Origin of the sequence: Streptomyces sp. NBC_01255 (assembly GCF_036226445.1) — a bacterium.
GTDB lineage: Bacteria > Actinomycetota > Actinomycetes > Streptomycetales > Streptomycetaceae > Streptomyces.
Genome location: NZ_CP108474.1, coordinates 7231048 through 7686471 on the forward strand (window position 1 = coordinate 7231048; position 455424 = coordinate 7686471).

General features: G+C 72.3%; 401 protein-coding genes, 1 tRNA gene, 3 rRNA genes, 13 pseudogenes and 2 riboswitches (1 of these 420 only partly in view). Of the genes and pseudogenes, 214 read left to right on the top strand and 204 right to left on the bottom strand.

What is annotated here, in order from left to right; translation table 11 throughout:
• Positions 1-223: 223 nt before the first annotated feature.
• The 3 genes from OG357_RS32800 to OG357_RS32810 all read left to right on the top strand — a co-directional run bounded on the left by OG357_RS32800 (position 224) and on the right by OG357_RS32810 (position 2959).
• Entirely contained in the window at positions 224-1438 is a 1215-nt protein-coding gene (locus OG357_RS32800; RefSeq protein ID WP_329624560.1) for an eCIS core domain-containing protein, read from the top strand.
• Between the two features lie 103 nt (positions 1439-1541).
• Complete coding sequence (locus OG357_RS32805; protein WP_329624561.1) at positions 1542-1691, top strand: SCO1431 family membrane protein; 150 nt, start codon at positions 1542-1544, stop codon at positions 1689-1691.
• Positions 1692-1786: 95 nt separating this feature from the next.
• Positions 1787-2959: an acyl-CoA dehydrogenase family protein gene (locus OG357_RS32810; protein WP_329624562.1), complete on the top strand. Its 1173-nt coding sequence runs from the start codon at positions 1787-1789 to the stop codon at positions 2957-2959.
• Here the strand turns inward: OG357_RS32810 and OG357_RS32815 are convergent.
• Positions 2922-3155: a hypothetical protein gene (locus tag OG357_RS32815; protein WP_329624563.1), complete on the bottom strand. Its 234-nt coding sequence runs from the start codon at positions 3153-3155 to the stop codon at positions 2922-2924. The two genes, OG357_RS32810 and OG357_RS32815, sit on opposite strands and share 38 nt — an antisense overlap.
• A 263-nt stretch (positions 3156-3418) precedes the next feature.
• On the opposite strand from OG357_RS32815, the gene OG357_RS32820 reads away from it, so the two are divergent.
• Positions 3419-4555, top strand: a complete 1137-nt coding sequence (locus OG357_RS32820) for a hypothetical protein (protein WP_329624564.1) — start codon at positions 3419-3421, stop codon at positions 4553-4555.
• 10 nt (positions 4556-4565) lie between these two features.
• The gene (locus tag OG357_RS32825) at positions 4566-5657 is read left to right on the top strand and encodes a phosphotransferase family protein (RefSeq protein WP_329624565.1); all 1092 of its coding nucleotides are present in this window, start codon (positions 4566-4568) and stop codon (positions 5655-5657) included.
• Between the two features lie 35 nt (positions 5658-5692).
• On the opposite strand, the gene OG357_RS32830 is transcribed toward OG357_RS32825, so the two are convergent.
• The gene (locus OG357_RS32830; RefSeq protein ID WP_317593735.1) at positions 5693-6061 is read right to left on the bottom strand and encodes a hypothetical protein; all 369 of its coding nucleotides are present in this window, start codon (positions 6059-6061) and stop codon (positions 5693-5695) included.
• 226 nt (positions 6062-6287) lie between these two features.
• Between OG357_RS32830 and OG357_RS32835 the strand changes: the two genes are divergently transcribed.
• The 4 genes from OG357_RS32835 to fxsA all read left to right on the top strand — a co-directional run bounded on the left by OG357_RS32835 (position 6288) and on the right by fxsA (position 10354).
• Positions 6288-6728: an Lrp/AsnC family transcriptional regulator gene (locus OG357_RS32835; RefSeq protein WP_017242178.1), complete on the top strand. Its 441-nt coding sequence runs from the start codon at positions 6288-6290 to the stop codon at positions 6726-6728.
• Between the two features lie 68 nt (positions 6729-6796).
• On the top strand, positions 6797-8449 hold the full coding sequence (locus tag OG357_RS32840; RefSeq protein WP_329624566.1) for an amidohydrolase: 1653 nt from the start codon (positions 6797-6799) through the stop codon (positions 8447-8449).
• Between the two features lie 449 nt (positions 8450-8898).
• Positions 8899-9675 (top strand): polyprenol monophosphomannose synthase, encoded by a 777-nt coding sequence (locus tag OG357_RS32845; protein WP_329624567.1) that lies wholly within the window; start codon positions 8899-8901, stop codon positions 9673-9675.
• A gap of 85 nt (positions 9676-9760) precedes the next feature.
• On the top strand, positions 9761-10354 hold the full coding sequence (gene fxsA / locus OG357_RS32850) for an FxsA family membrane protein (protein ID WP_329624568.1): 594 nt from the start codon (positions 9761-9763) through the stop codon (positions 10352-10354).
• Between the two features lie 150 nt (positions 10355-10504).
• Here fxsA and OG357_RS32855 read toward each other — a convergent pair whose 3' ends face one another.
• From OG357_RS32855 to yczE, 4 genes are all read right to left on the bottom strand, one after another.
• Complete coding sequence (locus OG357_RS32855; protein WP_015032218.1) at positions 10505-10879, bottom strand: RNA polymerase-binding protein RbpA; 375 nt, start codon at positions 10877-10879, stop codon at positions 10505-10507.
• Between the two features lie 268 nt (positions 10880-11147).
• On the bottom strand, positions 11148-12512 hold the full coding sequence (locus tag OG357_RS32860; RefSeq protein ID WP_329624569.1) for an MFS transporter: 1365 nt from the start codon (positions 12510-12512) through the stop codon (positions 11148-11150).
• Positions 12513-12568: 56 nt separating this feature from the next.
• Positions 12569-13333 carry a glycerophosphodiester phosphodiesterase gene (locus OG357_RS32865; RefSeq protein WP_329624570.1) on the bottom strand — a complete coding sequence of 255 codons (765 nt, stop codon included), beginning with the start codon at positions 13331-13333 and terminating at the stop codon, positions 12569-12571.
• Complete coding sequence (gene yczE / locus OG357_RS32870) at positions 13330-14082, bottom strand: membrane protein YczE (protein WP_329624571.1); 753 nt, start codon at positions 14080-14082, stop codon at positions 13330-13332. Before yczE ends, OG357_RS32865 begins: the two co-directional genes overlap by 4 nt.
• A 64-nt stretch (positions 14083-14146) precedes the next feature.
• Here yczE and OG357_RS32875 point away from each other — a divergent pair, with 64 nt between their 5' ends.
• Positions 14147-15646, top strand: coding sequence for an SCO1417 family MocR-like transcription factor (locus OG357_RS32875; protein WP_329624572.1), 1500 nt, complete (start codon positions 14147-14149; stop codon positions 15644-15646).
• A 75-nt stretch (positions 15647-15721) separates the two neighbouring features.
• Here the strand turns inward: OG357_RS32875 and OG357_RS32880 are convergent, their stop codons facing one another.
• Together OG357_RS32880 and OG357_RS32885 are read right to left on the bottom strand one after the other, a co-directional pair.
• Positions 15722-17485 (bottom strand): hypothetical protein, encoded by a 1764-nt coding sequence (locus tag OG357_RS32880; protein WP_329624573.1) that lies wholly within the window; start codon positions 17483-17485, stop codon positions 15722-15724.
• A gap of 60 nt (positions 17486-17545) precedes the next feature.
• Positions 17546-17740 carry a hypothetical protein gene (locus OG357_RS32885; protein ID WP_015032212.1) on the bottom strand — a complete coding sequence of 65 codons (195 nt, stop codon included), beginning with the start codon at positions 17738-17740 and terminating at the stop codon, positions 17546-17548.
• A 307-nt stretch (positions 17741-18047) separates the two neighbouring features.
• On the opposite strand from OG357_RS32885, the gene OG357_RS32890 reads away from it, so the two are divergent.
• The 6 genes from OG357_RS32890 (at position 18048) to OG357_RS32915 (ending at position 27272) form a co-directional block, all read left to right on the top strand.
• Positions 18048-18440: an ankyrin repeat domain-containing protein gene (locus OG357_RS32890; RefSeq protein WP_329624574.1), complete on the top strand. Its 393-nt coding sequence runs from the start codon at positions 18048-18050 to the stop codon at positions 18438-18440.
• Between the two features lie 254 nt (positions 18441-18694).
• A complete protein-coding gene (locus OG357_RS32895) occupies positions 18695-20110 on the top strand; it encodes a HEAT repeat domain-containing protein (RefSeq protein ID WP_329624575.1) in 1416 nt (471 codons plus the stop codon).
• A 235-nt stretch (positions 20111-20345) separates the two neighbouring features.
• The gene (locus OG357_RS32900) at positions 20346-21467 is read left to right on the top strand and encodes a glycosyltransferase family 4 protein (protein ID WP_329624576.1); all 1122 of its coding nucleotides are present in this window, start codon (positions 20346-20348) and stop codon (positions 21465-21467) included.
• 44 nt (positions 21468-21511) lie between these two features.
• The gene (locus tag OG357_RS32905; RefSeq protein ID WP_329625765.1) at positions 21512-22780 is read left to right on the top strand and encodes a glycosyltransferase; all 1269 of its coding nucleotides are present in this window, start codon (positions 21512-21514) and stop codon (positions 22778-22780) included.
• Positions 22777-23676: an SGNH/GDSL hydrolase family protein gene (locus OG357_RS32910; protein ID WP_329624577.1), complete on the top strand. Its 900-nt coding sequence runs from the start codon at positions 22777-22779 to the stop codon at positions 23674-23676. The genes OG357_RS32905 and OG357_RS32910 overlap by 4 nt, the downstream gene beginning before the upstream one ends.
• A complete protein-coding gene (locus tag OG357_RS32915; protein WP_329624578.1) occupies positions 23673-27272 on the top strand; it encodes a hydantoinase B/oxoprolinase family protein in 3600 nt (1199 codons plus the stop codon). Before OG357_RS32910 ends, OG357_RS32915 begins: the two co-directional genes overlap by 4 nt.
• Before the next feature lie 10 nt (positions 27273-27282).
• Here OG357_RS32915 and OG357_RS32920 read toward each other — a convergent pair whose 3' ends face one another.
• From OG357_RS32920 to OG357_RS32935, 4 genes are all read right to left on the bottom strand, one after another.
• Positions 27283-28155, bottom strand: coding sequence for a biotin-dependent carboxyltransferase family protein (locus tag OG357_RS32920; protein WP_329624579.1), 873 nt, complete (start codon positions 28153-28155; stop codon positions 27283-27285).
• Positions 28152-28784, bottom strand: coding sequence for a 5-oxoprolinase subunit B family protein (locus OG357_RS32925; protein WP_329625766.1), 633 nt, complete (start codon positions 28782-28784; stop codon positions 28152-28154). The genes OG357_RS32920 and OG357_RS32925 overlap by 4 nt, the downstream gene beginning before the upstream one ends.
• Positions 28785-28786: 2 nt before the next feature.
• On the bottom strand, positions 28787-29551 hold the full coding sequence (locus OG357_RS32930) for a LamB/YcsF family protein (protein WP_329624580.1): 765 nt from the start codon (positions 29549-29551) through the stop codon (positions 28787-28789).
• A gap of 92 nt (positions 29552-29643) precedes the next feature.
• The gene (locus tag OG357_RS32935) at positions 29644-30924 is read right to left on the bottom strand and encodes an MFS transporter (protein ID WP_329624581.1); all 1281 of its coding nucleotides are present in this window, start codon (positions 30922-30924) and stop codon (positions 29644-29646) included.
• Between the two features lie 162 nt (positions 30925-31086).
• Here OG357_RS32935 and OG357_RS32940 point away from each other — a divergent pair, with 162 nt between their 5' ends.
• The 5 genes from OG357_RS32940 to OG357_RS32960 all read left to right on the top strand — a co-directional run bounded on the left by OG357_RS32940 (position 31087) and on the right by OG357_RS32960 (position 39935).
• Positions 31087-31791: a GntR family transcriptional regulator gene (locus OG357_RS32940; protein WP_329624582.1), complete on the top strand. Its 705-nt coding sequence runs from the start codon at positions 31087-31089 to the stop codon at positions 31789-31791.
• Between the two features lie 129 nt (positions 31792-31920).
• Entirely contained in the window at positions 31921-33465 is a 1545-nt protein-coding gene (locus OG357_RS32945; protein WP_329624583.1) for a hypothetical protein, read from the top strand.
• Positions 33462-34202, top strand: a complete 741-nt coding sequence (locus OG357_RS32950) for a hypothetical protein (protein WP_329624584.1) — start codon at positions 33462-33464, stop codon at positions 34200-34202. Before OG357_RS32945 ends, OG357_RS32950 begins: the two co-directional genes overlap by 4 nt.
• Positions 34199-35110, top strand: a complete 912-nt coding sequence (locus OG357_RS32955) for a hypothetical protein (RefSeq protein WP_329624585.1) — start codon at positions 34199-34201, stop codon at positions 35108-35110. The genes OG357_RS32950 and OG357_RS32955 overlap by 4 nt, the downstream gene beginning before the upstream one ends.
• 79 nt (positions 35111-35189) lie before the next feature.
• Positions 35190-39935 carry a hypothetical protein gene (locus OG357_RS32960; protein ID WP_329624586.1) on the top strand — a complete coding sequence of 1582 codons (4746 nt, stop codon included), beginning with the start codon at positions 35190-35192 and terminating at the stop codon, positions 39933-39935.
• 57 nt (positions 39936-39992) lie between these two features.
• On the opposite strand, the gene OG357_RS32965 is transcribed toward OG357_RS32960, so the two are convergent.
• Entirely contained in the window at positions 39993-40409 is a 417-nt protein-coding gene (locus tag OG357_RS32965; protein WP_329624587.1) for a hypothetical protein, read from the bottom strand.
• Positions 40410-40825: 416 nt separating this feature from the next.
• On the opposite strand from OG357_RS32965, the gene OG357_RS32970 reads away from it, so the two are divergent.
• The 4 genes from OG357_RS32970 to OG357_RS32985 are packed head-to-tail and all read left to right on the top strand — an operon-like array spanning position 40826 to position 45152.
• Positions 40826-43669 (top strand): sensor histidine kinase, encoded by a 2844-nt coding sequence (locus OG357_RS32970; RefSeq protein WP_329624588.1) that lies wholly within the window; start codon positions 40826-40828, stop codon positions 43667-43669.
• The gene (locus OG357_RS32975) at positions 43666-44115 is read left to right on the top strand and encodes a roadblock/LC7 domain-containing protein (RefSeq protein WP_141302207.1); all 450 of its coding nucleotides are present in this window, start codon (positions 43666-43668) and stop codon (positions 44113-44115) included. Before OG357_RS32970 ends, OG357_RS32975 begins: the two co-directional genes overlap by 4 nt.
• A gap of 10 nt (positions 44116-44125) precedes the next feature.
• On the top strand, positions 44126-44566 hold the full coding sequence (locus tag OG357_RS32980) for a DUF742 domain-containing protein (RefSeq protein ID WP_329624589.1): 441 nt from the start codon (positions 44126-44128) through the stop codon (positions 44564-44566).
• Complete coding sequence (locus OG357_RS32985) at positions 44547-45152, top strand: GTP-binding protein (RefSeq protein ID WP_317593713.1); 606 nt, start codon at positions 44547-44549, stop codon at positions 45150-45152. The genes OG357_RS32980 and OG357_RS32985 overlap by 20 nt, the downstream gene beginning before the upstream one ends.
• 70 nt (positions 45153-45222) lie before the next feature.
• Here OG357_RS32985 and OG357_RS32990 read toward each other — a convergent pair whose 3' ends face one another.
• From OG357_RS32990 to OG357_RS33000, 3 genes are all read right to left on the bottom strand, one after another.
• On the bottom strand, positions 45223-46380 hold the full coding sequence (locus OG357_RS32990; protein WP_329625767.1) for a lipid-transfer protein: 1158 nt from the start codon (positions 46378-46380) through the stop codon (positions 45223-45225).
• A gap of 26 nt (positions 46381-46406) precedes the next feature.
• Positions 46407-46880: a Zn-ribbon domain-containing OB-fold protein gene (locus OG357_RS32995; protein ID WP_329624590.1), complete on the bottom strand. Its 474-nt coding sequence runs from the start codon at positions 46878-46880 to the stop codon at positions 46407-46409.
• 63 nt (positions 46881-46943) lie between these two features.
• On the bottom strand, positions 46944-47765 hold the full coding sequence (locus tag OG357_RS33000) for a M15 family metallopeptidase (RefSeq protein ID WP_329624591.1): 822 nt from the start codon (positions 47763-47765) through the stop codon (positions 46944-46946).
• A gap of 61 nt (positions 47766-47826) precedes the next feature.
• On the opposite strand from OG357_RS33000, the gene OG357_RS33005 reads away from it, so the two are divergent.
• Positions 47827-48336: an NUDIX domain-containing protein gene (locus OG357_RS33005; protein ID WP_329625768.1), complete on the top strand. Its 510-nt coding sequence runs from the start codon at positions 47827-47829 to the stop codon at positions 48334-48336.
• Between the two features lie 42 nt (positions 48337-48378).
• Here OG357_RS33005 and OG357_RS33010 read toward each other — a convergent pair whose 3' ends face one another.
• A complete protein-coding gene (locus tag OG357_RS33010; RefSeq protein WP_329624592.1) occupies positions 48379-50739 on the bottom strand; it encodes a glycoside hydrolase family 31 protein in 2361 nt (786 codons plus the stop codon).
• A gap of 214 nt (positions 50740-50953) precedes the next feature.
• On the opposite strand from OG357_RS33010, the gene OG357_RS33015 reads away from it, so the two are divergent.
• A complete protein-coding gene (locus tag OG357_RS33015; protein WP_329624593.1) occupies positions 50954-52924 on the top strand; it encodes an acetoacetate--CoA ligase in 1971 nt (656 codons plus the stop codon).
• Positions 52925-52990: 66 nt separating this feature from the next.
• Here OG357_RS33015 and OG357_RS33020 read toward each other — a convergent pair whose 3' ends face one another.
• Positions 52991-54076 (bottom strand): CU044_5270 family protein, encoded by a 1086-nt coding sequence (locus OG357_RS33020; protein WP_329624594.1) that lies wholly within the window; start codon positions 54074-54076, stop codon positions 52991-52993.
• Positions 54073-54798: an RNA polymerase sigma factor gene (locus OG357_RS33025; protein WP_329624595.1), complete on the bottom strand. Its 726-nt coding sequence runs from the start codon at positions 54796-54798 to the stop codon at positions 54073-54075. Before OG357_RS33025 ends, OG357_RS33020 begins: the two co-directional genes overlap by 4 nt.
• A 134-nt stretch (positions 54799-54932) precedes the next feature.
• Between OG357_RS33025 and OG357_RS33030 the strand changes: the two genes are divergently transcribed.
• Complete coding sequence (locus OG357_RS33030; protein WP_329624596.1) at positions 54933-56531, top strand: serine protease; 1599 nt, start codon at positions 54933-54935, stop codon at positions 56529-56531.
• An 83-nt stretch (positions 56532-56614) separates the two neighbouring features.
• Here the strand turns inward: OG357_RS33030 and OG357_RS33035 are convergent, their stop codons facing one another.
• Positions 56615-57934, bottom strand: a complete 1320-nt coding sequence (locus tag OG357_RS33035; protein WP_329624597.1) for an aminotransferase class I/II-fold pyridoxal phosphate-dependent enzyme — start codon at positions 57932-57934, stop codon at positions 56615-56617.
• 45 nt (positions 57935-57979) lie between these two features.
• Between OG357_RS33035 and OG357_RS33040 the strand changes: the two genes are divergently transcribed.
• Both OG357_RS33040 and OG357_RS33045 read left to right on the top strand, forming a co-directional pair.
• On the top strand, positions 57980-59266 hold the full coding sequence (locus OG357_RS33040; RefSeq protein WP_329624598.1) for an MFS transporter: 1287 nt from the start codon (positions 57980-57982) through the stop codon (positions 59264-59266).
• A 23-nt stretch (positions 59267-59289) separates the two neighbouring features.
• Positions 59290-60180, top strand: coding sequence for a hypothetical protein (locus OG357_RS33045; RefSeq protein WP_329624599.1), 891 nt, complete (start codon positions 59290-59292; stop codon positions 60178-60180).
• 78 nt (positions 60181-60258) lie between these two features.
• Here the strand turns inward: OG357_RS33045 and ptsP are convergent, their stop codons facing one another.
• The 3 genes from ptsP to OG357_RS33060 form a co-directional block, all read right to left on the bottom strand.
• Positions 60259-61929 carry a phosphoenolpyruvate--protein phosphotransferase gene (gene ptsP, locus OG357_RS33050; RefSeq protein WP_329624600.1) on the bottom strand — a complete coding sequence of 557 codons (1671 nt, stop codon included), beginning with the start codon at positions 61927-61929 and terminating at the stop codon, positions 60259-60261.
• A gap of 80 nt (positions 61930-62009) precedes the next feature.
• Positions 62010-62459, bottom strand: coding sequence for a PTS sugar transporter subunit IIA (locus OG357_RS33055; protein ID WP_317593702.1), 450 nt, complete (start codon positions 62457-62459; stop codon positions 62010-62012).
• A 268-nt stretch (positions 62460-62727) separates the two neighbouring features.
• The gene (locus OG357_RS33060; RefSeq protein ID WP_329624601.1) at positions 62728-63000 is read right to left on the bottom strand and encodes a hypothetical protein; all 273 of its coding nucleotides are present in this window, start codon (positions 62998-63000) and stop codon (positions 62728-62730) included.
• A 138-nt stretch (positions 63001-63138) separates the two neighbouring features.
• Here OG357_RS33060 and OG357_RS33065 point away from each other — a divergent pair.
• The 13 genes from OG357_RS33065 (at position 63139) to OG357_RS33125 (ending at position 78666) form a co-directional block, all read left to right on the top strand.
• Positions 63139-64664: ribosomal RNA gene (locus tag OG357_RS33065) — 16S ribosomal RNA — on the top strand.
• A gap of 288 nt (positions 64665-64952) precedes the next feature.
• Positions 64953-68072 (top strand): 23S ribosomal RNA (locus tag OG357_RS33070).
• Positions 68073-68159: 87 nt separating this feature from the next.
• A 5S ribosomal RNA gene (gene rrf / locus OG357_RS33075) occupies positions 68160-68276 on the top strand.
• The 16S, 23S and 5S rRNA genes sit together here, the layout of an rRNA operon.
• Positions 68277-68423: 147 nt before the next feature.
• Positions 68424-69032, top strand: coding sequence for a CDP-alcohol phosphatidyltransferase family protein (locus OG357_RS33080; protein ID WP_024756906.1), 609 nt, complete (start codon positions 68424-68426; stop codon positions 69030-69032).
• Between the two features lie 116 nt (positions 69033-69148).
• Positions 69149-71644 (top strand): mannose-1-phosphate guanyltransferase, encoded by a 2496-nt coding sequence (locus tag OG357_RS33085; RefSeq protein WP_329624602.1) that lies wholly within the window; start codon positions 69149-69151, stop codon positions 71642-71644.
• 101 nt (positions 71645-71745) lie between these two features.
• Positions 71746-72675 (top strand): DUF881 domain-containing protein, encoded by a 930-nt coding sequence (locus OG357_RS33090; RefSeq protein ID WP_317593700.1) that lies wholly within the window; start codon positions 71746-71748, stop codon positions 72673-72675.
• The gene (locus OG357_RS33095) at positions 72672-73004 is read left to right on the top strand and encodes a small basic family protein (protein ID WP_015032176.1); all 333 of its coding nucleotides are present in this window, start codon (positions 72672-72674) and stop codon (positions 73002-73004) included. Before OG357_RS33090 ends, OG357_RS33095 begins: the two co-directional genes overlap by 4 nt.
• Positions 73005-73009: 5 nt before the next feature.
• Positions 73010-73948, top strand: a complete 939-nt coding sequence (locus tag OG357_RS33100) for a DUF881 domain-containing protein (RefSeq protein WP_443066765.1) — start codon at positions 73010-73012, stop codon at positions 73946-73948.
• An 81-nt stretch (positions 73949-74029) separates the two neighbouring features.
• On the top strand, positions 74030-74971 hold the full coding sequence (locus OG357_RS33105) for an FHA domain-containing protein (RefSeq protein WP_329625770.1): 942 nt from the start codon (positions 74030-74032) through the stop codon (positions 74969-74971).
• Positions 74972-75000: 29 nt separating this feature from the next.
• Positions 75001-75744 (top strand): transcriptional regulator FtsR, encoded by a 744-nt coding sequence (gene ftsR / locus OG357_RS33110; protein WP_317593698.1) that lies wholly within the window; start codon positions 75001-75003, stop codon positions 75742-75744.
• A 53-nt stretch (positions 75745-75797) separates the two neighbouring features.
• Positions 75798-76271, top strand: coding sequence for a bifunctional nuclease family protein (locus OG357_RS33115; RefSeq protein WP_015032172.1), 474 nt, complete (start codon positions 75798-75800; stop codon positions 76269-76271).
• A 235-nt stretch (positions 76272-76506) separates the two neighbouring features.
• Positions 76507-77124: a MerR family transcriptional regulator gene (locus OG357_RS33120; protein WP_329624603.1), complete on the top strand. Its 618-nt coding sequence runs from the start codon at positions 76507-76509 to the stop codon at positions 77122-77124.
• Between the two features lie 129 nt (positions 77125-77253).
• Positions 77254-78666 (top strand): DNA polymerase IV, encoded by a 1413-nt coding sequence (locus OG357_RS33125; protein ID WP_329624604.1) that lies wholly within the window; start codon positions 77254-77256, stop codon positions 78664-78666.
• Positions 78667-78817: 151 nt separating this feature from the next.
• Here OG357_RS33125 and OG357_RS33130 read toward each other — a convergent pair whose 3' ends face one another.
• Positions 78818-79192, bottom strand: coding sequence for a PRC-barrel domain-containing protein (locus OG357_RS33130; protein ID WP_329624605.1), 375 nt, complete (start codon positions 79190-79192; stop codon positions 78818-78820).
• A 113-nt stretch (positions 79193-79305) separates the two neighbouring features.
• Positions 79306-79405: riboswitch (glycine riboswitch) on the top strand.
• A 176-nt stretch (positions 79406-79581) separates the two neighbouring features.
• On the opposite strand from OG357_RS33130, the gene gcvP reads away from it, so the two are divergent.
• Complete coding sequence (gene gcvP / locus OG357_RS33135) at positions 79582-82467, top strand: aminomethyl-transferring glycine dehydrogenase (RefSeq protein ID WP_329624606.1); 2886 nt, start codon at positions 79582-79584, stop codon at positions 82465-82467.
• Positions 82468-82573: 106 nt separating this feature from the next.
• Here gcvP and OG357_RS33140 read toward each other — a convergent pair whose 3' ends face one another.
• Together OG357_RS33140 and OG357_RS33145 are read right to left on the bottom strand one after the other, a co-directional pair.
• Complete coding sequence (locus tag OG357_RS33140) at positions 82574-82780, bottom strand: DUF5999 family protein (RefSeq protein WP_024756896.1); 207 nt, start codon at positions 82778-82780, stop codon at positions 82574-82576.
• 333 nt (positions 82781-83113) lie between these two features.
• On the bottom strand, positions 83114-83704 hold the full coding sequence (locus tag OG357_RS33145) for a hypothetical protein (RefSeq protein WP_329624607.1): 591 nt from the start codon (positions 83702-83704) through the stop codon (positions 83114-83116).
• Between the two features lie 482 nt (positions 83705-84186).
• On the opposite strand from OG357_RS33145, the gene OG357_RS33150 reads away from it, so the two are divergent.
• Entirely contained in the window at positions 84187-85686 is a 1500-nt protein-coding gene (locus OG357_RS33150) for a glutamate--cysteine ligase (RefSeq protein WP_329624608.1), read from the top strand.
• A 148-nt stretch (positions 85687-85834) separates the two neighbouring features.
• A complete protein-coding gene (locus OG357_RS33155; RefSeq protein ID WP_329624609.1) occupies positions 85835-86617 on the top strand; it encodes a CPBP family intramembrane glutamic endopeptidase in 783 nt (260 codons plus the stop codon).
• 78 nt (positions 86618-86695) lie between these two features.
• On the opposite strand, the gene OG357_RS33160 is transcribed toward OG357_RS33155, so the two are convergent.
• A complete protein-coding gene (locus tag OG357_RS33160) occupies positions 86696-87505 on the bottom strand; it encodes a PhzF family phenazine biosynthesis protein (protein WP_329624610.1) in 810 nt (269 codons plus the stop codon).
• A 150-nt stretch (positions 87506-87655) separates the two neighbouring features.
• On the opposite strand from OG357_RS33160, the gene OG357_RS33165 reads away from it, so the two are divergent.
• Positions 87656-88021, top strand: coding sequence for a hypothetical protein (locus OG357_RS33165; RefSeq protein ID WP_329624611.1), 366 nt, complete (start codon positions 87656-87658; stop codon positions 88019-88021).
• Here the strand turns inward: OG357_RS33165 and OG357_RS33170 are convergent.
• Together OG357_RS33170 and OG357_RS33175 are read right to left on the bottom strand one after the other, a co-directional pair.
• Positions 87999-88556 (bottom strand): GNAT family N-acetyltransferase, encoded by a 558-nt coding sequence (locus tag OG357_RS33170; RefSeq protein ID WP_329624612.1) that lies wholly within the window; start codon positions 88554-88556, stop codon positions 87999-88001. The two genes, OG357_RS33165 and OG357_RS33170, sit on opposite strands and share 23 nt — an antisense overlap.
• An 87-nt stretch (positions 88557-88643) precedes the next feature.
• Positions 88644-89141, bottom strand: coding sequence for a pyridoxamine 5'-phosphate oxidase family protein (locus OG357_RS33175; protein WP_329624613.1), 498 nt, complete (start codon positions 89139-89141; stop codon positions 88644-88646).
• Between the two features lie 346 nt (positions 89142-89487).
• Between OG357_RS33175 and OG357_RS33180 the strand changes: the two genes are divergently transcribed.
• On the top strand, positions 89488-90114 hold the full coding sequence (locus tag OG357_RS33180) for a PadR family transcriptional regulator (protein ID WP_329624614.1): 627 nt from the start codon (positions 89488-89490) through the stop codon (positions 90112-90114).
• Between the two features lie 85 nt (positions 90115-90199).
• Here the strand turns inward: OG357_RS33180 and OG357_RS33185 are convergent, their stop codons facing one another.
• The gene (locus OG357_RS33185) at positions 90200-90628 is read right to left on the bottom strand and encodes a type II toxin-antitoxin system Rv0910 family toxin (RefSeq protein ID WP_329624615.1); all 429 of its coding nucleotides are present in this window, start codon (positions 90626-90628) and stop codon (positions 90200-90202) included.
• A gap of 68 nt (positions 90629-90696) precedes the next feature.
• Positions 90697-90921 (bottom strand): hypothetical protein, encoded by a 225-nt coding sequence (locus OG357_RS33190; protein WP_024756886.1) that lies wholly within the window; start codon positions 90919-90921, stop codon positions 90697-90699.
• Positions 90922-91117: 196 nt separating this feature from the next.
• Between OG357_RS33190 and OG357_RS33195 the strand changes: the two genes are divergently transcribed.
• From OG357_RS33195 to OG357_RS33205, 3 genes are all read left to right on the top strand, one after another.
• Entirely contained in the window at positions 91118-91828 is a 711-nt protein-coding gene (locus OG357_RS33195; RefSeq protein WP_443066766.1) for a Clp protease N-terminal domain-containing protein, read from the top strand.
• A 41-nt stretch (positions 91829-91869) separates the two neighbouring features.
• Positions 91870-92892: an EamA family transporter gene (locus OG357_RS33200; RefSeq protein ID WP_329624616.1), complete on the top strand. Its 1023-nt coding sequence runs from the start codon at positions 91870-91872 to the stop codon at positions 92890-92892.
• 180 nt (positions 92893-93072) lie between these two features.
• The gene (locus OG357_RS33205) at positions 93073-94065 is read left to right on the top strand and encodes a DMT family transporter (RefSeq protein ID WP_329624617.1); all 993 of its coding nucleotides are present in this window, start codon (positions 93073-93075) and stop codon (positions 94063-94065) included.
• A 13-nt stretch (positions 94066-94078) separates the two neighbouring features.
• Here the strand turns inward: OG357_RS33205 and OG357_RS33210 are convergent, their stop codons facing one another.
• Positions 94079-94723, bottom strand: coding sequence for an FMN-binding negative transcriptional regulator (locus OG357_RS33210; protein WP_329624618.1), 645 nt, complete (start codon positions 94721-94723; stop codon positions 94079-94081).
• 17 nt (positions 94724-94740) lie between these two features.
• A complete protein-coding gene (locus OG357_RS33215) occupies positions 94741-95445 on the bottom strand; it encodes a pyridoxamine 5'-phosphate oxidase family protein (RefSeq protein ID WP_329624619.1) in 705 nt (234 codons plus the stop codon).
• 36 nt (positions 95446-95481) lie between these two features.
• On the opposite strand from OG357_RS33215, the gene OG357_RS33220 reads away from it, so the two are divergent.
• Entirely contained in the window at positions 95482-96816 is a 1335-nt protein-coding gene (locus OG357_RS33220; RefSeq protein WP_329624620.1) for an aminotransferase class I/II-fold pyridoxal phosphate-dependent enzyme, read from the top strand.
• Between the two features lie 39 nt (positions 96817-96855).
• Here the strand turns inward: OG357_RS33220 and OG357_RS33225 are convergent, their stop codons facing one another.
• The gene (locus OG357_RS33225; RefSeq protein ID WP_329624621.1) at positions 96856-97866 is read right to left on the bottom strand and encodes a DMT family transporter; all 1011 of its coding nucleotides are present in this window, start codon (positions 97864-97866) and stop codon (positions 96856-96858) included.
• A 73-nt stretch (positions 97867-97939) separates the two neighbouring features.
• On the opposite strand from OG357_RS33225, the gene OG357_RS33230 reads away from it, so the two are divergent.
• A complete protein-coding gene (locus OG357_RS33230; RefSeq protein ID WP_329624622.1) occupies positions 97940-98842 on the top strand; it encodes a LysR family transcriptional regulator in 903 nt (300 codons plus the stop codon).
• A 39-nt stretch (positions 98843-98881) separates the two neighbouring features.
• Here the strand turns inward: OG357_RS33230 and OG357_RS33235 are convergent, their stop codons facing one another.
• Entirely contained in the window at positions 98882-99340 is a 459-nt protein-coding gene (locus OG357_RS33235; RefSeq protein ID WP_329624623.1) for a pyridoxamine 5'-phosphate oxidase family protein, read from the bottom strand.
• A gap of 76 nt (positions 99341-99416) precedes the next feature.
• Here OG357_RS33235 and OG357_RS33240 point away from each other — a divergent pair, with 76 nt between their 5' ends.
• Positions 99417-100097 (top strand): cysteine hydrolase, encoded by a 681-nt coding sequence (locus OG357_RS33240; protein ID WP_329624624.1) that lies wholly within the window; start codon positions 99417-99419, stop codon positions 100095-100097.
• Here OG357_RS33240 and OG357_RS33245 read toward each other — a convergent pair.
• From OG357_RS33245 to OG357_RS33255, 3 genes are all read right to left on the bottom strand, one after another.
• On the bottom strand, positions 100084-100488 hold the full coding sequence (locus OG357_RS33245) for a Rieske (2Fe-2S) protein (protein WP_329624625.1): 405 nt from the start codon (positions 100486-100488) through the stop codon (positions 100084-100086). The genes OG357_RS33240 and OG357_RS33245 overlap by 14 nt on opposite strands.
• Before the next feature lie 148 nt (positions 100489-100636).
• A complete protein-coding gene (locus OG357_RS33250) occupies positions 100637-101542 on the bottom strand; it encodes an RNA polymerase sigma-70 factor (protein ID WP_329624626.1) in 906 nt (301 codons plus the stop codon).
• Complete coding sequence (locus tag OG357_RS33255) at positions 101539-102831, bottom strand: NAD(P)/FAD-dependent oxidoreductase (RefSeq protein ID WP_329624627.1); 1293 nt, start codon at positions 102829-102831, stop codon at positions 101539-101541. The genes OG357_RS33250 and OG357_RS33255 overlap by 4 nt, the downstream gene beginning before the upstream one ends.
• 232 nt (positions 102832-103063) lie before the next feature.
• Here OG357_RS33255 and OG357_RS33260 point away from each other — a divergent pair, with 232 nt between their 5' ends.
• A complete protein-coding gene (locus tag OG357_RS33260) occupies positions 103064-103720 on the top strand; it encodes an alpha/beta hydrolase (protein WP_329624628.1) in 657 nt (218 codons plus the stop codon).
• Between the two features lie 31 nt (positions 103721-103751).
• Here the strand turns inward: OG357_RS33260 and OG357_RS33265 are convergent, their stop codons facing one another.
• Entirely contained in the window at positions 103752-104480 is a 729-nt protein-coding gene (locus OG357_RS33265; protein WP_443066767.1) for an adenosylcobinamide amidohydrolase, read from the bottom strand.
• A 28-nt stretch (positions 104481-104508) separates the two neighbouring features.
• The gene (locus OG357_RS33270; RefSeq protein WP_329624629.1) at positions 104509-106764 is read right to left on the bottom strand and encodes an alpha-N-acetylglucosaminidase; all 2256 of its coding nucleotides are present in this window, start codon (positions 106762-106764) and stop codon (positions 104509-104511) included.
• 280 nt (positions 106765-107044) lie between these two features.
• On the opposite strand from OG357_RS33270, the gene OG357_RS33275 reads away from it, so the two are divergent.
• Entirely contained in the window at positions 107045-108505 is a 1461-nt protein-coding gene (locus tag OG357_RS33275; RefSeq protein WP_329624630.1) for a basic amino acid/polyamine antiporter, read from the top strand.
• A 67-nt stretch (positions 108506-108572) separates the two neighbouring features.
• Positions 108573-109853: an arginine deiminase gene (locus tag OG357_RS33280; RefSeq protein ID WP_329624631.1), complete on the top strand. Its 1281-nt coding sequence runs from the start codon at positions 108573-108575 to the stop codon at positions 109851-109853.
• A gap of 111 nt (positions 109854-109964) precedes the next feature.
• Here OG357_RS33280 and OG357_RS33285 read toward each other — a convergent pair whose 3' ends face one another.
• The 4 genes from OG357_RS33285 to OG357_RS33300 form a co-directional block, all read right to left on the bottom strand.
• Entirely contained in the window at positions 109965-110471 is a 507-nt protein-coding gene (locus OG357_RS33285; RefSeq protein WP_329624632.1) for a DUF1269 domain-containing protein, read from the bottom strand.
• A gap of 47 nt (positions 110472-110518) precedes the next feature.
• Positions 110519-111160, bottom strand: coding sequence for a hypothetical protein (locus OG357_RS33290; protein WP_329624633.1), 642 nt, complete (start codon positions 111158-111160; stop codon positions 110519-110521).
• 37 nt (positions 111161-111197) lie between these two features.
• The gene (locus tag OG357_RS33295) at positions 111198-112292 is read right to left on the bottom strand and encodes a baeRF3 domain-containing protein (protein ID WP_329624634.1); all 1095 of its coding nucleotides are present in this window, start codon (positions 112290-112292) and stop codon (positions 111198-111200) included.
• Positions 112293-112384: 92 nt separating this feature from the next.
• Entirely contained in the window at positions 112385-112873 is a 489-nt protein-coding gene (locus OG357_RS33300) for a DUF1269 domain-containing protein (protein WP_329624635.1), read from the bottom strand.
• Positions 112874-113118: 245 nt separating this feature from the next.
• Between OG357_RS33300 and OG357_RS33305 the strand changes: the two genes are divergently transcribed.
• From OG357_RS33305 to OG357_RS33335, 7 genes are all read left to right on the top strand, one after another.
• A complete protein-coding gene (locus tag OG357_RS33305; protein ID WP_329624636.1) occupies positions 113119-113964 on the top strand; it encodes a HipA family kinase in 846 nt (281 codons plus the stop codon).
• Complete coding sequence (locus OG357_RS33310) at positions 113961-114344, top strand: DUF3037 domain-containing protein (RefSeq protein ID WP_317593663.1); 384 nt, start codon at positions 113961-113963, stop codon at positions 114342-114344. The genes OG357_RS33305 and OG357_RS33310 overlap by 4 nt, the downstream gene beginning before the upstream one ends.
• Positions 114345-114565: 221 nt before the next feature.
• Entirely contained in the window at positions 114566-115327 is a 762-nt protein-coding gene (gene fabG / locus OG357_RS33315) for a 3-oxoacyl-ACP reductase FabG (protein WP_329624637.1), read from the top strand.
• A gap of 29 nt (positions 115328-115356) precedes the next feature.
• The gene (locus OG357_RS33320) at positions 115357-116124 is read left to right on the top strand and encodes an SDR family oxidoreductase (protein ID WP_329624638.1); all 768 of its coding nucleotides are present in this window, start codon (positions 115357-115359) and stop codon (positions 116122-116124) included.
• 148 nt (positions 116125-116272) lie between these two features.
• Positions 116273-117850: an ABC transporter substrate-binding protein gene (locus OG357_RS33325; protein ID WP_329624639.1), complete on the top strand. Its 1578-nt coding sequence runs from the start codon at positions 116273-116275 to the stop codon at positions 117848-117850.
• An 89-nt stretch (positions 117851-117939) separates the two neighbouring features.
• Positions 117940-118623, top strand: a complete 684-nt coding sequence (gene ung / locus OG357_RS33330) for a uracil-DNA glycosylase (protein WP_329624640.1) — start codon at positions 117940-117942, stop codon at positions 118621-118623.
• Positions 118624-118693: 70 nt separating this feature from the next.
• The gene (locus tag OG357_RS33335) at positions 118694-119167 is read left to right on the top strand and encodes a tetratricopeptide repeat protein (RefSeq protein WP_055646458.1); all 474 of its coding nucleotides are present in this window, start codon (positions 118694-118696) and stop codon (positions 119165-119167) included.
• 85 nt (positions 119168-119252) lie between these two features.
• On the opposite strand, the gene OG357_RS33340 is transcribed toward OG357_RS33335, so the two are convergent.
• The 3 genes from OG357_RS33340 to OG357_RS33350 form a co-directional block, all read right to left on the bottom strand.
• Complete coding sequence (locus OG357_RS33340; protein WP_329624641.1) at positions 119253-119765, bottom strand: hypothetical protein; 513 nt, start codon at positions 119763-119765, stop codon at positions 119253-119255.
• 105 nt (positions 119766-119870) lie between these two features.
• Complete coding sequence (locus OG357_RS33345; protein ID WP_443066768.1) at positions 119871-120407, bottom strand: DinB family protein; 537 nt, start codon at positions 120405-120407, stop codon at positions 119871-119873.
• Positions 120408-120472: 65 nt separating this feature from the next.
• Entirely contained in the window at positions 120473-121120 is a 648-nt protein-coding gene (locus tag OG357_RS33350) for a TetR/AcrR family transcriptional regulator (protein ID WP_329624643.1), read from the bottom strand.
• Between the two features lie 101 nt (positions 121121-121221).
• Between OG357_RS33350 and OG357_RS33355 the strand changes: the two genes are divergently transcribed.
• A complete protein-coding gene (locus tag OG357_RS33355; protein ID WP_329624644.1) occupies positions 121222-122415 on the top strand; it encodes an FAD-dependent monooxygenase in 1194 nt (397 codons plus the stop codon).
• A gap of 68 nt (positions 122416-122483) precedes the next feature.
• On the top strand, positions 122484-123389 hold the full coding sequence (locus tag OG357_RS33360; RefSeq protein WP_329624645.1) for a Gfo/Idh/MocA family protein: 906 nt from the start codon (positions 122484-122486) through the stop codon (positions 123387-123389).
• Here the strand turns inward: OG357_RS33360 and lnt (OG357_RS33365) are convergent.
• Positions 123313-125055, bottom strand: coding sequence for an apolipoprotein N-acyltransferase (gene lnt / locus OG357_RS33365; protein WP_329624646.1), 1743 nt, complete (start codon positions 125053-125055; stop codon positions 123313-123315). The genes OG357_RS33360 and lnt (OG357_RS33365) overlap by 77 nt on opposite strands.
• A 49-nt stretch (positions 125056-125104) precedes the next feature.
• Positions 125105-125548, bottom strand: coding sequence for a nuclear transport factor 2 family protein (locus OG357_RS33370; protein ID WP_329624647.1), 444 nt, complete (start codon positions 125546-125548; stop codon positions 125105-125107).
• Positions 125549-125629: 81 nt separating this feature from the next.
• Between OG357_RS33370 and OG357_RS33375 the strand changes: the two genes are divergently transcribed.
• Positions 125630-126223 (top strand): flavin reductase family protein, encoded by a 594-nt coding sequence (locus OG357_RS33375; protein ID WP_329624648.1) that lies wholly within the window; start codon positions 125630-125632, stop codon positions 126221-126223.
• A gap of 3 nt (positions 126224-126226) precedes the next feature.
• On the opposite strand, the gene OG357_RS33380 is transcribed toward OG357_RS33375, so the two are convergent.
• Both OG357_RS33380 and OG357_RS33385 read right to left on the bottom strand, forming a co-directional pair.
• Positions 126227-127099 carry an undecaprenyl-diphosphate phosphatase gene (locus OG357_RS33380; protein ID WP_329624649.1) on the bottom strand — a complete coding sequence of 291 codons (873 nt, stop codon included), beginning with the start codon at positions 127097-127099 and terminating at the stop codon, positions 126227-126229.
• Between the two features lie 104 nt (positions 127100-127203).
• The gene (locus OG357_RS33385) at positions 127204-127665 is read right to left on the bottom strand and encodes a winged helix-turn-helix transcriptional regulator (RefSeq protein WP_329624650.1); all 462 of its coding nucleotides are present in this window, start codon (positions 127663-127665) and stop codon (positions 127204-127206) included.
• 103 nt (positions 127666-127768) lie between these two features.
• Between OG357_RS33385 and OG357_RS33390 the strand changes: the two genes are divergently transcribed.
• Entirely contained in the window at positions 127769-128938 is a 1170-nt protein-coding gene (locus OG357_RS33390) for a thiolase family protein (RefSeq protein ID WP_329624651.1), read from the top strand.
• Positions 128939-128947: 9 nt separating this feature from the next.
• Here the strand turns inward: OG357_RS33390 and OG357_RS33395 are convergent, their stop codons facing one another.
• Entirely contained in the window at positions 128948-129721 is a 774-nt protein-coding gene (locus OG357_RS33395) for a TVP38/TMEM64 family protein (RefSeq protein WP_329624652.1), read from the bottom strand.
• A gap of 103 nt (positions 129722-129824) precedes the next feature.
• Here OG357_RS33395 and OG357_RS33400 point away from each other — a divergent pair, with 103 nt between their 5' ends.
• Both OG357_RS33400 and OG357_RS33405 read left to right on the top strand, forming a co-directional pair.
• Entirely contained in the window at positions 129825-130523 is a 699-nt protein-coding gene (locus OG357_RS33400; RefSeq protein WP_329624653.1) for a DNA alkylation repair protein, read from the top strand.
• Between the two features lie 34 nt (positions 130524-130557).
• Positions 130558-131403 (top strand): spermidine synthase, encoded by an 846-nt coding sequence (locus tag OG357_RS33405; RefSeq protein ID WP_329624654.1) that lies wholly within the window; start codon positions 130558-130560, stop codon positions 131401-131403.
• On the opposite strand, the gene OG357_RS33410 is transcribed toward OG357_RS33405, so the two are convergent.
• Together OG357_RS33410 and OG357_RS33415 are read right to left on the bottom strand one after the other, a co-directional pair.
• Positions 131365-132717: an MFS transporter gene (locus OG357_RS33410; protein WP_329624655.1), complete on the bottom strand. Its 1353-nt coding sequence runs from the start codon at positions 132715-132717 to the stop codon at positions 131365-131367. The genes OG357_RS33405 and OG357_RS33410 overlap by 39 nt on opposite strands.
• A 64-nt stretch (positions 132718-132781) precedes the next feature.
• Positions 132782-133927: a hypothetical protein gene (locus OG357_RS33415; RefSeq protein ID WP_329624656.1), complete on the bottom strand. Its 1146-nt coding sequence runs from the start codon at positions 133925-133927 to the stop codon at positions 132782-132784.
• 82 nt (positions 133928-134009) lie between these two features.
• Between OG357_RS33415 and OG357_RS33420 the strand changes: the two genes are divergently transcribed.
• The 3 genes from OG357_RS33420 to OG357_RS33430 all read left to right on the top strand — a co-directional run bounded on the left by OG357_RS33420 (position 134010) and on the right by OG357_RS33430 (position 137908).
• The gene (locus OG357_RS33420; RefSeq protein ID WP_317593645.1) at positions 134010-134462 is read left to right on the top strand and encodes a DUF4442 domain-containing protein; all 453 of its coding nucleotides are present in this window, start codon (positions 134010-134012) and stop codon (positions 134460-134462) included.
• A gap of 158 nt (positions 134463-134620) precedes the next feature.
• Positions 134621-137182: a beta-glucosidase family protein gene (locus OG357_RS33425; RefSeq protein ID WP_329624657.1), complete on the top strand. Its 2562-nt coding sequence runs from the start codon at positions 134621-134623 to the stop codon at positions 137180-137182.
• A 66-nt stretch (positions 137183-137248) separates the two neighbouring features.
• Entirely contained in the window at positions 137249-137908 is a 660-nt protein-coding gene (locus OG357_RS33430) for a DedA family protein (RefSeq protein WP_329624658.1), read from the top strand.
• Between the two features lie 57 nt (positions 137909-137965).
• Here OG357_RS33430 and OG357_RS33435 read toward each other — a convergent pair whose 3' ends face one another.
• Positions 137966-138493, bottom strand: a complete 528-nt coding sequence (locus OG357_RS33435) for a gamma carbonic anhydrase family protein (RefSeq protein WP_329624659.1) — start codon at positions 138491-138493, stop codon at positions 137966-137968.
• Positions 138494-138625: 132 nt separating this feature from the next.
• On the opposite strand from OG357_RS33435, the gene OG357_RS33440 reads away from it, so the two are divergent.
• Positions 138626-139450 (top strand): acyltransferase, encoded by an 825-nt coding sequence (locus tag OG357_RS33440; protein ID WP_329624660.1) that lies wholly within the window; start codon positions 138626-138628, stop codon positions 139448-139450.
• Positions 139451-139467: 17 nt separating this feature from the next.
• Here OG357_RS33440 and OG357_RS33445 read toward each other — a convergent pair whose 3' ends face one another.
• A complete protein-coding gene (locus tag OG357_RS33445) occupies positions 139468-140331 on the bottom strand; it encodes an EamA family transporter (RefSeq protein WP_329624661.1) in 864 nt (287 codons plus the stop codon).
• 111 nt (positions 140332-140442) lie between these two features.
• On the opposite strand from OG357_RS33445, the gene OG357_RS33450 reads away from it, so the two are divergent.
• A complete protein-coding gene (locus OG357_RS33450; RefSeq protein ID WP_329624662.1) occupies positions 140443-141015 on the top strand; it encodes a helix-turn-helix domain-containing protein in 573 nt (190 codons plus the stop codon).
• Positions 141016-141059: 44 nt separating this feature from the next.
• On the top strand, positions 141060-141626 hold the full coding sequence (locus tag OG357_RS33455) for a YbaK/EbsC family protein (protein WP_329624663.1): 567 nt from the start codon (positions 141060-141062) through the stop codon (positions 141624-141626).
• Positions 141627-141665: 39 nt separating this feature from the next.
• Here OG357_RS33455 and OG357_RS33460 read toward each other — a convergent pair whose 3' ends face one another.
• From OG357_RS33460 to OG357_RS33470, 3 genes are all read right to left on the bottom strand, one after another.
• On the bottom strand, positions 141666-142154 hold the full coding sequence (locus OG357_RS33460; RefSeq protein WP_329624664.1) for a CoA-binding protein: 489 nt from the start codon (positions 142152-142154) through the stop codon (positions 141666-141668).
• A 79-nt stretch (positions 142155-142233) separates the two neighbouring features.
• On the bottom strand, positions 142234-143727 hold the full coding sequence (locus tag OG357_RS33465) for a carboxylesterase/lipase family protein (protein WP_329624665.1): 1494 nt from the start codon (positions 143725-143727) through the stop codon (positions 142234-142236).
• 106 nt (positions 143728-143833) lie between these two features.
• A complete protein-coding gene (locus OG357_RS33470; protein WP_329624666.1) occupies positions 143834-145321 on the bottom strand; it encodes a long-chain-fatty-acid--CoA ligase in 1488 nt (495 codons plus the stop codon).
• 186 nt (positions 145322-145507) lie between these two features.
• On the opposite strand from OG357_RS33470, the gene OG357_RS33475 reads away from it, so the two are divergent.
• The 4 genes from OG357_RS33475 (at position 145508) to OG357_RS33490 (ending at position 152143) form a co-directional block, all read left to right on the top strand.
• Positions 145508-147106, top strand: a complete 1599-nt coding sequence (locus OG357_RS33475; protein WP_329624667.1) for a PucR family transcriptional regulator — start codon at positions 145508-145510, stop codon at positions 147104-147106.
• Positions 147107-147115: 9 nt separating this feature from the next.
• Positions 147116-147742 (top strand): YigZ family protein, encoded by a 627-nt coding sequence (locus OG357_RS33480; protein WP_329624668.1) that lies wholly within the window; start codon positions 147116-147118, stop codon positions 147740-147742.
• A gap of 163 nt (positions 147743-147905) precedes the next feature.
• Positions 147906-149075 carry an exonuclease SbcCD subunit D gene (locus OG357_RS33485; RefSeq protein ID WP_329624669.1) on the top strand — a complete coding sequence of 390 codons (1170 nt, stop codon included), beginning with the start codon at positions 147906-147908 and terminating at the stop codon, positions 149073-149075.
• Positions 149072-152143 carry an SMC family ATPase gene (locus OG357_RS33490; protein WP_329624670.1) on the top strand — a complete coding sequence of 1024 codons (3072 nt, stop codon included), beginning with the start codon at positions 149072-149074 and terminating at the stop codon, positions 152141-152143. Before OG357_RS33485 ends, OG357_RS33490 begins: the two co-directional genes overlap by 4 nt.
• Here OG357_RS33490 and OG357_RS33495 read toward each other — a convergent pair.
• The 3 genes from OG357_RS33495 to OG357_RS33505 form a co-directional block, all read right to left on the bottom strand.
• Positions 152133-152582 (bottom strand): Lrp/AsnC family transcriptional regulator, encoded by a 450-nt coding sequence (locus OG357_RS33495; protein WP_329624671.1) that lies wholly within the window; start codon positions 152580-152582, stop codon positions 152133-152135. The two genes, OG357_RS33490 and OG357_RS33495, sit on opposite strands and share 11 nt — an antisense overlap.
• A gap of 89 nt (positions 152583-152671) precedes the next feature.
• A complete protein-coding gene (locus tag OG357_RS33500) occupies positions 152672-154375 on the bottom strand; it encodes a DUF885 domain-containing protein (protein ID WP_329624672.1) in 1704 nt (567 codons plus the stop codon).
• A gap of 48 nt (positions 154376-154423) precedes the next feature.
• The gene (locus OG357_RS33505; protein ID WP_329624673.1) at positions 154424-154921 is read right to left on the bottom strand and encodes an Lrp/AsnC family transcriptional regulator; all 498 of its coding nucleotides are present in this window, start codon (positions 154919-154921) and stop codon (positions 154424-154426) included.
• Between the two features lie 59 nt (positions 154922-154980).
• On the opposite strand from OG357_RS33505, the gene OG357_RS33510 reads away from it, so the two are divergent.
• Positions 154981-156210: a trans-sulfuration enzyme family protein gene (locus OG357_RS33510; protein ID WP_443066769.1), complete on the top strand. Its 1230-nt coding sequence runs from the start codon at positions 154981-154983 to the stop codon at positions 156208-156210.
• Here OG357_RS33510 and OG357_RS33515 read toward each other — a convergent pair.
• From OG357_RS33515 to pdxR, 5 genes are all read right to left on the bottom strand, one after another.
• Positions 156119-157570 carry a GNAT family N-acetyltransferase gene (locus tag OG357_RS33515; protein ID WP_329624674.1) on the bottom strand — a complete coding sequence of 484 codons (1452 nt, stop codon included), beginning with the start codon at positions 157568-157570 and terminating at the stop codon, positions 156119-156121. The genes OG357_RS33510 and OG357_RS33515 overlap by 92 nt on opposite strands.
• A 145-nt stretch (positions 157571-157715) precedes the next feature.
• Positions 157716-160376, bottom strand: coding sequence for a DUF7824 domain-containing protein (locus OG357_RS33520; protein WP_329624675.1), 2661 nt, complete (start codon positions 160374-160376; stop codon positions 157716-157718).
• A gap of 65 nt (positions 160377-160441) precedes the next feature.
• Entirely contained in the window at positions 160442-161872 is a 1431-nt protein-coding gene (locus tag OG357_RS33525) for an SWIM zinc finger family protein (RefSeq protein ID WP_329624676.1), read from the bottom strand.
• 92 nt (positions 161873-161964) lie between these two features.
• Positions 161965-163566, bottom strand: a complete 1602-nt coding sequence (locus tag OG357_RS33530) for an alkaline phosphatase D family protein (RefSeq protein ID WP_329624677.1) — start codon at positions 163564-163566, stop codon at positions 161965-161967.
• A 97-nt stretch (positions 163567-163663) separates the two neighbouring features.
• On the bottom strand, positions 163664-165088 hold the full coding sequence (gene pdxR, locus OG357_RS33535) for a MocR-like pyridoxine biosynthesis transcription factor PdxR (RefSeq protein WP_329624678.1): 1425 nt from the start codon (positions 165086-165088) through the stop codon (positions 163664-163666).
• Positions 165089-165210: 122 nt separating this feature from the next.
• On the opposite strand from pdxR, the gene OG357_RS33540 reads away from it, so the two are divergent.
• A complete protein-coding gene (locus OG357_RS33540) occupies positions 165211-165831 on the top strand; it encodes an ArsR/SmtB family transcription factor (RefSeq protein ID WP_329624679.1) in 621 nt (206 codons plus the stop codon).
• Positions 165828-167084, top strand: coding sequence for an MFS transporter (locus OG357_RS33545; RefSeq protein ID WP_329624680.1), 1257 nt, complete (start codon positions 165828-165830; stop codon positions 167082-167084). Before OG357_RS33540 ends, OG357_RS33545 begins: the two co-directional genes overlap by 4 nt.
• A 15-nt stretch (positions 167085-167099) precedes the next feature.
• Here the strand turns inward: OG357_RS33545 and OG357_RS33550 are convergent, their stop codons facing one another.
• Positions 167100-167945 (bottom strand): helix-turn-helix transcriptional regulator, encoded by an 846-nt coding sequence (locus tag OG357_RS33550; protein ID WP_329624681.1) that lies wholly within the window; start codon positions 167943-167945, stop codon positions 167100-167102.
• A 250-nt stretch (positions 167946-168195) separates the two neighbouring features.
• Between OG357_RS33550 and OG357_RS33555 the strand changes: the two genes are divergently transcribed.
• Positions 168196-169578: an MFS transporter gene (locus tag OG357_RS33555; protein WP_329625774.1), complete on the top strand. Its 1383-nt coding sequence runs from the start codon at positions 168196-168198 to the stop codon at positions 169576-169578.
• Here OG357_RS33555 and OG357_RS33560 read toward each other — a convergent pair.
• The 3 genes from OG357_RS33560 to OG357_RS33570 all read right to left on the bottom strand — a co-directional run bounded on the left by OG357_RS33560 (position 169575) and on the right by OG357_RS33570 (position 172786).
• Entirely contained in the window at positions 169575-171014 is a 1440-nt protein-coding gene (locus tag OG357_RS33560) for a flotillin family protein (RefSeq protein ID WP_329624682.1), read from the bottom strand. The genes OG357_RS33555 and OG357_RS33560 overlap by 4 nt on opposite strands.
• A gap of 46 nt (positions 171015-171060) precedes the next feature.
• Positions 171061-171588: a hypothetical protein gene (locus OG357_RS33565; protein ID WP_329624683.1), complete on the bottom strand. Its 528-nt coding sequence runs from the start codon at positions 171586-171588 to the stop codon at positions 171061-171063.
• 136 nt (positions 171589-171724) lie between these two features.
• Positions 171725-172786 (bottom strand): PucR family transcriptional regulator, encoded by a 1062-nt coding sequence (locus OG357_RS33570; RefSeq protein ID WP_329624684.1) that lies wholly within the window; start codon positions 172784-172786, stop codon positions 171725-171727.
• Between the two features lie 202 nt (positions 172787-172988).
• On the opposite strand from OG357_RS33570, the pseudogene OG357_RS33575 reads away from it, so the two are divergent.
• A pseudogene (locus OG357_RS33575) lies at positions 172989-173393 on the top strand (EamA family transporter); the annotation flags it as partial.
• Between the two features lie 471 nt (positions 173394-173864).
• Here the strand turns inward: OG357_RS33575 and OG357_RS33580 are convergent.
• Complete coding sequence (locus OG357_RS33580) at positions 173865-174695, bottom strand: alpha/beta fold hydrolase (RefSeq protein WP_329624685.1); 831 nt, start codon at positions 174693-174695, stop codon at positions 173865-173867.
• 119 nt (positions 174696-174814) lie between these two features.
• On the opposite strand from OG357_RS33580, the gene OG357_RS33585 reads away from it, so the two are divergent.
• Positions 174815-175720: an RNA polymerase sigma-70 factor gene (locus OG357_RS33585; protein WP_329624686.1), complete on the top strand. Its 906-nt coding sequence runs from the start codon at positions 174815-174817 to the stop codon at positions 175718-175720.
• 269 nt (positions 175721-175989) lie between these two features.
• The gene (locus OG357_RS33590) at positions 175990-176730 is read left to right on the top strand and encodes a GntR family transcriptional regulator (RefSeq protein WP_329624687.1); all 741 of its coding nucleotides are present in this window, start codon (positions 175990-175992) and stop codon (positions 176728-176730) included.
• 50 nt (positions 176731-176780) lie between these two features.
• On the opposite strand, the gene OG357_RS33595 is transcribed toward OG357_RS33590, so the two are convergent.
• Positions 176781-177938 carry an ROK family transcriptional regulator gene (locus tag OG357_RS33595; RefSeq protein WP_329624688.1) on the bottom strand — a complete coding sequence of 386 codons (1158 nt, stop codon included), beginning with the start codon at positions 177936-177938 and terminating at the stop codon, positions 176781-176783.
• A 153-nt stretch (positions 177939-178091) separates the two neighbouring features.
• On the opposite strand from OG357_RS33595, the gene OG357_RS33600 reads away from it, so the two are divergent.
• Entirely contained in the window at positions 178092-178514 is a 423-nt protein-coding gene (locus OG357_RS33600) for a hypothetical protein (protein ID WP_329624689.1), read from the top strand.
• Here the strand turns inward: OG357_RS33600 and mug are convergent.
• The 3 genes from mug to OG357_RS33615 all read right to left on the bottom strand — a co-directional run bounded on the left by mug (position 178505) and on the right by OG357_RS33615 (position 181416).
• A complete protein-coding gene (mug, locus tag OG357_RS33605; protein WP_329624690.1) occupies positions 178505-178999 on the bottom strand; it encodes a G/U mismatch-specific DNA glycosylase in 495 nt (164 codons plus the stop codon). The two genes, OG357_RS33600 and mug, sit on opposite strands and share 10 nt — an antisense overlap.
• A gap of 62 nt (positions 179000-179061) precedes the next feature.
• Positions 179062-180504 carry an adenylosuccinate lyase gene (purB, locus tag OG357_RS33610; RefSeq protein WP_329624691.1) on the bottom strand — a complete coding sequence of 481 codons (1443 nt, stop codon included), beginning with the start codon at positions 180502-180504 and terminating at the stop codon, positions 179062-179064.
• A 117-nt stretch (positions 180505-180621) separates the two neighbouring features.
• Entirely contained in the window at positions 180622-181416 is a 795-nt protein-coding gene (locus OG357_RS33615; protein ID WP_329624692.1) for an SGNH/GDSL hydrolase family protein, read from the bottom strand.
• Positions 181417-181481: 65 nt separating this feature from the next.
• Here OG357_RS33615 and OG357_RS33620 point away from each other — a divergent pair, with 65 nt between their 5' ends.
• A complete protein-coding gene (locus OG357_RS33620) occupies positions 181482-182513 on the top strand; it encodes a maleylpyruvate isomerase N-terminal domain-containing protein (RefSeq protein WP_329624693.1) in 1032 nt (343 codons plus the stop codon).
• An 82-nt stretch (positions 182514-182595) separates the two neighbouring features.
• On the opposite strand, the gene OG357_RS33625 is transcribed toward OG357_RS33620, so the two are convergent.
• The 8 genes from OG357_RS33625 to bioB form a co-directional block, all read right to left on the bottom strand.
• Complete coding sequence (locus tag OG357_RS33625; protein WP_329624694.1) at positions 182596-183615, bottom strand: hemolysin family protein; 1020 nt, start codon at positions 183613-183615, stop codon at positions 182596-182598.
• Complete coding sequence (locus OG357_RS33630) at positions 183612-184961, bottom strand: hemolysin family protein (RefSeq protein WP_329624695.1); 1350 nt, start codon at positions 184959-184961, stop codon at positions 183612-183614. The genes OG357_RS33625 and OG357_RS33630 overlap by 4 nt, the downstream gene beginning before the upstream one ends.
• Positions 184962-185122: 161 nt before the next feature.
• Positions 185123-185548, bottom strand: a complete 426-nt coding sequence (locus OG357_RS33635) for a GNAT family N-acetyltransferase (protein WP_329624696.1) — start codon at positions 185546-185548, stop codon at positions 185123-185125.
• Between the two features lie 104 nt (positions 185549-185652).
• A complete protein-coding gene (locus OG357_RS33640; RefSeq protein ID WP_329624697.1) occupies positions 185653-186315 on the bottom strand; it encodes a class I SAM-dependent methyltransferase in 663 nt (220 codons plus the stop codon).
• A gap of 10 nt (positions 186316-186325) precedes the next feature.
• Entirely contained in the window at positions 186326-186670 is a 345-nt protein-coding gene (locus tag OG357_RS33645; protein WP_329624698.1) for a VOC family protein, read from the bottom strand.
• Positions 186671-186737: 67 nt separating this feature from the next.
• Entirely contained in the window at positions 186738-187538 is an 801-nt protein-coding gene (gene bioD, locus OG357_RS33650; RefSeq protein WP_329624699.1) for a dethiobiotin synthase, read from the bottom strand.
• Positions 187539-187558: 20 nt separating this feature from the next.
• Positions 187559-188839, bottom strand: a complete 1281-nt coding sequence (locus OG357_RS33655; RefSeq protein ID WP_329624700.1) for an adenosylmethionine--8-amino-7-oxononanoate transaminase — start codon at positions 188837-188839, stop codon at positions 187559-187561.
• A gap of 5 nt (positions 188840-188844) precedes the next feature.
• Complete coding sequence (gene bioB, locus OG357_RS33660; protein WP_329624701.1) at positions 188845-190113, bottom strand: biotin synthase BioB; 1269 nt, start codon at positions 190111-190113, stop codon at positions 188845-188847.
• Between the two features lie 143 nt (positions 190114-190256).
• On the opposite strand from bioB, the gene OG357_RS33665 reads away from it, so the two are divergent.
• Both OG357_RS33665 and OG357_RS33670 read left to right on the top strand, forming a co-directional pair.
• Positions 190257-191435, top strand: coding sequence for an 8-amino-7-oxononanoate synthase (locus OG357_RS33665; RefSeq protein WP_329624702.1), 1179 nt, complete (start codon positions 190257-190259; stop codon positions 191433-191435).
• A gap of 159 nt (positions 191436-191594) precedes the next feature.
• Positions 191595-192023, top strand: a complete 429-nt coding sequence (locus OG357_RS33670) for an ATP-binding protein (RefSeq protein ID WP_329624703.1) — start codon at positions 191595-191597, stop codon at positions 192021-192023.
• Between the two features lie 166 nt (positions 192024-192189).
• On the opposite strand, the gene OG357_RS33675 is transcribed toward OG357_RS33670, so the two are convergent.
• The 3 genes from OG357_RS33675 to OG357_RS33685 form a co-directional block, all read right to left on the bottom strand.
• Complete coding sequence (locus tag OG357_RS33675) at positions 192190-192666, bottom strand: C40 family peptidase (RefSeq protein ID WP_329624704.1); 477 nt, start codon at positions 192664-192666, stop codon at positions 192190-192192.
• A 3-nt stretch (positions 192667-192669) separates the two neighbouring features.
• A riboswitch (cyclic di-AMP (ydaO/yuaA leader) is annotated at positions 192670-192851 on the bottom strand.
• Positions 192852-193190: 339 nt separating this feature from the next.
• Positions 193191-193496 carry a hypothetical protein gene (locus tag OG357_RS33680; protein WP_329624705.1) on the bottom strand — a complete coding sequence of 102 codons (306 nt, stop codon included), beginning with the start codon at positions 193494-193496 and terminating at the stop codon, positions 193191-193193.
• Positions 193497-193503: 7 nt separating this feature from the next.
• Entirely contained in the window at positions 193504-194127 is a 624-nt protein-coding gene (locus OG357_RS33685) for an ATP-dependent Clp protease proteolytic subunit (RefSeq protein WP_329624706.1), read from the bottom strand.
• Positions 194128-194194: 67 nt separating this feature from the next.
• On the opposite strand from OG357_RS33685, the gene OG357_RS33690 reads away from it, so the two are divergent.
• Positions 194195-194473 (top strand): type II toxin-antitoxin system Phd/YefM family antitoxin, encoded by a 279-nt coding sequence (locus OG357_RS33690; protein WP_317593599.1) that lies wholly within the window; start codon positions 194195-194197, stop codon positions 194471-194473.
• 112 nt (positions 194474-194585) lie between these two features.
• Here OG357_RS33690 and OG357_RS33695 read toward each other — a convergent pair whose 3' ends face one another.
• Positions 194586-195596, bottom strand: a complete 1011-nt coding sequence (locus tag OG357_RS33695; protein WP_329624707.1) for an ABC transporter permease — start codon at positions 195594-195596, stop codon at positions 194586-194588.
• 104 nt (positions 195597-195700) lie between these two features.
• Between OG357_RS33695 and OG357_RS33700 the strand changes: the two genes are divergently transcribed.
• The 7 genes from OG357_RS33700 (at position 195701) to OG357_RS33730 (ending at position 201031) form a co-directional block, all read left to right on the top strand.
• Positions 195701-196321, top strand: coding sequence for a TetR/AcrR family transcriptional regulator (locus OG357_RS33700; protein ID WP_329624708.1), 621 nt, complete (start codon positions 195701-195703; stop codon positions 196319-196321).
• A 163-nt stretch (positions 196322-196484) separates the two neighbouring features.
• Positions 196485-196787: an urease subunit gamma gene (locus OG357_RS33705; RefSeq protein ID WP_317593596.1), complete on the top strand. Its 303-nt coding sequence runs from the start codon at positions 196485-196487 to the stop codon at positions 196785-196787.
• A 12-nt stretch (positions 196788-196799) separates the two neighbouring features.
• Positions 196800-197186, top strand: a complete 387-nt coding sequence (locus OG357_RS33710) for an urease subunit beta (RefSeq protein WP_329624709.1) — start codon at positions 196800-196802, stop codon at positions 197184-197186.
• The gene (locus OG357_RS33715) at positions 197179-198900 is read left to right on the top strand and encodes an urease subunit alpha (protein WP_329624710.1); all 1722 of its coding nucleotides are present in this window, start codon (positions 197179-197181) and stop codon (positions 198898-198900) included. The genes OG357_RS33710 and OG357_RS33715 overlap by 8 nt, the downstream gene beginning before the upstream one ends.
• Positions 198901-198913: 13 nt before the next feature.
• The gene (locus OG357_RS33720) at positions 198914-199576 is read left to right on the top strand and encodes an urease accessory protein UreF (protein WP_329624711.1); all 663 of its coding nucleotides are present in this window, start codon (positions 198914-198916) and stop codon (positions 199574-199576) included.
• A gap of 19 nt (positions 199577-199595) precedes the next feature.
• Positions 199596-200291, top strand: coding sequence for an urease accessory protein UreG (gene ureG, locus OG357_RS33725; protein ID WP_329624712.1), 696 nt, complete (start codon positions 199596-199598; stop codon positions 200289-200291).
• A complete protein-coding gene (locus OG357_RS33730; RefSeq protein ID WP_329624713.1) occupies positions 200288-201031 on the top strand; it encodes an urease accessory protein UreD in 744 nt (247 codons plus the stop codon). The genes ureG and OG357_RS33730 overlap by 4 nt, the downstream gene beginning before the upstream one ends.
• Positions 201032-201079: 48 nt before the next feature.
• Here OG357_RS33730 and OG357_RS33735 read toward each other — a convergent pair whose 3' ends face one another.
• Positions 201080-202114, bottom strand: coding sequence for an NAD-dependent epimerase/dehydratase family protein (locus tag OG357_RS33735; RefSeq protein ID WP_329624714.1), 1035 nt, complete (start codon positions 202112-202114; stop codon positions 201080-201082).
• 64 nt (positions 202115-202178) lie between these two features.
• On the bottom strand, positions 202179-202898 hold the full coding sequence (locus OG357_RS33740; RefSeq protein WP_329625775.1) for a lysophospholipid acyltransferase family protein: 720 nt from the start codon (positions 202896-202898) through the stop codon (positions 202179-202181).
• A gap of 79 nt (positions 202899-202977) precedes the next feature.
• Between OG357_RS33740 and OG357_RS33745 the strand changes: the two genes are divergently transcribed.
• The 3 genes from OG357_RS33745 to OG357_RS33755 all read left to right on the top strand — a co-directional run bounded on the left by OG357_RS33745 (position 202978) and on the right by OG357_RS33755 (position 205536).
• Entirely contained in the window at positions 202978-204024 is a 1047-nt protein-coding gene (locus tag OG357_RS33745; protein WP_329624715.1) for a DUF3048 domain-containing protein, read from the top strand.
• A 73-nt stretch (positions 204025-204097) separates the two neighbouring features.
• On the top strand, positions 204098-204682 hold the full coding sequence (locus tag OG357_RS33750) for a hypothetical protein (RefSeq protein WP_329624716.1): 585 nt from the start codon (positions 204098-204100) through the stop codon (positions 204680-204682).
• Positions 204683-204705: 23 nt separating this feature from the next.
• Entirely contained in the window at positions 204706-205536 is an 831-nt protein-coding gene (locus OG357_RS33755; protein ID WP_329624717.1) for a DUF5995 family protein, read from the top strand.
• A 26-nt stretch (positions 205537-205562) separates the two neighbouring features.
• Here the strand turns inward: OG357_RS33755 and OG357_RS33760 are convergent, their stop codons facing one another.
• The 5 genes from OG357_RS33760 to OG357_RS33780 form a co-directional block, all read right to left on the bottom strand.
• On the bottom strand, positions 205563-205787 hold the full coding sequence (locus OG357_RS33760; protein WP_317602237.1) for a hypothetical protein: 225 nt from the start codon (positions 205785-205787) through the stop codon (positions 205563-205565).
• A 118-nt stretch (positions 205788-205905) separates the two neighbouring features.
• On the bottom strand, positions 205906-206856 hold the full coding sequence (locus OG357_RS33765) for a cytochrome c oxidase assembly protein (protein ID WP_329624718.1): 951 nt from the start codon (positions 206854-206856) through the stop codon (positions 205906-205908).
• Positions 206857-206960: 104 nt separating this feature from the next.
• Positions 206961-207986, bottom strand: a complete 1026-nt coding sequence (locus OG357_RS33770) for a 6-phosphofructokinase (protein WP_329624719.1) — start codon at positions 207984-207986, stop codon at positions 206961-206963.
• A 157-nt stretch (positions 207987-208143) separates the two neighbouring features.
• On the bottom strand, positions 208144-208872 hold the full coding sequence (locus tag OG357_RS33775) for a type 1 glutamine amidotransferase (RefSeq protein WP_329624720.1): 729 nt from the start codon (positions 208870-208872) through the stop codon (positions 208144-208146).
• A 19-nt stretch (positions 208873-208891) separates the two neighbouring features.
• Positions 208892-210139 carry a Mur ligase family protein gene (locus tag OG357_RS33780; RefSeq protein ID WP_329624721.1) on the bottom strand — a complete coding sequence of 416 codons (1248 nt, stop codon included), beginning with the start codon at positions 210137-210139 and terminating at the stop codon, positions 208892-208894.
• A gap of 126 nt (positions 210140-210265) precedes the next feature.
• On the opposite strand from OG357_RS33780, the gene def reads away from it, so the two are divergent.
• Positions 210266-210826, top strand: a complete 561-nt coding sequence (gene def / locus OG357_RS33785) for a peptide deformylase (RefSeq protein ID WP_329624722.1) — start codon at positions 210266-210268, stop codon at positions 210824-210826.
• Positions 210827-210836: 10 nt separating this feature from the next.
• Here the strand turns inward: def and OG357_RS33790 are convergent, their stop codons facing one another.
• Positions 210837-211484: a TetR family transcriptional regulator gene (locus OG357_RS33790; RefSeq protein WP_329624723.1), complete on the bottom strand. Its 648-nt coding sequence runs from the start codon at positions 211482-211484 to the stop codon at positions 210837-210839.
• 164 nt (positions 211485-211648) lie between these two features.
• Between OG357_RS33790 and OG357_RS33795 the strand changes: the two genes are divergently transcribed.
• A complete protein-coding gene (locus tag OG357_RS33795; RefSeq protein ID WP_329624724.1) occupies positions 211649-212866 on the top strand; it encodes an acyl-CoA dehydrogenase family protein in 1218 nt (405 codons plus the stop codon).
• A gap of 458 nt (positions 212867-213324) precedes the next feature.
• Here the strand turns inward: OG357_RS33795 and OG357_RS33800 are convergent, their stop codons facing one another.
• Complete coding sequence (locus OG357_RS33800) at positions 213325-213630, bottom strand: hypothetical protein (RefSeq protein ID WP_329624725.1); 306 nt, start codon at positions 213628-213630, stop codon at positions 213325-213327.
• Between the two features lie 346 nt (positions 213631-213976).
• On the opposite strand from OG357_RS33800, the gene OG357_RS33805 reads away from it, so the two are divergent.
• Both OG357_RS33805 and OG357_RS33810 read left to right on the top strand, forming a co-directional pair.
• Positions 213977-215101 (top strand): HEAT repeat domain-containing protein, encoded by a 1125-nt coding sequence (locus tag OG357_RS33805; RefSeq protein WP_329624726.1) that lies wholly within the window; start codon positions 213977-213979, stop codon positions 215099-215101.
• Positions 215102-215180: 79 nt separating this feature from the next.
• Positions 215181-215456, top strand: a pseudogene (locus tag OG357_RS33810) (HNH endonuclease); the annotation flags it as partial.
• A 156-nt stretch (positions 215457-215612) separates the two neighbouring features.
• Here the strand turns inward: OG357_RS33810 and OG357_RS33815 are convergent.
• Both OG357_RS33815 and OG357_RS33820 read right to left on the bottom strand, forming a co-directional pair.
• Positions 215613-215927, bottom strand: a complete 315-nt coding sequence (locus tag OG357_RS33815) for a DUF3040 domain-containing protein (protein ID WP_329624727.1) — start codon at positions 215925-215927, stop codon at positions 215613-215615.
• Positions 215928-216101: 174 nt separating this feature from the next.
• Complete coding sequence (locus OG357_RS33820; protein WP_329624728.1) at positions 216102-217820, bottom strand: RICIN domain-containing protein; 1719 nt, start codon at positions 217818-217820, stop codon at positions 216102-216104.
• 247 nt (positions 217821-218067) lie between these two features.
• Here OG357_RS33820 and OG357_RS33825 point away from each other — a divergent pair.
• The 4 genes and pseudogenes from OG357_RS33825 to OG357_RS33840 form a co-directional block, all read left to right on the top strand.
• A pseudogene (locus OG357_RS33825) lies at positions 218068-218355 on the top strand (HNH endonuclease); the annotation flags it as partial.
• A gap of 221 nt (positions 218356-218576) precedes the next feature.
• Positions 218577-219119 carry a matrixin family metalloprotease gene (locus tag OG357_RS33830; protein WP_329624729.1) on the top strand — a complete coding sequence of 181 codons (543 nt, stop codon included), beginning with the start codon at positions 218577-218579 and terminating at the stop codon, positions 219117-219119.
• Between the two features lie 2 nt (positions 219120-219121).
• The gene (locus OG357_RS33835) at positions 219122-219700 is read left to right on the top strand and encodes a hypothetical protein (RefSeq protein WP_329624730.1); all 579 of its coding nucleotides are present in this window, start codon (positions 219122-219124) and stop codon (positions 219698-219700) included.
• 393 nt (positions 219701-220093) lie between these two features.
• A complete protein-coding gene (locus OG357_RS33840; RefSeq protein WP_329624731.1) occupies positions 220094-220462 on the top strand; it encodes a hypothetical protein in 369 nt (122 codons plus the stop codon).
• A gap of 373 nt (positions 220463-220835) precedes the next feature.
• Here OG357_RS33840 and OG357_RS33845 read toward each other — a convergent pair whose 3' ends face one another.
• From OG357_RS33845 to OG357_RS33865, 5 genes are all read right to left on the bottom strand, one after another.
• Complete coding sequence (locus OG357_RS33845) at positions 220836-221114, bottom strand: hypothetical protein (RefSeq protein ID WP_329624732.1); 279 nt, start codon at positions 221112-221114, stop codon at positions 220836-220838.
• A gap of 28 nt (positions 221115-221142) precedes the next feature.
• Positions 221143-221349 (bottom strand): hypothetical protein, encoded by a 207-nt coding sequence (locus OG357_RS33850; RefSeq protein WP_329624733.1) that lies wholly within the window; start codon positions 221347-221349, stop codon positions 221143-221145.
• 781 nt (positions 221350-222130) lie between these two features.
• Positions 222131-222496 (bottom strand): hypothetical protein, encoded by a 366-nt coding sequence (locus tag OG357_RS33855; RefSeq protein ID WP_329624734.1) that lies wholly within the window; start codon positions 222494-222496, stop codon positions 222131-222133.
• Between the two features lie 347 nt (positions 222497-222843).
• Positions 222844-223002 (bottom strand): hypothetical protein, encoded by a 159-nt coding sequence (locus tag OG357_RS33860; protein ID WP_329624735.1) that lies wholly within the window; start codon positions 223000-223002, stop codon positions 222844-222846.
• Positions 223003-223123: 121 nt separating this feature from the next.
• Positions 223124-223630, bottom strand: a complete 507-nt coding sequence (locus tag OG357_RS33865) for a hypothetical protein (RefSeq protein WP_329624736.1) — start codon at positions 223628-223630, stop codon at positions 223124-223126.
• Positions 223631-223940: 310 nt separating this feature from the next.
• On the opposite strand from OG357_RS33865, the gene OG357_RS33870 reads away from it, so the two are divergent.
• Positions 223941-225122 carry a hypothetical protein gene (locus OG357_RS33870; RefSeq protein ID WP_329624737.1) on the top strand — a complete coding sequence of 394 codons (1182 nt, stop codon included), beginning with the start codon at positions 223941-223943 and terminating at the stop codon, positions 225120-225122.
• 475 nt (positions 225123-225597) lie between these two features.
• A complete protein-coding gene (locus OG357_RS33875) occupies positions 225598-227292 on the top strand; it encodes an alpha/beta fold hydrolase (RefSeq protein WP_329624738.1) in 1695 nt (564 codons plus the stop codon).
• A 790-nt stretch (positions 227293-228082) separates the two neighbouring features.
• Here OG357_RS33875 and OG357_RS33880 read toward each other — a convergent pair.
• Positions 228083-228241, bottom strand: coding sequence for a hypothetical protein (locus tag OG357_RS33880; RefSeq protein WP_329624739.1), 159 nt, complete (start codon positions 228239-228241; stop codon positions 228083-228085).
• Positions 228242-228305: 64 nt separating this feature from the next.
• The gene (locus OG357_RS33885) at positions 228306-228695 is read right to left on the bottom strand and encodes a hypothetical protein (protein ID WP_329624740.1); all 390 of its coding nucleotides are present in this window, start codon (positions 228693-228695) and stop codon (positions 228306-228308) included.
• 68 nt (positions 228696-228763) lie between these two features.
• On the opposite strand from OG357_RS33885, the pseudogene OG357_RS33890 reads away from it, so the two are divergent.
• The 4 genes and pseudogenes from OG357_RS33890 to OG357_RS33905 all read left to right on the top strand — a co-directional run.
• A pseudogene (locus tag OG357_RS33890) lies at positions 228764-228871 on the top strand (HNH endonuclease); the annotation flags it as partial.
• A gap of 262 nt (positions 228872-229133) precedes the next feature.
• Positions 229134-229604: a hypothetical protein gene (locus tag OG357_RS33895; protein WP_329624741.1), complete on the top strand. Its 471-nt coding sequence runs from the start codon at positions 229134-229136 to the stop codon at positions 229602-229604.
• A gap of 68 nt (positions 229605-229672) precedes the next feature.
• Positions 229673-232192 carry an NACHT domain-containing protein gene (locus tag OG357_RS33900; protein WP_329624742.1) on the top strand — a complete coding sequence of 840 codons (2520 nt, stop codon included), beginning with the start codon at positions 229673-229675 and terminating at the stop codon, positions 232190-232192.
• A 318-nt stretch (positions 232193-232510) separates the two neighbouring features.
• Positions 232511-232792 (top strand): annotated as a pseudogene (locus OG357_RS33905) (HNH endonuclease); the annotation flags it as partial.
• A gap of 67 nt (positions 232793-232859) precedes the next feature.
• Here OG357_RS33905 and OG357_RS33910 read toward each other — a convergent pair.
• A complete protein-coding gene (locus OG357_RS33910; protein WP_329624743.1) occupies positions 232860-233069 on the bottom strand; it encodes a hypothetical protein in 210 nt (69 codons plus the stop codon).
• A 291-nt stretch (positions 233070-233360) separates the two neighbouring features.
• Positions 233361-233540, bottom strand: a complete 180-nt coding sequence (locus OG357_RS33915) for a hypothetical protein (RefSeq protein WP_329624744.1) — start codon at positions 233538-233540, stop codon at positions 233361-233363.
• A 508-nt stretch (positions 233541-234048) separates the two neighbouring features.
• Here OG357_RS33915 and OG357_RS33920 point away from each other — a divergent pair.
• Both OG357_RS33920 and OG357_RS33925 read left to right on the top strand, forming a co-directional pair.
• Positions 234049-234129: pseudogene (locus OG357_RS33920) on the top strand (acyl-CoA dehydrogenase family protein); the annotation flags it as partial.
• 230 nt (positions 234130-234359) lie between these two features.
• Positions 234360-235733, top strand: a complete 1374-nt coding sequence (locus OG357_RS33925) for a cytochrome P450 (protein WP_329624745.1) — start codon at positions 234360-234362, stop codon at positions 235731-235733.
• Positions 235734-235804: 71 nt separating this feature from the next.
• Here OG357_RS33925 and OG357_RS33930 read toward each other — a convergent pair whose 3' ends face one another.
• Positions 235805-236287 (bottom strand): glutathione peroxidase, encoded by a 483-nt coding sequence (locus tag OG357_RS33930; protein ID WP_329624746.1) that lies wholly within the window; start codon positions 236285-236287, stop codon positions 235805-235807.
• Positions 236288-236323: 36 nt separating this feature from the next.
• Here OG357_RS33930 and OG357_RS33935 point away from each other — a divergent pair, with 36 nt between their 5' ends.
• The gene (locus OG357_RS33935) at positions 236324-236548 is read left to right on the top strand and encodes a DUF6011 domain-containing protein (protein WP_329624747.1); all 225 of its coding nucleotides are present in this window, start codon (positions 236324-236326) and stop codon (positions 236546-236548) included.
• A 118-nt stretch (positions 236549-236666) separates the two neighbouring features.
• On the top strand, positions 236667-237737 hold the full coding sequence (locus tag OG357_RS33940) for an RNA ligase (ATP) (RefSeq protein WP_329624748.1): 1071 nt from the start codon (positions 236667-236669) through the stop codon (positions 237735-237737).
• Between the two features lie 18 nt (positions 237738-237755).
• Here OG357_RS33940 and OG357_RS33945 read toward each other — a convergent pair whose 3' ends face one another.
• Complete coding sequence (locus OG357_RS33945) at positions 237756-238619, bottom strand: acyl-CoA thioesterase (RefSeq protein WP_329624749.1); 864 nt, start codon at positions 238617-238619, stop codon at positions 237756-237758.
• A 14-nt stretch (positions 238620-238633) separates the two neighbouring features.
• On the bottom strand, positions 238634-241147 hold the full coding sequence (locus tag OG357_RS33950; RefSeq protein ID WP_329624750.1) for a DEAD/DEAH box helicase: 2514 nt from the start codon (positions 241145-241147) through the stop codon (positions 238634-238636).
• A 134-nt stretch (positions 241148-241281) separates the two neighbouring features.
• Between OG357_RS33950 and OG357_RS33955 the strand changes: the two genes are divergently transcribed.
• Positions 241282-242073 carry a metal-dependent hydrolase gene (locus tag OG357_RS33955; RefSeq protein ID WP_329624751.1) on the top strand — a complete coding sequence of 264 codons (792 nt, stop codon included), beginning with the start codon at positions 241282-241284 and terminating at the stop codon, positions 242071-242073.
• Here the strand turns inward: OG357_RS33955 and OG357_RS33960 are convergent.
• Positions 242070-242837, bottom strand: a complete 768-nt coding sequence (locus OG357_RS33960; RefSeq protein WP_329624752.1) for a TetR/AcrR family transcriptional regulator — start codon at positions 242835-242837, stop codon at positions 242070-242072. The genes OG357_RS33955 and OG357_RS33960 overlap by 4 nt on opposite strands.
• A 121-nt stretch (positions 242838-242958) precedes the next feature.
• Between OG357_RS33960 and OG357_RS33965 the strand changes: the two genes are divergently transcribed.
• Complete coding sequence (locus tag OG357_RS33965; protein WP_329624753.1) at positions 242959-243666, top strand: NAD(P)-dependent oxidoreductase; 708 nt, start codon at positions 242959-242961, stop codon at positions 243664-243666.
• Positions 243667-243723: 57 nt separating this feature from the next.
• On the opposite strand, the gene OG357_RS33970 is transcribed toward OG357_RS33965, so the two are convergent.
• Together OG357_RS33970 and OG357_RS33975 are read right to left on the bottom strand one after the other, a co-directional pair.
• Entirely contained in the window at positions 243724-245505 is a 1782-nt protein-coding gene (locus OG357_RS33970) for an ABC transporter ATP-binding protein (RefSeq protein WP_329624754.1), read from the bottom strand.
• A complete protein-coding gene (locus OG357_RS33975) occupies positions 245502-247319 on the bottom strand; it encodes an ABC transporter ATP-binding protein (RefSeq protein ID WP_329624755.1) in 1818 nt (605 codons plus the stop codon). The genes OG357_RS33970 and OG357_RS33975 overlap by 4 nt, the downstream gene beginning before the upstream one ends.
• Positions 247320-247510: 191 nt before the next feature.
• On the opposite strand from OG357_RS33975, the gene OG357_RS33980 reads away from it, so the two are divergent.
• A complete protein-coding gene (locus OG357_RS33980) occupies positions 247511-249127 on the top strand; it encodes a peptide-N4-asparagine amidase (protein WP_329624756.1) in 1617 nt (538 codons plus the stop codon).
• A 48-nt stretch (positions 249128-249175) separates the two neighbouring features.
• On the opposite strand, the gene OG357_RS33985 is transcribed toward OG357_RS33980, so the two are convergent.
• The 3 genes from OG357_RS33985 to OG357_RS33995 all read right to left on the bottom strand — a co-directional run bounded on the left by OG357_RS33985 (position 249176) and on the right by OG357_RS33995 (position 254307).
• Positions 249176-250612 carry a Gfo/Idh/MocA family protein gene (locus tag OG357_RS33985; RefSeq protein WP_329624757.1) on the bottom strand — a complete coding sequence of 479 codons (1437 nt, stop codon included), beginning with the start codon at positions 250610-250612 and terminating at the stop codon, positions 249176-249178.
• Positions 250613-250855: 243 nt separating this feature from the next.
• Complete coding sequence (locus OG357_RS33990) at positions 250856-253780, bottom strand: FAD-binding and (Fe-S)-binding domain-containing protein (protein ID WP_329624758.1); 2925 nt, start codon at positions 253778-253780, stop codon at positions 250856-250858.
• Positions 253781-253818: 38 nt separating this feature from the next.
• Entirely contained in the window at positions 253819-254307 is a 489-nt protein-coding gene (locus OG357_RS33995) for a MarR family winged helix-turn-helix transcriptional regulator (protein WP_329624759.1), read from the bottom strand.
• Between the two features lie 96 nt (positions 254308-254403).
• Between OG357_RS33995 and OG357_RS34000 the strand changes: the two genes are divergently transcribed.
• Together OG357_RS34000 and mltG are read left to right on the top strand one after the other, a co-directional pair.
• Entirely contained in the window at positions 254404-256260 is a 1857-nt protein-coding gene (locus OG357_RS34000; protein ID WP_329624760.1) for an ABC transporter ATP-binding protein, read from the top strand.
• A gap of 289 nt (positions 256261-256549) precedes the next feature.
• Positions 256550-257449, top strand: coding sequence for an endolytic transglycosylase MltG (gene mltG, locus OG357_RS34005; protein ID WP_329624761.1), 900 nt, complete (start codon positions 256550-256552; stop codon positions 257447-257449).
• Positions 257450-257489: 40 nt separating this feature from the next.
• Here the strand turns inward: mltG and OG357_RS34010 are convergent, their stop codons facing one another.
• The 3 genes from OG357_RS34010 to OG357_RS38885 all read right to left on the bottom strand — a co-directional run bounded on the left by OG357_RS34010 (position 257490) and on the right by OG357_RS38885 (position 259955).
• Positions 257490-258596 carry an NAD(P)-binding domain-containing protein gene (locus OG357_RS34010; protein ID WP_329624762.1) on the bottom strand — a complete coding sequence of 369 codons (1107 nt, stop codon included), beginning with the start codon at positions 258594-258596 and terminating at the stop codon, positions 257490-257492.
• Positions 258597-258603: 7 nt separating this feature from the next.
• The gene (locus tag OG357_RS34015) at positions 258604-259749 is read right to left on the bottom strand and encodes an LLM class flavin-dependent oxidoreductase (protein WP_329624763.1); all 1146 of its coding nucleotides are present in this window, start codon (positions 259747-259749) and stop codon (positions 258604-258606) included.
• 122 nt (positions 259750-259871) lie between these two features.
• Complete coding sequence (locus OG357_RS38885) at positions 259872-259955, bottom strand: putative leader peptide (RefSeq protein WP_443066836.1); 84 nt, start codon at positions 259953-259955, stop codon at positions 259872-259874.
• A gap of 140 nt (positions 259956-260095) precedes the next feature.
• On the opposite strand from OG357_RS38885, the gene OG357_RS34020 reads away from it, so the two are divergent.
• The 5 genes from OG357_RS34020 (at position 260096) to OG357_RS34040 (ending at position 266712) form a co-directional block, all read left to right on the top strand.
• A complete protein-coding gene (locus OG357_RS34020) occupies positions 260096-260956 on the top strand; it encodes an ABC transporter ATP-binding protein (protein WP_443066770.1) in 861 nt (286 codons plus the stop codon).
• A complete protein-coding gene (locus tag OG357_RS34025; RefSeq protein WP_329624764.1) occupies positions 260953-261930 on the top strand; it encodes an iron-siderophore ABC transporter substrate-binding protein in 978 nt (325 codons plus the stop codon). The genes OG357_RS34020 and OG357_RS34025 overlap by 4 nt, the downstream gene beginning before the upstream one ends.
• Positions 261931-261934: 4 nt before the next feature.
• Complete coding sequence (locus OG357_RS34030; RefSeq protein ID WP_329624765.1) at positions 261935-264001, top strand: iron ABC transporter permease; 2067 nt, start codon at positions 261935-261937, stop codon at positions 263999-264001.
• A gap of 124 nt (positions 264002-264125) precedes the next feature.
• Entirely contained in the window at positions 264126-264671 is a 546-nt protein-coding gene (locus OG357_RS34035; RefSeq protein ID WP_329624766.1) for an FABP family protein, read from the top strand.
• A 4-nt stretch (positions 264672-264675) separates the two neighbouring features.
• Positions 264676-266712: a prolyl oligopeptidase family serine peptidase gene (locus tag OG357_RS34040; RefSeq protein ID WP_329624767.1), complete on the top strand. Its 2037-nt coding sequence runs from the start codon at positions 264676-264678 to the stop codon at positions 266710-266712.
• A 76-nt stretch (positions 266713-266788) separates the two neighbouring features.
• Here OG357_RS34040 and OG357_RS34045 read toward each other — a convergent pair whose 3' ends face one another.
• Positions 266789-267772, bottom strand: a complete 984-nt coding sequence (locus OG357_RS34045) for a LuxR family transcriptional regulator (RefSeq protein ID WP_329624768.1) — start codon at positions 267770-267772, stop codon at positions 266789-266791.
• A gap of 171 nt (positions 267773-267943) precedes the next feature.
• Here OG357_RS34045 and OG357_RS34050 point away from each other — a divergent pair, with 171 nt between their 5' ends.
• The gene (locus tag OG357_RS34050) at positions 267944-269359 is read left to right on the top strand and encodes an aminopeptidase P family protein (protein ID WP_329624769.1); all 1416 of its coding nucleotides are present in this window, start codon (positions 267944-267946) and stop codon (positions 269357-269359) included.
• Between the two features lie 68 nt (positions 269360-269427).
• On the opposite strand, the gene OG357_RS34055 is transcribed toward OG357_RS34050, so the two are convergent.
• Positions 269428-270306: a PaaX family transcriptional regulator C-terminal domain-containing protein gene (locus tag OG357_RS34055; protein WP_329624770.1), complete on the bottom strand. Its 879-nt coding sequence runs from the start codon at positions 270304-270306 to the stop codon at positions 269428-269430.
• Entirely contained in the window at positions 270303-270926 is a 624-nt protein-coding gene (locus tag OG357_RS34060; protein WP_329624771.1) for a GNAT family N-acetyltransferase, read from the bottom strand. Before OG357_RS34060 ends, OG357_RS34055 begins: the two co-directional genes overlap by 4 nt.
• A gap of 266 nt (positions 270927-271192) precedes the next feature.
• On the opposite strand from OG357_RS34060, the gene OG357_RS34065 reads away from it, so the two are divergent.
• The 7 genes from OG357_RS34065 to OG357_RS34095 all read left to right on the top strand — a co-directional run bounded on the left by OG357_RS34065 (position 271193) and on the right by OG357_RS34095 (position 276108).
• Positions 271193-271618, top strand: coding sequence for an STAS domain-containing protein (locus OG357_RS34065; protein ID WP_329624772.1), 426 nt, complete (start codon positions 271193-271195; stop codon positions 271616-271618).
• Entirely contained in the window at positions 271611-272126 is a 516-nt protein-coding gene (locus tag OG357_RS34070) for a PadR family transcriptional regulator (RefSeq protein ID WP_329624773.1), read from the top strand. Before OG357_RS34065 ends, OG357_RS34070 begins: the two co-directional genes overlap by 8 nt.
• A 128-nt stretch (positions 272127-272254) precedes the next feature.
• On the top strand, positions 272255-273481 hold the full coding sequence (locus OG357_RS34075) for a DUF2306 domain-containing protein (protein ID WP_329624774.1): 1227 nt from the start codon (positions 272255-272257) through the stop codon (positions 273479-273481).
• Positions 273481-274389 carry a hypothetical protein gene (locus OG357_RS34080; protein WP_329624775.1) on the top strand — a complete coding sequence of 303 codons (909 nt, stop codon included), beginning with the start codon at positions 273481-273483 and terminating at the stop codon, positions 274387-274389. The genes OG357_RS34075 and OG357_RS34080 overlap by 1 nt, the downstream gene beginning before the upstream one ends.
• Before the next feature lie 88 nt (positions 274390-274477).
• Positions 274478-275056, top strand: coding sequence for an isochorismatase family protein (locus OG357_RS34085; protein WP_329624776.1), 579 nt, complete (start codon positions 274478-274480; stop codon positions 275054-275056).
• A gap of 218 nt (positions 275057-275274) precedes the next feature.
• Positions 275275-275661: an anti-sigma factor antagonist gene (locus tag OG357_RS34090; protein WP_329624777.1), complete on the top strand. Its 387-nt coding sequence runs from the start codon at positions 275275-275277 to the stop codon at positions 275659-275661.
• A gap of 120 nt (positions 275662-275781) precedes the next feature.
• A complete protein-coding gene (locus OG357_RS34095) occupies positions 275782-276108 on the top strand; it encodes an ArsR/SmtB family transcription factor (RefSeq protein WP_329624778.1) in 327 nt (108 codons plus the stop codon).
• Between the two features lie 161 nt (positions 276109-276269).
• On the opposite strand, the gene OG357_RS34100 is transcribed toward OG357_RS34095, so the two are convergent.
• From OG357_RS34100 to OG357_RS34130, 7 genes are all read right to left on the bottom strand, one after another.
• The gene (locus tag OG357_RS34100; RefSeq protein WP_329624779.1) at positions 276270-276809 is read right to left on the bottom strand and encodes a carboxymuconolactone decarboxylase family protein; all 540 of its coding nucleotides are present in this window, start codon (positions 276807-276809) and stop codon (positions 276270-276272) included.
• A gap of 63 nt (positions 276810-276872) precedes the next feature.
• Entirely contained in the window at positions 276873-278165 is a 1293-nt protein-coding gene (locus OG357_RS34105) for a cytochrome P450 (protein WP_329624780.1), read from the bottom strand.
• A complete protein-coding gene (locus OG357_RS34110) occupies positions 278162-279886 on the bottom strand; it encodes an FAD-dependent monooxygenase (RefSeq protein ID WP_329624781.1) in 1725 nt (574 codons plus the stop codon). Before OG357_RS34110 ends, OG357_RS34105 begins: the two co-directional genes overlap by 4 nt.
• 4 nt (positions 279887-279890) lie before the next feature.
• On the bottom strand, positions 279891-283094 hold the full coding sequence (locus OG357_RS34115) for a ferritin-like domain-containing protein (RefSeq protein ID WP_329624782.1): 3204 nt from the start codon (positions 283092-283094) through the stop codon (positions 279891-279893).
• Positions 283091-284746 (bottom strand): flavin monoamine oxidase family protein, encoded by a 1656-nt coding sequence (locus tag OG357_RS34120; RefSeq protein WP_329624783.1) that lies wholly within the window; start codon positions 284744-284746, stop codon positions 283091-283093. Before OG357_RS34120 ends, OG357_RS34115 begins: the two co-directional genes overlap by 4 nt.
• Positions 284747-284768: 22 nt before the next feature.
• Entirely contained in the window at positions 284769-286460 is a 1692-nt protein-coding gene (locus OG357_RS34125; protein ID WP_329624784.1) for an FAD-dependent monooxygenase, read from the bottom strand.
• Between the two features lie 303 nt (positions 286461-286763).
• Positions 286764-288293 (bottom strand): aminotransferase-like domain-containing protein, encoded by a 1530-nt coding sequence (locus tag OG357_RS34130; RefSeq protein WP_329624785.1) that lies wholly within the window; start codon positions 288291-288293, stop codon positions 286764-286766.
• Positions 288294-288428: 135 nt separating this feature from the next.
• Here OG357_RS34130 and OG357_RS34135 point away from each other — a divergent pair, with 135 nt between their 5' ends.
• The 3 genes from OG357_RS34135 (at position 288429) to OG357_RS34145 (ending at position 293872) form a co-directional block, all read left to right on the top strand.
• The gene (locus OG357_RS34135) at positions 288429-289691 is read left to right on the top strand and encodes a Tm-1-like ATP-binding domain-containing protein (protein ID WP_329624786.1); all 1263 of its coding nucleotides are present in this window, start codon (positions 288429-288431) and stop codon (positions 289689-289691) included.
• Between the two features lie 46 nt (positions 289692-289737).
• Positions 289738-290580, top strand: coding sequence for a phosphoenolpyruvate hydrolase family protein (locus tag OG357_RS34140; protein WP_329624787.1), 843 nt, complete (start codon positions 289738-289740; stop codon positions 290578-290580).
• A gap of 133 nt (positions 290581-290713) precedes the next feature.
• A complete protein-coding gene (locus OG357_RS34145; RefSeq protein ID WP_329624788.1) occupies positions 290714-293872 on the top strand; it encodes a helix-turn-helix transcriptional regulator in 3159 nt (1052 codons plus the stop codon).
• Here the strand turns inward: OG357_RS34145 and OG357_RS34150 are convergent.
• Together OG357_RS34150 and OG357_RS34155 are read right to left on the bottom strand one after the other, a co-directional pair.
• Complete coding sequence (locus OG357_RS34150; protein WP_329625777.1) at positions 293854-295560, bottom strand: serine/threonine-protein kinase; 1707 nt, start codon at positions 295558-295560, stop codon at positions 293854-293856. The genes OG357_RS34145 and OG357_RS34150 overlap by 19 nt on opposite strands.
• 53 nt (positions 295561-295613) lie before the next feature.
• The gene (locus OG357_RS34155) at positions 295614-297353 is read right to left on the bottom strand and encodes a hypothetical protein (protein ID WP_329624789.1); all 1740 of its coding nucleotides are present in this window, start codon (positions 297351-297353) and stop codon (positions 295614-295616) included.
• 342 nt (positions 297354-297695) lie between these two features.
• On the opposite strand from OG357_RS34155, the gene OG357_RS34160 reads away from it, so the two are divergent.
• Complete coding sequence (locus tag OG357_RS34160; RefSeq protein WP_329624790.1) at positions 297696-299759, top strand: SpoIIE family protein phosphatase; 2064 nt, start codon at positions 297696-297698, stop codon at positions 299757-299759.
• Positions 299760-299822: 63 nt separating this feature from the next.
• On the opposite strand, the gene OG357_RS34165 is transcribed toward OG357_RS34160, so the two are convergent.
• From OG357_RS34165 to OG357_RS34185, 5 genes are all read right to left on the bottom strand, one after another.
• Entirely contained in the window at positions 299823-301808 is a 1986-nt protein-coding gene (locus OG357_RS34165; RefSeq protein ID WP_329624791.1) for an ABC transporter permease, read from the bottom strand.
• Positions 301809-301935: 127 nt separating this feature from the next.
• Positions 301936-302331, bottom strand: a complete 396-nt coding sequence (locus OG357_RS34170; RefSeq protein ID WP_329624792.1) for a TOBE domain-containing protein — start codon at positions 302329-302331, stop codon at positions 301936-301938.
• A 108-nt stretch (positions 302332-302439) separates the two neighbouring features.
• Entirely contained in the window at positions 302440-302919 is a 480-nt protein-coding gene (locus tag OG357_RS34175; RefSeq protein ID WP_329624793.1) for an Lrp/AsnC family transcriptional regulator, read from the bottom strand.
• 130 nt (positions 302920-303049) lie between these two features.
• Positions 303050-304132, bottom strand: coding sequence for a magnesium and cobalt transport protein CorA (locus tag OG357_RS34180; protein WP_329625778.1), 1083 nt, complete (start codon positions 304130-304132; stop codon positions 303050-303052).
• A gap of 89 nt (positions 304133-304221) precedes the next feature.
• On the bottom strand, positions 304222-305181 hold the full coding sequence (locus tag OG357_RS34185) for a serine/threonine dehydratase (protein ID WP_329624794.1): 960 nt from the start codon (positions 305179-305181) through the stop codon (positions 304222-304224).
• A gap of 297 nt (positions 305182-305478) precedes the next feature.
• On the opposite strand from OG357_RS34185, the gene OG357_RS34190 reads away from it, so the two are divergent.
• The gene (locus tag OG357_RS34190) at positions 305479-306027 is read left to right on the top strand and encodes a hypothetical protein (RefSeq protein ID WP_329624795.1); all 549 of its coding nucleotides are present in this window, start codon (positions 305479-305481) and stop codon (positions 306025-306027) included.
• Between the two features lie 172 nt (positions 306028-306199).
• Here OG357_RS34190 and OG357_RS34195 read toward each other — a convergent pair.
• Together OG357_RS34195 and OG357_RS34200 are read right to left on the bottom strand one after the other, a co-directional pair.
• Positions 306200-306273: transfer RNA gene (locus OG357_RS34195), tRNA-Met, on the bottom strand.
• Between the two features lie 69 nt (positions 306274-306342).
• Complete coding sequence (locus OG357_RS34200) at positions 306343-306840, bottom strand: hypothetical protein (protein WP_329624796.1); 498 nt, start codon at positions 306838-306840, stop codon at positions 306343-306345.
• Between the two features lie 163 nt (positions 306841-307003).
• Between OG357_RS34200 and OG357_RS34205 the strand changes: the two genes are divergently transcribed.
• From OG357_RS34205 to OG357_RS34215, 3 genes are all read left to right on the top strand, one after another.
• Complete coding sequence (locus tag OG357_RS34205; protein WP_329624797.1) at positions 307004-308518, top strand: hypothetical protein; 1515 nt, start codon at positions 307004-307006, stop codon at positions 308516-308518.
• Positions 308519-308812: 294 nt separating this feature from the next.
• Entirely contained in the window at positions 308813-310306 is a 1494-nt protein-coding gene (locus tag OG357_RS34210; RefSeq protein ID WP_329625779.1) for an FUSC family protein, read from the top strand.
• Between the two features lie 93 nt (positions 310307-310399).
• Positions 310400-311455, top strand: a complete 1056-nt coding sequence (locus OG357_RS34215) for a lactonase family protein (RefSeq protein WP_329624798.1) — start codon at positions 310400-310402, stop codon at positions 311453-311455.
• 105 nt (positions 311456-311560) lie between these two features.
• On the opposite strand, the gene OG357_RS34220 is transcribed toward OG357_RS34215, so the two are convergent.
• Both OG357_RS34220 and OG357_RS34225 read right to left on the bottom strand, forming a co-directional pair.
• Positions 311561-312484, bottom strand: coding sequence for a sirohydrochlorin chelatase (locus OG357_RS34220; protein ID WP_329624799.1), 924 nt, complete (start codon positions 312482-312484; stop codon positions 311561-311563).
• Between the two features lie 104 nt (positions 312485-312588).
• Positions 312589-313650 carry an N-acetylglucosamine kinase gene (locus OG357_RS34225; protein ID WP_329624800.1) on the bottom strand — a complete coding sequence of 354 codons (1062 nt, stop codon included), beginning with the start codon at positions 313648-313650 and terminating at the stop codon, positions 312589-312591.
• Between the two features lie 125 nt (positions 313651-313775).
• On the opposite strand from OG357_RS34225, the gene OG357_RS34230 reads away from it, so the two are divergent.
• A complete protein-coding gene (locus tag OG357_RS34230) occupies positions 313776-314453 on the top strand; it encodes a uracil-DNA glycosylase (RefSeq protein ID WP_329624801.1) in 678 nt (225 codons plus the stop codon).
• 49 nt (positions 314454-314502) lie between these two features.
• Here OG357_RS34230 and OG357_RS34235 read toward each other — a convergent pair whose 3' ends face one another.
• Together OG357_RS34235 and OG357_RS34240 are read right to left on the bottom strand one after the other, a co-directional pair.
• On the bottom strand, positions 314503-315585 hold the full coding sequence (locus tag OG357_RS34235) for a WD40/YVTN/BNR-like repeat-containing protein (protein WP_329624802.1): 1083 nt from the start codon (positions 315583-315585) through the stop codon (positions 314503-314505).
• Positions 315586-315720: 135 nt separating this feature from the next.
• Positions 315721-316803: an NADH:flavin oxidoreductase/NADH oxidase gene (locus OG357_RS34240; RefSeq protein WP_329625780.1), complete on the bottom strand. Its 1083-nt coding sequence runs from the start codon at positions 316801-316803 to the stop codon at positions 315721-315723.
• Positions 316804-316924: 121 nt separating this feature from the next.
• Here OG357_RS34240 and OG357_RS34245 point away from each other — a divergent pair, with 121 nt between their 5' ends.
• The gene (locus OG357_RS34245) at positions 316925-317284 is read left to right on the top strand and encodes an ArsR/SmtB family transcription factor (protein WP_329624803.1); all 360 of its coding nucleotides are present in this window, start codon (positions 316925-316927) and stop codon (positions 317282-317284) included.
• Between the two features lie 32 nt (positions 317285-317316).
• Here OG357_RS34245 and OG357_RS34250 read toward each other — a convergent pair whose 3' ends face one another.
• Positions 317317-317967 carry a DUF305 domain-containing protein gene (locus OG357_RS34250; protein ID WP_329624804.1) on the bottom strand — a complete coding sequence of 217 codons (651 nt, stop codon included), beginning with the start codon at positions 317965-317967 and terminating at the stop codon, positions 317317-317319.
• 272 nt (positions 317968-318239) lie between these two features.
• On the opposite strand from OG357_RS34250, the gene OG357_RS34255 reads away from it, so the two are divergent.
• A complete protein-coding gene (locus tag OG357_RS34255; protein WP_329625781.1) occupies positions 318240-319670 on the top strand; it encodes an LVIVD repeat-containing protein in 1431 nt (476 codons plus the stop codon).
• On the opposite strand, the gene OG357_RS34260 is transcribed toward OG357_RS34255, so the two are convergent.
• From OG357_RS34260 to OG357_RS34275, 4 genes are all read right to left on the bottom strand, one after another.
• Entirely contained in the window at positions 319649-320311 is a 663-nt protein-coding gene (locus tag OG357_RS34260; protein WP_329624805.1) for a TetR/AcrR family transcriptional regulator, read from the bottom strand. The genes OG357_RS34255 and OG357_RS34260 overlap by 22 nt on opposite strands.
• Positions 320312-320440: 129 nt before the next feature.
• Entirely contained in the window at positions 320441-321073 is a 633-nt protein-coding gene (locus OG357_RS34265; RefSeq protein WP_329624806.1) for a phosphatase PAP2 family protein, read from the bottom strand.
• Between the two features lie 114 nt (positions 321074-321187).
• A complete protein-coding gene (locus tag OG357_RS34270) occupies positions 321188-322123 on the bottom strand; it encodes a M56 family metallopeptidase (RefSeq protein WP_329624807.1) in 936 nt (311 codons plus the stop codon).
• Between the two features lie 102 nt (positions 322124-322225).
• Positions 322226-322792, bottom strand: coding sequence for a DUF5134 domain-containing protein (locus OG357_RS34275; protein ID WP_329624808.1), 567 nt, complete (start codon positions 322790-322792; stop codon positions 322226-322228).
• Positions 322793-322952: 160 nt separating this feature from the next.
• Here OG357_RS34275 and OG357_RS34280 point away from each other — a divergent pair, with 160 nt between their 5' ends.
• The 5 genes from OG357_RS34280 (at position 322953) to OG357_RS34300 (ending at position 327661) form a co-directional block, all read left to right on the top strand.
• Positions 322953-323516 (top strand): GNAT family N-acetyltransferase, encoded by a 564-nt coding sequence (locus OG357_RS34280; protein WP_329624809.1) that lies wholly within the window; start codon positions 322953-322955, stop codon positions 323514-323516.
• A 170-nt stretch (positions 323517-323686) separates the two neighbouring features.
• Positions 323687-325093 carry a DUF6421 family protein gene (locus OG357_RS34285; RefSeq protein ID WP_329624810.1) on the top strand — a complete coding sequence of 469 codons (1407 nt, stop codon included), beginning with the start codon at positions 323687-323689 and terminating at the stop codon, positions 325091-325093.
• A 44-nt stretch (positions 325094-325137) separates the two neighbouring features.
• The gene (locus tag OG357_RS34290) at positions 325138-325899 is read left to right on the top strand and encodes an SDR family oxidoreductase (RefSeq protein WP_329624811.1); all 762 of its coding nucleotides are present in this window, start codon (positions 325138-325140) and stop codon (positions 325897-325899) included.
• A complete protein-coding gene (locus OG357_RS34295) occupies positions 325896-326978 on the top strand; it encodes a threonine aldolase family protein (RefSeq protein WP_329625782.1) in 1083 nt (360 codons plus the stop codon). Before OG357_RS34290 ends, OG357_RS34295 begins: the two co-directional genes overlap by 4 nt.
• An 83-nt stretch (positions 326979-327061) precedes the next feature.
• Positions 327062-327661: a transglutaminase-like domain-containing protein gene (locus OG357_RS34300; protein WP_329624812.1), complete on the top strand. Its 600-nt coding sequence runs from the start codon at positions 327062-327064 to the stop codon at positions 327659-327661.
• An 18-nt stretch (positions 327662-327679) separates the two neighbouring features.
• Here the strand turns inward: OG357_RS34300 and OG357_RS34305 are convergent, their stop codons facing one another.
• Entirely contained in the window at positions 327680-328402 is a 723-nt protein-coding gene (locus OG357_RS34305; RefSeq protein WP_329624813.1) for a lysophospholipid acyltransferase family protein, read from the bottom strand.
• 229 nt (positions 328403-328631) lie between these two features.
• Between OG357_RS34305 and OG357_RS34310 the strand changes: the two genes are divergently transcribed.
• The 5 genes from OG357_RS34310 (at position 328632) to OG357_RS34330 (ending at position 333132) form a co-directional block, all read left to right on the top strand.
• Positions 328632-328958 (top strand): TlpA family protein disulfide reductase, encoded by a 327-nt coding sequence (locus OG357_RS34310; protein WP_329624814.1) that lies wholly within the window; start codon positions 328632-328634, stop codon positions 328956-328958.
• Between the two features lie 197 nt (positions 328959-329155).
• Positions 329156-329686: a flavin reductase family protein gene (locus OG357_RS34315; RefSeq protein ID WP_329624815.1), complete on the top strand. Its 531-nt coding sequence runs from the start codon at positions 329156-329158 to the stop codon at positions 329684-329686.
• Between the two features lie 199 nt (positions 329687-329885).
• Positions 329886-330671, top strand: a complete 786-nt coding sequence (locus OG357_RS34320) for an electron transfer flavoprotein subunit beta/FixA family protein (RefSeq protein WP_329624816.1) — start codon at positions 329886-329888, stop codon at positions 330669-330671.
• Between the two features lie 55 nt (positions 330672-330726).
• On the top strand, positions 330727-331689 hold the full coding sequence (locus OG357_RS34325; protein WP_329624817.1) for an electron transfer flavoprotein subunit alpha/FixB family protein: 963 nt from the start codon (positions 330727-330729) through the stop codon (positions 331687-331689).
• Positions 331690-331842: 153 nt separating this feature from the next.
• The gene (locus OG357_RS34330; protein ID WP_329624818.1) at positions 331843-333132 is read left to right on the top strand and encodes a DUF6986 family protein; all 1290 of its coding nucleotides are present in this window, start codon (positions 331843-331845) and stop codon (positions 333130-333132) included.
• A 103-nt stretch (positions 333133-333235) separates the two neighbouring features.
• Here the strand turns inward: OG357_RS34330 and OG357_RS34335 are convergent, their stop codons facing one another.
• The gene (locus tag OG357_RS34335; protein WP_329624819.1) at positions 333236-334270 is read right to left on the bottom strand and encodes a LacI family DNA-binding transcriptional regulator; all 1035 of its coding nucleotides are present in this window, start codon (positions 334268-334270) and stop codon (positions 333236-333238) included.
• A 156-nt stretch (positions 334271-334426) separates the two neighbouring features.
• Between OG357_RS34335 and OG357_RS34340 the strand changes: the two genes are divergently transcribed.
• Both OG357_RS34340 and OG357_RS34345 read left to right on the top strand, forming a co-directional pair.
• Positions 334427-335410 carry an ROK family protein gene (locus OG357_RS34340; RefSeq protein WP_329624820.1) on the top strand — a complete coding sequence of 328 codons (984 nt, stop codon included), beginning with the start codon at positions 334427-334429 and terminating at the stop codon, positions 335408-335410.
• Positions 335411-335509: 99 nt separating this feature from the next.
• Positions 335510-336586 (top strand): NUDIX hydrolase, encoded by a 1077-nt coding sequence (locus tag OG357_RS34345; RefSeq protein WP_329624821.1) that lies wholly within the window; start codon positions 335510-335512, stop codon positions 336584-336586.
• Between the two features lie 33 nt (positions 336587-336619).
• Here the strand turns inward: OG357_RS34345 and OG357_RS34350 are convergent, their stop codons facing one another.
• From OG357_RS34350 to OG357_RS34360, 3 genes are all read right to left on the bottom strand, one after another.
• Positions 336620-337111 carry a MarR family winged helix-turn-helix transcriptional regulator gene (locus OG357_RS34350; protein WP_329624822.1) on the bottom strand — a complete coding sequence of 164 codons (492 nt, stop codon included), beginning with the start codon at positions 337109-337111 and terminating at the stop codon, positions 336620-336622.
• 8 nt (positions 337112-337119) lie between these two features.
• The gene (locus OG357_RS34355) at positions 337120-337809 is read right to left on the bottom strand and encodes an MBL fold metallo-hydrolase (protein WP_329624823.1); all 690 of its coding nucleotides are present in this window, start codon (positions 337807-337809) and stop codon (positions 337120-337122) included.
• A 122-nt stretch (positions 337810-337931) separates the two neighbouring features.
• Positions 337932-339296, bottom strand: coding sequence for a dipeptidase (locus OG357_RS34360; RefSeq protein WP_329624824.1), 1365 nt, complete (start codon positions 339294-339296; stop codon positions 337932-337934).
• A 371-nt stretch (positions 339297-339667) separates the two neighbouring features.
• Between OG357_RS34360 and OG357_RS34365 the strand changes: the two genes are divergently transcribed.
• Positions 339668-341041, top strand: a complete 1374-nt coding sequence (locus OG357_RS34365; protein ID WP_329625783.1) for a geranylgeranyl reductase family protein — start codon at positions 339668-339670, stop codon at positions 341039-341041.
• Positions 341042-341132: 91 nt separating this feature from the next.
• Here the strand turns inward: OG357_RS34365 and OG357_RS34370 are convergent, their stop codons facing one another.
• Positions 341133-341612: a nitroreductase family deazaflavin-dependent oxidoreductase gene (locus OG357_RS34370; protein ID WP_329624825.1), complete on the bottom strand. Its 480-nt coding sequence runs from the start codon at positions 341610-341612 to the stop codon at positions 341133-341135.
• A 138-nt stretch (positions 341613-341750) separates the two neighbouring features.
• On the opposite strand from OG357_RS34370, the gene OG357_RS34375 reads away from it, so the two are divergent.
• The 3 genes from OG357_RS34375 (at position 341751) to OG357_RS34385 (ending at position 344543) form a co-directional block, all read left to right on the top strand.
• Entirely contained in the window at positions 341751-342446 is a 696-nt protein-coding gene (locus tag OG357_RS34375; protein ID WP_329624826.1) for a TetR/AcrR family transcriptional regulator, read from the top strand.
• A 193-nt stretch (positions 342447-342639) separates the two neighbouring features.
• Positions 342640-343881, top strand: a complete 1242-nt coding sequence (locus OG357_RS34380) for a sensor histidine kinase (protein WP_329624827.1) — start codon at positions 342640-342642, stop codon at positions 343879-343881.
• Positions 343878-344543: a response regulator transcription factor gene (locus tag OG357_RS34385; RefSeq protein ID WP_329624828.1), complete on the top strand. Its 666-nt coding sequence runs from the start codon at positions 343878-343880 to the stop codon at positions 344541-344543. The genes OG357_RS34380 and OG357_RS34385 overlap by 4 nt, the downstream gene beginning before the upstream one ends.
• Positions 344544-344596: 53 nt before the next feature.
• Here OG357_RS34385 and OG357_RS34390 read toward each other — a convergent pair whose 3' ends face one another.
• Positions 344597-346090, bottom strand: coding sequence for an MFS transporter (locus OG357_RS34390; protein WP_329624829.1), 1494 nt, complete (start codon positions 346088-346090; stop codon positions 344597-344599).
• 87 nt (positions 346091-346177) lie between these two features.
• Between OG357_RS34390 and OG357_RS34395 the strand changes: the two genes are divergently transcribed.
• On the top strand, positions 346178-346576 hold the full coding sequence (locus OG357_RS34395; RefSeq protein WP_317593492.1) for a MarR family winged helix-turn-helix transcriptional regulator: 399 nt from the start codon (positions 346178-346180) through the stop codon (positions 346574-346576).
• A gap of 33 nt (positions 346577-346609) precedes the next feature.
• On the opposite strand, the gene OG357_RS34400 is transcribed toward OG357_RS34395, so the two are convergent.
• Positions 346610-347356 carry a maleylpyruvate isomerase family mycothiol-dependent enzyme gene (locus tag OG357_RS34400; RefSeq protein WP_329625784.1) on the bottom strand — a complete coding sequence of 249 codons (747 nt, stop codon included), beginning with the start codon at positions 347354-347356 and terminating at the stop codon, positions 346610-346612.
• Positions 347357-347416: 60 nt separating this feature from the next.
• Positions 347417-348652 (bottom strand): MFS transporter, encoded by a 1236-nt coding sequence (locus OG357_RS34405; protein WP_329624830.1) that lies wholly within the window; start codon positions 348650-348652, stop codon positions 347417-347419.
• Positions 348653-349075: 423 nt separating this feature from the next.
• Between OG357_RS34405 and OG357_RS34410 the strand changes: the two genes are divergently transcribed.
• The 3 genes from OG357_RS34410 to OG357_RS34420 all read left to right on the top strand — a co-directional run bounded on the left by OG357_RS34410 (position 349076) and on the right by OG357_RS34420 (position 351686).
• Complete coding sequence (locus tag OG357_RS34410) at positions 349076-349309, top strand: hypothetical protein (protein WP_329624831.1); 234 nt, start codon at positions 349076-349078, stop codon at positions 349307-349309.
• A gap of 190 nt (positions 349310-349499) precedes the next feature.
• Positions 349500-350726 carry an ROK family protein gene (locus OG357_RS34415; protein ID WP_329624832.1) on the top strand — a complete coding sequence of 409 codons (1227 nt, stop codon included), beginning with the start codon at positions 349500-349502 and terminating at the stop codon, positions 350724-350726.
• Between the two features lie 189 nt (positions 350727-350915).
• Positions 350916-351686, top strand: coding sequence for an SAM-dependent methyltransferase (locus tag OG357_RS34420; protein WP_329624833.1), 771 nt, complete (start codon positions 350916-350918; stop codon positions 351684-351686).
• A 7-nt stretch (positions 351687-351693) separates the two neighbouring features.
• Here OG357_RS34420 and OG357_RS34425 read toward each other — a convergent pair whose 3' ends face one another.
• Complete coding sequence (locus OG357_RS34425; protein WP_329624834.1) at positions 351694-352281, bottom strand: DUF4865 family protein; 588 nt, start codon at positions 352279-352281, stop codon at positions 351694-351696.
• A gap of 30 nt (positions 352282-352311) precedes the next feature.
• A complete protein-coding gene (locus tag OG357_RS34430; RefSeq protein WP_329624835.1) occupies positions 352312-352896 on the bottom strand; it encodes a TetR/AcrR family transcriptional regulator in 585 nt (194 codons plus the stop codon).
• A gap of 236 nt (positions 352897-353132) precedes the next feature.
• Between OG357_RS34430 and OG357_RS34435 the strand changes: the two genes are divergently transcribed.
• From OG357_RS34435 to OG357_RS34445, 3 genes and pseudogenes are all read left to right on the top strand, one after another.
• The gene (locus tag OG357_RS34435) at positions 353133-353429 is read left to right on the top strand and encodes an SHOCT domain-containing protein (RefSeq protein ID WP_329624836.1); all 297 of its coding nucleotides are present in this window, start codon (positions 353133-353135) and stop codon (positions 353427-353429) included.
• A pseudogene (locus OG357_RS34440) lies at positions 353426-354318 on the top strand (ABC transporter ATP-binding protein). The gene OG357_RS34435 and the pseudogene OG357_RS34440 overlap by 4 nt, the downstream one beginning before the upstream one ends.
• On the top strand, positions 354315-356873 hold the full coding sequence (locus OG357_RS34445) for an ABC transporter permease (RefSeq protein ID WP_329624837.1): 2559 nt from the start codon (positions 354315-354317) through the stop codon (positions 356871-356873). The pseudogene OG357_RS34440 and the gene OG357_RS34445 overlap by 4 nt, the downstream one beginning before the upstream one ends.
• Before the next feature lie 64 nt (positions 356874-356937).
• Here the strand turns inward: OG357_RS34445 and OG357_RS34450 are convergent, their stop codons facing one another.
• From OG357_RS34450 to OG357_RS34460, 3 genes are all read right to left on the bottom strand, one after another.
• The gene (locus OG357_RS34450; RefSeq protein ID WP_329625785.1) at positions 356938-358104 is read right to left on the bottom strand and encodes a lipase; all 1167 of its coding nucleotides are present in this window, start codon (positions 358102-358104) and stop codon (positions 356938-356940) included.
• A gap of 115 nt (positions 358105-358219) precedes the next feature.
• Positions 358220-358873 carry an ATP-binding protein gene (locus OG357_RS34455; protein WP_329624838.1) on the bottom strand — a complete coding sequence of 218 codons (654 nt, stop codon included), beginning with the start codon at positions 358871-358873 and terminating at the stop codon, positions 358220-358222.
• Positions 358874-359050: 177 nt separating this feature from the next.
• Positions 359051-359356: a hypothetical protein gene (locus OG357_RS34460; protein ID WP_317593481.1), complete on the bottom strand. Its 306-nt coding sequence runs from the start codon at positions 359354-359356 to the stop codon at positions 359051-359053.
• A 172-nt stretch (positions 359357-359528) separates the two neighbouring features.
• On the opposite strand from OG357_RS34460, the gene OG357_RS34465 reads away from it, so the two are divergent.
• Positions 359529-360719 (top strand): PLP-dependent cysteine synthase family protein, encoded by a 1191-nt coding sequence (locus tag OG357_RS34465; RefSeq protein ID WP_329624839.1) that lies wholly within the window; start codon positions 359529-359531, stop codon positions 360717-360719.
• Here the strand turns inward: OG357_RS34465 and OG357_RS34470 are convergent.
• On the bottom strand, positions 360679-361179 hold the full coding sequence (locus OG357_RS34470) for an SRPBCC family protein (RefSeq protein ID WP_329624840.1): 501 nt from the start codon (positions 361177-361179) through the stop codon (positions 360679-360681). The two genes, OG357_RS34465 and OG357_RS34470, sit on opposite strands and share 41 nt — an antisense overlap.
• A gap of 130 nt (positions 361180-361309) precedes the next feature.
• Here OG357_RS34470 and bla point away from each other — a divergent pair, with 130 nt between their 5' ends.
• A complete protein-coding gene (gene bla, locus OG357_RS34475) occupies positions 361310-362236 on the top strand; it encodes a class A beta-lactamase (protein WP_329624841.1) in 927 nt (308 codons plus the stop codon).
• Positions 362237-362263: 27 nt separating this feature from the next.
• Here the strand turns inward: bla and OG357_RS34480 are convergent, their stop codons facing one another.
• Together OG357_RS34480 and OG357_RS34485 are read right to left on the bottom strand one after the other, a co-directional pair.
• The gene (locus tag OG357_RS34480) at positions 362264-362701 is read right to left on the bottom strand and encodes an SRPBCC family protein (RefSeq protein WP_329624842.1); all 438 of its coding nucleotides are present in this window, start codon (positions 362699-362701) and stop codon (positions 362264-362266) included.
• Positions 362698-363525: a DeoR/GlpR family DNA-binding transcription regulator gene (locus OG357_RS34485; RefSeq protein ID WP_329624843.1), complete on the bottom strand. Its 828-nt coding sequence runs from the start codon at positions 363523-363525 to the stop codon at positions 362698-362700. The genes OG357_RS34480 and OG357_RS34485 overlap by 4 nt, the downstream gene beginning before the upstream one ends.
• Before the next feature lie 133 nt (positions 363526-363658).
• On the opposite strand from OG357_RS34485, the gene OG357_RS34490 reads away from it, so the two are divergent.
• Entirely contained in the window at positions 363659-366241 is a 2583-nt protein-coding gene (locus tag OG357_RS34490) for a hypothetical protein (RefSeq protein WP_329624844.1), read from the top strand.
• Here OG357_RS34490 and OG357_RS34495 read toward each other — a convergent pair.
• From OG357_RS34495 to OG357_RS34515, 5 genes are all read right to left on the bottom strand, one after another.
• Positions 366211-368619 (bottom strand): right-handed parallel beta-helix repeat-containing protein, encoded by a 2409-nt coding sequence (locus tag OG357_RS34495; protein ID WP_329624845.1) that lies wholly within the window; start codon positions 368617-368619, stop codon positions 366211-366213. The two genes, OG357_RS34490 and OG357_RS34495, sit on opposite strands and share 31 nt — an antisense overlap.
• Before the next feature lie 128 nt (positions 368620-368747).
• A complete protein-coding gene (locus OG357_RS34500; RefSeq protein ID WP_329624846.1) occupies positions 368748-369356 on the bottom strand; it encodes an Rv1733c family protein in 609 nt (202 codons plus the stop codon).
• Positions 369357-369447: 91 nt separating this feature from the next.
• Positions 369448-370272, bottom strand: a complete 825-nt coding sequence (locus OG357_RS34505) for an MOSC domain-containing protein (RefSeq protein WP_329624847.1) — start codon at positions 370270-370272, stop codon at positions 369448-369450.
• Positions 370273-370361: 89 nt separating this feature from the next.
• Positions 370362-370871: a DUF6643 family protein gene (locus OG357_RS34510; protein ID WP_329624848.1), complete on the bottom strand. Its 510-nt coding sequence runs from the start codon at positions 370869-370871 to the stop codon at positions 370362-370364.
• 317 nt (positions 370872-371188) lie between these two features.
• Positions 371189-372454, bottom strand: coding sequence for a glycosyltransferase (locus OG357_RS34515; protein WP_329624849.1), 1266 nt, complete (start codon positions 372452-372454; stop codon positions 371189-371191).
• A 58-nt stretch (positions 372455-372512) separates the two neighbouring features.
• Between OG357_RS34515 and OG357_RS34520 the strand changes: the two genes are divergently transcribed.
• The 6 genes from OG357_RS34520 (at position 372513) to OG357_RS34545 (ending at position 379014) form a co-directional block, all read left to right on the top strand.
• Complete coding sequence (locus OG357_RS34520) at positions 372513-373307, top strand: glutamate racemase (protein ID WP_329624850.1); 795 nt, start codon at positions 372513-372515, stop codon at positions 373305-373307.
• A 62-nt stretch (positions 373308-373369) separates the two neighbouring features.
• Positions 373370-373936, top strand: coding sequence for a hypothetical protein (locus tag OG357_RS34525; protein ID WP_329624851.1), 567 nt, complete (start codon positions 373370-373372; stop codon positions 373934-373936).
• Positions 373937-374036: 100 nt separating this feature from the next.
• On the top strand, positions 374037-375665 hold the full coding sequence (gene lnt / locus OG357_RS34530) for an apolipoprotein N-acyltransferase (protein WP_329624852.1): 1629 nt from the start codon (positions 374037-374039) through the stop codon (positions 375663-375665).
• A 10-nt stretch (positions 375666-375675) separates the two neighbouring features.
• Positions 375676-376158 (top strand): NUDIX hydrolase, encoded by a 483-nt coding sequence (locus OG357_RS34535; protein ID WP_329624853.1) that lies wholly within the window; start codon positions 375676-375678, stop codon positions 376156-376158.
• Between the two features lie 55 nt (positions 376159-376213).
• Positions 376214-377041, top strand: coding sequence for a 3-hydroxybutyrate dehydrogenase (locus OG357_RS34540; protein WP_329624854.1), 828 nt, complete (start codon positions 376214-376216; stop codon positions 377039-377041).
• Between the two features lie 80 nt (positions 377042-377121).
• Positions 377122-379014, top strand: a complete 1893-nt coding sequence (locus OG357_RS34545; RefSeq protein ID WP_329624855.1) for a helix-turn-helix domain-containing protein — start codon at positions 377122-377124, stop codon at positions 379012-379014.
• A 67-nt stretch (positions 379015-379081) separates the two neighbouring features.
• Here the strand turns inward: OG357_RS34545 and OG357_RS34550 are convergent, their stop codons facing one another.
• A complete protein-coding gene (locus tag OG357_RS34550) occupies positions 379082-380449 on the bottom strand; it encodes an MFS transporter (protein WP_329624856.1) in 1368 nt (455 codons plus the stop codon).
• A 492-nt stretch (positions 380450-380941) separates the two neighbouring features.
• Between OG357_RS34550 and OG357_RS34555 the strand changes: the two genes are divergently transcribed.
• Entirely contained in the window at positions 380942-382444 is a 1503-nt protein-coding gene (locus tag OG357_RS34555) for a pyridoxal phosphate-dependent decarboxylase family protein (RefSeq protein WP_329624857.1), read from the top strand.
• Entirely contained in the window at positions 382410-382652 is a 243-nt protein-coding gene (locus OG357_RS34560) for a hypothetical protein (protein WP_329624858.1), read from the top strand. Before OG357_RS34555 ends, OG357_RS34560 begins: the two co-directional genes overlap by 35 nt.
• Positions 382653-382810: 158 nt before the next feature.
• Here the strand turns inward: OG357_RS34560 and OG357_RS34565 are convergent, their stop codons facing one another.
• The 4 genes from OG357_RS34565 to OG357_RS34580 all read right to left on the bottom strand — a co-directional run bounded on the left by OG357_RS34565 (position 382811) and on the right by OG357_RS34580 (position 387565).
• A complete protein-coding gene (locus OG357_RS34565; protein WP_329624859.1) occupies positions 382811-383854 on the bottom strand; it encodes an agmatine deiminase family protein in 1044 nt (347 codons plus the stop codon).
• A 46-nt stretch (positions 383855-383900) separates the two neighbouring features.
• The gene (locus OG357_RS34570; protein WP_329624860.1) at positions 383901-385613 is read right to left on the bottom strand and encodes an urease subunit alpha; all 1713 of its coding nucleotides are present in this window, start codon (positions 385611-385613) and stop codon (positions 383901-383903) included.
• Positions 385613-386452, bottom strand: a complete 840-nt coding sequence (gene ureA, locus OG357_RS34575; protein ID WP_329624861.1) for an urease subunit gamma — start codon at positions 386450-386452, stop codon at positions 385613-385615. The genes OG357_RS34570 and ureA overlap by 1 nt, the downstream gene beginning before the upstream one ends.
• Positions 386453-386818: 366 nt before the next feature.
• A complete protein-coding gene (locus OG357_RS34580) occupies positions 386819-387565 on the bottom strand; it encodes a TetR/AcrR family transcriptional regulator (RefSeq protein ID WP_329624862.1) in 747 nt (248 codons plus the stop codon).
• A gap of 367 nt (positions 387566-387932) precedes the next feature.
• Between OG357_RS34580 and OG357_RS34585 the strand changes: the two genes are divergently transcribed.
• Positions 387933-389387: a purine-cytosine permease family protein gene (locus OG357_RS34585; protein WP_329624863.1), complete on the top strand. Its 1455-nt coding sequence runs from the start codon at positions 387933-387935 to the stop codon at positions 389385-389387.
• A gap of 54 nt (positions 389388-389441) precedes the next feature.
• Positions 389442-390566 carry an agmatine deiminase family protein gene (locus OG357_RS34590; RefSeq protein WP_329624864.1) on the top strand — a complete coding sequence of 375 codons (1125 nt, stop codon included), beginning with the start codon at positions 389442-389444 and terminating at the stop codon, positions 390564-390566.
• 104 nt (positions 390567-390670) lie between these two features.
• Here the strand turns inward: OG357_RS34590 and OG357_RS34595 are convergent, their stop codons facing one another.
• Together OG357_RS34595 and OG357_RS34600 are read right to left on the bottom strand one after the other, a co-directional pair.
• Positions 390671-391921: an MFS transporter gene (locus OG357_RS34595; RefSeq protein ID WP_329625786.1), complete on the bottom strand. Its 1251-nt coding sequence runs from the start codon at positions 391919-391921 to the stop codon at positions 390671-390673.
• A gap of 571 nt (positions 391922-392492) precedes the next feature.
• A complete protein-coding gene (locus OG357_RS34600) occupies positions 392493-395171 on the bottom strand; it encodes an AMP-binding protein (protein WP_329624865.1) in 2679 nt (892 codons plus the stop codon).
• A gap of 173 nt (positions 395172-395344) precedes the next feature.
• Here OG357_RS34600 and OG357_RS34605 point away from each other — a divergent pair, with 173 nt between their 5' ends.
• The 3 genes from OG357_RS34605 to OG357_RS34615 are packed head-to-tail and all read left to right on the top strand — an operon-like array spanning position 395345 to position 399058.
• On the top strand, positions 395345-396364 hold the full coding sequence (locus tag OG357_RS34605; protein ID WP_329624866.1) for an iron ABC transporter substrate-binding protein: 1020 nt from the start codon (positions 395345-395347) through the stop codon (positions 396362-396364).
• A gap of 49 nt (positions 396365-396413) precedes the next feature.
• On the top strand, positions 396414-397955 hold the full coding sequence (locus tag OG357_RS34610; RefSeq protein ID WP_329624867.1) for an ABC transporter permease: 1542 nt from the start codon (positions 396414-396416) through the stop codon (positions 397953-397955).
• A 56-nt stretch (positions 397956-398011) separates the two neighbouring features.
• Positions 398012-399058: an ABC transporter ATP-binding protein gene (locus OG357_RS34615; protein ID WP_329625787.1), complete on the top strand. Its 1047-nt coding sequence runs from the start codon at positions 398012-398014 to the stop codon at positions 399056-399058.
• 441 nt (positions 399059-399499) lie between these two features.
• Here OG357_RS34615 and OG357_RS34620 read toward each other — a convergent pair whose 3' ends face one another.
• Positions 399500-400699, bottom strand: coding sequence for a glycoside hydrolase family 1 protein (locus tag OG357_RS34620; RefSeq protein ID WP_329624868.1), 1200 nt, complete (start codon positions 400697-400699; stop codon positions 399500-399502).
• Between the two features lie 76 nt (positions 400700-400775).
• Complete coding sequence (locus tag OG357_RS34625; RefSeq protein WP_329624869.1) at positions 400776-402134, bottom strand: MFS transporter; 1359 nt, start codon at positions 402132-402134, stop codon at positions 400776-400778.
• Positions 402135-402404: 270 nt separating this feature from the next.
• On the opposite strand from OG357_RS34625, the gene trhA reads away from it, so the two are divergent.
• Both trhA and OG357_RS34635 read left to right on the top strand, forming a co-directional pair.
• Entirely contained in the window at positions 402405-403232 is an 828-nt protein-coding gene (trhA, locus tag OG357_RS34630; protein ID WP_443066771.1) for a PAQR family membrane homeostasis protein TrhA, read from the top strand.
• A gap of 246 nt (positions 403233-403478) precedes the next feature.
• Positions 403479-403976 (top strand): GNAT family N-acetyltransferase, encoded by a 498-nt coding sequence (locus tag OG357_RS34635; protein ID WP_329624871.1) that lies wholly within the window; start codon positions 403479-403481, stop codon positions 403974-403976.
• A 240-nt stretch (positions 403977-404216) separates the two neighbouring features.
• Here OG357_RS34635 and OG357_RS34640 read toward each other — a convergent pair whose 3' ends face one another.
• Positions 404217-404555, bottom strand: a complete 339-nt coding sequence (locus tag OG357_RS34640) for a helix-turn-helix domain-containing protein (RefSeq protein ID WP_260228303.1) — start codon at positions 404553-404555, stop codon at positions 404217-404219.
• Between the two features lie 1117 nt (positions 404556-405672).
• Complete coding sequence (locus tag OG357_RS34650; protein WP_329624872.1) at positions 405673-406017, bottom strand: STAS domain-containing protein; 345 nt, start codon at positions 406015-406017, stop codon at positions 405673-405675.
• A 320-nt stretch (positions 406018-406337) separates the two neighbouring features.
• Between OG357_RS34650 and OG357_RS34655 the strand changes: the two genes are divergently transcribed.
• Entirely contained in the window at positions 406338-406706 is a 369-nt protein-coding gene (locus OG357_RS34655; protein ID WP_329624873.1) for a hypothetical protein, read from the top strand.
• A gap of 450 nt (positions 406707-407156) precedes the next feature.
• Here OG357_RS34655 and OG357_RS34660 read toward each other — a convergent pair whose 3' ends face one another.
• Complete coding sequence (locus OG357_RS34660; RefSeq protein WP_329624874.1) at positions 407157-407543, bottom strand: hypothetical protein; 387 nt, start codon at positions 407541-407543, stop codon at positions 407157-407159.
• Between OG357_RS34660 and OG357_RS34665 the strand changes: the two are divergent.
• Together OG357_RS34665 and OG357_RS34670 are read left to right on the top strand one after the other, a co-directional pair.
• Positions 407485-407619: pseudogene (locus tag OG357_RS34665) on the top strand (MerR family transcriptional regulator); the annotation flags it as partial. The gene OG357_RS34660 and the pseudogene OG357_RS34665 sit on opposite strands and share 59 nt — an antisense overlap.
• A gap of 242 nt (positions 407620-407861) precedes the next feature.
• Entirely contained in the window at positions 407862-408065 is a 204-nt protein-coding gene (locus OG357_RS34670) for a cold-shock protein (protein ID WP_030224583.1), read from the top strand.
• A gap of 489 nt (positions 408066-408554) precedes the next feature.
• Here the strand turns inward: OG357_RS34670 and OG357_RS34675 are convergent, their stop codons facing one another.
• Together OG357_RS34675 and OG357_RS34680 are read right to left on the bottom strand one after the other, a co-directional pair.
• Positions 408555-408794 (bottom strand): XRE family transcriptional regulator, encoded by a 240-nt coding sequence (locus OG357_RS34675; RefSeq protein WP_329624875.1) that lies wholly within the window; start codon positions 408792-408794, stop codon positions 408555-408557.
• Between the two features lie 133 nt (positions 408795-408927).
• Positions 408928-409440, bottom strand: coding sequence for an ATP-binding protein (locus OG357_RS34680; RefSeq protein WP_329624876.1), 513 nt, complete (start codon positions 409438-409440; stop codon positions 408928-408930).
• A 161-nt stretch (positions 409441-409601) separates the two neighbouring features.
• On the opposite strand from OG357_RS34680, the gene OG357_RS34685 reads away from it, so the two are divergent.
• On the top strand, positions 409602-410447 hold the full coding sequence (locus OG357_RS34685) for an RNA polymerase sigma factor SigF (protein ID WP_329624877.1): 846 nt from the start codon (positions 409602-409604) through the stop codon (positions 410445-410447).
• Between the two features lie 66 nt (positions 410448-410513).
• Here OG357_RS34685 and OG357_RS34690 read toward each other — a convergent pair whose 3' ends face one another.
• A complete protein-coding gene (locus OG357_RS34690; RefSeq protein WP_329624878.1) occupies positions 410514-410831 on the bottom strand; it encodes an FhaA domain-containing protein in 318 nt (105 codons plus the stop codon).
• A gap of 331 nt (positions 410832-411162) precedes the next feature.
• On the opposite strand from OG357_RS34690, the gene OG357_RS34695 reads away from it, so the two are divergent.
• Positions 411163-411585 carry a DUF6003 family protein gene (locus tag OG357_RS34695; RefSeq protein ID WP_329624879.1) on the top strand — a complete coding sequence of 141 codons (423 nt, stop codon included), beginning with the start codon at positions 411163-411165 and terminating at the stop codon, positions 411583-411585.
• Between the two features lie 80 nt (positions 411586-411665).
• Positions 411666-413170 (top strand): annotated as a pseudogene (locus tag OG357_RS38890) (bifunctional phosphatase PAP2/diacylglycerol kinase family protein).
• A 76-nt stretch (positions 413171-413246) separates the two neighbouring features.
• On the opposite strand, the gene OG357_RS34710 reads toward OG357_RS38890, so the two are convergent.
• The gene (locus tag OG357_RS34710; RefSeq protein WP_329624882.1) at positions 413247-413807 is read right to left on the bottom strand and encodes a VanZ family protein; all 561 of its coding nucleotides are present in this window, start codon (positions 413805-413807) and stop codon (positions 413247-413249) included.
• Between the two features lie 77 nt (positions 413808-413884).
• Positions 413885-414277 carry a DUF2267 domain-containing protein gene (locus tag OG357_RS34715; protein WP_329624883.1) on the bottom strand — a complete coding sequence of 131 codons (393 nt, stop codon included), beginning with the start codon at positions 414275-414277 and terminating at the stop codon, positions 413885-413887.
• A gap of 347 nt (positions 414278-414624) precedes the next feature.
• Here OG357_RS34715 and OG357_RS34720 point away from each other — a divergent pair, with 347 nt between their 5' ends.
• Complete coding sequence (locus OG357_RS34720) at positions 414625-415512, top strand: SigB/SigF/SigG family RNA polymerase sigma factor (RefSeq protein WP_329624884.1); 888 nt, start codon at positions 414625-414627, stop codon at positions 415510-415512.
• 195 nt (positions 415513-415707) lie between these two features.
• On the opposite strand, the gene OG357_RS34725 is transcribed toward OG357_RS34720, so the two are convergent.
• Entirely contained in the window at positions 415708-416466 is a 759-nt protein-coding gene (locus OG357_RS34725) for a GAF domain-containing protein (protein WP_329624885.1), read from the bottom strand.
• 316 nt (positions 416467-416782) lie between these two features.
• Between OG357_RS34725 and OG357_RS34730 the strand changes: the two genes are divergently transcribed.
• A complete protein-coding gene (locus tag OG357_RS34730) occupies positions 416783-417103 on the top strand; it encodes a hypothetical protein (protein WP_329624886.1) in 321 nt (106 codons plus the stop codon).
• Between the two features lie 46 nt (positions 417104-417149).
• On the opposite strand, the gene OG357_RS34735 is transcribed toward OG357_RS34730, so the two are convergent.
• The 7 genes and pseudogenes from OG357_RS34735 to OG357_RS34765 form a co-directional block, all read right to left on the bottom strand.
• The gene (locus OG357_RS34735) at positions 417150-417608 is read right to left on the bottom strand and encodes an Asp23/Gls24 family envelope stress response protein (protein WP_443066837.1); all 459 of its coding nucleotides are present in this window, start codon (positions 417606-417608) and stop codon (positions 417150-417152) included.
• Positions 417577-418212 (bottom strand): annotated as a pseudogene (locus OG357_RS34740) (transposase); the annotation flags it as partial. The gene OG357_RS34735 and the pseudogene OG357_RS34740, both read right to left, overlap by 32 nt.
• 69 nt (positions 418213-418281) lie before the next feature.
• Positions 418282-419649: an ice-binding family protein gene (locus OG357_RS34745; protein ID WP_329624887.1), complete on the bottom strand. Its 1368-nt coding sequence runs from the start codon at positions 419647-419649 to the stop codon at positions 418282-418284.
• A gap of 1155 nt (positions 419650-420804) precedes the next feature.
• Entirely contained in the window at positions 420805-421350 is a 546-nt protein-coding gene (locus tag OG357_RS34750) for an EF-hand domain-containing protein (protein ID WP_329624888.1), read from the bottom strand.
• A 907-nt stretch (positions 421351-422257) separates the two neighbouring features.
• Positions 422258-423205: pseudogene (locus OG357_RS34755) on the bottom strand (TerC family protein); the annotation flags it as partial.
• Between the two features lie 208 nt (positions 423206-423413).
• Positions 423414-423968, bottom strand: a complete 555-nt coding sequence (locus tag OG357_RS34760; RefSeq protein WP_329624889.1) for a hypothetical protein — start codon at positions 423966-423968, stop codon at positions 423414-423416.
• Between the two features lie 115 nt (positions 423969-424083).
• Positions 424084-426129, bottom strand: a complete 2046-nt coding sequence (locus OG357_RS34765; protein ID WP_329624890.1) for a SpoIIE family protein phosphatase — start codon at positions 426127-426129, stop codon at positions 424084-424086.
• A gap of 740 nt (positions 426130-426869) precedes the next feature.
• Between OG357_RS34765 and OG357_RS38895 the strand changes: the two genes are divergently transcribed.
• Complete coding sequence (locus tag OG357_RS38895) at positions 426870-427682, top strand: methyltransferase (protein WP_443066772.1); 813 nt, start codon at positions 426870-426872, stop codon at positions 427680-427682.
• Positions 427683-427834: 152 nt separating this feature from the next.
• Here the strand turns inward: OG357_RS38895 and OG357_RS34780 are convergent, their stop codons facing one another.
• Positions 427835-428020, bottom strand: a complete 186-nt coding sequence (locus OG357_RS34780) for a CsbD family protein (protein ID WP_329624891.1) — start codon at positions 428018-428020, stop codon at positions 427835-427837.
• A 1466-nt stretch (positions 428021-429486) separates the two neighbouring features.
• Here OG357_RS34780 and OG357_RS34785 point away from each other — a divergent pair.
• Entirely contained in the window at positions 429487-430962 is a 1476-nt protein-coding gene (locus OG357_RS34785; protein ID WP_329624892.1) for a globin domain-containing protein, read from the top strand.
• Between the two features lie 95 nt (positions 430963-431057).
• A complete protein-coding gene (locus OG357_RS34790; RefSeq protein ID WP_329625788.1) occupies positions 431058-431765 on the top strand; it encodes a pyridoxamine 5'-phosphate oxidase family protein in 708 nt (235 codons plus the stop codon).
• A gap of 352 nt (positions 431766-432117) precedes the next feature.
• Here the strand turns inward: OG357_RS34790 and OG357_RS34795 are convergent, their stop codons facing one another.
• From OG357_RS34795 to OG357_RS34805, 3 genes are all read right to left on the bottom strand, one after another.
• Complete coding sequence (locus OG357_RS34795) at positions 432118-433431, bottom strand: MFS transporter (protein WP_329624893.1); 1314 nt, start codon at positions 433429-433431, stop codon at positions 432118-432120.
• Positions 433432-433555: 124 nt separating this feature from the next.
• Complete coding sequence (locus OG357_RS34800; protein ID WP_329624894.1) at positions 433556-434725, bottom strand: acyl-CoA dehydrogenase family protein; 1170 nt, start codon at positions 434723-434725, stop codon at positions 433556-433558.
• A gap of 12 nt (positions 434726-434737) precedes the next feature.
• Positions 434738-436294, bottom strand: coding sequence for an acyl-CoA synthetase (locus OG357_RS34805; protein WP_329624895.1), 1557 nt, complete (start codon positions 436292-436294; stop codon positions 434738-434740).
• Between the two features lie 113 nt (positions 436295-436407).
• Here OG357_RS34805 and OG357_RS34810 point away from each other — a divergent pair, with 113 nt between their 5' ends.
• The 3 genes from OG357_RS34810 to OG357_RS34820 all read left to right on the top strand — a co-directional run bounded on the left by OG357_RS34810 (position 436408) and on the right by OG357_RS34820 (position 438895).
• On the top strand, positions 436408-437034 hold the full coding sequence (locus OG357_RS34810) for a TetR/AcrR family transcriptional regulator (protein ID WP_329624896.1): 627 nt from the start codon (positions 436408-436410) through the stop codon (positions 437032-437034).
• Positions 437035-437148: 114 nt separating this feature from the next.
• Positions 437149-438336: a serine hydrolase domain-containing protein gene (locus OG357_RS34815; RefSeq protein WP_329624897.1), complete on the top strand. Its 1188-nt coding sequence runs from the start codon at positions 437149-437151 to the stop codon at positions 438334-438336.
• A gap of 148 nt (positions 438337-438484) precedes the next feature.
• Positions 438485-438895: a RidA family protein gene (locus OG357_RS34820; protein ID WP_329624898.1), complete on the top strand. Its 411-nt coding sequence runs from the start codon at positions 438485-438487 to the stop codon at positions 438893-438895.
• A 410-nt stretch (positions 438896-439305) separates the two neighbouring features.
• On the opposite strand, the gene OG357_RS34825 is transcribed toward OG357_RS34820, so the two are convergent.
• Positions 439306-440673, bottom strand: coding sequence for a pyridoxal phosphate-dependent decarboxylase family protein (locus OG357_RS34825; RefSeq protein WP_329624899.1), 1368 nt, complete (start codon positions 440671-440673; stop codon positions 439306-439308).
• A 264-nt stretch (positions 440674-440937) separates the two neighbouring features.
• Here OG357_RS34825 and OG357_RS34830 point away from each other — a divergent pair.
• The 7 genes and pseudogenes from OG357_RS34830 to OG357_RS34860 all read left to right on the top strand — a co-directional run.
• Positions 440938-441343: pseudogene (locus tag OG357_RS34830) on the top strand (transposase family protein); the annotation flags it as partial.
• A 202-nt stretch (positions 441344-441545) separates the two neighbouring features.
• Entirely contained in the window at positions 441546-442280 is a 735-nt protein-coding gene (locus OG357_RS34835; protein WP_329624900.1) for a sigma-70 family RNA polymerase sigma factor, read from the top strand.
• Positions 442277-443533, top strand: a complete 1257-nt coding sequence (locus tag OG357_RS34840; RefSeq protein ID WP_329624901.1) for an NAD(P)/FAD-dependent oxidoreductase — start codon at positions 442277-442279, stop codon at positions 443531-443533. Before OG357_RS34835 ends, OG357_RS34840 begins: the two co-directional genes overlap by 4 nt.
• A complete protein-coding gene (locus OG357_RS34845) occupies positions 443530-444315 on the top strand; it encodes a DUF1365 domain-containing protein (RefSeq protein ID WP_443066773.1) in 786 nt (261 codons plus the stop codon). The genes OG357_RS34840 and OG357_RS34845 overlap by 4 nt, the downstream gene beginning before the upstream one ends.
• On the top strand, positions 444312-445619 hold the full coding sequence (locus tag OG357_RS34850) for a cyclopropane-fatty-acyl-phospholipid synthase family protein (protein WP_329624902.1): 1308 nt from the start codon (positions 444312-444314) through the stop codon (positions 445617-445619). Before OG357_RS34845 ends, OG357_RS34850 begins: the two co-directional genes overlap by 4 nt.
• The gene (locus tag OG357_RS34855; protein WP_329624903.1) at positions 445616-446428 is read left to right on the top strand and encodes a DUF1295 domain-containing protein; all 813 of its coding nucleotides are present in this window, start codon (positions 445616-445618) and stop codon (positions 446426-446428) included. Before OG357_RS34850 ends, OG357_RS34855 begins: the two co-directional genes overlap by 4 nt.
• 218 nt (positions 446429-446646) lie before the next feature.
• Positions 446647-447192 carry a GNAT family N-acetyltransferase gene (locus OG357_RS34860; RefSeq protein WP_329624904.1) on the top strand — a complete coding sequence of 182 codons (546 nt, stop codon included), beginning with the start codon at positions 446647-446649 and terminating at the stop codon, positions 447190-447192.
• Between the two features lie 63 nt (positions 447193-447255).
• Here the strand turns inward: OG357_RS34860 and OG357_RS34865 are convergent.
• Both OG357_RS34865 and OG357_RS34870 read right to left on the bottom strand, forming a co-directional pair.
• Positions 447256-447558, bottom strand: a pseudogene (locus tag OG357_RS34865) (ATP-binding protein); the annotation flags it as partial.
• 284 nt (positions 447559-447842) lie between these two features.
• Positions 447843-448739 carry an EamA family transporter gene (locus OG357_RS34870; protein ID WP_329624905.1) on the bottom strand — a complete coding sequence of 299 codons (897 nt, stop codon included), beginning with the start codon at positions 448737-448739 and terminating at the stop codon, positions 447843-447845.
• A gap of 127 nt (positions 448740-448866) precedes the next feature.
• Here OG357_RS34870 and OG357_RS34875 point away from each other — a divergent pair, with 127 nt between their 5' ends.
• On the top strand, positions 448867-449424 hold the full coding sequence (locus OG357_RS34875) for a CGNR zinc finger domain-containing protein (protein WP_329624906.1): 558 nt from the start codon (positions 448867-448869) through the stop codon (positions 449422-449424).
• Positions 449425-449612: 188 nt separating this feature from the next.
• On the opposite strand, the gene OG357_RS34885 is transcribed toward OG357_RS34875, so the two are convergent.
• On the bottom strand, positions 449613-450611 hold the full coding sequence (locus OG357_RS34885) for a MerR family transcriptional regulator (protein WP_329624907.1): 999 nt from the start codon (positions 450609-450611) through the stop codon (positions 449613-449615).
• Between the two features lie 155 nt (positions 450612-450766).
• Here OG357_RS34885 and OG357_RS34890 point away from each other — a divergent pair, with 155 nt between their 5' ends.
• Positions 450767-452749 carry a hypothetical protein gene (locus OG357_RS34890; RefSeq protein WP_329624908.1) on the top strand — a complete coding sequence of 661 codons (1983 nt, stop codon included), beginning with the start codon at positions 450767-450769 and terminating at the stop codon, positions 452747-452749.
• Positions 452750-452782: 33 nt separating this feature from the next.
• On the opposite strand, the gene OG357_RS34895 is transcribed toward OG357_RS34890, so the two are convergent.
• The gene (locus OG357_RS34895; protein WP_329624909.1) at positions 452783-453292 is read right to left on the bottom strand and encodes a MarR family winged helix-turn-helix transcriptional regulator; all 510 of its coding nucleotides are present in this window, start codon (positions 453290-453292) and stop codon (positions 452783-452785) included.
• Between the two features lie 392 nt (positions 453293-453684).
• Between OG357_RS34895 and OG357_RS34900 the strand changes: the two genes are divergently transcribed.
• Positions 453685-455424, top strand: partial view of an MMPL family transporter gene (locus OG357_RS34900; protein ID WP_329624910.1) — the 5' portion only. 378 nt of this gene lie beyond the right edge of the window; the window shows 1740 of its 2118 coding nt (coding positions 1-1740); its start codon is at positions 453685-453687; the stop codon falls past the right edge of the window.

A 455424-nucleotide genomic window follows, 5' to 3' on the forward strand; every position in this document is an offset into this window, starting at 1 on the left:
GGCCACCAGGACCGATCCAGCTCATTCTGTCAGGGCTCTCAGCCGGCACCGAGCCGGCGCCGCGCGCTGCAGGCGCTCGGCCTGGAGTGAGTGTGGGGCCCGCACCGGCCGGGCCGCGGACTGGCTGTTCAGGCATGCAGTGCTGCCCTTCCGTACCTGGACGGATGGTTGATGCGCCGAGTATTCAGGAAGGAACCCGAGTTCAACCTCCGGAAAGGCCCCCATGCGCGCCCGCGAAACCCTGCAGCATGCCGACAGGAAAGAGCCCAGCCGCACAGCAGCCCGTATTCCGGCGCCACCAGGTGCGGCTGCCGCACACATGTCTCCCCAGGCAATTCTGGCGTTGCAGCGCGCCGCCGGGAACGCGGCCGTCGTCCACATGCTCCGTCAGGGAGGCGGCCCCGGGGTGCGAGAACAGCACCAGCACGGCGCCGGCTGCGGCCATCAGCAGACCGAACAGCCCCAGGTGCAGCGCTCCGCTGTCCACGACGTCCTCCGCGGTGGCGGACGGCCCCTCGACGACGCCACCCGCACCGACATGGAAGCCCGCCTCGGCGCGGACTTCTCCGACGTCCGCCTCCACACCGGCAGCGCCGCGAAAGCCTCGGCAGCGGAGGTGGGCGCCCGGGCGTACACCTCGGGCAGTCATGTCGTCATCGGAGACGGCGGCGCCGACAAACACACCCTCGCCCATGAGTTGACCCACGTCATCCAACAGCGCCAGGGACCCGTCGCGGGCACGGACAACGGCAGCGGTCTGAAAATCTCCGACCCGTCGGACCGCTTCGAACGCGAAGCGGAAGCGAACGCGATTCGGGCCATGAGCGGATCGGCGGCGAGCGTGCGTGAATCCGGAGTGGCGCCGCACTCCGGGAGTGCCACCGGGAAGCCTGCCGCCGAGCGGGCCCAAGTGCAGCGAGTGACGTCACTCTACAGTCGGAGTGATTCTCAGCAGGACCGGACCCATGACCCCGGTTTTCATGCGGAGGAGATCATCAGTATTTCTCACACGCGTGAGGGGATCAGTCCGAGAATCAAGACGATCATGGATGGCTACGGTGATGGGAATGGGCAAGGCGTGTACAACCACCACGTCCCTCACTCCGCAATCGTTCGCAAGATCAGGGACGGGCTGAGCTTTAAATCGCGAGACCAGATCGTCACTGCGCTGAATCAGGCCTCCGCGACTCTCGGTACGATTGAGGCCGTGCCGGGCAACGAATTCGTCCACAACCCCTGGGCGAGTCGCAGCAGCTTTGACTCCTGGGTGGACGAAAAGATCTGCAATATAGCCGACTGGCCCGCCAACCTGTTCCGCTGGAACAATACGGGGGACCGCGGTGGGACGCAGATCGATAATCCGATCAATCCAAATCCCCACCTCGCCACCCGCTTGAACGAAGCGCAGAGAGGGCTGAGGACGGCAGGCCTCCTCTGAGGTCCGGGGCCGGGAGTGTGAGAGCCGACCGGGCCGGGTGGCCCCGGGGGACGTGACCGACGTCTCTACCCCGGGGCCGCCCCCGTGCCGCACTGTGGTGGCCATGACCGCAACCACCTGCACCCGTCTCCTCTCCCGCGCCCGCACGGGCGGTCCCCGGGACGGCGACGGCCCCAAGATCCTGGAGCACGTGCTCGGCTGGACCCTGGTCGTCGTGCTCGCCGTGTTCGTCACCCGGGCGGGCCTGATGTGACGACGCCCGTGTGATCCCCCCGGACGGAACGGGCATACTCCCCGCGACCCCGTGCGCGCCCAGTCGCGCCGCCCCGCAGGGAGGAGCACCCGGCCATGTCCGAAAGCCCCGCGGACGGCGTGGAACGCCGGCTGCCCACCGACGAGGCCCGGGAACTGCTCGCCCTGGTCGGCGACATCGCCCGGCGGGAGATCGCCCCGCGCGCCGCGGAGGAGGAGGCAGCCGGGGTGTTCCCCCGTGCGCTGTTCGCGCTGCTCTCCCGGTCGGGGCTGCTCGGGCTCCCCTACGACCCGGCGTACGGCGGGGGAGGGCAGCCGTACGAGGTCTACCTCCAGGTCCTGGAGGAGCTCGCCGCGGCCCGGCTCACCGTGGGCCTCGGCGTCAGCGTCCACACGCTCTCCTGTCACGCTCTCGCCGGCTTCGGCACCGAGGAGCAGCGGGCCGAGCACCTGCCCGCGATGCTGGGCGGCGGCCTCCTCGGCGCGTACTGCCTCTCCGAACCCTCCGCCGGATCGGACGCGGCGGCGCTGCGGACCCGGGCGGTCCGGGACGGCGACCACTGGGTCATCGACGGCACCAAGGCCTGGATCACCCACGGCGGGATCGCGGACTTCTGTACGGTCATGGCCCGCACCGGCGGTCCGGGGGCGCGCGGCATCACCGCCTTCCTGGTGCCGGGGGACGCCCAGGGGCTGAGCGCGGCCCCGCCCGAGCGGAAGATGGGCATGAAGGGCTCGCCCACCGCCCAGCTGCACTTCGACGGCGTACGGGTCCCCGACGCACGGCGCCTCGGCGCCGAGGGGCAGGGGTTCGCGATCGCCCTGGCCGCCCTGGACGCGGGCCGGCTCGGCATCGCGGCCTGCGCGGTCGGGCTCGGCCGGGCGGCGCTGGACGAGGCCGTCGCGTACGCGCGCGAGCGCCGGCAGTTCGGGCGGCCGATCGCCGACTTCCAGGGGCTCCGCTTCCTGCTCGCCGACATGGCGACGCTGGTGGAGGCGGGCCGGGCGCTCTACCTGGAGGCGGCACGGCTCCGGGACGAGGGGCGGGAGTTCGGGCGGTCGGCGGCGATGGCGAAGCTCTTCTGCACGGACGCCGCCATGCGGGTCACGACGGACGCGGTGCAGGTGCTCGGTGGGTACGGCTACACCGCGGACTTCCCGGTGGAGCGGTATCTCCGCGAGGCGAAGATGCTGCAGATCGTCGAGGGGACCAATCAGATCCAGCGGGTGGTCATCGCGCGTCACCTCGTCGGACCAGAGTCCCGCTGACGCGTACGGTGCGGTCCGCCCAGACGGGGCCGGCGGCGAGCCGGTTCCACTCCTGGTCGCGGCGGCCCGGGAGGGTGCGGCCCTGGCTGGCCCAGAGGCTGAGGACGTCCTGGTAGATGGGCGGGTCCGGGGCGACCTGGACCGGAACGGGAACGGGAGTGGGGAGGGGTGCCGGAGCGGGCGCCTGCGGCGGCACCGGCGCCTTATGAGGAACCGATTCTTCACCATGCGGTTCGGCTTGCCGGTGCCGACCGTAACTGCTGGGAGTCGTGTACAGCGTGGTCATGCCCGGACCAACGCGTCCCGGCGGCCGGGGTCACCCCCGAACGGATTCGAGCGGCAGTTCGCCCGGTACCCGGTGCGCGACTCTGGCCCCCCGGCATTTACCTGACGTACCGTCAGCTTCCATCGCGGAAGCACCCGCCGACGCGGAACCACCCGCCGATCAGGAGGTCAGCCATGTCGGTGAAACGCCACGTCGACGACCGGCCCGTCGCGCTCGACGAATACCCCGTGCACCAGGCCCCGCTCTCGATGAAGCACCACGTCAGCAGCGACCGCAACGCCTATGACCGCTGCATCTTCCACGTCTTCGACCACCAGGGCCGGGCCCTGCTCATCGCCGGCCTCGGCGTCTACCCGAACACCGGTGTCATCGACGCCTACGCGACCCTCCGCACGGGCGACCGACTGCACGCCGTGCGCGCCTCCGACGCCCTCGGCGACGACCGTACGAACCTCTCCGTCGGCCCCCTCGCCATCACGGTCGACGAACCCCTCAAGCGGCTCTCCCTGCGCTGCGAGGCCGATCCGGACGACCCCGAAGGGCTCTCCTTCGACCTCACCTGGACCGGTGACTTCCCCACCGTCTGGGAGCCCCACCACACCCAGCGCCACGGCGGCCGCCTCACCCTCGAAGGCCGCCGCTTCGTCCAGGCCGGGCACTGCGCGGGCACGATCAGGGCGGGCGGCGAGGAGTTCACGGTCACCGCGGGGGAGTGGACCGGCACCCGCGACCGCAGCTGGGGCGTCCGCCCGATACCCGGCGAAGAACCCGGCCGCGCCGCCGAGTTCCGCCCCGAGGGCTTCCACTGGCTCTGGATCCCGATGCGCTTCGAGGACCGCTTCCTCATGGTCATCGCCCAGGAGGACGCCGACGGCTACCGCACCCTCAACGAAGCCCTCCTCGTACGGAACGGGCACCGCGACACCCAACTCGGCTGGCCCCGCACCGACATCACGTACCGCCCGGGCACCCGCCACCCCGAGCGGGCCGTCGTCCACCTCGCCGACCCGGCCGGGAAACCCCTGGAGATCGGCGTCGAGATCCTCGCCTCCTCGCCCCTGGCCGTCGGCGCCGGATACCCGCCCGCCACCGACTGGCAGCACGGCACCTGGCAGGGCCGCGGCTGGACCGACCGGCGCGTCTACGACCTCTCCGACCCGTCCGCGCACCCCATGGCCGCCTACGGCGTCACCGACCACGCCGCCCGCTTCACCCTCGACGGCCACACCGGCTACGGCATCTTCGAACACGGCTCCTTCGGCCGCCACGACCCCAGCGGCTTCGCCGATCACACGTCGACGGCCAAGTGAGGAGGTCCCTGTGGCCACTGCACCCCGCCCCCGTACCAGCACCCGCGACCCCGAGGAGCTCGGCCGGCGGCTCACAGCCTGGCTGGACCGGCACCTGCCCGGAGCCCGTGTCACCGGCCTCGCCGTGCCCGGATCCAACGGCATGTCCAGCGAGACCCTGCTCTTCGACCTGGACCACCCCGACGCCCCCGTGCGCGGCTGCGCCCTGCGGCTGGCCGCCGACCCCGCCGCGTACACCGTGTTCCCCGTCTACGACATGGCGCGCCAGCACCGCGTGATGCGCCTGGTCGGCGAGCACACCGACGTACCCGTACCGCGCGTGCTCTGGCTGGAGGAGGACCCGGGGCCGCTCGGCGCCCCCTTCTTCGTGATGGCCCGCGCCGAGGGCCGGGTGCCACCGGACGTCATGCCCTATACGTACGAGGGGAACTGGCTGCACGCCGCCACCGACGCCGAACGCGCCCTCCTGGAGGACGAGTCCGTCTCCGTCCTGGCCCGGCTGCACGACCAGTTCCCCGCGAAGGAGGCAGAGTTCCTGCTGCCGGACGGCGCGGGCACGCCCCTGCGCCGCCACGTCGACGCCCAACGCGCCTACTACACATGGGTGGTGGAGGGACTGGCCCCCTCACCGCTCATCGAGTCCGCCTTCGACTGGCTGGAGGCGCACTGGCCGGCCGACGAGGGGCCGGCCGTGCTCGGCTGGGGTGACGCCCGGATCGGGAACATCGTCTACGACGGGTTCACGCCCGCCGCCGTCCTCGACTGGGAGATGGCGGCCTGCGTCCCGCGCGAGGTCGACCTCGGCTGGACGGTCTACCTCCACCGCTTCTTCCAGGACCTGACGGTCTCCTTCGGCCAGCCCGGCCTGCCCGACTTCCTGCGCCGCGACGCGATCGAGCGGCGGTACGCGGAACTGACCGGGCACACCCCGCGCGACATGGAGTTCCACACCCTCTACGCGGCGCTGCGGCACGCGATCGTGATGCTCAGGATCGCGTACCGGCAGGCGTACTTCGGAGAGGTCGAGGTGCCCGGCGACCCGGACGCCCTCATCCTGCACCACGCCACGCTCGCGGCGATGGTACGGGGAAGCTACTGGTGAGACCGGTGCCCTGAGCGGGCACCGCCGGACAGGCCCTAGGCGGCGCGCCGCATCTGGGGCACCCGCAGCGGACGCGAGCCCGGACCGCCGACGTGCGAGAAGGGCTGCGTCCGCCAGTCGAGGCTCTGGGGGAGCGTCAGGAGCAGCGCGGTGTCCTGCTCCTGGACCTCCAGGGTGTCGTCCGCCGGGCGGGCCGCGGAGGCCGCGAGCCCCGTCCCCGGGCAGACCGTCAGGACGAAGGGGTTCCACGGCGTGGGGCAGAGGGCGTGCTCGGGCAGCACGTCCTCGTCGGCGAGCAGCGCGATCGGCTGCACGCACTCCGGGCAGACGACCCGGAACATCTCAAAGGTGTCGTACGCGTCGAGCTCGTCGAACGTGTCGACGGATTCAACAGGATCCTGCATGGAGAATCTCCCCCTCGGGTGCGTCGGCCGGGTCTGTGACGGCCTCGACCACAGCAAGCACTTCCCATACGGAAGTCCGCATAACCGTGAGGCGGGATCCCGGGCCGGGTGCAAACCTGTGGCGTTCGTCACATGCCTGGCGCAGGTGCCCCGTGACCGCCCATAGCGCCCTATACGGGTCGCCCCCCGTTGTCCTGGGGCGCTCGCGGCGCACTAGGGTCACCGCATGGAGGAGCTGGATCGTCAGATCGTCGAGTTGCTCGTCAAGGACGGGCGCATGAGCTACACCGACCTGGGCAAGGCCACCGGCCTGTCCACATCGGCAGTGCATCAGCGCGTCCGCCGTCTCGAGCAGCGCGGAGTCATCCGCGGCTATGCCGCAGTCGTCGACCCGGAGGCCGTGGGTCTGCCGCTCACCGCCTTCATCTCGGTCAAACCCTTCGACCCGAGCGCCCCCGACGACACCCCCGACCGGCTCGCCGACATCCCGGAGATCGAGGCCTGCCACAGCGTCGCGGGCGACGAGAACTACATCCTCAAGGTCCGGGTCGCCACGCCGCTGGAGCTGGAACACCTGCTCAGCCGCATCCGCTCGCAGGCCGGTGTCTCCAGCCGGACGACCGTCGTCCTGTCCACCCCGTACGAGGCCCGGCCGCCGCGCATCTGACGACGGGCGGCCGCGCAAGCGGGGACCTGCCGGACAAACCGGCCCCTGGTAGGTCCTAGCCTGGTCGCATGAGTGAGTCCATGTCTGCGGCGCCTGCCGCCTCCGCCGCCGAGCACCGCACCGTGCTGCTGCGCGGCGGGGAAGTCCACAGCCCCGCCGATCCCTTCGCCACCGCCATGGTGGTGGAGCGCGGGCACGTCGCCTGGGTGGGCTCGGAGGGCGCGGCCGACGCCTTCGCCTCCGGCGTGGACGAGGTGGTCGACCTGGAGGGCGCGCTCGTCACTCCGGCGTTCGTCGACGCGCACGTGCACACCACGGCCACCGGCTTCGCCCTCACCGGCCTCGATCTGTCCTCCGCGGCCTCGCTCGCCGAGGCGGCGGAGCTGATCCGGGCCCACGCCGCGGCCCGCCCCGCGGACCGCATCCTCATCGGTCACGGCTGGGACGCCGCCCGCTGGCCCGAGCGCCGCCCGCTCACCCGCGCCGAGCTCGACGGGCTCACCGGCGGCCGCCCGCTCTACCTGACCCGGATCGACGTCCACTCGGCCGTCGTCACGACCGCCCTCCTCGACCTCGTCCCCGGCGTCCGCGACCTGGACGGCTTCCACGACGGGCAGCGGCCGCTCACGGGTGACGCACATCACGCCGTGCGCGCCGCGGCCTTCGCCGCCGTCTCCCCGGCGCAGCGCACGGAGGCGCAGCGCGCCGCCCGGAGCCACGCCGCCTCGCTCGGCATCGGCACCCTGCACGAGTGCGGCGGCCCCCAGATCTCCTCCGAGGAGGACTTCACCGGCCTCCTGGACCTGGCCCGCACCGAGGCCGGGCCCCGGGTCGTCGGCTACTGGGCGGACCTCGACATCGAGCGGGCGCGGGCGCTGGGCGCCCTCGGGGCGGCCGGCGACCTGTTCGCCGACGGCTCCCTCGGTTCGCACACCGCCTGCCTCCACGAGCCGTACGCGGACCACACGGACAGTGCCCACACGGGGGCCGCCCATCTGGACGCGCCCGCCGTCGCCGCCCATGTCGTGGCCTGCACCGAGGCCGGGCTCCAGGCCGGCTTCCACGCCATCGGGGACGCCGCCGTCACCGCCGTGGTCGAGGGCGTCCGCGCCGCCGCCGAGAAGCTCGGCCTCGCCCGGATCCGGGCCGCCCGGCACCGCGTCGAGCACGCCGAGATGCTCACCCCCGAGACCGTCGCCGCCTTCGCCGAGCTGGGCCTCACCGCCTCGGTCCAGCCCGCCTTCGACGCGCTCTGGGGCGGCGAGGACGGCATGTACGCCGACCGGCTCGGCGCCGAGCGGGCCAGGACCCTCAACCCGTACGCGGCGCTGCTCCGCGCCGGTGTGCCGCTGGCCTTCGGCTCCGACAGCCCGGTCACCCCGCTCGACCCGTGGGGCACCGTCCGGGCCGCCGCCTTCCACCGCACCCCCGAGCACCGGATCTCCGTTCGGGCCGCCTTCACCGCCCACACCCGGGGCGGCTGGCGGGCCGTGGGTCGGGACGACGCGGGGACGCTCGTCCCCGGCGCCCCCGCCGACTACGCGGTCTGGCGCACCGGCGAGCTTCTCGTCCAGGCGCCCGACGACCGGGTGGCCCGCTGGTCCACCGACCCCCGCTCCGGCACTCCGGGTCTGCCGGATCTGTCGCCCGGCGCGGAGCTCCCCGTCTGCCTGCGCACAGTGGTGTACGGACAGACGGTGTTCGTACGGCCGAACGAGTGATGTAGGGATATTTCCGACCCCGGAGCACCGCTCCGCACGCTTGTCCCCGACCTGCGGATCTTCCTCTCCGGCCTGGCCTTTCAGGGAGTCTCCGCAGGTCAAGTGGGTGTTGACAGTCGACGGTCGGGGGCGGGTAGGTTCTCCGCGTCCACCACAGGACGTCCGACCGTTTGAAACCGCCCCGCAGGCGCCGACCGCCGCCCGCGCCTCGGCCGCGAGGGAAGGTTTCTCCGGCGGAAGGTGCGACCCGGGTGGGGCCCGGACGTTCAGTAGACAACGGCTCTCGGTCGACCCGCAGCCAGCGGATCCCAGGTCGGACCGAAGGACGACGGGCCCCGCACCGCACGGCAACCGCCCCCTTATGTCCCGTAACCGCACAACCACCACGCCGGAGCACTCCGAGGACCTCGCTATGGTGGGGTCCTGTGTTTGTATCCGAAGGGGCAGCAGTGAACGACGGTGGCCAGAGGCGTTACGGCCCGCTCGGCAAGGCCTTGGTGATCATTCCGACCTACAACGAGGCGGAGAACATCAAGCCGATCGTCGCGCGGGTGCGGGAGGCCGTACCCGAGGCGCACGTTCTCGTCGCCGACGACAACAGCCCCGACGGCACGGGCAAGTTCGCGGACGAGATCGCCTCCGAGGACGATCACGTCCACGTCCTGCACCGGAAGGGCAAGGAGGGGCTCGGCGCCGCCTACCTCGCCGGCTTCCGCTGGGGCATCGAGCAGGGGTACGGCGTCCTCGTCGAGATGGACGCGGACGGCTCGCACCAGCCCGAGGAGCTGCCGCGGCTGCTCACCGCGCTCAAGGGCGCGGACCTGGTCCTCGGCTCCCGCTGGGTGCCCGGCGGCCGGATCGTGAACTGGCCGAAGTCCCGCGAGTTCATCTCCCGGGGCGGCAGCCTCTACTCCCGTGTGATGCTCGACGTGCCGATCCGGGACGTCACCGGCGGCTACCGGGCCTTCCGCAAGGAGACCCTGGAGGGCCTGGGCCTGGAGGACGTGGCCTCCGCGGGGTACTGCTTCCAGGTCGACCTGGCCCGTCGCGCGGTCGCCGCCGGCTTCCATGTCGTCGAGGTCCCGATCACCTTCGTGGAGCGCGAGATCGGCGACTCCAAGATGAGCCGGAACATCGTCGTCGAGGCGCTGTGGCGGGTCACCGGCTGGGGTGTGACGGCACGGGCGGAGAAGGTCGGCCGGATGCTCGGCCGCAAGTCCTCCTGACGCCTCCGAGGCAGGCCTTCCCCCGTCGCGCGTACTGATCCTTCCTTTACGACGTTCCGGCGGGGTGCCAGGCACACTGGGGACCATGACGACCGGCGCAACGCCTCCTCTCGCCCCCAAGCGCTCCCGCGCGCGCACGTTCCTTCCGCTCGGCATCGCCGTCTGGCTGGTCCTGGAGATCTGGCTGCTCACGGTGGTGGCGAACGCGACGGGCGCGCTGACCGTGCTCGCCCTGCTCGTCGGCGGCGCCGTACTCGGCGCCACCGTCATGAAGCGGGCGGGCCGGCGCGCCTTCCAGAACCTCACCACGACCTTCCAGCAGGCGCAGGCGGCCGCCCAGACGGGCGAGGTGCCCTCGGCGGCCGGGAAGACCGGCGCGGAGGACCGCAACGGCTTCCTGATGCTCGGCGGCCTGCTCCTGATGATCCCCGGCCTCGTCTCGGACGCGGCCGGACTCCTGCTGCTGATCCCGCAGGTCCGCTCCTTCCTCGGGCGGTACGCGGAGAAGGCCGTCGAGCGCCGTATGACCGCCGCGCCTCCCGGCAGCCTCCAGGACGCCTTCCAGCAGGCGCGCATGCGTCGCCCGGACGGAAAGGTCGTCCAGGGCGAGGTCGTCCGGGAGGACGCGAACCAGGGCCCCCGTCGGCCCGATGAGCCCCGCCCGCCCCTGATGCCCTGACCGACGCCGTACTCGCTCCGCGTATCCCTCCAGGGTGCGCGGAGTTCCGCTGCGCCGGACGTGTCCGGTTCGCGGGCACGCGGAAACGCCGAGGGGCCCGGTACACACTTCGTGTACCGGGCCCCTCGGCGTTGTTCGTCCGGTGATCCGCTACGCGGACTTGCGGCTGTCGCGCGGATGCACGGCGATGTTCATGGCGCCGGAGCGCAGGACGGCCAGCCTTTCGGCAAGGACCTCCTCCAGCTCCTCGCGGGTGCGGCGCTCCATGAGCATGTCCCAGTGCGTACGCGCAGGCTTGCCCTTCTTCTCCTCAGGTCCGTCCCCGTCCACCAGGAGTGCCTGGATTCCGCAGACCTTGCACTCCCACTCCGGCGGAATTTCCGCTTCCACCGAGAAGGGCATCTCGAAACGATGGCCCTTCTCGCATGCGTACTCCACGGCCTGGCGCGGGGCCAGATCGATGCCGCGGTCGGTCTCGTAGCTCGTCACCACGAGGCGCGTGCCGCGAAGAGCTCGCTCACTCATGAATCGTGCCTCCCGGGCTTGTCGCCCACAGGACAGGTGTCGCTGTCGTCGTTATCCGGTCAACGTCCGGTCGGCGGTAAAGATTCCCGTGCCGGGTCATGCGTCGCCCGTCGTGCCGCCCCTTGTTGTACCCACCAGTGCCCGTTTTGTCACATCTGACATCAGATGTGACTCACTGTCTTCACCAAAGCAGCACGCAGTAACGGTCCGCCTGGCAGGCCAAAGGCGTACACTACCGGCCTTTCACTTCCGCGTCTAAATTCGCTGTCTAAATTCGCTCCGGCAGCGGGTTGCCCGCCTCCTCCACCGCGCGCCGCACCGGGACCCTGGCGAGCAGGGCGAATCCGACGGCGAAGAAGATCACGAGAGAGATGATGGCATCCCGATAGCTTCCGGTCAGCTGATACGCGAGACCGAACACAAGTGGACCCAGCCAGCTCAGTCCCCGGTCGCTCATCTCGTACGCCGAGAAGTACTCCGCCTCCTTGCCGCGCGGCACCAGATGCGAGAACAGCGAGCGCGACAGGGCCTGGCTGCCGCCCAGGACCAGGCCGATCGCGGCCGCCAGGAAGTAGAAGAACACGGGCGCGTCGGCCGGCAGGAAGTAGCCCGCCGCCAGGATCAGCGTCCAGACCGCGAGCGAGCCGAGAATCGTCCGCTTGGCACCGTACGACCGGGCGAGTCGCCCCATCCCCAGGGCGCCCGCCACCGCGAGCACCTGGACCAGCAGCACCGCCGTGATCAGGGTCGTCTGATCGAGGCCCAGCTCCTCCGAGCCGTACACGGATGCCTGCGAGATCACCGTCTGCACGCCGTCGTTGTAGACCAGATAGGCCAGCAGGAAGGAGAGCGTCAGCGGATACCGGCGCATGTCCTTGAGCGTGGCCCGCAGCTGCTGCCAGCCGCTGCCGACCGCCCCCGCCCGCGCGTCCCCGTCCGCGCGGACGCGCCGGTCGCGCAGCCGCCGCAGCGGTACGAGGGTGAAGGCGCCCCACCACACACCGGCCGAGGCGAGACAGATCCGGATCGCCTCGCCCTCGGTGAGGCCGAACGAGTCGTGACCCGAGTACAGGACCAGGTTCACCACGAGGACCAGCGCGCCGGACGTGTAGCCGAAGGCCCAGCCGCGCGAGGAGACCTTGTCCCGCTCGTCCGGCTCCGCGATCTGCGGCAGATAGGCGTTGTAGAGCACCATCGACACCGCGAGCGAGGCGTTCGCCACGATCAGCAGGAACGCGCCCAGGAGGTAGCGCTCGCCCGCGAGGAAGAACATCCCCGCCGTGGCCGCGGCCCCCAGGTACGCCGCCGCCGCGAGCAGCGGCTTCTTCCGGCCCGTACGGTCCGCCACCGCGCCCACCAGCGGCATCACCAGGACCGCGACCACGATCGAGGCGGACACGGCGTACGCGAAGAGCGAGCCGGCCCGCACGGGTATGCCGAGCGGGTGCACGAAGCCCTCGGCGTCGGACGCCGCCCGCGCCACCGAGGTCAGATAGGGCCCGAGGAACACGGTCAGCACGCTCGTCGAGTACACGGAGCACGCGAAGTCGTAGAAGTACCAGCCGTGCTGCTCGCGCCGCCGTTCGGCGGGACCGGTGGCGTACTCCTCCGGTTCGGTGGTGTCTGCGGTCAACGCCGCGCCCCCTCGCTCGTCCCCGTGATCCGTGCCCGCGCCGGCTCGACGCGTGCTCAGACCCACACCCCCCGCTCGGTCAGCACCGAGCGCAGCGTCTCCAGATGATCGGTCATGATGCCATCCACGCCCAGGTCGAGGAGAGAGTTCATCCGGTCCGGATCGTTCACCGTCCAGACGTGGACCTGGAGCCCGCGCGCGTGCGCCTCCCGCACGAAACGGCGGTCGACCACGGGGATGCCGGCCTGGCGCTCCGGCACCTGCGCGGCGATCGCCCCGACCCGTACCGCCGCCGGGATGCCCAGCGAACGCAGCCGCAGCCCGACGACCCCGCGCACTCCGTACGAGGTGGCCAGCCGGGGCCCGGCCATCCGCTGGGCCCGCGCGACCCGCGCCTCGGTGAAGGAGCCCACGCAGACCCGGTCCCAGGCGCGCTTCCTGCGGATGAGGTTCACCAGCGGGTACAGCGCCGACTCGGTCTTGAGGTCCACGTTCCAGCGGGCCTCCGGGAACTCCTCCAGGAGGTCGGCGAAGAGCGGCAGCGGTTCCTTGCCCGCCACGCGGGCCTCGCGGACCGCCGCCCACGGCAGGTCGCGGATCCGGCCCGAGGCGTCCGTGACCCGGTCGAGGGTCGCGTCGTGGAAGGCGACGAGCGCGCCGTCCGCCGTCGTGTGCACATCGGTCTCGAAGTAGCGGTAGCCCGCCGCGGAGGCCAGGCGGAAGGCGGCCGCGGTGTTCTCCAGGCCGTTCGCCGTGCCGCCGCGGTGGGCGAACGCGAGGGGGGAGGGGTGGTCGAGATAGGGGTGGCGTACGCGAGTCACGGGCGCAGTATGGCCTGTCCCGGTGTCCCGGGGGCGACCGCCGGGCGGACGGACGCCTCTTCCGACGAGGCTTCCGGGCCGACGGACCCCGGCTCGGGCGCGGCCTCGGGTACGGCGAACCAGCGCAGGAAGTACTGGGCGAGCGGGCCGATCGCCAGCGCGTACAGGACCGTCCCGACGCCGACCGAACCGCCGAGCGCGAAGCCGGTCGCGACGACGGCCACCTCGATCGCCGTCCGCACCAGCCGGATCGACCGGCCGGTGAGCCGGTGCAGACCGGTCATCAGACCGTCGCGCGGGCCGGGACCGAACCGCGCCGCGATGTACAGGCCGGTGGCGACCCCGTTCAGGACGATGCCGAGCGCGAGGAGCGGCACCTGCCCGGCCAGGCCGTGGACGTCGGGGACGAGCGCCAGCGTGCCGTCCATCGCGATGCCGATCGCGAAGACGTTGGAGACGGTGCCCAGGCCCGGCTTCTGCCGGATCGGGATCCACAGGAGCAGCACGGCCGCCCCGACGATGATCGACACCACGCCGATGGTCAGCCCGGTCTTCTCGGCGAGACCCTGGTGGAGGACGCCCCAGGGCTCCAGGCCGAGCCCGCTGCGCACCAGGAGCGCCGAGCTCACCCCGTACAGCGTCAGACCGACGTACAGCTGGACGAGCCGACGGGTGAGGTGCCGGCCGTGGAGGCCGGAGGCGATGGACAAGGGACTTCCCCCCAGGGTGGTGGTAGTGGACTGGCTCATGACACTCTGTGGCGGGGTATCGGGTGCCAACCATGGCCAATTCGATGAAGGTGGACTGATTTCGATGGCTCAGTGGACTTCGGCAGTGGGGCCCGCGCAGCTCGCCCGGCAGCTCCAGGCGCAGCAGGCCCGGCCCGCGGGACCCGGCGCCCGCAAGCCGCCCGCCTACCGGGCGCTCGCCGACGGCATCCGCCTCCTCGTCCTGGAGGGCCGTGTCCCCGTCGCCGCCCGCCTGCCCGCGGAGCGGGAACTCGCCGTCGCCCTGACCGTCAGCCGGACGACGGTGGCCGCCGCCTACGAGGCGCTGCGCTCAGAGGGCTTCCTGGAGTCCCGCCGCGGGGCCGGCAGCTGGACGGCTGTGCCGGCCGGGAACCCGCTGCCCGCGCGCGGCCTCGAACCGCTGCCCCCGGAGGCCCTCGGCTCCTTGATCGACCTCGGCTGCGCGGCCCTGCCCGCACCCGAGCCCTGGCTCACCCGGGGTGTCCAGGGCGCCCTGGAGGAGCTGCCGCCCTACGCCCACACGCACGGCGACTACCCGGCCGGGCTGCCGGCCCTGCGCCAGACGCTCGCCGACCGCTACACGGCGCGCGGCATCCCCACCATGCCCGAGCAGATCATGGTGACGACCGGGGCCATGGGCGCCATCGACGCCATCTGCCACCTCTTCGCGGGGCGCGGCGAGCGCATCGCCGTCGAGTCGCCCTCGTACGCCAACATCCTCCAGCTCATGCGGGAGGCCGGTGCCCGGCTCGTCCCCGTCGCCATGTCCGAGGGGCTCGGCAGCTGGGACATGGGCCGCTGGCGCCAGGTGCTGCGGGACGCGGCGCCCCGCCTCGCGTACGTCGTCGCCGACTTCCACAACCCGACCGGCGCGCTGGCCGACGAGGACCAGCGCCGGCAGCTCGTGGACGCGGCCCGCTCGGCCGGCACGGTCCTCGTCGTCGACGAGACGATGACCGAGCTCCACCTCGACGACGACCTGGAGATGCCCCGGCCGGTCTGCGCCTTCGACCCGGCGGGCTCGACGGTCCTGACGGTCGGCTCGGCCAGCAAGGCCTTCTGGGCGGGCATGCGGATCGGCTGGGTCCGGGCCGCCCCCGACGTCATCCGCTCCCTCGTGGCCGCGCGCGCGTACGCGGACCTCGGCACCCCCGTACTGGAACAGCTCGGCGTGAACTGGCTGATGGGGACCGGCGGCTGGGAGGAGGCCGTGAGCCTCCGGCGTGCACAGGCGCGCGAGAACCGGGACGCGATCGTCGCCGCGGTCCGCAGGGAGCTGCCGGAGTGGGAGTTCTCGGTGCCGCGCGGCGGGCTGACCCTCTGGGTCCGCACCGGCGGGCTCTCCGGCTCCCGGCTCGCCGAGGCGGGCGAACGCGTCGGCGTCCGGGTCCCCTCGGGCCCGCGGTTCGGCGTGGACGGCGCCTTCGAGGGCTTCATCCGGCTGCCCTTCACGGTCGGCGGTCCGGTCGCCGACGAGGCGGCCGCCCGGCTGGCCGCCGCGGCGCGCCTGGTGGAGTCGGGCGCGGGCGGGGGAGTGGAGCCGCCCCGCTCGTTCGTGGCGTAGGGGCGTGACGGCGTATGCCGAGAGGCCGGTACGGACGGGGGTCCGTACCGGCCTCTCGGCTTGTCCGGGGCCTGCTCAGCCCTCGGCCGCGACCGGAGCGTGGCGGGGCTGCGGGCCCGGGTCCGGTGCGAAGCGCGGGGCGGGTTCGCCCTCGTAACGGACCACGGAGGCGACCGGGGCGGCGTCGGGCTGGTGGAGCGGCCGGGCGGGGACCGGGGCGGGGGCCGAGGCCGGGATCGTCTCCACCGCCGCCACCGGCACCGTCTCGAGTGCCACCGTCCCGATGGCCACGGTGTCGCCCCCCACCGTCTCGACGGCCACCGCGTCCGCCGCCGTGCGGCGCTCCGGGAGCAGCGCGAGGACCGCCTGGCGGTGCGCCTCGCTCGTGGCGTCGTCGTACGGGTCGGGCGTCGCCGGCACCTGGAGGCGCAGGACCGGGCCCGTACCGAGCCGGGCGTAGCCACGGCCCGGCGGCACCTGGGGCGTCGGCGTGGTGTGGGGTGCGACGCCGAGGACGGACTCGATCTGCTCCGAGGAGGCGGGGCCGAGCACGATCCGCGCCCGGGTGTGGCTCCGTACCGTCTCGCTCAGCGTGTCCGTGCTGTCGAACTGCTCGGCCACCACCACCGTGACCTGTGCCGCGCGCCCGTGCCGCAGCGGCACCTGGAGCAGCTCCTGCGGGTCGGGGCGGCCGTCGGCGGCGGCCAGGTGGCCGAGGACGCCCGGCCGGTCGAGGAGGATCCACAGCGGCCGCCGGGTGTCCTCCGGCGCGGGATGCCCCGCCTGGCGGGCGCGGTTGGCGGCGATCAGCCGCCGCTCCGTCTCGTGCGCCGCCCACTCCAGGCTGGCCAGGGCTCCGGAGAGTCCGCATTCGACGGCGAGGACGCCGTCGCGGCCGGTCAGGCAGGCGTACTCGCCGGTGCCGCCGCCCTCGACGATCAGCACGTCCCCGTGGGGGAGGGCCTGGAGCGCGATCGAGCGCAGCAGGGAGGTGGTGCCGCTGCCCGGCTGGCCCACGGCGAGCAGGTGCGGCTCGGTGGAGCGGGGGCCGGTGCGCCAGACCACGGCCGGGGCGTCCTCCGTGTCGTCCGCCGTGACCACGGGCACGGTCCGCTGCACGGCGTCCCCGTCGGTGAAGCCGAGCACGGTCTCGCCCGGCACCGTGACGAAACGCTGGGCGGCGATGGTGGTGGGCAGGGCGGGCAGCACGCTCATGACGAGCCGGTTGCCCTCCTGGTCCCAGTCGAAGTGGTACTCGCGGCCGCGGCCCGACTTGGCGTGCAGCAGCTGCTCGACGCGGGCGCGCGCGGCCGGCTCGCCGTCGGTGAAGTACGGGGGGTACGCGATCCTCAGCCGCGTCGGCCGTCCGTCCTCGTCGAAGGCGTACTCCGCGAAGGCGCCGCTCCAGTCGCCGCCGTGGGCGAAGAGCGGGGAGGGATCGTCGGGGACGGAGAAGTACGGCACGAGGGCCTCGTACAGGCCCTTGAGCCGGGCGATCTCCGCGTCGTCGGGCCCGGTCTTGACGACCGGGCGTTCGCGCCCCTTCCACGCGGCGGCGCCCATGAGCGTGACGAGCGCGAGCAGCGGCCCGTACGGCACGAGGGCGACGACGAGGACGCAGGCCGCGACCAGGAGCAGCGTGGGACCGCGCCGCTCCTTGGGGGTCGCGGCCCACTTGGCGCGCGCGGTCGCGGCCAGCTTCCGCAGACCACGGGAGACCGTGATCAGCGGCTGGAGCACGTCGGTGGCGCTGTCGGCGGCCGTGCGCGCGATCTCTCGGCTACGAGCGATCTGCGCGCTGCCGCTGCTCAGAATGCGGGGGAGTGGTCGCCGGGCCACGTCGTACTCCTGGTTTCGTGGAAGGGGCTGGGTGAAGGGGCGGGAAGCCCCCTCGGGGCGTCAGAACTTGATTCCGCCCAGGAGACCGGCGAGGCTCTGCCCGCCCGCCGTGATGCTGGGGGCGATGGCGGTGCCCGCGAGGTAGAAGCCGAACAGCGCGCTGACGAGGGCGTGGGAGGCCTTCATCCCGTCCTTCTTGAAGAACAGGAAGCAGATGATGCCGAGCAGGACCACGCCTGAGATGGACAGGATCATTTGGTGTTCTCCTGGTTGAGGGGACAGTCACCATGAGTCCTTCCAGGTTCACAGCAAGTATCTATGTGACTAAAGGTGCATTAGAGTGAAATTCGCCGGATTTCACTTGACCGGCTCACAGCTGATGCCTCGCCGGGTGGCGAAAACCCGGCGGTGAGCTAGAGGCGCGCCGAGGGCGGATCGCGGTGATCTTTGCCTCGGTGGGGCACGGTCATGTAGCCCGCCGGGCAGTACCCTGTCGATTCACTCGTACGGCCGCGCTTGCCGTGCGCAGGTCAACACTGCAGGAGAGAGGCGGTTCCACCCGATGAGCGAGACTCCGGACCCCGAAGTCATCGAGCTGGCGTCCAAGGTCTTCGACCTCGCGCGCACGGGAGACGCCGCCGCCCTGGCCGCCTACGTCGACGCGGGCGTCCCGGCGAACCTCACCAACGACAAGGGCGACTCCCTCGTCATGCTCGCCGCCTACCACGGCCACGCCGCCGCGGTCTCGGCCCTCCTGGAGCGCGGCGCCGACGCGGACCGCGCCAACGACCGCGGCCAGACCCCGCTCGCGGGCGCCGTCTTCAAGGGCGAGGACGCCGTCATCCGCGCCCTGCTCGCCGGCGGCGCAAATCCGGAGTCCGGGACTCCGTCCGCCGTCGACACCGCCCGCATGTTCGGCAAGGCCGACCTCCTGGAGCTCTTCGGAGCCCGGTGAACGGGTACTGAACCCCAGGTGAGAGCAGCGTCGTAAATGTGGTCGCGGTGGCGAAATGGGTGGGTCATCATGACGTCGAGCCCGGCAGACCGGGCCACCGACGAGAGGCAGAGGAAGATGGTCACTGGCAAGCGAAGGACGACGAGCGGCCCGACATGTTGCCGCACGGCCTAGGTGTACAGCGATGTACCGCCTGACCCGGGTCATCCCGGTCTCCCCCGGTCGTGTCGACAGCTTGATGTGAGGCGTCTTCCATGTTCGATCCAGTCATAGCGCCGAGCGGCACCCTGCTCGGCCTGCTGCAGAGGGGCCGCGGCGACGGCACCCTGCACGCGCTCGCCGCGCCACGGGCCGAGGCCCTCGCGGCCCTCAGCCACTGCGTTCTCGCCGACCCCCGCCACGACTGGCAGGTCGAGAACCGCTCCCTCTACTACGCCCGTCTCTACCTGGACCTCCACGGCGGTCTCGACGAGATCGAGGCGCACCTCTTCGGTGCCGAGGACCACCTCGACCCCGAGGAGTCCAGGACCGGGCTCGCGCTCGCCGTCCTGGGGCACCTCGCCTCCTACGGACGCCAGGACGCCCTGCTCCTGCTCCGTCGCTACGCGGCGACCGGCTCGAACTGGGCCTGGGCCCTGGACGAGCTGGCCCTGCGCGACGACGACGCCGGGCTCCGCGGGCTCGCCCTGCCCGTGCTCGCCCGCTTCCCGGCCGACCCGGCGGGCGACGCCGAGCTGGCGACCGTCGTGCGCGACGCCTTCGAGCCCCGGCCCTGGCGGCTGTGGGCCGAGGACCAGCGGGACGCCGTCGGTGCCCGGGTCAGGGCCGCGCAGGAACAGGGGTCCTTCGACCGCTGGCAGCGCCAGATGCGTCCCGCGGGCCCCCGCCCCGGCTGGAGCGTGCGCGCCGTCCTCGACTGGGCGCAGGAGGGGTACGAGCGCGGTGCCGAGCTCTACGGCCCCGCCGCCCGCTGCCTCGCCGCCGTCGCCGGCCCCGAGGACCGCCCCGAACTCCTCGCTGCCGCCCGCGACGGTTCGACGGGGGCGCGCGGAGCCGCGCTCCACCACCTCGCCGCATCGCGGGACCCCGCCGTCCTCGACCTCGTGGAGGCCGCCGTCGACGGCGGATCCCGCCCGGTCGCCGAGGCCGCCGTCGCCGCCTACAAGCGCATGTGCGGCGAGGACGCGGTCGCCCGTGCCCGCGCGTGGGTCCGGCGCACCGACGAGCTCGGCACCGCCGCCGCCGAGGTCCTCGCCTGCCGCGGCACGGCGCAGGACGCCGGACTCGTCCTCGGGGCGCTGCGCGGGACCATCCGCTCCGCAGGACCCGACGCACCCGAACTCGCCGTCCTCGTCGACGGGGCGGGCCGCCTCGACATCGCCTGCGCCGCACCCGTGCTCCGCCACGTCTACCGCGAGACGTCCTCCTCCCAGCTGCGCGGACGAGTGGCCCGCTCCCTCGCCGCCACGGACCCCACCTTCGCGACCGGCTTCGCCGTCGAGTGCCTCTGGGACTGCGAGGAGACCACCCGCGAGGTGGCCGCCCAGCACGCGGAGACCGGCGACGTGCGGGTCGCCGACCGGCTCCGCCGCCTCGCCGCAGACCCGGCCGAGGAAGCCGAGGTCCAGACCGCGGTGCGCAACCGGATAGGACCGGATCTCCAGGTCTGACCCGGCCCCGGATCTGACCCTCCCCAGGTCCGAAGGCCCGTTCCGACCGCTTCCCGGACCCCGGGGCGGCGCGGCCTGCGGCGGAGATCCCGCCGATCGTGGCCCCGCCCCGGGTGTCCGGTGACCGGACGCCCGGCGAGCGTGTCGGACCCCGCGGCGAAACGCTCATGGGACGTTCCCCCGCCGTCCAGATCGACGTCGGCGGGTACACGCCAAGCGGGACGACAACACCCGTATGCGTGTCGTCATCGTCACAGAGTCCTTCCCTCCCGATGTCAACGGTGTGGCGCACTGCGCCCTTCAGACCGCGCGCCACCTCGTCCGGCGGGGCCACGTCCCGCTCGTCATCGCCCCCGCCGTCGCCGACCCGGCGGCGGACGCCGACGCACCCTGCGCCGTCGTCCGGGTGCCCTCGCTGCCCCTGCCCGGCTATCCCCAGGTCCGGGTCGCCCTGCCCAGCCGCCGGGTCGCCGCCGCCATCGCCGCCCACCGCGCCGACCTCGTCCACCTCGCGGGGCCCTTCGTCCTCGGGGTGCGCGGAATGACGGCCGCCGCCCGGCTCGGCATCCCCGCCGTCGCCGTCTACCAGACCGACCTCGCCGGATACGCCCGTACGTACGTGGGCACCGGCGAAGGCGCCGCCTGGCGCCGGCTGCGCGCCGTCCACGGCGCCGCCGACCGCACGCTCGCCCCGTCGTCCGCCGCCGTACGCGACCTGGAGGCCCACGGCATCCGCCGCATCCGGCTCTGGGGGCGCGGCGTGGACACCGACCGCTTCCGCCCCGGCCTGCGCGACGCCGGTCTGCGCCGCGAACTGGCCCCCGGCGGGGAACTCCTCGTCGGCTACATAGGCCGCCTCGCGCCGGAGAAGCGCGTGGACCTGTTCGCCGGGATCAGCGGCATACCGGGCGTGCGGACCGTGGTCGTCGGCGACGGGCCCAGCGGGCCCGGGCTGCGCGCCGCCCTGCCGGACGCCCGGTTCCTGGGCCGCCGCACCGGCGACGACCTCGCCCGGATCTTCGCCTCGCTCGACGTCTTCGCCCACACCGGTCCGTACGAGACGTTCTGCCAGACAATCCAGGAGGCCATGGCGAGCGGCGTCCCGGTGATCGCCCCGGCCGCCGGCGGGCCCCTGGACCTGGTCGACCACGGGCGCACCGGGCTCCTCGTACCGCCCGGCGACCCGGACGCGCTGCGGGAGGCCGTCACCTCGCTCGCCGCCGCCCCGGACGTGCGCGCCGCCTACGGCCTCGCCGGCCGGGCCGCCGTCGGGGGCCGCACCTGGGAGGCGCTCGGCGACGAGCTGATCGGCCACTACCAGGAGATCCTGCGCGAGCGGACGGCGGTGGCGGCGTGAACGGCGCTCGCACCGCTCAGGGAAGTACTGCTCCGGGAAGCGTTCTGGGAAGCGTTCTGGGAAGCGGTACGAACGGCGCGCTCCGGATCGTGCGGCTCGCCAACTTCGTGACCTCCACCTCCGGCGGCCTGCGCACCGCGCTCGACCAGCTCGGCCGCGGCTACCTCGCCGCCGGGCACGAACCCGTCCTCCTCGTCCCCGGCGATGTCGCGAGCGACCACCACACCGAGCAGGGCCGGGTCATCACCCTCCCGGGGCCCGTCCTGCCCGGCACCGGCGGCTACCGGGTCCTCGCCGACCGGCGCCGGGTCGGCCGCCTCCTCGACGCACTCTCCCCCGACCGGATCGAGGTCTCGGACCGGACGACCCTGCGGTGGACGGGGGAGTGGGCGCGCCGCGCCCGGGTGCCGGCGGTGATGGTCTCCCACGAGACGGCGGACGGTGTGCTGCGGACCTGGGGCGTTCCCCCCGCGCTCGCCGCCCGCGCGGCGGACCGGCTCAACCGCCGCACGGCCTGGGCCTTCGCCCGGATCGTCTGCACCACGGAGTGGGCGGAGCGCGAGTTCCTGCGGATAGGGGCGCGCAACGTCGTACGGGCTCCGCTCGGCGTGGACCTGGAACGGTGCCGGCCCGGCCGCCGCAGCACCGTGCTGCGCGCCCGGTACGCGGACGGGGAACGGGTCCTCCTGGCGCTGTGCTCGCGGCTCTCCGTCGAGAAGCGGCCCGGCACGGCCCTGGACGCCCTCGCGGAGCTCCGGGGCGCCGGGGTCCGGGCGGCGCTGGTCGTCGCGGGCGACGGGCCCCTGCGGGGCGCCCTGGAGCGGCGGGCGCGCGAGCGACGCCTCCCGGTGCGGTTCCTCGGGCACGTCGCCGACCGGGAGGCCCTCGCGGATCTCCAGGCCGCGGCGGACGTGTGTCTGGCCCCGGGGCCAGCGGAGACGTTCGGCCTCTCCGCGCTGGAGGCCCTCGCCTGCGGGACGCCGGTCGTCGTCAGCGCCTCCTCCGCCCTCCCGGAGGTCGTCGGGGCCGCGGGAGCCGTGGCCGCCGACACCCCGCAGGCCTTCGCGGAGGCGGTACGGGGGGTGCTGGCCGTTCCCGAGGCCGCCCGCCGCGCGGCGGCACGCGCGCGTGCGGAGCGATTCACCTGGGACCGGTCGGTCGCCGCGTTCCTCCACGCCCACGACGCGCTGCCGGCGCCCGTACAGGCGCCCGTCCCGTCTCTCGTCCCGGCGCCCGTACCGTCCGACCTCCACCGGCCCTCCCTGCCACCGCAGGCCGTCGTCCCGTCCCGCACCGAGGAGGCACGCCGATGACCGTCGAGTCGTCCCTCGGGGCCCGGACGGCGGTGCCTCCCGGGTCCGCAACCCCGGACGGTCCCGTCCGCTTCGCCGTGCTCGGCGACTCGTTCAGCGAGGGCCTCGGCGACCGGGTGGACGGGGCATGGCGCGGGTGGGCACCCCTGCTCGCCGACGGGCTCGCGGCCGAGGGACGGAAGACGGTGCTCCTGAACCTCGCCGTCGGGGGCGCCCTCAGCCGGGACGTCGACGAGGACCAGCGGCCCCGGGCCCTCGCCTTCCGGCCGCACCTCGCCTCCGTGGTCGTCGGGGTCAACGACACCCTGCGCCGCACCTTCGACATCGGACTCCTCGCCCACCGCCTCGACCGCGTCCTCGCGGACCTCGACGCGGCCGGGGCCGTCGTGCTGACCGCGTGCCTGCCCGACCCCGGGCGGATGCTCGGCCTGCCGCCGCCGCTGGCCCGCCCGCTGGCCCGCCGCCAGCGCACCGTCAACGCCGTCGTGCACGCCCTGTCCGACCGGTACGACACCGTCCACCTGCACCTCGACGACGCCACCTGGACCGAGGACCGTGCCCTCTGGAGCGCCGACCGGCTCCACCCGGGCGAACGCGGCCACCGGGCCGTCGCCGCGGCCTTCCACCGGCTCCTCGTCGCCCGGGGGCTCGCCCACGGCACACCGCCCGCGCGGGAGCCCGCGGAACCGCCGCCGACGCGGGCGGAGGCCCTGCTCTGGCTCGCCACCGCCGGAACCGGCTGGGTGCTACGGCGCAGCCGCGACCTGCTCCCGCAGCTGCTCCTGCTGGCCGGCGCCGAACTCCGCCACTGGGCCGACGGCACCGGCACCGACCCCCTGGACGCGCGCGCGGACGCCGCCCTCGCCGCCGCGCTCACGGCCACAATGGGGAGATGAACGGGCGCTGGGAGTTCTGGATCGACCGGGGCGGCACCTTCACCGACGTCGTCGGGCGGCGGCCCGACGGGCGGCTCGTCACCCGCAAACTGCTCTCGCACGACCCCGCGCGCCACCAGGACGCCGCCGTCGCCGGGATCCGCGCGCTCCTCGGCCTCGGCCCCGGCGAACCCGTCCCCGCCGACCGGATCGCCGTCGTCAAGATGGGCACCACCGTCGCCACCAACGCCCTCCTGGAGCGGCGCGGCGAACCGACCCTCCTCCTCGTCACGGAGGGCTTCCGCGACGCCCTCCGCATCGCCTACCAGAACAGGCCCAGGCTCTTCGACCGGCACATCGTGCTGCCCGAGGCGGTGTACGCGCGCGTGGCGGAGGTCCCGGAGCGCGTCGACGCCCACGGCCACGTCGTCCGCCCCCTGGACGAGGCCGCCGTCGCCGAGGCGCTCGCCGCCGCCCACCGGGACGGGTTCCGCTCCGTCGCCGTCGTCCTGCTGCACGGCTACCGCCACCCCGCCCACGAGACCCGGATCGCCGAGGCCGCCAGGGCCGCCGGCTTCACCCAGATCAGCTGCTCCCACGAGGTCAGCCCGCTCATCAAGCTGATCCCCCGCGGCGACACCACCGTCGTCGACGCCTACCTCTCGCCGATCCTGCGCCGGTACGTCGACGAGGTCGCCCGCGAACTCGCCGGAATCCGCCTCATGTTCATGCAGTCCAACGGCGGACTGCGCGAGGCCGCCCACTTCCGCGGCAAGGACGCCGTCCTGTCCGGACCGGCCGGCGGCGTCGTCGGCATGGCCCGCACCTCGGCACAGGCGGGACACGACCGGGTCATCGGCTTCGACATGGGCGGCACGTCCACGGACGTGTCCCACTACGCCGGCGAATTCGAGCGTGAACTCGGTACACAGGTCGCCGGGGTGCGGATGAGAGCCCCGATGATGAGCATCCACACCGTCGCGGCGGGCGGCGGCTCCGTCCTCCACTACGACGGCCGCCGCTACCGCGTGGGCCCCGACTCGGCGGGCGCCGTCCCCGGCCCCGCCTGCTACCGACGCGGCGGCCCGCTCACCGTCACCGACGCCAACGTCATGCTCGGCCGCGTCCAGCCCGCCCACTTCCCCGCCGTGTTCGGCGAGACCGGCGACCGGCCCCTGGACGCCGACGTCGTACGCGAGCGGTTCACGGCCCTCGCCGCGGAGACCGGCGGCGGCCGGACCCCGGAGGAGGTCGCCGCGGGCTTCCTGGAGATCGCCGTCCTCAACATGGCCAACGCCGTCAAGAAGATCTCCGTCCAGCGAGGCCACGACGTCACCCGGTACGCCCTCACCAGCTTCGGCGGCGCCGGCGGCCAGCACGCCTGCGCCGTCGCCGACGCCCTGGGCATCGACACCGTCCTCGTACCCCCACTGGCGGGCGTGCTCTCCGCGTACGGGATCGGGCTCGCCGACGCCACCGCCATGCGGGAGCGGTCCGTCGAGGCCGAGCTCGACGCCCCCGGCACCCACGCGCGCGTGACGGCCCTCTGCGCCGAACTCGCCGAGCGGACCCGCGAGGAGCTGCGCGCCGACGGCCTGCCGGACGCGGCCGTCACCACCCACGCGCGCGTGCTCCTGCGGTACGCGGGGACGGACGCGAGCCTCCCCGTCGACCTCGCCCCCACCGCATCGATGAAAACCGCGTTCACAGCCCTCCACCGGACCCGGTACGCGTTCACCATGGACAAACCGCTCGTCGTCGAGGCGCTCTCCGTGGAGGCCGTCGGCAGCGCAGGCCCGCACGGCCCCGTCCTCGTCGACACCGGCGAGCGGACGGGCCCCCTCGCACCCCGGGCCACCGTCCGGATGCACAGCGGCGGGACACCCCACGACACCCCCCTCCACCGGCGCGAGGACCTCCGCCCCGGCGACACCGTCGACGGCCCCGCGCTCCTCGCCGAGGCCGACGCCACGACCGTCGTCGACACCGGCTGGCGGGCCACCGCGACCGACGGCGGACACCTCCTCCTGCACCGCGTCACACCGCGCCCCGCGCGCGTGGCCGCCGGGACGGACGTGGACCCGGTCCTCCTGGAGGTCTTCAACAACCTCTTCATGGCCATCGCCGAACAGATGGGCGTGCGCCTGGAGAACACCGCGCACTCGGTCAACATCAAGGAACGCCTCGACTTCTCCTGCGCCCTCTTCGACGCCGAGGGCAACCTCATCGCCAACGCGCCGCACATCCCCGTCCACCTCGGCTCCATGGGAGAGTCCATCAAGGAGGTCCTGCGGCGGCGCGCGGACGACCTGCGGCCCGGCGACGTGTACGCCATCAACGACCCATACCACGGCGGCACCCACCTGCCCGACGTGACCGTCGTGACCCCGGTGTTCGGCGACGAGGGACACGAGCTCCGGTTCCTGGTGGCCTCCCGAGGCCACCACGCCGAGATCGGCGGCATCACCCCCGGCTCCATGCCCGCCTTCAGCCGCACCGTGGAGGAGGAGGGCGTTCTCTTCGACAACTGGCTGCTCGTCCGGGACGACCGGCTCCGCGAAGCCGAGACCCGGGCCCTGCTCACCGGCGCCCGCCACCCCTCCCGCGACCCCGACACCAACCTCGCCGACCTGCGCGCCCAGATCGCCGCCAACGAGAAGGGCATCGAGGAACTGCGCAGGACGGTCGGCGAGTTCGGTCTCGACGTCGTCCAGGCGTACATGCGGCACGTCCGCGCCAACGCCGAGGAGTCCGTCCGCCGCATCGTCGCGCGCCTCCACGGCGGCGCGTACCGCTACGAGACGGACGGGGGCGCGGTCATCGCCGTCGAGGTCCGCGTCGACCGCGAACGGCGCTCCGCCGTCGTCGACTTCACCGGCACCTCACCCCAGCTGCCCGGCAACGCCAACGCGCCGACGTCCGTCGTCATGGCCGCCGTCCTGTACGTCTTCCGCACCCTCGTCGACGAGGACATCCCGCTCAACAGCGGCTGTCTGGAGCCCCTGGAGGTCCGCGTCCCGGCCGGCTCCATGCTCGCGCCCGTCCACCCCGCCGCCACCGTCGCCGGGAACGTCGAGACCTCCCAGGCCGTCACGGGCGCCCTGTACGCGGCCCTCGGCGTCCAGGCCGAGGGCTCCGGCACCATGAACAACGTCACCTTCGGCAACGCGCGCGTGCAGTACTACGAGACGGTCGCCAGCGGCTCGGGCGCGGGCGACGGCTTCGACGGCGCCGACGCGGTCCAGACCCACATGACCAACTCCCGGCTCACCGACCCCGAGGTCCTGGAATGGCGCCACCCGGTGCGGGTCGACTCCTTCGCGGTACGTGAGGACGGTGGCGGGCGCGGCCGGTGGCACGGCGGCCACGGCGTGGAGCGCCGCATCCGCTTCCTGGAGCCGATGACGCTGGCCCTCCTCACCGGACACCGCAGGGTCCCGCCGTACGGGATGGCCGGCGGCGAGCCGGGCGCCCTCGGCGAGAACCTCGTGGAACGCGCCGACGGCGCCGTCGAGCACCTCGGCGGCGCCGCGACGACCGAGATGGGCCCCGACGACGTCCTGGTCCTGCGCACCCCCGGCGGCGGTGGCTACGGTCCGCCGCCCGCCTTCCCGTGAGGGACCCCGCTCAGCGCACCGGCACGAACCGCACCGGAGTCCCCGGCACCGCCTGCGCCGCCGCGCCCAGATCGGCCTCCCGGACCACCGCGACCACCGGGTAGCCCCCGGTCGTGGGATGGTCCGCGAGGAAGACCACCGGGCGCCCGTCCGGCGGCACCTGCACCGCGCCGAGGACCATGCCCTCGCTCGCCAGCTCTCCCGGCAGCGCCCGGTCGAGCGCCGGTCCTTCGAGCCGCAGCCCGATCCGGTTGCTCGCCGGCGACACCCGGTACGCGCGCGTGGCGAACGTACGCAGGGCGGCGGCGGTGAACCAGTCGTCGCGGGGGCCCAGCCGGACCCGCAGGACGAGCTCGCCCGGCGGGCCCGGCCAGGGAGGAGCGTCGACCGACCCCCGTACGGCCGTGTCCGCTCCCAGCGGCAGCACCGCCCCCTCCGCCAGCGGCGCCGGGCCGAGCCCGGACAGCAGATCGGTGGAGCGGCTGCCGAGTACCGGTTCGACGGCGATCCCGCCGCCGAACGCCACGTACGAGCGCAGCCCGCGGACGGCCGCGCCGATCTCCAGGAGGGACCCGGCCGGCACGCGGATCGCCGTCCCCCAGGCGGCCGGACGCCCGTCCACCCGGACCGGGCACGGCGCACCTCCCACCGCGACGGTGACGGCGCACCGGGGCCGCAGCGCGCACCCGTCGATGGTGGTCTCCAGGACCGCCGCCCCCTCGGAGGCGCCGACGTTGCCCGCGAGCCGGTTGAGGAGCCGTACGGCTCCCGGGTCGAGGGCGCCCGAGCGGGGCACGCCGAGATGCGCGTACCCCGTGCGCCCCAGGTCCTGCACGGTGGTCAGCGCCCCGGCCCGGACCACGGCGACGGCACGGTCGGTCATCGCCGCCCGTCCTGTGCCGCGGAATCCGTGAACCGGACCCGGGTGCCCGGCGCGAGCAGCGCGGCGGGCTCCCGTCCGGCGTCCCAGAGCACCACGTCCGTCGTGCCGATCAGCTGCCAGCCCCCGGGGGAGGAGCGCGGGTACACGCCCGTGTAGGGCCCGGCGAGGGCGACCGACCCGGCCGGGACGGCGGTGCGCGGTGTGGCCCGCCGAGGCACCTCGTACCGCTCGCCGAGACCGGTCAGATAGCCGAAGCCCGGCGCGAACCCGCAGAAGGCGACCCGGAACTCGGTCGTCGTGTGGACACGTACCGCCTCCGCGACGGACACCCCCCACAGCGCGGCGACCTCCGCCAGATCGGGCCCGTCGTAGCGGACCGGCACCTCCACCACCGCGCCCACGCGCGCGTGGAGCGGCCCGACCTCCCAGCGCTCCACCTCGGCCGCGAGCCGGGCGGGGTCAGCCACCCCGTCGAGCAGCACCGTCCGCGCCGCCGGCACGATCTCCCGTACGGCGGGGAGCACCCCCGCCGCCCGCCGGCGCAGCAGCTCGGCGTGAAAGGCCTCCGTCTCCGCGCCGCCGGCCAGTTCCACCAGGAGAGCCCGTTCGCCCACGCGCAGCGTCCGCACGCTCACGCGAAGGCCTCCACCCGGAGCCCGGAGGTCTCCAGGCCTTCCCGGACCCGGCGGGCCAGGTCCACCGCGCCGGGGGTGTCCCCGTGCAGGCACAGCGACCGGGCCCGTACGGCGACGGAGCTCCCGCAGTGCGCCGTCACGATCCCGAACCGGGCCATGGCCACCGAGCGCTCCACGACCTGGGCCGGATCGCTGACGACGGCCCCCTCCTGCCCCCGTGGCAGCAGGGAGCCGTCAGCCCGGTAGGCCCGGTCGCCGAAGGCCTCGGGGACGACCGGAAGTCCGGCCTCCGCCGCGGCCTCGTGCAGCCGGGACCCCGGGAGCCCCAGGACGGGCAGTGTCCGGTCGGCGAGCAGGACGCCCTCGACGACCGCCGCGGCCTGCTCCTCGTCCCGGACCACCCGGTTGTAGAGCGCGCCGTGCGGCTTCACGTACGCGACGCGTGAGCCCGCCGCCCGGGCGAAGACCTCCAGGGCGCCGATCTGGTACGCCACTTCGGCGGCCAGCTCCTCCGCCGGGACGTCCATCGAGCGCCGGCCGAAGCCGGCCAGGTCCCGGTAGGAGACCTGGGCCCCGATCCGTACGCCCCGCTCGGCCGCGAGCTCGCAGACACGCCGCATGGTGGCCGCGTCCCCGGCGTGGAAGCCGCAGGCCACGTTGGCGCTGGTGACGACGGAGAGCAGTCGCTCGTCGTCGGTCAGCGTCCAGCGGCCGAACCCCTCTCCGAGGTCGGCGTTGAGGTCGATCGAGGCCCAGGTCATGTGGTGCTTCCTTTCCCACCTGGTCGTGCGGTGGTGCTGTGCGGTGCGGGTGCTGCTCGGAGTGGTGTGGCGTGCGGTTCAGACGGAGGCGCTCATGCGAGTTCCCTCCCGCGCGTCTCGGGCAGCCCGAACAGGGCCAGGACGGCCAGGCCGTAGCCGATGGCGCCGAACACCAGCGCCCCGCCCACCCCCCAGCTCCCGGCGAGGAAGCCGACCAGGGTGGGGAAGACGGCGCCGATCGCGCGGCCCGTGTTGTACGTGAGGCCCTGCCCCGTCCCGCGGACCGGCGTCGGGTACAGCTCGGCGAGGAAGGAGCCGAAGCCGCTGAAGATGGCCGACATGCAGAAGCCGAGGGGGAAACCCAGCACGAGCAGAAGGGAGTTCGCGCCGACGGGGATGTTCGTGTACGCCAGGACGGACAGGGCCGACAGGACCGCGAAGAGCGCGATGTTCTTCTTCCGGCCGAGCCGGTCCGTGAGATAACCCCCGGTCAGGTAGCCCGCGAAGGCCCCGGAGATCAGGAAGGCCAGATAGCCGCCGGTGCCGACGACCGTCAGACCGCGCTCGGTCTTCAGGAAGGTCGGGACCCAGGTGGCGAGCGTGTAGTAGCCGCCCTGGACGCCGGTCGAGAGCAGGATCGCGAACAGCGTCGTGCGCAGCAGCGCGGGACGGAAGACCGCCCGGAACGAGCCGCGGTCCGTACTGGCCCGGCGGAGTTCGGCCGCCTGCGGGGCGTCCTGCACGTTCCGCCGCACGTACACGACGAGCAGGGCGGGCAGCGCGCCCGTCCAGAACAGGATCCGCCAGGCGAGGTCCGCGTCGGCGAACTGGAACACCACGGTGTACGCGAGCACCGCGAGGGCCCAGCCGGCCGCCCAGGCGCTCTGGACGGCGCCGAGCGTACGGCCCCGGTGCTTGGCGGAGGCGTACTCGGCGACGAGGATCGCGCCGACGGCCCACTCGCCGCCGAAGCCGAGGCCCTGGAGCGCCCGGAAGACCAGCAGGGTCTCGTAGTTCGGAGCGAAGCCGCAGAGCACGGTGAAGAGCGCGTATGTGATCACCGTGATCATCAGTGCCTTCACGCGGCCGACGCGGTCGGCGAGGACGCCGGCGAGCGCGCCGCCGACCGCCGAGACGACGAGGGTGACGGTGGTCAGGAGGCCGGTCTGGCCCTTGTCGAGGTTGAAGTAGGCGGCGATGGCCACCATCGACAGGGGCAGGGTGAAGAAGTCATAGGAATCCAGGGCGTATCCGCCGAATGCGCCGCCGAAGGCGCGCCGGCCGCGCGGCCCGAGGGCGCGCAGCCAGCCGAACGCGCCCGTGTGGTCGGGCTGTTCGCCCTGGGTCTGCTGTCGGGTCTGTGTCGTGCTCATCTGCACCTCGCAGGAGGGGGAGGCGTGCCTGAGAGACGTACCGAGGAACCGTGCGGTGCCGTCAAGGTAGGGGATTGTTCAACGATCCGACAAGAGGCATGTTGGCGGACCCCTGCTTTCTGCGGTTGACTCGGCCGCGGACGACGGAAGGGGAGAGGCGCTGTGGACGTGAGTGAGGCCGGAGGTCTGGCGGACGACCGCGCGCTGCTCGGGCGTACGAGCACGGCGGAGCGGGTCGCGGACATCCTGCGGACCCGGATCGCCGAGGGCTACTTCCCGCCCGGCGTCCGGCTCTCCGAGGAGAGCATCGGCGGCGCCCTCGGTGTGTCCCGCAACACACTCCGCGAGGCCTTCCGGCTCCTCACCCACGAGCGCCTGCTCGTCCACGAGCTCAACCGCGGGGTCTTCGTCCGGGTCCTCGCCGTGGGTGACGTGGACGACATCTACCGCACCCGGCGGCTCGTCGAGTGCGCCGTCGTCCGAGGCCTCGGACAGCCGCCCTATGCCGTCGACGGCCTCGTCGCCGCCGTCGAGGAGGGCGAGAACGCGGCCCGCACCGACGACTGGCCGGGCGTCTCCACGGCCAACATCCACTTCCACCGCGAGCTCGTCGCCCTCGCCGGCAGCGCGCGCACCGACGAGCTGATGCGCGGCGTCCTCGCCGAACTCCGGCTCGCCTTCCACGTCGTGGACGACCCGCGCGTGCTGCACGAGCCCTATCTCCTGCGGAACCGGGAGATCCTGGACGCCCTGCGCGCAGGGGAGCGGGCCTCGGCGGAGCGGCTCCTCGCCCGCTACCTCGACGACTCCCGCGCCCGCGTCGCCGCCGCCTACGCCGAGGCCGTGGCCGACCCGGCAGGCCCGTGACGGCCGGCCCGACAGGCCTGTGACGGCCGGCCCGGCAGGCCTGTGACGGCCGGCCCGGCGGCCTCCGCGAGCCCGGTCGCATCTGCGCCGTTTCGACCGTTGTCAGTTCGAGGACCTAATCTGTCCACCGTGACTTCGCCTGCCTCGACGGACCTCGCTCCGCCCCAGCTCAGCGCGGCGCCGCGGCCCGCACAGGGCCCGGCCGCCGACGAAGGGCTCGCGCGGCGCCTCCGCGCGCTCGCGTGCACCGCCCCGCTGCACGACCTCGACGCGCGCAAGGCGAACCTGACCGGCGAGTACACGGTCTACGCGATGGCCGAGGTGGCCCTCTCCGCGATCGACCTCGTCACACTCAACATGGACTTCGACACCGGCGCCGACCACGAGCAGATCGTCGCCCGGCTGCTGCCCCGCGTCGCCGCCCAGGCACCCTCCCGCCCCGCCGCCGAGCACGAGCGCGTCGCCCGCTGGGTCCTGGAGAACCTGATCAACGTCGGCAGCGTCGACCGCGGCTTCCGCGCCGTCTACGGCACCTTCGGCACCGACGGGGTCTACGTCCGCAGGGACTACGACTTCAAGCTCATCGAGGAGGTCCCGGGTTACGGGGGCGGCGTCTACCTCCGCACCACCGACGAAGCGGTCAACGTCCTCGTGGGCGCCCTCGACACCGACGTCACGAGCGCCCAGATCGCCGCCGAGGTGAAGCTGGAGGTCCTCATCAGCCGGGGCCGCCTCGCCGACGCGCAGCTCGCCGCCGAGCAGGCGCGGTACCGGACCGTGCAGTACGCCGAGAGCCTCCGCAAAACCCTGGAGGCCACCCGGCGCAACGTCCGCGCGGTGGACTGGCTCCAGGCGGTCCCGGACATGATCGACGAGGCCCTCGACCACGTGGCCGACCGCTACCGCCACGAGAACGCGATCCTCACCAACATCCGCAAGGCCCGCGACGAGGCCGAGACCGGGCTTGATCCAAAAACAGCCGAGCACAAGCGCCGCGCCGCCGAGCTCGTCGACATAGTGAAGGACTGCATCCGGCGCCACACCCAGCTCCAGTCCCGCCTCCTGGAAGCCGGGCCGCTTTTCCGCGCCGAACAGGACCGGCAGGCCTTCGCCGCCCCCACCGCGTACACCGGCCTCGACCTGTACGGGCAGCTGGTCGCCCCGATCCTGCCGCTCCCCGTCGAGCAGGCCGGCAGGGTCACCGACGCCTTCTTCGCCCACGGCACCGGACTGCGCACCCCCGCGTCCGTCCGCCTCGGAGACCTCGTCGACCTGCTCCTCACCCCGCCCGTGGAGCGCGAGCACCTCGGCGCGGAGATGCCCGAGCCCGACCTGATCGCCACCCCCGACGACTCCCGATTCAGCGAGGAGCAGCTCGCGAGCGCGATGCGTCTGCTCGACCTGGAGCACGACGCCCCTCGCCGCCTCTCCGGTCTGCTGGCCGAGGCCCGCCTCCTCGACGACGACCTGCCCTACCTCGTCGCCCTGCTCGCCGTGCACGCCGCCAGCCCGCCGGTCGGCACGGCCTACCGTCAGGGCGAGGAGCGCCTCCTCTTCGCCGTCGACGACGGCACCCCGCTGGACGACCCCGAGTTCGGCGGCGCCGACCTCATCGTCGGTACGGCCCTCCTCGACGCGGTGGGCATGGCCGCCGACCGCTCGGAGGCGACGTGACCGTCATCCCGACCGCCCCCACGGACTCCTCCGACGCGGCCGCACCCGACCCCGAGGCACGCCAGGAGCCCCAGACGCCCCCGGCGGACACGGCCCGGACGTCATCGGCGCCTGGGCCCTCCGAGCCGGTGGCATCCGAGTCGGCGACGTCCGCGCTGCTGACGTCCACGCCCGGGATCTCCGCGTCCGAGCCGTCCGGCACGACGCCGCGACCCGCCGCCGAGCCGACGGTGATCGCGGCACCGGCCCCCGCCCCGGCCGACGGGCCGGCCGGCGCCACCGTCGTCCCCGGCCCCAGGCCGGAGACGGCAGCACTCGGGCAGCAGCCCGAGCAGGACCCCCAGCCGGAGCCCGAGCCGGAGCCCGGCCCGGTCAGCCCGGCAGTCGACCGGGCCGGTGCCGAGGCCGGCCCGCGGGTGCGGGCCGTGCGCGTGGACCGGCCCGCCGGCGCGCGTGGCCAGGCCGGTGCCGAGCCCCGGACCGAACCCGGCACGAAGCCCCGGCTCGGAGCCGTACCGGCGCCGGAGCCGTCCCGCGCCGACGCCGCGTCCCGGCGCAGGAGCGTCCCGACCGTGCGCGCCGTGCGGCTCACGGCCGAACCCGCCGCGCCCGCCCGCCGCCCCGCGCCCGCGCCGGCGGCCGTGACCCCCGTACCGCTGCCCCTGCCCGTGCCCCCGCCCCGACCCGTCACCGACGACGTACCGCCCGAGAGCCGCACCGAGGAGCCCCAGCCGTGAGCGAAACCCACGCCGAGTACGCCGACGCGTGGAGCGAGCAGGAGCCCCCGCACGTCCCGGCGGGCCCCGCCCCCTCCTCGCCGTCCGCGGTCACTCCCGCCGATGCCGCCGACGCCGCCCGGCTCGTCTCCTTCGGGCTCCAGCCCAAGCTGCTCCCGGCCCGGGACGCCGAGTACACGGAGCTGCTCCGCCGCTACCGCGAGGACCCGCCCTTCGCGCGCCTCGCCGACGCCGTCGCCACCGGCCTCGGCCTCGTCGTCCTGGAGGTCTCCCCGCGCGCCGGGATGGCCGTCACCGCCGGCGAGGACTCCGTCTTCGCCGTCCGCATGGGCGACTACGCCCGCCGCGCCTCGCCGGACTCGGCCGACCGGTTCCTCCACGGCCTTGCCCACCTCGCCGTCGCCGCCATGGCCTTCCCCCGACCCGAGGACCTCGCCGACGACGGGTACATCGGCCGCCTCACCGTCAACGGCGTCGACGCCTTCGTACGCCAGGCCTGTCTGCGGCTGGAGCAGCGGGCCGATGAGCTCGGCGAGAACACCGACCCGGCCTCCGACGCCCCCGGCCTGGAGGCCGGCTGGCGGATCTACGCCCGCCGCAGCGCCACCGGAGCCACCAAGGACGCCCGCCGCCTCGCCGGATCCACCACCGGCATCGTCGGCAAGGCTGCCGCCTTCCTCACCGACTCCGGCTTCCTCCAGCGCACCGGCGACGAGGGGGGTGGCTCCTACCGCACGACCGCCCGCTATCAGCTCCAGGTCCGCGACATGGCCGGCTCCGCCGCCATGGCCGAGCTCCTCGAACTCGGTGTCGTGCCGGTCAGCGACGGCTCGGCGACCCTCGTCCCGCCGCCCGAGGGCGACGACCTGGAGCTCGCCGCCGACGCGGGCCTCCCGTTCCACGCGTAACCGCCCCACGCCCCCGCGTAACCGCCCCGCGCCGCGCAACCGACCTTCCTGAGCACGACGAGCACGAGAGTCCCCCGCCATGTACGAGCTGTCCCGGGTCCGCCTCTACTCCATCGGCCCCGCCGGTGCGCGCTACGCCGACACCGTCCTGGACCTGCGGGGGGTCGGCGCGCCCGTTCCCCACCCCGCTCCCACCCAGGCGGAGTTCTTCGAGGACGAGCCGGTCGGCCCGCCGCGCCGCCCCGCGCCCGCGGGCGTGCTCTTCCTGGAGAACGGCGGCGGCAAGTCCGTCCTCCTCAAGCTGATCTTCTCGGTCATGCTCCCCGGCCACCGCAACACCCTCGGCGGCGCCAGCTCGGGCGTCCTGCGCAAGTTCCTCCTCGCCGACGACTGCGGACACGTCGCCCTGGAGTGGCAGCACACCCTCACGGGCGAACTCGTCGTCGTCGGCAAGGCCAGCGAGTGGCGCGGCCGTCAGGTCTCCAACGACCCGCGGAAGTTCGCCGAGGCCTGGTACTCCTTCCGTCCCGGCCCCGGACTCAGCCTGGACAACCTCCCCGTCGCCGAGGCGACCTCCGTCCGACGTCCCGTCGAGGGCGCCTCCGGAGCCACCGGCCGCCGCCGCACGATGAAGGGCTTCCGCGACGCCCTCACCGAGGCCGGCAAGGCCTACCCGCACCTGGAGGTCGTCTGGGAGGAGATCCACGACCGCTGGAACGAGCACCTCGGCGAGCTCGGACTCGACCCCGAACTCTTCCGCTACCAGCGCGAGATGAACGCCGACGAGGGCGAGGCCGCCGGCCTCTTCGCGGTCAAGAAGGACTCCGACTTCACCGACCTCCTGCTGCGCGCCGTCACCGACACCCGGGACACCGACGGCCTCGCCGACCTCGTCAGCGGCTTCGGCAACAAGCTCGGCCGCCGTGCCGAACTGACCGCCGAGCGCGAGTTCACGGCCGGCTCCGTCGACCTCCTCGGCCGCATCGTCGAGGCCGCCGGCACCCGCGCCCACGCCCGTGACGTCCACACGGCGGCCGAGCGGCGCACCCGTACCCTCGCCCGCCGGCTCTCCGCCCGCGCCGACGAGGAGCGCAGCCGCGCCGCCGAACTCGCCCAGCAGGTCACCTCGGCCTCCCACGCCGTCGCCGAGGCCGAGACCGCCCGCGGCCGCAGCGCCCTCATCTCCGCCGAACTCGCCTACCGGCACGCCTCCCTGGCCCTCACCGTCGCCGAGAAGGGCGCCGCGTCCCAGCGCCGCGAGCTCACCGACGCCCGCACCATGCACGCCGCCTGGCAGGCGGCCGAGGTCGTCCTCCGCCACCGCGCCGCGGGCGACCGCTCCGCGCGCGTGGCCGCCGCCATCCGCGAGGCCGAGCGCGACGCCGCCCCCGCCCTCGCGGCCCGCGCGGAGGCCGCGGCGGATCTCGTACGGGCCCTCGCCGCCGCCGCCGAGGAGGGCGAGCGGCACGCCGCCGAGGAGGAGGAGCGCTCCACGGCCCTCCAGGACGCGAGCGAGACCGCCCACCGTGATGCCACGGCCGCCGCCACCGAGGCCCAGCGGGCCCGCAGCGAGGCCGGCCACCTGCGCCAGCGGCTCGCCGAGGTCGAGCAGGAGACCGCGGAGGCGGTCCGGGCCGGCTGGCTCGACGACTCCGCGCCCGACGCCGACCCGGCCCGGGCCGCCCTCGCCGCGAGCGACGCGGAGAAGACCGCGGTCGCGGTCTGGGACACGGCCCGCGAGGCCGCCCGTACCGCTGCCGACCGCGCCCGCGAGGCCGCCGCCGCCGAGTCGCGCGCCGAACTCGCCGCCGCCCGCGCCGCGGACGCCGCCGAGGCCGCGGGGAACGCCTACGACGCGGAGCGCCGCGCCGCCGAGTCCCTCGCCTCCGAGGAACGGCTCGCCGAGCTGCTGAGCCTCCCGGCCGGCGGCTCGCCCCTCCCGGGCCAGCGCGCGGGCGCCACCGGCGGCGCCGGCACGCCCGAGGACCCCGCCGCGCAGGACGGCACCACGGACGCGACCGCCGAGGGCGGGACCGTCCCCGGCGCCGCGTTCGGCCTCCCCGCCGGGACCGCGACGGGCCCCCAGGGGCCGCTGACCGTCACCGAGTTCGACCGGTACGCCGACGAACTGCGCGGCATGCTCGACCAGGCCGTCACCTCGGCCGAGCGGCAGCTCTTCGAGCTGCGGACCGCCGCGGCCGACGACTCCCGCATCCTCGGCGCCCTCGGCGACGGCGGTCTGCTGCCGCCCGGCCCCGACGTCCTCGCCACCGTCGAGTACCTCGGCGAGCAGGGCATCCCCGCGCTCCCCGGCTGGCGCTACCTCGCCCAGGCCGTGGACCCCGCCGACCACGCCCGCGTCCTCGCCGCCCGCCCCGAGCTCGTCGACGGCGTCGTGATCACCGACCCCGTCTCGTACGGCCGCGCACGCGAGGTCCTCGGCACGGCGGCCCTGCTGCCCCGCTCCACCGTGGCCGTCGGCACCGCCGCCGCCCTGCTCGCCCCCGTACCGACGCAGGACACGGGCGAGGACAGCGGCGTCTTTCTGGTCCCGCCGAACCCCGCCATGCACGACGAGCAGGCGGCCGACGAGGAGCGGCACGCCCTGCGCGCCCGCGCGACCGCCCGTGACGAGGAGATCCGCACCCTCGCCGCCCGCCTCGCCGGCGACCGCGCCCTCGCCTCCCGGATCGGTGCCTGGCGCGCCGACTGCCCGCCCGGCATGCTCGCCGAGCTCGCGGCCGTCGCCGCGACCGCCCGCGAGACCGCGGAGGCCGCCGCCGCGACCCTCGCCGAGACCCGTACGGCACGCGGCGCAGCCGACGAGACCGCCGCCGAGGCGGCACACCTCCGGGACGAGCGCCAGGAGGCGGCCCAGCGCGCCCGCCGCGTCGCCGACGCCCTCGCGGGCCTCGCGTTCCGGCTGCGCGAGCGCTCCGCCTGGCAGGCCAAGCTCCGCGAACTGGCCGACGACGCCGCCGAGTCCGAGGCCCGTGCCCAGACCTGCCTGGAGCGTGCCCGCGCCGCCGACGAGGACCGCCGCGCGACCCAGCGCGCCGCCGACGACGCCCACCGCACCGCCCGCGCCCTGCGCGCCGAGCGTGCCGAGATCGCCGGCGCCCCCGACACCCTCCCCGAGGAGGACCCGGCCGCGCCCCGCACCGCGCTCCCCACCCTCCGCGAGGCCTACCGGGCCGCCTCCCAGCTGTACGAGAAGGTCGGCGTCGGCGCCGACCTGCGCGCCGAGCAGGCCCGCGCCGAGGGGGACGAGTCCGCCGCCCTCGCCGAGCTCGACCGCCTCACCAACAAGGTCCGCACCCGCGCCGAGCAGCTCCTGGAGTCCACCGACGGAGCCGACGGCCCGTCCCGGCAGGCGGCCGCGGCCCGCGCCGAGTCCCTCGTCCAGATGCTGGAGACGCGCGCCACGGAGGCGAGCGAGAAGCTCGGCCGGCTCCGGGGCGAGTCCGAGCGCCTGGCCCCCGAAGACGGCGAGGAGCACACCGAGCTGCCCGAGGACCGGGTGCCCGCCGACGCCGAACAGGCGCAGGCCCTGCTGCGTACCGCCACCGGCGAGCTCGCCTCCCGTACCGACGCCCTGGACGCGGCGCGCTCCGCGCACGCCGGGCTGCTCCGGGACCACCGGGCCGCCGAGGACGCGGCGGGCGGTTTCGACGAGACGGCGGCCCTCCTGCGCGACCTGCTCCGCGACCACGCCGACGAGGAGCGCGACGCGTCCGAGACGTACACCGGCACCCTGGAGGAGGCCCGCACGACGGCGGGCGAGGCGCGCCGTGCGCTCCGCGGATGCACCGCCGAACTCTCCGGCGCCGACGCCGCCGTGCGCGAGGCGAGCGACATCCTCGTCCGGCACGCCAACTCCACCCGCTACGAGCAGGTCCGCACCCCGGCGCGCCAGCAGATCCGCGAACTGCCCGCGTCCGCGCTGCCCGAGCACGCCGCCAAGTGGGCCGAGGCCTTCGCGCCCCGGCTCCGGGTCCTCACGGACGAACTGGCGCAGCTGGAGCGCAACCGCGACTCGATCGTGGACCGGCTCCGCGGTCTCGTGGAGTCCTCGCTCGCGACCCTCCGCTCCGCGCAGCGGCTCTCCCGGCTCCCGGAGGGGCTCGGCGAGTGGTCGGGCCAGGAGTTCCTGCGGATCCGCTTCGAGGAGCCCGACCAGGCCACCCTCGCGGAGCGGCTCGGCGAGGTCGTCGACGAGGCGACCCGCGCCGCCGTCAAGAAGAACTCCGACATGCGCCGCGACGGCATGTCCCTGCTGCTGCGAGGTGTTCAGGCCGCGCTCGAACCCCGGGGCGTCTCCGTCGAGATCCTCAAGCCGGACGCCGTGCTGCGCGCCGAGCGGGTGCCCGTCGGGCAGATGGGCGACGTCTTCTCCGGCGGCCAGCTGCTCACCGCGGCGATCGCCCTGTACTGCACGATGGCGGCGCTCCGCTCCAACGACCGGGGCCGCGACAAGCACCGCCACGCGGGCACGCTCTTCCTGGACAACCCGATCGGCCGCGCCAACGCCACGTACCTGCTGGAGCTCCAGCGGGCCGTGTCGGACGCGCTCGGTGTCCAGCTGCTGTACACGACGGGCCTGTTCGACACGACGGCACTGGCCGAGTTCCCGCTGGTGATCCGGCTGCGCAACGACGCCGACCTGCGGGCCGGGCTCAAGTACATCAGCGTGGAGGAGCACCTGCGTCCGGGCCTGCCGCAGGCGGCCGGGGAGGGTGAGTCGATCCACGGGGAGATCACGGCGACGCGGATGTTCCGCCGGCACGCCTCGGACGGCCCCACCGCGCCTCCGGCCGGCGCCTGACCCACGACAGAGCGGCCCGGCCCCCGCGACGGGGGACCGGGCCGCTCGTTCGTCCTGTCAGGCCGCTTCGGAGAGCGGAGAGGCCTCCGACCGGCCCTGCGAACGCCCCTCCGACCGACCCTGCGACCGGCCCTGCGACCGGCCCTCCGCGCGCCGCTCGCGGCGCAGCTGACGCGCCGTACTGCTCGGCTCCGACACGACGCCGTTGCGCTGACGCCACACCTGACGGGTGATCCAGACGTCGAGGACACTCCAGGTGGCCACGACCGTCGACGCCACCGAGCTGACCGTCATCGGGAACGCCAGCCAGGAGCCCGCGACCGTACAGTAGAAGGCCACCACCCCCTGGACGAGCGTCACCGACGTGATCATCACGGCGCGTACGGCGGCGGTACGCACCGGATCGGGCATCCGCTGCCGGCCCTTCTCGTCGTCCACCCACAACTGCCGCGCCGACCGCGACTCGTCTTCCATCGTCCTGTCACTCCCCACCGCTGAACGCCTCCAGGGGTGGCTGCCCGTTGTGAGTGCCTTTACGCGGACAGGACCCTCCCCGCACTTAATGACGCACGAGACGGGGAAAAGGTTTCGCCTGAATCTGACCGGAACGCACAGTTCCAGCCATCTCCGCAGGCCGGAGAAATGGCACACCATCAGGTGTCCTGTGCCACAGTGGCCGATCCCAACTCCCCGAATACCAGGACATCTCATGATCAACGCTCACTCGACAGGCTGAAAATCGTCCGGACATGCCTTCGAGATGGCCGTGATGCAGTAGTAGGCTCACGCCGCCATTTGTTTGAAACCGAAGGTTGACGCCGTGTGTTGACGCGCGACGTCACGAACGTGAAGGACCTCCGTGGCGCGCGGGGGCCGAGCTGGGGGAGGCCATGCGCTTTCGCGGGAAGTCCATCCGCCGGAAGATCGTGGCGTTGCTCCTCGTACCGCTCGTCTCCCTGACCGGCCTGTGGGGCTTCGCGACGGTCCTGACGGGCCGCGAGGCCGACCAGCTCCTCGACGTCGGCTACATCGTCGACAAGATCGGCTACCCGCTGGAGGACACCGCCCGCGTCATCCAGCTCGAACGCCGCCAGTCGCTCATCTACCTCGCCGACCCCCGGGGTTCCACGGCCCTCGCCTCCCTGCGCGAGACCCGCCGGGCCACCGACCGGCAGATATCCCGGATCCGCGCGAACGCCGCCGAGCCGGGGGTGCGCGAGGAGATGCGACCCGTCACCACTCAACGGCTCAACTCCCTCCTCGAAGCGCTCGACGACCTCGAGTCGCTGCGCCGCTCCGTCGAGAAGCGCGGCATCGGCCGGATCCAGGCCCTCGAGTTCTACAATCGGCTCGTCGACCCCTGCTACGGCTTCCTCATCACCCTCCACGCCCTCGAGAACGTGGAGATGGACAAGCAGGGCCGCGCCCTCGTCGGTATCACCCGCGCCCGCGAGGTGCTCTCCCGCGAGGACGCCCTCATCATCTCCGCGCTCGTCGCGGACCGGATCACCGCCCCGGAGATCCGCGAGATGACCGACCTCGTCGCCAACCGCGAGCAGTTCTACGAGGTCAACCTCGAACTCCTGCCGACCAGCGAGCGCGAGCGCTTCGAGAAGTACTGGGCCGGCCCCGAGACCACCGCGCTGCGGGCCGCCGAGAAGGCGATCATCGACGAGGGGCCCACCGACGAGCCGCGCGCCGTCACCGCCGCGTACTGGCAGGAGGAGGCGAGCCCCGTCCTGGACGACCTCGCCCGCGAGAACACCGCGGCGGGCGACCGCTACCAGGACCGCGTCCAGCCCGCCGCCTACAGCGTGCTCCTCAAGGTCGGCGTCGCCGGTGTCCTCGGCTTCCTCGCCCTGCTCGCCTCGATCGTCATCTCCGTCCGCATCGGCCGCTCGCTCGTCCACGACCTGCGCCGCCTCCAGAAGGAGGCCCAGGAGGTCTCCGGCGTGCGGCTGCCCAGCGTCATGCGCCGACTCGCCGCCGGCGAACACGTCGACGTCGGGACGGAAGTGCCCCACCTCCGGTACGGGGAGGACGAGGTCGGCCAGGTCGGCCAGGCCCTCAACACCCTCCAGCGCGCCGCCGTCGAGGCCGCCGTCAAACAGTCGGAACTGCGCCGCGGGGTCTCCGAGGTGTTCGTCAACCTCGCCCGCCGCAACCAGGTCCTGCTCCACCGTCAGCTCACCCTCCTCGACACGATGGAGCGGCGCACGGAGGACACCGACGAGCTTGCGGACCTCTTCCGGCTCGACCACCTCACCACCCGCATGCGCCGGCACGCCGAAGGCCTCGTCATCCTGTCCGGCGCAGCCCCCTCCCGCCAGTGGCGCAAGCCCGTCCAGCTCATGGACGTGGTCCGCGCCGCCGTCGCTGAGGTCGAGGACTACGAGCGGATCGAGGTGCGCCGACTGCCCCGCCTCGGCGTGGGCGGCCCCGCCGTCGCCGACCTCACCCACCTCATCGCGGAACTCCTGGAGAACGCCACGGTGTTCTCGCCCCCGCACACCGCCGTGCAGGTGCTCGGCGAGCGCGTCGCCAACGGCTTCACCCTGGAGATCCACGACCGCGGCCTCGGCATGAACGCCGACGCGCTGCTCGACGCCAATCTCCGGCTCGCCGAGACCCCCGAGTTCGAGCTCTCGGACACCGACCGCCTCGGCCTCTTCGTGGTCAGCCGGCTCGCCCAGCGCCAGAACGTCCGCGTCTCGCTCCAGACGTCCCCGTACGGAGGGACCACCGCGGTCGTCTTCATCCCGGCCGCGCTGCTCACCGACGCGCCCGAGACCCAGGGCGCCGGATTCCGCCTGGACCGCAAGGCCGGGGGCCGCGATCCCGCGGACGCCAGGACGCCGGACGGTACGACCCCGGACGGCACGTCCCTGGAACGCGCCGGCACCGCCGACGGCGCCGGCCGCCTCGGCGGGGACACCGCCGGTCCCACCCCGCTGCCCACGCGCCGTCCCGTGCTCGCCCGGGTCCCCGACGTGACCGAGGTCCCCGGCGTCCTGGACGGACCCGTCGAGCTGGAGGCGCCGCTCGACGCCGACGAGTTCGACGTGCTCTTCGACCGGTCCGCGGCGGACCTCCTCGACACCGAGAGCGAGCGCGGCGGCCTCTTCCGGCCCCGCGACCGCCGCCGCTCCGGCCTCGCCCCGGCGGGCGAGCAGCACCAGCAGGCTCCCGACCAGACGACCGGCCGCGGCGAGGACGACGCGCACGCCGAAAGTGCCGGACGTGGCCCCGTACCGCTGCCGCGCCGGTCCACCCCCACGCTGATCGTGGACCGCGGCCGCCGTGTCGACGAGCCCGGCAGGGCACACCCCGCGCCGGGCCCCGACGCCGCGCCGGGCCCCGAACCCGTGGCGCGCCCCGAAGCCGCACCTGTCCAGGGACCCACCCTCGTTCCCGTACCACCGGAGGGTTCCGTGGCGCCGGAGGCCCCCGAACCGTTCGGCGGGCTGCCCCGCCGCGTCCGCCAGGCCAACCTCGCGCACCAGCTGCGCCGGCCCGCCCCGCAGGACGACCCGGCCGACCGTGGCACCGGAGCGGGCGCCGGCGACCGTACGGCCGTCGGCGCCGCCGGACCCGACTCCTTCGAGCGCGACGCCGAGGAGGTACGCGCCCGCATGGCCGCCATGCAGCGCGGCTGGCAGCGCGGACGACAGCACACAGCGGACCCGGACGACACGTCAGCACCAGGAACGACACCCGAGGGGGACGGTCGATGACCGCACCGAACGCCGCAGCACCCAGCACCACCTCCGCATTCGGCCACGGAAACGGCGAGCTGAACTGGCTCCTCGACGAACTCGTCCAGCGGGTCGGGTCCATCCGCAAGGCCCTGGTGCTCTCCAGCGACGGGCTGCCCACCGGCGCCTCGCAGCAGTTGACCCGCGAGGACGGCGAGCACCTGGCCGCGGTGGCGTCCGGCTTCCACAGCCTCGCCAAGGGCGTCGGCCGGCACTTCGAGGCGGGCAGGGTCCGCCAGACGGTCGTCGAGCTGGAGGACGCCTTCCTCTTCGTCACGGCCGCCGGCGACGGCAGCTGCCTGGCGGTACTCGCCGACGCCGACTCCGACGTCGGCCAGGTCGCCTACGAGATGACCCTGATGGTGAAGCGGGTCGGGGCCCACCTCACGACGGCCCCCCGGACCGGCCTGCCCTCCGGAGGGTGAGTGGGACGGCATGAGTGACGCAGCCGAGTCGAACGCAGCCGAGCCGGACCAGGTGGCCGGGGACAGACCCCCCGGCCACCACCACTGGTTCGACGCCGATGCCGGGCCGGTGGTCCGTCCGTACGCGATGACCCGCGGCCGGACCAGCGCCGCCACCCGCCACCGGCTCGACCTGATCGCGCTGGTGGTCCCCGAGCCCGCCGCCGACGACCCCGGCCGCGACCAGACGCTCTCCCCGGAACACGTGGAGATCGTCGAACGCTGCTCCGAGCAGCCCCAGTCGATCGCCGAGCTCGCCGCAGGACTCGACCTCCCCGTCGGGGTGGTCCGGGTCCTCGTCGGCGATCTTGTCGAGGACGAACTCGTCCATGTGACCCGCCCCGTTCCGCCGGCCGAACTGCCGGACGTGAGCATCCTTCGCGAGGTGATCAATGGCCTTCGGGCGCTCTAGCCGCAAGAAGCCGCTCGTCGAGCCGGTGACCCTGAAGATCCTCGTCGCAGGCGGGTTCGGGGTCGGCAAGACGACGCTGGTGGGCGCGGTCAGCGAGATCAGGCCCCTGCGCACCGAGGAGATCCTCAGTGAGGCGGGGCGGCCCGTCGACGACCTTCACGGCGTCGAGAACAAGACCACCACCACGGTCGCCATGGACTTCGGCCGGATCACCCTGCGCGAGGACCTCGTCCTGTACTTGTTCGGGACCCCCGGCCAGGACCGCTTCTGGTTCCTGTGGGACGAGCTCGCCCAGGGCGCGCTCGGCGCGATCGTCCTCGCGGACACCCGCCGCCTGGAGGACAGCTTCGCGGCCATCGACTACTTCGAGCGGCGCGGCATCCCCTTCACGGTCGCTGTCAACTGCTTCGAGGGGGCCCGGCGGTTCCCGGCCGAGAGCGTGCGAGGGGCGCTCGACCTGGACCCCGAGGTCGAGCTCCTGATGTGCGACGCCCGCGACCGGGAGTCGGTGAAGAACGTCCTCGTGGCGGTCGTCCAGCACGCCCTGGTCCTCGCGGACAGGAGCCACGCGCCGGCCGGCACCTGAGGGACCCCCTCCTTACGGAGGGGGTCCGGCGGGGGGTTCAGCGAGGAGCTCAGCGGGGTTCAACGGGGGTTCAGCGCACCGCCACGACCGCCGACCCGTGCCCGAACAGGCCCTGATTCGCGGTGATGCCGACCCGCGCCCCGGGCACCTGCCGGTCGCCCGCCGTGCCCCGCAACTGCCAGGTCAGCTCGCAGACCTGGGCGATCGCCTGTGCGGGCACGGCCTCCCCGAAGGAGGCGAGGCCGCCGCTGGTGTTGACCGGAAGCCGGCCGCCCAGCGCCGTGACGCCCTCGCGCAGCAGCTTGGCGCCCTCGCCCGTCCCGCACAGCCCGATGTCCTCGTACCACTCCAGTTCCAGAGCGGTCGACAGGTCGTAGACCTCCGCCAGGGACAGGTCCTCGGGCCCGATCCCCGCCTCCTCGTACGCGGCCCGCGCGATCGAGGCGCGGAAGCCGTGGGGCGCGGGGGAGACCGCGGCCGCCGAGTCGGTCGCGATGTCGGGCAGGTCGAGCACCGCCTTGGGGTACGTGGGGGAGACCGTGGACACGGCCCGCACCCGCACCGGATCGGGCCGCCCGTGCCGGCGCGCGAACTCCATGCTGGACAGGACGAGCGCGGCGCCCCCGTCCGAGGTCGCGCAGATGTCGAGGAGCCGCAGCGGATCGGCGACGACGGCGGAGGCGGCGACCTCCTCGGCGGTCACGCGCGTGCGGTAGCGGGCGAGCGGATTGAGCGCGCCGGCCGCCGCGTTCTTCACCTTCACCTGGGCGAAGTCCTCGGTCGTGTCGCCGTACAGGGCCATCCTGCGGCGGGCGTAGAGCGCGAAGTACGCGGGGTTGGTCGCTCCGAGCACCCGGAACCGCAGCCAGTCCGGATCGTCCGGCCGCTCGCCGCCGGCCGGGGCGAGGAACCCCTTCGGCGTCGCGTCCGCGCCGACGACCAGGACCACGTCCGCGAGCCCCGCCAGGATCTGGGCGCGAGCGGTCCCGATGGCCTGCGCGCCCGAGGCGCAGGCCGCGTACACGCTGGTGACCCGCGCCCCCTGCCAGCCGAGGGCCTGGGCGAAGGTCGCCCCGGCCACGTAACCCGGGTAGCCGCACCGCATGGTGTCCGCGCCGACGATGGAGCCCACGTCCTCCCAGCCGAGCCCGGCGTCGGCGAGCGCGGCGCGGGCGGCGGCCGTCCCGTAACTCACGAAACTCCGGCCCCACTTGCCCCACGGGTGCATTCCGGCACCGAGGACGGCGATGTCGTTCACGACAGTTCCTCCCGTTCCTGCCGCGCGACGGGCCGCCAGTTCCAGGTGGTCCAGACGTGCACGTCGTCGTCGTTGAGGACCCCCGGCACCACCTCGACCTCCGTGCCCACCGCGAGATCGGCCGGCCGCACCCCGGGGGCCGCCTGCCCGAGGACCACCATCGCCTCGGCCGCCAGCTCCACGGCCACGAGCGTGTACGGCTCCCAGGGCGCGTCCGGATCGGAGACGTACGGGGCGGGCGGCCGGTAGCGGCCGTCCGTGTACGACCAGACCCGGCCGCGCGGCGAGAGCGGCACCTCGGCGAGCTCACCGCCGCCGGGGCACCCCGGGTTGCGGCACCAGTCGTCCTCACGCGGGAAGAAGACCGAGGTGCAGGCCGTGCAGCGAGTTCCGAGCAGCCGGAACTCTGCCTCCGGCACCGAGTCGTCGGTGAACCACCGGGCCACCACCGGTCTGCGCGTCCGTGTCATCGAACCCTCCACTTCTGACGAACCGTCAGAAGTGTGGCACGGGCGCCCCGGGCGGGAAAGACGTCAGTGCCCGGCCACCGACCTCCGTGCCACCGGGAAGTCGAAGAACGTGCTCGGGAACGGCTCCGGCTTGAAGGTGAAGTGCCACCACTCCTCGGGCAGGTTCACGAACCCCTGCTCCGCGAGAAGGCCCTTGAGGAGCTGCCGGTTGGCCCGCTGCTCGCCCTGGATCCGCGGGTCGTCGGTGTGCGAGCGGGTGTCGAAGCAGTCGTACCCGGTCCCCATGTCCACGGAGTTGTCCGGGAACCGCTCCTCCCGCGGCGCGTAGCACTCGGTCAGTTCCTCGCCCGGCACGTACGCGCGCGTGGGCACCGCCGGCAGCCGCACGATCGTCAGGTCCACCGTCGAACCGCGGCTGTGCCCGGACTTCTCCGCGATGTAACCGTCAGCGAACAGCCTCGACTTGTCGACGAGCGGATAGAACTCCTCCTTCATGCGCTCGTCCTCCAGGTCCTTCGCCCAGCGCACGAAGTGGTCGACGGCCCGCTGCGGCCGATAGCAGTCGTACACCTTGAGGGTGTAGCCCCGGGCAAGGAGACGCACCTGCGCGCGGTGCAGCGCCTCGGCGGCCGGCCGCGTCAGGATGCAGAGCGGCTGCCGGTAGCCGTCGATCGGCTCGCCCACGAAGTTGTGCGCCGTCGTGTAGCGCATCTCCTGGACGATCGTCCGGTCCACCGAGCTCAGGGCCACGAACTCCCGTGGGGCTTTGGGCTCCGGCGCGGCGGAGGCCGGGGAGGCGGGGGCGGCGACGGCGCCCGTCACGGCGAACAGACCGGCCGCGGCGGTGACGGCGAGGGTACGAAGAGCGGAAGCAAGTCCTGTCATGCGCACCGTCTATCAGTTCCGGCAGCGCCGGGAAAGGGTGATCGCATACCGTCGGCCCGTGATGGACTCCCACAGCTCCCACTGCTCCGCCTGCGGCGCCGCCCACTCGGCCGGCGCAGGCTGGCCCCGCACCTGCCCGGCCTGCGGTCACACCGCCTACCGCAACCCGCTGCCCGTCGCCGTCGCCCTCCTCCCCGTCACGGACGGGGGCCGGGGGACGGGACTCGTCGTCATCACCCGCACCATCGAGCCGCAAAGGGGCGGGATCGCCCTCCCCGGCGGCTTCATCGACCACGCCGAGGACTGGCGCACCGCCGTCGCACGGGAACTGCGCGAGGAGACCGGCATCCAGGCCTCCGCCGGGGACGTCCGGCTCGCCGACGCGATGAGCTCCCCGGGCGGCCACCTCCTGCTCTTCGGCCTGCTCCCACCACGCCCCGCCACCGCGCTCCCGCCCTCGGCGCCCACGGACGAGACCAGCGGTCACCACCTGCTCCAGGCACCCGAGGAGCTGGCCTTCCCGCTCCACACGGAGGCGGTACGGAAGTGGTTCGCGGGGGAGTACCGCTGAGGTGACGTCACCTCAGCGCCCCCGCACCGGCAGCCCGACCCCTCACAACCCCCGCACCCGCACCGGCAGCCCCACCGCCTCCACCCCGTCGTCCGTCACCCGCTCCACCACCACCCGGCCGTCCACGAGCCGTGACTGGTAGCGCTCGATCTCGGCCGGCTCCCAGCCGTCCCCGGTGTCCCGGACGACGAGCCCGCCGCCCGTCCGCCCCGCCGCGGGCGCCCACACCTCCAGAGCCGGTCCGTCCCCGTCGCCGCGCACCGGGAGCACCGCCCCCGCCCGGGCAAGCACCGGCACCCGCGACAGCGGTGCGTCGAGCAGCACCTGCCCCGGCCCCTCGTACGCCTGCCCCGTCGCCGTGTCGTACCAGCGGCCGTGCGGCAGCCGCACCGCCCGCCGGTCCGCGCCCCGCGTCAGGACAGGCGCCACCAGCAGCGCGTCCCCAAGGAGGAACGCGTCCTCGCAGTCGCGCAGCGCCCGGTCCTCAGGTGTCCCCCACCACACCGGACGGACGTACGGCGCGCCCGTCATCCGGGCGAGCCGGGCGAGCGTCTCGAAGTACGGCCGCAACCGCTCCCGCTCGGCCAGGGCCACGCGCGCGTGCTCCAGGACGTCGGGACCGAACTCCCAGGGTTCGCGCCGCCCCGCGTCGATCGCCGAGTGGGTACGGAAGAACGGCAGCCACGCCCCCAGCTGGAACCAGCGCAGGTACAGCTCGGGCGACGGACTCCCGTCGAAACCGCCCACGTCCGGCCCCGAGTACGGCACGCCGCACAGCCCGAGCCCCAGCACCAGGGAGAGCGAGGCCCGCAGCCCCGGCCACCCGGTCGACACGTCGCCCGACCAGGTGCCGCCGTACCGCTGCATGCCCGCCCACCCGGAACGGGAGAACAGGAAGGGCCGTTCGTCGGGCCGCAGCCGGCGCAGCCCGTCGTACCCGGCCCGGGCCATCGTGAGCCCGTACACGTTGTGCGCCTCCCGGTGGTCACCGCCCCGCCCGTCCAGCGCGTGCCGCGCCGAGCGCGGCAGCGTCATGTCGCCGAAGGGCGCGAAGGACACCGGCTCGTTCATGTCGTGCCACACCCCGGCGAAGCCCTGCCGGAGCCGCTCCTCGTACAGCCCGCCCCACCACTCCCGTACCGCCGGATCGGTGAAGTCCGGATACGCGCACTCGCCCGGCCACACCTCCCCGCGGACCTCCTTGCCCCGGGCGTCCCGCACGAACGCCCCGACCGCCCGCCCGCCGTCGTACACGGCGTCCCCCGGTGCGGCCTTCACCGCCGGGTCCACGATCGACACGAGCCGGACGCCCTGCTCCCGCAGCTCCGCCGCGAGCCCCGGCAGGTCCGGGAACCGCTCCCGGTCCACGGTGAACACCCGGTGCCCGTCGTAGTGGTCGATGTCCAGGTGTACGGCGGACAGCGGGAGTCCCCGCTCCCGGTACCCGGCGACCACCCGCCGCACCTCCCGCGCGCTGCCGAAGCCCCAGCGCGCGTGCTGGGGCCCGAGCGCCCAGGACGGCGGCAGCGCGGGCGCGCCCGTCAGCGCCGCCCAGCCGTGCAGCACGCGCGCGGGGGTGCCGACCACCACCCAGCAGCGCAGCGGCCCGCCCCCCATCCGGACCTCGCTGGTCCCCGGCCGGTCGTGCCCCGACCCGGCACCCTCCTCGCCCTCGGCGAGGGTGACCCGCCCGTCCCAGGAGTTGTCGTGGAAGGCGAGGTGCGTCCCGGCGTCCGAGACGACGAACTGCACGGGCATGGTGAGGTACAGCGGATCGTCCCCGGGGACGAAGCCCCCCTTGGGGTCGGTGTTCCACAGCCGGTACGAACCGTCCCGCAGGCGCGGCCCCGCCGCCCGCCCACCGAGCCCGAAGAACCGCGCGTCCGCCGGCACCTCACTGCGCTGCACCCACCGCGCCGAGGGGACCGCCCCCGCCACCGCCACCGGCTCCCACCACCGCGGCGGCAGGTCCCGGCGCAGCATCACCCCGCCCGGCGTCCGGATCTCCACCGCCCCGTGACGGGAGACCGCCACCGTCACCCGCTCCGAGACGATCCGCCACCCGCCGTCCGTGTCCGGCTCCAGGGCGGCCCGCGGGTCGGGTTCCGGCGCTTCGCCGGCCAGCGCGTACGACGGCAGGGGCTCGGCCCCGTCCCACCCCCAGAACACCGCGCCGCCCACCGACACGGAGATCCGCAGCGAGGAACGCGCGAACCGGACGATCCCCCCGCCCGGCAGCGCCTCCCCCTCCGTCGCGAGCCCCGGCACCCGTGCCCGCTCCGCCCCCTTCGGCGGCAGCCCCCACGCGTCCGCACGCCGCTGCCGCCAGGCCGCCCGCACCGTCCGCAAGCCCCGCGCCGAGCCGAACACCTTGATCGAACGCACCAGTTCCCGACCGTCCATGGTGATCACCCTGCCACCCACCAGGGGCGATACGAGCTCCGTTCAACTGTCGTTCACCCGTGGTGGGGGCACATATTCAACTACCCGACCATGGGCCGGCAGACCTGGTGCGAAAGACGATCACATGGCATCGTCCTGTCAGCCGCGTCACGCGCACACCCCAGCACGTGCGCGGGACACACGCCGACCCCGCGTACAGCCAGGGAGCAGCCCCATGACATCAGCGCAGACCGAGCCGCTCTGGCAGCCGGACGACGAACGCATCGCCTCCGCCGCCGTCACCCGCTTCCAGGCCTGGGCGGCCGAGCACCACGGCGCTCCGGCCGAGGGCGGCTACCCGGCGCTCCACCGCTGGTCGGTCGAGGAGCTCGAAGCCTTCTGGCAGGCCGTCGTCGAGTGGTTCGACCTCCGCTTCTCCACCCCGTACGAGCGGGTCCTCGGCGACCGCTCGATGCCGGGCGCCGAGTGGTTCCCCGGCGCCACCCTCAACTACGCCGAGCACGCCCTGCGCGCCGCCGACGAGCGACCCCATGACACGGCACTGCTCCATGTGGACGAGACACATGAGCCCGCGCCGACCACCTGGGCCGAGCTCCGCCGCCAGGTCGGCTCCCTCGCCGCCGAACTGCGCGCGATCGGCGTACAGCCCGGCGACCGCGTCAGCGGCTACCTGCCGAACGTCCCGCAGTCCGTCGTGGCCCTCCTCGCCACCGCCGCCGTCGGCGCTGTGTGGACCTCCTGCGCCCCGGACTTCGGCGCCCGCAGCGTCCTCGACCGCTTCCAGCAGGTCGAGCCGGTCGTCCTCTTCACCGTCGACGGCTACCGCTACGGCGGCAAGGAGCACGACCGCCGCGAGACCGTCGCCGAACTCCGCGCCGAGCTGCCCACCCTCCGCGCCGTCGTCCACATCCCGCTCCTCGGCACCCCCGCCCCGGAAGGGACGCTCGACTGGGCCGACCTCGTCGCCGCCGACGTCGAGCCGGTCTACGAGCAGGTCCCGTTCGGGCACCCGCTGTGGGTCCTGTACTCCTCCGGCACCACCGGCCTGCCGAAGGCGATCGTCCAGTCCCAGGGCGGCATCCTCGTCGAGCACGTCAAGCAGCTGGGCCTCCACTGCGACCTCGGCCCCGAGGACGTGTTCTTCTGGTACACCTCCACCGGCTGGATGATGTGGAACTTCCTCGTCTCCGGCCTGCTCACCGGCACGACCGTCGTCCTGTACGACGGCAGCCCCGGCTACCCCGACACCGGCGCCCAGTGGCGCGTCGCCGAACGCACCCGCGCCACCCTGTACGGCACCTCCGCCGCGTACGTCATGGCCTGCGCCAAGGCGGACGTGCACCCCGGCCGGGACTTCGACCTCTCGGCCGTGAAGTGCGTGGCCACCACCGGCTCCCCGCTGCCCCCCGACGGCTTCCGCTGGCTCCACGACGAGGTCCGCGAGGACCTGTGGATCGCCTCCGTCAGCGGTGGCACGGACGTGTGCTCCTGCTTCGCCGGCGCCGTCCCCACGCTCCCCGTCCACATCGGCGAACTCCAGGCGGCCGGCCTCGGCACCGACCTCCAGTCCTGGGACCCCTCGGGCAAGCCGGTGATCGGCGAGGTCGGCGAGCTCGTCGTCACCAACCCCATGCCGTCCATGCCGATCCACTTCTGGAACGACCCCGACGGCAGCCGCTACCGCGACAGCTACTTCGAGATGTTCCCGGGCGTCTGGCGCCACGGCGACTGGATCACGATCACCGACCACGGCTCGGTCGTCATCCACGGCCGCTCCGACTCCACCCTGAACCGTCAGGGCGTGCGGATGGGGAGCGCCGATATCTATGAGGCCGTCGAACGCCTCCCGGAGATCCGTGAATCCCTGGTGATCGGCCTGGAGGAGCCGGACGGCGGCTACTGGATGCCGCTCTTCGTCCACCTCGTGGACGGCGCCACGCTCGACGACGAGCTGATCGGCCGCATCAAGCGGACGATCCGCACGGAGCTCTCCCCGCGCCACGTCCCCGACGACATCATCGAGGTGCCGGGCGTCCCGCACACCCTCACCGGCAAGCGCATCGAAGTCCCCGTCAAGCGCCTCCTCCAGGGCACGCCCCTGGCCAAGGCCGTCAACGCCGGCTCGGTCGACAACCTCGGTCTCCTCCACTTCTACGAGACCCTGGCGGCCACCCGCAGGTCCTGACGCGCACACGAAGAGGCTGGTCCCCGTGGGCAGGGGGACCGGCCTCTTCGCGTGCGCCGACGGGGCTCAGGCGCCGCCGCGCGGCAGCTCGCCGGTCCGGGCGACGGCGCCCTTGGCGAGGACGGCGGACACGCCGAGCACCGTGCCCTTCTTCCCCGCGTCCGTGGTCTCGGTGAGGACCGTGCGCTCGCCGAGGAACGCCGAGGTCGCCCGGTCGAAGATCCACTGGGTCTGCTCGCCGTCGGCGGTACGGGCGACGGCGACGCCCTCACGCCCGGCGGCGTCCTTCGCGGACGGCAGGACGCTGACCCCCGGGATCCGCGCCGCGGCCTCGTACAGCGCGGACGTCACCTTCGGAGGAGCCCAGGTCTCGGCGAGCAGGGTGCCGATCGCGCGGAAGGCCCGCTGATCGGCGTCGCCCCCGTCCCCGCGGGTCTCCTCCCGGACCAGCCGCAGCAGAGCCTCGGGGTCGGTCGGCAGGGTGGCCACGTACGTGTGCGTCGGGTTGGTGACGGACGGCCCATCCGCCTCCAGGGTGGACGGCCGCGGCGTCAACCCCCGGTGGTCCAGCTCGTACACGGGCAGGCGCAGGGCGATTACGGAGTCGGCCGCGCCGGCCTCGCGCAGGAGCCCGGGGCGGCCGCCGTCGGCGGAGAGCCACACCTCACGCTGACGGGCGGGAGGCAGCGTGGCGACGCCCCCGGCGGCGCTGCGCCCCGCGTAGGCGACCAGGCTCCTGACATAGACGAAGTCCCGGGGCCGGACGTCCGGCCCCGGAGCGGCGGCGGCGGCGAGCGCGGCGCGGGACAGCACCAGCCCGGCGTCGGGCGCCGTCGACGGCCCGGCCGTCACCCGGCCCGAGGGCCCGGCCGGAGTCTCCGGGGGAGCGAGGACGACGACACCGGCCACCAGCGCGCAGGCCACCGCGGGCGCGGCGATCCAGGTGAAGCGGGGGACGGCGCGGGGGGTACGCGGGCGGCGCGGGGCGGGCCCGGAGGCCAGGGCGTCGCGCAGGACGGCGTACCGGAGGGCGTGCTCCCGCTCGGGTTCGAGGTCGGGCACGGGCGGCGGCGGGAGAAGCTCCGTCAGCTCGCCGCGCAGGAGCTCGTCCGAGGGGGAGTGCGTCGAGTGCGTCTTTCGGGAGGCGTTCATGCCTGGTTCTCCGGGGTCGATCGGGGCACGAGGGCGGGGCGGACGGCGGGCTGGACAGCGGACCGGACGACGTGCGGGACAGGCGGCTGCCGGACAACGGGCTGCTGGACGTCGGGCCGCCCGAGGGAACGTCCCGCGCATCCGGAACGTCCGGCCGTCGGCCCGGCGGACCGCTCTCGCCGCCGCAGCGCGCGCAGTTCGGCGTCCGCGAGCTTGCGAAGCCGCTCACGGGCCCGGGACAGCCGGGACCGCACGGTCCCGACCGGTATGCCCAGCGCCTCTCCGGCAGCGGCGTAGTCGAGGCCGGCCCACACCACCAGCGTGAAGACCTCCTGTTCACGGCGCCGGAGCTTGCCGAGCGCGGCACGGGCCGCCCGTACCTGCTCGCCGTCCGTCATCCGGGCGAGGACGTCGTCGGCGAAGTCGGGCAGCACACCCCGCTCGGGGAGCCTGGCGAGCGCCGCGTCCCGGCGCCGCGCCTCCCGCGCGGCGCCACGCATGATGTTGGTCGCGATGCCCAGCAGCCACGGCCGCAGGGTGCCGCCGTCGGCGTGCACCTTCCCGCGGCAGCGCCAGGCCTCCAGGAACGTGGCGGAGACGACGTCCTCGGCCGCCGCCCGGTCGCCGCACACCCGGAACGCGTAGTGGTACAGGACCCGCGCGTGCTCGTCGTACGCCTCGCCCAGCGCCGCCGGGTCTCCGGCGCGGAAACGATCTCTCATAGGTGATTCCACATAACGCACTGGGCGCTGGTTCGCCGGCGTTCCCGTGACCTGGGACACACCGCCGGCCCGACCTGGCCTGCGATGTGTCCCAGGTCACGGGAACGCCCCGCCCGCCGCGAGCAGTGCTGGACATGAACGATCCCACGACACCCCGCTCCACGACCCGACGCACGACCCGGCGCTCGGTCCTGCGCACCCTGGCCCTGGCCGGAGTCCTCGCCGGCACGTCCCTCTCCGCGCTGAACCCGACAGCGGTCGCCGCGGACGGAACCCCCGAGACGTACACGCTGACCATCCGGCACCTGGACCGCGCGGGAGCCGCCACAGGCCGCTACCAGACGAGCGTCACCGGCATCTCCGGCCCCGGAGCCGACGCCTCGGCAACCCCCTACGACGAGTCCGGAACGGTCACCGTCCGACTGCCCAAGGGCCGCTACCTGCTCGACTCCACCCTGCTCGGCGCCGACCCGGCCGAGGGAACCGACTGGATCGTCCAGCCCCGTCTGGACCTCGACCACGACACGGCGGTCACCGTCGACGCCCGCACCACGGCCCCGGTGAACGTCCGCCCGCAGGACGACGGCGCCCGCTACCTCCACAGCATGGCGTTCGTGGAGGCCACCCACGAGGGGACGACCCGCTCGGCGCACATCATGATGGCGGGCGACCGCCTGCGGGTGGCCCACCTCGGCCCCGCCGCCGAATCGGGCTCGGTGAAGGAGTGGATCGACACCTACTGGTCCGGCGAGCGCGCCGACTACGCACTCGGCTACACCTTCACGTCCGACCGCGCCCTGACCGGCCTCGTCCGGAACCCGGCGCCCGGTGAGCTGGCCACCGTGAAGGTCCGCGCGGCCGCCCCCGGCGGAGCCACCGGGTCCGGGTTCGTCGACATCCAGCCCAGCGCCGGCCCCACCGTCGGACTCATGACGCCCCTCGCACCCCTGGCCACCGCGACCTTCCTCGTGACCCCGGAGCGGGGCCTGTGGGACGTCGGTTACGCCGCCCCCGAGACCCCGCCCAACCGCTACTTCGCGAACGACTTCGCGGTACGCGCGGGCGCCACCACCACGCACACCTTCGACAACGCGGTCTACGGCCCCGCCCTCGACCCGGCCCCCGACGCCCGCCCCGCGGGCCTCCGCACCGGCGACACCCTCGCCCTCGACATCCCGCTCCTCGCCGACGGGGAGGGCCACGTGCCAACAGCGCCGCGCTTCCACGGCGCCACCACCACGCTCCACCGCGACGGCGTCCTGATCGGGACCCGGAACGGCACCCCGGGCCGCGCGGAGTTCACCACCACGCCCGGCCGCGCCGCGTACAAGCTCACGGCCACGGCGACCCACGGCAGCGGCCCGACGGCGGGCGGACGCGTCACGGCGTCCTGGACCTTCACCTCGGCCGCCGCCTCCCGCCCCGCGGAACTCCCGCTCAGCACGGTCCGCTTCGCCCCTGCCCTCGACCTCGACGGCACCGCCCCGGCGGGCGCCCTGACGCGGGTCCCGGTGACCGTCCAGGGCGCGGTGGCCACGATCGGCGTCCGCTCCCTCACCGTGTCGGTGTCCACGGACGGCGGCACCACGTGGACCCGGGTCCCGGTCCTCGACGGCCGGGCGGGGTTCCGCACCCCCGGCCCCGGCGGGACGGTCTCGCTCCGCGCGGAACTGACCGACACCGCGGGCAACACCCTCACCGAGACCCTGCGGAACGCCTACCGCACCCGATGAACTGACATCCAAGCGCAGGAAGAAGCTCCGGGAGGAGGACGAAATCTCCCCCGGAGCACCAGCACCCCCCCGCCCCTGCCCTCTCAACCCCCGTACGTGGCCTGCGAGTCCCCGAGCACCCCGGCGAAGTCCGCCGCGAGGCGCACCGCGTCCGCAGGCGCGAGCGTCGCCGTCGTGATCCGGACGGCCGGCGGCGCGGCGATCCGGAAGCGCGCGCCCGCGGCGACCCACCAGCCCTGCGTCCGCAGCCCGTTGACGACAGCGGACTCGTCCCGCACGGGCACCCACACGTTCAGCCCGCTCGCCCCCACCGCGCGGATCCCGTACGTGCCGAGTGCCCCGATCAGCGCGGCACGCCGCTCCGCGTACGCGGCCTCGCCGGCCGCCACGAGGTCCCGCACCGCGGCATCGGCGAGCAGCCCGGTCGCCGTCTCCTGGAGGACGTGACTGACCCAGCCCGAGGTCATCAGCATCCGCCCGTCGTGACGCGCCAGCGTCACCGCGTCGCACGCGACCCCGGCCCACCGCAGGTCGATGCCGAGGTGCTTGGACACGGTCCGCACCTGCGCCCACCGGTCGAGCCCCGCAGCCGCGAGCGTGTACGCCGCGGCTCCGCCCACCTCGGCGTTGTGATCGTCCTCGACGACGAGGACCTCGGGGAACTCCCGCAGTACGGCAACCAGTTCGTCCCTCCGCGACCGGGTGAAGAAGGCGCCGGTGGGGCACTGTCCGCGCGGACTGCACACCACTGCGCGCACCCCGCTCCGCAGTGCCGTCCGCAGCGATTCCGCGACGAGTCCCTCGCCGTCCACCGCGACAGGCACCATCCGCAACCCCAGCGCGGGGACGAGGTCGAGCAGGTGGTGGAAGCCGGGATCCTCGACGGCCACGGCGTCGCCGGGCCGCAGCTCCGTCGAGAGGAGCCGCGCGATGCAGTCCAGCGCGCCGTGCGCGAACGTCACGTGCTCCGCGGGCACCCCGTCCCGTTCGAACCACTCCCTCGACAGCGCTTCGAGCGCCGGGAGACGCGGGGCCGCGCGATGGGAGCCGTACACCGGGGCGACGGCCGAAGGTGGCCGCAGTACGGGCAGGAAGGCGGGGTCGGGATGCCCGCCGGCGAGATCGACGAGCCCGGCCGGCACGCGCGGGGGCCGCCGGGAGGCGACCGACGGCACGTCCGCGACCACCGTGCCGCCCCGGCCGCGGGTGACGATCAGCCCCCTCTGCCGCAACTCCTTGTAGGCCGTCGCCACCGTCCCCGGGCTCACTCCGAGGTCGTCGGCGAGCCGCCGCACAGGCGGCAGGGCGTCGCCGGGCGCGAGCCGACCCTCCGCCACGCCCCTTTCCACGGACGCGGCAACCCCCTTGGCCGTAGCCCCTTCGATCACATATTGTGCTGCCACGTAACACAGTATGTATCAATACAAAGGAACAGGCAAGGGGGACCCATGAGCCGCACCACTCGTCCGACCCGCCCACCCCTCAAGGACCGCATCCCCGGTGGCCGCGACGGCCGCCGCATGCTCGTCATCGGCTTCATCGACAAGTGCGGCACAGGCCTCTGGTCCACCGCCATGGCCCTCTACTTCACCTACGTCACAGGGCTCGGCCTCGGTCAAGTGGGCCTCCTCATCGCCATCTCCGGCGCCGCCGGCATCGCGGGCGCCCCCCTCGGCGGTCGCCTCGCGGACCGCTTCCCCCTCGTCCGCGTGATCATCGGTGCCCAACTCCTGCGTGCGGCGGCCCTCCTGGCCCTCCTCACGACCGACGACTACGCACTCCTCGTCCTGCTCTCGGCCGTCGGCGCCCTCCCCGACCGCGCCACGAACGTCCTCACCAAGCTGTACGCGGCGCGCGTGGCAGGCGCCGACCGCGTCCGCTACCAGGCCATCAACCGCACGACCTCCAACCTCGGCTGGACCCTCGGCGGCCTCGGCGCGGCAGCGGCACTCGCCGTCGGCTCCACCACCGCCTTCCAGCTCCTCCTCATCGGCGACGCGCTTTCCTACCTGGTCATGGCCGCACTCACCCTCCGCTGCGCCGAGCCCCCGGCCCCAACGGCCTCCCGCGTAGTGGCGGCCTCGACGAACGCGACCCCGAGCGCCAAGCCCTCCAACCCCTGGCGCGACCGCGGCTTCCTCGCCTTCACCGCGGGCGACGGCGTCTTCTTCCTCCACGACTCGATCCTCCAGGTCGCCCTGCCCCTCTGGATCGTCCACGCGACCGAAGCCCCCGTGGGCCTCGCCCCGCTCCTCCTGGTCCTCAACAGCGCCCTCGTCGTGATCTTCCAGGTCCCGCTCTCCCGCTTCGGCGCCACCACCGAAGCCGCCCGCCGCCTCTACACCCCGCTGGCAGCCCTCTTCGCGACGGGCACCCTTGCCGTCGCCGCCTCAGCCGTGACCGGCCGCACCCTCTCCATCGCAGCCCTGATCACCGCGGCCGTGGTCCTCACGTTCGCCGAGATGATCCACACCATCGCCTCCTGGGAGATCTCCGTAGCCCTCGCCCCGGACGACGCCCAGGGCGCCTACCTCGGCGTCCACGGCCTCGCCCAGTCCACCCAGCGCTTCGCGGGCCCCCTCCTCATGACAGGACTCGTCTCCACGGGCCCCCTCGGCTGGCCCGTCCTCGGCGCGGCCCTGGTCGCCACCTGCACGGCCCAGAACCGCCTCGTCCGCCGACGCCTGACCGAACCGTCACTGTCAGTGCCGAAGGTTACGGTGAGTGAGCACTGATCGGACTGTCACCAGGGGGAGACATGACCAGGACCGGCACCACGACCACCCACCTCCGCCGCGCCCTCCGCCGCGAGGTTCCGAGCACCGTCGGACTCCTCGCGGACGCGCAGGACTTCGCGGCCATGCGCCGCTACAGCACCTTCGCCTTCGACGACCACACGACCTACCTCGAGCAGATCGAGGCGCTCCTCAAATCCCTCGCCACCCAGGGCGGACACACGACGGTCACCCTCTTCGACCCCGAGGAGTACGAGGCCTACTGCGCGGAGACGGCCCTCGACCCGGACCACCCCACGAGCCGCAGCCGCTTCACCGCGCACCTCGCCACCACAGGAGCCCGCGTCACCTACACAGGACAGCCGCTGAGCGCCCTCCTGCCGGAACTCGTCGACACCGCCGTCCGCCACGCCACCTGGGAGTACGCGACCACGGTCCTCGCCACCGCGGGCGACTGCGCGACCTGCGGCAAGGACATCGGAAGGGCAGCCTTCGAGCAGGCCTCCCGCCTGCTCGTACGCCTCCTCGAAGCAGCGGGCGCGGGCGCCCACCATCTCGTCTGCAGCGTCCCCGCGGCCGACGACCAACTCCTCGCAGTCCTCCACGCCCACGGCGTGGGCGACCTCGAAGGCACCGAGGCAGCGGAATTCACGGCAGTCCTCGCGGCGGGCATCACCCTCGCGGCACCAGGCGGCCTCGTCCTGCGGACGACCACCCCCGGCACCGCCGACCGCCTCCACGGCTGGCGCCTCACCGGCGGCACACTCATCCCTCTCACCGAGGCCGAGGTCTTCGCCGCCTACTGCACCGACGCCCGCACGGGAGAGCCCCTCTCCCCGGAGCCGGGCGTCGACTACCGCGCAGGCTTCCCCCTCGCCCCCGCCCCCGACGACGAGTGGCCCGCCCACCACTGACCCCACACGCGGAAGGGGCTCCCCGCCACCAAAGTGACGGGAAGCCCCTTCCTCACCTACGTCGGCGACAGCCAGGGATCACTCCCCGGACAGCACCGCCTGCGCGGCGAGGCGCGCCTCGTGCGCGGTGTCCGCGGCACGCGCCGCGGCAGCGGCCCGCTCGCACTGCGCCAGCGTGTACTTGGCAAGCGTCGCCCGCACGTACGGAATCGACGCGGCGCCCATCGACAGGGAGGTGACCCCCAGACCCGTCAGGACACAGGCGAGCAGCGGGTCCGAAGCCGCCTCACCACAGACACCACAGCTCTTGCCCTCGGCCTTGGCCGCCTCGGCGGACAGCGCGACCAGGTCGAGCAGCGCGGGCTGCCACGGGTCCTGGAGCCGCGACACGGCACCGACCTGACGGTCGGCGGCGAAGGTGTACTGCGCGAGGTCGTTGGTGCCGAGCGACAGGAACTCGACCTCCTGGAGAATCGAGCGCGCCCGCAGCGCGGCCGAGGGAATCTCGACCATCGCACCGAACTTCGCCCGCAGCCCCGCCTCGCGGCACGCGTCGGCGAAGGCCTTCGCGTCCGTACGGTCGGCCACCATCGGCGCCATGACCTCGAGGTACACGGGCAGCCCCTCGGCGGCCTTCGCCAGCGCGGTCAGCTGCGTCCGCAGCACCTCCGGGTGGTCGAGCAGCGACCGCAGCCCGCGCACACCGAGCGCGGGGTTCGGCTCGTCGACCGGCGTCAGGAAGTCCAGCGGCTTGTCCGCACCGGCGTCGAGCACCCGCACGACCACACGGCCCTCGGGGAACGCCTCGAGCACCTTGCGGTAGGCCTCGATCTGCTTCTCCTCGGACGGAGCCTGCTTGCTGTCGTCCAGGAAGAGGAACTCCGTACGGAACAGACCGACGCCCTCGGCGCCCGCCTCCACAGCGGCCGGCACGTCCGCCGGACCGCCGACGTTGGCGAGCAGCGGCACCTTGTGCCCGTCCGAGGTCGCACCAGGACCGCTCGACGAGGACAGCGCGGCCTTCCGCGCGGCGGCGGCCTGCGTCAGCTCTGTCTTCTTCTCCTCGCTGGGGTCGACGAAGAGCTCACCGGTCGAACCGTCGACGGCGATGAGCGTGCCCTCGGCGAGCTCACCCGCGCCGGGCAGCGCGACGATGGCCGGCACACCGAGCGCCCGCGCGAGAATCGCGCTGTGGCTGGTAGGCCCGCCCTCCTCCGTGACGAAACCGAGGACGAGCGTCGGGTCGAGCAGAGCCGTGTCGGCGGGCGCAAGGTCCCGCGCGATCAGCACGTACGGCTCGTCGCTGTCCGGCACACCGGGCATCGGGACGCCGAGCAGCCGGGCGACGATCCGGTTCCGCACGTCGTCGAGGTCGGCGACGCGCCCGGCCATGTACTCACCGGCACCCGCGAGCAGCTCCCGGTAGTGCGAGAACGCGTCGTAGATACCGCGCTCCGCGGTACTGCCGACCGCGATCCGGCGGTCGACGTCGGCGATGAGCTCCGGGTCCTGGGCGATCATCGCCTGGGCCTCGAGCACCGCCTGGGCCTCGCCGCCGGCCAGATTGCCTCGCGCGTTGAGGTCCGCGGCCACAGCTTCCACCGCCTGACGGGCGCGCCCCTGTTCGCGCTCCGCCTCATCGGCCGGAATCTGCTTGGCCGGCGGTTCGAGAACCGCCGTGCCCATGTGCCGGACCTCGCCGATAGCCACACCGTGGCTGACGCCGACGCCTCGCAGCGTTGTCTCCATCTCACCCGTCTCCGATTGAGCGACGGCCCCGGCCGCCGCGTTGAATGTCGAACTCGCGGTCGTCACGACGACGAACCGACTCAGCTCCAGTTGAAGAGCAGGTCGTCGGCCTTCACGTCGCCGTCCTCGACGACGTCGGAGAGCGAGTCCGCGGTGGCCTCCAGGGCCACGATGGGACAGATGGGGGACTTGCCGGCGGCCTCGACCTCGGCGGGGTTCCAGCGCACGACGGCCTGTCCGCGCGTCACGGTGTCACCCTTGTTGACGAGCAGCTCGAAGCCCTGCCCGTTGAGCTGAACGGTGTCGATGCCGAGGTGGGTGAGCACGCCGTGCCCCTCACTGTCGACGACGACGAAGGCGTGCGGGTGCATGGAGACGACGACCCCGTCGAGAGGGGACACCGCCTCCGAGGGCTCACGCACGGGATCGATGGCGGTACCAGGACCGACCATCGCACCGGAGAAGACCGGGTCGGGAACTGCGGCGAGACCGATGGCGCGTCCGGCAAGCGGCGACGTCACGGATGTCATGGGAAGCCTCCCAGGGGCGGAGATTGTGTGGCGCCGTCACTACCTGTCCTGGACGGCGTACTGTTCAGAAGCGTAAGTCATAAGAAGTCCCAGTTCCGCACGAGACGTACCAGTTCGCGGACCTAGGACTACCCCGAAACGATTTGCCTCTACTGGCGGTGGGATGTACTGTCGTACTCCTGCCTGACCCCAACGCGGCCTTGAGTCGCGGGTCGGCAGCACCTATCAAGCCAGATCCTAACCCCAGTGGTCTACACCTCTGCGTGCGTCAGCTCGCCGGGGGAGTGGTCAGGGGGACCGAGAAAGCCTGGTAATGTTTGACCCCGCCGGGAACGGAAAAGCGCAAGCGAATTCCGATCCCAGCAACCCGCTCCAGCGGGTGGCAAAAACGGGAAACCGGGTCTGCTAAGCTGGAAACACGAAATACCGAAGGGAAGCCCGGAGGAAAGCCCGAGAGGGTGAGTACAAAGGAAGCGTCCGTTCCTTGAGAACTCAACAGCGTGCCAAAAATCAACGCCAGATTAGTTGATACCCCGTCCATCTTCGGATGGTCGAGGTTCCTTTGAAAAAGTCCACCCCTAGCCGGGTGGCACACAGCGAGGACGCTGTGAACGATCGGTCTTATTCCGACTCGATCGTTCCGCTCAACGCGAGTGTATCGCCGGATTACCGGCAAACATTCACGGAGAGTTTGATCCTGGCTCAGGACGAACGCTGGCGGCGTGCTTAACACATGCAAGTCGAACGATGAAGCCCTTCGGGGTGGATTAGTGGCGAACGGGTGAGTAACACGTGGGCAATCTGCCCTTCACTCTGGGACAAGCCCTGGAAACGGGGTCTAATACCGGATAACACCGGCTTCCGCATGGGAGCTGGTTAAAAGCTCCGGCGGTGAAGGATGAGCCCGCGGCCTATCAGCTTGTTGGTGGGGTAATGGCCTACCAAGGCGACGACGGGTAGCCGGCCTGAGAGGGCGACCGGCCACACTGGGACTGAGACACGGCCCAGACTCCTACGGGAGGCAGCAGTGGGGAATATTGCACAATGGGCGAAAGCCTGATGCAGCGACGCCGCGTGAGGGATGACGGCCTTCGGGTTGTAAACCTCTTTCAGCAGGGAAGAAGCGAAAGTGACGGTACCTGCAGAAGAAGCGCCGGCTAACTACGTGCCAGCAGCCGCGGTAATACGTAGGGCGCAAGCGTTGTCCGGAATTATTGGGCGTAAAGAGCTCGTAGGCGGCTTGTCACGTCGGGTGTGAAAGCCCGGGGCTTAACCCCGGGTCTGCATCCGATACGGGCAGGCTAGAGTGTGGTAGGGGAGATCGGAATTCCTGGTGTAGCGGTGAAATGCGCAGATATCAGGAGGAACACCGGTGGCGAAGGCGGATCTCTGGGCCATTACTGACGCTGAGGAGCGAAAGCGTGGGGAGCGAACAGGATTAGATACCCTGGTAGTCCACGCCGTAAACGTTGGGAACTAGGTGTTGGCGACATTCCACGTCGTCGGTGCCGCAGCTAACGCATTAAGTTCCCCGCCTGGGGAGTACGGCCGCAAGGCTAAAACTCAAAGGAATTGACGGGGGCCCGCACAAGCAGCGGAGCATGTGGCTTAATTCGACGCAACGCGAAGAACCTTACCAAGGCTTGACATATACCGGAAAGCATTAGAGATAGTGCCCCCCTTGTGGTCGGTATACAGGTGGTGCATGGCTGTCGTCAGCTCGTGTCGTGAGATGTTGGGTTAAGTCCCGCAACGAGCGCAACCCTTGTCCTGTGTTGCCAGCATGCCCTTCGGGGTGATGGGGACTCACAGGAGACCGCCGGGGTCAACTCGGAGGAAGGTGGGGACGACGTCAAGTCATCATGCCCCTTATGTCTTGGGCTGCACACGTGCTACAATGGCCGGTACAAAGAGCTGCGATGCCGCGAGGCGGAGCGAATCTCAAAAAGCCGGTCTCAGTTCGGATTGGGGTCTGCAACTCGACCCCATGAAGTCGGAGTTGCTAGTAATCGCAGATCAGCATTGCTGCGGTGAATACGTTCCCGGGCCTTGTACACACCGCCCGTCACGTCACGAAAGTCGGTAACACCCGAAGCCGGTGGCCCAACCCCTTGTGGGAGGGAGCTGTCGAAGGTGGGACTGGCGATTGGGACGAAGTCGTAACAAGGTAGCCGTACCGGAAGGTGCGGCTGGATCACCTCCTTTCTAAGGAGCACAGTACCGATTGCAGACAAACGTTCTGCACGGTCAGCTCATGGGTGGAACGTTGATTAGTTGGCACGGTCTCAAGGATCTCCTCACAAGTACTGCTTCGGCGTGGAAAGTGACGGGGATGCGGAGGATCGTGCCTGGCACGTTGTTGGGTATCTGAGGGTACGGCCGTATGGTCGTTGCCTTCGTGATGCCGGCCCCAGTGAACTCATCGGCTTGTCCGGTGGGGTGATGGGTGGCTGGTCGTTGTTTGAGAACTACACAGTGGACGCGAGCATCTGTGGCCAAGTTTTTAAGGGCGCACGGTGGATGCCTTGGCACCAGGAACCGATGAAGGACGTGGGAGGCCACGATAGTCCCCGGGGAGCCGTCAACCAGGCTTTGATCCGGGGGTTTCCGAATGGGGAAACCCGGCAGTCGTCATGGGCTGTCACCCATGCCTGAACACATAGGGCATGTGGAGGGAACGAGGGGAAGTGAAACATCTCAGTACCCTCAGGAAGAGAAAACAACCGTGATTCCGGGAGTAGTGGCGAGCGAAACCGGATGAGGCCAAACCGTATGCGTGTGATACCCGGCAGGGGTTGCGCATGCGGGGTTGTGGGATCTCTCTTTCACAGTCTGCCGGCTGTGAGACGAGTCAGAAACCGTTGATGTAGGCGAAGGACATGCGAAAGGTCCGGCGTAGAGGGTAAGACCCCCGTAGCTGAAACATTAACGGCTCGTTTGAGAGACACCCAAGTAGCACGGGGCCCGAGAAATCCCGTGTGAATCTGGCGGGACCACCCGCTAAGCCTAAATATTCCCTGGTGACCGATAGCGGATAGTACCGTGAGGGAATGGTGAAAAGTACCGCGGGAGCGGAGTGAAATAGTACCTGAAACCGTGTGCCTACAAGCCGTGGGAGCGTCGGAAACAAGCTTGCTTGTTTCTCGTGACTGCGTGCCTTTTGAAGAATGAGCCTGCGAGTTTGCGGTGTGTTGCGAGGTTAACCCGTGTGGGGAAGCCGTAGCGAAAGCGAGTCCGAATAGGGCGATTTAGTAGCGCGCTCAAGACCCGAAGCGGAGTGATCTAGCCATGGGCAGGTTGAAGCGGAGGTAAGACTTCGTGGAGGACCGAACCCACCAGGGTTGAAAACCTGGGGGATGACCTGTGGTTAGGGGTGAAAGGCCAATCAAACTCCGTGATAGCTGGTTCTCCCCGAAATGCATTTAGGTGCAGCGTCGTGTGTTTCTTGCCGGAGGTAGAGCACTGGATAGGCGATGGGCCCTACCGGGTTACTGACCTTAGCCAAACTCCGAATGCCGGTAAGTGAGAGCACGGCAGTGAGACTGTGGGGGATAAGCTCCATGGTCGAGAGGGAAACAGCCCAGAGCATCGACTAAGGCCCCTAAGCGTACGCTAAGTGGGAAAGGATGTGGAGTCGCAGAGACAACCAGGAGGTTGGCTTAGAAGCAGCCACCCTTGAAAGAGTGCGTAATAGCTCACTGGTCAAGTGATTCCGCGCCGACAATGTAGCGGGGCTCAAGCGTACCGCCGAAGTCGTGTCATTGCAGCAATAGGGCCAACGCCCGCTGTGATGGGTAGGGGAGCGTCGTGTGCCGGGTGAAGCAGCAGCGGAAGCTAGTTGTGGACGGTTCACGAGTGAGAATGCAGGCATGAGTAGCGATACACACGTGAGAAACGTGTGCGCCGATTGACTAAGGGTTCCTGGGTCAAGCTGATCTGCCCAGGGTAAGTCGGGACCTAAGGCGAGGCCGACAGGCGTAGTCGATGGACAACCGGTTGATATTCCGGTACCCGCTTTGAAACGCCCAATATCGAGCCCATTAATGCTAAGGCCGTGAAGCCGTTCCGGACCCTTCGGGGAAAGGAAAGTGGTGGAGCCGTCGACCCAAGGTGGTAGTAGGTAAGCGATGGGGTGACGCAGGAAGGTAGTCCAGCCCGGGCGGTGGTAGTCCCGGGGTAAGGGTGTAGGGCGTGTGATAGGCAAATCCGTCACACATTAAGCCTGAGACCTGATGCCGAGCCGATTGTGGTGAAGTGGATGATCCTATGCTGTCGAGAAAAGCCTCTAGCGAGTTTCATGGCGGCCCGTACCCTAAACCGACTCAGGTAGTCAGGTAGAGAATACCGAGGCGTTCGGGTGAACTATGGTTAAGGAACTCGGCAAAATGCCCCCGTAACTTCGGGAGAAGGGGGCCATCACTGGTGATCGGATTTACTCCGTGAGCTGGGGGTGGCCGCAGAGACCAGCGAGAAGCGACTGTTTACTAAAAACACAGGTCCGTGCGAAGCCGTAAGGCGATGTATACGGACTGACGCCTGCCCGGTGCTGGAACGTTAAGGGGACCGGTTAGTCACATTTCGGTGTGGCGAAGCTGAGAACTTAAGCGCCAGTAAACGGCGGTGGTAACTATAACCATCCTAAGGTAGCGAAATTCCTTGTCGGGTAAGTTCCGACCTGCACGAATGGCGTAACGACTTCTCGACTGTCTCAACCATAGGCCCGGTGAAATTGCACTACGAGTAAAGATGCTCGTTTCGCGCAGCAGGACGAAAAGACCCCGGGACCTTTACTACAGTTTGATATTGGTGTTCGGTTCGGCTTGTGTAGGATAGGTGGGAGACTTTGAAGCCGTGACGCCAGTCATGGTGGAGTCGCCGTTGAAATACCACTCTGGTCGTGCTGGATGTCTAACCTCGGTCCGTGATCCGGATCAGGGACAGTGTCTGATGGGTAGTTTAACTGGGGCGGTTGCCTCCCAAAGGGTAACGGAGGCGCCCAAAGGTTCCCTCAGCCTGGTTGGCAATCAGGTGTTGAGTGTAAGTGCACAAGGGAGCTTGACTGTGAGACCGACGGGTCGAGCAGGGACGAAAGTCGGGACTAGTGATCCGGCGGTGGCTTGTGGAAGCGCCGTCGCTCAACGGATAAAAGGTACCCCGGGGATAACAGGCTGATCTTCCCCAAGAGTCCATATCGACGGGATGGTTTGGCACCTCGATGTCGGCTCGTCGCATCCTGGGGCTGGAGTCGGTCCCAAGGGTTGGGCTGTTCGCCCATTAAAGCGGTACGCGAGCTGGGTTTAGAACGTCGTGAGACAGTTCGGTCTCTATCCGCTGTGCGCGTAGGAATATTGAGAAGGGCTGTCCCTAGTACGAGAGGACCGGGACGGACGAACCTCTGGTGTGCCAGTTGTCCTGCCAAGGGCATGGCTGGTTGGCTACGTTCGGGAGGGATAACCGCTGAAAGCATCTAAGCGGGAAGCCTGCTTCAAGATGAGTATTCCCACCTCCTTGAGAGGGTAAGGCTCCCAGTAGACCACTGGGTTGATAGGCCGGATGTGGAAGCCCAGTAATGGGTGGAGCTGACCGGTACTAATAGGCCGAGGGCTTGTCCTCAGTTGCTCGCGTCCACTGTGTTAGTTCTGAAGTAACGAACACGCCCCCCTCTTTTGGGTGGTGCGGCGGTTCATATCTTCATAGAGTTTCGGTGGTCATAGCGTTAGGGAAACGCCCGGTTACATTCCGAACCCGGAAGCTAAGCCTTTCAGCGCCGATGGTACTGCAGGGGGGACCCTGTGGGAGAGTAGGACGCCGCCGAACAATTTTTAGCCTCAACCCCCGGACTCTGTCCGGGGGTTGAGGCATTTTTGCGTTCTGCCGGCAGTCGGGCCCCTGTGCGCGGCCGTGCCATAGCTGCGGGTAGGGTCAGGGGGCAACGTCGGCACCATCCCAGCAGGAGGCCCCCGGGTGGAGGTCCAGGAGACTCGCGTTCAGACCGACCGGGTCCTCACCATCCCCAACATTCTCAGCATGGCGCGTCTTCTCGGCGTGCCGCTGTTTCTGTGGCTCATTCTCCGCCCCGAGTTCGGTGGACCCAACAGCGACGGGTGGGCGCTGCTCGTCCTGATGCTCAGTGGCGTCAGCGACTATCTCGACGGCAAGCTCGCCCGGCGCTGGAACCAGATCAGCAACCTCGGCCGGCTGCTCGACCCGGCCGCCGACCGGCTGTACATCCTGTCCACGCTCGTGGGGCTCACCTGGCGCGAGATCCTGCCGTTGTGGCTGACCGCCGCCCTGCTGGCGCGTGAGGCGATGCTGCTGGTCATGGTGGGAATCCTCCGGCGGCACGGCTACCCGCCGCCGCAGGTGAACTTCCTCGGGAAAGCTGCGACATTCAACTTGATGTACGCGTTCCCGTTGCTGCTTCTCAGTGACGGAACGGGCTGGCTCTCGTCACTCGCTGAAGTTTTCGGGTGGGCCTTCGCAGGATGGGGTACAACTCTGTATTGGTGGGCAGGGATCCTCTACGTGGTCCAGGTCCGTCGACTCGTGAAGGCGGATACCGCGGCCGATTGAGCCCGTCCGTCCCGTGCCGAGCAACGTCGCCGGCAGGAACGAGGACGCCCGAGGGCCACCTAGCGGACAGGTGAAGTCGGCAGGACCGTCGTCTCTTCAAGGAGGACGCTTCCGACATGAAGGCCGTCGTGATGGCCGGTGGCGAAGGAACCCGACTTCGCCCCATGACCTCGAGCATGCCCAAGCCTCTTCTGCCGGTGGTAAACCGGCCGATCATGGAGCACGTCCTGCGACTGCTCAAGAGGCACGGTCTCAATGAGACCGTTGTCACCGTGCAGTTTCTCGCCTCCCTCGTCAGGAACTACTTCGGTGACGGCGAAGAGCTCGGGATGGAGCTCACGTACGCCAACGAGGAGAAACCACTCGGTACAGCGGGCAGCGTGAAGAATGCCGAAGAAGCGTTGAAGGACGACGCTTTTCTCGTCATCTCGGGGGACGCGCTCACAGATTTCGATCTGACCGATCTCATCGCCTTCCACAAGGAGAAGGGCGCCCTCGTCACCGTCTGCCTCACCAGGGTTCCGAATCCCTTGGAATTCGGGATCACCATCGTGGACGAAGAGGGAAAGGTCGAACGTTTCCTGGAGAAGCCCACCTGGGGACAGGTCTTCTCGGACACGGTGAACACGGGCATCTACGTGATGGAGCCCGAGGTCTTCGACTATGTCGCGGCCGACGTTTCGGTGGACTGGTCGGGTGACGTCTTCCCTCAGCTCATGAAGGAGGGCAAGCCGATCTACGGCTATGTCGCCGAGGGCTACTGGGAGGACGTCGGCACCCACGAGAGTTATGTGAAGGCCCAGGCGGACGTTCTCGAGGGCAAGGTCCAGGTCGACATCGACGGCTTCGAGATCTCCCCCGGCGTCTGGGTCGCCGAAGGCGCCGAGGTACATCCGGACGCCGTGCTGCGCGGGCCGCTCTACATCGGGGACTACGCCAAGGTCGAGGCCGGCGCCGAGATCCGTGAGCACACCGTCATCGGCTCGAACGTGGTGATCAAGAGCGGGGCCTTCCTGCACAAGGCCGTCGTGCACGACAACGTCTACATCGGCCCGCAGAGCAATCTGCGCGGCTGCGTGATCGGCAAGAACACCGACATCATGCGGGCCGCCCGCATCGAGGACGGCGCCGTGATCGGGGACGAGTGCCTGGTCGGCGAAGAATCGATCGTGCAGGGGAACGTACGGGTCTATCCGTTCAAGACGATCGAGGCCGGTGCCTTCGTCAACACCTCGGTCATCTGGGAGTCCCGGGGGCAGGCGCACCTCTTCGGGGCGCGTGGGGTGTCCGGCATCCTGAATGTGGAGATCACGCCGGAGCTGGCCGTGCGTCTCGCCGGTGCCTACGCCACGACACTCAAGAAGGGTGCGACCGTCACCACGGCTCGTGACCACTCCCGGGGTGCCCGGGCGCTGAAGCGGGCGGTGATCTCGGCGTTGCAGGCCAGCGCCATCGACGTACGGGACCTGGAGAACGTACCGCTGCCCGTGGCCAGGCAGCAGACCGCGCGGGGGAGCGCCGGCGGGATCATGGTCCGCACCTCGCCCGGTGTGCCGGACTCCGTGGACATCATGTTCTTCGACGAGCGCGGGGCGGACCTCTCACAGGCCGGGCAGCGGAAGCTCGACCGGGTGTTCGCGCGGCAGGAGTACCGGCGGGCCTTCCCCGGGGAGATCGGTGACCTCTCCTTCCCGGCGAGCGTCTTCGACTCGTACACCGGGTCGCTGTTGCGGAACGTCGATACGACCGGCATCGCGGAGGCGGGGCTGAAGGTCGTCGTGGACGCCTCCAACGGCAGTGCGGGGCTCGTCCTGCCGAGTCTCCTCGGCCGGCTCCAGGTGGATTCGCTGGTGATCAACCCGGGGCTCGACGAGTCCCGGCCCACCGAGTCGGCCGAGAGCCGGCGGGCCGGGCTCGTACGGCTGGGGGAGATCGTGGCGTCGGCGCGGGCGGCGTTCGGGGTGCGGTTCGACCCCGTGGGCGAACGGCTCTCGCTCGTCGACGAGCGGGGACGGATCATCGAGGACGACCGGGCGCTCCTGGTGATGCTCGACCTGGTGGCGGCCGAGCGGCGTTCGGGACGGGTCGCGCTGCCCGTGACGACCACGAGGATCGCCGAGCAGGTCGCCGCGTACCACGGCACGCAGGTGGAGTGGACGACGACCTCGCCCGACGACCTCACGCGAGTGGGCCGTGAGGAATCGACGATCTTCGGCGGTGACGGGCGCGGTGGGTTCATCGTGCCCGAGTTCAGCAGCGTCTTCGACGGGGCGGCCGCCTTCGTGCGGCTCATCGGTCTCGTGGCCCGGACGCAGCTCACGCTGAGCCAGATCGACGCGCGGATTCCGCGTGCCCACGTCCTGAAGAAGGACATCGCGACCCCGTGGGCCGTGAAGGGGCTGGTCATGCGTCGGGTTGTGGAGGCGGCCGGCAGCCGGTCCGTGGACACCACCGACGGAGTGCGGGTCGTCGAGGCCGACGGGCGCTGGGTGATGGTGCTGCCCGACCCCGCGGAGGCCGTCACTCATCTGTGGGCGGAGGGCCCCGACGACGCCTCCGCGCAGGCGCTGCTCGACGAGTGGACCGAGGTGGTCGACAGCGCAGGTCGCTGACGGAGCGGACCGTACGGCCGGGAGGCGCCCGCGGGGGTGCCTCCCCGCCCGTTGCGGGGGCCATTCGGTGGTAGGCCGTGCGACGTGCGACGATGTGCGGCATGTCGCAGCAGCCCCCCGTTCGGAGCACCGGATCACCGCCGCCGCGTCCGGACGCGTCGATGTCGCTGCTGAACAACGTGATCGACCACGCGCTCGACGACGGCTACGCGGAGGCCACGGCCCGGCGCGAGGCCGAGGGCGGTGGCCTGCCCCGCAGCCTGCGCGCCAAGCTCGGCGTCGCCGCGGGCCTCGTGCTCGCCGCGGCCGTGGTGACGGTGGGCGCGGCCGAAGCGCGGATCTCGGCGCCGGTGGTCGCCAAGGAACGGCAGGACCTGATCGACCGGATCGAGGGGGAGACCTCGGCCGCCGATCAGCTGGAGCGTGACGTCGAGCGGATCCGGGCCGAGGTCGGGGAGCGGCAGCGGCAGGCGCTGGAGCAGCACGGCGGGGACCAGGCCGAGCTCGTCGCCCTGCTTTCGGGCGCGACGCCGGTGCACGGACCCGGGGTGAAGCTGGTCGTCGACGACGCCAAGGGCACCGACACCGGGGGCGGGGGACCGCGGGAGAGCAGCGGCTTCTCCGACACGGGCCGGGTCCGCGACCGGGACATGCAGCGGGTGGTCAACGGGCTGTGGGAGTCCGGTGCCGAGGCCGTCTCGATCAACGGGCAGCGGCTGACATCGCTGTCCGCGATCAGGGCCGCCGGCGACGCCATACTGGTCGACAACAAGCCGCTGGTGCCGCCGTACACCGTCCTCGCGATCGGGGACGGACAGCGGCTGAGCACAGCGTTCCAGGACAGCGCCGACGGACAGTATCTGCACGCGCTGGTGGAGAACTTCGGGATCAGGAGCAGCATCTCGGCCGAGGGCGACGTACGCCTGCCGGCCGCGCCGAGCCTGACCGTACGTACAGCAGAGCCGAGGGGGGCCGGGGCGGCGACGCCGTCCGGTCGGGCCACGGCCGACACAGGGAAGGGCACATCGTGATCGCCGTACTGGGCCTGATCGTCGGAGTCGTGGTCGGACTGTTGGTCCGGCCCGAGGTGCCGGCGGTGGTCGAGCCCTATCTTCCGATCGCCGTGGTCGCCGCCCTGGACGCGGTCTTCGGCGGCCTGCGGGCCATGCTCGACGGGATCTTCGTCGACAAGGTCTTCGTGGTGTCCTTCCTCTCGAACGTGGTCGTGGCCGCGCTGATCGTCTTCCTCGGCGACAAGCTGGGCGTGGGCGCGCAGCTGTCGACCGGCGTGGTCGTCGTGCTCGGCATCCGGATCTTCTCCAACGCGGCCGCCATCCGGCGCCACGTGTTCCGGGCGTGAGGCCGATGAGCGAGGACCCTCAGATGCCTGAGAAGCCGATGCCCGAGAACCCGATGCCTGAGAACCCCGACAAGTCCCGGAGCCCCCAGGAGCCCCAGGAGCCGCAGAGTTCGCCTGGTTCGCAGAGCCCCGAGCCGGGCGAGAAGGCGGAGCTGCCCGAGGGGTCCCGGAGTCCGGACGCGGCTGAGGCCGTGGACGCGCCCGTCGCTCCTGGCGGGGCCGAGCCGAGTGGGCGGCGCAGGCTCGCCGCCGCCGTGTGGCCGCCGCGGGTCACCCGGGCCCAGCTCATCGTCGCCCTGCTGCTGTTCGTCCTCGGTCTCGGGCTTGCCATCCAGGTCTCCTCGACCAGCGAGAACAGCGCGCTGCGCGGGGCGCGGCAGGAGGACCTCGTGCGGATCCTCGACGAGCTCGACGACCGCACACAGCGCCTGGAGGACGAGAAGGCGCGGCTCGAGAAGCAGCGCACCGAGCTCGAGTCCAGCTCGGACCAGGCCGAGGAGGCCCGCAAGCAGACCCAGGAGAAGGAGCGGCAGCTCGGCATCCTGGCCGGCACGGTGGCGGCGGAGGGGCCGGGGATCACCCTGACCGTCGGCGATCCCACCGGAGCCGTCGAGTCCGACATGCTGCTCGACGCCATCCAGGAGCTGCGCGCGGCGGGTGCCGAGGCGATCCAGGTCAACGGTGTGCGCGTGGTGGCGGACAGTTATTTCACCGGTAGCGGTGACGACATGCGGATCGATGGAACGAAGGTGGCCGCTCCGTACGTCTTCAAGGTCATCGGCAAGCCGGAGGATCTCGAGCCCGCGCTCAACATCCCCGGCGGTGTCGTGCAGACCCTCGAGAAGGAGCAGGCCACAGCCACGGTGGAGCGGTCGGCGAAGATCGTCGTCGACGCCTTGCGACCCGCGAAGCGGCCTGACTACGCTCAGTCGTCCTCGCAGTGAGGCGGGGGACGAGGGGGTCCCGCGACAAGGGCATGACGTTGCGGGGGGTCGGCGCACCACAACGGTGGTGCGTGGTGGAAACTGTCCGGAGGATACGGACGTTGTGAAGGTGTCCGGGTCGGCAGGTGTGATGGATCTCGGTTCGTCCTGCCCCACGGGCGGGTCTGTTTCGGTCAAGGGGAATCGCCCGTGAAGTTGTTTGCGAAGTTGTTCGGCAAGAGCGCACGCGAGGACGGCGGCAACGCCAGGCACCGCGCGCCGCGCCATGCCCAGAGCGAGGAGCAGGGCGGCGAGCGCCCGCTCTTCCGCGATGAGGTCGACGGTCAGGGCGGTGACATTTCGGGCGCGCAGGGCGCGTCTTCTGTTGACCCCGCCGGGGCCGGACGCATAGGTTTCGGGGAACCATCAACCTCAAGTACGGGTGGAGGGTTTACCCCCGATCCGTACGCGACACAGACCTCCGCGGGGCTGCCGCGGCAGGAGGATGCGTCCATGCCGGTGTGTACGAGGTGCGGTCACCGCAACGCGGCCGACAGCCGCTTTTGCTCTCACTGCGGCACGCCGCTGCGGGGCGGGGTCGCCGCCGAGCGTGCGTCCGAGACGACGTCGACGATCTCCATCTCGGGGCTCGAGGCGTACGACGCGGAGGTCACCGGTCAGACCCAGCTTCCGTCGCTGTCTCCCGAGGCGCTCGCGGCCGTGGAGGCCCTGCCTCTGGGTGCCGCGCTCCTCGTGGTGCGCCGGGGGCCGAACTCCGGCAGCCGGTTCCTGCTCGACGGAGAGCTGACGACGGCCGGCCGTCACCCGCAGAGCGACATCTTCCTGGACGACTTCACCGTCTCCCGGCGTCATGTCGAGTTCCGGCGGGCACAGGACGGCAGTTTCACCGTCGCCGATGTCGGCAGCCTCAACGGCACGTACGTCAACCGTGAGCCGATCGAGTCGGTCGTGCTGTCCAACGGCGACGAGGTGCAGATCGGCAAGTACCGGCTGGTCTTCTATTCGAGCCAGCGGGGCGTGTGACGCCTCGGAGAAGCCTTCAGGGAAGGTCCATGCTGCGAACACCGACGGGCGGTGCCGGAAACGGCACCGCCACCGCGGGCGACCGGCTGGTGAGCATCGGCACGGTGCTGAACCAGCTGCGCGACGAATTTCCCGAAGTGACGATCTCCAAGATCCGGTTCCTGGAGGCCGAGGGGCTCGTGGAGCCCCGGCGGACGGCGTCCGGGTACCGGAAGTTCAGCCCGCAGGACGTGGAGCGGCTCGCTCAGATCCTGCGGATGCAGCGGGACCACTATCTTCCGCTGAAGGTCATCCGTGAGCATCTCGACGCTCTCGCCCGGGGTGAGCAGGTCAGCCTCCCGGCGCCCGGGCGCCGGGGAGAGCTGCTCGACGGACCCTGGGAACAGGACGGGGAACGGCCCACCGCCACGCGGATCGGCCGGGCCGAGCTGATCGCCGCCGCAGAGGTGACCGAGGCCGAGCTCGCCGAGTGGGAGTCGTTCGGTCTCATCGCCGAGGTGCGGGGCGGCGGCTACGACGCGGAGGCCGTCACCATCGCCGGACTTGTCGCGGATCTGGGGAGATTCGGTCTCGAACCCCGGCACCTGCGGGGCGTCAAGGCGGCCGCCGACCGCGAGGCCGGCCTCCTCGAACAGATGGTCGCGCCGCTGCGCCGGCACCGTAATCCGCAGACCAGAGCACATGCGGAGGCCACCGCGAAGGAGCTCGCCGAGCTCTCCGTGAGGCTGCACGCGGCCTTCGTGCAGACGGCTCTGGGCATCCGGCTCCAGTGATCTTGGACGGGCCCGACTATCCAAACCGGTCGGGCACGTCCTAGGGTTGCTGTGTGAACGAGCTCGACGTTGTGGGTGTCCGGGTGGAAATGCCCTCCAACCAGCCGATCGTGCTCCTGCGGGAAGTGGGAGGCGATCGGTACCTCCCCATCTGGATCGGACCGGGTGAGGCGACCGCGATCGCCTTCGCCCAGCAGGGGATGGCCCCTCCGCGGCCGCTGACGCATGACCTTTTCAAGGACGTGCTGGAGGCCGTGGGGCAGGAGCTCACCGAGGTCCGCATCACGGATCTGCGTGACGGGGTCTTCTACGCCGAGCTGGTCTTCGCCAGCGGCGTCGAGGTGAGCGCCCGGCCGTCCGACGCGATAGCACTGGCTCTGCGGACCGGAACGCCGATCTACGGCAGTGACGGTGTGCTGGACGACGCCGGTATCGCGATTCCGGATGAGCAGGAGGACGAGGTGGAGAAGTTCCGCGAGTTTCTCGACCAGATCTCACCGGAGGACTTCGGGACCAACAGTCAGTGAGACGTGCGGCCGGAGGCCGCTTGCCATGCCGTCGCGCGGGCCCGTCGTGAAGCCCGCCGCGCGCGCCGTTCGCGGGGTGCTGTCAGAGCATTCGAGTAGCCTTTCCCCGGGGAGAGACACGGCAAACCACTCTCAGGGTGATTATCACTCGGCGTGCCGAGTGTGGCGATCGTTGACGCACCCCGAGTGACTGCCTACCTTCGTGTGGGCAGGTCAAGGACGGAGGGTCGGCGTGATGAGCAGCGCGGACGGTACGGCAGGGAGCTCGCTCGGACGCGTGTCCGGGGAGTCCGGTCCGTATCCGCTTCACGGCAGTGTGGGCGACCTCGGGGCGGACGCGAGTACGGGCCCGGCGGGTGACGTGGTCGGCTACCGCGGCCCCACGGCCTGCGCGGCCGCCGGCATCACCTATCGGCAGCTGGACTACTGGGCGCGCACCGGACTCGTGGAGCCGAGCGTGCGGCCCGCGTACGGGTCGGGGACCCAGAGGCTCTACAGCTTCCGCGACGTCGTCGTCCTGAAGATCGTCAAGCGCTTCCTCGACACCGGGGTGGCCCTGCAGAACATCCGGGCGGCGGTGCAGCACCTGCGGGCCCGGGGCTTCCGCGATCTGGAGCGGATGACGCTCATGAGCGACGGTGCCACGGTCTACGAGTGCTCCTCGCCCGACGAGGTCGTCGACCTCCTCCAGGGCGGGCAGGGCGTCTTCGGGATCGCCGTCGGGGTCGTCTGGCGGGACGTGGAGGCCGCGCTGTCGCAGCTGCACGGGGAGCGGGTCGACACGGGCGAGACTCTCGTCGGGCACAACCCGGGTGACGAGCTCGCCCGGCGGCGGCGCGACAAGGCGGTCTGAGCGGGGGGCCTCCGCCTCTGCACAGGGGCGGCCTCCGGGCTCTGCCAGGGGCCTCTGCAGCGCTTTCGGTGGCGGTGGTCCCGGGTGGTTGCCGCCCCGTTGTCAGTGGCATGGGGCAGCATCGGAAGTGTGAGAGCCGCGCCGACGATCCTGCATCTCGACATGGATGCGTTCTTCGCCGCCGCCGAGCAGGCGGCGAAGCCCAGCCTGCGCGGAAAACCCGTGGTCGTCGGGGGTCTCGGGCCGCGCGGCGTGGTCGCCACCGCCTCGTACGAGGCACGCCGTTTCGGGGTGCACTCGGCCATGCCGATGGGCCAGGCGCGGCGGCTCGCGCCGAACGCCGCGTATCTCGTCCCGCGCTTCGCCTTCTACCGGTCGATCAGTGAGCAGGTCATGGAGCTCCTGGGGCGACTCTCGCCGCTCGTGGAGCCGCTCAGCCTCGACGAGGCCTTCGTGGACCTGGAGGCCGGGAACCTCGCCGACGACAGCGCCGGCGCGCGGGTCGTCGGCGAGCGGCTGCGGGCCGACATCCTGGCGACGACGGGGCTGACGGGGTCGGTGGGGCTCGCGGGGTCGAAGATGATCGCGAAGATCGCCTCGGAGGAGGCCAAGCCGGACGGGCTCGTCCTCATCGAGCCGGGGACCGAGAGGGAGCTGCTCGGGCCCCGGTCGGTGCGGATCCTGCCCGGCGTCGGGCCCGCGACCGGGGAGCATCTGCGGCGCGCCGGGATGACCACGGTCTCCGACCTGGCCGAGGCGGGCGAGGACGAGCTCGTACGGCTGCTGGGGCGGGCGCACGGGGCCTCGCTGCACCGGATGGCCCAGGGGTACGACGACCGGGCCGTGGTGGCCGAGCGGGACGCCAAATCGGTGTCGGTCGAGGACACCTTCGACGTCGACCTGCACGACCGGGTGCGGATCAGGACGGAGGTGGAGCGGCTCGCCGAGCGGTGCGTGGGGCGGCTGCGGGCCTCGGGGCACTCGGGGCGGACCATCGTCCTCAAGGTGCGGCGGTACGACTTCTCGACGCTGACCCGGTCCGAGACGCTGCGGGGGCCGACGGACGACCCTGGGGTCGTCCGGGAGGCCGCCGGGCGGCTCCTGGAGGCCGTCGACACCACCGGGGGCGTGCGGCTGCTCGGGGTGGGCGTGAGCGGGCTCGCGGACTACACGCAGGAGGATCTCTTCGCCCAGGCCGAGGAGGAGCGGGCGGCGGTCGCGGTGGCGGCGGCGAAGACGGAGGCGGTGGAGTCGGCGGGGACCGGTGCCAGTGCTGGTGCCGATGCCGGCGGTGTGGCGGATGAGGCTGGGGCTGCCGGGGCCGTCGCCGTCGAGCGGCAGTGGGCGCCCGGGCACGACGTACGGCACGCGGTGCACGGGGCGGGGTGGGTGCAGGGGAGCGGGGTCGGACGGGTCACGGTGCGGTTCGAGGAGCCGTGGTCGGCGCCGGGGCGGGTGCGGACGTTCTCGGTGGACGATCCGGAACTCGAGCCTTCGGAGCCGTTGCCCTTGGTGCGGGGCGAGTGCCGGGCGGGGGCGTGACGGCTCGGTGGTCCGGTGCCGGTCTGTGCGGTGCGCCCGGCCTTGCGGCCGGGCCGGGGTACCTGTGGGGGGTTCGCGCCGTTGGCGGCTGTGGGGCCTCCGCTTGTGTTGCTCGTGCGGCTGGGTCCGTACCGGTGCGGGTTGCCGCGGGTCAGGGGCCCTCTTGGCCTGCCAGGTGACCGAAGTCGGTGTCCCGGGGGTTCTGGGGTGGGGGTGGGAGCGTGAGGTTGTAGTGGCGGTAGAGCTGGAGCTCCTGTTCCGGGGAGAGGTGGCGGCCTACGCCGAAGTCCGGGGCGTCCTTGATGAGTGCGCGTTCGAACGGGATGTGGAGGCCGTCTTCCAGGAGGTCGCTCGGCTCCAGCGGTACGAAGGCGTCCCGGCTGAACAGGCCGGTGCGGACCGCGGCCCATTCCGGGATGCCGGTCGCGTCGTCCAGGTACACCTCGTCCACGGTTCCGATCTTGTGCCCGTTCCGGTCGAACGCCTTGCGGCCGATCAGGCTGCGCGGATCGATGTCGGTCTGCACGGTCCCTCCAACTGGTCGCAACTGCTCTACACCCCTACGAAAGTGCACATCTGGGATGTCGGCCACTTGAGCGATGGGAGCCGCAACCTCGCTGGTAGGCTGGCTGTGGCTGTCGACCCTGTGCGGGAGAGTCCCCCGGAGAAACCTTCCGGAGGGCGCCGAAGGAGCAAATCCTCCCCGGAATCTCTCAGGCCCCTGTACCGCGCGGACGAGGTCACTCTGGAAAGCAGAGCGGTGTCCACGGCATGCGCTCTCACCGACGGTGAAAGCCGGCGTGCCGCGAGGCGTGCCGGTGAAACTCTCAGGTTGAGATGACAGAGGGGGAGGCCGTCCGGGTACCCGCGCCGTGGTGCCCCTCGCAGGTCGTGACGACCAGGAGGCCTCCGTACATGACCGCCAACCGCATTCCGCTCTCCGAGCTCGAACAGGGCATCCCGTTCGAGCAGCGGCACATCGGGCCCGACGCCGAGGCGCGGGCCAAGATGCTCGCTCAGGTCGGTTACGGCTCGCTCGACGAGCTCACCGCCGCCGCGGTGCCGGACGTGATCAAGAACGCCGAAGCGCTGGGCCTGCCGGCCGCGCGCACCGAGGCCCAGGTGCTGGCCGAGCTGCGCACGCTCGCCGACAGCAACCAGGTCCTCGCCCCGATGATCGGCCTCGGGTACTACGGGACCTTCACGCCTCCGGTCATTCTCCGGAACGTCATGGAGAACCCGGCCTGGTACACCGCCTACACGCCGTACCAGCCGGAGATCTCGCAGGGGCGTCTGGAGGCGCTGCTCAACTTCCAGACCATGGTCGCCGACCTGACCGGTCTGCCCACCTCGGGCGCCTCCCTCCTCGACGAGGGCACCGCCGCCGCCGAGGCCATGTCCCTGTCCCGGCGCGTCGGCAAGGTCAAGAACGGCGTCTTCCTCATCGACGCCGACGCCCTGCCGCAGACGATCGCCGTCATCGAGACCCGCGCCGAGCCGACCGGTGTCGAGGTCGTCGTCGCGGATCTCAGCGACGGGATCCCCGCCGAGATCGCCGAGCGCGGTGTCTTCGGTGTGCTGATCCAGTACCCGGGCGCCTCAGGTGCCGTGCGGGACATCAAGGCCACCGTCGACCAGGCCCACGAGCTCGGTGCCATCGTCACCGTCGCCGCCGACCTGCTCGCGTTGACCCTGCTCACCTCGCCCGGCGAGCTGGGCGCGGACATCGCCGTCGGCACCACGCAGCGCTTCGGCGTGCCCATGGGCTTCGGCGGTCCCCACGCCGGCTACATGGCCGTCCAGGACAAGCACGCCCGCTCCCTGCCCGGTCGCCTGGTGGGTGTGTCCGTCGACGCCGACGGCAACCGCGCGTACCGCCTCGCCCTGCAGACCCGCGAGCAGCACATCCGCCGCGAGAAGGCCACCAGCAACATCTGTACGGCTCAGGTGCTGCTCGCCGTCATGGCCGGCATGTACGCCGTCTACCACGGGCCGGACGGGCTGAAGGGGATCGCGCAGCGGACCCACCGGTACGCCACGATCCTCGCCGCGGGTCTCACCGCCGGTGGCGTCGAGGTCGTCCACGGTTCGTACTTCGACACCCTCACCGTCCGGGTGCCCGGCAAGGCCGACGAGGTCGTCGCCGCCGCCCGTGACGCCGGTGTGAACCTCTACCGCGTCGACGCCGATCTCGTCTCGATCTCCTGTGACGAGACCACCGGCCGCGAGCAGCTCGCCGCCGTCTGGGGCGCCTTCGGTGTCGACGGCGACGTCGAGGCCCTGGACGCCGCCGCCGAGGACACGCTGCCCGCCGGGCTGCTGCGCTCCGACGCGTACCTGACCCACCCGGTCTTCCACGCGCACCGCTCCGAGACGTCGATGCTGCGCTACCTGCGCAAGCTCGCCGACCGCGACTACGCGCTCGACCGCGGCATGATCCCGCTCGGCTCCTGCACGATGAAGCTGAACGCGACGACCGAGATGGAGCCGGTGACCTGGCCCGAGTTCGGCCAGATCCACCCCTTCGCCCCGATCGACCAGGCGCAGGGCTACGTCACGCTCATCACCGAGCTGGAAGACCGCCTCGCCGAGGTCACCGGATACGACAAGGTGTCGATCCAGCCCAACGCCGGTTCGCAGGGCGAGCTGGCCGGTCTGCTGGCCGTCCGCGCCTACCACCGCGCCAACGGCGACCTCCAGCGCACCGTCTGCCTCATCCCGTCCTCCGCGCACGGCACCAACGCCGCCTCCGCGGTGATGGCCGGCATGAAGGTCGTCGTCGTCAAGACCGCCGACGACGGCGAGGTCGACATCGCGGACCTGCGCGCCAAGATCGAGCAGTACCGCGACGAGCTGTCCGTGCTGATGATCACCTACCCGTCCACGCACGGCGTCTTCGAGGAGCACGTCGCCGACATCTGCGCCGAGGTCCACGAGGCCGGCGGTCAGGTGTACGTCGACGGTGCCAACCTCAATGCGCTGGTCGGGCTCGCCAAGCCGGGCAAGTTCGGTGGCGACGTCTCGCACCTCAACCTGCACAAGACCTTCTGCATCCCGCACGGCGGCGGTGGCCCCGGTGTCGGTCCGGTCGGTGTGCGTGCGCACCTCGCCCCGTACCTGCCGAACCACCCGCTCCAGCCCACCGCGGGCCCGGAGACCGGCGTCGGCCCGATCTCGGCGGCCCCGTGGGGCTCCGCCGGCATCCTGCCGATCTCCTGGTCGTACGTGCGTCTGATGGGCGGCGAGGGCCTCAAGCGCGCCACGCAGGTCGCCGTGCTCGCGGCGAACTACATCGCCAAGCGCCTGGAGCCGCACTTCCCGGTGCTCTACACCGGTCCGGCCGGTCTGGTCGCCCACGAGTGCATCGTGGACCTGCGTCCGCTCTCGAAGGAGACGGGCGTCACGGTCGACGACATCGCCAAGCGTCTGATCGACTACGGCTTCCACGCGCCGACCATGTCCTTCCCGGTGGCCGGCACGCTGATGATCGAGCCCACCGAGTCCGAGGACATCACCGAGCTCGACCGCTTCTGCGACACGATGATCGCGATCCGCGCGGAGATCGAGAAGGTCGCCTCGGGCGCGTGGCCCGCCGACGACAACCCGCTGCACAACGCCCCGCACACCGCGGCCGCGCTGGGCGGCGAGTGGAACCACCCGTACACCCGTGACGAGGCGGTCTTCCCGGCCGGTGTCTCGGCCGCCGACAAGTACTGGCCGCCGGTCCGCCGCATCGACGGCGCCTTCGGCGACCGGAACCTGGTCTGCTCCTGCCCGCCCATGGACGAGTACGACCACTGAGGCGTCGAGGCGTTGACGCGCTGAGCATGGGCCGAGGGCCGGTTCGGAGGATCTCCTCCGGGCCGGCCCTCGGCGCTTCTCTCCCTCGTACGTGATCTCCGCGCGCTCAGGCGGCGGTCGTCACCTGTCCCGCCGTCAGTGGCCGGTGCGGGGCGATGATCTGCCCGTCCGGCAGCAGTTCACCGGTGTCCTCGAAGAGCAGGACGCCGTTGCACAGCAGGCTCCAGCCCTGTTCCGGATGGTGCGCCATCAGGCGGGCCGCCTCCCGGTCGTTGGAGTCGGCGGTGGGACAGGCAGGCTGGTGCTGGCACATGGGTGGGTTCTTTCGCTGCGTCGTGGTGGATGTCCTGCGGCTCTTCGCGCTCATCGCCGCCCCCGTCGGTCGGTTCGGTTCCGGTCCCAGTCTTGCCCCATGGACGGTCTTCCGCAGGTATTTCGCGTCAGCTCGTCCTCTCCGGGGAAGACGCATCACCCGCAGGGGCGGTTCAGGTCAAGTGCACCGTCTCTTCGGGTGGTTCGGGGTGGTCCGAGCGGGCTAGTCCGTACGGGAGCGGCGTTCGGTATGGCCGTTCGGGCGCGGTTCTCGGACAGCAGTGCGCCCCGTGACCCGGGTGGGTCACGGGGCGGGAGCCGTAGGCGGGGTGGATCAGGCGGGCGCCGCCGAGCCCAGGAGGGGCGGCGGCGCGAGACGCGTACTGAGCACGGGCAGGAGGTCGGCGACCTGGTAGGGCCGGTGGGCCGCGATCCCCGGCGGCGCGGGGGCCAGGGGTACCAGGAGATCGGCCGCGGCCGGGGTGTCGGTCGTGCCGTCCGCCTCCGGTTCGGCGTGCAGCCAGAGCGTCAGCATGTAGAGCTCGGGTACGGAGAGCAGCCGGGGCTGGTACGGGGTGGGCAGCGCCTCGGCCTGGAGCAGGGCCCGTTCCGTCGCGGTGACGTACGGCCCCTCGAAGAAGTGCGAGAAGGTCCAGCCGTCCGGGGTGAGCATGGTGTCCGCGGCGGCGATCGCCCGCTCCCCGTTCCGGATCAGGAACCGCCAGGCGGTGAGCCGGGTGCGGGGCGACCGTCCAGGTGCTCCCATGACGCCGAGGACGTGTACGGGCAACGGGAGTTCGGGGCTCAGTGGTCCCTGCGCGGCCCGCAGGGCGGGAGTTCGGGCCTCGCGGACGGCGGTCGGTGAGCCGAGGGCCGCGAGAACACTGCGGAGGGCCGGCGCGGGGGCCGGAGAGGGTCGGAGCATGGTGGGTCGCCTCTCACTCAGGAGACACGGTGATGCGTGGGCAGGTACGACGGCGCTGTCAGCGGCGCGGCCAGAGAGGGGCCATGGGGCCATGACCGGGCACCAACACTCTGCCTCGTCCGCGGAGTTTATACGACACGTGTTCACAGAGTGTTTCCGCTAGACGGCGCCGATATTCCTGGCAAGGCCTCATCAGGCCTTATTCCGGGGGCTGTTCAAGCGGAATCATGACGGCCGCGCGACGCTCACCTGCGTATTCCTCGCCGGGCCGGACGGCTGAATTGTGATCCCCCGTCACGGGACAATAGGACATTGGTATATGTCGACCGTGTCATGCCTTCGGAACGTGCCGGTGGAGAGCTCCTTCCAGCCTATCCTCCGGCGGCCCGGTTCCGCAGGCGTTGTGGATCAGCGAGGTGGGCATCATGGTCCGTGACGCGCGGCCGTCGTCGCGGCTGCCCACGGTGGGAGGGACGGCTTCGATGGGGGAGAAGGTCGATGCGGACGGGTTCGGCCCGGCCGACCGACAGCGGTACCGGAGAAAGCTCCAGCAGTGTCTCGCGGGGCTCGCGAGGCTGCTGGCGGAGAAGAGGTTCGACCGGCCCCGAAATCTCATGGGTCTGGAGATCGAACTCAATCTCGCCGGTGCCGACGGGCTGCCCCGGATGCTCAACGCGCCCGTTCTGGAAAGGATCGCGAGCTCCGATTTCCAGACCGAACTCGGAATGTTCAACCTGGAAGTGAACATCGCTCCCCACCGGCTCGGCGGCAGGGTATTCGACCGGCTCGCCGAGGAGATCGGCACCGGACTCGGATACGCCGACCGCAAGGCCGCGGAACTCGACGCCGGCGTCGTCATGATCGGCATACTCCCGACGCTCGCCCAGAGCGACCTGGTCTTCGAGAACCTGTCGGCCGCCGACCGCTACGCGCTCCTCAACAACCAGATCCTCGCCGCCAGGGGCGAGGACTTCACCCTCGACATCCACGGAGTCGAACGGCTCCTGTGCACCTCGGAGTCGATCGTGCCGGAGGCCGCCTGCACCTCCGTCCAGCTGCACCTCCAGGTCACGCCCGCCCGGTTCGCCGCCGTCTGGAACGCGTCGCAGGCGGTGGCGGGCGTCCAGATCGCCCTCGGTGCGAACGCGCCCTTCGTCTTCGGCCGTGAGGTGTGGCGCGAGTCCCGGCCGCCGCTGTTCCAGCAGGCCACCGACACCAGGCCGCCCGAGCTGCAGTCCCAGGGCGTCCGGCCGCGCACCTGGTTCGGGGAGCGGTGGGTGGACTCGGTGTACGACCTCTTCGAGGAGAACCTCCGCTACTTCCCCGCCCTCCTCCCCATCTGTGACGAGGAGGACCCGCTCCTCGTCCTCGACGAGGGCGGTGTCCCGAAGCTCCAGGAGCTCGTCCTGCACAACGGCACGGTCTACCGCTGGAACAGGCCCGTGTACGGCTGGGTCGACGGGGTCCCGCACCTGCGCGTGGAGAACCGGGTCCTGCCCGCGGGGCCGACCGTGACCGACGTGATCGCGAACGCGGCCTTCTACTACGGGCTCGTGCGCTCGCTCGCCGACGAACCGCGGCCGGTCTGGAAGCGGATGGCCTTCGAGGACGCGGAGGCCAACTTCGACACCGCCTGCCGTCACGGCATCGAGGCGGAGCTGCGCTGGCCCCGCTCGGGCCGCGCCGGCGGCGTCGCGACCCTGCCGGCGGTACGTCTCGTCCTCGACGAGCTGCTGCCGCTGGCCGCGGCCGGACTGGACGCCTGGCACATCGAGCCGGCGGACCGGGACTTCTACCTCGGGGTGATCGAGCAGCGCTGTCTGCGGAAGGTGAACGGGGCCTCCTGGCAGGCCGACACCTTTCACCAGGCGCTGGATGCGGGCCTCGATCGGGAGGCGGCGCTCGCCGCGACCACCCGCCGCTACCGGACGCTGATGCACGAGGGCGAGCCGGTGCACACCTGGCCCGTGGGGATCGGCTGACGCCTGCCCCGCGCGCTCCGGGCTGCGGTCCGGGGCGGTATCCCGGGCATGGGTGATCATGTCAAGGTAGTCGAGGCGGGACGCGACTGCCGGAACGGCATGGGCCCACGACCGGGAAGTGGAGACAGGTGTGGTGTCGGAGCAAGACGTGAGGGACGCTTCCCTGCCCCCCGGAGGACTGCCGCGGAAACTGCTGCGCTCCGAGACCCTCATCGTGCTCGCGCTCTCGCTCGGCGCGAGCGCGTTGTCGTCGCTCATCAGCTTCATCGGCTCCCTGACGAGGCCGGGGTCGCTGAAGGAGCAGGCGGCGACGCTCAACGGCTCGTACGCGCCGGGGCGGCCGTGGCTCGACCTGTCCTGGCAGCTCTTCGGCATCGCCTCGGCGCTCGTGCCGGTCGTCCTCGTCGCCCATCTGCTGCTGCGGGAGGGCGCCGGGCTCCGGGCCATCGGCTTCGACCGGACCCGGCCCTGGCCCGACCTGGGGCGCGGGGCGTTGGTCGCGGCGGGGATCGGGAGCGCGGGGCTGGCCTTCTACCTTGCGGCGCGGGCGACCGGGTTCAACCTCACGGTGGTGCCGGAGTCCCTGCCGGAGGTGTGGTGGAAGTATCCGGTGCTGATCCTCTCGGCGGTGCAGAACTCCGTCCTGGAAGAGGTCGTCGTCGTCGGCTATCTGCTGCGCAGACTCGGGCAGTTGGGGTGGACTCCGATGGCGGCGCTCGTCGCGAGTTCGGTGCTGCGCGGCTCGTACCACCTCTACCAGGGGATCGGCGGTTTCCTCGGCAACGTGGTGATGGGCGTCGTCTTCGTCCTGCTGTACCGGCGCTGGGGGCGGGTCGGGCCGCTGGTCGTGGCGCACGCGCTGCTCGACATCGTGGCGTTCGTCGGTTACGGGCTGCTGGCGGGCAAGGTGGGCTGGTTGCCTACCGGGTGACGGGATGAAGGACGTGGGGGAGGGGTGAGGGGCGTGCGGCTTGAGCCGTATGCCCCTCACCCCTTTCGTTCTTTGGCGTCAGGCGTGCAGGTCGCCCTCGATGACCGTCACGGCGTGGCCGGTCAGCAGGGTGCGCTCGCCGCGCAGGTGGGTGCGGACGAGGCCGGTGCGGGCGCCGCCCTGGAAGCCGGTGAGCTCGTCGCGGCCGAAGCGGGCCGACCAGTAGGGGGCCAGCTCGGTGTGGGCGCTGCCGGTCACCGGGTCCTCGTCGATGCCGAGGGCGGGGAAGAAACAGCGGGAGACGAAGTCGTAGCCGCTGTCGGGGTCGTCCGCGGCGGCAGTGGTGATGACTCCCCGCGTGGCGAGGCTCACGAGGGCGGCGGAGTCCGGCGTGAGGGAGCGCACGGTGGCCTCGTCGCGGAGCTCGACGAGGAGGTCGCCGAGGTGCGCGGCCGTGTCGTGGACGGCGACGACCTCGGCGCCGAGCGCCTTCTCCAGGCCGTCGGGGACGGGGACGGGGGTGAGGGAGGAGGTCGGGAAGTCCATCGTGATGGTGCCGTCCTCGGCGGCGGTGGCGCCCAGGACGCCCGACCGGGTGGCGAAGCGGACGGTGCCGCTCGCCCTGCCGGTGGTGTGCAGGACGTGGGCCGTGGCGAGCGTGGCGTGGCCGCACATGTCGACCTCGGTGGTCGGGGTGAACCAGCGCAGGGCCCAGTCCGCCTCGCCGCCGGCGGGCAGGGGGTGGGCGAAGGCCGTCTCGGAGAGGTTGACCTCGGCCGCGACCTTCTGGAGCCAGGAGTCCTCGGGGAAGGAGTCGAGGAGGAGGACTCCGGCCGGGTTTCCGGCGAAGGGCTGATCGGTGAAGGCGTCGACGATTCGGATCCGCATGCCGCTGACCGTACAAGGTGCCGAAACGTGCGGACCAAGGCCAATCGCGGAGAACTGGACCGTGCCGAGGGAGAACTGGACCGGGCTGTCCGGCGTCCCCCGAGTGGGACCGTCGGCGGACTTCGGACCGCGGACCTCGGGGGGGCTTCGATGATGTTCGGGTACGCGGACGACTGGTGGGCGCTGTTCTTCGTTCCGGTGGTGTTGTGGGTGCCGTTCGGACCGTTCGCCATGGGCGGGATGGGGGTGTGGTGCGCGTTCCGGCCGGGTCTGCGGGCGCGGCTGTGGTCGGTGCTGCTGCCGCTGCTGCCGGTGACGGTCTCCGCGATCGCCATGGTGATGCCGCTGGGCAAGTCGATCCGTACCGACGACCTGGTGGGCTATCTCCTGGTGTACGTCCTCGGCATCACGGTGCTGCCGTGGCTGCTGGGGTGGGGGATCACACGGGCCGTACGGGCCGTACGGGCGCGGCGGCGGGAGGCGGCGGGTGCGGTCACAGGGGTGCCAGGACCATGAGGACCTCGTCGCGGTCGTCGCCGGGGGCCAGCCGGAGGGCGCCCGGCCAGCGGCCGACCTCCTGCCAGCCGAGGCGGCCGTAGAACTCCTCCAGGCCGACGCCGCCGCGTGCCGCGAGCCGCAGCTGCTCCAGGCCCATCTCGTCGCGGGCGATCACCCGGGCCTGCCGCACCAGACCCGCTCCGATGCCCCGTCCCCGTACTCGGAGGCGGGTCTGGACGTGGTGCAGCGTGCCCCAGTGCGCGACCAGGCGATGCGGGTCGCGGCGGAGGTTCAGCCAGCCCGCGAGGGTTCCGTCGAGAGTCGCGACGACGAGGCGGCTGCTTGCCGGGTCGAGGCCGGCGACGATGCGGTCGACCGCGGCGGCGACCTCGGCGGGATCGACCGGTGGGAAGGGGAATCCGGCGGCGCCGCCGGCGTCGCTCACTTCGGTCCAGCACTCGGTGAGGGCCGAGACGAGTGCGTCGCCGGCGGCGTCGGGGGCCACCAGCTGGGTGTAGAGAAGGGCGTTGTCGCCGGTCATGGCCGTTGTCATGGTCGTGATCATGGCAGGAGTGCGGGGAGGCTGCCGCCGGGCCTGGGAGTGCGGGTGGGGGTGCGTTCCCGCGCGTGACTCCGGGGGTCAGGCGCGGCGGCGTTCCTCGCGCTGCCGGATCAGCTCCTCGACCGCGCTGGGGAGGATCGTCTCGAAGTCGATCAGCTTTGCCCACGTGGGGGTCACAACGATCCGGACCATGCCGTCGTAGAGCGAGCGGACCTCGGCCTCCCAGGTGACGCGCTGCTCGGGCGTCATCTCGTACGTGCTGTTCGTCTGGAGGAACTCGTCGGGGATGCCCTCGACGACGTCCAGCTCGGCCGTGCCGCGGATGAGCAGGATCTTGGGCGGGTGCACCTCGGTGTCGATCGTCAGGGCGACAGCCGGGTTCCGGCGCAGGGCCGGCAGCTTCGGGGCGTTCTTCGGGGTGCACATGACGATGGTCGCGCCGTTCCAGGCGAAGCCGATCGGGATGGCGCGGGGCGTGCCGTCCTGGGCCACGTAGGCCAGGCAGGTCAGGTCGCGGGACAGGAGCTCCTGGCTGATCGGTCGGTTCAGGATCTCGGTGATCTCGCTCGGCTGCATGGTCGCATCCACCTTCTCGCGGTCGCCCCCGGCGTCCCCCAGAACCCCTCCACCCTAGGGCCTGTCCGGCGGATCATGGCCGGGGCCGCGGCGTCTGGCACGGCACCTCGCCGCGTTGCCGAAACCCCCGAATAGCTCCGCTATTAGTGCGCTCCGGCGCCTTGCGATCCACCGCACCGGACGCCGCGACCTATCCGACCCTGATCCGCCGGACAGGCCCTAGGACGCCCCCGGTTTCGCTCGCCAAAGGACACGGACATCGCTTCTTGCTCGACGAACAGTTCCGATATATCGTTGAGGCATCGCGACAGTTCAACGATGGAAACCCGATGGAAGGAGCATTGCGATGCGTTCACATGGACACGAGTACGGAAACGGACACGGAGCCGGTCGTGGGGCCTGCGGCCCCGGACCTCGTGGGGACTTCGAGGGGCGGCGGGCCGCCTTCGGGCCGTTCGGGCCCGGCTTCGGCAGCGGCGGCCCCTTCGGGGGCGGGTTCGGCGGGCGCGGCCGCGGTGGCGGCGGCCGGGGAAGGGCACGGCGCGGTGACGTGCGCGCGTCGATCCTCGCGCTCCTGAAGGACCGCCCCATGCACGGCTACGAGATGATCCGCGAGATCGGCGAGCGCAGCGACGGGGCCTGGAAGCCCAGTCCCGGCTCGGTCTACCCCACCCTGCAGATGCTGGAGGACGAGGGGTTGATCACCAGCGCGAGCGAGGGCGGCAAGAAGCTGTTCACGCTCACCGACACCGGGCGCGCCGAGGCCGAGGAAGGGCCGGAGGCCCCGTGGGAGGAGGCCGGGCGCGGCGTCGACTGGGACGCCGTGAACGAGATCCGGCAGGCCGGCTTCGGCCTGATGGAGGCGTTCGGGCAGGTCTGGAAGACCGGCAGCGCCGAGCAGCGGCAGAAGGCGGTCGGCGTGATCAACGAAGCCCGCAAGAAGCTGTACCTCATCCTCGCCGACGAGGACTGAGGCCGAGTCGGAGAAGAGGGCTGAGGCCGAGCAGGAGAACGGGCCCCGCGGCTGTATGTCGCGGGGCCCGTTCCTGTGTTCCGGGTCAGGCGACCAGGCCCGAGAGCTTGCGGAGCGACTCCGTCAGTGCCGCCGTCGCCGAGTCCTTGAGCTTCCCCGCCATGAGGGAGACCGCCGCGCCCGTGAACCCGCCGTCGATCCGCAGCGTCGTCGCGTCCCCGTCCGTCGCGAGCGAGTAGCGCGTGGTGACGATCACGCCCATCGGGCCCTTGCCCTTGATCGCGAACGCCCGCTCGGTCTCCAGCTCCTCGACCGTCCAGAGCACCTCGGCGGGGAAGCCCATCAGCTTCATGTTCTCGGTGAAGGTGGCGCCCGTCTCCAGAGTCGCCGGGCCGCCGTTCGGGAAACTGGTGTGCGTGGCGTTCCACTCGCCGTGCGAGGAGAAGTCCGTGAGGCGCGCCCAGACCTTTCCGGCCGGCGCCTCGATCCGTGCCTCCGCGCTGACTTCGGCCATGCGACCACCCCTTCTGGCGTGCCAACTGGTTCCGGTGTCGCGGAACGTAGCCGGGTGGGCGTGAACATTCAATACTGATGAACCGTCAGTTCTGCGGCAGCCGGTCCCGCGCCGTCGCCGATCCACCAGATCTCGGCCGAGTCGAAGCAGTCGGAGGCGCGCGGCCCCCCGTCCTCCTCGTGGCAGTGGAACGCGGCCCAGAACAGGTCGGCGGGCAGTGCTTCCCGGGGTGCGTACACCCGGTAGACGTACTGCCGTCCGTCGCGCGCGAGCAGAGCCACCATCCAGAACACGATCGGAGGACGAACGGCAACGGGCCTGCGGTTGCAATGGGGGCGCAATGCAAGGCGGCGCGCGCCCCCGGAGGCGAACGCGGGCAATCTCCTCCGTAAGGAGGAGGAACCGTGCGCCTGTGCCCAACTCCGGTGGGATGCGGACATGCTTCTCCCCGGTGATGTTCCGGCCGCCCCGGCCTGATGAGGTGGAAGGGTGCACCGTCCCGTTCCTCTCCCGCAGTCGCTCCGGCAGCCCGTCGCCCCGCGCGCCGAGCCCACGTCGCTCACGTCCTTCCTGACGCCGTCGCTCGCGACCGTCGTGACGGGCGCGCGCCGCAGAGCCCTCCGGGACGGGGACCGTCAGATCGACACCGCGCACCTCCTGCACTCGCTCGTCGAATCGGACCCGGACGTCGGCGCCGTCTTCGAGAGCGGCCATCAGCTCGCCCGTGTGCTCGGTTATCTCGCCCAGCGGTCCATCGGCTACGGCCTGCGCTGGCAGCGCTCGGTCGAGGACACGGGCGCCCGCCGCCTCCTGCCCGCCGTGCGTCAGGCCGAGCCGCGGGATGGCGAACCGCGGGATGGCGGCGACCGGGCCTCCGGCTGGTCGCCCGCTGCCGCCGCCGCCCTGGAGCGTGCCTTCCGGTGGGCCGCCGGGCGCGGGGACGAACGCGCGCGCGGGCTCGATCTGCTCGCCGGTGTCGCCGTCGACCCCGAGAGCCGGGCCGTCGAGGTGCTGCGGCGGGCCGGGGTCGATCCGGTCGCGCTGGTCGCGCGTATCGATGCGGGTATGGACGCGGGCATGGACGCGGGGATGGACGCGGCCATCGATGCGCGGATCGATGAGAATGTCGAGGTCAGCGTCGAGCCCGGTTTCGGTGGTCGGATCGACGCCTTCGGTGAGGGGCCGTCTCAACAGGTGTAACGGGGGTTACGCACCTGACCGCGTCCTGTCATGATGGCCCGATGCACGCGTCTCAGGGGAGAAGCGCCGGCCTGGGACTTGCCCTGGCCTCGGCCTTCGCATTCGGTGGTTCAGGAGTGGCGGCCAAGCCGCTGATCGAGGCGGGACTCGACCCGCTCCACGTGGTGTGGCTCCGGGTGACCGGTGCCGCCCTCGTCATGCTCCCGTTGGCCTGGCGCCACCGGGAGCTCCTGCGCCGCAAACCCGCCCTCCTCGTGGGCTTCGGCCTGCTCGCCGTCGCCGGTGTCCAGGCCTTCTACTTCGCCTCGATCTCCCGCATCCCCGTCGGTGTCGCGCTGCTCATCGAATACCTCGCCCCGGCCCTCGTCCTCGGCTGGATCCGCTTCGTCCAGCGCCGGCCCGTCACCCGCGCCGCCGCCCTCGGCGTCGTCCTGGCCGTCGGCGGCCTCTCGTGCGTCGTCCAGATCTGGTCCGGGCTGACCTTCGACCTCGTCGGCCTGCTCCTGGCGCTCGCCGCCGCCTGCTGCCAGGTCGGCTACTTCGTCCTCTCCGACCAGGGGTCCGACGAGGCCGAGCAGGCCGATCCGCTCGGCGTCATCGCGTACGGGCTGCTCATCGGCGCGCTCGTCCTCACCGTCGTGGCCCGGCCGTGGGGCATGGACTGGGCGATCCTCGGCGGCAGCGCCGACATGGACGGCAGCAGCGTCCCCGCGTGGCTGCTGCTCGGCTGGATCGTGCTGATCGCCACGGTCCTCGCGTACGTCACCGGCGTCATCTCGGTGCGCCGGCTCTCTCCGCAGGTCGCGGGAGTCGTGGCCTGCCTGGAGGCCGTCGTCGCGACCGTCCTGGCCTGGGTGCTGCTCGGTGAGCACCTGGACGCGCCGCAGATCCTCGGCGGGGCGCTGGTCCTGGTCGGGGCGTTCATCGCGCAGTCCTCGACGCCGAAGGCGCCTCCGTCCGATCCCGTCGCGGCCTCCGGGGGCGATGCCGGAGCGGGAGCCGTCGGGCGGGCGGAGAAGGGCTCGGGCGAAAAGCAGTTGTCGGCCGGGCGGAGCGCCCCCTAGCGTGCCGCTCATGCACGTGATCGCACTTCTGCTGCCGCCGCCCACCGCCTAGCGCGCGCGGCGACATCTCCTGACGAGGACCCGGCCCGGGTGGGCGGAACTCCGCCCCCGAGCGGTTCGTCGCTGCCCGCGCGCGGAGCCGAGCGACCACCCTTTCCTCTTCCTCCTCGGAGACCTCACGTGCCGAACTCCTCGGAATCCGCCCTGCCCGTCGGGCGGAGCCTCCTCTATCTGATCGTCGCCGGGATCGCCTGGGGCACGGCCGGAGCCGCCGCCTCGCTGATCTTCCGGGTCAGCGACATGGGCCCGCTGGCGCTCTCCTTCTGGCGCTGCGTCGGCGGGCTCGTCCTGCTGCTCGGGGCGCTGGCCCTGAGGCCCCGCCGCGCCGTCGCCCGTACGGCCGGGGAATCGCGCGGCCGGCGGACGGCCCGCATCCTCGGTACGGGGGTCGGGCTCACCGTCTTCCAGAGTGCCTACTTCGCGGCCGTCCAGGACACCGGCCTCGCCGTCGGGACCGTCGTCACCCTTGGGGCGGGACCCGTCCTCATCGCCGTCGGCGCCCGGCTGACCATGGGCGAACGCCTCGGCCGCGGCGGAATCCTCGCCGCCGGCGGGGCGCTTGCCGGGCTGGCCGTCCTCGTCCTGGGCGGCGGTGCCGCGGAGGTCCGGCCGCTCGGTGTGACCCTCGCGGTCGTCTCGGCCTCCGGGTACGCCGCGATCACCCTGCTCACCCGGTGGCTCGGGCGCGACGGCGGAGCCACGGACGCCCTGGCGACGACCACGTGGGCCTTCGCCATCGGAGCGGTCGGCCTCCTGCCGCTGGCCGCCGCCGAGGGACTCGTACCGCACACAGGATCGCCGGTGCGGGTCGTGCTCCTGCTCGTGTACGTGGCGGCCGTGCCGACCGCCCTCGCGTACGCGCTCTACTTCGCCGGGGCGGCCGTCGTCCGGGCCGCCACCGTCTCCGTGATCATGCTCCTCGAGCCGGTGAGCGCGGCCCTGATCGCCGTCTCGCTGCTGGGCGAGCGGCTCACGGCCGCGATCGTCCTCGGCACCCTGCTGCTGCTCGCCGCCGTCACGGGCCTCGCCTTCGCCGAGGCGAGGACGGCGGCGGTACGACGGCGGGAGGAGGCCGCGGAGTCCGTGGAGGCTGTGGAGTCCGTGGCCGTGTAGGGCGTGGGCCCGGTCACCCCGCGGTGCGCCGCCGCAGCTGGTGGGCGCGGGCGGCGAGGTCGCCGGGGCCCGCACGCTCCGCCAGCCGGTCCGCGATCCGGTCCTGGACCTCCTGCGGCTTGTTGCCCGCGTACTTGAACTTGGCCCGCACCTCGGTCACCTCCAGGTTCAGGACGCGGATGCCCGAGAGGAGGCGGCCGAACGGGGCCTCGCCAGGGGCCGCGACAGCGGTGGAGCCGTCCGGCTGGAAGTGGGTGACCTGGCGGTTGAGGAGTTCGGCCTTCTCCGCGGGGTCGTCGACCACGTGCGCCGTGCACCGTAGCTGGACTGCCGCGTAGTACGAGGTCGGGGTCCCGTGCTCGGGCGGTGTGCCCTCGGGGGCCGTCCACGGGCCCGGGGCGAAGACGTAGTCGTCGACCACGCTCAGGAGCACCGTCGGATGCGCTTCGAGCGCTCGCCACAGGGGGTTGGGCCGGGCCAGGTGGGCGAGGACGCGCCCGTACGGGCCGGGCTCGTCCTCGTACCGGAAGTGCATCGGCTGCACCCACGGCGGGTCGCCGGGCAGGCCGTTGACGGCGAGCTGGCCGAAGTCGTGGCGGGAGAGCCAGTCGTGCCACTCGCCTTCGTGGCGGGCCGCGTCCCAGGGGTGGATCAGCATCGTGGGTGCTCCCGTCCTCAGAGCGCGGAGAGGTAGTCGGGCAGGGCGACGGCCGGGTCGAGGTCGTCGGCCGGGACCGGGGTGCCGTGGACCGTGCGTACGGGGACGACACCGGTCCAGTAGGGGAGGTCGAGGTCCTCCGCGTCGTCGTTGGGGCCGCCGGCGCGGACCTTCGCCGAGACCTCGTCCAGGTCGAGCCGGATCACGGCGGTGGCGGCGAGCTCCTTGGCGTTCGCCGGGCGCGAGTCGCGGGAGCGGCCCGGGACGACGTGGTCGACGAGCGCGTCGAGAGCGGTGCGGAGCTCCTCGGGGTCCGTGACCTGGTGGGCGATGCCGTGGACGACGACCGAGCGGTAGTTGAGGGAGTGGTGGAAGGCGGAGCGCGCGAGGACGAGGCCGTCGACGAGGGTCACGGTCAGGCAGACGGGCAGGCCGGGGGCCTTCACACCGTCGCCCGCCGCGCGCAGGGGGCGTGAGCCGGTGGAGCCGTGGACGTAGAGCCGGTCGCCGACGCGGCCGTAGAGCGTCGGGAGCACGACCGGCGCGCCGTCGCGGACGAAACCGAGGTGGCAGATGGAGGTCTCGTCGAGTATCGAGTGGACGAGGGCCTTGTCGTACGACGCGCGGTCGCGGTTGCGGGTGGGGACGGTCCGGTCGGTCGGCGCGTAGGTGTCGGGGGCCTCGGTCTCGGTCGTCTTGGTGGTGTCGGCGGCGGCGGTCATTTGCGAACTCCATTGCACTAGTGCATAATCATGTTTGTGCTAGGAGAGTATCGGATCGAAGGTCGTCGCGCATCGGAGATCGCCGCCAGTGTCGAGCGCGCGGTGGGTACGGGTGCCCTGGAGCCCGGACAACTACTGCCGCCCATGCGGGAATTGGCGCTGACGCTCGGCGTGAACGCCAATACGGTCGCCGCCGCCTACCGCACCCTGCGCGAGCGCGGGGTCATCGAGACGGACGGCCGGCGCGGCAGCCGGGTGCGGCCACGGCCCGCCACGACCGCGCGCGGCTCGATCCGGGTGGACGCCCCCGCCGGCGTCCGGGACGTGAGTAACGGAAGCCCCGACCCCGCGCTGCTGCCACCGCTCGGCGAGGCCTTCGCCGAGGTCGCGCGGCGCTACGCCGAGCGGCCCGGCATGTACGCAGAGGCCCCCGTCGACGAGGAGTTCGGGCGGCTCGCGCGGGCCGCCTTCGACGCGGACGGCGTGCCCGCCGGGCCGGTCGGCGTCGCCTCGGGCTCCCTCGACGCCATCGAGCGGGTGCTCGCCGCGCACCTCAGGCCGGGGGACGCCGTCGCCGTCGAGGATCCGGGCTGGGGCAGCCTGCTCGACCTCGTGCCGGCGCTCGGGCTGCGGCCGGTACCCGTCGCCGTCGACGACGAGGGGCCGCTGCCGGAGGAGGTCGAGCGGGCGATCCGGCGCGACGGGGCGCGGGCGGTGATCGTGACCGACCGGGCGCAGAACCCGACCGGGGCGTGCGTGACCGAGGAGCGGGCGCGGGAGCTGCGGCGGGTCCTCGCCGCGCACCCCGACGTCCTGCTCCTGGAGGACGACCACGGGCACGGGATCGTCGCGCAGCCCCTCCATCCCCTCGCCGGGGTCACCGACCGCTGGGTGCTGGTGCGCTCGGTCGCGAAGGCGTACGGGCCGGACCTGCGGATCGCGGCCTTCACCGGGGACGCGGAGACCGTCGACCGGGTCCTCGGGCGGCAGCGGCTCGGCCCCGGGTGGGTCAGCAAACTGCTCCAGCGGACCGTCGCCCACCTCTGGGCCGCGGAGGCGGTCGACCCGGCCGTCGTCGCCCGCTCGTACGGGAAGCGGCGCGACGGCCTGGTGCGGGCGCTCGCCCGGCGGGGGATCGAGGCCCATGGGCGCAGCGGCATGAACGTCTGGGTGCCGGTCGCGGACGAGACGGGCGCGGTGTCGCGGCTCGTGGCCGAGGGTTGGGCGGTGGCGCCGGGCGCGCGCTTCCGGATGAGCGCGGGGCCGGCCGTCCGGGTCACCGTCTCCGGCCTCACCGTCGGGGACGTCGAGGCCCTCGCCGAGGCCGTCGCGCGGGCGGCGGGGCCGGCGCCCGCGCGGAGTTACGGGTGAGGGTGAGGGGGTGGCCGGCCCGGGTGCGGGCGGCAGGGCTCAGGGGCGGGTCGCCATCGGGGCCGCTTCTGGGGCTGGGGCTGCGGCTGTGGTTGGGGTCGGCGTCGGCGTCTTCGCCGTCGTACGGCGCGAGGCGCGGGTCTGTGTGAGGGCGGCTCCCGCGAGGACGATCAGCGCGCCGACCGGTGTGTTCCAGGTGAGCTGCTCGTCCAGGACGGCCACACCCGCCGCCGTGGCGATGACGGGGATGAAGTACGTGACCATGGAGGCCGTCGTCGGGCCGACCTCCGCCACGACGCCGTACTGGAGCAGCATCGCGTATCCGGTGCCGAGCGCGCCGAGCGCGATCACGGCGAGCAGCGGCACGACCTCCACCGACTCCGGCATCGAGGTGAACAGGGGGGTGACCACAGCCAGTTGGAGTGTCGCGAGGCCCACCTGCGAGCCGGCGAGGGAGAGGTGCGAGACGCCGGTGCCGCTCAGCGTCCTGCGGACGTAGATCCAGCCCACCGCGTAGCTGAAGGACGCCAGCAGGGCCAGCGCCGTGCCCGTCACGTCGAGCCCGGAGAAGCCCTGCCAGGCGCCGAGCACCGTGAGTACTCCCATGAAGCCGATGCCCAGGCCGGCGGCGCGGACCCGGGTCGGGCGGTCCTCGGAGAGCGCGACGAGCGAGAGCAGCATCCCCCACAGCGGGGTCGTCGCGTTGCAGATGCCCGCCAGGGTCGAGGGGATCGTCAGCTCCGCGTACGCGAAGAGCGAGAACGGCAGCGCGTTGAGCAGGAAGGCCGCGACCGTCAGATGGCCCCAGACCCGGACGTCGCGCGGCAGCCGGTCGCGCTTCAGGACCAGGGCGACGGCGAGCACCGCCGTACCGAACAGCAGGCGCCCGAAGGTCACCTGGAAGGGCGCGAAGCCCTCCGTACCGACCTTGATGAGGAGGAAGCTGAACCCCCATATGAGGGCCAGGGCGCCGAAGCGGACGCGCCAGTCGAGCAGGCGTGAGGCGGGGGACGGGGAGGGTGACGCGGAGTGCGGCGCTGCGGGGCTCATGCACTCAGGGTGACGGCCCCCACCTCTTAGAACAAGCGAGAATTATTCGACCCCTCCCCTTAGTATTGCTTACATGTTGAATCTGGAGCGCCTGCGGACCCTCGACGCCGTCGCGCGGCACGGTTCGGTGAGCGGTGCGGCCGACGGGCTGCACGTCACCACCTCGGCCGTCTCCCAGCAGCTGTCCAAGCTGGAGCGCGAGGTGGGGCAGCAGCTGCTCGCCAAGAACGGCCGGGGGGTGCGGCTCACCGACGCGGGGCTGCTGCTCGCCGAGCACGCCGCCCGGATCCTCTCCCAGGTCCAGGTCGCCCAGGCCGACATCGAGGCCCAGAGCGGCCGGGTCGTCGGCGAGGTGCGGCTCGCGGCCTTCCCCACGGCGGCCCGCGGCCTGTTTCCCGCCGCGCTCGCCTCTCTGCGCACCGGCCACCCCGAACTCCGCGTGCGTACGACGGAGTTGGAGCCCGAGCCGGGGGTGCGCGCGGTGCTGCGCGGTGACGCGGACCTCGCGATCGTCCTGGAATGGAGCAACAAGCGGGCGCCCGTGCCCGGCGGCCTGGAGCGGGTGCACCTGCTGGACGACACGGCCGACGTGGCGCTGCCTGCAGGGCACCGGCTGGCCGGGCGGGAGGCGGTCGACCTGGTGGAGTTCGCCGACGAGGAGTGGGTGTCCTGGCCCGAGGGCGAGTTCTGTCACGACTGGCTGATGTTCACACTGCGCTCGCAGGGCATCGAGCCGCGCATCGGCCACCTCGCCGGCGAGCACCACACGCAGCTGGCGCTGGTCGCGGCGGGGCTCGGTGTCTGCGTGACGCCACGCCTCGGCCGCCCGCTGCCGGAGGGCGTCGTGTTCGTTCCCGTACGGCAGAAGATGCGGCGCCACATCTACGCCACCTGGCGCGCCGACGCCGGCCGCCGCCCCTCCGTACGAGCGGTCGTCGGGGCGCTGCGGGCGGCGGCCCAGCCGCTCGGAAGCTGACGGGCCCCGGACGCCCGGGGCCTCCGGGGAGTGCGTCCCCTAGATCTTGCGGAAGTCCCAGGATGCGATGGCGTCCGGGGTCAGCCGGGCCCAGGCGTGGCGGCCGTCGTGCGGCATCGCGTCCAGGCCGAAGTTCTTGGCGGCGAAGAGCTGTTCGGGCGCTTCGAGTTCGGGGAGCGGCTCGCCTGTACGGGGGGCCTCGCCGACGAACTCGACCGTGCCCGACAGCTCCACGCCCCGCAGCTCGCCGTACTCCACGCCGTCGTCCACCACCACCGCGACCCTCGGATCGGCGCGCATCTCCGCCCAGCGGCGGCTGCGCGTCAGCGAGTACAGCCACAGCGAGCGGCCGTCCCAGGCGAACCAGAGCGCGCTCACATGCGGGCGGCCGTCGGCCGAAACGGTCGCCACGCGGCAGGTGCGCTGTTCGGCGAGGAAGGAGTCGAGCTCGGCCGGGGTCATCATGATCCGGCGTCCACGGCGCTGTGCGACGGTCATCGTCCGCACCCTTCTGGATTTCTGATGAGTCGTCAGAAAGCATGGAGGGCCAATCGCGCGCAGGCAAGGGGAGACCATGGGTGAGAGTGCCAGAGATCGGCTCGGGGAGTGGATCCGTCCGGACGGCGGGGTCGTGCTGCTCACCGTCGAGTGTCAGCGGGGAGTCGTCGGCGCGGAGAGCGCGCTGCCCGAACTCGCCGCCGCGGCCCGCGCGTCGGGCGCCCTGCGGAACGTGGCGCGGCTCGTGGCCGCCGCGCACGAGGCCGACGTCCAGGTGATCCACGCCGTCGCCGAGCGGCGCCCCGACGGACGCGCCGCCAACACCAACGCGCGCCTCTTCCGGGCCGCCGCCCGGCTGCCGGTGCAGCAGCACAGCGGCAGCACGGCCGTACGGATCGCCGAACCGATCGAGGTCGCGGAGGAGGACATCGTGGTCCGGCGCCTGCACGGTCTCTCACCGCTCGCGGGCACGGACGTCGACGCGCTCCTGCGCAACCTCGGCTGCCGGACGCTGATCGTGACCGGCGTCTCCGCCAACGTGGCCGTGCCCAACGCGGTCTTCGACGCCGTCAACCTCGGCTACACGGTCGTCGTGCCCGCGGACGCGATCGCGGGGGTGCCGGCCGACTACACCCCCGCGATGATCCGCCACACCCTCGCGCTCGTCGCCACGATCACGACGACGGACGAGGTGCTGGGCTGCTGGAAGGCGCCCCGGCGGGCACGGCCCGCCGGGGGTTCCGTCAGCCGAGGCTGATCTCGTCGCCCACCACCTGGATCGGCGTCGGCGGCAGCGGGGAGGTCGCCGGGCCGGACTTCACGCTGCCGTCCGACACGTCGAAGTGGCTCTGGTGGCACGGGCACACGATGACGCCGTCCTTCACCCCGCTGACGGCACAGCCCGCGTGGGTGCACTTGGACGAGAAGGCGTGGAACTCGCCGGCCTTCGGCTGGGTGATCACCAGGCCCTGACCGGCGATGACCTTGCCGCCGCCCACCGGAATGTCCCCGGTCCGCGCGAGGGTGGCGCCCGCCTGCTCCTCCGTGCCCTTGTCCTCGGTGCCGCCGCCACCGCAGGCCGCGAGCGCCGCCGCCAGGCCCGCGGCGCCCGCCGCCGAGACCACCGTCCTGCGTGCCACTCCGCTCATGTGCTGCCCCTCTTCCTTCGCGCACTGGTGTGTTGGCACCCGACGGTACGGGTGTGACCTGTGCCCCGTTCACAGGATCGCGTCTTCGCGCACGAACTCGCCAGGGCGCGGGAGTTCAGCACAAGGTCAGCGCAGGGTCAGCGCAGGGTCAGCGCAGGGTCAGCGACGTCTCGGACGCGACATGGGACAGCTTCTCCGGGTTGCGGACGAAGTAGATGCCGGCGATACGGGCGTCCTCGACGTGGACCGCCATGACGCCGTCGATCTCGCCGTCCATGCGGACGAGGAGCGCCGGGTTGCCGTTGACCACGGTGGGGCCGAGGGAGAGCGTGAAGCCGGCCCCGCCGGCCCTGCCGGTGAAGCCCGCCATGAGGCGGGCCACCTTGTCGGCCCCGAGGATGGGCCGCAGGGCGGCGTGCTTGATCCCGCCGCCGTCGCCCATGTAGACGGCCTCCGGGGCGAGGACGTCGAGCAGGCCCTGGACGTCCCCGGTCTCGAACGCGCGCCGGAACGACTCCAGGGCGGCCCGGGTCTCTTTCGCGGACACCGTCCGGCGGGGACGGCGGGCGTCGACGTGCCGGCGCGCGCGGTGCGCGATCTGCCGGACGGCCGCGGGGGTCTTGTCGACGGCGGCCGCGATCTCGTCGTACTCGAAGCCGAAGGCCTCACGCAGGACGAAGACGGCGCGCTCCGTCGGAGCCAGCGTCTCCAGGACGAGCATCATCGCCATCGACACGCTCTCCGCGAGCTCCACGTCCTCGGCCACGTCCGGCGCGGTGAGCATGGGCTCGGGCAGCCAGGGGCCCACGTACGACTCCCTGCGCCGGCTCGCGGTGCGCAGCCGGTTGAGCGCCTGGCGGGTCGTGACCCGGACCAGGTAGGCGCGCTGGTCGCTCACCTTCTCCAGGTCGACCTCGACCCAGCGCAGCCAGGTCTCCTGGAGGACGTCCTCGGCGTCGGCCGCCGATCCGAGCATCTCGTAGGCGACGGTGAAGAGGAGGTTGCGGTGGGCGACGAACGTCTCTGTCGCCGCGTCGGTGGCGTGGCCGCTCATGCCTGCACCCCGCTCCTTCGCGGCCGGTCCAGGTCGCCTTCGGCCCGCACGTTCGCATCCACAGCAAGATCCTTTTCGTCGGTGGGAGTCAGATCATGACCCACCAGCGCGCCGCGGTCACGCCCGGCCTCCAGCAACTTCTCGCGCTGGCCGCCTCCCGAGACGCGGTGCAGGCCGTACGCACCGGGCTTCTGCGCCTCCGCGGCCAGGTGCTTGACGGTGCCCTTGCACACGATCTCCTTGACCTTCGCGCCGGTGCGACCGCCGATGTGGAACCACAGCGCGATGTCGTTCCGGTGGGCGAACTGGAAGATGCCGGCGTCCCGGCCCAGGCTGATGCACTGGCCCGCGAACACCTGGTTGAGAGACGAGGGCGCTTCCCCCGCGATCCGGCTGAGGACCGTGTCGGCGGCCCGCGCGCCCATCGGCGTCGCGGCCTGGCAGCTCATCCTCGCCGGCAGGTTCGACGGCGCCGCCGAGTCCCCGGCCGCGATGACACGGTCGTCGTCCACGCTCGTCAGGGTCTCGTCCGTGAGCAGACGGCCCAGGGCGTCGGTGCTCAGCCCGCTGCGCGCGGCCAGGTCCGGCACGCCGAAGCCCGCGGTCCAGATGGTCACCGCGCTCTCCAGCGCGCGGCCGTCGTCGAGCCGCACCGCATCGCGCGTCACGGCTGTCACCTTCGCCCCGGGGCCCTCGACCACGGTCACCCCGAGGGCCGCCAGCCGCTTCGCGACCGAGCGGCGGCCGCGCCGGTGCAGGTACGGGCCGAGCACCTTCCCGCAGACCAGGGTCACGGCGCGGCCCGCCTCGGCCAGCTCGGCGGCGGTCTCGATGCCGGTCGGACCGCCACCGACCACCGTCACGGGGGCGGTCATCGGTGCGGCGTCGAGGACCGGCCGCAGCCGCTGCGCCTCCTCCAGATCGGCGATCGGGTACGCGAACTCGGCGGCTCCGGGCACACGCGGGTCGGCGCTGCCACTGCCCACCGCGTAGACCAGGTAGTCGTAACGGACGGTCCCGCCCGACGCCAGCGCCACGCTGCGCCCGGCCGCGTCGATCCGTGTCACGGAGTCGACCAGCAGGCCGATGCCCTGGTGCAGGACCTCCGAGTACGCGACGACCGCGTCGTCGGACCCGCCGACGAGCTGGTGCAGGCGGATCCGCTCGACGAAGTCCGGGCGCGGGTTGATCAGCGTCACGGTCACGTCGTCGCGCTGCGTCAGGCGGTTCGCGGCCATCACTCCGGCGTACCCGCCGCCGATCACGACCACTGCGATGTTCCCGGTCATGGTGTCTCCTTCGTTTCAAGCGGTTCGTGCACAAGACACCGCCGGGCCGGCAGCTGTGACACGTTGTGACGCAGGTCACTCTGGTGGGTGTGTGACGGTCGTGTCGCCCCCTCCACCCGGGACTGTCGGACACCCGGGACGCCGTGATGGCAGACTGCGGCCCTCGACTTCTGGAGGCACCCATGGCACGGCGACCCGGACACCCGGCCCGCACGAGCGGCGCGGATCCCCGATGACCCCGGGAACCGGCTGCCGCACGAAGCCGACCGAGCCCGGCACCCTCCTGGTCCGCAGCTCGCCCGCGGTTCCCGCCGCCGCGGTACTGCTGCTCCACGGAGGCCGCGCCGACGGGCCGGAGCCGCCGCCCGCCCTCAACCTGCCCGCGCTGCGCATGCGGCCCTTCACCGCCGCCGTGACCCGCGCCGTCCGGGGCCGGGACGTGCTGGTCGCCGAGGTGCGCTACCGCCACCGCGGCTGGAACGGCCCGCGTGCCGACGCCGCCCGGGACGCCGAGGCCGCCCTCGTACGGCTACGGGACCGGGTGGGCCCCGTGCCCGTCGTGCTCATCGGCCACTCCATGGGAGGCCGCGCCGCGCTCAGCGCCGCCGGCGACCCGGCCGTCCGCGGTGTCGTCGCCCTCGCGCCCTGGTGCCCCACCGGGGAGCCCGTCGACCACCTCGGCGGCCGACGCCTCTACCTCCTGCACGACGAGGCCGACCGCGTCACCTCGGCGCGCGAGTCCTGGGACTTCGTCCGCAGGGCGCGGGCGGCGGGCGCGGACGCGGCGGGCATCCCGATGCCGGCCGGCGGCCACGCCATGCTCCGGGGCGCCGGCTTCTGGCACCGGCGCGCGGCGGAGCTGGCGGCGGCGCTGCTCTCGCACGGCTGACGCTCTCTCAGGACGGCACTCAGGACGGCTCTCAGGGGGTGAGGAGGCCGGCGCAGGCCTCGTACGTCGCGCGGTGCACGGCGCGCGCGAGCCGCGCACCCCAGAGCGACCGCGGTCCGGCGAACGCCTCGGCGGACGATCCGGTGGGCGCGTCGACCCCCACTCCGGCCCATGCCCGTGCGTCGCTCCCGGTCGGCGAGGGAGCGGCCACGCAGACGGCGTCCGTCGGCGTGCCCGAGGCGTCCGCGCCGAGTTCGACGAGGGCCTGCACCTTCGCCTCGGTGGCGGTGGCGACCGCGTTGACGAGGGCGGCGTCCGTGAGCGGCACGGGCAGCGACACGACGATGTTGATCGTCCCCGGGCGCGGGGCCGCGACGTCGCCGGCCCCCGGTACGGCCGCCCAGCCCCGTACGCCGATCCCGGCGGTGACCACGGCCTCGGCCCCGCCGTCCGTCGCGTGCCGCCGGTTCTCGACCGAGGCCGCCGTCATGAGCCCCACCCCGGGCCCTTCGAGCCCGGCCCCGGCGGCCAGCGCGCCGAGGTGGGCGACGGGATCGAGCCGGTCGTAGCCGGGCGGGACCTGCGCGTTCAGCACCCACGCCCGCTCCCCGATGCCCCCGCCGAGGACGGCGCTCGACACCATCCGCACGCCCGGCCCCGGGGCCCACACCAGGAGCGGCCACGCACGGCCCTGTTCCGTGTGGGTGAGCAGGGCGGCGTCGGCCAGGGACGTACGGGCGAGGAGGGTTCGGGGAAGCACGTCACCAGAGTAGGGACGCCGTCGCGGATCACCTCGTCAGGGCCGCCAGCACCTCGCCGGCCAGGGCGACGGGGTCTCCGGTCGGCCGCGTCGCGTACGGCTCGTTGCCGTGCGCCCAGGCGTCGTCCCTCGCGAACCAGTCGATGGCGACCGGTTCCGTGCGGTTCACCAGCGCGCTGTCGAGGCTCGCGAAGTACGCGGCCCAGCGCGGCGCGTACACGTCCCGGACGAGCCCGGCCCACTCGCGGTTGGCGTAGTCGTGCAGGCCGCCCGCCTCGCTCGGTCCCCGGCCACCCCAGGTGGTGAGGATCGAGCGGGCGTCGTACTCCAGCCGGTCGCGTTCGGCGGGGCCGGCCCCCCAGGCGCGGGCGTCGGCGAGCCACGGACCGAGCAGGAACCGCCGGTCGGCGGCGACCAGCCGCCCGAGCAGCTCCAGATGGGCGTTCCACTCGGCCACCCGCTCCCGGAATCCCGCGAGGTCCCCGGCCTCGTACGCGGTCCTGATCCGGGGCAGGAGGACGCGGCCGCGGTTGGTGAGCGACTGTCGAGCCACGTCCACGAGGTCGAAGCGGTAGGCGTCGGTGGTCCGCAGCTCGGGAGCCACCTTCAGCAGCTCCGCGAGAGCGCGCTCCACGGTGGCCGCGTCGTAGCGCATGGCGGTCGGGCTCCAGCGCGCCGCCCTGGCCGCCGTCAGACTCGGCCGCGCGGCGAAGACGCTGTCCTGCGGTTCGCTCCACGTACCGGATCGCATGCTGTACGGGCCGCGGCGCAACTGCTCCCACGCGGCGGCGGCGTGGGGGTCGGCGCCGCCGTAGCGCCGGGCGGCGTACTCCGCGAACCAGGTCCTGTGGTCGATCGGGCCCGGCTGCCAGGCGAGTTCGGTGAACAGGTCGAAGGCGGCGGGGTTCCCGCCGGTCCCCTCCGGGAGGTACGCGATGCCGCTCAGCGTGCTGCCGGGCGCGGTCAGCCACGCGTGGAACCGGTCGACCCAGACGCCGGTGTTGGCGCCCAGGCTGGTGTGGCCGCCGAAGTTGCCGATCGCGCCGAAGGCGTAGGGCGTACCACCCCACTGGGTCGCCCGGTCGAGGCCGTCGTAGCGGTCGGACAGACCGTCGACGACGAGCACCCGGCGGCGGTCCACACCGCTCAGGAGAGCCGCCGACGGGTTCCGCTGCCAGCCGAGCGTGACCCAGATGGCGCCGGGGTGCGCCGCCTCCAGGGCCTGCTGGACGGCCCCGGCCGCTCCCGCCACGTCGACGGGTCCCGGGGTGCCGCCCTCGTGCAGGAGGTCCATCTTGAACATGTCGCCGGCACCGAACCGCTGCTCCTGGAAGCGGTAGTACGTCGCGGCCAGCCGCGCGAAGACCGGTCCGGTCGGGTCCAGCCAGTCCGGCCGGGCGAAGCCCACCCACGTGCCCTGAGGGACCGTGACCGCGCCCGGGTTCCGGGCGGCGAAGTCCGGCGGCACCGTGCCGAAGAAGCCGGGCAGCACCGGGGTCATCCCCAGCGCGCGCAGGTGCCCCGCGATCCTGCTCCCGAGCGTCGCGCGGGCCTCGATCAGCCGCTCGGAGACCGGGCCGGCGAAGCCCGACATGTTCTGCAGCAGCCACCAGCCCTGATGGGCCGGGGCGGGGATCCACTCGCGCAGCTCCGCCGCGCTGTAGCCGAACCGCTGGAGAGCGCGGTAGTACGGGTACTCGGCGCCGGTCGGCACGAAGACCTCGTTGACGCCGTGCAGCGCCATCAGGTCGATGTCGTGCCGGTAGGAGGCGAAGTCGCGGTACGCGCCGGAGTAGCCCTCGTCGGTGTCGTTCAGGGCGTACCGGTGAGGCACCGTCGCCCTGCGGGTGACGGTGCCGGTGACCCCGGGGAGCGTGGACGGCAGCCGGCCGAGGCTGTCGCCCGGCCATCCGATGTCGACCCCCGCGATCCGCTCCAGGTACCAGCCCACTCCCGTGACCAGCGTGGCCGGCGAGGTGCCGCGCACCCGGATCGCCCCGGCCGTCCCGGAGACGGAGAAGTAGTCGCCGGAGGCGGCCGCCTCGACCGGGACCAGATCGAACTGCCCGGCCACGGACGGCAGCAGACGCTTCAGACTCGCCCGGGCGGGCGCCGGATCGAAGGCGGGCGGCGCGGCCGGTCCGGGAGGCGGTGCTCCGGGGGCGGGCGCGGCCGTCGTCACGGCGGGCGCGGGCGCCGTCGCGGCGGGGGAGACCGCCGTCAGGGTGGCGAGCGCCACGACGACGAGGGCGTGACGGCATCGAAGGATCAGACGACTGGCCATCCGGCTCCCTGATCGGGGAAGGCCCCCCGGACCGAGGAGGACGACGAAAGCGTGCGCTCAGTGTCGGGCCGCTCGCGCTCGCGCGGACGCAGGCGCAGCCGCGAACCGGCCGGTGCTCATCCTCGCGGGCGCACGCCGATCGCGGGGCCGGTTGCCGAAGATGCCTGCCATGCCAGGACAAAACGTACGTACCGGATTAGATTTTCCTTTCGCGCCATGGGCGCTTTGTGAGGGGTCCGAAAACTGCCGGGGCGATCGAGCACGTCTGCGAGGGCACGCGATGAAACCTGCCGATACCAGTACCGAGACCGGTCCCGTCGGCTCGCCACCCGTCGCCAAACTGACCCTGCTGACGCTGACCGCGATGGTCGTCGGCTCCATGGTCGGCGCCGGCGTGTTCTCCCTTCCCCGACGATTCGCCCAGGAGACGGGTGTCGCGGGCGCGCTGATCGCCTGGGCGGTCGCGGGCGTCGGCATGCTGATGCTCGCCTTCGTCTTCCAGACCCTCGCGGTACGGAGGCCCGACCTGGACGCCGGCGTCTACGCGTACGCGAAGGCGGGCTTCGGCGAGTACCTCGGGTTCTTCTCGGCCTTCGGCTACTGGGCGAGCGCCTGTGTCGGCAACGTCACGTACTGGGTGCTGATCATGTCGACGATCGGCGCGATCGCGCCCGCCCTCGGCGACGGCGACACGGCCCTGGCGATCGTGCTGTCCTCCGCGGGCCTCTGGGGCTTCTTCCTCCTCATCCGCCGCGGGGTCAAGGAGGCGACGGCGATCAACAGGATCGTGACCGTCGCCAAGCTCGTTCCCATCATCGTCTTCATCATCCTGGCGCTGTTCTGCTTCAAACCGTCCGTCTTCGCCGACAACTTCGGCGGCGCGGACTACGCCGGATCCCTCTTCAACCAGGTCCGCGGCACGATGCTGGCCACCGTGTTCGTCTTCCTCGGCGTGGAGGGCGCCAGCGTCTACTCCCGGCACGCCAAACGCCGGGAGGACGTGGGGCGGGCCACCGTCCTGGGCTTCCTCAGCGTCTTCGCGATCTTCGCCTCGGTCACCATCGTGTCGTACGGCATCCTGCCGATGGCCGAGATCGCCGAGCTCCGCCAGCCCTCCATGGCGGGCGTCCTGGAGGCGGCGGTCGGCGCCTGGGGCAAGGTGTTCGTCAGCGTCGGCCTGATCATCTCGGTCCTCGGCGCCTATCTGGCCTGGACCCTGATGGCGGCCGAAGTGCTCTTCGTCGCCGCCAAGGACGACGACATGCCGCGCTTCCTCGGCCGGTCCAGCGGCGACGACGTCCCCGTACCGGCACTGCTCATGACGACGGCCCTCAGTCAGGTCGTCCTCGTCGTCACGGCGTTCTCCGACGACGCCTTCAACTTCGCCCTCGACCTCACCAGCTCACTGAGCCTGATCCCCTTCCTGCTGGCCGCCAGCTTCGCCGTGAAGATCGCGCTGCGGCCGGCACAGGAGAAGGCGGAGGGCCGCACCACCCGGCGGGAACTCCTCGTCGCCCTCGTCGCCACGCTCTACACCGCGTTCCTGCTCTACGCGGCCGGACTCAAGTTCGTCCTCGTCTCCTTCATCATCTACGCCCCGGCCACGTTCCTGTTCGTCAAGGCCCGCCGCGAACAGAACCGACGCCTCTTCTCCCCGAGGGAGGCCGTCATCTGCGCCGTCTCCATCGCCGGAGCGGTCGTCGGCGTCATCGCTCTCGCCGTGGGCTGGATCGAACTCTGACCCACAGGCCCACTGTCGTACCGCTCTACCGCTCTACCGCCCCACCGCCCCACCGGAAAGGCCGATCATGACCGCCGCTGACACCCGTCCCGCTGCCCCGTCCGCCTTCGGTGTCCACTCGGAAGTCGGACGCCTCCGCAAGGTGCTCGTCTGCTCTCCCGGCCTCGCACACCGGCGACTGACGCCCACCAACTCCGACGACCTCCTCTTCGACGACGTCATGTGGGTGGAGAACGCCCAGCGCGACCACGCGGACTTCGTCAACAAACTCACCCAGCGGGGGGTCGAGGTCGTCGAACTGCACGAACTGCTCGCCGAGACCATGGCGATCCCGGCGGCCAAGGACTGGCTCCTCGACCGGAAGATCGTCCCCAACGAAGTCGGACTCGGGCTGGTCGACGACACCCGGGCCTTCCTCGACTCCCTCGCCCCCGGCGCGCTGGCGGAGTTCCTCATCGGCGGACTGGCCACCGCGGACCTGCCGGAGGACTTCCGCTCCGGGTACGTGGCCCTGGCCCGGGAAGGCGTGGGGGCGCGGGAGTACCTGATGCCGCCGCTGCCGAACACGCTCTACACCCGCGACACCACGTGCTGGCTCTACGGCGGCGTCACCCTGAACCCGCTGTACTGGCCCGCCCGCCACGGCGAGACCCTCCTCATGAAGACCATCTACGCCTTCCACCCCGACTTCAGGAGCTCGACCGTGTGGTGGGGCGACCCCGAACAGGACTGGGGACAGGCCACGTTCGAGGGCGGCGACATCATGCCCGTCGGCAACGGCGTCGTCCTCATGGGCATGAGCGAGCGCACCTCCCGCCAGGCGATCACCCAGGTGGCCGCCGCGCTCTTCGACAACGGCGCGGCCGAGCACGTGATCGTCGCCGGTATGCCGAAGCTGCGGGCGGCCATGCACCTCGACACGGTCTTCACCTTCGCGGACCGCGACATGGTCACCCTCTACCCGACGATCATGGACGCCGTCCACACCTTCTCCCTGCGGCCCGCCGACAAGGCCCGCCGACAAGGCCCGGGCGTGGAGATCATCGATGAGGGCACCACCCCGTTCGTCGACGTCGTGGCCAAGGGCCTCGGCCTGCCCGCGCTCCAGGTGATCGAGACCGGCGGGGACGTCTACACCTCCGAGCGCCAGCAGTGGGACAGCGGCAACAACGCCGTCGCGCTCGAACCCGGGGTCGTCTTCACCTACGACCGCAACACCCAGACCAACACACTGCTGCGGAAGGCAGGGGTGGAGGTCATCACCATCGTGGGCGCCGAACTCGGCCGCGGGCGCGGTGGCGGCCACTGCATGACCTGCCCGTTGATCCGCGACGCGGTCTCCTTCTGAGGTGCGGCGACGTCAGGATCAGGACTGTCGTCCGCAGCAAGCCGCCGCCCCCTCCCTTGAGCAGGGAGGGGGCGGCCGGCCGTCGCGAGACGTCAGTGGTTCAGTGGCTCTTCACGTCGCCGTCCCGGCGTCGGGGCCGGCGAGCTGCTCCGCGAGTTCGCGCTCGCTCTCCTCCGGGAGGGAGGTCTTGAGCACCGTTCCCCCGAAGGGTTCCATGGCCGCTGCGAACCGGTCCTCGGTGATCTTCGAGGCCATGACGACGACGGCCGCCGAGCCGGGCTCGAGCAGCTCCTGGACCTTCTTCCGGAACCTGCCGTCGACGCCCATCTGGTTCAGTTTGCCGATGAGGCCGCCGAGGGCCGCGCCCACCACGCCGATGCCCGGAGTGAGGATGATGATGCCGAGGACCATGCCCCAGAGCGCCCCGGCCGTGGCGGAGAGGGCCACCTCCTCGCTCTTCTTGGGGGTGTCCACATGGGTCTCGCCGTCCTCGTCCACCCTGACGACGGCGAGGCCGTTGAGGTCGAGGACGTGGTCGTCGCGGAGCTTCTGGACCGCCTTGAAGGCCTCCCTCGCGACCGCGTGGTCGGCGTAGCCGATGACGATGAGTTCGGACATGGGTCTCTCCTTCGGTGCGGCCCCCGTGACGCCGAGGACCGTGGACGTCAGTACCTCTGTGCCTTGGTGAGCCTCGGCGTCAGGACCGGCTCGGCGGGTTGCCGGCTGATGACCAGGGGCTGTGCGCGCTCGCCCGGCGCGAGGTCCTCGGCGCCGACGAACTGGGTCTCGACGACCTTCCCCGACGGGTCGAGGAAGTCGACCTGGGCCGCGTAGGACGCCGGCTCGCTCGTCTTGTTGGTGATGCTCACGACGACGGTGAGCCGCCCGTCCGTGTCGGCGCGGGGCTTGCCGGTCATCCCGACCTCGTTCAGGGCGTTCCCCCTGCCCTCGACGTCCTCCAGCGCGTCCTCGGCCGCCTGGCGGGAGCGTTCGATCTCGGCTCCGATCGACGCCTTGCGCGATGCCTCCCGCTCGGAGGCCGACGCGGCCGCGGACGACGCTTCCGCGCGCGCGGACTCGATCACCGATTCCCCCGCCGAGGCGACGGAGGAGGGCAGGTCCCCCGAGAACGCGGCGGTGTCGGGTGCCGTGGGGCGTTCGCTGAACGTCGGAGCGCCGGTGTCGTCGCCGTCGGAGCCACAGGACACGAGAGTGGCGGCGCCGAGCGCGGTGACGACGACGGCCAGGGCCGCGCCCGCCGCTCTGGCGCGGACCGGTCGTCTCGGGCGGGATGAAGAGGTGTTCACGCGGGCTTCCTCGTTCCTACGGTGAGTGCGGTCGCCGTCAGTAGCGCAGTACGGCGGCGATGCGGGCGGATTCGACCAAGGCGTCGTCCCGTACGAACCGCACCTCGGCGCCCGTCTCCAGGGCCCGCTCGACGATCTCGTCCACGATGTCGTCCCGCGTGCCCGGCTCCGCCGCGGAGGCGGGTTCCAGGTGGTCGCCGCGGTCGCGCACGACGTCGCGGTAGTGGTCCTCGACGGCCAGCAGGCGGATCCGGCCGTCCTTCGCGGCCCGCCACACCTCGTCGAGGCCGGCTGCGAACTCGCGCCGGCCCTGCGCGGTGTCCAGTTCCGCGGCCACGGTGGTGGCCGCGGCCTCTTCCCGCGCGCTCCGTACCGGCTCGACCGCCCGGTGCACCGCTTCGGCCGGGCCGTCCGCGAGCCCGCCGTGCTGCACGGTCATCGTCCCGGGGTCCAGTCGGCCCGTGTCCTCCAGTGCCGAGATGGCCGGGGCCTCACCGATCACGTACAGCGGGCGCGACTCGGCGGCGAGGACGGCACGCAGCGCCTGATGGGCCTCGCGGAGGAACGTACGGGTGTCCTCGTCCCGGAAGGTGCTCGGAAGGTCGCCGATGCGTTCCTTGCGTTCCGCGTCGGGGTCCTCGAGGCTCCGTGTCAGCGGGAAGCCGTCGCCCGTGAACTCGACGGCCCGCTCCGGTCCGCCGCTCCAGAGCGACACCCGGTCCGCCGCGACGGCCAGGGCCCAGTAGGGCTGTTCGGCGGCCTGGGCGGCGACGAGGTTGCGAGTGAGGAACGTGTCGGCGACGACCACCCGCTCCGGGACCGTCCGGGCCACGGTCCAGACGTGGTGCTCGCCCTGCGCCGCGTAGATCACCAGCCCGTCCTCCACATGGGCGAGGTCGAGCTCGGCGACGGCCCGCTCCAGCTGTTCGAGCACGTCCGCACGGCGATCCCGTGGCACGTCCGGGTCGTCCTGGAGGGCCTTCTCCGCCTGGGCCAGGAGGTTGCGCAGCCGTACGGGGTCCTGGGTGTTGTCCGGCTCGCGGCGGTGGGTGGGCATCACGAGCGACACCGCCGGGTAGGGGCGGGGCCGGCGCAACGTGGCGAGCACGTCGGTGCTCAGAGCGGGGTGCATGACGGTGCCTTTCGTAGGGTGTTCCGAGAGCCGTACGGGTGGCGCGACCGGCGGAGGCGGTGGTGAACCGTGGGCGCAGCCGGCGGGGGTCGCTACTGCGGGCCGGTGAGCTGCTCGGCCAGTTCCTTCTCGTCCGCGTCGCTGAGCGACGTCTTCAGGACCGTGCCGCCGTGCGGCCGCATCGCCGCGGTGAACTTGTCGTCCGTGATCTTCGAGGCCATGACCACGACGGCCGCCGAGCCCGGCTTCAGCAGGTCCCGCACCTGCTCGCGGAACCGCTCGTCGACGCCGGACTTGCCGAGCCTGCCGATCAGGCCGCCCACGGCAGCGCCCGTCACCAGGCCGACGCCGGGAAGCAGGAACAGGATCCCGAAGATGGCGCCCCACAGGGCTCCGGAGGCGGCGGACACCCCGACGATCCGGCTGGTCGTATCGACATGGGTCCTGCCGTCCTCGTCGACGGAGACGACCGCGAGGCCGTTCAGATGGACGACGTAGTCGCGCTGCAGATCCTGCACGGTGGCGAACGCCGCGTCTGCCACGCCCCGGTCGTCATAGCCGATGACGATCAGTTCGGACATCCCTACCTCCAGAGAGTTCCACCGTGCCGGCCCGTGCCGGCCCGTGCCGGCCCGTGGCGGACTCGGCGGCGCACGGGACGCACTGATGTCCACCCATCGACATACTTGTCCGCAATACGCCGGTTCGCGAGTCGGTGGTTCGGAGAACCCTCGCCCTCAATCACCCTCGGTTACTATGCTCACTTCGTTGACGGAGGGGAGCTGGCCGTGGATTGCACGGATGAAGAGATGGGTGGCCTGCGAAAGTGTTGAAAGAGGTCGTAGCAACCCGCTATGTCACACCCCTGCGTGAGGGCGGCTCGCTCCCCGGGATCGTCGAGGCCGACGATCTCGGCACGTACGTCATGAAGTTCACGGGCGCGGGACAGGGCCGCAAGACCCTCGTCGCCGAGGTCGTCTGCGGGCAGCTCGCGCGCAGGCTCGGGCTGCGCGTGCCGGAGCTCGTCGCCATCCAGCTCGACCCGGTCATCGGTCTCTCCGAGCCCGACCAGGAGGTCCAGGAGCTGCTCAAGGCGAGCGGCGGGCTCAACCTGGGCATGGACTTCCTCCCCGGCTCGCTGGGCTTCGACCCGCTGGCGTACGAGGTGGACTCCAAGGAAGCCGGCAAGGTCGTCTGGTTCGACGCCGTGATCAACAACGTCGACCGGTCCTGGCGGAACCCGAACATGCTGGTGTGGCACGGCGACCTGTGGCTCATCGACCACGGCGCCACCATGATCTGGCACCACAACTGGCCGGGCGCGCAGGCTTCCGCCGCCAAGCCGTACGACGCCTCCGACCACGCGCTCGCGCCCTTCGCGCCGGACGTCGCCGCCGCGGCCGCCGAACTCGCGCCACTCGTCACCCGCGAGCTGCTCACCGAAGTCGTCGCCGACGTGCCCGACGAGTGGCTCGTCGACGAGCCCGGCTTCTCCCGTACGGACGAGGTGCGCGCGGCCTACGTCGACGCGCTCCTGCCCCGCGCCGCCACCATCCACGAGCGGATCACGCTCGGCCCCCGTACGGAGAACCGGCCCCAGCAGCCGCCCGGCTGGCTGGCCGAGCGCCTCGCGCCCCGGACGCACTCCACCGAGAAGGACAGCACCACGTGACCGAGCGCGATGTCTTCGAGTACGCGCTCCTGCGCGTGGTGCCGCGGGTCGAGCGCGGCGAGTGCTTCAACGCGGGCGTGGTCGTCTACTGCCGCGCCCGGTCCTACGTGGCCGCCCGCACCCACCTGGACGAGGCCAAGCTGGCGGTCCTCGACCCGGCGGCGGACGTCACCGGCGTGCGGGCCGCGCTGCGCGCCGTCGAGGGGATCTGCCTGGGTGGCGACGACGCGGGGCAGGCCGCACGCGACGACGCGGGCCGGCGGTTCCGCTGGCTGATCGCGCCGCGCTCCACGGTCGTGCAGCCGGGTCCCGTCCACACGGGGCTCACCGCCGACCCGGAGGCCGAGGTCGAGCGTCTCCTCGATCTGCTGGTGCGCTGAGGCCGTCGGCGGGGGTCGCCGGCCGCCGAAGGGGTCGCCGGTCGCCGTTCCGCCACGGGGAGTGACCTGGTGCACCCGGTGGGCCGTTGACACCGGGTGCCATCGCTTCTAGCGTCTCGTTCTGCGGACGATACTAAGCGGTCGCTCATGTGCGGGACGCGTGAGCGGGACGCCCGGTCCGTCCGCGATCAGGGACGATCCAAGGGCGAGGAGAACCAAGCATGTCCACCACCGAGCAGCGCGTAGCCGTCGTCACGGGTGCCGCACGAGGCATCGGCGCCGCCACGGCGCTCCGCCTGGCGGCCGAGGGCCGCGCCGTAGCCGTACTCGACCTCGACGAGGCGGCCTGCAAGGACACCGTCGAGAAGATCACCGCCGCGGGCGGCACCGCCCTCGCGGTCGGCTGCGACGTCTCCGACGGTGCCCAGGTGGAGGCCGCCGTCGCGCGGATCGCCGCCGAGCTCGGCGCGCCGACGATCCTCGTCAACAACGCCGGCGTGCTCCGCGACAACCTGCTCTTCAAGATGTCCGAGTCGGACTGGGACCTCGTCATGAACGTGCACCTCAAGGGTGCCTTCCTGATGGCGAAGGCCTGTCAGAAGCACATGGTGGACGCGGGCTTCGGCCGGATCGTCTCGCTCTCCTCCTCCTCGGCGCTCGGCAACCGCGGCCAGGCCAACTACTCCGCCGTCAAGGCCGGTCTGCAGGGCCTCACGAAGACGCTCGCCAAGGAGCTCGGCAAGTTCGGCGTCACCGCCAACGCCGTCGCCCCCGGTTTCATCGTCACCGAGATGACCGCGCAGACCGCCGAGCGCGTCGGCATGGGATTCGAGGAGTTCCAGGCCGCCGCCGCCTCCATGATCCCGGTCCAGCGAGTCGGCCGCCCCGAGGACGTCGCCAACGCGATCGCCTTCTTCACGGGCGACGACGCCGGCTTTGTCTCGGGCCAGGTCATGTACGTGGCCGGCGGCCCGCTCAACTGACGTTCCGGCAGCAGCGAGAGGAGACGGACATGACCGCGAACGAAAAGCCGGAGCTCTCCGGCAAGGTCGCCCTCGTCACCGGCGCGAGTCGGGGCATCGGCTACGGCATCGCCGAGGCGCTCGTCGCCCGCGGCGACCGGGTCGTCATCACCGGGCGCGGCGAGGAGGCCCTCAAGGAGGCCGCCGAGCGGCTCGGGGCGGACCGGGTGATCGGTGTCCCCGGCAAGGCCCACGACCTGGCACACCAGGCCGCCGCGGTCGAGGCGGCCATGGACGGCTTCGGCCGTCTTGACTTCCTGGTGAACAACGCCGGCACGAACCCGGTCTTCGGTCCGATCGCCGATCTGGACCTGGGAGTGGCCCGCAAGGTCTTCGAGACCAATGTGATCTCCGCGCTCGGTTTCGCCCAGCGGAGCTGGCACGCCTGGCAGAAGGAGCACGGCGGTGCGATCGTGAACATCGCCTCGGTCGCCGCCATCTCGGCCTCGCCGTTCATCGGCGCGTACGGGATGAGCAAAGCCGCGATGGTGAATCTGACCCTCCAGCTGGCGCACGAATTCGCGCCGCTCGTGCGGGTCAACGCCATCGCCCCCGCCGTGGTGAAGACCAAGTTCGCACAGGCGCTGTACGAGGGCCGAGAGGCCGAGGCGGCCGCCGCCTATCCGCTCGGCCGGCTCGGCGTCCCCGAGGACATCGGCGGCGCCGCCGCCTTCCTGACCTCCGGGCAGTCGGAGTGGATCACCGGCCAGACCCTCGTCGTCGACGGCGGGATTTTCCTGAACGCCGGAGTCGGCTGACCGATATCCGGACACTTTCCGGAATTCCTGTCCGGATTGGACCCGGTTATACGCCGAATGACTCAAGTGCCCCGTCAGACTCGAAGATTGACCTGACGGGGTGCTGCGGTATCGTCGGCCGACCCGTGGCTGAACGAGGAGCGTGCACGTGTTCAACCGGACCAGTCTGCAGGCCGCTGCAGCCCTTGCGTCCATATCCCTGGTGTCCGGATGCGGTGTATTTTCGGACAGCGAATCCACTGGGGATCAGAGAATCGTCGTCGGTACGACGAGTTCTCCCACCACGCTTGATCCGGCCGCGGCCTGGGATAACTCCTGGGAGCTCTTCCGGAATGTGTTCCAGACCCTGGTGAGTTTCCCGACGGGCAGTACGGCGCCGCAGTCCGACGCCGCCGACTGCAAGTTCACCGACACGGCGAGCCGGGTCTTCGAGTGCAAGCTCCTGGACGGGCTGAAGTTCTCGAACGGCCACAAGCTGGACGCCGAGGCCGTCCGGTACTCGATCGAGCGCATCCGCACGATCAACCACAAGGGCGGCCCCAACGGGATGCTCGGCTCGCTCGGCAAGATCGAGACCGTCGGCGACCGCACGGTCGTCTTCCGGCTGAACAAGTCGGACGCCACCTTCCCGTTCGTCCTCGCGACCCCCGCGATGTCGCTCGTGGACCCCGCCGAGTACCCGGCGGACAAGCTCCGCACGGACGGCAAGCTCGTCGGCTCGGGACCGTACGTCCTGGACTCGTACGCCGAGCGGAAGACGGCCGAGCTGACCAAGAACGCCAGCTACAAGGGGTTCGCCGCCCGCAAGAACGGCGGCGTGACGATCAAGTACTACGACGACTCCGAGGCGATGGTCACCGCGCTCCGGAAGGACGAGATCGACGCCACCTACCGCGGCCTCACCGCCGAGGAGGTCGTCGCGTTCCAGGAGGACAAGCCCGAGAACAAGGGCCTCCAGATCGTCGAGTCCACCGGCGCCGACATCCGCTACCTGGTCTTCAACACCCAGGACCCCGCGGCCGCCAAGCCGGCCGTCCGCAAGGCCATCGCCCAGCTCGTCGACCGCGACGAACTGGTCAACAAGGTCTACCAGGGCACCGCCGAACCCCTGTACTCGATGGTTCCCAAGGGCATCGCCGCCCACACCACCAAGTTCTTCGACCGTTACGGCACGCCGAGCGTCCCGAAGGCCAAGAAGATCCTCAAGGACGCCGGCGTCGAGACGCCCGTGAAGATGGACTTCTGGTACACGACGGACCGGTACGGCTCCTCGACGGCCGCCGAGTTCACCGAGCTGAAGCGGCAGCTGGAGGAGTCCAAGCTCTTCGAGGTCGACGTGCACGGAAAGCCCTGGAAGGAGTTCCAGGCGGGCTACCAGGCGGGCGAGTACCCGGTCTTCGGGCGCGGCTGGTTCCCCGACTTCCCGGACCCGGACAACTTCGTCGCCCCCTTCCTGGGCAAGGAGAACGTCCTCGGCACGCCGTACGTGAGCGAGCGGATCACCGGGGAACTGCTCCCGAAGTCCCGCCGCGAGAGCGACCGCGGGACCGTCACGGACGAGTTCGTCGAGGCCCAGGAGATCATGGTCCAGGACGTCCGGCTGCTGCCCCTGTGGCAGGGCAAGCTGTACATCGCGGCCGGTGAGGACATCGGCGGCGGCGAGCGCGCGCTCGACCCGCAGACGGTCATGCAGCTGTGGGAGCTGCACCGCCGGGCCAGCTGGTAGAAGGCAGAAGACCTACCGGGAGCCACTGTCAGTGGCCCCCGGTAGGTTCTTGGACGTAGATCAGGCACGTCCACCGGAGGTTGTTGACCGTGACCGACACCAGCATGCTGCCCGAGTCCTGGCGGGGTGTTCTCGGCGAGGAGCTGCAGAAGCCGTACTTCGCGCAGCTCACCGAGTTCGTCGAGGAGGAGCGCGCCAGGGGACCGGTCTTCCCGCCGAAGGACGAGGTCTTCGCCGCCCTCGACGCCACCCCGTACGACAAGGTCAAGGTCCTGATCCTCGGTCAGGACCCGTACCACGGCGAGGGGCAGGGGCACGGCCTCTGCTTCTCCGTCCGCCCCGGCGTGAAGACCCCGCCCTCCCTGCGGAACATCTACAAGGAGATGCAGGCGGAGCTGGGCCACCCGGTCCCGGACAACGGCTTTCTGATGCCGTGGGCCGAGCAGGGCGTCCTCCTGCTCAACGCGGTCCTGACGGTCCGCTCCGGCGAGGCGAACTCGCACAAGGGCAAGGGCTGGGAGAAGTTCACGGACGCCGTGATCACCGCCGTCGCGTCGCGGCCCGACCCCGCCGTCTTCGTCCTGTGGGGCAACTACGCCCAGAAGAAGCTGCCGCTCATCGACGAGGAGCGGCACGTCGTCGTGAAGGGGGCCCACCCCTCGCCCCTGTCGGCGAAGAAGTTCTTCGGTTCGCGGCCCTTCAGTCAGATCGACGAGGCCGTCGCGGCCCAGGGACACGACCCGATCGACTGGCGCATCCCGGACCTCGGCTGAGCCTCGGCCGGATCGGGGCCGGGTGCGGCTAGCGTCGGCTCTCCCATTGGGTGAGCGGGTGGAGGTCGGCGTGACCGAGCAGCAGCAGGCGGCGGACGACGGGGTCATGACCAGGATCGGGCAGGCCATGATGCTGCTGCACGGTGGCGACCGCGAGGAGGCCCGCAACCGCTTCGGGGTGCTGTGGCAGCAGATCGGCCCCGACGGGGACCCACTGCACCGCTGCACCCTCGCCCACTACATGGCCGACGCCCAGGACGACCCCGACACCGAGCTGGCCTGGGACCTGCGTGCGCTGAGCGCGGCCGAGGGGCTCGCGGAGGAGCGGCTCGCGGCGCACGGGTCGGCCGTGGCGCTGCGCGCGCTGTACCCGTCGCTCCACCTCAACCTCGCCGCCGACTACGTGAAGCTCCAGCGGCCGGACGCCGCGCGGGTCCATCTGGACCGGGCCCGCGCGGCGTCGGACACGCTCGACGACGACGGCTACGGAAACGGGGTGCGGGCCGCGATCGAACGTCTGGAGCTGCGGCTGCGGGCCATGTGAGGTGGGGGGCGGCCGGGCGCGTGACGCGGCGCGTGAGCGGCTGCGTGGCCTGGCGTACGACCGGTTGTCGGGTGGTCCGGGCGGCTCACCGGCCGTACGTGCCGTGGCAGATCCTGGCCTGATCACTGCCGGGGCCCCAGCCCCCGTACCGCTCGCCCAGGTCGCAGACGTCCGCCCGGGAGCGCGGCGGTTCCTTCGGCAGCTCCGCCGGCCCCGGCAGGTCCGGAACGGCGGGCCAGGGCTCCGGGGGCGCCTCGCGGTGCCGGGGTGTGGCGGCGGGGCGCGGCGCCGGCGGGCTCGGCGGGGCGGCCGTTCGCCGGTGCCTCTCGGGTGCGGAAGCGGGTACGGGCGTCGCGCGGGGCGCGGCGGACGGCGGGGGTGCGGCGGAGGGCGGGGGAGCGGGCAGCGCCGCTTCGAGGGCCTCGCGGGCCGGGCCCTCGACGATCTGCGGCGCCACTTCCTGGGCGGGGAGGACGGAGCTCTCCGCGGCGGGCGCGGGGGCGGGCGCCGTCGGCGGGGCGTCCACCGAGGCGCAGCCCGCCAGGGCGGCGACCGCCGCCCCGACCAGGATCTTTGCTGTGGTTCGGGTTCCATGCACCGCGCCACTCTGCTGGTCGCGCGGCGATCTTCGCGCCCCTACCGGCGGGGAATGCCCCGCACGGGTGAGGCGCCGCGGGACCGGCCTTGACCCGCGGGACGGTCCTCAGTCGCCGGTGGCGCCGTCGAGCCGCTCCCGGATCAGGTCCGCGTGGCCGTTGTGGCGGGCGTACTCCTCGATCATGTGCAGGTAGATCCAGCGGAGGTTGAAGGTCCGCCCGGTGCGGTGCTTGCCCACGCCGAAGTCGTCGAGGCCGTGCGGCGCGGCCAGGGTGCGCGCGTGGGCGATCTCGGCCTGCCAGGTGGCGTAGGCCTCCTCGTACGTGTCCCCGTCCGTGGCGTGGATGTCCCGGTCCCGGTCCTCCTCGGTCGAGTAGATCCAGTCCGCCTCCTCGCCGGCCAGGACGCGGCGGAACCAGCCGCGCTCGACCTCGGCCATGTGCCGGACGAGACCCATCAGGTTGAGGTCGGACGGCGGAGCGGAGGGGGTGCGCAGCTGGGCGTCGTCGAGCCCCTCGCACTTCTGCGCGAGGGTCGCGCGATGGAAGTCGAGCCACTGCTCCAGCGCCTCGCGCTCGCCCGAGGTGGTGGACGGGTCGACGCGCTGGACGGATTCGGTGCGTTGGGTGGTCATGCGCGGCATCGTCCCCCATGATCGCCGGCCACGCCAGCGGTTTCGGGCCGTGCCCCGGACCCGCTCGGCGCCCGTCAGGCGGTGCCGAGCATGCCCCGCAGCAACTCGTCGAAGCCGGTGCGCAGTTCCGCGCGGCCGGGCACGGCGGCGTGGAAGGAACCGGCGGCGCAGGAGAACATCAGGCCCTCGCACCAGGCGACCACGGAGAGCGCGTGCCGCTCGGGCGCCGGTGAGCCGGCCGCCGTCATCATCGCGACCAGCGGGCCGCGGAAGGCGGCGCCCGCGGCGTCGAAGAAGGCGCGGAGCTCGGGGCGGCGGGTGGCCTCAAGGGCCAGTTCGTAGCGGGAGACCAGCAGCGCGCGGTGGTCCGTGAGGTAGCGGTGCAGGGCGAGGGCGAGCGCGTCCGCGAGGTCGTCGGCGGTCGGGGGCGTGCCGGCGTCCGGGGCGTCCGGGCCGCCGCTGCCCGGCAGCTCGTCCGGGGTCAGTACGCGCGCCTCCCAGTGGACCTGGCGGCGGACGGCCGTCTCCAGGAGCGCCTGACGGGTGCGGGCGTGATTCGAGGTCGACCCCTGCGGCAGCCCGGCCCGTTCGTCCACGGCGCGGTGCGTCAGGCCCCGCATGCCCCGCTCGACGAGGAGGTCGAGGGCGGCGTCGCCGATCCGCTCGGCGCGGGAGGCGCGCGAAGCGGGGGTGTCCGGGACGGGGGCGGTCGGTGCGCTCATGGGGCCAACCTACTACCGCCCACTACCTGCCTGACTACACCTGTAGTACGGTCGCACTGTCGGACTTACTACATCTGTAGTTGCGTACTCCGGGAGCAGCCATGCCGCAGCAACAGCGCCGCGCCGTCGTCGTCGGAGCCGGAATCGGTGGACTCACCGCCGCCGTCGCCCTCCACCGCGAGGGCTGGCAGGTCACCGTCCTGGAGCGCGCCGCCGACCTCGCACCCGTCGGCGCCGGAATCGGCCTCGCCCCCAACTCCCAGCGCGCCCTGGACGTCATCGGTCTCGGCGACCGTGTCCGCGACCTCGCCGCCTGGCAGGGCGACGGCGGCATGCGCGCCCCCGACGGCCGCTGGCTCGCCCGGACGAACGCCCAGGCCGCCGCCGAGCGCTTCGGCGGGCCGCTCGTCCTCCTCCACCGCGCCACCCTCGTCGAGATCCTCGCCTCGGCCCTCCCCGAGGGCACGGTCCGCACCGGAGCGGCCGCCACGCTCGCCGACCCCGGCGACGACCTGCGCCCCGCCAGGCTGACCACCCCGGACGGCGCGATCGAGGCCGAACTCGTCGTCGCCGCCGACGGCATCCGGTCCGCGACCCGCCACGCGCTCTTCCCCGAGCATCCAGGACCCCGGTACGCCGGCTGCACCACCTGGCGGGTCGTCGTCCCCGCCCCCGCACGGCCCTTCGCCCCGCACGAGACCTGGGGCGCCGGACGCCTCTGGGGCACCCAGCCCCTCAAGGACGGCCGGATCTACGCGTACGCCATGGCCGCCGCCCCCGCGGGCAGCCGTGCCCCCGACGACGAGAAGGCCGAGCTCCTGCGCCTCTTCGGCGACTGGCACCACCCCGTCCCCGAGATCCTCGCGGCCGTCGACCCCGGCCAGGTCCTGCGCCACGACGTCCACCACCTGCCCGATCCGCTGCCCGCCTTCCACCGGGGCCGGGTCGCGCTCCTCGGCGACGCGGCGCACGCGATGATGCCGAGCCTCGGCCAGGGCGGGAACCAGGCCATCGAGGACGCCGTCGTCCTCGCCCACCACGCCGGCTCCGCGCCCGGCTTCACACCCGGCCGCGCGCTCGCCGCGTACACCGCCGACCGGCTGCCGCGCACCACCGCCATCGTCCGCAAGGCCGCCCGCACCGGAGCGGTCACCCTGCTCTCCGCCCGGCCCGCCGTCGCCCTGCGCTCCGCACTCGTCGGCGCCGTCTCCCGCTTCGGCCCGGGACTGATCCTGCGCGGCTTCGACGGCATCGCCGACTGGCACCCGCCGGTGGCTCCCGCCCGGCCCGCGTAAGCTGACCAGCGCGAACGGCGCGCGCGAGCGCGGCCGGTGGACACGAGCGACACGACAAGGGAGACCCCGTGAAGGTTGGCTGCATCGGACTCGGCGACATCGCGCAGAAGGCGTACCTCCCCGTCCTCGCCACCCTCCCCGGGGTCGAACTCCACCTCCAGACCCGCACCGCCGCGACCCTGGACCGGGTCGCCGACTCCCTCCACCTGGCCGCCGCGCAGCGCCACCGCGACCTCGACTCGCTGCTCGCCGCCGGACTCGACGCGGCCTTCGTCCACGCGCCGACCGCCGTCCACGCCGAGATCGCCGCCCGCCTCATCGAGGCGGGCGTCCCCACGTACGTCGACAAGCCCCTCGCCTACGACTACGCGGACTCCGAGCGGATCGTGGAGCTCGCGGAGAAGCGTTCGGTCGGCCTCGCCGTCGGCTTCAACCGGCGCCTCGCGCCCTCCTACGCCCAGTGCGCCGAGCACCCGCGCGAGCTGATCCTCCTGCAGAAGAACCGGATCGGCCTGCCCGAGGACCCGCGCACGCTGGTCCTCGACGACTTCATCCACGTCGTCGACACCCTGCGTTTCCTCCTCCCCGGCGAGATCGAGCACGTCGACGTGCGTGCCCGGATCCGCGAGGGGCTCATGCACCACGTCGTGCTCCAGCTCTCCGGTGACGGCTTCACCGCCATCGGCATGATGAACCGGATGAACGGCTCCACCGAGGAGATCCTGGAGGTCTCGGGCCAGGACACCAAGCGCCAGGTCCTCAACCTGTCCGACGTCGTCGACCACAAGGGCCAGCCGACGGTACGCAAGCGCGGCGACTGGGTGCCGGTGGCCCGCCAGCGCGGGATCGAGCAGGCCGTGCTCGCCTTCCTCGACTCCGTACGGGAGGGCCGGGTGCTCAGCGCGCGCGACGCCCTGCTGACCCACGAGCTGTGCGAGCGCGTGGTCCGCGAGGCCCTGCTCCAGGCTTCGTGAGAGCACCCGCGCCCTCGGCGGCGCACACGACGCCCACCACGGCCACCGCCCCGTACAACGTCCAGTCGCCCCACCGGACATAGCCCGTCGTCGTCGTCGAGAGCGGCAGCTCGCGCACGGCGACGGCGCTCGCGTCCGTGCCGAGGACGGGTCCGATCCGGCGGCCGTCGGGACCGTACGCGGCGCTGACCCCGGTGAGCGTCGCATGCACGACGGGCCGGCCCGTCTCCGCAGCCCGAAGCGCCGCCAGGGACGCGTGCTGGGCGGGCGCCCAGCTCTCCTGGAAAGTGCTGGTCGCCGACTGGACGACCAGGAGCCCGGCACCGTCCCGGACGAGCCGCCGGCTCATGTCGGGGAACGCCGACTCGAAGCAGATCAGCGGCCCGATCCGCAGCCCCGCGCCCTCCGCGCCGGCGGGCAGCGTCATCACCACGGGCGCGCTGCCCCGTCGCCGGTCCTCCTGGGCCGCCTCGCCGACCGACGTCACCCACCCCAGGACCCCGCGCGCCGGGACGTACTCGCCGAACGGCACGAGCCGCATCTTGTCGTACCGCTCGCCGGTGAGCCCGGCCGGGCCCACCAGGACGGCGCTCTTGAAGATGCCCGGGCGATCGGCGGCGCGCGCGTCCACGTTCACCAGGAGCGGCGCGTCGACGGCCCTCGCCAGGGCGGTGAGCCGGGCCGCGAGATCGGGCCGCCCGGCCGGATCGGCGCCGACACCGCTCTCGCCCCAGACCACCAGGTCGAGACGCTGCCCCGCGAGCGAACGGGTCAGCTCCTCGGCGCGGGCGAACCGCCGCTCGGCCCCGTCCGCACCGTCGAGGACCCCCGGCTGCACGAGGGCCACACGCACCGTCCCGCGCTCGCTCGGCGCCCCGACGCCCCAGGCCGCCGAGCCCGCCACGAGCGCGCACGCGGCGAGCCCCGCGACCCCGACGGCACGCAGCCCCGGCACCGCGACGAGCAGGGCCACGGCCGTGTTCGCCGCCACCACGAGCAGGCTCACCAGCCACACCCCGCCGACCGAGGCGAGCCGCAGCGCCGCCGGCACCTCCCACTGGCTCGCGCCGAGCAGCCCCCAGGGCCCGCCGAGGCCCTCCCAGGAGCGGACCAGTTCGATCAGCAGCCAGCCGGAGGGCACCGCGAGCAGGGCGGCGGCGCCCCGCAGAGCTGACGGCGCCCCGCCGAGCAGGGAGCGTACGAGCCACCCCCACGGCAGCCACAGCAGGCCGAGCAGCGCGGCGAGCGGCAGGAGGAAGACGTGCAGGCTGGGCAGCAGCCAGTGATGGACGGCGAGCACGAAGCCGGCCCCGCCCAGCCAGCCGTCCAGCCCCGCGCGGCGTGCCCCCGGAGCCGTACGGATCAGGAGCAGCCACGGGACGAGCGCCAGGTACGCCCACCACCAGAGCCCGGGTGCGGGGAACGCGAGTGCGGGGAGCGCGCCGCAGCCGACGGCGACCAGGGAACGCACGAGGCCGCGCCGCCGAGCCGGGACGCGGCCCGGGCCCGGTGCGGGCTCCCGGTCGGAGTCCTCCGCGGCCCGGTCCCGTTCCCGGTCCCCGGCCCGGTCCCGGTCCCGGTCCCGAGCCCGGTCCCGTTCCCGGTCCCCGGCCCGGTCCCGGTCGCGGCCTCGTTCCCGGTTCCGGTTCACGAACGGCATGCGCATGGCGGCCTCCCGCCCTAGCCTTCAGTGTCACCCCGTGCGGACCGCCGGGTCAGTGGCGGCGCCACCGCTCGTCGACGACGACCGAGGAGAGCCGCCAGCCGTCGGCGGTGCGCAGCGCCGCGAAGGCGTAGCGGCCGCCGCAGATGAAGTCCTCGCCGGTGGCGAATCGCATCGGGTTCACGTAGTCGGCGCGGACGTCCGCGCCGTCCCCGGACTCCTGGTAGCCGCCCGCCTCACGGAAGAGGACCCGCCGGTTCACGATGAGGTGCTGGCGTACGGGGAAGAGGGTCATGGTCTCGGCGAGCCAGTCGGCGACCTCGGCCGCCGGGCCCTCGATCCCGCCCGAGCCGCGGTAGTCGGCCCGGCCGTCCCGGGTGAAGAGGGCCCGGTAGCCGGTCCAGTCGGCGTCGTCCACGGCCGCCGCGTAGCCGGTGATGAGGTCGTCGATGGCGAGCCGGTCCATCACGGTCGCGAGGTCCACGCGCTGCGTCATCGGTTCAGTCTCGGGCAGCGGGGTCCCGGCGCCAAGGGGCGTGCGGGCAGCGACTTCCGGGGCGCGGTCATACTGGCGGGCATGCGCGTGAACATAGATCCCGAACTGACCGACCGGACGGCCTTCTACCGGTTGCTCACCGCCACCGTCGTGCCCCGGCCGATCGCCTGGGTCTCCACGTCCTCGGCGGACGGGACGGACAACCTCGCCCCGCATTCCTTCTTCACCATCGCCTCGGTCACGCCGCCGGTCGTGCAGTTCACGTCGGTGGGACGCAAGGACTCCCTGCGGAACGTGGAGGAGACGGGGCAGTTCGTGGTCAATCTCGCCCCCGAGGGGCTCTTCGAGCAGATCAACGCCACGGCGACCGACTTCCCGCACGGGATGAGCGAGTTCGATGCCTGCGGCGTCGAGCGGGAAGCGAGCCTGCGGGTGAAGCCGCCACGGGTGGCCCGGTCGTCGGTGGCGCTCGAGTGCGAGCTGCACAGCACGGTGCGGATCGGCGACTCGACGGTCGTCTTCGGCCGGGTGGTGCACGCGGCCGTCGACGAGTCGGTCATGGTCGACGGCCATCCCGAGATGGCGCTGATGCGCCCGCTGACCCGGCTAGGCAAGAACGAGTGGGGCACCCTGGGCGGCATCAAGGAGATCGCCCGGGTGCCCTACCAGGGCTGAGCGTCAGCCCGCGGACTCGCCCGCGTGCGGGCTGAGGACGTCCGTGCCGACCAGGATGAACAGCAGGATGCCCAGCAGGATGCGGTAGATCACGAAGGGCATGAAGCTCTTGGTGGTGATGAACTTCATGAACCAGGCGATCACCGCGTAGCCGACGAAGAACGCGATGATCGTGGCGAAGATCGTCGGGCCCCAGGAGACGTGCCCCTCGCCCGCGTCCTTCAGCTCGTACGCGCCCGAGGCGAGGACCGCCGGGATCGCGAGGAGGAAGGAGTAGCGGGCGGCGGACTCGCGGGTGTAGCCCATGAGCAGACCGCCGGAGATCGTCGCGCCCGAGCGGGAGACGCCCGGGATCAGCGCCATGGCCTGGCAGATGCCGAAGATCAGGCCGTCCTTCACGCCGAGGTCCTTGAGCGTCTTGCGGTCGCGGACCACCCGGTGGCGGCCGCCGGCCTCGTCCCGCGCGGCCAGCCGGTCCGCGACACCGAGGACGATGCCCATGACGATCAGGGTGGTCGCGATCAGCCGCAGGTCGCGGAAGGGGCCCTCGATCTGGTCCTTGAGCGTGATGCCGAGGACGCCGATCGGGATCGAGCCGACGATGACCAGCCAGCCCATCTGGGCGTCGTGGTCGGAGCGCATCGACTTGTCGGTGAGGGAGCGGAACCAGGCCGAGACGATCCGCGCGATGTCCTTGCGGAAGTAGATCAGGACGGCCGTCTCCGTGCCGATCTGGGTGATCGCGGTGAAGGCCGCACCCGGGTCGTGCCAGCCCGCGAAGGCCGCGGTCAGCCGCAGGTGCGCGCTGGAGGAGATGGGAAGGAACTCCGTCAGCCCCTGTACGAGTCCGAGGATGAACGATTCGAACCAACTCATGGGGCTAGGGCCGTCCCGTTATGTACGTGTGCGGTCAGAAGGTCGAGCGCAGCGTACCGTCCCGAAGTGACGAGCCCGGGATCAGGTCCGTGATGCTCCCGTGATCAGGCCTCGCGAGGGCCTGCGGCCGTCCATCCCGGCGCCCGGACGTGCGCGCGGAGGCTCCGGCGGTCGGCCTCGCCGCCGCAGTGGGCGCAGACGAGCCGGGGGCTGAGGAACTCGCCGCAGTCGTGCTCCAGGACGACGGGGCGGTCGTTGTCGTTGAGGTGGCGGTCGCCCCAGGCCATCAGGGTCACGAGGACGGGCTGGAGCTCCTCGCCGGCGGCCGTCGCCCGGTACTCGAAGCGCTGCGGACGCTCGCTGTACGGCACCCGCTCCAGGATCCCGGCCTCGACGAGCCGCTTGAGACGGGCGGTGAGGATGTCGCGCGGTGCCCCGGTGTTGCGCGCGATCCGGTCGAAGCGGTGCACGCCGAGGGAGACCTCGCGCAGGACGAGCAGCGCGTACTTCTCGCCGACGAGCGCGAGGGTGTCGGCGATCGAGCAGGGGCGGGGGGCGGCCTTCATGGGATCAGCGTAGGGCAGGGCGAGAGGGAGGGTTTGAAAATCCAACTCACTGGGATATGTTACCGACGAGTGTTGGTCCACTTTTCCAACTCAGGAGTTGGTCATGCGTGACGCCGTCATCGTCGAAGCCGTCCGTACGCCGATGGGAAAGGGCAAGGCCGGGGGAGCCCTGTCCCACGTCCACCCCGTCGCCCTTCTCTCCCACACGCTGCGCGCCCTGATCGAACGCAGCGGCATCGACCCCGCCCTCGTCGACGACGTGATCGGCGGCACGGTCGACCAGGTCGGCGAGCAGGCCATGAACACCACCCGCTACGCCTGGCTCGGCGCCGGCTTCCCCGAGTCCGTGCCCGCCACCACCGTCGACCGGCAGTGCGGCTCCTCCCAGCAGGCCGTCCACTTCGCCGCCCAGGGCGTCCTCTCGGGGGCGTACGACATCGCCGTCGCCTGCGGGGTCGAGTCCATGAGCCGGGTCCCGATGTGGTCCAACGTGCCGCCCGGCGCCGATCCCTTCGGGCCCGGCGTCGCCGAGCGCTACCCCGAGGGGCTCGTCCCGCAGGGCGTGAGCGCCGAGCTCATCGCCGCCAAGTGGTCGATCGGCCGCGAGGCCATGGACGAGTTCGCCGCCGGCTCGCACACCAAGGCGGCGCGTGCCTGGGAGGCCGGACTCTTCGACGCCGAGGCCGTCCCGTACGAGGGCGTCCGCCGCGACGAGTCGGTGCGCCCGACGACCACTCCCGAGATCCTCGCCGGGCTCCGGCCCGCCTTCGAGGACCCCGGCTTCGCCGCCCGCTTCCCGCAGATCGACTGGTCCGTCACCGCCGGCAACAGCAGCCCGGTCAACGACGGAGCGTCCGCAGTGCTCGTCATGGCCGCCGACACGGCCCGTAGCCTCGGCCTGCGGCCCCTCGCCCGGCTGCACAGCTTCGCCGTGACCGGCTCGGACCCGCTCCTGATGCTCACCGGCGTCATCCCCGCCACGGAGAAGGTCCTGCGCCGCGCGGGCCTCTCCCTCGCCGACATCGACCTCTTCGAGATCAACGAGGCCTTCGCGAGCGTCGTGCTCGCCTGGCAGCAGGAGACCGGCGCCGACCCGGCCAGGGTCAACGTCCACGGCGGGGCCGTCGCGCTGGGGCATCCGCTCGGCGCCAGCGGCACCCGCATCGCGACGACCCTCGTCCACGCCCTGCGGGCCCGGGGTGCCCGCTACGGCCTCCAGGCGATGTGCGAGGCGGGCGGCCTCGCGAACGCGATGATCGTCGAGGCGCTCTGAAGCGCCGGACTACGGAGCCGTACCGACCGGCTGCGGCTCCCGGGCGGGAGCCGCAGCCGGGTCCAGGACACAGGCCGGGGCCGGAGCCCGCAGGCCGTGGCGCTTGCGCCAGGCCACCACCGCCGCGCCCAGACCCGACAGGACGATGAACCCCGCGGAGAAGAGGAAGGCCGGCGACCCCGGTGAACCGGCCTGGGCGCCGGCGATCACGTACGCCGCCGTGTTCGGCACGGTGCCGATCGCCGTCGCCAGGAGGAACGGCACGTACCGCATCCGGGAGACGGCCGCGCAGTAGTTGGCCGCCGCGAACGGGACCCCCGGGAAGAGCCGGATCGCCAGCATCGAGCGGAAGCCGTGCCGGCTCAGCTGCCCGTCCGCCGCCGTCAGCCAGCGGCCCTTGACGAACGGCCGCAGCGCGTCCTGTCCCAGGAACCGGCCGAGGGTGAAGGCGATCCCGGCGCCGAGCACCGTCCCCGCCACCGCCGCCGTCAGACCGGCCACGGAGCCGAACAGCGCGCCCGCCGCCAGGTTCAGCACAGGGCGCGGCACGAAAGCCGCCGTGCACACGCCGTACGCGACGCCGAAGAGCAGGACCGCGCCCGCGCCGCTCGTCTGCTGCGGCCAGCCCGACGACAACAGCCGCTGGGGCTCGTACAGCAGCACGAGCCCCGCCGCGCAGAGCAGCAGCAGGGCGAGCATCGAGAGCCGCGAACGCGGCGAGAGCAGGACCTGGGAGCAGCGGACGGCGAGGGAGCCCGGCGGCCGGGGCACGGGAGCGAGCATTCGGGGAGAGTAGCGGACGGGTCCGTATGATCGCCGTAATGTGCGTCATGTCCGTCCGGGCCGGAGCCCGGACCGCGCCGTGAATGGTGACAGGGAGCGCTCCATGACCGACGTCCCCGGCAGCGCCCTCGCCGACACCGTCCTGGACCGGCTCACCACCGTCTACCCGGCCGCGGGCAACCCCTTCCGGGCGCAGGAGATGGTCGCGTACATGAAGGGCGTCGCCCCCTTCCTCGGCGTACGGACCCCCGAGCGCCGTGCCCTGTCCCGCACCGTCCTCGACGGCACCCCCCGCCCCGACGAGGACGACTGCACCGCGATCGCCCTGCGCTGCTTCGCCCTGCCGGAGCGCGAGTACCACTACTTCGCCGTCGACTACCTCCGCCGCCATGTGAAGCGCTGCTCCTCCGGCTTCCTGCCCGTCGCCCGCCGGCTTGTCACCACCGTCTCCTGGTGGGACACCGTCGACCACCTCGCGGCCCACGTCGTCGGCGGCCTCGTCGCGGCCGACCCGGCCCTCGCGGCCCGCATGGACGAGTGGATCGAGGACGAGGACCTGTGGGTGGCCCGCACCGCGCTCCTCCACCAGCTCCGTTTCAAGGACGCGACCGACGCCGACCGGCTCTTCGCCTACTGCCTGCGCCGCGCGGCCCACCCCGACTTCTTCGTCCGCAAGGCGATCGGCTGGAGCCTGCGCGAGTACGGCAAGACCGCCCCCGGCGAGGTGCGCGCCTTCGTCGCCGGGAACCGCTCCCTGCTCTCCCCGCTCTCGGTCCGTGAGGCCCTCAAGAACCTCGACTGACGTTCCTTACGGGGAGCACCGGCACAATGAGAGCGTGAACGAGCACATCCCCGTCATCCGCGAGGTCGACCAGGGCACCGCGCGCCTCATGCCCGACGTGGACCGGGAGCAGGCGTGGCTCCTGACGGTCGACGGCGCCCCCCAGTCGTACGTCGACCTGGACGATCCGGCGTACCTGGAGTTCGAGTACGCGCGCCGGCTGGCCCATGTCGTCGACGGCGCCGCGGACGAGGGCGAACCACTGGACGTCCTCCACCTGGGCGGCGGGGCGCTCTCGCTTCCCCGGTACGTCACCGTCACCCGGCCCGGCTCGCGCCAGGACGTCGTGGAGGCGGACCGGGAGCTGCTCGCCCTCGTCGCCGAGCACCTGCCGCTGCCCGAGGGCTCGGGAGTCACCGTGCACGGCGCCGACGCCCGGCTGTGGCTTGAGGCGGCGCCGGACGCCTCGGCCGATCTGATCGTCGGCGACGTCTTCGGCGGCTCACGGGTGCCCGCGCACCTCACCTCCGTCGAGTACGCCCGGGAGGTCAGGCGCGTCCTGCGGCCCGGCGGGCTCTACGCCGCCAACCTGGCCGACGGAGCGCCCTTCGCCTTCCTCCGCTCCCAGCTCGCGACCTTCGCCGCCGTCTTCCCCGAACTGGCCCTGGTCGCCGAACCGGCCGTGCTGCGCGGCCGCCGCTTCGGGAACGCGGTCCTGGTCGCCTCCGGCCGGGAGATCGACATCGCCCACCTCGCCCGGCGGGCCGCCGCGGACGCCTTCCCCGCGCGCGTGGAACACGGGGCGACGCTCGACCGGTTCACCGGGAACGCGGAACCGGTCCTGGACTCCGGTGCCGTACCGTCACCCGTTCCGCCGGAGGGCGCCTTCGGCATCGGCTGAGACGACGGCCGCCGCTGTCTCCGCCGACGTCGCGGTGTCCGGGCTCGCGCCCGCGACCTCCTTCCCGTGCGAACGGCGGGTCAGGTTCCGTACGTCCGGCACCAGCAGGACCAGTGCCGTGACGAGCACCATCAGCGCCGCCGCGCCCCACAGGGCCTCGCTCCGGCCGAACGCGCTCTCGGCCGGGCCCGCGAGCGCCGTGGACAGCGGCAGGAGGGCGGTGGAGCCGAACCAGTCGTAGGCGGAGACCCGGGAGAGCTTCTCCTCCGGGATCTCCTGGTGCAGGGCCGTCATCCACGAGACGCCGAAGACCTCGATCGCCGCGCCGCTGACGAACATGGCGAGGGTGAGCCCCACCGCGTCCAGCGGTACGGCGAGCGCCGCCGACGGCAGCGCGATCGGGAAGACGCAGAGCGTGCCGACGAACAGCAGCCTGCGCGGCTTCCACCGGGTCATCAGGACGGCGCCGGCGACGGTCCCCACCCCGTACGCGGCGAGCGCGATGCCCCACGGACGGGCTCCGCCCAGTTCGTCCCGGGCGACGAGCGGTCCGAACACCGCCTCGACCGCGCCGATCAGGCCCACGACCACCGAGAACTGGGCGACGATCGACCACAGCCACGGCCGCCCGACGAACTCCTGCCAGCCCTCCTTCAGATCGGCGAAGAGCCCGCCGCTCGGCGCCCGCTCGGGGGTGCCGCTCACGTCGAGGAAGGCCCGCAGCCCGCCCGCGACGGCGAACGCGAGCGCGTCGATCGCGAGGACCCAGCCGGGCCCGACGAAGGCGACGAGCGCGCCGCCCAGCGCGGCGCCGCCGATTCCGGCGCCGTGCATGGCCATGCGGTAGACGGCGAACGCCTTGCCGGCCTGCTCCCCGGTGACGCTGGTCAGCAGCATGCCCTCGGCCGCCGGGTTGAAGAAGGCCTGCCCGGCGCCGCAGAGGGCGGTGAGCAGCATCATCTGCCAGATCTGCGCCCCGCCCGAGAGCACGAGGACGGCGAAGACGGCCTGCGAGACGCAGTTGAGGGTGTTGGCCGCGACCATCACGTGGTGACGGGGTATCCGGTCGGCCACCGCGCCGCCGATGAGCAGGAAGAGGACGAGCGGCAGGAACCGGGCCATCGCGACGAGTCCCACGTCGCCCGCGCTGCCCCCGCTCTCGAAGACCGCCCACGTGGTGGCGATCAGCGCGCCGTGCGCGCCGAGGTTGGTCACGACCGTGGCGGCGGTGAGCAGGACGTAGTTGCGGCCCGCCCACTCGGGGCGGCGGGAGGCGAAGGGGGTACGGCCGGGGGAGGCGGCGGGATTCGTCACTCCGGGACTATCCCTGTCGCCTCCCCCTCCTGCCAAACCGATATCCGGACGGCGAACGCCGTCGTCAGGACGGGGTGGTGAGCCTGACCGTGGAGAGGATCTTCTTGATGGTGGCGTCCGGCAGCTCGTCCTTGACGCCGTCGGCCCCGTAGAGCACCCAGGTCGAGAAGTCGCCCTTGGCGTTCTTGAAGGTGAAGGCGATCGACTTGCCGTCCGTCTCGCACTTGTTGCGCTTCTTGACGCCCGGCGCCGTGGCGGTCGCCATGCTGCCGGTGAGCCCGGACGCCGTGGTGTACGGCACCGGCTTGGACATCTTGATGGTGTTCTTGGGCATGTGCTGGGCGTAGGCACCCCACACCCACGAGCCGGCCTCGCCGCGTGCGGCGTCCGCCGTGGTTTTGGCGCCCTGGCCGCCCTTGGTGCCCGCGGTGCCCAGGCCCCAGGACTCCTCGGTTCCGTTCTTGTCGGAATCGTAGGTGCACCACTTGCTCTTGAAGAGAGAGGGGCTGGACATCGTCATGAGGGGCATGCCGTCGTTCTTCTTCTCGTCCTCGAACGCGTTGATCATGCCCGGCTTCAGCACCTCCCACTCGGGCGGTACGTCGAACAGGGTGCCGTACTTGGGGTTGATGACGACCTTCCAGCCCGGGATGGTCGGCTGCTGGGCGGCGCCGTCACGCGGGTTGTCGAGCGGCGGCGCGGAGGACCCCTCGGCCTCGGACGGCGTGCCGGACGGCGGCGTCGGCGCCGACACGGACGGGTTCTTGCCGTCGGCGGTCGGCTTCCCGTCGTCGTCGTTGGAGAGCACCAGGAAACCGGTGACGCCGGCCGCGACGACCACGGCGGTCGCGGCGACGATCGCGATGAGGGTCGTCTTCTTCTTGCCGCCGCCGGGGCCGCCGGGCATCCCGGGCTGCCCCGGACCGTGCCCCGGTACCGCGTACTGCGGGACGGTCGGCTGCTGGTACGGGTTCGGCTGCCCGTATCCGGGCTGCTGGGGGTGGCCCTGCTGCCCGTACCCCTGCTGCGGGTAGCCCGGCTGCGTGGGCTGTTGGGGATAGCCGGGCTGCGCCGGCTGCTGCGGATAACCGGGCTGGGCCGGCGGCTGCTGATACGGGTTCGGCTGCTGGTACCCCGACTGCTGGTAGGGGTTCTGACTCTGGTCCTGCGGGTTCTGCTCGCCCCCGGGCGGCTGCTGTCCTGGCCACATGGCCAGTAACGATAGAGGTGTGGCGGCGGCAGGACCACGAGAGGGATGGCCAAGGCTGCTACCGGTGGGTAACATCACGGCCATGAGCGCAGACCAGATGACCGTCGGCGAGATGCTCGCCGCCACGGTCCCCATGGCCGGAACCCTCAAGCTGGAGTTCCTGGAGACCACCGCCGAGCGCGCCGTCGTGCGCCTGCCGGACCAGCCCGCCTACCACAACCACGTCGGCGGCCCGCACGCCGGAGCGATGTTCACCCTGGCCGAGTCCGCCAGCGGCGCGATCGTGCTCGCCGCCTTCGGCGACCAGCTGACCCGCGCCGTCCCGCTCGCCGTCAGCGCCGAGATCGGCTACAAGAAGCTGGCCATGGGCGTCGTCACGGCCACCGCGACCCTGGGCCGCCCCGCGGCGGACGTCGTCGCCGAACTCGACGCCGGACAGCGGCCGGAGTTCCCGGTACGGATCGACATCACCCGCGAGGACGGCGCCGTGACCGGCGAGATGACCGTCGTCTGGACCCTGCGCCCGAACGCCTGACCAGGGACGCCGCGCGCCGCCCCCGCACCCCCCTTCGGGTGCGGGGGCGGCCGTGTTCCGGGCTGCCGCCCCGGAAACGGACATCTCGTCACGCATAGTGCGGTACGGGCACGGACATATCCGGGCCGGGCCCGCACCCCGTGCCGAGGAGCCGCCGCGTGCCCGACGAACCGTCACCCGACCCCGCCGTACCGGCGGAACCAGAGCCCGCTGTCCCCACCGCGTCCCGGCGGCGCGGTCCGCGGCTGTCCCGGCGGGCGCTGCTGCTCGCGTTCACCGGCGGCGCCGCCCTCGCGGTCGCCGCCTCGCCCGCGGCGGCCGGTACGCGGCCCCGGCGGACGACACCCCTCGCCCCCGCCGCCGGCCGGGTCGACGACCTCCTCGCCCGGCTCACCCTCGACGAGAAGGTCTCCCTCCTCCACGGCGCCACCGACCCCGGGAGCCTCGGCCAGGCCGGCCACGTACCCGGCGTACCCCGGCTCGGCATCCCGCCGCTCCGGCTCGCCGACGGGCCCGCCGGGATCCGCGTCCGGCGCACCGCGACCGCGCTGCCCGCGCCCGTCATGCTCGCCGCCGCCTTCGACCCCGGCCTCGCCCGCGCCTACGGCCGGGTCATCGGCCGCGAGGGCCGCGCCCTCGGCCAGGACGTGCTGCTCTCTCCCATGGCCAACCTGATCCGCACCCCGTACGCGGGACGGAACTTCGAGACCTTCTCCGAGGACCCGCTCCTCACCGCCGACCTCGTCGCCGAGGAGATCCGCGGGATCCAGGCCGAGGGCCTCGTCGCCACCGTCAAGCACTTCGCCCTCAACAACCAGGAACGCGACCGCACCAAAGTCGACGTCCGCGCCGGCGAACAGACCCAGCACGAGACCGAGCTGCGCGCCTTCGAGGCCGCCGTGGCCGCCGGGGCCGGCGCCGTGATGGCCGCGTACAACAAGGTCGACGGCGTCCACGCCGCCGAGAACGCGACCCTGCTCACCGCCATCCTGCGGGACCGCTGGGGCTTCGACGGCTGGGTCATGAGCGACTGGAACGCCGTGCACACGACCGGTCCCGCGCTCGCCGCCGGCCTCGACATGGAGATGCCCGGCGGCTCCCGCTACGGCGCCGCGCTCCGGGACGCCGTTCGCGCGGGCCGGATCGAAGAGGCCGCGGTCGACCGCTCCGTACGCCGCATCCTCTCCGTACGCGAGCGCTTCGGGCTCCTCGACGACACGCCGTCGCGCCCGGCCAGGGACGCCGCCTCCGGGGCCCGGCTCGCGCTGCGCGTCGCCACCGCGGGCGCGACCCTCCTGCGCAACGAGCGCGCAGCCCTGCCGCTCACCGCCCCGGCCGCCCGCTCCCTCGCCGTCATCGGCCCCACGGCCACCGTGCCCTTCGTCAGCGGCGGCGGCAGCGCCCATGTCGTGCCCGACGCGGCGGCGAAACCCCTGGACACGATCCGCACCAGGGCCGGGGAGGACGGTTCCGTCGCGTACGCCCTCGGCGAGGACCTCTTCGGACGGCCACTGCCGCCGCTGTCACCCGCCGTCGACCTGGAAGGCGTCGACGTCGCCGCCGGCGCCACCTGGACCCGTACGGTCACGCTCACCGCCACCGACCCCGACGAGTGGACCTTCCTCGTCCACTACAGCGGCCCCCGGCCCACCGTCACCCTCGACGGCACCGAGCTCTTCCCCGTCAAGCAGGGCATCGCCGAGTACTTCGTCGGCGGCCTCCTCGGCCGGGCGCCCGACGGGCTCCACGTCCGGCGCACCACCCTGCGCCTCGCCGCCGGGCCGCACAAGCTGACCGTCACCGCCCACGGCGGACCCGCCGGGCAGCTGTTCCGGCTCCGCGCGGTGACCGGGGCGACCCGGGCCGCCGACGTGGCCGAGGCCGTACGGGTCGCGCGCGCCGCGCACAGCGTCGTGCTCTTCGCCTACGAGGACGCCACCGAAGGCCAGGACCGCGGGACCCTCGCCCTCCCCGGCCGGCAGGAGGCCCTCATCGAGGCAGTGACGGCGGCCAACGCCCGTACCACCGTCGTCCTCAACACCTCGTCGGCCGTCACCATGCCGTGGCTGGAACGGACCGCCGCCGTCCTCCAGATGTACTACCCCGGGCAGGAGGGCGCGGCCGCCACCACGGCCGTCCTCTTCGGCGACGCCGACCCCGGCGGGCGCCTCACCCAGACCTTCCCGGCCGCCGAGGACCGTCACCCCACCGCCGGGAACCCGCGCCGCTACCCGGGGGTGGACGGGGTGGAGGAGTACGGGGAGGGCATCCACGTCGGTCATCGCTGGTACGAGGCGCAGGGCGTCACGCCGCTCTTCCCCTTCGGGCACGGGCTCTCGTACACGACCTTCCGGTACGAGGACCTGACCGTCGGCCCCGGGACGGAGGCCGGTGCGGGAGGGCTCGACGTCACCTTCAGCGTCCGCAACACCGGCCGGCGGGACGGTGTCGAGGTAGCCCAGGTCTACATCGGCCCCTCCCCGGACCTCACCGCCCTCGGCATCGACCAGCCGCACTCCGCCCTCGCCGGCTACCGCCGCCTGGAGCTCGCGGCCGGCGAACGGCGGCGGGTGACCGTCCACGTCACGGCCCGCACCCTGTCCTCCTGGGACACCGCACGGCACGACTGGCTGCTCGGCACGGGCCGCCGGACCGTCCGCGTCGGTGCCTCCTCGGCCGACCCCGGCCTCACCGTCGGCGTCGAGGTCCGCCCCTCCTGACCGGGTAGGCTGCCCCGGCGTGCCCGACGCGGTGCACGCCGGGCGGCCGATACGGGAGGAACCGCGTTGCACGTGCAGGAATGGCTGGAGACGATCCCGGCGGTCGCGATCTACGCGCTGGTGGGCGTGGTGATCGGTCTGGAGAGCCTGGGCATCCCGCTGCCCGGCGAGATCGTGCTCGTGAGCTCGGCGCTGCTCGCCTCGCAGCACGGTGACATCAACCCGTGGGTGCTCGGTGCCTGCGCCACCGCCGGCGCGATCATCGGCGACTCGATCGGCTACGCGATCGGCCGCAGGGGCGGCAGGCCCCTGCTCGCCTGGCTGGGGAACAAGTTCCCGAAACACTTCGGCGAGGCCAACATCGCGCTCGCCGAGCGCTCCTTCCAGAAGTGGGGCATGTGGGCGGTCTTCTTCGGCCGCTTCATCGCCCTGCTCCGCATCTTCGCCGGGCCCCTCGCGGGCGTCCTGCACATGCCGTACTGGAAGTTCCTCATCGCCAACGTCTTCGGCGGCATCCTGTGGGCCGGCGGCACCACGGCCGTCATCTACTCGGTCGGCATCGTCGCCGAGGCCTGGCTCAAGCGCTTCTCCTGGCTGGGCCTCGTCCTCGCCGTGCTGATCGGGGCCGCCTCGATGCTGATCATCAAGAACCGCGCCAAGAAGGCGGCGGCGGAGCGGCAGGACGCCGTGGAGCCGGAGCCGGAGCCGGTCGCCGTCGGCGACTGACCCGAGCGGGACGGAGGGCGGTACCCCGCGCGGGTGCCGCCCTCCGTCGCGTCCGGCTCACTCCTCGAAGGCCTCCGCGTGGCCCTTGGCGAGCAGCAGGTACACCTCGGCGTTCAGCTTGATGCCCGCCTTCTCCTCCTCCGTGAGCGGTCGGCGGACCTTCGCCGGGACGCCCGCGACCAGCGAACCCGGCGGGACCTCCATGCCCTGCGGGACGAGCGCCTGCGCGGCGACCAGCGACCCCGCGCCGATCCGCGCGCCGTTGAGGACCGTCGCGCCCATGCCGACGAGCACGTCGTCCTCGATCACACAGCCGTGCACGACCGCGTTGTGGCCGACGGTCACCCGGGCGCCGATCGAGACGGGGAAGCCGGGGTCGACGTGGACCGTGGTGTTGTCCTGGATGTTGGAGTCCTCACCGATCGCGATGGGACCGCAGTCCGCCCGCAGCACCGTGTGATACCAGATGTTGGCGCGGGCGCCGAGGGTCACCTCGCCCAGCACCACGGAAGTCGGGGCCGTGAACGCGGTCGGGTCGATCTGCGGCTCCTTACCGCCCACACCCTTGATCAACGCCTCTGCCATGGTTCGCTCCTGATCGTCAGCCGTCGTGTCACGCCCGGGGGTGGCCCCCGGCCGCACCCTATGCCGTGCCCATGACGGACATCACAGCGCACCGAACTGATCAGGCACGACGGCGCCGACTACCGTGGCCGGGTGCCCAGGAACAGAAACACGTTCTCATCCCTCGCCGCCTGGCGGCGCAGGATCGTCGCCGGCGCCGTACAGAGCGGCTGGCGCTGGGCGCAGCAGGCCGGTTCCGTCACCGCCGAGCACCCGGGAAAGCTGCGTTTCCGCCGCCTCGGCGCGGGGACCCGCCTCGCCTTCCCGCAGGGCACGGTCTTCGGCGAGCGATGGATCGAGATCGGCGAGTGCTGCATCATCGCCGAACAGGTCACGCTGACGGCGGGGATGCTGCCGGGCCTCGACCTCGGCGCGGAGACGGTCCTGACCCTCGGGGACGGGGTGGTCCTCGGCCGCGGCAGCCACGTCATCGCCGACACGACGGTGACCATCGGCTCGGACACCTACTGCGGCCCGTACGTCTACATCACCTCGACCAACCACAGCTACGACGACCCGGACGAGCCCATCGGCCGCCAGTGGCCCCGCTCGGAACCCGTCTCCATCGGCCCCGGCTGCTGGCTCGGCACCGGAGCGGTGATCCTGCCCGGCGCGCGCATCGGCCGGAACGTCGTCGTCGCCGCCGGCGCGGTCGTACGCGGCGAGGTGCCGGACCACTCGGTGGTGGCGGGTGCCCCGGCGAGGGTCGTCCGCAGCTGGGATCCGGAGAAGGGCTGGCAGCCCCCGCTGCGCACCCCGGCGCCCAAGCCGATCCCGGAGGACGTGACGCCGGAACAGCTCGCCGCGCTCGCGGCCTGGGAAGTCGAGCAGGCGGAGGCGGTCGAGCAGGCGGCGGCCGTCGACCAGGTGGAGGCGGTCGACCAGGTGGCGGTCGAGCAGGCGGGTACCTCGTCCTAGGACGCCCTTTCGGTCCGTCAGGCCGCGGCCAGGAGGACCGTGCCGCCGAGGGCGAGGGCCGCGCCGGCCGCCTGGACCGGGCGGAGGCGCTCCTTGAGGACCGCGAACGCCGCCAGGGCCGTGACGACCGGGTAGAGGCTGGCGAGGACCGCGGCCACCACCACCGGCCCCTGCTGGGCGGCGATCGCGTACGTCCCGTTGGCCGCGACGTCCGCGAGGCCGACGAAGGCCAGGGCCGGGAGGGCCGCGCGGATGACGCCGGGGCCGCCCTCCGGGAGGGCCCGGCCGCCGCGGCGCACGGAGACGTACAGGGCGCCGCCGCCCACCAGGACGTTGGTGACGCGCTGGACGAGGAGGGCGAGGAACAGGCCGGTGACGGTGGTGGAGGACTCCGCGATGAGGGCCATCACCGAGCCGAAGCCGAAGGCCGCGAACAGGGTGAGGAAGACCGCCTGGCGCTGTACGGGGGCACCGCGCAGCTCCGGGCCGCCCGCGAGTACCACGCCGGCGATCGCCACGACGACGCCGGCGAGCTGGAGGAGTCCGGGGCGGTCGCCGAGGAACAGGCCGACCGAGACGGGGACGACGACGCCGAGCGAGCCGAGCGGCGAGACCACGCCCATGGGGCCGAGGGCCAGTGCCTTGTAGAAGGCGAGCATGGCCGCCGGGCCGACGACGCCGGCCCCGACCGCGTACCAGAGCTGGGGGCCCGCCTCGGTCCACGCTCCGGTCGCGAGGACGAGGGTGCCGAGGACGAGGACCGCGAGGGTCTGGGAGACCACGACGACCGTGAGGGCGGGTATCCGACGGGTGAGCAGTCCGCCGCCGAAGTCTGCGAGACCCCACAGCAGGGCGGTGGCCAGGGCGAACAGGGCGGTCATGGATCCTCGCAGTCGCGTGCGGCGGCACGCAGTACAGTGCAGTGAACGGTCGGGTACAGCTCACCGTAGTTCAATGCAGTGAACTCTGTCATCCAAAATATTGGACGGAATGTGTCGGACCTCGATCAGCTCACGCAGTCGCTCGCCCGGAACCTGAAGCGCTGGCGCAAGGAGCGGGGGTTCACCCTGGACGCGCTCGCAGCCCGGGCCGGGGTCAGCCGGGGCATGATCATCCAGATCGAGCAGGCGAGGACGAACCCCAGCGTCGGCACCACCGTGAAGCTGGCGGACGCCCTCGGCGTCTCCATCACGACCCTCCTCGACTACGAACAGGGCCCCCAGGTCCGGCTGGTCCCGCCCGGCCAGGCCGTCCGGATGTGGTCCACCTCCGCGGGCAGCCACAACACCCTCCTGGTGGGCACGGAGGCGCGCGGGCCGCTGGAACTCTGGGCCTGGACCCTCATGCCGGGCGAGGAAAGCGCCTCCGACCCGCACCCGGACGGCACCACCGAGCTCCTCCACGTCACCGCCGGAGTCCTCACCCTCGTCGTCGACGACGGGGAGCACCCGCTGCCGGCCGGTACCTCCGCGGTCTTCGAGGCCAACGTGCCGCACACCTACCGCAACGACGGCGACGAGCCGGTCGAGATGACGATGGCCGTCTCCATCCCGCCCGCGCGCTGAGACGGGTATCCACGATCCGGGCATCGATGGTTAGCGTGACGCGTATGCGCGCACCCATCGGAGACTTCGACAACGCCCGTCCCGCCCCCGACTGCCTCGACGAGCTGACCGGGCCCGTCGCCGCCGGCCTCCGCGCCTGGCAGGGCCCCGTACCGGCCGACCGCCTCGTGTACGTGGACACCGATCCGGCCGTCGCCGACACCGCCGTCTTCCTGGAGCACTACGGGCCCGCGCTGCTCGACGAATCCGCCAACTGCGTGGTGGTCGCGGGCAGGCGGGGCGAGACGACGACTCTGGCCGCCTGCGTCGTGAAGTCGGCGACCCGGGTCGACGTCAACGGCGTCGTACGCAAGCACCTCGGCGCCCGCAAGGCCTCGTTCGCGCCGATGGACACCGCGACCGGCGAGACCGGCATGGAGTACGGCGGCATCACCCCGATCGGCCTCCCGGCCGACTGGGCCCTCCTCGTCGACGCCGCCGTCGTGGACACCGAGTGGGTCCTCGTCGGCAGCGGCCGCAGGCGCGGAAAGCTCATCGTGCCGGGGAAGGCCTTCGCCCAACTCCCCGGCGCGGTGGTCCTGGAGGGGCTCGGCGTCCCGGTCGTCGCCTGAGGCGGGTCCGCGCCGTGCCCGCCGTCCCCGCCGGAGTCGTCAGCCGAGGCGGGGGATCTCGATGGCGGGGCAGCGGTCCATGACCATGTCGAGCCCCGCCTCGCGGGTGCGGGCGAAGGCGGCCTCGTCGATCACGTCCAGCTGGAACCAGACCGCCTTGGCGCCGATCGCGACCGCCTCGTCGGCGACCGCGCCCGCCAGCTCGCTGTTCACGAACACGTCCACGACGTCGACGGGGAACGGAATGGTGTCGAGGGAGGCGTAGCCCTTCTCGCCGTGGACCGTCTCGGCCTTCGGGTGGACCGGGACGATCCGCTTGCCGAAGCGCTGGAGCACGCCCGCCACGCCGTACGCGGCCCGCGCCTGGTTGCTGGAGAGCCCCACCACCGCCCAGGTGTCGCCCGTGGCCGTCAGGATCCGCCGCACCGTCTCCGACGCGGAGTACGCGCTCGGCTCCGCAGCCGGCACATCGGTCGGCTCATCCGTCGGCTCGTCGGTCGGCTCGGTGGTCGTGGTGTCGATGCTCATCGCTGCTGCTGCCTCTCCTCGGTGCGGCCCGTCACCGAGGTGAACGAGGCGCACCGTGCCGTGATTCCCGGCCGGTGCCTCAGAGGGCGTCCGGGGACCCCCAGGCGCGCCGTTCGGCCTCGCGCGGCGCCTCGACCAGGGACGGAAGGCCCGGACCGAAGGTCATCACCGGACGCGTCGGGTCCCACGCACGCCAGCCCGGCTCGCCCGTCGCGGCGAAGGCCACCCAGGCGGCGTGCATCGCCGTCGCCAGCTCCTGGGGAGCCTTCGGACCGGTCAGCGCGCGGGTCTCCGGCAGGTCGAGCGTGTCGAAGACGAAGCCGAGTTCGAGCGCGTGACAGGCCCCGAGGTCCAGGACGGGGGAGCGCCAGCCGAACTCGTACAGATACGTTCCGGCGGGCCCGCCGGAACGCAGCCGGGCGTCCGCGAGCCTGTTCAGCGGGATCCGCAGCAGCTTGTCCGTGGCGAGCGCGCCCAGGACCTCGCCCGGCTTCTCCCGCGGCCGGCCCGTGCGGTACACCTTCGCCGTACGGGCCGGCACCTTCGCCTTCCGCAGCAGGAGCCGCTGCACCCAGGGCCCCACCCGGTCGGTGACACCGCTCGGCACGAACCACAGCCGGTACTCCTCGGTGGTCGTGCCCATGAGCAGATCCACCTCCGCCGACGCGCCGTCCGCGAGCGCCTCCGCCGGATCGCGCGTCAGGACCTCGCCGTCCACGGCGATCTGGAAGGAGTGCCCGCCGGTGAGGGGCGAGCCCTTGCCCGTCACCTCGGTCTGCGCCGCGAGCAGCAGCTCCGGGTCGACGCGCGCGAACGCCTCCGCCGTCGCCGGCACCTTGAGCCGCGCGGCCACCGCCTCGGTGGTCCGGCGCGCGGTGGCGAGCGGCTGGGCGATCGGCGCGCCGCTCTGCACCACGGCCCGCCGGAAGAGGCCCTTCGCGAGCGGCGAGGCCAGCAGGGCGGCGATCGAGATCGCGCCGGCCGACTCGCCGAACACGGTGACCCGCTCCGGGTCCCCGCCGAAGGCCGTGATGTTCTCCCGTACCCAGGTCAGCGCGGCGATCTGATCGCGCAGCCCGAGATTGGCGGGCGCGTCGGGGAAGACCCCGAACCCTTCGACGCCGAGCCGGTAGTTGACCGAGACGAGGACCACGCCGTCCCGGGCGAAGGCGGTGCCGTCGTAGACGGGGACCGCCGAGGAGCCGTGGATCAGCGACCCTCCGTGGATCCAGACCATGACCGGCCGCCGCCCGGCCTGCGCCATGGTCGGTCCGGTCGGTCCGGTCGGTCCCGAAGGATCCCACGGCGCCCACACGTTGAGGTTGAGGCAGTCGTCGCCCTCGACGTCGGGGTCGGGGAGCAGTGCGTCGAGCGGCGGGGAGTACGGGCGCTTCGGCGCCGTCGCTCCGAAGGCCGTGGCCTCCCGGACGCCCTCCCAGGGCCCGGCCGGTTCCGGCGCGCGGAAGCGCAGCGCCCCGACGGGAGCCCGCGCGTAGGGGACGCCGAGGAAGGCGGCCACGCCGTCCTTCAGAGTGCCGCGCAGCGCCCCGCCCCGCGTATGGGTCTCCGCCATCGATTCAGTCCTTCCTCGGTCCGACGGTGCTCACACCGTCCGGATGATGGGTCAGCGTGCCGTTCGGACGCGCGGCGCCGACCGGGACGGGTGTTCCGGACAGGCCCTAAGGCTGCACCACCAGTGCGCGCTTGAGGACCTTCCCGGTCGGGCCGAGCGGCAGCGCCTCCACGAAGTGCACGATCCGGGGGTACTTGTGGCGGCCGAGGCGCTCCCGCGACCACTCCACGAGCTCCTCCTCGGAGAGCGGCGCGGCGCCGTCCCTGCGTACCACCACCGCGCACACCTCCTCGCCCTTCGCGTCGTCGGGCACGCCGATCACCGCGACCTCCGAGACCGACGGATGGCGCACGAGCACCTCCTCGACCTCGCGCGGGTAGATGTTGAAGCCGCCCCGGATGACCAGGTCCTTCTTCCGGTCCACGATCCGCAGGAAGCCGCCCTCGTCCAGGACGCCCAGGTCCCCCGTACGGAACCAGCCGTCCACGACCGCCGCCGCCGTCGCCTCGGCGTCGTCGAGGTAGCCCGCGAAGATGTTGTGCCCGCGGACCACGACCTCGCCGACCTCGCCGTCCGCGAGCAGCAGGATCTCCCGCTCCACGGCCGCGTCCGCGATCCCCACCTCCACGCCCCACACCGCGTGCCCGACCGTCCCCGGCCTGCGGCCGAGGTGCGGCTGGTTGAAAGTGGCGATCGGCGAGGTCTCCGTCAGGCCGTACCCCTCCAGGACCTGCGTGCGGAAGGTCTCCTCGAAGCGCTCCAGGACGGCGACCGGGAGGGCCGCACCGCCCGAGACGGCGGAGCGGAGGGCCGTCGGGCGCCGGTCGGAGACCGCCGCGGCCTCCACGAGCGCGTGGTACATCGTCGGCACGCCCATGAAGACCGTCACGCCCTCGGCGGCCAGCACCTCCAGGGCCGCCGGGCCGCTGAACCGGGGCATGAGCACGAGCGTCGCGCCCCCGCGCAGCGTCCCGTTCATCGCGCAGGTCTGGCCGTAGCTGTGGAAGAGCGGCAGACAGCCGAGGACCACATCGCCCTCGCCGAGGCCGAGGAGGTCGTGCGCGGCCACCGAGGCGTTCATGGCGATGTTGAGATGGGTCAGCAGGGCGCCCTTGGGGCGGCCCGTCGTTCCGCTCGTGTAGAGGATCACGGCGACGTCCCCGGGGTCGGCCGGCTCGCTCGCGGCCAGCGGTTCGGCCGCCGAGGGCGCCCCCTGGAACGCGCGCACCCCGGCCGCCCGTGCGGCCTCGTCGGCCACCGCCCACAGCGGCCCGCCGCTCACGATGCCGACCGCGCCGCTGTGCTCCAGGACGTACCGCACCTCGTCGGCGACGAGCAGCGCGTGCACCGGTACGACGGTCACGCCGGCCGCCAGGGCGCCGTAGTACACGCGCAGGAACTCGGTGGTGTTCGGCAGCAGCACGGCCAGCCGGTCGCCCGGCTTCAGGCCCGCCTCCCGCAGCCCGGCGGCGCAGCGCAGCGACTCCGTCCACAGCTCGCGGTAGGTGAGCCGGGCCGCGCCCTCGACGACCGCGATCCGGTCGGGGAAGTGGCGGGCGGACTCGCCGAGGACGCCGGCGACGCTCAGTGACATGAAAGGCTCCAGAGACGCCGGGTAACAGCGCTGTTGACGATCGGCTGACACGGCACAGAATCCGCCGCCGCACCGCCCGGATGCCATGTGCAGATGCCCACCATGTGCCGAACGGAGCTGGGCAGTGGCACCGCTGCCGTGCGCGACCCGTGGCATTCGCCAAATCCCGGGGCTACGGTGCGAGCCATGACGCACAGCCCGGCCGCCCCCCGCCCCGGCAACGAACCCCGCGCGACGGCCGCGCGCCCGGACGCACGCGTGGACGCCCCCCGTCCGGACGCCCCCCGTCCGGACGCGCGCCCTGACGGGCGCCCGGACCGTCACGACCGTGCCGACGCCCCGCGCTTCGGCGATCCCCGCCCCGTCGCCCCCGGCGCTCCCGCCCCCGTCCGGCCCGGCGCCACCCTGCCCGCCGCCACCCGCCCCGCCGCCACCCGGCCCGGCGCCTCGCGCGCCGGTTCCCCGCGCTCCGGCGGAGCCCATACGCCCCTGGGGTCAGCCGCCGGTTCCGGGGCGCTCCGGCGCGCGCTCTCCACGACGATGCTCGGCGACGTGGACCGGCTCACCGACCGGGCCGTCGACGACATCCGCGCCCACTCCGGTACGTACGCCTCCGACGCCCCCGTCACCCGTGACGACCTCTGGGAGATCTGCCGCGACAACCTCCTGCGCGCCCTGGAGGACTTCGGCGGCCTCGCCCCGACCGGCGGCGACTTCGAGCGGGCGGCCCGCCAGACCGGCCGCCGCCGCGCCGAGCAGGGCGTCCCCCTCGACACCGTCCTCCAGGCCTACCGGCGCGGCGGCCGGGTCCTCTGGCAGGTCATGGCCGAGCACCTCAGGACCCGGGCCGGCCGGGAGGCCGACAGCCGGGACATCGAGCTCGACATGGCGGGCGGCGTCTGGGAGACGATCGACCGCTACTCCGTCGCGATGGCCGACGAGTACCGGCTCGCCCAGCTGGAGCTCCAGAGCCGCCAGGACACCCGGCGCGTCGCCCTCTTCGAGGCGCTCCTCGACGGCCGCGCCGACGACCCCGCCGTCGCCTCGGCCGCGGCCGCCGCGCTCGGGATCCCCGCCTGCGACCGGTACGTCGTGGTGGTCGCCGCCCAGGACCCGGCCGCCCCGCCGCACCTCGCGCCCGTCCTGGAGGCCCAGGGGATGTGGTCGTTCTGGCGGCCCCGTTCCGGCCGGTACGCCGGGATCGTCCGGCTGCCGCGCCGCGACACGCCCCCCGGCAGGCCGGCCGCCGGCCCCCGGGGGTCCGCCGACCCGGCCGCGCGCGCCCTCCTCGACGTCCTGCGGGAGCTGACCGGCGCGACCGCCGGGATCTCCCCGGAGTTCGAGCGGCTCTCCCACGCCGGCCGCGCCCTCCGGCTCGCCGAGCAGACCCTCCGTACCCTCCCGGCGGGCAGCGGGGAGGTCGCCGCCTTCGACGACCGGCTCGCGCAGGTGCTCCTCAGCGGGCGCGCCGACATCGCCGAGCGGATCGTCACCGTCCACCTCGGGCCCGTCCTCGCCACCGGCGGTGAGCGGGCAGCGCTCCTGACCACCCTCCGGGTCTGGCTGGACCACGGCTGTTCGGCCGCCCGGGCCGCCGAACTGCTCTACTGCCACCGCAACACCGTCCTCAACCGCATCGGCCGTATCGCCGAGCTCACCGGCCGTTCCAGCGAGTCCGGCGAGGCGCGCCTCGGCTGGGCCCTCGCGCTGCGCGCGCTGCCCTACGCGGGCCTGGCGGACGCACCCGAACCGGCCGCCGGGGAGTACGAGCCGGACGGAACGTAGGCTGGCGGGATGCAGGAGCAGTACCGCACTCCGGCCCGCGAGGGTGTGCACGAGACCGAGATCAACCGCTCGCGCTTCCTCTGCGCGCTCGCGCCCGTCGCCGACGAGCGGGAGGCGCAGGACTTCGTCGCGCGCATCCGCAAGGAGCACCCCACCGCCTCGCACAACTGCTTCGCGTACGTCCTGGGCGCCGACGCCTCCGTGCAGAAGGCGAGCGACGACGGCGAGCCCGGCGGCACGGCGGGCGTCCCGATGCTCCAGATGCTCCTGCGCCGTGAGATGCGTTACGTCGTCGCCGTCGTCACCCGCTACTACGGCGGCGTGAAACTCGGCGCGGGCGGTCTCATCCGTGCGTACGGCGGCGTGGTCGGCGAGGCGCTCGACGAGCTCGGCACGGTGACCCGGCAGCGCTTCCGGCTCGTCACCGTCACCGTCGACCACCAGCGGGCGGGGAAGCTGGAGAACGACCTGCGGGCCACCGGCCGCGCCGTCCGGGACGTGCGGTACGCGGAGGCCGTCACGATCGAGATCGGCCTCCCGGACAGCGACGTCCCCGCCTTCCGGGCGTGGCTCGCGGACAGCACGGCGGGCACGGCCGTGTTCGAACTCGGCGGGGAGGCGTACGGCGACGCCTGAGCGCGCCCGCTCCCGGACCCGCCCCCCGTTCCCCGTCGCCGCCCGCCCCCGGGCGGAATCGCGTACGGCCCCACCCACGCCTCCGACCGGGATAGCGTGGAGGGCGCACACGAACAGGGAACCGGCGGCGAGGAGCGGCACACATGCGGGGTGGGACGGCATCGTGAGGCTCCTGCACACCTCGGACTGGCACCTCGGCCGGTCCTTCCACCGCGTCGGGCTCCTCGAAGCCCAGGCCGCGTTCCTCGACCACCTCGTGGCGACCGTCCACGCGCACGGAGTGGACGCCGTCCTCGTCTCCGGCGACGTCTACGACCGGGCCGTGCCGCCGCTGCCCGCCGTCGAGCTCTTCGACACGGCCCTCCACCGCCTCGCCGAGGCCGGCGTGCCGACCGTCATGATCTCCGGCAACCACGACTCGGCCCGCCGCCTCGGGGTCGGCGCGGGGCTGATCGAGCGGGCGGGCATCCACCTCCGTACCGACCCGGCCGGCATCGGAACCCCCGTCGTCCTCACCGACGCCCACGGCGACGTCGCCCTCTACGGCCTGCCGTACCTCGAACCGGCCCTCGTGCGCGAACAGCTCGGCGCCCCGAAGGGCGGGCACGAGGCCGTCCTCGCCGCCGCCATGGACCGGGTCCGCGCCGACCTCGCAGGCCGCGCCGCCGGCACCCGCTCCGTCGTCCTCGCCCATGCCTTCGTGGCGGGCGGCGCCCCCAGCGACAGCGAGCGGGACATCACCGTCGGCGGCGTCGCCGCCGTACCCGCCGGCGTCTTCGACGGCGTCGACTACGTCGCCCTCGGCCACCTCCACGGCAGCCAGACCCTCACCCCGCGGGTGCGCTACTCCGGCTCCCCGCTCGCGTACTCCTTCTCCGAGGCCGACCACCGCAAGACGATGTGGCTCGTCGACCTGGGCGCGGACGGCGCCGTCCTCACCGCCGAGCGCGTCGACTGCCCCGTCCCCCGTCCCCTCGCCCGGATCCGGGGACGGCTCGACGACCTCCTCGACGACCCCGCGCTCGCCCCCCACGAGCAGTCCTGGGTCGAGGCCACCCTCACCGACCCCGTACGCCCCGCCGAGCCCATGGCCCGGCTCGTCGAGCGCTTCCCGCACACCCTGAACCTCGTCTTCGACCCGGAGCGCACCGAGGGCGGCCCCGACGCCTCCTACGCCCAGCGGCTCCGGGACCGCAGCGACCAGCAGATCGCGGAGGACTTCGTGGCCCACGTACGCGGCGGCGCGGGGCTCGACGGCCCGGAGCGGACGGTCCTGTACGCCGCCTTCGACGACGTACGCGTCGACTCGGCCGAGCGCGAGGTGGGCCGGTGAGGCTGCACCGCCTGGAGATCACCGCGTTCGGGCCCTTCGGCACCACGCAGACGGTCGACTTCGACACCCTCTCCTCGGCCGGTCTCTTCCTCCTCCACGGCCCGACCGGCGCCGGGAAGACCTCCGTCCTCGACGCGGTCTGCTTCGCCCTGTACGGGAGCGTGCCCGGCGTCCGCCAGAGCCCCGGCGCCTCCCTGCGCAGCGACCACGCGCCCGTCGGCACGTACACCGAGGTCCTCCTCGAACTGACCGTGGGGGAGCGGCGCCTGGAGATCACCCGCCGCCCCGCCCAGCAGCGGCCCAAGAAGCGCGGCGGCGGCTTCACCACCGAGAAGGCCCAGACCTGGCTCCGCCAGTACGACCCGGCCACCGGCGAGTGGGCCGGGCTCAGCCGCTCCCACCAGGAGATCGGCGAGGAGATCACCCAGCTCGTCGGCATGAGCCGCGAGCAGTTCTGCCAGGTCGTCCTCCTCCCGCAGGGCGACTTCGCGAAGTTCCTGCGTGCCGACGCCGAGGCCCGGGGCAAGCTCCTCGGCCGTCTCTTCGACACCCGCCGCTTCGCCGCCGTCGAGGAGCGACTCGCCGACCTCCGGCGCGCCGCCGAGCAGCAGGTACGGGACGGGGACGAGCGGCTCCTCACCCTCGCCCACCGCATGACGCAGGCCGCCGGCGGCCTCGACGCCGCACGCACCCCCGTCGAAGGGCGTCCCGGCGACCCCGGCCTCGCCGACGCCGTCCTGACCTGGGCCGCCGTCGCCCGCACCGAGGCCCGAGAGGCCCTCGACATCGCCGGCGTACGGTTCGCCGCCGCCGAGCACGGACAGGCCGCCGCCCGCGAGGCCCTCGACGCCGAGAAGGAGCTCGCCGACCGCCAGGCCCGGCACGCCGACGCGCTGCGGCGCCGCGAGCAGCTCACCGCCCGCGCCCCCGAGCGCGACCGCCACCAGACCGCCCTCGACCGGTCCCTGAAGGCCGAGCGTGTCGCGCCCGCGCTCGGCCTGCGCAAGGACGCCGAGCGCGAGCACGCCACCGCGCACGCGGCCCGCGCACGCTCCCGCGCCCTCCTGCCGCCCGCCCTCGCCGACGAGGGGGCCGAGCACCTCTCCGCCCTCGAACACCGGCTGCGCGGGGAGCTCGGCGGACTCGACGCGGCCCGCCGCGCCGAGCGCCGCGCCGCCGCGCTCGCCGAGGAACGGGCCGCTCTGGCGCGCGAGGCGCGGGCCGACGAGGACGCCCTCCAGGACGCGGCCGGCTGGCTCGCCGACTGGGAACCCCGCAGGACCGCCCTCGCCGAGCGCGTCGAGGCCGCCACGGACGCCGCCGCCCGCGCCGAGCACCTCGCCGGACGCCTGGAGCCCGCCCGCCGCCGCCTCGCCGCGGCCCGCCGCCGCGACGGCCTGGAGCGGGACACGGCGGCCGCCGAGGCGCGGCTCACGGATGCCCGCGAGCACCGGAACACCGCCCACGAGACCTGGCTCGACGTCAAGTCCCGTCGGCTGCGGGGCATCGCCGCCGAACTCGCCGCCACCCTCACCGAGGGCGACGCCTGCCAGGTCTGCGGCTCCACGGCCCACCCGGCCCCGGCCCGCACCACCGCCGACCACGTCGACCGGGCCACGGAGGACGCCGCCTACGCGGCCTACACCCGCGCCGACGAGGCCCGTACCGCCGTCGAACGCGAGCTGGCCGTCACCCGGGAGGCCTGGTCCGCGGCCCGCGCGGAGGTCCTGCCGGCGGCGGACGGCTCCGGTCCCACGGCCGCGACGGCGGCCGCCGCGACCGCAGCGGACCCCACGGTCGACGAACTCGCGCGGGACGTCGAGGAGCTGACCCGCCTGCACGGTGCGGCGCACGCGCTCGCCGGGCAGACGCACGGCGCCCGGGAGGCGCTCGCGCGGGCCGAGCGGGAGTACGAGGAGCGGGTCTCCGCGCAGCGGGAGGCCGAGCGGCGGGTCGCCGCGCGCACCTCGCGCCGCGAGGCGCTGGAAGGGGAGCAGGCCACGCTCGACGAGGAACTCGTGCGCGGACGCGGCGCGTTCGGCAGTGTGGCCGAGCACGCCACCCGCCTGGAGCGGCAGATCGCCGTCCTGGTCGAGGCCGCCGCGACCGTACGCGCCGCCGAACTCGCCGCGCAGCGCCTCAAGGAAGCCGACGACCGGCTCGCCGACGCCGCCTACCGCGCGGGCTTCGCCACCCCGGCCGAGGCCCGCGACGCCCTCGTCGGCGAGGCCGAACGCCGCGGCCTCCAGCAGCGCGTGGACGCCTGGCAGGCCGAGGCGGCCGCCGTCGCGGACCGGCTCGCCGAGCCCGGCACCGCCGCTGCCGCCGCCCTCCCGCCCGCCGATCCGGCAGCCGCCGCTGCCGTCCACGCGGCGGTCGAACGCGCGCTCCGGCAGGCCGCGTCCGACCTGGCGGCGGCCCGCGAGCGGGCGACCGGCCTCACCGGCCTCTCCCGGCAGGCCGGCACCGAGGTCCGCCGGCTCGGGCCGCTCCGCGAGGAGTACGACCGGGTGGCCCGGCTCGCCGCCCTCACCGCCGGCACGTCCGCGGAGAACGAGCGCCGCATGCGCCTGGAGTCGTACGTCCTGGCCGCCCGCCTCGAACAGGTCGCCGCCGCCGCGACCGCCCGCCTCCAGCGCATGTCCTCCGGCCGCTACACCCTCGTCCACTCCGACGCGCGCTCCGGCGGCAAGCGGGCCGGCCTCGGGCTGCACGTGGTCGACGCGTGGACGGGCAACGAGCGCGACACCGCCACGCTCTCCGGCGGCGAGACCTTCTTCGCCTCCCTGGCCCTCGCCCTCGGCCTCGCCGACGTCGTCACGGACGAGGCGGGCGGCGTCCGGCTCGACACCCTCTTCATCGACGAGGGGTTCGGCAGCCTCGACGAGCAGACGCTCGACGAGGTCCTCGACGTCCTCGACTCGCTGCGCGAGCGCGACCGCAGCGTCGGCATCGTCAGCCACGTCGGCGACCTGCGCCGCCGCATCCCGGCCCAGCTGGAGGTCGTCAAGGCCCGGCACGGCTCGGCGGTGCGGCTGCGCACCGGCGGGGACGCGCTCAGCGGCTGATGGAGCGCCGGGGCAGCGGCGAGGAGTAGACGACGCTCGTCGTCACCGAGCCGAGCGTGGCGATCTTCCCGGAGATCTCCTCCAGGTGCTTCATGGAACGGGCGGCGACCTTGAGGACGAAGCAGTCGTCGCCCGTCACGTGGTGGGCCTCCAGGACCTCCGGCGTGGTGGCCAGGAGGTCGTGGAACGGCTTGTAGTTGCCGTGCGGGTAGCGCAGCCGTACGAAGGCGAGGATGGGCAGACCGAGCCGGTCCTGGTCGACGATCGCCGTGTACCCGGCGATCACCCCCGCCTCCTCCAGGCGCCGCACCCGCTCGGTCACGGCGGACGGCGACATCGACACGGCGCGGGCCAGTTCGGCGAAGCTGGCCCGGCCCTCGGACTGGAGGGCTTCGAGAATGCGCCAGTCGGTGGCGTCCGGGGTGTACTCGGTGGTCATGTGGCAGGAATAGCAGGGGAATCCCCGGCTGATCAACCGAGCGGCCGGGGATTCTCACGCGGTGGTACGGGACCTGGTGTCGACGTTCCTCAGAGCCGCGACAGCTCGTCGACCAGGTCGTCGAGGCCCAGCGGGCCTTGCGAGAGGGCCGCCATGTGCCAGGCCTTCGCGTCGAACGCCTCACCGTGCGCGGCCCGCGCGTTGGCCCGTCCGAGCAGCCAGGCACGCTCGCCCAGCTTGTAGCCGATCGCCTGGCCCGGCATCGAGAGGTAGCGGGTCATCTCGCTCTCCACGAAGGCCGGCGGACGGCTGCTGTGCAGCTGGAAGAACTCCTGCGCGAGCTCCGGGGTCCATCGCCCGCCCGGCCGGAACGGCGAGTCCGCCGGGATCTCCAGGCCCAGGTGCATGCCGATGTCCACGATCACCCGGCACGCCCGCATCATCTGGCCGTCGAGGTAGCCGAGCCGCCGCTCCGCGTCGGGCAGGAAGCCGAGCTCGTCCATCAGCCGCTCCGCGTACAGCGCCCAGCCCTCCATGTTGGCGCTCACCTTGCCGATGGTCGCCTGGTAGCGGGAGAGCCGGTCGGCGACGTGCACCCACTGCGCGATCTGGAGGTGATGGCCCGGCACGCCCTCGTGGTACCAGGTCGACACCATGTCGTAGACGGGGAAGCGGGTCGTGCCGTCCACCGGCAGCCAGGTGCGGCCGGGGCGCGAGAAGTCCTCGGACGGTCCGGTGTAGTACGGCGCGGCGGCGCCGCCGGGCGGGGCGATCCGGGACTCCACCCGCCGTACGCGGTCGGCCAGTTCGAAGTGGGTGCCGTCGAGCGCCTCGATCGCCTCGTCCATCAGCCCCTGGAGCCAGACCCGTACCTCCTCCACGCCCTCGACGTGCGTGCCGTGCTCGTCGAGGTGGGCGAGGGCCTCCCAGGGGCCTGCGCCGGGCAGGATCCGCTCGGCCTCGGAACGCATCTCGCCGAGCAGCCGGTGGTACTCGGACCAGCCGTACGCGTACGCCTGGTCGAGGTCCAGGTCGGTGCCGTTGAAGTAGCGGGTCCAGCGCTGGTAGCGCTCACGGCCCACGGTGTTCGGTGCGTCCGCGACGGTCGGGGCGTACACGTCCCGCATCCAGTCCCGCAGCGCCGCCACCGCCTCGGTCGCGCCCTCGGACGCCACCGCGAGCTCGGTCCGGAGCTCCTCGGGAAGCGTGTCGGGACAGACCGCGGCGAACTCCTCGAACCAGCCCCGCCCGCCGCTCTCCCCGCCCGCCCACTCGGTGAGCTGGCCGACGAACGTGGCGGTGGGGCGCGGCCCGGCGAAGAGCTTGCGCTCCAGGCCGAGCGCGAGCGCGGAGCGGTAGCCCTCCAACGCGGCGGGGACGGCCCGCAGTCGCGTGGCGACCGCCGTCCAGTCCTCCGCGGTCTCCGTCGGCATCATCGTGAAGACGATCCGCACGCTGTGGGCGGGCGACCGCATGTTGCTGACCGTGCAGAGGCCCTCGTCGGCCTCGTACACGGCGAGCTCGGCCATGAGGCGTTCCCGCAGCAGCCGGGCGCACCGCTGCTCCGCTTCGCTCTCGGCGCCCTCGACGTGCTCCGCCGCGTCGAGGGCGGCGAGCGTGCGCCGGGCGAGGTCGGCCACGGTCTTCTGCCCGGCGGGCGAGAAGTCGGGCAGACGACCGGCGCTCTCCTTGACTCCCAGGTACGTACCGGTGATCGGGTCGAGGGCGATGAGTGCGTCGACGTGGGCGTCGGCGACCTGGCGGGGCAGCGGGCTGCTGGAAGTCTCTGGCATGGGGGCCATCCTGGCCTCTCCCGCAAGCCCCGTCACCCTCGTTCGTCCTCAGTCGGCCGACAAGGAAGGGCCCGCGGAGGGCGGCAGAAGCGGGCCGCACTCCCACTGCTGGAAGATCAGCCGGGTCTCGACCCGGGCCACCTCGCGGCGTGACGTGAACTCGTCGAGCACGAGTCGTTGCAGGTCGGCGGGGTCCGCCACGGCAACGTGGACCAGGTAGTCGTCGGGGCCCGTCAGATGGAAGAGCGCCCGGGACTCGGGAAGGGCCCGGATCCGGTCGACGAACGGACCGATCAGTTCCCGCCGGTGGGGCCGGACCTGCACGAGGAGAAGGGCTTCCAGCCCCCGGCCGAGTTTGGCCGGATCCAGTCGTAGCTGGTGACCGAGGATCACGCCCGTGCGGCGCAGGCGGGCCACTCGGTCCAGGCAGGTCGAGGGCGCCACGCCGACCTCGGCGGCGAGTTCGCGGTAGGTGGTCCGGGCGTCGTTCTGCAGGAGGCGAAGAATGTGCAGATCGACCGCGTCCAGTACGACAGTTTCGGCCATCGGTCGAACGTAGCACGGCCTGTTCCCGCTACCTTCCGGTAAACGTTCACAGTGCCGCCATGGACGCCATGGACCGCGACCCCTCGGCCACCCCGAGGGCGCTCGCCACCGAAGCCGTGCACGCCGGCCGCGAGGACCTCGCCACGCTCGGAGTGCACGCCCCGCCGCTCGACCTGTCGACCACCTACCCCTCGTACGACGCCCGGGCCGAGGCCGCCCGCATCGACGAGTTCGCCACCACGGGCGCCCGGCTCGACGGCCCGCCCGTCTACGCCCGGCTCGACAACCCCACCGTGGCCCGCTTCGAGGAGGCCCTCGCCCGCCTGGAGGGCGCCGAGTCCGCCGTGGCCTTCGCCAGCGGCATGGCGGCCTTCACCGCCGTCCTCCTCGCCCGGGCGAGCCAGGGGCTGCGCCATGTGGTCGCGGTCCGCCCGCTGTACGGCTGCAGCGACCATCTCCTGGAGGCAGGACTCCTCGGCACCGAGGTGACCTGGACCGACCCGGCGGGCATCGCCGACGCGATACGCCCCGACACGGGTCTCGTCATGGTCGAGTCCCCGGCGAACCCGACCCTCGCCGAGGCCGACATCCGCGCCATCGCCCACTCCTGCGGCTCCGTGCCGCTCCTGGTCGACAACACCTTCGCCACGCCGGTCCTCCAGCGCCCGGTCGAACAGGGCGCGCGGATCGTGCTGCACAGCGCGACCAAGTACCTGGGCGGGCACGGCGACGTCATGGGCGGGATCGTCGCCTGCGACGAGGAGTTCGCCCGTACCCTCCGCCAGGTCCGCTTCGCCACCGGCGGAGTGCTCCACCCGCTCGCCGGCTACCTGCTGCTGCGCGGCCTCTCCACCCTTCCGGTACGGGTGAGGGCGGCGTCCTCCTCGGCGGCGGAAATCGTCCGGCGACTCGCCACCGACCCCCGGATCGCCCGCGTCCACTATCCGCGGATCGGCGGCGCGATGATCGCCTTCGAGGTCTACGGGGACCCGCACGACGTGATCGCCGGAGTCCGGCTGATCACCCCGGCGGTCAGCCTCGGCAGCGTCGACACCCTCATCCAGCACCCGGCCTCCATCAGCCACCGGATCGTGGCCGAGGGAGACCGGCGCTCGGCGGGCGTCAGCGACCGGCTGCTGCGGATGTCGGTCGGCCTGGAGGACGTCGAGGACCTGTGGCGGGACCTGACACAGGCACTCAGCGCTCCGCCCGCCGGACCTCCTCGTGAGGCAGCGACCGCGACGGAGAGCGAGGGCTCTGGCGCGGGGCTGCGGCCAGTCGCGCGGTGATGACGAGGGTGCCCTCCTCGATCTGGTAGTCGAGAGGGAGCTGCAGCGCCCGCATGGCGGCCACCATCCCGGTGTTGGACGCCTGGGTCACGGCGTACACGCTCTCGCAGCCGGCCTCCTCGGCCATCGCCACCAGCCGGCCGAGGAGCTCGGATCCGATGCCGCGCCGCTGCCAGTCGTCCTCGACCATCAGGGCGACCTCGGTCTCGTCGCCGTCCCACAGGAGGTGGCCGAGGGCGACGAGCCGGCCGGAGGTCGTCTGCACGGCGAGCGTGCGCCCGAAGCGGGGGCTGAGCAGATGGTCGAGGTAGCGGTCGGCGTCGCCGACCGGGCCGTGGTAGCGCAGGCCGAGGGTGCGGGCCGAGCAGCGGTCGTGCATCGCCCGCGCGGCGCGCAGGTCGCGCTGGTCCGCGCGGCGGACGGTGATTTCGTTGCCCTCCGGCAGGGTCAGTACGTCCTGGCTGCGCGGGAGGCGCGGGCCGAGCCGGGCGTCGAGCTCGACGAGCGCGCGGGCGCGGGCGAACTCGGTCGGAGTGAAGGGCAGATAGGGCCGCTCGACGATGAGCGTGCCGCCGTTCGGGTCGCGCAGCCGCATCACGGTCTCCTCCAGGACCCCTTCGACCGGGGCCTGTTCGCCGAGGGGACGGCCGGTGAGGGAGAGCGCGGGGACGGAGTGGAGCGTGCAGCGGCCGAGGAGCTGGCGCAGGGCGAGCGGCAGTTCGGCGGCGTCGAGCGCCGTACGGGTGGCGAGGCCGAGGACCCGCGTGGGCGTGTCGACCAGGTCGTGGGCGTCGGCCCGCTCGGTCCAGGTGTCGCGGCCGCCGGCCGCCGCGGTCTCGCGGGCGAGATCCTGGGCGGAGAGGTCGGCGGGGGCACGGAGCAGGAACTCGTCGACCGTGCCCCGGGCGAGCGGGTGGGTCTGGAGGGTGAGGATGTCCACGCCCAGCCGGGCGAGGACCGTGCACAGGGCGGCGAGGCTGCCCGGGGTGTCCTCGACGGTGGTCCGCATGCGCCAGAGGACCGTCTCGACGGGCGGCCGCGGGGCGTCCTCCGCGCCGGCGCGGTCGTCGGCCGACGGAGCCGTGGTGGAGCGCCCGCCGGAGTCACCGCTGGTGGCCCCGGGGGGCGGTGCATGGCTGGCATGACTGCCCCGCCGCGCCCACCACGTGTGGAAGGCGGCGGTGGCGGCCAGCGCGATCGCCGAGAACACCAGGAGGTAGTGGCCGTCGGGCCCCTTGGCGATGGTCTTGGCGATCGTGTCGGCCACCACCACGGCGGTGAACAGGGCGGCGAGCTCGATCAGGTCGTGCCGCCAGTGGTGCGGGCGGCGGGTGCTCTTCGAAGACGTCACATCGGTCATGGCTTCACTGTGACCCAGTGGTGTTGCGTGATCACGAACGTTTTGTGACTGACGGGTTAAGCGCCGATCTGGTGCCTTAGAGGCCGATTCAGACCGTTTGGGTCACAGTCTGATCGGCCCCTTGGTCTGCCTCCTGATCGGCCTCCTAGCCGAGTGCGGCGCGCAGCCGCTTCGCCTGGACGACCAGTTGCGAGGAGCCCTTGCCCGCAGCGACGCCGTCCAGCCCGCGAAGCTCACCCCGCGCCCCGCACCGCTCCACGCAGTCGGCCGCCACCGCGAGCACCTCGCCGAGGCCGCGCACCGGCTTCCCGTCGCCCAGCAGCTCGGGGAGCGCCGCCGAGAGCACCGCCCAGACCGTCCCGTACGCCCCCGTGACCGCCGCCGTCCGGGCCGCGTCCGCCAGCCGGTTCGGCTTGACCGAACCCTCGGCGACCAGCCACGCCAGCTCCTCGCCGACCTTCCGGCCGTCCAGATCACCCCGCGACGCGAGCACGAGCAGCGCGTCCAGGGCCCGCAGCCGGTCGTCGGCATCCCCGGCGCCCAGTGCGAGCGCGACGGCGACGGCGACGGCCCGGCCCACCCGGCCCTCCGCCTCGGCCAGCCCGGTCAGCGGTTCGGACGTCTTCCCCGAGCCGCTGCCGCGCGCGAGGGACGGCACGAAGCAGGCCGCGAGGACCTCGCGATCGGCCGGCAGGACCGGAGCCCAGTGCTCCCCGCCGGAGACCCAGTGGTAGCAGCGGCGGGGCGCCGTCTCCAGCGTGCCGCCCAGCCACCGGAAGGCGGGCGGGAACTCCTCCCGCACCACGGCCCGGTCGGCGAGCTCGACCACCACCCGCTGGGCGACCCACCATCTCTCCAGGGTCCGGTCCTCCTCCCGCTCGAGGAACCGTACGGTCGCCGCCAGCGGCTCGTCCGCCCGCAGCCACGCGCCGAGCCGCTGTCCGGCCTCGGTGCCGAGGGCCGACGCCTCCACCTCCGCCCGCCCGGCGTCGGGGGCGGTCCGCAGGACCCGCAGCAGGGCCTGGGCCAGATCGGCGGGGGCGGGCTCGACGCCCGCGTCCCGGTAGGCGCGCAGTCGCTCGACGAGCACCAGGGGATCGACACCGCCGGTGCTCACGGTCGGTGAGGCGAGCAGGAACGGCAGCGCGTCCGTGCCGATCAGAGCGGAGGCCTCCCACAGCCGCGCGTCCCGGATGCCGGTCAGAGCGTCGTGGAAGCAGGCCGTGGTCTCGGGTTCCCGCACCCTCCGGTCCTCGATCCACGACGGCTCGAGCAGCCCGAGGAATCCCGCGAGCACGGCGTGGAGCGGACGGAAGTCGTACGAGAAGTGGTGAGGCTCCTGCCAGCTCTTGGTGGTGAAGGCCTCCAGCACCGCCCGCGTCAGCGCTTCCCGGTCCCGGTGGGCGTGCCGTACCAGCCCGTCGAGCGCCCGCTCGAACCGCACCGGATCGTCGTTGACCCCCTTCGCCAGCATGCCCTCGACGAGCTCCTCGATCGTCGCCGCCGGGGGCCCGGCCGGCTGGGGCTCCGGTACGGGCGGCAGGATCTCCTCGTACGGGAGCCCGGTGCCACCCTCCAGGGAATCCCCGAACAGCTCCACGGCGGCCTGCCGGTGCGCCGGGCTCAGCAACCCGGCCTGACCGGCCAGCTCCAGCCGTACGGAGTCGTCCACGGCGGACAGGTGACGGCCCACCAGCTTCAGCGCGCGGCCCTGGAGGTCGGTGTCTTCGTTCCCGAAGACCTCCGCGACCGCGGGCAGCAGCTCGGCCGCCGCGCCGGGCTCCCGCGCCAGCACCTTGCCGACCAGCGTCAACTGGGCCCGCACCAGCTTCTTCTCGGTCCGGAAGAGCACCGCGCTCGTCATCTCGGCCAGTGCGGCGGTCGACAGCCCCCCGTCCACCGCCAGCCCGGCCAGCACCTCCTGCGCGTACCCTGCGATCGGCGACGGGGTGTCCGCCGTCATCCCGACCAGGTCGGGGACCCGCTCCCGGAACTCCGCCCCCGTCGGCTCGACCAGCCGCAGCAGGTCCATGGGGAACCGCAGGTCGCGCGGTCGGCCGCCCCGCAACAGCCGGGACAGGGCGGCGTCCAGGACCTCGGTCCGGTCCAGCACGCCCTCCCCGACGAGCGCCGCGACAGCCGTGGGCCAGTGCGCGTGCGGAGCCTCGGTGAGCGTCCAGGTCAACTCGTCCGGACTCTCCGCCATCGAGAGGGCGTGAAGCACCAGGACCGGCGTCTGCGGATCCGACCGCAGCCGCTCCAGGAGCTCGGGGCCCTCGAACGACCACCGCCAGCGGCTGCCGGCGCGGAACTGCCACGCCCAGCCGAGCACGTACCCGTCGGTCGCCGGCACCGCGCAGCCGGACCGCTCCACCAGGCCGCGGATCAGCTCGTAGCTGTGCTCCGCGACGGCCGGCCGTGCGGCGAGCCGGCCGGCCACGTCGGCCTGCCACTCCGGAGACCGGTCGGCGACCGCCTGGAGCACCGGGCCACTGCCCTCCGAGCGCCAGGGCGCCAGATCACGGGCGCCGAGCCAGGTCGCCGCCGCCGAAGCCCCCGGGTGACAGCCGGCCCCCGCGACGTACAGCGCGCGCCGGACGTCGGCCGCCTCACGTGGGCGCTTCGTCTCCCAGCCGCGCACCTCGGTACGCAGCGACTTCAGCTCCGCGAGGACCGTGCCGCGCTCCGCCGTCCCCAGCCCCTCCAACAGCGAGGGCACCTCGTCGGCGCGCCCACCGCGCACCGCCTCGATCAGCTTCTCGATCCCCACGGAATGCCCTTCCCCCTCGGCCTTCGTCGTCCCCACGGCCTTCTCCGTCCGTCGCGTCACTACGCCCGCCCCCATCTTCCGTACAGCCGCCGTGCGCCCCGTCACCGCCCCGGGCCAGGACCGGCCCCCGGTATCGCCTGCGGCTCCGATACCGGCTCCGCTTCCGGCTCCGACCCGGCGGCGGACGCGCCCCGCCGGACCATCCGCACCGCGAGCGCGTGCTTGCACGGACCCCGCCGCCCTTGGTGGTCCGCCCACCACCGGCACGTACAGTTCAGCGCCCCGCCCGACTCCCGGACCCGGTAGCGCCGCTCGCCCGAGGCCACCGTCGCCAGCTCCCCTTCGAGCTCCACCGCGCCCTCCGCGACCAGCCGGCGCGCGCTCACAAGGCGGGGGTTGTGCCGCTCCGCGCGGTCCGCGTCGTACGGCAGCTCCCGGTGGAAGTAGGCCGCCTCCGCCACGTCGTACCCCACGCGGCCCGCCGTGCCCAGCCGGGTCAGCGCCGCCCGCACCCGGTCGACCGAGAGCCCGGCCTGCGCCGCGAGGTCCGCCAGGTCGATCCGCGGCTCCCAGGCCAGCAGCACGGCGACCAACTCCGCGTCCTGCGCGGCGTCCTCCGTCGCCAGCGCCTCCAGGACCCCGCCCTCGCCGGAGAAGCCCCGCGCCGGGTCGGGCGACAGCGTCAGCGTCAGCCGCATGCCCGGCAGGGTCACCTCCCAGGCGCTCGCCGTGGCCGCGCCGTCCGGCACCGGCCCGTACACCCGCAGTCCCGTCGCGTGCCGCAGCACCCGCTCCAGGGCGACCAGCCGGTCGGGACCCGGCAGGCACACCGCACCCGGACCCGGCCGCGTCGTGGGACGCAGCGTCCGGCCCGCCGGGACGATCCACAGCGGGCCGCGCCCCCGGGCCTGCGTGCGCGGCAGGGACCGCAGGAACCGGACGACCTCCGTCCCCGTCAGCTCGGCCCGCAGGTCGAACCGGGCCGAGGCGACCTGCGCCTCGGCGAACCCCCGCAACCACCGGTCCGGCAGCGGGACCTTCTTCTCCACGACCGCCCCCGCGAGGGTGGTCACCGCCATCTCCTCGGGGCCGACCCGCAGATGCAGCGGATCGTCCCCGGTCATCCGCGACAGCGCCTCGCGCAGCGGGTTGTTGACGTCCACATTGGTCGTGCCGTGGCCCGTCTCCGCGCCCCCGAGGCCCTCGTCGAGCACGTCCAGGCGCGCGTACACCCCGCCGCAGCCGGAGAAGGACTCGAACCGCAGCCGGTCCCCGTTCCCCGTCACCACCGGGTCCAGCGAACCCGGCCGTATCCGCTGGTCGTAGCGGGCCGCCGCCACGTCGGCGACCGCGAGCAGACCGCGGGCGGCGACCTGCGGAGCGGCCAGGAAGCCCGAGAAGAAGCGGGGATGGGCCTCGGCACCCCGGGGTGTGAGACCCCCCGCCGTCTCCAGGCCGAGCAGCCGGCCGGAGCCCGTGGACTCCAGCGCGGAAGGACGTGCGTAAGCGAGCGCATGTACGGATCGCGTCATGGAGAAAACGGTACGGCCCGCCACTGACAATCACCGGGGGCCCTCGCCGTACCGCCCTGCCTGTCGCTCGCCGTACCGCCTCCGACCAGGACTTACTGTCCGACGAGCCCCGGCCGCAGCACCTTGCTGAACAGCACCGAGCCGCCCTCGGCCCGCAGCCGTACCGTCAGCTCGCCGCTGTGGCCGTCGATGTCGACCTCGCCGAAGTACTGCGGGCTCTCCATCGGCGACAGGTTCGCCCGCTCCGGCGCCCGGACGAAGACCCGCTCCGGACCGAAGGTCGCGTCCAGCGCGTTCGCCGGGAAGCCGCCCGCCGCCAGTGGACCGGACACGAACTCCCAGAAGGGCGCGAAGTCCTGGAAGGCGGCCCGCTCCGGCGCGTAGTGCTGCGCCGACGTGTAGTGCACGTCCGCCGTCAGCCACACCGTGCCGGTGATCCGGCGGTGCTTCACGAACCGCAGCAGGTCCGCGATCTGGAGCTCGCGGCCCAGCGGCGCGCCCGGGTCGCCCTGCGCGATCGCCTCGAAGTTCGCGGACCCGTCCGGCACGACCAGGCCCAGCGGCATGTCCGCGGCGAGCACCTTCCACACCGCCGTGGACGCCGCCAGCTCCCGCTTCAGCCAGGCCAGTTGCTCCGCGCCGAGGATGCCGGTCGTGTCGTCGGCCTGCCGGCCGGGGGAGTTGGCGTTCCGGTACGACCGCATGTCGAGCACGAACACGTCGAGCAGCGGCCCGTACCGGACGACGCGGTGCATCCGGCTCGTTCGCGAGGACCCGCCGCCCGCGCGCGCGTGGAGGGTGGACACCGGCGTGTAATCGCCGAAGGCCCGCAGGGCACGGGCGGCGAGCACGTCGACGTCCTTCTCCGTGTAGCGCGCGTCGTCCAGGATCTGCCCCGGGTACCAGTTGTTCCGCACCTCGTGGTCGTCCCACTGCACCACCGACGGCACCTGGGCGTTGAACGCCCGGACGTTGTGGTCGAGCAGGTTGTAGCGGAAGTTGCCCCGGTACTCGTCGAGCGTCTCCGCGACCTTCGACTTCTCCGGCGTCGTGACGTTCCGCCAGATCCGGCCGTCCGGCAGCGTCACGCTGGGCTGGATGACCCCGTCGGCGTAGATCGAGTCGCCGCTGCACAGGAAGAAGTCCGGGTCGAGGCGGCGCATCTCCTCGTACGCACGGAAGCCGCCGATGTCCGGATTGATGCCCCAGCCCTGGCCCGCGATGTCCCCCGACCACAGGAAGCGGACGCCGTCACGGCGCCGCTCCGGGGCGGTGCGGAAGGTGCCGACGACCGGCTCGCCCGTCCGGCGCGGATCGTCCGGGTCCGCCAGCGTCACCCGGTAGTGGATCTGCTCACCGGCCGGCAGCCCGCGCAGCGCGGTCGTGCCGGTGAAGTCCGTGCCCGCGCCGACCAGCGGCCCGTGATGCCGGCGTACCCGCCGGAACGACTCGCTCGCCGAGGTCTCCACGAGCATCCGCGCGGGCCGGTCCGACCGCACCCACACCAGGCCGGAGGAGGCCGTGACGTCGCCCGTCTGCACACCCCAGGCGGCTCGCGGCCGCCCCGAGAGCGCGAAAGCGGGTGCCGCGAGTCCGGTGCCGCCGAGCGCGAGCGCCGCCGAGGCGGCCAGCGACCCGCGCAGCAGGCCGCGCCGGGCGGGGGAGAGAGGGGAATCGGGCACGGAGTGGGACATCGAAGACCTCCAGAAGCGTGTCCGGGCACGGGAGTCGCGCCGCCGCCCCCTGCCTAACGGCCGGGGGCGGCGCCCACACCAACCCCGCGTGAACAGATCACTCCCGGCCCACGGCCTCGGCCACCAGCCGGATGCCCCGCGCGATGACGGAGGGCGACAGATGCGCGTACCCGATGACCAGCCGTACGTCCCCGTCGGCGGGCCGTGCCGTGCCGTACTCCTCCAGCGGCCGGAGCGCCACACCCGCCTCGGCCGCCCGCGCCAGGAACCGCGCAGGAGGCCCGAAGCACCCCGGCACGCGCGCGATGACGTGCAGCCCGGCCGCGATCCCGCTCACCCGGGTGCCGGGCAGATGCTCGTCGAGCGCGGCGAGCAGCGCGTCCCGCCGCTCCCGGTAGGCGCGCTGACACCGCCGCAACTGCCGGTCGTACCCGCCGCGCGTCACGAACTCCGCGAGCACCGCCTGATCGAGTACGGGATTGCCGAGGTCCATCGTCCGCTTGCGCTCGACGACCTCGCCGAGCAGCGCCCCGGGGACGAGCATCCAGCCGAGCCGCAGCCCGGGCGCCAGGGACTTGCTGACCGAGCCCGCGTACGCGACGCGCTCCGGGTCGAGCCCCTGGAGCGCGCCGACCGGCGCCCGGTCGTACCGGAAGTCGCCGTCGTAGTCGTCCTCCAGGACGTACCCGTCCACCGCCCGCGCCCAGTCGAGGAGCGCGGCGCGCCGCTCGGCCGACCAGCTGATCCCGGACGGGAACTGGTGCGAGGGGGTCACGACCACCGCGCGCACCCCGGAATCGGCGAGCGGCCCGGGCCGCAGCCCCTCCTCGTCCAGCGGCAGCCACACCGTGTCCATGCCGGTCGAGGCGAACAGCCGCCCGTGCTCCGGACTGCCCGGATCCTCGATGCCGACCGTGCGGAGCCCCCGCCCCCGCAGGACGAAACCGAGCAGCGTCGACGCCTGCGCCACGCCCGAACAGACCACGAGCCGCTCCGGATCGGCCACCACCCCCCGCCGCCGCGCCAGCATCCCCGCCAGCGCCTCGCGCAGCTCGGGCAGTCCGCGCGGGTCCGGGTAGCCGAGCGCCGGGTGCGGGAGCCGCGCCATGACGGACCGCTGGGCCGCCGCCCACGCGGCCCTCGGGAACATCGCCAGGTCAGGGGTGCCCGGATGGAAGTCCACCTGGATCCCTGATGCGCCGGGCGCGAGATCGAGCGCCCCGCGCACGGCCGAGCGCGCCGCACCGCCCACCCAGGTCCCCGCGCCCCGGTCGCTGCGCAAGTACCCCTCGGCGGTGAGCTGTTCGTACGCCTCGGTGACCAGCCCCCGCGAGACGCCGAGGTCGGCCGCGAGCTCCCGGCTCGACGGCAGCCGCGTCCCCGGCGTCAGCCGCCCGGAACGCACCGCGTCCCGCAGCGCCTCCTGCAGGGCCCGCCCCCGCCGCCGCGCCGGGGCGCCGGCCGCCGGCAGGAGCAACTCCCAGGCCGGCTGCACGGCCGGCCCCGCGGTGGTGGATGACACGTCCGCCTCACGATCCTGTCCCTGGGGGTCCGCTCCCGACGAGTATGCCGTGCGAGGGCGAGGTCTCTCCCATGTTCACAACAACTCTTTTGAAACAACTGTTGCAGGTCTACCCTCGGCACATGGTCGCTTCCTCCGCTGCATCAACCGAGCCTTCGGGACGGGACGTCGAGCTCGACACCGCCGCCTTGCGCGTACTCGCTCACCCGTTGCGCGTGAACGTGCTCACCCTGCTGCGTGAGCGTGGTCCGTCCACCGCCACCCGGGTCGCCGACGAACTCGGCATCAACCCCGGCGCGGCCAGCTACCACCTGCGTCGCCTCGCGTCGGGCGGACTCATCGTGGAGGAGCCGGACCGTGGCACCGGGCGGGAGCGGTGGTGGAAGTCCGCCCACCGCCAGTCGATCCACGACCCCGCCGCCGCTCCTGCGGAGCAGCGCGAGGCCGGACGCGCCTACACGCACGCAGTGGCCCTCGCCGCTGCGGATCGCCTGCGCAGGGCCGCGCACGAGGTACCGCTACTCCCTCAGGAGTGGCTCGACGTCGCTGCGTTCAGCGACTTTCTTCTGTACCTGACCCCGGGCGAGGTGGAGCGGATGCGGGGCGAGATCTTCCAGGTGATCTCCCGCTATCGACACGAAGAGAGCGAGGCGACCGAGGGGGCCACGCCGGTGACGCTGCACGTACAGGCATTTCCGGTACCTGGTACGGCTCGGGCCCTGCCGTCGGCCGGTGACGTGTGAACGCGCACGGATTAGCCCCGTCGGCGCGGCCCGCTTACCGGGACGTCAACGTTCTGCGCTGGCTCACCGCGTACACCGCTTCGGTCACCGGCGACATCGTGTACTTCCTCGCCCTGTCCTGGGCCGCCACGCGCGCCGGCGGGCCGTCGCAGGTGGGCCTGGTGGTCGCGGCCGGAGCTCTTCCCCGTGCGGTGCTGATGCTGGGCGGTGGCGTGGTGGCCGACCGGTTCGGGCCGCGCCGGGTCGCCGTCGTCAGCGATGCCGTGCGCTGCGCGGTCGTCCTCGCCGCTGCCGTGGCCATGCTGGCGTCGTCCCCGAGCGTGTGGCTGCTGGTCTCGGTCGCGTTGATCTTCGGAGTGGTCGACGCGGTCTTCATGCCGGCGGTGGGCGCGCTCCCGCCGCGTCTCACTGCACCCGAGCAGCTTGCCCGGGTCCAGGGGATGCGCGGATTGTCCCTCCGGCTGAGCAACGCCGTCGGCCCCCTCCTGGCGGGAACCGTCCTGGTGATCGGCGGTGCGGGCGGCGCGTTCGCAGCCGCAGGAGTTCTCTTCGCTCTCTCGCTCGCCACCCTGCTCACCGTGCGGATCACACCCTCGGCAGAGGCATCCCGGCGAGCCTCCGCCTGGCGCGAGCTGGGTGACGGTCTGCGTTACGTCCGCCGGCACCGGATGCTCGCCCCGCTGGTCACGGTGATCGGGCTGAGCGAGATGTGTTTCAGCGGTCCTGTCGCCACCGGCCTGGTACTCCTGGCCGACGAACGCGGCTGGGGCGCCTCGGGCATGGGGTGGATCGCGAGCGCGTTCAGCGTCGGAGCCGCGGCTTCGGCGTTGCTGCTCACCGTCTCGACCCGGATACCGCGCGCCGGGCTCACCATGTGCGGCGCGCTGCTCGCCACCGCCGTCGGAGCGGTCGCCCTGGGACAGGCGCCCACCCTTCCCGTCGCCGTCATGTTCGGTGCTGTGATCGGGCTGACCAGCGGGTTCACGACTACCGTGACCGGAGCCCTGGTCCAGACGGAGACGGACCCCCGCTACCTCGGACGGGTCACGTCGGTCACCACTCTGTGCACGCTGGGCCTCGCTCCCGTGCTCTTCCCGGCCGTCGGCATCACGGTAGCCCTGTGGGGAGCGGACATGTTCTTCCTCGGATGCGGCGCGATCTGTCTGCTGGCAGCAGCACTCGGCCTCTCGGTCCCCGTGCTTCGACGCGCCGAACTCCACCCGCCCGGTTCCGCATCGTCAGGCGCTCGGTGACGGGCCTGGACCGGCTCACGTGATCTGGGCGGCCAGCAGTTGCAGTGCGTCGGCCGAGGCGGTGTCGTTGGGGGTGTAGACCTCCAGCCGGTGGTCGGGACTCTCGGGCTGGAGCCACACCTGGTAGTCGACGTCGACCCCGCCGACGGTCGGGTGCCGCAGGCGCATCGTGCCCACGGTGCAGTCCGCGACGTCGCCCTTGGCCCACAGCCGGGTGAAGACCTGGCTCCGCATGGCGAGTTCGCCGATCAGCTCGGCCAGACGCGCGTCCGTGGGATACCGGCCCGCGGTGAGCCGCAGGTACGCGACGTGGATCCGGGCCAGCTCGTCCCAGTTCCCGTGCAGGTCCCGGGTGAGGGAGTCGAGGAAGAACATCCTCGGTATGGACGGCCGCCGCGCGGGATCGTGGGGCGCCTCGAAGTCGACGTGCTCCGCGACGAGGGCATGCCCCGTGCGGTTCCAGGCCAGTACGTCGCCGCGCCGGCCGAGTACCACGGCCGGCGTGCTCTCTCCCAGGGACGCCAGGAGCGCCAGCACCCGTTGGTGCGGCTTCTCCGGGCGGGGCCGGACGAGGTGTGGCGTGGTGGGCTGACGGGCCAGGTTGTGCAGGTGGGTCCTCTCGGCCGTATCGAGCCGGAGCACGCCCGCCAGCGCGTCGAGGACCTGCTGGGAGGCCGTACCGGGCTGCCCCTGCTCCAGCCGCGTGTAGTAGCCGGCGCTCACCCCGGCGAGCTGGGCGAGCTCCTCGCGGCGCAGGCCCGGGACACGGCGGGCGGTGCCGTACGCGCGGAGTCCGACGTCGGCAGGCGTGACCCGGTCGCGGCGGGTCTTGAGATAGGCGCCGAGGCTCTCCAGTTCCATGGCCTCGAGCGTAGGCGGCATGGTCCGTGCGTGGGTGTACCTGTCGGGTGTACCCACGACGCGGGGATGGTTGCCGGGCGGAGGGTGGCCCACCGTCGGACGCATGAATGCCCAGCGGAATCCCCCGTGCAATACGCAGCGGAACGTGCGGCCGAACTCACGGCTGCACGCACAGCCCCTTTCCCCCTCACCCGGTCCGCGAGCGTGGCTCGGCCTGCTCGTCGTCCTCGGTCCGGTCCTCCTCGTCGCGATGGACGGCTCGGTCCTGTTCCTCGCGATGCCCTCGGTCTCCGAAGCGCTGTCGCCGACCGCCGGCCAGACGTTGTGGATCCTGGACGTCTACGGATTCGCCGTCGGCTCCCTGCTCATCGCGTTCGGGAACATCGGCGACCGGTACGGGCGCCTGAGGCTTCTGATGACCGGAGCGGCGGTGTTCGGCGCGGCGTCCGCGGGAGCGGCGTTCGCCCCCGGGCCGGAGCTGCTGATCGCCTTCCGGGCGCTGATGGGGGTGGCCGGTGCCACGCTGCTGCCGTCGGCGCTCGCGGTCCTGGGTGAACTCTTCCCCGACCCGCGCCGACGGGCGCAGGCGATCGGCGTCTTCGCGGCCACCTTCGCCGCCGGTTTCGCGATCGGCCCGGTCGTCGGCGGACGACTGCTGAGCAGCTTCTGGTGGGGGTCGGTCTTCCTGATCAACCTCCCCGTCGTCGTCCTCTTCCTGGCGCTGGCCCCGGCCCTGCTCCGCGAGGTACGCGCCACCGGGAGCGGTCGCGTCGACGTCGTGGGTGTTCCGCTCTCCGCCGTGGGCATCCTGCTGACCGTCTACGCGATCAAGTCCGCCGCCGCGGAAGGGCCGGCGGCGATCCCGGTGGTCGCGGGGGCGGCCGGCGTCGTCACCCTGGGGTGGTTCGTCCGGCGGCAACTGCGCCTCGAACACCCGCTGATCGACTTCCGCCTCTTCCACGACCGGGTGTTCACAATCGCGGCCGTGACCGGTTTTCTGCCGCTGGCCGCGTGGTCGGCGGTGGCCTACCTCGGCGGCATCTACCTCCAGTCCGTCCTGGGACTGACCGTCCTCGACGCGGCCCTCGTCGCGCTCCCCGGCGCCGCCGTCCTCACCGTCACCTGCGTCGTGACCCCGGCGATCGCCGCCCGCATCGGCACCCGGGCCGCGCTCGTCACCTGCCACTTCCTCGTCGCCGCGGGCCTGTTCCTGCTGCCGGCGACCGGCGTCTCCGGCGGCATCGGCTGGTACGTCGCCTCCACCGTCGTCGCCGGCGTCGGTTACGGGATCTCCTTCAGCGTCGTCGCCGACACGGCCGTCGCCGCCGTCCCCGCGGAACGCGCCGGGGCCGCGGCGGCGATCGCCGAGACCGGCAACGAGCTCGGCAACGCCCTCGGCATCGCGCTGCTCGGCTCGCTGGCCGCCCTTGTCTTCCGGCTCCAGGGACCCGATCTCGCCGGCACCCTCGACGAGACACTCCGGATCCCCGGCCTCGTACCCGCCGTGGCCGAGGACGCGAAGTCGGCCTTCGTCACCGGCCTGCACACCGCCGCCGCTGTCGCGGCCGTCCTCCACGCCGCACTCGGCGTCATCTCCCTCCGCCACCTGCCGAAGGCAGCGGACAGGCCCTAGCCGGTGATCTCGATCGATCCGTCGTCGGACGGCACGGCCGGCGCCGGTACGGGCTGCGACGGTACGGGCTTCCGCTGGGTGAAGCCCTGGAGGAGCTGGGCGAGGTCGACTCCCGTGGTGGAGGAGAGGAGTTCCATGCCCTGGGCGACGTTGTCGGTGACCGTACGGGTCAGCTGGCTCGCCCCGTCCGTGGAGATGACGGTCAGCTTGTCGATGGCCGAGAGCGGCTCGGACGCCTTGGCGACGACCTGCGGCAGGACCTCGACGAGCATCTGGAGGACGGCGGCGTCGCCGTACCGGTCGAAGGCGTCGGCCTTCTTCTCCATGGCCTCGGCCTCGGCGGCGCCCCGCGCGGCGATGGCGGCGGCCTCGGCCTCGCCCTCGATGCGCACGGCGTCGGCGAGGGCCGCGCGGTGGGCCTTCTCGCCCTCACCGGTGAGCCTGGCCCGCTGGGCGTCCGCCTCGGCCTGCTTGACCAGGCCGATACGACGCGCCTCGGCCTCCTGCTCGGCCTGGTAGCGGGCGGCGTCGGCGGGCTTGCGGACCTGGGTGTCGAGCTGCCGGTCGGTGAGCGCGGCCTGGCGTGCGGCGACCTTCTCCTGCTCGGCCAGGATGTCCTGCTGGCGGGCGGCGTCGGCGAGCGGGCCGGCCGCGTTGGCCTGGGCCGCGGCCTCGTCGGTCTGGGCCTTGATCTCGGCCTGCTTCAGGTAGAGGGTCCGCTGCGCGATCGCGATCTCCTCCTCCGCCTTCAGCCGGGCCTGTTCGGCGGCGCGGCGGGCCACGGCCTCGGCGATGTCCGCCTCCTGCTTGGCGCGGGCGGCCTCGGGGCGCCCGAGGTCCTCCAGGTAGGAGCCCTCGGTGGTGATGTCCTGGATCTGGAAGGCGTCCAGGACAAGGCCCTGCCCGGACAGGCTGGCCTCGGCCTCCTCGGCGACCTGACCGGCGAAGGCGGCGCGGTCCCGGATGATGTCCTCGACCGACATGCGGCCGACGATCGACCGCAGCGCGCCGGACAGCACTTCCTGCGTGAAGCCGACGATGCCGTCCTGCTGCATGAGGAACCGCTGCGCGGCCGCCCGGATCGAGTCCTCCGTGCCGCCGACCTTGACGATCGCGACGCCCTCCAGGTTGGCCTTCACCCCGCGCAGGGTGACCGCGCCGCGTACCGCGACGGGGATGTGCCGGCTCGACAGGTCGAGGGTGAACTTCTGCTGCACGAACGGCACGACGAACACGCCGCCGCCGACCACGACCTTCTGGCCGCTGTTGTCGGTGAACACCCGCCCGGTCGCGGGATCGGTCGCCTGCTTGCCGCGGCGGCCGGTGATGATGAACGCCTCGCTGGGCCCGGCGACCTTGTAGCGGGTGACGACGGCCAGGCCGAGGAGCACGACGAGGACGACGATGCCCACGACGGCGGCCAGGACAGGACTCATGGTGAATTCCCCTTGGATGGAAGTGAGTGGGTGAGAGTGGGCCGGGTCAGCGTTCGACGGGGCGGACGGTCACCGACGTCGGCGACGGCACGGACTCCACCCACACCTCGGTGCCCCGCGCCACCGGCTCCGCGGCCTTCGCCGCGTACTTCACCGGCTGCCCGCCCAGATACAGCAGCACCTCGCCGTAGCCGTCGGCGGGAATGGCCGTGACCACCGCACCCGACGTACCCGTGAGGTCCTCGCCCCGCGGCGCGGGCGCCGCGCCGTCCCGGAGCAGCACCCGGCTGAACCGCCAGGTGAGCCAGGCCACGACGGCGCCCACGGCGATGCCCGTGAGGGTCGCGACCACGACCCCGGCCCCCGCGGCGCCCGTCGCGATGGCCCCGCTGAACCCGAGGGCCGACACGAAACCGGCGATCACCGGCAGCGAGAGAGCCCCGTCGAGTCCGCTGAGTCCGCCCCCGAATCCGCCGCCGATCGAGTCGAAGAACCCTTCGAGGATGCCGTCGAAGACCAGCGAGAGGGCCAGCAGGACGAGACCCGCACTGCCGAGACCCAGAAACCACCCCATGCGCGCCACCCCGTTCCGGGCGACCCTTTCCGCCCCCATGAGGATGCTTCCACGGAACAGCACGGATGGTCATTGCCGTATCCCGGCAATCTTTACGCGCTCTTGATGCCGTCAGGGGCGAGCCGGCGCTCCGGATTCACAGCGGCTGGTCGGGCCAGCCGAGGAGCCGGGCCCCGACGACGGCCGTCTGGAGCGTGTAGCGCTGGACCGGATCGCCGGGATCCGAGCCCGTCAGCCGGTGGATGCGATCGAGGCGGTACGTCATCGCCCGCACGCTGAGGCTGAGTCGGCGGGCCGCCTGCGCGGTGACGCAGCCGGTGTCGAAGTACGCGGTGAGGGTGTCGAGCAGGGGCCTCGGGCCCCCGCGCGCCTGCTGGAGCGGTCCGAGCACGGTGTGGACGAGATCGACCATCGCCTGCCGGTCGCGGGCCAGGACCGGGTAGACGAGGAGGTCCGCGGCGTGGAGCACCGGGTCGTCCAGGTCCATGCGGGCGGCGAGGTCGAGGGCGTTGAGCGCCTCTTCGTAGGAGTGGACGACACCGCCGGCGCCCGGGTGTGCGCGGCCGACCGCGACCTGGCCGCCGCCGGTCGCCGCGTACGCCTGCTTGGCGAAGTGGGCCAGCACCTCGGGCTCGTCCGCCGGCGCCAGGCAGATCAGCCGCCCGTCCTTGGTCGTGAGCAGGATCCGGCGGTCGCCGAAGCGGGCGAAGAGCGCGGACTCGACGGCCCGGATGACCGCGCAGCCGTCGTCGTACGGCTCCGGGCCCCGCGCCACGGCCACGGCATGGGCGTGGGACAGCAGCAGCCCGAAACGCACCGCACGCTCGGCGAGCCTCCCGAGGTCGCTGCGCCCGTAGAGCAGGTCGTCGACGAACTCCCGTCGTGCGGCCTCCTCCTGGCGGATCGCCAGCCGCTGCGCCCGCTCGTGTCCCTCGGCGAAGGCGTCGACGGCCTGCTCCACGGCGCTCAGGAGGTGCCCGACGGCGGAGTGCGGCACGTCGGGGAGGACCCGCTGCGCGGCCGACAGGTGGGCGCGGACGAGGGCCCGCAGGCCGATGCCGACCTCCGCGGCCCGCTCCCCCTGGGAGCGCAGGGTCTCGCGCTCGTCACGGGTGAGCCTGCGGCCCCCCGCGCACACGCCGGTCAGGATCTCGGCGTAACCCTCCAGGTACCCCTCGACCGGCTCCCTCTCCGTCACGGCCCCTCCCGCTCCCGACCTCCGCGCCTTGACGAGTTCCTGACGCGCGGAGACCAAGGGTGACACGCCGTTCGCCCGGACGAGGAACGGAAGAGGAGCCGAAGAGGAGCCGCAGGGGACCCACGGCGGCAGGAAGTGGTCCCCGATGACGCGGGGAGAGTGGACCTTAACCAGGACCGCGCCGCTTCCTAGCGTCGAGACCATGAACGCGAACTCCCTGCGCGGCGTCCTCCTCGTGACCCTCGCCTACGCCCTCGTGGGCGCCTCCTTCACCGCCAACAGCCTCCTCGGTGCCTATCCGTACGCGGGCGGGCAGGCCCTGCGGTACGCGGCGGCCTGTCTGCTCCTGCTCCCGCTGCTCGGCCGCGGCGGGCTCACCCCGCTCCGGACCCTGACGCTCCGTCACTGGCTGCGGCTCGCCGCGGTCGCGGCCGTCGGCATGGTCGGCTTCAACCTCGCGGTGCTCGCCGCCGAACGGACGGCCGAACCGGCCGTTCCCGGGGTGCTGGTCGGCTGCGCCCCGGTCGTCGTCGCCGTCCTCGTCCCGCTGACCGAGGGCCGCAGGCCCGCCCCCGCCGTCCTGTACGGGGCTCTGCTCGTCGCCGCCGGCGCCTTCACCGTGCAGGGCTGGGGGCGGACGGACCTGGCGGGGATCGGCTGGTCGGTGGCGGCGCTCGTGGGCGAGGTGGGGTTCACCGTGCTCGCCGTACCGGTGCTGCGCCTGCTCGGGCCGAAGCTGCTGACCGTCGCCGTGTGCGGGATCGGCGCGGTCGAGGCGACGCTCGTCGGCCTCGCCGTCGACGGGGCCGGCTTCGTCCGGATTCCGACGGCCGTGGAGACGGGCGCCCTGGTCTGGCAGGCGGCCCTGGCCACGGTCGTCGGGTTCGTCCTCTTCTACATGGGTGTCCAGCGGATCGGCATGGAGCGGGCCACCCTCTACACCGGGGCGATCCCGGTCGCCGCCGCGCTGAGTGCCGCCCTGGTCGCGGGCGCCGCCTTCGGGCTCCCGCAGGCGGCCGGCGGTCTCCTCGTGGGAGCCGGGGCCGCGCTGGGCACCGGCCTGTTCAGCCGGAGGAGGTCAGCGGCTGCCGTCCAGGATCACGCGGGCGACGAGAGCCGGGTCGTCGTGCATGGGCACGTGACCGCAGCCGGGCAGCCGCACGAGCCGGGAGCCGGGCAGGGCGTGCTTGGCGCGGACACCCTGGCGGCGCAGGAGCAGCCGGTCCCTGGTGCCCCAGGCGACGGTGACCGGGACGCCGGGCACGTCCCCGGGCATGGGGGCGTTCCGGCCGGCGGCCAGGGTCTGGTGGAAGCCGGAGGCCGCGCGCAGGGCGAGGGTCTCGGCGACGACCGCCTCGGGTGAACGCCGGCCTGGGCGCGCGTAGATGGTGCTGGTGAGCACGGTCCGGCCGACGGGCGTACGGGACAGCCGCTCGATCACCGGCACGGGAAGCGACAGGGCCGCGCCCCGCATGGCCCGCAGCGTCCCGAAGGCGTACCGCCGCTCGCTCTCCGACCAGAAGCCGGCGGGGGAGAGCGCGGTCACCGAGCGCACCAGCTTCTCCCGGCCGAGCTCCAGCGCGAGCAGCCCGCCCAACGAGTTCCCCGCGACGTGCGGCCGGTCGAAGCCGACGGCCTCGCAGAAGGCGCCGAGCACCGGGACGACGGAGGGGAGGCCGTAGGGGCAGCCCTCCGGAAGGGGGTCCGAGGCGCCGAAGCCGGGCAGGTCGACGGCGATCACCTCGCGCTCGGCGGCGAGGATGTCGAGCACCGGCTCCCAGGCCTGCCAGTGGTGCCCGATGCCGTGGAGCAGCAGCAGGGGTTCTCCCGAGCCCCTCCGTTCGTACGCCAGGGACGTCGTGCGGGGACCCGACGGGGTCCCGATCGAGAACGCGATCCGTGCGGGCATTCCGGCTCCCCTGAAGTTCCTTATACGGCTCGTCAGCAAGAATTACCGTTCGGTAGCCAGTAGTTCAAGACCGGGAGTCGAAACTGGACAGCGCGGCAGCGGTCGGCTGGGATGGGCGGGTGCCCACCGATATCCCGACCACGCCGACCGACACCCTGACCGACCTCTTCGAGGAACACCGCCGGATGCTCCTCGGTGTCGCCTACCGGATGCTCGGGCGTGCCGCCGACGCCGAGGACGTCGTCCAGGAGGCCTGGCTCCGCTGGACCGCCGAAGACCGCGCCGCCGTCCGCGAGCCGCGCGCCTTCCTCGTACGGATCACCACCAGGCTCGCCATCGACCGGCTGCGACAGGCCCAGGCGCGCCGCGAGTCCTACGTCGGCCCCTGGCTGCCCGAACCCGTCGTCACCGACTTCGGGGCGACCGCCCCCGACACCGCCGAGCGCGCCCTGCTCGCCGACTCCGTCTCCCTGGCGGTCCTCGTCGTCCTGGAATCCCTCTCCCCCCTGGAGCGGGCCGTCTTCGTACTGCGCGAGGCCTTCGGCTTCCCCTTCGGGGAGATCGCCACCGCGCTCGACCGCTCCGAGTCGGCCGTGCGCCAGCTCGCCGGCCGCGCCCGGCGCCACGTCGACGAGGGCAAGCCGCGGTACGACGTCGACCCGACCGAGCGCCGCGACCTCACCGAGCGCTTCCTCACCGCCGCGTCCGGCGGCGACCTCGGCGAGCTCCTCGCCCTGCTCGCCCCGGACGCGCGCCTCGTCGGCGACAGCGGAGGCAAGTCCAAGGCCCCGCTGCGGATCATCGACGGCGCCGACAAGATCGGCCGCTTCTTCCGCGGTGTCGCGACCGGGACGGACACCACGTACGACTACCGCTTCGCCGAGCTCAACGGCGCCCCCGCCGTGGTCGCCTTCGTGGACGGCAGGCCGGACTCGGTCTTCCAGGTCGAGGTACGCGACGGGCGCGTCCAGTGCGTCTACATCATCCGTAACCCCGACAAGCTCCAGGGCCTCGCCGACCTCTGAAGCCCCGCCTTGACCCGGCCCCCGGCCCCGGCCCCCGGCCCCGTCTCCCGACCCGGGAGACGGGGCCGTTTGCTGCGCAGAGCACACGCGGGCGCGAACGTCCTGTGAACGATCTAGGTCAGAGGGTCACATTCGGGGTCGTTTGACGGAGGATTGGTCTTGACCAAGGGGGTGGCTCGCCTTATGGTCGCAGAGTTAGTGCAGGAACCTTTAATAAACAAGGGCGCGGAAAAACGCCGCGGGACACGGCGAATTTGCGGAGGATCAGGGTGGGGACCACGCAGCTGGAATCGGTACCGGAGCCGAAGTACCAGCACCTCAAGACAGTGATCGGCGAAGCGCTCGACTCGGACTTCGCCGTCGGAGAGATCCTGCCCAACGAGCGGGAGCTCGCGGCGCGCTTCGGCGTCGCCCGTGCCACGCTCCGCCAGGCCCTGGAGCAGCTGGAGCTGGAAGGCCGTCTCCAGCGCCGCCGCGGCGTCGGCACCACGGTCGCCCCGCCGCGCGTCGGCGTCGACGTCTCCACCGCCCAGCACGCCTGGCCCGGTGTCGGCGACGAGACCTGGGAGTCCCAGGACTCCGCCAGCGACGTGGCCCCGGCCGCCGTCGCGCGCGTCCTGGAGATCGCCGCGGACGAGCAGGTGCACGTCGTCCGCCGCATCCGCGTCACCCAGGGCCAGTCGGTCGCCGCCGAGCTGCTGTACGTGCCCGCCGCATCGGTGCCGGGCCTCAGCGCCATCGACACCCCCGCCGGACCCGCCCGCGCCCGCACGGTGCTGCGCGAGCTCCAGCACCTCGCCCTCGACGGCCAGGACCGCTCCGTGGAGCTCGGTTCGGCCCGCGCCGACGACGCCAAGGAGCTCGACCGGCTGCCCGGCGCGCCCGTCCTCGTCGTGACGACCCGCTACCTCTCCGAGGGGCGCACCGCCGCCGTCTCGGTGGCCACGTACCGCGCCGACACCTGCCGCCTCACCTTCGGCGACTCGGTCGACCTGGTGATGGCTTCCTGACACCGCGCCTAGCGCGCAACGGCCCGTCGAGGGACCGCCACTCCGGCGGTTCAGCGGCGGGCCGTCACCGTTCCGTCGACCGCGAAGAGCTGCTCCTCGACGTGGTCCAGGGCGAGCCGCAGCGCACCCGTGCCCACGGCGGCCTCGCCCAGGAGCGAGAGCACCACGCGCGGCGGCCGCAGGCAGAAGCGCGCCAGCTCCTCGCGGAGCGGCGGGAGCACACCGTCGAGCCCGGCGGCCCAGCCGCCGACGACCACGAGCTCGGGGTCGATCGCGAGGACCAGCGCCGCCACGTCGTGCACGAGCCGCTGGATGAACCGGTCCACCGCCGCCTCCGCCCGCGCGTCGCCCTTCCGGGCCAGCGCGAAGACTTCGGCGACCGCCTGCTCGTCCAGCGGGTGCAGCGGCTCGTCGGTGGTCGACAGGAGGTGCTCGGGGGTGACCCCGCGGCCCAGGAGGTGCAGGGCGCCGATCTCCCCGGCCGCCCCGCCGTAGCCGCGGTGGAGCCGGCCGCCGATCAGCGAACCGGCGCCCGGGCTCAGCCCCGCCAGGACGAAGACGATGTCGTCGGAGTCGGTCGCGGCACCCTTCCAGTGCTCGGCGACCGCCGCCGCGTTCGCGTCGTTCTCGACGATGACCGGGCACTTGAAGGAGCGGCGCAGCCGCTCGCCGAGCGCGAGGCCCGTCCAGCCGGGCAGCGCCGTACCGAGGCGTACCGTGCCGTCGGCCTCCACGATGCCGGGCGTCCCGACGCCGACGGCCCGCAGATTGGACCGGGCGACCCCGGCCCTGCGCAGCACGTCCGCGACGACCACCCGCACCTTGTCCAGACGCTCGTCCTCGGGGGCCGTCTCCGACACCTCGCGGGATCCGGCGCCGATGATCCGGCCGTCCAGACCGGAGAGCAGGGCGGCCACGCGGTGCGGGCCGATCTCGATGCCGAGGAGATGACCGGCCTCCGCGCGGAAGCGGAACCTCCGCGCCGGACGACCCTGGCGCCGGGCCTCGCCCTCCTCGGGCGCCGACTCGACGACGAGCCCGCCCTCCATGAGCCCCTCGACGACGCCTTCGACCGTCGGCCGCGACAGACCCGTGATCCGGGTCAGGTCCGTGAGCGTGGGCGCGTCGGCGCCCCGCAGAGCATGAAGTACCACCGCGGAGTTGATCCGCCGCAGCAGAGACGGATCCCCGCCGGTCAGCCGCCCCACAGTGTGTCCTCCCAGCTCGTGCACCTCTTCGGCGGATGGTACTCAATGGGCCGGGGCGCGGCGAGTGCCGCCCCCGGGCCGTGCGGACCCGAGCCCCTCGCCGGTCCGCCTGACGCGACGCCAACTGTCAGTGCCGGCCGCTTTACTGGCCCTATGACCATGGCACGCCACCTGGCGACGATCGACGAGTTCCGCGCGCGCCTCACCGGCGGTTCCGGTGGCGGTCCGGACTTCCACCTGGCGGAGCTCGCGACGAGCGAGGACTTCCGGGACGACGACGGCACCCGCCGGGGGCTCGCCGAGGAACAGTACGAAGCGGAACGGGACGGGCTGGCCGCCGTGCTCACCGTCCGCTGGGGCCGGCCGACGGAGCTGGACCTCTGGCCGGTCCTGGAGCGGAGCCTGGCCGGCGAGTCCTTACCGGAGCCCTGGTCCGCCCTTGCGAACCACACCGCGGAACTGCGCCTGTGGTGGGACGGCGGACGGTGGATCGCCCTGGGGATCTCCCGGTGGGACAAGGAACTGCCGCTCCGGCTCCTCGCCCTGGTGACCGCGGTGGACCCGCCTCAGGCGTAATGGACGGCGGCCTCCCGGAGCCTCGCGTACTCCTCGGCCATCGTCGCCGCCGTCCAGTGGGCGTTGAGGCCGCTCGGGTTGGGCAGCGCCCAGACCCGGGTGGAACCGATCACGCGCTCCTGCGGCCCGATCGCCGCCTTCGGCTCGCCGAACGCCGTCCGGTACGCGGTGACCCCGACGACCGCGAGCCACCGCGGCGCGAGCCGCTCGACCTTGTCGACCAGGATCCGCCCGCCCTCGCGGTACTCCTCCCGGCTCAGCTCGTCGGCCCGCGCGGTCGCCCGCGCCGCCACGTTCGTGATGCCGAGCCCGTACGACAGGAGCTCGTCCTGCTCGTCCGGCCGCAGCTGCCGCGGGGTGAACCCCGACAGGTGCAGCACCGGCCAGAACCGATTGCCCGGCCGGGCGAAGTGGTGGCCCGTCGCGGCCGTCATGAGACCCGGGTTGATCCCGCAGAAGAGCACGGAAAGGCCGCCCGCCACCACGTCGGGAACGACGCGGTCGCGAGCGGCCTCCAGCTGCTGCTGGGTGAACCGGGGGGTCCCGGTCAGAGGATCGCGCCGGGGGCGTAGGCGGCGGCCTCCGGGTGCTGCTTCAGGATCTCCTCGATACGGGAGACCACGGAGGCGACCTGGTCGGCGGCGGCGCCCGTGAAGGACAGCTTGTCCGCCATCAGCTCGTCGAGCTGCGCCCGGTTCAGCGGGATCCGGTCGTCGGCGGCCAGCTTGTCGAGGAGCTCGTTGCGCTCGGCGCCCTGCTCGCGCATGGCGAGGGCGGAGGCGACGGCGTTCTCCTTGATGGCCTCGTGGGCGACCTCGCGGCCGACGCCGGCGCGCACGGCGCCCATGAGGACCTTGGTGGTCGCCAGGAAGGGCAGGTAGCGGTCGAGCTCGCGGGCGACGACGGCCGGGAAGGCGCCGAACTCGTCGAGCACGGTCAGGAAGGTCTCCAGGAGGCCGTCCAGCGCGAAGAAGGCGTCCGGCAGGGCGACGCGGCGGACCACGGAGCAGGACACGTCGCCCTCGTTCCACTGGTCGCCGGCGAGCTCGCCGGTCATCGACGCGTAGCCGCGCAGGATGACCATCAGGCCGTTGACGCGCTCGCAGGAGCGGGTGTTCATCTTGTGCGGCATCGCCGAGGAGCCGACCTGGCCGGGCTTGAAGCCCTCCGTGACCAGCTCGTGGCCCGCCATCAGACGGATCGTCTTGGCGATCGACGACGGCGCGGCGGCCAGCTGCACGAGCGAGGTGACCACGTCGTAGTCGAGCGAGCGCGGGTAGACCTGGCCGACCGAGGTGAAGGCGTGCGCGAAGCCGAGGTGACCGGCGATCCGCTGCTCCAGGTCCGCCAGCTTGCCGGCGTCGCCGCCGAGCAGGTCCAGCATGTCCTGCGCGGTGCCGACCGGACCCTTGATGCCGCGCAGCGGGTAGCGGCCGAGGAGCTCCTCAAGGCGCGCGTACGCCACGAGCAGCTCGTCCGCGGCGGTCGCGAAGCGCTTGCCGAGGGTGGTCGCCTGGGCGGCGACGTTGTGCGAGCGGCCCGCCATGACCAGCTCCGCGTACTCGGCGGAGAGCTTGCCGAGGCGGCCGAGGACGGCGACCGTACGGTCCCGCATCAGCTCCAGGGAGAGGCGGATCTGGAGCTGCTCGACGTTCTCGGTGAGGTCGCGCGAGGTCATGCCCTTGTGGACGTGCTCGTGGCCGGCGAGGGCGTTGAACTCCTCGATGCGGGCCTTCACGTCGTGCCGGGTGACCTTCTCGCGCTCGGCGATGGAACCGAGGTCGACCTGGTCGAGAACGCGCTCGTAGTCGGCGAGGGCGGCGTCCGGAACCTCGATCCCGAGGTCCTTCTGCGCACGCAGCACGGCGAGCCAGAGCTGACGCTCCAGCTTCACCTTCTGCTCGGGGGACCAGAGGACGGCGAGCTCCGCGGAGGCGTAGCGGCCGGCCAGAACGTTGGGGATACGGGGCTTCGCAGTCACAGCAGTCACGTGGAGAGATTCTACTGGCGGTTTGTGCAGGCCAGCGCCACGGAGGGATGTGGAGCTTGCTACGAGACGCAGGTCACGAAGGGGGTGTGCGTCGCGTCGCGCGCCCCGCGTCCCGGTTCACGACCCGGCCGGCGCCTCGTACGACGTCTCGTACGGCAGGAGTTCGGGGCGCTTGGGCGTGCGCCCGTCCCCGGAGGAGCGGCCCGTGAGCCGCCGTCCGATCCACGGTCCCAGGTGCTCCCTGGCGAAACGGGCGTCCGCGATCCGCCGGCTCGCCCAGCCGGTGCGCCCGGCCGGGGGCAGTGGAGTCCGCCAGTCGTCCTCGGGAGGGAGGCCCAGCGTCTGCCACACCGCCTCGGCGACCCGCCGGTGCCCGTCGGCGGTCAGATGGAGCCGGTCCACGTCCCACAGCCGGGGGTCGCCGAGCGCCGGCGCCCCGTACAGGTCGACGACGAGGGCGCCGTGCCGGGCGGCGAGCTCGTCGAGGTGGACGAAGAGCTCCTCCATGCGGGGGCGGAAGCGCTCCATGACCGGCCCTTCGCGGCCGGGGCTGCGCATCAGGACCAGCTGTCGGCAGGCGGGTGTGAGGCGTTCCACTGCCTCGGTGAGGAGGTCCCGCACCCGGACCATGTCGACCTTGGGCCGGAGGGTGTCGTTGAGCCCGCCGACGAGGGTCACGACATCGGCCTTCATCCCTGCGGCCAGGTCGACTTGCTCGTCGACGATCTGGCCGATGAGTTTTCCGCGCACGGCGAGGTTCGCGTAGCGGAAGTCGGGCGAGCGGGCGGCGAGGCGGCCCGCGAGGACGTCGGCCCAGCCCCGGTACGAGCCGTCGGCCTTCAGGTCCGACATACCCTCGGTGAAGCTGTCGCCGAGGGCGACGAGACTGGTGTAGGTGGCATTGATCTCCATGGCGGAGAGATCATACCGCGCGGTATGCGCGGGATGCCGTGGAGAACCCGGGAGGGGAAGACCCGATGAGCGACGCGCTGCTGAGCACACTGGCGGAGGCCCTGGCCGAGCTGGTGACGGCCGTCGAGACCAGTGACGACGACGTCCTGGACCCCGACACGGCGGTGAAGTGGCTGGAGTGCACCGGGGCCACGCTCGCCGGGCTCCCGGCGGACGACCGGCGCGCCCTCGACGGGCACTTCCGCGCGGCGGCCCTGCGCCGGCCGGAGGGGCCCTGGCGGGACGAACTGCTCAGGGTCTCGGAGGGCTTCGGCCTCACCGAGGACACCCACGCCGCCGCCTGCGAGGCCGTCGCCGAGCGGGCCCGCCGCTTCGTCGCCACCGTCCGGGACGCCGACCCCGCCACCCCCGTGCCCACTTGCCCCGGCTGGACCCTCGCCGAGCTGACCCGGCACCTCGGCACCGGCCACCGCTGGGCGGAACACCTCGTACGCACCGGGGCAACCGCCCGCGTCCCCGCCGATGACGTCCCGCTCGACCTGCCGGGCGACCCCGCCGCGTACCCCGACTGGTTCGCCGCCGGCGCCGAGACCCTCGTCGCGACCCTCCGCGCCGCCGACCCGGACACCCCGCTCTGGTCCCCGGGACCCGAACCGCGCGCCGGGTACTACCCGCGCCATGTCCTCTTCGAGGCCGTCGTGCACCTCGCCGACGCCGAGATCGCACTCGCAGGGACGGCCGGACCGATCGACCCCGGCGCGGCGGCCGAGGGCATTGAGCACCACCTCGCCACCCTCCTGTACGTCCCGTCGACCGCCGAACGGATCGCCCAGCTGGACCGTGACGGCGACCTGCTCCGGCTCACGGCCCGGGACACCGGGACCGTCTGGACGCTCACGCTCGGCGGGGGCGGCTTCACCTGGCGGCGCGGAAACGCGGCATCCGCCACGCGTACCCGACCGACCGCGAGCGTCACCGGCGACAGCGACGAACTGCTGCTCCTGCTGCACCGCCGGTACGCCGCCGACGACCCCCGCTTCGCCCACTCCGGGGACCGCGGCCTCCTCGACGCCTGGCTGACCGCCACCGCGCTCTGAGGCCCCGCACGACCTGAGAACGTCCGAAGGGCCCCGGGAAGACTCCCGGGGCCCTTCGGCCTGCCTCGTCACGCGGTACGGGTCACGGCGCCGCCGGGCGCCCCACCAGTTCGCGCAGCACGTCCTCCATCGTCACGAGACCGGCCGGCTTGTCGTCCTCGTCGAGGACCGCCGCCAGGTGCGTACGGCTCCGGCGCATCGCGGTGAGGACGTCGTCCAGCGGCGTGGCCGCCCGGACCCGGGCGATCGGCCGCAGCGCCGACACCGGGAACGGCAGATCGCGCGGGGAGGCGTCCAGGGCGTCCTTGACGTGCAGGTAGCCCAGGATCCTGCGCTCCGAGTCGACCACGGGGAAGCGCGAGTAGCCCGTCGACGCCGACAGCGCCTCCAGCTCCTCCGGAACGGTGCCGACCTGCGCGTACACCACCTTCTCCGCCGGCATCACGACGTCGCGGACCGGACGGCGGCCCAGCTCCAGGGCATCGTGCAGCCGCTCGGCGGCCCGGTCGTCCAGGAGCCCGGCGTGGCCCGCGTCGGTGACCATACGGGCCAGCTCGTCGTCCGAGAACGTCGCCGCGACCTCGTCCTTGACGTCCACCCGCAACAGCTTGAGCAGCGCGTTGGCGAAGGCGTTGATCGTGAAGATCACCGGACGCAGCGCCCGAGCGAGCGTCACCAGCGGCGGGCCGAGGATCAGCGCGGTCCGTGTCGGCTCCGCGAGCGCGATGTTCTTCGGCACCATCTCGCCCAGCAGCATGTGCAGGTACGTCGCCAGCGACAGCGCGATCACGAACGAGATCGGGTGCACCAGACCGTGCGGCACGCCCACCGCGTCGAAGACCGGCTCCAGGAGGTGCGCGATGGCGGGCTCGGCGACGATGCCGAGGACCAGGGTGCAGAGGGTGATGCCGAGCTGGGCCGCCGCGAGCAGCGCGGAGACGTGCTCCAGGCCCCAGATGACGCTGCGCGCCCGCCGGTTCCCGGCCTCGGCCAGCGGCTCGACCTGACTGCGGCGGACCGAGATCAGGGCGAACTCGGCGCCGACGAAGAAGGCGTTGACGACCAGGGTCAGCAGACCGATCAACAGCTGGATCACGATCATCGGCGGGCCTCCCCGGTCTCGTCGGAGTCATGCGGGGCGGTGTGCGCGGGGGCGTGCATCAGCACGCGCGCCGCGCGCCGCCCCGAGGCGTCCACCACGTCGAGCCGCCAGCCGGCCAGCTCCACGCTGTCGCCGACGGCCGGGATGCGGCCCAGCTCGTTCGCGAGGACACCCGCGAGCGTCTCGTACGGGCCGTCCGGCACGCGGAGGCCGATCGCCTCCACCTGGTCCGTACGGGCGGCGCCGTCCGCGGACCACAGCTCGCGGCCGTCGGCGTCCTCGCCCGCCCGCGCCAGGTCCGGCGTCTCGTGCGGGTCGTGCTCGTCGCGGACCTCGCCGACGACCTCCTCGACGATGTCCTCCAGGGTCACGACCCCGGCCGTACCGCCGTACTCGTCGATGACGACGGCCATCGTCTGCTTGCCGGAGAGCCGGTCGAGCAGACGGTCCACGGTCAGGGTCTCCGGGACGAGCAGCGGCTCGCGCAGCATCTCGCCGATCCGGCGGCGCGCCCGCTCGCCGGCCGGTATGGCCAGCACGTCCTTGATGTGCGCGATGCCGACGACCGAGTCGAGGTTGCCCCGGTAGACGGGGAAGCGGGACAGGCCGGTCGCGCGGGTCGCGTTCGCCACGTCCTCGGCGGTGGCCTGCACCTCGAGGGCGGTGACCTGGACGCGGGGCGTCATCACGTTCTCGGCGGTCAGCTCCGCCAGGTTGAGCGTACGGACGAACAGCTCGGCCGTGTCCGCCTCCAGGGCGCCTTCCTTCGCGGAGTGCCGGGCGAGCGCCACGAGCTCCTGCGGGGAACGCGCGGAGGCCAGCTCCTCGGTCGGCTCCATGCCGAGACGGCGCAGGATCCGGTTCGCGGTGTTGTTGAGGTGGCTGATCAGCGGCTTGAAGGCGGCCGTGAACACCCGCTGCGGGGTCGCCACCACCTTCGCCACCGCGAGGGGCGAGGAGATCGCCCAGTTCTTCGGGACCAGCTCGCCGACGACCATCAGGACGACGGTCGAGAAGGCCGTGCCGAGGACGAGGGCGACCGAGGAGGCCACGGAGGGGGAGAGGCCGAGGGCCTCGACCGGGCCCTTGATCAGCTTGGCGACCGAGGGCTCGGCGAGCATGCCGACGACCAGATTGGTGACGGTGATGCCGAGCTGGGCGCCGGAGAGCTGGAAGGTGAGCGAACGGACGGCCTTGAGCGCGCTCGCCGCTCCGCGCTCGCCGCGCTCCGCGGCGGCTTCGAGCTCGCCGCGCTGGACCGTCGTCAGCGAGAACTCGGCCGCGACGAAGGCGCCGCACGCCAGTGAGAGCAGGAGCGCAAGGACGAGCAGAAGCACTTCGGTCATCGGTTCACCTCCGTCCCATGATCAGTCAGGGGGGAGGGGATCGCTCGATGTCGGAGCGTGGAACCAGTGCTACTGGGAGGCTCGCCCATGGGCGGACGCTCACACCTTTCGATAGTCGGGATGGAGAACCATAGTAAAGGACGGGCAAAACGGGGTGGTGATCAGCCGTCGAGCGGCTTCACCCAGCGGCGCCACTGGTCCTGGCGCTCGTACCCGGCGGCCGTCCACAGCCGTCGGCCCGTCTCGTTCGCCTCCAGGACCATCGCGTCCACGCGCCGGCCGCCGAGCGCCGCGAACCGCTCGTCGGCCGCGCGCAGCAGCGCGGTGGAGATACCGCGCCGACGGTGGGAGGGCAGGACGGCGAGCCGGTAGAGGGAGGCGCGCCAGCCGTCCCAGCCGGCGATCACGGACCCCACGATCAGACCGTCGGCCAGCGCGAGGATGAGCGCGTCCGGATCCCGCTCGACGAGCCGGGTCACCCCGTGCACGTCGTCCGAGATGGACGTCCCCTCGGCGGACTCCTTCCAGAAGGCCAGGACGGCCTCGGCCTCGTCGGGCAGGGCGGCACGTATCCGCAGATCGATCATGGCCGGATCCCATCACGCAGGCCGGGACCGGTGCCAGGGAGTTCCGCCGGGTGGGACGCGGTTCACCGCCGGCCCCGGGTCGCTCACCGTCGGGCCCGCGTCGCTCATCGCCGGGCCACGCCCAGGACGCATGGGGAGGTCGGCAGGCGGGGCCCGTTCTCCGGGAGGTCGAAGGAGCGGTACGGGCCGACGGAGAAGCCCGCCGCCGCGATCGCCGCGAGCGGATCCCGTGCGGTGTGGCAGCCGCCGAAGAACAGCGGCCAGACCGTACGGTCCAGGCCCCGCTGCACCCGCGCGAGCCCGGGTGTCCCCGCCGCCACGTGCTCGAAGAACCGGAGCTCGCCGCCGGGACGCAGGACGCGCCGCACCTCCGCGAGGGCCTGCGGCACGCTCCGTACCGTGCACAGGACGAGCGAGGCCACGGCCGCGTCGAAGACACCGTCCTCCGCCGACAGCGCCTCCGCGGTGCCCGGCCGCACGGTCACCGGGACGGTCGCCCGCCGCGCGGCCTCCTCGGCGAGCCGCCGCAGACGGGGTTCCGGTTCGACGGCGACGACCTCGGAGACCCCGGCCGGGTAGTACGCGAAGTTCAGTCCGTTCCCCGCGCCGATCTCGACGACCCGGCCGGTGAGACCCGAGAGGAGCTCCTTGCGCAGGGCGGCGAGCCCGCCGCGCGCGTCGGCCGACACGCTGACGCGGGCGTAGAAGCGCGCGAAGAGAGGGTGGTGGACGCGGGGTGCGGGGGAGCCGGGGCGCGAGGAGGTCATGGGGCGCCCCTCACCCGGTCACGAAGCAGAACTCGTTGCCCTCCGGGTCCCGCATGACCTGGAAGGAGCCCTGCTCGTCCCTCACGAGACCGCCGACGCGGACCGCGCCGGCGGGCCCGGCCTCGGTGGCGGCCCGGTCCGGATCCGCCACCTTCAGGTCGAGATGGACCCGGTTCTTCACGGACTTGCCCTCCGGCACGCGCTGGAAGGCGAGCCGGACGAACTCCGGCGGGTCGACGTACGACCAGTCGCCGGAGCGGTCGACCGGATCACCGCCGAGGAGGCCCGCCCAGAAGCGGACGAGGGCAGCCGGATCGGCGCAGTCGAAGACGATCTCCTGAACGTGAGCACGCATGCGCCCAGCGTACGGAGTCCGCCACGGATCAGCCCCCGAAGGCGGCTGCCGAGATCAGGCCCGGAACTCAGCCTCGGAAGCCGGACCCGGACCCGGACCCGGACCCGGACCCGGACCCGGACCCGGACCCGGACCCGGAGTCGGCAGCCGGCTCCGGTCCGAACTCCGCCCCGAAGGCCTTCGCGTCCCACGTCCCGCCGAGCGCCGGCGCCAGCCAGCCGCCCGCCGCCGCGCGGAACCCCGCCGGGTCGAGCGCCCCCGAACCCTCCGGTACGGCCCCGAGCAGGGGCGCGCCCGCCGACTCCGGCAGGTCCGCCAGGTTGCAGCGGGCCGCCAGGTCCGGCGCGGCCGGCCAGCTGCCGACCACCACGCCGAGCTGTTCGATGCCGCGCGCCGCCAGCGCCTCGGCCGTCAGGGCCGTCGAGTTGAGCGTCCCGAGACCCGCCGGGACCACGCACAGGACGGGGGCGCCGAGCAGCGCCGCCGCGTCCGCGAGCGTGCCGCCCTCCTCGTCGAAGCGGACGAGCAGTCCGCCCGCCCCCTCCACGAGCACCAAGTCGTGCGAGGCGGCCAGGGCACGGGCCGCCTCGGCCACCTGCAGCGGTCCGACCGGGGCGAGTCCGGCCCGCCGGGCGGCCGTGCCCGGGGCCAGCGGTTCCGGGAACCGCCCCAGCTCGACCGAGGCCGCGGCGCCGGACAGCCGGACGACCTCGTCCGCGTCCCCCGTCTCGTCGGGGCCGACCCCGGTCTGTGCGGGCTTCAGGACCGCGACCGACCGCCCCGCGGCGGTGGCCACGGCGGCCACCGCCGCGGTCACGACCGTCTTGCCGATCTCCGTGCCCGTACCACTGACGACGATGATTCCCACTGCTGTCCTCGCTCTTCCGATCAGCCCGCGGCCGCCGCCGCGCATACCGCGGCGCAGATCCGGGCCAGGTCCTCGTCGTCCGTCACGTACGGCGGCATCGTGTAGATGAGGTCGCGGAACGGGCGTACCCACACGCCCTCCCGGACCGCGGCCCGCGTCGCCGCCGCCATGTCGACCGGGTGGTCGAGCTGGACGACACCGATCGCGCCGAGCACCCGCACCTCGCGGACGCCGGGCAGCTCGGCGGCGGGGGCGAGCCCCTCGCGCAGCCCCGCCTCGATCCGCTTCACCTCGACCTGCCAGTCCTGCGAGAGCAGCAGGTCGATCGAGGCACAGGCCACCGCCGACGCCAGCGGGTTGCCCATGAAGGTCGGCCCGTGTGCCAGGACCGGGACCTCACCCCGGGAGATCCCGTCGGCGACCCGGCTCGTGCAGAGGGTCGCCGCCATCGACAGGTATCCGCCCGTCAGCGCCTTGCCCAGGCACATGACATCGGGGGAGACCCCCACGCGGTCGGCGGCGAACAGCGTGCCCGTACGCCCGAATCCGGTGGCGATCTCGTCGAACACGAGCAGCACGTCGTGCGCGTCGCAGGCCTCGCGGAGCACCCGCAGGTACTCCGCGTCGTGGAAGCGCATCCCGCCCGCGCCCTGCACCACCGGCTCCACGATCACCGCGGCCAGCTCGTGCGCGTGCTTCCCGATCTCGGTCCGCAGGAGCTCCGCGTACGACTCCTCGTACGCGGCCGGCGGGGCGTCCACGAACACCTGCGGCTGGAGGACGCCGGTCCACAGCTCGTGCATCCCGCCGTCGGGGTCGCACACGGACATCGGCTGCCAGGTGTCCCCGTGGTAGCCGCCGCGCCAGGTGAACAGGCGCTGCTTCTCGGGGCGGCCCAGGGAGCGCCAGTACTGCAGGCACATCTTGACCGCGACCTCGACCGAGACGGAGCCCGAGTCGCTGAGGAAGACGTGCCGCAGCGGCTCGGGGGTGATCTCGACGAGCCGCGCGGCGAGCCGGACGGCCGGCTCGTGGGTGAGCCCGCCGAACATGACGTGGCTCATCCGGCCCAGCTGGTCGCTGACCGCCTCGTTGAGCACCGGGTGGTTGTAGCCGTGGATCGCCGACCACCAGGAGGACATGCCGTCGATCAACTCGGCGCGTCCCTCGGAGGGTTCGGCGAGCCGCAGGCGTACCCCGGACGCGGACTCGACGACCAGCGGGTCCGTACGGCCCGGCATGGGGCCGTACGGATGCCAGACGTGCGCCCGGTCCAGGGCGATCAGTTCGTCGTTGCGCACGGACGTCACGCGTTCGGCGCGAGGTCCGTGCCGGCGCCCCGGCGGCGCACGGCGACCAGGTCGGTCCGCGCCTGGTTCGCCGCGGCCTCGGCTGGCTCCGCGGGCTCGGGCACGGTGTGACCGCCGCAGGGACCGCAGCCGCCGCCCGCGTGCGAACCGCAGCCCGCGCCCGCGCCCGCGCCCTCGGCCGCGTCGTGCGAGCCGCAGCCCGCCGACGCCTGGGAACCGCAGCCGCCGGCCGCGGCGGCACCCGCCGCGGCGAGCGCGTCCGCCCGGTGCGCGGGCAGCGTCGTCGTGCCCGCGCCCTCCACCTCGAAGCCCGCGTCCGCGATCATGTCGAGGTCGGCCTGGCCGGCCTGGCCCTCGCTCGTCAGGTAGTCGCCGAGGAAGATCGAGTTCGCGATGTTCAGCGCGAGCGGCTGCATGGAGCGCAGGTGCACCTCACGGCCGCCCGCGATCCGCACCTCGACGTCGGGGCAGACGAACCGCACCATCGCGAGGATCCGCAGACAGCGCTGCGGGGTGAGGTTCCACTCCTTCGCGAGCGGCGTGCCCTCGAAGGGGATGAGGAAGTTGACCGGCACCGAGTCCGAGTCCAGCTCGCGCAGCGCGTACACGACGTCGACGAGGTCCTCGTCGGTCTCGCCCATGCCCGCGATCAGACCGGAGCAGGCCGACAGACCGGCGGCGTGCGCCTTCTGCACGGTGTCCACCCGGTCCGCGTACGTGTGGGTCTTGGTGATGCCCCCGTACGTCGCCTCGGACGTGTTCAGGTTGTGGTTGTACGCGTCGGCGCCGGCGTCCCGCAGCCGCTCCGCCTGGCCGTCCGACAGCAGACCGAGGCAGGCGCACACCTCGACGCCCTCGTTCTGCTCCTTGATCGCCTCGATGGTCCTGCCGACCCGCTCGACGTCCCGGTCCGTCGGACCGCGCCCGCTCGCCACCAGGCAGACCCGCTTGGCCCCGCCCGCGACACCCGCCGCGGCGGCCTGGGACGCCTCGTCCGGCTTCAGCCACGTGTACTTGAGGATCTCGGCCTTGGAGCCGAGCCGCTGCGAACAGTACGAGCAGTCCTCCGGGCACAGCCCCGACTTCAGGTTGACGAGGTAGTTGAGCTTCACCCGCCGCCCGAACCACTGACGGCGCACCTTGCCCGCCGCCGCCACCACATCGAGCAGCTCGTCGTCGGAGGTCGCCAAAACGGCGAGCGCTTCTTCACGGGTCGGCAGCTCGCGCCGCAGCCCCTTCTCCACCAGCGTGTTCAGCAGGTCCATAAGCGCTGATCCTCGCCTACCGCCCACCCCCGGGCCAAGGAGGATCCGAACAAACGCCGCCGAACGAGGTGTGTGGATGACCACATCCCGACCTCGGCACACTCCGGTTAGGGTCTGTGCGCTGCCTACAAAAGGATCGCCGCATGCCACAGGCCGACGACGCCCGGGCCGAGGGCCCGCGCCGGACCGCGTTCGACTGGACCGACGCCGAGGCGCGCCGCCGTGCGGACGCCGGTCTCGTCCGTACGCTGCGGCCCCGGTCCGCCGAGTCGGAGCTCCTCGACCTGGCGAGCAACGACTACCTCGGCCTCACCCGCCGGCCGGAGGTCACCGAGGCGGCGGCCGAGGCGGCGCTGCGCTGGGGCGCGGGCGCCACCGGCTCACGGCTCGTCACCGGGACGACCCGGCTGCACACCCGGCTCGAACGCGAACTCGCCGAGTTCTGCGGCTTCGAGGCGGCCCTCGTCTTCTCCTCCGGCTACGCCGCCAACCTGGCCGCGCTCACGGCCCTCGGCGGCCGGGACGCGCTGATCGTCTCGGACGCCTCCAACCACGCCTCGATCGTGGACGGCTGCCGGCTCGCGCGCGCCGAGACGGCCGTCGTGCCGCACGCCGACCCCGAGTCCGTACGCAAGACCCTGGAGGCCCGGCCGGCACACCGGGCGCTCGTGGTCAGCGACTCCGTCTTCTCCGTCGACGGCGACAAGGCGCCGCTGCCGGAGCTCGCCGACGCCTGCCGCGCGCACGGCGCCGGGCTCGTCGTCGACGACGCCCACGGCTTCGGCGTCCTCGGCGACGGCGGACGCGGCGCCCTGCACGAAGCCGACCTCGCGGGCGACGAGGACGTCGTCGCGACCCTCACCCTCTCCAAGTCCCTGGGCAGCCAGGGCGGCGCGGTCCTCGGCCCCGCCCGGGTCGTCGAGCACCTGGTGAACGCGGCGCGCACCTTCATCTTCGACACCGGGCTCGCCCCCGCCGCTGCGGGCGGCGCGCTGGCGAGCCTGCGGCTGATCGCCGCCGAACCGGCGCTCGCCGGACGGGCGCGGACCGTCGCCACCACCTTGTACGAGCGCCTCACCGCGGCCGGACTGACCGCAGCACGGCCGGACGCGGCCGTCGTCTCGGTGCGCGCCCCCTCGCCCGAGGCGGCGCTGCGCTGGGCGGCCGACTGCCGCGAACAGGGCCTGGCGGTCGGGTGTTTCCGGCCCCCGTCCGTACCGGACGGCATCTCGCGGCTCCGGCTCACGGCCCGCGCCGACCTCACGGACGCCGACCTCGGACGCGCGGTGGAGACCATCCTGCGCACCGCGCCCGCCGCCTGAGACGAGCCCAAGAGCGTTCTCGGGCAGCAGAGTTCACCGCTTCGGGCGATAGATGACCACATTTCGTGGTGGAAGGCCGTACGGGGCGGCACGATCGGTGGCACTGACGCGAAGCGCAATCCGGGGTGGTGTCCCCGGCGGGAAAGGGACAGCGCCGCCATGGCAGACCATCAGGAAGCATCCGCCACTCTGCCGAGCGATCCCGCGTCGGTCCGCACGGCACGGAGGTGGGTCGCGGACGTCCTGGGGGACTGGGGGCTCGACGACGCGGCGGAGATCGCGGACTCGATCCGGCTGATCGTCTCGGAGCTGGCGACGAACGCCGTCCAGCACACCTTCGGGCAGTCGCCCACCTTCACGGTCGACCTCCGCCTGGAGCGGGAGGAGTGCCTGAGCATCGGTGTGACGGACAGCCATCCCCGCTGGCCCCGCCGCCTCCCGGCGGCGGTCCAGCAGGACAACGGTCGCGGCATGGTCATCATCCGCGTCCTCGCGGCGGAGGCCGGCGGCCGCCTCTCGGTCACGCCGACCGAGGAGGGCGGCAAGACCGTCTGGATCACCCTCCCGTGGACGATGGTCCCGGTGTAGGGGACTCGTACCGCCGAGGGGAGGCGTGAGGCAGAGCGAGGCGTTCGGCCGAGCAAGGCCGTTCGGCTGAGCAAGGCCGTGCGGCTGCGCGAGGCGTGAGGCTGAGCAAGGGGTGCGGCGGCGCCACCGCACCCTCCGGCTCGCTCGGGTCAGTGCCCGGGGTCCGTCATCGGACGCGGCCGTAGTAGACCTTCGACGACCAGATCTTGTCGAGCTTCACCCAGGAGCCCGTCTTGGGCGAGTGCCAGATCTTGCCGCTGCCGGCGTAGATGCCGACGTGGTAGACCCTCCCGCTGGAGTGGAAGAAGACCAGATCGCCCTTCTGCCGGCTCGACGAGGAGATGTGCCGGGTCTTGTTGTACTGCTGCTGCGCGGTGCGAGGCAGCGACTTGCCCGCCTTCTTGTACGCGTAGAGCGTCAGACCGGAGCAGTCGAACCGGGTGGGTCCGGTCGATCCGTACCGGTAGGGCGATCCTTTCTTCGACGCGGCGACGCTCAGTGCCTTGTTCGCGTGTGTCGTCGCTGCCTGGGCCTCCGATGCCGCACCTGGTGCGAACAGCGTGCCGCCGACGGCGGCGAGGGTGAGAGCCGAGACGGCTCCGGCCCGGGACAGCAGGGACGGGACATGCATCTGCGCGGTCATGCGCAACCCTTCGTCAGCCGCCTGCGAAGGATGACCTGTCGGGTTCGGGCTGGCGAAGATGCCCGGCCGCGGCTGCGGCTTCACCCCAAGGAACGGGCCCGCTGCGGTGACAGCGCGAACGTTCCGTACTGATTGGGTCCTCCACTCCTGCCGATCCACTCCTGTCGACCAGACGTCCGGGACAGCGGCAGGACTCGGCGTCCGCCCGGACCGCCCCGCCGCGGTGGCGGGGGCTTGTCGTCGACAGGGATCTTGACCCACGACATGGGCGAAAACCGAGCTGAAACGGCGATATGTGAGGCTCCTCACGACTGATCCGTTCGGGTGGACAGACCGCCTTTGTGATCTTCGGAGGTTTGGCCTACGAGCCGCGTACCAGCGATGGAACGTTCGATTCCGCCAAATGCGTACACCTGTTGCGCAACTCGCCCGCTTCATATGTCGACTCGTCGACTACGCCGAACGGGGGAGGGATTCTGCGGTGCGTGTCGCCCGACCGGACCTCGACACGACACGCGGAAATGTCAACTCGCGCGAGTACGGGGGACGGTGACCCGGTCGGCCCGGCGCTCCCCGTCCAACACCCTTAGGGCGCGCGCCAATGTGTCCGCGTGGACCTCGGCCTCGCCCCGTTTATGCATGAGCGTCAGAGCTTCGCGCAGCGCCTCCGCGCGTCCCACCAGGGCCTGCGCCGCACGCAACGCCCCATAGGTATGCGTACCTCTGGATGGATTGATCTTGCCCAGGAGGTCGACGACTTCGAGGTACGCGTCGATGAGGTCGCCCTCGGCCCGGGTCAGGGCCGGCAGCGGCGGCAGCTCGGGGACCACGGCCGCTTCACCGTGCCGTACCGCCGGCGGCGGCGCGCCGGTTCACGACGACGTGGTCCGCCAGGCCGTACGCGACGGCCGACGGTGCGTCCAGGACGGTCAGTCGGTCGATGTCGGCGTCGATCCGCTCCGGGTCCTGCCCGGTGTGCTCGGCGAGCATCCCCGCGACCAGCGCGCGCAGCCGCAGCAGTTCGCCCGCCTGGAGGTCGAGATCGCTGAGCTGCCCCTGGAGGGGCTCGTCCAGGGCCGGCTGCCGGAGCGTGACCCGGGCGCCGGGCAGGATCAGGCGCTTGCCCGGCGTGCCGGCCGCGAACAGTACGGCCGCGGTGGAGACGGCCTGGCCCAGGCAGGTGGTCTCCACGTCGCAGGAGAGCGTCCGCATCGTGTCGTAGATCGAGGTCATGGCGGTGACGGAGCCGCCGGGGGAGTTGATGTAGAGGGAGATGTCCGTGCCCGGCGCCGCGTGGTCGAGGTACAGGAACTGGGCGATGGCGTCGTTGGCCGAAGTCTCGTCGACCGGCGTGCCGAGGAAGACGATCCGGGACTCGAGGAGCTTCGAGTACGGGTCGAGGGTCCGGGTCCCGAAGCTGGTCCGCTCCGTGAACTCGGGCAGAACGTAGCGCGCGTCCATGGCTGAGCACCTCCATCGATCTCTCTGTAAAAAATGTACAGGACGTACAACCCGTAAGATGGGGAGCATGACCTACGAGATCCCGGTGACGCAAGCGCGGGCTGAGCTCGCCGACCTCATCAACCGCGTCGTGTACGGCGGTGAGCGCGTGGTCGTCACCCGCCACGGGAAGCCGCTCGTCGCCCTGGTCTCGGCCGCTGACCTGGAGGCTTTGGAGGCGACGCCGGAGCCGGCGGAGGAGCAGGTGATCAGCTCGGTCTCCACCCTGCGGCCGCTCGACTCCGCCACGGGCGAACAGCGCCGCTTCGGCATCGCCGCCCACCACCGCGATCCCGGCGCCTCGTAGGGGCTGTCGGGACGGACGACGACAGCCGGGTGCCCCTCTCCAGTGGAGAGGGGCACCCGGCTGTCTTCCGTCCCGGCCCGGCGTGATTCCGGTACGGGCTCGCTCGTGGGGCTCAGCCCACCGGCGCCGGCGCCGGCGCCGGAACCAGGGGGGTCGCCGGCTCCACGCGCCGCATGCGGGTGCCCAGCAGGATCGCGGTCAGGCCCGCGACGGTCCAGAGCGCGAGGACCAGGATCGGACCGCCCGCCGCCGCCCCGTCGAACGACGAGACGGAGCGGAGGGCCGAGCCCGCGGCGCCCGGCGGCAGCAACTGGCCGAGCGTGCCCACGGCGGTGGGCAGCAGCTCCGGCGCGCTCGCGATCGCCGAGAAGGGGTTGCCGAGCAGGATGATCAGAAACGCCCCGAGTCCGAGGCCCGGCTTGCCGATGAGTGCGGCCAGTCCCGCGAGCGTCGAGCCGATCGCCAGGACCGTGAGGGCGAGGAGTCCGGCCTCCGCCCACCAGTTCCCGCCGAGCGCGCCGAGCCACGTGTCGGCGAGGGCCGCGCCGACTAGTCCCGCGAGCGCCGCGGCCCCGGTGAGGGCGGCCACCGCGCGCGTCCCGCGCAGTCCCAGGAGGGTGGTGACGGCGCCGGCCGCCGCCCCCGCCAGCGCGAGCGGCAGCAGGCTCGCGGCGAGTACGGCCCCGCGCGGATCGCCCGAGGGGGCCGCGACCACGTCCGTGACCTGGATGGTCGTGCCCTCGGGAGCCTGGGCGGTCACGGCCTCGCGCAGCAGCCCGGCCACCACGGGGCTCGCCGCCGAGGCGGTCAGGAGCTCCGTACCGCCCGGGGTCACGACGACCGCTCCGTATACATCCCGGTTCTCGATGGCGGCGCGGGCCGCGGCACCGTCCTCGTAGCGGTGGACCTCGAAGGCGCCCTCGTGGCGGGCGAGCCCACGCTCCACGGCGGTGGCCACCGTCGCGGGACCGGCGACGCCGATCGGCAGATCGCGGGGGGCCGTCCGGGCCGCGGGCCACGCGAAGGCCCAGAGGGCCAGGGCCACGACGGTCGGGATCAGCACCATCACCGCGATGGTGCGGCGCCCCGCGCCGGCGGCGGGGGCGGTGGCGGTGGCGGACATGGTGTCCTCGATTCAAAGAGAAGGATCGTTCGTTTTACCGTGTTGCCACTGTCCTGCGGGGTCGGGAAGTTGTCAAGAATGAATATTCGTTTTAGGTTCGCCCCATGGCTCGTGTATCCCAGGAACACCTCGACGCCCGGCGGCGGCAGATCCTCGACGGCGCGGCGCGCTGCTTCGCCCGCAACGGCTTCCACGCGACGTCCATGCAGGACGTACTGACCGAGGTGGGACTCTCGGCCGGCGCGGTCTACCGGTACTTCCGCGGCAAGGACGAACTCATCGGGGCCATCGCCGGCGAGGCCTTCGCCGGCATCCGGAGCGCGTTCGAGGAGGCGTCCAGGGCCACCCCGCCCCCCACCCCCGACGTGCTGCTCGGAGCGGTGCTCCGGCTCTTCCTGGAGGAGCGGATCGAGGGCGCGGACCGGCAGGCCTTCGCGCGCCTGATCATCCAGGTGTGGACGGAGACCCTGCGGAACGAGGAGCTGGCGAAGACCCTCGCGGAGGGCTACCAGGGGATGCGCGCCGCCTGGACGGATTTGGTGGCCGCCTACCGCGAGAGCGGCCTCCTGCACGCCGACGTCCCCGCCGACCACGTGGCCCGGACCCTCATCGCCGTCGCGCAGGGCTTCATCGCCCAGCAGGCGCTCTTCGGGGACGTGGCCGTCGAGATCCTGGAGGACGGTCTCCGGGGGCTGATGTCCATGTCGGTCGATCCGATCCGATGATCATGGAAATGCAAAGCCGGAGTTAACGAGCCGGAAAAACTTCCGCCCTAACGTGCAATGTCTGGCCGCGTGCCGCTTCTCCGCAGCTCAACAAGGTGTTGACGCTGGGTAGGGTCCGCAGCTGTCCGGGTCCCGTCCCGGTCGACGACTGTGAGGTGGAAGAGTGCAACTGAGCCCGCACGAACAGGAACGCCTGCTCATTCATGTCGCTGCCGACGTGGCCGAGAAGCGCCGGGCGCGGGGTGTGAGGCTCAACCACCCCGAGGCCGTCGCCCTGCTCACCTCCCACATCCTGGAAGGTGCCCGGGACGGCCGCACCGTCGCGGAGCTCATGGCCTCCGGCCGCAAGGTGCTCTCCCGCGCGGACGTCATGGACGGCATCCCCGAGATGATCCACGACGTCCAGGTCGAGGCCACCTTCCCGGACGGCACCAAGCTCGTCACCGTCCACGACCCCATCGTCTGAGCGGGGCGCGCGATGATCCCCGGAGAGATCCTGTACGCGGACGAGCCCGTCACCCTCAACGAGGGGCGCCCCGTCACCCGCGTGACCGTGCTGAACGCCGCCGACCGGCCCGTCCAGGTCGGCTCCCACTACCACTTCGCCGAGGTCAACCCCGGCCTGGAGTTCGACCGTGCCGCCGCGCGCGGGCGTCGCCTCCACATCGCCGCCGGGACCGCCGTCCGCTTCGAGCCCGGCATCCCCGTCGAGGTCGAGCTCGTCCCGATCGCGGGCCGCCGGATCGTCCCGGGCCTGCGCGGTGAGACCGCGGGCCCCCTCGATGCCGACGCCACCGCCGACGCGACCCCCGACGCCCTCGCCCCCGCCGGGGTCGCCGGCCCGAACGGAGGCCCCCGTGCCTGACCTGCATCGCGCCGTCTACGCCGATCTCTTCGGCCCCACCGCCGGCGACCGTATCCGGCTCGCCGACACCGACCTCCTCGTCGAGATCGAGGAGGACCGCTGCGGCGGTCCCGGCCGCGCCGGCGAGGAGGCCGTCTTCGGGGGCGGCAAGGTCGTCCGCGAGTCCATGGGCCAGGCCCGCACCACCCGCGCCGAGGGCGCCCCCGACACCGTGATCACCGGAGCCGTGATCATCGACCACTGGGGCATCGTCAAGGCCGACATCGGCATCCGCGACGGCCGGATCACCGGCATCGGCAAGGCCGGCAACCCCGACACCATGGACGGCGTCCACCCCGACCTCGTGATCGGCCCCGAGACCGAGATCATCGTCGGCAACGGCAAGATCATCACTGCCGGCGCCGTCGACGCCCATGTCCACTTCATCTCCCCGACCATCGTCGAGCAGGCGCTCGCCACCGGCGTCACCACACTCGTCGGCGGCGGCACCGGACCGGCCGAGGGCACCAAGGCGACCACCATCACGCCCGGCCCGTGGCACCTGGCCCGGATGTTCGAGGCCCTGGACACCTTCCCCGTCAACATCGGCCTGCTCGGCAAAGGCAACACCATGTCCCGGGAGGCCATGCACTCCCAGCTCCGCGGCGGAGCCCTCGGATTCAAGATCCACGAGGACTGGGGCGCCACCCCGGCCGTCATCGACGCCTGTCTCGGTGTCTGTGAGGAGACCGGCGCCCAACTCGCCATCCACACGGACACCTTGAACGAAGCGGGCTTCGTCGACGACACCCTCGCCGCCATCGCGGGCCGGACCGTCCACGCGTACCACACGGAGGGCGCCGGAGGCGGGCACGCTCCCGACATCATCACCGTCGTATCCGAGCCGTACATCCTGCCCAGCTCGACCAACCCGACCCGCCCGCACACCGTCAACACCATCGAGGAACACCTCGACATGCTGATGGTCTGCCACCACCTCAACCCGGCCGTCCCCGAGGACCTCGCCTTCGCCGAGTCGCGCATCCGGCCTTCCACGATCGCCGCCGAGGACGTCCTCCACGACCTCGGCGCCATCTCGATCATCTCCTCCGACGCCCAGGCCATGGGCCGGGTCGGCGAGGTGATCATGCGGACCTGGCAGACCGCCCACGTCATGAAGAAGCGGCGCGGCGCCCTTCCCGGCGACGGCCGCGCCGACAACCACCGGGCCCGCCGCTACGTCGCCAAGTACACGATCAATCCGGCCGTCGCGCAGGGCATGGACCACCTCATCGGCTCGGTCGAGACCGGCAAACTGGCCGACCTCGTGCTCTGGGACCCCGCCTTCTTCGGCGTGAAGCCGCTCACCGTCGTCAAGGGCGGCCAGATCGCGTACGCGCAGATGGGCGACGCCAACGCCTCCATCCCCACCCCGCAACCCGTCATGCCCCGCCCGATGTTCGGCGCGCTCGGCAGGGCGGCCGCGGCCGGCTCCGTCAACTTCGTGGCCCGGGCGGCGATCGAGGACGACCTGCCCCAGAGGCTGGGCCTGCACAAGGAGTTCACCGCGATCGGTGACACCCGGCGGATCACCAAGGCCGACATGCGGGAGAACGACGCCCTGCCCCGCGTCGAGGTCGACGCCGACACCTTCACGGTGACCATCGACGGCGAGCCGGTCGAACCGGCACCCGCCGCCGAACTGCCCATGGCCCAGCGCTACTTCCTCTTCTGACGGCGCGGAACCGATGACACGCTCCGCACTCCTCGTGCTCGCCGACGGACGATTTCCCGCCGGCGGGCACGCCCACTCCGGCGGCGCCGAGGCCGCGGTCAAGGCCGGCCGCATCAAGGACGCCGACGACCTGGAGGCCTTCTGCCGCGGCCGGCTCCACACCACCGGCCTCACCTCGGCGGCCCTGGCCGCGGCCGCGGCGCACGGGCTCAACCCGTACGAACTCGACGCGGCCGCCGACGCCCGCACGCCCTCACCCGCCCTGCGCGCCGCCGCCCGCAGGCTCGGCCGCCAACTGATGCGGGCCGCCCGCGCCACCTGGCCGAGCCCCGAACTCTCCGCCCTTGCGGCGGCCTTCCCACGCGGCGCCCATCAGCCCGTCGTCCTCGGCGTCACCGCCCGGGCCGCGGGACTCGGCCCCGAGGACGCCGCCCACTGCGTCGCGTACGAGACGGTCGGCGGCCCCGCCACCGCCGCCGTACGCCTCCTCAGCCTCGACCCCTACCAGGCGACCGCCGTCCTCGCCCGCCTCGCGCCCGAGATGGACCACGTCGCCGACCGCGCTGCGGCCGCCGCCCGCCAGGGCGTCGAAGCCCTGCCGGCCGCCTCCGCACCGCTGCTCGACCTCACCGCCGAACAGCACGCGGCCTGGCCCGTCCGCCTCTTCGCCTCGTAACCGCTCCGACAGGAGAGCCATGCACCTCGACCACGGTCACACCCACCACGGAGCCGTCTCCGCCGACGCCCACCGCCCCGACGGCACCCGCCGCGCCCTGCGCATCGGACTCGGCGGACCGGTCGGCTCCGGCAAGACCGCCACCGTCGCGGCCCTCTGCCGGGTCCTGCGGGACACCCTCTCGCTCGCCGTCGTCACCAACGACATCTACACCCGCGAGGACGCCGAGTTCCTCCTCCGCAACGCCGTCCTGCCGCCCGAGCGCATCCAGGCGGTGGAGACCGGGGCCTGCCCGCACACCGCCATCCGCGACGACATCTCCGCCAACCTCGAAGCGGTCGAGGAGCTGGAGGAGGCCGTCGGCCCGCTCGACCTCATCCTGGTCGAGTCCGGCGGCGACAACCTCACCGCCACCTTCTCCAAGGGGCTCGTCGACGCCCAGATCTTCGTCATCGACGTGGCGGGCGGCGACGACATCCCCCGCAAGGGCGGACCCGGCGTCACCACCGCCGACCTCCTCGTCGTCAACAAGACCGACCTCGCCCCCTACGTGGGATCCGACCTGGAACGGATGGCCCGCGACGCGAAGGAGCAGCGCGGCGACCTGCCCGTCGCCTTCACCTCCCTGCGCGCCGAGAACGGTGTCGGGCCCGTCGTCGACTGGGTCCGCGCGCAGCTCGCCGCCTGGACCGCGGCCGGGGCGCGGACCGCGTGAGCCTGCGCGCCACCGCACGGATCGCGGCCGCCGCCGACGGCGGGCTGCCGCTCCTGGAGAGCGACGGCCCCCTGGCCCTGCGCCGCACCAGGGCCGCCGCCGGCTGGAGCCGGGTCACCGTCGTCGGGGCGATGAGCGCCCCGCTCGGCGGTGACCGGCTCGCGATCGAGACCGACGTACGGGACGGGGCCCGGCTCCTGGTCGACTCCGCCGCCGCCACCCTCGCCCTGCCGGGCCGGAGCGCCGAGCCCGCAGAGTACGAGGTCCGGATCGCCGTGGGGGAGGAGGGTGCACTCCGCTGGCTGCCCGAACAGCTCGTCTCCGCCCACGGCTCGGACCTGCGGATGCGTACCACCGTCTCCCTGGCCGCCACCGCCCGGCTCGTCCTGCGTGAGGAACAGATCCTCGGCCGGCACGGCGAACCGCCCGGCACCCTCGTCACCCGGCTCACCGTCCGCCGCGGCGGACGGCCCCTGCTCGACCAGGAGCTGGCGTACGGACCCGGGGCCCCCGGCGGCTGGGACGGCGGCGCGGTCCTCGGCGGCCACCGGGCCACCGGTCAGCTCCTCGTGGTCGACCCCGACTTCGCCGACAAACCGGTGGAGGCCCGACTCATCGGGGAGGGCGCAGTGCTCGCCCCGCTCGCCGGGCCCGCGGCCCTTGTCACCGCCGTCGCCCCCGACGCCCTCGCGCTCCGCCGCCTCCTCGACACGGCCCTCGCCGAACTCGCGCCGCTCTGAAGCGAGAAAGGCGGCCGCCCGACGGCCGCCCCTCTCACCGTGACCGGGTCAGCCCCGCGACCTCAGCCAGGCGTCCTCCGCCTCGTAGTCGAAGAAGTCCACCCGGTACTTCGCGAGACCGGGGAAGACCTCCCGCCACTCCCGGTCGGCCAGGTGCCCGGTCAACCACGCGACCGTCTCCGGCAGCGACTCGGCGTACGACACCACCGGGCGGTACCCCAACTCCCGCTCGGCCGCCGTCATGTCGTAGACGACGGGGTGCGGAGCCGTCCACGGCGTGAGCCCCACGGCGCCCTCCGGCTCCCCTTCCATCAGCACCGTCTCGCTCTTCACCCCCATGACCGCGTCGATCGCCGCTCCGATCTCCGCCACCGTCGGCGCCTCGGGGTCGGCGCCGTTGACCACCCGGCTGCCCGGGTTCGCCGCCGCGAGCCGGACGAGCTCCGCGAGGTTGTCCACGTGGACCGGGTGGAAGCGCGAGGTGCCGCCGTACGCGAGGACGCGCACCGGTCGCCCGTCGAGCGCCCGCTTGACGAACCACAGCTCGCGCGGGCCGGGGCAGAACGGCCCGTGGATCGCGCCCGCGCGCAGGAGCGTCGTCGGCAGCGCGTCGCCCGCCGCCAGCAGCTCCTGCTCCAGGGCGATCTTCCGCGTGCTGTACGTCGTGTCGCCGACCGCGACCGTCCGCCACGTCTCCACGGTGGGCACCGGGAAGGCGGGGAAGCCGTCCGGCCGGTCCTGCGTGTCGAAGCTGCGGCCCTGCGCGTCCTCGTAGACGGCGCCGCTCGACACCACCACCGCCGAGCCGATCCGGTCGGCGAGACGGGTCAGCTGCCTGCCGTGCCCGCCGTCGTACGCGACGATGTCGACGAGCACGTCACAGCCGTCCCCGAGGCCGGCCGCGAGCGCCCCTTCCTCGGTCCGGTCGAGCCGCACGGACCGGACCTCGTCCGGCCACCTCTCGTCCCTGGCGCCGCCCCGCGAGGCGGCCGTCACCTCCCAGCCGTCCGCGACGAGGGCCAGCACGGCCGCCCGCCCCACCTGTCCCGATCCACCCAGTACGAACGCGTTTCCCTTGGTCATGATCGCGACGCTACGGGCGCCAGGAGCACCGGCCCAAGCGATTGCGCCGTGCGCGGATCCGCCCTCAGCGTTCCCGTCGGCGGAACTTTCGCGCGGGTACCTCGCCCTCCGCCTCCGCGGCCTTCACCACCGCCGCGTACTCGTCCACGTACTCCTGCCCGGACAGCCGCAGGATCTCGTACATGATCTCGTCGGTCACCGCGCGGACCACCGCCCGCTCGTCCGCCGACGCCGCGAAGCGGGAGAAGTCCAGCGGTGCCCCGAAGCGGATCGTGACCCGGCGGATCCGCGGCACGACCTTCCCCGGCGGCTGGATCTCGAACGTGCCGACCATGGCGCACGGCACCACCGGCACCCCGGCGGTCAGTGCCATCACCGCCACCCCCACCTTGCCCTTGTAGAGCCGCCCGTCGTGAGAGCGCGTCCCTTCGGGATAGATGCCGAGCAGCTCGCCCTTGCCCAGGACGCCGAGTCCCTCGCGGATCGCCGCCTGCCCGGCCTCCTTCCCGGACCGGTCCACCGGGATCTGACCGGCGGCTCGGAAGAAGGCGGCCGTGAGCCGCCCCTTGATGCCGGGCCCCGTGAAGTACTCCTGCTTCGCGAGGAAGGTGATCCGCCGGTCGAGCACGACCGGCATCAGGAAATGGTCGGAGAAGGAGAGGTGATTGCCCGCGACGATCGCCGCGCCCTCGTCCGGGATGTGTTCGAGCCCCTCGATCCGCGGCCGGAAGAGCAGCCTGAGGAGCGGACCGAGCAGTACGTGCTTCAGCAGGTGGTAGAACACCCGTGACCCCGTTTCGTCGTCCGTCATGCCCGTTGTATCGGCGCGAGGGCCCGTGGTCCACTGGTGGGGGAGCGTCACCATGACGGGCGAACGCGGAACCAGGCGTCCCGGCCGTGTCCTCACCGCGCTGCTCTGCGCGCTGACGGCGGCCGGTCTCTACGGCTGCTCCGACCCGGGCCCGCGCGAACCGAGCCCCACACCGACGCCCGCGCCCACCACGACGGCCCCGGCCACCACGGCCCCCGCGCCCGCCACCACGACTCCGGCGCCCAGCGGCCTGTCCCCGCTCACCGGACTCCCCGCGCGGCCCGCCCCCGTCCTCGCCGTGAAGATCGACAACGTGGCGGCGGCCCGCCCCCACACGGGTCTCGGCGCCGCCGACCTCGTCTACGTCGAGCAGGTCGAGGGCGGCGTGACCCGGCTCCTGGCCGTGTACTCGTCCCGGCTCCCCGAGCTCGCCGGGCCCGTCCGCAGCGCCCGGGAGTCCGACATCGCGCTTCTCGCGCCCTTCGGCCGGCCGGTGCTGGGCTACTCCGGCGCACAGTCCGCCCTGAACCCCCTGCTGGACGCGGCCCCGCTGCACCTCGTCTCCGAGTCCACCGCACCCGGGGCCTTCACACGCTCCCCGGACCGGGCCGCCCCGCACAACCTCTACCTCCGCCCGGAACGCGCCCTCGCCACCGATCCGGGAGCCCCGAACGCCCGGGACATCGGTTACCGCTTCGGGGCCCGTCCGCCCGGCGGCACCCCGGTCGACACCTCGACCGTCCGCTTCCCGGCTGCCCGCTACACGTTCACCTGGTCCGCGGCCGACCGCGCCTGGCGGGTGGCGATGGACGGCCGGGCGGCCCGCGCCACGGACACCGGTCCGCTGACCCCCGAGACGGTCGTCGTCCAGCGGGTCACCATCCGCCCGTCCGCGTTCCAGGACAAGTTCGGCGCGGTCTCCCCGTACACCGAGACGACCGGCAGTGGCACCGCGCTGGTCCTGCGCGACGGCCGCTCGTACGAAGCCCGCTGGTCCCGGCCCTCGCCGTCGGCGGGCACCACCTTCACCACCCCGGCCGGGGAACCCCTCGCCTTTGCCCCGGGCCAGACCTGGGTCGTCCTCGCCCCGCGCGGGTAGGCCGTGATCCGCCGGACACGACCGGGGCCGCGCAGGACCGTCGCTCACAAGGCGTGATGATATGCTACGCATCGTGACAATGGAGCCCGAGGGCATCCCTCGACACCGCACGAACGCGCCCAATCACGTCTATTACTTCGACATCGGGACCGGCGTCTGGCAGGGAAAAGCCACCTTCCGCGTCACCTCTTGGCGTCGTCTCATGCGCAGCCGCATCGGGTTGACGAACAAGCTGCTCGCGACCTCCATGCACATCGTCGAGCTGCTCACCGGTGCGCCACGGCAGTCCTCGACGATCGTGGCGAAGCCGGACGAGGGCGAGTTCGGTCAGGCCGACAATGTGGTCAGGATCTCCAAGTTCGGCGTGACCCTGTACCTCCTGGAAGAGCGGTACGTACTGGACAGGAACGGCACCGGAGTCACTGTGCACGGGGACGAGAGGCTCGGCCCTGTGCCGGGCCTGCTCACGCGGACCTTCACCTACTCTGCGGAAATTCGCGACGAAGGGATGGCCGCGACCTACCGCATGCCGTTGCTCGGAACCCTTTGGATCGCGGACTATCAGGTCGCAGCCGATCGTCAGAGCCTCTTCGCGGAACTGGTGTGCGACTGGGGCACGGCGACCGAGGAAACCCGCCTCATCAGCGCGCCGGCTTAGCGGGCGGCAGGAACATACCCCCGATGACCGCCGAGTTCATGCTCCCCGCCGAAAAGGTCACCCTGGTCGCCGGATTGCTTGCCGACCGGGTCAGGCAGTACGACAGCACACACGATCGCCGGGCCGCGTTCGCCTACACCTACTACCGCCTCACGACGACGCTCGCCACAGGCCTGGAAACAGGCACCCCCGTGTTCAACGACCCGCCGTGGGTCGCCGAGCTGTGCGAGACGCTCGCATCGGACTACTTCAGCGCGATGGACAGCATCGACGAATGGCTGGCAGGACGATCCGGTGGCTCCACGGACGAAGTTCAGCCCGGTGATCTGCCGGACTCCATCCCTCAGCCGTGGCGAGATGTCTTCGCCGCTTCGAGTGTCCGGCGCTCCTACATTCTGGAAGACGTGCTCTTTTCCATGATGGCGCACATGTCGTACGACTTGCCGGAGACATTGCGGCGCATGGCGACGTCCACGGGTGATCGCGGCCACATCGCGGACTTCCACCGCATGAACGACATGCTGGCGTCCTGTATCGACGGGATCCAGGACGACCTTTCGGCCAGGTACATCCGTGGGCTCAGCTCTTTGGACAGGCTGTTCACCCGTAGTGACGAGCTGTTGACCAATTACGGGATCCGGGTCTCACGGGGGTTGGCCTGGTTCAACTGCGACAGACTCTTGGACCCGGATTCGGCCGAGGAAGCGTCGCGGTCGATCGGCAGGAGCACCGCCGCGCTCATCTCCGAAATCCGCTCCCCGGGCGACTGGAAGCTGCGCGCCGGCCTGTGGGTCCTGCGCAGGTTGATTCCCGACCGCCGGCACTGGCCCGCAGCGGGTACGCCCATCGCGTAGAAAGCAACGGCTCGATGCGTGCCGGATCAGGGCTGTGTCGCGCCCGGTCGGCCGGACGGTCCCGGTGGGCGGCGGCGACGTGGGGCGGCCGGCACCGAGCTGTCCGCCGCCGCCATCCCGATCGTGGCCACCACGAGCACCACCAGACCGAACCACAGCCAGCCGCTACTGCCGAGCGCCACCGTGTACGCAGTCGTCAGGACCAGCGCCGCACCGGTGAGCGCCGCCATCGTCTTCGTGGGACCGGACATAGGTCCGCCTCCTCCCGACCAGGGCTGCGGAAGCAGTCGCCCCCATGGTCACCCCGGAAGGGGGGCGCGCGCTACTCCCTGGATGCTCCGGCGTGCGCCGAGGCCGGAAACAGGCGGCTCACCGGCTCCGGGTCCGGAGCGAGGCGAGATACGCGTTGTACGCCTCCAGCTCCTTGTCCCCGTCCCGGTCGGCGGCCCGGTCCATGCGGACCGCCTGCCGCTGCTCGGAGTGGTACCACTGGTAGACCAGCGCGATCAGCACGAGGACGGACGGGATCTCGCTGAACGCCCAGGCGATGCCGCCCGCCCAGTTCTGGTCGGTGAGGGCGTCGATGCCCAGCGAGGCGGGCGGGTTCTGGTACGCCTTCACCATCGGCTCGCTGGCCATCATCAGCGCGATGCCGAAGAACGCGTGGAACGGCATCCCCGCGAACAGCTCCAGCATGCGCATCACGTAACCCGGCCGGTGCGGGCCCGGGTCCACGCCCATGATCGGCCAGAAGAAGACCACGCCGACCATCAGGAAGTGCACCATCATCCCGATGTGCCCGGGCTTGGAGCCCATCAGGAAGTCGAAGAGCGGCGTGAAGTACAGCGCGTACAGGCTCGCGATGAACATCGGGATCGTGAAGCCGGGGTGCGTGATCACCTTCATGTACCGGCTGTGCAGCAGCTTCAGGAGCAGCTCGCGCGGCCCCGTCGAGCCCCGGCCCGCCACCGGAAGCGCCCGCAGCGCCAGCGTCACCGGCGCGCCGAGCAGCAGCAGGATCGGCGACAGCATGGAGATCACCATGTGCTGCACCATGTGCACGCTGAACATGACCATGCCGTAGTCGTTGAGCTTGGTGCACATCACCAGGGCGATGGTCAGGACGCCGACGACGAAGAACACCGTCCGGCTCACCGGCCACGCGTCACCGCGCCGCCGCAGCCGCGCCACGCCCCAGCCGTAGAGACCGAGTGCCGCGAGGCAGCCGATCAGGAAGAAGAGGTCGGGAGAGAACTCCAGGCCCCGCCCCAGCGTGAACGGCGGCAGATCCGTGGTCATGCCGTGCCCGCTGTGATCCATCTGAGTACTCCTGGAGCCCGATTCGCGCTTGTTGTCCGCACCAGACTAGAACCGCCCCCGGCCGCGACTGCGACCGGGGGCGGTTCTCGTCTGGTGGCGTCGCGTCAGAGCACGCACTCGGCTTCGGCGTAGCGGTCCTCCGGGACCGTCTTGAGGGACTCGACGGCCTGCGCGAGCGGGACCATCACGATGTCCGTGCCGCGCAGCGCGGTCAGCATGCCGAACTCGCCGCGGTGCGCCGCCTCCACCGCGTGCCAGCCGAAGCGGGTCGCGAGGACGCGGTCGTACGCGGTCGGGGTACCGCCGCGCTGGACGTGGCCGAGGATGACCGGACGGGCCTCCTTGCCGAGGCGCCGCTCCAGCTCGACGGAGAGCTGGTTGGCGATGCCGGTGAACCGCTCGTGGCCGTAGATGTCGGTGCCGGCGGTCTTGAACTCCATCGAGCCCTCGCGCGGCTTCGCGCCCTCGGCGACGACGACTATCGCGAACCGCTTGCCGGCCTCGAACCGCTCGCCGACGCGGGCGGTCAGCTCGTCGATGTCGAAGGGGCGCTCCGGGACGACGACGGCGTGCGCGCCGGCGGCCATACCGGAGTGGAGCGCGATCCAGCCGGTGTGGCGGCCCATGACCTCGACGACGAGGACGCGCTGGTGGGACTCGGCGGTCGTCTTCAGCCGGTCGAGGGCCTCGGTGGCGACGGTGACGGCCGTGTCGAAGCCGAAGGTGACGTCGGTGGAGGCGATGTCGTTGTCGATGGTCTTCGGGACCCCGACGATCGGCAGGCCCGCCTCGGAGAGGAGGTTCGCCGCCTTGAGGGTGCCCTCGCCGCCGATCGGGATGATGGCGTCGAGGCCCAGGTCCGCGACGTGGCCGCGGGCGGTCTCGACGCCGCCGACCAGGTGCGCGGGCTGGACCCGGGAGGAGCCGAGGATGGTGCCGCCGCGGGCGAGTATGCCGCCCACCGCGTCGAGGTCGAGCTTGCGGTAGTCACACTCCAGCAGGCCCTTCCACCCGTCGTGGAAGCCGATGACCTCGTCACCGTGGTCGACGACGGCGCGGTGCACGACGGAACGGATGACGGCATTCAGACCGGGGCAGTCTCCGCCGGAGGTGAGCACACCAATGCGCATAGCCCAAAAACCTTTGCAACGTGGGCCGACTCCCGGACCACGTCGTCCGGCTGGATCCCCGCCACCCTATCGGTGCAGGGTGGCGGGGCCGAAACGGATGTCCGCACAGTGGACACCGTACGTTCGTACGAGCCCGTGACGGGCGCCCGAGGGTGCGTCAGGCGGGCTGCGTGGCCGCCGCGATGCGCTCGGCGCGCAGCGCGTCGTACCACCGGTCGTCGGTCGGCGGCAGCGCGTTCACGTCGAGGGCCAGCTTCAGGAGGAGGTCCGCGATCTGCGGGTTCCGGGCCATGACGGGTCCGTGCATGTACGTACCGAACACGGTCTCGTTGTACGCGCCCTCGGTGCCGTCGCCGGTGCCGTTGCCGTTGCCGAAGACGGTCCGGGCGAACGGCCGGGCCGTCGGGCCGAGGTGGGTGATGCCCTGGTGGTTCTCGAACCCGGTCAGCTGGGGCAGCCCGAGCCGCGGGTCGATGTCCGCGAGGACGTCGCCGACGCACCGCGCGCCCTCGCCGCGGGTCGAGATCACGTCGATCAGGCCGAGGCCGGCCTCGCGCTCGCCGAGGTCGTTGATGAACTCGTGGCCCAGGATCTGGTAGCCGGCGCAGACCGAGAAGATGATCGCGCCGTTGGACGCTGCCCGGCTGAGACCGCCGTCCCGCCGCAGCCGCTCGGCCGCGAGCCGCTGCGGCCGGTCCTCACCGCCGCCGATCAGATAGATGTCGCCGGAGGTCGGCACCGGCTGGTCGCTGCGGACGTCGACGCGCTCGACGTTGAGGCCGCGCTGCTCGGCGCGGCGCTGGACGACGAGGACATTGCCCTGGTCGCCGTAGGTGCTGAGCAGGTCCGGGTAGACCCAGACCAGGCGCAGGCTGCTGTCACTCATGCTGCATGTCCTCTACGGGTCAGTTGCCGACGCGGCGGCGGACGTCCTGGAAGGCGGTGTAGTTGGCGATCAGCTCGATCTGCCCGGGCGGGGCCATCGTGACGGCCTCGTCGAGCGTCTCGCACACACGGAAGTCCACACCCGCGACCTCCAGGCGGACCGCGAGGTCCAGCTTCCGGTCGCCGATCACCATGATCGGGTGACCGGCGAGCCGCCCGTAGTCCACGTCCCACAGCCAGGAGGTGTCCGTGCCGTCGGCGCCGCGCGCGTTGACGGCGAGGATCACCGGGGCCGGAGGCCCGTCGATGAGGGAGAACGTCTCGAGCCAGCCGGCCGGGTTCTTCGCGAGCAGCAGGCGCAGGTCGCGGCCCTGGAACGAGACGACGTCATAGCGTCCCGCGACGGCCTGGACCTGGTACATGCGCTCCAGGGCCACCTGCGGCGGCACCCCGAAGACCGCGGCGACGGCGGCCGAGGTGGCGGCGTTCGCCTTGTTGGCGCGGCCGGGCAGCTGGAGCCGGATCGGCCAGGCCGAACCGTGCGGGTCGAGCACGTGGTCGCCGTTGAGCGCCCAGCTCGGCGCGGGGCGGCGGAAGCCGCACTCGCCGCAGAACCAGTCGTCGCCCGGACGCTGCATCACACCGCCGCAGGCGGGGCACGACCAGGCGTCGTCCTTCCACTCCTGGCCCGCGGCCACCCACACCACGTTGGGGGAGGAGGAGGCGGCCCACACGATGAGCGGGTCGTCGGCGTTGGCGATGACCACGGCCTTGGTGCCGTTGAGGCCCTCGCGCCACTTCTCGGCGAGCATCCGCGTCTCGGCGGCGCGGTCGAGCTGGTCGCGGGAGAGGTTGAGCAGCGCGATCGCCTTGGGCGTGGTGTCGCGGGCGACGCCGGCGAGGTACTTCTCGTCGACCTCGATGACGCCGTACTTGGAGTCCGAGCCGCCGGCGAGCGCCGAGGTGATGCCCGCGGGCATGTTGGCGCCGAGCGCGTTCGAGACCACGGGGCCGGCGGCGCGCAGGGCCTCCGCGATCAGCCGGGTCGTCGTCGTCTTGCCGTTGGTCGCCGACACCAGGACGACGTCCAGGTGCTGCGCGAGCCGACCGAGGAGGTCCGGGTCGAGCCTCAGCGCGACCTTGCCGCCGATCACCGATCCGCTGCCGCGCCCCGCCGCCCGCGACACCGCGGCCGCGGCCTTGCCCGCCGTCACGGCCAGCTTGGCGCGCGGCGACAGCGGCTCTGGATTACCGGGGTGTCCTGACATCGTTCTTGTTCCTCCTTGCGTCGGTCCGGGCTCAGCCTATCGAGATCCGGCCAGCAGCCCGAACAGCGGCACCGCCGAGAGGGCGCGCGAAACAGGCTGGTCACGGCGGACCGTACCCTTACGGCCATGCGAAACCGCCCCATCCCCGGCAGTTCCGGCCTCGTCCGAGCGATGACTCTGCTCGGCGACCCCGTACTGCACGCGCCCTGCGCGCCCGTCACCGACTTCGGCCCCGAACTGGCCCGGCTCGTCGAGGACATGTTCGCCACGATGTACGCGGCGAACGGCGTGGGCCTGGCGGCGAACCAGGTCGGTGTGGGCCTGCGGGTCTTCGTGTACGACTGCCCTGACGACGAGGAGACGCGCCACCTGGGACATGTGGTGAATCCGACGTTGGTGGAGGCGGACGGAGACGTGATCCGGGGCGCGGAGGGCTGTCTCTCCCTGCCGGGCCTGGAGGCTCCGACGCCGCGTTTCGACCGCGCCGTGGTGGAGGGCGTCCGGCTGGACGGCACTCCGGTACGGATCGAGGGCACGGGTTTCTTCGCCCGCTGCCTCCAGCACGAGACCGACCACCTGAGGGGCGGGGTCTACGCCGACCATGTGACGGGGTGGCGCAAGTCACGTCTGCTGCGCACGATCCGCAAGCAGCCGTGGGGCGGCGACGCGTCCGTGCTGGAGGCCTGAGCGGCTCTCGCTAGAACCCCGGCCCGCCGGGGAGATCGTCGGCTTCGGCCAGGCGGCCCCAGAGGAGGTCGGCGAGGCTGCTGACCAGTTCGGCGCGGGAGCAGGGGCGCTCGCCGAGCCACCAGTCGCCGGCCGCGTGCATCATGCCGACGATGCCGTGGCCCCAGATCCGGGCCTGGACGTCGGCGGCGGGGCCCAGGTCGACACGCTCGGCGATGACCTGGCCGAGCTCCTCGCCCATGCGGCGCAGCAGTGGGGCCGAGTGGCGGCCGACGTCGAAGCCCTGCTCGGACTGGTGCGACTCCTCCGCCGGGTGCATGAGGAAGCGGTAGACCTGCGGCATCGCCTCGATCGAGGCGAGGTACGTGTCGAGGGTGCCCTCGACGCGGCGGCGCCGGTCGGAGGGGGCGTCGAGCGCGGCCCGGAGCGCCGAGAGGAGCGCGTCCGTGTGGCGGGTGGCGAGGGCGCGGTAGAGGCCGCCCTTGTCTCCGAAGTGCCGGTAGAGGATCGGCTTGGTGATGCCGGCCTCCGCCGCGATGGCGTTCATGGACGCCTTGGGTCCGTCCCGGAGCACCACCCGGTCCGCCGCCTCCAACAGTTCGCGCCTGCGCTGTTCCGCGGGCTTCTGCTGGTCGGTGGTCCGGTGTGTGATGTCCATAAGCGTGTCTCCCCGCCCGTGCGATTCCGTGAGGCTGTCGCAACGTAACACCCGTGCGGCACCCTGTGCCGGGCGGCCCGAACCGCTCCGCCGCAGGTTGACAGCCCGTACCCGCCGGTAACAGACTGCTGTTACCGTAAGTAACGTACTGCTGGGAGGGAACTATGGCCGAGTTCACGCTCGAACTCAACGACGACCAGAAGCAGGTCCGCGACTGGCTGCACGGTTTCGCCGCCGATGTGATGCGTCCGGCCGCGGCCGAATGGGACGAGCGTGAGGAGACCCCCTGGCCGATCATCCAGGAGGCCGCCAAGCTCGGAATCTACTCCCTTGACTTCTACGCCCAGCAGTTCTTCGACCCGACCGGCCTCGGCGTCCCGATGACCATGGAGGAGCTCTTCTGGGGCGACGCGGGCATCGCCCTCTCCATCGTCGGCACCGGCCTCGCCGCCGTCGGCGTCCTCGCCAACGGCACCGAGGAGCAGATCGGCACCTGGGTCCCGCAGATGTACGGCGACGCGAACGACGTCAAGCTCGCCGCCTTCTGCTCCTCCGAGCCCGACGCCGGCTCCGACGTCGCCGCCATGCGGACCCGGGCCGTGTACGACGAGGCCAAGGATGAGTGGGTCCTCAACGGCACCAAGACCTGGGCGACCAACGGCGGCATCGCCAATGTCCACGTCGTCGTCGCCGTCGTCGACGCCGAACTCGGCTCCCGGGGCCACGCCTCCTTCATCGTGCCGCCGAACACCCCCGGCCTCTCGCAGGGGCAGAAGTTCCAGAAGCACGGCATTCGCGCCTCCCACACCGCCGAGGTCGTCCTGGAGGACGTCCGCGTCCCCGGCCACTGCCTCCTCGGCGGCAAGGCCAAGCTCGACGAGCGCCTCGCCCGGGCCCGCGAGAAGGCGAAGGCGGGCGGTGGCGAGAGGGTGAAGAACGCCGCCATGGCCACCTTCGAGGCCTCCCGCCCGGCGGTCGGCGCCATGGCCGTCGGCACCGCCCGCGCCGCGTACGAGGTCGCCCTCGACTACGCGAAGACCCGAGTGCAGTTCGGCCGCCCGATCATCGAGAACCAGGGCGTCGCCTTCCAGCTCGCCGACATGGCCACCCAGATCGACGCGGCCCGGCTCCTCGTCTGGCGCGCCTCCTGGATGGCGACCGCCGGCAAGCCCTTCACCGCGGCCGAGGGCTCCATGTCCAAGCTGTACGCGAGCGAGGTCGCCAAGCAGGTCACCGGCCAGGCCATCCAGATCCTCGGCGGCAACGGCTACACCCGCGAGTACCCGGTGGAGCGGATGCACCGCGACGCGGCCATCTACACGATCTTCGAGGGCACGAGCGAGATCCAGCGCATGGTGATCAGCCGCGCGCTAGCGAAGTAACGGGCGCGAAGCCAGAACTCCCTGCAGGACGCGCATAGAAGAGTGTCGAAAGACAAGGCCCGCACCGTGTAGGTGCGGGCCTCTCTGCTGTGGCATCAGCGCGTCGCTACGCCCTCTGGGAGATTTCTGGGAGATCGGTTACGTCGGGCAGGGATGAATACGGGGTACGAGCCGAACTCCCGGCGTTCGATGACCGGTCGCAACGACTCCTCCAAGGAAGCGGGGAAGGATCAGACCTCGTCCTGAGTCGTACTTGTTGCCGATCTCGGTGAAGACGCCGTCCACGTACGTTCGTGGATTGTTGCGAGCAGTCCGATAGCCATGTCGGGGTCGAGGGCACGGCAGCACCATGGGTCGTCGCACCGGTGCTCGTCGGGGATCTGGGCGGCGAGCAGCGCGGCCGCTTCGTCGTCCCGGCCGGCGTCGTCCGCGACGTCGGTCAGGGCAGCGGCGAGGGGTCAGTCCTGAATGTGGGGTCGCAGCAGGTCGAATGCCTCGTCGTCCCGGCCGTGGCGGGCGAGCAGCCGTGCGTGGAATTCCAGTGCCAGCGGGTGCCCGGCCTCCAAGCGTGATCGGGACAGCACGATCGCCTCGTCGGCCCGCCCCCAGCTCTCCAGCAGTTCCGCAGTGGTCCTGACAGCCGTCCACCAGCCCGTGGCGACGTAGGGGGCGAGCACCTCCAGCGCCTGCTCCTCGCAGCCTTGACCGGCCAACAGCCGCGCCCACTCCTGCGCGCAGAGCCACTCCCCCCGACCGGCCCACAACTCCACCTCCTCGGCATGGCCGAGTTAGAGAAGCCGGGAGACAAGATGCGGCGGGATGCAGCCGGACTGCGTCCGGACCCGATAGGCAAGATCACCAATGTCCACGACGACGTACCGTAGCCCCACCCACTGACAGCACCGGCAACTCTCGTGCCGTCCCCGTGGAAAGCAAACAACGGAACCACACGCTGCCTGCATCGCTGGCGAGTGTGGTTCTTCTGCACTCCCGAGTTCCGGCCACAGGCCCTTGTCAGTGGCAGGGGTGATGCTTTCCCGTGTGACAACCCAGGATGAGTACCCGTTTCCCGGTGGGGCAGGGCGCGGCCCACTGCCTGACCCACGCACCGTGCTCGAGCACACCGACTGGGCTGTGCTGGAGCACGCCTACGGCCCAGCGCAGGACACACCGATTCGCCTGGTCCAACTCCTGGACGAGGACCCTGAGATTCAAGCGGGAGCGCTGGGCATGCTGGACATGTCCGTTCTGCACCAGGAGTCCTTGTACAGTGCGACGGCGCCGGCCGCGCTGTACGTGGCAACGGTGTTGACCGATCCCCGCACCATGACCATTCACGACAACTACTCCGCCTGGGATGAACGGCCTCGGCCCCTGCGCGCGGCGTTGCTGGAATGGCTGGCCATGATCGCGGATTCGGCTGCTTACAGCGAGACAACCGGCGAAGACGACGGCAACGATCCGCAGGACACCGATGCGGTCCGCGCTGTCTGCGGCGTGATCTGCGATGCCGTCCTCCCACACCTCCGGGCCGCCGACCCCACGGTCCGGGAGGCCGCCCTCGGCACCACCACCGCACTCCTCCAGTCTCCCGGCCTGGCCGACCGGATCCCGGAAGCCACCCAGGTACTGCAGAGACTGATCTCCGAGAGTTCCGATCGGCGTGAACGCGCTGCCGCGGTCTTGACCATTGGAGCCTGGGGAGAAGACGTCACCAGTTGGCTCGCCGACCCTGACCCCGCCATCCGTGCCTGCGCGGCCCTATCACCAGGCTGCAACGGCAATGCCAAGGCGACGCGGACAGTCCTCCAGGCTCTGCTCAACCCGGCGACCGTCGACTCCTGGTTCCTCGAACCCACCACGGCCGACCCCTGGGCCGGACACCCACTTCCCCACATCGAAGGCCGCCTGCGCCACGCCCTTCTGGCGACGGCCATCGAGCGCACCAGTGACTTCAAGGAACTCCTGCCGGCCGCCCTCGCCTCCGTACCGTTCTGCAGCAACCTCACCATCGCCGACGACTGGGGACCCCTGCTCGCCGCTGCATTCCCTTCCGGCTACGGCAGGGGAGCCCAGCTCACGCCTGCCCAACACCGCTACCTGAACGCTCTCGTCGACCACGATCCGTGCTGGCGCTACACCCACCTCATCACCTCGTGGTTCGACGACATCGGCCTCCCTCCGGCCCGCAATGCCATCAGAGCCCTCCTGACCGGTCCGCAACCCCGCCGATAGGCAACCCGACCCGACCCGAACCGCTCCATCACCGGGGCGGAGCAGGAATTCCGCACGCTTCGAATGACGCTCCCTGCCGGCTGGGGCCTCGAACTGGGATGCGAAGCGTCGGGAGGCGTACGCGGACGACCGGGACGCGGCCACCTCGCTCGTCGCCGTCACCGTCCGTACGAACCGGTCGAAGGCCGACCGGGACCCGCGGGGGTGGATGCCGCCGCTCCCCGACGCGCACTGCCGGTACGTCTCCGAGTGGGTCGCCACCAAGCTCCGCTGGGGCCTTGCCGCCGACCAGGGCGAGGCCGATGCCCTGACCGTGTACGCCGAGGCCTGCGAGACCACGACCAACCGCGCGGCCGAGACGGCGGCCCCGTGCGTCAGCGGTCAGACGGAAGAGAAGGGCAAGTCGGCCGTCGACGACGGGGAGATCCGGTACAGCGAGACGAGCAGGTACGACGCCATACGCTTACGGCGCCGGGGTGTAGTGGACGACGTCACCGGGCCGGGCCGCCGACTACAGGAGCGCGCGGCCGTCGTAGGCCGATAGAGACGAGAGCGCGGCGGGCCCGCCGTCCACTCCCGTCGGAGGGGTGGAGCGGCTGCCCAGCATGACGGTGAGGATGAGCGCCAGCAGGGCGATGACGGCCAGTACCGCCGCCGCCACGACACGCGGACTGCGTCTCCGGGTTCGGCCGCCCTCGGGTGTGCGGGGTATGTGGGGGAACTGGTTGTTCAGCGCGTCGATCCGGGTTGCGAGGGCGGGGTCGTCGTGAGTGAGGCGGCGCTCGATCGCGTCGAGAATCCGCTGGTCATCGGTGGAGTAACTCATGGTGACCGCCCTGGTGCCGACGGAGACGGCGGACGAACCCGTACGGGGTGCGTCCCTCCTCCTCCCAGTCTGCGCGTCCTGCCCCGTGATCACGAAGGGGCCGGCCCCGGCGCGGGCCGGCCCCTTGGCGGTGTCCGGGGAGTGGGTGCGGGGCTCGGAAGTCCCGGTGCGGGGCTAGAAGCCCTTCACCACCCAGTCCTGGACGTCAGGGGTGGGGCTGCCCTGGGTCCATAGGGTCAGCCAGACGCCGTTGCCGAAGGAGTTGCCCTTCGGCGTGATGGCCTTGCCGTAGGCGTTCACGGCGCTGCCGTCGGCCGAGGGGGAGAACCGCTGGACGTCGCTGGAGGGGTTGCACGTCCACAGGGTCAGGAGCGCGCCGTTGGTGTTCGCGCCGTTCGCCTCGGGGGTGATGCACTTGCCGCTCGCCTTGTGGACGATCAGGCCGTTCTCGTACTTCCAGCGCTGGGCGTCCGCTCCCGTGCAGGTCCACACCGTGATCGGCGTGCCGTTGGCGGTGCCGTTGCCCTGGGGTGTCGCGCAGACGGAGCCCGCCTGGTGGAAGTTGGTGAGCCAGCTCCAGCCGTCGACGGGCTTGCCGGCGTCGGGCTCGATGTTGAACACGACCCTGCGCGGTCCGCTGGAGTCCACGAGCGCCTCGTTGGCGCCCCACAGCCGCTTGGCGAGGGGGTCCCAGGACAGGCCCTGGGTCAGCTGCGGCGCCTGGGTGAGGACGTGCGGTGCTTCGTTGGGCTTGGCCACGTGGATGCAGGAGTAGAGCTCGGTGCCGCCCGGCCAGTACGTCGGGCAGGTACCGCTCATGTAGTAGTTGGTGCCGTCCGTGGCCGTGCCCTGGATGCCCCATACGGGAGAGGTGTAGCCCGTGGTCTCCGAGGCCACTGTGGTGGGAAGGCCGGTGCCGAGGGCCGACAGGGGCCAGCGGACGATGCGGGCACCCGCGCCGTTCCGGTTCTCCACCGAGACCAGGGCCGGCGTCGCGCCGGAACGGTCGACGCTCAGGCTGCTCAGGCACAGCTCCTGGTTGACGCCCGGACCGCAGGCACGGGGGCTGTTGTTGACCCAGGCCGTGGAGACGTTGTCGACCGCGGCGGTGCTGATGGTGCTGTAGCGGGCGACGAGCGGCATGGCCCAGAGGTGGAACCGGGCGGAGGTCTTGCCCGCGTTCAGGCGGGTGAGGGCGCTCGTGGTGTCGTTCATGCGCCACATGCGAGTCAGGTCGAAGACCTGGAGCTCCGCACCGTTGGCGACGAACAGCCGGTTGCCGTACCAGGCGACGCCGTCCGAGTGCGAGGTGTACTCAAGGGGCTTGAAGTTGCCGCTGACCGGCTCCACGAGCGCGATGTGCCCGTACTTGACCTGGCCGCCGGTCGACTCCGTGATCGTGACCCGCGCGTAGTCCTCGACGGTCTCCGACGGCTTCCGGTCCTTGACCCACGTGCCGTGGTACCAGGCGGTGGCGGTGAGGGAGCGGCCCGCATACAGCCCGTCGGCGGTGGCGGCATGCGAACCCGCGAAGCCCTGCGGCATCCAGCCGCCGCCGCCGTCCGCGTAGTTGGACCGGTCGTCCTCGTCGTCCCAGCAGAACCCGTCGGGCTTGAGGGCGCCGTTCAGTCCGGTGGCGTGACACAGTCCCGGACGTCCCGTACGGGTGCCCAGGACGTCGGTGACGGACGCCTTGGCGACTCCGGCGGCCTCGGCGGAGTCGATGAGGCCCGTCTTGTCCCCGTCCACGCGGGTGAGCTTGAAGTTCGCGGTGAACGGGTCCAGACCCGAGGCGGCCTGGGCGGGCTGAGCGGGAAGCAGGACTGAGGCGGCCACGGCCGCGCCGAGTGCGAACTGGGCAAGGCGATTTCTTCGCCCGAACATGAGTTTCATTCGGGCAGGCTAAGCGCCTCCGTTCGTCCATGATCATCTTCTTCACCGGGTCTTCACGCAGGTCACAGGGTCTGCCCAGGCGTCGCGATGGATGTCCGGCAGTACATCCAACGGGCGGGAGCGGCCGTTGGCGGATCGACCATTCAGCGTCGGATTCCGTGTCGCTGCTCAGCGGAAGAGTTTGATCCAGCTCAAGGCCCCCGGATCCGGCTCGAATATCGCACGGTTCGAATGACGCTCCCTGCCGGCTGGGGCCTCGAACTGGGATGCAAAGCGTCGGGAGGCGTACGCGGACGACCGGGACGCGGCCACCTCGCTCGTCGCCGTCACCGCCCGTACGAACCGGTCGAGGGCCGACCGGGACCCGCGGGGGTGGATGCCGCCGCTCCCCGACGCGCACTGCCGGTACGTCTCCGAGTGGGTCGCCACCAAGCTTCGCTGGGGCCTTGCCGCCGACCAGGGCGAGGCCGATGCCCTGACCGTGTACGCCGAGGCCTGCGAGACCACGATCGTCCACTACACCCCCGCCCCGTAACCAGCGGCCCCCGTACACGCCTCCTCGGTCGAGCGGTGCGGGCTTCGCGCCCTCGAACGCACCGCTCACGCTTCCGTGCGCCGCTCACCGCGAAGGTGACGTCGATGCCGGTCCCGCTACGGCGCGGGGCCGGCGCGCCCTACCGTCGACCACCGACCCCGAGGAACCGTCCTGCCGATGACCAGCTCGCTGCGTGTTCTGCCCGCGCTCACCGCCGCCACGTGCATCGCCATCACGGTGACGACCGTCTCCTAGGCCGTCCCGGTCACCGCCACGCGGCCGAAAGCACGGAGCCGTGCATCCGCGGGGAGGCGGAGGGCAGAGCCGAGTCGTCCGTCGACGATGGGGAGATCCGGTACACCGAGGCGACGAAGTACGACACGGCCCGCAAGCACGCGCAGACGGTGTGGCAGGCCACACCACTGTCGAAAGTCAAACTCCGAGGCGACACGGCGACCACGGTGAACGACCTGGAATGGCGGGACTACAAAAAGGAGGACGGGCACGGCGGCTACCACCACCGCCGCAGCGGGGTCGCGGAGACCGACTACATCTACCTGAACAAGCAGTACCTCGACCCGCTCGGCGCGCTCCACAAGATCGGCTTCCAGCAGTCCGTCGCCGCACACGAGCTCGGGCACGCGCTCGGCCTGTGCCACAAGGGCGACCGGCACTTCTCCCTCATGTGGACAAGCGTGTCGAACCCACCTGTCACCGAACCCACCAAGGTCGACAAGGCCGGCTACAAGAAGATCTGGGGCTGATCGTGAAGCACAAGCGGACCACCCTGACCATCCTGGCCGCCGCCGCGGTCCTCACCACCGCCGGCGCAGCCTGGTACACCACCCTCGACACCCCCACCGGCAGCGGGCCACCTGCCGAAGCGCATCGCTTGTGTCTGCCCGCGACCGATACCGACGAGGACAAGGCCGGCTACGCCCAGACGATCGCGCTGGTCACCGTCGACCGCACGGTCGAGTACCGCGAGGGAGACGAAGCGGCGGGCGGAGCACTGCTGTCGAAGGTCACGGTCGCCCAGCGGCTCAAGGGAAGCCCGCCCACGACGATGACCATCGGGCAGTCCGTCCTCCGTCAGGCCGGCGGTGGATACACGAAGACGAAGCCGTCCTACCTGCCGCTCGAGCCCGGTCACCGCTACGTCGTCGGGACCGTCCCCGATCCGGCGTACGGCGACGGCTGGATCTGGTTCGCTACCGCCGCCGACAACGACCTGACCGCGGCCACCACCCGCTGGACGCGCGCCGTCGACCGGCAGGTCGCCCCACACCCCGACCCCGCCTGCAACGACGTCATCAACGACAGTCCCAGCCCCGCCACCCCCTGAAAGCCGTGCCCATGCGGGCTCGCGCGATTCCGGAAGCGACTGTGGCCCCATACCGAGGTGTAGGGCCACACAGGGGGCGTTCCAACGACCAATCGGTTCGGCCTCCCACGGCTCACCGCAGCGGCGCCGCCTCCGCGCCGGGGCCGGAGTTCAACCCTCCCGGGCACGATCCACCTGCTACGCGACGCGGACGAGCTACAGGGTCACGCCGACGGTGACGGGGCTCATTGACGAGGGCGATCCCGAAGGAGCGGCGGCGACACACACGCCGCATGGGAACAGCGCCCGCACTGAGGCTGGGTTGACGAGCAGCACTGGCTGCAGAGATGACAAGGCGCGCCTGCCTCTCCGTGGTCCCGTACCGACGGGTGTCGGACAGGGAGCATGGCGGGCATGACCACTGAGCATCCCGCCGAGCGGGGCGGCACGGGGCGCGACCGGTTCGCTGCCTTCTCCGAGCGGGCATCGAACGTCACCAGCTCGCCGCTGTTCTATGCCCTGTGTGTGTTCCTGGTCCTCGGCACCGTCGCCCTCCACCTCGTGCACCCGCCGCTGTCCTGGCTGATCTTCGCCGGGGATGTCATGACGTCGGTCAACCTCCTCTTGCTTGCCCTGCTGAAGAACACCGAACGGCGTGACACACACGCCGTTCAGCGCAAGCTGGACGCCATCGCTGCGGCACTGCTCGAGCAGCGCGAGGGCACGAGCCACGCAGCCGCTGACAAGCTGCGGCAGGCCATCCGCATGGAGGAGGAACAGTGAGGGCTAGACGAGGGTTACCAGCGCTGCCAGGCCGCGGCACTGCCAGAGGTTCAGGCCGGTGGTGGTGATGTCGCTGAGGGCCATGTCCCGAGGTTCTCCAGGGGCGAGGGGAGGCGTTGTGCGGTTCAGGGTCCGGCGATGAGCCACAGGACCAGGGCAGCGTCGAGCTCGCGGTCGTACCCGTAGCGACGGAGACACCGCGGCCGCCGGTCTGCTCGGGCAGCACTTCAACGACCAGGTTGTCGGTGCCGGGCAGCGGCCGCCCCTGCCCGGGCTGCCCCTCAAGGGCGCGGCGCACAGTCTCGACCGCGGTCTGCTCTCGCGCGGTGAGCTCGGTGAGGATCTTCTCGGCGGCGTCGGAGTGAAACGCGGGTCACCGGGCGCCGACCCCGCCGAGCTTCCGGCGCAGCTTGGCCCCCACGTCCTCGTTGGTGCGGGCGATCGCGGCCGCCTCGTCGCGGCGGAGCAGGACGCGGTGCCGGTACGCCTGAACGAGCTCGCGGACGCGGGTCAGGTCGTCCAGGTCGACGGTGGCGAGCTCGGCTTCGAATCGGGTCGGGTCGACCGCGATCGCGTTCAAGGCCGTGTCCAGGCGGGCGGTCTGCTCGACGGTCAGGAAGCGGACCTGCGTCTCGGCCGGCTCGATGAACACGATCCTCGGGCCGCGGCCGCGGGAGTTCCTAGGCAACGTGCGGGGCCTCGTCACTCTGCTCCGGCAGCCCCTTCTCGGCCCGGATGTCGTCCCAGTCCCGGCACCGGTCCAGGTCGATCCCCTCGGCGGCGAGGTTCTCGAGTACGTAGGCGAGCGCGGGGTTCCCGGGGAACTCCGCGCGCGCTGCTTCGCGAAGCAGCTGCTGTTCGGCGGCGTCGAAGGTCAGATGCGCCATGAGGCCCAAGCACTGCGGCCCACTCGCGCTCTGGGGCCGAGGCCGACCGCATCCCAGCACACATGCCGGTGCCCTCGTCCAGAACGTGGCATGAGCGAGGGGCGGGCCGGCGCAGCACTCACCCGAAGGCGAGCCACCGCCGCCCACGGAGCTGTCTGTACTGGAAGATGCCGAGTTCGGGCGTCTCGAGGGCCGCTTCCCTGGCCGGGCGACGGCTGCGGAGATGCTCGCCGACGCTGGGTACACGTGGGACGACATCGGCCTCACCGCAGCGGACGGCATCCCCTCATGGCGTCGAGGCCCGAAAGAAGGCGAACTCGTCCTACCGGCTCGGGTCGAAGGCGCTGATGCGGGCGAGCTCGCCCCGGCGGTGGACTGGCTGGCCCGAAGCCCTGTCCGTTCAGGATTCGGCGGGCAGGAGCTGGACCAGGCCGACCCAGTTCTCCTCGTCCACCTTGGTCTGTGTGGCGCGGACCCTCCAGCGGCCGGCGGGCAGTGGGACCGATGCCTCGGCAGGCATCCCGTCGTCGGGGTGGCCAGCTCGGCGACGGCACCACCAACAGCAGCCCCACCCCCGTGACGACGCACACCAAACTGACCGGGCCCGACAAGCTCACCGCCCCTGTCGGAGGAGACTTCACCCTGGTCAACGAACTCCCCGCCCTTGTGTGCCCGATCCATCCGACCGCCGGGGCCACAAGAGCCGTCACTGCCGTGGCGGACCTGCTGTTCCCGGTCCTGGACGTCCTCGAGGAGCTGACCGTTCGCACCTCGTGGCCGGTCAGCGGATGCCCTGAAATCCCGGGCCCAGACCGCGCCTTCGAGGCCGTCCTCCGGTGCGCGGTCCGGGTACCCCGGGCACCGTCGCGGACGTCGACACCTCGCAATCCGCCTCAGGGTCGACCCGCAGGCCCAGGCGCCGGCGGGCCGTAGCCGTCGCGGCCGTCACCGCGGCCAGGACCTCGCGAACCTCCGGGTCGATCTGGGCGAGTGCGGCGGCCAGCGTGTCGATCGCGACCAGGGCGTCGTCGGCGGCCGCCACGCTCCAGCCGCACCCGGCCGTGGCGTCCGCGAGCTCGCACGCCGTCTCCGCGATCTGGTCCGCCTGCTCTTCGATCCCGGGCCCCGCCTGCTCCACCAGCTCCACGACGACTCCAACGCTGCCGGCTGCCCCCAGGACACTCACTGCCTGGCCGCCGGCCGACTTCGAACGTGCCCGTGTTCTCGTCGTCGGAGCCGGAAAAGACCGGCCCGACGCTCCATGACCACCGAGGCGGCCTGGCGACGGGTCCGCCCCGGGGAGAGCCTCGGACACGCGCCAGCTCGGCCGGCCCGTTGGGTCCAACGGGTTCGACCGGAGCTGGAATGTGCGGAATCAGGTGAGGCCGGCGGCGCTATCGTCCCAACCATCGTCGCGGCGTCATCGGTACGGCGCAGGCCCCGCGTTAATGGACGCGGGGCCTGCGCGGGCACGGGCGGTGCCCGGGGCGCCTGTCAGCGCGCGACGTTGGCGGGGTTCTCCTTGGCCGCCTTCCAGTTCGCGGTGGCCCTCTTGAAGCGTTCCTGGTGCGGGATGTCCGGGTGCTCCGCCTTGATCCGTTCCAGTTCCTGGATCATGTACTTGTTGAAGGGGGTGAGCTTCTTTGACCTCACGCCGCTGGCGCTCTTCGTTTTGCGGGGTGCCGCGGGCGTGTTCTGGGTCGTCCTCGTACGTGGTGGCACGTCTACCTCCGGTGTCTTCCTCGGTCGGGTGGTTCGGTCGGATCGCGTCGCGCTACAGCGACAGGTCCACGCGCAGGGCGCGGGCGCAGGCGGCCACGGCCTCGGCGGTGGCCTCCACCGTGTTCTTGCGGTCCTCGTCGTAGTAGCCGGCCACCACCATGTCGGGGAGCGCGGCCAGGACGATGCCCGACGTCTCGGCACGCAGGTACGTGAACGGCACCGCCCCGTCACCGCCGACGTCGACCGCGTCCCGCTTCGCGACCTCGTAGTCGACCCCGCCGACATTCACCACCGCGCCAGTCGCGTCGTCCTCGGCCACGGCGAACAGCGCCGCCACGTCGGTCTCGAACATGTCGGTGGCGTCGTCGTAGTTGTCGGCGTCCCGGATGCTGAGCGCCGCACCCAGGACCTCCTCGCCGTCCTCGTCGACGAGGTAGAGCCCCGCGGCACTCGGCGCGCGGCCGTCACCGTCGTTGAGCCCGTCCGGGTCCACCAGCCTGTCGAGGAGGTAGCTGTCCCACACCGTGTCGGTGTCGCCGTCGAAATCGATCTCGCTCAAGCCCGGTTCCCCTCATCGGCCCGGAACCCGGACACCCCAGGTCGCACGGTCCGTAATCCATCAGCTACGTAATGATCAACGAGATCATAAAACCCCCAATCATTGCCATGATCTCCAAAATCGCAAGAAAACCGCACGAACGGGTACGGCTGCAGATCTCCGTTTGACCTGGCCACTCGATCAGGCCAACGACGGCCCCAAGCGTGGGTCACAGCCGTGCCCGAGACCTGCGCGAACGTCGCACGTCCGGAGGCTGCCTGAGCCGGTGCGCCGCTCGTAACTCCTGCTGTCTGCGCACGTTGGGTGAGGCATGCCAACATCAGCGTCGAACGCGGCCAGCGCCGGTGCAGCCGCGGACAGGAAACCCGAGCAGCTCCCCTTCGTTCTCTCGCAGCAGCAAGGAGAAGCAGCCCGCACGCTGCTCTCCTACGTCGCTTCACTGCCTCTGCCTGGACCTGACGCGCAGCTCCTCGCGGTGGTGGTGGCCATCCGGGCGGCACGCGGAGGCGTCGGCAACATCACCGGCCAGGACCTGGCCGCACTGCGGTTGGGCGACGCCCGTGAAGCCGTGAACGCCCTGCGGGGTCTGGGGTGGCAACTGGCCGACACGGTCTTCAGCAGCGATCCCACCGCGCCGCCGACTCCCGTCACCGTCCCTGAGCTGGCCGACGGCGCCGGTCATCCCCTGCCGTTCGGGAAGCAGGCCCGCTCGCGCGTATCGGGATGGACCACGAAGACCCTGTCCGCCAAGCCGGTCAGGAAACTCCCGCCCGCCGCACGTCTGGCCGGCCTGTTCCTCGCCGCCCACAGCACCGCCCGGCTCCTCGGACCACCCCCGTCTCACCTGCCAGCAGCCTGCCGGCACGCCCTCCCCATGCTCCTGGAGAAGGGCTTCCTCACTGAACTGTCCGACGACCGCTACCGTCTCGACCCCCAGGTACGTCACCTCGCGGGCATGCGGCCCCCCACCGACGAAGAGAAGCGAGCGTTCCCCCACACTCCGGCCAAGGCGGCACGCGGGTTCCAGTTCAACGCTGACGCGTGGGCCCAGTGGAAAGACGCGGCGACCCCCGCCCTCCGGCGGCATGTCGAGAGCATCGAGACCTGCGGCCTGTGCGGGCTCACCCCGGCACTGGTCGCCGAGGCGTTCACGGTGCCTTCCCGTCCCCAGTTCATGTCGAAGCAGACCAAGAGCCTCTACGGGCAGTGGAAGGAAGGACATCCAGACCGAGGTCCGCAGGCAGCCGCGTTCACCGTGACCTTCCGCACCCAGCATGGCCACGGACCCTCGTTCCGCCAGCTCGGGCAAGGCATGGGCTGGGACGTCACCCACCAGCTTCGCGGATTCATCGTCCAACGGCTTCTGGCAAACGACTGGCTCACGAGTACCGGCACCGTGCCCTGGACGCTCCGTCCCGGAACGGCCGCACAAGACCACGGCATCACGCTGCCCAGAGCCCGCAGCGCAAAAGACCCCGCCCCCAGTCCCTAGGCGCGCGTACATCGTCATCGGAGCGCGGCCCGGTCAAGGGTTTGGAGGTGCTCTGGAAGTGATGCGTCGGCGGGCGACACACATAAAGAAAAAGCCGATAGGCCAGCGCAGATGCCGGACGGACCTGCGCCGCCAGCCAGCTGCCCGATCGCCTCGGATGGCCTACAACTCGATCTTCAGGAGGTTCAAGAACGCAGCTTGGATACGTACGAAGATGCGAGTGCGCGGACGCGGGCCGCAGGAACGTCACCGTCAAGGGCTTGGACGGCGCGCGTGAGCTCCCGGCTGGCGCCTTCGGCTGCGCCCGGCCATCTTCGGCCAACCTCCGGCCTGTTGTCCGCCTGAAGGTTTGCACGGCGCCCTTCATTCATTCGGGTGGGCCGGCGTGGAACGCCTCCCCGAGGTGATCTTGGCGATGTGAGTATGTATCCGGCACTTTGTCGCCATCCCTATTTCGCAGAAGGTGGGTACAGCCATGTCTGTTGACGGAACCCCTGAGACCTTTTTCGCGCTCGGCGCCGACGACCTCGCCAAGCTGGACGCGATCCGTGAGGCGCTGCTGGACCCGGCGCCGCGGCGGATCGGCCGTCTGGACCAGTGGGGTCTGGCCGACGAGTACGAGGTGTACGCGGAGACCGCCGCGTACTCGGAGGTCTCCCTCGCGATGGCGGACGGGACGGTCCTGGACGCGTCGCTGAGCGTCCCGAAGAACCTCGCCCCCGGGCAGACCTGCCCCGTGGTCGTCCTGCCCGCCCCCCTGATCAGCATCGGGCACCGGGCCTACCTCGGCATGATCTCCCGCTGGGCGAAGGGCGGCTACGTCGTCCTTGCCTACAGCCAGCGCGGTCTGGCCAAGTCCACGGGCGAGATCCACGTCGCCGGTCCGCAGGACGTCGCCGACGCCACCGAGGTGATCAACTGGCTGATCCAGCAGGACGGGGTCGACGCGGACCGGATCGGCTTCTTCGGCGCCTCCTACGGCGCCGGCACGAGCCTGCTCGCGGCCGCGAAGGACCAGCGGATCAAGGCCGTCGCGGGCGCCAGCGCCTGGACCGACCTGTTCGCCTCCCTCTACGAGAACGGCACCCGCCACCTCAAGGCGTTCGAGGCCCTCGTACAGCTCTTCGGCGAGGACCGGTGCTCGCAGGAGTTCCGCGAGATCATCCAGAAGATCCGCGCCAACACCATCGACGACCAGGTCAAGAAGTTCGCCGAGGCACGGTCGCCCAAGAACAACCTCAAGGCGTTCAACGACGCGGCAACGCCCATCCTCCTGACCACCACCTGGCACGAGACCATCTTCTCGGTACCCGCCGTCATCGACTTCCACAACCGTCTGACCGGACCCAAGACCCTCCTCGTCCAGGTCGGCGACCACGGCAACGCCGAACTCCCGGGCCTGATCGGCCTGTCCGCCAAGCCCACGGACATGACCTACCGCTGGATGGACCACCACCTCGGCGGCAGCGCCGGCGACGGGCTGACTCCACGGTTCGACGTCCGCTCGGAGTACATGTTCAACCCCCTTTCCGACCTCCGCCACGCCTCCTGGGCCGACTACGCCCTGCCGAAGAAGCGGTTCCACCTCGCCGACGCGGCTTCCGGGCAGAGCGACGGCCAGCTGGTCGAGGGCGCCGCGGCGGCGGGCTGGACCCGTTCGCTGAAGGCCACCGGCACGGGCACCGACATCGTCGTCGCCCCCCAGCTCATCCAGACCGGCCTGGCCGAACGCCTGGGCCTGCCCCACGTCTACAAGACGGCCGACATCGACCGCGGCCTCGCGGCGGTCTTCGCCACCGCGCCGCTGGAACAGGCCGCGCATGTACGGGGCGATCTGGAACTGCGGGTGACCGTGAAGCCGCAGCAGCCGGACGCCACGATCGTCGCCTACCTGCTGGACCACAACCCGGCCACCGGCAGGGCGCACATCGTCACCCACGCCCCCTACACCTTCACCGCCGACCAGGCGGGCCAGGCCACCACCGCGACCTTCCCCCTCCAGCCCGCCGACTACGTCCTGGCCAAGGGCCACCAGCTCCAGCTGGTCATCGACACCCACGACCCCTTCTTCACCGCACCCAACACCACCACCCCGGTGTTCACCATCGACATCACCTCCCCCAAGGGCACCGAGTCCTACCTCGACATCCCCCTCCACCCCGTCAACTGACTCCGCCCCCAGCACACCGGTGCGGCCCGCCCGAACACGAACGGGCCAGCCGCACCGTCATCGCCGACGGCCGTCGCGCTCCAGCCGTACCCTGCCGTGGCATCCGCGAGTTCGCACCCCGCCTCCGCCACCTGATCAGCCTGCGCCTGGTGCCACGCCCTGCCCACCTGCCACATAGTCCGGACCTCCCCCTGCTGCTCCCTCTGCTGTTCTTCACGCTCGTCGATGATGGGCCGCAACCGTTCGTCATGCGGAACATGCCGCACCTGCCCGACACGACTTCCGCCGATGACGACGCACTTCTGGCCACAGCCCGCCATGCAACGCGGACATGGCCTCGCAGTCCACTACGCCCTGCCAACCTGCTGATGCAGCGGCACACGCATTCCCGACCCGAGCGACGTGGGCGTCCGCGGCGGAAACGCACATACCGGAGACCTTCACCCCACAGCTCGACCTGGGCCTGCCGATGCTCCCCGACCTTGCCGATCTCGGCGGCCCTCTGAAACAGATGCTCGACATTGGACCTCAGGACCCATGGGTCCGTGTTCGCGGGCAGGCGGCTGATGTCATCGAGGAGAGCGTCCAGACGCTCCGTCGCGGCCGACACGACCGCGGCCAGGTAATCGGCGGCCGCACGGACAGCGTGCTCCTCCTCCTCGCTCCTGCCCGCTTTGCCAGCCGCTTTGACTTCCGGCAGGAGCGCTTTGACCCTCTTGGTCCTCCGGCCGGCCACGGCCTCGTCCAGGTCGCCAAACAGCTTCCGGCGGGTCTCGGCCCCCCTCTCCAGTCAGAGGAAAGCATTGCGCAGGGCGACGTCCAGCCGGTCCTGAAGGCGCGGGCTCACACCGGCCAGCTCGGCGATCTCACGACACACCGAATTCACCAGGTCTACGGACTCGGTCCGGCGGGCGTACAGCAGCCGACGCAGCAACACCTGCGCCTCCACGTCCTGCGTCGGCGCCTCCTGCTTTATGCCCGTGAACCATCGGGCAGGAGGGGGCGCACTGCGGTCAAGCGTCAGGGTCGACTTCGGGGTGCGTGAACCGCACGGGCTTGCCCAGCGACCGGGCGTAGGCGATTTCGGCTCGGGTGCTGTCTCCGATGTAGTCGCCGACTACGAGCACCTCATCAGCGAGCCGGATCTTCGCTCGGTGTAGATCGTCGAGTCGAACCTTCAGCGCCTCGGCCTCGACAGGAGCGGACCAAAATGCGTGCGGCGACTTCATGTCACAGCCCGGTTTGACGACAATCTTTCCGGCTTTGGTCTCCCGCAGATCGGCCTCGGTCATCTCGGTCATGAAGCGGGTGGACCCGCAGATCACGACGATACGCGGGAGGCTCAACAGCTTCTTCGCGTCGGCGAGTTTCTCCTCGGGGGTGAGTAGTTGCGGGTATGACACTGGTTCCTCCTGGTGGTGTGGTCCAAGGGATGCCTGCGGAGACGAGAACGAGGGTGTCCAAGATCGGCAAGCTGTCCGGGGGCGAGTGGCTGAGCTACTACGACGGCCAGTTCGTCACCGACCCGGGCAAGTTGGACCTTGACCACCTCGTACCCCTGGCCGAGGCCTGGGACTCCAAGTAGGCGGAGATGGGCTAGACGCACCATTCCGCGCCAGCTGCTGACGGCTCTGTGCAGCCTGGGGGGCTATCACTCGTCCAGCGGATCAAGTTCGGTGCTGCGCCTGGGGAGGTGTATCTGATGCCTCAATGTTGCATCGAGTGCAACCATCGGAGATCTGAGGTCTTTGGTGAAGGTGCTGCGGCCGGATGGTTGGGCAAGTACGTTCTTCGGGCGTACATGTTGTGAGTATGTGGATACGAGTGAGCAGGGGGCGGGGATGCTGGGGGAGGCGTTGACGGCGCTGGCCGCTGCCGGGGGCACAGCAGTGGTGCAGGCGGCTGGGACGAGCGCGTGGCAGGGGCTTCAGCAGGCCCTGGCCGGGTGGTTCGGGCAAGGGGATCAGGAACGCGAGCGCGCTCTGTTGGAGCGGCTGGACGACACTTCGGTCGTCCTCGCCGCAGCCTCTGACGCTGAGCTCGAGCGGACGACGATCGGGCAGCAGGCTGTCTGGCAGGCGCGGTTCGAGACCGTGCTTGAACAGCTGCGTGAGAGCGAGCGCGAGCAGTCCGCTGAGGCGCTGCGAGTACTGCTCAACACACACACGGGCTGGGGGGCGTCGGCGGGAGACGGCGGTGCAGCTGTCAGTGGCCGCGTGGACATTCGCGCCGACCACGGCTCCGCAGCAGCCCTGCGCATGGGGGACGTCACGATCAATAACCCTCTGCAGCCGGGCCCGCACGAGGGCTGAGCGCGCCCGGCGACACTCAAGCTCGGAGTTTGGCCGAAGGTGAGGGGGCAGCACGAGTCCCCCCTCATATGGACCCGCCCTTCCGCGCTCAGACCGCGATCATCGCTTCACACGGCGCGGTCGCCGTAGGCCACGCTGACCGCATCGCCTACTACGCGGAGCCACCGGACGCCGCGCTGCTCAAACGCGCCGCACTCCTCGCCCAGAAGGTCGCTGCAGTCGAACGCACCTCGCGTGTAGGCCTGTTGGGTCCCGCTGGAAGGGCCGCCGAAGTGCCCTTCACCGTACGCGTCACCGTGTTTCGTGGGTCCGGTGACCCGGTGCCCGGCACACTCGGCGCCCTCGCCGACGCCTACCTCCGCCTCCCGCAGCGCCGCATGGTGATCACCGGGGCCGCAGGCGCGGGCAAGACAGTCCTCGCACTCGAACTCGTCCTGCTGCTCCTCGACCGCCGTCAGCCAGAGGACCCCGTCCCCGTACGGATCCCCCTCGCCGAGTGGGATCCAGAAACCTCTCTGGAACCCTGGCTCGTACGCCAAGTCGCCGACACCTACGGCCTCCGCACGGGCACTGCCCACGACCTCGTCACCCAGCGTCTGGTCCTGCCCCTGCTCGACGGGCTCGACGAGATGGACGGCGAGGCGGGTTCGTCCGAACGGGCCGCCCGCGCCCTCGACCAAATCAACCGCTACCACGGGCTGCACGGCCCGGCTCCGCTTGTTGTCACCTGCCGCAGCGACACATACGAACGCCTCTCCTACGAACGAGGTGGCCTGGAGTCCACGGCTGTCGCCGCTATCGAGGCGCTCGATTCCCGGCAGATCCGCACCTACCTGGAACACACGTTGGCCGCACGGCCCCACGCTGAGAAGAGCGCCTGGAGCGAGGTCATCGACAACCTCCACCAGCTTCCAGCAGGCGCTCTGTCCACTCCGTGGCGCCTCTACCTCGCCACCACCGTCTACTCGGGCGGCCGCGACCCACGCGACCTCCTCACCCTCACGGACCCCGCCGAAATCGACCGCATCCTCCTCGAACGGCTGATCCCCGTCGCCGTGGAAGCCTCCGCGCACCACCACTACACCGCCGAGCGCACCATGAAGTGGCTGACGACGATCGCCACGTACTCCCCGAACACCGCTGCTCCGGAGGGCGACAGCAGCCCGGCCGCCGATATCCTCCTGCACCGCCTCGCGCCCATTGTCGGACTGAAGCGCGTGATGTCCATCCAGTACGGCATCGCCATCCTCTTCGGGACACTCTCACTCCTGGCGGAGATGCTGCTCACCTTCGACCGGATCACCAGCCGGGAAGTAACTTTCATGACCTGCGCCGGCCTGGTCTGGGGCGCGCTGGTGGGCGGTATGGGGCTGCACAAGGAAGTGGAGCCGGTCCGGTTGGTACGCCCACGGCTTCCGGCAGGACTCGCCCGGGAGCTGCTGCGCATGGACACCGCGGAGACCTGGCAGCTCCTCGTGAACAAGGACGGGCTGCGGACCGGCCCGCTTCTGAAGAGGGTGGCCAAGGCGTTCGTCGTCGCGACCTTGCTGGTCACTCCCCTGGCCAGGTGGCTCCTCCCTGGCGCGACATGGGGCTTCGCTGCAATCTGCGCGGCTGGCGTGACGCTCATGGTACTGATCGTGCGGGTGATGGCTTGGCTCGTCTACGCCCTCGTCTCACCCGTCGTCCTGCTCTGGGAGCTCTCGTTCCAGGAAGCTGACACACAGCCGGTACAACGTCCTGGCGACCCCTTGCGCCATGACCTCAGGTTCAGCGCGTTCGCCCTCGTGGCCTCTGCCCCATGGGTACTGCTGTGGCACCCAGCGGTGCTGTTGGTGACGTTTGTTGCCCCGTGGACCGCCAACCGGGCCTGGATGCGGTACCGGGTATCCGCGGCGGTCGGCTGGGCGCGGGGGATGCTACCGCTGCGTCCGGCCCCGTTCCTCGCCTGGGCGCATCGGGCGGGGCTGCTGCGTGTGACAGGGCGCACCTATCAGTTCCGCCACCGGGCCCTCCAGGAGTGGCTCAGTTCAGAGGCCCGGCGCCGGGCGGATCTCGAGCGGCTTGCCGACAGCGCAAGGAAGAGATCACTAGGCTTCGATCAACGTCTCCAATCTGCGCAGAGGCTGGCCGTACTGGATCCCTCGGAGGGGAGTTTCGCCCTTGCTCTGCTCGCTGCCGACACCAGGCTTGCACTCCGCCAGCGAGTCATGGCGATGGAGGTGAGGGCCGTCCTCCACGAAGGGCGCGGCGAGCTCGAGGAGCGTGAGGAGCAACTGGCGACTCTGCGGCAGTTCGCTGAAATACCCCTTCTGGAAGCCGACTCCTACGAGTATCGGTGGGCGACGGATGCCCTCACACGACTGGACCCGCCCACCGGGAGGGACCTGCTGACCCGCCTCGTCCATAGCGCCACGGTAGGGAAGGGCAGCGGCGACATCCGGCTGTGGGCTGCTATGACCCTGACGCAGCTTGATCCCGAGGCCGGGCATGCCGCGCTCACTCACCTCGTACACGCCGCGGACCTCTCAGAGACTTGGCGAGTGCAGGCCGCCGCCGCGCTGGCCAATGCGGACAGGCAGAGGTGAGCAGGCGTTTGAGTGTCCTCGCCCGACTTGCAGCTGGATCCGCTGCAGGTCGCGGCGGTCACGGCGCCTGGGGTCTTGGCAGCGTGCGGCGCGGATTGTGACGCCCCGGGCAGGGCCCGTGTCTGGCCGCCCCCTCCCCGGAGGTGTGGAGGGGCACCGCAAGCAAGGCGCTGGCCTCCTGACGCGACTTCGAAGTAGGTGGCAATGCCCGTGTGGAGACGGCCCATGCCCAGGCCACACTGCTGAGCAGTTTGGTCCAGGTCAAGGGCCCCCAGATGCGGCTCGAATATCGCACGTTTCGAATGACGCTCCCCGCCAGCTGGCGCGAGCGCATGGACGCCCGCACGGCGCGAGGCTTACGCGAACGACCAGGACGCCGCCGCTTCGCTCGTCGCAGTCACTGCCCGCACGAACCGGTCAAAGGCCGACCAGGATCCGCGGGAGTGGATGCCGCCGCTCTCCGACGCGCACTGTCGGTACATTGCTGAGTGGGTGGCCACCAAGCTCCGCTGGGGCCTCACCGCCGACCTGGGCGAGGCCGACGCCCTGAAGATGTACGCCGAAGGTCCGTGCGAGACCACAATGGTCCATTGCCGCCCCCTGCGCCTCCGGGCGTGGGGCGCCGCTCGGTGTGTTGCCGCGATGCAGGCGGGGCCGAGCGCCGTCCTCAGGCCGCCTCGTACTGATGAGCCCACCCGCCACGCCACTCGACCCAGCTCGGGTCGTCGAGGATCCGCTCGGCGTCAGGCAGGCCTGCACGCCGCAGGAACTCAACGAGGTCGTGGTCGTCGTGCGCCAGGCCGAGGATCTCGCCGCCTGCCGTGACTCTGCGGCCGCGGGAAGCGCTGGGGCGGTGGACGACTATCGGTGCTCCCATACCTCCAGGGTGCACCTAGGGCCTGTCCGGCGGATCATGGCCGGGGCCGCGGCGCCTGGCACGGCACCTCGCCGCGTTGCCGAAACCCCCGAATAGCTCCGCTATTAGTGCGCTCCGGCGCCTTGCGATGCACCGCACCAGACGCCGCGACCTATCCGACCCTGATCCGCCGGACAGGCCCTAGGTCCAGGCGTCGGCGCTGTAGGAGCCGGCCTGCGCTGCCTGCTGGGCGGCGGCGGCCTGCTGTAGCTGGATGAGTTCGTCAGAGGGTTCGATCGGCGCGGGCGGATCCTATGCGGCCAGCTCCTGCTCGACGCCGTTCGCCTCGGCCCAGGCCGCCAGGAGTACCCGATAGATCCGCTGCTCGTCGGCGGTCAGTGACCGCCGCTCTTCGCCGGCACGCGCCCACAGGGTGCGGATGGCGTCGTTCAGGGCATCGGGGCTGGGGGTCTCTCTGTAGCGATCGGACATGCATCCAAGGCTATGCCCCGGGTCTGGCAAAGCTGGCACTCTCCGGGCGTGCGTTCCGCCACGCTCCCAGTGTGTCGCCTTCTCGCCAGGGCGTGTCTCAAGGTCGCCCGTGGATCGCCCCGTGGGTCAGTGGCGGTCGCGCCGCGAGGGTAGGGGTATGTTGGCCGCATCGAACATGTGTTCGCTTGTTCGGGTGAACCCGGTGTGCGCCTCTATCGATCCGGCAAGGTGACTGGTCCCTCACCTATAGGCGCGTCGGGGTTGTCCGACAGTGACCCGCTCCGTGGCGGCCTCGATGCGAGGTGGCCCCCCTCCATCGATCGGAGGGGGGCCGATTTCATTCGGTCGTGCACTTGGAACAGGCGCACTGCCCCTGGGGGATTCCTGGGAGATGATCATGCTTGCGGAAGCCGGAGTAACCCGGGGGAGCGCCCACGCAGAGTGGGGGAAGAGGGCTTGCTGTAGGGGTCTTCCTGGCGCTGTGAGCCTTCTGCCGGTAGGCGGAATCCGCGACGCGGCCATCTACGCGATCTTCGAGGGCACGAGCGAGATCCAGCGCATGGTGATCAGCCGCGCGCTCGCGAAGTAACGAATCGGGTCCTGGTGGCGCGGGGGACGGCCCGCCCCGCGTCACCCCGGCTCACTGACACTCGCCCGAAGGACGCCCGAAGGACGCCCGGCAGCCGCCCGGCAGCCGCCCGGCAGCCGCACGGGCCGGACCAATCGGCCGGATTCGGACGGATGTTCAACACAACCTACTTGTGGGTTACTTCCTGGGGGAGAATCGCCCCGCCGGTGACGATCAAGGGGGAACCGATCATGGCCACCACCACCCGGGCCGAAGCGCCCGACCTCGCGGGACTGCCACTGCTCGGCTCCCTGTTCGACCTCAAGAACGACTCGCTCGGCACCTTCCTGCGCGCCCAGCGCGAGCACGGCGACGTCGTCCGGATCACCGCCGGGCCGCCCGGGATCCGCGCCACCGTCTACGGCGTCTTCTCCGCCGAGGGAGCGCAGCAGGTCCTCGCCGGCGAATCGGCCAACTTCCGCAAGGACAACGCCTTCTACCAGGAGGTACGCGAGTCCTTCGGCAACGGCCTGCTCACCAGCCAGGACGAGGACTACCTCCGTCAGCGCCGGCTCGTCCAGCCCCTCTTCACCAAGCGCCGCGTCGACGGCTACGCCGAGGCCATCGCCGCCGAGGTCACCGCCCTCACGGACGAGTGGCACGAGGACGGGGCCTTCACCGTCGACGTTCTCAAGGAGATGACCCGGCTCGCGCTCCGCGCCGTCGCCCGCATCCTCTTCGGCACCGACGTCGACGCGGCCGTCGAGATCGTCGAGCGCTGCTTCCCCGAGGTCGGCGCCTATGTGCTCCGCCGCGGTTTCTCCCCGCTGAACACGCCCCGCGCCTGGCCCACCCCCGGCAACCGCCGGGCCGCCGCCGTCCACAAGGCGCTGTACGAGGTCTGCGACCGGATCATCGCCGAGCGCCGGGAGTCCGGCCGTGCCCCCGGTGACGGACAGGACCTCCTCACGCTCCTCGCCGAGACGGAGAGCACCGAGCACGGAAGTTTCAGCGCCGCCGAACTGCGTGAGCAGGTCCTCGTCTTCCTCGTCGCGGGCCACGAGACGACCGCGACGTCCCTCGGCTTCGCCCTCCACCTCCTCGCCCGTCACCCGGAGGCCCAGAAGCGGGCGCACGAGGAGGTCGACCGGGTCCTCGCCGGCCGCACCCCCGGCGCTGCCGACCTGGACTCCCTGCCGTACGTCACGCAGGTCCTCAAGGAGGCCATGCGGCTCTTCCCGGCCGCGGCCGTCATCGGCCGCCGCGCCGTCGCCGCCACCGAGATCGACGGCATCGCCATCCCGGCCGGCGCGGACGTCATCGTCGCCCCCTGGGTCACCCACCGCCACCCGGCCTACTGGGAGGACCCGGAGCGCTTCGACCCCGACCGCTTCACGCCCGAGGCGGAGGCCGCCCGTCCCCGGTACGCCTGGTTCCCCTTCGGCGGCGGACCCCGCGCCTGCATCGGCCAGCACTTCTCGATGCTGGAGTCGGTGGTCGCCCTGGCGATGCTCCTCCAGAAGTACGCGTTCGAGGCCGTCGACGCCGAGGTCCCGGTCGCGGCCGCGATCACGCTCCAGGCGGCGGGTCCGGCCCGCTGCCGGCTCCGCCCCCGTACCACCTGAGCAGCCCGCGGCCCCCGGACACCGTCACCCGACGGCGTACGGGGGCTACGGCCCACGTCGGCCCGGCCGCCTCAGACGAGCTGCGCCTCGATCGCGGAGACGACCTCCGCGGCGTCCGGCTCGGTGCGCGGACGGAAGCGGGTGACCCCGCCGTCCTTGCCGACGAGGAACTTCTCGAAGTTCCACTGGACGTCCCCGGCCTCGCCCTCGGCGTCCGCGACCTTGGTCAGCTCCGTGTAGAGCGGGTGGCGGCCGTCGCCGTTGACGTCGGTCTTCTCCAGGAGCGGGAAGGACACCCCGTACGTCGCCGAGCAGAAGGTCTGGATCTCGTCCGCGCTGCCCGGCTCCTGGCCCGCGAACTGGTTGCAGGGCACCCCGAGCACGGTGAAGCCGCGCTCCCCGTACGCCTTCTGCAGCCGCTCGAGACCCGCGTACTGCGGGGTCAGACCGCACTTCGAGGCCACGTTCACGACGAGGACCGCGTGGTCCCGGTAGTCGGCGAGGGAGACGGACTCCCCGGTCAGGGTCTTCAGGGGGATGTCGTACAGGCTCATGGACCGCTCCTGGTCGAAATGGGGTTTGATCTCTCCATGGGTGACGAACGACTGGCGATCGCGATCGATTCCGCACCGGAGGACGAGCCCCACCGAGTGTGCTGCCGCCTCTGCGGCCGCCCGCTGACCGGAGCCGACTCCCGCCGCACGGGCCTCGGCCCGACCTGCGACGCCAAACTCCACCCGCCGGGCCCCGACATCCGCTCCCGTCGCCACGAGGTCGTCCAGGACACCCTCCCGGGCATCGACGACGCACCGTAGCCCCGGGACCCCGGGACCCCGGGGGACGCTATCAGGCGCCAAATCGATCGCCCAGGGAAATTCGGTTCGGCACAGTGATCGTCGATGAGAGCGAAACCCGAGCCACCGGAGTCCTGACATGTCGACACTGCGCGTCACCGCCGAAGTCCTGACCGTCCACCCCCACCCCAACGCCGACGCCCTGGAACTCGCCCAGGTCGGCCTCTACCGGGCCGTCGTCGCCAAGGGCGCCTACCGGACCGGCGACACGGCCCTCTACATACCGGAGCAGGCGATCCTGCCCGCCGCCCTCGTCGACGAGCTCGGACTGACCGGCCGCCTGGCCGGGAAACAGTCCGACCGCGTCAAGGCCGTACGGCTGCGCGGCGAGCTGTCGCAGGGCATCGTGTGCCGCCCCGGCGCGCTCGCGGACGCCGACCTGGACCGGGCCGCGGCCGAGGGGACCGACTTCGCGGAGACGCTCGGCATCACCAAATGGGTCCCGCCGGTCCCGACCACCATGAACGGCGACGTCGAGTCCGCCCCCGACCTGTTGCCCTGGGTCGACATCGAGAACCTCCAGCGCTACCCGGACGTCTTCGAGCCCGGCGAGCCCGTCGTCCTGACGGAGAAGCTCCACGGCACGGCCTGCCTGCTGACCTGGCACGCCGAGGACGGGCGCGTCCAGGTCTCCTCCAAGGGGTACGGGGCGAAGGGCCTCGCCCTCCAGGAGGACCCGCGCAACCTGTACTGGCGCGCCGTCCACGCGCACGGGCTGCCCGCCGTCGCCGAGCGGCTCGCCGCGCGCCTCGGCGCCCGCCGCGTCGGGTTCTTCGGCGAGGTCTACGGAGCCGGGGTCCAGGACCTCGCGTACGGCGCCGACGGCCGCTCCGGGACCGTCGGCTATGCGCTGTTCGACGTCTCGGCCGAGATCGACGGCCAGGTCCACTGGCTGACCCCGGCCGAGGTCCTCGCACCCGGCGAGGTGCCCCTCGTCCCGTGCCTCTACTCCGGCCCGTACGACCTGGACACGGTCCTCGCGCACGCCAGCGGCCGGGAGACCGTCTCCGGGCGCGAGACGCACCTGCGGGAGGGCGTCGTCATCCGACCCGCCACCGAGCGGTACAGCCCGGTCGTCGGCGGCCGGGCGATCGCCAAGGCGGTCAGCCCGGCCTACCTGACCAGGAAGGGCGGCACGGAGTTCGAGTGACCGGACCTGCCCGGAGCCTCAGAGCTTCCTGAACAGGCCCTCCTGGACCACCGACACGAGGAGCCGGCCCTCGCGGTCGTAGATCCGGCCCCGCGCGAGCCCCCGGCCGCCGGTCGCGATGGGCGACTCCTGGTCGTAGAGGAACCACTCGTCGGCGCGGAACGGCCGGTGGAACCACATCGCGTGGTCCAGCGACGCCATGTCGAAGCCGCGCGGACCCCACAGGGGCTCCACGGGGATCCGCACCGCGTCCAGGAGCGTCATGTCCGAGGCGTACGTCAGCGCGCAGGTGTGGACCAGCGGGTCGTCGCCGAGCGGCCCCACGGCCCGCATCCACACCGCGCTGCGCGGATCCGCGCCCGTGACCTCGTCCTGGGTCCAGCGCAGCCGGTCCACGTACCGGATGTCGAAGGGCTGCCGGCGGGCCATCCGCTCCAGGGCCTCCGGCAGCGCGCCCAGGTGCTGGCGGATCTCGTCGGCGAGGTTCGGCAGGCTCTCGGGGTCGGTGAGGTGCCGTGGCGGCAGCTGATGCTCGAAGGCGCCGTCCTCCGGCTTGTGGAAGGAGGCCGTCAGATTGAAGATCGTCCGCCCCTCCTGGACCGCCGTGACCCGGCGGGTCGTGAACGACCGGCCGTCCCGCACCCGCTCCACCTGGTACACGATCGGCACGCCGGGCCGGCCGGGACGCAGGAAGTAGGCGTGCAGCGAGTGCACCGGCCGGTCGCCCTCGGTGGTCCGGCCGGCCGCGACGAGGGCCTGCCCGGCGACCTGCCCGCCGAAGACCCGTTGCAGCGACTCCTGCGGGCTCCGCCCACGGAAGATGTTGACCTCGATCCGCTCCAGATCGAGCAGATCGACGAGCCTCTCGGCGGGGTTGGTCACGACCGGTCTCTCCTCTACAGCTGTCCGACGGACGTCACGCGGACCACCGCGCGGCCCTCCTCGTCGGAGGCCGCGAGATCCACCTCCGCGCTGACGCCCCAGTCATGGTCGCCGTTCGGGTCGGCGAAGGTCTGCCGGACGCGCCACAGGCCGTGCGCCGCGTCCTCCTCGATGGCGAGGAGCTTCGGGCCGCGCGCGTCCGGCCCCGTACCGAGGTCGTCGTACTCGTCCCAGTACGCGTCCATCGCCTCGCCCCACGCGTCCGCGTCCCAGCCGGACGCCGCGTCGAGCTCGCCCAGCGCGTCCACGTTGTCGAGGGCCGCCAGTTCCACCCGGCGGAACATCGCGTTGCGCACGAGGACCCGGAAGGCGCGGGCGTTCGCCGTGACCGGCTTGACCTGGTCGGCCTTCTCCTGGGCCTCCTCGGCCGTCTGGACCTCCGGGTTGGCCAGCTGCTCCCACTCGTCGAGCAGCGAGGAGTCCACCTGCCTCACCATCTCGCCGAGCCAGGCGATCAGGTCCTCCAGGTCCTCGGTCTTCAGGTCGTCCGGGATGGTGTGGTCGAGCGCCTTGTACGCGCTCGCGAGGTAACGAAGGACGATGCCCTCGGTCCGCGCCAGCTCGTACCAGGACGTGAACTCGGTGAACGTCATGGCGCGTTCGTACATGTCACGGATGACCGACTTCGGCGACACCGGGTGGTCGCCGACCCACGGGTGGGACTTCCGGTAGACGTCGTACGCGTGCCAGAGGAGCTCCTCCAGCGGCTTCGGGTACGAGATCTCCTGGAGCCGCTCCATCCGCTCCTCGTACTCGACGCCGTCGCGCTTCATCTGCCCGACGGCCTCACCGCGCGCCTTGTTCTGCATCGCGGCGAGGATCTGGCGCGGGTCGTCGAGCGTCGACTCCACCACCGACACCATGTCGAGGGCGTACGACGGGGACTCCGGGTCCAGCAGGTCGAAGGCGGCGAGCGCGAACGTCGACAGCGGCTGGTTGAGCGCGAAGTCCTGCTGGAGGTCGACGGTCAGCCGGATCGTGCGGCCCTCGGCGTCCGGAGTGTCCAGCTGCTCCACCACGCCGCCGTCGAGCAGCGAGCGGTAGATCGCGATCGCCCGGCGGATGTGCCGCAGCTGTGCCTTGCGCGGCTCGTGGTTGTCCTCCAGGAGCTTGCGCATCGCGTCGAAGGCGTTGCCCGGGCGGGCGATCACCGAGAGCAGCATGATGTTGGTGACCTTGAAGCGCGAGGTCAGCGGCTCGGGCTCGGAGCCGATCAGCCTCTCGAAGGTGGTGTCGCTCCAGGCGACGAAGCCCTCCGGCGCCTTCTTGCGGACGACCTTGCGGCGCTTCTTCGGGTCGTCGCCGGCCTTCGCGAGCGCCTTCTCGTTCTCGATGACGTGCTCGGGCGCCTGCGCGACGACGTATCCGGCGGTGTCGAAGCCGGCGCGGCCGGCGCGGCCCGCGATCTGGTGGAACTCGCGGGCCCGCAGCGTGCGCACCCGGGTGCCGTCGTACTTGGTCAGCGCCGTGAACAGCACCGTACGGATCGGCACGTTGACGCCGACGCCCAGCGTGTCCGTCCCGCAGATCACCTTCAGCAGACCGGCCTGGGCCAGCTTCTCGACGAGCCGCCGGTACTTGGGCAGCATGCCGGCGTGGTGGACGCCGATGCCGTGGCGGACGTACCGCGAGAGGTTCTGGCCGAACTTGGTGGTGAAGCGGAAGTTGCCGATCAGCTCGGCGATCCTGTCCTTCTCCTCGCGCGTGCACATGTTGATGCTCATGAGCGACTGCGCCCGCTCGACGGCCTGCGCCTGCGTGAAGTGGACGATGTAGACGGGGGCCTGCCTGGTCTCCAGGAGCTCCGTCAGGGTGTCCGTGATCGGCGTGAGCTCGTACTCGTACGAGAGCGGCACCGGCCGGGTCGCCGAGCGGACCACCGAGGTCGGCTTTCCGGTCCGCCGGGTCAGGTCCTTCTCGAACATCGACACGTCGCCGAGCGTCGCCGACATGAGGATGAACTGCGCCTGCGGCAGTTCGAGGATCGGGATCTGCCAGGCCCAGCCGCGGTCCGCCTCGGCGTAGAAGTGGAACTCGTCCATGACGACCTGGCCGATGTCGGCGTACTTGCCGTCGCGCAGGGCGATCGAGGCGAGGACCTCGGCCGTGCAGCAGATGACCGGCGCGTCCGCGTTCACGGAGGCGTCGCCCGTGAGCATGCCGACGTTCTCGGTGCCGAAGAGCTTGCACAGGTCGAAGAACTTCTCCGACACCAGCGCCTTGATCGGCGCCGTGTAGAAGGTGACCTGGTCGTTCGCGAGGGCCGTGAAGTGCGCCCCGGCCGCGACCAGCGACTTCCCCGAGCCGGTCGGGGTCGACAGGATCACGTTCGCCCCGGACACCACCTCGATCAGCGCCTCCTCCTGGGCCGGGTAGAGCGTGATGCCCTGGTCCTCGGCCCATGAGGAGAAGGCCTCGAAGAGGGCGTCGGGGTCGGCGGTCGGCGGAAGGCGATCGATAAGGGTCACGCCCCCCATCTTGCCTGGATTCCGCTCGGATGAGGGAACCGGCCGGAGGCCTTCTTGATCACGGACGGTAGGCTCGTCCGTCGACCGGTCGTCAACTGAGCGCCGGCGCACGAGAAACGGGGCGGCAGCACACCATGATGGGACCGGCGCACTCACTGTCCGGAGCGGCCGCCTGGCTGGGTGTGGGAGCGGCCGCCGCCGCCTTCGACCGCCCGATGCCGTGGCCCGTTCTCCTCGTCGGGGCTCTCATCTGCGCGGGCGCCGCCCTCGCCCCCGACCTCGACCACAAGTCGGCGACGATCTCCCGCGCCTTCGGGCCGGTCTCCAAGGGCCTCTGCGAGATCGTCGACAAGCTCTCGTACGCCGTCTACAAGGCCACCCGCTCCTCCGCCGACCCCCGCAGGTCCGGCGGGCACCGGACCCTCACCCACACCTGGCTCTGGGCCGTCCTGATCGGCGCCGGCGCCTCGGTCGCGGCGGTCACCGGCGGCCGGTGGGCGGTCCTGGCCATCCTCTTCGTCCACCTGGTCCTCGCCGTGGAAGGCCTGCTGTGGCGGGCCGCCCGGATGTCCAGCGACGTCCTGGTCTGGCTGCTCGGCGCGACCAGCGCCTGGATCCTCGCGGGCGTGCTCGACAAGCCCGGCAACGGCGCGGACTGGTTCTTCACCGGCCCCGGCCAGGAGTACCTGTGGCTCGGCCTGCCGATCGTCCTCGGCGCCCTCGTCCACGACATCGGCGACGCCCTGACGGTCTCCGGCTGCCCGATCCTGTGGCCCATTCCGGTGGGCCGGAAGCGCTGGTACCCGATCGGCCCGCCGAAGGGGATGCGCTTCCGGGCCGGCAGCTGGGTCGAGCTGAAGGTCCTCATGCCCGCCTTCATGCTGCTCGGCGGGGTCGGGGGAGCGTCGGCGCTCGGCTTCTTCTAGTTCTTCTTCCCGCTCTTCTCGGAGCCGGCCGGAGGGACGCCCAGTGTCCGTACGAGCTGGGTCAGTTCCTCCCGGAAGAGCTTGTCCGGGCTCGCGGTCTGGCGGCGCAGATGCCCGTACACCTCCAGGGTCACCAGGCCGTGCAGATGCCCCCAGAGGCGCAGGGCCAGTGCGACGGCGGCGGGCGGCAGCTCGGGGAACGCCGGCCGTACCTTGTCGAGGAGCCCGGCGTCGAAGTCGGACCAGGTGAACGCGGAGTCCCGGTACTGGGGTTCGGCATACGGCCAGGCCGCCGCCGCGAGCCCGGCGAGGCCGGTGCACACCCGGCGGGCCGCGTCCGGGGCCGGTCCGCCCTCCGGGGCCCGGTAGCCGGGCACGGGGTCGCCGTAGATCAGCCGGAAGCCCTCGGGGTTGGCCAGGGCCCAGTCGCGGAAGGCCCGGGACCAGGCCAGGATCCGGGCGGCCGGGTCCCCGGCGGGGGCGGTCGCCCAGGCCGCGTCCACGGCGTCGGCCAGGGCGGAGTACACGTCGTCGACGAGCGTGGTGACCAGGTCGTCGCGGGTGGCGAAGTAGCCGTAGATCGCGTTGGCCGTCATGCCCATCTCGCGGGCGATGGCCCGCAGCGTGATCGCGTCGGGCCCGCCGGAGGTCATCAGCCGCAGGGCCGTGTCCTTGATCTCGGCCGTCGTCTCGGCCCGTAGTCGCTCACGGCGTCCCCGGCCGGCCCGTGGGGCCGCTGTCCGTGCTTCCGATGTCCCGGTCATCCGGGAACCCTACCGCTCCACTGAGGGGTGTAGGAAAACTGCACGCCGTGAACTTCACGGCGTATAGTTTTCGCACGGCGTCACGTACGTCACGCCGTGGATGTGAGCACAGGGGAGAGTCATGCGCATCGGAGTCATCGGAGCCACCGGCACCATCGGCAGCCGCGTCGTCGCGGAGGCCCTGGACCGCGGGCACCACATCAGGGCCTTCGGCCGCGACACCAGCGAGGCGGCGGCCGGTGAGACCCGCGAGAACATCACCTGGGCGAGCCTCGACGTCCTCGACCCCGAGGGCATCGCCGCCGTCCTGCCCGGGCTCGACGTCCTGATCAGCGCCTTCCAGCCCGGCAACGCCGCCCGCGACCTCACCGACACCGTGTGGCGCTCCATCGCCGACGCCGGCGTCTACGCCACCGCGGCCCGCGCCCTGCTCACGGCCCTGGAGACCCACCCCAGGACCCGGCTCATCGTCATCGGCGGCGCCGGCAGCCTGGAGATCGAGCCCGGAGTGGTGCTCGCCGACGCGGAGGAGCGGCTCCACGAGACCCTCGACTCCGTCGGGCTGCCCCGCGCCTACGCGGCGGCGGTACGCGGCCACCGGGACGCCCTGAACGTGCTGCGCACCTCGAACCGCCGGTGGACCTACTTCAGCCCCGCCGAGGACATCGCGCCCGGCGAGCGCACCGGCCGCTTCCGCATAGGCGAGGACCAGCCGGTCCGGGACGCCGAGGGACGCAGCCGCGTCTCGGCGGAGGACGCCGCCGTGGCGCTCGTCGACGAGGCGGAGCTGCCCCGCTTCGTCCAGCGCCGGTTCACCATCGGCTACTGAGCGATCGGCTGGTACGGGGGTGGGGGCGCGCCGGCCGGCGCGCCCCCACCGGGCGGGTCAGCCGTGCCAGGACCGCCACAGCGCCGCGTACGCCCCGTCGGCCGCCACCAGCTCGTCGTGGCTGCCGAGCTCGCTGATCCGGCCGGCCTCCACCACCGCGATCAGATCGGCGTCGTGCGCGGTGTGCAGCCGGTGCGCGATGGCCACGACCGTACGCCCGTCGAGCACGCGGGAGAGGGACCGCTCCAGGTGCCGGGCCGCCCTCGGGTCGAGCAGCGAGGTCGCCTCGTCCAGGACCAGCGTGTGCGGGTCCGCGAGGACGAGCCGGGCGAGCGCGACCTGCTGCGCCTGCGCCGGCGTGAGCGAACGGCCGCCCGAGCCGACCTCGGTGTCCAGGCCCTCGTCGAGGCCCCGGGCCCACCCCTCCGCGTCCACCGCGGAGAGGGCCTCCCACAGCTCGGCGTCGGCGGCGCCGGTGCGGGCGAGCAGCAGATTGTCCCGGAGCGAGCCGACGAAGACGTGGTGCTCCTGATTGACCAGGGCCACGTGCTCGCGGACCCGCTCGGCGGGCATCCGCGCCAGCTCGGCGGCGCCGAGGGTGACCGAGCCCGTCCTTGGGGCGTAGATGCCCGCGAGCAGCCGGCCGAGCGTGGACTTGCCCGCGCCCGACGGGCCCACGAGGGCGAGCCGGGTGCCCGGCGCCACCTTCAGGGACACCTCGTGCAGCACGTCGACGCCCTCGCGGTAGCCGAACCGGACCTCGTCCGCGCGGACGTCGCGCCCGTCGGGCCGTACCTCGTGGTCGCCCGCGGCCGGTTCGATGTCCCGGACGCCGACGAGCCGGCCCAGCGAGACCTGCGCGACCTGGAGCTCGTCGTACCAGCGGAGGACGATCCCGATCGGGTCCACCAGCATCTGGGCGAGCAGCGCGCCCGTCGTCAGCTGGCCCACGTCGATCCAGCCCTGGAAGACGAACACCCCGCCGAGGAGGAGGACGCCGCACAGCACCGTCGTGTGCGTGAGCGTGACGACCGGGAAGAGCACCGACCGCAGGAAAAGTGTGTACCTTTCCCACGCCACCCACTCGGTGATGCGCCGGTCGGAGAGGGCGATGCGCCGTGCGCCGAGGCGGTGCGACTCCACGGTGCGGCCCGCGTCGACCGTCTCGGCCAGCGCGGCGGCGACCGCCGCGTACCCCGCGGACTCCGAGCGGTACGCGGACGGCGCCCGCTTGAAGTACCAGCGGCAGCCCACGATGAGGACCGGCGCCGCGAGCAGGGCCGCGAGCGCGAGCGGGGGCGCGGTCACCGCGAGCCCGCCGAGCAGCAGCCCCACCCAGACGACACCGATGGCCAGCTGGGGCACGGCCTCGCGCATCGCGTTGGCGAGCCGGTCGATGTCCGTGGTGATGCGGGAGAGCAGATCGCCCGTCCCGGCCCGTTCGAGGACGCCGGGCGGCAGGCCCACGGAACGGACGAGGAAGTCCTCGCGCAGATCGGCGAGCATCTCCTCGCCGAGCATCGCCCCGCGCAGCCGGACGAGCCGCACGAAGAACGTCTGGACGAGCAGGGCGACCGCGAACAGCGCGACCGTCCGCTCCAGATGGAGGTCGCGGGCCCCTGCGCTCAGCTCGTCCACCACCGAACCGAGGAGGTACGGGCCGGTCATCGAGGCGATCACGGCGACCGCGTTCACCCCGATGAGCAGCGCGAACGCCCTGCGGTGGCGGCGCAGCAGCTCCCGTACGTAGATCCGTACGGTCGCGCCGGCCGCGACGGGCAGTGTCGTCGCCGTCGTGGGGGCCGCCGGGTCGTACTCCGGTGGCGCCAGGCCGATCATGCCGTTTCCCCTTCCAGTGCTTCGAGTTCGTCGGCGAGGCGACTCACCGCGGCGAGCTCCTCGTCCGTCTCTCGGGTGACGACCGCGCGGTAGCGGGGCTCGGCGGCGAGCAGTTCGCGGTGGGTGCCGACGGCGACCGCCTGGCCCTCGTGGATGAGGACGACCCGGTCGGCGCGGTCCAGGAGCAGCGGCGAGGAGGCGAGGACCACGGTGGTCCCGCCTTCGCGCAGCCGGGCGATCCCGTCCGCCACCCGGGACTCGGTGTGCGAGTCGACCGCCGAGGTGGGCTCGTCGAGGACGAGCACCTCCGGGTCGGTCACCAGCGAGCGGGCGAGCGCGAGCCGCTGGCGCTGGCCGCCGGAGAGCGACCGGCCCCGCTCGGTGATCCGGGTCCGCATGGGGTCTCCGTCGGTGTCGACGGAGGCCTGGGCGAGCGCGTCGAGGACGTCGCCGCACTGGGCGGCGGCGAGCGCGTCCTCGGCCCGGACCGCGCCCGACGAGGGCACGTCGAGGAGTTCCCGGAGGGTGCCCGAGAGCAGGACCGGGTCCTTGTCCTGGACGAGGACGGCCGTACGGGCGTCCGCGAGCGGCAGCTCGTCCAGCGGGACCCCGCCGAGCAGGACCGAGGTGTGGGCCCGCTCCTCGGTGTCCTCTTCGGCGGGGTGGCCGCCGAGCCGGTCCGCGAGCCGTCCGGCCAGGTCCGGGTCGCCGCAGACGACGGCCGTGAACCGGCCGGCGGGGGCGAGCAGTCCGGTCAGCGGGTCGTACAGATCACCGGTCGCCTTGCGCTCCTCGCCCGCGGCGTCGGTGGTGCTCGTGGTGCGGGTCAGCGCGAGGACCCGGGCGGCCCGCTTCGCCGACGGCCGGGAGAAGGAGAAGGCCATCGCGATCTCCTCGAAGTTCCGCATCGGATGATGCGTGAGGGCCACGGCGCCGTACACGGTGACGAGTTCGCCGACCGTGATCCGCCCGTCGAGCGCGAGTCGCGCGCCGTACGCCACCACGACGATGAGCAGGATGCCGGGCAGGAGGACCTGGATCGCGGCGATCAGCGCCCACATCCGCGCGCTGTGCACGGCGGCCTTGCGGACCTCCTGGGACGCGGCGCGGTAGCGGCCGAGGAACAGCTCCTCGCCGCCGATGCCGCGCAGGACGCGGAGCCCGGCGACGGTGTCGGAGGCCAGCTCCGTGGCCTTGCCCGCCTTCTCGCGCTGGACGTCCGCCCGGCGGGTCGCGCGGGGGAGGAGCGGCAGCACGGCGAGGGCGAGGACGGGGACGCCGATGGCGACGACGACGCCCAGGGCGGGCTGGTAGACGACGAGGGCCACGCAGACGATCAGCAGGGAGAGGGCCGCGGCGGCGAACCGGGACAGCGCCTCGACGAACCAGCCGATTTTCTCGACGTCGCCCGTGGAAACGGATACGACTTCGCCCGCGGCGACCCGCCGGGTCAGGACCGAACCCAGCTCGGCGGTCTTGCGGGAGAGGAGCTGCTGCACCCGCGCGGCGGCGGTGATCCAGTTGGTGACGGCCACGCGGTGCAGCATCGTGTCGCCGACCGCGATCGCGAGCCCGAAGGCCACGAGCAGGCCCGCGGCGAGGCCGAGCCGCCCGCCGTCACGGTCCACGACCGCCTGTACGGCGACGCCGACGCCGAGCGGCAGCCCGGCGATGCCCAACTGGAGGAGCAGTCCCCAGAGGAGGGCCTTCACCTGCCCGCCGAGCTGGTTGCGGCCGAGCCAGAAGAGGAACCGGGTGCCCGAGCGGACATCGGGGACCCCTGGGTCGGCGTAGGGAAGATCTCGAATCTGCATGGCGTCCCAGGGTCTCCGGGTCTGTCTGAAGGATCGCGCGCCGGGGGTGCGACGGCGGAGAGGAAACCGTGCAAGGTTCGCTTTTTCCCCACGGCGCGGCAATCGATTTTCCCCATGAGGGAACAGATCGCGCCATGTCCGCTCATCGTCCTCTCGACCGCGCGGTGGTGACCGCGCTTCACTTCGGCCCCATGAGATCACTCAAGATCATGAGCATGCTCAGCGGTCTGGTCCTCGCCGCCGGAGCGCTGCTCACCGCCCAGCCGGCCGCCGCCGACGGTCCGAACGGCCCGACGCCCCCGGCCGAGTTCACCAGCGACTGGCACGACCCGGTCACCGCCGCCCCGCCCGTCGAGACCCCCGGCACCCGCAGCTGCGAGGTCGTCCTCGCCGCCGCCCAGTTCCGCGACTTCACCCCGTACCAGGGCGGATACACCCCGCCGAAGGAGTGCGGCACCCGCTGGAACAAGGTCGTCCTCCGCCTCGAAGGAAGCGTCGAGGGCCGCCAGTACGACCGCCTCGGCTACGTCACCGTCGGAGGCGTCGAGATCCTCCGCACCTCGACGCCCCAGCCCTCACCCGACGGCATCACCTGGTCCGTCGAGAAGGACGTCACGCGCTACCGCGACACCCTCAGCCGCCCGCAGCCCGTCGAGATGCTCATCGGCAATGTCGTGAACGAGACGTACACCGGCGTCCTCGACGTCCGGGTCACCCTCACCTTCCACACCGCCGAGGGTCGCGTGAAGCCCGCCGCGGGCACCCCCGACCGGGTTATTCCGCTCACCGGCTCCACCCTCACCACCCCGCGCAACACCGAACGGCTGCTCGCCGAGGTGTACGCCACCGGCTCCGGCGGCGGCTGCGAGGAGTACTGGTACCTCTCCGTCCCCGACGCCGCCCCGTACTCCTGCCGGGCGACCGACGGCCCGCACCGCGAGGTCCGCGTCTCCGTGGACGGCCGGCTCGCGGGCATCGCGGCCCCCTTCCCCACGGTCTGGACCGGCGGCTGGTCCAATCCCTTCCTCTGGTACGTCACCCCCGGCCCGCGCGCCTTCGACGTCCAGCCGATCGTCTACGACCTCACCCCCTTCGCCGCCCTCCTCAACGACGGCCGCGCCCACCGCGTGGAGGTCTCGGTCGCCGGCGTCCCGGCCGGCCTGAGCGGCTGGTCCGTCCCCACCAACATGCTGCTCTGGCAGGACGAGGGCAGCCGGGTCGTCACCGGCGGGCTCGACCGGCACGAGGAGAGCGCCCCGCGCAACTCCTCCGTGTACACGGCGGCCTCCGGCAGCTCCCCGCACACCGTCGACACCGGTGCCGGGCACCGGCTCACCGTCGCCGGACACCTGAACACCTCGCACGGCAGGGTCGTCACCACCGTCGACCGGACCGTCGGCCACACCTCCGCCCACCGCTGGGGCGAGGGCGAGAACCCGGACGCGTTCACCGCGCGCTGGACGGACGACGAGACCGTCACCAGCGGCCGGACCGTCACCCGCGTCCACCGCGCGTACACCATGGACGGTGAGACGACGATCGGCGCGGGCGACCGGCTGCGGACGGTCCTCACGCTCGGGGACCGCGCCGACACCGTCGTCCTGCGCGACGGCCGGCGCCTCTCCTGGTCGCACCTGGACGACACGTACACCGGGGACGCGACCTACACCACCGGCGTCCCGCGCGACCAGCGGCACGCGGTCGGCACCACGACCGAGCGCTACCGGCTGTACGGCTCCGACGGGTGCCACGACCGGACCCTGACGACGGTTCAGGGGACGCTCACCGAGGACCGCCGACGCTGCTGAACACGGCGGTGCCCGGCCCCCGCGCGCGGGGACCGGGCACCGGACACCTCAGGAGGGCTTGACCGAGTCCACGCCCGAGCGGGCCTTGCGCCACTCGCCGCGCGTGAAGTCGGGGATCTCCTGCGGCGCGCCCTTCGCCTTGATCGAGGCGTGGCTCAGCGGCACCGGAGCCGTCCACGTGGCGGCGTCGTACACGTCGAAGTCCGGCACGAGACCCAGCTGCACGCACTGCATCAGCCGGTAGATCATGATGTAGTCCATGCCGCCGTGGCCGCCGGGCGGGTTGGCGTGCTCCTTCCACAGCCAGTGGTCGAACTCGCCGGCGTACGACGAGAAGTCGGCCCACTGGTCGTTCGTGTGGTCCGGCTCCAGGTAGATCCGGGCCGGGTAGTCCTCGAAGACGCCCCTCGTCCCGCCCAGGCTGTTGATCCGGCTGTACGGGTGCGGGGTGGAGACGTCGTGCTCCAGCCGGATCACCCGGCCCTTGGCCGTCTGGACCATGCTGATCGTCCGGTCGCTCTCGATGTACGTCTCCTTCCAGCTCGGGTCGCCGGGCGGCATGTGCTCCGCGCGGTACTCGGCCAGGCCGAGGGCGGGGGTGCCGAAGCTGCTGATGCTCACCACCCGGTCGCCCCGGTTGACGTCCATGTAGTTGGCGACGGGACCGAAACCGTGGTTGGGGTAGAGGTCGCCGCGCAGCTTCGTGTGCCACAGCCGGCGCCACGGCCCCTCGTAGTACGTCGGCGAGAACATCAGGCCGCGGAGGTCGTGGTTGTACGCCCCCGCGCCGTGCAGGAGTTCGCCGAACTTGCCGGCGTGCGCCATGCGCAGGACCCGCATCTCGTTCCGCCCGTAGCAGCAGTTCTCCAGCTGCATGCAGTGGCGACGGGTCTGCTCGGACAGGTCGACCAGCTCCCAGAGCTCGTCGAGCCGCATCGCGATCGGACACTCGACGCCGACGTGCTTGCCGTTCAGCATCGCCGCCTTGGCCATCGGGAAATGCTGGTCCCAGGGGGTGGCCACGTACACGAAGTCGAGGTCGGAGCGGGCGCAGAGGTTCTCGTAGTCGTCCTCGCCGTGGGTGTACACGGCGGGGGCGGGCTGACCGGCGGCGACGACCTTGGCGGCGGCCCGCTCGGCCTTCTCCCGCACCGGATCGCAGACGGCCACCACCCGCACCCAGGGCAGCGCGAGGAAGAGACCGATCATGCCGTTGCCCCGGTTGCCGAGGCCGATGATCCCGACTCGGACCGTGGAACGGCCCTCGAAGGGGACCCCGGCCATGGTCGCTCCGCGACGCCTCGGCGTGTCCGGCGCGGCCTTCTCCGCCGCCGCGGCCGCGGTCGTCGAGGTGGCGGCGGATCCGGTGGCGGCCTGGGCGGCCGGGGCGCCGACGGCGGCGATTCCGAGTCCCGCGCCGGCCGCGCCGGCGGTGGTCTTGAGGACCTTGCGGCGGCTCGGGGTAGGCGGTACCTGCTCTTTCATGGAACCTCCAGGAGCTGTGTGCACGGCTGTTTCATGAATCCCGCACAGGACCCTGGCCCCGGTGACCGACGGTGCGCAAGGGCGCGGATAGGACTCTTGCGACGGGTAGTTGGACTTTACTGTTCCGGATATCGCATGGAGTCGTACGCTGCACCGGCCGTCACCCGAACATACGAAGGACCCCTCACCGACCGGGGTGAGGGGTCTCTTCGGAGAGAGGGAAGCCCGCAGGCTGACGGGGGGTCAGGGCCGGGTCGCGCGCTCCAGGGAGAGCAGCACCGACCCGTAGCTCCGGCCCGTCGCCCGGTCCATCCCGATCTCGCACATCCGGTTGGCCGACAGATGCACGTCGAAGGAACGGGCCGTCACCTCGGCGGCCTCGCGGGCGGTGGCCGAGGCGGTCAGCTCGGGGTGGAGCATCCCGCGATCGCCCGCGAAGGCGCAGCAGCCCGCGTCGGCGGGGACGACGACCTCCTCGGCGCACGCCTCGGCGAGCCTGGTCAGCTGCTCCTCGTCGCCGAGGTGGCGCATGGAGCAGGTCGGATGGACGACGGCGGACGTGACCCGACGGCGCACGTCGAGCCGGGGGAGCAGCTCGTCGGCGGCCCAGACGAGGGAGTCGAGGACGGTGAGCTCGGCGTGCAGCTCGCGGTTGTCGTCGGTGAGGTACGGCACGACCTCGTGCGCGATCCCGAGCGTGCACGAGGAGGCGTCGACGACGAGGGGGAGCTTTCCGCCGGCGGTCCACCCCCAGGCCGCCTCCACGATCCGGTTGGCCATCACCTCGTTGCCCCGCTCGTACCCCTTGGAGTGCCAGATGGTGGCGCAGCACGTTCCCGCCACGTCGTCGGGGATCCACACCGGCTTCCCGGCCCGCGCCGACAGGGCGACGACGGCCTCCGGCAGGGAGGGGCCGCTGTGGCCGTCGGGCCCCGCGAAGATGCGGTTGACGCAGGCGGGGTAGTAGACGGCGACGGCCGCGGGGCGGTGGGTGCGGGGCAGCCGGCGCGCGGCGGCGCCGGGGACCTCGGGCAGCCACTCCGGTACGAGGTCGTGGCGGATCGCCTTGCGGGCCAGGCCGGTCAGCCGCTCCAGGACCCGGTCCCCGATCCGGTCCGCGGCGGCCACGGCGAGCCGCGCCGAGGCCTCCACCGCGCGGAAGTTCTTCGCGGTGAGCGCGGCGATCCTCTCCTCGCGGGGTGAGTGCCGCTGATGGCGGAAGTCCTTCATCAGCGCGCCCGTGTCGATGCCGACGGGGCAGGCCAGTTTGCAGGTGGAGTCGCCGGCGCAGGTGTCGACGGCGTCGTAGCCGTACGCCTCCAGGAGGCGGGCCTCGACGGGGGAGCCGTCGGGCTGGCGCATCATCTCCCGGCGCAACACGATCCGCTGGCGTGGTGTGGTCGTCAGGTCGTGGCTGGGACAGGTCGGTTCGCAGAAGCCGCACTCGATACAGGGGTCGGCGATCAGTTCGACCTTGGGGATCGTCTTCAGGCCGCGCAGGTGGGCCTGCGGGTCGCGGTCGAGGACGATCCTGGGGGCGAGGACGCCGTCGGGGTCGATGACCTCCTTGACCCGCCACATCAGCTCGGTCGCCTTCGTGCCCCACTCCAGCTCCAGGAACGGCGCGATGTTGCGTCCGGTGGCGTGCTCGGCCTTCAGCGAGCCGTCGAAGCGCTCCACGGTCAGTTTGCAGAACTCGTCCATGAAGGCCGCGTACCGCTCGACGTCGGCGGGGTCGCCGGCGTCGAAGGCGAGCAGGAAGTGGAGGTTGCCGTGGGCCGCGTGGCCGGCGACGGCCGCGTCGAAGCCGTGCCGGGACTGGAGGTCGAGCAGCTCGGCGCAGGCCTCCGCCAGCCGGTCCGGCGGCACCGCGAAGTCCTCGGTGATCAGCGTCGTCCCCGAGGGCCGCGAGCCGCCCACGGCCGTCACGAACGCCTTGCGGGCCTTCCAGTAGCCGTTGATCCGCTTCGGGTCGCGGGTGAACGCGTTCTCCACGGAGGCCACCGGGGCGACCAGGTCGAGACCGGCCAGGACCGTGCCGGCCGCCCGCTCGTACGCCTCGCGTCCCGCCGCGTCCGGGGCCCGGAACTCCACCAGGAGCGCCGCCGTCTCCTTCGGCAGCTCCGCCCAGTCCGCCGGCACCCCGGAGACACTGACCGAGGCCCGCAGCGTGTTGCCGTCCATCAGCTCCACCGCGAGCGCCCCGGCCTCGTTGAACAGCGGCACGGCCGCCGCGGCGGCCGGCAGCGACGGGAAGAAGAGCAGGGCCGTGGAGACCTCGCGGTCCAGCGGGAGGGTGTCGAAGACGGTCTCGGCGATGAAGCCGAAGGTGCCCTCGGAGCCGACCATCAGGCCCCGCAGGATCTGTACCGGCGTGGAGCCGTCCAGGAAGGCGTCGAGCCGGTAGCCGTTGGTGTTCTTGATCGTGTACTTGGCCCGGATCCGGGCCGTCAGCTCGGCGTCCGCCTCGATCTCCGCCTTCAGGGCCGTCAGCGCCGCGCACAGCCCCGGCTCGGCGCGCGCGAGCTCCTCGTCGGCCGCCGGGTCGGCCGTGTCGACCACCGTCCCGGACGGCAGGACGAAGGTGAGCGAGGCCAGCGTCCGGTACGAGTTCCGGGTGGTCCCCGCGGTCATCCCCGAGGCGTTGTTGGCGACGACCCCGCCGAGCGTGCAGGCGATCGCGCTGGCCGGATCGGGCCCCAGGACCCGCCCGTGCGGCGCGAGCGCCGCGTTGGCCCGGACGACGGTGGTGCCGGGGCGGATCCGGGCGCGGGCGCCGCCGTCCAGGACCTCGACGCCCGCCCAGTGGCGGCGGACGTCGACGAGGATGTCCTCGCCCTGCGCCTGGCCGTTGAGACTGGTCCCGGCGGCCCGGAAGACGACCTCGCGGCCCTTGCCGTGCGCGTACGACAGGACGGCGGAGATGTCGTCGATGTCCTCGGCGACCACGACGACCTGCGGGACGAAACGGTACGGGCTGGCGTCGGAGGCGTAACGGACCAGGTCGGAGAGGCCCGACAGGACCTTCTCCGCGCCGAGGAGCTCGGTCAGCTCCTCGCGCAGCCGCCGCGGCGTGCCCCGCGACTGGAGCTCGGGAACCCGGTCCGGGGCCGGACTCCGCTTCGTACCGGGGCGAAGGGCCTGCGGGTTCGGCTCAAGCAGCGGCATGTCACGGCTCCCCTTCGGCGCGTCCCCGTACCGGGGGATCAGCAGCCGCTCTCCGGGACGCGGTCGACCAGAGCGGACAGCAGACCTCCGAGCACCTCGCGCTGATCGACGGTCAATGGAGCAAGGATGTCCTCTGCGGCCGCCCGGCGCGCGCTGCGCAGCTCCCGCAGCGTGGCGCGCCCCGCGTCGGTGAGCTCGATCCGGACCACCCTGCGGTTGGTCGGATCCGGGACCCTGCGCACCCGGCCGCCCGTCTCCAGGCCGTCGACGAGGCTGGTCACGGCCCTCGGGACGACTTCGAGCCGGGTCGCGAGATCGGCCATCCGGGGCGGCTCCCCGAAGTGCGCGACCGTGCGCAGGAGCCGGGACTGCGCGGGGGTGATGCCGACCGGCTCCAGGTGGTGCTTCTGGATGCGGTGCAGGCGCCGGGTGAGCCGCAGCAACTGCTCGGCGAGGGCCCCGTCGGCATCGGCGTCGGTTCCGCTGAACCGGTGGTCGGAGCCGCTCGGGCGGTCGGAGGTGCTCATGCCGGGAACAATATCAGGACCTTGTTCATTGTGAGTATAGGTAACAATGGGCTAGGGTCTTCATCGCCCGTTCACATCCGTCTCCCGAAGGAGCCCATGCGCCCCCACGACCAGTCCGACTGGACGCCCCCGCCCCGCGACTCCGCCCAGCCCAAGGAGCCCGCGCAGCTGCGGCGCATCCTGCGGCTCTTCCGCCCTTACCGTGCCCGCCTCGTGCTCGTCGGCCTCCTCGTCGGCGCCGCCTCGCTGGTCTCGGTCGCCTCGCCGTTCCTCCTCAGGGAGATCCTGGACACCGCGATCCCGCAGGGCCGTACGGGGCTGCTGAGCCTCCTCGCCCTCGGCATGATCGCCACCGCCGTCCTGACCAGCGTCTTCGGCGTGCTCCAGACGCTGATCTCCACGACCGTCGGCCAGCGCGTCATGCACGACCTGCGCACCGGGGTCTACGAGCAGCTCCAGCGGATGCCGCTCGCCTTCTTCACGCGCACACGCACGGGCGAGGTCCAGTCCCGCATCGCCAACGACATCGGCGGCATGCAGGCGACCGTGACGTCCACGGCCACCTCGCTCGTCTCCAACCTCACCGCCGTCGTCGCGACCGTCGTCGCCATGCTCGCGCTCGACTGGCGGCTCACCGTCGTCTCCCTGCTCCTGCTGCCCGTCTTCGTCTGGATCAGCCGCCGCGTCGGCCGCGAGCGCAAGGCGATCACCACGCAGCGCCAGAAGCAGATGGCCGCCATGGCCGCGACCGTCACCGAGTCCCTCTCGGTGAGCGGCATTCTGCTCGGCCGCACCATGGGCCGCGCCGATTCCCTGACCAGGTCCTTCGCCGAGGAGTCCGAGCGCCTCGTCGACCTCGAAGTGCGCTCCTCCATGGCCGGACGGTGGCGCATGTCCACCATCGGCATCGTCATGGCCGCCATGCCTGCCCTGATCTACTGGGCCGCCGGTCTCGCGCTCCAGTCGGGCGGCCCCGCGATATCGCTCGGCACGCTCGTCGCCTTCGTCTCCCTCCAGCAGGGTCTCTTCCGGCCCGCCGTGAGCCTGCTCTCCACCGGCGTGCAGATGCAGACCTCGCTCGCCCTCTTCCAGCGCATCTTCGAATACCTGGACCTGCCCGTCGACATCACCGAGCCCGCCGAGCCCGTCCGGCTCGCGAAGGTCCGCGGCGAGGTGAGCTTCGAGAAGGTCGCGTTCCATTACGACCCCGAGGGCCAGGGCCGCCCGACCCTTGACGGGATCGACGTCACCGTCCCCGCCGGCGGCAGCCTGGCTGTCGTCGGGCCCACCGGCTCCGGGAAGTCCACCCTCAGCTACCTCGTGCCCCGGCTGTACGACGTCACCGGCGGCCGTGTCGCCCTCGACGGCGTCGACGTGCGGGACCTTGACTTCGACACCCTGGCCCGTGCCGTCGGCGTCGTCTCCCAGGAGACCTACCTCTTCCACGCCTCGGTCGCCGACAATCTGCGCTTCGCCAAGCCGGACGCCACCGAGGAGGAGATCGAGGCCGCCGCGCGCGCCGCGCAGATCCACGACCACATCGCCTCGCTGCCCGACGGGTACGACACCCTCGTCGGGGAGCGCGGCTACCGCTTCTCGGGCGGCGAGAAGCAGCGGCTGGCCATCGCGCGCACGATCCTGCGCGACCCGCCGGTGCTCATCCTCGACGAGGCGACCAGCGCCCTCGACACGCGCACGGAGCACGCCGTGCAGCAGGCCATCGACGCGCTCTCGGCCGGCCGCACCACCATCACCATCGCCCACCGGCTCTCCACCGTCCGCGACGCCGACCAGATCGTCGTCCTGGAGGCGGGCCGGATCGCGGAGCGCGGGACGCACGAGGAGCTGCTCGCCCGGGACGGGCGGTACGCCGCCCTGGTCCGGAGTGACGCCCGGGCTGCGGTGCAGAGCGAACAAGCGAACGTGGGATCGGTTGTTCCCCAGAACGTGTGATCGTGCCGGGAATCGTTGCCCAACTCCCGTACGGCATCGGAAGATTACGGAGTGCGAGCGACGGGCTGCAGACCGCGACCGCACCGTCCCACTGATGTACCTGTACGAGGAGAAGCACCACCATGAACGTCATCACCGATCTGCTCGCCGGCGTCTTCCACTTCCTGGGTTGGCTCGTCTGACGATCGCAGTGCCCGGCGCCGTCGGTTCCCCGTCCCAGGGGACCGGCGGCGCCGCCGCGTGCGCGGGGCTCCCCGGAATCCCGTACGAGGCGGGTTAGCGTGCGGCCATGACGTACCGGCAGTCGTCACCGTACGCACCCCCACGCCGCCCCCGCCGCCCCTCACTTCCCCGGCCTCCGCGCCGCGCCCGGCTCACCCGGCGCGGCCGTCTGGCACTCCTGCTCGGCGCCGTCGTCGCCGTGGCCGCCGCGATCACCGTCCCGCTCCTGCTGCGCCCGGGCGACGAACCGGCCGTCGAAAAGCCCCGCACCCTCCTCGTCCCGGAAGGGTGGCGGTCGGGGCAGGTCTACACGGCCGTCGACCGGGCGCTCGGGCTGCCCGAGGGAACGGCGCGGAAGGCCGCGACCTTGCCGGGCGCCGCCGTGCTCCCGCTCCCCGCCGAGGCCGGCGGAAACCCCGAGGGCTACCTCTTCCCCGCCACCTATCCGGTCGTGGTCGCCACCACCCCGGAAGGCCTCCTCCGCTACATGGTGGAGACCGCGGGCAAACGGTTCGGCACCGAGCGGATCGCCGAGGGTGCGCGGGCGTACGGGATGAGCGTGTACCAGGCGGTGACCGCGGCCAGCATCGTGCAGGCGGAGGCCGACAGCCCCGAGGACATGGCCAAGGTCGCCCGGGTCGTGCACAACCGGCTCGCCCGGGGCATGGCCCTGCAGATGGACTCGACGCTGAACTACGCGCTGGGCCGCAGCACGGTCGACACGACCCTGGCGGACACCAGGAGCGCCAGCCCGTACAACACGTATGAGCGGAAGGGGCTGCCGCCGACGCCCATCGGGAACCCGGGGGAGCAGGCGGTGGACGCGGTGATCCGTCCGGCGGACGGGGACTGGCTGTATTTCGTCACCGTGGCCCCGGGGGACACCCGCTTCACGGCCGACTACGCCCTCCACCAGGAGAACGTGGCGGAGTTCAACGCGAACCGGCGCGCGGAACGCGCCGGCTGAGGGCCCGCGAGCGGGTTCGCGGGGGCCGGTTCGCGCGGTCTCAGGCCGTCGGGGCGGCGGCGGGCTCGCGGGTCAGCAGGCGGCGGATGTCGGTGACGGCCGCGCGGCCGGCCCGGTTGGCGCCGATCGTCGAGGCCGAGGGGCCGTAGCCGACGAGGTGGACGCGCTCGTCCCGGACCGCTCGCGTGCCCTCCACCCGGATGCCGCCGCCCGGCTCCCGCAGGCGCAGCGGTGTCAGATGCTCGATGGCGGCGCGGAAGCCGGTCGCCCACAGGATCACGTCCGCGTCGACGGTCCGCCCGTCGTCCCAGGCCACTCCGGTCGGGGTGATCCGGTCGAACATCGGCAGCCGGTCCATGACGCCGCGCTCGCGTGCCGCGCGGATCGCGTCGTTGAGCGGGAGGCCGGTGACCGAGACGACGCTCTGCGGCGGCAGCCCGAGGCGTACGCGCTCCTCGACGAGCGCCACGGCGGCGCGGCCCTCCGCCTCCCCGAAGGGTCCCTCGCGGAAGACGGGCTCGCGCCGGGTCACCCAGGTCGTCTCGGCGGCGACCTCGGCGATCTCCATGAGGTGCTGGGTCCCGGAGGCCCCGCCGCCGACGACGATCACTCTCTTCCCGGCGAACTCCTCGGGGCCCGGGTAGCCGGAGGTGTGCAGCTGGCGGCCCCGGAAGGTCTCCTGCCCCTGGTACCGGGGCCAGAAGGGGCGGTCCCACGTGCCGGTCGCGTTGATCAGGGCACGTGTCGCGTACGGGCCCTCGGAGGTCTCGACGAGCAGCCGTCCGCCGTCGCCCTCCCGGACGGCGGTGACGTCGACGGGCCGGTGGACCCGCAGGTCGAAGGTCCGCTCGTACGTGTCGAAGTACGCGCCGATCACCTCCGACGAGGGGCGCGCCGGATCGGCGCCGGCCAGCTCCATGCCGGGCAGCGCGTACATGCCGTGCACCTTGCCGTACGTGAGGGACGGCCACCGGAACTGCCAGGCGCCGCCCGCGTGCGGGGAGTGGTCGAGCACGACGAAGTCCCGGTCCGGCTCCAGGCCGGCGCGCCGCAGGTGGAAGGCGGCCGAGAGGCCCGCCTGCCCGGCGCCGATGACGACGACGTCCACGGATGTGGCCTGGACCGCTGCTCCACCGAATTCGTTCACGGTTCTACTAACTCTTCGGGAGTCGGAGATCTTCCCGCGGGGCGACGAGTCCGCGCGCCACGAGCTCCGGCGTCACGCCCTCGCCGAACCAGTACGCCTCCTCCAGGTGCGGGTAGCCCGACAGCACGAAATGCTCCACGCCCAGGTCGTGGTACTCCTCGATCCGGTCCGCGACATCGGTGTGGCTGCCGACCAGCGCGGTTCCGGCCCCGCCCCGGACGAGTCCGACGCCCGCCCACAGGTTCGGCGAGATCTCCAGCTTGTCCCGGTCGAGGGAGCCGCGTCCGTGCAGGGCCAGCATCCGCTGCTGGCCGACGGACTCGGTGCGGCCGAGGAGCTCCTGCGCGGAGGCGACCGTCCCGTCGTCGAGGTCGGCGAGCAGCCGGTCGGCGGTGGCCCAGGCCTCCCGTGCCGAGTCGCGCGAGACCGTGTGCAGCCGGATCCCGAAGCGGACCGTCCGCCCGCGCTCCTCCGCGAGGCGACGGATCCAGTCGATTTTCTCCTTCACCTGCCACGGCGGCTCGCCCCACGTCAGGTAGACGTCCGCGTGCTCCGCCGCGACCGGACCCGCCGCCGGGGACGAACCGCCGAAGAAGACCTCCGGCAGCGGGTCCGGCGGCAGGGCGGTCAGCCCGCCCTCGATCCGGAAGTGTTCGCCGTCGTAGTCGAACGGCCGCCCGCTCCAGACGCCCCGCACCACCGAGAGGAACTCCGCCGTGCGCGCGTACCGCCGGTCGTGGTCGAGGCGGTCGCCGAAGCGGCGCTGCTCGGTGGAGTCGCCACCGGTCACCACGTTGAGGAGCAGGCGGCCCCGGGTGATCCGCTGGTACGTGGCCGCCATCTGCGCCGCGAGCACGGGCGAGATCACCCCCGGCCTGAACGCGACGAGGAACTTGAGGCGCTCGGTGTGCTGGGCGAGCGCGACCGTGGTCAGCCAGGCGTCCTCGCACCACGTTCCGGTCGGGGTCAGCACCGCTTCAAAGCCCAACTGCTCGGCCGCTTTGGCTATTTGGGTCAGGTAGGTGATGTCGGGGGCGCGCAGCCCCGGCACGGTCCCGTTCCGGGTGATCCCGCCGTCCGCGTAGGCGTGCCGGTCGACGAGGGTCCGGCCGTCGCCGCCGGTCGGCAGGAACCAGTGCAGGTGGACGGTCATCAGGAGGCCTTTCCGTGAACGCGATGAAGGTGCGCCACAGCGGTCGTGGGCGCGGAGCGGGCACGCGCGCACGACGGGCGGGGCGTCAGGAGGCAGAGAGGCGAGGTGGGGGTGAAAGGGCGTCAGCGGCCGCGGCGACACGCGGCGGAGGCCACCCGCAGCAGGTCGATGTGACCGCGCGTGGTGAGCACTGCTGAACGCAACATGGCGCGAACGTAGCCGCCCCCGTGGGCCGGGTCAACGGACGTCCCGACGTGTGGACCTGCACGCTTGGCCGGAATTCGCCTTGTGGTCTAATCCCGGACCCCCTTTCACCTCTCGCTAAGGTTAGGCTAACCTTCGGGACGTGCAAGCAGGCGAACAGACCTCCGCGGCCCCGGGCCCCCACGGTCATGAACTCTCGGCCATGGGTGTCACCGTGGCGTACGAAGGCGTCGACGTCGTCCACGACGCGTCCATGACGCTGCGCCCCGGCGAAGTGACCGTCCTGGTCGGCCCGAACGGTAGCGGCAAGTCGACGCTGCTGCGCACCATCGCGCGCCTCCAGCAGCCCCGGACCGCCACGCTCGTCCTCGACGGCGACACCGACGGTCTCGCGCTGAGCCCCCGTGAGTTCTCGCGCCACGTCGCCCTGCTCACCCAGGGACGCCCCACGCCCAGCGGGCTCACGGTCAGGGACGTGGTCGAGTTCGGCCGCTACCCGTACCGGGGACGCTGGGGCAAGGCCGACCCGGGCGGCAGGGAAGCGGTGGACCGCGCGCTCGCCATGACGGGCGTCACGGAACTCGCGGAGCGCGGCGCCGAGCACCTCTCCGGCGGTCAGCTCCAGCGCGTCTGGCTCGCCGGCTGCCTCGCGCAGCAGACGGGCGTGCTGCTGCTCGACGAACCCACGACCTACCTCGACCTCCGCTACCAGGTCGAACTCCTCGACCTCATGCGCGACCTGGCGGACGACCACGGCATCGCCGTCGGCGCCGTCCTCCACGACCTCGACCAGACCGCGGCCGTCGCCGACCGGATCGTCCTGCTCGACGCGGGACGGGTCGTCGCGGACGGCACCCCCGAGGACGTACTGACTCCCGAGCGGCTGACCGCCACGTACGGCATCCGCATCGAAGTAGACACCGATCCACTCACCGGCCGGCTGCGCACCCGTGCGATAGGCCGCCACCACTCGCGAAGCGAAAGGCTCAGCACCACATCATGAGACGACTTCTCCTCACCGCGGCGGCCGCCACCACCGCGGCCCTCGCCCTGTCCGCCTGCGGTACCACCGAGCCCGCCGCCGACGACGCGAAGAAGAGCACCGAGCGCATCACCCTCACCGACTCCACGGGCGAGAAGGTCGAGCTCGACGGCCCCGCCAAGAAGGTCGTCGGCACCGAGTGGAACGTCGTCGAGCACCTGATCACGCTCGGCGTCGACCCGGTCGGCGTCGCCGACGTCAAGGGCTACAAGACCTGGGACACCGCCGTCCCGCTCAAGAACGAGCCGAAGGACATCGGCACCCGCGGCGAGCCCAGCGTGGAGACCGTCGCCGCCCTCAAGCCCGACCTCATCGTCGCCACCACCGACCTGCCGCCGGCCGCCGTGAAGCAGCTGCGCAAGGTCGCCCCGGTCCTGACGCTGAAGGCCGCCGACGCCGCCGACCCGATCGGCCGGATGAACGCGGACCTCGACGCCATCGCCAAGGCGACCGGCACCACGCAGAAGTCCGACGAGCTCAAGAAGGCGTTCCAGGCGAAGCTCGACGAGGGCAAGAAGAAGCTCGCCGACGCCGGTCTCGCCGGGACGAAGTACGCCTTCGCCGACGGCTACGTGATGTCCAACCAGGTCTCGATCCGCCCCTACACCAGCGGTTCGCTGATCGGCGCGGTCAACGAGAAGCTCGGTCTGAAGAACGCCTGGACCGTCAAGGGCGACCCGGCCTACGGCCTCGGCACCACCGACGTCGAGGGCCTCACCAAGCTCGGTGACGTGCAGTTCGCCTACGTCGGCAACGACGGCGACGCCGGCAGCACGCCGTTCACCGGTGTCCTCGCCAAGGACAAGGTCTGGACGTCCCTGCCGTTCGTCAAGAAGGGCAACGTGCACCGGCTGCCCGACGGCATCTGGATGTTCGGCGGCCCCCAGTCGATGAGCACGTACGTCGACTCCGTCGTCGCCGCGCTGACGAAGTAACACCATGGCCGTCACCGCAACCACCCCCGCCACCCGTCCGCCGACGGCCACGTCCCGGACGGGCGCGGCCCCGGTGACGGCCGCCCTGGTGCTCCTCGTCGCGGTCCTCGCGCTCGTGGACATCACCCAGGGCACCGCCGCGGTCGGCGCGCCCGAGGTGTGGAAGGCGTTCACGGGCCAGGCCGATCCGGCCGACGCGTCCGTCGTCGTCGCCTCCCGCCTGCCGAGGATGACTGCCGGCCTTCTGGTCGGCGCCGTCCTCGGCATCGCGGGCGCCGCCCTCCAGGCCGTCAGCCGCAACGTCCTCGCCTCGCCCGACACCCTCGCCGTCAACGCGGGCTCCTACTTCGCGCTCGGTCTCACCGCCGCCTTCGGCCTCTCGCTGCCGCTGTTCGCCTCCTCGGCGTTCGCGTTCGCCGGCGGTCTCGCGGCCGCGGCCGTCGTCCTCTCCCTCTCGGGCCTGGGCGCCGGAACCGTCCGCCTCGTCCTCGCGGGCAGCGCCCTCACCCTCGGCCTCACCGCCGTCACCGAAGGCCTGCTCCTGCTGTTCCCCGCGGAGACCGAGGGTCTCTACGACTGGAACCAGGGCAGCATCGGCCAGAACGGCTTCGACGGCGTCCTGCAGATGGCCCCGATCGCCGTCGTCGGCCTCGTCGGGCTGCTGCTCCTCGCCCGCCGGGTCGACGCCCTCGCCCTCGGCGACGACGCCGCCCGCGGCCTCGGCGTGCCCGTCCGGGCCACCCGGGTCACCGCCGTCGTCCTCGCCGCCCTGCTCTCCACGGCCGCCGTCACCCTCGCAGGACCCGTCGGCTACGTCGGTCTGTGCGCCCCCGCGCTCGTCCGGCCCCTCGCCCGCAGGTTCCGCGGCTTCACCCGCACCCGGGGCTTCCTGCCCGCCGCCGGACTCGTCGGCGCCGCGCTCGTCCTCGGCTCCGACGTGCTGTTGCGGGCCTTGGTCCCGGCGGACGTGGCGGTCGCCGTGCCCACCGGCGTGGTCACCAGCCTCGTCGGCGCGGTCTTCCTGATCGTCATGGCCATCCGCGTCCGCGACACGGCCGGCACCACCGCCACCGAGCGTCTGCGCATCAGGAGCCGGGCCCGCTTCCTCACCACCACCGCCGTCCTGGTGGCCGCCCTGGTCGGCGTCGCCATCGCCGGCGTCCTCCTCGGCGACAGCAAACTGCTCCTCGGCGACGTCGTGAACTGGGCCCAGGGACAGGCCGGCCGGACCGTCACCTTCGTCCTCGACACCCGGGTGCCCCGCGTCCTCGCCGCCCTCTTCGCGGGCGCCGCGCTCGCCCTGGCCGGCACCCTCGTCCAGGCCGTCACCCGCAACCCGCTCGCCGAACCCAGCGTCCTGGGCGTCTCCGGAGGCGCCGCGCTCGGCGCCGTACTCCTCGTGACGACCGTGCCCGTGGCCGGTTCGTGGGGCATGGCCGGCGCCGCGTTCGCGGGCGCCGCAGCGAGCTCCGTCCTCGTCTTCGGCCTTGCCGCGCGGGGCGGGTTCCAGCAGAACCGGCTCGTCCTCGTCGGCTTCGGCGTCGCCATCGCCGCGTCCGCCCTGATCAGCCTCCTGATCATCCTCACCGACCCGTTCAACGCGACGAAGGCCCTCACCTGGCTGTCGGGCTCCACCTACGGGCGGTCCCTGCCCGACGTGGTCCCGCTCATCGGCGTCCTCGCCGTGAGTGCGGCCGTCGCGTTCGCCCGGCGCACCGAACTCGACCTCGTCTCGCTCGACGAGGACACCCCGCGCCTCCTCGGCCTCGGCCTGGGACGCGCACGGCTCGGCTTCCTCGCCCTCTCCGTCCTGCTCACCGCCACCGCCGTCGCCGCCGCCGGCGCGATCGCCTTCGTGGGACTCGTCGCACCGCACGCGGCCCGCGCCCTCGTCGGCCGGCACCACACGCGCGTGCTCCCGGTCGCGGTGCTCCTCGGCGCCGTCCTCGTCTGCACCGCGGACCTGGTGGGCCGTACCGTCATCGCCCCGGCCCAGCTCGGCGCCGGCCTCATGACGGCCGTGATCGGCACCCCGTACTTCCTCTACCTGCTGGTACGCAGCCGGGGTTAGCCACGGGCAGCAGCGCGCCGGTCGCGGGCGGGGGAACCGCGACCGGCGGGCGAAGACCCGAAAGGCTTCCGGAGCAGGGCCTAAGCTGCGATCCGGCACAGGCCCCGACCCAGGAGCGCACCTCATGTTCAGCGACCGGAAGTTCCCCTACCCCGACGCCCTGCGAGCCGACGCGGCGCCCGCCCCGCACGCGCTCCTCGCGCCGGTCACCGGTCTCCTGGGCACCTGGACCGGCCGGGGCCGCGGCTCGTACCCGACGCTCGCGGAGGAGTTCGCGTACGAGCAGGAAGTCACCTTCAGTCACGACGGGCGCCCCTTCCTCCACTACGAGGCCCGCGCCTGGATCATCGACGCCGACGGCACCCCGCAGCGGCCCGCCGCCCGGGAGAGCGGCTGGTGGCGGATGCAGCCCGACGGGCGCGTCGAGGCACTGATCACCCAGCCCACCGGGATCGCCGAGATCCTCGTCGGCAGCGCGGCCGACGGCGCGATCGACCTCACCACCCATCAGGTGGCGCTCACCCCCACGGCCAAGGACGTGACCGGCACCCGCCGCCGCTACACCCTGACGGACGAGGACACGCTCGACTTCCGCCACGACCTCGCGGCCGTCGGACAGCCGCTCCAGTACCACCTTTCGGCACACCTCCGACGCGAGAACGGGAACTGAGTCCATGCAGCAGCGTGTGAGCGACGCCGATCCGTACCTGTGGCTGGAAGAGGTGACGGGCGAGGCGGCGCTGGCCTGGGTGGCCGAGCGGAACACCGAGACCGCCGACGCCCTCGCCGCCGACCCCGCCTTCGCCCCGCTCAAGGACCGCCTGCGCGAGGTGATGGACGCCGCCGACCGCATCCCGTACACCGTCCGCCGCGGCGCGCACCTCTACAACTTCTGGCGCGACGCCGAGCACGTGCGGGGCGTGTGGCGGCGCACCACCCTGGAGCAGTACCGCAAGGACGCCCCCGAGTGGGAGGTCCTCCTCGACGTCGACGCGCTCGCCGAGGCCGAGGACGAGAAGTGGGTCTGGGACGGGGCCCGCGTCCGCCGCCCCGACCACGACCGGGCGCTGGTGCGGCTGTCGCGCGACGGCGGGGACGCCGTGGTGGTCCGGGAGTTCGACCTCGGCACCCGCCGGTTCGTCGAGGACGGCTTCCGGGTGGCGGAAGCGAAGACCCGGACCGGCTGGATCGACGACGACACCGTCTTCGTCGGCACGGACACGGGGCCCGGCTCGCTGACCGACTCCGGCTATCCGCGGCAGGTCCGCAGGTGGCGGCGGGGCACACCGGTGGAGGAGGCCGAGCTCGTCTACGAGGCCGGACAAGGCGACGTGTCGGCCTGGGGGTACCGCGACAGCACGCCCGGCTTCGAGCGGGACTTCGTCGGCCGCGCCCTCGACTTCTTCCGCAGCGAGACGTACCTCCTGCGGCCCGACTCCACGCTCGTCAGGATCGACGTCCCCGAGGACGCCGTCGCGTACGCCCACCGCCGGCATCTGATCGTCTCCCTGAAGTCCGACTGGCTCGGGCAGCCGACGGGCTCCCTCCTCGCCTTCGACTTCGACGCCTTCCTGGCGGGCGACCGCACCCCCGAGGTGCTGTTCGCCCCGGACGAGCGGACGGCCCTGGCCGGGCACGCGTGGACCCGTCGCCATCTGATCCTGGAGACGATGCACGACGTCAGCACCCGCATCGAGGTCCTCACCCCCGACCCCGACGGCGGCTGGACCCGCGAACCGCTCGTCGGCGTACCGGAACTGTCCGCCGTCAGCGTCGTCGACACCGACCCCGACGTCTCCGACGAGTACTTCCTCGACGTGTCGGGGTTCCTCCAGCCCTCCACCCTGTACCGGGGGAGCATCGGTGCCGACACGGAACTCCTCAAGCAGGCCCCGGACCGCTTCTCCGCCGCAGGACTCACGGTGGAGCAGTACTTCGCGACCTCCCGGGACGGCACGAGCGTCCCGTACTTCGTCATCGGCCCCGACCACGCCGCCACCGGCCCCGGCCCCGCGCTGCTCTACGGCTACGGCGGCTTCGAGGTCTCCCTCACGCCCTACTACGGCTCCGTGACGGGCCGGGCGTGGCTGGAGCGCGGCGGCACGTACGTGATCGCGAACATCCGGGGCGGCGGCGAGTACGGGCCCGACTGGCATCAGGCCGCGCTGGGCGCGGACCGGCCGCGGGCCTTCGAGGACTTCGCGGCCGTCGCCGAGGACCTCGTCACGCGGGGCATCACCACCCCGGCCATGCTCGGGGCCTCCGGAGGCAGCAACGGCGGCCTGCTCATGGGCGCGATGCTCACCCGCCACCCCGGACTGTTCGGCGCGATCGTCGCGCAGGTGCCGCTGCTCGACATGACCCGCTTCCACAAGCTCCTCGCGGGCGCGTCCTGGATCGCCGAGTACGGCGACCCCGACGACGAGGCGGATCTGCCGCACCTCCGCGACATCTCCCCGTACCACCGCCTCGCGGCGGACGCGGCCTACCCGCCGGTGCTCCTGATGACCTCGACCCGCGACGACCGCGTCCACCCCGGCCACGCCCGCAAGACGGCGGCGCGGCTGCGGGAACTCGGCCATGAGGTGTTGTTCCACGAGAACACCGGCGGCGGACACGCGGGCGCCGGCGACAACGAACAGGCCGCGCACAACAGCGCCCTCGTGCACACCTTCCTGTGGCAGCGGCTCGCGGGGCCGGACCAAGGCTGACCTCTACGGCCCGGTGAGCGGGCCCGGTGTCACGGACCGCCTGGTGTGACGGACCGCCCGGTGTCACGGACCGGCGTCACAGCCAGCCGGAGCGCTGGGCCTGCAAAGCCATCTGGAACCGGCTCGTGGCGCCGAGCCGGGCCATCAGGATCTGGATCCGGCGGAACAGCGTGCGGCGGCTGATGCCGAGCTCCCGGGCGATCACGTCGTCGCTCGCGCCGCCCGCGAGCAGCCACAGCAGGCGCCGGTCGGAGGGTGGCAGGCCGCCCGGGCGGGCGATGTGGCCGTGGAACGGGAGGGCGGCCTGCCAGGCCTGCTCGAACAGCGCCACGAGCGCCGAGAGCAGGCCGCAGGGCTGCACGACCAGCATCGTGTTGTGGACGTCGGCCTCCTTGATCGACAGCGACACGAGCGCGTACGCGTCGTCGATGATCACCAGCTTGACCGGCACCGACGGCAGCACCCGCGCCTGCTCGCCGGCCTCGATGCACGGCTCGATGGCCGACTCGAGATTGCCCGGCAGCTCCAGCGACTCGCGTGAGTACACGACGCGCTGCGTCACCCCGCGGGCGAGGGTGGCCAGCGCGTCCTCGGTGGCGCCGGGCAGGGGGAAGTACGGCGGGGAGTCGAGCTGGCGGATCTGGTGACGGGCACTGGCCCAGGCCTGCCGCATCCGGAGGCCGATCGCGTCGCCCGTGACGATCTCCACGAGGTGGTCGGTGTCGCCGGCGAGCCGCCGCCGCCGGAACGACTCGAACGCGCCTCCGACGGTGATGCGGGACTCGTCGAGTTCGGCCGCCCGGTGCCGGCCGAGGATCTCCAGGCCCGCGGCGGGCGGAACGGGCGCCACGACGTCCTCGCCCTCCGCGGCGGCGCTCGCGAGACCGGCGTCGACGAGTGCGCCGTACGCCGCCGAGAGCGCCGCGCCCTCCAGACCGGCCGCCGCACCGATCGCGCTCAGCGGCGCGGGCGCCAGATCGAGGAGGGCCAGGTAGACCCGCACCGCGTCGTGACCGAGCCCAAGGACCCGGAGGGCCTCACCGAGTTTCGCGTTCGCCATGGGCCGCATTATCGACGGCCCGGTGCCCCTCCCGCACCCATGGGCGAGGCGCCTGATGGCCGATCTGTGCCACTGGCGGTCCTGGGCACCCAACGGGCGTTCGGCGCAGTACTGTCCGTGAGCCGCCGATGACCGGTGGCCCAGGAACCCTCCGAGAAGAAGGTGCATCGCATGGCGAAGCGTCGCAAGAACGGGCTCTACGACGGCGTGTCCGCGGAGCTCTCCGCCCTGATGCGGACCGGCTGGGCCGACACCGAGCGCCACGGCCTGGAGGCCGACGAGCAGGCTCCGTACGCGGCGGCCCGCCGCGCGGCCCTGTCGGCCCTCTTCCCCGGCGAGCGCCTGGTGATCCCGTCCGGCAACCTCAAGACCCGCTCGAACGACGACACCTACCCGTTCCGCCCCTACACGGGCTACGTGCACATGACCGGCGACCAGGCCCGCGACGGCGCCCTCGTGCTCGAACCCCGCGCGGACGGCGGCCACGACGCGTACTGCTACCAGCTGCCCCGCGACAGCCGCGACAACGACGAGTTCTGGATCGGCTACACGGCCGAGCTGTGGATGGGCCGGCGCCGTTCCCTCGCCGAGTCCGAGATCGTCCTCGGTCTGCCCTGCCGCGACGTCCGCACCATCGCCGCCGACCTGGCCGCCGCCTCCACCGAGGTTCCCACCCGGATCGTGCGCGGGCACGACCCGGCCCTGGAGGCCGCCGTCACCACCGACGAGGACCGCGACTACGAGCTGGAGGAGGCGCTCAGCGACCTCCGCCTGGTCAAGGACGACTGGGAGATCGGCGAGATGCGCAAGGCGGTGGACTCCACCGTGCGCGGCTTCACCGACTGCGTCTCCGAGCTGTCCCGCGCCGTCGCGACGTCCGAGCGCTGGATCGAGGGCACCTTCTTCCGCCGTGCCCGCCTGGAGGGCAACGCCCTCGGCTACGGCTCCATCTGTGCCGCCGGCGAGCACGCCACGATCATGCACTGGACGGACAACGACGGACCGGTCCGCCCCGGCGAGCTGCTCCTCCTCGACGCCGGCGTGGAGACGAACTCCCTCTACACCGCCGACGTCACCCGCACCCTCCCGATCAGCGGCACCTTCAACGAGGTGCAGCGCAAGGTGTACGACGCGGTGTACGAGTCCCAGGAGGCCGGCATCGCCGCCGTCAAGCCCGGCGCGCGGTACCGCGACTTCCACGAGGCGTCGCAGCGCAGCATGACGGCGAAGCTGGTCGAGTGGGGCTTCATCGAGGGCCCCGTCGACCGGGCGTACGAGCTCGGCCTCCAGCGCCGCTTCACCATGGCGGGCACCGGTCACATGCTCGGCCTGGACGTCCACGACTGCGCGCACGCGCGGAACGAGGAGTACGTCGACGGCCTCCTGGAGCCGGGCATGGTGCTCACGGTCGAGCCCGGCCTGTACTTCCAGCCGGACGACCTGACCGTGCCCGAGGAGTGGCGCGGCATCGGCGTCCGGATCGAGGACGACCTGGTCGTCACCGAGAACGGCAACGAGAACCTCTCCGCCGGCCTGCCGCGCTCCTCGGCCGAGGTCGAGGCGTGGATGGCGGAGTTCGCGGGCTGATCCGACGGCCCGAGCCGCAACGGTCCCGGCGGCCCCCGTACCCCGCGAAGGCCTCGTAACGGCCCCCCTTACCCCGCGAAGTCCTCGTAGAGGACGAAGAGCCGGGGGAGGGGGGCGCTGCCGTCCGGGGCGGGGTGCTTCGCGAGTGCGGCCCAGGCGGTCGCCGTGAGGTGCCGGGCCCGCGTGCCCGGCCAGGGCCGGGGGAGGAGCTCGGCGGGCAGCAGCGGGTCCGGTGTCATCGCGTACGAGAAGGCCGCGGCGAGCCGGATCGCGAGGCTCAGGCGCTCGGCGGACGCGAGGGGCTCCGGGCGGTCGAGACGGTCGAGGCAGGAGCGCGCGAAGGCGGCGAGCTCGTCGTGGCGGGCCGCGATCCCGTCCAGCGGCCACAGCGCCGCGGCGAGGGCCGGCGGGTCGACCACTCCGCCGACATCGAGATCGGTGCTGGTCAGAGAGGTGACCGAAGCGGCGACACGGAGCTCGCCGGCCCGGGCCTCGACGAGCGGCTCGATCGGGTGGGCGCAGACGTACAGGCCGCCTTGGAGCGGGGCGGCCCCCAGGTGGAGCAGGGTGTCGCGGAGTGCGTCGCGGGCGGCCCGCTCGGACTCGGGGACGGCGAAGGCGAAGAGGTGCCACACGCCGTCCCACGGGGCGAGCCCGTGGTCCTGCCGGTAGGCGAGGCGGACGTGCGCGGCGTCCGGGGCGACCGTGCCGTCGGCGTCGGCGACCGCGCGGAGGACGGCCTTGCGGCCGCGGCCCTCGTGGGTGAACCGCCCCTCGGCGACGAGCCGCTTCAGGCAGAGCCGGACCTGCTGGTCGGTCATGCCGAGGAGCCCCGCCACCGTGTAGAGCTCACCGGCGTCCACGGTGCCGTCCTCGCGGACGAGGGCATGGACGAGCGTGCGCGTCGGGACGGGAGCGAGGCCGGGGACGCCGTCGGCCGGGGTCATCGCGCCTCCCGGCCGGGGGACGCGTCGGCTGCCGTGACCGGCCGGTGCATGGTGGTGACGGCGCCGAAACCCATCAACTCGCGCAGGTACGGCGTCCGCTCGGTGCGGACGGCGACGAAGCCGTGCCGCTCGTAGAGGGCGCGGGCCCGCGGGTTCACGTCGATGACGTCGAGCCGGATCCTGCGGACGCCCGCCTCGGCGGCCACGGCCGCGATCTCGCGCAACAGCATCGTGCCGATGCCCGCGCCGCGGTGTCCGGGGGCGACGGCGATGCCGTCCATCACGAGCTCGCCGGAGGCGGGGCGCCGCTCGAGGAGCGCCAGCAGGGCCACCCGGTGCAGTCCGCGCAGCACGCCGTACGCCGACAGGACGTCCCCCGCGCCGCCGCCCAGCAGACCGCGCCCGTCGAGCTGGTAACCGGCCACGCCGGCCACCTCGCCGTCGACGAGCGCGGTGACGGCCCGGTCGTGGTGGAGGTGGGCGGCCAGGAACGCGCGGGCCTTGTCGGGCGGGTTGAGCGCGGCGCCGAGCTTCCGCCCGAACGCCTCCCAGTACAGGGCGGCGACGCGCGCCGCACCGCCCTCGGGGACGCCCCGCCGCACCACCGTCGTCGTGTCCATCGGTCCACCTCGTCCGTCGCTCGGCCGGGTTCGGAGAACCCGGGGCGCCCTATCGCACTCATAACGTTCGCTCTTGAAACGAGCGTTTGTCAACCGATAGATGAGCACGCTCGTTCGTCCGAGTGTTCGGATCAAGGTGTCCTGGCGGCTCCGAGTGGCCCGCGTATTCACCGGATCAGGTGACAGGGGTCGAGGCGAAACGTCCCTCCCGGCGTGGCCGCGGCCACGCTCGACGGGACACATGGACCCACCCTGTGGAGCGTCCGATGCAGCTGATTCCCCGTCACGACCCGCACCTCGTCGTCCGCTCGACCGGCGGACTCACCGTCGCCGCGCTCCGCGGTGAGCTCGACCTCGTCCTGGTGCGGCACCTGAGGCCCGAGCTCGACGCCCTCGTCCGGGAGTCCGAGGGGCTGACCCTCGACATCCGGAGGCTCACCTTCTGCGACGCCACCGGTCTCGGCCTGCTCGCCCACTGCGCCGGGCGGGTCCAGGCGCGGGGCGCCCGCTGGCGGCTGATCTGCGACCAGCCGTGGATCCTCCGGCTCATCCGCCTGACGGCGCTCGGCGAGCTCCTCCGCCCCGAGGCCGCGGCGCCCGGGGATCACCCGGCGGTTCCGCCTCTCGCTCAGCCCGCCGCCTCTCCGCGACCGCCCTCCGAGACCTCCGCGATACCGTCGCGGCATGTCTGAAGTCCGGTTGACCACGCCCTCCTTTCTCGTGCTCGGCATCATCGACCAGCTGGGCGAGGCCAGTCCGTACGACGTGAAGGTCGAGGCCGCGCGCACCGTGGCTCCCTTCTGGTCGATGCCGCACGCGCAGGTCTACGCCCAGTGCGACCGGCTCCTGGAGGCGGGACTGCTGTCGGAGGTGCGCCAGGCCGGTGGCCGGAACCGGCGTCTGATGAAGCTGACGGAGGAGGGGGCGGCGGCCCTGCGCGGCTGGCTCGCAGACTCCTCCTTCGTCCCGGTCGAGGCCCGCGAGCGCGGCATCCTCAAGCTGTGGTTCGGCGCGAGCCCGCGCGTCCACGCCCCGGTCCAGGCGGAGGAGCACCGCCGGACCCTCGGCGAGTACGAGGAGCTGGCCGAGGGCGTGGGCGAGCTGCTGACGCGCGGGCAGCGCGAGGCGCTGGAGTTCGGCATCCGGTACGAGCGGATGATGGTCGACTTCTGGCAGTGGGTCGAGACCCGGGAACCCTGACGCGGCACCGACTTCGGCACCGACTCCGTCACCGACTTTGTTACCGACCGGTTGACCCCGGTCGTCTCCCGTCCTACCTTCCTCCATGGTCCAGAAAGGACTATCGCGCGTTCGGAGGGGGAACCGCCGTGGGGCGTCGGACAAGCACGAGGCGAGGGAGGGCCGCCGCCCTCGCGGTCACGGTGGTCTGCCTGGCGTACGCGCCGATCGCGGCGACCGAACTCTGGCCGTACGCGCGCCCCGGGGCACCCGCCATCGGCGAGTGGCTCCTCGGCCGGTCCGTCTCCCCGGAGTTCGTGGCCGAGGCCGTGCGCGACCGGATGGGCCCGTACACCCGCAGCCTGGCCCCGCTGATCGTGCACTCCGTCCTCGGCGGCCTGCTGATGCTGCTCGGCCCCGTCCAGCTGCTCTCGGCGGTACGGCGGCGGATCCGGCTGCACCGGATCACCGGGACCGTCTTCGCCGTCACCGTGTACGTGTCGATGGCCGGCGCCGCGCTCTATCTCGTCCGCACCCCGCCGGAGCAGGCGTTCAGCGGAGCCGCGTTCTGGATCGTCCTCGCCACGATCCTGGCCGGCACCGTCGGCAGCGTGACCCTCGGCGTCCTCGCCGCCGTCCGCGGCCTCCCGGACCTGCACCAGCGCTGGATGCTGCTCTGCTACGGCTTCCTGATGACCGCTCCGCTGCTCCGCCTCGAATGGGGATTCCTGCCCGCGCTCTACCCCGGGCTCTCGATCCAGGACATCAACCGCGTCGCGATCATGCACCTCGGCTCCCTCGTCTCCTTCGGCGCCCTGCTCGCCTCCCGCGCGCTCGACCGGCGCACCACCGTCCCCGGCCTGTCCGGCACCTGGTGCCCGCGGCCGGTCCTGGTCGCGGTCCACCTCGCGGGCGCCGCCGGACTGACCTGGATCACGGTCGCCTTCCTCGACCAGGGGACCGGCGGACGCCGGCTGCTCCTCGCCTACGCCGTCCCGTACGCCGTCACCTATGCCGTCATCGCGGTGCGGGCGGCACGCGCACGGGCGAGGGGAGCCGACTGGCCGCACGAGGAGTGGCGTCTGCACCTGGCGGCCCTGTGCCTGGCCCCCGCGTTCTCGGCGGTGGCCGTGCCCGTACTGGAGCGGACCATGGGCCTCGACCGGCTCACGGCCCTGATCGCGGGCGTCGGCATCGGCTGCGGGATGCTCGCCTACGCGGCCGTCACCGTGGTGAGCCTGCGCGTGCTGTACGGCCGCGAACTCCTCAAGCGGCAGCGGGCGTTCGCCGAGCAGCCGACCGGCGGCCCGGCGGCGCCCGCCCCGGACGCGGTGGTCGTCACGGCCGCCTCCGCCACGCGGGAAGGCGACCGCTGATGGGTGCATCGGAGACGTCCACGCCTCGCGGCGCCGTCACGGTCGACGGCAGGGAACTCTCGCCAGCCGTGGTGATCCTGAGCGGCGTCGTGGGCGGCATCAGCCTCGCCGTGGGCGCCCTGCTCGCCCTCGCGAGCCTGGCCGGCCACGCGGCGGGCGCCTGGGTGTCCCCGGCGCCACTCAGTCCCGGTCTCCTCGGAGCCGCCATGGCGGGGGTCGCGCCCGCGCTGTTCACCGTCGGCCGGGCCCGCGTCTGGGAGGAGACGCGGTGCCTCGTCCTGCCGCTCGCGATCGTCCTCGTCGGCCTCTTCACGGTGAGCCTGCTGAACGGCGGCACCCTCCAGGCCGTCCACGGCGGCCCCCTGTTCCTCGCCCTGTTCAGCCTCGGCTGGGTCGCCACCCTCGGGCTGCTCGCACTCGCCGCCGTCGCCTGCCTCGCCGCCCAGTACCGCAGGCCCGCCCCGCCGTCCGGGGCCGAGCGTCCGCGCGTCGTACCGCTGCCCGGCTGGTCGAAGCCGCTGCTCGCGGTCCTCGGCTCCGGGTGGCTCGGCATCGGCGCGGGCCTGCTCGCCTTCCCCGCCTTCTGGGGCCCCCTCGTGCCGTGGACGGTGAACCGCGCCGACGCGCAGGGCCTCGGCGTGTGGGCGCTGGCGCTCGGCGTCGGCGTCCTCGGCTCCCTCGTCGAGGACGACCTGGCGCGGATCCGCCCGGCCCTCACGGCCGTCCCGGCGGTGGCACTCGCGACCGCCGTCGTCCTCGCCGTCCACGCCCGCGCCGTCGACTGGACGTCGGGCCCGGGCGTCGCGCTCCTCGCCCTCGTCGCCGGCCTGTTCACGACCGGAGCCGCGGGCCGCCTGCTCCTGTCGAGGGCCGGTGCCGGTGCCGGTGCCGACAGTGGGACCGCGTAGAGCGCGTGATCCGAACCAGCCGGTGGAAGGTGGGGAATCGGCCGAAATCCTGTGGATCACCGGGGCCCGTGGGAGTGATGATGACGGGATGACCCAGCACCCGCAGCCCGTGGACGCCCTGATCGTCGTGGACGTGCAGTCGGCCTTCGTCGTCGGTGACGGGGCCGTGCCCGCGGCCGACCGGCTCGTCGAGCGGACGACGGACCTGATCGCCCGGGCGCGGAGGGACGGGGCGCTCGTCGTCCACCTGCAGAACGACGGGGAGCCGGGATCCGAGGACGAGCCCCACACGCCGGGCTGGGAACTCCACCACCCCGTCCGGCTCGGCCCCCGGGAGCTGGTGATCCGCAAGCCCCGGGACGACGGCTTCCACGAGACCCCGCTGGGGCGCGCGCTCGCCGACGCCGGGGTCCGGGCGATCGCCGTCTGCGGTGTGATGTCCGAGATGTGCGTCCAGGCGACGGCCCGTACGGCCCTGGCGCGCGGCTACCGCGTCGTCGTGCCGTACGACGCCCACGCCACCCAGGACTGCCCGGCGGTCCCGGGGGTCTGCGAGGCCGTGCCGGCCGCGACGGTCTCCCGGGTCGCCGCGTACGCCCTCGGGAGCGACGCGGAGGTCACCGTGCCGGCCGCCGACGTCACCTTCACGGCCCCCGCGGCGGGCTGACCCGACTCCGTACGGCACGGATCCCGGCCACGGCGCCGCGCGAGCGACCGGGGGCCGGAGAGGCGGCGGACCGGCCCGTCCGCGATCCCATCCGCTCCGTGAGATGGGAGATTGCACAATCCTGCAATTCGTTACATCCTGGTCCGGCCCCCACGCGCCCAGGCCCCTCCCGCCTACGCACCCGTCACCATCGCCGTACGACAGGGAAGACGACGCGCATGACCATCGAATGGCGTTACACGGTTCAGCAGGAGCTGGGCGTGCTGTCCCTGGCCGGGTTCCTCGGTGCCGACGCCCTCGGGCGTTTCACCGGCGCCGTGGGCTGGGCGGTGGCGCGCGGTACGGGCCCGGTCGTCCTCGACCTGAGCCGGCTCCGCGGCTGGTCCGCGGGCGGGCAGCTCGCCGTCTCGGAGGCCGCCCACCGGCTCCGGGCCGCGGGCCGGAGCCTCGAACTCGCCGCGATCCCCACCGACGGCGCCCTCGTCCCCGCGGGCGACGGCCCGGCGATCCCGGTCCACTGCGATCTGGACGCGGCGTTCGCCGCCCACCTCGACGCGGGCGCGGAACAGCGCGCCTGGCGCAGCGACGCGTGGCCGAGCGAGTGAACCCCGCTCGATCCTGAGCGCGCCCGACTCCGGAGATCGGTAAGTCGCGTGCCCCGGAAGGCGCGAGGATGGGGGCATGGTGCATGGTGCTGGTTCGACGCGAGGCGCGGGATGGGTGCGATGAGCGCGCCGCTCTATCAGTTGAAGGCGGAGTTCTTCAAAACGCTCGGACACCCCGTCCGGATCCGCGTCCTGGAGCTGCTGAGCGAACGCGAGCACGCGGTCGCCGAGATGCTGCGTGACACCGGCGTCGAAGCGGCGTACCTCTCCCAGCAGTTGGCCGTGCTGCGCCGGGCGAACCTCGTCGTCGCCCGGCGCGAGGGCGTGGCCGTGTACTACACGCTGACCAGCCCGCGGGTGACGGAACTCCTGTCGGTGGCGCGCTCGATCCTGTCCGGCGTCCTCGCGGGACAGGCGGAACTCCTCGCCGACCTCCGGGAGAGCTAGGGCCTGTCCGGCGGATCATGGCCGGGGCCCTGGCGTCTGGCACGGCACCTCGCCGCGTTGCCGAAACCCCCGAATAGCTCCGCTATTAGTGCGCTCCGGCGCCTTGCGATGCACCGCACCAGACGCCGCGACCTATCCGACCCTGATCCGCCGGACAGGCCCTAGGACTTGTCCGGCACCTGCTCCGGCTGGATGCCCGCGAGCAGGTTGAAGGCCCCGGTCAGCAGGTTGAGCGTGACCACCCCGACCACCTCCGCGATCACCCGGTCGCTCCAGCCGTGCGCCCGTACCTCGGCGACGTCGTCGTCGGAGAGGGAGCCCGGCTCCGCGAGGACCCGGAGCGCGAGGCCGATGAGCGCGGCCTCGCGCGGATCGGTCGACGTGCCCTGGCGGGCCAGTTCGATGTCGGTCTCGCTCAGGCCCGCCGCGCGCCCGGCCGAGCGGTGCGCCTCGCGGCACGTTCCGCAGCCGATCCACTCCTGTACGGCGAGCGACAGCTTCTCGCTGAGGGCGCGGGGGATCTTCACCCGCTTCATGGCCCGGGACAGGCTCAGATAGCCGTCGAGCAGCGCGGGCGAATGCGCCATCGTCGACACCATCTCGCCGACCGAGCCGTGCCGTTCGACGATGTCGGTGAGCACCTCGCGCGCCCGGCCGGGCGCCTGCTCGGGGGTGAGCGCGGTCAGTCTTCTCGTGGTCACAGAGCCTCCTCGTTATACCCGTGGGGGGTATAACGAGGAGAGGGGTGAGGGAGTTCCCGGGTGTCAGCGGGGCCAGGACAGCGTCAGGCGGGACGGCCCGTGGAACACCCAGTCGGGGGCGTACTCCACCTCGACGCCCGGCCGCGCGCCGGCGGCGAGCGCGGGCAGACGGTCGAGCAGGACACCGAGACCGATCTCGGCCTCCGCGCGCGCGAGCGCCGCCCCCGCGCAGTAGTGGATGCCCAGACCGAAGGCGCAGTGGCGGCCGCTGTCCCGGTGGATGTCGAGGACCTCGGGATCCGGGAAGTGGTCCGGGTCCCGGTGGGCCGACCCCAGGACCAACTGGAGGCGGTCGCCCCGCCGGACGGTCCGGCCCGCAAGCTCCGCGTCCCGGTGCGCCCACCGGGTCACCATCTGCACGGGCGGGTCGTGCCGCAGGAACTCGTCCACGGCGTTCGGCAACAGCCCCGGATCGGCGCGAAGTTCGTCCCCCACCTCCGGCCGCGCGAGCAGTGCGAGGACCGCCTTGCCGATCAGCCCCGTCGTCGTCTCGTGCCCGGCGGTCAGCAGATGCGTACAGGTCGCCGCCAGCTCCTCCCCGCTCAGGGACGGATCCTCGGCCCCGGCCCGCGCCAGCGCCGAGAGGAGGTCCCCGCGGTCCTCGGCCCGCCGCCCCGCCAGCTCCCGGTGGAAGTACCCGTCCAGCTCCGCCGCCGCTCGCTCGGCGCCGTCCAGCGCGGCCGGAGTCCGGTCGCCCCGGGTCCCGCCCGCCTGCTGGAGCGCCAGCGCCTGCTCGCGGAACCACGGCCACCGCTCGGCCTCCACCCCGAGCAGACCGCCGATGACCAGCAGCGGATACGGGGCCGCGAACCCCTCGACGAGCTCCACGACCGACCGCCGCGCGAGCGGCGCGACGAGCTCCTCCGCGATCTCCCGTACGCGCGGACGCAGCGCCGCCACCGCGGCGGCCCCGAGCGGCGGCGCCACCTGTGCGCGCAACCTTGTGTGCCGGGGCGGGTCGAGGAAGACGAGCCAGTTCTCGACGACCCGCCGCAGCGTGACGTACCCGTCCGGGACCGGCGCGGCCCGTGCCGTCAGCGGGGACGCCCGGCGGAAGTTCCGCCCCGTCAGGACCTGCGCCACCTCCGCGTGGCCGAAGAGGTACCAGGTCGTGGGCGCCTCCCCGCCGTGTTCGTCCCGCCCGCCTCGCACGGCGTGCACGGGGTCCGTCTCGCGGTAGCGCCGGTAGACGGGGTAGGGGTCGGCCAGATCGAGCCGCGCCGGGTCGAAGGGTTCCGGCGGCCCGCCCTCTCCCGTACGGGACCCGCCCGTCCGCCCAGGCGTCTGCCCGCTCATCCGCCCGCCCCGCGCACCAGATCCGCGACCCGCAGCGGATCGGCCGGCGGGACGGCCCCGCGCCACGCCACGTGCCCGTCCGGGCGCACCAGGACGAACGGCCGCTCGTACCGCCGTGCCACCCGCGGGTCGCGACAGTGCCGTACGCGGAGGGGGACCCCGCGGTCGGCGAAGGCGCGGACCAGACCGTCGGGAGTCCCGGCTCCGGCGTCGAAGCGCTCGAAGCAGAGGAGGACGAACTCCCCGCCGAACAGGTCGAGCGTCGACCGGCCGGGCCCGAGCCACGCGTGCGGAGCCCGTACCCCGGGAAGCGTCGTACGGTTCCAGACCGGCCCGTCAGGCATGCCAGAGCCCTCCCGCCCGTCCGGCATGTCCGAGCCCTCCGGCCCGTCCGAGCCGTCCGATCCCTCCGGCCCGACGGCGTCGGGCGGCGGGTCCGTCCTCCCCTTCTCGTCCGCGATCACCGCGGACGCGTACCGGTGCGCGAAGTGCAGGTCGGGCGCGTCGAACTCCCTGAGCGGATCGGAGTCCGCGATCTCCCGGCCCAGTGCGGCGCGGGCCCGCTCCCCGTCCTCCGTCCCGTCGCGCAGCGCGCCGGACAGCCGGCGGTCGACGGTCCGCCGCAGGTTGCGGTGGCTCTCCTCCAGGCTGTTGACGGCGATCGGCCGCCGTTCGCTCTCGTACGTGTCGAGCAGCCCGGCCCCGGCCCAGCCCGCCAGCTCCGCCGCCAGCTTCCAGCCGAGACCGGCCGCGTCGCCCACGCCCGTCGCGAGCCCGAGCCCGCCCGAGGGCGACAGGGTGTGCGCCGCGTCCCCGGCGAGGAAGACCCGCCCGTCGCGATACCGCGAGGCCACCCGATGGGTCAGGTGCCAGGTGGTGTCCGACAGCACCTCGACCCGCACGGCGAGCGCGATCGCCCGCCGCACGACCCGCTCGGCGTCCGCGGGCCCGGCCGGACACGTCAGCCGGTACAGCTCCCGGCCGTCCATCGCCCGCAGTGGATAGCGCAGCCCGCCGGGCTCGGTGACGAAGTGGACGAGTGCCGCGCGCGGCCCGAGCAGGGATCCGAGCCCGGGGGCCCGGAAGAGGATGTTGCGCAGGGTCCGGGTGCGGTGCCGCTCGGGCGCCTCGATCCCGCAGGCCTTGCGCACGGGCGACGAGGCCCCGTCGCAGCCCACCAGGTACCGGGCGTGCACCGTCGTCCGCACCCCCGCCCCGTCCACGAGGGCAACGCGCACCCGGTCGGGCTTCCGGGTGAGCCCGACCATGCGCGTGCCGAGCCGGACCGGTCCCGCGGGCCGGACCCCCAGGCGGGCGGTGAGCAGCGGAGCCAGCCAGTGCTGCGGGCAGATCGCCTCGGGCTCCGGCGTGTACGAGGGCAGGGGCCGTTCACCGGCCGTGCCGAGCCGCAGCCGGTGCAGCTCGTACTCGCCGACGGCGGTCACCCACGCGATGTCCAGCGTGTGGTCCGCCGGCCAGCCCGCGCCCCGGATCGCGTCCGCGACGCCCCAGCGCCGGAACTCCTCCATGGCGCGCGGGCCGACGGTGGAGACCCTCGGGTGCGTGACCCGGCCGTCCCCGGCCTCCACCAGGACGAAGTCCACGCCCCGGTGGGTGAGGTCGAGGGCGAGCGCGAGCCCCACGGGACCGCCGCCCACGATCAGTACCTCGGTCTCCTCGGTCTCCTCGGTCCTCCGACCGGTCCTCCTGCTGTCCGTCACGGCCTCAGCTCCTCCCCTCGTGTGCGAAGCGCTCCGCGTACCAGGTCATCAACTCCGGCACCCTGTCCGGCACGCCCTCGCACTCCCGGGCCATCACCGCGAGATGGCGGAAGCGCATCGCGAACCCGCGCCGGGCCACGTCGGGCCGCGCGATGTACGCGGGCGGCTCCTCCAGCTCGAAGGAGGGCCCGGCCGTCCGCCCCCGCCACCCCGACTCCATCGGCATCAACTGCTCGGCCAGCGGGCGCATCATCCCCGTCATCACGTCGATGGCGGCGTTCATCAGCTTCGAGCGGCGCAGGCTCGCGTCCGGGCTCTCCCCGAAGTGCTGCACGATCAGCTGGAGCATCATGAAGTAGCAGCGGTTGAAGAGCCGCATCACCTGCCGCGCGTGCGGATCGCTCACCGCCGCCCGCCCGGGGTGCCCGGGGTCGAGCGTCGGATTGCGCAGCGACGGGTACGCCGGGTGCCACGGCGCGCCCTCGCCGTGCGGCCCGTCGGCGCGTTCCGTCATCAGCAGCTCGGCGAGGCGGACGAACGTGTCGTGGTGGGACTCGGAGCCGGCCTTCTCGGTGTCGAGGACGCCGCCCTCGCCCTGCTCGGTCACGAAGTCGACGGCGAACAGCGCGCTCGACAGGTCGTCCACCTCCAACTGGTAGTCCGGATGCACGGCGTTGACCGTGCCGCCGATGAAGAGGTGGTGCTCGCCCCCGCCGCGCCCCCGGTCGACCGGGAACAGGTCGGGGACCCGGGTCAGGCCCTCCCGGATGCCCGCGTACAACTCGCTGGGCGAGCCGAACGGGCCGGGTCCGGGTCCGTCCTTGGCCCCGGCCCCGGCGCCACCCGCGAGCCGCTCGGGCCGCTCGATGGCGATGAACCGCTGGAGACTGCCCAGGTGCAGCGGTTCGAGCGCGAAGTCCAGCGGCAGCGGCAGCCTGCCCGGCGTCCCGAAGTCGACCTCCGGGACGTGGAACGGCTCGCCCATCGCCATCAGGATGTTGTTGACGACCAGGAAGTGCATCATCTCCTCACGGGCCACGTCGAAGAGGCTGTCCCTGACGCCCTTGGCCAGGCTCTCCCCGCCGTCCCCGCACGCCAGCCGCAGCTGGCGCGGAGTCCACACCCCGCTGCGGACGTACTCGAACCCGGTGCCGTGCGTCGGCACCGAGTACCCGGCGAAGAGGTACTGGAGCGAGGTGGCGAGCTCCACCGTGACGGCCTGCCAGAGCGCCGACCGCAGCTGGGCCCGGGTGGTGATCTGCGGATACGAGCGGACCGGTGACGGGACGGCGGCCGGGGGCACGGCCGCCGCCGTGCTCTGCGCGCGCAGGTACTTCAGGAGCAGCCGCGCCTTGGGCAGGGACAGGTCACGGGTCGGCGGCATGTAGTACGTCCGGTCCTTGTTCGCCGGATCGCACATCTGCCAGATGAGCTTCGCGTACGTCTCCACCTTGCAGCGGTCCGCCAGGCTGAACACCTCGTCGCGCATGAACGGGAACAGCTGCTCGTAGTACGCGAACACCTCGCGGTGCAGCAGCTCGAACGTCACGTCCTGCTGCAGGACGGCGTCCAGCTGCCAGTCGTCGGGCAGGACGCGGACGGCGGCGGAGCCCGCCCAGGGCCAGAAGCCGAGGGCGTCCCCGTGGTCGTAGCAGGCCTCGGCGGAGCCCGGGGCGGCCGGATCGTGGGGCGGCAGATCCTCGGGACCGGCCGCGAGCAGCAGCCGTGCCGTGCCGGCCCGCGCCCCGGAGACGGTGAACCGGCCGCGTCCGTGCGCGTCCGTGGCGAAGCCGCACCAGGAAGCTCCGTCGCGACCGGAACCCTCCCCGACGAGCGGCTTCCCGCCGGAGGTCCGGCCGGCCCGGAGCCGTACGATCTCGACGTCCCCGCAGCGGGCCGTCGGGGCCGCGGCCACCGGATCCAGCGGCAGGGCCCGGGGGTTGGGGAACTGCCGGACGACGACCTCGTCGAGAGCGGCCGGAACACCCCGCACGAAGGTCCGCACCGGGACCTCGACCGCGTGCTCCTCGCCGCGCTCCGGGTCCGGATGCTCCAGGATCAGGCAGGCCTCGTCGGTCAGGACGACGGCCTCGCGCTCCCGCAGCAGCACCGTGCGGGTGCCCTCGCCGTCCGCCGCCGGGCGCACCAGGACGAGTCCTTCCTCCGCGGCCCGCCGTGCCGCTTCCGCCGATGCGGCCGGTACGGTCACCACCTCGCCTCCCGCGGTGGCTCCGGCCGGCAGCACGGCGACCGGCAGATCCGAGCGGGCGGTCCGCAACTCCAGGGCGGCACCCCCGCCCCCGTGCGCGAAGGGCCGGTTGAACGCCACCGTGGCCGTCTCCGGGGAGACCCGTACGGTGCACGGACCGGGGGCCTCGTCCGTACGGGATTCCTTCTCGCACGGGACGAGCAACCGCCCCGCCGGATGCGTGCGCGGCTCGTCCGGCCGCCAGGGCGCGATGGTGCCCCGCAGCCGCCACACCCCCGGCGCGTCCTCCGGGTCCCGTACGCCCTCCGCGGCCGGCTGCTCCAGGGCGAACTGGACGACGATCCCGCCGCCTTCACCCTCCTCCACGGCGGCCCGCAGGGCGCGGACGGCGGGGGAGTCCGCCGCCGAGGCAGGCCAGTCGAGCCCCTCCCAGGCGCCGATCGCGAACTGGTGGAGTGTCCGGCGCACCGGCGTGAAGCCGTGCCACCGGGGCGGCATGAAGCCGCCCACGTCCCCCACGCACAGGTATCCCGCGTCGTGCGAGCGGCCCTCCCGCCCGAACGCGAACTGGCCGCCCATCAGGGTCGTCGTCCACGTGGAGGCGGGATCGACGTCGAAGACCCGGGCCCGGTTCACCGTCGTGCCCAGATACGGGTTGTAGTGGCCCCACATGTCGACGGCCCGCCCGACGACCGGATCGTCCGTCTCGACGGCCCCGGCCACCCGCTCCGCCCCGGTCACCCGGGCGTCCAGGACGAGATGGCCGTTCCCGGAGAAGTGCCCACCGCGGGCGCCGTGCTCCGCGAGGTGCTCGTGGTACGCCTCGGCGGGCCCGTCCTCCCCGAACGGGCCCACGGCCGCGGGGCGTTCGGCCCCGGCCTCCGCACCTCGCAGGGCGGTGTTGCGCGCCAGGTCCACGAGTCCGCCGCGCGGGCCCGTGGGCAGCCGTGTCACGGCGGTCCCGCCGAAGTACAGACGGGGAAGGTCGAACACGCTCATGCCGCCTCCAGTCCGGCCCGCGGCGCCACGCCCCGGCCCGGCGCGTGCCGGGCGATCAGGTCCACGGCCTCGAGGGCCGACTCGACCGCCCCCTCGATCCACGCGGGCTCGGTCGCGCAGTGCTCCCCGGCGAAGAACATCCGGCGCTGCGGCCGCACGGCCCGCCCGCGCTGCTCCTCGCAGGCGGCGGCGTCCTGCCCCCAGCGGATGGTGCAGCCCCCCTCCGTCCACGGATGCTCGCCCCACGCGAGGCTGGCGACGCCCCGCACCATCCCGCGCCGCAGCAGCTGCGGATGCATCCGGCCCAGCTCCTCGACGACCGTCCGGTGCCGGAGCGGCGGAGGCATCCGGCCGAGGTGGTCGGCGTCCTCGCCGATCGTGTAGCTGGCGAGGAGGGCCGCGCCCTGCGCCGGATCCGTGGCCCCGTCGGCCACGGCCCCGTCGTCCGCCGAGGGCGGGTAGTACGTCTGCCGGATGCGGCCTCCGCTGAAGGAGGCGCCGCCCCGGATCCCCTCGCGCTCCCAGAACGGCTCGCGGCAGTGCACCGCCACCTTCGTCGCCGGGCAGTAGTCCACCTCCCGCACGACCGCGAGCTTGTCCTCGTCGAAGCCGGTCAGCGTGAGGCCCCGCAGCACGGAGAACGGCACGGTGCACAGCACGTAGTCGCAGCGCCGCACGGTCGCTCCCGGCCCGCCCCCGATCCGTACGAGGACGTGGTCGGCGGCCACCTCGAAGCCCGACACCCGCTGCCCGAACCAGATGGGGCCGCGCACGCGGGCTGCGAGCCGTTGCACGAGCTGGTCCATGCCGCAGGCGAGCCGCACCAGTTCGGGACTGGTCTCGGTGAGGATGTCGTCGAGGAAGCTGTTGAGGCGGGTGCCGCAGCCGGACCGGATCCCCGGGTGGGCGGCGAACAGACCGTGCACGTCGATCCGGTCCTTCGCGTGGCCGAGAAGGTGCGGGGACACGTCGACCTCCTCGACCAGATCGAGGAGGTTGCGCGCGAGATCGGCGCGGAGCCCCGCCCGCAGCGCCGGCGGCGCCACCGCGTCGACCACGGCCGCGAGCCACGCGCCGAACACCACGGTCTCCTCGCGGTAGTCGGCACCCGGCAGCGAGGCGCGGACGTCGGCGATCAGCGCGCGGGGGGCGTCCCGCAGCCGGACGTGGCCGGTGCTGGTCGCCAGAAAGGCGTTCTCCTCGGACAGCAGGGTGGTGAACGGGCGGACCTGGTCGGCGAGGCCGAGGTGCTCGACGTAGCGCATCGTGCGGTGGTGCGCGGTCGGGATGCGCATCGCGCCGAGCTCCACGAACGGCGCGCCCTCGGATGCGCCGAACCGGTGCGTGTGGACGCGGCCTCCGAGCCTGCGGCTGCCCTCGATGACCTCGACGCGGAACCCGAGCCGCTCCAGCTCGTACGCGGCGACCAGACCGGCCATCCCCGCGCCCACGACGCTGACCGTGCTGTTGGCGCGGGTGCGGCGGCGGGCGCGCGGCAGGAGCTGCTGAACGTGGCCGGGCCGTGTGACGGCGGCGGGCTGCGGCGTGGTGGTGGCCTGCGGCACTGCGCCGGCCTGCGGCACTGCGCCGGCCTGTGGCCCGGTGGCGGGCTGCGTCACTGCGGTGGTCTGCGTGACGGGTGCGGTCTGCATGACGGTCCGACTCCCCCTCGAATCAGTGCGGACGGTGCGGGTGGTGCTCCTGGGGCTGCCGGACGGGTATCCGGCCCTCGACGGTGAGCGCCGCGAGGTAGGAGCGGATCAGGGCGGTACGGGCCAGCGGGGCGACCAGACCGACGTATCCGTCGGGCCGGACGAGCCGCAGGTCGTCGGGGTGACCGAGCCGCCGCGCCTCGGCGGCGTCCCAGGGCGTCACCGGGAGGACGCGGACCGGGGCCGGGAACCCGTCGCAGGCCTCCCGCAGGGCGTCGAGCACGCAGGCGTCGGCGCGGGCGGCGTGCAGGACCAGCGTCCACCGTTCGTACCCGAGCAGCGTGTGCAGCCGGACGGCCGCGCCGCCGCCCCCGGCAGAGCCGGTGGTGAGGGCGACGTCCGGCATCCGGTCGCCCGCGCGCGGACCGGCGCGGTGACCGCGGCCGGGACGGTGCCGGGACAGCGAGCTGTCCCTGTGGTTCCGGCCCAGGTCGCTCAGCCGCAGGTCCAGCCGGCGCTGAACACCGCGCCGGGCGAGGGCCGCGGGCACGGTGGCGGTGAACGCCCGGTAGCCGAGCGGCGGGAGCGGCAGCTCCATGAAGTTGAACCGCATCTCGCGGATGTACCGGACCGCGAGGAGCCGTTGCTCGTCGCTGTACGTGTCGAGGAGCTCCTCGCCCGCCTGCCCGCGGTGCACGGCGGCCAGCTTCCAGGCGAGGTTGTGGGCGCCGAGGATGCCGACGTTCATGCCGTGGCCGCCGACCGGCGCCCAGGCGTGCGCCGCGTCCCCGGCGAGCAGCCCGCGCCCCGAGCGGAGCCGGGCGGCGACCCGGTCGCTGAAGCGGGCCCGGTTGAGCCAGAGGTGCTCGGTGGGCTCCAGGCGCAGACCGGGCATCAAGGCGGTCTCCGCGACCAGGTCCCGGAGTTCGCCGATCGTGGGGGCGGCGGTCAGCGTGGGGTCGGGGTCGTCGCGGAAGCAGAAGAAGCGGAAGCCCCCGCCGGGCAGCGGGAAGACGAGCAGAGAGCGGTGCGGAGCCAGGAAGATGTGGCCCCTGCCGGGCTCCTCGCCGAGCTGCCAGGTCGGGTGGGCGTTGCCCTGGACGACCTGGAGGCCCGTGCGGCGGCGCCCCTCGAAGGGGATGCCCAGCCGGTCCCTGACCACGCTGGCGGTTCCCTCGCAGCCGACGATCCACGGGGCGGCCGCGGACTCCACCGTGCCGTCCCCGTGCCGCAGGGTGAACTCGGCCCGGTCGTCGTGCACCTTGACGTCCGTCAGCTCCGTGTTCCACTCGACCCGGGTGCCGAGCCGGGCAAGATCCTCGGAGAGGAGGCGCTCGATGTCGTGCTGCTCGATGTTGAGGGGCCGGGCGCGGGCCGACCGCGTCCAGCCGGTGACGAGTTCGCCGAGGGCCCGGTCACGGGCGTGGACGGTCACCGCGTCCAGCTCCACCCCGTGGCGCCCGAGCGTCTCGCCGACCCCCAGGGCGTCGAGCGCCTCCCGGGCCCGCGCCCACAGCACCAGGGCCCGCGCCTCACGCTTGGTGGCGGGCGCCTTGTCGACGATCCGGACGCGGAGCCCGAGCCGGCGCAGACCGATGGCCAGGGTGAGGCCGACCGGGCCCGCCCCGACCACGCACACGTCCACGTCGCCGACGCCTTCATCGGCCGTCTCCCCGCCGACGTTTCCGTCCTTGCCCGTGTCCAATCGGGTCACCCCCCGCTCTCCGCTCACCGTTCCCGGTGTTCAGCGTGCTTGCGGAAGATCACCTTCAACAGGGCGTGTACGGGGGCGCGGGGATCACTGCGACCTGGGGAGATGACGACCTGTGCATCATCTGGACCGTTTGAGTGACGAATGGTGGGATTCGGCCGTGAGCACCGCTTCGGCGCCCTGGCCCGCCCGTGGAGGGCCGCCGCGACCTGGCCTGATCGAGACCTTGGGGCGCGGGGTCGTCCTCCCCGAGTTGACAGAGGGACGCCTCCCGGGCCGGGGTACGTGGCCAGTTCTGGACAGGAGTCACCCAGCAGGCGAGCGCTCCGCGCACTCCAGAAGCGTGGGAAGGGCCGCCTCCAGGGCCGCCGTGCCGTGGGCGTACGGCAGCCGGAGCCGGTCCCGGAAGCCGTCCACCGGGGAGAAGGCCGACCCCGGGACGACCGAGACGCCACGGCGACGCGCCAGTTGGGCGAGGGTCTCGGTGTCGGCGCCCGGGACACGCACCCAGAGGGCGGCGCCGCCCGCCGGCCGGGTCCACTCCCAGTGCGGAGCTCCGGCACGCAACAGCGCCTCGGCCGTGTCCCGTTGGGCCCGCAACTCGGCCCTGCGCCGGGCCCGGGCCTCGGGCAGCCGGTCGAGCAGCCGGACGGCCACCAGCTGGTCCATGACCGAGCACGACAGGTCGACCGACGTCTTGATCTTCGCGAGCCGGGCGACCACCTGGGGGGAGGAGCGGACCCACCCCACCCGCAGACCGCCCCAGAAGAGCTTCGAGAGTGTGCCGACGGTCACGGTCGACGCCATGGGAAGCCCGGCGACAAGGGGCTCCGGAGCGCCGGCGCCCCCGCCCCTGCCTTCGTACCCGTCTCCGCCCCCGCCTTCGTACCCGTCTCCGCTTCCGTCCCCGTACCCGTCTCCGTCTCCGCCTCCGTCCCCGAGGGCGAGTTCCGCGCAGGCCGTGTCCTCGACGGTGAACAGCTCCAGGTCCTCCAGGACCCGCCGCCACTCCCTGCGCGCCGCGCCGTCCAGCGTCCGCCCCGTCGGGTTGTGCACCGTCGGCTGGAGGTACACCAGCCGGGGTCGGCCGTGCGCGCTCAGCCGCCGGACCGCCGCCGCGCCGGAGCCGTCGCCCGCGTCGCTGCCGTCCGCGCCGACCGGTACCAGCCGGGCGCCCCGCGCCCGCAGCGCCTCCAAGGCGCCCCGATACGTGGGGTCCTCCACGACGACCGTGTCGCCCGGCTCCACGAGCGCCTGCGCCACGAGCCACACCGCCTGCTGCGACCCCGCGGTCACCAGGATCTGCCCGGCCTCCGTCGGCACGCCCGCCGCCCGGTAGTACGCGGCGATGCCCTCCCGCAACGCCGGGATGCCGTACGGGTGGTAGCCGTCGGCCACCAGGAGCCCGCCGAGGTCGCCCGAGGTCAGCGCCCCCACCGCCTCGCCGACCGCGCCGAGCCCCGGCAGCGCCCCGCTCGACAGATCGGCGACGCCCGCCGACCCCGTACCCGTACGGGCGTCGAAGCTCACGAGCCGGCCTTCGGCGACGTACCGGTCGAGCGCCCCCGAGCCCCGCAGCCGCGAGCCGCTGCCGCGCACGCTCTCCAGCCACCCCTCGGCCTCCAGGAGGCCGTACGCGGAGGTGACCGTGGACCGGCTGACGCCCAGGACGAGCGCCAGTTCGCGCTGCGAGGGCAGCACGGTCCCCGCCGGTACGTCCCCGCGCTCGGCCAGCTCCCGCAGCGCGTCCGCAAGGCGGCGGGGAAGTGGCCCCGGCCCCTCCGAGGACCAGCCGGTGAGCAGTCGGGACAAACGGGGCGAAGCAATCCTGGCCATGGCTCCCATAGTGCGCCACGACGCAGGCCAATACGCCCGGAGTGGTCGTTGTCGCCACAGGTCGCGCGACGGAGGATCGACGAGAACGGGACCGGACCGCGGTACCGGACGCGGGACCGGGAGAGAGGTGGGGGCATGGCGACCGTCGTGCTGGTCGGGACGCTGGACACCAAGGGGGAGGAGTACGCCTGGCTGCGGGAGCGGCTCAGGGAGTACGGCAGTGACGTCCTCCTCGTCGACACCGGTGTCCTGCCGCCACCCGCGCACGCGCCCGTGCCCGATGTCTCCGCCGACGTCGTCGCGCGCGCCGCCGGCCACGACCTGGCCAGGCTGCTGGCCGCCGGAGACCGGGGCGCCGCCGTCGCCGCGATGGCGCACGGCCTCACCCGCGTCGTCCTCGACCTCTACCGCAAGGGGAAGCTGCACGCCGTGCTCGCCGCGGCCGGCAGCGGCGGCTCCACGATCGCCGCCCAGGCGATGCGGGCCCTGCCCATCGGCGTACCGAAGGTGCTGGTCAGCACCATGGCCGGCGGGGACGTCTCCCCGTACGTCGACAGCAGCGACCTCACCATGATGTACAGCGTCGTCGACATCTCCGGTCTCAACGCCGTCTCCTGCCAGGTCCTCGGCAACGCCGCCGCGGCCGCCGCGGGGATGGCCCGCCGTCACGAGCGGAATCACGACGAGCCGGCGGGCCGGGGGCGCCCGGTCGTCGCCGCCACCATGTTCGGCGTGACGACCCCCGCCGTCGACGCGGCCCGCGCCCGGCTCGCCGAACTGGGCTACGAGGTCCTCGTCTTCCACGCCACCGGCGCGGGCGGCCGGGCGGTCGAGAAGCTCGCGAGGGACGGCATGCTCGACGGGGTACTGGACCTGACGACGACCGAGCTCGCCGACGAGCTGGTCGGCGGCGTGCTCAGCGCCGGCCCCGCCCGCCTCACCGCCGCCGGGGCCATGGGCATCCCGCAGGTCGTCGCCCCCGGAGCCCTCGACATGGTCAACTTCGGCCCGGCCGCCACCGTGCCGGAACGGTTCAGCGAGCGCCGGCTGCTCATCCACAACGCGACGGTGACCCTCATGCGCACCACCGCCGCCGAAATGGCCGAGCTCGGCACCACGATGGGCCGCAAGCTCCGTACCGCGCGCGGCCCCGCCGAGGTCTTCTGGCCGCTGCGCGGCATCTCCGCCGTGGACACGCTCGACGGCCCCTTCGCCGACCCCGAGGCGGACCGGGCCGGGCTCGACGCCCTGCGTGCGGCCGTCCGGGGCGGCGAGGTCCGCGTCCACGAGCTCGACGCGCACGTCAACGACACCTCCTTCGCGGTCGCCATGGCCGACCGCCTGCATCAGCTGATCGCCGAGAGCAGCCGCGGCGGGCAGGACCACGGAACGGCCTGAGGACACCGGGCACCGAACGACACCCACACACCGAGGAGCCACCACCGTGAACACCGGATCCACCGTCAGCCGCCAGGCCGTCGTCGCCCGGCTGCGCGCCCAGGTCGCCGCCCGCCGGCCGATCGTCGGCGCCGGGGCGGGCACCGGGCTCTCCGCCAAGTGCGCAGAGGCCGGCGGGGTCGACCTGCTGATCATCTACAACTCGGGCCGCTACCGGATGGCCGGCCGCGGTTCGCTCGCCGGTCTCCTGCCGTACGGGGACGCCAACGCGATCGTCCAGGACATGGCCCGCGAGGTGCTGCCCGTGGTCCGCGACACCCCCGTCCTCGCCGGGGTCTGCGGCACCGACCCGTTCCGCCGCATGGACCTCTTCCTGGACGAGCTGAAGGCCATGGGCTTCGCGGGCGTGCAGAACTTCCCCACGGTCGGCCTGTACGACGGCACCTTCCGCGTCAACCTGGAGGAGACCGGCATGGGGTACGGCCTGGAGGTCGACATGGTCCGGGCCGCCCACGAGCGGGACCTGCTCACCGCCCCGTACGTCTTCGATCCGCAGCAGGCGGCCGACATGGCCGCGGCGGGCGCCGACGTCCTCGTGCCCCACGTGGGGCTCACGACCAAGGGGGCCATCGGCGCGGGCACGGCGATGACGCTCGACCAGGCGGCCGCGGCGGTCCAGGAGATGCACGACGCGGCCAAGCGCGTGAACCCCGACGTCCTGGTCCTCTGCCACGGAGGGCCCATCGCGGAGCCGGAGGACGCACGCTACGTCCTGGAACACACCACCGGGGTCGTCGGCTTCTTCGGGGCCTCGTCGATCGAGCGGCTGCCCACGGAGCGGGCCGTCACGGAGCAGACCCGCGCCTTCAAGGCCCTCGCTCTCGGCTGACCGCCACCGGCCACCGGCCACCGCCCACCGGCCGACGGACCTGTCGGTGGTGTGCCGTACAACTGAGAGCGGGGAGAACAGCACGTCCGCACGACCGCGCGACCGACGTGCGACCGCACGAGGGGGACTGTACGTGGACACTTTCGCGGACCGGGGGTGCGCCGACCGCGCACCCCTCGTCGGGCGAGCCAGGGAACTGGACCGGCTGGAGGGGCTGCTGGGCTGCCGCAGGGAGGGTGCGGGCCCGGTGGCCGTGGACGTCACGGGCGAGCCCGGCATCGGCAAGACCCGGCTCCTGACCGAGTTCGGGGTACGCGCCAGGGGCCGCGGAGTGACCGTCCTGTGCGGCCGGGCCGGAACCGCCGAAGGGGACGGCGGCACTCCCTTCCAGGCCGTCCTTGACGCCTTCGCCGACCTCGACCACCAGGAGCGCGCGGCCGCCCCGGCCCTGGCCGAACTCGCCCGGCTCGTCGAGCACGGTGACTGCCGTGCGGGGAGACGGGGGAGTGCAAGCACGGGCACGGGCACGGGAACGGGTTCGCCGGCAGCGGCGGACGCGTCGGACAGGGCGACAACCACGGGCGCCCCCGAGGCGGCGGCACGCGGTGGTGCGATGGTGAGTGGGCCGGGCGGGCAGGGACACGGCGAACGCGTGCGGCGGATCGGCGCCGCGCTGGGCCGTGTTCCGGCGCCCGGCCTCGTCCTCCTCCTCGACGACCTCCACCGGGCGGACCCGGCCACCGTCGCCCTCGTCGACCATCTCCTCCGGCACCCGCTGCGCGCTCCCGTCCTGGTCGTCGTGGCCCGACGCGAGCGTCAGACCCCGCCGGCCCTCGCCTCCTGCCTCGCCCGGGCCGCCGACACCGGCACCCTCGCCCGGCTGGACATCGGACCGCTGGCACCGGACGACTGCGCCGGGGGCCTTGCCTCCGGGGTGCCGTCGGACACGGTCCGGGAGCTCCACACGGCCAGCGGCGGCAACCCGCTCTACTTCCGCGCCCTCGCCCACGCCCGCGGCCGGCACGGCGGGGCGCCCGGCACCGGACCGGTGGCGGTCCTCCTCGACGAACTGACGCCGCTCGGCCCGGTGGAGCGGGCGGCCGTCGAGGCGATCGCCGTGCTCGACGGCCGTGCCACGGCCGAACTGGTCGCGGCCGTGGCGACGTCCTCCGACGCCATCGATCAGCCGGGCGGGGACGGCCGGACAGGGATCGACGCCGCCCTGCGTGCCCTGGCCCGCCGTGACCTCGTCCGGCCCGACCAGGACGGCCGTATTCTCGGCCCCCGCCACCCGGCCCTCCCGGAGCTGGTCCGGGGGGCCCTCGACCCGTGGCGCCGCCGCGAGCTGCACCGGCGGGCGGCGGCCGCACTCGCCGTGTCCGGCGCGCCCGCGACGGCCCGGGCCCCGCACCTCGTGGGCGCCGCGGCCGGCCCGGACGCCGAGACCGCGGCCGTACTCGTCGAGGCCGCCGAGCGGACCGGGACCGTCGACCCCGCGCGCGCCGCCCACTGGCTGGCGGCCGCCCTCGACCACCTCCCCGACGTTCCCGAACACCGCGCCGACCGGCACGAACTGATGCTCCGCCGAGCCCAGGCCCTCGGCTCGGCGGGCCGTGTCGCGGAGAGCCGGGACCTCCTGCACCGACTGATCGACATGTGCCGCCCGGACCCGGGTCGTACCGAGGACGCAGAGGAAACCGAAGGCGCAGAGGACACAGAGGACACAGAGGACACAGAGGACACAGAGGGCACAGAGGGCACAGAGGGTACAGAGGGCACAGAGGGGACCGACGACAGGGCCGGGATCCGGACGTCCGCCGTCCTCCTCTGCGCGTTCATGGAGCGCCACCTCGGCCGCTACCCCGAGGCCGACGCGCTCCTCCGCCGCGAACTGGAGCGCAGCCCCGGCCCCCGGGCCGGCCTGCGGACGGGGCTCGTCGTCGAGTGGGGCGCCCGGGCCCTCTTCGCCACCCGCTACCCCGAGGTCCGCGGGGAGGTCGCCCGGACGCTCGACGACGCGCGGCGCCGCCGTGACGAGGCCGACACGGCGGAGGCCCTGACGCTCTCCGCGCTCGGCGAGGCGTACGAGGGCGAGACCGCCACCGCCCGCACCCGCGCGACGGAGGCCGCGGCGCTCACCGACGCCTTCACGGACGGCGAACTGGCCGACCACGTCGAGTCGCTGGTGCGCCTGAGCTGGACCGAGGCCTTCCTGGAGGAGTACGGAGCGGCCGAGCGCCACACCACGCGGGGCATCGCCGTGGCCCGCCGCGCCGGACGGCCCTTCGCGCTCTCGCAGCTCCTCCTCTGCTCGGCGTACGTCCACTTCCTCACCGGCAGGGTCGGTGCCGCGCTCGACCTCGCCGAGGAGTCCCTCACCGTCGCCCACCCCCTGGGCGGTGCCGAACTCCTCGGCTTCAGCCGGGCGATCCACGCCATCGTCCTCCTCCACGCCCGGCCACTCGGCGACCCCGAAGGGCTGGCCGCCGCGGAGGAGGCCGCGGCCACGGTGGGCACCGCCCAGGGCTGGTGGGCCACGCAGGCCCGCTGCATGCTCGCCCACAGCGTCCCGCTCGGCCAGGACCCGCACCGGGTGCGGGGCGCGCTTCTGCGGGCGGGCGGCGACCGGGACCTGTCCCGGCTCCAGCCCTCCCTGCGCCCGGGTTATCTCGAACTCCTCGCCGGAGCGGCCCTCGTGGCCGGAGACCTCCCGGAGGCCGAGCGCGTGGCCCGGCGCGCGATCGCGGAGGCGGCACGGCTCGGCCTGCCCGTCCAGCGGGGGGCCGCCCAGCGCGCGTGGGGGCGGGTGCTGGCCCACCGGGGCGAATCGGCGGCCGCCGCGGAGGCCTTCACCGAGGCCGCGAGGGAGAGCGCCCGCTCCGGGGCCGGGCTCCGCGAGGCCCACAGCCTGCTCCTCGCCGCCCCGCACGTACAGGCCGCGGGCGACGGGGCACGGGCCGCCGCACTCTGGCGCAGGGGCCGTCGTGTGGCGGCCGACGGAGGCGCCCGCATGCTGGTCGACCTGGCCGACCGGACCAGACCGGCGCCTCCGGACGGCGGCGCGCCCGGCGGACGGCTCGCCGTGCTCACCCCGCGCGAGCGCGAGATATCGGTCCTCGTCGCCGAAGGGCTGACGAACCAGGCGGTGGCCGACCGGCTCTGCCTGAGTCCCCGCACGGTCGAGAGCCATGTGGCCCGGGTCTACCGGAAGACGGGTGTGGAGACCCGGGCGGGCCTCGCCTCCCTGGTCGTCAGGACCGGGGTGGGCGAAGGTCAGTTCTCGCGGGGATGAGTGGCGGTCACCCGGCCCTTCGTGTCGGCGTTGAGGTAGGCCACGCCGTACGTGTCGGACAGGTAGACGCTCAGGCCGGCGCCGCTCCCGAGCAGCGTCGAGCCCGGGGTGACGACGAGGTACCGGCTGGTGGGCCGGTCGATGCCCAGGTCCTTGTCGGCGCGCTTCAAGAGGGCGGGCAGGGCGTCCCAGTCGAAGGCGTCCAGGTCGGTGGGGACCGATCCGGGGAAGGCCGTGCCGCCGGGGCCCTGGCGGACGGCCACGTCCTCGCCCCGGTAGATGTACCGGTCGTAACGCTTCGTACTGCCCTTGACCAGTGACTGGGCCACGGCGTAGTCCGGGTACACGACGAAACCGGTGACCTTCGCACTGTCCGTGGCGGCGTGCACCGCGGCGACGGCGGCCCTGATCCCGGCGGGCGTGAGCAGGTCGCGCTCCTTCGGGGCCGAGGTCTTCACCGGCGCCGTCGACGAGCCGGGACGCTGCGCGGCCGGACTCTGCTGCGAGGGCGGAGCGCTGCTCGGGCCGCCGCCCGCCTCGCCGGGCCGCCAGTCCCAGGCCATCGCGCCGACGGGGATCCCGACGGCGAGGACCACGACGAGGGCGCTGACGAAGAACCGGGCGGCACGGCCTCGCCGACGCCCGCCGGCGGTGAGCGCCGCCGAGGCCGGCTCCGCCGTACCCTCCGCGGCGGGTCCGGATTCGGCTCCGTGTTCGGGTCCGGGTCCGGGTCCGGGTCCGGAAGGTGCCGTCTCGGGATGCGCGGACGGCGCGGATGACGCGGATGACGGAGACGAGGGAGGCGCGAGCCGGAACGAGGTCACCGTCGCCTCGCCGGCCACCCCGTCGCCACCCGTCTGCTCCTCGACGGCCTCGACACCCGCCGTGTCCCGGCCTGCCGGTTTCGCGTCCGCCGGTTCCGGGCCGGTCGCGGCAGCCGCCAGGGCGCGGTCGAGTTCCGCCGTGTCCGGGCGGGCGGCCGGATCCCGTACGAGCAGCCGGGTCAGGACGTCGGTGAGTCCGCCGGCCCGCAGCGGCGGAGGCACGTCGTCGGAGAGCACGGCCGCCAGAGTCGCCAGGGTGTTCTCCCGGCGCAGCGGGTGGTGGCCCTCCACCGCGACGTACAGCAGCATGCCCAGGGACCACAGGTCGGCGGCGGGGCCGCTCGAACGACCGCGGATCCGCTCGGGCGCCATGTAGTCGGGCGAGCCGATGATCGAACCCGAGGCCGTGAGGACGGTGGACTCGCGGATCGCGGCGATGCCGAAGTCGGTGAGGACCGGCCGTCCGTCCGGACGCAGCAGGACGTTGGCGGGCTTCACGTCACGGTGCTCGATGTCCCGCTCGTGGGCGGCCGTCAGGGCGGCGAGCAGGCGGTGCCCGAGCACGGCGGCCTCGGCGGGCGTCATCGGGCCCCGGTCGAGGCGGTCCTGGAGGGAGCCGCCGGTGACCAGTTCCATCACGAGCCACGGGTACGTGCCCTCGCCCGCGTCGACGATGTGATGGATCGTCACCACGCCGGGATGGTCGATCCGGGCCAGCGCGCGGGCCTCGCGGAGCACCCGCGCCCGCAGGGTCCGGGCGCCCTCGACGTCGTACTCGGCCAGCGCGGGATCCGGCGGGCGTACCTCCTTGAGGGCCACGTCACGGTGGAGGGCCAGGTCGCGGGCGCGCCAGACCGTTCCCATGCCTCCGCCGCCCAGTCGCTCCACCAGCTCGAAGCGGCCGTCGATCACTCTGCTCACACGCACCCCTGTACTCGGGTCCTCGGTGCGGCGGCGGCCTGCGGGCCGCCACCGCCCACATCGCCGTACACGTTCACCTGGTAGCGCCCCGACGCTTCGTACGGATCCGGATCCGGCGGCGACCACGGGCCGGGACCGGAGTCGCCGTCCGCGTCGAGGGCGCCGGCAGCGACCCCGGTACCCGGGTCGACGGTGGCCCCGGGGTCATGAAGATCCGTCAGTTCTTCGCGGATCGACACGAGTTCGGCGCGCAGCCGGTCGCGTTCCGCAGGCCCCGGGGCTCCGGGCAGGCCGCGCTGGGCCTCCCGGAGGGCCTCCTCCAGGACCACTTCGGCCCTGGCGGTGCCCCAGGCCGTCCGCACCTGCCGGGCCCGCGCGCGCAGGGAGCGGGCCGCTGCGCCGTGGTCGCCGGCGGAACGCCACAGGTCGGCCGCGCGTTCGTAGGCCCGGGCCGCCTTCTCCGGCGCCCCGGCCGTACCGAGGGCGTGCGCGGCACGGTGGCTGAGGGCCGCGCCGTGGCGGTGATCGGCCCGGAGCCGGGCCTCGGCCGCCGCGAGCGCGTACTGCCGTGCGGCCCGTTCGGGTTCGCCGAGACACAGCGCGCAGAAGGCGAGCCACGCCCTGGCCCGTACGCGAGCCGCCTCGTCCCCGTCCCGCGCCGGCCCGGCCAGGACCGCCTCCAGGACGGTGACGGCCTCCTGCCAGCGGCCGCGTGCCGCGTGGGCGGAGCCGAGACGCAGCCGGGCGAGCAGGCCCAGGCGGGGGTCCTCGCCGGAGCGGTCGGACAGGCGGACGGCCTCGGTGAGGAGCGACACCACCTCCTCGCCGCCCGCACGACCGGGCGGTCCACCGCCCTCGTGGTCCAGCGTCCGCGCGAGGGCGAGGCGGAGGCGGGCCCGGTCGGCGGCCCGGAGCAGGGCGTTCTCCTCGCCGGAGCCGACGGCGGTACGCAGCACGGTGGCTGCCTCCGCGTGCGCCCCGGTGGCCCGGAGCACCCCGGCGAGCAGCAGCTCGGTCTCCGTCGGGGGCCAGGGCCGCCCCGAGGCGCCGTGGTCCGCGAGCGCCGCCCGCAGGTGGGTGAGGGCCACTGCCGGGTCGTCGGGCGCGGTGACCCGCCCGAGGAGGGCGCGGGAGTCGGCGAGGGGGCCGAGGACGGCGGGGTCCGCCCGGTGCGGCGCGGCGAAGGCGACGAGCCGGACGAGGTCCTCGCGCAGCGCGGCGGCCTCGGCCGCCGGGTCGGGCGCGGTGTCGAGGAGATCGGCGCGGGCCCGGCAGCGCAGCAGGAGGACCGTCGCGGTCTGGGCGACGGTGGCCCGGCCGGCCTCGTGCAGGACGGCGGCCCTCTCGCAGAGGTCCGCGAGTCCCGCGCAGGCCGTCGCTCCCGGTCCGGGGCCGGTGGCGAGCGCGCGAGCCCGTGAGATGAGCGCCTTGCCGGGCTGCCCGGACCGTTCGTGCAGTTCGGCGGCGCGCGAGAAGAGGGTTGCGGCCGCGGGCCGCGCCCGGCCCCGGCAGTCGAGGGCGGTGGCGTCCAGCGCGTCGGCGTGGTCCCCGGGCGTGATGGCCCCGCCGGCGCGCCGCAGGGCCGTCGCGGCCCGCTCCCAGGCCCCGCCGGCCGCGGGGTGCCCGCCGGCCGCGGAGAGCCGCCGGGCCCGGTCGAGCAGGGTGTGGGGATCCTCCGGCCGACCGCCGCCGGGCCCCCGGTCGTACGGACGCGCGTCGGACGGGCGGCTGGTCATGCGGGGTACTCCGGGGACGGGAGGCGGAACGGCGGCGCACGTGGATGCGCATACATGGAGGTCGCGACGACTCTTGCAGACGCCGGCCGCCCGCACATCCGTAGAACTACGGAAGAATCGCGGGAGCGGTAGGTACTGCTCCTTCCCGACTCCCATCCGAATCCGTCCCGAATCGGTCCCGGATCCCTCCCGATTCCCTCCCGGCCCCTCCCGATTCCCTCCCACGGCGGCGGCCCGGAATCGGACGGCCGCACTACGCAGGGCCCGCCGTCAACGACTCGGCTAGGGTGAATCGGTAGGGATTGCGCCCTCTGGGGCCAGGCCGATGCGTAGGTCGATGCGTTGGAGACTCACCAGTCGTCGAGCAGGGTTCCGCAGCCGCCCCGCGCGGCCGTCGGGGACGCGGGCGTGCTCCGCGAGCTGCTGCCCATCGCCCTCTGGCGGGAGGACGCCGAGGGTCGCATCGTCGAATGGTCCCTCGCGGCCCAGGACCTGCTCGGCCATCGGCCCGAGCACGTGCTCGGGCGCCTCGCCACACCGCTCCTCGTGCCGGACGCCAACCGCGACCTGGCCGAAAAACTGACCCTGCGCGTCCAGTCCGGCGAGACCATGGTCGGCACGCTCCCCGTCCGCCACCGCGACGGCCACACCGTCGCCATGGAGATGTGGATCGTGCCCGCCGCCGACCCGCAGGGGCGTCCCGGCGCCATGCTCATCGCGGTGGAGACCTCCGAGGTCCTGCGCATGCGGGAGAACCTCGCGGCGATGGAGAGCCTCTTCACCCAGTCACCCATCGGCCTCGCCCTCCTCGGCCCCGACCTGCGCTTCCTCCGCGTCAACGACGCCCTCGCCCGGATGAACGGCGTACCCTCCGCCGCCCATGTCGGCCGCCGTCTCACGGAGGTCGTGCCCGGCGTCAACGCCACCGCGCTCGAATCCCTCATGCGCCAGGTCCTCGACAGCGGAACCGCCGTCGTCGACGCCCGCAGGGTCGGCCGCACGCCCGCCGACCCCGGCCGCGACCACATCTGGTCCTGCTCGTACGCACCCCTCAGCGACCGCGCCGAGGAACCCCTCGGCCTCATCGCCTCCCTCGTCGACATCACCGAGAGCCAGGAAGCGCACATCGAGGTCGAGCGGGCCCGGCACCGCTTCGCCCTGCTCGCCGAGGCCGGAGCCCGGATCGGCACGACCCTCGACCTGGAGCAGACGGCCGGCGAGGTGGTGAGCTTCCTCGTACCCCAGCTCGCCGACTCCGCCGACGTACAGATGCTGGAATCGGTCCTCGAACCGGACGACCCGGCCGGCTCCACGCGCGGAGTGCTGCGCCGCCTCGCGGCCGGCTTCCCCGACCCGACGGCCCCCACGGCCCTGCTCACCGCGGGCCAGACCTTCCAGCTCCCGCTGGACTCCGTCTACGAACAGGTCGTCTCCGGCGGGAGACCCACGAACCTCTACACCTCCGACATCCCGGCGCTCTTCACCGACCCGCGCACCGAGGCGCTCCGCACCTACTTCGCGACCCGCATCGGCTCGGCGCGCCTGGTCCCGCTGGTGGCCCGGGGCCGGGTACTCGGCGCGGTCACCGTGACGCGGCTGCGGACCCGTGAGCCGTTCGACGTGCAGGACTGCGTCCTCATCGACGAGGTCGTGGCCCGCGCCGCCCTCAACATCGACAACGCCCGCCTCTACACCACGCAGCGGGAAGCGGCCCTCACGCTCCAGCGCAGCCTCACCAACAGTGCGCTGCCCGTCGTCACCGGACTGGAACTCACCGGCCGCTATCTGCCGGCGAGCTCCCATGACGTCGGCGGCGACTGGTTCGACGTGATCGCCCTCCCCGGCGGCAGGACGGGTCTGGTCATCGGCGACGTCATGGGCCACGGCATCCACGCGGCGGCCGTCATGGGCCAACTGCGCACTGCCGTACGCACTCTGGCCCGCCACGACATCGCCCCGGCCCGGATGCTCAGCTCGCTCGACGCCGTCGTGGCCGACCTCGGCGAGGACGAGATGGCCACCTGCGTGTACGCGGTCCACGACCCGGCGACCGGAAGCTGGGTCATCGCCCGCGCAGGGCACCCGCCACCGGCACTCGCCACCCCGGACGGCGCCATCACCTTCCTCGAAGGCCCGCCCGGCACGCCGCTGGGCACCGGAGCCCACGACTTCGGTACGGAGGAGGTCGCCCTGCCCGAGGGCGGCCTGCTCGTCCTCTACACGGACGGCCTCATCGAGGCCCGCGACCGGGACCTCGACCAGGGGATGAGCCAGCTGGCCCGGGCGCTCCGGGACCTGGACCGGCCGCTGGACACCCTGTGCGACGAGGTCCTCGCTCGGCTCCTCGGGGGACCGGCTCAGGACGACGTGGCGGTCCTCATGGCCCGTACACGGACGACCCGCTGAGGGAGCGGGGGCGTCGAGGGCCGTGACGCGAGCGGCCCGGGCATCACGACGGGCAAGCGGCGGTCAGAGCGTCACGACGGTCACCTCGGTCGCCTTGACGCCCGTCCAGACCGGCACCCCGTCCGCGAGCCCCAACTCGGCCGCCGCCTGCGGGGTGATCTCGGCGACGAGGTCCGGTGCCAGGTCGGAGGTCACCAGGACCCGCAGCCGGCTGCCGCTCGCGGTGATCTCCCGTACGGTTCCGGGCCAGACGTTACGGGGACTGCCGCCCGGCTTCTCGCGGTGCACGGCCACCGCCTCCGGCGCGATGATCGCGAGCGCCCGCGTGCCGGGCGGCGGCGGCTCGGCGGCGACCAGGGCGCCGCCCCCGTCGAGCGTGAGCCCTTCGGCGGTCGCGGCCCCCGGCCACGCGTTGCTGCCGAGCATCCGGGCGACCCACGGTGACCGGGGGTGGCGCGAGACCTCGCCGGGGGAGGCGTCCTGGAGGGTGCGTCCTTCCTCGAGGACGAGGACCCGGTCGGCGAGGGAGACGGCCTCCACGGGGTCGTGGGTGACGATCAGACAGACACCGCCGAAGCCGGCGAGATGGCTGCGCAGGGTGTGCCGCACATGGGCGCGGGTGGTCTGGTCGAGCGCGGCGAGCGGCTCGTCGAGGAGCAGCAGCCGGGGTCGGGCGGCCAGCGCGCGGGCGAGGGCGACCCGCTGGGCCTGGCCGCCGGAGAGCTGCGCGGGACGGCGGTGCGCCAGCTGCCCCACACCGAGCCGGTCGAGCCAGGCCTGGGCGGCGCGCCGCGCCTCGGCGCGGGGAACGCCGTGAGCCCGCAGGCCGTACGCGGTGTTCGAGAGCGCCGACAGATGCGGGAACAGCGCGCCGTCCTGAGGCACCCAGGCCACCTGCCGCCGGTGCGGGGGCAGATCGGTGACGTCCGTGTCGCCGAGCCGCAGCGTGGCGTGGGCGCGGGGGGTGAGCCCGAGGAGGGCCCGGAGCAGGGTCGTCTTTCCGGCGCCGTTGGGGCCGACGACGGCGATCGTGGTGCCGGGTTCGGCGTCCAGGGCCAGTTCGGTGAAGCCGCCGACCTCGGCCCGCAGCGCCCAGCGCCCGCCGTCCGGCTGAGGACCGGATGCGGCGCCGGACTCGGCGGCGGGCTCGGACACGGGGGCGGGACCGGACGCGGGGGCGGGACCGGGTTCAACAGCGGGTCCGGGCTCCGGGGCGGGTACGGCCCGCCGGGGCGACGCCGGCGTGCCCGTCCAGCGGCCGCGCAGGGCGACGAGTACGGCCATGGCGATGACGAGCAGCAGCAGCGAGACGGAGGTCGCCGCCTCGGGCTCCTCCTGGAGCAGCAGGTACACCTGGAGGGGCAGGGTCTGGGTGGTGCCGGGGAGGTTTCCGGCGAAGGTGATGGTGGCGCCGAACTCGCCCAGCGCCCGTGCCCAGGTCAGCGCGGCGCCCGCGAGGAGCCCCGGGGCGACCATCGGCAGGGTGACGGTGAAGAACACCCGCACCGGTGAGGCGCCGAGGGACGCCGCCGTCTCCTCGTAACGGGGGCGCAGTCCGCCGAGCGCGCCCTCCAGGCTGATGACGAGGAACGGCATCGCCACGAACGTCGCGGCGAGAACCGCGCCCGAGGTGTGGAAGGGGAGCGTGACGCCGAACGTGGACTCCAGCCAGGGCCCCAGGAGCCCGCGCCGCCCGAACGCGAGCAGCAGCGCCACACCGCCGACAGTCGGCGGCAGCACCATGGGCAGCAGGACGAGGGAACGGACGATCGCCTTGCCGCGGAACGGCACCCGCGCGAGCAGCCAGGCCAGCGGGACCCCGAGCAGCAGCGACAGACCGAGCGCCCAGAAGGAGACGAGCAGCGAAAGCTTCAGGGCCTGCACGGTGCCGGGGGCCGTCAGGTGCGCGCCGAAGGCGCCCCACTCGGTACGGGCCAGGACACCGACGAGGGGCATGACCAGGAACGCCACGGCGAGCAGCGCGGGGACGATGAGGACGACAGGCGGGCGCGGGCCGTGACCGGAGGAGCGGACGCGGAGGCGTTTCATCGGTGTTCCCTGGCAGCAGATGGAGGTGGGGGCTGTCCGTCCCCCCGGACGCGGACAGCCCCCACGGAGGGTTCCGGGGCTCCGGCCGGTGCGGGAGACCGGGCGCGGCGTCCTGGAAGGCCGTGGATCAGGTGCGGTCGATGTGGACGCTGGTCGACTTCACCCGGGCCGTCGCCTGCATGCCGACCTCAAGTCCCAGCTCCTCGACCGCCTCGCGGGTGAGGAGGGACACGAGCCGGTGCGGGCCCGCCTGGATCTCGACCTGTGCGGCGATGTCGCCGAGTTTGACGGCGGTCACGATCCCGGGGAACGCGTTCCGCGCGGACGTGTAGGAATCGTCCTCGTCGCCCGTGCCGCTCTGGGCGATCTCGATCGAGAAGGCGGCGAGGTCGCGGCCGTCGATGAGCCGTCGGCCGCCCTCGTCGCGCTGGGTCGCGACCCGGCCCGCGTCGGCCCAGCGTCGTGCGGTGTCGGGGCTGACGCCCAGGAGACGTGCCGCCTGCCCGATGGTGTAGGACTGCATATGCGCCACGGTAGGTCGTGCGGCTTCCTGTCTACAACGAACCGAGGCGTATCTCGGCGCATTCGCCAGCCTTGTTGGAGGAAACGACAAGATGCCGGCGGGGCGCGCTCACGCGCTGCCGGACCGGCGCCCGATCGCCTCGACCAGGGGCAGCAGCCGGTGCGGCACCCGCTCGCGCAGCGCGATCTCGGTCCGGGTGCGGACCACTCCCGGCAGCTGGATCAGCCGCTGGATGACATCCTCCAGGTGCCCGGCGTCCCGGGCGACCACCCGGGTCAGCAGATCCCCGCCGCCGGTGATCGAGAAGGCCTCCACGATCTCCGGGACGCCCGCGAGGGCGTCACCGACCTCGTCGAGATGGCCCTGCGTCACCTCGACGTGGACGAAGGCGAGTACGGGGTGCCCCAGGGCTGCGGGGGAGAGGACGGGGCCGGTCGCCGTGATCACGCCGTCCCGCTCCAGACGGTCGATCCGCGCCTGCACGGTGCCCCGCGCCACGCCGAGGATCCGCGCGTACTCGCGCACGCTCGTACGCGGCTGCTCGATGAGGAGCCGCAGGATGCGGGTGTCGAGTTCGTCCACCGCCATGGCCGGTCGGCCTCCTTCACTCCCACGGTCCGGACACCGGGATCCCGACTCTACCCAGGCCGTGGCCTGCGGCAACGCGCCGAAGGGCCCACCCCGCCCGCACGACGTCCCGCCCCCGGCGAGTCGGCGGTCAGAGCCAGCCGTTGCGGCGGAAACCCCGGTGGATCACGAAGCAGGCCGTGGCGATGACACCGAGGACCAGCGGGTAGCCGTAGGTCCAGCGCAGCTCGGGCATGTGATCGAAGTTCATGCCGTAGACGCCGCAGACCATGGTGGGGACGGCGACGATCGCCGCCCAGGCGGTGATCTTGCGCATGTCCTCGTTCTGGGCGACCGTCACCTGCGCGAGGTGGGCCTGGAGGATCGAGTCGAGGAGCGCGTCGAACGACGTGACCTGCTCCGCGACCCGGGCGAGATGGTCGGTCACGTCGCGGAAGTACGCCCTGATGTCCGGGTCGATCAGCGGCATCGGGTGGGTGGCGAGGTGCTGGAGCGGCCGGGCCAGCGGCGTCACGGCCCGCTTGAGTTCGAGAAGCTCGCGCTTGAGCTGGTAGATCCGCCCCGCGTCCCGCCGGTCCGCCTGCTCGGAGAAGACCGCGCTCTCGATCGCGTCGAGGTCGTCCTGCACGGCGTCCGCGACGGCGAGGTAGTCGTCCACCACGTGGTCCGCCATCGCGTGCAGCACGGCGGAGGGCCCCTTGGCCAACTGCTCGGGCAGGTCCTCCAGGGCCTCGCGCAGCGGGCCGAGGGAGCCGTGCCCGCCGTGCCGGATGGTGATGACGAAGTCGGGCCCGACGAAGGCCATCAGCTCGCCCGAGTCCACGACCTCGCTGGTGGCGGTGAGTTCCTCGTGCTCGACGTAGCGGACGGTCTTGAAGACGGCGAAGAGCACGCCGTCGTACTCCTCGACCTTGGGCCGCTGGTGGGCGTTGACCGCGTCCTCCACCGCCAGCGGGTGCAGCCCGAAGAGCTCGGCGAGCCCCGTGAACTCCTTCTCGTCCGGCTCGTGCAGACCGATCCAGACGAACCCGTCGCCGGCCTTGCGGACCTGCCGCAGGGCCTCCTCGGCCGACCCGCGCCCGCTGCGCCGTACGCCGTCGATGTAGACCACGCAGTTGACGACCGCGCTGCCGAGCGGCGAGCGGGCCGGGTGGCTGAGGTCGACGGCACGCCGGTACGTCAGGCGGACGGCTCTGCGCAGGCGCTGGATCATGGACACGACGTGCTCCTTCGGCGGATCGACGCGCCAGTCTGCCACCGGCGGCGACGCCTCCGCGAGTGCCCACCGATCGAGGGAACCCTCTAGGGGGCCACGAGGTCCGTGGGGTCGGTGTTGGCACCGCAGAGGATCACGCAGACCGTCTCGTCGGGCGCCGGGCGGTACCCGGCGTCGAGGGCGTCCGCATCGGGGTGGGCCACGGCGGCGAGGGCGGTGGCGGCGGCGTGCTCGACGGCGAGCCTGCGGTCGTCCCACAGGGCCTGCCGGGCGCGGATGATCGCGGCGTCGGGGACGAGGACGGAGCGGACGCCGTCCCGCTGGGCCGCCCGCACGGCGGTGGCGGAGGCGCGCCGGGCGCCGAGGGAGTCGGCGGCGACGGAGTCGACGGTGACGTCGACCGGGCGCCCGGCCTGGACGGCGGCGTCGAGGGCGCGGCAGTTCTCGGGTTCGACGGCGACGGTACGGATGCCGTGGTGCCCGGCCGCGGTGGCGACCCCGGCGAAGAGACCGCCGCCGCCGACCGCGACGACGACGGTGTCGAGACCGGGGACCTGCCGGCGGATCTCGTCGAGCAGGGTGCCCGCGCCGGCGGCGATCAGCGGATGGTCGTACGCGTGCGAGGCGAGCGCCCCGGTCGTCCGGGCGAACTCCTCGCAGGCGGCGAGGGCCTCGGCGTACTCCGTACCGACCAGGCGGACGTCCGCGCCGTACTGGCGGAGGCGGGCCACCTTCACCCGGGGCGCGGTGGTCGGCAGGAAGACGGTGGCGGGGACGCCCTGCCGGGCGGCGGCCCAGGCGCAGGCCAGACCGGCGTTCCCGCCGGAGGCGATCGTGACACCGGCGTCGGGGAGGGTGCCGGCCTCGCGGTGGGCGAGCAGGAAGTTCTGCGCGCCGCGCGCCTTGAACGAGCCGGTGTGCTGCATCAGCTCCAGCGCGAGATGCACCCCACCGCGCTCCGTCGGCCCGGCGAGGGCGACGGGCCTGACATGGCCGACGACACGGTCGGCGGCGGTCGTGATGTCGTCGTAGACGAGGGTGTGCACCTGGGGCTCCCGGGGGTGATCGGCCGGGGCGCTCGGCGACCCCGCTGCACGTCCCCCGAACCTACCGCGACGCCCCACCGCCCGGCGCACGCCGGGCTCCGGCCAAGGCGGCGGGGCCGGGTCCCGCCGGCCGGGCGGGGCCGGGGTTGTCCCTACGCCCGGACGCGGTCCGCTGTCACACCCGTGCCACTGGCTTCCAGCCCGTACCGTCACTCCTGTCGCCCCTCGTCACTCGTCACGGTGGATCCGGTCCGTACGGCGAGCGGGTCCCGGCCCGGCTCGGGCAGCGTGAGCCCCATGAACACCCGCCGAGCGATGGTCGCTCTCCTCGCCGCGCTCCTCACCAGCGGATGCGTGGCCGTCCCCGAGGCCCCGGCCCCGAGCGCACCTGCCCGGCCCGCCGAGCTCGCCCCCGCCGCCGAACGCCCGCCCGCCGCCCTCCCGGCATGGCCGGAACCCACCCAGGCCCCGCCCCGGGAGAACCTCGCCGTCACCGAGCCGCGCCCCGGCCGCCCGCCCGCGAAGGCCGCCCCCGCGGAGCGTGCGCCGACCACGGACCGCACGGCCCCGGCGCCTCCGGCAAGCCCCGTTCGCCGTGCGGCACCGAGGAAGACGCCGGGCGCGACGACGGAGCGGCGCACGCCGAAGCCGGTCGAGAAGCCCGCACGAAGGACCGGCCCCGGCCCGAAGCCCCGTCCCTCCGCGGAACAGCCTGCCGCGCGTCCACGTCCACGGCAGCCGGTGACCGGTCAGGCCCCCGAGATGCGCCGGCTCTGCCGGCAGGCCCAGGAGATCGGCGCCCCGATGGGCGCCGCGGACCTGTGCCGCGGCATGTACGGACGCTGACCGTGACCTCGCAAGGCGCCGTCCGACAGCGGCGTGGCCCCGCCGGCGAACCAGCTGTTGCTCCTCGCCGCCCGCGACGGCGACCTCGCGGTCGTCGCGCTGACGGGGCGACCGTCCACGGGTGCACGCATGAGGCCCGGATCCACAGGATCCGGGCCTCATGTCACTTCAGTAGCGGGGACAGGATTTGAACCTGCGACCTCTGGGTTATGAGCCCAGCGAGCTACCGAGCTGCTCCACCCCGCGTCGGTAGGTACAACACTACGCCACTCACGGCGCCCTCATGACCACGCCGCTTCAGCGCCGACAGGTCGCCTAGACGTACGAGTCGATGCCGATCGAGTAACCGGCTCCGGTGGTGAGGTCGGGGCGGCTTCCGTGACCGTCCTCCGCAAGGTGCTCGGCAGTGAGGAATTCGACCCGCAGGACCATGTCCTCTCTGACGAAGCTCAGGTCGTCGACGGGCCAGGCCTCGGGGTCCTGCTTCCATCCGTCCCGTACCGCCGCCTCCCGGTAGTGTGCGGCCACTTCGGCCTGCGTACCGGGGAAGGCGTACGTCCGGTTGGCGTACACCACGACATCGCCGCTGTCCGCCCAGCAGCCGGCGTCGACCTCCTCGAAACCCCGGGCGACGGTGGCCCCTGCGGGCCGGGAGTCGAGGACGCCGAGCGCCGCCAGCTCCTTCACCCTGGCGTCGGTCCCCTCGCAGTCCCTGGCGAGCTCCATCAACGTGCAGCCGGTGAGCGTTCCGGCGGCGAGCACGGTCGACAGGAGCAGGGATATCGGGCGGGTGATGCCTGTCCGCAAAGGCAAGAGAGCTCCAACGTGAAGGCCGGGGTGGAGGGAGGAGAGGTCCGCCGCACAAGATAGTCGCCGTGCGCGCCGCCACCGCCGGGTGCTCCTCGATCGCATGCGGAGCCGGACTCGGCCGCCACACGGCCCCGGCCCGGGTGACAGGCGGTGGCAGGATGGCGCGGTGTCCGATTCTCTCCATGCGCTGTGGCTGCGTGGCATCGCCTTCAACCCGGCGGCGCCCTCCGACGTACTGATACGTCTGATGGATCGAGTGACAGGTGAGACCGGCCCGCTGATGTGCGAGGGTCGTGACCTGCCCGACGCCGTCATCGACGCGGCCCTGCGCCATCCGGCCAGAGTGATCCGCCGCGCGCTCGCCCGTAACCGGTACGTCGACCCGGTGCGGCTCGCCCCCTTGGCCTCGGACCCGTCGGGGATCGTCCGCTGGTGGCTCGCCGGCGGCCCCCGTCCTCGTCCTCGATGGGTCCGGCCGCTTCCGGACGACATCCTCGTCACCCTCCTGACCGCCCAGGACGGGGGCGAGGACGGCATGCTCACCGCGAACGAGATCATCGAGGGGCTCGACTGGTCCCGGCAGATCCCGCTGTCCTTCCACCGCTCCATGGCCGGCCACGAGCACCCCGAACTCCGGATACGGGCCACCTGGAGGTGGCAGTCGCTCACTCCGGCGCAGCGGGCGGGGCTGCTGGACGATCCAGACTCCGCGGTCCGTGAGGCGGCGGAGAACAAGAGCTGGGAGCTGGACCCGGAACGGGTGGAGGCCGAGCTGCCGTCCATCGGTTCGCTCAGCAGGGGATTCGTGTTCGGCACGTGCGCCTTGTCCCCCACGCTCGTCGAGCAGTGCTTCGCGGACGGCACGGTGCACCCCCTGACCTGGAACCCCCACACCCCGGCCTACGCCGTCGCGCGGCTCGCCCGCCACCCCGATGCGGAGGTCCGCGCGTGGGTCGCCGCCCGGCCCGGCCTGGGACCGGACCTGGTCGCCGAGCTCAGCGAAGACCCGGACGAGAAGGTGCGGATACGGGCACGACTCCACCCCTTCCCCCGTACCTGGGCCGAGTACGGGACGATCCGCAAAGCCATCGGGCACGGTCCGGACTGCACCTGCCCGATCACCGAGCTCGACACCGAGCCCGGCACCGAGCCGTCACCCCATTGGTTCGCCGCCTGCGCGGCGTCCGGGGAACCGGTACTCCGCCGGGTTGCGGCGAGCTGGCCCGGCCTGCCCGCAGAACTCGTCGCGACACTCGCGCAGGACGACGACGAGGAGGTACGGATCCGGCTGGCCTGCCACCACCCCCTGGCTCCGCCACGCCTCCTCCTGGACGTCTTCGTCACCCGCCCGGCCCACCGTCCGCACCTGCTGACCCTGCCCGCGTTCCCCCGCACCGGCACGACCCACCTCATCGGCCACCCGGATGCGCAGGTGCGCGCCCTGGCCGCAGCCGATCCCACCCTGCCCGACCCTCCGGTGGACGACCCCGACACGTCGGTGTGCCGGGCAGCCGCCGCCAACCCGAGCCTGACACCGGAAGTCCTGGAGGCCCTCCTCGCCGACCCCCGCACCGCAGAGGGCGCCGCGGCCAACCCGTCCCTCCCCGTCCCCCGCATGCGCGCACTCCTCGACCGCTGCCTGAACGGCGCCGCCACCCCGCCGCCGGCGGCCCGACCCTGAGAGGGCAGGTTCGTGGACCGTGTAGGCCAATGGCCGCCTCTGGTCACTTGACCGTCCGTGGGGGTGGGCCATTGGCCCACACGTTCGTGCGCCTGTTGAGCCGATGTACCCCTTGGGGTCTATTCTTGTAGGCATCACACACCTTCGGCGCCGCGCAGCGCCGTCCGGCGACGAGGCCGGACCGGCCCGCGGTGCCTTCGTCGTGTCCGAGCCCCCACCACCCCCGGGGAGCCTCGCGTGCGGCGAGGATCAGGAACAAGGGGGGCGGGATTGGCCGCCGTGCAGAAGTACTTCATGGCCCCGGATCCGGGGCTCGTCCGGCTCAGGGTCTCTCTCCGTGCCGTTCTCGGCATCGCGCTCGCGGTCGCCCTGGCCGAACTCCTCGGCTTCTCGCTCACCGCCTCCATCACGGCCGGTCTCGCCGCGCTCCTCGCGCTCTTCACCGTGGGTGACCCCACTGTGCGGCGCCAGGCCGTCACCACCGCCCTGCTGCCGGCCGTCGGCTTCCCCGTCCTCGCGCTCGCGACCCTTCTCCACGACGCGCCGCTCCTCCGGGACGCGGCCTGGCTGCTCGTGGTGTTCGCCGGCGTCTACGCCCGCCGCTGGGGGCCCCGCGGGCACGCGCTCGGCATTTTCGCCTTCATGCAGTTCTTCGTGACGCAGTTCCTGCACGCGCTCCCCGCCCAGCTCCCCGAGCTGTACGCGGCCACCGGCGTCGCGTTGGGTGCGGCGGCAGTCGTCCGCTTCCTGGTCTGGCCCATCGAGCGGCGCGTCCCGCCGCCGGCCGTGCCCGCCGCGCTTCCGGGCAGGGGGCTCGCCCGCGCGACCACGCGGCAGGCGGTCCAGGTCGCCGTGGCCTCCGGCGTGGCCCTAGTCGTGGGCCAGTTCCTCTCGGAGGAGCGCTGGTACTGGGCTGTCGGCACCGTCTGGTGGATCTTCGTCAACACCGCCTCGCGCGGCGAGACACTCGTCCGCGGCTTCCGCCGCGTCCTCGGCACCGTCACCGGCATCGCGGGCGGATTCCTCGTGGCCATCCCGCTGGGCGGTGCGCCCGCGGCCACGGCCGTCCTGGTCGCCGGGTGCGTCTTCGGGATCTTCTACACCGCCGCGGTCTCGTACAGCTGGATGATCCTCGCCGTCACCGTGATGGCGAGCCTCCTGTACGGGCTGCTGGGGGTGCTGGACGGCTCGCTGCTCCTCCTGCGTGTGGCGGAGACGGGTGTCGGGGCGGTGTGCGCCGGTCTCGCCGTGACCCTGGTCCTTCCGGTGCGGACCCACACGACGAACGACGCGTGGATCCAGCGAGCGCTGCTGTGCGTGCGGTCGGCCACGTCCGCGTCGGTCCGTCGCCTCGCCGGCGAGGAGACCGCGGACCCCACGCCGCACGCCGCCGAGCTGGAGTCCCTGCTCGGCCGTGTGCGGCTGTCCCTGGCCCCCCTCGTGCATCCCCTGAATCCGCTCCTGGCCAGGAAGCAGCGAGCGCGTCGGGTCCTCGCGCTGCTCGACGAAGCCGCAGGGGAGGTCCGAGGGCTGGTCGACGTGGCCGCCGACCCGGATGCCAGTCACGACGCCCGCCTGGCCGCGGCCTGCTGGCGGGTCGAGGCCGCCGTGGAGGCCCTCACCTCTCGCAGCGGGGCCGTGGTGGCGACGGATCCGCACCTCCGGGCCGAAGGCGAGGTTCACGTGGGTGTGCCTGCCCTGGTGCACGCGCGCGGGCTCGCTCGCGTCCTCACGGAGCTGGATGCTCCGTTGCGGACCCAGCCGAGCGCCTGGATGGCCCGTTCCTGAAACCACCCCGGGGAGGTTGGTCTAGACCGCCTGCTACCGTCGGCCGGACGACGGCCGGTCGTCCGTGACCGGCCCCGCGACAGGGGAGGCGCCATGGGCGACACAGAGGCGGTACGGGGCCGGAGCGCGCCGCGGGCGTACATCGGGTCCTTCACCTCGGCGGGCGGCCTCGGCGTCCTCGTCGCCGACGTCGACGCGGTGACGGGCGCGCTGACCGTCACCGGCGCCAGCGACGCCGTCGCCGACCCCACCTTCCTCGCCCTCGCCGGCCCCGTGCTCCACGCGGTCTCCGAGACCGAGCCGGGCGCCGTCGCCGCCTTCGACGTCACCGGCCCCGTACCCCGGCCGCTCGGCGAACCCGTCCCCGTCGACGGCGCGAGCCCCACCCATCTCGCCCACGCCGCCGGCCACCTCCTCACGGCCAACTACACCTCCGGCAGCGTCACCGTCCTGCCGCTGGCCCCGGACGGCACTCCCCGCCCCGCCAGGGACGTCCTGCGGCACGAGGGCCGTGGCAGCGTCCCCGGCCGTCAGAGCGGCCCCCACGCCCACCAGGTGCTCCCCGACCCCTCCGGCCGCTGGGTCGTCAGCGTGGACCTCGGCACCGACTCCGTACGGATCTGTGCCCTCGACCCCGCGACCGGCGCGCTCACCCTCCACCACGAGACCGCGCTGCGCCCCGGCACCGGACCGCGCCACCTCGCGTTCCACCCGGCGGGCACCCACGCCTATGTCCTGAACGAGCTGGAGCCCACCCTCACCGTCTGCCGCTGGGACGCCGCGGCGGGCGTCCTCGAACCGCTCGGCGAGACCCCCGTCGTCCCCGAGGGCACCACGGGCCCCAGCTACCCGTCCGAGGTCGTCGCGTCCCCCGACGGCCGCTTCCTGTGGGCCGCCGTCCGCGGCGACGACACCCTCGCCGTCCTCGCTCTCGACCCCGACGGCGCGAAGGCCGCCCTGGTCGCCACCGTGCCCTGCGGAGGCGCCTGGCCCCGTGATCTGACCCTCGACCCCTCCGGGCGGCGGCTGTACGCGGCCAACGAGCGCTCCGGTGACGTCACCTGGTTCGACGTCGACCCGGAGACCGGCGTACCGGTCCGAGCGGGCGCCATCGAGGCCCCGGCGGCCTCCTGCGTCGTCTTCGGCTGAGCCGTACGCGAGCCTGCGGCCAGGCCGCTCGCGAGCCCGCAGTACGTGAAAAAGGGCCCGTACCGGATGTTTCACGGTGCGGGCCCTTTCTCCTCGTGCTGCGCCTCAGAGCGACGGCGGGCCCTGCGGCTGCTGCGGCGGGATCCCCAGCGCCGAGGCGTACTGCGAGAGCACCAGCTTGCCGATCGCCGGGTAGGCCCCCAGCGGCTCGGCGGCGGCGCACCCGGCCTCCTTCGAGGCCTCGTCGAGCAGACCCTCGGCCAGCTCCGGGCCGATCAGGTACGGCGCGAGGGCCAGCTGGGCCGAACCCGAGCCGCGCAGCTGCTCGGCGATGGAGGCGATCGAACCCTCCTGGTCGAGCGCGGCGGCCATCACCGGCACCGCGAGGCGCGCGGCGAGCAGCATTCCGGTGATCCCGGCGGCCTGCACGGCCTCCTCGCCGCCGACCGTGGCCAGGATGATGCCGTCGGCGGCCGTCGCCACCGTGAACAGCCGGGCGCGGTCGGCACGGGCGAGCCCCGCCTCGGACAGCCGCACGTGCAGCGCCTCGGCGAGCAGCGGGTGCGGACCGAGGACCTCGGTCAGCTCGGCGGTGTTGCCGCTGTCCATGACGGCCTGGCGCACCTGGCGCATCAGGGCGCTGTCCGGGCCCGCGAGCAGCGGGACCACGACCGCGGCGGGACCGGCCGGGGCGGCGACCTCACGGCCGGCGGCCACGGCCAGCTGGTACCGCTGGGTGCGGAGCGCGTCCACGGCCGTGAGCACGGTCGCGAGCGCGGGGTACTCGGTGTCGTCGCCGTCCAGGAAACCGATCACGGCCTCCAGGCCGGGCAGCTCCGAGCGGGCGATGCTCACGACCTCTTCGGCCAGCGAGCGTATGGCGGCCGACGGCGCACCGGGAACGGCGAGAACCAGCGCGGGAGCGCCCTCGGGCGCCGCCGCGGGTTCGGGGCGGCGGTGACGCCCGGACTGGCGGGGTCGAGGCATTCGTACAGGCAGGCCGGAAGCAGGCCCAGTGGGGGAGCTCATGGCGCCGCATGCTACTGGTTTCGTCGGCCACGCTGTTCGGTGAGGTGCGATCGCGCGCCGTCTGTCCCCCTATGTCCGGTCTCTGTGTCCGCTCCCGGCCGGATCTACGCCTCCGTACCACCCCCGACCTGGGCGGATGCCGTCGTCTCCGCCGTCTCGCCGTCGAAGAGGCGCAGCAGCGACGCGTCCTCCGGAAGCCGGAGCGTGCCGGTGGCGAGTGCCGAGGCGAGGGCGACCGCCCCGGCCAGCGGATCACCCGCGGGCGCCACCGCGCGGGCGTGCGGGATCCGCTCCGCGAGCGCGGCCCGCAGAGGTGCGAGGAGGGGGTCGCCCATCTTGAAGAGGCCACCCGTCAGGGCGACCAGGGCCCCGGAGTCCGCCGGGCACACGGCCTCGGCGGCGTCCGCGACGTGCCCCGCCGCCCGGACCAGGACGTCCGCCGCGACGGGGTCGCCGGAGGTGGCGCAGGCCGCCACCTCCGGGGCGAAGGAGGCGAGCACGGCAGGCCGGTCGGTACGGGGGTACAGGGCGCCCGGCAGGCCCGCCGCCGGCCCGAACAGCTTCTCGGCCCGGGCCAGGAGCGCCGCCGAACCGCCGCGCCGCCCGTCGTGGGTGCGCATCGCCGCCTCCAGGCCCGCCCGGCCGATCCAGGCGCCGCTGCCGCAGTCGCCCAGGAGATGCCCCCAGCCGTCGGCCCGGCGCCAGGCCACCAGATCCGTACCGAGCGCGATCATGCCCGTGCCGCCCGCGACGACCGCGCCGGGCTTCTGCCCGAGCGCCCCGGCGTACGCGGTGACGGCGTCGGCCGCGAGCGCGAGCCGTCGCACGCCCCACGCCGCGGCGAAGGCGCCGGGCAGCTCCGCCCGCAGCTCGTCCCCGAGCGTCGCCATCCCGGCGGCGCCCACGGCCACGGCGAGGACCGGCCGGCCGGCGGCGGCCCCCGTCGCGGCGCGCTCCCGCAGTGCCCGGACGGCAGGAACGACCTGCTCCAGGAAGTGGGCCGCCGAGATTCCGCCCGGTCCGGTCCGGACCGGTTCCCGTGAGGCGAGGGTGTCGAGGACGGTGCCGTCCGCCGCCTCGGCCAGGGCGATCCGCAGCCCCGAGCCGCCGGAGTCGACGCCGACGACCAGCCCTTCGGAGGGATCGTCCACGGGGGGTTCGGTCACGGAAGCCACGGTGCACCGTCCTGGCGTGAGGGGGACAAGGGGCGGGCGAGTGGCGGGAGTCTAGGGGGTGTCCTGCGGATCGGGCCGGACCGGGGTGTCACTGTAGGCCGGTAGAGTGACGGACCGTGACAGCGCGACCCTTGAACGAACTGGTGGAGCCCGGCTGGGCGGAGGCCTTGAGCCCCGTCGCGGGCCGTGTGGCGGAGATGGGCGACTTCCTGCGCGCGGAGATCGCCGCGGGCCGGACGTACCTGCCGTCCGGGGCGAACGTCCTGCGGGCTTTTCAACAGCCCTTCGACGAGGTGCGGGTACTGATCGTGGGTCAGGATCCCTACCCGACACCGGGGATGGCGATCGGGCTCAGCTTCGCGGTCGCACCCGAGATCCGCTCGCTGCCGGGCAGCCTGGAGAACATCTACCGCGAGCTGAACACCGACCTCGGTCTGCCCCGGCCGTCGAACGGCGATCTGACCCCGTGGACCCGTCAGGGCGTCCTGCTCCTGAACAGGGCACTGACCACGGCCCCGCGGAAGCCGGCCGCCCACCGCGGCAAGGGCTGGGAAGAGGTGACGGAGCAGGCCATCCGCGCCCTGGCCGCCCGGGGCAAGCCCCTGGTGTCCATCCTGTGGGGCAGGGACGCCCGTAACGCCCGGCCGCTCCTCGGGAACCTCCCGGCGATCGAGTCGGCGCACCCGTCCCCGATGTCCGCGGACCGCGGCTTCTTCGGTTCCCGCCCCTTCAGCCGCGCCAACGAACTCCTCCTGGACCAGGGCGCCCAGCCCGTGGACTGGCGTCTGCCCTGATCCCTGATCGCTGATCCCTGATCCGTACGCGGCGAGCGGGCCCAGGCGGTCAGATCACCGCGGCCCGCACGCACAGGACGTCCGGAAGGTGCTCCGCGAGGAGTCGCCAGCTCTCCCCGTCGTCGGCGCTCGCGTACAGCTCGCCGTTGCGGTTGCCGAAGTAGACGCCCGCCGGGTCCGCGTCGTCCGTGCAGAGCGCGTCCCGCAGCACCGTGCCGTAGTGGTCGCCCTCGGGCAGCCCGCGGGACAGCGGCTCCCAGGTGGCCCCTGCGTCGCTCGTCCGGTAGACCCGGCAGCGGCGGCCCGCCGGGACGCGGTCCGAGTCCGCCGTGATGGGGAAGACGTAGGCGGTGTCCGGGCGGTGCGGGTGGGCGGCGACCGCGAAGCCGAAGTCGGAGGGGAGCCCGGCGCCGATGTCGGACCAGCTGCCGCCCGCGTCGTCGCTGCGGAACACGCCCCAGTGGTTCTGCAGGTACAGCCGGTCCTTGTCGCCCGCGTCCTGGGCGATCTTGTGCACGCACTGCCCGAACTCCGGGTCCGGGTCGGGCAGGAAGACCGCGGACACCCCGTGGTTGGACGGCTCCCACGCGGCCCCGCCGTCACGGGAGCGGAACACCCCCGCGGTCGACACCGCGACGGTCAGCGCGTCCGGGTCGCGAGGGTCGGTGACGACGGTGTGCACGGCTTCGCCGCCTCCGCCGGGCACCCAGCGCGAGCGGGTCGGATGCTCCCAGAGCGGACGGACGAGGTCGAAGGACTCCCCGCCGTCCGCGGAGCGGAACAGCGCCGCCGGTTCCGTCCCCGCGTACACGACGTCGGGGGAGTGCTCGGGCGCCGGGTGCAGCTGCCAGACGCGCTCCAGCGAGGCCCCGGTGTCCTCGGGGAACTTCACCGCCGGCCGTGCCGGCTCGGTCCAGCTCTTGCCGAGGTCGTCGGAGTGGAAGACGGACGGTCCCCAGTGGGCGCTGTCGCCGCCCACGAGCAGGCGCGGGGCGGGCCGCCGGGTGTCGATCGCGACCGAGTAGACGGCCTGCGCCGGGAACGCCGGATCGTCGAACTCCCATCGGCCGTCGTGCCGGTGGCCGATGAAGAGCCCCTTGCGGGTGCCTACGGTGAGGAGTACGTCAGGCATGACTGCTACCTCCAGGACGCCGTTGTCGCGGATACGGGCCAGTCTGCACCCGGCCACTGACAACGGCCCCCGGACACACCCGCGCCCCCCCGGGAGACCCTCTCCGCAGGTCGCCCGAGGTCGGCTCGGATCTGCTCAGATCGCCCAGGCGTACGGCGCCGGGGCCTGGATCTCCGCGCCGAGTTCGCGGGCCGCGCGGCGGGCCCAGGAGGCGTCGCGGAGCAGCTCGCGGCCGAGGAGGATCGCGTCGGCCTCGCCGTTGGCGAGGATCTTCTCGGCCTGGTCGCTCTCGGTGATCAGACCGACGGCGGCCACCGGAAGTCCGGTCTCCGCCTTGACGCGGGCGGCGAACGGCACCTGGTAGCCCGGCCCCACGGGGATCCGCGCAGGACCGCCGTTGCCGCCGCTGGAGACGTCGAGGAGGTCGACGCCGTGCTCGCGCAGCAGCGCGGCGAACCGTACGGTCTCGTCGACCGTCCAGCCCTGCTCCTCCAGCCAGTCGGTGGCGGAGATCCGGAAGAAGACGGGCAGTTCCTCGGGCCACACGGCCCGCACCGCGTCGACGACCTCCAGGGCGAGCCGGGTCCGGTTCTCGAAGGAACCGCCGTACTCGTCCGTGCGGTGGTTGCTGTGCGGGGAGAGGAACTCGCCGATGAGGTAGCCGTGGGCGCCGTGCACCTCGACGACCTCGAAGCCGGCGTCCAGCGCGCGGCGGGCCGCGTCCGCGAACTGCCCGGTGATCTCCCGGATGCGCTCCACGGTCAGCTCGGTCGGCACCGGGTAGCCCTCGGCGTACTCGACCGGGCTGGGGCCGACGGGCTGCCAGCCCGGATCGCCCGGCTCGACGGGGCCGCGGCCCTCCCACGGGGGCTTGGTCGAGGCCTTGCGCCCGGCGTGACCGATCTGGATGCCGGGCACGGTGCCGTGCTCCTTGAGGAAGCCCGCGATCCGGCGCAGACCCTCCGTCTGGGTGTCGTTCCACAGACCGAGGTCGGCCGGGCTGATCCGGCCCTCGGGGGCGACGGCGGTCGCCTCGACGAGGATGAGCCCGGCGCCGCCGGTGGCCCGGGAGGCGTAGTGGGCGAAGTGCCAGTCGCCGGCCACACCCGCGTTCGGCCCGGTCATCTCGGCCGAGTACTGGCACATGGGCGCCATCCAGACCCGGTTGGGCACGGTCAGCGAACGCAGGGTGTAGGGCTGGAACAGGGCGACGCTCATGACGGACTCCGTTTCGGGGGCCTCGAAGGACGCTCGTACGATACTCATCGTAGTACGGCACCTGTCAAACTACGAGAGGTCTCGTACAATGAGGTCACCCGGATGAAGTGGAGCCGCCGTCATGACGATCGCCACCAGCCCCCGCGCGCTCGAGCACCCCACGCGGGACCAGATCGGCCTCGAAGGGGTGCTCCACGCGCTCTCGGACGCCGTGCGGCTGCGCATCGTCCGGGATCTGGCGCGCGAGGGCGATGCCCTGAGCTGCTCGTACTTCGACCTCCCGGTCACCAAGTCCACGACGACGCACCACTTCCGCGTCCTGCGTGAGAGCGGCGTCATCCAGCAGATGTACCGGGGCACGGCCAAGCTCAACGCCCTGCGCAAGGACGACCTGGACGCCCTCTTCCCCGGCCTCCTGGACACCGTCCTGACGGCGGCCGAGGCGCAGGCCGGCCGCCAGGGCGGTGCCGAAGGGGCGTGACCGGCGTGACCCGGTGACCGCCTGCGGGGTCCCTACAGCGACCGCATGCGGTTGATCTCCGAGGTCTGCTGGGCGATCACGTCGTTGGCCATCTCCTCCACCAGGACGTTGTTGCCCTCGCTCAGCACCTCGGCCGCCATCGTCACGGCCCCGTCGTGGTGCGTGATCATGAGCTTCAGGAACAGCTCGTCGAAGGCCTCGCCCTTCGCTGCCTTCAGCTCCTTCAGCTGGGCCTCGGTCGCCATGCCCGGCATCGAGTGATGGTCGTGGCCGCTCTGTTCGCGCGGCCCGCCGTTGTTCTTCAGCCAGCCCTCCATCGCGGCGATCTCCGGGAGCTGTGCGGCCGCGATCCGCTCGGCCACCTTCTTGACCTGCGCGGATCCCGCCCGCTGCGGGGCGAGTTCCGTCATGGTCAGTGCCTGGCGGTGGTGGACGATCATCATCTGCGCGTACCGGAAGTCGGCGCCGTTCGGGCGCTCGTCGGGGAGGAGGCGGGCGGCCTCCTCGGGCGATATCCGTTTGGCCGGCTCGCCGGGCTTCCCCGGCGCCACCACCGAGCCTCCGGCCGAGGCCTCGGCCCGCGGCGCGTCCGTGCCGGCCCCCGACTCGCAGGCTCCCAGGGAGAGTACGGCGACGGCGGACAGGGCCACGGCGACGACGGCACGCTGACGGCGGATCAACAACGCGACCTCCAGATGTTCTTGCGGGGACAGTGACCGTTCCTAGCACTTTTCTCGGGGGGATCGATCAAAATCCTTCATTACGTCTGTGTTGCCATCTGTTGAGATGCGCACGCCAAGGACCATACTGCCGGGGTCCAGCATCCGTTCAAAGCTGAACGGATACCAGTGAGGACGGAGTGACTGCGTTGCGAATACCGCGTACACCGCGTAGCCCGCGTGCACGGATCAGACGCCTGGGCGTGGCGACCGCCGCGGCCGGCCTGCTGGCCACGATGCTGGCGGCCGGACCCTCGGTCGCCACTCCCGACCCCGGAGACGCCCTGACCCAGGGCACGGTCTCCGCGGCGCAGGCGGCCGAAGCACGTTCCGCCATCCAGAGCGGTGAGATCCCCGGCGTGGACGAGATCGTCCACAGCAAGAACATCGAGCACCTCGTCAACATCCCCAAGGACGCGCTCCCGGGGACCAACTCGGACCTCGCCTTCCAGGGCAAGTACGCCTTCGCGGGCAACTACGACGGCTTCCGGATCTTCGACATCAGCAACCCGAAGGCCCCGAAGACCGTCGCCCAGGTCCTCTGCCCCGGCTCCCAGAACGACATCTCCGTCTCCGGGAACCTCGTCTTCCTCTCCACCGACTCCTCCCGAAGCGACAACTCGTGCACCAGCACGTCGCAGCCCGCCTCGGTGAAGGAATCCTGGGAGGGCATGAAGATCTTCGACATCAGCGACATCAGGAACCCGAAGTACGTCGCCGCCGTCGAGACCGCCTGTGGCTCGCACACCCACACGCTCCTGCCCAAGGGCAAGAACGTGTACGTGTACGTCTCCTCCTACTCGCCCAACGCCGCCTTCCCGGACTGCCAGCCTCCGCACGACGGCATCTCGGTCATCAAGGTGCCCCGCAAGGCGCCCGAGAAGGCCGCGATCGTCAGCTTCCCCGTCCTCTTCCCGGGCGAGGGCCCGGACGGCGGCGGCAACCCGGGCGGTCCCACCAACCCGGGCGTCTCCAAGACCACCGGCTGCCACGACATCACCGTGCTGCCGGAGAAGGACCTCGCCGCCGGCGCCTGCATGGGTGACGGCATCCTCTTCGACATCGAGGACCCCGAGCACCCGAGGGTGATCGACCAGGTCCAGGACAACGTCAACTTCGCCTTCTGGCACTCGGCGACCTTCAACCAGAAGGCCAACAAGGTCGTCTTCACCGACGAGCTCGGCGGTGGCGGCGGCGCCACCTGCAACGCCGTGGTGGGCCCGAACCGGGGCGCCGACGGCATCTACGACATCGTCGGCAAGGGCGACAAGCGCAAGCTCGTCTTCCGCAGCTACTTCAAGATCCCGCGCCACCAGGCCGACACCGAGAACTGCGTCGCCCACAACGGCTCGCTCATCCCGGTCAAGGGCAAGGACCTGATGGTCCAGGCCTGGTACCAGGGCGGCGTCTCCGTCTGGGACTTCACCGACTCCGCCCACCCGAAGGAGATCGGCTACTTCGAGCGCGGCCCGCTGTCCGCCACCACGATCTCCACGGGCGGTTCGTGGTCCGCGTACTACTACAACGGCTACATCTACTCGAACGACATGGCCAAGGGCTTCGACGTCCTGAAGCTCTCCGACCGCCGCACCGACCCCGCGAAGCGGATCCGGATGGACGAGCTCAACGTCCAGACGCAGCCGGACTACTTCGACTTCGACGACTGAGTCGAGGCCTGATCGAGGTGCACCACCGGCGCGCCGTCGGGCGGACCCCCGCCCGGCGGCGCGCCCTGCTCCCAGCCGAGCCCGTACCGCTGGAAGAGCTCCCACCGCAGCCGCGCCATGGGCATCGGGGCGCCCGGCAGCAGGACCGCCACCACCGCGCCCATCAACAGGGCGCGCAGCAGCGGATAGTCGGTGTCCACATCCTGCGAGCCGTACCGGGTGACCGTGTCCCGCAGCAGGAACGCGAGGCGCTGCTGCTCCTCGCACTGCACGAAGCCCTCGGCCTGGAGGATGCCCGCCATGTGGGTCCGCATCAGGGTGGGCCGGTCCACCGCGAGGCCCAGGACCGCGTCGATCGCCCGGGCCATCCGCTCCCGGCCGTCCTCCGTGCGCGGCTCGCGCTCCAGCGCCTCCTCCAGCGTCAGGTGCATCAGCCGGTGCACCGCCGCCTGCAGAAGCTGCCGCTTCCCCGGGAAGTAGTACGAGATGAGTCCGCGCGCCGTACCGGCCCGCTCCGCGATGTCGCCGAGCGTGGTCGCCTCGTAGCCACGCGTCGACACCAGTTCCACGGTGGCCCGCAGAATCCGCTCACGTGAGCGGCGCCTGAGCTCTTCATTGACCGATGGGCTACGCGGGGACATGCTTGGCTCCTGCGTTGACTGGCTGCCGGCCAATATACTCAGCGCATCCCGTCGCCGCGCCCCCGTGGCAGGCCGACGGGGAGGCCGTCTGTTCTGGGCGACACGGGGGATCGTCCAGAACAGGCGGCTTCATCGCGTTTCTCCCATTGTCCTCCTGCGGTACGTGAGGACGGCCACGGCCACGCAGCACCAGCCGAGCAGCCAGCCGCCGAGCACGTCCGAGGTCCAGTGGACGCCCAGGTAGATCCGCGTCCAGCCGACCCCGAGCACCGACACGACCGCGACGCTCGCGAGGACGCTCCAGCCGCGCCACTCCGTCCGCCAGTGCAGCGCGAGCACCCACAGGAGCACGCCGCAGGTCACCATCGCCGTCATCGCGTGCCCGGACGGGAAGGCCGCGTACCGCGCCGAGTCGACCGGGTCGGGCCACGCGGGCCGGTCCCGCCCCACCAGGTACTTCAGGCCCTGCTGAAGGCCCACCGCGACGAGGCTCGTGCCGGCCACCCACAGGGCGAGGATCCGCTCCCGCCGCCACCACAGCATCACCACCGCGATCGCGGCCAGGGCGCGCATCGTCCAGGGGTCCCATACCCAGTCGCTGAGGAAGCGGTTGAGGCCGGTGACGCCTGGGCGGGCGACGGCGTCGCGGTGCAACTCCTCGGCGACCGACCGGTCGAAGGAGAGCAGGGGGGACCACCCGGCGGCGACGAGCACGAGCAGGAGGACGAACAGGACTCCGGAGACCACGGCGGAGGAGCGCATGCGCCGATCCTGCCCGACGCCCCGCCCCGGGCATCGAACCGCCCCGCCCTGGGCGGTGTTCCGCCCCGCCGCAGGCGGTGATCTTCCCCACCCTCCGTGTGCGATCCGCCCCCGCTACCCCAGAGCGGTGAGCGCCGGGACGAAGGCCACGAGGACCGGAACCACGGGGACCAGGGACGCGACGGCGGTCAGCCGCAGACGGTGCCCCGCCGTGAGCCGCGGGGCCGCGGTGAGAAGCCGGTGCACCCGCTGCGGCAGATCCGCGTCCGGTGCCGGTCCGGGGCCGAACACCCCCCGGTCCTCGTTCAGTTCGACGAGGGCCAGCGCGATCGTCAGCCGCCCGAACCGGCGGGAGGCCACGTCGTCGGCGGCCAGCTCCACCAGCCGGTGCATCTCCTCGCGGAAGGCCGTGAAGACGGGGACCCCGGGGAAACCGCCGGCGAGCGCGGCCGAGCAGTGCAGCAGCCAGTCGTGCCGGGCCCGGGCGTGGCCCTGCTCGTGTGCCAGGACCGCGTCCAGCTGCCGGCCCTTCAGGCGCCGCAGTGCGGCCGTGGTGATGACCAGTTGGGGCGTGGTCCCCGCCATCCACCACGCGTCCGCCCGCTCGCCCTCCAGGACGACGAGCCGCTCGCTGCCGGGCTGCTCCCCGGGCAGCAGGGGAGCGCGGACGAGGAGATCGCAGCGGCGCTGTCTGCGCCGGGCGCGCGCCTGGCCGATCTCCCGGCCGAGCATCGCCCCGGACCAGACGCCGCCGCAGGCCAGGGCGACCGCGAGGACCCCCGACCACGGGCCGGTCGTGCCGAGTTCGTACGCGTCGACCACCGCGCGCGGCGCGGGCGCGAAGAGCTGCCCCCGTACCGCCTGCCAGGCCGCCGACGCGCTGAGCGTCATCGACAGCGCGAAGCTCAGCAGCACCGCCGCCACCACGCACTGCCACACCCAGAGGGCGACCACGGGTTCTCGCTCCACCCAGTCGGCCCGCGCCAGCAGCCGGGGGGCCGCGACGGCGGTCAGGAAGCCGAGCAGGAGGAGTGCGAGGGAGACCCACATGTACGCCACCCTATGAGCGCGGTACGGGTCGGGGGTATGGCCCCGGGCTTCAAGTGACGTACGACACGGTTTCGTTGTGAGGGAAGTCCGGATCACCCGTCCTCACAGCGTCACCAGCATCGCCACCATCGCCAGGGCCATCGAGAGCCGGCACGTGAGGGTGAGCTCCGGCCGGGTCGCCCAGGCCGGGCCGGGGCCGCCCGCGGCCGCCACCGCCGCCGGTGCGAGCCGCGCCCCCGCACGCAGGACGTACACGGTGTAGTAGAGGAGCAGTCCGCCCGTCAGTACGGGTATGCCGCCCGCCGTCCCCATGGCGTGCCCCGTGTGCGCCCCCTGTGCGACGGGGGCGGCCATCGCCACCGCCATGTAGAGCATCGCGAGCGAGCCGACGAGGTGGTGCAGATGGTGCCCGCCGCGCCGGGCCGCACCGGCCATGGCGAGCAGCGCCGCCCCGCCGAACACCGCCGCGTACACCGCCCAGCTCCAGCCGGGCTGTGCCACCACCGTCGTCGGCAGCGCCATGAGGGCCATCCCGAACCCCATCAGCGCCTCGCCGCCCGCCGCCCGCCGCTCCTCCCCGTCGGACACACGCATCCGCAGCAGGCAGTACGTACCCGTGGCCGCGCACAGCGCGACCAGCAGCCACCCGGACAGGGCCCCTCCGTGCACGGCACACACCCCCCCTCACCGAGAGAAATGCCCGCCGCCCTGACGCCCCACGCGGGCGCACGATCGCGCACAGGTGTACGAGGGGGAGTGAAAGGCGCGCGCGTTAGGCTCGGGACGATCGCGCACGCCGATCGTCAGCGCCCGAGGGGAGCCCGTACGCATGGACATCGCCACGTCCCAGGAGACCGGCCGGATCACGAGCCGGATCGAGTACCGCGAGGCGGTCCTGGACGACGTCCCCGTGCTCGTCCCGCTCGTCGAGTCGGCCTACCGGGGCGACGCCAGCCGGGGCGGCTGGACGACGGAGGCGGACATCCTCCAGGGGCAGCGCACCGACCCCGAGGGGGTGGCCGCCGTCATCACCACCCCGGGCAGCCGTCTCCTGGTCGTCGAGCAGGACGGGGAACTCGTCGCCTGCTGCCAGCTGGAGCACCGGGGCGAGGCCGCCTACTTCGGGATGTTCGCGGTCCGTCCCGAGCTCCAGGGCGCGGGTCTCGGCAGGCGCATCATCGAGGAGGCCGAGCGGCGGGTGCGCGAACTGTGGGACGTCCGTGAGATGCACATGACGGTGATCTCCGTGCGCGAGGAGCTCATCGCATGGTACGAGCGGCGCGGCTACCGGCGTACGGGGCGGATGACCCCCTTCCCGTACGGCGACGAGCGCTTCGGTCTGCCCCAGCGGGACGACCTCCAGTTCGAGCTGCTCGTCAAGCCGCTGGGCTGAGCCGGTACAGCCGCCCCGTACGGCGGAAGGGCGGCTTCAACCCCGACTCACAGGAAAAACTTCGGCGACCATGGGGGTCGCGCAGGATAATTTCTCTTGCTCCCCTTGTGTCAGGGAACCGTAAATGGTTACGGTGTCTTGACGCGAGGTTCTCCTGTGGAGGAAGAGGCATGACGGAAATTCTTGTGCAGGACGTGACCGGTGGGGGGATATCCACCGACGCCCGGGTGATCGACCACCCGGCTTGGGCCGAGCTCAAGAATGCCGTGGAGGAGATCCGCACCTGGCAGAGCGCGGACGGCTCCATCGACTTCGAGCCCGAGGGCGCGCCCGCCCGCGCCCTCGTCGAGCTGACCCTCGACCGGGTCACCGCCGCGGTCGAGCAGCTCTCCCCGCTCGTCCCGCACGACGGCGCCTACCACCGCGCGCTCGTCTCCGACCTGCGCAAGTGGGCCGAGAGCGGCTTCACGGTCCCGGACTTCCTGGACTCACTGCTGGCCTTCCAGCCGGCCGCCGACCGCGTGGACGGGCTCCAGCACCTCGTGCTCTTCCCGATGTACACGCAGAACGGCAACCCGGACCGCAACCTGGAAGCCGTCGTGCTCCGCATGGTCTGGCCGGAGTGGCTCGCCGAGCTGGAAGCCACCCGCTACGACAACCCGCTCTTCTGCGGCATCACCTTCGAGGACTTCACCGCCGGGTACGACACCAACTCGGCCGTCCTCTTCCCGGAGACCATCGCCGTCCGCGAGGCTCCCGAGCGCTTCAGCTGGGGCGGTATCTTCTGCGACCGCGAGGCCGCCCGCTTCCGCAAGGTCACCGAGGCGGCCGTCGACACCCTGGGCATCCAGCTGCCCGCGGACATCGCCGCCATGATCGACGACCAGACCCGCTGCGAGCAGGCCTTCGTGCTCTGGGACATGGTCCACGACCGCACCCACAGCCACGGCGACCTGCCCTTCGACCCCTTCATGATCAAGCAGCGCCAGCCCTTCTGGATGTACGGCCTGGAGGAGCTCCGCTGCGACCTCACCGCCTTCAAGGAGGCCGTGAAGCTGGAGGCCGAGGGCAACACGCACGGCCGTGACGTGCAGTACGCGGTGCTCTTCGACCGGATGTTCCGCTTCCCGCTCTCCGGCGACCGCAACCGCAACTACGACGGTCTCGGCGGCCAGCTCCTCTTCGCGTACCTCCACAAGAACGACGTGGTGCGCTGGACGGACAACACCCTCAAGATCGACTGGCAGCGGGCCCCCGAGGTCACGAACCAGCTCTGCGCCGAGATCGAGAAGCTCTACCGCGACGGCATCGACCGCCCCAAGCTGGTCCACTGGTTCAAGGCGTACGAGCTCGTCTCCACCTACCTCTCCCCGCACCCGGGATCGAAGTGGGCCAAGGGTCCGGACGCCCTGGACCTGTCCCTCCCGCCGCGCAAGCTCGTCGACGACGTGCTTCCGGACGAGTTTCCGCTCAGCATGTTCTTTGAGGCCCTTTCCAAGAAGCTGAAGGGCGTGATCGCCGGCACCAAGGGGATCACCGCCGCCGACGTCCCGCGCCACGAGCGGGCCGCCGCGTGAGCGACCCGACCGACAGCACGGAGACCACGGAGGAGGCGTCGCCCATGAACGCCAACGGAAACGGCGGGCCGCTGGACGGCGCCGTCATCGCGGTCGCCGGCGCGGCCGGCCCCGCGGGCCGCGCGACCCTGCTGCGCCTCGCCGAGGCGGGCGCCACCGTCGTCGGCTCCGACGCCGACCCGGCGCGTCTCGCGGAGGCCGTCGACGCCGCCCGCTACGCCCACGGCGGCGCCCGGGTCATCGGCGACACCGTCGACCTGCTCGACCTGGACGCCACGCGCGACTGGGCCGAGAAGACGGAGAAGGAGTTCGGCCGCATCGACGGCCTGGTCCACCTCGTCGGCGGCTGGCGCGGCAGCGCCTCCTTCACGGAGACCGACCTCAAGGACTGGGACTTCCTGGAGAAGCTCCTCATCCGTACCGTCCAGCACACGTCGCTCGCCTTCCACGACGGGCTGCTGCGCGCCGGTGGACGCGGCCGGTACGCCCTGATCAGCCAGGTCGGCGCGCACAAGCCGCTCGCCAACAACGCCGCGTACAACGCCGGCAAGGCGGCCGCCGAGGCCTGGACCCTCGCCATGGCGGACTCGTTCCGCAAGCTGGGGGGCGACGACGGCCCGCAGGCGGCGGCTGCGATCCTGGTGATCAAGGCGTTGGTGCACGACGCGATGCGCGCCGAGCGCCCCAACGCGAAGTTCGCGGGCTTCACCGACGTCAAGGATCTGGCCGACGAGATCGCCGGACTGTGGAACACGCCCGCCCAGGAAGTGAATGGACAGCGTCTGTGGCTGACCCCCAAGCCGTGACAGCGGGCCCCGGCCCGAGGACCGACGCGCGTCGTCACCACGACCCGTCGGTCCGGGGCTTCGCCAGCGACAACTACGCCGGCGCCCACCCCGAGGTCCTCGCGGCCCTCGCCCTCGCCAACGAAGGCCACCAGGTCGCCTACGGCGAGGACCAGTACACCGAGCACCTCCAGCGCATCATGCACAGCCACTTCGGCTCCAGTGCCGAGGCCTTCCCGGTCTTCAACGGCACCGGCGCCAACGTGACCGCGCTCCAGGCCCTGACCGACCGCTGGGGCGCCGTCGTCTGCGCCGAGTCCGCGCACATCAACGTGGACGAGGGCGGGGCGCCCGAGCGGATGGGCGGCCTCAAGCTGCTCACCGTGCCCACTCCGGACGGCAAGCTCACCCCCGAGCTGATCGACCGGCAGGCCTGGGGCTGGGAGGACGAGCACCGGGCGATGCCGCAGGTCGTCTCGATCACCCAGAACACCGAGCTGGGCACCGTCTACACGGTCGAGGAGATCCGCGCGATCGTCGAGCACTCCCATGCCAAGGGCATGAAGGTGCACCTCGACGGCGCCCGGATCGCCAACGCCGCCGCCTCGCTGGACGTGCCGATGCGCGCGTTCACCAACGCGGTCGGCGTGGACGTGATCTCGTACGGCGGTACGAAGAACGGCATGCTCTTCGGCGAGGCCGTCGTCGTCCTCAACCCGGACGCCGTCAGCCACATGAAGCACCTGCGCAAGATGTCCATGCAGCTCGCCTCGAAGATGCGCTTCGTGTCGGTGCAGCTGGAGGCGCTCCTCGCCAAGGACCTGTGGCTGCGCAACGCCCGCCACGGCAACGCGATGGCCCAGCGGCTCGCCGTCGGCGTGCGCGAGGTCGACGGGGTGGAGATCCTCTACCCGGTGCAGGCCAACGCGGTCTTCGCGCGGCTGCCGCACGACGTGACCAGGCGCCTGCAGGAACGGTTCCGCTTCTACTTCTGGGACGAGGCCGCCGGCGATGTGCGCTGGATGTGCGCCTTCGACACCACGGAGGACGACGTGGACGACTTCCTCCAGGCGCTGAAGGAAGAGATGGCGCGCCAGTAGACATCGCTCCAGCGCTGCATAAAGATACGGCCGGACGGAAAGTCATTGACTTCCGTCCGGCCGTTTCCTTACGCTCTCACCGCATGGAACTCGTGCAGCAACACCCCGACATCGCGGCCTACCTGGCAGTCGGCGAGGCCGTCGACCATGACCACCCCCAGGTCGCGGAGGTGGCGGCCCGGCTCTCTGATGATCATCCCGACGCATACTCATACGCCGAGGCGGCCTACGTCCACGTACGCGACACCATCCCGCACTCCCAGGACTCGGGCGATCTCCGCGTCACCTGGCGCGCCTCCGACGTCCTGGAGCAGCGCACCGGCATCTGTTACGCCAAGTCCCTCGCGTACGCCGCGCTCCTGCGGGCCCGTGGCATCCCGGCCGCCCTCTGCTACCAGCGGCTCGCGGACGACGACGGGGCGAACCCGGTGATCCACGGCCTCGTCGCCCTCCTGCTGCCCGGCGAGCGGCACTGGGCCCGCCAGGACGTGCGGGGCAACAAGCCGGGCGTCGACGCCCGGTTCTCGCTGGGGGAGGAGCGCCTCGCCTGGACCGTACGGCCGGAGCTCGGCGAGGTCGACTACCCGCGGCTGTACGCCGAACCGCACCCGGCCGTCCTGGGCGCGCTGAAGGCGGCCCCGGACCGGCCGTACCTCTGGCGGACGCTCCCTACGGAGCTCTGACCCCGCCTACGGGCAGGGTCAGCCCGCTTCCTTGACCTGAGCCGGCGTAGGAGCCGTACCGCCGAGGTGCGCGGGCACCCACCACGTGTCGTTCGCGTCCTTCGGGCGGACCGGGTAGGCGCGCTGCGCGGCCTCCAGGAGCTCCTGGACGCGCTCGCGCAGCCGCCGCGTGATAGCGCCCGCGTACTGGTCGGAGGGGGCCTCGAGGGGCTCGCCGACGCGGATCGTCACCGGGATGTGGCTCCGCTTGAAGTTCCGGGGACGGCCCTTCGTCCAGACCCGCTGGGTGCCCCAGAGCGCCATCGGGATCAGCGGGACGCCCGCCTCCTGCGCCAGCCGCGCCGCACCCGTCTTGAAGCTCTTGAGGGTGAAGGACTGGGAGATGGTCGCCTCGGGGAAGACACCGATGATCTCGCCGGCCCGCAGCGACTCGAGCGCGTGCTGGTAGGCGTGCTCGCCCTGCGAGCGGTCGACGGGGATGTGCTTCATGCCGCGCATGAGCGGCCCCGAGACCTTGTGCTTGAAGACGGAGTCCTTCGCCATGAAGCGGACGAGACGCTTCTGGGGGAGGGCCGCGAGACCCGTGAAGATGAAGTCCAGATAGCTGATGTGGTTGCTCACGAGCACCGCCCCGCCCGTGCGCGGGATGTTCTCGGAACCCTGCGTGTCGATCTTCAGGTCGAGCGCCTTGAACAGCGTGAGCGCGGCACCGACGACCGGTCGATAGACGAGTTCTGCCATCGGAGAGGAACCTCTTCTTCGTGTGCCCGGAGCGGGTTCTCCCGGCGAAGTTACGCGGCCGTAGGTTTTCGGCTTTGGGCAGATCGTGCCCCATGTGGGGCGCCGTGACCAGTCCAGGCGGCTTCGTACAGGGAGATTCTCGTCACCCCCGGTGGCCGTGGCGGGAATCGTACGGTCGCGTGCGACGCTGCTGGTGGGGGAAGAGAGACGCATGGGAAAGGGGAGAAGGATGTCGGAGGCCCTGGGGGCCGAGGTCCTGCGGCCGGAGGTGCTCGGCGCCGAACTGGGCGAGCGGGCCACCCTCGTGCAGTTCTCGACCGCCTTCTGCCAGCCCTGCCGCGCCACCCGCCGCACCCTCGCCGAGGTGGCCGCCATGGTGCCGGGCGTCGCGCACGTGGAGATCGACGCCGAGGAACGCCTCGACCTCGTACGGGAGCTGGGCATCGCCCGGACGCCCACCGTCCTCGTCCTCGACCGCACGGGCCGGGTCGTCCGCCGGGCGGCCGGACAGCCCCGCAGGGCGGACGTCATCGCGGCGCTGGGGCGGGCGGTCTGACGCGGTGACACTTCTCCCATATCCCGGTACGCACTTGACTGCACCCGCCACCGATCGTCACCCTGACGGAGTGCCCCCAGAACTCCTTCTCTACGGCCGGGTCCATGTGGACCTGGCCCGCAACGCGAGCGCGCGCTGTCCGGGTGTCTGACCACCCCAGGACTCCCCTCATGACGCCCTCGCAGAAGGACAACTCCATGACGGTTACGCCGGACCTCCAGCTCAGTACCGCTCCCACGATCGGCGCACCCCGGCAGGCCTCTCCCGATCTGCTCCGTTCCGTCTTCCGCCGGCACGCCGCCGGTGTCGCGGTGATCACCGCGCACGGCGAGCGCCCCGTCGGCTTCACCGCGACCTCGCTGAACTCCGTCGCCGCCGAGCCCCCGCTGATCTCCTTCGGGGTGGGCACCTCCTCCTCCAGCTGGCCCGTGGTGGCCGAGGCGGAACACATCGGCGTGCACATACTCGGCGAGCACCAGCAGGAACTGGCCGCCACCTTCGCGCGCAGCGGCGCCGACCGCTTCGGCGGGTCGACCCGCTGGAGCGTGGGGCCGGAGGGGGTGCCCGTCCTGGACGGCGTCCTCGCCTGGCTGGTCTGCCGCGTGGTGGCCCGGGTGCCCGCGGGCGACCACCGGATCGTGATCGCGCAGGCCGTCGCCGGAGACCCGGAAGGGGTGGGCCGGCCCCTCCTGTACCACCACGGGCGCTTCAACGCGCTGCGCGACTGAGAGTTCCCCTGCGCGCCCCTCTCTGCGCGTTGTCAAGGTCACATCTCTGAGCGCTTGCTTACCTGTAACGAACTGGGTGTACTGACGAGTAATATTTCGGTCGGGGCGTCCGGCGCCCCGACCGGAAACCCGCCCTTCAGGCGCCTATGCTGCGAGCAACAAGGCAGCCAAGTTATGACGATGCAGTAGGAGAGCCGGCGTGAGCTTGAGGATCGTTGTCTGTGTGAAGTACGTGCCCGACGCGACCGGAGACCGTAAGTTCGCGGACGACCTGACGGTCGACCGCGACGACGTCGACGGCCTGCTGTCGGAGCTCGACGAGTACGCGGTCGAGCAGGCCCTGCAGATCGCCGAAGAGGCGGACGACGCGGAGGTCACCGTGCTGACGGTCGGCCCCGAGGACGCCAAGGACGCGCTGCGCAAGGCGCTGTCCATGGGCGCCGACAAGGCCGTCCACGTCGAGGACGACGACCTGCACGGCAGTGACGTCATGGCGACGTCGCTCGTGCTCGCCAAGGCGATCGAGAAGACCGGCTACGACGTCGTCATCGCCGGTATGGCCTCCACCGACGGCACCATGGGTGTCCTGCCGGCGATCCTCGCCGAGCGCCTGGGCGTCCCGCAGGTCACGCTGCTCTCCGAGGTCAAGATCGAAGACGGCAAGGTCACCGGCCGTCGCGACGGCGACAGCGCCTCCGAGCAGCTGGAGGCCTCGCTTCCGGCCGTCGTGTCCGTGACGGACCAGTCGGGCGAGGCGCGCTACCCGTCCTTCAAGGGCATCATGGCCGCCAAGAAGAAGCCGGTGGAGTCCCTGGAGCTCGACGACCTCGACATCGACGCCGACGAGGTCGGCCTCGAGGGTTCCTGGACCGCCGTGGACTCGGCCGCCGAGCGTCCGGCGCGCACCGCGGGCACGATCGTGAAGGACGAGGGCGAGGGCGGCAAGCAGCTCGCCGAGTACCTCGCGAGCCAGAAGTTCATCTAAGGCTCCCGCGAGCCGACCGTCCCGCCCCTTTTCGTTCGCAGGAGACTGAAGTCCCATGGCTGAGATTCTCGTCTACGTCGACCACGTCGACGGTGCCGTCCGCAAGCCCACCCTGGAGCTGCTGACCCTCGCCCGCCGCCTCGGCGACCCGGTCGCCGTCGCCCTCGGCAACGGCGCCGCCGACACCGCCGCCGCGCTCGCCGAGCACGGTGCCGTGAAGGTCCTCACCGCCGACGCCCCCGAGTTCGCCGAGTACCTTGTCGTCCCGAAGGTCGACGCGCTCCAGGCCGCGTACGAGGCCGTTTCCCCGGCCGCCGTGCTCGTCCCGTCCTCCGCCGAGGGCAAGGAGATCGCGGCCCGCCTCGCGGTCCGCATCGGCTCCGGCATCATCACCGACGCCGTGGACCTGGAGGCCGGTGACGAGGGCCCGGTCGCGACGCAGGCCGCGTTCGCCGCCTCGTTCACCACCAAGTCCCGTGTCTCCAAGGGCACCCCGGTCATCACGGTCAAGCCGAACTCGGCCCCGGTCGAGGCCGCCCCGGCCGCCGGCGCCGTCGAGGCCCTCGCGGTCTCCTTCGGCCCGCTGGCCACCGGCACCAAGGTGACCGCGCGCACCCCGCGCGAGTCGACCGGCCGTCCGGAGCTGACCGAGGCCGCGATCGTGGTCTCCGGTGGCCGTGGCGTCAACGGCGCCGAGAACTTCGCGATCATCGAGGCGCTCGCCGACTCGCTCGGTGCCGCCGTGGGCGCCTCGCGCGCCGCGGTCGACGCCGGCTGGTACCCGCACGCCAACCAGGTCGGCCAGACCGGCAAGTCGGTCTCGCCGCAGCTGTACATCGCGTCCGGCATCTCCGGCGCGATCCAGCACCGCGCGGGCATGCAGACCTCGAAGACCATCGTCGCCATCAACAAGGACGCCGAGGCCCCGATCTTCGACCTCGTCGACTACGGCGTGGTCGGCGACCTCTTCGACGTCGTCCCGCAGCTGACCGCCGAGGTTCAGGCCCGCAAGGGCTGACCTGCTGTTCTTTACGGTCCGGGGGCCGCGTGGCGATTCGTCGCCGCGCGGCCCCCGGCCGTTTCGGACACCCATTGACGTGGGTCCCGACCGACTATTAACTTCGCTATACGGATTGTTGATTCCGTGAAGCGGAAAACAGGAGGATGTGGGATGGGTCAGCAGGAGAAGGTGTCGACGAGCCTCGCGGGCGCGGTCAGCGAGGGCATCAGCGCCTCCCTGGCAGCGGTGGACGCAGAGCTCGACCGCCGCTACCCGGGAGACCCCGGCACCCGCCAGCCCGTCCACACGGTCTACGTCCCCGGCAACGTCTTCGACGCCGACACCGTCCGCTCCTGGGGCGACCAGGCCCTCGCGGCCCTCGACGAGCACGCCCCCGACGCTGCCTCCTTCGCGGCCGTCCTCGGCCTCGCCGACGACCTCGCCGAGGACGTCTACGGCCGCGTCCGCGCCAAGCTGGAGCGCGAACCGATCGAGGACCTGCGCGTCGACTTCGAGGACGGCTACGCGGGCCAGGACGAGGACCAGGACGCGGCCCGCGCCGCCCGGCTGATCTCGGAGGCGTACGCGAACGGCACGGCCGCCCCGTACATGGGCATCCGGATGAAGTGCATGGAGTCCGCCGTACGCGACCGGGGCATCCGCACCACCGACGTCTTCCTCACCGGGCTCCTGGAGAACGGCGGCCTCCCCGACGGCCTCGTCCTCACCCTCCCCAAGGTGACCTACCCCGAGCAGGTCTCCGCCTTCGTGCGCCTCCTGGAGGCCTTCGAGAAGGCCCACGGCCTGGACGCCGGCCGCCTCGGCTTCGAGATCCAGATCGAGACCAGCCAGTCCATCCTGGCCACGGACGGCACCGCCGCCGTCGCCCGCATGATCGGCGCCGCCGAGGGCCGCGCCACCGGCCTGCACTACGGCACCTTCGACTACAGCGCCTGCCTCGGCGTCTCCGCCGCCTACCAGGCCAGCGACCATCCCGCCGCCGACCACGCCAAGGCGATCATGCAGGTCGCCGCCGCCGGCACCGGCGTCCGCGTCTCCGACGGCTCCACCAACGTCCTCCCGGTCGGCTCCAAGGAGCACGTCCACGAGGCCTGGCGCCTGCACTACGGCCTGACCCGCCGCGCCCTCGCCCGCGCCTACTACCAGGGCTGGGACATGCACCCCGGGCACATCCCCACTCGCTACGCCGCCGTCTTCGCCTTCTACCGCGAGGGCTTCGAGGCCGCCGCCAAGCGCCTCTCCGCCTACGCCAACCACGCGGGCGGCGACGTCATGGACGAGCCCGCCACCGCCAAGGCGCTCTCCTCGTACCTGCTGCGCGGCATCGACTGCGGCGCCCTCGACACGGCCGAGGTCGACGCCCTCACCGGCATGAGCCGCGCGGCCCTCGACCGGTTCGCCGCCCCGCGCCGCGGCGACCTCACCGCCTCGGCCGAGTAGCCTCCCGCTCCGGCGGACTGCCCCGTACCCCGTACGCGTTCCCGCGCTCCTCGCGCGGTCGACAGGGGGGGGCGGGGCAGTGCTGTCGTCGGGACAGCCGTACTCAGCCGGCCGGCGGCGCGATCTCGCCCGAACCGCGGGCGATGAGCGTCGTGCCGAGCACCACCCGCTCCGGCGCCCCGCCCGCCCCGTCGAGGCGGCGGAAGAGCCGCTCCGCGGCGGTCCGGCCGAGAGCGGCGGCGTCCTGCGCGATGACCGTGATGCCGAGCAGGTCGGCCAGTTCGATGTCGTCGAAACCGACGAGGGCGATCGGGGACGCGTGCCCGGCGAGGGTCCGCACCGCCGTCACGGTGACCCGGTTGTTCCCCGCGAACAGCGCCGTCACCGGCTCCGGCGCGGTCAGCATCTCCCGTACGGCCGCGCCCACCCGCTCCGGGTGCGTCGACCCGAGCGAGACCCACTCCTCCCGGACCGGCAGGCCCGCGTCCTCCATCGCCGCGCGGTAGCCGCGGAGCCGTTCCGCGCCGGTGTGGATGCGCGGCCGGTCGCCGACGAAACCGATCCGGCGGTGTCCGTGGGCGATCAGATGGGCCACGCCGTCGCGCGCCCCGCCGAAGCTGTCGGAGAGGACGGCGTCGGCGTCGATCCGGCCCGCAGGCCGGTCGACGAAGACCGTGGCGACGCCCGCCCTGATCTCCGGTTCCAGATAGCGGTGGTCGTCACCGGCGGGGATGACGATGAGGCCGTCGACCCGGCGCGCGCACAGCGCGAGCGCCAACTCCTGCTCCCGGGCCGGGTCCTCGGCGCTGGAGCCGTTGATGAGGAGCGCGCCGTGCGCCCGGGCGACCTCCTCGACCGCGCGGCTGAGCGGCCCGTAGAACGGGTCGGCGAGATCTTCGAGGACCAGGCCGACGGTGGCCGTCCTGCCCTTGCGCAGGACCCGCGCGCTGTCGTTGCGGCGGAACCCGAGGGCCTCGATGGCCTCCTGGACGCGGCGCTCGGTGTCCGTGGTGACGCCCGGCTCGCCGTTCACGACCCGGGAGACCGTCTTGAGGCCGACGCCCGCGCGGGCGGCGACGTCCTTCATCGTGGGCCGGATGCCGTAGCGGTGATCGGTGCGGCGGGCGATGTCGGCCACGGTGCGGGGTTCCTCCGTCGTGTCGGTTGCGAATCCGGTATCCAGGTCTCAGGTCGAGCATAGAACCTGGACAACGTTGTCAGCGGCCGCAGGACTGGGCAGACTGTACAGATCACACCCGGCCGCTCCCGGCCGCCGACTGGAGGATCCGTGCCCATGCACACCGCCCCCGCCACCCGCCCCGCGCCGGGTCCTGTCGTCGCGCTCGACGTCGGCGGCACCAAGATCGCCGGGGCGCTGGTCGACGGTGAGGGACGCGTCCGGGTGCGGGCCCAGCGGCCCACCCCCGCGCGGGAGGACGGCGAGACCGTGATGCGGGCCGTCGAGGCCGTGCTCGGGGAGCTCGCCGCCACGCCGCTGTGGGAGGCCGCGGGGGCCGTCGGCATCGGCAGCGCCGGCCCGGTGGACGCCTCGCGGGGGACCGTGAGCCCGGTGAACGTGCCCGGCTGGCGCGACTTCCCGCTCGTCGAACGGGTCCGCCGGGCGACGGAAGGGCGCCCGGTCACCCTGGTCGGCGACGGGGTCGCCATGACCGCCGCCGAACACTGGCTCGGCGCCGCCCGCGGCCACGACAACGCCCTCTGCCTCGTGGTCTCCACCGGCGTCGGCGGCGGTCTCGTCCTCGACGGCCGGCTCCACCCAGGACCCACCGGCAACGCCGGTCACCTCGGCCACATCTCCGTGGACCTGGACGGTGATCCCTGCGCTTGTGGCGGGCGAGGCTGTGTCGAACGGCTCGCCAGCGGCCCGCACATCGCGCGCCGCGCCCTGGAGAACGGCTGGCGGCCGGGGCCCGACGGCGACGCCTCAGCGGCGGCGGTGGCCGCCGCCGCGCGCGCCGGCGACCCGGTCGCCGTGGCCTCGTTCGAGCGGGCCGCGCAGGCGCTCGCGGCGGGCATCGCCGCCACGGCGACGCTCGTCGAGATCGACATCGCGGTCGTCGGCGGCGGGGTGGCGGGCGCGGGCGAGGTCCTCTTCGGTCCGCTGCGGCGCAGCCTCGGGAGCTACGCGACGCTCTCCTTCGTACGGAACCTCACGGTCGTCCCGGCGGTCACCGGTACCGACGCCGGACTCCTCGGCGCCGCGGCGGCGGCCGGGTGCGGCAGGGGCGGGGGAGTCTGGTCCGGCTCCGGCTCCTGACGGCGTCGGCCTGCCCGGACATGTGCCGGACATCTGTTCGTGGTTTTCGTGGCAGGGTGTTGCGGGCAATCCACTGGGGGCTACCCAAGAGGGGGAATCGTGATCGTCTGGATCAACGGTACGTTCGGTGCGGGGAAGTCCAGTACCGCGCGCGAACTGGTCGATCTGATCCCGCACAGCACGCTGTTCGACCCCGAGCTCGTCGGCGGGGCCATGACCTGGCTGCTCCCGGCCAAGCGGCTCGCCGAGGTCGAGGACTTCCAGGACCTGGCGATCTGGCGGCGCATGGTCGTCGACACCGCCGCCGCCCTGCTGGCCGAGGTCGGCGGGGTGCTGATCGTCCCCATGACCCTGCTCCGGCAGGAGTACCGGGACGAGATCTTCGGCGCGCTCGCCGCCCGCAGGATCGAGGTGCGGCATGTCCTGCTCGCTCCGGAGGAAACGATCCTGCGGCAGCGGATCGACGGCCGGACCGAGCACGGCGAACCCGAGGCCGACGCCCGCGTCCGGCAGTGGTGCCACGGCCACATACCGCCGTACCTGGCCGCGCTCGACTGGCTCGTGGGGGACGCGTTCGTCGTCGACACCTCGGAGCTCACCGTGGCCGAGGCCGCCCGGACCGTCGCCGACGCGGTCCTGGCCGACCGGGCCGCGCCGTGCGGAATCGTCCAGACGCCCGAACCGACGGGCGAGACCCTCGCCGCGGGCGTCCTGCTCTTCGACGAGGAGGACCGCTTCCTGCTCGTCGACCCCACGTACAAGCCCGGCTGGGAGTTCCCCGGCGGTGTCGTCGAACCGGGCGAACCACCGGCCCGCGCCGGAGTGCGCGAGGTGGCGGAGGAGCTCGGGCTCGAACTCGACGCCGTACCCCGCCTGTTGCTCGTCGACTGGGAGAGGCCCAAGCCCCCGGGATACGGCGGCCTCCGCCTCCTCTTCGACGGAGGCACGCTCCGCGCCGACGACACCGCGCGCCTCCGCCTCCCCGGCGCCGAGCTCCGCGAGTGGCGCTTCGTCACCGAGGAGGAGGCAGCGGGCCTGCTGCCGCCCGTCCGCTACGACCGCCTCCACTGGGCGCTGCGCGCCCGCGAACGCGGCACCGTGCTCAACCTGGAGGCAGGGGTCCCGGTGGGGCAGGACGCACCCACAGGGGTCCCCGTGGGCCAGGACGGACCCTAGGGGCCTGTCCGGCGGATCAGGGTCGGACAGGCCCTAAGCGGCCCCGTCCCCCTCGACGTTGGCGACCATCCGGCGCAGGACCTTCAGGGCGGCCACGTACTCCTCGTCGCTGATGCCCTCGTGGACCTCGGCGCGTACCTCGGTCACCAGCTCACGGAGTCGTACGCGGGCGGCCTCGCCCGCGTCGGTGAGGTGCAGGCGCCGCGCGTCGTCCGCCCGGAGCCAGCCGCGGTGCAGCAACTGCTCGACGACGCGCGCGATCTCGTGCGGCCCGTCCGCGAGGGGCGTCAGCTGGCCGACGACCTCCTCGCGGCTCGGCGCCCCGGGACCGCCGTTCACCCGGTTCAGCACCCAGTACTGCGGCTGTGTCACGTCGATCCGGGCCATGGCGTCCCGCAGGTGCCGGGTGACGGCCGCATGCGCGAGGCCGCTCCAGTAGCCGATGGGCTGGGTGGCGAGGGCGCCGTCGGCGGCCGCGGGGTCGGCGGGCGCCTGGTCGGTCCTGGGGCGAGGCGAAGATTCCATGATCGCCATCATGCTTCCAGACCGGCCGCGGAGGCGAGCCGGGCCGCCGTGTCCGAGGTCACCGGAGCCCCGTGGCCACAGCACAGCACCGAGGGCGCCAGCTTCGCCAAGCGGCGCATCGACTCCATGGCGAGGGCGCGGTCGACATGGAAGACGCCGAACATCACGTCCGGCACCGACGCCACCGTGTCACCCGTGAACAGCACGCCGTGCCGGGGGAGATGGACCGCGAGGGAGCCGGGCGTGTGTCCCGGGGTGTGCACGACCACCGCGCCGTCGCCGAAGCCGAGCTCCTCGCCGTCCTCCACCTCCCGGTCCACCCGGGTGGGCGGCGCCACCGGCACGGTCAGCCCGTGCTCGTACAGCGGGAGTTCCCAGTCCAGCAGGTCCGGCTCGGGGACCGGGGCCTCGCCCCGGACCACCGGGGCGTCCAGGCGGTGGGCGAGGATCTCGGCGCCGTGCCGGTCCGCCAACTCCTGGGCCGCGCCCACGTGATCACGGTGACAGTGGGTGAGCACGATCCGCCGGAGCCGGTCCGGGTCGAGGCCCGCCGCCCGGATGGCCTCCGTCGTCGCGTCCGCCGAACCCGCCCATCCGGCGTCGACGAGGGTCAGTTCCTCCTCGTCCCGCCAGAGATAGGCCTGGCCGATGGAGTAGTCGAGGAGATGCAGCCGCGGAGTGATCGGGATGAGTTCCATACGGCGAACCTACGCATCACCGCAGGTCCGCCGTACGTTTGTCCGCTCTCGGCGAGCTTCGCCTAGCGCTGAATCCGAACCGTCCGGCTGAATCCGAACCGTCCGTCCGAGTCGTCCGACCGTCAGACCTGCTTCGAGCGGGCGTAGTTGACGAGGAAGTGCGCCTCGGCCACCGACAGCCGCTCCAGCTCCTCCGGCGAGACCGACTCGTTGGGCGCGTGGATCTGCGCCTCCGGCTCGCTCAGACCGATCAGCAGGATCTCCGCCTCCGGGTACAGCGAGGCCAGCGTGTTGCACAGCGGGATCGAGCCGCCCATGCCCGCCGTCTGCATCTCCTGACCGGGGTACGCGATCTTCATCGCCTCGGCCATCGACGCGTACGCCGGGCTCGACGTGTCCGCCTGGAAGGCCTGGCCCTGGCCGACCTGCTCCAGGGACACCCGGGCGTTCCACGGCGTGTGCTTCTCGATGTGTGCGAAGAGCAGCTTCGTCGCCTCGACCGCGTCCTGGCCGGGCGGCACCCGCAGGCTGATCTGGGCGCGGGCCGACGCGGGGATCGACGGGGTCGCCCCGGCCACCGGGTGGCAGTCGATGCCGATGACGGTCACGGCCGGGCGCGCCCAGATCCGGTCCGCGACGGTGCCGGCGCCCGGCAGGGCCACGCCCGAGAGGACCTTGGCGTCCTTGCGGAAGTCCTCCTCCGGGTACTGGAGGCCCTCCCACGCCTTGTCACCCGGCAGGCCGTCGATGACGGTGGAGCCGTCGGGGCCCCGCAGCGAGTCGAGGACGCGGATCAGCGCGGCCAGCGCGTCCGGCGCGGCGCCGCCGAACTGACCGGAGTGCAGATTGCCCTCCAGGGTGTCGATCTGCACCCGGATCATCGTCATGCCGCGCAGCGTCGCGGTCACCGTCGGCAGGCCCACGCGGAAGTTGCCCGCGTCGCCGATGACGATCGTGTCGGCGGTCAGCACCTCGGGGTGCTGCTCCGCGTACCGCTCCAGACCACCGGTTCCCTGCTCCTCCGACCCCTCCACGATCACCTTGACCGTCACCGGGACGCCGCCGTTCGCCTTGAGGGCGCGCAGCGCGAGCAGGTGCAGGACGAAGCCGCCCTTGCAGTCGGCCGTGCCGCGTCCGTACCAGCGGCCGTTGCGCTCGGTGAGCTCGAACGGCGGGGTGAGCCAGGCGGACTCGTCCAGCTTCGGCTGCACGTCGTAGTGCGCGTAGAGGAGGACGGTCGGCGCGCCCGCCGGGCCCGGCAGGATGCCGTACACGGCCTGCGAACCGTCGGGCGTGTCGAGCAGCGCCACGTCCTGGAAGTCCTCGGCGCGCAGTGCGTCCGCGACCCAGTTCGCCGCCGCCTCGCACTCGCTGCGCGGCGCCACGGCCTCGTCCGCCACCGACTCGAAGGCCACGAGCTCCGTGAGTTCGGCCTTTGCCCGGGGCATCAGGGACCGGACGGTCTCGGCGATCGGATTCGCGGTCATGGGCACGCTCCTGGTGGGTGCGACGTTACGACGTAGGGAGGGCGTTCGTCGTATGTCGTGGTACGGCGAACGCACCGTAGATCCTACGGCGCGGGGCTCCGGCTACCGAGCCGTAGGATGCGTCGAGAGCAGACCACCGGTCGGATCAGGAGCAGAAGCACATCGTGAGCAGCGAGCACGCAGAGAACGCCGGTCCCGAGAACGCCGCCAACGCTGACGACGCCGCCGAGTTCGTCGACGCCGCCGCCGACGACATCGCCACCGCCGCCGATACCGCCACCCCCCTCGTCACCCCCGCGCCCGACGTCACGGCCACCGCGCCCGTCACGGCCGCCGGCACCGGCGCGCACGAGGAGGCGGAGGTCTGGGACGTGGTCGTGGTCGGCGCGGGCCCGGCCGGCGCCTCCGCGGCCTACGCGGCGGCGGTCGCGGGCCGCCGGGTCCTGCTCCTGGAGAAGTCGGAGCTGCCCCGGTACAAGACCTGCGGCGGCGGCATCATCGGCCCCTCCCGGGACTCCCTCCCGCCCGGCTTCGAACTGCCTCTCCAGGACCGGGTGCACGCCGTCACCTTCTCCCTCGACGGCCGCTTCGCCCGCACCCGCCGCTCGCGCCGGATGCTCTTCGGGCTCATCAACCGCCCGGAGTTCGACGCGCAGCTCGTCGAGCACGCGCAGAAGGCGGGCGCGGAGCTGCGCACCGGCGCCACGGTGAGCCGGGTGGAGCAGCACGGCCCCTCCGTGCCGGACCGGCGGACCGTCGCCGTCGTCCTGGCCGACGGCGAGACCGTCCTCGCGCGCGCGGTCGTCGGTGCCGACGGCAGTGCCAGCCGCATAGGAGCGCATGTCGGGGTGAAGCTCGGTCAGGTCGACCTGGGCCTGGAGGCGGAGATCCCGGTGCCGCCGTCCGTGGCCGAGGACTGGAAGGGCCGCGTCCTCATCGACTGGGGTCCGATGCCGGGCAGTTACGGGTGGGTCTTCCCCAAGGGCGACACGCTGACGGTCGGCGTCATCTCGGCGCGCGGCGAGGGCGCCGCCACCAAGCGGTACATGGAGGACTTCGTCGCCCGTCTTGGCCTCGCCGGCTTCGAGCCCACGATCTCCTCCGGGCACCTGACGCGCTGCCGCGCCGACGACTCGCCGCTCTCCCGCGGCCGGGTCCTCGTCTGTGGCGACGCGGCCGGGCTCCTGGAGCCGTGGACGCGCGAGGGCATCTCGTACGCGCTCCGCTCGGGGCGGCTCGCGGGGGAGTGGGCGGTACGGGTCGCGGAGGCGAACGACGCGGTCGACGCCCGGCGGCAGGCCCTGAACTACGCGTTCGCCATCAAGGCCGGTCTCGGTGTGGAGATGGCGGTCGGGCGGCGGATGCTCGCGCTCTTCGAGCGGCGCCCGGGGCTGCTGCACGCCACGATCACGGGGTTCCGCCCCGCGTGGAACGCCTTCGCCGACATCACCCGGGGCTCCGCCACCCTCGGCGGCATGGTCCGCTCGAACGGCCTGGCCCGACGGGCGCTGGACGTCCTCGACAAGCGGATGGACACCTCCTCCGGCGTCGGTCCCGCCGGCCGGGGCGTCAGCGCGCGCGAGCGCGCGGAGTCCGATTCCGAGGCGGAGTCGGAGACGGAGGCAGGCATCGAGTCGGAGACAGGTATCGAGTCCGGCGCGGAGTCGGTGTCGGGTGCGGTGCCGGAGCCGACAGCGGACGGACAGGAGACTTCGGCGGGTTCGGAGACCGCGGAGCAGATCTGACGGATCGCCACCGGCACGACCATCGGCGTCATCGGCCTCACCGCCCTCATGGACGCCATCGACGCGTACGGGCTCCGCTGCCCCGGCCGGTTCACACGGCCGAGGCGGCGGGGCCCGTCGTCGTGATGCGGAAGACGGGGTGCTTCGGAGCGATGGCACGGAGTTCCTCGTCGGAGGAGTCGGGGCCGACCCCGCCGAAGAAGACGCCGACCTCGGCCTTCCAGCGCTTGAGGTAGGCGCGCAGGAGCGCGGGCTTGTCGTCGTCGGCCAGCTCCACGGCGGTGAACCCCTCCGCGTGCTTGCCGAGGTGCAGCTGTCCGCCGCCGGCGGCCCGCATGTTGTACGTCCACTGGACGTGGCCGCGCGGGGCCACCAGGTACTGGGCGCCGTCCACCGTCAGGAGGTTGACGGGGGTGCGGCGCCATTCGCCGCTCTTGCGGCCGCGGACCGCGAGGACACGGGAGCCCCAGACGCTGATGCCCCGACGGGTCATCCACGAGACGGCGGGGTTGACGACGTTGACCGTGAACCAGCCGGGCTTCATGACGTGGGCGGCGGGCTGAGCGGACATGGGTTCCTCCTGCGGAGCGGTGGATGTGAAGCGTGAGCAGTGCTCTCGCTTGCCTCCAGTCTGCGCGGAGCGGCGCTCTCGCGCAAGAGCAGTGCTCTCGTTTCGGATCGGTGCTCTGCGAATGGCACACTGCTCACCATGACAACCGTTAGAGGAGCCCGCGCCCGCGCACGTGTCGAGATCACCGCGGCCATCAAGGCCGAGGCCCGTACCCAGCTCGCCGCCGAGGGCGCCGCCAAACTGTCGTTGCGCGCCGTCGCCCGTGAGCTGGGCATGGTGTCCTCCGCGCTCTACCGGTACTTCCCCAGCCGCGACGATCTGCTGACCGCCCTCATCGTCGACGCCTACGACGCCGTCGGAGCCGCCGCCGAGGGCGCCGCCGGAGAGACCGCCGGGCAGCGTCCGCTCGTCCGCTGGACCGCCGTCTGCCGGGCCGTCCGCGCCTGGGCCGTCGCGCACCCGCACGAGTACGCCCTGATCTATGGTTCACCCGTCCCCGGCTACACCGCACCCCAGGACACCAACGCCCCCGCCGCCCGCGTCGGTCTCGTCCTCGTCGGCATCGCCCGCGAGGCCCACGAGGACGAGGGCGTCGCGCTCCCCCCGCTCCCGGACACCGTCCGCCCCGAAGCCGTCCGCATCGCCGCCGACATGGCCCCGGACCTGCCCCCGGCGCTCGTCGTCGCCCTGGTGGCGGCCTGGTCGCAGCTCTTCGGCCTGGTCTCCTTCGAGGTCTTCGGCCAGTTCCACCGCCTCGTCGAGGACCGCGACGCCTTCTTCACGACGGCCGCCCGCCGCCTGGGCCAGGACGTGGGCCTCCTTCCCCGCGGCTGAGCGCGCGCCGCCCCCGACCCGCCGCCCGGACCCGCTCCGTACACCCCTCCGTACGCCGCTCCCGTACTCCTCCTCCGTACGCTGCCGCCCGTACTCCGCCTCCGTGCCCCACCCGCGTACTCCAGTGGGAGTACGGGCGGCCAATCCGCCCGGCCGACGTCCTCGTGCGGCGGGCGCGGATAGCGTGGCGGGTATGGACGAGGAGCGGACCGCCTGGCGCGGTGTCGGAGGCCCTGGCCGGGCGCCGTGGGGATGGTGGGCCGGCGAGCGGGGCCCGGCCGGGCTGCCGTGGCGGTCCACGCTGGTGATCGCCGTGTTCGTCATGGCGGGAACCGGCTTCGCCGCGCGGAACCAGCCCGACCGGGAGACGCTCGACGCCCTCGGGCGGGCCCTGCTGCTCCTCGGGACGGCGCCGCTGGTGCTCCGTCACCGGTGGCCCGTTCCCGTGGTGTTCGGCGTCACGGCCGTCACCCTCGCCTATCTGGCGGCCGGTTACCCGTACGGCCCGGTCTTCGTCCTGATCGCCGTGGCCTGCTTCGCCGCCGTCGTCCACGGCCACCGGATCGCCGCCGGGTGCGCCCTGGGTCTGCTGTGGGCGGGCCATCTGCTGCTCTCGCACTGGCTGTACCGGTGGCTGCCCCCGGCCGGCGACGGCCCCGCGCCCTGGGGGCAGGAGCTGCCCGCGGGTGCCTTCGCCGTCGCCGTGCTCGCCGCCTCCGAGCTCGTACGGGTGCGGCGCGAGCAATGGGCGCAGCAGCGGGCCGAGCGTGCCGCGGCCGAGCGGCGCCGCGCCGACGAGGAGCGGCTCCGTATCGCCCGCGAACTCCACGACGTGCTCGCCCACTCGATCTCCGTGATCAACGTGCAGGCGGGAGTCGGCCTGGCCCTGCTCGACGCCGACCCCGAGCAGGCCCGCACCGCGCTGACCACCATCAAGGCCGCCAGCAAGGAGGCACTCGGCGAGGTGCGGCAGGTCCTCGACACGCTCCGTACCCCCGGCGACGCCCCGCGCGCCCCGGCCCCCGGTCTCGGCCGCCTCCCCGAACTCGTCGAGCAGGCCGCCGCCGCCGGTCTCACCGTCACCGTCACGGCGAGCGGCCCGCCCGCCGCGGCCCTGCCTCCCGGCGCCGACCTCGCCGCCTTCCGGATCGTGCAGGAGGCGCTCACCAACGTGGTCCGGCACTCCGGTTCCCGCACCGCCCGGGTGGAGATCGCACACGGCCCCGCCCGTCTCGACCTGCGCGTCGACGACGACGGCCCGGCCACCGGTACCGAGGCGGGCGGCAGTGGCAACGGACTTGCCGGAATGCGGGAGCGGGCCGCCGCGCTCGGTGGCACGATCGAGGCGGCCGTCCGGCCGGACGGCGGCTTCCGCGTGCACGCCGTTCTCCCGATCGGTCCAGCCAGTCCGCTCAGTTCCGAGGAGACCCCGTGATCCGTGTGTTGCTCGCCGACGACCAGGCGCTGGTCCGCGCGGGGTTCCGGGCCCTGCTCGACGCCCAGACGGACATCGAGGTGGCGGGGGAGGCCGCGGACGGTGGCGAGGCCGTGGAGCAGGTGCGGTCGCTGCGCCCCGACGTCGTCCTCATGGACATCCGGATGCCGGGGATCGACGGGCTCGACGCCACCCGGCGCATCACGGACGACCCGGACCTCGCCGAGGTCCGGGTCGTGATGCTGACCACCTTCGAACTCGACGAGTACGTCTTCGAGGCGCTCCGCGCGGGTGCCTCCGGCTTCCTGGTGAAGGACACCGAACCGGAGGAGCTGCTGCGGGCGGTGCGGGCGGTCGTCCACGGGGACGCGCTGCTCTCCCCGGGGGTGACGCGGCGGCTGATCGAGGAGTTCGCGGCCCGCTCCAAGGCCCCGGCGGGCACGACCGCGCTCGGCGCGCTGACCGAACGGGAGCGGGAGGTGATGGCGCTCGTGGGGATCGGCCTCTCGAACGAGGAGATCGCCCGCCGACTGGTGGTCAGCCCGCTCACCGCGAAGACCCATGTGAGCCGCGCGATGGTGAAACTGGGCGCCCGGGACCGGGCCCAACTCGTGGTCCTCGCCTACGAGTCGGGCCTCGTGCGCCCAGGCTGGCTGGGCTGAGCGGAGGGCCGGAGGCCGTCACTCGCGTCAGTGACAGCCTCCGGCCGGCCGGCTCAGTCGCGTACCGCGACCTTCTCCGGGGAGTCCGTGGACGTCGAGCGGGCGACGACGACCGATTCGGTGGTGGTCCGTCGCTTCTTCCGGAGACCCGGCAGGGTGATCAGGAGTCCGGCCAGGGCGATGACCGTGACCACGGCGAGGCCCGGGCGGAAGCTGTCCAGCGCCGCCTGGGGAGACGGCGACGCCTCCCCGTCCGCGGTGATGACGGCGGTGATGACGGCGAGGAAGAGCGCTCCGCCGACCTGGATCGAGGTGTTGAGCAGTCCGGAGACCATGCCCTGCTCGCGGTCGTCCACGCCGTTGGTGGCCTGGATGTTGAGCGAGGGGAAGACCAGCGCGCAGGCGGCGCCGAGGAGCAGCATCGAGGGGAGGATCACCGCCGCGTACTGCGGGGTCAGCGAGATCCGCAGGAACAGCGCGTACGCGACGACGAGCAGCGTGAAGCCGACGGCGATCACCCGGGGCGTGCCGAAGCGGTCCACGATTCCGCCGATCTTCGTGGAGGAGAGCGCCACGAGCACGCCGGCCGGGAGGAAGGCCAGGGCCGTCTGGAGCGCGGACCAGCCGAGCAGGGACTGCATGTACTGGGTCACGATGAACTGGAAGGCCACGTACGAGCCGAAGAAGGCCGCCGCGCCGAGCTGGGCGCGGACCTGGGAGCCCGAGCGCAGGACCCCGAGCCGTACGAGCGGGCTCGCGCTCCGCCGTTCCACGAGGACGAAGGTGACGAGGAGTGCGGCGGCCACGAGGAAGGACAGCAGGGTCCGGGCGGAGGTCCAGCCGACCTCGGGGGCCTGGACGACGGTGAAGACGAGGAGCAGCATCGCGGCCGTGCCGGTGACGGCGCCCGGCAGGTCGTAGCCGCCGGAGGAGTCCTCGCGGGGGCTGTGCGGGATGAGGCGGAGCGCGAAGACGAGGGCGATCAGGGCGACGGGGGCGGGCAGGAGCATGGTCCAGCGCCAGCTGAGCTCGGTGAGCAGGCCGGACAGGACGAGGCCCATGGAGAAGCCGGTGGCGGCGCAGGTGGTGTAGATCGACAGTGCGCGGTTGCGCTCCGGGCCCTCCTTGAAGGTGGTCGTGATGATCGACAGGCCGGCGGGGGCGGTGAAGGCCGCGCTGAGGCCCTTGATGAACCGGCTGGCGATCAGGAGCGGGCCGGAGTCGACGAGTCCGCCGAGGAGCGAGGCGAGCGCGAAGACGGCGAGGGCGATGAGGAAGACGCGCCGGCGGCCGAGGAGGTCGGCCGCGCGACCGCCGAGGAGCAGCAGGCCGCCGTATCCGAGGATGTAGCCGCTGACGATCCACTGGAGCGTGGCCGTGGAGAGGCCGAGATCGGTGGCGATCGAGGGCAGGGCGACGCCGACCATGGAGACGTCGAGGGCGTCGAGGAACATCGCGGCACAGAGCACGAGAAGGGTGCCCCAGAGCCGCGGACTCCAGCGTTCCTGCGGGGCGGCCTTGGGTGCGGCGGTGAGCGGAGAGGTCATGCGCAGCACGGTACATGCGCGTGCATTGAATGCAAACGCATTTAATTCCCGTGCAACAATATGGGTCGTTTCTGCTACCGTGCGGTCATGGCAGCGAACCAGTCCGAACGCGCGCTCGTGGACGAGTGGCGTGACGTCCTCGCCCTGCACGCCCGTACGACCTGTGAGCTCGACCGGGCCCTCCATCCGTACGGGCTCGGCGCCAGCGACTTCGAGGTCCTCGACGTCCTCGCCGAGGGCGCGGCCGACGACGGCCCGGGCTCCTGGCGCGTCCAGGAGCTCGCCGGGCGGGTCCACCTCAGCCAGAGCGCGCTGTCCCGTACGGTCGCGCGCCTGGAGAAGGACGGCCTGGTCCTGCGGGGGATGTGCGCCGAGGACCGGCGTGGTGTCCAGGTGAAGCTCACGGAGAAGGGCCTCGCGCGCCATGCCGAAGTGCGGCCGCTCCAGCGCGAGGTGCTGATCAGGATGCTGGACCGCAGCTCCTGAGCCGAGAGCGGTGCTCTCGGCCGCATCTCAGGATCAGGTGACCGCCGAGTTCTCGCGCCACAGCCGCGCGAGCTCGTCGTCTCCGGTCAGAGTCACGGCGTCGGTCGCCAGCCGGTTCCACAGGGTCAGGTACAGCCGCCCGGCCGTCCCGCTGAACTCCACGTCCGCCGCCGCCGTGGCCTGGGTGCCCCGTTCCGCCCGGGGTGATTCCGTGGCCGACAGGCGTACGGTCCAGACGTCGCCGGTGTCCGTGGCCCGCACCCGCAGGATCCGCGGCCCGGGTGTACGTACCCGGCTGCTCTCGCGGCCGTGGAAGCCGCACAGCAGCTCGTCGATCCCGTCGGCGGCCGACATCGGTTCGACCGCTCCCGGCCCGGTCGCGAGCGCCGACTCGGCGTCCGCGCGGTGCACGATCGTCTCGTGTGCCTGCCGCCGCGCCCAGAAGGCGAGCGGCGAGGGTGCGGGGAGGAAGGTCCAGCACTCCAGCGTCTCCGGCGCCGCGCGCAGGGCGGCGACCAGGCCCGCGTGGCCCTCCCGGTAGTACGCGAGCAACTCGTCGCCGTCGAGGGCCGGTTCGCCGCCGTCCGGGTGGTACGTGGTGTGGCCCTCGACCACGAAGGCCGTGGCCCAGCGGTGCACCGTCGTCGTGTGCCGCAGGAGGTCCCGGACCCGCCACCCCGGACAGGTCGGGACCTCCGCGTCCGGCCCGGCCTCGGCCGCCGCCTCCGCGAGCGCCCGCCCGGCCGTCTCCAGCGCCGTGATGTGCTCTGCGATCTTCATCGTGCCCCCGTTGATCGTTTCCATGGGGCGGATTCTCGCAGCCTGCGTGCGTGCGCGTGCTCAACTCGCCGGTCTGGCGCCCGCGTTCCGTGCCCAGTAGCCCATTGCCGCGGCACCGGCGGCGAGGAGCGCGACGGTGGTGAGCGCCACCGGCAGGGAGAACCAGTCGGCGAGGAACCCGATGGACGGCGGGCCGAGCAGCATGCCCCCGTAACCGAGGGTGGAGGCCGTCGCCACCCCGCTGGGGCCCGCGACCGCGCCCGCGCGGGCGACGGCGACGGGGAAGATGTTGGCGAGGCCGAGGCCGGTCACCGCGAAGCCGAGGAGCGTGGCCCAGACGGTCGGGGCGAGCGCGCCGAGGAGCATTCCGGCGGCGGCCGTGGCCCCTCCCGCGACGAGGGTACGGGTCTGGCCGAGCCGTTCCAGGAGGAGCGTGCCGGAGAGCCGGCCGGCGGTCATGGTCAGGGCGAAGACGGAGTAGCCGGCGGCGGCCACGCCCGGGTGGGCGCCCAGGTCCTGTTCGAGGTGGAGCGCGCCCCAGTCGGCCAGTGCCCCTTCGCCGTACGCCGTGCAGAGCGCGATCACGCCGAAGACGAGGACCGTACGGCGCGCCGCCCGCGAGGGCTTCCCGGCGTTCGGCGACTTCTCCGTCTCTCCCTGGAGGGATTCCGGTCGGCCGGGAGCGGTGTGGCGCAGGAGTACGGGACCGGCGGCGGCCGTCAGGGCCAGGCCGACGACCGTCAGGCCGAGGAGGTGGACGGCGGGGGACAGGCTTCCGGCGAGGAGTCCGCCGATGCCGGCGCCGAGCATGCCGCCGAGACTGAACGCGGCGTGGAAGCTCGGCATCACCGGGCGGCGCAGGGCGGTCACCAGGTCGACGGCCGCGCTGTTCATGGCGACGTTGATCCCGCCGTACGCGGCGCCGAAGACCAGCAGGACGAGACCGAGGGCCAACGGGGACCGGGTGAGCGCCGGAAGGGCGACCGAGAGGGAGAGCAGGACGGCGGTGGCGACGGTGACGGCGTGGCTGCCGAAGCGGCGGCAGAGGCGCCCGGTCAGCGTCATGGTCACGACGGCGCCCGCCGAGACGCCGAGGAGGGCGAGGCCGAGGTCACCGGCCGAGGCGCCGGTCTGCTGCTTGACGGCGGGGATGCGGACCACCCAGCCGGCGAAGAGGAATCCGTCGAGGGCGAAGAAGAGGGTCAGGGCGATGCGGAGGCGGGACAGGGAGTGGGTGGCGGTGTTTTCGCCGAAGCCCCCCGATGCGGCCGTCCGTACTTTGTTTAGTAGCGGCACAAACTCAGGATAGGGGGATGCCCCGGCCTCGATCAAGCGGGCGGGGCGAAGCCGAAGGTGGCTCTTGATCATCGGCGGCCGCCGACCGACGGCCGGCGCTGCGAGATCGCCGACGGCCTCGTGGCCGCCCGTCCCCCGAACGGGACCGCCCGTCCCCTGAAGGCGGCGCCGATGAAGCCGCACCCTCCGCGCCGCGCGGTGATGCCCACGGCCGTGCACGCTGTTCGGGTGACAAAGGCCAGGTCATCGCGGTGAGGGTGCTCCCCAACGGGGCACTGGAGAGCATCGTTTCTGCGCCGGTGTGACCCCGGAATCCGACTGCCGGGCATTGGAGTGAGACGCCGTGTCTCGCCATTTCGAGAGGCGTTTGACCGGCAGACGAGCACCTTCTGGCACGTCATCCCGAGATCTTGAGGAGTAGTCATGCGTTCTCTCGCCGCGTCTGTCCTGGCCGTGGGCATTCTGCTGGGCGGCGCCGGTGCCGCGCTTGCCAACGACGGAGTCGGGGCGGGTTACTTCTCCGCCGGTAGCGGGGGCTTCGCCTCGCACTGCGCGGTGGCGGGCGTCCCGTCCGTGTACGGGACGATCTTCACCGGCTCGTGTTCGGAGAAGGGCTGGGAGAAGGGCCCGGAGGGCGCCTTCCTCGGCGCCCACTGACCTGACACCACCCCTGGCTCGGGCGAGGACGCAGCCCTCGCCCGAGCCGGCCTCGGGCCCCGCCACCCCCGCCCGCTCCGGAGGTGGGGCCGTTCGGCGACGCACGGGACCGGGGCAGGCCCCGGCCGGCGGGTACCCCGCACCCCGTCCAGGGAACACCCCACCTCCCGATCATGGGAGACTCCACCCCATGAACGGCAAGGCGACGACGACCCGGACACGGCTGGACAGGGGGCGCAACGCGCTCGGCCCCGCGCTGGAGCTGGTGCACACCGGAAGGGCGCCGACACGGGCCGTCCTCACCGCCGAGCTCGGCGTCACGCGGGCCACCGCCGGTGCGGTCGCCGCCGAGCTGGAGGCCCTCGGCCTCATCCGCGTCGACTCCAACCCCGGTGCCGCCGCCGGCTCCCAGGGGCGTCCCTCCCATCGGCTCGCCGTCGACGAGAAGGGCCCCGTCGCCCTCGCCGCACAGGTCCACGCGGACGGCTTCCGCGCCGCGCTCGTCGGCCTCGGCGGCACCATCGTCGCCACGGCCCCCGGCTGCGTCACCGTCTCCGCCGACCCGGCCCAGGTCCTCGGCGCCGTCGTCGACGCGGGAGCCGCACTGCTCCGGGAGAGCGGCCGCCGCTGCGTCGGCGCCGGACTCGCCGCGCCCTCCGCCGTGGCCGAGCCCGAAGGCACGGCGCTCAACCCGCTCCACCTCGCCTGGCCCGCCGGTGCGCCGGTCCGGGAGATCTTCGCCGAGCGGGTACGGGCCGCCGGGATCGACGGCCCTGCCTTCACCGGCAACGACGTCAACCTCGCCGCCCTCGCCGAGCACCGCCACGGCGCCGGACGCGGTGCCCGCGACCTCCTCTGCGTCGCCACCGGCCACCGGGGTGTCGGCGGCGCGCTCGTCCTCGACGGGCGCCTGCACACGGGCAGTGCGGGCCTCGCGCTGGAGGTCGGTCACCTGACGGTCAATCCGGAGGGGCGCCCCTGCCACTGCGGCAGCCGCGGCTGCCTCGACGTCGAGACCGACCCGCTCGCCTTCCTCACGGTCGCCGGCCGGGACCCCGGGCCCGAGGTCTCCCTGCTCCAGCAGGCCCGTGACCTGCTGCGGAACAGTCGGGACGACCCGGGTGTCCGGGTGGCGGTCGGGGAGCTGATCGACCGCCTCGGTCTCGGCCTCGCGGGTCTGGTGAACATCCTCAACCCGGACCGGATCATCCTCGGCGGACTCCACCGCGAACTCCTCGACGCCGACCCCGAGCGCCTCCGCGCGGTCGTCGCCGACCGCAGCCTCTGGGGCCGCAGCGGTGGTGTCCCGATCCTGCCCTGCACCCTGGACCACAACAGCCTGGTGGGGGCAGCCGAGCTGGCCTGGCAGCCGGTGCTCGACGACCCACTGGCCGCCCTCGGCCGGGAGCCCGCCTGAGGGACCCCCGGACCGGCCCGAGTCATGACGGGGAGGACCGGAGTGGCGGGGTGGTGAACGGGACGGGGCGGTGTGCGGCGCGGACGGTGTCGCGCACCACGTCGTCGCGCCGGAGTGTGACGTTTCCAGTGCCCTGTCGGCCAAAAAACCGATGGGCGGAGGGGATCGAACGACGTAGCGTTCCGCCTCATGATCACTTCTGGTTCCGGTCTTCCCCCACGCCTCGGCAGCCTCACCTTCCACGGGCCCCTCTCCGAGGCCCGCGCCACCCGCATGATCGAACGGCTCGCCGCCGAACAGCCCGCGGATGTCCTCGACATCGGTTGCGGCTGGGGCGAGCTGCTCCTCCGCGCCCTGGAGAACACCCCGGGCGCCAAGGGGATCGGGATCGACATCAACGCCGAGGACCTGGCCCGCGGCCGGGCGCTCGCCGAGGAGCGCGGTCTCGCCGACCGCGTGCTCTTCGTCGAGGAGTCGGCGCTCGGCACCGACCGGGGCCCCGTCGACGCGATCCTCTGCCTCGGGGCGAGTCAGGCGCTCTGCGACCCCGAAGGGCCGCACGAACCCGCCGTCGCCCTCCGCGAACTGCGCCGACTGGTCCGCCCCGGCGGCCGGGTCGTGCTCGGCGAGGGCTTCTGGGAGCACACGCCGACGGAGGAGGAGCTGGCCGGGATGTGGCCCGGCGCGCACACCGGCGACCACCTCTCCCTCGGCGCCCTCGTGGACCTCGCGATCGAGGCGGGCTTCCGGCCGGCGTGGATCGAGACGGCGAGCCCCGACGAATGGGAGGAGTTCGAGTCCGGCTACCGGTACGACACCGAGGTCTGGCTCGCCGCCCACCCGGATCACCCGCTCGCCGCCGAGAACCGCGAGCGCGTCGACCGCCAGCGGTCGAGCTGGCTCGACGGCTACCGCCGGGCCCTCGGCATCGTGTACCTCACCCTCGTCGCCGTGGCCTGAGGCCGCGTCACCACCGGCGCCGTCCGGCCCCCAGCGCTCCGCGACCGGGGGCCGAGAGACGCAGGACCCGGAAGCGCTCGCCCTCGCCGGCGGGCGCTTCTCCGTCGGCCCACAGAGTGAACGTGAGTAGCTCCCAGTGGCGCGGATCCACGGCCAGGGCCGAGGCGACCACACCGTCCCGGCGCGCCTCCCGCGCGTGCCGGGCCACCGCCTCCGCCACGGCCTCGCCCGGCGGCACCGCCTCGCCGAGCGGGGTCCTGCGGCGCGTCGCCGTACCGGGAGCCGACGCGGCCGCCGGCCCCTCCTCGTACGACAGGCCCGTCCAGTGCTGCACCACCGGCCGGCCGAAGTCGTTCACGATGCCCTGGAAGCCCGGCCCCCAGAGGAAGGAGTTCATGCCCTCGGGGGTGGCCCAGAGATAGAACGGCGCGTACTGGTCGACCGGCGATCCGGCCTCCCGCTCCCGGATCAGATAGGCCTTCAGCCCGAGTCCCGGGAAGGCGTCCAGCAGATGGCCCCGCGTCGCGACCCGCTCGCGGATGATCCCCATGTCGTAGTCGGCGGGCAGAGTGATCTCGTACTGCATGGCGTGCACGGAACGGCCTCCGGTTCCTTGGCAGGGGGATCAGCGGGCGGCGAGCAGCGTCAGCAGCCCGCGTACGGCGCTGTCGAACGGCGCCCGTGAGCCCGTGGCGCGGGCCAGTACGTAGCCGCCCTGCACGGTCGCCACGACCGTCGCCGCGATCTCCTCGGGATCGAGCGAACTCCTCAACTCGCCGCTTTCCAGGCCCTCCTGGACCACCTCGGCGAGTCTGCCGCGCAGCCGGCCGAGCACCTCCTCGACGGGGGCGCGCAGCTCCGGATGGGTGATCACCTCCGGGTCCATGGTCAGCCGCCCCACCGGGCAGCCGCGCAGGACCTCGCGCTCGCGCAGCAGGTACGCCTCGATCCGCGCGTACGCCGATCCCTCGCCGCCCAGCACGGCCTCGGCCGCCGCGCCCATCTCGTCGGCCGTGCGCCGGATCGCCGCGAGCGCCAGGTCCGGCTTCCCGGCGAAGTGGTGGTACATGCTGCCCTGGCCCGCGCCCGCCGCCTGCTGGACGGCCTTGGGGCTGGTGCCCACGTAGCCGCGCTCCCACAGCAGCTCGCGGGTGGCTTCGACGAGCCGCTCTGCGGTGGTCTTCGGAGTGCTCATGATCGCACTGTACATACCAGTAGGTACAGAACGGAAGGCCTCAGCGGAAGGGCCCCGGCGGAGGCCGAGCGAAGGCTCGGCAGAGGCCCAGCGAAGGGCCGGCGAGGGTCGGCGGAAGGCCCCGCACCCGCCCGCCGTACTCCCGCTGTCGTATGCGGGAAGCCGCTGCCCGTACGACGCCCCGGACCCCCTCCCGGGGCGAGTCTCGAACCACGGACACATCACCTCAGCGCACCGAGGAGCTGAACCTCATGAACACCCTCGCCACCACACTCGCCCACGCGGGCCCCGGCCCGTGGATCCTCCTCTTCCCCCTGGTCTGGGCCGTCGTCATCGCCGGGATCGTCACCGTCGCCCGCCGCGCCGGCCGGCGCCCGGGACGCGCCGGCCGCCCGAACCGCGACGGCGCGCCGGACGAGCGCTCGCCGATCACCCTGCTCGGCCACCGCTTCGCCGCCGGCGAGATCGACGAGGACGAGTACTGGCGGCGGCTCACCGTCCTGGAGGAGCAGTTCGGCCGCGCCGCGACCAAGGGGCGTCGGGCATGACCACCGCCACCCGCACCCCCGCCGTGTCCACCGACGCCGCCCGGGTCCTGGACGCCGTCAAGGTCTACGGGCGCGACGACACCGAGGTCAGGGCCCTCGACGGGGTGAGCGTCGACTTCCCGGCCGGCCGCTTCACCGCCGTCATGGGCCCCTCGGGCTCGGGCAAGTCCACCCTCCTGCACTGCGCCGCCGGGCTCGACACCCTCACCTCCGGCGCCGCCTTCGTCGGCGGCACCGACCTCTCCACGCTCGACGACCGCCGTCTGACGCTCCTGCGCCGCGACCGCGTCGGCTTCGTCTTCCAGGCCTTCAACCTGCTGCCGACCCCGACCGTCGCGGAGAACATCACCCTCCCGCTCGACCTCGCCGGAAGAGCCCCCGACCGGGCCCGGCTCGACCGGCTCGTCGACACCGTCGGCCTGCGCGACCGCCTGCACCACCGGCCGGGCGAACTCTCCGGCGGACAGCAGCTGGGGGTCCCCCCACGCCCGCAGGGCGTAGGGGGAGGGCGGCTGTCGCCCGCGCCTTCGTCGGCGACCCGGACGTCGTCTTCGCCGACGAGCCCACCGGGAACCTCGACTCGCGCTCCGGCGAGGAAGTCCTGCGGCTGCTCGGCCGGACCGTGCGGGAGACCGGCCGTACGGTCGTCATGGTCACCCACGACCCGGTCGCCGCCGCCCACGCCGACGAGGTGGTCTTCCTCGCGGACGGGCGGCTCGTCGACCGGATGGCCGCGCCGACGGCCGACCGCGTCCTCGACCGCATGAAGGCCTTCGAGACCACGGCCGTGGCGCCCGACACCGCCCGGCCGGCCGTCACGACTTCCGTCACGACCTCGGTCACGACCTCCGTCGCGGCATCGGCCACGACCCGAGGAGCGGCGACATGAGAACCCCCGCCACCCTCCGGCTCACGCTCGCCTCCCTCCGCGCCCACCGGCGCCGCTTCCTCGGCACCTTCGCCGCGGTCCTCCTCGGGGTCGCCTTCCTCACCGGCACCCTCGTCATGGGCGACACCCTGCGCACGAGCTTCGACGCGATGTTCACCGGTGCCACCCGGAGCACGGACGCCGTCGTCCGCAGCGCCACCACCGTCACCGCCGCCGGCGAAGCGCAGGGCACCCGCGGCCCCGTCGGCGCCGCCCTCGCCGACCGGCTCGCCGACGTCCCCGGAGTCGCCGCCGCCGCGCCCCTGATCGAGGGTGCCGGCCAGCTCCTCGCCGCCGACGGGACCCCCGTCGGCGGCGCAGGCCCGCCCACCCTCGCCGGCAACTGGATCGAGGACCCGGCCCTCAACCCGTACCGGCTCGCGGAGGGGCGCACTCCGCAAGCGCCCGGCGAGGCCGTCGTCAACCGGGGCGCGGCGAAGGCCGCGGGCCTCGGCATCGGCGACACGACCGTCCTGCGCACCCCCGACCCCGTCCGGGTCACCGTCGTCGGCCTCGCCACCTTCGGCGGCGCCGACGGCATGGGCCAGGTCACCTGGACCGGTCTGACCCGCGCCGACGCCGAGCGGTACCTGACCGCCCGCCCGGGTGAGGCGACGAGCATCGCCGTACGCGCCGGGCCCGGCGTCAGCCAGGACGAGCTGGTCGCCGCACTCGCCCCCGCCCTGCCCGAGGGCGTCGAGGCCATCACCGGGCAGCGCGCGGCCGAGGAGAACACCGAGGCGGTCTCCGGTCGCTTCCTCGACCTCTTCACCACCTTCCTGCTGGTCTTCAGCGGGGTCGCGGTGCTCGTCTCCGTCTTCACCATCCACAACACCTTCGCCGTCCTCGTCGCCCAGCGGACCCGCGAGAACGCCCTGCTCCGTGCCGTCGGCGCCGCCCGCCGCCAGGTCGTCACCGGCACCCTCGCCGAGGCGCTCGCCGTCGGACTGCTCGCCTCCGCCGCCGGACTCCTCGCCGGGATCGGCGTGGCCGCCGGTCTCCAGGCCCTCTTCCCGGCGATCGGCTTCCCCTTCCCCGAAGGCGACCTCGTCGTCACGGCCGGCTCCCTCGCCCTCCCGCTCGGTGTCGGACTCGCCGTCTGCGCCGGTTCGGCGCTCCTCCCCGCCGTACGGGCCGGACGCACGGCCCCGCTCGCCGCGCTCCGCGAGACGGACACCGACGGCTCGGGCACCTCCCGCGCCCGCGCGCTCACCGGCGGCGCCCTCCTGCTCGCCGCCGTCGCCACGGTCCTCGCCGGAGTGCTCGGCGAGCCCTCGCTGTGGCTCGCCGCGACCGGTGCGGGGCTCGCCGTCGCCGCCTTCGTGGTGCTCGGCCCGGTGGCCGCCTCGGTCGCCGTACGGGCGCTCGGCCGGCCCCTGCGCGGCGCCAACCGCGGCCTTGCCCGCCGCAACGCCCTGCGCAGCCCCGGACGTACGGCCGCGACCGCCACCGCCCTGATGATCGGCGTCGCCGTCGTCACCCTCTTCACGGTCTTCGGCGCCTCCCTCAAGGCGACCATGGACCGCACCGTCGACCGCTCCTTCGCGGGCGACGTGGCCATCGGCGCACCCTCGTTCGGCGCGGGCGGCAGCGGGCTCAGCCCCCGGCTCGCCCCGGCGGTCGCGGCGCTGCCCGAGGTCGACACGGCCGTCGGCCTGGGACGCGGAGTGGCGGAGGTCGACGGACGGGGCCGCGCCCTGACCGTCACCGACCCGGCCGCGCTCGCCCGCACCCTCGACCTCGGGGAGGTGCGGGGCTCCCTCGCCGGGCTCGGTACGGACGGGCTCGCCGTCGCCGCCGACGAGGCCGCCGCCTCCGGTCTGGCGCCCGGGCGCACGGCCGAGCTGACGTTCATGGACGGCACCCGGCAGTCCTTCACCGTCCAAGCCGTCTACGATCGCGCCGACCTCGCCGGCGACTACCTCGTCACCCGGGAGGCCTGGGCCCCGCACCGCACCCAGGACGCCGACCGGCTCGTCGCCGTCGCCTTCGCGGACGGCGTGTCCGTCGCGGACGGCAAGACGGCCGTGACCGCGGTCGCGGACCGGTACGGCCAACCGGAGGTGCAGACCCGGGAGGAGTACGCCGAGGCCTCGGCGGGCGGCATCGACATGATGCTCACCCTCGTGTACGCGCTCCTCGCGCTCGCGGTCCTGATCGCGCTGCTCGGCATCGCGAACACGCTGACCCTCGCCGTCCACGAACGGACCCGCGAGCTGGGCCTGTTGCGGGCCGTCGGACAGACCCGCGCCCAGCTGCGGGCCATGGTCCGCTGGGAGTCCGTCCTCGTCGCCGCCTTCGGCACGCTCGGCGGCCTCACGCTCGGTGCCTTCCTCGGCTGGGTCCTCGTCCGCTCCTCGGCGGGATCGGGCGACAGCGCGCTCGCCTTCGCGGTGCCGCTCGTACCACTCGCGACCGTGGTCCTGGTCGGCCTCGTCGCCGGGGTCGCGGCAGCCTGGCGGCCGGCCCGCAGGGCGGGCCGCCTGGAGATCCTCCGGGCCATCGCCACGGAGTGAGCACACCGGAGGGCAGGGCCTCGTTCATGACCGCGTCGAACCGGTCCGCGGGTGGCCGAGTGTCCTACTCGGTCGGCTGCGGATGCGAGCGGGCGCGGAACGGGCCCCCGTCGGCGAAGGCGTGGGCGGCGAAGCGTTCGCCCATCCGGCGGTACGCGGCGGCGGAGGGGTGCAGGCCGTCGGGAAGGTCGTCCACCTCGGCCGGGCCGAGCAGTTCGCGTCCGTCGAGGTGGTGCAGGTGAGGATCGCGTGGTTGCCGGACCGCCACGATTCTCGCCAGCTCGTCACGGACCACCTGCAGCGACAACGCCCCGCGGGCCAGATCGGCCGGGTCGCCCAGCGCTGTGATCCTCCCGTCCCGGCCCACCGCGGTCGGGCCGGGACGCGCGTCGAGTGCCGGGCAGCTCACCGGGGAGACCACCAGCAGCGGGGTGTCCGGGTGGCCGTCCCGGATCGTGTCGAGGAATCCGTGCACCGCCGGGCCGAACGTCCGCAGTCGGAAGGTGGCCAGGCCCACGATGTTGACGCCTGTCTTGAGGCTGATCAGGTCGGCGGGCATGTCGCGGATCGTCCGGGCGACATAGGGGTCCAGCATGTCGTTGCCCGGCTGGCTGAGGTTGGTCACCTCCACGCCCCCGAGTGACGCCGCCACCACGGGCCAGGTGCCGGTGGGGCCGTCGGCTTCGAGACAGTGGCTGATGGAGCTTCCGTGGTGCACCCAGCGGGGCCGGCCGTCGGGCAGGGGCGCCAGGACCTCACCGTCGGCACGGAGCGCCACCAGTTCCGTGGGGGTCTGCTGCGGCAGCCACAGCTCGACGTTCTTCATACCGGTCGGCAGCCCGGCGAATCGTGCCGTTCCCGGCTTTCCCGGTATCAGTCGCTGCGCGGCCCCGGGGCCCGCCATCCGCACCACATGACCCAACGGCGCTCGTCGGCGCCCGGCAAGAGCACCGTCCACCGTCAGTTCCAGCATCCCGGTCGGCCGAGGCCGGGGGTCACTGTCGAGCTGCCCCGTGGAGGTGAGGACCTCGAACTCGAGCACCCGCGCATCGGTGCGGAACACCAGCCGCACGCCCGAGGGCATCACCGTTCCCCCGTAGACCGACGGGTCCTGGTACTGCTCCTTGGTCCACGCCGGCAATCGGCGCGGCATCACCCCCGCCGGCGTCCTCTCCAGGTCCAGCGCACCCCGTACCTCCACCGGCCCGCCCACCAGCGGATACTCCCGCATCGCCACTGCCACCGCTCCTCAGCTCCGGCCCGTCCGGCCGGGTAGGTGTTCAGCCGGAGCCATCGGGCCTCTCCCAGAACCTACGGCCTGTGCGCGGTCTGGCGCAGGGCACCCGCTAAAGGGCAACCGCGGGCGCGCGCGTCGGATCGGCGGCGGGGACGGTGAGCGGATCGCCGGAGCGAGGATCGGCGGGGATGCTGAGGGGGACGCCGGGGAACCGGTCGTACCGCGGGAAGGAACTCGCCGGCAGGACGTCCCGCACGGCGACCCGGCACACCTCCACCGGGACCGGGGGCGCCGGGGCCGCGAGCGTGAACCACACGACCTTCCCGTCGGCGCCGCACGGGCGGACGCCCCAACTCTCGCTGACCGCGCCGATGATGGCGAGGCCCCGGCCGGACGTGGCGAGCGCCTCCAGCGCCTCCAGCGCGTCGAGTCCGTCACCGGCGCCGTCGCCGGCGCCGCCGACGTCACCGTCGATGTCGCCGTCGTCCAGGGTTCCGGCCTTCGGTATTCGGGGGTCGTGGTCCCTGACCGAGACCGTGAGGCGGTCGAGCAGCAGCTCGATCTCGACCGTGCAGCGCTTGTCCGGCTGCGCGTGTCGGTGGACGTTGGTCAGAAGCTCGGTGACACCGAGCGCGGCATGGTCGACCAAAGCGTCGAGATGCCAGTGGCGCAGATGCGCGGAGACGATTCTGCGGACCTGTCCGATCCGCGACGGCAGGGCGTGGAGCTCCACCGCGTAATACCTGCTCGGCTCGCTGATCACGGCTGCGACTCCCCGAAGTAGTCCGGAAGAAGACGAAGATTCGGATCTCTCATGCGGTACAGCGGTACGGCGGGGTGGCGACCCAAGCACAACGTCACCACCTGTGAACCCTCGGTGAGGTGGTACCAGCGTGAACCAGTGGTGACCGGGCCGCAACTCGCCGCGAACCGTGGCAGGTCAGCGCCCGGCAGCCCGCCTCAGCGCCGCGAGAAAGCTTCCCGACTCCTTGGTCCCGTCGCCGTCCCCGTGGTGCAGGGTCAGCCGGTACCGGGTCCCGTTCACCGTCGCCACCGCCTCGTCGGCCTTGGCGAACCACGGCCGCCCGGCGCGTACGGCGGTCACCGGCGCGCTGTCGATCTCGCTGCCGTAGCTCGTGAGCAGCGCGAGCCGGCCGTCCTCGATCCGTACCTCTCCCGCGCGCGTCAGGGCGCGCGGCCAGCGTGCGATCCGTACGCCCCGCGCGCTGAACTCGGGTTCCGCCATGCCGGTCCACCCCTTTCACCCGGTTGCCCCACCAGTGTGCCGGGCGGCCCGCGACCGCACCAGTAGCCCCGCCACAAGGGATGCCTATGGGACATCAAAGGGAACGTTTGCCCAGGTGGGAGGGGTATCGTCGGCATCGGGAAGCAGTGTTGGCAAGCGAGGAGTGGGACGGATGAGCACCACGGAGAACAGCGCGACCGCGGCGCCGGCAACCACGGGGCCGGCGGCCACGGGGCCGGCGGCCACGGCACCGTCGACCACGGCACCGGCGACCCTCGACGTCGACCACAGCGATCCGGCGTACCGAGCCTGGCTGAAGGAGGCCGTCCGCAAGGTCCAGGCCGACGCCAACCGCTCCGCCGACACCCACCTCCTGCGCTTCCCGCTCCCCGAGAAGTGGGGCATCGACCTCTACCTCAAGGACGAGTCGACCCACCCCACCGGCAGCCTCAAGCACCGCCTCGCCCGCTCCCTCTTCCTCTACGGGCTCTGCAACGGCTGGATCCGGCCGGGCAAGCCCGTCATCGAGGCCTCCAGCGGCTCGACCGCCGTCTCCGAGGCGTACTTCGCGAAGCTCGTCGGCGTGCCCTTCATCGCCGTCATGCCCCGCACGACCAGCCCCGAGAAGTGCCGGCTCATCGAGTTCCACGGCGGGGAGTGTCACTTCGTCGACGACTCGCGGACGATCTACGAGGAGTCCGCGGCCCTCGCCGCGCGCACCGGCGGCCACTACATGGACCAGTTCACCTACGCCGAGCGGGCCACCGACTGGCGCGGAAACAACAACATCGCCGAATCGATCTACCAGCAGCTGACGTTGGAGCGCTACCCGGAGCCCGCCTGGATCGTGGCCACCGCGGGCACCGGCGGCACCTCGGCGACGATCGCCCGCTACGTCCACTACATGCAGCACGACACCCGGATCTGTGTCGCCGACCCCGAGAACTCCTGCTTCTTCGACGGGTGGACGCACAACGACCCCGGCGCGACCGCCGACTGCGGTTCGCGCATCGAGGGCATCGGCCGCCCCCGCATGGAGCCGAGCTTCGTCCCCGGCGCGATCGACCGCATGATGAAGGTCCCCGACGCCGCGAGCGTCGCCGCCGTCCGCGCCCTGGAGACGGCCATAGGGCGCAAGGCGGGCGGCTCCACCGGCACCGGCCTCTGGAGCGCCTTCAAGATCGTGGCCGAGATGGTCGAGCAGGAGCGCACCGGCAGCATCGTCACGCTGATCTGCGACCCGGGCGAGCGCTACCTCGACAAGTACTACTCCGACGACTGGCTGGCCGCCCAGGGCCTGGACATCGCCCCGTACAGCGCCGCTATCGAGCGGTTCCTGGCGACGGGGGCCTGGCCGGAGTGAGCCGCCGGTCCAGGCGGCGCGCCGCGTCCCGGAAGGACAGCCCCACGCCGGGGCGGGCGAGGAGCAGCGCGAGCCGGACCGGAGCCGCGCCGTCGACGGCCATCGTCCACCGCAGGCGCGTGCCCTTCCCGGCGGGGGAGAGGGCCCACTCCTCCGCGAGCGCCGTCACGCCGGGGGCGTTCGTCAGGTCCACCCGGTAGCCGTACCGGATGTCGGGCTCGGCGGCGAGGATCGTCTCCTCGAAGACGATCCCGCCCCGCAGTCGTATGGTCCGGCCCGCCCCGTCCCCCGTCGGGACGGCGGAGGTGACGGCCGTGAACCAGGCCGGCAGGCTGCCCACCTCCACGGCCACGGACCGGTAGACGGCCGACGGCGGAGCCGCCAGCGTCGCCGTGTGGACGAGACGGACGGGCGCGGTCGTGGTGAAGTCGAGCTCCACCGGCCTCAGTCGGCGTGCCATGGACCGAACCTCCCCAGGACGGATGTGGAAGTGAACCCTAGCTGACGGCATGTCAATGGCACAGGGTGGCGGCGGCCTCCGCGCATGATGGCCTGCGCAGGGATCTCGCCGGACCGGAAGGGGAACCACCTTGTCCACCACAGCACCGCACCCGTCCCGCCGCACCGCACTCGCACTCGGCGCCGGCACCGCGCTCGCCTCCGTCCTCCCGGTCGGGGGGACGGCCCGTGCTTCGACGGCCCGAGGTGGCCGCGACCGTCTCACCACCCGGCTGCGGGAACTGGAAGGTGAGCACTCCGCCCGCCTGGGCGTGTTCGCGCACGACGTCCGCACCGGCCGGACGGTGGCGTACCGCGCCGACGAGCGCTTCCCGATGTGCTCGGTGTTCAAGACCCTCGCCGCCGCTGCCGTGCTGCGCGACCTCGACCACGACGGCACGTTCCTGGCGAAGCGCGTCCGCTACACGGAGGCGCTGGTCGAGCGGTCGGGCTTCTCGCCGAGGACCGGGCTGCCGGAGAACCTCGCCGACGGGATGACCGTCGCCGGGCTCTGCGACGCGACCCTCCGCTACAGCGACAACGCCGCCGCGAATCTGCTTCTGCGCGCACTGGGCGGGCCGACGGCCGTCACCCGGTTCGCCCGGTCGATCGGGGACGGCGTCACCCGACTGGACCGCTGGGAACCCGAGTTGAACTCCGCCGAGCCCTGGCGCGACACCGACGTCACCACCCCGCGCGCCATCGGCCGGACCTACGGGCGCCTCGTCCTCGGCGACGCGCTGACGCCCCGGGACCGCGACCGGCTGACCCGCTGGATGCTCGCCAACACCACCAGCGGCGAGCGGTTCCGCAAGGGGCTGCCCGCCGACTGGATCCTCGCCGACAAGACCGGCGGCGGGCGGTACGGCGGCAACAACGACGTAGGCATCGCCTGGCCGCCGGCCGGCGGCCCGGTCCTGCTGGCCGTCCTGACGGCCAAGCCCGAGGAGGACGCGACGGCCGACAACCTGCTCGTGGCCAGGGCCGCGGCCCTGGTGGCGGCGGAACTCCGCCCGTAGGGCTACGCCCGGATCGGCAAGGAACACCTAAGGGCGGAGCAAGCCGTCCACGGCCCGGCCGAACAGGACCCGCCCCGCACGCGCCAGGACCGGGTCGAAGGCGCGGGGGAGTCCTCGTACCGCGAGCTCCTCCGTCCACTCGACCCGGCAGCCGCCGTCCGGGGCTCCCGTCACCGCGACCTCCGCCCAACCCCGCACGACCCGGCCGGACTTCGCCAGGCGGCACACGCCCTGCCGCCCGGCCTCCGGCGGCTCCCAGCGCACGACCTCCATCGGGTCGTCGAAGGCCAGCCGGCCGATCCCGGTCCGCGCCGTGAACCGCGTCCCGGCCCCGCTCGGCCCCGGCGTGAGGACCCTCGTCCGGGTCAGCGGCACCTGCCGGCCGTGCGCCGGCCAGTCCGTTAGCCGCCGCCACACCTCGTCCGGTGCCAGCGGTACGGTCCGCTCGACCCGGAACAGGGTCACGCCGGTTCCTCGCCCGCCACCACGACCCCCGGCAGGTGCTCCGCCACCTCGCCGCGTACGTCCTCGCCCAGGCCGCGGTCCGTCACCCAGGTGTCGACCTCGCCCAGGTCGGCGAAGGAACTCAGGCCCACCGTCCCCCACTTGGTGTGGTCCGCGACCACCACCACCCGGCGCGCCGACCGCATCAGGCAGCGGTTCGTCTCCGCCTCCGCGAGGTTCGGCGTCGACAGTCCGGCCTCGACCGAGATGCCGTGCACCCCGAGGAAGAGCAGGTCGAAGTGGAGTGAGCGGATCGCCCGGTCCGCCACCGCCCCGACCAGCGCGTCGGACGGCGTGCGTACCCCGCCCGTGAGGACGACGGTCGCCGCCCCGCGGCGCACCTCGCCCCCGCCGCCGGCCAGTTGCGCCTCGTGGAACACGTCCGCGACCCGCACCGAGTTGGTCACCACCGTCAGATCCGGTACGTCGAGCAGATGCCGGGCCAGTGCGTACGTCGTCGTCCCGCCGGACAGGGCGATCGCCGTGCCCGGCGCGACCAGGGCCGCCGCGGCCCGCGCGATCTCGTCCTTGGCGCTCGGTTCGAGCACCGACTTGGCTTCGAAGCCCGGCTCATGGGTGCTCGCCTCGACCACCGGCACGGCCCCGCCGTGCACCTTCGCCAGCATGCCCTGCCGGGCCAGCGCGTCCAGGTCGCGGCGGATCGTCATGTCCGAGACGTTCAGCCGCCGGGTCAGTTCGTTGACCCGTACACCGCCGCGCCGCCGGACCTCGTCGAGGATCAGGGCGCGCCGCTGCTCCGCGAGGAGGTTCTGGTTGTCAGTCACCGCCGGGGCCGGTCCTTCCGCAGGGGACGAGGGATCAGTGTCGGATTCGGTGAGAGACCGTGCGCTGCCGTATGGCCGTCCGCGATCCTGTTTCCGACGTCGCATCCTCCCACCCAGAGAGGAAGTCCCCTAAGTGTCCCCTGCCACACCCGCCCCGGAGACCGGGGGCGCGGCGCTCGAACTCCTCGTCCACGGAGTCGGCGGAGCCACCCCGCAGTCCATGCTCGACGACCCCAGGACCGTACGCGTCACCGGCGACGGGACCGCCGCCGTGTACCGGCGGACCGAGGACCTCGACGCCGAGGAGCACCCCGAGCGGTACGCCGCACGGCCGGTGCCGGAGGCGTACTGCTGGTCCAACCTCACCTCCGGCGACGGCACGCGCGCCCTGTGGCTGCTGCTTCTGCCCTTCATGGTCGCCAACCTCGCCCACTGGATGCGCCCGCCCGCCCAGGGCCGGCCCGGACTCGTCCGGCTGTACGGGGTCCTCGTCCGGCTCGTCGCCCTCACCCTCACCGTGCTCCTCACCGCCGCGGCCTGCGAGGTCGCGCTCGATCTGACGGCCTGGCAGTGCGCCGGCACCGCGGCCTGCTCCGACGCGTACTCCTGGCTCGGCTTCCTCGCCGCCGACCGCGGCGGCTGGTGGTCCGCGCCGGGGCGCCGCCTCGCCCTCGCCGCGCTCGTGCCGACGGCGCTCGTCGGTCTGCTCTGGTACCTGTCCAACCGGACCTGGAGCGCGTACGAGGCCCAGCGCCCGCCCACCGGCTACGACGCCCCCATGCCGGAGCCGAAAGCCGACACCCAGGCCGACGCGCAAACCGACACCCAGGCCGCCCCTCAAGCCGACGCCCAGGCCGCCCCTCAAGCCGACGCCCAGGCCGCCCCTCAAGCCGACGCCCAGGCCGCCCCTCAAGCCGACGCCCAGGCCGCCCCTCAAGCCGACGCCCAGGCCGACACGGAGACCGCAGACCTGGAGGAACCCGTCCCCGAGGGCCCCGCCCCGGCCGAAGCCGGGCCCACCCCCGCCGAGCTCCGCCCCGCCCTCGGCCGTCCCGGTTTCTGGTACGGGCGCCGCCTCGTCGCCCGGCTCCGTGGCGCGCACACCGCCGCCGGGTTCCTCACCGTCGCCGCGGCCCTCGCCACCGTCACTGCCCGCCATGACACGGGGGCGCTCGCGGCCTGCGGCCTCGCGCTCCAGGCCGCCCTCGTCGCCCTCGGCGCCGTCGTCCTGTGGGTCGTCTGCCGGCGGGGCCGCAGCGAGCGCCGTCTCGACCTGCGCGTCGAGCGCGCCCTCGTCTCCTGGCTGCCCGGGTCCGCCCTCGCCCTGCTCGCCCTCGCCGCCGTGCACGCCGGCTGGTCCCGTCCCGGCTGGGTCTCCCACGGCACCCTCCCCGGGGACGCCGCCTTCGGCACCCTCACCCTCGCCCAGGGCGGCCTCGTCGTCGCCCTCGGCGTGGTCGCCCTGCTCCTCCAGCGCCCCCGCAGGGACCCGCGCACCGCGCTGCGCGGACTCGGCGGCCCCGCCGTCGCCATGCTCGCCTGCGCCCTTGCCGGCGTCATGTCCGGCGGCGTCGCCCAGCGCGTCGCCGACTGGCTCGACGGCCCCGGCGCGGGGGAGGGCCCCCGGATCGGGCCGCCCGTGCTGCTCAGCTGGCAGGCGTCCGTGATCCCCGTGCTGCTCCTGCTGCTGCTCGCACCCGCCGCCCTCCTCGCCGTACGGACCGTGCTCGACGCGCGGCGGCTGCGGCCCGCCGTCGAGGCCGACTACGGCGCCGCGGGCGAGCCGGACCCGGTCCGCACCGGACAGATCGCGGCGGGCCGGGCCCGTGCGGGGCTCACCGACTCCGCGCCCGTCCTCGTCGGAGTCGTCTCCGGCGCGACCCTGCTCCTCGGGGCCGCGTCCGTCGCCGGAGCCTGGGCCAGCGGAAACGTCCCCGGCCGTGCCTTCGACGGGGCCCACCCCGCGATCGCCTCCGCCGCTTCCGCCGCCCAGGCCCTCGGCTCCTGGATGATCGGCCTAGGCTTCCTGCTCTTCGTCACCTGGGGCCGCCGCGCCTACAAGGACGCCTCGGCCCGCCGTACCATCGGCATCCTCTGGGACGTCGGCACTTTCTGGCCGCGGGCCGCCCACCCCTTCGCCCCGCCGTGTTACGCCGAACGGGCCGTCCCCGACCTCACCTGGCGCATGAGCTCCTGGACCCGCGGCACCGGTGGCCGGCTCGTCATCTCCGGCCACTCGCAGGGCAGCGTCCTTGCCGCGGCCGCCGTCTGGCAGCTGCCGCCCGCCACTCGCGGCCGGGTCGCGCTCCTCACCTACGGCTCACCCCTGGAGCGGCTCTACGGGCGCTGGTTCCCCGCCTACTTCGGACCCGAGGCGCTCCGCTCCCTCCACCGCACGGTCCACTGCTGGAGCAACCTCCACCGCGCCACCGACCCCATCGGCGGCCCCGTCCGTGTCCCCGCGGAGGCGGACCGGCCGGCCGTCGACGGGGACGTGCTGCTCGACCCCGTCGCGTACGGCCGCACCCGTGAACACCCGCTGCCGGAACCGATCCTGGGCCACTCCGACTACCAGGCCGACCCGGCGTTCGCCCGGCACCGCTCCGCACTTCTCGACCGGCTGCCACCCGCCCTGCCCCGTCAGCGCGAGCCGAACGACGGTGACCGTCAGGGGAGTTCCGGCCGTCAGGGGAGTTCGGGAAGGTCCTCCGGATAGAGCAGGGTCAGGTCGTCCGTGCTCGGCTCGGCGAGCGCGGCGACCCGGCCCGCGTGCCGCTCCACCATCGACTCGAACGTCTGCCGCGCCGTACGGCCGTTGCCGAAGGCCGGGCCCTTGGGCAGCTTCGTGAAGTAGGTGAGCAGTGCGTCGTCCGTGCCCGGTACGAGGCGGTACTCGTGCTCGTCTGCCTGCTGCCCCACGATCCGCAGGAGCTCGTCCGGCGCGTAGTCGCCGAAGCTGATGGTCCGTGAGAAGCGGGATGCCACACCGGGGTTGACGGTGAGGAAGCGCTCCATCTCCGCAGTGTACCCGGCGACGATGACGACCACCGCGTCGCGGTGGTCCTCCATCAGCTTCACCAGCGTGTCGATCGCCTCGCGGCCGAAGTCCCGCCCCGAGTCCTCCGGCGACAGCGCGTAGGCCTCGTCGACGAACAGCACGCCGCCGCGCGCCCGGTCGAAGGCCTCCTGCGTACGGATCGCGGTCGAGCCGATGTGCTCGCCGACCAGGTCCACCCGGGAGACCTCCACCAGGTGGCCCCGCTCCAGGACGCCGAGCGAGGCGAGGATCTCGCCGTAGAGCCGGGCCACGGTCGTCTTGCCGGTGCCGGGGTTGCCGGTGAAGACCAGATGGCGGCGGACCGAGGCCGCCTTGAGGCCCGCCTCCTGACGCCGGCGCCCCACCTCGATCATGTTGGTGAGCGTCCGCACCTCGTGCTTCACGCTCTCCAGGCCCACCAGAGCGTCCAGTTCGCCGAGGACGTCCTGCGAGGAACGGGCCTCGGGCACCGGAACCACCGGCGCCGGGGCGGCGGCCGGCTGGGTACGGGGCACGGGAACCGACCCGAGGACCCCCGACGGCTGCGTGGCCGTCAGGACGGTGCCGCCGTCGGGCACGGAGGAACGGACCGCGCTCTCGTCGCTGGTGCAGTCCTCCGCGACCGCGCCCTCCTCCGGGAACTCGTACCCGCCGCGCGCGCACCGCTCCGTACGGCACTTGCGCAGGCTCGTCCGGCAGCCGTCCGTCACATGGAACCCGTATCCGCCGCTGCCCGTGACCCGGCAGCCGTGGAAGGAGCCGCGGCCCTCGGCCGACACGTAGAAACCGGCCTCGGCGGGCGAGGTGACCGTGCACCGGTCGATCGTGGGGTCGGCGCCCTTCGTGACGATGACCCCGGTCTGCACGGCGTCGATCGTGCACCCCGCGAGGGTGCCGCCGCTGCCGTGGTCCCGGAACCAGGCGCCCGTGGAGGCCTCCCGGATCCGGCAGTCGTCGAGCTGCGCCGTCGCCCCGTCGCTCACCGACACCGCCGTGTTCCGCACCTGCGACAGGTCGCTGTCGACCACGTCCACGCGCGAACCCCGGTCGAGGACGAACAGCGCGTCCGGCACGTCGTGCACCCGGCAGGCGTCGAGGACGACGGTCGCGCCGTCGCTCACCCACACCGCCGGGTAGTCGCCCGTACTGTCGTGGATCTCGCACTGGTTGGCGTCCACGCGCGTGCCCGGATCCCACACCGACAGGCCGTTGCGGCCGAAACGGCGGACCGTCGACCGGGTCAGTGTCAGCACCGAGCGCGAGCGCAGGTCGACCGCGTTCTCCGGGACGTCGTGGATGTCGCAGTCCGAGAGCGTCAGGACGGCGTCCGTGTCGAGAGTGATGCCGTCCGCCGACGTGCGGTGCACCGACGAGTCGGTGAGGTGCGCGGTGGCACGCGCCGCGATCTGGATGCCGGCGCCCTTGATCTCGTACACCTCGCAGCCGACGCCCTCCAGGCCGCTGCCCTCGCCGGTGACGGCGATCCCGGCACCGGAGGCATGGTGCACGCGGCAGCGCTCCAGGCGCGGATGCGCCCCGCCGCGCACCGAGACGCCCGCCTGGCCGGCGGAGACCACCTCGCACTCCTCGAACACCCCACCCGCGCCGTCGACCACCGCGATGCCGACCCCGGCCGGGTTGTCGATCGTGCACCGGCGGACGGTCGGGCGGGCGGCACCCCGCACCTCGATCCCGGCGGCCGAGCGCGTCATGATCCGCAGGTCGAGCAGCTCGGGCGTGCCGTCCTCGACGAGCAGCGCGGGCGCGGCGACGTCCTGCCCCTCGATGTGCAGGTCCTGGACGGTGACGGAGGCGCGGACGGTCAGCGCCACCCCGTCCGGCGGCGCGATCCGCACCGAGCCGACCGACCCCTCGGGGCCGCGCAGGGTGACGGCCCGCCGCACGACCAGGTTCTCCCGGTAGGTGCCGGGCGCGACGGTGAGGACGTCCCCGTCGCTCGCGGCCTCCAGGGCGGCGGCGAGAGAGGCGTACTCACCCGTGCGGCGCCGCCACCGCGATGTGCCGGTGTGCGTCACCTGGACCGTGCCCTGTGCCATGGGTGTGCCCTGCCCCCGCCTGATGCCTCGCCGCTGTTCCGATGCCCCACCGTAGCGCGCGCGGTCGGTGGGGGTTGACGGGTCGTGAGGGCTTACTCGTACGGGTAGGCCGGCGGCGTCGGTACGGGTCAGCTGCCGGTGTCCGCACGGCCCCAGTCGGGGCCCGCCGAGGCCCACGCGCGGTCGAGGCGCGCGTACCGCCGCAGGACGAGGCGGCGTACAACGAAACGGCGGACGGTCTCCACCAGGAGGCCGGTGAGGAGCGCGGCCATCACACCGGCGATGGCCGCGTGCGCGCGGGCCGTGCCCGCAGGCATCGGCGGCGACACCGGGCGCCCGTCCCGGTCGGTCCAGAGGGCGAAGGCGTCGCCCGGCGTGGAGTGCCGCCTCGCCGTGGGCACCGTTCCCGTCCGGGCCGTGCCGTCCGGGGCGGTCCAGCGCGCCACCACGGACCGGCGCAGCCGCTCCTCCCCGGCGGTCTCGGTGGTACGGGGGCCGCTCGCGGGTCCGTCGGCGAGGCGCACGACCCGGGCCGTCGTCGGCAGTCGCTGCTCCGCTTGCGTGCGGACCGCGCGCTGGAGCGAGCCGTGCGCGGACGAGCCCGCGGCCCAGCCGACCAGGGGCACGAGGAGGCAGAGGAGCGTGGCGGCCGTGAAGGCGACCCACGCCTCGACCAGATCCGTGGTCCGGCACAGCGGATTGCGCCGCCAGCGCCAGACTCCGGTGGCTGCCCGCACGTCAGGACCCCCTCGTTGTTCGCCGCTCTTCCAACGAGTGTGCCCCGGGCGAGCGTTCCCCGCCTGTCGGGCCGACGGGAACGCGCGCGTGTCAGTCGAGGATCTTCACGAGGTCGCCGACCCGGACCGTGCCGCGGTGCTCGGGGACGAGGTTCTGGCCGAAGAAGACACGGCCGTCGCGCTTGCGGTGCAGGGCGAGGGAGCGCAGCGGCTCTTTGCCCCGCTCGGCGGTGAACTGGTTTGTCGTGGTGACGACACAGCGCCCGCAGGGCCGGGCGACGCGGAAGGTGACCTCGCCGACGGCGAGCCGGGTCCAGCCGTCCTCCGCCCAGGGGTCGGTGCCCTCGATCACGAGGTTCGGGCGGAACCGGTTCATCGGCAAGGGGCCCTCGTGGGCGTGGTCGCCGTCCTCGATGAAGGAGTTCAGCGAGTCGAGCGAGGCCGTCGTGGCGGCGAGGAGCGGATAGCCGTCCGCGAAGCTCACCGTCTCGCCGGGCAGCGCGTACGCGGGGTCGACCGGCCGCCGGTGCTCCGGGGCGTCCATGTGGACGAGCCGGGCGTCCGTCCCCAGGTACGAGGAGAGCCAGGCGGCCGCCTCGTCACCGGCCGGGATCGCCTCCACGTACTTGTCGAAGATCTCCATCGTGACCGTGGCCGCGGGGGACGGCACCGCGACCTCCAGTGTCCGGTGTCCGGGCGCGGACAGTGCGACGCCGCCGTTCGCCAGGAGCTCCGCCGTGGCCAACGCCATCCGGGGGTGACGGCGTTGGGTCACGACCTTGCTCGCGGCGTCGACGACGGCCCAGCGACGGTCCCCGGCGAGCCCCCAGGGCTCCACCTCGGCCTCCGAGGGGGCCAGTGCGCGCATGGCCTTCACCGGATGGACGTGGACGGAGCGGAGTACAGGTGTGGACATACCGCCATCCTGCCAGCCGCTCCGGACCGCGTCGGACCTCGGTGGAGGGCGCCTCCGGCCGGTGCCCTCGGCCGGTGCCTCCGGCCCGGTCAGTAACCTCCGCCCTGGTAGGGGCGGTTGTACGGGTCCTGATACATCGCCGGTGCCGGGGCCGGGACGGGCGCCGGAGCCGGTACGGGCCGCGGGGCGGCCGGGCGCATCGCCTCGTACCCCTGGGCGGCCGGGCGGGGCTGCTGCGGGTACCCGCCGCCCTGGTAGCCGCGCGGGGCGACCGGCTGCTGCGGGATGTACGGGGTGGGGGCGTGCTGGAGCGGTACGGGGGCCATCTGCTGGGAGGGCTGCGGATAGCCGTACCCGCCGCCGTAGGCGGGGGCGGGGTGCGGGGTGGGCGCCGCCGGAAGGGCGGGCAGGGCCGCGGGGAGCGCCGGCAGGTAAGAACCGCTTCCGGGGAAGCTGCCGGTGTCGTAGGCGGCGGGCACTCGGATCGGGGCGATCTGAGGCGTGCCCCGCTCCGCGACCAGGGAGTCGTAGATCGGGGTGTCCGGGAAGGACGGCGCGGTGTGGTAACCGCCTCCATAGGAGGAGCGGGGGGAGGTCATGGCACATAAGTTAAGCCCACGATGTGCTGGATGGGGAGACTGATTAGAGGGTTGTTTGACGGGCTTCGTGAACAGATGGATCCCCAATCCGAGCGAACGTGACAAAAACGGGCGTCGCGCGGCACCAAGATCGCGTAAAAGCCGAGTTCGGAGGGGGTTACCGGCGGGTTGCGGCCCTCTGAGGCGCCCGGCGTACCCCGGCGTGAAGAACACATAAAGAAAAGGTGCCGGGAAGGCGTGTAAGAAGTGATCATGGGCATGCTTAGGCGTCAATCCGAGGGAACGGGGGGCGACGCGCACGCGCCGAATTGACGGCGCTACTCCCCGTGTCGGGAAACGTAATTTCCGGCGTACGTGCGTCCCTTCCACGCCGACCCCCGGCCGCGGTAGTGCTGCACGGCGGAGTCCACGGTCATCAGGAGATAGAGGAGCGCGGTGAAGGGGAGCAGGGGCGCGAGCCACAGCGGCTGCCGGTAGTAGCGGAGCATCGGCACGTACGTCCCCGCCATCACCGCCCAGGCAACACCCCCGGCCCACGCCGCCACCGCGTCCCGCGTCACCGCGCCCGCCGTCAGGGCCACCGGCGGCACCAGATAGACCACCACCAGACCCGCCACCGTCCCCGCGAGCACCGGCGGGCTGTACCGCAACTGCGCGTACGCGCTCCGCGACACCATCCGCCACAGCTCGGCGAGGCCCGGGTAGGGGCGGATGCTGTCGACCCGCTCCGCGAGCCCCAGCCAGATCCGCCCGCCCACGCGCCGTACCGCCCGCGCGAGCGACACGTCGTCGATCACCGCCCGCCGGATCGCCTCCGGCACACCGGCCGCCGCCGCCGTCTCCGTCCGCAGCAGGACGCAGCCGCCCGCCGCGGCCGTCGCGCGGGGCCGCGCGCTGTTGATCCAGCGGAAGGGGTAGAGCTGCGCGAAGAAGTAGACGAACGCGGGCACGACCAGCCGCTCCCACGGGCTCGCGACGCGCAGCCGGGCCATCTGTGAGACCAGGTCCAGGTCGTTCGCCCGCGCCGCCGCGACGAGCAGCCGCAGACTGTCCGGCTCATGGGCGATGTCCGCGTCCGTCAGGAGCAGGAACTCCGGCTCACGCGCGCGTGCCAGGGCGATCCCGTGCCGCAGCGCCCACAGCTTTCCCGTCCAGCCGGGCTCCGGCTCGCCGGGCGACACGATGGTCAACGGCAGCCCACCGAGCCGGTCGACCGGCTCGACCGGCGCGGCCCGCTCGACCGGCGCGGCGCGCTCGGCCCGCGCGGCGCGCTCCGCTCGCTCCGCCAGTTCGGCGGCGAGCGGGCCGGTGCCGTCCGTGCTCCCGTCGTCGACGAGGATCACCTCGGCCTCGCCGGGATAGTCCTGCGCCAGCAGCGACGGCAGGCTCAGGGGCAGCACCTCGGCCTCGTCCCGCGCCGGTACGACGACGACCACCCGCGGCCAGCCGCCCTCGGCGGGCACGCCCCGGCCCGCGTCGACCGGCGGCAGACGCTGGTCCGTCCGCCAGAAGAAGCCCTGGCCGAGCAGCAGCCAGAACCAGGCGGCCAGGGAAGCGATCGCGAACCAGGCGAGGGTGCTCATTCGCCGCAGTCTGCCCCAGATCGCCGGGTGTGCGAGGCCCATCGGCTAGGGTGACCGGGTGAAGATCGCGCTCATGGATTCCGGAATCGGCCTGCTCCCGGCGGCAGCCGCGGTGCGCCGGCTGCGGCCGGACGCCGATCTGCTCCTCTCCAACGACCCCGACGGCATGCCGTGGGGTCCGCGTACCGCCGAGGACCTCACCGAGCGCGCCCTCGCGGTCGCCCTCGCCGCCGCCGAGCACGGCCCCGAAGCGCTCATCGTGGCCTGCAACACCGCCACCGTGCACGCCCTGCCCTCCCTGCGCGCCGCCCTCGAACCGCACATCCCCGTCATCGGCACCGTCCCCGCCATCAAGCCCGCCGCCACCGGCGGCGGCAAGGTCGCGATCTGGGCCACCCCGGCGACCACCGGCAGCGCCTACCAGCGCGGACTCATCCGCGAGTTCGCGGACGGCGCCGAGGTGACCGAGGTGCCCTGTCCGGGGCTCGCCGACGCCGTGGAGTACGGCGACCGGGACGCCGTGGACCGGGCCGTCGCCGCGGCCGCCGCCCTCACCCCGGCGGACGTCCGCGCCGTCGTCCTCGGCTGCACCCACTACGAGCTGGTCGAGGAGCGCATCCTCGCCGCCCTGGAGGCGCGCGGCCGGGCCGCGCTGCCGCCGATCGTCTTCCACGGCTCCGCCGACGCCGTCGCCGCGCAGGCGCTGCGCCGGATCGGCGCCGAGCCCGCGCCCGACGCGGACCCCACCGGCGGCCTCACCGTCCTGCTCAGCGGCCGGCCGGGACAGCTCCCCGCCACCGCCCTCGGCTACGCCGAAGGCCGCCTCCTCGGGGCCACCGCGCCGGCTCACTGACCGTGAGGGCGTGACCGCTCTCCGGCGCGCTGTTTCGCACGATGCTGGGTACGCTTCCTGACATGAGGCAGTACCCCCGGGACCAGCGCGCCGACAAGCGGAAGCCCGCCGTCTGGACGGGCCGCGCCACCAACCGCCTTCAGTGGCTGGCGGCCGCCGCCGGTGCCGCCTGCATGGCCCTGGGCATCACGATCGCCGTCGAGTCGGCCTGGACCTCCGGCATCGCGGCTCTCCTCATGGCGGTGATCGGCTGCGTCGCGGCCGGACTCCTCGTCCTCTTCGGCACGCTCGCCTTCGTCCACGTGGCCGTCAGGGTCGACGACCGCGCCATGGAGGTCCGCTGCGGCCACATCGGCCTGCCCCGTCGGCGCATCCCCCTCTCCCATGTCGTCGGCGCCGACTTCGCCCCGAGCGTGACACCGCGCCAGTGGGGCGGCTGGGGCTACCGCTGGCGTCCCGAGAAAGGCACGGCGGTGATCGTCCGGCGGGGCGAGGCCCTGGTCCTGCGCCTCGGTGACGGCCGTACGTTCACGGTCACGGTCGACGACGCCGAGTCCGCGGTCCGGGTCATCCGCGACCGCCTCCGCCACCCGGCCCCACCGGGTCCGCCCGCCGCGACGGGCATCTGAGCCCCGGTGCTCCCCGGCCGCCGGACGGCGAGGCGACGACCCGGTCACCGGCCTCGCACCTGCCTCGGTGCCGACAGGGACGCCCCGTAGACTCCGCAAGGTGAGCGCCACCATCACCAACACCCCCGCACCCACCCCCGCGTCCGGAGCCGACGGCTCGCCCGCGCCGGGTTCCCCGCTGCGACGGTTCGTGCGGCCCGCGACGGCCCTGCTGTCCGGGCTCCTGCTCTTCCTGAGCTTCCCGCCGCGCCCCCTGTGGTGGCTCGCCCTGCCCGCCTTCGCGCTGCTCGGCTGGACCCTGCGGGGCCGCCGCCTCCGCGCCGGGTTCGGTCTCGGCTATCTGGCCGGGCTCGGCTTCATGCTCCCGCTGCTCGTCTGGACCGGCGCGGAGGTCGGCCCGGTGCCGTGGGTCGCCCTCGCCGCGATCGAGGCGCTGTTCGTCGCCGCCGCCGGTCTCGGCATCGCGGCCGTCTCCCGGCTTCCCTGGTGGCCCTTCTTCGCGGCCGGGGTGTGGATCCTCGCGGAGGCGGCACGCGCGCGTGTGCCCTTCGGCGGCTTCCCCTGGGGCAAGATCGCCTTCGGGCAGGCGGACGGCGTCTTCCTGCCACTCGCCGCCGTCGGCGGCACCCCCGTGCTCGGCTTCGCGGTCGCCCTGTGCGGCTTCGGTCTGTACGAGGCGTACCGGCAGCTCCGCGCCGCTCGCGCCGCCGGCACCGTCCCGCGCGGCCCGCTCGCCGTCGCCGCGCTCTCCGTGCTCCTTCCGGTGACCGGCGCGGTCGCCGCGCTGCCGCTCGTCGACGACACGGCCGAGGACGGCACCGCCACCGTCGCGGCCGTCCAGGGCAACGTGCCCCGCCTCGGCCTCGACTTCAACTCCCAGCGCCGCGCCGTCCTCGACAACCACGCCGCCCGCACACGCGAGCTCGCCGAGGCCGTCAAGGAGGGCCGCGAGCCGCAGCCCGACTTCGTCCTGTGGCCCGAGAACTCCTCGGACATCGACCCGTACGCGAACCCCGACGCCGCCGACGTCATCGACGGCGCCGTCCAGGCCATCGGGGTGCCCACGGTGATCGGCGCGGTCATCTCCCCGCCGACCGGCAAGCTCCGCAACACCCTCATCGAATGGGACCCGGAGCGCGGCCCCGTGGCCACGTACGACAAGCGGCACGTCCAGCCCTTCGGCGAGTACATCCCGATGCGGTCCGTCGTCCGGCTCTTCAACAGCAACGTCGACCGGGTCAGCCGCGACTTCGGCCCCGGTTCGAAGATCGGCGTCTTCGACCTCGCCGGGACCAAGGTCGGCCTCGCCACCTGCTACGAGGCGGCCTTCGACTGGGCCGTGCGCGACACCGTCACCCACGGCGCCCAGCTCATCACCGTCCCCAGCAACAACGCCACCTTCGGCCGCAGCGAGATGACCTACCAGCAGCTCGCCATGTCCCGGGTGCGGGCCGTCGAGCACAGCCGGTCGGTCGTCGTGCCCGTCACCAGCGGCGTCAGCGCGGTGATCCGCCCCGACGGCGAGATCGTCTCGCAGACGAAGATGTTCACCCCCGACGTCCTGGTCGAGGAGGTGCCGCTACGCTCCTCGCTCACCCCGGCGACCCGCATGGGCACCCTGCCCGAGGCCCTGCTCGTGGCACTCGCCGCCGCCGGCCTCGGCTGGTCGGCGCTCCGCTCCGTACGGGCCCGGCGCCGGTCCCGGACCGCGGATGATCCGATGATCTAGGGTCGGAGTCATGGCTACCCCTGACTTCATCCGTACGCTGCGCGAGACGGCCGGACACCAGCTCCTCTTCCTGCCGGGCGTGAGCGCCGTCGTCTTCGACGACCGGGGCCGGGTCCTGCTCGGGCGGCGGTCGGACAACGGGATCTGGGCGGTCATCGGCGGCATCGTCGAGCCCGGCGAGCAGCCCGCCGACTGCGCGGTGCGCGAGGTGTACGAGGAGACCGCCGTGCACTGTGTGCCGGAGCGGATCCTGCTCGTGGAGACCCTGCGCAAGCCGGTCGTCTACCCCAACGGCGACACCTGCCAATACATGGACGTCGCCTTCCGCTGCCGTGCGGTGGGCGGCGAGGCCCGGGTCAACGACGACGAGTCGACCGAGGTCGGCTGGTTCGAGGTGGACGACCTGCCGGAGATGAAGCGCTTCTCGTACCTCCGGATCGAGAAGGCACTCGCCGACGACCCCACATGGTTCCGCACCACAGAGACCGGCTGAACTGTGGGTGGAGACCACATCGGTGGGGGAGTGGCCCGTTCATAGGGTGCGGAGCATGAGCGCCCCCATCACCGCCCCCGTATCCGACACGGCCTCTCCCTCCCCCCTGCCCGGGGTCGTCGCCCTCGACCTCACCGGCCGCACCGCGCTCGTCACCGGCGCGGCCAGCGGCATCGGGCGGGCCTGCGCGCTGCGGCTCGCCGCCGCCGGGGCCCGGGTCAGAGCCGTCGACCGGGCGGCCGAGGGCCTGGAGACCCTGGCGGGCGAGGCCGCCCGCCTCCCCGGGAGCGTCGAACCCCGGCTCCTCGATCTCACCGACCTGGACGCGGCCGAGGGCGCCGCCGCAGGGGCCGACATCCTCGTGAACAACGCCGGACTCCAGCTCGTCCGCCCCATCGAGGACTTTCCGCCGGACGTCTTCCACACCGTGCTCACCGTCATGCTGGAGGCCCCCTTCCGCCTCATCCGGGGCGCGCTGCCGCACATGTACGCCCAGGGCTGGGGGCGGATCGTCAACCTGTCCTCCGTGCACGGGCTGCGCGCCTCCGCCTTCAAATCCGCCTATGTGGCCGCCAAACACGGCCTGGAAGGCCTTTCGAAGACCGCCGCCCTCGAAGGCGCCCCGCGCGGCGTCACCTCCAACTGCGTCAACCCCGGCTACGTCCGCACCCCGCTCGTCGAGCGGCAGGTCGCCGACCAGGCCGCCGCCCACGGCATCCCCGAGGAGCGGGTCCTCGCCGAGATCCTGCTCAAGGACTCGGCGCTCAAGCGGCTCATCGAACCGGCGGAGGTCGCGGAGGCGGTCCTCTACCTCTGCACCCCGCAGGCCTCGTTCATCACCGGCACCTCGCTCACCCTCGACGGCGGCTGGACCGCCCACTGAGGGACGCCCCTGCGGATGCCGCGGTGAAGGTTGTCCACAGGGGTGGTGCGACCACACGTTCGGCAGGTATCCCTGTGTCCATGTCCCACGAACACGTCTCCTACCTGGAACTCCTCGCCCGAGGAGCCGCGACGGAGGCCTACGACCGGCCCGTGCTGCTCGCCCGTGCGAGCGGCGCGGGCCCCGAGGCGCTGGCCGAGCTGGAAGAGGCCAAGCTGCTGGCCCTGCGCGTCCGGGCCGAGCTTGAGGGGCGCCGGCGGCGCGAGGCGGAGCTCTCCGCGCTCTTCGAGACCGCCCACGACCTCGCGGGACTCCGCGACCTCGACGCCGTGCTGCGCGCGATCGTCCAGCGCGCCCGCTCGCTCCTCGGCACCGAGGTCGCCTACCTGAGCCTCAACGACCAGTCCGCCGGCGACACCTACATGCGGGTCACCGAGGGCTCCATCTCCGCGCGCTTCCAGCAGGTGAGGCTCGGCATGGGCGAGGGGCTCGGCGGGCTCGTCGCCCAGACCGCCCGCCCGTACGTCACGGACGACTACTTCGACGACGCGCGTTTCCAGCACACCCGGACGATCGACACGGCCGTACGGGACGAGGGCCTCGTCGCCATCCTCGGCGTGCCGCTCAGCCTCGGCAGCCAGGTCATCGGCGTCCTCTTCGCCGCCGACCGCAGGGCCAGGGTCTTCGAACGCGAGCAGGTCGCACTGCTCTGCTCCTTCGCCGCGCACGCGGCCGTCGCCATCGACACCGCCAACCTCCTCGCCGAGACCCGCTCGGCCCTGGCGGAGCTGGAGCGGGCCAACGACATCATCCGCGAGCACAGCGGGGTCATCGAGCGGGCCTCCGAGGTCCACGACCGGCTCTCCGAGCTCGTCCTGCACGGCGGCGGCGTCCACGACGTCGCCGACGCGGTCTCCGAAGTCCTGGGCGGCACGGTCGAGTTCAGCGAGGCGGACGCCGGGTCGGCCCGCCGAGCGGAGGGCCACGCCGTCCGCGAGGGCGACGACTGGGTGGCCGCCGTATCCGCCGGAGGCGAGACCCTCGGCGCGCTCGTGCTCCGCGGCCGGCCCGCCCTCGACCCCGTCGACCAGCGGACCCTGGAGCGGGCCGCGCTCGTCACGTCCCTGCTGCTCCTCGCCCGCCGCTCGGCGGGCGAGGCAGAACAGCGCGTACGGGGCGAACTCCTCGACGACCTCCTCGACGCCCCCGACCGCGACCGCCGTCTGCTGCGCGAGCGCGCTGCCCGGCTCCGTACCGACAGCGACGCACCTCATGTCGTGCTCGCCGCCCGCATCGACCGGGTGGGCGGCGCGGCCGACACCGACGCCGGCCGCCGGGAGAGCGCCGACCGGCGGCGCCTCGGGGCGGCCGCCTCGCACCTCGCCGCCACCCGGCACGGACTCGCCTCCGCCCGCGACGGCGGCACGGTCCTGCTGCTGCCGCTCGGCCCCGGCGAGAGCGCCGCCGAGCTGGCCCGCCAGACCGCCCGCCACCTCGGCGGTACCCTGCGCGAGCCGGTCACCGTCGGCGCCTCCGCCCCCGTACGAGCGCCCCTCGACCACCCGGACCAGGTCGCCGTCGCGTACGAAGAGGCCCGCCGCTGCCTCGACGCGCTCCGGCTCCTGCACCGCTCCGGCCAGGGCGCGGCCGCCGAGGACCTCGGCTTCCTCGGGCTGCTGCTCGCGGACAGCCGGGACATCGACGGCTTCGTCGACCGGACCGTGGGCCAGGTCGTCGCCTACGACCGCCGCCGCGGCACCGACCTCGTACGCACCCTGGACGCGTACTTCGCGAGCGGCATGAGTCCCGCCCGCACCAAGGACGAACTCCACGTCCACGTCAACACGGTGGCGCAGCGCCTGGAACGGGTCGGCCGGCTCCTCGGCCCCGACTGGCAGTCCCCGGCCCGCGCCCTGGAAATCCAGCTGGCCCTGCGCCTGCACGCGCTCGCGGCGGCGGTCACGGAAAAGTGACAGGCGAAGAGCCTCGTGCCCCGCCGGCGAGCAGCGGGGCACGAGGCTCTTCGATATCCGATACCCGTCAGACGTCGGCACCGACGCGGGACTCCCGGGGGGTCCGCTCCTCGATCTCGCCGAGGTCGCGGTCGCGGGTCTCCTTGGCACAGGCGATGGCGACGACGGTGAGCAGCGCGGCGGCGATCACGTACAGGGCGATCGGGGTCGAGTTGCCGTAGTCGGCGAGCAGCGCGGTCGCGATGAGCGGCGCCGGGGCGCCGGCGGCCACGGAGGAGAACTGGGCGCCGATGGAGGCGCCGGAGTAGCGCATCCGGGTCGCGAACATCTCGGAGAAGAAGGCGGCCTGCGGCGCGTACATCGCCCCGTGGAGGACCAGGCCGACGGTCACGGCGAGCAGCAGGGAGCCGAAGGTGCCCCGGTCGATGAGCGTGAAGAACGGGAACATCCAGGCACCGACACCGATCGCGCCGATCAGGTACACGGGGCGGCGGCCGAGCCGGTCGGAGAGCGCGCCCCAGAGCGGGATCACCGCGAAGTGGACGGCGGAGCCGATGAGGACGGCGTTCAGGGCGGTCTGCTTGCTCAGACCGACCTGGGTGGTCGCGTAGACGAGGATGAACGCGGTGATGACGTAGTACGAGATGTTCTCGGCCATGCGGGCGCCCATGGCGATGAGCACGTCCCGCCAGTGGTGGCGCAGGACCGCGACCAGCGGCATCTTCTCGACCTGCCCGCCGACCGCCTTGCGCTCCTCGGCGGCGGCGAGGGCGGCCTTGAAGACGGGCGACTCGTCGACGGAGAGCCGGATCCAGAGGCCGACGATCACGAGGACGCCGGAGAGCAGGAAGGGAATGCGCCAGCCCCAGGAGACGAAGGCGGCGTCCGAGAGCAGCGCGGTGAGCGCGGACAGCACACCGGTCGCGAGCAACTGCCCGGCCGGCGCACCGGTCTGCGGCCACGAGGCCCAGAACCCGCGCCGCTTCGCGTCCCCGTGCTCGGACACGAGGAGCACGGCCCCGCCCCACTCACCACCGAGCGCGAACCCCTGCACGAGGCGCAGGACGGTCAGCAGCACCGGAGCAGCGGAGCCGACGGTCGCGTGGGTCGGCAGAAGCCCGATGGCGAACGTCGCCCCACCCATCAGAAGCAGGCTCAGCACGAGCAGCTTCTTCCGCCCGAGCCGGTCCCCGTAGTGCCCGAACACCAGCGCCCCGAGCGGCCGGGCGGCGAACCCGACGGCGTACGTCAGGAAGGACAGCAGGGTCCCGACCAGCGGATCGGACTCGGGGAAGAACAACTTGTTGAACACGAGCGCCGCGGCGGACCCGTACAGGAAGAAGTCGTACCACTCGATGGTGGTGCCGATGAGACTCGCGGCGACGATTCTCTTCAGGGAACCGGGCGGGGTCGGGGAGGGTGTTGCGGCGGCCATGTGCACCACTTCCAGGCAAGTGCGGGGACGATTCGGTGTCGCCATACCGTAGGAAGGCGCAGGTCAGGGGCGTATGTGGTGGGACACCATAGTTCGGGTGTGCCGTGTGCCCCCGGCCTCCATGGCCTGCTGTCGTGGCGCTGCCGAAGGCCTTCGTGCGGCCGGGGGAGGGGCTGTCCGGGTTGCACCGATCGGGCACGTTCTGGTGGTGCGGTGCTGACTCCCGTGCTGGTTTGGTGCTGACTGAAATCCCATGTCAGCACCCCTTCCCGCCCCTCCCGTGCTGACTTGGTGCTGACTACGCAGCGTTGAACTCCGACATCTGCGACAGACCGGGTTCCGATCCGGACTCAGGTGTGCGCGCGGAGCCGTCGCAGGGCGTGCCCTGTGCGGGCAACGGCCCGGGAACAGCCAGGGCGTTACCTTCACGAACTGCCCTCGTTTTGGATCACGCCGTCCGGCCGACACCTCGAGCGAAGGCGCAGCCAGCCCATGCCCACACCGTCAGAGACCGACTGCACGGCCCACTGGGCCTCGGCCCGGCCGGAGAGCGGTGGCGGCGCCGGTCCGTTGGCCGTGCACCCGAAGGTCTTCCGGGACGAACTGGCAGCTGCCGCCGAGTGGGTTGCCAGCTATCTCGACGGGATCCGGCAGCGTCCGGTGACCCGGCCGATGCCCCCGGGGCACCGCCAGGCCATGGCCACCGGGTCGTTGCCGCAGGACGGGCAGGAACTCGGTTCCCTGCTGGAGTTCGTCGACCGAGCCATTGCCCCGTACCCGACCGGCAACGGCCATCCCGCCTTCTTCGCCTGGATCAACTCGCCGCCGTCCCCGGCCGGGGTGATCGCCGAACTGCTGGCCACCGCGGTCAATGCGACCTGCGGCATGGGCGAGCACGCCCTGATGGACCTCGAACGCGGAGTGCTGCGCGACCTGGCCTCACTGGCCGGCCTGGCGCCGACCGCGGGCGGAGTGCTGACCAGCGGCGGCTCGATGGCCAACCTGCTCTGCCTGGGCGCCGCCCGGACCTGGTTCCTGCGACAGCACGGCGCCACCGACGGCCCCGCCTACGACCAGGCTCACGCGCGTCTCGTCGCGTACCACAGCGACCAAGCCCACATGTCGGTCGCGAAGGCCGCAGCCGTGATCGGTCTGCCGCCCTGGCGGCTTCGCGCCGTGCCCACCACTGCGGACCGATCCATGGATGTCGATGCCCTGCGGGCGATGGTCGACACCGACCGTACGGCCGGCCTGCTGCCCTTCTGCGTCGTCTCCAATCTCGGCTCCACCGCGACCGGAGCCATCGACCCGATCGAAGCGATCACGCGGGTCTGCCGCAGGGCGGGTCTGTGGCACCACGGCGACGGTGCCTGGGGCGGACTCGGCTCTCTGGTCCCCGACCTGGCCCCCTCCTACCGAGGCGTCGCCGGACTCGATTCCCTCACCGTCGACCCGCACAAGGCCCTGTCCGTGCCCGTCGGCTGCGGCGCTGCGCTGGTGACCGACCCCTCCCGGCTACGTGACGCGTTCACCTTCCGCGCGTCCTATCTCGAGGGAGACCAGGACTGGCCCTGGATGTCCGACTACACCATCGAGCTCACCCGCCCCGGCACCCGCGCCCTCACCCTCTGGGCCACCCTGCGCCACCTCGGCCGCTCCGGCGTGGCCGCTCTCCTCCAGCACCACCAGGACCTCGCCCGCTACCTGCGCCATCGTGTCCAGGAGCACCCCCTGCTGGAGCTGTGCACCAGCGGCCCGCTGCCGGTGGTCTGCTTCCGCCTGGCCGCCCGCCCACAAGCGGGCCGACAGGGGCAAGAGGACCTGCACACGGCGGTGGCCGCGCGCGTCCAGGCCCGTGGCCACGCCTATCTGGCCACCGTCAGCCACGACGGGCAAACGGTCCTGCGCGCCTGCGTCTGCAACCACCTCACCACCACCGACGACGTGGATACCCTTCTCCGTGAGGTCCTGGCCGCTGCCGACCGGCAGCATTGAGCGACGCGACCCGCGGGTGCCGAGCTCGTCGAGTCAGGTCGAGTGGGTCGAGTCGTACCTGGCCGCCCTCAACGTTCGCGCGGTGCCGATCGCCGTGAAGCAGCGCTACCGCCGTGAACGGCTGACGTGGTTGATCGATTCCAGGGACATCATGTGGCTGCTCGTCGAGCACCACCTCGTCGAGCGACCGCGACGGGCACCTGAGTGAACCTCATCAGGTCACGCCCGCCGCAGCCGCCCGCTATTCGTGGGAGAGGATGGGAGACGAGTGGGAGATGATCATGCAAGCCGCTCCCGAACTACGCCATCCACATCTGGCTCCCGCGCACAGTCACAACGAGAAGGCCCTGATCAGGGCCGCAACGCCTACACGCGGGGCTGCTGCTGCGTGATGCAGTGGATGCCGCCGCCGTTCGCGAAGATCTCGCGGGCGTCGACGAGTTCGATTTCGCGCCCGGGGTAGAGCTTCGCGAAGGTCGCGGCGTTCTCCTCGTCGCGAGGGTCGTCGAAGCCGCACAGCACGACCGCGCCGTTGGCGACGTAGTGGTTGATGTAGCTGTAGTCGACCCAGCCGTGGCCGTCGTCCTCCAGCACGGTCGGCGCCGGGATCTCGACGACCTCGAGAGCGCGCCCCCGCGCGTCGGTGGCGGAGCGCAGCAGCTTGAGGTTCTCCTTGCCGACCTCGTGGTCCGGGTGCGCCGGGTCGGGCTGGGTGTGGCACAGGACCACGCCGGGGCGGGCGAAGGAGGCGATGATGTCGACGTGTCCGCGGGTCCCGTTGACGTCGTAATCGCGGGTGAGGCCACGTGGCAGCCAGATGACCTTCTCGATTCCGAGGTACGCGCGCAGTTCGGCCTCTACGTCATCCTTGGTCCAGCCGGGGTTGCGTCCCTTGTCGAGCTGCACGGTCTCGGTGATCATGACAGTGCCCTCGCCGTCGACGTGGATGCCGCCGCCCTCGTTGACCATGCGCGACGCGTAGCGCTTGGCGCCGGACAGTTCGATGACCTGCTCGGCGGTGTGCTGGTCACGCTCCCAGGTGGCCCAGTCCTGGGCGCCCCAGCCGTTGAAGATCCAGTCCGCGGCGGCCAGGTTGCCCGCGCCGTCGGTGAGGAAGGTCGGGCCGCTGTCGCGGATCCAGGCATCGTCGAGCGGGCGTTCGACGACGGTGAGCGGCGTGTCGACGTATGGCGCGATGGTGTCGGCCTCGCCGACGTTGACGACCATGGTGACCGGTTCGTAGTGGGCTATGGTCTCGGCGACCTTGCCCCAGGCGACGCGGGCGTGGTGCAGGTCGTGGTTGGCGCCCTCGAACGTCGCGTTGGACGTGGGCCACGCCATCCAGGTCCGTTCGTGCTCGACCCACTCGGCGGGCATCGAGAAGCCTTCTGCGGCCGGGGTGTTCGTCATGTCGGGAGTTCCTTGTCCGGTGCTCGGGGAGGGCGGGGGTCGTGGGTCAGAGGAAGTACAGGCGGTTGAGGGAGACCGAGTCGGCCGGCTCCGACATGACCGGGTCGCCGTCGAGGGTGACCATCCCGGTGTCGGCGGCGACCCGGACCTCGGCGGTGCGGTTGTTGAAGTGCATCGCCGCGGGCCCGATCCCGCGCGTGCCGCGCACTCCGACGCGGCGCCGCTTGGTGGGCATCAGGTCGCCGCCGGTCTCGGCGGCTGCCTGGCTGGTGAACGCGACCGACAGTTCCGCCGGGGCTCCGCCGTGTGCGCCGAACTGCGGTCCGAGTAGCAGGGGTTCACATGTGTCGGTGGAGGCGTTGGGGTCGCCGACGACGCCGTACGCGGGGAACCCGGCCTTGAGTACGAGCTCCGGCTTGGCTCCGAAGTGGTCCGGCCGCCACAGCACGAGGTCGGCCATCTTGCCGGGCTCGATCGACCCGACCTCGTGCGAGAGTCCGTGCGCGATCGCCGGGTTGATGGTGAGCTTGGCGATGTAGCGCAGTACCCGGGCGTTGTCGTGCCGTCCGTCGGCGGGGTCGCCCGCCAGGGGCCCGAGTTCGGCCTTCATCTTGCCTGCCATGGCGAACGTACGGCGGACGGTCTCGCCCGCGCGGCCCATGCCCTGGGCGTCGGACGACGTGATGGGGATGACGCCGAGGTCGTGCAGTACATCCTCTGCACCCATCGTCCCGGCCCGGATGCGGTCACGCGCCATCGCGGCGTCGCCGGGCAGGTCCGGCTTGAGGTCGTGCGCGGACACGATCATGCCGAAGTGCTCGGCGAGCGCGTCGCGTCCGAACGGCAGCGTCGGGTTCGTCGACGAGCCGATGACGTTCGCGACCCCGGCCATGCGCATGACGTTGGGTACGTGCCCGCCACCGCAGCCCTCGATGTGGTACGCGTGGATGGTGCGGCCTTCGAGCACCGCGAGGGTGTCCTCTACCGACAGGCACTCGTTCAACCCGTCGGTGTGCAGGGCGACTTGCACGTCGTGGTCCTCGGCGACCCGTAGCGCGGTGTCCAGCGCCCTCGCGTGTGCGCCCATGTCCTCGTGGACCTTGAAGCCGGACGCGCCGCCCTCGACGAGCGCCTCGTCGAGCGGACCGCGGCCGGAGGACGAACCGCGGGCCAGGAAGGCGATGTTGACCGGCCACGCGTCGAACGCCGAGAAGGCGTGCCGCAGTGCCCACGGCGAGTTGACGCCGACACCCCACACAGGCCCGAACTCCTGCCCGACGATCGTCGTCACGCCCGCGGCGAGCGACGCCTCCATGATCCGCGGGCTCATCAGGTGGACATGCGTGTCGATGGCGCCCGCGGTGGCGATCAGGCCCTCGCCGGAGACGATCGTCGTGCCGGTGCCGACCACCACGTCCACGCCGTCGAGCGTGTCGGGGTTTCCGGCCCGGCCGATCGAGGCGATGCGGCCTTCGCGGATGCCGATGGACACCTTGCGGATGCCCTGCACGGCGTCGATGACGACGACGTTGCTGATCACGACGTCGCACGTCTCGCGGACGGTCTCCGCCTTCAAGTGCAGCCCGTCGCGTGCGGTCTTGCCGAACCCGGCCAGGAACTCCTCGCCGTGCTGTTGCGCGTCCGACTCGATCTCGATGATCAGCCCGGAGTCGCCGAGCCGGATCCGGTCGCCGGCGCGCGGGCCGTACGTCGAGGCGTAGTCGCGGGGATCGAGGAATCCCCCGGTCGCGGCAGTCATCAGACCGCACCTTCCTTGTAGATCCGGGGCTCTGCCGTCACGTCGGTGCCGGTGTCGAGGTAGCCGCAGGCGTGCGCGCGGCGCAGTGCCTCGCTCTTCGCGCCGGGCGCGTCCAACGGCCCGTCGACCAGTCCGGCGAAACCGATCGCGATGCGCGTCCCGCCGATCGGGACCAGGCCGACCGAGACCGTCGCGCCCGCGTCGAAGCGCACCGTGGCGCCGGCCGGGATCGCGGCGCGACGCCCGTAGGCGGCCGAACGGTCGAACAGCAGCCGGGGGTTGGCTTCGAAGAAGTGGAAGTGCGACGTGACGCTGACCGGCACCTCCGCGGTGTTGCGCACGTCGACGGTCACCACGTCGGCGTCGGCGAACGGATCGTTCGGGGCGTCCCCGAACAGCACCGCACCGGGAGCCTCGTCACCCAGCGAGCCGAATCCGGCCTCGTCGGGCTGTGGTGCGGCGAAGCCGCCGGTACGCGAACCGCCGGCGTGGCAGCCGCGGTCGATCGGGGCGGGCGGCGCACCCGCACCTTCGGCGGACCGGAACGGGTCGGTGACCACGGCGAGCCGGGTGGCGTCGTCGAAGACCGCCTCGACCTGGATGTCGCCGACGATGTCGACGACCCCGGGCAGCACGTCGTCGGGGCCGAGCACGCTGCGTGCGAGGTCGATGGCCTCGACGAGACGCTTGCCGTCGCGGGCCGCCTCGCAGACGGTGTCGGCGATCAGCGCGTGGGCTTCGGGGACGTTGAGCCGCAGGCCGCGGGCGCGGCGGGCACGCGCGAGCTCGGCCGCCGTGAAGATCAGCAGCCGGTCGCGCTCCGTCGGGGTGAGTCGCATGGAACCTCCGATTGGTGCGCCGGTCAGGGCAAGAGCGAACGGCGTTCCGAAAAAACGTCAACACCGTTTGGGTAGAAGGAAGTACGCCGCGTGTTCGTGGGGTCGGGTCTTCCCGGCGGCGACATCGCGCGTCCCGGCACGTCACCGCGGTCGAGGCCGCCGGCGATCACAGGGCGCCGGATGGACTCCGGCGCATGCCTCGTCGGCTACGCGGCCGAGGGCGGGTTCGGCAGGGTACGCCTGCCGGCGCCCCGGTGCGGCCGGTCTCTTCGCGGATCGAACCGATGCCGTCGGCGCTCGGGCCGGGGCGGGCGCCGGGTTCGGCGCCCTTCAGGAGCGGGGCGAACGCCGGGTGTCCGGCGTCGTTCAGGGGCGGGCCGGGGCGCGTGGGGCCCGGCGGCGGCGGGGGGTGGCGCGTTGGGGCGTCAGGTCGACGGATGGGGTGCCGGGGTCGGGCAGGGGAAGGAAGGGCAGGTCGTCGTCGTAGTGGACGGCGAGGGTGATCTGGCCGGCGGCGAGGCGGCGGGCGTCGGCCAGGCCGAGCGTGGACGTGGACGTCTCGGTGATCAGCCGGGTGGTGAGGCCGTCGAGCAGTGCGAGGGCAACGGTGGCCACGTCGGCGGGGTCGCAGTCGCGGAAGTCTCCCGAGCGCAGCCCGTCTTCGACCACCGCGGTGAGCGGGCGCAGCATGCGTGCGCGGAACTCGGTGAGCGTGGCGGCGAGTTCGGGTGATCCGGAGGAGCGGATCTCCAGTTCGGCCCACAGGCGGCATTCGAGGACGTCGTCGTGGGTGAGTGGGAGTCCGAAGTCGATGAGGTCGGCCAGCCGCTGCGGCGGGGTGTCGCGGTCGGCGTGTCGGGTGCGGCCAGGGAGGCGGGCTTCGGCTCGGGTGAGGGAGTGCGAGAGCGCGCCGGTCAGCAGCCGGTCGCGGCCGGTGAAGTGGTAGTGCACCAGCGCACTGGAAACACCGGCGCGGGCGGCGATGTCGGCGATGCGGACGCCGTCGAAGCCGTCCCTCGCGATCAGCTCGACGGCGGCCTGCAGGATGCTCTCCCGCGCGCTGCCGACGGCATCCGCTGCCACGCCGTCGGTCCTGATCTCCTGCTCGGTCACGGCATCGATCCTGTCACAGCTCTTGTCCTCGGTCTCTAGCTGACCTTAAAGTCAGCCACCTGTCGCTGACTTTAACATCAGGAAGCGCAAGGAGGGCAACACTCATGAATCGCCGAGGCGCGACGCTCACCCCGACGGCGTGTACGGGGCGCGGGTGACGTGGAGATGTCCACGGGCGATTTCGAGTTGATCGAGGCCGTCGCGGCGGCCACGGGCATCACACCGCGGCAGCGACCGCCCTCCAGCTCCCGCATCCACATCCACGCCGGCCCCCGGGGTGCGGCCCGACCGCACCACCAGCACCGCAATGCCCACCTGGACCGCGACGCTTCTCGGCCCGTTCGACCCGTATGAACCGGAGAACCCCGTGACCCCCGCTGAACCCACCAGAACCGCGACCGACCAGGCGCCGCCCCCTACCTCTCCCGACGCGGTGCACATCGAGACCCGCGGCATCGACCACATCCCCGACGGCGAGCGCCACGGCCGCCCCCGCGACCTGCTCTTCGTCTGGGCCGCAGCCAACGTGAACTACCTGTCCGTCGTCCTGGGCGGCACCCTGGTCCTCCTCGGGCTCAACACTTGGCAAGCACTGCTCGTCGTCGTCCTGGGCAACCTGTTCTGGGTGTTCAACGGCATCCTCGCCGTCAGCGGCCCGGTCGCCGGCACCCCCTCCAGCGTTCAGACCCGCGCCATCTTCGGCATCCGCGGAAACCGCGTATCGACGGTGCTCACGAACTGGTCGGTGTGCGTGGCGTACGGGGCCATCAACCTCGCCATGGGCGCACTCGCCAGCTTCGCGCTTCTCGACCAGCTAGGCGTCACCGTCACCACCGCGACCCGCTGGGCCGTCGTCCTGGTCCTGGCGATCCTCACCATCGTCGTCAGCGTCTTCGGTCACGCCCTCATCCTGCGCCTGAGCCCGGCATTCACCTGGATGCTGACCATCACCCTGACCGTGCTCGCCGGATTCGTCGTCGCCGACGCCGAGCCCGGAAAGCAGCCCGTCGATGCCCCGCAGGGCGACGACCTGCTCGCGATGGCGCTGCTCGGCTTCACCATCATCGCCTCCAGCCCGCTGTCCTGGGGCACCGGATCCGACTACTCCCGCTACCTGCCCGCCGACTCCTCACCTCGCGCGGTGGCCGGATGGACGGCACTCGGCGGCTTCATCCCCTCGGTCCTGCTCGGCTCGGTCGGCGTCCTCGCCGGCACCGCCGTCGACATGACCGACCCCCAGGTCTCCCTGAGCGAGATCGTGCCGGGCTGGTTCTACCCGCTCTTCCTGATGGCCATCGTCATCGGCTCGATCGCCGGCAACATCCTCACCATGTACAGCTCCGGCCTGGCCCTGCAGGCCGTCGGCCTGCCGATCAAGCAGTGGGCCGCCGTCCTGCTCGACGGCGTCGCCAGCGTCGCCATCGCCGCGTACGCCCTGTTCGTCACCGACTTCATCGACGCCCTCGGCCAGATCCTCGAGATCACCGTCGCCATCCTCGGCCCCGGCCTGGCCATCAGCGTCACGGACCTCATCCTGCGCCGCAACCGCTACAGAGGCCCCGGACTGCACAACGAGACCCCCACCAGTGCCTACTGGTACCACGGGGGCGTCAACGTGGCCGGCATCACCGCGCAGATCCTCGGCACCACCACCGCGCTGTTGTTCATCAACTCCACGGACTTCCAGGGACCCCTCGCCGTCGCACTCGGGGGAGCGGACCTGTCCGCACTGGTCGGTCCCGTCATCGGCGCGGGTCTGTACGCGGTGTTGTTCAAGCGGCTGTACGCGACTCAACTCGCCACCGCGCGAGCCGACTTGTAAGGGCCACGGAGCACGCGCCGCGTCATGTCCACACTTCGGAAGAGGATCGATCAGATGCCCACACCATCGATGTCCAGGCGTGGCTTCGGCGCCGCCGCCCTGATGGCCGCATCGGCCGTCGCGCTCGGCGGCCGCGCGGCCGCCGCGACCGACACGGCGCCCGCCGCGCAACGCTACGCGGTACCCGGCGAGTTCGAACCGCACGCCGGCACCCTCATGGCCTGGCCGCACGAGACCGGCGGCGCCGGTTGGAGCGGGCACATGCTCGAGGCCCAGGCCGAGATAGCCGGACTCGCCAGGGCTGTCGCCAGGTTCGAACGCGTCATCATGGTCGCCCACCCCGGTACGGCCGCCGACGCCCGAGCACAGTGCGGGCCGACCGTCGAGGTCACCGAGTACGACGTCTGGGACTGCTGGACCCGGGACAACGGCCCGGTCTTCACCGTCAACACCTCACGCACCGCGATGATCGGGCTCGACTTCGTCTTCAACGGGTGGGGCAACAAGTACGCCTACGGCAACGACGACAACCTGCCCACGGGTGCCTGCGACTACCTGGGAGTCCCCCGCAAGCCGATCGACATGGTTCTGGAAGGCGGCTCGGTCATCCAGGACGGGCAGGGCACCCTCATCGTCACCGAGGAATGCCTGCTCAACCCCAACCGCAACCCCACCATGAGCAAGGCCCAGATCGAGAGCGCCCTGCTCGACACGTACGGAGGACAGAAGGTGATCTGGCTCCCCTACGGCCTCGACGGGGACTACGACACTGACGGACACGTCGACCTGTGCGCCTCGTACGTCGGACCGGCCAAACTGCTGATCCTCACCCAGCCCGGCACCGGCAGCCCGAACGAGCAACGCATGGCAGCCAACAAGGCGGTGCTCCAGGCAAGCACGGACGCCCGGGGCCGCAGATTCGAACTCACCGAGATCCATGCCCAGCCCCGATGGTTCGAGTCGGGCCGGGACGTCGTCATCTTCAGCTACACCAACCACTACCCCGTCAACGGCGGAGTGATCGTCCCGCTCGCCGGGGTGCCCGAGGACAGCACGGCGCTGAGCCTTATCGGCAGTCTGTACCCCGACCGCGAGGTGGTGGGCGTATCGGCCCGCACCCTCGCCTGGAACGGCGGCCAACTGCACTGCGTCACCCAGCAGATCCCGCGCATCGGCTGACAGAAGCCTCGACGCCCCCACCCGATCAGCGCCGGCGGCGCATGCTGGTCGGGTGGGGGGCTTCAGCTTCGCGACGCGTCGAGGCCACCCGGTGGGGTGCTGCGTCACTCCGCAAGGCGCTTGGGCGTGTTGGCGCGGATCAAGGTGTCGTCGGTCGCGGGGTGGGCCAGGGGTTCGGTGGCCGGGCGGAAGCCGGCGAGGACGATGGCGAGGTGGCGGCGCCAGACGTCGGGGGTGCGGCCTTCGGTGTCGTCGATCAGGACGCGCAGCGCGAGAAGGCTGGCGTACACATCGCTGAGGGTGATCTCTTCGCGGACCTCGCCGGCGTCCTGGGCGCGGATGAGGAGTCCGTCGAGGAGGGAGAGGAGTTCGGCGCGGCGTTCGTCGGCCTCGGGCGGGATGGCCGCCCACAGGCGGGTGAGCCAGCCGTGGTGGGCGGCCAGCACCGTGCCGGTGTCCCACAGGGCCCGTTCCAGGCCGCGGGCGGCGGGCGGCTCTGCGGCGGCGCGGCGGACCACGGCGAGGATCGAGTCGAGGATCTCGTCGCTGAGTGCGGCGAGCAGGTCTTCCTTGGTGGGGAAGCGGCGGTAGAGGGTGCCCATGCCGACGCCGGCGCGGGCAGCGATCACCTCGACGCCCGCGTCGGGGCCGAGTTCGGCGAAGACCTCCCACGCGGCCCGCAGCAGCCGCTCCCGGTTCTGTGCCGCGTCGCGGCGCATGGTCCTGGGCTGGTTCGTTGCGGGCCGGTGGGGTGTGGTCATGCGAGGGTCGGGTCCTTGCGCTCGGTCACCGGCTGGCCATGGCGATCCCACGCTCTGGTCACTCCGGCCGCGCTTGACCGCCGGGATGGCGAAGGCCGCGGCGGCGGCGAGCACGGCGCTGCCGGTCAGGAACCAGAAAGTGTCGGTGTAACCGGAGTCCTGGGGGAACGGGTGGGCGGCCGTGACCCCGGTGGACAGGATACTGGCCGCCATCGCGCTGCCGATGGCGCCGCCGATGGTACGGATGTTGGCGTTCATGCCGCTGGCGGCCCCGGTCTGGGCCGGTGGGACGGCCTCGACGACGATGGCGGACATGGCGGAGAAGGCGAGGCCGAGGCCGATCAGGGCAGATGCGGTGTAGATCTGCCAGGCCTGGTCGTGGCCGGCGACCAGCATCGCGAACGGGGCGATGGTGATCAGGCTGCCGGTGATCAGTACGCGCTTGGAGCCGAAGCGGGCGGCCAGAGGGCCTGCCAGCACGCCGAGGACGAACATGCCGGCCGTCATCGGCAGCATGTAGATACCGGACTGGGTCACGCTCGCGCTGAAGCCGTAGCCGGCGAGGTGTTCGGGCGCCTGGACCAGCTGCGGCAGTCGCCGCGATCGAGGCCAGCCTCGCCGCCGCCGAACACAAGCTCGCCGCCATGCACGACCTCGCCGCCCGGCACACCACCGTCCACCTCGGCATGCCCGACTTCGGCACGAGCGCCGGTCGGCTCACGACGAGCCCTGACGGCGACTGACCACCTTCCCACCGATGGTCCCTTGCACCTGGCTGTCCAGCTGCCTCAGACGCGAGGCGGCAGCACCTTGTGGACGGTCACGCAATTCCCCAGGTGTCCGGTGGGGACATTGACCGATGGGCGCCCTGGTCGTCCGGCGCGCTCGGATCGGAGCGGCTTCATGCCGTCCGGCAGCGTCTGATCCGCGACCCAGCAACCGTAAGCGGATAGGTCATCCGATTGTGTGCTCTTCTTCGAGGCCTTCGGGGGACTCAGGGGCCCAGTCGAGCGTGGTGGGCGTCTCGCCCTTGGCCTCGGCGGTGCGCAGGGCGCCGGCCTGGTCGAGCATGGCCTGGAGGACCTCGGGGCCCTGGGTGCGGCCGAGGCCGTCGACCAGGAGGTTGCGACGGCGGCGTCCGCGTGAGCCGTCGAGGAGATCGACATTAGGTAAGCCCAGCCTTCCGACCTTGGGTGCCCTTGCGGTGATCCTCCAACGAGCCTTCAAGGGGGTCGTGGAGGTCGACTTCACGCCCAAGTCGTTTGCGAGTAATGCCGAGTCGGCGGATGTGCGGAATTCCGTCGGAGCCGCGCAGCGCCGAGATCCTCTGGATGAGCCAAGCCACGCCTGCGGCGTACACCACACCGAAGATCAAGGAGATCACGAACGCCAGGTGCTTCGACAGTCCGTCGAAGAGCGGGTAGATCTGCCAGTGCGTCAGGTAGATCGCGAGCGAGCTGCCGGCCAGCAGGCCGGCGAGCTGATTGATCCGGCCGCTGCTCGGCAGGGCGGGGCACCACACCAACAGGCAGAAGCCCACCATGACGAACAGCTCCCGACGCGGCTCACCGGGGAAGAAGCCGGGGACGCTGGCCAGCGCGGCCATCGTGACGAGGAGTCGTTGTGGCACGGTGCCGGCCCGGGCCGCCGCCCAACCGAGCGCGAACAGCCAGAAGACGGTGACCGCGTCGGTGATGTGGGCACGGTCCGGCAGGCCCACGAGCTCGTAGCGGGTGAGCAGGCCGATGCCGACGAGAGTGACGGGCAGCCCGTATGGGAAGCGTCGTTCCCATCGGTGGACGAGGGGGATGGACAGCAGGGCCGTCATGACCAGCAGGATGTAGACGAGGGCCTCGACGAACCAGAGGTGTATCCCGCGTCCTCCAGCTTCGGGCCACAGCGCGTTGTGCACGAGCAGGACGTTGGACAGGTCGTAGTCGTCGCTGATCAGGAGCGCGAAGGCGGTCCACGCCATGGTGGGCACGGCGATCCGCGCGATGCTGCGGGCCGTACGGTGTGTCCGCTCCCGGCGTTCGGGCGAGGAGAGCAGGAAGCGGGCGAAGTTGAACCCGGCGACCGCCAGTAGCAGATGTGCCCCGCCCCGGAGCGCGAAGATCCCGATGTGTGAGCCGACGACGCACATGATGGCGACGGCGCGCAGGGCGACGCTGGTCTCCACGGTCCGGCGGTGCCGTGGCTTGCCCTGCCCGATGGTGCCCTGTCGTAGCTCGCGTATCGGTGTGGTGTGCCAGCTGTGAGGGAGATTGCCCAGGCGCTGTTCGAGGCGGATGGACATCTCGACGTATGACAGTGAGTCTCCGCCGAGCGAGACGAAAGAGCTGTCCGGTGTCACGTCCGGGCGGTCGAGGAGCCGTGCGTAGAGCGCGCACAGGTCGTCCGTATCGGTGCGGCCGGCGCCGTACAGGGGCTGTTCGGCCGGGCGGTTCAGGGTGCGGACGGCCTGGTAGTCGGGCTTGCCCGTGGGCAGCCGGGGGAGATCGGACAGCACGTGGACGTGGACCGTGCGAGCGGGCAGGCCGCACTCGTCCACCACGCGTCTTCGGACTCGTCGCTCGTCCCACCCGGGTATGCGGGCGACGGCGATGGCGAGTCCTTCGTCGTCGCCCGTGCAGAGCGCGGCGAGGCCGTGTCGTTCCAGCATGGCTTCGATCTGCCGGGGGTCGATGCGCAGGCCGAGGATCTTCACGAAGCGGCTGCGTCGGCCGACTATCTCGTACAGGCCGTCGTCGGTGCGGCGGGCGAGGTCACCGGTGCGCAGGACGTCGACCGTGCGACCGCGGGCGAGGTCCTCGGGGGATTGGGCGTACCCCAGCATGACGTTCGGTCCGGTGTAGACGAGTTCGCCCGTCCCGTTGTTACCGGGAGTCTCCTCGACCGGCTCCAGGTGGAAGGAGCCGCCGGGGACCGGAACGCCGATGGCACCGGGGTGTTCGATGGCCAGCGACGGCGGCAGGTAGGCCATGCGGGCGGTCGCCTCTGTCTGGCCGTACATGACGAAGAGGTCCCAGCCGCGTCGTGCGCCCAGTTCGGCGTAGTGCCTGACCCGTTCGGGAGCGAGGCGGCCGCCTGCCTGGGTGACGTATCGCAGGTGGGGCAGGTCCATGTCGGCGAAGCCGACCCGGTCGAGCAGGTCGAAGGTGTACGGGACGCCGGCGAGGGCCGTGCCTCCGGCGGTGCGGAAGAGGTCCCAGAAGCAGGTGTCGGCCACCGAGAGGCCGGTGAGGACGAGCCCGGCGCCGCGCAGGAGATGGCTGTGGATCACGGACAGGCCGTAGCAGTAGTGCATGGGCAGGGTCGTGGCGGCCCGGTCGGTGTCGCGGATGCCGAGATACGTGGCGATCGACTCGGCGTTGGCCTGGAGGTTCTCGTACGAGAGGCGGACGAGCTTGGGGGAGCCGGTGGAGCCGGAGGTGCTGAGCAACAGCGCGAGGTCGGGGTGGAAGATGTGGGCGGAGACGGCCCTGCGCTCCTCGATGCGCGACCTGTCGCCGTCTGCCGGGTGGACCACGACATCGGGTTCGTAGGCGGAGATCAAGGACTCCACCGCCTCGGGGTGGTCGCCGGGGACGAGCAGCACCGGGTGACCGGCCGAGAGCGCGGCCAGGTGGACGACGAGTGCGTCGACCGTGTTGGCGCCGGGCAGCAGGATCAGTCGGCGTTCCGGTCCGAGCCGCCGTGCCATGTCTTCGACCCGTCCGGCCAGGTCACGGTAGGAGACCATGCCGTCGGCCGTCATGAGGGCGGTGCGGTCGCCGTGGAGCGCGAGGTCGCGGGCGAGAGGGAGGACGTGGCCACCGACGGGCGGGGCAGGGAGCAGGGTCACGGCCGCATCGTAGGTAAGGCTTTCCTAATCGAGAAGAGGGGGAGGGGGGACCGTGTGTCCATTCGCGGCCAGGTCGTTATCAATTCCTGACTTGACCCTTAGGTTAGCTTTACCTTATCAATGCCCTATTCGCAGGTTCTCCCAGTAGTTCACAGCAGGAAGGCCCCACCCGTATGCGCCGCCCCATGGCCCGCACCCTGACCGCGCTTGCCGCGGCCGCCCTGCTCACCCCCATGCTCGCCGCGTGCGGTAGCGACGAGCCCGCCGGCCTCGTCATCTACTCCGGCCGCAACGAGAACCTCGTGAAGCCGCTCATCGAGAAGCTGGAGAAGCACCTCGGCACCAACGTCGAGGTCCGCTACGGCGACAGCGCCGAGCTCTCCGCACAGCTCCTGGAGGAGGGCGACAAGACCGAGGCCGGCCTCTTCCTCTCCCAGGACGCCGGTGCCCTCGGGGCGCTCTCCAAGGAGCAGCGCCTCGCGCCGCTCCCCAAGGCCACCCTCGACAAGGTCGACACCGCCTACCGCGGTTCCGCCGGTGACTGGACCGGCGTCAGTGGCCGCGTGCGCGTCCTCGGGTACAACCCCGACCAGGTCCCCACGCCTCCGAACAGCGTCCACGAACTCGTGAAGCCCGAGTGGAAGGGCAAGATCGGCTTCGTGCCGACCAACGCCTCCTTCCAGGCGTTCGTCACCGGCATGCGCGTCCTGGAGGGCGACGAGGCCGCCCGTACCTGGCTCAAGGGCCTCAAGGCCAACGAGCCCAAGGTGTACGAGGGCAACCTCAAGGTCCTCGAAGCCGTCGACAAGGGCGAGGTCTCCCTCGGCCTGCTCAACCACTACTACTGGTACGAGCAGGCGGCGGAGAAGGGCGCCGACAAGATGAAGGCCAAGATCCACTACATGCCCAAGGGCGACCCCGGCGGCCTCGTCAACGTCGCCGGCGCCGGCATCCTCAAGGGCGCCGACGAGAAGCAGGCCGCGTACGCGCAGAAGGCCGTCGACTTCCTCCTCTCCGCCGAGTCCCAGACGTACTTCGCGGAGGAGACGAAGGAGTACCCGCTGGCCGCCGGAGTGAAGACCGCCGCGGGTGTTCCGCCGCTGGAGACCCTCCAGCCGCCGAAGATCGACCTCGGCAAGCTCGACTCGCTGAAGGAAACCCTGGCGATGCTCCAGGAAGCCGGACTGGTCTGACGTGACGTCACCGGAGCTTTCCGCCCCGGCCCGTCGCGACCGCCGCCCGGTGGGTGCCCCCGCACCCGCCGGGCGGCGGCGCGCCGGTTCCCGGCCCTCCTGGGTGCTGATCGTGCCCGCCGTGCTCGCTGCCGCACTCGCCGTGCTGCCCCTCGGCTATCTCGCCGTCCGCGCACTCGAACAAGGCCCCGCCTACGCCTGGGACGTCATCGCCGACGAGCGCACCGGCGAACTCCTGCTGCACAGCCTCGGTCTCACCGCCGCGGTCGTCGCGGCCAGCCTGCTGATCGGCGTATCGCTCGCCTGGCTCACCGTCCGCACGGCCCTGCCGGGCGCCCGCGCCTGGTCCGTCCTCGTCACCCTGCCGCTGGCCGTACCGAGCTACGTCGCCGCCTTCGCCTGGCTGTCCGCCGCTCCCTCGCTCGCCGGCTTCACCGGATCGGCGCTGGCGCTCACCCTGGTGAGCTTCCCGTACGTGTACCTGCCGGTCGCCGCCGCCCTGCGCGGCACCGACCCCGGGCACGAGGAGGTCGCCCGCTCCCTCGGCCACGGCCCCTTCCGCACCTTCCTCCGCGTCACCCTGCCGCAGCTGCGGCCCGCAGCGGCCGGCGGCGGACTCCTCGTCGCGCTGTACGTGCTCTCCGACTTCGGCGCCGTCTCGCTCATGCGGTACGACACCTTCACCCGGGGCATCTACACCTCCTACCGGGCCAGCTTCGACCGCACACCCGCCGCCGCGCTCAGCGCCGTCCTGGTCGTCATGACCGTGCTGCTCGTCGCCGCCGAGACCCGCACCCGCGGCCGCGCCGACTACGCCCGTACCGGAACGGGCACCGCCCGGCGGGCCGTCCCCACCGCCCTCGGACGAATCAAGCCCCTCGCCCTCGCCTGGTGCGGAGCGGTGGTCGCCGCGGCCGTCGGCTTCCCGTTCGCCACGCTCGGCTACTGGCTCGCCGTCGGCTCCTCCGCGACCTGGGACCCGGCCACGCTCACCAGTACCGCGCTCACCACCCTCGGCGTCGCCGCCGCAGGCGCCGCCCTCACGACCCTGCTCGCCCTGCCGGTCGGCGTCATCGCCGCCCGCCATCGGGGTCGCCTCGCCCACCTGCTCGAACAGGCCGCGTACGCGGGCCACGCCGTCCCCGGCATCACCGTCGCGCTCGCCCTGGTCTTCTTCGCCGTGCGCTACGCCCGGCCGCTGTACCAGGAGACCCCGCTCCTGATCTGCGCGTACGCGGTGCTCTTCCTGCCGGTCGCGGTCGCCGCCACGCGCGCCGCCGTCCTCCAGTCGCCGCCGGTCCTGGACGACGTGGCCCGCTCCCTGGGCCGCACCCCCTTCGGCGTCCTGAGGGAAGTCACCCTGCCCCTCGCAGCCCCCGGCGTCGCGGCCGGGGCGGCCCTCACCTTCGTGGTCTGCATGAAGGAGCTCCCCGCGACTTTGCTCCTGCGCCCGACGGGCATGGACACGCTCGCCACCCGGCTGTGGACGGAGACCGGCACCGGCTCGTTCGCGGCGGCGGCCCCGTACGCCGCAGCGTTGATCCTGCTCGCCGCCATCCCCTCGTACCTCCTCGGAAGGCACCGCACATGAGCGACCCGGCCAAGAGCGCCCCGGCCCAGACTGACGCAGGCATGACCGACCCGGGCATGAACGACCTCCAGGTCAGCGGAGTTTCGAAGACATACGGCTCCGGCGCACCGGTCCTCGACGGCCTCGACCTCGCCGTCCCCGGTGGCTCGCTCGCAGCCGTCCTGGGGCCTTCCGGCTGTGGGAAGACCACGCTCCTCCGCGTGATCGCCGGTTTCCTGAAGGCCGACGCCGGCAGCGTGACCGTCGCGGGCCGCGTCCTCGGAGGCCCTGGTGTCCACCTGCCGCCCGAGCGACGCCGTATCGGCATCGTTCCCCAGGAGGGAGCGCTCTTCCCTCACCTGAGCGTGTCCCGCAACATCGCCTTCGGCCTGAGGGACCTCGACCGGCCCGCCAAGCGAACCCGTGTGGGCGAGATGCTGGACCTGGTCGGTCTCGCCGGATACGGCGACCGCATGCCGAACGAGCTCTCCGGCGGCCAGCAGCAGCGCATCGCCCTGGCCCGCGCCCTCGCCCCGCAGCCCCATCTCGTGCTGCTGGACGAACCCTTCAGTGCACTCGACAGCGGTCTGCGCGGGGCGGTGCGGGCCGAGGTACGCGCGGTGCTCCGGGAGAGCGGCGCGACCGCCCTCCTCGTCACCCACGACCAGCAGGAAGCCCTCTCCACCGCGGACCTCGTCGCCGTCGTCCGCGAGGGACGCGTTGCCCAGTGCGCCACACCGGAGGATCTCTACCACCGGCCCGTGGACCCCTGGCTCGCCTCCTTCGTCGGTGACGCCGTCCTCGTCCCCGGTACTGCCGAGAAGGGCATCGCCACCACGGCGCTGGGGAGAATCCCCCTTGCCACCGCACCGGAGGGCATGCGCGACGGAGTCGTACTCCTTCGCCCCGAACAACTCCAGCTCGCCGATCCGGACTCCGCAGACGCCGACGGCGTCGTGACCGACGTCTGCTTCTTCGGTCACGACGCGATGGTCACAGTGACCGTCGAGGGCCTGGAAAGCCCGGTCGACATCCGTACCCCCAGCCCGCTCGAGGTGACCCCGGGCCGAAGGGTCGGCATCCGCCTGACCGGCACCGCCACCCTCCACCGGCACACCACCTGACAGGCGGGCATGACCGCCACTTCGACGAGAGCCTCAGGAGTGGCTGTTGAAAGGGTCGATCTGAGTCATCGGCAGTCGTCCAGGGTCGGGTGTCCGGTCCGGAGGCCGGTGTCGGTCACGGACATGGCCGAATGGCTCGGGCACCGGGATCCGAGGATTACACACCAGACCTATGCGCATGTGATGCCGGACACTCCTGAACGGTTGCGCTTGCTGATGGATGCCGTTTCACCATGGAGACCGAGTTGCACTTGCCGCTGGCGCTCGAGTCGGTGCTCGAGGCCACCACCTGACGTGATGGCGAGTGCGTGGTGTCTCGGTCGGCCGGCTTGGCCTGTTGCGGGCACGCCGTGCGAGTTTGGCTGCGGTGATGCCGATGGCCAGCCAACGGACACGACGTGGCCGGCCGGTCCTGACAGCGATCCGAACTCTCCGCAGCTGTCACGCCGCTCCCGCGGTCACGACACGCTCCCGTCCCATGGCGCCGAGCCACGCGGCGGAAGGCTTGGGCGTTCGGGCGAAGGTTTCACGGTCGACAGCGATGATCCCGAAAGTAGGGGTGTAGCGACCCCACTCGTAGTTGTCCAGGGCGCTCCAGTGGAAGTATCCGCGGACGTCGATGCCGTCGTCCATGGCGCTGGTGAGGGATTCCAGAGCCTCTGAGGTGTACTGGATGCGGCGGGTGTCGTCGGCGGTGGCGATGCCGTTCTCTGTGACGATCAGCGGGACGCCGGGGGTCAGCGCGGCACTGTCACGCACGGCTTGCCCCAGAGCCTGGGGGTAGAACTCCCAACCCGAGAGGGTGCGTTCGGCTTCCTCGGGGACGGGCAGTGGGCCGTCCGGGCCGATGCGGGTGCGGGTGTAGGACTGCACGCCGAGCCAGTCGTCGCCGCGGGCCGCCTCCAGGAGGACGTCCTCCCACTGGCGCTGGATGGGCGCGGCGGCCGCCTCCGCCCCGGGGAGCGGCTGATACGCCTGATTGGCCACGGACCATCCGTACGCACGTGTGGGGCGCAGGACTTGACTGCTTCGACCGCGCGCGTGGGCCCGTATCAACGCATCGGACGTGGCTCCGTCCAGCAGCGGCATCCCGGCCGTGGGCAGTTGCTGCCCGGTGAGGTGGGCACGGTGGACGGCGGCCATCATGGCGACCATGTTCGGTTCGTTGATGGTGCAGGCGTGTTCCACACCGGTGGCATAGACGGGCGCCGCTGCGGTGAGATAGCGAGCGAAGAGGTCGTCCGAACCGGTGGCGGCCCAGCCGCCGCGTTCCATGAACCACCGAGGCGTGGTGAAGTGGTGCAGCGTCACCAGGGGCCTCAGTCCGCGTTCGTGTGCACCTTCGACCATGCGGCGGTAGTGGGCGATCGCTGCCTGGGAGAATTCGTCGGGTTCGGGTTCGATGCGTGCCCACTCGATGCTGAACCGGTAGTCGGTGAAGCCCAGTTCGGACAGCAGGTCCATGTCTTCGCGCCAGCGGTGGTAGCTGTCGCAGGCGTCGCCGCTGGGCTCCTTGATGAGCGGCGTCTGCATGTGCTCGAACTGCCACCAGTCGCTGTTGGTGTTTCCGCCCTCGGTCTGGTGCGCGGAGGTGGAGGCACCCCAGAGGAAGCCGTCGGGCAGGTGGCGTGTGTGTGCCATGGGTCGATTCTCCATTCGTCGAGGGGGACGCGAGGGAGGTCGTACGCGTACGGGTGCGATGAAGGCCGCAGACGGGTCAGCGAGGGTCGGTGAGGGCGCTTTCGCGACGGGTGTCCAGTTCCTGCTTGGCGCGTGCCGTGTCCGCCGCATACGGCCGGTAGAGCAGCGTGAGGAACAGGCCGTTCACCAGCATCAGTACGACGAGGACCCACAGGAACACCACGCGCAGGCCGACTGCGTCGGCGAGGAAACCCGCGCCGAGGCTGTAGCCCGCCCAGGCGATCGCTTCGGCGATGGAGACGTACAACGCGAACGCCGCGCCACGGAGTTCGGGTGGGGTGATGGCCATGACCATGGGCCGGTTGATGCTGGGGTTCATCCCCTGGGCCGCGCCCATCAGGGCGAAGAAGGTGCCGAACACGAGAATGCTGCTGTAGTGGAACTGTGTGCCGAAGAAGGCGAAGACCGCGAAGGCGAACTGGGCGGCCTGGAGGACCGCGACCGGTCCGGAGCGGGGGTTGCGGCGGGACACCCGGTCGACGGCGACGCCGCCCAGAAGGGTGCCGAGGAAGTAGCCGACGCCGAACGGGAGGATGACGACCGAGGCCAGTTGAGTACTGAAGCCGTGTACGTCGACCAGGAAGACCACGCCGAACGTGGCCACCAGCAGGTGTCCGGAGAGCAGGCGCGAGACGAGCAGGATGACCAGGCTGCGGATCTTCAGGAGTGAAAAGACCTTGGCCCAGGTGAGCTTTGAGACGGCTTCCCTGGCCGTCCGGTCGAGGTCGGCGAGCTGTTGCTCGGCCGCTCCCCTGCCCGGGTCGCGGAACCAGATCAGCAGGGCGATGCCGAGCAGGACGTTGAATCCGCCGACGCCCCACAGTCCCCAGCGCCAGCCCTCGTCCACCCCGGCGAGCTGCCCCTTGAGCGGTCCGATCACCGCGCCGACCAGGGAGATCGTCCCGTACACCAGCCCGATCGCGCGGCCACGGGACGAGCTGCCGAACAGGTCACCGGTGATCTCGGTGATGATCGGATTCGCGGCGGCGTAGCCGGCCGCCAATATGGTGTAAAGGATCAGGAGTTGGGTGAAGTTCTGCGAAAAGCCGGCAGCCACGCCCCAGACGCCCCATAGGCCGGTGGCCACGACCAGTACGCTCTTGCGGGACCAGCGCTGGGCGGCCCACACCCAGAAGGGCGCGGTGAACGCACCCGCGATCTTGCCGGCCGCGGTGAGGATGCCCAGGGCTCCGAGCGAGACGCCGAGAGACTGCCTGATGAGCGGGAACAGGCTGCTGACGAGGCTGGCCTCGGTGCTGTCGACCAGCATGGTGCCGCCGAGGAGGGAGAGCTGTCGCCAGCGTCCCTTGACCTGAACGGGTGTTGCGGTGGCGTCCGCGCCCGTTTGCGCAGAGTCCTTGCTGAGCTCGGGCATCGTGCTTTCTCGATTCTTTGCGGTCGAGCAGAGAGCAGATGGAGGCCGCGAACCAGCCGGAGAGGCGCCGCGACCGTGGCGGGCTGGTGAGGCGGGGGTGCGCGACGACAGTCGCAGGCGGTCCGAGAGGGGAGCCGCGTGAGTGGAAGGGCAGGCCGGCGCCGGGACCGGGAGGCCGGGTAGCGCCACTCGACCGGGAGGCTGCCGTCGAACTGCTCAGGACAGAACTCGCCTATCGCCGGGCCCAGGGCCGGTTCCTAGCATGTGCACATGGTTGCCAGAGAAACTCAGCAGTCCGATTCGGGACGGGAAGCAGTGTCCCGAGACGGCGCCGAAGCCTGTCCTGCTTTCGTGCCGACGGGAGAAGGACGAGAGTCCACCAGCCCTTCCTCCGGATCGCACCGAGACAAGACCGCCGAGGGTTCCCACCCGGTCGCCGATCTTGTCGAGCGGGCGGCCGATCTGGTGCAACCGATCAAGCTGAAACTGCGTGGCTGGCTCCACGCCGGCATGGTCCCCGCGTCGTTTGCCGCAGGCATCGTCCTCATCTGTCTGGCAGGGACACATCAGGCCGTGTTGGCCTGCACGGTGTACTCCGTCACGGCCTGGCTGCTGTTCGGGACCAGCGCCGTCTACCACCTCGGCACCTGGGGACCACTCGGCGAGGCCGTTCTGCGTCGCCTCGACCACGCCAACATCTTCCTGATCATCGCCGGCACGTGCACCCCCCTTGCCGTGCTCCTGCTCTCCCGCGACCAGTGGTCTGTCCTGCTGTGGATCGTGTGGGCAGGTGCTCTGGTCGGCATCGTCTTTCGTGTCCTGTGGGTCGGAGCTCCCCGCTGGCTGTACACCCCCTGCTACCTGGCTCTGGGCTGGGCGCCCGTGCGATACCTGCCCGAGTTCCTGCACAGGGGTGGGGTGGCGGTGGTCTCCCTGATCGTGGCCGGTGGGCTTCTCTACAGTGCGGGTGCGGTCGTCTACGCCCTCCAGCGCCCCAACCCCTCGCCCCGCTGGTTCGGCTTCCACGAGGTCTTCCACGCGCTGACCGTCGCAGCCTTCACCGCGCACTACATCGCGATCTTCCTCGCCGCCTACTGACCACGATGATGTTCTGACGCCGGCCTGCCCCGCCGTAGGCCCTGAACCCAGGGCGCTACGTGGGTGGGTGAGCGATTTTCCGGCCGGGGCACTCCGGATCTGGGGATCGGCCTCGGGTCTCGCGGGCAAGGGCGAGCGGGGCGTCATGGTCGAGTGATCCGAGGTCCTCCCGGCATGAACACCACCGTCTGCCGCCGGTCAGAAAACCGGTGGCAGGCCCGGCCCGCCCGTGGTGAAGATCGCGGCATGCCCAACTTCCTGGAGACCGACCGGCTTTTCCTGCGCGCGTTCACGGCGACCGACGTCGACCACCTGCTCGCCCTGGACAACGACCCCGAGGTCATGCGTTTCATCAATGGTGGCCGCCCCGCAAGTCGGGAGGTGATCGAGACAAGGACCCTCCCGCGGCTCCTGCACGACTACCCGTGCTGGAGGACCCGCGGCTACTGGGCCGCGCAGGAGAAGCACACCGGCACCTTCCTGGGCTGGTTCGAGTTCCGGCCGTTGGAGGAGCACAGCCCCGCCGTGGTCGACCTGGTCCACAAGGGGTTCGCGGAACTGGAGGTCGAGCGGGTCACCGCAAACACCATGGCCGTCAACACCCGCTCCCGTCGCGTCATGGAGAAATCGGGCCTGTCCTTCGTCCGGAACTTCACCGGGGACTGGCCGGAGGCGATCGAGGGCTCCGAGCACGGTGAAGTCGAGTACGAACTCACCCGGACCGAGTGGGAGCAGCACCGATAGGCGTCGACGGCCTGATGTGCGACTCCCGACATGAACTCTCCGGCCGGCGCCAACAGCGCTGACTGACGCTCAACGTGCTGGGAGGAAGTTGTCAGTGCTCCGCGTAGGCCGGGCGTACGGCGCCTACCAGGCCGTGCCTACATGGGGGCGGACCTCGCGCGGGCATCTGCTCGTGAGCAATCCTCCGCCAAGCCCTCGGGTCGCACCCGTCGGTCGATGCCGACGGCGGGCGGACTCACCTCAAGCCGAGTCTGGTGGCGCGTCGGATGTGGCGGCGCGGCGGTATTCGGCGTTGATGCGCTGGGCCTCTTCGAGCTGGTCTTCGAGGACGACGATGCGGCAGGCGGCCTCGATCGGTGTGCCCTGATCGACGAGTTCCCGGGCGCGGGCGGCGATGCGCAGCTGGTAGCGGGAGTAGCGGCGGTGGCCGCCCTCCGAGCGCAGCGGGGTGATGAGGCGGGCTTCGCCGATGGCGCGGAGGAATCCTTGTGTGGTGCCGAGCATTTCGGCGGCCCTGCCCATCGTGTAGGCGGGGTAGTCGTCGTCGTCAAGACGGCCGTACGAGTCATCTGCTGTCATTTGCACCTCTCTGGGAAACGCGTTGAGGGGCCCTGGTGCCGTACTGGCACCAGGGCCCCGAAGGAACTTCTACACCACCTGCCGGCCCTGATACTGCGCCGGCGTTCTGTGTCCGCAGACCCGACCTGGCTGCTGTCGGGGGTGCGGGGATCGCGGTTGCTTGACCGGAGACCACCTCACTATCGATGTCCTGCGGTACCCGGGCTCTGGCTTCCGCCCGGGCGATCCTGATGGCGCGGGTTCCTCCGTTCTTCCTCGGTGATCAACTACTTACTACGGGGTACTGCGTATTGCGGGTACTGCTGGTGATGCGAACTGCTCAGTGGCCTGTGACAGCGCCACTCTTCGGCAGCCAGCCCCGTTGCCCGTCCTGCGTCTGCTCTGGCTTAGAACCCCACTGCCGAACTTCCCGGTGCGCGCGTCCGCAGCCGACGCCTTCACCAGGGGTACCGCCTCACTGACTTCACTGCTGGGTACTGCGTACTGCACTCACGGGTACCGCACCTGCCATGACAGCGGTCCCGCTCACGGCGGCCCCTGATCACTGCGGGCCACCCGGTCCGGCCGTCAGTCCCGTCGCCGTCCTGCGAAAGCCCTGGCTTCGAAACTCCACCGCCGCACCGTCCTGCTCACTGCAACTACCTGTACTGCTGGTACTGCTTGCCGGCAGTTCGTCTCTGCCAGGCCCTGCTGTCTCTCTGGGCTACGAGAGAAACCATAACCACGCCGCCACCCAATGTCTACTCCGGCCGACATAGATTTCCGCGTGTCTGGTGGATAGGTAATCGACGTCGAACAGTGACGCGAAGGGGCGCGGAGCGGCCACCGCCAGGCTGACCACCGCATATCCGGGAACGCGCCACGGACAGGTAGAGACCGATTCTGACGAGCACAGACCAGGGGACCTGTGCAGGTGCCGCCGCCGTGGCCGCCTTGGCGCGCGACAGCGCCCGGCACTTCCTCGAAGGGCTTGTACCGGCGCCCGCGTCCGAGGCCGCCGACACCGTGATCCTCGTCGTCTCGGAACTCGTCACCAACGCCCTGCAAGGTTCGCGGGGCTTGCGATGGACGAGGAGGACCGCTGCGAGCATGGGGATGCAGGTCAGGAGTATGAAGGTCATGACGTGGCCGCTGACATCGGTGCGCAGGCCCGGGGCGGCTGCTGCCGCGCCGCGGCGGCGTTCAGTAGACGCTGCACGGGCCGGGAGTGGTTGACGAGCCGGAGCCCACGTCTGTGGCGTGGCCACCAGTCGAGGACGGGGAGGCAGCCGGAGTCGCAGAAGACGACCCGGGCGGTGTCCAGGACGAGGCCGGTGCAGCCGATGTCGGCGGCCGAGGCCAGCAGTGCCCGCAGCGGGGCGGCACTGTAGTGGTCGATCTCGCCTGCGAGGTGGACGACCAGGGTGGTGCAGGAGGAGATGACTATGGCGCCGGGCGCGGCGTCCGCGCCCGAGTCGTGCACGACAGCAGAGGCAGAGGCGGCAAGGGGAGTGGGCACTATCGGGGCGGTGCTCGTGGTGTTCACATCAGCGCCAACGTCTCCCACCCCGGGTCCGGAAACGAGCCACGCGGCCCCTTCACCCCATGTGACCAGCTCCGATCCCTGTTCAGAGGGAAAGATTCCATCCGGAGAAGGCAGGATGCGTCCGGGATGCGACCACTGCTCCCGAGGTCGTATGGCTTTCTCTCTGCGAAACAGCGGGTCGTGCTCGTCGCCGGCGTCAGGGCGGCGCTCGTCCGGCTTCCCTGGGAGGATGTCGCTATGGAGCCGCTGCCGATCCCTTGCCCGCGGAACGGATCCCGGACGCTAGCGGCCTGAACGGGTTCGACGCCGCGTACCGGGCGGCCAGGCAGCAGCGGGCCGTGTTCATAGCCCTGGAGAGCGAGGGCCCCAGGTGGAGGATCGAGGCCGACACGCTCATTGCTCCGGAGCACACCATCGGCACCGGCGTGTACGACGCGGTACGCGAGGCCGTCATCCGTCTGGTCAGCACCGGACAGATCCGCTCCGACTCCTACGCCGGCCCGGTCTACTTCGTGCTGCACGACGTGGAAGGTGAGCTACGGGCGCGCGAACTGGCCGCAGCGCTTCATGCCGCCCTCTACGGCGACCTCGCCCCGCTGGCCTGCGCAGCTCGTCCACCGGCTTGAGGACACATCGTCGCCGGCCTCGGCCGGCTGGGCCGGCTGGGCCGGGGGCTGGGCCCGTCCGTCCCGCCCGCAGGCTACGACCCCGGCCTGTCACTTGCGGTGGCCGCCCCGGGAGGCAGCGCGAGGGGAGGCGGGGGCCCGGAAGGATTCGTGTCGCTGTGCATCCCCAGGATGCGGAATCCGGCGTCCTCCAGCAGAAGCCTCAGGGCGTGGCGAGCCAGCTCTCCGCAGTAAGCGTTTTCGCCCACGAGACTCGGCGCGCTGAGGCTTTTCTCGTCGCTGCGTCGTCCACCGTGTACTCCCACACAAGGGACAACGACAGCATCAAAGTCGCGGCTCCCGCCGAACGGGGGGGCCTGCGCGTCGGCCGCTGTTGGTAGGCCAGATACACGTGCCTGGCACCGGCGGCTCTTTGCCCTGGGGTCGCTGGGTCCACCACGGACGCCGCTGTCACTCCAGGCCCTCCTCCAGGGCGATGTGGAACAGGCTCCGCACTCCGGCCGCGTCCAGGGCCAGGCAGACCGCCCTAGGGAGCGGTCCGACGAGGATCAGGTGGCAGCGGTGACAGACCGAGAGCGGTTCGTTGACGAACGCGGAGACCGCGGTCAGATCCAGCAGCACCCGCTCGGTCTGCGCGGTGCAGACGCAGGTGATTGCTTCGTGGAGGCAGTCCACGGAGTCCGTGTCGAGCTCGCCGCTCGCGGACAGTGTCACCGTCGCGGGGGATGCGGACGGCTCGTAGCGGACCAGCGCCGCCCCGTTCACCGGCCGCCATGTCCGCGCCCGGGAACTCGTCGACCAGGGCACCCCCATCGAGGCCGCGTGCCGCATCATCATCCTCGAAGACCAGCTCGTGGAAGCCCAGCGCATCAACGCCGAGTACCGCCGCGCCGCCGGATCATCCGGGCCGGCGCCCGGACTGAGACGGTGCGCGCCCGCCGGACACCGGCGGGTCCCGCGCACACATACAGGCGTTTCCTCTGGTGACGGGGTGTACTGACGTGTAGCGTCCCGGTTAGCTGTCGTGGTTCGGAAGTTCCCCTTGCCCATGCCTTCGGCGTGGGTTTTTTGCTGTGCAGTGCCGCAGGGACCAGGGCGATCACCTCCGCCTTCCGCATGGAGTGGGAGGCGTTCATCGACTGGAAGGCATGAGATATGGCTACGGGAACTGTGAAGTGGTTCAACGCGGAGAAGGGCTTCGGCTTCATCGCCCAGGACGGTGGAGGCCCGGACGTCTTCGCCCATTATTCGGCGATCAACTCCTCGGGCTTCCGTGAGCTCCAGGAGGGCCAGACCGTGACGTTCGACGTCACGCAGGGCCAGAAGGGCCCCCAGGCCGAGAACATCAACCCGGCCTGACCTTCCCCACCCCGCCCGCGGAACCGCGGGCACTGCGCTCGGAGTGCACGGCTGCCTCGCGCGGCCGCGACCCGAGCAGCGGGCACCGGGCTTTGCGCGGGCGGTGGTGGGATCTGCGGCATGTGGTGATCGGGGCCGCGCGGCCACAGCTGCGCGGCCCCGATCTGCGTCAAGAGCGGCGCTAGGGACGATGGGCGATGCCGGGCAGCATGCCCTACCCGGCGCCAGCGGTGGCCTCCCGCGACGTCTCCCGGTGCGTGAAGGCTGCCAGCCGGTCGCGGGGGCGTGGAAGTCCCGTCGACGCGGACCCCGGCCCTCCTCCTGTGCTCAGTCACCTGAGCTGTCGGATACGGCAGGCACGGGTTGGTGAACGGAATGGAACGCACCGCGTCTCCCTCTGGGGGAGAGGGCGGTCGCGCGTCGAGCATGTGTACGTCGACGGCAAGGACGACCGCAGCGGCTGTCACATAGGTGTCGCTTCGGCTCAGGTCAGGGGGCAGCTACCGCGGCAGTGGGCCGGGCCGCGGCCTTGACCTCCGCTAGCGGCAGAGCGAGGGCGCTGGCCAGTTCGGCCAGCTCCTCCTCGGTCGGCCGGATGGGCCCCTCCGCGCCGTCCTCGGCGAAGGCCCGGATGCGCGGGGTGCGGATGCCGGTCTTGTCCGCGATCGCCTGCGGCGTCAGGCGGCGGCAGCGCATCGTCTGTTTCAGCAGCTGAGATAGGTCGGTCATTGGCTTCTTGTGCCCCGCCCGAGCACGCTCATGCCAAAGGCGGTCCGCCTTGGGTCAACTGGCCCCTCGGTGGGGCACGCTGCCGCGAAGCGCACCGCATGGTCATCCACCGGCCCGGAGGTGCGGGCCACGGCTATCGCGGCAGCACCGCGCGGATGGTCTTACCTCTGGGCCCCGTGGTGACGGTGACGGATGTGGCTAGGTGCTGAACCATGGGCCAGCCGAATCCGCCGGTGCCGCCGGTGAGGTCGGGCGCCCGCTCTCGCGGTGGTCGCGGGTCTGCGTCGACGACAACGACTGCGATTCCTTGCGGCTGGGCCTGCAACTGCAAGGAGCACGATGCCCCTCGCGCGTGCCTCACGGCATTGGTGACGAGCTCGGACACAACGAGTGTGACGCTCGCGGCATCCTGGGGATCTGCAGCCGGGCGGAGCCTGTCCAGGAAGGCGCGGGCAAAGTCTCGTGCGTGCGCGACCGATTCCGGCCGCTTGTCGATGACAGCTCGGTCCGACGTCCCAGTGTCCGGTCCCGTGGGGTGGGTCCGCATAAGCCCCTCCTTGTATGGGGTGGCCTCTGTCCGAGATGGACACTTGCCCCTAAAACGGATCCTGTAACGCCGAGCCGAACGTGAGTTGACGCCTGGCATGCGCGAACGCTCCTTCACGACGCGTATATCGCAGTCAGCCGGGTGGGGGCATCACCCGGCGTGACGCAAGACGGGCGCATGAGGCATCAGCTCGGGGGTATGTGCGGTTCACCGGCCTGTCGGGGGACGACAGAGGGCCGGCGGACAAAGGGAGGGAAAGCATGACGACGGCTACCGGGACATTCACGGACACCGGCATCGCGGAACTGCCGGCAGTCGCCTCCCCGCAGGCAGTCGCGCCGAAGGACGCCCGCGAGCTGTCGAGGCAGTTCTTCCCAAGGCTGGCCGTGCTGGAGGAGGGCACGCCCGAGTACCAGTACGCACGCAACACCCTCGTCGAGATGAACATGTCGCTGGTCCGCTACGCCGCCGGACGTTTCCGCCACCGCGGCGACGACATGGAAGACATCGTCCAGGTCGGCACGATCGGCCTGATCAAGGCAATCGACCGCTTCGAACTCTCCCGCGAGGTTCAGTTCGCCACGTTCGCCGTGCCTTACATCGTCGGCGAGATCAAACGGTTCTTCCGTGACACTTCCTGGGCCGTTCACGTTCCTCGCCGCCTCCAGGAGGCCCGCGTCGACCTCGCGAAGGCCACCGAGGAACTCAGCACCCGCCTTGGCCGTGCCCCCAAGGTCAGCGAACTGGCCGCGCTCATGGACCTCACCGAGGAAGAGGTCATCGAAGCCCGCATGGCCTCGAACGGCTACAACTCCACCTCCCTCGACGCCGCTGTCCACCGCGACGCCGACGACGATGAAGCACCCCTGGCCAGCTTCATCGGCGAGGAAGACCCCGCCATTGAGCTCGTGGAGAACTTCCATGCTCTTGCCCCGCTCATCGCAGAACTCAACGAGCGCGACCGGCGCATCCTGCACCTGAGGTTCGTCGAGGAACTCACCCAGTCACAGATCGGCGAACGCCTCGGCGTCTCCCAGATGCACGTCTCCCGCCTCCTGTCCCGCACCCTGGCCCGCCTTCGCGAGGGGATGCTCACCACCCTCTGACGCCATGGCGGCCAAGGTCGCACGTCATGCGGGTACCGGAGCGCCGGCCGGGTTCGAACCGCCTCATCATCGCTTGCTGCGAGCGTCCTTAGGACGGGCCTGACTTGTAGTTGGTGCGATGCGGCTGTGGACGCGGAACCGGACGGTCGTCCCGCCCGCTGCGGGGCAGAGGTCGACGACCACACGGCCGGCAAAGGTGTAGCCCTGTTCGGCAGCGTACCGATGCACCTCGCTCACGAGGTGCGGCCCCATCGGTACAGCATGAGCCGTGAGCTTCCGGTGGATCTCCGGGAGTAGTTCGATGACGAAGGCGTTGGGGACCACGACACGGTGCCGGCCCAGGATCAAAGCGTTGTCGTCGCACTGCTTGCGGAGTATCGCCACGACGTCCCCTTGCCGCTGCCTCGGGGGCAGCAGGCCCCACAGGGGCGTCGTCCAGTGCTCCATGACACGTTCGGCAGTTACAAGCCATCGCATCATGTGCCCCTGCCCGACTCGCTGTCGGTCAGGCTCACCCATGCGAGTGCCGCCCCGGCCCAGGTCGTCACCGCCTCGTACCGGTGATCTGTGACGAGGCGGCCAGCGTCACGTCTCTGCTGCAGCGCGCTTCTCCGTCGGCGGGCGTAGCCGGCTGAACGAGAGGGGGAGTCAGCGTCGCGTAGGGGCCCTGGCATCAGTGGCCGCTGTTGTCCGATCGAGAAGGCGATTCCGCGCGATGGCCGATGACGCTTACCTGTTTCTGCTCCCTGACCGGCACCCCCGGCTCGGGGCAGCCCTGGCCGCCGTCGGAGCCTTGGAGTGCACGGAGACACCCGCCGTACACGGCTGGCTGCAAGCCCACGGCGTCTCGGCAGCCTCGGAACACGTCCGGATCCTTCCTGCCGAGGCGGAGGCGTTCATCCCGCAGGACGCGGAGCGCCTGCCTGTTCCGCTGAGCGAGGAGGAAACGCTGCGGGTCCAGCAGGAGCGTGCGCCCCAGTCCGTCACGGACATGGAGAGCGAGCTGCTGGAATTCAGGGAGACGACCCAGGACTGGCAGGCTCTCGTACACCGGGCCCTGACCGCTGGCATTCCCACGCCTCGCATCGCCCACCTGACCGGCCTGGACCCTCAGGAGATCGGCCGCCTGACCATGTGACCCCGCCGACGCACACCGCCCGAACATCACGACATGCTGCACCTGTCGGGGACTTGATGGGCATACTGCCGAGGGGCCGGATGCGACGTGTGATGAGCGCGGTGGATCGGTCGGTGTTCGAGCGGGTGGCCAAGGCTCCTGGCCGGGTGCGGATCCCGTGCTGCCACGGCTGAGTGCAAGCGCCAATCACGGCTGCTGTGGTTCGGCATCGCCGCCGACATGTGGGCCCTGGGCGGCGTGCGCGACAGGCACGGTGCGGTACGAGGAGTGGCCTCGCTGGCGCTGACGTCGGCCACCGTCAGCACGCTCGCCAAAGGCGCGGTCCGGCGCGAGCGCCCGGTACTCGACGGTGCCGGTAGTACGGCACCTGTCCCCACCAGCCGATCACCACCTCCTTTCCCTCCGGGCACGCCGCCTCGGCCGCTGCCTTCGCCACCCGCGTGGCGCTGGAGTCGCCCCGCTGGGCCGCGGCGCTCTTGCCGGTGGCAGCCTCGATCGCCCTCTCCCGCGACTACACCGGCGTGCACTACCCCAGCGACGTCGTGGTCGGCGCCGCCTTCGGCGTGAGTGCGGCCTTCGCGGTGCGGGGCTGGTGCCCTCGCGCTTCCAGCTGTCGGCGCCGACACGGCCCCGCATCGATGCACCGGCGCTCCCCGACAGGGAGGGGCTGATCGTGGTCGTCAACCCCTCCTCCGGCGCCCAGCCGCAGATCATGGACCCGGTACGGCAGTTGAGGACGGCGCTCCCCGAGGCCGAAGGCGTCTTGTACGAACAGGGCGCGGGACCGCTGCCTCAGGTACTGGTTGATGCGGCCGGCGAGGCCGCTGCCCGTGGAGGGGTACAGGGGGTGTGCGGTGGGGACGGCACCATCAACACGGCCGTGGGGCCCGCGCTGAAGTTCGGAGTGCCGCTGATGGTGCTGCCCGGCGGGACGTTCAACCACTTCGCCGCGGACCTGGGCGTAGAGACGGTCGCGGACGCCTGTGCCGCACTGGCCGTGCGCACCGCTGTGCGAGCCGATGTCGGCCGCGTCAAAACGCTGCGTCCGCGAGAGGGGAGCCCCGCGAGTGGTGCGGAGCCGGCGTACTTCCTCAATACCTTCAGCCTCGGCGTCTACCCGGAGCTGGTACGCCTGCGGGAACGGTGGTCGCCGCGCATCGGCGGCCCGCCCGCCACGCTGCTGGGCGTCGTCCATATTCTGCGCACCGCCCGGCCGCTGCGCGCCGCGGTGAACGGAAGACGGCACTCGATGTGGCTGCTGTTCGCCGGCAACAGCGCATACCGCAGCATGGGCGTGGCACCCGTGCGCCGCCACGACCTCGCCGATGGGCTGCTCGACGTGCGCATCGCGCACGGCGGACCCTTCGCCCGCACCAGGCTGCTGGCCACCGCCCTTGCCGGCGTCTTCGCCAAGACTCGCCTGTACGCGGCGGCACGCCCCACACGGCTGCTGATCTCGGATCTACCCCTGGACGCCCACCTGGCCTTTGACGGAGAAGTAGTCCCCGCCCCGTCGGCCTTGTTGCCGCTTCGCCCGTCGGCCCGGCATGGCGACGAGGGGTGCTGCGATGTTCCCCGCAGGTGACGGCGCTGCAAGGCCCGAAGTGGGCCGAAGGCCGTGATGGATTTGCCGCAGCCAACGGGGTCTGGCCAGCCCGTCGCTAGCCAGCAGCGGTCTGTCGCTTGGTGAAGCGGTGCCACCAGTGCTGGCGCCGGGGGTGCACGGCGCGGCCGAGCCGGCGGCCGATCAGCAGGTAACCCAGCAGGGCCCCCGTCGTGTTGAGCAGGACATCATCGATGTCGAAGGCCCGCCCGGTGATCAGGGCGCCCTGGACCAGCTCGACCACCGCCATCACCAGCGCGGTGACCGCTATGACGCGAACGAGCCCCCGGGCGCGGGGCGCGAGCACCGGGAGCAGCATGCCGAACGGCATGCCGAGAACAATATTGCCGCCGAGCTGCTTGACCGTGTCGCGGAATGCGGGTTGCGCGAGATAGTCGCGGATGGAATCACCCGGGCGCAGGTTGGTGTGTGTCAGCGGCACTGAGGCAGCCGAGGGCTCCAGCGTCAGCCGGGCAAGGAGCGCCGCGAAGACCACTGTCCCGGCGAAAGCCAGCAGCATGGCCACGGCGCGCCCCCATCTGGGGAGCGGGGGACTGCTGGGAACACTCCGTCTTTCTGATTCCTTCGTGGTCTTGTCGTGCCGCACTGTCCGTGCCATGACGAGCCCCCGATCAGGGTGGGTCTGCTTGCCCTCCCGTTACCCCCATCGAGGGGCCGTACGCGGTTCGCGGCGGTTCACGCGGGGTCCGTACGGCCGAACAAACCGGCATGTCCCGGCGGAAGTTGCGTGAGGATGCGGCGCAGCAGCCAGTCGTCGGCCACCTCCGCGACTGTGGCGAGCACCGCGGTGGCCGCGCGGCGGGCTTGCGTCACGTCGATGTCATCGCGTTCGGCGACCGCTTCGACGAAGCCCGAGGGCGTCAGGGGTCCACTCGCGGGCCGGACGTCGGTGAGCAGTGGGCCGCACTGCCGGGGCAGCAGGCTGGCGAGATCCGTGCGGTCATCGCCCACCAGGTGTGCCCCAAGTACCTCCAGCACGCTCTGTACCGCCCCGGCCGCCTCCTGCCGCATCTCGTAGCCTCCGCGCTCCTGGACCTGGCCAAGCAGCACTTCCACGTTCGCGTTCACAGCCGCTCCTTCCGTCGGTCTCGCCACCGCGATGGCCCCAGAGAGCTGGAGCACCACGCAGAGTAATCGCCCAACTACCCGCCACCGGGAGTGGTAATCCTCCCCCAGTCTGTGACGAGCCAGGGGGGCGGAGGGGCGGGTGAGGCGCGCACTTCACGAAAGGGCCCGTCAGAGAGGGGGCAGCGTGCCTCAACTCTGTGCATCTGGGCATGCGTCACGCGAGGGTCATGGGTGAACCCTCGTGTGATGCCGGTGGTCGAAGGTGTACAGAAAGACCCAGTGGGGTAACGGATCGTCACATCGCGCAGGCGGTCCGGCCGCCAGCGCCTGAGGAAGCGGAGCATGCAATGACGAGTCCGGTGAGGGACCATCCGCGCAGCCTGTCGCTAGATCGACATACGGCCCGCACCACGCCGACTCCGGCCCCGGCCGTTCCGACCGGCCTCCCCCGTTTCAGCGTTCTCGCCGATGTCGCGCCGGACGATGCCCGCGCCTTGTCCAAACCGCTGTTCGCACGTCTGGACGCGCTGGAGGAAGGCACCGCCGAATACGCCTACGTGCGCAACACGCTGGTCGAACTGAACCTCACCCTGGTGCACTATGCCGCCCGGCGTCTTCGCACCCGCGGCGAGTCACTCGAGGACGTGCTCCAGGTCGGCACCATCGGCCTGATCAAGGCGATCAACCGCTTCGACCCCACACGCGGGATCGAATTCCCCGCCTTCGCCCTGCCCACCATCATCGGTGAGATCAAGCGATTCTTCCGTGACACCACCTGGGCCGTGCGGGTCCCTCGCCGTCTCAAGGAGCTGAGCGCGACCCTGCAGAGCGCCACCGCACGTCTGGAGCAAGGCCTGGGCCGGCCCCCCACAGTCACCGAACTTGCCGAACACCTCGATCTGGAAACGGACGAGGTCGTCGAGGGGCTGGAAGCCGCCCGAAGCTACAGCACCATGTCGCTGGATGCACCGGCCGACGACGAGGCCGCAGACGCCCTGGCCGACCACATCGGCATCGACGACCTGGACCTGGAACGGATCGAAGCCCTGGTCGCCCTCAAACCGCTGATCGCCGCGCTGTCGGAGCGCGACCGGAAGATCCTTGCGCTGCGGTTCATCCACGACCTGACCCAGGCGGAGATCGGAGCCGAACTCGGCATCTCCCAGATGCATGTCTCCCGCCTGCTCGCCCGCACGCTGGCCCGACTGCGCAGCAGGCTGACCTCTCAGCGATAGCAGCGGCTCAGGATTCCGGAGGCTGTGGGACGCCTTCCTCGGGCATCCCGCAGCCAGGCCATGCCGACGAGGGGCGCCTCGCGAGGGAGTCGCCGGCCCTGCGGGAGCCGCCGTCCTCCCCGCATATACGCCCTGACACCGTCGGCTTCGACGAAGTCTTCGGGCATACGGTGCTTCCGCGGTTCGGCCCATCACTCATGCCAGTACCGAACCCGCCACGTGCCAGGGTGGTGAGTCCTGTGCTCCGGGCCATTTCTGGTGGGCGTGCGACGGCTGCAGGACCGTGTCGGCTACGTCGAGCAAGGACTGCCCATCACGCGCACTGACCTCCTGGAGCCATGCCAACCCCTCGGCAGTGGCGCAGTCTTCGCGGGCCGCGACATAGGCGGCGGCCTGGTGGATACGCGCCCAGCGCGCCGCGCGGGTGTCGGTGCTCCACACCGGGCGTCGGCAGTCGGTGGTGGCGTGCACGGGTCGCCAGCGCAGGAGTTCCTCCAGCGCGAGCGCGGCGGCGTGTTGCGCGTGGGTGATGTGGGTGTCGGTGACTCGGGTGCGCTCGGCGTAGTAGAGGCAGATCACCCCGATCGGCGTGTGGCGGGCGTGCAGCGGGAGCGCCAGCACGTGGTGGATGTCGGGGAGTTGCTCGGACAGGTGCGGGGTGGTGCGACAGGGGTAGTCGCGCAGGTCGGGTACGAAGACGGGCTGCATCTCGAGTGCGGCGCTGACCGAGGGGCCTTCGGCGCGGGTGAACTGTGCGGCCTCGGCCTGCAGGGCCGACTCGTCGGTGGCATGCAGCAGCTGCCAGTGCTCCAGCCGAGGCAACCAGGACAGGGCCGCCCGCTGCGCGCCCAGCGACTTCTTGAACACGGTACAGAGCCGGTTCGGCAAGGCTCGTCGGCCCACGGCTGCTGCGACCGCAACGTCATGCACGATCGATAGTGAATCCTCCGGCATGGTCCTCATCCCTTTCAGCCGCGCCCCATCATGGCCCGGCGGTCCCTTGGAGCAGGAGGCGACGGCTGTGCCCGGCGTCCGAAGGGGTGTGAGTTCGTCTACCACCCGAGAGGCCACCTCATGTGTTTCGATCCGGTTTCGGACCTCTGGGGTCCGTGCACGGTCCCGAACGCTCGCCTTCGGCGGCCGCCACGAAGCGTTCCAGGCAGACACCATGGGAAACACGCCGTCAACACTGGACATCACGCAACGCGTGCAGGGTAGACGTGCGGGTATGACCAGTCATGGGAGTACGCGGCAGGGCGAGGAGCCGCTGGTGGGTATCAGGGCTTACGCCGACGTCGAGCTTGCCCAGAAGCGACTGAGCGCCAGGGCGGCGGAGCGGCACCCGTACCCTCAGTACGCCAGCGGCGCGTCAGCGGCCTACCGGTGGGCGCTGGGATGCGCGGAACACTCGCCGGTCACTGGGGCAGGCGACGCGGAGGGTGCCCCGGCCCTTCCGGCCCTGACCGCCGAGGTGGACGCGTCCGTGGTACAGATGGAGGACCCCACCAGCCGGCCCGGCCCACGGGACTACAGCCGCGGGGTGCACGACGCCCTGGCCTGGGTGTGCGGACACAGCGATCACGCACCGTGAGTAGCTGGCGGTCACGCCCTGGGATCGCACTACGCGCTGAGGGCCGCTACTGCACGCGCCCTGCACCGGCCGCCGCTTCTTCTTCCTCTTCGTCAGGCAAGTGAACGTCGGTGACGGAGATGTTGACCTCGACAACTTCCAGGCCCGTCATCCGTTCCACCGCTGCGATGACGTTCTCGCGGACCTCCCCGGCGGTGTCGGTGATAGCGACGCCGTACTCCACGACGAGGGAGAGATCGATGGCGGTCTGATGCTCGCCGACCTCGACCTTGACCCCACGGGTGACGCTCGTACGCCCGCCAGGGACCATGTCGCGGACCGCGCCCACGGTACGGGCGAGGCCGCTTCCAAGGGCATGGATGCCCGGCACCTCCCGCGCGGCCATTCCCGCGATCTTCCCTTGTCCTTCGACCGCTGACGCTCCTGCGAGTCCGTGGCCTGCTCCGCTTCCTGTTCCATCTCCCGCGCCTTGGCACGCTGCAGGCCAGTTCGAGCAGGCCCTGATGGAGCTCGGCGCGTCGCTCGTAGCGGGTGCGGAGCCGTTTGAACTGGTGCAGCCAGGCGAAGGCTCGCTCGACCACCCAGCGCACCTTGCCCAGTCCGGAACCGTGGGCGACGCCGCGTCGCGCGATCAACGGCTTGATGCCCCGCTTCCACAGCAGGCGACGGTACTTGTCGAAGTCGTAGCCCTGGTCGGCATACAGGTGCCGGGGCTTGCGGCGGGGACGCCCCCGCAGACCCGGATCGACGGGACGGCTGATTCCCCCTTTGAGAGCCCGGACGTGCGACCCATCCACGGTGCAGTCGTCCAGGTCCAGCAGACCGGCGCGGCGAAGCTCGGTCAGCGGGGCAGCGTGCAGGCGCGGCCACACGCCGGCCTCGGTCCAGTCCCGCAGCCGGCGCCAGGCCGTCACCCCGGAGCAGCCCACCATCTCCGCGGGAACATCACGCCATGCGACACCGGTCCGCAGCACGTACATGACGCCGGCGAGTTCCACTCGGTCGGGAAGGCGCAGCCGCCCGGGGTGGCGATGGCGCCGTTCGGGAGCAGGCGGCAGCAGCGTGGCCACCCGCTCCCACAGGTCGTCAGGAACAAGATCAGCGCGCACTCCGGACACCCTGCCGACCAAGATCGTCGAGTACAGGACCCGCGGCTCAACTCATTCTGAAACGATCAGTCAATACCAGCGCGGCCGCGGAGGGAGCCATGCTGCCGGTCCCGCATGGCGGGGAAGCGCGTGGCCCAGAGCATCGTCAAGGCTGCCCGGCAGGAAGTCGGCCCCCCACGGGGGCTTGCCCTGGTCGTGGTCGTCGTGACCGTGCCCCTGCTCGCCCTCGTCGTGACCGTGGCCCTGCTCGCCCTCGTCGCCCTCGTGGTGGCCGTGGTCGTGATCAGGCTTTGCGGGTCCGGCGGGTCCAGCAGGCCCCGTGGGTCCGACGGGTCCTGCGGGTCCGGCAGGGCCGGCAGAACCGGTGGGTCCGGGTGCACCGTCGGGGCCGGGTGCACCGGGTACACCGGGGCTACCGGTGGGTCCGGGTGCACCGGTCGGGCCGGGTGCTCCGGTGCTGCCGTCGGGTCCGGGTGCACCGGTCGGGCCGGGTGCTCCGGTGCTGCCGTCGGGTCCGGGTGCACCGGTCGGGCCGGGTGCTCCGGTGCTGCCGTCGGGTCCGGGTGCACCGGTCGGGCCGGGGCTGCCAGTGGGTCCGGGTGCGCCCGTCGGGCCAGGCGATCCCGTCGGGCCGGGAGGTCCAGTCGGTCCGGGAGGTCCAGGCGGGCCGACGGCGCAGGCCGGCCTCGTAATGGTGTTGTTGTCCATCGTGACCGCGGCCTCACGCGCCAGGGCGCGGCCTTCGATCACGGCGCTGTTGTTCAGCGTGATGGACTGCATGGCCAGGATGGTGCCCTTGAACTGGGTGGTCGTGCCGAGGGTGGCGGAGCTGCCCACCTGCCAGAACACGTTGCAGGCATTTGCTCCGTTGATGAATTCCACGGAACTCGACGAAGCCGTGATCAGGGTCGAGGGGGTCCGGAAGATGAAGACGGAGTTGGGGTCGTTCTGGCCGTCGAGGGTGATCGTCCCGGTGAGTTTCAGGGACGCCGGGTCCGCCGGGGCCGTGTAGACGCCGGGCGCCAGCGTCCGTCCGCCGAGCTCGTCCGAATCGAGAATGGTCCCGGGTCCCCGGCCTGCCGCGTCGTCGTAGGCGACGATGAGGTCGGACTTCGCCTGACCGGCGGCGGCGTTGGGGAATACGCGTCGCACTCCGTTGATGATGCCGGGCGGGAAGCCGGTCACGTCTGTGCCCGGATAGAGCCCCAGGTCGCCGTTGATGACGGTGGGGTTCGTGTTGGTGACCGTCGAACCGGCCAGGACCCCGTAACTGGCGGTGGTCCCCAGCAACACGGGGGACTCTGCGGCATAGGCGTGGGTCGGGACCAGGGCGGCCGCCAGGAGCGATGCGGGGAGCAGGGCGAAGGCTCCCCGTTTGAGCAGATTGAGTTGCAGGCTCGAGACGGGTGGAGCCCACCGGATGACATCCAATGCCATGGCAGAACCTTTCTTGTCGCTGGTCTGGGCCGCCGGCCTGCTGCCTGTGCCGACTCGCAGGCTCACCCCGGGCAGGGGACGCAGATCTGCCCCTGCCGGAGGTGGTGATGCGGCGTCACGTGGGAGCATTCCCGCATGTTTCACAGCAATAGACTGAAAGTCAGATAAATCGTCTGCATGGGTGACGTGGCGTGAGGAAGTGAATCAGCCGTACGTCTGCGCGTATTTGTTGCGTCGTCCAAGCGGTCACGAGCCCATCTGGCCCACTGGTGGTGTGAGCGCCGACCGTAGGAGAGGTGATCCGCATCGCGTGTCGCCCCTCCGTGGGGGTCACGTCCCCTGTCGTGGTGTAGCCGATCACGGCCCGCCGCCTCTGGTCCGACAACTACCCGATGCCTCCGTGGCTTCCCGCAGGAACCAACGGCAGCGCGCCGACGCCTCCTCCAGGAGCGACTCATCGCACGCCGCCGCGCTCCTGCAGACCCGGGCCCGTCACCTGCTCCACCGAGGCATCAGTCCGGGGTCCGCGTCACCCCACGAAATTGCCGGTGACGGTGCCGCTCTTTGAGGGGGCCTCGCAGGCCCGGGGGGATTCAAGACATCCGTCACCGGCGTGAAGCGGCTCGAGCCCTTGCACGAACGACTTTGAACCGCCTACAGCTCGGATTAGGGGGGGTGCCCCTATCTCTTTGGCCAAGGTCGTGGATCAGGATTGCGGCATGACGACCTGGTTCCGGACCTACTACGAGGACGAAGATCTGTGGCTGTATTTCGAGGCCGATGACGAAGGCTGACCAGCGCGACAGGTCGAGGTCCGGGGGAAGGATTCGCGGCCAGTGACGGCGGCCTCTCTGGAAGAGGTCCTGCACTTGCGTGATCACGACGATCTCGCGGCGATGGTCCGCGCCGGAGCCGTGCACGGCAGGAGGGGCGGGCGACGTGAGGGTGGCGGGCAGTATCGGGGCGGTGCTTGAGGTGCTCGCACCTCCATCAACGCCTCCCGCTTGGTGCCGGGCCGGAGGCCGCCGCCCTGCTGCGCGGCGCCGGCTGTGCGCATGCCTAGCAGCTGACGCGAAGCTCCCCAACGTAGGACCGGTCCTCACCCACGCCACCGGGCCTGCAGGGAAATCGAGTCCCTGCCGAACCCGGAACGGTTCAGTAGATGCCGAGGAAGATTCCGCCGGGGGTGTTGAGGTCGTCGTTGTAGAGGTGGAACGCCCGGAGTGCCCTGGCGATCTCGTGCTGGGAGATGAAGGCGTCGCGGTCCAGGTCCAGGTGCTGGAAGACCACAGGGTTCTCGGCGCTGGAGACGCCCCAGAAGTTCAGGTACGCGGAGAACTCGTCCCGGCTGATCCGTTTGTCGCCGTTGGTGTCGAGGATCGCGAAGATGGCCCGCGCCAGGTCCTCCAGCAGCCCGGCCCGCTCCCCGTCGTAGCCCGCCGAGCGGTGCGCCGCGACGAACTCGTCCTGTGACAGGCGCTCCCGCCCAGGTTTCGACTGCGCCAGGAGTCCGAGCCACTGTGCCCAGTACGCCTTCTCCAACGCCTCGATCCTGGAGCTGCTGCGCGCGAGTTCGTAGCCGGCCGCGTACTTGTCCACGACTCGCTCGCAGTCACCCCACGTGACGAAGCCGTCTTTGTTCGTGTCCAGGACCGCGAACAGCCGCCGGAGCCTTCGAGTGACCGGATCCAGCATCGTCATTCTTCCTGCCCTTCCGAGAGGTGCATCATGTGCGTGCGTTCAAGCTCGCGAGGCGACAGCGCTCCGAGGCTTCGTCGTTCTACAAGAGTTCCCCGGGCGGTCTGAGGTTCACTCCCTCAGCGAGCTCGCGCCGCCTTCGCCGTCGACGCGCGTGAGGACGGCTGAGGACGACAAAGGAGCCTCTGGCGTTCAGGCTGTGAAGGGAGGGAGGCATCCTTTCGTACCCCCATTGCGTGAGGGGTCCACTGGTGCTCGACGTCTCGTCCTGGCCGCCGGCCCGGCTGTGAGGCGTTCCCCTTTCTCACGGCTACCGCGTGACGCAGAAGCGTCGGCGCGCGTGGTCGGCTTGCCCCCGACAGGTTCTTGCGGAAACCAGCGGCAATCGATTTGAAGCCCTCTGCCGGGCCGTAACGGACGCGGCGAGGCGTGGGTCAGGTAGGTCCGGGGGCGCGACGTCCCGCAGCGGACTGGCCGACTGGCCTTCGACACCGCTGCAGGCCGGCTCATCGATGCGCGGTCGCTCTTGCTACGGGCCTGGAGGATGCTTGCCTCTGGGGTCCAACCGGTAGTCGGGACAGTCACGGTTTTGACATACACCCGGGCCCCACACGGGAACGAAAACCCCGAGGGTCTTGTGGCGGTGGATTGCGGCCGGCACGGACTGCTTGCAGGTCGGACACGCGTACGCGCCGGCCTTACGCTTCATCTTGACCATTTCTTTACGATATGCCCGTTCTGTCTCGTCGGGAAGTGCCCTTCTTTCTGAGCGATCCAAGCGCGGGGGTGCGTCACCGTCCTGATCCGGTGAACCGGTGGCCGGCGGCTCCGGGTCATCCACCACAGGTGGTGCGCCGCGCACCCCGACCTGCTCGATGGTCGCGGAGGCGCCCTTGCGTTCGTCAGCTGGTTCCGGAACCCCTGCCGGTTCCGGTCTTCTGAGGCTGAGCACCACGGAACCTGTCAGGACGATGACGATGACGGCAAGGCTGATCGGTGAGGGGATTTCCGGGATGCTGGGGCTGATCAGCTTGTGGGACGCCTGGAGGATGAGCTTGACGCCGATGAAGGCGAGGATGATCGCCAGGCCCTTGCTCAGGTAGTGGAAGCGGTCCAGCATCCCCGCCAGCATGAAGTACAGCGCTCGCAGGCCCAGGATGGCGAACGCGTTGCTCGTGTAGACGATGAACGCGTCATCGCTGACCGCGAGGACGGCGGGGACGCTGTCGACGGCGAAGATCAGGTCGGCGGCCTCGATCGCGGCGACCACCGCGAGCAGCGGGGTTGCTGTCCATTTGCCGGCCTCCTTGACGAAGAACTTCGCCCCGGCGTACTCGTCCCGCACCGGGATGATCTTGCGGAGCATCCGTACGGCGAAGCTCTTGCCGGGGTCGAAGCTCTCCTCCTCGTCCTTGAGCAGCTTGTAGGTGCTGTAGAAGAGGACTGCCGCGAAGGCGAACAGCACGGCGGTGAAGCGGCTGACGACGGCCACGCCGAGGGAGAGGAAGATCCCGCGGAATACGAGGGCTCCGATGACACCGAAGAACAGCACGCGGTGCTGGTATGCGCGAGGCACCTTGAAGTACGCGAAGATCACGGCGAAGACGAACAGGTTGTCGACAGAGAGGCTTTTCTCCAGCAGCCAGGCCGTCGTGTATTCGGTGCCGGCGGTGGTGCCGAGGACGAGGAAGACGACCCCGCCGAAAATCAGGGCGAGGCTCACCCACAGGCCGCTCCAGGCGGCAGCCTCCTTGAACCCGATGACGTGCGCGGTGCGGTGGGACAGCAGGTCTACCGCCAGCGACACCACCACCGTCGCGGCGAACGCCCCCCACAGCCAGAGCGGGACCTCAAGCACGCCAGCAACCCTTGCCATGGCCCGCGCGATGTACGCCGGCCCATACATCGGAGTGTGCGGCATGACGCCTGCGAGAGCACGTGGAGCCGGCCTCGGCGCCACGAGGGCGCCCCGGCGCGATGTCGGTTGGGCCGGACAGGCCCGGTCCGTGGACTTCGGCGCGCGGGCTGACCCGTTACGGACGGTGAGGATGCGGATGTTGGCGAAGTCAGCGTGTCGGGATCCACCTTGAACGACAGGCGCAGCCCGCCCTCCCCTTCCCCGGCCGGAGGCGGGCCTGGTAGGCGATGGTGAAGGCCCTGATCCAGTTGCCGCCGCGTGCGATGCGCCGGAACTGCTCCTCGACCATGTTCGGTTTCTCGAACCGCCAGAGCGAGGTCCGGGTCACCTCCTCGTTGCGGGCGACTTCGAAGACGTCCTCGTCCGATGCCATGTCCCGAAGGGCGGCCAGCACGCTGCGGCGAATGTGGTCGCCGGCCTGGCGCAGCCGCTCGTAGCAGGTGTCGGCCTGGCCGACGGAGAAGAAGTCCTCACCCAGCATCGTGAACTCATCCGGCAGCTGCACGGCGGATTCTTCGCGCCGGCCCGTGCCGAGATCACCGATCTTGACGACGCCGATCTCGTGCCGCGCACCCTCCTGGATGATCTTCAGATGGAACATGCTCCGGAAACCGAAGTCGTCCCAACCGTCCCGGACGAGCACCGCCACAGGACGCGGACCGGCGGGTATGCGGTCCTCCCGGTCGACAATCACGAACCGCACAACCGTCCCCCGGCTGCTCACACCGGCCTTCAAGACCCCGGCCCGGCGGCTGATCGCTCGGGCCAGCCGACCCTACGGCCCCCTCCGCCCGGCTTCGGAAAGCGCTCGGTCTGGGTCAGCCGGTGCCGGTGATACGGGCGATGAGGAGGGCGATGTCGTCGTCGGCGGAGGCGGGCACCAGGTGGGTGAGCAGGCTGTCGCACAGCCTGGACAGGGACGGGGCGGGCTGGGCGAGCAGGTGTGTCAGTTCGGCCAGGCGATCGTCGATATCGCTGTCGCGGGCCTCGATGAGGCCGTCGGTGTACAGCACGAGGAGGCTACCTGGGGGCAGGGTGAGGCCGGTGGTGGTGAAGCGCGTGCCGCCAACCCCGAGGGGGACGCCGGGCGGCACGTCGAGGAGACGCACCGTGCCGTCGGGTGTGACGGCGGCGGGCGGAGGGTGGCCGGCGCGGGTGATGTGGCAGTGCCCGCTCGCCGGGTCGACCACAAGGTAGAGGAAGGTGACGAGCATCGGCTCGGCCAAGTCCTCCAGCGCGGCCTCCAGATGGTGCAGCAGGTCCTCGGGGGCGAGGTCGAGGCGGGCGAGCGCCCGGACGCTGGCGGAGAGGCGGCCCATCACCGCCGCGGCCGCGGTGCCGTGGCCCATCACGTCGCCGATGACGAGCGCGGCCCTGCCGCCTGCCAGGGGGATCACGTCGTACCAGTCTCCGCCGACCTCGTTGACGTCGCTGGCCGGCAGGTAGCGGTGGGCGACCTCGATCCCCGCAGGCGGGGTGATGTGCTGCGGAAGCATGCTGCGCTGCAGCACCAGGGCGGTGTCGTGCTCGCGGTGGTAGAGGCGGGCGTTGTCCACACACACCGCTGCCCGGGCAGCCAGCTCGCCAGCCAGGGCGACCTCGTCCTCGGTGAACGGGCCGAGTGGTCGGATGCGGTAGAAGGTCGCCAGCCCCAGCACCATCCCGCGGGCCAGCAGCGGGGCCATCATGAACGAGTGCACCCCCAGCTCAAGCAGCTGTGCGGGCACGGTGGAGTGGCGGGCCGCCGGGGCGATGGCCGCCTCGTCGAGCTCTGCGATGACGAACGGCCCGCGCTCTGCCAGGGCCTGGGTGTAGGGCGCGTGGGCGGGGAAGGTGATCGTGCGCCCCAGCGGGGCGAGGGCGGCCGTGATACGCGATCCGGTCAGGGGGGCTTTGCCCAGGCGGCGCAGGGCCGTGCCGCCCATCAGGCCCGGGCCGAGGTCACTACCGGAGGCCAGGGTGTCCAAGACGTCGACGGTGACGGCGTCGGCGAGATCGGGCACGGCGACGTCGGCGAGTTCCTGCGCGGTCCGATCCAGGTCCAAGGTGGTGCCGATCTTGGCGCTGGCCTCGTTGATCAGGGCGACGTGGCGGCGTCCGGCCTCGGCTTCGAGCTGCGCCTGCCGCAGAGCCGTGATGTCGATCAGCGTCGCGATCAGTCCGATCGGACGGCCGTCTCCGTCCTCCAGCCGGACGTACGACCCGGACCACACCCGGTCGTGGTCGGGATCGGCCGGAGTACGGCCAACACGGCGCAGATCCAACGCCGGCTCCCCGCTCTCCAGGACCTGCCGCATCGCCCGCTCCAGCTCCGCAGCGTTCACCTCCGGCAGGATCTCCACCAGGCGACGCCCCACGTGCGCGGCCTGCGGCAGCCCGTTCATGACCTCCAAAGCGGGGTTGACCCGAAGGAACCGCAGCTCGGTGTCCAGGACCGCGATCCCGACCGGGGAGCGGAAGAACATCCCCTCCCACACCGCCGAAGAGCCCCGGATCCGCCTCGCGTCATGGGCTTCGACAGCGAACACCAGCACAGTGGTCCCGCCGCGGTGCCGGGCCGGGACCGGGCACGCCCAGATCTCGAGCTCCAGCGGCCGCCCCTCCCTGTGCCAGGCGGTCACCGTACCCATCACCCCGCGCCCGGTGGCCGCGCCCTCCCACAACGACCGGCCAAGGCTCCGGTCCGCATCCGGGTGCAGCAGGTCCGCGATATGCCGCCCGAGCACTTCGTGCGAGGTGTAGCCGAGCAGGTCCTGCGCGGCGTGATCCCACCGCACGATCCGCCCGTCCGCGCTCGTCGCGACCACCGCAACCGGCAGCGAACCCAGCCACCCGCCTGCGTCGCGTGCCGGGCTGGTGGTCACCTCGTCAAAGAGCCCCTGCTCCATCGCCACACTTCCAGAACAGCCCCCGGCGCGACCGCCGCCCTCCTCAGTATGAGCTCCCGCTCACATCCACGACATCCGGACGCAGAGCCGGCCTTCTCGGGGGCCAAGCAAGGCGCCCGCCCACGTGCTGTGGCGGGGCCGCATGGGCCCAATGGGATCGACGACGAGTGGGGGAAATGATCAAGCCGAGCGTCGAGGGCTTGAGGCATCCGCGCAGGCAGGGTTGGACGTGTAAGCAGATCGCCGCGGAGTACCGCATGGAGACGGGCGAGGTCTACATGACGCTCAGAAATGCTGATTTCAGCCGTGCGAGGACGACATCTGCCCGTAAAGGCTCGGACAACCCGGACAGCGCGTGTACCCACCGACGCCCCGGTCCCGGACGCCGTCCGCTCAAGGGCGGTGCTGCCTGACGCCGTGCTGCTCATCGGGGCGCGCCTCCACCGATGGTAGGGCGCAAGCGGATCATCGGCGTCGATGCGGGGCACGGCGCGGGACGGCTCGTCCGCAGGCCTGGGACGGCTGTGCCTGCCCATGCTGGCAGAAGGCGCCGCAGGCGTGCCCGTCTGCCGCCAGTGCCCACTGCCCGGGGCCGGCCGTTTTCAGCTGCCCGCGGCGCGGCCCGGACCGCGTCGAGCAGCGGACCTCGCGCCCCGGCGCCACGATGGAGCAGTACGCGGACGCCCCTGCGGACCCACCGATTCCGGAGGAGGTCCATGGTGCCCAGTACGGCTCTGGCCCTCGGAGCGCTTCCCGCGCGGCTGATCGTCCTGCCAGGCGTGTACCGCCCGCAGACCCACACCTGGCTCCTCGCGGAGGCCCTCTCCCATGAGGAGATGGACGCAGCCACCGACGTCCTGGACATCGGCACCGGAACGGGCGCCCTCGCACTGTCCGCGGCGCGTACCGGGGCCCGCGTCGTCGCCGTCGACGTCTCCTGGGGCGCGGTGATCGCCGCCCGGCTGAACGCCTTCCGGCAGCAGCTGTCGCTGCGGGTGATGCACGGCGACTTCGCGAACAGGACTCAGGGCCGGCGCTTCGACATCGTCGTCGCGAACCCGCCCTACGTCCCCTCGGCACGGCCCCGGCTTCCGGCGCACGGGGCCGCCCGCGGCGGGTACGGGGAGGGGTTCGCGCAGTGGCTCGGGGACGGTCTCGGCGTGTCAGAGGCTGCCAGGGTGGAGATCGAGCGGTTGTTCGCGCTGCCGGGCCAGGTGTGGCGGACGACGACGGCGTTCGGCCTCGCCCTGCTCGCCGTGTTCGGCCTCTCGTTCGGCACCGTGGTACAGAGCGCCTACGAGAAGGTCTGGGATCTACCCCCGGCCCGCTGGTGGGCCCGGTGGCGGCACGTACCGTGGCTCACGGTCCTCATTGCGGTCCTCTACCTATTCGCGATCCCCTCCGGCCGGCACCATCAAGCTGATCGACACCGCGGAGAAGAAGGTCTACGTCGACCGGACGAAGGACCAGATCAGGGACGCCCCCGAGTTCGACGAGGCCGCGTACGGCGGCGAACCCACCTACCTTGAGCAGTTCGCCCGGTATTACGGCCAGCCGCATATGTAGGAGCGGACGAGCCCAGCCCGTTCACAGCCGGGGGCTCCACCCCGCGGACGGCGCCCCCGCCTCCTTGGTGGTAGGCGGGGGCTGCCGACTGCCGACGACGCACTGCTCGCCGGGTCTACTTCTCGGGATCCAGGGAGTCGCTGACGCCCTTGGCGCGGTCACGGACCGCGTCGCCCGCCTCCCGGGCCTTGGCCTTCATCTGGTCCGTCTTGCCTTCCGTCTCCAGGCGCTTGTTGCCCGTCGCCTTTCCGGCGGCTTCCTTCAACTTGCCCTTCGCCTTCTCCGTACCCTTGCCGGCCATTCGGACCTGCCCCTTTCCTGTGGATTCATCCCCTAGGTCACGCTAGTCACGCACCGGGAATCCCGCCCGTCGACGGAACGTCGCGACGGGGACATGGGACTGTGACGCCCTGGCGCCTTCCTCGCCAAGTCGCTGAACGCCTCCTTCAGAACGTGGTGCAGGGGAGCCGCCAGCGTCTTCTGTGCCCCGGACATATCCACGGGTGTGTACCGGCGCAGACGGCCCGCCGGGCGTGGCGCACGGCGGGCCGGCTTCATGCCATGCATCGAGTGCCGCGGCAGCCTCCTCGAAGGCGCCGAAGGCCATCGCCGGCTCGCACATAGCGTCCGGCGCCGCCGCTACCTGCTGTCCCTCGGCCCGCCACCTGGCAGCGTCTCCTCACCTCCAGCTGCCCCGTACCCCTTCCCCCTCGCCGGGCTGCTCCTCGTACGGCTGTGTGACCGCGTCGAAGCCGGGCTGAAGTCCGCCGCGGCCGACCGATGGAAGGGGCTACGACGCCTGGCCCGCTACGGGCCGGCCGCCACACCTCGGCATTCGTCCTGGTCGTGGGGCTCGGGTGGAGCGCCGTCAACACCGGGCATCTGGTTGCTGTGAGCGACCATCTCAGGGGTCGATGGTTGGCCTCCGGCGGCGCCGACTAGCTCGCCTTCGTGCCCGCGATCAGCACGGCACTTTCCCGTGCTGGTTTGGTGCTGACTGAAGTCCCGTGTCAGCACTCCTGCCGACCTCTCCGTCGTCGTCGGTGCGACGAACCCGACCAGCATCGGCCTGCTCTTCGAGGTCCACGGCCACCCCGAAACACGGCGGAGCGACGAAGGGCCGGCGCGTCCGCCGCGACGGCGGAGAGAACCGCGACGGCCTGAACCGTCCCGAGGTGTAGACCGCCGCTGTTTCCGGAACCGGGGACCGCGGCGCCGAGCGGCGGGCCCGGCCCGTCGTACCACCCGGAGTGCACGTGCAGCACCAGCTCGTTGTCATTCCCGCCCACGCGGTGGTCGTTGACGACCCGACATGCCTGGGGCCCTGATGGCTCTCTGGCTCCGCGGAGGCAGTCGAATGTGGAGAAAGTGAGGAATTCGCGCATGCAGTGTGAGAGGTTCGAGCTGCCCTGCTTCATTTCCGTCGGGAATTTCCTCATGAGCCTGTGGCGAACGGCTCGTCGTATCGCTCGAACTCGTCGGTAACTCATTGCGGAGCCCGAGTTTCTCGCCCGCGCACGGTGTTGACCTGCCCAAATGCCGTGGGACCGTGGCGGCTTAAGGGCCTGGTCGCGAGTGCGTGCGAGCGAGGTATGGTCGAGCCCGTTCGAACGTTCGAGTGCTGTCGCATATCAAGTGCGGTGCGTGTCATTGGCTTTGAAAGCTGGGGTGAAACGCCGGGAATTCCGATACGGAGAGGAAGGATGGGGGCGCACTCGGACCCCACGTACGCAGACGACCGAAAGATGCTCGAGGCGAGGCAAACCGATGGATGTTCCGACCCCTACGTCCGCCGGTGGCGACAGGTCCGGCGACAGTTCCGGCGGTGGCAGTCGGAGCGCCGGCTGGTTCGGAACAGACCCGCAGCATCACCGGAACGGGCAGCGCGGCGGCGAGCGGGATGGTCAGGAGGACGGGCACCGGGACACCGAGGGCCGCATGTCCGGCAGACCCTTCACCCGGATACGCCTCGTGGGCAGCGGCGCCGACCGGAGCCGCACGGCACCTGATTCACCCGCCCAGGTTCCGGCTCAGCGGCAGGGCCCGACCCAGGCCGCCGCCCCGACCCCGGCCCCGGCCCCGGCCCCGGCTCCACCTCCGTCCCCGGCCTCGGAGGACACGTCCGACGTAGGCCTCCTGCGGCGCACCATGGCCGAGATCGAGCCGATCGCCGACAAGGTCACCTCGCACTTCTACGCCCTGCTCTTCCTCCGCCACCCCGACCTGCGGGCACTCTTCCCCGCTGCCATGGACACCCAGCGCGACCGACTCTTCAAGGCGCTGCTCGCTGCCGCGACCCACGCGGACGACACCGCCACCCTGACCGCGTACCTGTCCCACCTGGGCCGCGGACACCGGAAGTACGGCACCCTTCCCGAGCACTATCCCGCCGTCGGCGAATGCCTCATCGGCGCCCTCTCCCGCTACGCCCCGCGGAGCTGGGGGCCCAGGGCCGAGTCCGCCTGGGTGGCCGCCTACACCACGATCTCCCAGATCATGATCGACGCGGCGGCCGTGGACGCGCTGCGCGCCCCCGCCTCGTGGCAGGCGGAGGTGGTCGCCCATGACATGCGTACGCCCGACATCGCCGTCGTGACGGTCCGGCCGGACCAGCCGTACCCCTTCCTCGCCGGGCAGTACACCGCCCTGGAGACCCCCTGGTGGCCGCGCGTCTGGCGGCACTACTCCTTCGCCGGCGCACCCCGCTCCGACGGCCTGCTCTCCTTCCATGTGAAGGCCGTGCCGGCGGGTTGGGTCTCCAACGCCCTCGTGCACCGCGCCCGCCCGGGGCACGTCATCCGGCTCGGTCCTCCCGCCGGATCCATGACCGTGGACCACAGCACCGACAACGGGCTGCTGTGCCTCGGTGGCGGCACCGGCATCGCGCCCATCAAGGCCCTGGTCGAGGATGTGGCTCAGCACGGCCGCCACCGCTCCGTCCAAGTGTTCTACGGAGCCCGCCGGGGCCACGACCTGTACGACATCGAGACCATGCTCCGGATGCAGCAATCGCACCCCTGGCTCTCCGTCCGTCCGGTCGTGGACGACGGCCCAGGCGGGGGCTTGGGCGCCCGGCTCCCGGAAGCCGTGTACGAGTACGGCCCGTGGCACACCTACGACGCGTACCTGTCGGGGCCGCCCGGCATGATTCGCCGCGGCGTCGACACATTGGTGGACATCGGCATACCCGCCCACCGCATACGGCACGACTCCATCGAGGAACTGGTCGGGGCAAGGAATTGAGTACATTCGAACGCGAACAGGCCGGGCTCCGGCAGGCGCCGCCGGTACGCACCACTCGCCCGGGGAGCGACGGCGAACATCGGGTCCAGCAGCGCATGGGCACCACCGAACGCGCCGACAGGTTCTACGCCGATCAGGTGCTCGACCGGCTCAACACCCGGATGCGGGAGTTCGCGGCACGGCAGGAGATGTTCTTCCTGGCGACCGCCGACCGGCACGGCGAATGCGACAACACCTTCCGGGCCGGGCCGCCCGGATTTCTCCACGTCCTGGACGACCGGACCCTCGCCTACCCCGAGTACCGGGGCAACGGCGTTCAGGCCAGCCTCGGCAACATCGAGGAGAACCCCCACGTCGGCATCCTGATGATGGACTTCCTCCAGGACCGCATCGGACTTCACGTCAACGGCACGGCGCGGATCGTCGCCGACGACGAGATGCGCCGTACGCACTTCGGCCTCGCGTACGACCCCGTACCGGGCCGTCGTGCTCAGGTCTGGGTGGAGGTCGCCGTCGAGGAGGCGTACATCCACTGCGCCAAGCACATTCCCCACCTGCGGAAGGTGCCCCCACACGACACCGGCCGCGCGTGGGGGACGGACGACTTCAAGCGCAAGGGTGGCGACTTCTTCCGAGCCGCCGCCGAAGCGGCCGAGCGTGGCCCGTTCCTGCCCCCGCCCCGCGCGGATGCGGCCATCTGGCGAGCGGAGGCTGAAAGGGTGCTGGAACGGGCCGAGCGGCGTGCGGCCGCGGCGAAGGAACAGACGTTCAGCGGCTGGTTCAGCAGAAACGTCTCCGCCTGACCTGACCCCTGCCGATCCTCCGTCGCGCGTGCGGCATGTCCGACTCCGTCGCGACACTCGTCGACGGCAAGCCGCACAAGGTGAACGGCTCGAAACTCGACCCCAGGGGGAACTCCTCGACACCGTGGAAGAGCTCCTCCCTCCCGACTCGCCGTTTGCGCCGCGGCCGTCGGAAACGGTCCTCTCCATGGATGCGCCGGCACCCGGTGCTGCTGTCCACCGTCGTGGCCGCCGGCCTGGACGCGGGCGCTCGCAGGCTCACACTCCATGCGGTGAACCAGCCCACGACCCCGATTCCGGCAGACCCGGAATCGGGGTCGGGACCTTCGCGTGCGCGAGGCCGGTCGGGCGCCTATCCCAACGGGCCGGGCCCGGTGTCGAGCCCCAGGCGTCGTGCGTCCCGCTCCGGACGGATGGCCGTGAGGGCGAAGGCGCCGGCAGTGAGCATCACGGCGCCGGCGACGAGGAACGCGGTGGTGTAGCCGGCGGCCGGGGTGTCGGCCGCGTCGATGAGGTGGCCGGTCAGGAACGGTGCCACGAGGCCCGGCAGGGTGCCGATACCCGCGACGATGCCGAAGACGGCGCCGCGCTGGGCAGGAGGGACGACCTCCGCGGTCGTCATGTAGTGGAGGGGAATGGCGATCGCGATGCCGCCGAAGGCCAGCGCGATCAACACGAGCCGCGGACCGGACGCGTCGACGAAGGGGAACGCCGCCATCGCGCACCCGGCCGCGCACACGGCGATACTCTGCGCCGCCCCGCTGGACCAACGGCCGCTCACCCCACGGGACTTGAGCGCGTCCACGAACGGCGACACCGCCAGCAGCAGTACGAGGCCGAAGCCGGACATGACACTGATGGCGGTCGCGGAAGCCGCCGTCGACATGTCCATCTGCGTCCTGAAGTAGGCGGGTAGCCAGGCGTGGCTCAGGGACAGTGCCCACGCCGCTCCGAAGGCACTGGCGATGCTGCCGAGTACGGTGCCGGTCAGCAGGATCCTGCGGTACGGGAGCCTCGGCCCGCTGGTTCCGGTGGCCGTGTGCTTGTGGTCGTACGGGCCGTCGTGGCCCACGCGCCACCACACCAACGCCCAGGCCGCGCTGACGGCGGCGAGGACGGCGTAGGCCGAGCGCCAGCCGAAGCCGTCGATCAGCCAGGTGACCACGGGTGCCGCGATGAGCGTGCCCAGGGCCGCGCCGCCGATCTGGAGGGCCGAGGGCAGGGCGCGGCGCTCCGGCGGGAACCACTTGTACAGGGCGTGCATGGACATCGACGCCGCCGGTCCCTCGGCGGCGCCGAGCAGGATGCGGCCTGCCATCAGGGTCGGGACCGTTGCCACCACCAGGACCGGGAGCTGGGCCACGGCCCAGACCACGGTCATGACGAAGAGCAGGACCCGGCTGGAGATGCGGGTGGAGACAAATCCGACGAGGAGTCCGGAGACGCTGAAGAGGAAGTAGAAGGAGCTGGAGATCAGGCCGTAGGTGCTGTTGCTGAGGTCGAGTTCCTCCATGATCGGCACGGCGGCGAGGCCGAGGACCGACTTGTCGGCGAAGTTGATGACCATGAAGGCCACGATCATCGCCATGATCAGCCAGGCTCTGCGGCGGTCGGGTGCCGGGGCGGCGAAGTGCCGGGGCGGCGCGGCGGCGGTACGGGGTGCCATGGGGCGACTCCTGCGGATGCGGGTGGAGCAGGGGGTCGTACAGGTGGGCGGTCGTCCCCCGAGGCCGCGGGCCCGCTCGCCGAAGCGGGGGCCCGCGGCACCGCCCGGGGCGCCAAGGGGTCGGTCAGATCAGGCCCTTGGCGATAGCGTTCTTGTGGATCTCGGTGGTTCCGGTGACGATCCGGAACATCCGCAGGCTGCGGAAGATCTGCTCGACCTCGTGGCCACGGGTCAGCCCGGCCTTGCCGTGGATCTGGACAGCCTGGTCGGCGACGCGGAAGGACGCCTCGGAGGTGAACAGCTTGCACATGTTGGCCTCGACGGAGACGTTGTCTCCCCGGTCGGCCTTCGCGGCGGTGGCCATCACCATCGCGCGGGCGGCGTAGATCTCGGTGGCCATCTCGGCGATCTTGTGGTGGATCGCCTGATGGGCGAGGAGCGGCTGGCCGAAGACGACGCGGTTCATGGCGTACTCCACTGACAGGTCCCAGGCGCGGCGGGCGGCGCCGATGAGGGACGGGCAGTGCAGCAGGCGGTTGAGGGTAATGCGGCCGATGCCGATGCGCAGGCCCTGACCGACCTCGCCGAGGAGGTTCGAGGCGGGGATCCGGCAGTCCTCGAAGACGAGGTCGCCCTCCATCTGCTGCCCGGACATGGGGACTTCGCCATCGAGAACCGTGCAGCCGGGGGTGTCCAGGTCGACGAGGAACGCGCTGTACGCCTCCTCGGTGCCGGCCATGCGGGCGACGACGATCGCGAAGTCCGCGAAGGGAGCGGCGGAGCTGAACACCTTCTTGCCGTTGAGGACGTAGCTGTCCCCGTTCGGGGTGGCGGTCGTCGTCATGCGGCGTACGTCGGAGCCCGCGTCCTCCTCCGTGATGGAGAAGCAGCAGGCCCGCTCGCCCCGGACGACGGGCATCAGGTAGCGCTCCCGCTGTTCCTCGGTGGCGTACTTCACGATCGCGCCGACGCGCAGCGGGCCGCCCATGTCGCCGAGCACCGAGTGGGAGAGAGCGGCGCCGGAGGCGGTCAGCTCCTCTTTGAGGGCGCACAGTTCGTAGAAGCTCAGGCCCTGGCCACCCAGTTCGGGCGGCAGGCTGATGCCGTAGAAGCCGAGTTCCGCGCTGCGCTTCCAGACGTGTTCGAGGGAGGTGCGGTCGAGCCTGGTCTCCGCGGTGATGCCGTGCTCGCGCTCGTACGGGATGAGCTCGTCGGCCAGGTAGGTGCGCAGACGGACGACGAGGTCCTGGAGGCGCGGATTGTCGTCGTAGGAGGGTTCGAGGGTGAAGGGCATGCCAGGTCCTGTTCAGTTGACGCGGCGCTCGGCGCCCGCCCAGTAGCGGTCGCGGATGGCGCGGCGGTCGATCTTGCCGTTGGGGTTGTGGGGCAGGGCCGCGACGAAGTCGACCGAGCGGGGCTTCTTCATGCGGGCCAGGTGCTCGGCGCAGAAGTCGGTGAGGTCGGCTTCCGTGAGGGTGGCGCCGTCGCGCGTCACGACGACCGCCTTGACGGCCTCGCCCCACTGCTCGTCCGGGACGCCGACGACGGCGGCCTCATAGACGTCGGGATGCTGGTGCAGGACGGACTCGACCTCGACGGCGTAGATGTTGAACCCGCCGGAGACGATCATGTCCTTCTTGCGGTCGACGATGAATACGTAGCCGTCGGAACGGCGGCGGGCGAGGTCGCCGGTGAGGAACCAGCCGTCCCGGAAGGTCTCCGCCGTGAGACTCGGCTCGTCGTGGTACCTGGGGACGACATCGGGGCCTCGGACGGCGATCTCTCCGATCTCTCCGTCGGCGACGGGCTTTCCGCTGTCGTCGACGATGGCGACCTCGGCCTCGGCGAGCGGACGGCCGCAGGACAGCAGCAGCTCCTCGTCCTCGCCCTCGATCGCGCGCCGGTGGTCCTCGGTGGAGAGGAAGAGCACGCCGGAGGTGGTCTCGCCACACCCGTATCCCTGGGAGAGGACAGGGCCGAAGAGGCCCCAGGCGGCCCTGATCCGGGCCGGTGACATCGGCGCGGCGCCGTAGATCAGCTGGCGCAGGCTGGAGAGGTCGTAGTCGCGGGCGTTCGGCAGCGCGAGCACGGTGTTGACCATCGTCGGCACGACGAAGGCGTGGGTGGCGCGCTCGCGCTGGACGGTGGCGAGGAACTCCTCGGCCTCCCAGCGCGGCAGTACGACCGCACAGCCGCCGGCGAAGAAGATGCCCATCAGCGGCATGCCCGAGGCGTGGGTGACCGGCCCGGCCAGGATCTGCCGGTCACCGGGGCCCACCCGGGTGTCGGCGCTCATCACCGACTTGCGCATCAGGGCGAGCCGGTTGCCGTAGGTCTGGACCGCCGCCTTGAGCTTGCCGGTGGAACCCGAGGTGAAGTGCAGCACGGCGATGTCGCCCTCGTCGCACTCCGCCTCGACGGGTTCCGGCTCGGTGCCCGCGAGGGTCTCGGCGTAGCCCGGCCCGAGATCGCTCGGGCCGTCGTAGCCAAGGACGCTCTTCACCCCCGTACCGGGCACCGCGGCGCGGGCGATATCCAGATGGGCCGCGTCCGTCAACAGCACCCGTGCGTCCGACTCTGCGAGCAGGTGGGCCACTTCAGCGGTGCCGAGCCTGGCGTTGATCGGCGCGCGGGCCAGGCCGGCCTTGTAGAGGGCGACTTCCGTGACGACCAGTTCGGCACGGTTGCCGGCGAGAGTCGCCACGCGGTCGCCCCGGCTCAAGCCGAGTGCACGCAGGGCCGTCGCGAGCCGGTCGCTGTGGTCGTCGAGTTCCGCGTACGTCAGCCGGACGGGTCCGCAGACCACCGCCTCGGCATCGGGTTGGTGGCCGGCAGTCCGGCGTACGTACCGCCCGAAGTTCATCGCACCTCCAGAGTTTCTGAACACTGTGTCCGGTACCAAGCTTGGTGTGCGGCAACGTAAAGGCAGCGTTAGGGTCAGGTCAACGGTTCGGACGAGAAGGAAACGAAGTGGACATGAAGCCCGCGGGAGACCGCCGCGTCCGCAGGACGCGGGCCGCACTGCGCCAGGCCCTGGTCGAACTGGTCCTGGAGAAGGGGTTCCACGCGATCACGGTCGAGGAGATCACCGAACGCGCCGACGTCGGCCGGGCCACCTTCTACGCCCACTACCGCGACAAGGAGGACCTCCTGGTCGGCATCGTCCGCGACCTCGCCGAGGACCGGGACCGCCTCCTGCCGGCGGTCCGGCAGGCGCACGCGGAGGGGTTCACCGGGCTGCCGGTGAAGTACATCTTCGAACATGCCGAGCAGGAGAAGCCCGTCTACCGAGTCGTCCTGCGGGGCGAGGGCGACGGGCGGGCCCTACGAGAATTCACGGACCTCATCTGCGCCCACGCCGAGGCCGCCTTCCGCACCCGGACCGAGCAGCTCGCGGTGACACCGCGGATCCCCCTCGACGTCGTCGCCCGGGCGTGGACCGGCGAACTCGTCGGCCTGCTCACCTGGTGGGTCGAGAACGACACCGGCTACAGCGCCGCCGAGATCACCGCGCATCTGCGCGACCTGTCGGTCTACGGTCGCGTCTGGGCCACCGGACTCGCCCCGTCCGACGCCCCGGGAGCTCTCGACCTCACCCCCTGAACCCCGCCTGCACCACGGCCTCCTGCCTGCCGCCTGACAGATCTGGTCGCGTTACCGAACAAGATGTACGGTAACGCGACCAGAAGGTGCATGACCGAAGAGCGGAGCGGACGCATGACAGGCATACCGTCGCTGGCCGACCTCGTATGGGCCCGGGGATACACCGATCCGGCCTGGGCCCGACGCCACATGACCTCAGGGCGGGAACTCGTTCCGAGCCGCAGTGTCTGGCGCGGCTCCGACGGCGCGTCCGTACTACCGACCTCGCCGGCCGGTGCCCTCGACGACCTCACGTTCACAGGACCACACGGCCGGTCCCTCACCCTCACGGAGCTGCTCACCCGGGCCGAGACCGACGCCCTGCTGGTCCTGCACCGCGGCCTGCTCGTGCACGAGGAGTACCTCCACGGGTACGAGCCCCAGGTCCCGCACTTCAACGCCTCGGCCGCCAAGTCCTACCTCGGACTCGTCGCCGCGGTCCTGGCCCACGAAGGGCAGCTCGACCGCGGCGCCCACGTCGCGAAGTACGTTCCCGAGCTCGCCGGCACCGCCTTCGGAGACGCCCAGGTCGACCACCTCCTCCACATGGGCACGCAGATGAGCTACGCGGGCCGCCCGTACGACAAGGCACTCGAAGCGCAGCGCTACTTCGCCGTCCTCGCCCCCCAACTGCGTCCCTACGGCTACACAGGGCCGGCCACGATCCGCGAACACCTCGCCACCGCCCGGGCGACCGGCGAACCGGGCGTCGACTTCCGCTACGAGAACGGCAACGTCGAGGCCCTCGCCGAGGTCCTGCGCCGCGTCACCGGCACCACCACCTCGGCTCTGCTGTCCGAGATGATCTGGTCCCGGATCGGCGCGGAGGAGGACGCGTACTACCTCCTCGACTCAGAGGGCTCAGAGGCCGCCTGCGGCGGCTTCAGCGCCACCGCTCGCGACCTGGCCCGGCTCGGTGAGATGATCCGCTGCGGCGGCGCGATCGGTGACCGCCAGATCGTCCCGGAAGCCGTCGCCTCCACCATCGTCTCCGGCGTTCCGGACGGCTACTCCCACCGCGTCCGCTTCCCCGCCGCACCTCCCGAGGCGCCCGCCACCCTCTCCTACCACGACCTCTGGTGGATCCCGAACGACCCGTACGGCTCCTTCATGGCGAGCGGCATCCACGGCCAGCGCCTCTTCATCTCGCCCGCCCTCGACCTGGTGATCGTCCACTACGCGTCCCAGATCATCTCCCCGTCCGTCCCCCAGGTCCCCCTCGTCCAGGCGTTCTTGAAGATCGGCACGCACCTCCGCGGCTAGGGGGTGTCTCTTCGATCACGTGAGATCCATTGGGCGGCTGACGGCAGTGGCCCATCACGGGAGTCGACGGGCCAGGAAAATGTGTCGAACGCGGAGTCGACCTTTGAGAAGGTCCTGAGTGTCCCGGAACTGCTGCGAAAGGAAGCCCGTGCCGCGTGCTGTCACATTGATTCGCTCTGCCTCCCTGTCCGATGTCGCGGAGTACGCCTACGCGGCCACGGCCCCGGCCGAGTCGCGGCTGATCTTCCTGGCCGGAGCATGTCCTCTGAATGAGGATGGCTCCACTGCGGCGATCGGGGACGTCGCGGGGCAGGCGGCCAGGGCTGTGGAGAACATGCGGACCGCTCTGACGGACTCGGGCGCGTCACTGCACGATGTCATCAGCACCCGTGTTCTCGTTGCCTCTCACCGGCGCGAGGACCTGGTGAAGGCGTGGGAGGTCGTCCGGGACGCGTTCGGTGACCACGACGTGCCCAGCACACTGATGGGTGTCACCGTGCTCGGTTATGACGGCCAGCTCGTAGAGATCGAAGCCATCGCCGCCGTGCTTGATTCCTGAGCCGACGGGCCATCCCTGCCGAGGGACCAACCGCCCCGCCCGGGTTTCGGCTCCGGTCACGATCGGAGCCAAACGAGGAGGGCGGCAGCGGTGACGGTGACGAGAACGCAGAGCCCCTTTTGAGGAGCTGGGTGGGGCGGGTGGCGGGTTCTTGGGTGCGCCGGCGGCTTCCCGGGGTTCTTGTCGACCTTGACCCCGATGTCCTTCCACAGGGGCCACCGCGGGAACGGCGAGAAGGGCGGGCGCAGCGTCGCGGCGGTCTCCTCGAACCGCGGGGTGGCCGCCGTCTCGGCCTGGTACTGCTCCGTGGTGGACTCCGCCAGGCCCTCGGAGTGGCGGCGGACTTCTTTGCGTCCTCCAGCTCGTACGACTCTTGGTGCAAGGGCGCGCGAGGGGCGGTTCGACTGTCGTCAGGCCCAGGCGGCCGCGCGCCGGATCGCGTCGAGCGTGCGCGCCACGTCGTCGTCGGTGGTCGACCAGTTGCTCACCGAGATCCGCATGACGCGTCTGCCGTGCCAGGTGGAGCCGCTGATCCACGCCGTGCCGTCGTCGAGCAGCCTGGCGAGTACCCGGTCGGTGCGTCCGTCGCTGCCGAACTCGGCGCAGACCTGCGTGAACGCGACCTCGTTGAGAACGGTCGCGCCGTCGATCTCGGCGATGCCGGCGGCGAACGAGGAGGCGTGGCGACACAGCCGCTCGACGAGGTCGGAGACGCCTGATCGACCGAGGGACCTGAGGGCGGCCCACACAGTGAACGCTCTTCCGCGCCGCGAGAGTTCGGGCACCTTGTCGATAGGGTCGCCGTGCTCGTGCTGGATGAGGTAGTCGCCACGCTCGCCCATCGCCGCCCGGACCGCGGACGCGTCGCGCACGATCGCCAGTCCGCAGTCGTAAGGGACGTTCAACGTCTTGTGGGCGTCCGTCGCCCAGGAGTCCGCGTCCGCGCAGCCCGCCGTCAGGTGGGCGGAGCGCGGCGAGGCGGCTGCCCACAGTCCGAACGCGCCGTCGACATGGACCCAGGCGTCTGCCTCGCGCGCCGCACGGATGCTCGCGGCGAAGGGATCGAAGGCGCCGGAATGGATGTCGCCGGCCTGGAGGATCACGATCGTGGGGCTCTGTCCGCCGGCGGTCAGCGCCTTCCGCAGGGCCTCGGGCTCGATGCGTCCTTGATCGTCCGCCGCCACCAGGTCGGGCCGACCGAGCCCGAGGTAGCGCAAGGCCAGGTCGATGGCCATGTGCCGGGACTCGCCGGCGACGACACGCACGGGCGGGCCACCCGTGAGGCCGTCGCGGGCGACGTTCCAGCCGGTGCGCCGCAGCACCGTGTCCCGCCCGGCGGCGAGGCACGTGAAGTTCGCCATCGTCGCACCCGTGGTGAAGCCTACGGAGCTGCCCCTCGGCAGGCCGAGCAGATCGAGCAACCAGGCGCCGGCGATCTCCTCCGCCGCCGCGTACGCGGGCGAGACGGTGCGCATCACACAATTCTGGTCCCAGGCGCTGACCAGCCAGTCAGCAGCCAGCGCGGCCGGCTCGGTGCCGCCCACCACGAACCCGTAGAAGCGGCCGCTGGGGAACGCGGTGAGCCCCGGCTCACAGGCCGTGGCCAGCAGGTCGACGACGTCGGCGGGCGTGCTGGGGCCGGCAGGCAGTTCGGCACCGAGCGCGCTCACGATCTCGTCGACCGAAGCGCGGGCGGGAATCCGGCGGTCGGGCAGGCTCGCCAGCCACCGGACAGCATGGTCGTACGCCTGTCGGAGCGCCGCCTCACGCGCGTCCATACCTCGGACTATGCGACGGTCGCCGCCGCCCCGCAAGCCGACTGTGGTCGGGGTCCGTCGCGATCCGGAGGGAAGGTCCGGATGCGTTCCGGCTGCTGTGTTCCCCCGGACGGGTCGACGGACTCGCCCCGGAGTCCGACGTTGCGTCCAATCGATCTGCTGTCCCACCCTCCGTCGGAGAGCCACTCGACCGAACCGCCGACGGAGAGCGCGGCGCTCTCCGTGGGGTCTGCTCCTCGGCCGCACTTCTTCGCCACAGGACCGAACGTGCAGGTCATCATCGATGCCGGCACCAGACTAGTGGTCGCGGCGGCCCGGCCTGTTCCGGGCAACACCGCCGAGGCGAGGGCCTGGCGGGACTCCGGCATGGCCGCGGCATTGCGAAGGCGTGACCGTGCTGGCCGACGGCGCGTACATCAACACCGGGCTCGTCGTCCCGCACCGCAAACGCCTCGGGCGGGCCCTGCTGCCCGGCGAAGAGGAGGACAGCGCCGAACACCGGAAGGTCAAGGCCCGCGTCGAGCACGCCTTCGCCCGGATGAAGCACTACAAGATCCTCCGCGACTGCCGCCAGCGCGGCAAAGGCCTCCACCACGCGGTCCAAGCTGTCGCCCACATGTACAACCTCGCCCTCGCCGTACAACAGGAACGGCGCCGAACCGGGCCCTGACCCGCCCGGACGCAACCTTCTGCAACTGCTCTAGGCGCCAGCGTGGCCCCTGCGGTCGTTCCCCTTCTCCTGTGTGCCCTCGGGCTCCTTGCCGCCCGCTAAAACGATGCGTAAACGCTGCGTCTTGAGGCAGGCCTCCGTTCGCCGGAACCTGAGGGGAAGGGAAGCACCCGCCCGTACACCGGGCAGGAGAGGATTCGTCATGATCGCAGTGCCCACGGTGACCCGTCCCGCCGCCCTGGCGTCCGAGGAGGAATCCGGACCTGTGAGCCCTGCCCCCGACGAGCTGACGGACGCGGAGCTCGGCGCCGGACTCGCCCGGGGCGACCCCTACTGCCTGGCTCTGGCCTACCGGAGGTGGGGCGGCCTCGTGCACACCCTCGCCAGTCGGACGATCGGGGACGCTCGTGAGGCGGAGGACGTCACCCAGCAGGTCTTCCTCGCGGCCTGGCGCGGCCGCCACGGATACCGCCCCGACCGAGGACCCGTCCCGGCCTGGCTGGTCGGCATCACGCGCCGCAGGATCGCCGACACGCTCGCCGCCCGCACCCGCAGGGCCGCGCTCGTCGCCGCCGCGGGGGCCGCGCTGCCCCCGCCCTCCGTAGCCGCCGACGCCCCCGACCAACTGCTCGACCGCCTCGTGATCACCGGCGAACTCGCCCGACTCCCACGCGTCCAGCGAGATGTCCTGGCCCTCGCCTACTTCGGAGACCTGACCCAGGCGCAGATCGCGCGGCGCACGGGCATGCCCCTCGGCACGGTCAAGAGCCACACCCGGAGAGGCCTGCAGCGGCTCCGCTGCCGCCTCGTCGCGGGCGCCACGACCGTGCCCGGGGAACCCGCACCCAGCCGGTGGGCGGACGGCACCGAACCACCCATGGGGACGCTCCGCGCATCAGGTGCGCGGACCCTCCGAGATGTGAGGGAGGACGCATGAACCGGCGAACCGTCGCGGTCGTCGGGGCGGGAGTGGCCGGCCTGACCGCCGCTCACTTGCTGTCGCGGATTCACGACGTGGTGCTCTACGAGGCGGACGCCCGGCTCGGTGGGCACGCCCACACCCACGAGCTGCCGACCCGGGAAGGCGGCACCGTGCGCGTGGACACCGGCTTCATCGTCCACAACGAGCGCACCTACCCGCATCTGCTGCGGCTGTTCCGCGAACTCGGCGTCGCCACCCAGGACGCCGAGATGAGCATGTCCGTCCGGTGCGACGGCTGCGGCCTCGCGTACGCGGGCGCCCGTGGCCCCCGCGGTCTCCTCGGCGGCGGCAACCTGCGCCGCGGCCGCCACCTTCGGATGCTCGCCGACGTACCGCGATTCCACCGGTCGGCCCGGCGCCTGCTCGCGTCCCGGGACGACAGCCAGACCCTCGGCTCGTTCCTGGAGCGCGGCGGGTTCTCGCCGTACTTCGTCGGTCACTTCGCCATCCCACTCGTGTCCGCCGTCTGGTCCTGCGCGCCGGACACCGCCCTGCTGTACCCGGCGGGCTACCTCTTCCGGTTCCTCGACCACCACGGGCTGCTGTCCACCACCGGTTCGCCGCGGTGGCGGACGGTCACGGGAGGCTCCGCCGCCTATGTGGACAGGGTGGCCAAGGGGCTCGCGGCCGTCCGTACCGCCACTCCGGTCCGCGCGATCGAACGCGGCACGGACCAGGTGCGCGTGACCACCGCCGACGGGGAGTCCGAGGTCCACGCGGCCGTCGTCGTCGCCGTCCACCCCGACCAGGCGCTGCGGATGCTCGCCGACGCCACCCCCGCCGAGCGCCGGGTCCTCGGCGCGTTCACCTATTCGCGCAACCTCACCGTGCTGCACCGGGACACCACCCTGCTCCCGGCGCCGACGCACGCCCGTGCCTCATGGAACTACTGGCTCCCCACCTGCGACGCGCGCCCCGGGGCAGTCAAGGTCAGCTATGACATGAACCGGCTCCAGCGCCTCGCGGTGGACGAGCCGCACATCGTGACCCTCAACGCGGACGGCCTCGTCGACGAACGCACGGTGCTTGCCCGCATGGTGTACGAGCACCCCGTCTACACGCCCCGTTCCGTCGCGGCCCAGCGTGAACTGCCGGGCCTCGCCACGCCCGTGACCGCCTTCGCCGGCGCCTACCACGGCTGGGGATTCCACGAGGACGGGTGTCGCTCCGGAGTCGAAGCGGCCCGGGCTCTGGGGGTGACCTGGTGACCGACCACGCCACACCCGGCATACCGGCCGCATCCGTCTCACCCGTGGCGTCCACGGTGCCGGCGCTCTATCCCTGCGAGGTCGCCCACACCCGCGTCGGGCCTGTGCGCCACAACGTGCGGCAGCGCACGTACCTGTGGCTCGTCGACCTCGACGACCTGCCCCGGCTGCCCCGCCTCCTGCGCCCACTGGCCCGCTTCGACGCCCGCGACCACCTCGGCGGCCGGGCACCCACCCTCCGCGCCGGCCTCGACGCCTACCTCACCTCCCAGGGCGTACGGAACGCGGACGGGCGGGTGCTGATGCTCGCCCACGCGCGTGTGCTCGGCCACGTCTTCAACCCGCTCACCCTGTACTGGTGCCACGACCGGACCGGCAGCCCCGTCTGCGTCGTCGCCGAAGTCCACAACACCTACGGCGGGCGACACTGCTACCTCCTGCGGCCCGACACGGCCGGACTCGCCGACGTCGCCAAGGACTTCCACGTCTCCCCGTTCTTCGACGTCGAAGGCTCCTACCGGATGCGGCTGCCGCTCCCCGGCGAGCGCCTCGATCTCACCGTCCAACTGCGGCACGGCGACGGGAGCCGGCCGCTGACCGCCACTGTCCGTGGCCGCCGCCGCCCGGCCGACACGCGCGGCCTGCTCACCACGGTGCTGCGCCACCCGTGGTCCACCGCCGCCGTCAGCGCCGGCATCCGGTGGCACGGGATCCGCCTGTACCTCAAGGGCCTTCCCGTCCGTCCCCGTCCCGTCCCGTCCACCCGAGAAGGCATGCTGTGACCGTCTCCGTCCCGTCGGCCGTCCCCCTCGTCGCGGCTTCCGACCGTACGCCCGTCAATCCGGAGCGCTGGCCCGACGTCGCCCGCCTCCCGCGCGCCTCGGGCCTGCGCACGGCCATCGCACGGCGCGTCCTCGCCCGTGCCTTCGCCCGGCTTCCGCTGCGGACAGGCCCCGGCGGCCGGCCCGGCGCCGTTCCCCGCCCCCGCACCGGTGAGGCCGGCGCGCCCACCCTGACCCTGCACGACCCGACCGCGTTCCACCGGCGGGTCGGCGCCGACGGGCTGATCGGCTTCGGCGAGTCGTACATGGCCGGAGAGTGGGACAGCGACGACCTCGTGGGCCTCCTCACGGTGCTCGCCGCCCACGTGGATGACCTCGTACCCGCTCCGCTGCGCCGGCTCCGGGGCGCCTGGGTACGCCGCCGCCCGGCCCGCGACCGCAACACCCTCGAAGGCGCGCGGGACAACATCCGGCGTCACTACGATCTTTCGAACGACCTGTTCGCCCGCTTCCTCGACCCGAGCATGACCTACTCCTCGGCCGTGTTCGACACCCTCCCCGCCACACCGGGGGAGTTCACCGCGGCCCAGCATCGCAAGATCGACCGCCTGCTGGACCTGGCCGGGGTCGGCCCGGGGACCCGGCTCCTGGAGATCGGCACCGGCTGGGGCGAACTCGCCGTACGCGCCGCCTCGCGAGGCGCCGACGTCCTGACCGTCACGCTCTCCGAGGAGCAGCGCGCGTTCGCCCTGCGCCGGATCGCCGAGGCCGGCGTGTCGCACCGGGTGAGCGTCGAACTCCGCGACTACCGGCAGGTCCAGGGCCGTTACGACGCCGTGGTCAGCGTCGAGATGATCGAGGCGGTCGGCGCCGAGTACTGGCCCGCGTACTTCACCGCCCTGCGCCGCCTCCTCGCGCCCGGCGGGGCCGTCGCCCTCCAGGCCATCACCATGCCGCACGAACGGATGCTGCACACCGCCCGGACGCACACCTGGATCAGCAAGTACGTCTTCCCCGGCGGCCTCATCCCGTCACGGGACGCCCTCGCCCACGAGAGTGCGGCCGCCGGCCTGGGCATCACCCACGACACCGGCTTCGGCGCGCACTACGCCGAGACGCTCCGGCTCTGGCGGGAGGCGTTCGTCCAGGAGTCGGCGGCGGTCGCCGCACTCGGCTTCGACCGGGTCTTCCACCGCATGTGGGAGCTGTACCTGGCCTACTCCGAGGCGGGTTTCCGGGCGCACTACCTCGACGTCCGCCAGCTCCGGCTCGTCGCCACGGATGGCCCCGGGGCGTCCCGATGACCGCGTCCGCACTGGTGGTCAATCTGGCCGCGTCGGCCGGAGCGGCCCTCGCGGTGATGCTGGTGGCCTTCGTGATCGCCTCGGTGAAGGGCGTCCACCGGATCGTCGACGTCGCCTGGGGCCTCGCCTTCGCCGCAGTCGCCGTCGTCACCTGGGTACTGTCCGCCGAGTACGGGGACGACGGCCGGCGGCTCGCCGTCACCCTGGCGACCTGCCTGTGGGGGCTGCGACTCGCGTTCCACATCGCCCGGAGGGGCCGCGGCCACGGCGAGGACCCCCGTTACGCGAAAATGCTGGCCCGGGCACCCGGCAATCCCGCGTTCTACGCGCTGCGCAAGGTCTACCTGCTTCAGGGCGCGCTGGTCTGGCTCGTCTCCCTGCCCGTCCAGGCGGCGGCGTACCTCCCTGAGGGCGTGGACCCCCTGCTCGTCCTCGGCCTCGTCCTCTGGGCGGCGGGCCTCGCCTTCGAAGCGGTGGGGGACCGTCAACTCGCCCGCTTCAAGGGCGACCCCGCACATCAGGGGCGGATCATGGACCGGGGACTGTGGAGCTGGACCCGGCACCCCAACTACTTCGGCGACTTCCTGGTCTGGTGGGGGCTCTACCTGACCGCCTGCGCGACTTGGCAGACTGCTGTCCTCAGCCTCGTGTCGCCCCTGGTGATGAGCGCACTGCTCATCTGGGGGAGCGGCAAGCGGCTGCTGGAGAACCACATGGCGCACCGACCCGGTTACGCCGCCTACGCCGCCCGCACGAGCGGCTTCCTGCCTCGGCCGCCCCGCCGGGACGCGGGGACGGAAGCCCGATGAGGGCCGCCGCCCTCATTGGCTTCGTGCATCTCTAGGAACAGCAAATGGGGACGGGTTTGGGAGGCGTTTGGTGCTCGTCCGTCGTCTGGATGTCGATGAGAGAAATGACGGCGCCGGCTGTGGTGGAAGCTGGCTGGTCCTTTTCGGTCGCTCGGCTCCCTGCTGGGGCCACTGCAGACGAACGTGACAGACGATGTCTCCTGAGGAAGACTCGCGTGATGCGTGATCGTGTAGATGCTTCCTCTGGCCTGGTCTTGCGCAGTTGGAAGACCGAAGATGCCGCGGCGGTGATGTCCGCGTTCGCGGATCCGCTCATGCGTGGGCAGTCCATCGAGCCGGTTGATTCTGCGAAGGCGGCCGAGCGGTGGATAGCGGCTCGTGGTGACCAATGGGCCACAGACTCTGGCTATTCCTTCGCCGTCGTCGATGGTGGTGGCCTTGTTCTCGGCCAGGTATGTGTCGGCTCGGTGGATCGGCGTCACGCCGTTGGCTGGGTGTCCTACTGGACGACAGCAACGGCGCGTGGCCAGGGCACGGCTTCCCGTGCCTGCCGTGCTGTGGCCCGCTGGGCTTTCGACGATGCCGAACTCTTCAGGCTGGAGCTTGGGCACCGAGTGAACAACCCCGCCTCATGCGGGGTGGCCCGCGCCGCCGGCTTCGCGGTGGAAGGACAGCAACGACAGAAGCTCGAGTACGACGGTGTGCGCTTCGACGTGGAACTCCATGCGCGTCTGGCAACGGATACGGACCCTGTGTCGTTGTGAGAGGGCGGTGCGGACGGCCCGTTGTCCACGCGGGTCAACGGGCCGTCGGGGCAGTGGTCCGTGTCAGCTGACCTTGGTGGGTTCTTCAGCTCGGGCGCGGGTGTTGGCGAGGCGGAAGGAGTCGGTCCCGGTCTCGATGATGGTGCGGTTGAAGGTGAGGCGGTCGACGATGGCCGCGCAGAGCCGGGGATCGGTGAACGTCTTGGTCCAGCCGCCGAACGACTCGTTCGAGGCGATCGCGACGCTGTTCTTCTCCTCGCGTTCGGTCAGGACCTGGAAGAGGGGCTGGCTCTTCTTGATCCACTCGCAGTTGGCGAGGGTGTGGATGGTGGCCGGGCCGATGTTGGGGTTGGCGTCGAAGGCGAAGTTGGTGGCGTTCCAGCAAGGGCTACCGAGGGTCGACGGAGAGGCTCTTGATCATCTCGCCGTTGACCAGGATGACGAGACAGCCGCAGCCGCCGATGCAGTATTCGACCTCACCTTCAGATGTGCGGTGGTGGGACCTTAGCGTCCACAACTGCGTTTTCGCCGGAGTCGGCTCGTGGCAGACGGGGCAGCGGTCGTCCGACGGCGTGACCGCGGATGCTGGAGTCATGCCACCAACATGGCGTCACTGTCTAAGGCGCTTCAACCATTACATTGGGCGGGGTTCACGCGGGGCGAGCGCCGGGGCGATCGGCAGGTCCGACACGCTGAGCGGCGCGGCGCACCGACCAGGCGCCGGCCAGGACTACCAGGGCCATGGCGCACAGTTGGCGTGCTGTGAGCTGCTCGTGCAGCAAGACGAAACCGACCCCCGCCGCCACGGCGGGGCTCAGTGCGAGCAGCACTCCGAACGCGCGCACATCGATGCGCCGCAGGACCGTCATATCCAGCGAGTACGGGATCAGGGAGGACAGAAGGGCCACCATGAGCCCGGTGCCGAGGACGGCAGGGTGGGCCGCCACCGTGCCACCGTCTGTGACGGCGGTGATCGGCGTCAGCACGCAGGCGCCGCAGGCCAGCGCCAGGGTCAGGCCCGTCCAGTCGGGGAACAGGTGCCCGACCCGCTGACTCAGGACCACATACCCGGCCCGGCACAGCGCGGCGGCGCCCCCCAGCAGCAGCCCGGCGGCGGAGAGCGAGGCTCCCGGGGTGGCCAGCAGGAGTACACCCACAAGCGCCAGCGACGCCACCGCGAGGTGCTCAAGCCGACGGGACAGAACGATCGACAAGGTGAGCGGCCCGAGCAGCTCCAAGGTTGCGGCCACCCCGATCGGCAGGAGGCTGATGGCCTGGAAGTACGCCAAGTTCATGGCCGCGAGGACCAGACCAAGTGAGATCGCCGCCCGCCACTGCGCAGCCGTGACCTCCCGCAGTCGCGGCCGGACCAGTACCCACAGGATCGCGGCCGAGAAAAACAGCCGCATACCGGCCAGCGCCGTGGGACCGACTGTCCCATAGGCATCCTTGGCCACGGCCGAACCCGCTTGAAGGCTGACGATCTGAGCCAGCATCAACGCCGGAGCCGTCGCGGCACCCTGCCACGGTGCGCGGGGGATCTTCACCGTCGTGCTCCTCCGGGTCCTCTCCGTGGTCAGCGCCGCCAGGCTCTGCCTGACGACCGTGCCGGCCACCCAGCCTGCCGCCGCGCACCACTACGGCTCGGACGTCCTACGATGATGTAATCGCCTTATGCATTTCAACCATTACGGCGGGGAGGCCGCCCGGCTGGCCGCGGACCTGGTCAACCTGACCGCGCCACCATCCCCCGAGCACCTGGAACCACTACTCGCCACGCACGGCGTGGTGCACCACACACTCACCGCCGCGCAGGCCGAGACGATCTGGACATGGAGCCGGCGCCTGGCCGCGTGCTTCGGGCGGCAGGACCTCGAAGAGCGTTGCCAGGCAGTCAATGCACTTCTCGCCGACGCCTCCAGCAGTCCTCGGATCTCCCTGCACGACGGCCGACCCCATCTGCACTACAGCGCCACTGGCGCCGACGCAGCCGCGCACATCCGAGCCGTCACTGCGGCCGGACTCGCCTACGTCGTGTGCTCCGCCGACGCCGAACGGCTGGGGCGCTGCGTGCGCCACGACTGCGGTCTGGCATTCGTCGACATCTCCCGCAACGGCCGACGCGTCTACTGCTCCGTGCGCTGCGCCAACAACGACGCCGTGGCGCGTCACCGCGAGCGGCTCCACGGTGACGCCCGGCCGTCAACTGCACGGAAGCCCCGCCGAACCTGACCATCCTCGGGAGTCCTGGGCGTTCGTGCGCCGGGCCCGGACGGCCGGTGCCGAGGCGGTCGGGATCCCGATGCCCACCGGAGGCCACGCGATGCTCCGCGGCGCCGCCCACTGGCACCGCCGTACCGCCGAATTCACTGCCGCCGCGCTTCTGCCCCGCGACTGAGCCCGACGGCACCCCCCACGCCTCAGCCGGCGGGATTCCGGTCGGCGGCGACGGGGTCGGGGGCGGCGGCGCAGCGGCGGGTGAGGATGTCGAGTGCGTCGCGCAGCCCGGCGGGCCTCAGCATGCTCGGTGCGACCGGGCGGCCGGCCCAGCCGGGGCCGGCGAGCAGCACCAGGGGGTGGATCCGGGCGCCCCTGACGCCGAACGAGGTGTCGGCCACATGCCGGGCCAGGGCGTGGCTGGCGGTCGAGCGGGACTGCGACCAGAGCACCACGGCCGTCGGCCCCAGCCGTCGTACCGCCGCGTCGAGAGCCTCGGCCGGTACCGCCGCACCGAACATGCGGGCCGGCAGGCCTTGTTCGGCGAGGCCGGCGGCCAGGGCTTCCAGGGAGAGGGTGTGCTGCTCGCCCGGGACACAGGCGAGCAGCAACGGTGTCGTGTAGTCCGGATGCGGCCGGGCGGAGCCCGCCAACTGCCGCAGAGTGGTGGAGATATGCCAGGACAGAAGGTGTTCGACCTCGACGTACCGGTCGCCCGAGGACTCCCACTTGCGTCCGACGGCGTGCAGGGTGGGCACAAGCACCTCTTCCCACGAGGTGACGAGCCCGTGTGCCGTGACCAACTCGCGCAGCAGCGTGTCCATGGTGGGGCTGTCGAGGCGAACCGCTGCCCTGGCCAGTCCCCGGAACTCCCGGTGGACCTCGCCGAGCGGCAGCCCGTTGCCGGACCCCGGGGCCCGTGCCGGCACGGAGACGCCGGGCAGCTCGGACGGGAGTGGCCGGCGTCCGGCTCGGGCCCTGGCCACCCGGGCCGCCTCGGCCGGTGGCACGCCCGATGTGGTGAGCCGGCACATCGCCTCAAGGAGGGCGATGTCCGTCGGCGACCAGCGTCGGTGCCGACCGTCCTCACGCACCGCCGGGCCGATCCCGTATCGCTGATCCCACGATCGCAGCGTGGTGGGGGAGACCCCCAGACGTCGGGCCACGGCCCCCGTCGTGACCCCGTGTGTCAGGTCGGTCATGCACCCATGGTACGACGCACAAACGACGCGAGTGCGAGGTCACCAAACCGGAGGACCCTCAGAGCGCCCGTACGAGGTAACCGCTCCGCGGAGCCGTCGTTGACACGGGCATGCAGTCGCACGCACCCCTTGCGGACACCGGCATATCCCCCACCGTGCCCACCCGCCCCACCCGCCCCACCCGCAACGACGCCGAGGCCGCCCTCGTCGAGCACTACCCGCAGCTCGTCCGGCTGGCCCACCTGATCCTCCCGCCCTCCCTCGGCAGACACCGCCGTGTGCTTACCGCGCACGCGCTCGTGCAGAAGTCCTTCTCGGCGGGCGCTCTCTCGCGCTCGGGCCCGACCCCCGGCCCGACGGTTCACCCGCAGCGCGGAGAGCCGGGCCCGGTCCTCGCGTGGCTGCGGCAACGCGTCGTGTCCGCCGCCCTGCGCGCGGCGGCCCGCCCCCTGTGGTCCTTCGGGTGGCACCCGCTCCCCGCCGTCCTCGGCCTGAGGCTCTTCCCGCGGGCCGGTGCCGACGACGAAGTCGCGCTGGAATCCGCACTGGCCGCCGTGACCCCGGAGGTACGGGCCGCCTTCGCCCTGCGTGTACTCGAAGGACTGGGCGCGCAACCCACCGCCCTCCTTCTCGCCGCCGCGGGCGTCCCCTCCTCGGACGAGGCCCTCCGCGCCGCCGACCGCCTCCGCGCCGACCTCGGTGCCGACGCCGAACTGCTGCTGCACGGCGTCGAGTTCGACCCGTGCACCGTGCAGGCCCGGCCGACGGACCTGCTGCGCCGCCGGCACCGTATGCGCCTCGTCACCCTCGCCGCCGTCGCCGCGCTGCTCGCCGCGTCCACGGCCGCCGTACTCGCCCCGCGGCCCGACCAGGCGGCACCCGCGCCGCCCGCCACCGCCCTCGCCGCCGCCTCCGCCCGCGCTTCCGACCCCGGGCTCCTGGTCCGTACCCCCGCGGAGCTGTGGGCCGACACCGCGCGCGTCGACTTCACCGCGTGGCCCGCCCGTGGAGGGCGGACCGGCGACATGGCCCTGCTGTCCCGTGCGCTCGATGCCTGGGCGCGGGGCACCGGTGACCTGGCCGGGGTCCGGGTGACCGTCACGCCGGGAACGCCGACGACGCCACCCGCCGCCCCTGCCCGACTGCTCTTCGCCGGAACGGTCGACGACTCGGCCGTCGTCCTCCTCCACGACGGCGGCCGGCTCGTCCGGTACGCCGAGCCGCTCGCGGGCCGGGGCGGGGTGCTCCTCGAACTTGCCCGGGTCGACGACGCGGACGTGACCACCGGTGCTGCCGTGGCGGTGAGCAGGTCACCGGGTGGCGCACGGTTCCTGCTGGCCCCCTGGATCGACGAGAGCGCGGTGCGCGACCTCCTGAGGCCCGACGTGCCGGCCCGTCAGCTGGCCGTCTCCGAGGACGGCGTCACCGACCCCGTACCCGAGGCGCCGGGCGACTGCCGCAGCGTTCCGGCGCTGCACGTGCGGTCGTCCACCCGGATCGTGGAGGACCACTCCTTCCTGCTGGTGGACCTCGGCGAGCTCGGCCCCGTGCACCTGACGTGGACCCCGGCACCGGGGGCGGGAGCCCCCGCGCGCCGGCCGCGCGAGGCGACGTCGGCCGCGGGACTCGCCGCCTGGGCCCGTTCGGCCTGCGCGCTGCCCGGCCTGCGGGGAACCGGCGTACGGGCCGTGAACCGGTGGGAGTTCGCCCAGCAGCCCCTGCCGGAGCGGGCCGGACACGCCACCTGGACGTGCACCCGCGCGGAAGGCTGGGACGGGCGCGCCCGCGTGGCGGTGGCCTGGGAAGGGCCGGGCAGGAGCACCCGGCCGGCGCCGGTACGGGTGCCGGTACGGGTGCAGGGCAGGGCGCCCGCGGACACGGCGGCGTGCAGTAGCTTCGGCCGGCACCTGCTGGCGGGGACGTATTGGACGGCACCCTCCGGGGCGCGCTACTTCCTCGCCGCGGGCAGCCGCGCACTGACCGCTGTCACCGCCCGGGGAGCCGTCTCGGCCACCGTACGCGGACAGGTCCTGGCCGTCCGTACGAACGCGGGCGGCCAGGTCCGGCTGACGGGCACGGTGCCCGGCTCCGGTGAACTTCGCGGCTGGGGGGAGGAGACAGGACCCGGCGGTTCTTGAGGCCGAGATGCCGATGACGGACACCCCCAGGGGTCAGCGGCCAGGTGCCCGGAGGGCTCCCAGCTCCTCGTTGAGTGCGGTGAGGAACCGCAGCGCCGTGGCCAGTTCCTGTTCGTCGAAGTGCTCTCGGGCCCGGGCGGTGGCCTCGGCAAGCGGGAGGAAGTATCGGCGTGCGGCCGCCCGCGCCCCCTCCACGTAGTGCACGTGGACCACCCTGCGATCCGCGCTCTCCCTGGTCCTGCGGATGTGACCGGCCTTCTCCAGCCGGTCGAGACAGGCGGTGACCGCCCCGGACGTCAGGCTGAGGTGCTCGCGCAGCCGGCCGGGTGTGAGCGGCTCCTGGCTGTCCAGGATGATGCCGAGCGCCTGCACGTCGGTCGGGTGCAGGCCCTGGGCCAGCGCGAAGTCGTGCACCAGCCTGCTGATCTCCCCGTGCGTCCGGCGCAGGGCGACGGCGAAACTCTGGAGGTCACCCGGACTCTGGAGGTCACCCGGCGCCCCGCCGGGGGGCGAGGTCCTGTCTCGGTCATCGGTGCTGGCCACGCGATCAGCCTAAGTGGCGGGACCGTCCGCGGACGAAACGGCGGAGGGCCCGTCGCGCCTCGGGGCCGGCCTTCGGCGCGAGTTCGACGGCCCCGCTCCGGCCTGCGTCCACGCCTTCGGCCTGCCCGGCGGGGCACGGGGCATCGCGGACCGGGGCCGTGACTGCGCTCATCCCGGCGCTGTCTCGACCCTGTCGGATCCACCGTCTCCTCGCTGTCGACGAGCTCTCTCCATCCGGGAAGACCGACTGCTCGGGCGTCGGGCGCATCCGTGTGCCGCGGCCACGGGGAAGTTCACGGAGACGCGCCTGGCACCAGTCGGGCCGTGGTTGAATTTATCTCAATCATTGAGAGTTTTCGATGTGAAGTAACTGCCCCTGCCTTGGAGCCCCCATGCGCTCGTCCACCCCATGGGTCCGACGTCTGCTGCCCCTCGCCCTGCTCATCGCCTGGCTCGCCATCGGAGGCGGTCTGGGCCCGTACGCCGGCAGACTCGGCGAAGTCGCCACCAACGATCAGGCCGCGTTCCTGCCACGCAGCGCGGAATCCACCCAGGTCGTCGAGGCCCGGAAGACGTTCCGCCAGGACGAGACCCTGCCCGCGATCGTGGTCTGGACGGGCGCCTCCGAAGGAGGCGAACTCGGCAAGGCCCAGCAGGCCGCGGCCACCCAGGCCCTGGCCTCGATGACCGGACAGCCGGGGATCGTGGGGACTCCGTCCCCGGCCGTCGCGTCGAAGGACGGCCTGGCCCTGAGCGGTGTCGTGCAACTGCGCCCCGACCTCGAGGAGGAACTGCCCACCGTCCTCACGGCCGTGACCGCCGCAGCCGGTACGGTTCCCGGCACCACAGCACAGCTCGCGGGCCCGGCGGCGACCCAGGCCGACCTGAGCGATGCCTTCGCCGGGATCGACGGTCTCCTGCTCGCCGTCGCTCTGGCGGCCGTCCTGCTGATCCTGCTGCTCGTCTACCGCAGCGTGCTGCTTCCTCTGGTGATCATCCTCGGGGCGGTGTTCGCGCTCGGCCTGGCGTGCGCCGTGGTCTACGTGCTCGCCGACCACGACATCGTGCGTGTGGACGGTCAGGTCCAGGGCATCCTGTCGATCCTCGTCATCGGCGCCGCCACCGACTACGCGCTGCTGCTGGCCGCCCGGTACCGCGAGGAGCTCGCCGCGTACGAGGGCGACCGCGTCCCGGCCATGCGCGCTGCCCTGAGGCAATCGGTCGGACCCGTCACGGCCAGCGCGGCCACGGTGGCCCTCGGTCTTCTCGCCCTGCTCTTCAGCGATCTGACGAACAACCGGGCGCTCGGGCCGGTCGGCGCGATCGGCATCGTCTGCGCGGTCCTCAGCGCGCTCACCTTCCTGCCCGCCGTCCTGGTGCTGCTGGGCCGGGCCGCCTACTGGCCGGCCAAGCCCCGGCCGGCGGACGCGGCAAGCGGCGGCCACGGCCTGTGGCGGCGGGTGGCGAGCCTCGTGGACCGCGCCCCGCGCAAGGTGTGGGCGATCACGCTCGGCGGTCTGCTGGCGTGCGCCGCGTTCGCCCCCACCCTGGATTCCCGGGGTGTGCCGCTCGACGAGATCTTCGTCAACGACGCGCCGTCCGTCTCCGCCCAGAAGACTCTGGGCCGCCACTTCCCGGGCGGCTCGGGCAACCCGGCGGTGGTGATCGCCGACGCCGCGGCGCTGCCCGCCGTGACCGCGGCGGCCGAGGCCACCGACGGAGTCGACTCGGCGACCCCGGTGACGACTACCGGCCGGCCGGGCGTCGGCGCTGCCCTCGTGGTGGACGGCAGGGTCGGAATCGACGTCATCCTGAGCGACGCGGCGGACACGACGGCAGCGAAGGGGACCGTTGTCCGCCTCCGGGAGGCCGTGCGCGCCGTCCCCGGAGCCGATGCCCTCGTCGGTGGCTACACCGCCCAGCAGTACGACACCCAGCGCACCGCCGAGCGGGACCGGACCCTCATCGTGCCCGTGGTGCTGGCCGTCATCCTCGTCATCCTCGTCGGCCTGCTCCGCTCGCTCCTCATGCCGGTGCTGCTCGTGGCCACCGTCGCTCTCAACTTCCTGGCGACGCTCGGGATCTCCTCACTCGTCTTCCAGCACGTCTTCGGCTTCACCGGCACGGACTCG

Bases quoted from the DNA above. Each gene is read 5' to 3' on its own strand.
- OG357_RS33515 (WP_329624674.1), bottom strand. From the start codon at position 157,570: ATGACCGATGTGACGTCTTCGAAGAGCACCCGCCGCCCGCACCACTGG.
- OG357_RS33960 (WP_329624752.1), bottom strand. From the start codon at position 242,837: ATGACCGGGACATCGGAAGCACGGACAGCGGCCCCACGGGCCGGCCGG.
- OG357_RS34745 (WP_329624887.1), bottom strand. From the start codon at position 419,649: ATGGCATTGGATGTCATCCGGTGGGCTCCACCCGTCTCGAGCCTGCAA.
- OG357_RS33915 (WP_329624744.1), bottom strand. From the start codon at position 233,540: ATGTCCGATCGCTACAGAGAGACCCCCAGCCCCGATGCCCTGAACGAC.
- OG357_RS33510 (WP_443066769.1), top strand. From the start codon at position 154,981: ATGGACGCCATGGACCGCGACCCCTCGGCCACCCCGAGGGCGCTCGCC.
- OG357_RS34270 (WP_329624807.1), bottom strand. From the start codon at position 322,123: ATGTGGGTCTCCCTCGCACTCCTCCTGCTCGGCTTCCTGACCGCCGTC.
- OG357_RS34815 (WP_329624897.1), top strand. From the start codon at position 437,149: ATGACAGGCATACCGTCGCTGGCCGACCTCGTATGGGCCCGGGGATAC.
- OG357_RS33435 (WP_329624659.1), bottom strand. From the start codon at position 138,493: ATGGCAGAGGCGTTGATCAAGGGTGTGGGCGGTAAGGAGCCGCAGATC.
- OG357_RS33755 (WP_329624717.1), top strand. From the start codon at position 204,706: ATGACCGCCGAGTTCATGCTCCCCGCCGAAAAGGTCACCCTGGTCGCC.
- OG357_RS33455 (WP_329624663.1), top strand. From the start codon at position 141,060: ATGCGCGCACCCATCGGAGACTTCGACAACGCCCGTCCCGCCCCCGAC.
- bioB (WP_329624701.1), bottom strand. From the start codon at position 190,113: ATGGACCTGCTGAACACGCTGGTGGAGAAGGGGCTGCGGCGCGAGCTG.
- OG357_RS34000 (WP_329624760.1), top strand. From the start codon at position 254,404: ATGCGCCCCCACGACCAGTCCGACTGGACGCCCCCGCCCCGCGACTCC.
- OG357_RS34855 (WP_329624903.1), top strand. From the start codon at position 445,616: ATGACCGCGTCCGCACTGGTGGTCAATCTGGCCGCGTCGGCCGGAGCG.
- OG357_RS33015 (WP_329624593.1), top strand. From the start codon at position 50,954: ATGACATCAGCGCAGACCGAGCCGCTCTGGCAGCCGGACGACGAACGC.
- OG357_RS33615 (WP_329624692.1), bottom strand. From the start codon at position 181,416: ATGGAGATCAATGCCACCTACACCAGTCTCGTCGCCCTCGGCGACAGC.
- OG357_RS33280 (WP_329624631.1), top strand. From the start codon at position 108,573: ATGACCGCCGCTGACACCCGTCCCGCTGCCCCGTCCGCCTTCGGTGTC.
- OG357_RS34055 (WP_329624770.1), bottom strand. From the start codon at position 270,306: ATGACCCCGGCCGACGGCGTCCCCGGCCTCGCTCCCGTCCCGACGCGC.
- OG357_RS33925 (WP_329624745.1), top strand. From the start codon at position 234,360: ATGGCCACCACCACCCGGGCCGAAGCGCCCGACCTCGCGGGACTGCCA.
- OG357_RS33760 (WP_317602237.1), bottom strand. From the start codon at position 205,787: ATGTCCGGTCCCACGAAGACGATGGCGGCGCTCACCGGTGCGGCGCTG.
- OG357_RS34445 (WP_329624837.1), top strand. From the start codon at position 354,315: ATGAGAACCCCCGCCACCCTCCGGCTCACGCTCGCCTCCCTCCGCGCC.
- ureG (WP_329624712.1), top strand. From the start codon at position 199,596: ATGCACCTCGACCACGGTCACACCCACCACGGAGCCGTCTCCGCCGAC.
- OG357_RS32985 (WP_317593713.1), top strand. From the start codon at position 44,547: ATGGCCTTCGGGCGCTCTAGCCGCAAGAAGCCGCTCGTCGAGCCGGTG.
- OG357_RS33245 (WP_329624625.1), bottom strand. From the start codon at position 100,488: ATGAGCGGAGTGGCACGCAGGACGGTGGTCTCGGCGGCGGGCGCCGCG.
- OG357_RS33255 (WP_329624627.1), bottom strand. From the start codon at position 102,831: ATGACCGGGAACATCGCAGTGGTCGTGATCGGCGGCGGGTACGCCGGA.
- OG357_RS33565 (WP_329624683.1), bottom strand. From the start codon at position 171,588: ATGGGGTGGTTTCTGGGTCTCGGCAGTGCGGGTCTCGTCCTGCTGGCC.
- OG357_RS34460 (WP_317593481.1), bottom strand. From the start codon at position 359,356: ATGGCGGAACCCGAGTTCAGCGCGCGGGGCGTACGGATCGCACGCTGG.
- OG357_RS34525 (WP_329624851.1), top strand. From the start codon at position 373,370: ATGAGGCAGTACCCCCGGGACCAGCGCGCCGACAAGCGGAAGCCCGCC.
- OG357_RS33985 (WP_329624757.1), bottom strand. From the start codon at position 250,612: ATGAAAGAGCAGGTACCGCCTACCCCGAGCCGCCGCAAGGTCCTCAAG.
- OG357_RS32820 (WP_329624564.1), top strand. From the start codon at position 3,419: ATGTCGGTGAAACGCCACGTCGACGACCGGCCCGTCGCGCTCGACGAA.
- OG357_RS32930 (WP_329624580.1), bottom strand. From the start codon at position 29,551: ATGACCTGGGCCTCGATCGACCTCAACGCCGACCTCGGAGAGGGGTTC.
- OG357_RS33745 (WP_329624715.1), top strand. From the start codon at position 202,978: ATGACGGGCGAACGCGGAACCAGGCGTCCCGGCCGTGTCCTCACCGCG.
- OG357_RS34310 (WP_329624814.1), top strand. From the start codon at position 328,632: ATGTCGGAGGCCCTGGGGGCCGAGGTCCTGCGGCCGGAGGTGCTCGGC.
- OG357_RS33060 (WP_329624601.1), bottom strand. From the start codon at position 63,000: ATGGACGGGGTATCAACTAATCTGGCGTTGATTTTTGGCACGCTGTTG.
- OG357_RS33380 (WP_329624649.1), bottom strand. From the start codon at position 127,099: ATGAGTTGGTTCGAATCGTTCATCCTCGGACTCGTACAGGGGCTGACG.
- OG357_RS33230 (WP_329624622.1), top strand. From the start codon at position 97,940: ATGTTGAATCTGGAGCGCCTGCGGACCCTCGACGCCGTCGCGCGGCAC.
- OG357_RS34285 (WP_329624810.1), top strand. From the start codon at position 323,687: ATGACGGAAATTCTTGTGCAGGACGTGACCGGTGGGGGGATATCCACC.
- OG357_RS33320 (WP_329624638.1), top strand. From the start codon at position 115,357: ATGACCGCGAACGAAAAGCCGGAGCTCTCCGGCAAGGTCGCCCTCGTC.
- OG357_RS34315 (WP_329624815.1), top strand. From the start codon at position 329,156: ATGACGGTTACGCCGGACCTCCAGCTCAGTACCGCTCCCACGATCGGC.
- OG357_RS33970 (WP_329624754.1), bottom strand. From the start codon at position 245,505: ATGATCGGCCTGGCGCCACCGGAGTACGACCCGGCGGCCCCCACGACG.
- OG357_RS33270 (WP_329624629.1), bottom strand. From the start codon at position 106,764: ATGGCCAGTCGTCTGATCCTTCGATGCCGTCACGCCCTCGTCGTCGTG.
- OG357_RS34165 (WP_329624791.1), bottom strand. From the start codon at position 301,808: ATGAAACGCCTCCGCGTCCGCTCCTCCGGTCACGGCCCGCGCCCGCCT.
- OG357_RS33475 (WP_329624667.1), top strand. From the start codon at position 145,508: ATGACGCACAGCCCGGCCGCCCCCCGCCCCGGCAACGAACCCCGCGCG.
- OG357_RS33020 (WP_329624594.1), bottom strand. From the start codon at position 54,076: ATGAACGCCTCCCGAAAGACGCACTCGACGCACTCCCCCTCGGACGAG.
- OG357_RS32975 (WP_141302207.1), top strand. From the start codon at position 43,666: ATGACCGCACCGAACGCCGCAGCACCCAGCACCACCTCCGCATTCGGC.
- OG357_RS34840 (WP_329624901.1), top strand. From the start codon at position 442,277: ATGAACCGGCGAACCGTCGCGGTCGTCGGGGCGGGAGTGGCCGGCCTG.
- OG357_RS33025 (WP_329624595.1), bottom strand. From the start codon at position 54,798: ATGAGAGATCGTTTCCGCGCCGGAGACCCGGCGGCGCTGGGCGAGGCG.
- OG357_RS33940 (WP_329624748.1), top strand. From the start codon at position 236,667: ATGTCGACACTGCGCGTCACCGCCGAAGTCCTGACCGTCCACCCCCAC.
- OG357_RS34305 (WP_329624813.1), bottom strand. From the start codon at position 328,402: ATGGCAGAACTCGTCTATCGACCGGTCGTCGGTGCCGCGCTCACGCTG.
- OG357_RS32980 (WP_329624589.1), top strand. From the start codon at position 44,126: ATGAGTGACGCAGCCGAGTCGAACGCAGCCGAGCCGGACCAGGTGGCC.
- OG357_RS34105 (WP_329624780.1), bottom strand. From the start codon at position 278,165: ATGAGCGGGCAGACGCCTGGGCGGACGGGCGGGTCCCGTACGGGAGAG.
- OG357_RS33625 (WP_329624694.1), bottom strand. From the start codon at position 183,615: ATGATCGTGATCCAGCTGTTGATCGGTCTGCTGACCCTGGTCGTCAAC.
- OG357_RS33175 (WP_329624613.1), bottom strand. From the start codon at position 89,141: ATGCAGCCGAGCGAGATCACCGAGATCCTGAACCGACCGATCAGCCAG.
- OG357_RS34210 (WP_329625779.1), top strand. From the start codon at position 308,813: ATGGCCCCGGATCCGGGGCTCGTCCGGCTCAGGGTCTCTCTCCGTGCC.
- OG357_RS33170 (WP_329624612.1), bottom strand. From the start codon at position 88,556: ATGACAACGGCCATGACCGGCGACAACGCCCTTCTCTACACCCAGCTG.
- OG357_RS33275 (WP_329624630.1), top strand. From the start codon at position 107,045: ATGAAACCTGCCGATACCAGTACCGAGACCGGTCCCGTCGGCTCGCCA.
- OG357_RS33555 (WP_329625774.1), top strand. From the start codon at position 168,196: ATGGACGGCTCGGTCCTGTTCCTCGCGATGCCCTCGGTCTCCGAAGCG.
- OG357_RS33820 (WP_329624728.1), bottom strand. From the start codon at position 217,820: ATGAAACTCATGTTCGGGCGAAGAAATCGCCTTGCCCAGTTCGCACTC.
- OG357_RS33260 (WP_329624628.1), top strand. From the start codon at position 103,064: ATGACCCCGGGAACCGGCTGCCGCACGAAGCCGACCGAGCCCGGCACC.
- OG357_RS32805 (WP_329624561.1), top strand. From the start codon at position 1,542: ATGACCGCAACCACCTGCACCCGTCTCCTCTCCCGCGCCCGCACGGGC.
- OG357_RS34570 (WP_329624860.1), bottom strand. From the start codon at position 385,613: ATGACTGCCGCGACCGGGGGATTCCTCGATCCCCGCGACTACGCCTCG.
- OG357_RS34355 (WP_329624823.1), bottom strand. From the start codon at position 337,809: ATGGAACTCATCCCGATCACTCCGCGGCTGCATCTCCTCGACTACTCC.
- OG357_RS33770 (WP_329624719.1), bottom strand. From the start codon at position 207,986: ATGCGCATTGGTGTGCTCACCTCCGGCGGAGACTGCCCCGGTCTGAAT.
- OG357_RS33765 (WP_329624718.1), bottom strand. From the start codon at position 206,856: ATGGATCACAGCGGGCACGGCATGACCACGGATCTGCCGCCGTTCACG.
- ptsP (WP_329624600.1), bottom strand. From the start codon at position 61,929: ATGGAGACAACGCTGCGAGGCGTCGGCGTCAGCCACGGTGTGGCTATC.
- OG357_RS34265 (WP_329624806.1), bottom strand. From the start codon at position 321,073: ATGCGCTCCTCCGCCGTGGTCTCCGGAGTCCTGTTCGTCCTCCTGCTC.
- OG357_RS33630 (WP_329624695.1), bottom strand. From the start codon at position 184,961: ATGACCGAAGTGCTTCTGCTCGTCCTTGCGCTCCTGCTCTCACTGGCG.
- OG357_RS33045 (WP_329624599.1), top strand. From the start codon at position 59,290: ATGACCAGGACCGGCACCACGACCACCCACCTCCGCCGCGCCCTCCGC.
- OG357_RS33550 (WP_329624681.1), bottom strand. From the start codon at position 167,945: ATGGAACTGGAGAGCCTCGGCGCCTATCTCAAGACCCGCCGCGACCGG.
- OG357_RS32910 (WP_329624577.1), top strand. From the start codon at position 22,777: ATGACCGTCGAGTCGTCCCTCGGGGCCCGGACGGCGGTGCCTCCCGGG.
- OG357_RS33470 (WP_329624666.1), bottom strand. From the start codon at position 145,321: ATGTCACTGAGCGTCGCCGGCGTCCTCGGCGAGTCCGCCCGCCACTTC.
- lnt (WP_329624646.1), bottom strand. From the start codon at position 125,055: ATGCGCATGCCGTTCGTGAACCGGAACCGGGAACGAGGCCGCGACCGG.
- OG357_RS34370 (WP_329624825.1), bottom strand. From the start codon at position 341,612: ATGTCCGCTCAGCCCGCCGCCCACGTCATGAAGCCCGGCTGGTTCACG.
- OG357_RS34625 (WP_329624869.1), bottom strand. From the start codon at position 402,134: ATGCCCGAGCTCAGCAAGGACTCTGCGCAAACGGGCGCGGACGCCACC.
- OG357_RS33995 (WP_329624759.1), bottom strand. From the start codon at position 254,307: ATGAGCACCTCCGACCGCCCGAGCGGCTCCGACCACCGGTTCAGCGGA.
- OG357_RS34170 (WP_329624792.1), bottom strand. From the start codon at position 302,331: ATGCAGTCCTACACCATCGGGCAGGCGGCACGTCTCCTGGGCGTCAGC.
- OG357_RS34150 (WP_329625777.1), bottom strand. From the start codon at position 295,560: ATGGGAACGGTCTGGCGCGCCCGCGACCTGGCCCTCCACCGTGACGTG.
- OG357_RS34430 (WP_329624835.1), bottom strand. From the start codon at position 352,896: ATGTACAGTGCGATCATGAGCACTCCGAAGACCACCGCAGAGCGGCTC.
- OG357_RS34635 (WP_329624871.1), top strand. From the start codon at position 403,479: ATGCCCAACTTCCTGGAGACCGACCGGCTTTTCCTGCGCGCGTTCACG.
- OG357_RS34255 (WP_329625781.1), top strand. From the start codon at position 318,240: ATGCTGGCGGCCGGACCCTCGGTCGCCACTCCCGACCCCGGAGACGCC.
- OG357_RS34640 (WP_260228303.1), bottom strand. From the start codon at position 404,555: ATGACAGCAGATGACTCGTACGGCCGTCTTGACGACGACGACTACCCC.
- OG357_RS33355 (WP_329624644.1), top strand. From the start codon at position 121,222: ATGCCGCAGCAACAGCGCCGCGCCGTCGTCGTCGGAGCCGGAATCGGT.
- OG357_RS33140 (WP_024756896.1), bottom strand. From the start codon at position 82,780: ATGTGCCAGCACCAGCCTGCCTGTCCCACCGCCGACTCCAACGACCGG.
- OG357_RS33040 (WP_329624598.1), top strand. From the start codon at position 57,980: ATGAGCCGCACCACTCGTCCGACCCGCCCACCCCTCAAGGACCGCATC.
- OG357_RS33675 (WP_329624704.1), bottom strand. From the start codon at position 192,666: ATGACCGCGCAGATGCATGTCCCGTCCCTGCTGTCCCGGGCCGGAGCC.
- OG357_RS33000 (WP_329624591.1), bottom strand. From the start codon at position 47,765: ATGACAGGACTTGCTTCCGCTCTTCGTACCCTCGCCGTCACCGCCGCG.
- OG357_RS33695 (WP_329624707.1), bottom strand. From the start codon at position 195,596: ATGTCCGCCACCGCCACCGCCCCCGCCGCCGGCGCGGGGCGCCGCACC.
- OG357_RS34510 (WP_329624848.1), bottom strand. From the start codon at position 370,871: ATGACCTCCCCCCGCTCCTCCTATGGAGGCGGTTACCACACCGCGCCG.
- OG357_RS34670 (WP_030224583.1), top strand. From the start codon at position 407,862: ATGGCTACGGGAACTGTGAAGTGGTTCAACGCGGAGAAGGGCTTCGGC.
- OG357_RS34350 (WP_329624822.1), bottom strand. From the start codon at position 337,111: ATGGAATCTTCGCCTCGCCCCAGGACCGACCAGGCGCCCGCCGACCCC.
- OG357_RS33935 (WP_329624747.1), top strand. From the start codon at position 236,324: ATGGGTGACGAACGACTGGCGATCGCGATCGATTCCGCACCGGAGGAC.
- OG357_RS34875 (WP_329624906.1), top strand. From the start codon at position 448,867: ATGCATTTCAACCATTACGGCGGGGAGGCCGCCCGGCTGGCCGCGGAC.
- OG357_RS34550 (WP_329624856.1), bottom strand. From the start codon at position 380,449: ATGGCCGCCGCAACACCCTCCCCGACCCCGCCCGGTTCCCTGAAGAGA.
- OG357_RS33395 (WP_329624652.1), bottom strand. From the start codon at position 129,721: ATGCTCGCTCCCGTGCCCCGGCCGCCGGGCTCCCTCGCCGTCCGCTGC.
- OG357_RS33910 (WP_329624743.1), bottom strand. From the start codon at position 233,069: ATGGGAGCACCGATAGTCGTCCACCGCCCCAGCGCTTCCCGCGGCCGC.
- OG357_RS34325 (WP_329624817.1), top strand. From the start codon at position 330,727: ATGGCTGAGATTCTCGTCTACGTCGACCACGTCGACGGTGCCGTCCGC.
- OG357_RS34360 (WP_329624824.1), bottom strand. From the start codon at position 339,296: ATGACCGCGAATCCGATCGCCGAGACCGTCCGGTCCCTGATGCCCCGG.
- OG357_RS33620 (WP_329624693.1), top strand. From the start codon at position 181,482: ATGAGCGACGCGCTGCTGAGCACACTGGCGGAGGCCCTGGCCGAGCTG.
- OG357_RS33145 (WP_329624607.1), bottom strand. From the start codon at position 83,704: ATGCTCCGACCCTCTCCGGCCCCCGCGCCGGCCCTCCGCAGTGTTCTC.
- OG357_RS34435 (WP_329624836.1), top strand. From the start codon at position 353,133: ATGAACACCCTCGCCACCACACTCGCCCACGCGGGCCCCGGCCCGTGG.
- OG357_RS33240 (WP_329624624.1), top strand. From the start codon at position 99,417: ATGGGTGAGAGTGCCAGAGATCGGCTCGGGGAGTGGATCCGTCCGGAC.
- ureA (WP_329624861.1), bottom strand. From the start codon at position 386,452: ATGCGACTCACCCCGACGGAGCGCGACCGGCTGCTGATCTTCACGGCG.
- OG357_RS34615 (WP_329625787.1), top strand. From the start codon at position 398,012: ATGAACGACCTCCAGGTCAGCGGAGTTTCGAAGACATACGGCTCCGGC.
- OG357_RS34470 (WP_329624840.1), bottom strand. From the start codon at position 361,179: ATGGCACGCCGACTGAGGCCGGTGGAGCTCGACTTCACCACGACCGCG.
- OG357_RS34095 (WP_329624778.1), top strand. From the start codon at position 275,782: ATGAGCGCGCCGCTCTATCAGTTGAAGGCGGAGTTCTTCAAAACGCTC.
- gcvP (WP_329624606.1), top strand. From the start codon at position 79,582: ATGACCGCCAACCGCATTCCGCTCTCCGAGCTCGAACAGGGCATCCCG.
- OG357_RS34135 (WP_329624786.1), top strand. From the start codon at position 288,429: ATGGCGACCGTCGTGCTGGTCGGGACGCTGGACACCAAGGGGGAGGAG.
- OG357_RS33640 (WP_329624697.1), bottom strand. From the start codon at position 186,315: ATGACCTCCTCGCGCCCCGGCTCCCCCGCACCCCGCGTCCACCACCCT.
- OG357_RS33560 (WP_329624682.1), bottom strand. From the start codon at position 171,014: ATGAGTCCTGTCCTGGCCGCCGTCGTGGGCATCGTCGTCCTCGTCGTG.
- OG357_RS34180 (WP_329625778.1), bottom strand. From the start codon at position 304,132: ATGATCCAGCGCCTGCGCAGAGCCGTCCGCCTGACGTACCGGCGTGCC.
- OG357_RS33700 (WP_329624708.1), top strand. From the start codon at position 195,701: ATGGCTCGTGTATCCCAGGAACACCTCGACGCCCGGCGGCGGCAGATC.
- OG357_RS33720 (WP_329624711.1), top strand. From the start codon at position 198,914: ATGACACGCTCCGCACTCCTCGTGCTCGCCGACGGACGATTTCCCGCC.
- OG357_RS33225 (WP_329624621.1), bottom strand. From the start codon at position 97,866: ATGAGCCCCGCAGCGCCGCACTCCGCGTCACCCTCCCCGTCCCCCGCC.
- OG357_RS34130 (WP_329624785.1), bottom strand. From the start codon at position 288,293: ATGGCCAGGATTGCTTCGCCCCGTTTGTCCCGACTGCTCACCGGCTGG.
- OG357_RS33005 (WP_329625768.1), top strand. From the start codon at position 47,827: ATGGACTCCCACAGCTCCCACTGCTCCGCCTGCGGCGCCGCCCACTCG.
- OG357_RS34620 (WP_329624868.1), bottom strand. From the start codon at position 400,699: ATGGCACACACACGCCACCTGCCCGACGGCTTCCTCTGGGGTGCCTCC.
- yczE (WP_329624571.1), bottom strand. From the start codon at position 14,082: ATGAGCCAGTCCACTACCACCACCCTGGGGGGAAGTCCCTTGTCCATC.
- OG357_RS34240 (WP_329625780.1), bottom strand. From the start codon at position 316,803: ATGAGCGTCGCCCTGTTCCAGCCCTACACCCTGCGTTCGCTGACCGTG.
- OG357_RS32835 (WP_017242178.1), top strand. From the start codon at position 6,288: ATGGAGGAGCTGGATCGTCAGATCGTCGAGTTGCTCGTCAAGGACGGG.
- OG357_RS34710 (WP_329624882.1), bottom strand. From the start codon at position 413,807: ATGGCACGGACAGTGCGGCACGACAAGACCACGAAGGAATCAGAAAGA.
- OG357_RS33100 (WP_443066765.1), top strand. From the start codon at position 73,010: ATGAGCGAGGACCCTCAGATGCCTGAGAAGCCGATGCCCGAGAACCCG.
- OG357_RS32885 (WP_015032212.1), bottom strand. From the start codon at position 17,740: ATGATCCTGTCCATCTCAGGCGTGGTCCTGCTCGGCATCATCTGCTTC.
- OG357_RS33850 (WP_329624733.1), bottom strand. From the start codon at position 221,349: ATGGCGCATCTGACCTTCGACGCCGCCGAACAGCAGCTGCTTCGCGAA.
- OG357_RS33900 (WP_329624742.1), top strand. From the start codon at position 229,673: ATGGACCCGCCCTTCCGCGCTCAGACCGCGATCATCGCTTCACACGGC.
- OG357_RS32995 (WP_329624590.1), bottom strand. From the start codon at position 46,880: ATGACACGGACGCGCAGACCGGTGGTGGCCCGGTGGTTCACCGACGAC.
- OG357_RS34220 (WP_329624799.1), bottom strand. From the start codon at position 312,484: ATGAGCTCCCCCACTGGGCCTGCTTCCGGCCTGCCTGTACGAATGCCT.
- OG357_RS33955 (WP_329624751.1), top strand. From the start codon at position 241,282: ATGATGGGACCGGCGCACTCACTGTCCGGAGCGGCCGCCTGGCTGGGT.
- OG357_RS34080 (WP_329624775.1), top strand. From the start codon at position 273,481: ATGGGTGCATCGGAGACGTCCACGCCTCGCGGCGCCGTCACGGTCGAC.
- OG357_RS33710 (WP_329624709.1), top strand. From the start codon at position 196,800: ATGATCCCCGGAGAGATCCTGTACGCGGACGAGCCCGTCACCCTCAAC.
- OG357_RS33285 (WP_329624632.1), bottom strand. From the start codon at position 110,471: ATGTCCGAACTCATCGTCATCGGCTACGCCGACCACGCGGTCGCGAGG.
- OG357_RS34675 (WP_329624875.1), bottom strand. From the start codon at position 408,794: ATGACCGACCTATCTCAGCTGCTGAAACAGACGATGCGCTGCCGCCGC.
- OG357_RS34280 (WP_329624809.1), top strand. From the start codon at position 322,953: ATGGACATCGCCACGTCCCAGGAGACCGGCCGGATCACGAGCCGGATC.
- OG357_RS34725 (WP_329624885.1), bottom strand. From the start codon at position 416,466: ATGCCGGAGGATTCACTATCGATCGTGCATGACGTTGCGGTCGCAGCA.
- OG357_RS32935 (WP_329624581.1), bottom strand. From the start codon at position 30,924: ATGAGCACGACACAGACCCGACAGCAGACCCAGGGCGAACAGCCCGAC.
- OG357_RS32890 (WP_329624574.1), top strand. From the start codon at position 18,048: ATGAGCGAGACTCCGGACCCCGAAGTCATCGAGCTGGCGTCCAAGGTC.
- OG357_RS33540 (WP_329624679.1), top strand. From the start codon at position 165,211: ATGGTCGCTTCCTCCGCTGCATCAACCGAGCCTTCGGGACGGGACGTC.
- OG357_RS33670 (WP_329624703.1), top strand. From the start codon at position 191,595: ATGGCAGACCATCAGGAAGCATCCGCCACTCTGCCGAGCGATCCCGCG.
- OG357_RS33990 (WP_329624758.1), bottom strand. From the start codon at position 253,780: ATGCCGCTGCTTGAGCCGAACCCGCAGGCCCTTCGCCCCGGTACGAAG.
- OG357_RS33090 (WP_317593700.1), top strand. From the start codon at position 71,746: ATGTCGCAGCAGCCCCCCGTTCGGAGCACCGGATCACCGCCGCCGCGT.
- OG357_RS33500 (WP_329624672.1), bottom strand. From the start codon at position 154,375: ATGCCAGAGACTTCCAGCAGCCCGCTGCCCCGCCAGGTCGCCGACGCC.
- OG357_RS34190 (WP_329624795.1), top strand. From the start codon at position 305,479: ATGAACACCCGCCGAGCGATGGTCGCTCTCCTCGCCGCGCTCCTCACC.
- OG357_RS32990 (WP_329625767.1), bottom strand. From the start codon at position 46,380: ATGCACCCGTGGGGCAAGTGGGGCCGGAGTTTCGTGAGTTACGGGACG.
- OG357_RS34805 (WP_329624895.1), bottom strand. From the start codon at position 436,294: ATGAACTTCGGGCGGTACGTACGCCGGACTGCCGGCCACCAACCCGAT.
- OG357_RS33525 (WP_329624676.1), bottom strand. From the start codon at position 161,872: ATGACGCGATCCGTACATGCGCTCGCTTACGCACGTCCTTCCGCGCTG.
- OG357_RS34395 (WP_317593492.1), top strand. From the start codon at position 346,178: ATGGCAGCGAACCAGTCCGAACGCGCGCTCGTGGACGAGTGGCGTGAC.
- OG357_RS33160 (WP_329624610.1), bottom strand. From the start codon at position 87,505: ATGCGGATCCGAATCGTCGACGCCTTCACCGATCAGCCCTTCGCCGGA.
- OG357_RS33645 (WP_329624698.1), bottom strand. From the start codon at position 186,670: ATGCGTGCTCACGTTCAGGAGATCGTCTTCGACTGCGCCGATCCGGCT.
- OG357_RS33505 (WP_329624673.1), bottom strand. From the start codon at position 154,921: ATGGCCGAAACTGTCGTACTGGACGCGGTCGATCTGCACATTCTTCGC.
- OG357_RS34780 (WP_329624891.1), bottom strand. From the start codon at position 428,020: ATGGCCGGCAAGGGTACGGAGAAGGCGAAGGGCAAGTTGAAGGAAGCC.
- OG357_RS34090 (WP_329624777.1), top strand. From the start codon at position 275,275: ATGACCATCGAATGGCGTTACACGGTTCAGCAGGAGCTGGGCGTGCTG.
- OG357_RS34795 (WP_329624893.1), bottom strand. From the start codon at position 433,431: ATGGCACCCCGTACCGCCGCCGCGCCGCCCCGGCACTTCGCCGCCCCG.
- OG357_RS33735 (WP_329624714.1), bottom strand. From the start codon at position 202,114: ATGACCAAGGGAAACGCGTTCGTACTGGGTGGATCGGGACAGGTGGGG.
- OG357_RS33635 (WP_329624696.1), bottom strand. From the start codon at position 185,548: ATGATCGATCTGCGGATACGTGCCGCCCTGCCCGACGAGGCCGAGGCC.
- OG357_RS34070 (WP_329624773.1), top strand. From the start codon at position 271,611: ATGTCTGAAGTCCGGTTGACCACGCCCTCCTTTCTCGTGCTCGGCATC.
- OG357_RS32840 (WP_329624566.1), top strand. From the start codon at position 6,797: ATGAGTGAGTCCATGTCTGCGGCGCCTGCCGCCTCCGCCGCCGAGCAC.
- OG357_RS33600 (WP_329624689.1), top strand. From the start codon at position 178,092: ATGACCATGGCACGCCACCTGGCGACGATCGACGAGTTCCGCGCGCGC.
- OG357_RS34245 (WP_329624803.1), top strand. From the start codon at position 316,925: ATGACGATCGCCACCAGCCCCCGCGCGCTCGAGCACCCCACGCGGGAC.
- OG357_RS32800 (WP_329624560.1), top strand. From the start codon at position 224: ATGCGCGCCCGCGAAACCCTGCAGCATGCCGACAGGAAAGAGCCCAGC.
- OG357_RS34660 (WP_329624874.1), bottom strand. From the start codon at position 407,543: ATGATGATGCGGCACGCGGCCTCGATGGGGGTGCCCTGGTCGACGAGT.
- OG357_RS34120 (WP_329624783.1), bottom strand. From the start codon at position 284,746: ATGCAGACCGCACCCGTCACGCAGACCACCGCAGTGACGCAGCCCGCC.
- OG357_RS33665 (WP_329624702.1), top strand. From the start codon at position 190,257: ATGCCACAGGCCGACGACGCCCGGGCCGAGGGCCCGCGCCGGACCGCG.
- OG357_RS34085 (WP_329624776.1), top strand. From the start codon at position 274,478: ATGACCCAGCACCCGCAGCCCGTGGACGCCCTGATCGTCGTGGACGTG.
- OG357_RS33975 (WP_329624755.1), bottom strand. From the start codon at position 247,319: ATGCAGATTCGAGATCTTCCCTACGCCGACCCAGGGGTCCCCGATGTC.
- ftsR (WP_317593698.1), top strand. From the start codon at position 75,001: ATGCTGCGAACACCGACGGGCGGTGCCGGAAACGGCACCGCCACCGCG.
- OG357_RS33775 (WP_329624720.1), bottom strand. From the start codon at position 208,872: ATGAGTGACAGCAGCCTGCGCCTGGTCTGGGTCTACCCGGACCTGCTC.
- OG357_RS33370 (WP_329624647.1), bottom strand. From the start codon at position 125,548: ATGACGCAGCGCGTGGACCTCGCGACCGTGATGGACCGGCTCGCCATC.
- OG357_RS33930 (WP_329624746.1), bottom strand. From the start codon at position 236,287: ATGAGCCTGTACGACATCCCCCTGAAGACCCTGACCGGGGAGTCCGTC.
- OG357_RS34380 (WP_329624827.1), top strand. From the start codon at position 342,640: ATGGACGAGGAGCGGACCGCCTGGCGCGGTGTCGGAGGCCCTGGCCGG.
- OG357_RS32855 (WP_015032218.1), bottom strand. From the start codon at position 10,879: ATGAGTGAGCGAGCTCTTCGCGGCACGCGCCTCGTGGTGACGAGCTAC.
- mltG (WP_329624761.1), top strand. From the start codon at position 256,550: ATGACGTACCGGCAGTCGTCACCGTACGCACCCCCACGCCGCCCCCGC.
- OG357_RS34015 (WP_329624763.1), bottom strand. From the start codon at position 259,749: ATGACCGTCCACCTGCACTGGTTCCTGCCGACCGGCGGCGACGGCCGG.
- OG357_RS33350 (WP_329624643.1), bottom strand. From the start codon at position 121,120: ATGAGCGCACCGACCGCCCCCGTCCCGGACACCCCCGCTTCGCGCGCC.
- OG357_RS32830 (WP_317593735.1), bottom strand. From the start codon at position 6,061: ATGCAGGATCCTGTTGAATCCGTCGACACGTTCGACGAGCTCGACGCG.
- OG357_RS34390 (WP_329624829.1), bottom strand. From the start codon at position 346,090: ATGACCTCTCCGCTCACCGCCGCACCCAAGGCCGCCCCGCAGGAACGC.
- OG357_RS33445 (WP_329624661.1), bottom strand. From the start codon at position 140,331: ATGACCGCCCTGTTCGCCCTGGCCACCGCCCTGCTGTGGGGTCTCGCA.
- OG357_RS34235 (WP_329624802.1), bottom strand. From the start codon at position 315,585: ATGCCTGACGTACTCCTCACCGTAGGCACCCGCAAGGGGCTCTTCATC.
- OG357_RS33375 (WP_329624648.1), top strand. From the start codon at position 125,630: ATGCGCGTGAACATAGATCCCGAACTGACCGACCGGACGGCCTTCTAC.
- OG357_RS34420 (WP_329624833.1), top strand. From the start codon at position 350,916: ATGATCACTTCTGGTTCCGGTCTTCCCCCACGCCTCGGCAGCCTCACC.
- OG357_RS34825 (WP_329624899.1), bottom strand. From the start codon at position 440,673: ATGGACGCGCGTGAGGCGGCGCTCCGACAGGCGTACGACCATGCTGTC.
- OG357_RS34290 (WP_329624811.1), top strand. From the start codon at position 325,138: ATGAACGCCAACGGAAACGGCGGGCCGCTGGACGGCGCCGTCATCGCG.
- OG357_RS34025 (WP_329624764.1), top strand. From the start codon at position 260,953: ATGAGACGACTTCTCCTCACCGCGGCGGCCGCCACCACCGCGGCCCTC.
- OG357_RS33965 (WP_329624753.1), top strand. From the start codon at position 242,959: ATGCGCATCGGAGTCATCGGAGCCACCGGCACCATCGGCAGCCGCGTC.
- OG357_RS33875 (WP_329624738.1), top strand. From the start codon at position 225,598: ATGTCTGTTGACGGAACCCCTGAGACCTTTTTCGCGCTCGGCGCCGAC.
- OG357_RS32960 (WP_329624586.1), top strand. From the start codon at position 35,190: ATGTACGAGCTGTCCCGGGTCCGCCTCTACTCCATCGGCCCCGCCGGT.
- OG357_RS33295 (WP_329624634.1), bottom strand. From the start codon at position 112,292: ATGCACCCCGCTCTGAGCACCGACGTGCTCGCCACGTTGCGCCGGCCC.
- OG357_RS34410 (WP_329624831.1), top strand. From the start codon at position 349,076: ATGCGTTCTCTCGCCGCGTCTGTCCTGGCCGTGGGCATTCTGCTGGGC.
- OG357_RS33150 (WP_329624608.1), top strand. From the start codon at position 84,187: ATGGGGGAGAAGGTCGATGCGGACGGGTTCGGCCCGGCCGACCGACAG.
- OG357_RS33390 (WP_329624651.1), top strand. From the start codon at position 127,769: ATGCGTGACGCCGTCATCGTCGAAGCCGTCCGTACGCCGATGGGAAAG.
- OG357_RS32965 (WP_329624587.1), bottom strand. From the start codon at position 40,409: ATGGAAGACGAGTCGCGGTCGGCGCGGCAGTTGTGGGTGGACGACGAG.
- OG357_RS34685 (WP_329624877.1), top strand. From the start codon at position 409,602: ATGACGACGGCTACCGGGACATTCACGGACACCGGCATCGCGGAACTG.
- OG357_RS34535 (WP_329624853.1), top strand. From the start codon at position 375,676: ATGGCTACCCCTGACTTCATCCGTACGCTGCGCGAGACGGCCGGACAC.
- OG357_RS33420 (WP_317593645.1), top strand. From the start codon at position 134,010: ATGAGCGCAGACCAGATGACCGTCGGCGAGATGCTCGCCGCCACGGTC.
- OG357_RS34860 (WP_329624904.1), top strand. From the start codon at position 446,647: ATGCGTGATCGTGTAGATGCTTCCTCTGGCCTGGTCTTGCGCAGTTGG.
- OG357_RS34065 (WP_329624772.1), top strand. From the start codon at position 271,193: ATGCAGCTGATTCCCCGTCACGACCCGCACCTCGTCGTCCGCTCGACC.
- OG357_RS34415 (WP_329624832.1), top strand. From the start codon at position 349,500: ATGAACGGCAAGGCGACGACGACCCGGACACGGCTGGACAGGGGGCGC.
- OG357_RS33790 (WP_329624723.1), bottom strand. From the start codon at position 211,484: ATGGACATCACACACCGGACCACCGACCAGCAGAAGCCCGCGGAACAG.
- OG357_RS34540 (WP_329624854.1), top strand. From the start codon at position 376,214: ATGAGCGCCCCCATCACCGCCCCCGTATCCGACACGGCCTCTCCCTCC.
- OG357_RS33780 (WP_329624721.1), bottom strand. From the start codon at position 210,139: ATGTCAGGACACCCCGGTAATCCAGAGCCGCTGTCGCCGCGCGCCAAG.
- OG357_RS33580 (WP_329624685.1), bottom strand. From the start codon at position 174,695: ATGCCCGCACGGATCGCGTTCTCGATCGGGACCCCGTCGGGTCCCCGC.
- OG357_RS33180 (WP_329624614.1), top strand. From the start codon at position 89,488: ATGCGTTCACATGGACACGAGTACGGAAACGGACACGGAGCCGGTCGT.
- OG357_RS34215 (WP_329624798.1), top strand. From the start codon at position 310,400: ATGGGCGACACAGAGGCGGTACGGGGCCGGAGCGCGCCGCGGGCGTAC.
- OG357_RS33345 (WP_443066768.1), bottom strand. From the start codon at position 120,407: ATGCCGCGCATGACCACCCAACGCACCGAATCCGTCCAGCGCGTCGAC.
- OG357_RS34515 (WP_329624849.1), bottom strand. From the start codon at position 372,454: ATGAGCACCCTCGCCTGGTTCGCGATCGCTTCCCTGGCCGCCTGGTTC.
- OG357_RS34505 (WP_329624847.1), bottom strand. From the start codon at position 370,272: ATGTCCACACCTGTACTCCGCTCCGTCCACGTCCATCCGGTGAAGGCC.
- OG357_RS33120 (WP_329624603.1), top strand. From the start codon at position 76,507: ATGAGCAGCGCGGACGGTACGGCAGGGAGCTCGCTCGGACGCGTGTCC.
- OG357_RS34835 (WP_329624900.1), top strand. From the start codon at position 441,546: ATGATCGCAGTGCCCACGGTGACCCGTCCCGCCGCCCTGGCGTCCGAG.
- OG357_RS34785 (WP_329624892.1), top strand. From the start codon at position 429,487: ATGGATGTTCCGACCCCTACGTCCGCCGGTGGCGACAGGTCCGGCGAC.
- OG357_RS33010 (WP_329624592.1), bottom strand. From the start codon at position 50,739: ATGGACGGTCGGGAACTGGTGCGTTCGATCAAGGTGTTCGGCTCGGCG.
- OG357_RS33495 (WP_329624671.1), bottom strand. From the start codon at position 152,582: ATGACCACCGAGTACACCCCGGACGCCACCGACTGGCGCATTCTCGAA.
- OG357_RS34750 (WP_329624888.1), bottom strand. From the start codon at position 421,350: ATGACGATGCTGGATCCGGTCACTCGAAGGCTCCGGCGGCTGTTCGCG.
- OG357_RS33895 (WP_329624741.1), top strand. From the start codon at position 229,134: ATGCTGGGGGAGGCGTTGACGGCGCTGGCCGCTGCCGGGGGCACAGCA.
- OG357_RS33870 (WP_329624737.1), top strand. From the start codon at position 223,941: ATGCCAACATCAGCGTCGAACGCGGCCAGCGCCGGTGCAGCCGCGGAC.
- OG357_RS34400 (WP_329625784.1), bottom strand. From the start codon at position 347,356: ATGAAGATCGCAGAGCACATCACGGCGCTGGAGACGGCCGGGCGGGCG.
- OG357_RS38895 (WP_443066772.1), top strand. From the start codon at position 426,870: ATGGTGCCCAGTACGGCTCTGGCCCTCGGAGCGCTTCCCGCGCGGCTG.
- OG357_RS34035 (WP_329624766.1), top strand. From the start codon at position 264,126: ATGTTCAGCGACCGGAAGTTCCCCTACCCCGACGCCCTGCGAGCCGAC.
- OG357_RS33460 (WP_329624664.1), bottom strand. From the start codon at position 142,154: ATGAGCATCGACACCACGACCACCGAGCCGACCGACGAGCCGACGGAT.
- OG357_RS34060 (WP_329624771.1), bottom strand. From the start codon at position 270,926: ATGGACACGACGACGGTGGTGCGGCGGGGCGTCCCCGAGGGCGGTGCG.
- OG357_RS33085 (WP_329624602.1), top strand. From the start codon at position 69,149: ATGAAGGCCGTCGTGATGGCCGGTGGCGAAGGAACCCGACTTCGCCCC.
- OG357_RS33030 (WP_329624596.1), top strand. From the start codon at position 54,933: ATGAACGATCCCACGACACCCCGCTCCACGACCCGACGCACGACCCGG.
- OG357_RS33685 (WP_329624706.1), bottom strand. From the start codon at position 194,127: ATGGACGCGCGCTACGTTCTGCCCGAGTTCACGGAGCGGACCAGCTTC.
- OG357_RS32920 (WP_329624579.1), bottom strand. From the start codon at position 28,155: ATGACCGACCGTGCCGTCGCCGTGGTCCGGGCCGGGGCGCTGACCACC.
- OG357_RS34115 (WP_329624782.1), bottom strand. From the start codon at position 283,094: ATGAGCGTGTTCGACCTTCCCCGTCTGTACTTCGGCGGGACCGCCGTG.
- OG357_RS34565 (WP_329624859.1), bottom strand. From the start codon at position 383,854: ATGACGAACACCCCGGCCGCAGAAGGCTTCTCGATGCCCGCCGAGTGG.
- OG357_RS34720 (WP_329624884.1), top strand. From the start codon at position 414,625: ATGACGAGTCCGGTGAGGGACCATCCGCGCAGCCTGTCGCTAGATCGA.
- OG357_RS33980 (WP_329624756.1), top strand. From the start codon at position 247,511: ATGAGATCACTCAAGATCATGAGCATGCTCAGCGGTCTGGTCCTCGCC.
- OG357_RS32915 (WP_329624578.1), top strand. From the start codon at position 23,673: ATGAACGGGCGCTGGGAGTTCTGGATCGACCGGGGCGGCACCTTCACC.
- OG357_RS34340 (WP_329624820.1), top strand. From the start codon at position 334,427: ATGCACACCGCCCCCGCCACCCGCCCCGCGCCGGGTCCTGTCGTCGCG.
- OG357_RS33400 (WP_329624653.1), top strand. From the start codon at position 129,825: ATGACCGACGTCCCCGGCAGCGCCCTCGCCGACACCGTCCTGGACCGG.
- OG357_RS34260 (WP_329624805.1), bottom strand. From the start codon at position 320,311: ATGTCCCCGCGTAGCCCATCGGTCAATGAAGAGCTCAGGCGCCGCTCA.
- OG357_RS34040 (WP_329624767.1), top strand. From the start codon at position 264,676: ATGCAGCAGCGTGTGAGCGACGCCGATCCGTACCTGTGGCTGGAAGAG.
- OG357_RS32970 (WP_329624588.1), top strand. From the start codon at position 40,826: ATGCGCTTTCGCGGGAAGTCCATCCGCCGGAAGATCGTGGCGTTGCTC.
- OG357_RS32810 (WP_329624562.1), top strand. From the start codon at position 1,787: ATGTCCGAAAGCCCCGCGGACGGCGTGGAACGCCGGCTGCCCACCGAC.
- OG357_RS32895 (WP_329624575.1), top strand. From the start codon at position 18,695: ATGTTCGATCCAGTCATAGCGCCGAGCGGCACCCTGCTCGGCCTGCTG.
- OG357_RS33185 (WP_329624615.1), bottom strand. From the start codon at position 90,628: ATGGCCGAAGTCAGCGCGGAGGCACGGATCGAGGCGCCGGCCGGAAAG.
- OG357_RS33385 (WP_329624650.1), bottom strand. From the start codon at position 127,665: ATGAAGGCCGCCCCCCGCCCCTGCTCGATCGCCGACACCCTCGCGCTC.
- OG357_RS33210 (WP_329624618.1), bottom strand. From the start codon at position 94,723: ATGCTGATCCACCCCTGGGACGCGGCCCGCCACGAAGGCGAGTGGCAC.
- OG357_RS38885 (WP_443066836.1), bottom strand. From the start codon at position 259,955: ATGTTGCGTTCAGCAGTGCTCACCACGCGCGGTCACATCGACCTGCTG.
- OG357_RS33465 (WP_329624665.1), bottom strand. From the start codon at position 143,727: ATGGCGGAGACCCATACGCGGGGCGGGGCGCTGCGCGGCACTCTGAAG.
- OG357_RS32900 (WP_329624576.1), top strand. From the start codon at position 20,346: ATGCGTGTCGTCATCGTCACAGAGTCCTTCCCTCCCGATGTCAACGGT.
- OG357_RS33250 (WP_329624626.1), bottom strand. From the start codon at position 101,542: ATGAGCGGCCACGCCACCGACGCGGCGACAGAGACGTTCGTCGCCCAC.
- OG357_RS33530 (WP_329624677.1), bottom strand. From the start codon at position 163,566: ATGTCCCACTCCGTGCCCGATTCCCCTCTCTCCCCCGCCCGGCGCGGC.
- OG357_RS34810 (WP_329624896.1), top strand. From the start codon at position 436,408: ATGAAGCCCGCGGGAGACCGCCGCGTCCGCAGGACGCGGGCCGCACTG.
- OG357_RS33300 (WP_329624635.1), bottom strand. From the start codon at position 112,873: ATGTCCGAACTGATCGTCATCGGCTATGACGACCGGGGCGTGGCAGAC.
- OG357_RS34375 (WP_329624826.1), top strand. From the start codon at position 341,751: ATGACAACCGTTAGAGGAGCCCGCGCCCGCGCACGTGTCGAGATCACC.
- OG357_RS34155 (WP_329624789.1), bottom strand. From the start codon at position 297,353: ATGACCAGCCGCCCGTCCGACGCGCGTCCGTACGACCGGGGGCCCGGC.
- trhA (WP_443066771.1), top strand. From the start codon at position 402,405: ATGGTTGCCAGAGAAACTCAGCAGTCCGATTCGGGACGGGAAGCAGTG.
- OG357_RS34555 (WP_329624857.1), top strand. From the start codon at position 380,942: ATGCCCACACCGTCAGAGACCGACTGCACGGCCCACTGGGCCTCGGCC.
- OG357_RS34495 (WP_329624845.1), bottom strand. From the start codon at position 368,619: ATGGCACAGGGCACGGTCCAGGTGACGCACACCGGCACATCGCGGTGG.
- OG357_RS34465 (WP_329624839.1), top strand. From the start codon at position 359,529: ATGAGCACCACGGAGAACAGCGCGACCGCGGCGCCGGCAACCACGGGG.
- OG357_RS34045 (WP_329624768.1), bottom strand. From the start codon at position 267,772: ATGGCGAACGCGAAACTCGGTGAGGCCCTCCGGGTCCTTGGGCTCGGT.
- fxsA (WP_329624568.1), top strand. From the start codon at position 9,761: ATGACGACCGGCGCAACGCCTCCTCTCGCCCCCAAGCGCTCCCGCGCG.
- def (WP_329624722.1), top strand. From the start codon at position 210,266: ATGCGAAACCGCCCCATCCCCGGCAGTTCCGGCCTCGTCCGAGCGATG.
- OG357_RS33415 (WP_329624656.1), bottom strand. From the start codon at position 133,927: ATGTGGCCAGGACAGCAGCCGCCCGGGGGCGAGCAGAACCCGCAGGAC.
- OG357_RS32875 (WP_329624572.1), top strand. From the start codon at position 14,147: ATGGCTCAGTGGACTTCGGCAGTGGGGCCCGCGCAGCTCGCCCGGCAG.
- OG357_RS34450 (WP_329625785.1), bottom strand. From the start codon at position 358,104: ATGCGGGAGTATCCGCTGGTGGGCGGGCCGGTGGAGGTACGGGGTGCG.
- OG357_RS34790 (WP_329625788.1), top strand. From the start codon at position 431,058: ATGGGCACCACCGAACGCGCCGACAGGTTCTACGCCGATCAGGTGCTC.
- OG357_RS33690 (WP_317593599.1), top strand. From the start codon at position 194,195: ATGACCTACGAGATCCCGGTGACGCAAGCGCGGGCTGAGCTCGCCGAC.
- OG357_RS33815 (WP_329624727.1), bottom strand. From the start codon at position 215,927: ATGAGTTACTCCACCGATGACCAGCGGATTCTCGACGCGATCGAGCGC.
- OG357_RS34605 (WP_329624866.1), top strand. From the start codon at position 395,345: ATGCGCCGCCCCATGGCCCGCACCCTGACCGCGCTTGCCGCGGCCGCC.
- OG357_RS34695 (WP_329624879.1), top strand. From the start codon at position 411,163: ATGGCCGATGACGCTTACCTGTTTCTGCTCCCTGACCGGCACCCCCGG.
- OG357_RS34300 (WP_329624812.1), top strand. From the start codon at position 327,062: ATGGAACTCGTGCAGCAACACCCCGACATCGCGGCCTACCTGGCAGTC.
- OG357_RS34590 (WP_329624864.1), top strand. From the start codon at position 389,442: ATGCCCACACCATCGATGTCCAGGCGTGGCTTCGGCGCCGCCGCCCTG.
- OG357_RS33165 (WP_329624611.1), top strand. From the start codon at position 87,656: ATGATGTTCGGGTACGCGGACGACTGGTGGGCGCTGTTCTTCGTTCCG.
- OG357_RS33215 (WP_329624619.1), bottom strand. From the start codon at position 95,445: ATGACCGCCGCCGCCGACACCACCAAGACGACCGAGACCGAGGCCCCC.
- OG357_RS33795 (WP_329624724.1), top strand. From the start codon at position 211,649: ATGGCCGAGTTCACGCTCGAACTCAACGACGACCAGAAGCAGGTCCGC.
- OG357_RS33200 (WP_329624616.1), top strand. From the start codon at position 91,870: ATGCACGCGTCTCAGGGGAGAAGCGCCGGCCTGGGACTTGCCCTGGCC.
- OG357_RS34330 (WP_329624818.1), top strand. From the start codon at position 331,843: ATGGGTCAGCAGGAGAAGGTGTCGACGAGCCTCGCGGGCGCGGTCAGC.
- OG357_RS34680 (WP_329624876.1), bottom strand. From the start codon at position 409,440: ATGCCAGGCGTCAACTCACGTTCGGCTCGGCGTTACAGGATCCGTTTT.
- OG357_RS34050 (WP_329624769.1), top strand. From the start codon at position 267,944: ATGGCGAAGCGTCGCAAGAACGGGCTCTACGACGGCGTGTCCGCGGAG.
- OG357_RS33480 (WP_329624668.1), top strand. From the start codon at position 147,116: ATGCAGGAGCAGTACCGCACTCCGGCCCGCGAGGGTGTGCACGAGACC.
- OG357_RS34885 (WP_329624907.1), bottom strand. From the start codon at position 450,611: ATGACCGACCTGACACACGGGGTCACGACGGGGGCCGTGGCCCGACGT.
- OG357_RS34175 (WP_329624793.1), bottom strand. From the start codon at position 302,919: ATGGCGGTGGACGAACTCGACACCCGCATCCTGCGGCTCCTCATCGAG.
- OG357_RS33235 (WP_329624623.1), bottom strand. From the start codon at position 99,340: ATGACCGTCGCACAGCGCCGTGGACGCCGGATCATGATGACCCCGGCC.
- OG357_RS33055 (WP_317593702.1), bottom strand. From the start codon at position 62,459: ATGACATCCGTGACGTCGCCGCTTGCCGGACGCGCCATCGGTCTCGCC.
- OG357_RS34030 (WP_329624765.1), top strand. From the start codon at position 261,935: ATGGCCGTCACCGCAACCACCCCCGCCACCCGTCCGCCGACGGCCACG.
- OG357_RS34545 (WP_329624855.1), top strand. From the start codon at position 377,122: ATGTCCCACGAACACGTCTCCTACCTGGAACTCCTCGCCCGAGGAGCC.
- OG357_RS34800 (WP_329624894.1), bottom strand. From the start codon at position 434,725: ATGCCCTTCACCCTCGAACCCTCCTACGACGACAATCCGCGCCTCCAG.
- fabG (WP_329624637.1), top strand. From the start codon at position 114,566: ATGTCCACCACCGAGCAGCGCGTAGCCGTCGTCACGGGTGCCGCACGA.
- OG357_RS33840 (WP_329624731.1), top strand. From the start codon at position 220,094: ATGACCACTGAGCATCCCGCCGAGCGGGGCGGCACGGGGCGCGACCGG.